The sequence below is a fragment of the Streptomyces sp. NBC_01446 genome, from assembly GCF_026340095.1.
Lineage (GTDB): Bacteria > Actinomycetota > Actinomycetes > Streptomycetales > Streptomycetaceae > Streptomyces > Streptomyces aureus.
Genome location: NZ_JAPEPO010000001.1, coordinates 1,374,446 through 1,835,818, shown reverse-complemented (window position 1 = coordinate 1,835,818; position 461,373 = coordinate 1,374,446). Strand labels below are relative to the sequence as shown.

The 461,373-nt window shown below is 71.0% G+C and carries 395 protein-coding genes, 2 tRNA genes and 15 pseudogenes (2 of these 412 only partly in view); 238 read left to right on the top strand and 174 right to left on the bottom strand.

Translation table 11 applies throughout. The annotated features are described in order from the left end of the window. A protein-coding gene (gene glgX / locus OG456_RS08210; protein ID WP_266558692.1) for a glycogen debranching protein GlgX crosses the window boundary here: on the bottom strand, positions 1-969 show its 5' end (the start). Its footprint begins 1,155 nt before the window's first position; the window shows 969 of its 2,124 coding nt (coding positions 1-969); its start codon is at positions 967-969; its stop codon lies beyond the left edge, outside the window. Positions 970-1,162: 193 nt separating this feature from the next. Here glgX and OG456_RS08205 point away from each other — a divergent pair, with 193 nt between their 5' ends. The 4 genes from OG456_RS08205 (at position 1,163) to OG456_RS08190 (ending at position 5,458) form a co-directional block, all read left to right on the top strand. After that, positions 1,163-1,918, top strand: coding sequence for a Tat pathway signal sequence domain protein (locus OG456_RS08205; protein WP_323136308.1), 756 nt, complete (start codon positions 1,163-1,165; stop codon positions 1,916-1,918). 45 nt (positions 1,919-1,963) lie between these two features. Continuing rightward, entirely contained in the window at positions 1,964-3,271 is a 1,308-nt protein-coding gene (locus tag OG456_RS08200; RefSeq protein ID WP_266558690.1) for a copper amine oxidase, read from the top strand. A gap of 100 nt (positions 3,272-3,371) precedes the next feature. Continuing rightward, on the top strand, positions 3,372-4,625 hold the full coding sequence (locus tag OG456_RS08195) for an SAV2148 family HEPN domain-containing protein (protein ID WP_266558688.1): 1,254 nt from the start codon (positions 3,372-3,374) through the stop codon (positions 4,623-4,625). A 110-nt stretch (positions 4,626-4,735) separates the two neighbouring features. Beyond that, complete coding sequence (locus OG456_RS08190; RefSeq protein ID WP_266569117.1) at positions 4,736-5,458, top strand: 3'-5' exonuclease; 723 nt, start codon at positions 4,736-4,738, stop codon at positions 5,456-5,458. A gap of 75 nt (positions 5,459-5,533) precedes the next feature. Here the strand turns inward: OG456_RS08190 and OG456_RS08185 are convergent, their stop codons facing one another. Together OG456_RS08185 and OG456_RS08180 are read right to left on the bottom strand one after the other, a co-directional pair. Beyond that, positions 5,534-8,371 (bottom strand): glycoside hydrolase N-terminal domain-containing protein, encoded by a 2,838-nt coding sequence (locus OG456_RS08185; RefSeq protein ID WP_266558686.1) that lies wholly within the window; start codon positions 8,369-8,371, stop codon positions 5,534-5,536. Positions 8,372-8,564: 193 nt separating this feature from the next. Further along, on the bottom strand, positions 8,565-9,437 hold the full coding sequence (locus OG456_RS08180; RefSeq protein WP_266558684.1) for a phosphotransferase enzyme family protein: 873 nt from the start codon (positions 9,435-9,437) through the stop codon (positions 8,565-8,567). Between the two features lie 190 nt (positions 9,438-9,627). On the opposite strand from OG456_RS08180, the gene OG456_RS08175 reads away from it, so the two are divergent. From OG456_RS08175 to OG456_RS08165, 3 genes are read left to right on the top strand one after another with little or no spacing between them, the layout of a single operon-like run. Continuing rightward, on the top strand, positions 9,628-10,563 hold the full coding sequence (locus OG456_RS08175; protein WP_266558682.1) for a carbohydrate ABC transporter permease: 936 nt from the start codon (positions 9,628-9,630) through the stop codon (positions 10,561-10,563). A gap of 17 nt (positions 10,564-10,580) precedes the next feature. Then, positions 10,581-11,414 (top strand): carbohydrate ABC transporter permease, encoded by an 834-nt coding sequence (locus OG456_RS08170; protein ID WP_227300627.1) that lies wholly within the window; start codon positions 10,581-10,583, stop codon positions 11,412-11,414. Continuing rightward, positions 11,411-12,697 (top strand): ABC transporter substrate-binding protein, encoded by a 1,287-nt coding sequence (locus OG456_RS08165; RefSeq protein ID WP_266558680.1) that lies wholly within the window; start codon positions 11,411-11,413, stop codon positions 12,695-12,697. The genes OG456_RS08170 and OG456_RS08165 overlap by 4 nt, the downstream gene beginning before the upstream one ends. A 20-nt stretch (positions 12,698-12,717) precedes the next feature. On the opposite strand, the gene OG456_RS08160 is transcribed toward OG456_RS08165, so the two are convergent. From OG456_RS08160 to OG456_RS08150, 3 genes are read right to left on the bottom strand one after another with little or no spacing between them, the layout of a single operon-like run. Further along, on the bottom strand, positions 12,718-13,668 hold the full coding sequence (locus OG456_RS08160; RefSeq protein ID WP_266558678.1) for a PDR/VanB family oxidoreductase: 951 nt from the start codon (positions 13,666-13,668) through the stop codon (positions 12,718-12,720). Further along, positions 13,665-13,829 carry a hypothetical protein gene (locus tag OG456_RS08155; RefSeq protein WP_266558676.1) on the bottom strand — a complete coding sequence of 55 codons (165 nt, stop codon included), beginning with the start codon at positions 13,827-13,829 and terminating at the stop codon, positions 13,665-13,667. The genes OG456_RS08160 and OG456_RS08155 overlap by 4 nt, the downstream gene beginning before the upstream one ends. Beyond that, the gene (locus OG456_RS08150) at positions 13,826-14,902 is read right to left on the bottom strand and encodes an aromatic ring-hydroxylating dioxygenase subunit alpha (RefSeq protein ID WP_266558674.1); all 1,077 of its coding nucleotides are present in this window, start codon (positions 14,900-14,902) and stop codon (positions 13,826-13,828) included. The genes OG456_RS08155 and OG456_RS08150 overlap by 4 nt, the downstream gene beginning before the upstream one ends. Positions 14,903-15,413: 511 nt before the next feature. On the opposite strand from OG456_RS08150, the gene OG456_RS08145 reads away from it, so the two are divergent. The 4 genes from OG456_RS08145 (at position 15,414) to OG456_RS08130 (ending at position 20,211) form a co-directional block, all read left to right on the top strand. Continuing rightward, positions 15,414-16,253: an SDR family oxidoreductase gene (locus tag OG456_RS08145; protein ID WP_266558672.1), complete on the top strand. Its 840-nt coding sequence runs from the start codon at positions 15,414-15,416 to the stop codon at positions 16,251-16,253. Positions 16,254-16,259: 6 nt separating this feature from the next. Then, the gene (locus tag OG456_RS08140) at positions 16,260-17,597 is read left to right on the top strand and encodes an NAD(P)/FAD-dependent oxidoreductase (RefSeq protein WP_266558671.1); all 1,338 of its coding nucleotides are present in this window, start codon (positions 16,260-16,262) and stop codon (positions 17,595-17,597) included. Positions 17,598-17,689: 92 nt separating this feature from the next. Beyond that, the gene (locus OG456_RS08135; protein WP_266558670.1) at positions 17,690-19,171 is read left to right on the top strand and encodes a cytochrome ubiquinol oxidase subunit I; all 1,482 of its coding nucleotides are present in this window, start codon (positions 17,690-17,692) and stop codon (positions 19,169-19,171) included. Then, positions 19,171-20,211, top strand: a complete 1,041-nt coding sequence (locus OG456_RS08130) for a cytochrome d ubiquinol oxidase subunit II (protein ID WP_266558669.1) — start codon at positions 19,171-19,173, stop codon at positions 20,209-20,211. Before OG456_RS08135 ends, OG456_RS08130 begins: the two co-directional genes overlap by 1 nt. A gap of 37 nt (positions 20,212-20,248) precedes the next feature. Here OG456_RS08130 and OG456_RS08125 read toward each other — a convergent pair whose 3' ends face one another. The 3 genes from OG456_RS08125 to OG456_RS08115 all read right to left on the bottom strand — a co-directional run bounded on the left by OG456_RS08125 (position 20,249) and on the right by OG456_RS08115 (position 24,703). Beyond that, entirely contained in the window at positions 20,249-21,829 is a 1,581-nt protein-coding gene (locus OG456_RS08125) for a GMC oxidoreductase (protein WP_266558668.1), read from the bottom strand. Between the two features lie 105 nt (positions 21,830-21,934). After that, complete coding sequence (locus OG456_RS08120; RefSeq protein WP_266558667.1) at positions 21,935-22,879, bottom strand: cyclase family protein; 945 nt, start codon at positions 22,877-22,879, stop codon at positions 21,935-21,937. Between the two features lie 3 nt (positions 22,880-22,882). Beyond that, positions 22,883-24,703 (bottom strand): glycoside hydrolase family 15 protein, encoded by a 1,821-nt coding sequence (locus OG456_RS08115; protein ID WP_266558666.1) that lies wholly within the window; start codon positions 24,701-24,703, stop codon positions 22,883-22,885. Positions 24,704-25,293: 590 nt separating this feature from the next. Between OG456_RS08115 and OG456_RS08110 the strand changes: the two genes are divergently transcribed. Then, positions 25,294-25,704, top strand: coding sequence for a hypothetical protein (locus tag OG456_RS08110; protein ID WP_266558665.1), 411 nt, complete (start codon positions 25,294-25,296; stop codon positions 25,702-25,704). A gap of 389 nt (positions 25,705-26,093) precedes the next feature. Here the strand turns inward: OG456_RS08110 and OG456_RS08105 are convergent, their stop codons facing one another. Together OG456_RS08105 and OG456_RS08100 are read right to left on the bottom strand one after the other, a co-directional pair. After that, positions 26,094-26,870, bottom strand: coding sequence for an IclR family transcriptional regulator (locus OG456_RS08105; protein ID WP_266558664.1), 777 nt, complete (start codon positions 26,868-26,870; stop codon positions 26,094-26,096). Positions 26,871-26,880: 10 nt separating this feature from the next. Then, complete coding sequence (locus tag OG456_RS08100; RefSeq protein WP_266558663.1) at positions 26,881-27,306, bottom strand: MarR family winged helix-turn-helix transcriptional regulator; 426 nt, start codon at positions 27,304-27,306, stop codon at positions 26,881-26,883. Between the two features lie 245 nt (positions 27,307-27,551). On the opposite strand from OG456_RS08100, the gene OG456_RS08095 reads away from it, so the two are divergent. The 13 genes from OG456_RS08095 (at position 27,552) to OG456_RS08035 (ending at position 46,093) form a co-directional block, all read left to right on the top strand. Beyond that, positions 27,552-28,508 carry an SDR family NAD(P)-dependent oxidoreductase gene (locus OG456_RS08095; RefSeq protein WP_266558662.1) on the top strand — a complete coding sequence of 319 codons (957 nt, stop codon included), beginning with the start codon at positions 27,552-27,554 and terminating at the stop codon, positions 28,506-28,508. Continuing rightward, entirely contained in the window at positions 28,505-29,392 is an 888-nt protein-coding gene (locus tag OG456_RS08090; protein WP_266558661.1) for an amidohydrolase family protein, read from the top strand. The genes OG456_RS08095 and OG456_RS08090 overlap by 4 nt, the downstream gene beginning before the upstream one ends. Before the next feature lie 11 nt (positions 29,393-29,403). Beyond that, on the top strand, positions 29,404-30,891 hold the full coding sequence (locus OG456_RS08085; protein ID WP_266558659.1) for a long-chain fatty acid--CoA ligase: 1,488 nt from the start codon (positions 29,404-29,406) through the stop codon (positions 30,889-30,891). Positions 30,892-30,962: 71 nt separating this feature from the next. Next, on the top strand, positions 30,963-31,418 hold the full coding sequence (locus tag OG456_RS08080) for a MaoC family dehydratase (RefSeq protein ID WP_266558657.1): 456 nt from the start codon (positions 30,963-30,965) through the stop codon (positions 31,416-31,418). 53 nt (positions 31,419-31,471) lie between these two features. Then, positions 31,472-32,683 carry a macrolide-inactivating glycosyltransferase gene (mgt, locus tag OG456_RS08075; RefSeq protein ID WP_266558655.1) on the top strand — a complete coding sequence of 404 codons (1,212 nt, stop codon included), beginning with the start codon at positions 31,472-31,474 and terminating at the stop codon, positions 32,681-32,683. Positions 32,684-32,810: 127 nt separating this feature from the next. Further along, entirely contained in the window at positions 32,811-35,063 is a 2,253-nt protein-coding gene (locus OG456_RS08070) for a bifunctional glycosyltransferase family 2 protein/CDP-glycerol:glycerophosphate glycerophosphotransferase (RefSeq protein ID WP_266558653.1), read from the top strand. 22 nt (positions 35,064-35,085) lie between these two features. After that, complete coding sequence (locus OG456_RS08065) at positions 35,086-37,314, top strand: bifunctional glycosyltransferase family 2 protein/CDP-glycerol:glycerophosphate glycerophosphotransferase (protein WP_266558651.1); 2,229 nt, start codon at positions 35,086-35,088, stop codon at positions 37,312-37,314. A gap of 51 nt (positions 37,315-37,365) precedes the next feature. Then, positions 37,366-39,609 (top strand): bifunctional glycosyltransferase family 2 protein/CDP-glycerol:glycerophosphate glycerophosphotransferase, encoded by a 2,244-nt coding sequence (locus OG456_RS08060; RefSeq protein ID WP_266558649.1) that lies wholly within the window; start codon positions 37,366-37,368, stop codon positions 39,607-39,609. Next, positions 39,606-41,249 (top strand): hypothetical protein, encoded by a 1,644-nt coding sequence (locus tag OG456_RS08055; RefSeq protein WP_266558647.1) that lies wholly within the window; start codon positions 39,606-39,608, stop codon positions 41,247-41,249. The genes OG456_RS08060 and OG456_RS08055 overlap by 4 nt, the downstream gene beginning before the upstream one ends. Before the next feature lie 93 nt (positions 41,250-41,342). Next, a complete protein-coding gene (locus tag OG456_RS08050) occupies positions 41,343-42,782 on the top strand; it encodes a hypothetical protein (protein ID WP_266558645.1) in 1,440 nt (479 codons plus the stop codon). Between the two features lie 4 nt (positions 42,783-42,786). Continuing rightward, positions 42,787-44,913 carry a N,N-dimethylformamidase beta subunit family domain-containing protein gene (locus OG456_RS08045; RefSeq protein WP_266558643.1) on the top strand — a complete coding sequence of 709 codons (2,127 nt, stop codon included), beginning with the start codon at positions 42,787-42,789 and terminating at the stop codon, positions 44,911-44,913. 48 nt (positions 44,914-44,961) lie between these two features. After that, positions 44,962-45,411 carry a hypothetical protein gene (locus OG456_RS08040; protein ID WP_266558641.1) on the top strand — a complete coding sequence of 150 codons (450 nt, stop codon included), beginning with the start codon at positions 44,962-44,964 and terminating at the stop codon, positions 45,409-45,411. 58 nt (positions 45,412-45,469) lie between these two features. Further along, a complete protein-coding gene (locus tag OG456_RS08035) occupies positions 45,470-46,093 on the top strand; it encodes an acyltransferase (RefSeq protein WP_266558639.1) in 624 nt (207 codons plus the stop codon). Positions 46,094-46,129: 36 nt separating this feature from the next. On the opposite strand, the gene OG456_RS08030 is transcribed toward OG456_RS08035, so the two are convergent. Then, on the bottom strand, positions 46,130-47,098 hold the full coding sequence (locus OG456_RS08030; RefSeq protein ID WP_266558637.1) for a glycosyltransferase family 2 protein: 969 nt from the start codon (positions 47,096-47,098) through the stop codon (positions 46,130-46,132). A gap of 144 nt (positions 47,099-47,242) precedes the next feature. Here OG456_RS08030 and OG456_RS08025 point away from each other — a divergent pair, with 144 nt between their 5' ends. Further along, a complete protein-coding gene (locus OG456_RS08025; RefSeq protein WP_266569116.1) occupies positions 47,243-47,635 on the top strand; it encodes a GtrA family protein in 393 nt (130 codons plus the stop codon). 9 nt (positions 47,636-47,644) lie between these two features. Here OG456_RS08025 and OG456_RS08020 read toward each other — a convergent pair whose 3' ends face one another. Then, positions 47,645-48,637 (bottom strand): Gfo/Idh/MocA family protein, encoded by a 993-nt coding sequence (locus OG456_RS08020; RefSeq protein WP_266569115.1) that lies wholly within the window; start codon positions 48,635-48,637, stop codon positions 47,645-47,647. Between the two features lie 41 nt (positions 48,638-48,678). After that, positions 48,679-49,776 carry a DegT/DnrJ/EryC1/StrS aminotransferase family protein gene (locus OG456_RS08015; protein WP_266558635.1) on the bottom strand — a complete coding sequence of 366 codons (1,098 nt, stop codon included), beginning with the start codon at positions 49,774-49,776 and terminating at the stop codon, positions 48,679-48,681. Positions 49,777-50,106: 330 nt separating this feature from the next. On the opposite strand from OG456_RS08015, the gene OG456_RS08010 reads away from it, so the two are divergent. Then, positions 50,107-51,093 (top strand): CDP-alcohol phosphatidyltransferase family protein, encoded by a 987-nt coding sequence (locus OG456_RS08010; protein WP_266558633.1) that lies wholly within the window; start codon positions 50,107-50,109, stop codon positions 51,091-51,093. A 75-nt stretch (positions 51,094-51,168) separates the two neighbouring features. Here OG456_RS08010 and OG456_RS08005 read toward each other — a convergent pair whose 3' ends face one another. Then, entirely contained in the window at positions 51,169-53,424 is a 2,256-nt protein-coding gene (locus OG456_RS08005) for an MMPL family transporter (RefSeq protein ID WP_266558631.1), read from the bottom strand. A gap of 398 nt (positions 53,425-53,822) precedes the next feature. On the opposite strand from OG456_RS08005, the gene OG456_RS08000 reads away from it, so the two are divergent. From OG456_RS08000 to OG456_RS07990, 3 genes are all read left to right on the top strand, one after another. Continuing rightward, positions 53,823-55,034, top strand: coding sequence for a S8 family peptidase (locus OG456_RS08000; protein WP_266558629.1), 1,212 nt, complete (start codon positions 53,823-53,825; stop codon positions 55,032-55,034). Positions 55,035-55,107: 73 nt separating this feature from the next. Next, positions 55,108-55,659 carry a DUF1697 domain-containing protein gene (locus OG456_RS07995; RefSeq protein ID WP_266558627.1) on the top strand — a complete coding sequence of 184 codons (552 nt, stop codon included), beginning with the start codon at positions 55,108-55,110 and terminating at the stop codon, positions 55,657-55,659. Beyond that, a complete protein-coding gene (locus OG456_RS07990; RefSeq protein ID WP_266558625.1) occupies positions 55,652-56,020 on the top strand; it encodes a nuclear transport factor 2 family protein in 369 nt (122 codons plus the stop codon). Before OG456_RS07995 ends, OG456_RS07990 begins: the two co-directional genes overlap by 8 nt. A gap of 16 nt (positions 56,021-56,036) precedes the next feature. Here the strand turns inward: OG456_RS07990 and OG456_RS07985 are convergent, their stop codons facing one another. Continuing rightward, complete coding sequence (locus OG456_RS07985) at positions 56,037-56,222, bottom strand: hypothetical protein (RefSeq protein ID WP_266558623.1); 186 nt, start codon at positions 56,220-56,222, stop codon at positions 56,037-56,039. 345 nt (positions 56,223-56,567) lie between these two features. Between OG456_RS07985 and OG456_RS07980 the strand changes: the two genes are divergently transcribed. Both OG456_RS07980 and OG456_RS07975 read left to right on the top strand, forming a co-directional pair. Then, positions 56,568-57,575, top strand: coding sequence for a ketopantoate reductase family protein (locus OG456_RS07980; RefSeq protein ID WP_266558621.1), 1,008 nt, complete (start codon positions 56,568-56,570; stop codon positions 57,573-57,575). A gap of 51 nt (positions 57,576-57,626) precedes the next feature. Continuing rightward, on the top strand, positions 57,627-58,214 hold the full coding sequence (locus OG456_RS07975; RefSeq protein WP_266558619.1) for a TIGR03086 family metal-binding protein: 588 nt from the start codon (positions 57,627-57,629) through the stop codon (positions 58,212-58,214). A gap of 104 nt (positions 58,215-58,318) precedes the next feature. Here OG456_RS07975 and OG456_RS07970 read toward each other — a convergent pair whose 3' ends face one another. From OG456_RS07970 to OG456_RS07920, 12 genes are all read right to left on the bottom strand, one after another. Then, positions 58,319-59,068: a sirohydrochlorin chelatase gene (locus tag OG456_RS07970; RefSeq protein ID WP_266558618.1), complete on the bottom strand. Its 750-nt coding sequence runs from the start codon at positions 59,066-59,068 to the stop codon at positions 58,319-58,321. Positions 59,069-59,075: 7 nt separating this feature from the next. Then, positions 59,076-60,002: an ABC transporter permease gene (locus tag OG456_RS07965; protein ID WP_266558616.1), complete on the bottom strand. Its 927-nt coding sequence runs from the start codon at positions 60,000-60,002 to the stop codon at positions 59,076-59,078. Beyond that, a complete protein-coding gene (locus tag OG456_RS07960) occupies positions 59,989-60,780 on the bottom strand; it encodes an ABC transporter ATP-binding protein (protein WP_266558614.1) in 792 nt (263 codons plus the stop codon). The genes OG456_RS07965 and OG456_RS07960 overlap by 14 nt, the downstream gene beginning before the upstream one ends. Positions 60,781-60,829: 49 nt before the next feature. Next, positions 60,830-61,945 carry an aliphatic sulfonate ABC transporter substrate-binding protein gene (locus OG456_RS07955; RefSeq protein ID WP_266558612.1) on the bottom strand — a complete coding sequence of 372 codons (1,116 nt, stop codon included), beginning with the start codon at positions 61,943-61,945 and terminating at the stop codon, positions 60,830-60,832. Between the two features lie 230 nt (positions 61,946-62,175). Next, on the bottom strand, positions 62,176-63,534 hold the full coding sequence (locus tag OG456_RS07950; RefSeq protein WP_266558610.1) for a sulfate adenylyltransferase subunit 1: 1,359 nt from the start codon (positions 63,532-63,534) through the stop codon (positions 62,176-62,178). Beyond that, complete coding sequence (cysD, locus tag OG456_RS07945) at positions 63,535-64,473, bottom strand: sulfate adenylyltransferase subunit CysD (protein WP_266558608.1); 939 nt, start codon at positions 64,471-64,473, stop codon at positions 63,535-63,537. After that, a complete protein-coding gene (cysC, locus tag OG456_RS07940) occupies positions 64,470-65,036 on the bottom strand; it encodes an adenylyl-sulfate kinase (RefSeq protein ID WP_266558606.1) in 567 nt (188 codons plus the stop codon). Before cysC ends, cysD begins: the two co-directional genes overlap by 4 nt. Continuing rightward, positions 65,036-65,758, bottom strand: a complete 723-nt coding sequence (locus OG456_RS07935; protein WP_266558604.1) for a phosphoadenylyl-sulfate reductase — start codon at positions 65,756-65,758, stop codon at positions 65,036-65,038. The genes cysC and OG456_RS07935 overlap by 1 nt, the downstream gene beginning before the upstream one ends. Further along, complete coding sequence (locus tag OG456_RS07930; RefSeq protein ID WP_100591340.1) at positions 65,755-65,934, bottom strand: hypothetical protein; 180 nt, start codon at positions 65,932-65,934, stop codon at positions 65,755-65,757. Before OG456_RS07930 ends, OG456_RS07935 begins: the two co-directional genes overlap by 4 nt. Continuing rightward, the gene (locus OG456_RS07925) at positions 65,931-67,628 is read right to left on the bottom strand and encodes a nitrite/sulfite reductase (protein WP_266558601.1); all 1,698 of its coding nucleotides are present in this window, start codon (positions 67,626-67,628) and stop codon (positions 65,931-65,933) included. Before OG456_RS07925 ends, OG456_RS07930 begins: the two co-directional genes overlap by 4 nt. Positions 67,629-67,746: 118 nt before the next feature. Continuing rightward, complete coding sequence (locus tag OG456_RS50450) at positions 67,747-67,830, bottom strand: putative leader peptide (protein ID WP_323136396.1); 84 nt, start codon at positions 67,828-67,830, stop codon at positions 67,747-67,749. 200 nt (positions 67,831-68,030) lie between these two features. Next, positions 68,031-68,597 carry a GNAT family N-acetyltransferase gene (locus OG456_RS07920; RefSeq protein ID WP_266558600.1) on the bottom strand — a complete coding sequence of 189 codons (567 nt, stop codon included), beginning with the start codon at positions 68,595-68,597 and terminating at the stop codon, positions 68,031-68,033. A gap of 109 nt (positions 68,598-68,706) precedes the next feature. Here OG456_RS07920 and OG456_RS07915 point away from each other — a divergent pair, with 109 nt between their 5' ends. Together OG456_RS07915 and OG456_RS07910 are read left to right on the top strand one after the other, a co-directional pair. After that, positions 68,707-69,762 (top strand): M4 family metallopeptidase, encoded by a 1,056-nt coding sequence (locus OG456_RS07915; protein WP_266558599.1) that lies wholly within the window; start codon positions 68,707-68,709, stop codon positions 69,760-69,762. Between the two features lie 193 nt (positions 69,763-69,955). Beyond that, the gene (locus OG456_RS07910) at positions 69,956-71,518 is read left to right on the top strand and encodes a right-handed parallel beta-helix repeat-containing protein (protein WP_266558597.1); all 1,563 of its coding nucleotides are present in this window, start codon (positions 69,956-69,958) and stop codon (positions 71,516-71,518) included. 36 nt (positions 71,519-71,554) lie between these two features. On the opposite strand, the gene OG456_RS07905 is transcribed toward OG456_RS07910, so the two are convergent. After that, positions 71,555-72,751 (bottom strand): DUF3472 domain-containing protein, encoded by a 1,197-nt coding sequence (locus OG456_RS07905; RefSeq protein WP_266558595.1) that lies wholly within the window; start codon positions 72,749-72,751, stop codon positions 71,555-71,557. A gap of 1,055 nt (positions 72,752-73,806) precedes the next feature. On the opposite strand from OG456_RS07905, the gene OG456_RS07900 reads away from it, so the two are divergent. The 6 genes from OG456_RS07900 (at position 73,807) to OG456_RS07875 (ending at position 80,899) form a co-directional block, all read left to right on the top strand. Continuing rightward, entirely contained in the window at positions 73,807-74,856 is a 1,050-nt protein-coding gene (locus OG456_RS07900) for a sugar ABC transporter permease (RefSeq protein WP_266558593.1), read from the top strand. A gap of 113 nt (positions 74,857-74,969) precedes the next feature. Beyond that, on the top strand, positions 74,970-75,833 hold the full coding sequence (locus tag OG456_RS07895) for a carbohydrate ABC transporter permease (RefSeq protein WP_266569114.1): 864 nt from the start codon (positions 74,970-74,972) through the stop codon (positions 75,831-75,833). Positions 75,834-75,872: 39 nt separating this feature from the next. Further along, positions 75,873-77,525 (top strand): hypothetical protein, encoded by a 1,653-nt coding sequence (locus OG456_RS07890; RefSeq protein WP_266558591.1) that lies wholly within the window; start codon positions 75,873-75,875, stop codon positions 77,523-77,525. 68 nt (positions 77,526-77,593) lie between these two features. Then, positions 77,594-78,781 (top strand): Gfo/Idh/MocA family protein, encoded by a 1,188-nt coding sequence (locus tag OG456_RS07885; RefSeq protein ID WP_266558589.1) that lies wholly within the window; start codon positions 77,594-77,596, stop codon positions 78,779-78,781. 153 nt (positions 78,782-78,934) lie between these two features. Then, on the top strand, positions 78,935-79,720 hold the full coding sequence (locus tag OG456_RS07880) for a DeoR/GlpR family DNA-binding transcription regulator (protein ID WP_266558587.1): 786 nt from the start codon (positions 78,935-78,937) through the stop codon (positions 79,718-79,720). A 294-nt stretch (positions 79,721-80,014) separates the two neighbouring features. After that, on the top strand, positions 80,015-80,899 hold the full coding sequence (locus OG456_RS07875; protein ID WP_266558585.1) for an SIS domain-containing protein: 885 nt from the start codon (positions 80,015-80,017) through the stop codon (positions 80,897-80,899). Between the two features lie 44 nt (positions 80,900-80,943). Here the strand turns inward: OG456_RS07875 and OG456_RS07870 are convergent, their stop codons facing one another. Together OG456_RS07870 and OG456_RS07865 are read right to left on the bottom strand one after the other, a co-directional pair. Further along, positions 80,944-82,221 (bottom strand): GAF domain-containing protein, encoded by a 1,278-nt coding sequence (locus OG456_RS07870; RefSeq protein ID WP_266569113.1) that lies wholly within the window; start codon positions 82,219-82,221, stop codon positions 80,944-80,946. 334 nt (positions 82,222-82,555) lie between these two features. After that, the gene (locus OG456_RS07865) at positions 82,556-84,202 is read right to left on the bottom strand and encodes an acyl-CoA dehydrogenase family protein (protein WP_266558583.1); all 1,647 of its coding nucleotides are present in this window, start codon (positions 84,200-84,202) and stop codon (positions 82,556-82,558) included. An 18-nt stretch (positions 84,203-84,220) separates the two neighbouring features. Here OG456_RS07865 and OG456_RS07860 point away from each other — a divergent pair, with 18 nt between their 5' ends. Together OG456_RS07860 and OG456_RS07855 are read left to right on the top strand one after the other, a co-directional pair. After that, positions 84,221-85,393 carry a YihY/virulence factor BrkB family protein gene (locus OG456_RS07860; RefSeq protein ID WP_266558581.1) on the top strand — a complete coding sequence of 391 codons (1,173 nt, stop codon included), beginning with the start codon at positions 84,221-84,223 and terminating at the stop codon, positions 85,391-85,393. Between the two features lie 51 nt (positions 85,394-85,444). After that, a complete protein-coding gene (locus tag OG456_RS07855) occupies positions 85,445-86,137 on the top strand; it encodes a DUF6597 domain-containing transcriptional factor (protein WP_266569112.1) in 693 nt (230 codons plus the stop codon). A gap of 14 nt (positions 86,138-86,151) precedes the next feature. On the opposite strand, the gene OG456_RS07850 is transcribed toward OG456_RS07855, so the two are convergent. Further along, positions 86,152-87,168: an Lrp/AsnC family transcriptional regulator gene (locus OG456_RS07850; RefSeq protein WP_266558579.1), complete on the bottom strand. Its 1,017-nt coding sequence runs from the start codon at positions 87,166-87,168 to the stop codon at positions 86,152-86,154. A gap of 112 nt (positions 87,169-87,280) precedes the next feature. Between OG456_RS07850 and OG456_RS07845 the strand changes: the two genes are divergently transcribed. Further along, entirely contained in the window at positions 87,281-88,729 is a 1,449-nt protein-coding gene (locus OG456_RS07845; protein ID WP_266558577.1) for an MFS transporter, read from the top strand. Further along, positions 88,726-89,910: an amidohydrolase gene (locus OG456_RS07840; protein WP_266558575.1), complete on the top strand. Its 1,185-nt coding sequence runs from the start codon at positions 88,726-88,728 to the stop codon at positions 89,908-89,910. The genes OG456_RS07845 and OG456_RS07840 overlap by 4 nt, the downstream gene beginning before the upstream one ends. Before the next feature lie 17 nt (positions 89,911-89,927). Here the strand turns inward: OG456_RS07840 and OG456_RS07835 are convergent, their stop codons facing one another. The 5 genes from OG456_RS07835 to OG456_RS07815 all read right to left on the bottom strand — a co-directional run bounded on the left by OG456_RS07835 (position 89,928) and on the right by OG456_RS07815 (position 96,560). Beyond that, complete coding sequence (locus OG456_RS07835; protein WP_266558573.1) at positions 89,928-90,341, bottom strand: VOC family protein; 414 nt, start codon at positions 90,339-90,341, stop codon at positions 89,928-89,930. A gap of 91 nt (positions 90,342-90,432) precedes the next feature. Then, entirely contained in the window at positions 90,433-91,347 is a 915-nt protein-coding gene (gene mmuM / locus OG456_RS07830) for a homocysteine S-methyltransferase (protein WP_266558571.1), read from the bottom strand. A 35-nt stretch (positions 91,348-91,382) separates the two neighbouring features. After that, entirely contained in the window at positions 91,383-92,294 is a 912-nt protein-coding gene (locus OG456_RS07825) for an SAM-dependent methyltransferase (RefSeq protein WP_266558569.1), read from the bottom strand. 129 nt (positions 92,295-92,423) lie between these two features. Continuing rightward, a complete protein-coding gene (locus OG456_RS07820) occupies positions 92,424-95,318 on the bottom strand; it encodes a glycoside hydrolase family 2 TIM barrel-domain containing protein (RefSeq protein WP_266558567.1) in 2,895 nt (964 codons plus the stop codon). A gap of 15 nt (positions 95,319-95,333) precedes the next feature. Next, positions 95,334-96,560, bottom strand: a complete 1,227-nt coding sequence (locus OG456_RS07815; RefSeq protein ID WP_266558565.1) for an ROK family transcriptional regulator — start codon at positions 96,558-96,560, stop codon at positions 95,334-95,336. Between the two features lie 128 nt (positions 96,561-96,688). On the opposite strand from OG456_RS07815, the gene OG456_RS07810 reads away from it, so the two are divergent. Both OG456_RS07810 and OG456_RS07805 read left to right on the top strand, forming a co-directional pair. Next, positions 96,689-97,381 carry a pyridoxamine 5'-phosphate oxidase family protein gene (locus OG456_RS07810; protein ID WP_266558563.1) on the top strand — a complete coding sequence of 231 codons (693 nt, stop codon included), beginning with the start codon at positions 96,689-96,691 and terminating at the stop codon, positions 97,379-97,381. Between the two features lie 66 nt (positions 97,382-97,447). Then, on the top strand, positions 97,448-98,767 hold the full coding sequence (locus OG456_RS07805) for a radical SAM protein (protein ID WP_266558561.1): 1,320 nt from the start codon (positions 97,448-97,450) through the stop codon (positions 98,765-98,767). A 268-nt stretch (positions 98,768-99,035) separates the two neighbouring features. Here OG456_RS07805 and OG456_RS07800 read toward each other — a convergent pair whose 3' ends face one another. The 3 genes from OG456_RS07800 to OG456_RS07790 all read right to left on the bottom strand — a co-directional run bounded on the left by OG456_RS07800 (position 99,036) and on the right by OG456_RS07790 (position 101,284). Next, a complete protein-coding gene (locus tag OG456_RS07800; protein ID WP_266558559.1) occupies positions 99,036-99,503 on the bottom strand; it encodes a peroxiredoxin in 468 nt (155 codons plus the stop codon). Then, positions 99,500-99,841: a hypothetical protein gene (locus OG456_RS07795; RefSeq protein ID WP_266569111.1), complete on the bottom strand. Its 342-nt coding sequence runs from the start codon at positions 99,839-99,841 to the stop codon at positions 99,500-99,502. The genes OG456_RS07800 and OG456_RS07795 overlap by 4 nt, the downstream gene beginning before the upstream one ends. A gap of 168 nt (positions 99,842-100,009) precedes the next feature. Then, the gene (locus OG456_RS07790) at positions 100,010-101,284 is read right to left on the bottom strand and encodes a DUF1906 domain-containing protein (protein ID WP_266558557.1); all 1,275 of its coding nucleotides are present in this window, start codon (positions 101,282-101,284) and stop codon (positions 100,010-100,012) included. Positions 101,285-101,706: 422 nt separating this feature from the next. On the opposite strand from OG456_RS07790, the gene rsgA reads away from it, so the two are divergent. The 3 genes from rsgA to OG456_RS07775 all read left to right on the top strand — a co-directional run bounded on the left by rsgA (position 101,707) and on the right by OG456_RS07775 (position 104,832). Then, entirely contained in the window at positions 101,707-102,816 is a 1,110-nt protein-coding gene (rsgA, locus tag OG456_RS07785; protein WP_266558555.1) for a ribosome small subunit-dependent GTPase A, read from the top strand. A gap of 127 nt (positions 102,817-102,943) precedes the next feature. Beyond that, entirely contained in the window at positions 102,944-104,344 is a 1,401-nt protein-coding gene (locus OG456_RS07780) for a DNA-3-methyladenine glycosylase 2 family protein (RefSeq protein WP_266569110.1), read from the top strand. Beyond that, entirely contained in the window at positions 104,341-104,832 is a 492-nt protein-coding gene (locus OG456_RS07775) for a methylated-DNA--[protein]-cysteine S-methyltransferase (protein WP_266558553.1), read from the top strand. The genes OG456_RS07780 and OG456_RS07775 overlap by 4 nt, the downstream gene beginning before the upstream one ends. Before the next feature lie 12 nt (positions 104,833-104,844). Here the strand turns inward: OG456_RS07775 and OG456_RS07770 are convergent, their stop codons facing one another. From OG456_RS07770 to OG456_RS07745, 6 genes are all read right to left on the bottom strand, one after another. Further along, positions 104,845-105,213, bottom strand: a complete 369-nt coding sequence (locus tag OG456_RS07770) for a PPOX class F420-dependent oxidoreductase (RefSeq protein ID WP_266558551.1) — start codon at positions 105,211-105,213, stop codon at positions 104,845-104,847. A 77-nt stretch (positions 105,214-105,290) separates the two neighbouring features. After that, positions 105,291-106,721 carry an amidase gene (locus OG456_RS07765; RefSeq protein ID WP_266558548.1) on the bottom strand — a complete coding sequence of 477 codons (1,431 nt, stop codon included), beginning with the start codon at positions 106,719-106,721 and terminating at the stop codon, positions 105,291-105,293. Then, complete coding sequence (locus OG456_RS07760; protein WP_266558543.1) at positions 106,718-108,415, bottom strand: MFS transporter; 1,698 nt, start codon at positions 108,413-108,415, stop codon at positions 106,718-106,720. Before OG456_RS07760 ends, OG456_RS07765 begins: the two co-directional genes overlap by 4 nt. A 174-nt stretch (positions 108,416-108,589) precedes the next feature. Further along, positions 108,590-110,917: a Tat pathway signal sequence domain protein gene (locus tag OG456_RS07755; RefSeq protein ID WP_266558541.1), complete on the bottom strand. Its 2,328-nt coding sequence runs from the start codon at positions 110,915-110,917 to the stop codon at positions 108,590-108,592. Positions 110,918-111,070: 153 nt separating this feature from the next. Next, entirely contained in the window at positions 111,071-111,553 is a 483-nt protein-coding gene (locus OG456_RS07750) for a DUF456 domain-containing protein (protein ID WP_266558539.1), read from the bottom strand. 85 nt (positions 111,554-111,638) lie between these two features. After that, positions 111,639-112,664: a helix-turn-helix transcriptional regulator gene (locus tag OG456_RS07745; RefSeq protein ID WP_266558537.1), complete on the bottom strand. Its 1,026-nt coding sequence runs from the start codon at positions 112,662-112,664 to the stop codon at positions 111,639-111,641. A 198-nt stretch (positions 112,665-112,862) separates the two neighbouring features. Here OG456_RS07745 and OG456_RS07740 point away from each other — a divergent pair, with 198 nt between their 5' ends. From OG456_RS07740 to OG456_RS07725, 4 genes are all read left to right on the top strand, one after another. Beyond that, complete coding sequence (locus OG456_RS07740; RefSeq protein ID WP_266558535.1) at positions 112,863-116,609, top strand: S8 family serine peptidase; 3,747 nt, start codon at positions 112,863-112,865, stop codon at positions 116,607-116,609. A gap of 125 nt (positions 116,610-116,734) precedes the next feature. After that, the gene (locus tag OG456_RS07735) at positions 116,735-118,285 is read left to right on the top strand and encodes a protein phosphatase 2C domain-containing protein (RefSeq protein ID WP_266558533.1); all 1,551 of its coding nucleotides are present in this window, start codon (positions 116,735-116,737) and stop codon (positions 118,283-118,285) included. Between the two features lie 79 nt (positions 118,286-118,364). Further along, positions 118,365-120,110 carry a pyruvate dehydrogenase gene (locus tag OG456_RS07730; RefSeq protein ID WP_266558531.1) on the top strand — a complete coding sequence of 582 codons (1,746 nt, stop codon included), beginning with the start codon at positions 118,365-118,367 and terminating at the stop codon, positions 120,108-120,110. A gap of 136 nt (positions 120,111-120,246) precedes the next feature. Continuing rightward, positions 120,247-120,759 carry an ATP-binding protein gene (locus tag OG456_RS07725; RefSeq protein WP_266558529.1) on the top strand — a complete coding sequence of 171 codons (513 nt, stop codon included), beginning with the start codon at positions 120,247-120,249 and terminating at the stop codon, positions 120,757-120,759. A gap of 61 nt (positions 120,760-120,820) precedes the next feature. Here the strand turns inward: OG456_RS07725 and OG456_RS07720 are convergent, their stop codons facing one another. Both OG456_RS07720 and OG456_RS07715 read right to left on the bottom strand, forming a co-directional pair. Then, positions 120,821-121,900 (bottom strand): DUF2637 domain-containing protein, encoded by a 1,080-nt coding sequence (locus OG456_RS07720; RefSeq protein ID WP_266558527.1) that lies wholly within the window; start codon positions 121,898-121,900, stop codon positions 120,821-120,823. A 216-nt stretch (positions 121,901-122,116) separates the two neighbouring features. After that, positions 122,117-122,962: a (2Fe-2S)-binding protein gene (locus OG456_RS07715; protein ID WP_266558525.1), complete on the bottom strand. Its 846-nt coding sequence runs from the start codon at positions 122,960-122,962 to the stop codon at positions 122,117-122,119. 183 nt (positions 122,963-123,145) lie between these two features. Between OG456_RS07715 and OG456_RS07710 the strand changes: the two genes are divergently transcribed. Continuing rightward, positions 123,146-123,880 carry a GntR family transcriptional regulator gene (locus OG456_RS07710; RefSeq protein ID WP_266569109.1) on the top strand — a complete coding sequence of 245 codons (735 nt, stop codon included), beginning with the start codon at positions 123,146-123,148 and terminating at the stop codon, positions 123,878-123,880. 57 nt (positions 123,881-123,937) lie between these two features. On the opposite strand, the gene OG456_RS07705 is transcribed toward OG456_RS07710, so the two are convergent. Further along, positions 123,938-124,699, bottom strand: a complete 762-nt coding sequence (locus OG456_RS07705; RefSeq protein ID WP_266558523.1) for a hypothetical protein — start codon at positions 124,697-124,699, stop codon at positions 123,938-123,940. A gap of 164 nt (positions 124,700-124,863) precedes the next feature. After that, the gene (locus OG456_RS07700; protein ID WP_266558521.1) at positions 124,864-126,594 is read right to left on the bottom strand and encodes a PucR family transcriptional regulator; all 1,731 of its coding nucleotides are present in this window, start codon (positions 126,592-126,594) and stop codon (positions 124,864-124,866) included. Positions 126,595-126,931: 337 nt separating this feature from the next. Between OG456_RS07700 and OG456_RS07695 the strand changes: the two genes are divergently transcribed. The 5 genes from OG456_RS07695 to OG456_RS07675 all read left to right on the top strand — a co-directional run bounded on the left by OG456_RS07695 (position 126,932) and on the right by OG456_RS07675 (position 133,841). Then, the gene (locus OG456_RS07695; RefSeq protein ID WP_116508363.1) at positions 126,932-127,822 is read left to right on the top strand and encodes a xanthine dehydrogenase family protein subunit M; all 891 of its coding nucleotides are present in this window, start codon (positions 126,932-126,934) and stop codon (positions 127,820-127,822) included. Then, entirely contained in the window at positions 127,822-128,427 is a 606-nt protein-coding gene (locus tag OG456_RS07690; RefSeq protein ID WP_266558518.1) for a (2Fe-2S)-binding protein, read from the top strand. The genes OG456_RS07695 and OG456_RS07690 overlap by 1 nt, the downstream gene beginning before the upstream one ends. A gap of 2 nt (positions 128,428-128,429) precedes the next feature. Beyond that, on the top strand, positions 128,430-130,820 hold the full coding sequence (locus OG456_RS07685) for a xanthine dehydrogenase family protein molybdopterin-binding subunit (protein WP_266558516.1): 2,391 nt from the start codon (positions 128,430-128,432) through the stop codon (positions 130,818-130,820). A 334-nt stretch (positions 130,821-131,154) separates the two neighbouring features. Continuing rightward, positions 131,155-132,612: an NCS2 family permease gene (locus tag OG456_RS07680; RefSeq protein ID WP_266558509.1), complete on the top strand. Its 1,458-nt coding sequence runs from the start codon at positions 131,155-131,157 to the stop codon at positions 132,610-132,612. Positions 132,613-132,665: 53 nt separating this feature from the next. After that, positions 132,666-133,841 (top strand): XdhC family protein, encoded by a 1,176-nt coding sequence (locus tag OG456_RS07675; RefSeq protein ID WP_266558507.1) that lies wholly within the window; start codon positions 132,666-132,668, stop codon positions 133,839-133,841. On the opposite strand, the gene OG456_RS07670 is transcribed toward OG456_RS07675, so the two are convergent. Next, positions 133,790-135,646 (bottom strand): hypothetical protein, encoded by a 1,857-nt coding sequence (locus OG456_RS07670; RefSeq protein ID WP_266558505.1) that lies wholly within the window; start codon positions 135,644-135,646, stop codon positions 133,790-133,792. The genes OG456_RS07675 and OG456_RS07670 overlap by 52 nt on opposite strands. A gap of 85 nt (positions 135,647-135,731) precedes the next feature. On the opposite strand from OG456_RS07670, the gene OG456_RS07665 reads away from it, so the two are divergent. After that, positions 135,732-137,195 (top strand): hypothetical protein, encoded by a 1,464-nt coding sequence (locus OG456_RS07665; protein WP_266558504.1) that lies wholly within the window; start codon positions 135,732-135,734, stop codon positions 137,193-137,195. Between the two features lie 36 nt (positions 137,196-137,231). Here the strand turns inward: OG456_RS07665 and OG456_RS07660 are convergent, their stop codons facing one another. Beyond that, the gene (locus OG456_RS07660; RefSeq protein ID WP_266558502.1) at positions 137,232-137,672 is read right to left on the bottom strand and encodes an SRPBCC family protein; all 441 of its coding nucleotides are present in this window, start codon (positions 137,670-137,672) and stop codon (positions 137,232-137,234) included. Between the two features lie 137 nt (positions 137,673-137,809). On the opposite strand from OG456_RS07660, the gene OG456_RS07655 reads away from it, so the two are divergent. Further along, the gene (locus tag OG456_RS07655) at positions 137,810-139,024 is read left to right on the top strand and encodes a cytochrome P450 (RefSeq protein ID WP_266558500.1); all 1,215 of its coding nucleotides are present in this window, start codon (positions 137,810-137,812) and stop codon (positions 139,022-139,024) included. A gap of 28 nt (positions 139,025-139,052) precedes the next feature. Here OG456_RS07655 and OG456_RS07650 read toward each other — a convergent pair whose 3' ends face one another. Further along, a complete protein-coding gene (locus OG456_RS07650; RefSeq protein WP_266558498.1) occupies positions 139,053-139,853 on the bottom strand; it encodes a polysaccharide deacetylase family protein in 801 nt (266 codons plus the stop codon). Positions 139,854-140,454: 601 nt separating this feature from the next. Here OG456_RS07650 and OG456_RS07645 point away from each other — a divergent pair. Continuing rightward, complete coding sequence (locus OG456_RS07645; protein WP_266558496.1) at positions 140,455-141,948, top strand: hypothetical protein; 1,494 nt, start codon at positions 140,455-140,457, stop codon at positions 141,946-141,948. Here OG456_RS07645 and OG456_RS07640 read toward each other — a convergent pair. From OG456_RS07640 to OG456_RS07630, 3 genes are all read right to left on the bottom strand, one after another. Then, on the bottom strand, positions 141,921-142,850 hold the full coding sequence (locus OG456_RS07640; protein WP_266558494.1) for an oxygenase MpaB family protein: 930 nt from the start codon (positions 142,848-142,850) through the stop codon (positions 141,921-141,923). The two genes, OG456_RS07645 and OG456_RS07640, sit on opposite strands and share 28 nt — an antisense overlap. 139 nt (positions 142,851-142,989) lie before the next feature. Beyond that, positions 142,990-144,354, bottom strand: coding sequence for an MFS transporter (locus OG456_RS07635; RefSeq protein ID WP_266558492.1), 1,365 nt, complete (start codon positions 144,352-144,354; stop codon positions 142,990-142,992). A 217-nt stretch (positions 144,355-144,571) separates the two neighbouring features. Beyond that, positions 144,572-145,237, bottom strand: coding sequence for a TetR/AcrR family transcriptional regulator (locus OG456_RS07630; RefSeq protein WP_116508338.1), 666 nt, complete (start codon positions 145,235-145,237; stop codon positions 144,572-144,574). Positions 145,238-145,363: 126 nt separating this feature from the next. Between OG456_RS07630 and OG456_RS07625 the strand changes: the two genes are divergently transcribed. Together OG456_RS07625 and OG456_RS07620 are read left to right on the top strand one after the other, a co-directional pair. Further along, positions 145,364-146,239: a shikimate dehydrogenase gene (locus tag OG456_RS07625; RefSeq protein ID WP_266558490.1), complete on the top strand. Its 876-nt coding sequence runs from the start codon at positions 145,364-145,366 to the stop codon at positions 146,237-146,239. Positions 146,240-146,299: 60 nt separating this feature from the next. Continuing rightward, positions 146,300-148,126 (top strand): bifunctional sugar phosphate isomerase/epimerase/4-hydroxyphenylpyruvate dioxygenase family protein, encoded by a 1,827-nt coding sequence (locus OG456_RS07620; protein ID WP_266558489.1) that lies wholly within the window; start codon positions 146,300-146,302, stop codon positions 148,124-148,126. 26 nt (positions 148,127-148,152) lie between these two features. On the opposite strand, the gene OG456_RS07615 is transcribed toward OG456_RS07620, so the two are convergent. Next, a complete protein-coding gene (locus OG456_RS07615) occupies positions 148,153-148,614 on the bottom strand; it encodes a VOC family protein (RefSeq protein ID WP_266558487.1) in 462 nt (153 codons plus the stop codon). A 261-nt stretch (positions 148,615-148,875) separates the two neighbouring features. Here OG456_RS07615 and OG456_RS07610 point away from each other — a divergent pair. The 4 genes and pseudogenes from OG456_RS07610 (at position 148,876) to OG456_RS07595 (ending at position 153,367) form a co-directional block, all read left to right on the top strand. After that, positions 148,876-149,710, top strand: a pseudogene (locus OG456_RS07610) (xanthine dehydrogenase family protein subunit M). Beyond that, positions 149,707-151,540: pseudogene (locus OG456_RS07605) on the top strand (molybdopterin cofactor-binding domain-containing protein). Before OG456_RS07610 ends, OG456_RS07605 begins: the two co-directional pseudogenes overlap by 4 nt. A 256-nt stretch (positions 151,541-151,796) precedes the next feature. Further along, the gene (locus tag OG456_RS07600; protein ID WP_266558485.1) at positions 151,797-151,988 is read left to right on the top strand and encodes a hypothetical protein; all 192 of its coding nucleotides are present in this window, start codon (positions 151,797-151,799) and stop codon (positions 151,986-151,988) included. A 29-nt stretch (positions 151,989-152,017) separates the two neighbouring features. Continuing rightward, positions 152,018-153,367: a diacylglycerol kinase family protein gene (locus OG456_RS07595; protein ID WP_266569108.1), complete on the top strand. Its 1,350-nt coding sequence runs from the start codon at positions 152,018-152,020 to the stop codon at positions 153,365-153,367. A 147-nt stretch (positions 153,368-153,514) separates the two neighbouring features. Here the strand turns inward: OG456_RS07595 and OG456_RS07590 are convergent, their stop codons facing one another. Then, positions 153,515-154,678, bottom strand: coding sequence for a magnesium and cobalt transport protein CorA (locus tag OG456_RS07590; RefSeq protein ID WP_266558483.1), 1,164 nt, complete (start codon positions 154,676-154,678; stop codon positions 153,515-153,517). Positions 154,679-154,859: 181 nt separating this feature from the next. Here OG456_RS07590 and OG456_RS07585 point away from each other — a divergent pair, with 181 nt between their 5' ends. Further along, positions 154,860-156,008 (top strand): winged helix DNA-binding domain-containing protein, encoded by a 1,149-nt coding sequence (locus tag OG456_RS07585; protein ID WP_266558481.1) that lies wholly within the window; start codon positions 154,860-154,862, stop codon positions 156,006-156,008. A gap of 33 nt (positions 156,009-156,041) precedes the next feature. On the opposite strand, the gene OG456_RS07580 is transcribed toward OG456_RS07585, so the two are convergent. Together OG456_RS07580 and OG456_RS07575 are read right to left on the bottom strand one after the other, a co-directional pair. Beyond that, positions 156,042-156,686, bottom strand: coding sequence for a LysE family translocator (locus OG456_RS07580; protein WP_266558479.1), 645 nt, complete (start codon positions 156,684-156,686; stop codon positions 156,042-156,044). A gap of 92 nt (positions 156,687-156,778) precedes the next feature. Next, positions 156,779-157,708: a helix-turn-helix transcriptional regulator gene (locus OG456_RS07575; protein ID WP_266558477.1), complete on the bottom strand. Its 930-nt coding sequence runs from the start codon at positions 157,706-157,708 to the stop codon at positions 156,779-156,781. A 109-nt stretch (positions 157,709-157,817) separates the two neighbouring features. On the opposite strand from OG456_RS07575, the gene OG456_RS07570 reads away from it, so the two are divergent. Continuing rightward, positions 157,818-159,524 carry an AMP-binding protein gene (locus OG456_RS07570; protein WP_266558475.1) on the top strand — a complete coding sequence of 569 codons (1,707 nt, stop codon included), beginning with the start codon at positions 157,818-157,820 and terminating at the stop codon, positions 159,522-159,524. Then, positions 159,521-161,167 carry an AMP-binding protein gene (locus OG456_RS07565; protein ID WP_266558473.1) on the top strand — a complete coding sequence of 549 codons (1,647 nt, stop codon included), beginning with the start codon at positions 159,521-159,523 and terminating at the stop codon, positions 161,165-161,167. The genes OG456_RS07570 and OG456_RS07565 overlap by 4 nt, the downstream gene beginning before the upstream one ends. A gap of 118 nt (positions 161,168-161,285) precedes the next feature. Here the strand turns inward: OG456_RS07565 and OG456_RS07560 are convergent, their stop codons facing one another. Then, complete coding sequence (locus tag OG456_RS07560) at positions 161,286-162,086, bottom strand: hypothetical protein (protein ID WP_266558471.1); 801 nt, start codon at positions 162,084-162,086, stop codon at positions 161,286-161,288. A gap of 320 nt (positions 162,087-162,406) precedes the next feature. Here OG456_RS07560 and gcl point away from each other — a divergent pair, with 320 nt between their 5' ends. Next, positions 162,407-164,185, top strand: coding sequence for a glyoxylate carboligase (gcl, locus tag OG456_RS07555; protein WP_266558469.1), 1,779 nt, complete (start codon positions 162,407-162,409; stop codon positions 164,183-164,185). A 154-nt stretch (positions 164,186-164,339) separates the two neighbouring features. Beyond that, complete coding sequence (locus OG456_RS07550; RefSeq protein ID WP_266558467.1) at positions 164,340-165,110, top strand: hypothetical protein; 771 nt, start codon at positions 164,340-164,342, stop codon at positions 165,108-165,110. A gap of 492 nt (positions 165,111-165,602) precedes the next feature. Here OG456_RS07550 and OG456_RS07545 read toward each other — a convergent pair whose 3' ends face one another. From OG456_RS07545 to OG456_RS07535, 3 genes are all read right to left on the bottom strand, one after another. Continuing rightward, complete coding sequence (locus OG456_RS07545) at positions 165,603-167,060, bottom strand: catalase (protein WP_266558465.1); 1,458 nt, start codon at positions 167,058-167,060, stop codon at positions 165,603-165,605. A gap of 205 nt (positions 167,061-167,265) precedes the next feature. After that, on the bottom strand, positions 167,266-168,156 hold the full coding sequence (locus OG456_RS07540) for a 2-hydroxy-3-oxopropionate reductase (RefSeq protein ID WP_266558463.1): 891 nt from the start codon (positions 168,154-168,156) through the stop codon (positions 167,266-167,268). A 56-nt stretch (positions 168,157-168,212) separates the two neighbouring features. Next, entirely contained in the window at positions 168,213-169,052 is an 840-nt protein-coding gene (locus tag OG456_RS07535; protein ID WP_266558461.1) for a TIM barrel protein, read from the bottom strand. 160 nt (positions 169,053-169,212) lie between these two features. Here OG456_RS07535 and OG456_RS07530 point away from each other — a divergent pair, with 160 nt between their 5' ends. The 8 genes from OG456_RS07530 (at position 169,213) to OG456_RS07495 (ending at position 176,484) form a co-directional block, all read left to right on the top strand. Next, complete coding sequence (locus OG456_RS07530; RefSeq protein ID WP_100591422.1) at positions 169,213-169,464, top strand: hypothetical protein; 252 nt, start codon at positions 169,213-169,215, stop codon at positions 169,462-169,464. After that, the gene (locus OG456_RS07525) at positions 169,461-169,838 is read left to right on the top strand and encodes a helix-turn-helix domain-containing protein (RefSeq protein WP_266558458.1); all 378 of its coding nucleotides are present in this window, start codon (positions 169,461-169,463) and stop codon (positions 169,836-169,838) included. The genes OG456_RS07530 and OG456_RS07525 overlap by 4 nt, the downstream gene beginning before the upstream one ends. 156 nt (positions 169,839-169,994) lie before the next feature. Beyond that, positions 169,995-170,525: a 2-oxo-4-hydroxy-4-carboxy-5-ureidoimidazoline decarboxylase gene (gene uraD / locus OG456_RS07520; RefSeq protein WP_266558456.1), complete on the top strand. Its 531-nt coding sequence runs from the start codon at positions 169,995-169,997 to the stop codon at positions 170,523-170,525. After that, on the top strand, positions 170,525-170,914 hold the full coding sequence (gene uraH / locus OG456_RS07515) for a hydroxyisourate hydrolase (RefSeq protein ID WP_227298087.1): 390 nt from the start codon (positions 170,525-170,527) through the stop codon (positions 170,912-170,914). Before uraD ends, uraH begins: the two co-directional genes overlap by 1 nt. A 5-nt stretch (positions 170,915-170,919) precedes the next feature. Then, complete coding sequence (pucL, locus tag OG456_RS07510) at positions 170,920-171,852, top strand: factor-independent urate hydroxylase (RefSeq protein WP_266558451.1); 933 nt, start codon at positions 170,920-170,922, stop codon at positions 171,850-171,852. 71 nt (positions 171,853-171,923) lie between these two features. Then, on the top strand, positions 171,924-173,324 hold the full coding sequence (locus OG456_RS07505; protein ID WP_266558449.1) for a nucleobase:cation symporter-2 family protein: 1,401 nt from the start codon (positions 171,924-171,926) through the stop codon (positions 173,322-173,324). Between the two features lie 48 nt (positions 173,325-173,372). Next, the gene (locus OG456_RS07500) at positions 173,373-174,761 is read left to right on the top strand and encodes an 8-oxoguanine deaminase (RefSeq protein WP_266558447.1); all 1,389 of its coding nucleotides are present in this window, start codon (positions 173,373-173,375) and stop codon (positions 174,759-174,761) included. Between the two features lie 346 nt (positions 174,762-175,107). Then, complete coding sequence (locus OG456_RS07495; RefSeq protein WP_266569107.1) at positions 175,108-176,484, top strand: nucleobase:cation symporter-2 family protein; 1,377 nt, start codon at positions 175,108-175,110, stop codon at positions 176,482-176,484. Positions 176,485-176,602: 118 nt separating this feature from the next. Here the strand turns inward: OG456_RS07495 and OG456_RS07490 are convergent. Further along, positions 176,603-176,999 (bottom strand): annotated as a pseudogene (locus tag OG456_RS07490) (MFS transporter); the annotation flags it as partial. 244 nt (positions 177,000-177,243) lie between these two features. Here OG456_RS07490 and OG456_RS07485 point away from each other — a divergent pair. Next, positions 177,244-177,396 (top strand): annotated as a pseudogene (locus tag OG456_RS07485) (helix-turn-helix domain-containing protein); the annotation flags it as partial. 143 nt (positions 177,397-177,539) lie between these two features. Here the strand turns inward: OG456_RS07485 and OG456_RS07480 are convergent. Together OG456_RS07480 and OG456_RS07475 are read right to left on the bottom strand one after the other, a co-directional pair. Further along, the gene (locus OG456_RS07480) at positions 177,540-178,364 is read right to left on the bottom strand and encodes a chitosanase (RefSeq protein ID WP_266558445.1); all 825 of its coding nucleotides are present in this window, start codon (positions 178,362-178,364) and stop codon (positions 177,540-177,542) included. A gap of 196 nt (positions 178,365-178,560) precedes the next feature. Further along, complete coding sequence (locus tag OG456_RS07475) at positions 178,561-179,484, bottom strand: AraC family transcriptional regulator (protein WP_266558443.1); 924 nt, start codon at positions 179,482-179,484, stop codon at positions 178,561-178,563. A 102-nt stretch (positions 179,485-179,586) separates the two neighbouring features. On the opposite strand from OG456_RS07475, the gene OG456_RS07470 reads away from it, so the two are divergent. Beyond that, complete coding sequence (locus tag OG456_RS07470; protein ID WP_266558438.1) at positions 179,587-180,441, top strand: SDR family oxidoreductase; 855 nt, start codon at positions 179,587-179,589, stop codon at positions 180,439-180,441. 28 nt (positions 180,442-180,469) lie between these two features. Here the strand turns inward: OG456_RS07470 and OG456_RS07465 are convergent, their stop codons facing one another. The 3 genes from OG456_RS07465 to OG456_RS07455 form a co-directional block, all read right to left on the bottom strand. Continuing rightward, positions 180,470-180,892, bottom strand: coding sequence for a thioesterase family protein (locus OG456_RS07465; RefSeq protein WP_266558436.1), 423 nt, complete (start codon positions 180,890-180,892; stop codon positions 180,470-180,472). A gap of 61 nt (positions 180,893-180,953) precedes the next feature. Continuing rightward, complete coding sequence (locus tag OG456_RS07460) at positions 180,954-181,592, bottom strand: hypothetical protein (RefSeq protein ID WP_266558435.1); 639 nt, start codon at positions 181,590-181,592, stop codon at positions 180,954-180,956. A 95-nt stretch (positions 181,593-181,687) separates the two neighbouring features. Further along, positions 181,688-182,281: a histidine phosphatase family protein gene (locus OG456_RS07455; RefSeq protein ID WP_266558433.1), complete on the bottom strand. Its 594-nt coding sequence runs from the start codon at positions 182,279-182,281 to the stop codon at positions 181,688-181,690. A 222-nt stretch (positions 182,282-182,503) separates the two neighbouring features. Here OG456_RS07455 and OG456_RS07450 point away from each other — a divergent pair, with 222 nt between their 5' ends. Next, positions 182,504-185,365: a DEAD/DEAH box helicase gene (locus OG456_RS07450; protein ID WP_266558431.1), complete on the top strand. Its 2,862-nt coding sequence runs from the start codon at positions 182,504-182,506 to the stop codon at positions 185,363-185,365. Then, the gene (locus OG456_RS07445) at positions 185,362-186,639 is read left to right on the top strand and encodes an SWIM zinc finger family protein (protein WP_323136307.1); all 1,278 of its coding nucleotides are present in this window, start codon (positions 185,362-185,364) and stop codon (positions 186,637-186,639) included. The genes OG456_RS07450 and OG456_RS07445 overlap by 4 nt, the downstream gene beginning before the upstream one ends. A gap of 33 nt (positions 186,640-186,672) precedes the next feature. Here OG456_RS07445 and OG456_RS07440 read toward each other — a convergent pair whose 3' ends face one another. From OG456_RS07440 to OG456_RS07430, 3 genes are read right to left on the bottom strand one after another with little or no spacing between them, the layout of a single operon-like run. Continuing rightward, positions 186,673-187,206, bottom strand: coding sequence for a hypothetical protein (locus OG456_RS07440; RefSeq protein ID WP_266558429.1), 534 nt, complete (start codon positions 187,204-187,206; stop codon positions 186,673-186,675). 56 nt (positions 187,207-187,262) lie between these two features. Then, positions 187,263-187,721: a hypothetical protein gene (locus tag OG456_RS07435; RefSeq protein WP_266558427.1), complete on the bottom strand. Its 459-nt coding sequence runs from the start codon at positions 187,719-187,721 to the stop codon at positions 187,263-187,265. A 49-nt stretch (positions 187,722-187,770) separates the two neighbouring features. Then, positions 187,771-187,935 carry an Arc family DNA-binding protein gene (locus tag OG456_RS07430; protein WP_266558425.1) on the bottom strand — a complete coding sequence of 55 codons (165 nt, stop codon included), beginning with the start codon at positions 187,933-187,935 and terminating at the stop codon, positions 187,771-187,773. Between the two features lie 29 nt (positions 187,936-187,964). On the opposite strand from OG456_RS07430, the gene OG456_RS07425 reads away from it, so the two are divergent. Continuing rightward, entirely contained in the window at positions 187,965-189,119 is a 1,155-nt protein-coding gene (locus OG456_RS07425) for a transposase (RefSeq protein ID WP_323136306.1), read from the top strand. An 81-nt stretch (positions 189,120-189,200) separates the two neighbouring features. Here OG456_RS07425 and OG456_RS07420 read toward each other — a convergent pair whose 3' ends face one another. Beyond that, a complete protein-coding gene (locus OG456_RS07420) occupies positions 189,201-190,409 on the bottom strand; it encodes a pyridoxal phosphate-dependent aminotransferase (RefSeq protein ID WP_266558423.1) in 1,209 nt (402 codons plus the stop codon). 92 nt (positions 190,410-190,501) lie between these two features. Between OG456_RS07420 and OG456_RS07415 the strand changes: the two genes are divergently transcribed. Beyond that, the gene (locus OG456_RS07415) at positions 190,502-191,140 is read left to right on the top strand and encodes a helix-turn-helix domain-containing protein (RefSeq protein WP_266558421.1); all 639 of its coding nucleotides are present in this window, start codon (positions 190,502-190,504) and stop codon (positions 191,138-191,140) included. A gap of 63 nt (positions 191,141-191,203) precedes the next feature. Here OG456_RS07415 and OG456_RS07410 read toward each other — a convergent pair whose 3' ends face one another. From OG456_RS07410 to OG456_RS07400, 3 genes are read right to left on the bottom strand one after another with little or no spacing between them, the layout of a single operon-like run. Continuing rightward, the gene (locus OG456_RS07410; protein WP_266558419.1) at positions 191,204-192,055 is read right to left on the bottom strand and encodes a hypothetical protein; all 852 of its coding nucleotides are present in this window, start codon (positions 192,053-192,055) and stop codon (positions 191,204-191,206) included. Next, the gene (locus tag OG456_RS07405; RefSeq protein ID WP_266558417.1) at positions 192,055-193,326 is read right to left on the bottom strand and encodes a VWA domain-containing protein; all 1,272 of its coding nucleotides are present in this window, start codon (positions 193,324-193,326) and stop codon (positions 192,055-192,057) included. Before OG456_RS07405 ends, OG456_RS07410 begins: the two co-directional genes overlap by 1 nt. 45 nt (positions 193,327-193,371) lie before the next feature. Next, a complete protein-coding gene (locus OG456_RS07400; RefSeq protein WP_266569106.1) occupies positions 193,372-194,628 on the bottom strand; it encodes an FAD-dependent monooxygenase in 1,257 nt (418 codons plus the stop codon). A gap of 175 nt (positions 194,629-194,803) precedes the next feature. Between OG456_RS07400 and OG456_RS07395 the strand changes: the two genes are divergently transcribed. After that, positions 194,804-194,929, top strand: coding sequence for a hypothetical protein (locus tag OG456_RS07395; protein WP_266569565.1), 126 nt, complete (start codon positions 194,804-194,806; stop codon positions 194,927-194,929). Between the two features lie 926 nt (positions 194,930-195,855). Next, complete coding sequence (locus OG456_RS07390; protein WP_266557486.1) at positions 195,856-197,046, top strand: IS110 family transposase; 1,191 nt, start codon at positions 195,856-195,858, stop codon at positions 197,044-197,046. Between the two features lie 8 nt (positions 197,047-197,054). Here OG456_RS07390 and OG456_RS07385 read toward each other — a convergent pair whose 3' ends face one another. Beyond that, positions 197,055-197,414: a hypothetical protein gene (locus OG456_RS07385; protein ID WP_266558415.1), complete on the bottom strand. Its 360-nt coding sequence runs from the start codon at positions 197,412-197,414 to the stop codon at positions 197,055-197,057. 190 nt (positions 197,415-197,604) lie between these two features. Between OG456_RS07385 and OG456_RS07380 the strand changes: the two are divergent. Further along, positions 197,605-197,762 (top strand): annotated as a pseudogene (locus OG456_RS07380) (IS5/IS1182 family transposase); the annotation flags it as partial. Between the two features lie 505 nt (positions 197,763-198,267). Here OG456_RS07380 and OG456_RS07375 read toward each other — a convergent pair. After that, positions 198,268-198,768 carry a hypothetical protein gene (locus OG456_RS07375; protein WP_266558413.1) on the bottom strand — a complete coding sequence of 167 codons (501 nt, stop codon included), beginning with the start codon at positions 198,766-198,768 and terminating at the stop codon, positions 198,268-198,270. A 455-nt stretch (positions 198,769-199,223) separates the two neighbouring features. On the opposite strand from OG456_RS07375, the gene OG456_RS07370 reads away from it, so the two are divergent. Further along, positions 199,224-199,877: a hemolysin III family protein gene (locus tag OG456_RS07370; RefSeq protein ID WP_266569105.1), complete on the top strand. Its 654-nt coding sequence runs from the start codon at positions 199,224-199,226 to the stop codon at positions 199,875-199,877. A 225-nt stretch (positions 199,878-200,102) separates the two neighbouring features. Here the strand turns inward: OG456_RS07370 and OG456_RS07365 are convergent. Beyond that, positions 200,103-200,176, bottom strand: a tRNA-Met gene (locus OG456_RS07365). A 3-nt stretch (positions 200,177-200,179) separates the two neighbouring features. Here OG456_RS07365 and OG456_RS07360 point away from each other — a divergent pair. The 3 genes and pseudogenes from OG456_RS07360 to OG456_RS07350 all read left to right on the top strand — a co-directional run bounded on the left by OG456_RS07360 (position 200,180) and on the right by OG456_RS07350 (position 201,886). Then, positions 200,180-200,392, top strand: a complete 213-nt coding sequence (locus OG456_RS07360) for a hypothetical protein (RefSeq protein ID WP_266558411.1) — start codon at positions 200,180-200,182, stop codon at positions 200,390-200,392. Positions 200,393-200,810: 418 nt separating this feature from the next. Beyond that, positions 200,811-201,443: pseudogene (locus OG456_RS07355) on the top strand (IS5 family transposase); the annotation flags it as partial. A gap of 68 nt (positions 201,444-201,511) precedes the next feature. Then, positions 201,512-201,886 (top strand): GNAT family N-acetyltransferase, encoded by a 375-nt coding sequence (locus OG456_RS07350; RefSeq protein ID WP_266558409.1) that lies wholly within the window; start codon positions 201,512-201,514, stop codon positions 201,884-201,886. A gap of 127 nt (positions 201,887-202,013) precedes the next feature. On the opposite strand, the gene OG456_RS07345 is transcribed toward OG456_RS07350, so the two are convergent. The 3 genes from OG456_RS07345 to OG456_RS07335 form a co-directional block, all read right to left on the bottom strand. Next, positions 202,014-203,471, bottom strand: coding sequence for a SulP family inorganic anion transporter (locus OG456_RS07345; RefSeq protein ID WP_266558407.1), 1,458 nt, complete (start codon positions 203,469-203,471; stop codon positions 202,014-202,016). A gap of 8 nt (positions 203,472-203,479) precedes the next feature. Continuing rightward, positions 203,480-204,061, bottom strand: a complete 582-nt coding sequence (locus tag OG456_RS07340) for a carbonic anhydrase (protein ID WP_266558405.1) — start codon at positions 204,059-204,061, stop codon at positions 203,480-203,482. Between the two features lie 384 nt (positions 204,062-204,445). Continuing rightward, entirely contained in the window at positions 204,446-204,577 is a 132-nt protein-coding gene (locus OG456_RS07335) for a hypothetical protein (RefSeq protein WP_266558403.1), read from the bottom strand. Between the two features lie 329 nt (positions 204,578-204,906). On the opposite strand from OG456_RS07335, the gene OG456_RS07330 reads away from it, so the two are divergent. Together OG456_RS07330 and OG456_RS07325 are read left to right on the top strand one after the other, a co-directional pair. Then, positions 204,907-205,197 carry a hypothetical protein gene (locus OG456_RS07330; RefSeq protein ID WP_266558401.1) on the top strand — a complete coding sequence of 97 codons (291 nt, stop codon included), beginning with the start codon at positions 204,907-204,909 and terminating at the stop codon, positions 205,195-205,197. Further along, positions 205,194-205,574 carry a hypothetical protein gene (locus OG456_RS07325; protein ID WP_266558399.1) on the top strand — a complete coding sequence of 127 codons (381 nt, stop codon included), beginning with the start codon at positions 205,194-205,196 and terminating at the stop codon, positions 205,572-205,574. The genes OG456_RS07330 and OG456_RS07325 overlap by 4 nt, the downstream gene beginning before the upstream one ends. A 319-nt stretch (positions 205,575-205,893) precedes the next feature. Here the strand turns inward: OG456_RS07325 and OG456_RS07320 are convergent, their stop codons facing one another. From OG456_RS07320 to OG456_RS07310, 3 genes are all read right to left on the bottom strand, one after another. Further along, positions 205,894-207,021 carry a catalase family protein gene (locus OG456_RS07320; RefSeq protein ID WP_266558397.1) on the bottom strand — a complete coding sequence of 376 codons (1,128 nt, stop codon included), beginning with the start codon at positions 207,019-207,021 and terminating at the stop codon, positions 205,894-205,896. 70 nt (positions 207,022-207,091) lie between these two features. Then, positions 207,092-208,444 (bottom strand): Dyp-type peroxidase, encoded by a 1,353-nt coding sequence (locus tag OG456_RS07315; RefSeq protein ID WP_266558395.1) that lies wholly within the window; start codon positions 208,442-208,444, stop codon positions 207,092-207,094. 117 nt (positions 208,445-208,561) lie between these two features. Beyond that, complete coding sequence (locus OG456_RS07310; RefSeq protein ID WP_266569104.1) at positions 208,562-209,215, bottom strand: hypothetical protein; 654 nt, start codon at positions 209,213-209,215, stop codon at positions 208,562-208,564. A gap of 376 nt (positions 209,216-209,591) precedes the next feature. Between OG456_RS07310 and OG456_RS07305 the strand changes: the two genes are divergently transcribed. The 4 genes from OG456_RS07305 (at position 209,592) to OG456_RS07290 (ending at position 215,058) form a co-directional block, all read left to right on the top strand. Next, positions 209,592-210,269 carry a GAP family protein gene (locus OG456_RS07305; RefSeq protein ID WP_266558393.1) on the top strand — a complete coding sequence of 226 codons (678 nt, stop codon included), beginning with the start codon at positions 209,592-209,594 and terminating at the stop codon, positions 210,267-210,269. A 614-nt stretch (positions 210,270-210,883) separates the two neighbouring features. Beyond that, a complete protein-coding gene (locus tag OG456_RS07300) occupies positions 210,884-211,894 on the top strand; it encodes a VCBS repeat-containing protein (protein WP_266558391.1) in 1,011 nt (336 codons plus the stop codon). A 25-nt stretch (positions 211,895-211,919) separates the two neighbouring features. Beyond that, positions 211,920-212,438, top strand: coding sequence for a hypothetical protein (locus OG456_RS07295; protein WP_266558389.1), 519 nt, complete (start codon positions 211,920-211,922; stop codon positions 212,436-212,438). 130 nt (positions 212,439-212,568) lie between these two features. After that, positions 212,569-215,058 carry an FG-GAP-like repeat-containing protein gene (locus tag OG456_RS07290; protein ID WP_266558387.1) on the top strand — a complete coding sequence of 830 codons (2,490 nt, stop codon included), beginning with the start codon at positions 212,569-212,571 and terminating at the stop codon, positions 215,056-215,058. 92 nt (positions 215,059-215,150) lie between these two features. Here OG456_RS07290 and tnpA read toward each other — a convergent pair whose 3' ends face one another. Further along, on the bottom strand, positions 215,151-215,582 hold the full coding sequence (gene tnpA / locus OG456_RS07285; RefSeq protein ID WP_266558385.1) for an IS200/IS605 family transposase: 432 nt from the start codon (positions 215,580-215,582) through the stop codon (positions 215,151-215,153). A 26-nt stretch (positions 215,583-215,608) separates the two neighbouring features. Between tnpA and OG456_RS07280 the strand changes: the two genes are divergently transcribed. The 3 genes from OG456_RS07280 to OG456_RS07270 all read left to right on the top strand — a co-directional run bounded on the left by OG456_RS07280 (position 215,609) and on the right by OG456_RS07270 (position 218,102). Beyond that, entirely contained in the window at positions 215,609-216,928 is a 1,320-nt protein-coding gene (locus OG456_RS07280) for a transposase (RefSeq protein ID WP_266558383.1), read from the top strand. Between the two features lie 335 nt (positions 216,929-217,263). Next, positions 217,264-217,557, top strand: coding sequence for a hypothetical protein (locus OG456_RS07275; RefSeq protein ID WP_266558381.1), 294 nt, complete (start codon positions 217,264-217,266; stop codon positions 217,555-217,557). 11 nt (positions 217,558-217,568) lie between these two features. Then, a complete protein-coding gene (locus OG456_RS07270) occupies positions 217,569-218,102 on the top strand; it encodes a YrhB domain-containing protein (RefSeq protein WP_266558379.1) in 534 nt (177 codons plus the stop codon). On the opposite strand, the gene OG456_RS50805 is transcribed toward OG456_RS07270, so the two are convergent. Further along, positions 218,071-218,664 (bottom strand): transposase, encoded by a 594-nt coding sequence (locus OG456_RS50805; RefSeq protein ID WP_353963609.1) that lies wholly within the window; start codon positions 218,662-218,664, stop codon positions 218,071-218,073. The two genes, OG456_RS07270 and OG456_RS50805, sit on opposite strands and share 32 nt — an antisense overlap. A gap of 115 nt (positions 218,665-218,779) precedes the next feature. Here OG456_RS50805 and OG456_RS07265 point away from each other — a divergent pair, with 115 nt between their 5' ends. Beyond that, entirely contained in the window at positions 218,780-219,694 is a 915-nt protein-coding gene (locus OG456_RS07265; RefSeq protein ID WP_266558377.1) for a HipA family kinase, read from the top strand. Positions 219,695-219,832: 138 nt separating this feature from the next. Here the strand turns inward: OG456_RS07265 and aceB are convergent, their stop codons facing one another. Both aceB and OG456_RS07255 read right to left on the bottom strand, forming a co-directional pair. Further along, positions 219,833-221,467 (bottom strand): malate synthase A, encoded by a 1,635-nt coding sequence (aceB, locus tag OG456_RS07260; RefSeq protein ID WP_266558375.1) that lies wholly within the window; start codon positions 221,465-221,467, stop codon positions 219,833-219,835. Between the two features lie 227 nt (positions 221,468-221,694). Beyond that, positions 221,695-222,300 (bottom strand): NTP transferase domain-containing protein, encoded by a 606-nt coding sequence (locus OG456_RS07255; protein WP_266558373.1) that lies wholly within the window; start codon positions 222,298-222,300, stop codon positions 221,695-221,697. Positions 222,301-222,524: 224 nt separating this feature from the next. Between OG456_RS07255 and OG456_RS07250 the strand changes: the two genes are divergently transcribed. Next, the gene (locus tag OG456_RS07250; protein WP_266558371.1) at positions 222,525-222,839 is read left to right on the top strand and encodes a DUF5955 family protein; all 315 of its coding nucleotides are present in this window, start codon (positions 222,525-222,527) and stop codon (positions 222,837-222,839) included. A gap of 35 nt (positions 222,840-222,874) precedes the next feature. Here the strand turns inward: OG456_RS07250 and OG456_RS07245 are convergent, their stop codons facing one another. Continuing rightward, a complete protein-coding gene (locus OG456_RS07245) occupies positions 222,875-224,368 on the bottom strand; it encodes a PLP-dependent aminotransferase family protein (RefSeq protein ID WP_266558369.1) in 1,494 nt (497 codons plus the stop codon). 100 nt (positions 224,369-224,468) lie between these two features. Between OG456_RS07245 and OG456_RS07240 the strand changes: the two genes are divergently transcribed. Both OG456_RS07240 and OG456_RS07235 read left to right on the top strand, forming a co-directional pair. Further along, positions 224,469-224,612, top strand: a complete 144-nt coding sequence (locus OG456_RS07240) for a hypothetical protein (protein WP_266558367.1) — start codon at positions 224,469-224,471, stop codon at positions 224,610-224,612. Then, a complete protein-coding gene (locus OG456_RS07235) occupies positions 224,609-225,142 on the top strand; it encodes a universal stress protein (RefSeq protein ID WP_266558365.1) in 534 nt (177 codons plus the stop codon). Before OG456_RS07240 ends, OG456_RS07235 begins: the two co-directional genes overlap by 4 nt. A 189-nt stretch (positions 225,143-225,331) precedes the next feature. On the opposite strand, the gene OG456_RS07230 is transcribed toward OG456_RS07235, so the two are convergent. Together OG456_RS07230 and OG456_RS07225 are read right to left on the bottom strand one after the other, a co-directional pair. Further along, a complete protein-coding gene (locus OG456_RS07230) occupies positions 225,332-225,958 on the bottom strand; it encodes a response regulator transcription factor (protein WP_266558363.1) in 627 nt (208 codons plus the stop codon). Further along, complete coding sequence (locus OG456_RS07225; protein WP_266558361.1) at positions 225,955-227,133, bottom strand: sensor histidine kinase; 1,179 nt, start codon at positions 227,131-227,133, stop codon at positions 225,955-225,957. The genes OG456_RS07230 and OG456_RS07225 overlap by 4 nt, the downstream gene beginning before the upstream one ends. A 135-nt stretch (positions 227,134-227,268) precedes the next feature. Here OG456_RS07225 and OG456_RS07220 point away from each other — a divergent pair, with 135 nt between their 5' ends. Next, on the top strand, positions 227,269-228,345 hold the full coding sequence (locus OG456_RS07220) for an ABC transporter permease (RefSeq protein WP_266558359.1): 1,077 nt from the start codon (positions 227,269-227,271) through the stop codon (positions 228,343-228,345). Beyond that, entirely contained in the window at positions 228,342-229,100 is a 759-nt protein-coding gene (locus tag OG456_RS07215) for an ABC transporter ATP-binding protein (protein WP_266558357.1), read from the top strand. The genes OG456_RS07220 and OG456_RS07215 overlap by 4 nt, the downstream gene beginning before the upstream one ends. Here the strand turns inward: OG456_RS07215 and OG456_RS07210 are convergent. Then, positions 229,043-229,843, bottom strand: coding sequence for an IclR family transcriptional regulator (locus OG456_RS07210; RefSeq protein WP_227298117.1), 801 nt, complete (start codon positions 229,841-229,843; stop codon positions 229,043-229,045). The two genes, OG456_RS07215 and OG456_RS07210, sit on opposite strands and share 58 nt — an antisense overlap. Before the next feature lie 304 nt (positions 229,844-230,147). On the opposite strand from OG456_RS07210, the gene allB reads away from it, so the two are divergent. Then, complete coding sequence (allB, locus tag OG456_RS07205; protein WP_266558354.1) at positions 230,148-231,488, top strand: allantoinase AllB; 1,341 nt, start codon at positions 230,148-230,150, stop codon at positions 231,486-231,488. Positions 231,489-231,493: 5 nt separating this feature from the next. Further along, on the top strand, positions 231,494-232,618 hold the full coding sequence (gene alc, locus OG456_RS07200) for an allantoicase (protein ID WP_266558352.1): 1,125 nt from the start codon (positions 231,494-231,496) through the stop codon (positions 232,616-232,618). 73 nt (positions 232,619-232,691) lie between these two features. Here the strand turns inward: alc and OG456_RS07195 are convergent, their stop codons facing one another. Then, complete coding sequence (locus OG456_RS07195) at positions 232,692-233,423, bottom strand: SDR family oxidoreductase (RefSeq protein ID WP_266558350.1); 732 nt, start codon at positions 233,421-233,423, stop codon at positions 232,692-232,694. Between the two features lie 328 nt (positions 233,424-233,751). On the opposite strand from OG456_RS07195, the pseudogene OG456_RS07190 reads away from it, so the two are divergent. Together OG456_RS07190 and OG456_RS07185 are read left to right on the top strand one after the other, a co-directional pair. Continuing rightward, positions 233,752-234,656 (top strand): annotated as a pseudogene (locus OG456_RS07190) (DMT family transporter). Positions 234,657-234,811: 155 nt separating this feature from the next. Next, on the top strand, positions 234,812-235,213 hold the full coding sequence (locus OG456_RS07185) for a ribonuclease (protein ID WP_266558348.1): 402 nt from the start codon (positions 234,812-234,814) through the stop codon (positions 235,211-235,213). A 23-nt stretch (positions 235,214-235,236) separates the two neighbouring features. On the opposite strand, the gene OG456_RS07180 is transcribed toward OG456_RS07185, so the two are convergent. Further along, positions 235,237-235,437, bottom strand: coding sequence for a hypothetical protein (locus OG456_RS07180; protein WP_266558346.1), 201 nt, complete (start codon positions 235,435-235,437; stop codon positions 235,237-235,239). A gap of 180 nt (positions 235,438-235,617) precedes the next feature. Here OG456_RS07180 and OG456_RS07175 point away from each other — a divergent pair, with 180 nt between their 5' ends. From OG456_RS07175 to OG456_RS07145, 7 genes and pseudogenes are all read left to right on the top strand, one after another. Then, positions 235,618-236,883, top strand: a complete 1,266-nt coding sequence (locus OG456_RS07175) for a histidine kinase (RefSeq protein WP_266558344.1) — start codon at positions 235,618-235,620, stop codon at positions 236,881-236,883. A gap of 147 nt (positions 236,884-237,030) precedes the next feature. Next, positions 237,031-237,486 (top strand): annotated as a pseudogene (locus tag OG456_RS07170) (response regulator transcription factor); the annotation flags it as partial. Between the two features lie 95 nt (positions 237,487-237,581). Next, positions 237,582-238,904 (top strand): transposase, encoded by a 1,323-nt coding sequence (locus tag OG456_RS07165; protein ID WP_266558342.1) that lies wholly within the window; start codon positions 237,582-237,584, stop codon positions 238,902-238,904. 40 nt (positions 238,905-238,944) lie between these two features. Then, positions 238,945-239,064 (top strand): annotated as a pseudogene (locus OG456_RS07160) (LuxR C-terminal-related transcriptional regulator); the annotation flags it as partial. Positions 239,065-239,147: 83 nt separating this feature from the next. Beyond that, on the top strand, positions 239,148-240,395 hold the full coding sequence (locus OG456_RS07155; RefSeq protein ID WP_266558340.1) for an ROK family protein: 1,248 nt from the start codon (positions 239,148-239,150) through the stop codon (positions 240,393-240,395). A 45-nt stretch (positions 240,396-240,440) separates the two neighbouring features. Further along, positions 240,441-241,622, top strand: a complete 1,182-nt coding sequence (locus OG456_RS07150) for a cytochrome P450 (protein ID WP_266558338.1) — start codon at positions 240,441-240,443, stop codon at positions 241,620-241,622. Positions 241,623-241,689: 67 nt separating this feature from the next. Beyond that, positions 241,690-241,902: pseudogene (locus OG456_RS07145) on the top strand (PaaI family thioesterase); the annotation flags it as partial. 26 nt (positions 241,903-241,928) lie between these two features. Here the strand turns inward: OG456_RS07145 and OG456_RS07140 are convergent. Next, entirely contained in the window at positions 241,929-242,933 is a 1,005-nt protein-coding gene (locus OG456_RS07140; RefSeq protein ID WP_266558336.1) for a Gfo/Idh/MocA family oxidoreductase, read from the bottom strand. Between the two features lie 127 nt (positions 242,934-243,060). On the opposite strand from OG456_RS07140, the gene OG456_RS07135 reads away from it, so the two are divergent. The 9 genes from OG456_RS07135 to OG456_RS07095 all read left to right on the top strand — a co-directional run bounded on the left by OG456_RS07135 (position 243,061) and on the right by OG456_RS07095 (position 251,994). Next, positions 243,061-243,798 carry a GntR family transcriptional regulator gene (locus OG456_RS07135; RefSeq protein WP_266569103.1) on the top strand — a complete coding sequence of 246 codons (738 nt, stop codon included), beginning with the start codon at positions 243,061-243,063 and terminating at the stop codon, positions 243,796-243,798. Positions 243,799-243,955: 157 nt separating this feature from the next. After that, the gene (locus OG456_RS07130; RefSeq protein ID WP_266558334.1) at positions 243,956-244,945 is read left to right on the top strand and encodes a sugar ABC transporter substrate-binding protein; all 990 of its coding nucleotides are present in this window, start codon (positions 243,956-243,958) and stop codon (positions 244,943-244,945) included. A 116-nt stretch (positions 244,946-245,061) separates the two neighbouring features. Beyond that, a complete protein-coding gene (locus tag OG456_RS07125) occupies positions 245,062-246,066 on the top strand; it encodes a sugar ABC transporter substrate-binding protein (RefSeq protein ID WP_266558332.1) in 1,005 nt (334 codons plus the stop codon). Further along, complete coding sequence (locus OG456_RS07120; protein ID WP_266558330.1) at positions 246,063-247,112, top strand: ABC transporter permease; 1,050 nt, start codon at positions 246,063-246,065, stop codon at positions 247,110-247,112. The genes OG456_RS07125 and OG456_RS07120 overlap by 4 nt, the downstream gene beginning before the upstream one ends. Continuing rightward, positions 247,109-247,909: an ATP-binding cassette domain-containing protein gene (locus OG456_RS07115; RefSeq protein ID WP_266558328.1), complete on the top strand. Its 801-nt coding sequence runs from the start codon at positions 247,109-247,111 to the stop codon at positions 247,907-247,909. Before OG456_RS07120 ends, OG456_RS07115 begins: the two co-directional genes overlap by 4 nt. A gap of 177 nt (positions 247,910-248,086) precedes the next feature. After that, positions 248,087-249,271 carry an ROK family glucokinase gene (locus tag OG456_RS07110; RefSeq protein ID WP_266558326.1) on the top strand — a complete coding sequence of 395 codons (1,185 nt, stop codon included), beginning with the start codon at positions 248,087-248,089 and terminating at the stop codon, positions 249,269-249,271. Continuing rightward, a complete protein-coding gene (locus OG456_RS07105; protein WP_266558324.1) occupies positions 249,271-249,849 on the top strand; it encodes a sugar kinase in 579 nt (192 codons plus the stop codon). The genes OG456_RS07110 and OG456_RS07105 overlap by 1 nt, the downstream gene beginning before the upstream one ends. 154 nt (positions 249,850-250,003) lie before the next feature. Next, positions 250,004-251,296 carry a 4-carboxymuconolactone decarboxylase gene (pcaC, locus tag OG456_RS07100; protein ID WP_266558322.1) on the top strand — a complete coding sequence of 431 codons (1,293 nt, stop codon included), beginning with the start codon at positions 250,004-250,006 and terminating at the stop codon, positions 251,294-251,296. 62 nt (positions 251,297-251,358) lie between these two features. Further along, complete coding sequence (locus OG456_RS07095; RefSeq protein WP_266558320.1) at positions 251,359-251,994, top strand: MBL fold metallo-hydrolase; 636 nt, start codon at positions 251,359-251,361, stop codon at positions 251,992-251,994. 26 nt (positions 251,995-252,020) lie between these two features. On the opposite strand, the gene OG456_RS07090 is transcribed toward OG456_RS07095, so the two are convergent. After that, positions 252,021-252,593 carry an isochorismatase family protein gene (locus tag OG456_RS07090; RefSeq protein ID WP_266558318.1) on the bottom strand — a complete coding sequence of 191 codons (573 nt, stop codon included), beginning with the start codon at positions 252,591-252,593 and terminating at the stop codon, positions 252,021-252,023. Positions 252,594-252,749: 156 nt separating this feature from the next. Here OG456_RS07090 and OG456_RS07085 point away from each other — a divergent pair, with 156 nt between their 5' ends. Further along, the gene (locus OG456_RS07085) at positions 252,750-253,529 is read left to right on the top strand and encodes an exodeoxyribonuclease III (protein WP_266558316.1); all 780 of its coding nucleotides are present in this window, start codon (positions 252,750-252,752) and stop codon (positions 253,527-253,529) included. 74 nt (positions 253,530-253,603) lie between these two features. Here OG456_RS07085 and OG456_RS07080 read toward each other — a convergent pair whose 3' ends face one another. Beyond that, positions 253,604-255,421 carry an SGNH/GDSL hydrolase family protein gene (locus tag OG456_RS07080; protein ID WP_266558314.1) on the bottom strand — a complete coding sequence of 606 codons (1,818 nt, stop codon included), beginning with the start codon at positions 255,419-255,421 and terminating at the stop codon, positions 253,604-253,606. Between the two features lie 121 nt (positions 255,422-255,542). Here OG456_RS07080 and OG456_RS07075 point away from each other — a divergent pair, with 121 nt between their 5' ends. From OG456_RS07075 to OG456_RS07055, 5 genes are all read left to right on the top strand, one after another. Then, complete coding sequence (locus OG456_RS07075; RefSeq protein WP_116508095.1) at positions 255,543-255,983, top strand: DUF6278 family protein; 441 nt, start codon at positions 255,543-255,545, stop codon at positions 255,981-255,983. Between the two features lie 106 nt (positions 255,984-256,089). Continuing rightward, on the top strand, positions 256,090-256,833 hold the full coding sequence (locus OG456_RS07070; RefSeq protein ID WP_266558311.1) for an amino acid ABC transporter ATP-binding protein: 744 nt from the start codon (positions 256,090-256,092) through the stop codon (positions 256,831-256,833). A 16-nt stretch (positions 256,834-256,849) separates the two neighbouring features. Continuing rightward, the gene (locus tag OG456_RS07065) at positions 256,850-257,773 is read left to right on the top strand and encodes a glutamate ABC transporter substrate-binding protein (RefSeq protein WP_266558309.1); all 924 of its coding nucleotides are present in this window, start codon (positions 256,850-256,852) and stop codon (positions 257,771-257,773) included. Positions 257,774-257,782: 9 nt separating this feature from the next. Beyond that, positions 257,783-258,427 carry an amino acid ABC transporter permease gene (locus OG456_RS07060; RefSeq protein WP_266558307.1) on the top strand — a complete coding sequence of 215 codons (645 nt, stop codon included), beginning with the start codon at positions 257,783-257,785 and terminating at the stop codon, positions 258,425-258,427. Beyond that, positions 258,424-259,293 carry an amino acid ABC transporter permease gene (locus OG456_RS07055; RefSeq protein WP_266558306.1) on the top strand — a complete coding sequence of 290 codons (870 nt, stop codon included), beginning with the start codon at positions 258,424-258,426 and terminating at the stop codon, positions 259,291-259,293. Before OG456_RS07060 ends, OG456_RS07055 begins: the two co-directional genes overlap by 4 nt. A 54-nt stretch (positions 259,294-259,347) precedes the next feature. Here OG456_RS07055 and OG456_RS07050 read toward each other — a convergent pair whose 3' ends face one another. Further along, entirely contained in the window at positions 259,348-260,922 is a 1,575-nt protein-coding gene (locus OG456_RS07050; protein ID WP_266558305.1) for an alpha/beta fold hydrolase, read from the bottom strand. A 143-nt stretch (positions 260,923-261,065) separates the two neighbouring features. After that, positions 261,066-261,824 carry a hypothetical protein gene (locus OG456_RS07045; protein ID WP_266558304.1) on the bottom strand — a complete coding sequence of 253 codons (759 nt, stop codon included), beginning with the start codon at positions 261,822-261,824 and terminating at the stop codon, positions 261,066-261,068. A 103-nt stretch (positions 261,825-261,927) separates the two neighbouring features. Here OG456_RS07045 and ggt point away from each other — a divergent pair, with 103 nt between their 5' ends. Next, complete coding sequence (gene ggt, locus OG456_RS07040; protein WP_266558302.1) at positions 261,928-263,778, top strand: gamma-glutamyltransferase; 1,851 nt, start codon at positions 261,928-261,930, stop codon at positions 263,776-263,778. A gap of 170 nt (positions 263,779-263,948) precedes the next feature. Next, entirely contained in the window at positions 263,949-264,647 is a 699-nt protein-coding gene (locus tag OG456_RS07035) for a glycoside hydrolase family 75 protein (protein ID WP_266558300.1), read from the top strand. 246 nt (positions 264,648-264,893) lie between these two features. Here OG456_RS07035 and OG456_RS07030 read toward each other — a convergent pair whose 3' ends face one another. Beyond that, on the bottom strand, positions 264,894-265,397 hold the full coding sequence (locus tag OG456_RS07030; protein WP_266558298.1) for a DUF5994 family protein: 504 nt from the start codon (positions 265,395-265,397) through the stop codon (positions 264,894-264,896). Positions 265,398-265,687: 290 nt separating this feature from the next. Between OG456_RS07030 and OG456_RS07025 the strand changes: the two genes are divergently transcribed. The 3 genes from OG456_RS07025 (at position 265,688) to OG456_RS07015 (ending at position 266,812) form a co-directional block, all read left to right on the top strand. After that, positions 265,688-266,260 carry a DUF5994 family protein gene (locus OG456_RS07025; RefSeq protein WP_266558296.1) on the top strand — a complete coding sequence of 191 codons (573 nt, stop codon included), beginning with the start codon at positions 265,688-265,690 and terminating at the stop codon, positions 266,258-266,260. A gap of 5 nt (positions 266,261-266,265) precedes the next feature. Further along, on the top strand, positions 266,266-266,454 hold the full coding sequence (locus tag OG456_RS07020; protein WP_266558294.1) for a hypothetical protein: 189 nt from the start codon (positions 266,266-266,268) through the stop codon (positions 266,452-266,454). 115 nt (positions 266,455-266,569) lie between these two features. Continuing rightward, positions 266,570-266,812, top strand: a complete 243-nt coding sequence (locus OG456_RS07015; protein ID WP_266569102.1) for a hypothetical protein — start codon at positions 266,570-266,572, stop codon at positions 266,810-266,812. Between the two features lie 123 nt (positions 266,813-266,935). Here the strand turns inward: OG456_RS07015 and map are convergent, their stop codons facing one another. Then, entirely contained in the window at positions 266,936-267,703 is a 768-nt protein-coding gene (gene map / locus OG456_RS07010) for a type I methionyl aminopeptidase (RefSeq protein ID WP_266558292.1), read from the bottom strand. A gap of 52 nt (positions 267,704-267,755) precedes the next feature. Here map and OG456_RS07005 point away from each other — a divergent pair, with 52 nt between their 5' ends. From OG456_RS07005 to OG456_RS06965, 9 genes are all read left to right on the top strand, one after another. Beyond that, positions 267,756-268,007 (top strand): helix-turn-helix domain-containing protein, encoded by a 252-nt coding sequence (locus OG456_RS07005; protein ID WP_266558290.1) that lies wholly within the window; start codon positions 267,756-267,758, stop codon positions 268,005-268,007. Between the two features lie 118 nt (positions 268,008-268,125). Further along, entirely contained in the window at positions 268,126-269,457 is a 1,332-nt protein-coding gene (locus OG456_RS07000; protein ID WP_266569101.1) for a hypothetical protein, read from the top strand. Between the two features lie 174 nt (positions 269,458-269,631). Next, complete coding sequence (locus tag OG456_RS06995; protein WP_266558288.1) at positions 269,632-270,474, top strand: nitrilase-related carbon-nitrogen hydrolase; 843 nt, start codon at positions 269,632-269,634, stop codon at positions 270,472-270,474. A 47-nt stretch (positions 270,475-270,521) separates the two neighbouring features. After that, positions 270,522-271,808 (top strand): aspartate aminotransferase family protein, encoded by a 1,287-nt coding sequence (locus OG456_RS06990; protein WP_266569100.1) that lies wholly within the window; start codon positions 270,522-270,524, stop codon positions 271,806-271,808. A gap of 51 nt (positions 271,809-271,859) precedes the next feature. Further along, a complete protein-coding gene (locus tag OG456_RS06985) occupies positions 271,860-273,404 on the top strand; it encodes a PucR family transcriptional regulator (RefSeq protein WP_266558286.1) in 1,545 nt (514 codons plus the stop codon). 102 nt (positions 273,405-273,506) lie between these two features. Then, positions 273,507-274,349: a nitrilase-related carbon-nitrogen hydrolase gene (locus OG456_RS06980; protein WP_266558284.1), complete on the top strand. Its 843-nt coding sequence runs from the start codon at positions 273,507-273,509 to the stop codon at positions 274,347-274,349. A gap of 25 nt (positions 274,350-274,374) precedes the next feature. Then, a complete protein-coding gene (gene hydA / locus OG456_RS06975) occupies positions 274,375-275,781 on the top strand; it encodes a dihydropyrimidinase (protein WP_266558282.1) in 1,407 nt (468 codons plus the stop codon). A gap of 16 nt (positions 275,782-275,797) precedes the next feature. Continuing rightward, positions 275,798-276,817: a TIGR03842 family LLM class F420-dependent oxidoreductase gene (locus tag OG456_RS06970; protein WP_266558280.1), complete on the top strand. Its 1,020-nt coding sequence runs from the start codon at positions 275,798-275,800 to the stop codon at positions 276,815-276,817. Positions 276,818-276,965: 148 nt separating this feature from the next. Then, positions 276,966-278,486 (top strand): NCS1 family nucleobase:cation symporter-1, encoded by a 1,521-nt coding sequence (locus tag OG456_RS06965; RefSeq protein WP_266558278.1) that lies wholly within the window; start codon positions 276,966-276,968, stop codon positions 278,484-278,486. 16 nt (positions 278,487-278,502) lie between these two features. On the opposite strand, the gene OG456_RS06960 is transcribed toward OG456_RS06965, so the two are convergent. Further along, the gene (locus OG456_RS06960; RefSeq protein ID WP_266558276.1) at positions 278,503-279,156 is read right to left on the bottom strand and encodes a hypothetical protein; all 654 of its coding nucleotides are present in this window, start codon (positions 279,154-279,156) and stop codon (positions 278,503-278,505) included. Between the two features lie 247 nt (positions 279,157-279,403). After that, positions 279,404-280,264: an AraC family transcriptional regulator gene (locus OG456_RS06955; protein WP_266558274.1), complete on the bottom strand. Its 861-nt coding sequence runs from the start codon at positions 280,262-280,264 to the stop codon at positions 279,404-279,406. A gap of 247 nt (positions 280,265-280,511) precedes the next feature. Here OG456_RS06955 and OG456_RS06950 point away from each other — a divergent pair, with 247 nt between their 5' ends. From OG456_RS06950 to OG456_RS06880, 15 genes are all read left to right on the top strand, one after another. Continuing rightward, complete coding sequence (locus OG456_RS06950; RefSeq protein ID WP_266558272.1) at positions 280,512-282,161, top strand: ABC transporter substrate-binding protein; 1,650 nt, start codon at positions 280,512-280,514, stop codon at positions 282,159-282,161. A 56-nt stretch (positions 282,162-282,217) separates the two neighbouring features. Then, entirely contained in the window at positions 282,218-283,171 is a 954-nt protein-coding gene (locus tag OG456_RS06945) for an ABC transporter permease (RefSeq protein ID WP_323136394.1), read from the top strand. Between the two features lie 53 nt (positions 283,172-283,224). Continuing rightward, entirely contained in the window at positions 283,225-284,046 is an 822-nt protein-coding gene (locus tag OG456_RS06940) for an ABC transporter permease (protein WP_266569099.1), read from the top strand. Next, positions 284,043-285,074, top strand: a complete 1,032-nt coding sequence (locus OG456_RS06935; protein WP_266558268.1) for an ABC transporter ATP-binding protein — start codon at positions 284,043-284,045, stop codon at positions 285,072-285,074. The genes OG456_RS06940 and OG456_RS06935 overlap by 4 nt, the downstream gene beginning before the upstream one ends. Beyond that, the gene (locus tag OG456_RS06930) at positions 285,071-286,117 is read left to right on the top strand and encodes an ABC transporter ATP-binding protein (protein WP_266558266.1); all 1,047 of its coding nucleotides are present in this window, start codon (positions 285,071-285,073) and stop codon (positions 286,115-286,117) included. The genes OG456_RS06935 and OG456_RS06930 overlap by 4 nt, the downstream gene beginning before the upstream one ends. Before the next feature lie 19 nt (positions 286,118-286,136). Next, on the top strand, positions 286,137-287,990 hold the full coding sequence (locus OG456_RS06925; RefSeq protein ID WP_266558264.1) for a gamma-glutamyltransferase family protein: 1,854 nt from the start codon (positions 286,137-286,139) through the stop codon (positions 287,988-287,990). 116 nt (positions 287,991-288,106) lie between these two features. Further along, the gene (locus OG456_RS06920) at positions 288,107-288,958 is read left to right on the top strand and encodes an inositol monophosphatase family protein (protein ID WP_266558262.1); all 852 of its coding nucleotides are present in this window, start codon (positions 288,107-288,109) and stop codon (positions 288,956-288,958) included. A gap of 169 nt (positions 288,959-289,127) precedes the next feature. Beyond that, positions 289,128-290,537, top strand: a complete 1,410-nt coding sequence (locus OG456_RS06915) for an NAD(P)/FAD-dependent oxidoreductase (RefSeq protein WP_266558260.1) — start codon at positions 289,128-289,130, stop codon at positions 290,535-290,537. Beyond that, positions 290,534-291,049, top strand: a complete 516-nt coding sequence (locus OG456_RS06910) for an O-acetyl-ADP-ribose deacetylase (RefSeq protein WP_266558258.1) — start codon at positions 290,534-290,536, stop codon at positions 291,047-291,049. The genes OG456_RS06915 and OG456_RS06910 overlap by 4 nt, the downstream gene beginning before the upstream one ends. A gap of 88 nt (positions 291,050-291,137) precedes the next feature. Then, positions 291,138-292,604, top strand: coding sequence for an AlkA N-terminal domain-containing protein (locus OG456_RS06905; protein WP_266558256.1), 1,467 nt, complete (start codon positions 291,138-291,140; stop codon positions 292,602-292,604). Positions 292,605-292,617: 13 nt separating this feature from the next. Continuing rightward, the gene (locus OG456_RS06900) at positions 292,618-293,106 is read left to right on the top strand and encodes a methylated-DNA--[protein]-cysteine S-methyltransferase (protein WP_266558254.1); all 489 of its coding nucleotides are present in this window, start codon (positions 292,618-292,620) and stop codon (positions 293,104-293,106) included. A gap of 298 nt (positions 293,107-293,404) precedes the next feature. Then, on the top strand, positions 293,405-294,040 hold the full coding sequence (locus OG456_RS06895; protein WP_266558252.1) for a hypothetical protein: 636 nt from the start codon (positions 293,405-293,407) through the stop codon (positions 294,038-294,040). A gap of 107 nt (positions 294,041-294,147) precedes the next feature. Continuing rightward, positions 294,148-294,375 carry a ferredoxin gene (locus tag OG456_RS06890; RefSeq protein WP_266558250.1) on the top strand — a complete coding sequence of 76 codons (228 nt, stop codon included), beginning with the start codon at positions 294,148-294,150 and terminating at the stop codon, positions 294,373-294,375. After that, entirely contained in the window at positions 294,365-295,756 is a 1,392-nt protein-coding gene (locus OG456_RS06885) for an NAD(P)/FAD-dependent oxidoreductase (protein ID WP_266558248.1), read from the top strand. Before OG456_RS06890 ends, OG456_RS06885 begins: the two co-directional genes overlap by 11 nt. A gap of 24 nt (positions 295,757-295,780) precedes the next feature. Then, entirely contained in the window at positions 295,781-297,019 is a 1,239-nt protein-coding gene (locus OG456_RS06880; RefSeq protein WP_266558247.1) for a cytochrome P450, read from the top strand. A 60-nt stretch (positions 297,020-297,079) separates the two neighbouring features. Here the strand turns inward: OG456_RS06880 and OG456_RS06875 are convergent, their stop codons facing one another. From OG456_RS06875 to OG456_RS06865, 3 genes are all read right to left on the bottom strand, one after another. Further along, a complete protein-coding gene (locus OG456_RS06875) occupies positions 297,080-297,817 on the bottom strand; it encodes a Sir2 family NAD-dependent protein deacetylase (protein WP_266558245.1) in 738 nt (245 codons plus the stop codon). A gap of 69 nt (positions 297,818-297,886) precedes the next feature. Then, positions 297,887-298,384, bottom strand: coding sequence for an NUDIX hydrolase (locus OG456_RS06870; protein WP_266558243.1), 498 nt, complete (start codon positions 298,382-298,384; stop codon positions 297,887-297,889). Positions 298,385-298,428: 44 nt separating this feature from the next. Next, positions 298,429-299,490 carry an ADP-ribosylglycohydrolase family protein gene (locus OG456_RS06865; protein ID WP_266558241.1) on the bottom strand — a complete coding sequence of 354 codons (1,062 nt, stop codon included), beginning with the start codon at positions 299,488-299,490 and terminating at the stop codon, positions 298,429-298,431. A gap of 259 nt (positions 299,491-299,749) precedes the next feature. Between OG456_RS06865 and OG456_RS06860 the strand changes: the two genes are divergently transcribed. Continuing rightward, entirely contained in the window at positions 299,750-300,901 is a 1,152-nt protein-coding gene (locus tag OG456_RS06860) for a glycerate kinase (protein ID WP_266558239.1), read from the top strand. A 38-nt stretch (positions 300,902-300,939) separates the two neighbouring features. Continuing rightward, positions 300,940-301,116, top strand: a complete 177-nt coding sequence (locus OG456_RS06855; protein WP_266558237.1) for a hypothetical protein — start codon at positions 300,940-300,942, stop codon at positions 301,114-301,116. 58 nt (positions 301,117-301,174) lie between these two features. Here OG456_RS06855 and pssA read toward each other — a convergent pair whose 3' ends face one another. From pssA to OG456_RS06810, 9 genes are all read right to left on the bottom strand, one after another. Then, positions 301,175-302,029 (bottom strand): CDP-diacylglycerol--serine O-phosphatidyltransferase, encoded by an 855-nt coding sequence (pssA, locus tag OG456_RS06850; protein ID WP_266558235.1) that lies wholly within the window; start codon positions 302,027-302,029, stop codon positions 301,175-301,177. After that, positions 302,016-302,672 carry a phosphatidylserine decarboxylase gene (locus tag OG456_RS06845; protein ID WP_100591521.1) on the bottom strand — a complete coding sequence of 219 codons (657 nt, stop codon included), beginning with the start codon at positions 302,670-302,672 and terminating at the stop codon, positions 302,016-302,018. Before OG456_RS06845 ends, pssA begins: the two co-directional genes overlap by 14 nt. A 170-nt stretch (positions 302,673-302,842) precedes the next feature. Continuing rightward, positions 302,843-304,048, bottom strand: a complete 1,206-nt coding sequence (locus tag OG456_RS06840) for an acyl-CoA dehydrogenase family protein (RefSeq protein ID WP_266558231.1) — start codon at positions 304,046-304,048, stop codon at positions 302,843-302,845. A 2-nt stretch (positions 304,049-304,050) separates the two neighbouring features. Continuing rightward, the gene (locus OG456_RS06835; protein WP_266558229.1) at positions 304,051-304,563 is read right to left on the bottom strand and encodes a MaoC family dehydratase; all 513 of its coding nucleotides are present in this window, start codon (positions 304,561-304,563) and stop codon (positions 304,051-304,053) included. Between the two features lie 5 nt (positions 304,564-304,568). Further along, the gene (locus OG456_RS06830; protein ID WP_227298185.1) at positions 304,569-305,534 is read right to left on the bottom strand and encodes a CoA ester lyase; all 966 of its coding nucleotides are present in this window, start codon (positions 305,532-305,534) and stop codon (positions 304,569-304,571) included. Then, positions 305,531-307,579, bottom strand: a complete 2,049-nt coding sequence (locus tag OG456_RS06825; RefSeq protein ID WP_266558226.1) for a protein meaA — start codon at positions 307,577-307,579, stop codon at positions 305,531-305,533. Before OG456_RS06825 ends, OG456_RS06830 begins: the two co-directional genes overlap by 4 nt. A 21-nt stretch (positions 307,580-307,600) precedes the next feature. After that, positions 307,601-308,938: a crotonyl-CoA carboxylase/reductase gene (gene ccrA / locus OG456_RS06820; protein ID WP_266558224.1), complete on the bottom strand. Its 1,338-nt coding sequence runs from the start codon at positions 308,936-308,938 to the stop codon at positions 307,601-307,603. Positions 308,939-309,693: 755 nt separating this feature from the next. Continuing rightward, entirely contained in the window at positions 309,694-310,524 is an 831-nt protein-coding gene (locus tag OG456_RS06815; RefSeq protein ID WP_266569098.1) for a TetR family transcriptional regulator, read from the bottom strand. A gap of 127 nt (positions 310,525-310,651) precedes the next feature. Next, on the bottom strand, positions 310,652-312,457 hold the full coding sequence (locus tag OG456_RS06810; RefSeq protein ID WP_266558222.1) for a 3-hydroxyacyl-CoA dehydrogenase family protein: 1,806 nt from the start codon (positions 312,455-312,457) through the stop codon (positions 310,652-310,654). A gap of 354 nt (positions 312,458-312,811) precedes the next feature. On the opposite strand from OG456_RS06810, the gene OG456_RS06805 reads away from it, so the two are divergent. Then, positions 312,812-313,411, top strand: a complete 600-nt coding sequence (locus OG456_RS06805) for an adenylosuccinate lyase (RefSeq protein WP_266558220.1) — start codon at positions 312,812-312,814, stop codon at positions 313,409-313,411. Here the strand turns inward: OG456_RS06805 and OG456_RS06800 are convergent. The 3 genes from OG456_RS06800 to OG456_RS06790 form a co-directional block, all read right to left on the bottom strand. Next, positions 313,401-313,970, bottom strand: a complete 570-nt coding sequence (locus OG456_RS06800; protein ID WP_266558218.1) for a GNAT family N-acetyltransferase — start codon at positions 313,968-313,970, stop codon at positions 313,401-313,403. The two genes, OG456_RS06805 and OG456_RS06800, sit on opposite strands and share 11 nt — an antisense overlap. 59 nt (positions 313,971-314,029) lie before the next feature. Continuing rightward, positions 314,030-315,604 carry an alpha/beta hydrolase gene (locus OG456_RS06795; RefSeq protein WP_266558216.1) on the bottom strand — a complete coding sequence of 525 codons (1,575 nt, stop codon included), beginning with the start codon at positions 315,602-315,604 and terminating at the stop codon, positions 314,030-314,032. A gap of 135 nt (positions 315,605-315,739) precedes the next feature. Next, positions 315,740-316,786: an Rv2578c family radical SAM protein gene (locus tag OG456_RS06790; RefSeq protein ID WP_266558214.1), complete on the bottom strand. Its 1,047-nt coding sequence runs from the start codon at positions 316,784-316,786 to the stop codon at positions 315,740-315,742. Positions 316,787-316,929: 143 nt separating this feature from the next. Here OG456_RS06790 and OG456_RS06785 point away from each other — a divergent pair, with 143 nt between their 5' ends. From OG456_RS06785 to OG456_RS06770, 4 genes are all read left to right on the top strand, one after another. Then, positions 316,930-317,373 (top strand): SRPBCC family protein, encoded by a 444-nt coding sequence (locus OG456_RS06785; RefSeq protein WP_266558212.1) that lies wholly within the window; start codon positions 316,930-316,932, stop codon positions 317,371-317,373. 239 nt (positions 317,374-317,612) lie between these two features. After that, positions 317,613-319,964 carry an MFS transporter gene (locus OG456_RS06780; protein WP_266569097.1) on the top strand — a complete coding sequence of 784 codons (2,352 nt, stop codon included), beginning with the start codon at positions 317,613-317,615 and terminating at the stop codon, positions 319,962-319,964. A gap of 154 nt (positions 319,965-320,118) precedes the next feature. Then, positions 320,119-322,560, top strand: coding sequence for a SpoIIE family protein phosphatase (locus OG456_RS06775; RefSeq protein WP_266558205.1), 2,442 nt, complete (start codon positions 320,119-320,121; stop codon positions 322,558-322,560). A gap of 127 nt (positions 322,561-322,687) precedes the next feature. After that, entirely contained in the window at positions 322,688-323,410 is a 723-nt protein-coding gene (locus tag OG456_RS06770) for a class I SAM-dependent methyltransferase (RefSeq protein WP_266558203.1), read from the top strand. Here the strand turns inward: OG456_RS06770 and OG456_RS06765 are convergent. From OG456_RS06765 to OG456_RS06755, 3 genes are all read right to left on the bottom strand, one after another. After that, positions 323,378-323,779, bottom strand: coding sequence for a GNAT family N-acetyltransferase (locus tag OG456_RS06765; RefSeq protein WP_266558201.1), 402 nt, complete (start codon positions 323,777-323,779; stop codon positions 323,378-323,380). The genes OG456_RS06770 and OG456_RS06765 overlap by 33 nt on opposite strands. 54 nt (positions 323,780-323,833) lie before the next feature. Next, positions 323,834-324,100, bottom strand: a complete 267-nt coding sequence (locus OG456_RS06760) for a GlsB/YeaQ/YmgE family stress response membrane protein (RefSeq protein ID WP_266558199.1) — start codon at positions 324,098-324,100, stop codon at positions 323,834-323,836. A 132-nt stretch (positions 324,101-324,232) separates the two neighbouring features. Next, a complete protein-coding gene (locus OG456_RS06755) occupies positions 324,233-325,759 on the bottom strand; it encodes an LCP family protein (protein WP_266558197.1) in 1,527 nt (508 codons plus the stop codon). A 112-nt stretch (positions 325,760-325,871) separates the two neighbouring features. Between OG456_RS06755 and tatA the strand changes: the two are divergent. The 7 genes and pseudogenes from tatA to OG456_RS06720 form a co-directional block, all read left to right on the top strand. Beyond that, positions 325,872-326,042 (top strand): annotated as a pseudogene (gene tatA / locus OG456_RS06750) (Sec-independent protein translocase subunit TatA); the annotation flags it as partial. 130 nt (positions 326,043-326,172) lie between these two features. Next, the gene (locus OG456_RS06745) at positions 326,173-327,006 is read left to right on the top strand and encodes a M55 family metallopeptidase (RefSeq protein ID WP_266558193.1); all 834 of its coding nucleotides are present in this window, start codon (positions 326,173-326,175) and stop codon (positions 327,004-327,006) included. Beyond that, the gene (locus OG456_RS06740; RefSeq protein ID WP_266558191.1) at positions 326,999-328,333 is read left to right on the top strand and encodes a M20/M25/M40 family metallo-hydrolase; all 1,335 of its coding nucleotides are present in this window, start codon (positions 326,999-327,001) and stop codon (positions 328,331-328,333) included. Before OG456_RS06745 ends, OG456_RS06740 begins: the two co-directional genes overlap by 8 nt. An 88-nt stretch (positions 328,334-328,421) precedes the next feature. Beyond that, entirely contained in the window at positions 328,422-330,428 is a 2,007-nt protein-coding gene (locus OG456_RS06735) for a prolyl oligopeptidase family serine peptidase (protein ID WP_266569096.1), read from the top strand. Continuing rightward, positions 330,425-331,363 (top strand): LD-carboxypeptidase, encoded by a 939-nt coding sequence (locus OG456_RS06730; protein WP_266558189.1) that lies wholly within the window; start codon positions 330,425-330,427, stop codon positions 331,361-331,363. Before OG456_RS06735 ends, OG456_RS06730 begins: the two co-directional genes overlap by 4 nt. A gap of 201 nt (positions 331,364-331,564) precedes the next feature. Continuing rightward, positions 331,565-333,307: a CocE/NonD family hydrolase gene (locus OG456_RS06725; RefSeq protein ID WP_266569095.1), complete on the top strand. Its 1,743-nt coding sequence runs from the start codon at positions 331,565-331,567 to the stop codon at positions 333,305-333,307. 298 nt (positions 333,308-333,605) lie between these two features. Continuing rightward, complete coding sequence (locus OG456_RS06720; protein WP_266558187.1) at positions 333,606-334,160, top strand: GNAT family N-acetyltransferase; 555 nt, start codon at positions 333,606-333,608, stop codon at positions 334,158-334,160. Here the strand turns inward: OG456_RS06720 and OG456_RS06715 are convergent. Next, complete coding sequence (locus tag OG456_RS06715) at positions 334,129-334,482, bottom strand: DUF6204 family protein (protein ID WP_116507928.1); 354 nt, start codon at positions 334,480-334,482, stop codon at positions 334,129-334,131. The two genes, OG456_RS06720 and OG456_RS06715, sit on opposite strands and share 32 nt — an antisense overlap. A 147-nt stretch (positions 334,483-334,629) precedes the next feature. Here OG456_RS06715 and OG456_RS06710 point away from each other — a divergent pair, with 147 nt between their 5' ends. Next, positions 334,630-336,621, top strand: a complete 1,992-nt coding sequence (locus tag OG456_RS06710; RefSeq protein WP_266558181.1) for a DUF5107 domain-containing protein — start codon at positions 334,630-334,632, stop codon at positions 336,619-336,621. 24 nt (positions 336,622-336,645) lie between these two features. On the opposite strand, the gene OG456_RS06705 is transcribed toward OG456_RS06710, so the two are convergent. From OG456_RS06705 to OG456_RS06690, 4 genes are all read right to left on the bottom strand, one after another. Beyond that, the gene (locus tag OG456_RS06705; RefSeq protein WP_266558179.1) at positions 336,646-337,827 is read right to left on the bottom strand and encodes an amidohydrolase; all 1,182 of its coding nucleotides are present in this window, start codon (positions 337,825-337,827) and stop codon (positions 336,646-336,648) included. Then, positions 337,824-339,122, bottom strand: a complete 1,299-nt coding sequence (locus OG456_RS06700; RefSeq protein WP_266558177.1) for an amidohydrolase family protein — start codon at positions 339,120-339,122, stop codon at positions 337,824-337,826. The genes OG456_RS06705 and OG456_RS06700 overlap by 4 nt, the downstream gene beginning before the upstream one ends. 143 nt (positions 339,123-339,265) lie before the next feature. Further along, on the bottom strand, positions 339,266-340,051 hold the full coding sequence (locus tag OG456_RS06695) for a GntR family transcriptional regulator (RefSeq protein ID WP_266558175.1): 786 nt from the start codon (positions 340,049-340,051) through the stop codon (positions 339,266-339,268). A gap of 63 nt (positions 340,052-340,114) precedes the next feature. Beyond that, complete coding sequence (locus tag OG456_RS06690; protein WP_266558173.1) at positions 340,115-340,468, bottom strand: VOC family protein; 354 nt, start codon at positions 340,466-340,468, stop codon at positions 340,115-340,117. Between the two features lie 193 nt (positions 340,469-340,661). Here OG456_RS06690 and OG456_RS06685 point away from each other — a divergent pair, with 193 nt between their 5' ends. From OG456_RS06685 to OG456_RS06640, 10 genes are all read left to right on the top strand, one after another. After that, entirely contained in the window at positions 340,662-340,973 is a 312-nt protein-coding gene (locus tag OG456_RS06685; protein WP_266558171.1) for a gas vesicle protein, read from the top strand. Between the two features lie 159 nt (positions 340,974-341,132). Next, complete coding sequence (locus OG456_RS06680) at positions 341,133-341,564, top strand: gas vesicle structural protein GvpA (protein WP_266558169.1); 432 nt, start codon at positions 341,133-341,135, stop codon at positions 341,562-341,564. Then, on the top strand, positions 341,561-342,313 hold the full coding sequence (locus tag OG456_RS06675) for a GvpL/GvpF family gas vesicle protein (RefSeq protein ID WP_266558167.1): 753 nt from the start codon (positions 341,561-341,563) through the stop codon (positions 342,311-342,313). Before OG456_RS06680 ends, OG456_RS06675 begins: the two co-directional genes overlap by 4 nt. 4 nt (positions 342,314-342,317) lie before the next feature. Next, positions 342,318-342,554 (top strand): gas vesicle protein GvpG, encoded by a 237-nt coding sequence (locus tag OG456_RS06670; protein ID WP_266558165.1) that lies wholly within the window; start codon positions 342,318-342,320, stop codon positions 342,552-342,554. A 12-nt stretch (positions 342,555-342,566) separates the two neighbouring features. After that, the gene (locus OG456_RS06665; RefSeq protein WP_266558163.1) at positions 342,567-343,157 is read left to right on the top strand and encodes a DNA primase; all 591 of its coding nucleotides are present in this window, start codon (positions 342,567-342,569) and stop codon (positions 343,155-343,157) included. Further along, positions 343,150-344,331 (top strand): SRPBCC family protein, encoded by a 1,182-nt coding sequence (locus OG456_RS06660; RefSeq protein ID WP_266558161.1) that lies wholly within the window; start codon positions 343,150-343,152, stop codon positions 344,329-344,331. The genes OG456_RS06665 and OG456_RS06660 overlap by 8 nt, the downstream gene beginning before the upstream one ends. Then, positions 344,328-344,672, top strand: coding sequence for a gas vesicle protein (locus OG456_RS06655; protein WP_266558159.1), 345 nt, complete (start codon positions 344,328-344,330; stop codon positions 344,670-344,672). The genes OG456_RS06660 and OG456_RS06655 overlap by 4 nt, the downstream gene beginning before the upstream one ends. Beyond that, a complete protein-coding gene (locus OG456_RS06650; RefSeq protein WP_266558157.1) occupies positions 344,669-345,475 on the top strand; it encodes a GvpL/GvpF family gas vesicle protein in 807 nt (268 codons plus the stop codon). Before OG456_RS06655 ends, OG456_RS06650 begins: the two co-directional genes overlap by 4 nt. Beyond that, a complete protein-coding gene (locus OG456_RS06645; protein ID WP_266558155.1) occupies positions 345,472-345,660 on the top strand; it encodes a gas vesicle protein in 189 nt (62 codons plus the stop codon). The genes OG456_RS06650 and OG456_RS06645 overlap by 4 nt, the downstream gene beginning before the upstream one ends. Before the next feature lie 62 nt (positions 345,661-345,722). After that, positions 345,723-345,956, top strand: a complete 234-nt coding sequence (locus tag OG456_RS06640) for a gas vesicle protein K (protein ID WP_266569094.1) — start codon at positions 345,723-345,725, stop codon at positions 345,954-345,956. Between the two features lie 42 nt (positions 345,957-345,998). Here OG456_RS06640 and OG456_RS06635 read toward each other — a convergent pair. Beyond that, positions 345,999-346,811: pseudogene (locus tag OG456_RS06635) on the bottom strand (class I SAM-dependent methyltransferase); the annotation flags it as partial. A gap of 109 nt (positions 346,812-346,920) precedes the next feature. After that, positions 346,921-348,426 carry a bifunctional phosphatase PAP2/diacylglycerol kinase family protein gene (locus OG456_RS06630; RefSeq protein WP_266558153.1) on the bottom strand — a complete coding sequence of 502 codons (1,506 nt, stop codon included), beginning with the start codon at positions 348,424-348,426 and terminating at the stop codon, positions 346,921-346,923. A 92-nt stretch (positions 348,427-348,518) separates the two neighbouring features. Between OG456_RS06630 and OG456_RS06625 the strand changes: the two genes are divergently transcribed. The 3 genes from OG456_RS06625 to OG456_RS06615 all read left to right on the top strand — a co-directional run bounded on the left by OG456_RS06625 (position 348,519) and on the right by OG456_RS06615 (position 352,650). Further along, positions 348,519-350,150: an ATP-binding cassette domain-containing protein gene (locus tag OG456_RS06625; RefSeq protein WP_266558151.1), complete on the top strand. Its 1,632-nt coding sequence runs from the start codon at positions 348,519-348,521 to the stop codon at positions 350,148-350,150. Positions 350,151-350,368: 218 nt separating this feature from the next. Continuing rightward, positions 350,369-351,628: an aminotransferase class I/II-fold pyridoxal phosphate-dependent enzyme gene (locus OG456_RS06620; RefSeq protein WP_266558149.1), complete on the top strand. Its 1,260-nt coding sequence runs from the start codon at positions 350,369-350,371 to the stop codon at positions 351,626-351,628. After that, a complete protein-coding gene (locus tag OG456_RS06615) occupies positions 351,625-352,650 on the top strand; it encodes an MBL fold metallo-hydrolase (protein ID WP_266558147.1) in 1,026 nt (341 codons plus the stop codon). Before OG456_RS06620 ends, OG456_RS06615 begins: the two co-directional genes overlap by 4 nt. Here the strand turns inward: OG456_RS06615 and OG456_RS06610 are convergent. Both OG456_RS06610 and OG456_RS06605 read right to left on the bottom strand, forming a co-directional pair. Further along, positions 352,630-353,301: a DedA family protein gene (locus OG456_RS06610; protein WP_266569093.1), complete on the bottom strand. Its 672-nt coding sequence runs from the start codon at positions 353,299-353,301 to the stop codon at positions 352,630-352,632. The genes OG456_RS06615 and OG456_RS06610 overlap by 21 nt on opposite strands. A gap of 26 nt (positions 353,302-353,327) precedes the next feature. Next, the gene (locus tag OG456_RS06605) at positions 353,328-354,101 is read right to left on the bottom strand and encodes an MBL fold metallo-hydrolase (protein WP_266558146.1); all 774 of its coding nucleotides are present in this window, start codon (positions 354,099-354,101) and stop codon (positions 353,328-353,330) included. Between the two features lie 84 nt (positions 354,102-354,185). Between OG456_RS06605 and OG456_RS06600 the strand changes: the two genes are divergently transcribed. The 4 genes from OG456_RS06600 to OG456_RS06585 all read left to right on the top strand — a co-directional run bounded on the left by OG456_RS06600 (position 354,186) and on the right by OG456_RS06585 (position 358,847). Beyond that, on the top strand, positions 354,186-354,617 hold the full coding sequence (locus OG456_RS06600) for a hypothetical protein (protein WP_266558144.1): 432 nt from the start codon (positions 354,186-354,188) through the stop codon (positions 354,615-354,617). Positions 354,618-354,741: 124 nt separating this feature from the next. Continuing rightward, positions 354,742-356,856, top strand: coding sequence for a phage holin family protein (locus tag OG456_RS06595; protein ID WP_266558142.1), 2,115 nt, complete (start codon positions 354,742-354,744; stop codon positions 356,854-356,856). 86 nt (positions 356,857-356,942) lie between these two features. Beyond that, entirely contained in the window at positions 356,943-358,328 is a 1,386-nt protein-coding gene (locus OG456_RS06590) for an amino acid permease (RefSeq protein ID WP_266558140.1), read from the top strand. A gap of 93 nt (positions 358,329-358,421) precedes the next feature. Then, on the top strand, positions 358,422-358,847 hold the full coding sequence (locus tag OG456_RS06585) for an OsmC family peroxiredoxin (protein WP_266558138.1): 426 nt from the start codon (positions 358,422-358,424) through the stop codon (positions 358,845-358,847). Between the two features lie 93 nt (positions 358,848-358,940). Here the strand turns inward: OG456_RS06585 and OG456_RS06580 are convergent, their stop codons facing one another. Together OG456_RS06580 and OG456_RS06575 are read right to left on the bottom strand one after the other, a co-directional pair. Further along, complete coding sequence (locus tag OG456_RS06580) at positions 358,941-359,801, bottom strand: helix-turn-helix transcriptional regulator (RefSeq protein ID WP_266558136.1); 861 nt, start codon at positions 359,799-359,801, stop codon at positions 358,941-358,943. Between the two features lie 161 nt (positions 359,802-359,962). Further along, complete coding sequence (locus OG456_RS06575; protein ID WP_266558134.1) at positions 359,963-360,778, bottom strand: helix-turn-helix domain-containing protein; 816 nt, start codon at positions 360,776-360,778, stop codon at positions 359,963-359,965. A gap of 84 nt (positions 360,779-360,862) precedes the next feature. On the opposite strand from OG456_RS06575, the gene OG456_RS06570 reads away from it, so the two are divergent. Both OG456_RS06570 and OG456_RS06565 read left to right on the top strand, forming a co-directional pair. Continuing rightward, entirely contained in the window at positions 360,863-361,168 is a 306-nt protein-coding gene (locus OG456_RS06570) for a 4a-hydroxytetrahydrobiopterin dehydratase (RefSeq protein ID WP_266558132.1), read from the top strand. Between the two features lie 6 nt (positions 361,169-361,174). Beyond that, positions 361,175-361,888, top strand: coding sequence for a class I SAM-dependent methyltransferase (locus tag OG456_RS06565; RefSeq protein ID WP_266558130.1), 714 nt, complete (start codon positions 361,175-361,177; stop codon positions 361,886-361,888). 35 nt (positions 361,889-361,923) lie between these two features. On the opposite strand, the gene OG456_RS06560 is transcribed toward OG456_RS06565, so the two are convergent. Both OG456_RS06560 and OG456_RS06555 read right to left on the bottom strand, forming a co-directional pair. Then, positions 361,924-362,388, bottom strand: coding sequence for a hypothetical protein (locus OG456_RS06560; protein ID WP_266558128.1), 465 nt, complete (start codon positions 362,386-362,388; stop codon positions 361,924-361,926). Further along, complete coding sequence (locus tag OG456_RS06555; protein WP_266558126.1) at positions 362,388-362,864, bottom strand: hypothetical protein; 477 nt, start codon at positions 362,862-362,864, stop codon at positions 362,388-362,390. The genes OG456_RS06560 and OG456_RS06555 overlap by 1 nt, the downstream gene beginning before the upstream one ends. Before the next feature lie 39 nt (positions 362,865-362,903). Between OG456_RS06555 and OG456_RS06550 the strand changes: the two genes are divergently transcribed. Then, positions 362,904-363,872 (top strand): YafY family protein, encoded by a 969-nt coding sequence (locus OG456_RS06550; protein WP_266558124.1) that lies wholly within the window; start codon positions 362,904-362,906, stop codon positions 363,870-363,872. A gap of 75 nt (positions 363,873-363,947) precedes the next feature. On the opposite strand, the gene OG456_RS06545 is transcribed toward OG456_RS06550, so the two are convergent. From OG456_RS06545 to OG456_RS06520, 6 genes are all read right to left on the bottom strand, one after another. Next, the gene (locus OG456_RS06545) at positions 363,948-364,820 is read right to left on the bottom strand and encodes an aldo/keto reductase (protein ID WP_323136305.1); all 873 of its coding nucleotides are present in this window, start codon (positions 364,818-364,820) and stop codon (positions 363,948-363,950) included. A 68-nt stretch (positions 364,821-364,888) separates the two neighbouring features. Continuing rightward, on the bottom strand, positions 364,889-365,674 hold the full coding sequence (locus tag OG456_RS06540; protein ID WP_266558122.1) for an ABC transporter ATP-binding protein: 786 nt from the start codon (positions 365,672-365,674) through the stop codon (positions 364,889-364,891). Continuing rightward, entirely contained in the window at positions 365,671-368,403 is a 2,733-nt protein-coding gene (locus tag OG456_RS06535; protein ID WP_266558120.1) for an ATP-binding cassette domain-containing protein, read from the bottom strand. Before OG456_RS06535 ends, OG456_RS06540 begins: the two co-directional genes overlap by 4 nt. Before the next feature lie 12 nt (positions 368,404-368,415). Then, positions 368,416-369,672, bottom strand: a complete 1,257-nt coding sequence (locus tag OG456_RS06530; RefSeq protein WP_266558118.1) for an ABC transporter substrate-binding protein — start codon at positions 369,670-369,672, stop codon at positions 368,416-368,418. A 155-nt stretch (positions 369,673-369,827) separates the two neighbouring features. Further along, on the bottom strand, positions 369,828-371,654 hold the full coding sequence (locus OG456_RS06525; RefSeq protein ID WP_266558116.1) for a long-chain fatty acid--CoA ligase: 1,827 nt from the start codon (positions 371,652-371,654) through the stop codon (positions 369,828-369,830). A 343-nt stretch (positions 371,655-371,997) separates the two neighbouring features. Further along, the gene (locus tag OG456_RS06520; protein ID WP_266558114.1) at positions 371,998-372,867 is read right to left on the bottom strand and encodes a LysR substrate-binding domain-containing protein; all 870 of its coding nucleotides are present in this window, start codon (positions 372,865-372,867) and stop codon (positions 371,998-372,000) included. Positions 372,868-372,999: 132 nt separating this feature from the next. On the opposite strand from OG456_RS06520, the gene OG456_RS06515 reads away from it, so the two are divergent. Then, on the top strand, positions 373,000-374,040 hold the full coding sequence (locus OG456_RS06515) for a bile acid:sodium symporter family protein (RefSeq protein ID WP_266558112.1): 1,041 nt from the start codon (positions 373,000-373,002) through the stop codon (positions 374,038-374,040). Here the strand turns inward: OG456_RS06515 and OG456_RS06510 are convergent. The 8 genes and pseudogenes from OG456_RS06510 to OG456_RS06475 all read right to left on the bottom strand — a co-directional run bounded on the left by OG456_RS06510 (position 373,976) and on the right by OG456_RS06475 (position 384,204). Next, positions 373,976-375,226 carry a DUF4185 domain-containing protein gene (locus OG456_RS06510; protein ID WP_266558110.1) on the bottom strand — a complete coding sequence of 417 codons (1,251 nt, stop codon included), beginning with the start codon at positions 375,224-375,226 and terminating at the stop codon, positions 373,976-373,978. The genes OG456_RS06515 and OG456_RS06510 overlap by 65 nt on opposite strands. Positions 375,227-375,236: 10 nt before the next feature. After that, on the bottom strand, positions 375,237-377,138 hold the full coding sequence (locus OG456_RS06505) for an exo-alpha-sialidase (RefSeq protein ID WP_266558108.1): 1,902 nt from the start codon (positions 377,136-377,138) through the stop codon (positions 375,237-375,239). A gap of 134 nt (positions 377,139-377,272) precedes the next feature. Next, positions 377,273-377,458: pseudogene (locus OG456_RS06500) on the bottom strand (zinc-binding dehydrogenase); the annotation flags it as partial. A 196-nt stretch (positions 377,459-377,654) separates the two neighbouring features. Further along, on the bottom strand, positions 377,655-378,503 hold the full coding sequence (fdhD, locus tag OG456_RS06495) for a formate dehydrogenase accessory sulfurtransferase FdhD (protein WP_266558106.1): 849 nt from the start codon (positions 378,501-378,503) through the stop codon (positions 377,655-377,657). Positions 378,504-378,510: 7 nt separating this feature from the next. After that, complete coding sequence (locus tag OG456_RS06490; RefSeq protein ID WP_266558104.1) at positions 378,511-379,371, bottom strand: 2Fe-2S iron-sulfur cluster-binding protein; 861 nt, start codon at positions 379,369-379,371, stop codon at positions 378,511-378,513. Then, positions 379,368-381,272, bottom strand: coding sequence for an NAD(P)H-dependent oxidoreductase subunit E (locus OG456_RS06485; protein ID WP_266558102.1), 1,905 nt, complete (start codon positions 381,270-381,272; stop codon positions 379,368-379,370). Before OG456_RS06485 ends, OG456_RS06490 begins: the two co-directional genes overlap by 4 nt. Positions 381,273-381,280: 8 nt before the next feature. Beyond that, positions 381,281-383,230: a molybdopterin oxidoreductase family protein gene (locus OG456_RS06480; protein ID WP_266558100.1), complete on the bottom strand. Its 1,950-nt coding sequence runs from the start codon at positions 383,228-383,230 to the stop codon at positions 381,281-381,283. Then, entirely contained in the window at positions 383,227-384,204 is a 978-nt protein-coding gene (locus OG456_RS06475; RefSeq protein ID WP_266558098.1) for a 2-dehydropantoate 2-reductase, read from the bottom strand. Before OG456_RS06475 ends, OG456_RS06480 begins: the two co-directional genes overlap by 4 nt. A 191-nt stretch (positions 384,205-384,395) precedes the next feature. Between OG456_RS06475 and OG456_RS06470 the strand changes: the two genes are divergently transcribed. The 4 genes from OG456_RS06470 (at position 384,396) to OG456_RS06455 (ending at position 387,740) form a co-directional block, all read left to right on the top strand. Further along, entirely contained in the window at positions 384,396-385,733 is a 1,338-nt protein-coding gene (locus OG456_RS06470) for an OFA family MFS transporter (RefSeq protein ID WP_266558096.1), read from the top strand. Continuing rightward, the gene (locus OG456_RS06465; RefSeq protein WP_165914588.1) at positions 385,699-385,836 is read left to right on the top strand and encodes a hypothetical protein; all 138 of its coding nucleotides are present in this window, start codon (positions 385,699-385,701) and stop codon (positions 385,834-385,836) included. Before OG456_RS06470 ends, OG456_RS06465 begins: the two co-directional genes overlap by 35 nt. Positions 385,837-385,983: 147 nt before the next feature. Beyond that, positions 385,984-386,931 (top strand): beta-ketoacyl-ACP synthase III, encoded by a 948-nt coding sequence (locus tag OG456_RS06460; RefSeq protein ID WP_266558093.1) that lies wholly within the window; start codon positions 385,984-385,986, stop codon positions 386,929-386,931. A gap of 131 nt (positions 386,932-387,062) precedes the next feature. Continuing rightward, entirely contained in the window at positions 387,063-387,740 is a 678-nt protein-coding gene (locus OG456_RS06455; RefSeq protein WP_266558092.1) for a GntR family transcriptional regulator, read from the top strand. 58 nt (positions 387,741-387,798) lie between these two features. Here OG456_RS06455 and OG456_RS06450 read toward each other — a convergent pair whose 3' ends face one another. Beyond that, a complete protein-coding gene (locus OG456_RS06450; protein ID WP_266558090.1) occupies positions 387,799-389,049 on the bottom strand; it encodes a low temperature requirement protein A in 1,251 nt (416 codons plus the stop codon). Between the two features lie 209 nt (positions 389,050-389,258). On the opposite strand from OG456_RS06450, the gene OG456_RS06445 reads away from it, so the two are divergent. The 16 genes from OG456_RS06445 (at position 389,259) to OG456_RS06370 (ending at position 408,866) form a co-directional block, all read left to right on the top strand. After that, a complete protein-coding gene (locus OG456_RS06445; RefSeq protein WP_266558088.1) occupies positions 389,259-390,440 on the top strand; it encodes an ROK family transcriptional regulator in 1,182 nt (393 codons plus the stop codon). A gap of 98 nt (positions 390,441-390,538) precedes the next feature. Then, on the top strand, positions 390,539-392,050 hold the full coding sequence (locus tag OG456_RS06440) for a sugar ABC transporter ATP-binding protein (RefSeq protein ID WP_266558086.1): 1,512 nt from the start codon (positions 390,539-390,541) through the stop codon (positions 392,048-392,050). A 188-nt stretch (positions 392,051-392,238) separates the two neighbouring features. Beyond that, complete coding sequence (locus OG456_RS06435) at positions 392,239-393,249, top strand: ABC transporter permease (protein ID WP_266558084.1); 1,011 nt, start codon at positions 392,239-392,241, stop codon at positions 393,247-393,249. 20 nt (positions 393,250-393,269) lie between these two features. Further along, positions 393,270-394,313 (top strand): substrate-binding domain-containing protein, encoded by a 1,044-nt coding sequence (locus tag OG456_RS06430; protein WP_266558082.1) that lies wholly within the window; start codon positions 393,270-393,272, stop codon positions 394,311-394,313. 55 nt (positions 394,314-394,368) lie between these two features. Continuing rightward, the gene (locus tag OG456_RS06425; RefSeq protein ID WP_266558080.1) at positions 394,369-395,580 is read left to right on the top strand and encodes a Gfo/Idh/MocA family protein; all 1,212 of its coding nucleotides are present in this window, start codon (positions 394,369-394,371) and stop codon (positions 395,578-395,580) included. 13 nt (positions 395,581-395,593) lie between these two features. Then, a complete protein-coding gene (locus tag OG456_RS06420; protein WP_266558078.1) occupies positions 395,594-396,598 on the top strand; it encodes a sugar phosphate isomerase/epimerase in 1,005 nt (334 codons plus the stop codon). A 215-nt stretch (positions 396,599-396,813) separates the two neighbouring features. After that, the gene (locus OG456_RS06415) at positions 396,814-399,270 is read left to right on the top strand and encodes a PQQ-dependent sugar dehydrogenase (RefSeq protein ID WP_266558076.1); all 2,457 of its coding nucleotides are present in this window, start codon (positions 396,814-396,816) and stop codon (positions 399,268-399,270) included. Positions 399,271-399,285: 15 nt separating this feature from the next. Next, positions 399,286-400,644 (top strand): ThuA domain-containing protein, encoded by a 1,359-nt coding sequence (locus tag OG456_RS06410; protein ID WP_266558074.1) that lies wholly within the window; start codon positions 399,286-399,288, stop codon positions 400,642-400,644. 95 nt (positions 400,645-400,739) lie between these two features. Continuing rightward, positions 400,740-401,858: an inositol-3-phosphate synthase gene (locus tag OG456_RS06405; RefSeq protein WP_266558067.1), complete on the top strand. Its 1,119-nt coding sequence runs from the start codon at positions 400,740-400,742 to the stop codon at positions 401,856-401,858. Continuing rightward, entirely contained in the window at positions 401,855-402,763 is a 909-nt protein-coding gene (locus tag OG456_RS06400) for an SCO3242 family prenyltransferase (protein WP_266558065.1), read from the top strand. The genes OG456_RS06405 and OG456_RS06400 overlap by 4 nt, the downstream gene beginning before the upstream one ends. Beyond that, on the top strand, positions 402,760-403,611 hold the full coding sequence (locus OG456_RS06395) for a sugar phosphate isomerase/epimerase (protein WP_266558063.1): 852 nt from the start codon (positions 402,760-402,762) through the stop codon (positions 403,609-403,611). Before OG456_RS06400 ends, OG456_RS06395 begins: the two co-directional genes overlap by 4 nt. 17 nt (positions 403,612-403,628) lie before the next feature. Continuing rightward, the gene (locus OG456_RS06390) at positions 403,629-404,246 is read left to right on the top strand and encodes an EboA domain-containing protein (protein WP_266569089.1); all 618 of its coding nucleotides are present in this window, start codon (positions 403,629-403,631) and stop codon (positions 404,244-404,246) included. After that, the gene (locus OG456_RS06385) at positions 404,246-405,094 is read left to right on the top strand and encodes a TatD family hydrolase (protein WP_266558061.1); all 849 of its coding nucleotides are present in this window, start codon (positions 404,246-404,248) and stop codon (positions 405,092-405,094) included. Before OG456_RS06390 ends, OG456_RS06385 begins: the two co-directional genes overlap by 1 nt. Positions 405,095-405,097: 3 nt before the next feature. Further along, a complete protein-coding gene (gene eboE, locus OG456_RS06380) occupies positions 405,098-406,267 on the top strand; it encodes a metabolite traffic protein EboE (protein WP_266558059.1) in 1,170 nt (389 codons plus the stop codon). Continuing rightward, entirely contained in the window at positions 406,264-407,688 is a 1,425-nt protein-coding gene (locus OG456_RS06375; RefSeq protein ID WP_266558057.1) for a nucleotide pyrophosphatase/phosphodiesterase family protein, read from the top strand. The genes eboE and OG456_RS06375 overlap by 4 nt, the downstream gene beginning before the upstream one ends. A gap of 26 nt (positions 407,689-407,714) precedes the next feature. Continuing rightward, positions 407,715-408,866: a sugar phosphate isomerase/epimerase gene (locus OG456_RS06370; RefSeq protein WP_266558055.1), complete on the top strand. Its 1,152-nt coding sequence runs from the start codon at positions 407,715-407,717 to the stop codon at positions 408,864-408,866. Positions 408,867-408,943: 77 nt separating this feature from the next. On the opposite strand, the gene OG456_RS06365 is transcribed toward OG456_RS06370, so the two are convergent. From OG456_RS06365 to OG456_RS06345, 5 genes are all read right to left on the bottom strand, one after another. Continuing rightward, complete coding sequence (locus tag OG456_RS06365; protein WP_266558052.1) at positions 408,944-410,338, bottom strand: OFA family MFS transporter; 1,395 nt, start codon at positions 410,336-410,338, stop codon at positions 408,944-408,946. A 1-nt stretch (position 410,339) separates the two neighbouring features. Continuing rightward, positions 410,340-411,725, bottom strand: coding sequence for an OFA family MFS transporter (locus OG456_RS06360; protein WP_266558050.1), 1,386 nt, complete (start codon positions 411,723-411,725; stop codon positions 410,340-410,342). Positions 411,726-411,842: 117 nt separating this feature from the next. Next, complete coding sequence (locus tag OG456_RS06355) at positions 411,843-414,002, bottom strand: acetate--CoA ligase family protein (protein WP_266558048.1); 2,160 nt, start codon at positions 414,000-414,002, stop codon at positions 411,843-411,845. A gap of 3 nt (positions 414,003-414,005) precedes the next feature. Next, on the bottom strand, positions 414,006-415,247 hold the full coding sequence (gene frc, locus OG456_RS06350) for a formyl-CoA transferase (protein ID WP_266558046.1): 1,242 nt from the start codon (positions 415,245-415,247) through the stop codon (positions 414,006-414,008). Positions 415,248-415,258: 11 nt separating this feature from the next. Continuing rightward, positions 415,259-416,941, bottom strand: a complete 1,683-nt coding sequence (locus OG456_RS06345; protein ID WP_266558044.1) for a thiamine pyrophosphate-binding protein — start codon at positions 416,939-416,941, stop codon at positions 415,259-415,261. Between the two features lie 144 nt (positions 416,942-417,085). Here OG456_RS06345 and sucC point away from each other — a divergent pair, with 144 nt between their 5' ends. The 4 genes from sucC to OG456_RS06325 all read left to right on the top strand — a co-directional run bounded on the left by sucC (position 417,086) and on the right by OG456_RS06325 (position 421,206). After that, on the top strand, positions 417,086-418,216 hold the full coding sequence (sucC, locus tag OG456_RS06340; RefSeq protein WP_266558042.1) for an ADP-forming succinate--CoA ligase subunit beta: 1,131 nt from the start codon (positions 417,086-417,088) through the stop codon (positions 418,214-418,216). Between the two features lie 43 nt (positions 418,217-418,259). Further along, positions 418,260-419,138 carry a succinate--CoA ligase subunit alpha gene (sucD, locus tag OG456_RS06335; protein ID WP_266558040.1) on the top strand — a complete coding sequence of 293 codons (879 nt, stop codon included), beginning with the start codon at positions 418,260-418,262 and terminating at the stop codon, positions 419,136-419,138. A gap of 110 nt (positions 419,139-419,248) precedes the next feature. Next, complete coding sequence (locus OG456_RS06330) at positions 419,249-420,868, top strand: aldehyde dehydrogenase family protein (RefSeq protein WP_266558038.1); 1,620 nt, start codon at positions 419,249-419,251, stop codon at positions 420,866-420,868. A gap of 253 nt (positions 420,869-421,121) precedes the next feature. Then, positions 421,122-421,206: transfer RNA gene (locus OG456_RS06325), tRNA-Leu, on the top strand. A gap of 211 nt (positions 421,207-421,417) precedes the next feature. Here OG456_RS06325 and OG456_RS06320 read toward each other — a convergent pair. Further along, entirely contained in the window at positions 421,418-422,659 is a 1,242-nt protein-coding gene (locus tag OG456_RS06320; RefSeq protein ID WP_266558036.1) for an Ig-like domain-containing protein, read from the bottom strand. Between the two features lie 199 nt (positions 422,660-422,858). Next, positions 422,859-423,149: pseudogene (locus OG456_RS06315) on the bottom strand (membrane-associated oxidoreductase); the annotation flags it as partial. A 167-nt stretch (positions 423,150-423,316) separates the two neighbouring features. Here OG456_RS06315 and OG456_RS06310 point away from each other — a divergent pair. The 3 genes from OG456_RS06310 (at position 423,317) to OG456_RS06300 (ending at position 425,447) form a co-directional block, all read left to right on the top strand. Then, a complete protein-coding gene (locus OG456_RS06310; protein WP_266558034.1) occupies positions 423,317-423,622 on the top strand; it encodes an HNH endonuclease family protein in 306 nt (101 codons plus the stop codon). A gap of 297 nt (positions 423,623-423,919) precedes the next feature. Beyond that, positions 423,920-424,438: a hypothetical protein gene (locus tag OG456_RS06305; protein WP_266558032.1), complete on the top strand. Its 519-nt coding sequence runs from the start codon at positions 423,920-423,922 to the stop codon at positions 424,436-424,438. A gap of 280 nt (positions 424,439-424,718) precedes the next feature. Beyond that, positions 424,719-425,447, top strand: coding sequence for a Mut7-C RNAse domain-containing protein (locus OG456_RS06300; RefSeq protein WP_266558030.1), 729 nt, complete (start codon positions 424,719-424,721; stop codon positions 425,445-425,447). Here OG456_RS06300 and OG456_RS06295 read toward each other — a convergent pair. Continuing rightward, positions 425,393-426,859 (bottom strand): APC family permease, encoded by a 1,467-nt coding sequence (locus tag OG456_RS06295; RefSeq protein ID WP_266558028.1) that lies wholly within the window; start codon positions 426,857-426,859, stop codon positions 425,393-425,395. The genes OG456_RS06300 and OG456_RS06295 overlap by 55 nt on opposite strands. Positions 426,860-427,056: 197 nt before the next feature. On the opposite strand from OG456_RS06295, the gene OG456_RS06290 reads away from it, so the two are divergent. After that, the gene (locus OG456_RS06290; protein WP_266558026.1) at positions 427,057-427,665 is read left to right on the top strand and encodes a TetR/AcrR family transcriptional regulator; all 609 of its coding nucleotides are present in this window, start codon (positions 427,057-427,059) and stop codon (positions 427,663-427,665) included. A 57-nt stretch (positions 427,666-427,722) separates the two neighbouring features. Beyond that, on the top strand, positions 427,723-429,690 hold the full coding sequence (locus tag OG456_RS06285) for an FAD-dependent oxidoreductase (protein WP_266558024.1): 1,968 nt from the start codon (positions 427,723-427,725) through the stop codon (positions 429,688-429,690). 40 nt (positions 429,691-429,730) lie between these two features. Here the strand turns inward: OG456_RS06285 and OG456_RS06280 are convergent, their stop codons facing one another. The 4 genes from OG456_RS06280 to OG456_RS06265 all read right to left on the bottom strand — a co-directional run bounded on the left by OG456_RS06280 (position 429,731) and on the right by OG456_RS06265 (position 434,194). Continuing rightward, a complete protein-coding gene (locus tag OG456_RS06280) occupies positions 429,731-430,474 on the bottom strand; it encodes a GntR family transcriptional regulator (protein WP_266558022.1) in 744 nt (247 codons plus the stop codon). 104 nt (positions 430,475-430,578) lie between these two features. Next, positions 430,579-431,745 carry an acyl-CoA dehydrogenase family protein gene (locus OG456_RS06275; protein WP_266558020.1) on the bottom strand — a complete coding sequence of 389 codons (1,167 nt, stop codon included), beginning with the start codon at positions 431,743-431,745 and terminating at the stop codon, positions 430,579-430,581. Then, positions 431,742-432,974, bottom strand: coding sequence for a CaiB/BaiF CoA-transferase family protein (locus OG456_RS06270; RefSeq protein WP_266558018.1), 1,233 nt, complete (start codon positions 432,972-432,974; stop codon positions 431,742-431,744). Before OG456_RS06270 ends, OG456_RS06275 begins: the two co-directional genes overlap by 4 nt. Next, positions 432,971-434,194 carry an MmgE/PrpD family protein gene (locus tag OG456_RS06265; RefSeq protein ID WP_266558016.1) on the bottom strand — a complete coding sequence of 408 codons (1,224 nt, stop codon included), beginning with the start codon at positions 434,192-434,194 and terminating at the stop codon, positions 432,971-432,973. The genes OG456_RS06270 and OG456_RS06265 overlap by 4 nt, the downstream gene beginning before the upstream one ends. A gap of 280 nt (positions 434,195-434,474) precedes the next feature. On the opposite strand from OG456_RS06265, the gene OG456_RS06260 reads away from it, so the two are divergent. From OG456_RS06260 to OG456_RS06245, 4 genes are all read left to right on the top strand, one after another. Beyond that, positions 434,475-435,860, top strand: a complete 1,386-nt coding sequence (locus OG456_RS06260; protein WP_266558014.1) for an MFS transporter — start codon at positions 434,475-434,477, stop codon at positions 435,858-435,860. A gap of 5 nt (positions 435,861-435,865) precedes the next feature. Further along, positions 435,866-436,759 (top strand): MaoC family dehydratase N-terminal domain-containing protein, encoded by an 894-nt coding sequence (locus tag OG456_RS06255; protein ID WP_266558012.1) that lies wholly within the window; start codon positions 435,866-435,868, stop codon positions 436,757-436,759. Beyond that, the gene (locus OG456_RS06250; protein WP_266558010.1) at positions 436,756-437,655 is read left to right on the top strand and encodes a CoA ester lyase; all 900 of its coding nucleotides are present in this window, start codon (positions 436,756-436,758) and stop codon (positions 437,653-437,655) included. Before OG456_RS06255 ends, OG456_RS06250 begins: the two co-directional genes overlap by 4 nt. 102 nt (positions 437,656-437,757) lie before the next feature. Continuing rightward, positions 437,758-437,883, top strand: a complete 126-nt coding sequence (locus OG456_RS06245) for a hypothetical protein (RefSeq protein WP_266558008.1) — start codon at positions 437,758-437,760, stop codon at positions 437,881-437,883. Positions 437,884-437,894: 11 nt separating this feature from the next. Here the strand turns inward: OG456_RS06245 and OG456_RS06240 are convergent, their stop codons facing one another. The 3 genes and pseudogenes from OG456_RS06240 to OG456_RS06230 all read right to left on the bottom strand — a co-directional run. Continuing rightward, entirely contained in the window at positions 437,895-439,784 is a 1,890-nt protein-coding gene (locus tag OG456_RS06240) for a long-chain fatty acid--CoA ligase (protein WP_266558006.1), read from the bottom strand. Between the two features lie 151 nt (positions 439,785-439,935). Beyond that, positions 439,936-441,897 (bottom strand): hypothetical protein, encoded by a 1,962-nt coding sequence (locus OG456_RS06235; protein WP_266558004.1) that lies wholly within the window; start codon positions 441,895-441,897, stop codon positions 439,936-439,938. Between the two features lie 11 nt (positions 441,898-441,908). Beyond that, positions 441,909-442,073, bottom strand: a pseudogene (locus tag OG456_RS06230) (type VII secretion integral membrane protein EccD); the annotation flags it as partial. 253 nt (positions 442,074-442,326) lie between these two features. Here OG456_RS06230 and OG456_RS06225 point away from each other — a divergent pair. After that, positions 442,327-442,626, top strand: a complete 300-nt coding sequence (locus OG456_RS06225) for a hypothetical protein (RefSeq protein WP_266558002.1) — start codon at positions 442,327-442,329, stop codon at positions 442,624-442,626. Positions 442,627-442,700: 74 nt separating this feature from the next. Here OG456_RS06225 and OG456_RS06220 read toward each other — a convergent pair whose 3' ends face one another. From OG456_RS06220 to OG456_RS06200, 5 genes are all read right to left on the bottom strand, one after another. Continuing rightward, on the bottom strand, positions 442,701-445,325 hold the full coding sequence (locus tag OG456_RS06220) for a TIM-barrel domain-containing protein (protein WP_266569087.1): 2,625 nt from the start codon (positions 445,323-445,325) through the stop codon (positions 442,701-442,703). Between the two features lie 266 nt (positions 445,326-445,591). Then, entirely contained in the window at positions 445,592-448,384 is a 2,793-nt protein-coding gene (locus tag OG456_RS06215) for an NHLP bacteriocin export ABC transporter permease/ATPase subunit (RefSeq protein ID WP_266569085.1), read from the bottom strand. 67 nt (positions 448,385-448,451) lie between these two features. Beyond that, complete coding sequence (locus tag OG456_RS06210; protein ID WP_266558000.1) at positions 448,452-450,707, bottom strand: NHLP family bacteriocin export ABC transporter peptidase/permease/ATPase subunit; 2,256 nt, start codon at positions 450,705-450,707, stop codon at positions 448,452-448,454. Continuing rightward, complete coding sequence (locus OG456_RS06205; RefSeq protein ID WP_266557998.1) at positions 450,692-451,495, bottom strand: HlyD family efflux transporter periplasmic adaptor subunit; 804 nt, start codon at positions 451,493-451,495, stop codon at positions 450,692-450,694. The genes OG456_RS06210 and OG456_RS06205 overlap by 16 nt, the downstream gene beginning before the upstream one ends. 101 nt (positions 451,496-451,596) lie before the next feature. Then, a complete protein-coding gene (locus tag OG456_RS06200; protein ID WP_100591630.1) occupies positions 451,597-451,824 on the bottom strand; it encodes a type A2 lantipeptide in 228 nt (75 codons plus the stop codon). A gap of 395 nt (positions 451,825-452,219) precedes the next feature. Between OG456_RS06200 and OG456_RS06195 the strand changes: the two genes are divergently transcribed. Beyond that, positions 452,220-452,834, top strand: a complete 615-nt coding sequence (locus OG456_RS06195) for a hypothetical protein (protein ID WP_266557994.1) — start codon at positions 452,220-452,222, stop codon at positions 452,832-452,834. 47 nt (positions 452,835-452,881) lie between these two features. On the opposite strand, the gene OG456_RS06190 is transcribed toward OG456_RS06195, so the two are convergent. Both OG456_RS06190 and OG456_RS06185 read right to left on the bottom strand, forming a co-directional pair. Continuing rightward, complete coding sequence (locus OG456_RS06190) at positions 452,882-454,021, bottom strand: lactonase family protein (protein WP_266557992.1); 1,140 nt, start codon at positions 454,019-454,021, stop codon at positions 452,882-452,884. 101 nt (positions 454,022-454,122) lie between these two features. After that, positions 454,123-455,406 carry an MFS transporter gene (locus OG456_RS06185; protein WP_266557990.1) on the bottom strand — a complete coding sequence of 428 codons (1,284 nt, stop codon included), beginning with the start codon at positions 455,404-455,406 and terminating at the stop codon, positions 454,123-454,125. On the opposite strand from OG456_RS06185, the gene OG456_RS06180 reads away from it, so the two are divergent. Beyond that, the gene (locus tag OG456_RS06180; protein WP_266557988.1) at positions 455,368-456,747 is read left to right on the top strand and encodes a tyrosine-type recombinase/integrase; all 1,380 of its coding nucleotides are present in this window, start codon (positions 455,368-455,370) and stop codon (positions 456,745-456,747) included. The genes OG456_RS06185 and OG456_RS06180 overlap by 39 nt on opposite strands. A gap of 142 nt (positions 456,748-456,889) precedes the next feature. On the opposite strand, the gene OG456_RS06175 is transcribed toward OG456_RS06180, so the two are convergent. Then, positions 456,890-457,162, bottom strand: a complete 273-nt coding sequence (locus OG456_RS06175) for an AlpA family transcriptional regulator (protein WP_266557986.1) — start codon at positions 457,160-457,162, stop codon at positions 456,890-456,892. A 1,141-nt stretch (positions 457,163-458,303) separates the two neighbouring features. On the opposite strand from OG456_RS06175, the gene OG456_RS06170 reads away from it, so the two are divergent. Both OG456_RS06170 and OG456_RS06165 read left to right on the top strand, forming a co-directional pair. Continuing rightward, on the top strand, positions 458,304-459,257 hold the full coding sequence (locus tag OG456_RS06170) for a LysR family transcriptional regulator (RefSeq protein ID WP_266557984.1): 954 nt from the start codon (positions 458,304-458,306) through the stop codon (positions 459,255-459,257). 196 nt (positions 459,258-459,453) lie between these two features. Next, positions 459,454-461,373, top strand: the 5' portion of a protein-coding gene (locus OG456_RS06165) for a LuxR C-terminal-related transcriptional regulator (RefSeq protein ID WP_266557983.1). 408 nt of this gene lie beyond the right edge of the window; only the first 1,920 of its 2,328 coding nucleotides appear in the window; the start codon lies at positions 459,454-459,456; the stop codon falls past the right edge of the window.

The following is a 461,373-nucleotide window of genomic DNA, read 5'->3' as shown; positions in this document are numbered from 1 at the left end:
GATCATCTGGAGGACGTGCGGCGAGCGCATGAGCAGCGAGTTCCCGGTGCCCGTGGTGTCCATGTAGTAGCGGCGGTCGTCCGCGAGGCGGTAGTACGAGGCGTTGTCCAGGCCCCTGAAGGACAGCGTCGGGCCCAGGTGGTTGCCCTCGGCCGTGTGGTTGTAGACGACGTCGAGGATGACCTCGATCCCGGCCTCGTGCAGTGCCCGTACCGCCGACTTGAACTCCAGGACCTGCTGCCCGCGGTCGCCCCAGGACGCGTACGCGTTGTGGGGCGCGAAGAAGCCGATGGTGTTGTAGCCCCAGTAGTTGTTCAGGCCCATCTCCACCAGCCGGTGGTCGTTGACGAACTGATGGACCGGCATCAGTTCGAGCGCCGTCACGCCCAGCTCCGTGAGGTGCTCCAGGATCGCCGGGTGCGCGAGCGCCGCGTAGGTGCCGCGCAGCTCCTCCGGGAGCGCCGGGTGCGTCATCGTGAGGCCCTTCACATGGGCCTCGTAGATCACCGTGCGGTGGTACTCGGTGCGCGGCGGACGGTCGTCGCCCCAGTCGAAGTACGGGTTGACCACGACCGACGTCATCGTGTGCGGCGCAGAGTCCAGGTCGTTGCGCTTGTCGGGCGACCCGAAGGGATACCCGTACACCGCCTCGCCCCAGTCGATCCGGCCGCTGATCGCACGTGCGTACGGGTCGAGGAGCAGCTTCGACGAGTTGCACCGCTGCCCGCGCTCCGGGGCGTACGGGCCGTGCGCGCGGAAGCCGTACCGCTGGCCCGGCATGATGCCGGGCAGATACGCGTGCCGCACGAAGGCGTCGGTCTCCCGCAGTTCCACCGCGGTCTCCGACCCGTCGTCGTGCAGCAGACACAGCTCTATGCGCCGTGCGGCCTCCGAGAAGACCGCGAAGTTGGTGCCGGCGCCGTCGTAAGTGGCACCGAGTGGATACGCCTGTCCAGGCCAGACCTGCATGGGTACGACTCTTCCACTCCCGGCCCGGATGTCCCGGGCGACTTCCGCCAGAGTCTTCCCGAAAGTGACGGAACCACCTAGGAATTGGGCCCCTCTTAAAGGAGGACCACGCATACCCGTCCGCCCACAGGTGGGGCCGCGGGGACAACAGGGGGAAGATGTGCGAGAGCTCGCAAGACGCCATCTGGGGAAAATGATGGCGGGAGCGGCCGTCGCGGCCGTGGCGACCGCCGTGCTGCTGGGCGTGACCCTGCCGGGGGAGACGGGCGCGGGTGACCAGGCCAAGGCCGGCTCCGCCCAGCAGGACGCGATCCCGAAGGACGGCGTGGTGGAGGCCGCGCCGAAGGAGGGCGACAAGGGCGTCGGCAGGGACCCGCTGACCGACGACGAGATCAAGCGCGCCGAACAGATCGCCGTCGCGAGCAACGGACTGCGCAGGAGCGCGCGGGACGTCGAGGGCGACCGGGGGCCGCAGCACCTGTCCACGAACCTCAGCGAGGTGGACCCCACGCAGAGCGGCGCGCAGGCGGCGGAGCGGCGCGCCGAGGTCGTCTACTACGACTACAAGGCCGACACGGTCGTGACCAGGACCGTGAACCTCGACAGCGGAAAGGTCGAGAACACCGACACGGCGCACGGCGTGCAGCCGCCGCCGAGTCCCGGCGAGTTGGGTGAGGCCACCCAGCTCCTCATCGCGGACCCGCTCGGCGCCGGCCTGAAGAAGGACTACAAGGACGCCACCGGCAAGCAGCTCACGGGCACGGACCAGCTCGAACTGAGCGGCATGGTCTTCCGCAAGGAGACCGTCGCCCACGTCCCGTCCGGCCTCACCGCCTGCGGCGAGCACCGGTGCCTGCGCGTCGTCACCAAGGTCAGGAACGGGCCGTGGATCGACACCCGCGCCCTGGTGGTCGACCTCAGCGCGCGCACCGTCGGCCGCCTCGGCTGAGTCCCTCACGCCCGCCTCTCCTCCTGCTTGAAGGAGTCATTCCGTATGCACGTCAACAGACTTCGGCGCGCCCGCGCCAGGGCCGCCGTCGCCCTCACGTCCCTCGCGCTGCTCGGCACCGCCGTCAGCGCCGCGGGCCCCGCCACCGCCGCTCCGCAGGCGCCCACCGACGCGGCCCCGGCCTGCAGCACCGCGTACAAGATCGAGCAGGTCCTCGACGGGGGCACGACCTGGCGCATGTGCTGGCACTACAACACGCTGTCCGGGCTCGTCCTCGACGACGTCAGCTATCAGCCCAAGGACGAGCCCAAGCCGATCGCCGTCCTCACCAGCGCCCGCCTCGCGCAGGTGCACGTGCCCTACGACGACGGCGAGAACGAGTACGACGACGTCACCGGCACCGACTTCGGGTACGCCCTGCAGAACCTGAAGCCCGGCGAGTGCCCCGGCGGCACCATCAAGACCGTCAAGGTGCCCGACCGGGGCAACGTGCAGGGCCTGTGCACCACCACGCGCGCGCGTGGGCACGCGTACCGGCTCAACGACGACGCGAGCACCGGCGGCAGCGGCAAAGTCTACACCGCCCAGGGCAAGGACCTCCTCGTCTACACGGTCAACAAGGCGTCCTGGTACGAGTACATCACCGAGTGGCGGTTCTCCTCCGACGGGACGATCACGTCGAACGTCGGCGCGACCGGCAGCATCTCCCCGTACGACTACAACGGCGCGGACGGCAAGGGCTGGCCGATCGGCAAGGGCGCCCGCGCCTACGCCGAGAGCCACGCCCACAACGTCTTCTGGCGGCTCAACTTCGGCCTCGACGGCTCCGCCAAGAGCAAGGTCGAGCAGTACGACTCCAAGGTCACCGCGCCGCGCGGCAGCGGCAGCCCCACCACGAAGACCACCCGCACCCCCGTCACCAAGGAACTCGCCGGTGACGCGAAGGACATGCGCTGGTGGCGGGTCGTCAGCACCGCGGGCAAGAACAAGGACGGCCACCCCAGGTCCTACGAGTTCGTGCCCGGCCGCTCCAGCAAGTTCCCGGGCCGTTCGTTCACCAAGCACGACGTGTACTTCACCGAGTACAAGAAGTGCGAGCAGTACGCGAGCGACAACCCGGCCGGGCACTGCGGCGGCGCCAGCGTCGACAAGTGGGTCGGCGGGCAGACGCTCACCCACCCGATCACCTGGGTCAACATCGGGTTCCATCACATCGCCCGGGACGAGGACCAGCAGCCGATGCCGGTCCACTGGCAGGGCTTCTCACTGGCCCCCAGGGACGTGACCGCTATGAATCCGCTCACTCCCGCCGACCTCGCGGACCAGAACGGCGTGCCCAGAAACGGTAGTTGAGAAACTACCCTGCCCATCCGGCTGCACCGCCGACCACTCCCGGAGTACCCTTCCTTGATCGTTGCTGGGGTTGCTCGGGGGAGCGGAAGGCGGTGCGTGGGTGAGCTCGGGTGGGCTGGAGCTGCCCCCTGGTGACGCAGGTCACGAGGGGAGCTCCGCTGACGTCCCGCCCGGAGCGGTGTCCTTGGCGCGGCCCATGGACATGGGATCCCAGATCGGACCGGAGTCGGAGTTCGCCTGGGGCGCCGACGCCTGGAGCGAGGTCCGTACGCGCGCGCAGCGGGCCGGCCGCGCCTACATCTGGCTGAACCTGGTCGAACAGCGGCTGCGGGCCGTGGTGGCCGCCGTGCTGCGCCCCATCTACGAACCCGTCCACGGGGACGACTGGGTCGTGGCGGCCGCCGGGCCCGCCGGGCAGGAGTGGGTCCAGCGGGCCGTCGCCGTGCGCGAGGTGAGCCGCCGCAAGGGCTATCTTCTCGACCCGGCCGACGACAACGTCCTCAGCTTCCTCACCCTGCCGCAGCTGCGCGAGCTGATGGTGCAGCACTGGCCCTGCTTCGAGCCGTACTTCGACGACCGCCGCGACGTCGAGCTCGCCCTCGACGAGCTGGAGGTGACGCGGAACGTCGTCTCGCGCAACCGCGCCCTTTCCGAGGCCGTCCTCGCCCAGGCCGAGCGCGCATCCGGGCGGCTCCTGGAGATGCTCGGCGCGGGCTCGGACGTGCCGTCCGCCCGCAGGCTCCCGGTGGACGCCGTCGAGGAACTCGTCGGCGACCGGTACGGCGACGTCGTGGGCGTGCACTCGGACCGGGTGCGTCTCCTGCGACAGTTCCCGGCCGAGGACATCTTCGGCGGCGCGCGCCGCCTCGACGCCATCGGCATAGGCCTCAACATGCTGGTGCAGAACTTCTCGGGCCGCCGCCTCGTCCGGCTCGCCGAGTCCGGCTGCCGCGTGCGGCTGCTCTTCCTCAACCCCGCCTCCAGCGCCGTCAAGCGCAGGGAGCGCGAGCTGGGCCTCAAGCGGGGCGAGCTGAGCCGCGCCGTCGAGATGAACATCCTGCACATGCGCCGGGTGCGGGCCCGGCTGCGCGACCCGGGCGCCTTCGAGATCCAGGTCTACGACGAGACGCCACGGTTCACCGCGTATCTCGTCGACGGCGACGGGTCGGACGGCGTCGGGGTCGTCCAGTCGTATCTGCGCCGGGCCAGGGGGATGGAGGCGCCGGTCCTTGTATTGCGCGGGCCCGGGCGCGTGGTGAAGGCCCACGCCCGGGACGGGGAGGAAGCCGGACTTTTCCCGACGTATCGCGAGGAATTCGAGCTGGCGTGGGCGGATGCCCGGCCCGTGTCCTGACCCCGCCGTGTCGCGGAAGCGGAACGCTCCCGGCCCGTTGTCAGTGCCCCATGTCATCGTGGTGGCCACTGGGGGAGACACGGGGACGCACCATGAAGAAGGGGGCCGCGATGGGATGGCACCAGGAGCTGCTGGTCGGCTTCGACCTGGAGACCACGGGGACGGATCCGCGCGAGGCGCGCATCGTCACGGGCGCGGTGATAGAGGTCAAGGACGCGAGGCCGCTGGGGCACCGGCAGTGGCTCGCGGACCCGGGGGTCGAGATCCCGGCCGACGCGGTCGCCGTGCACGGGATCAGCAACGAGAGAGCGGCGTCCGACGGTGAGCCGGCCGACCGGGTCGCGGACTCCATAGCGGAGACGCTCGTCGGGTACTGGCGCACGGGGGTGCCCGTCGTCGCGTACAACGCCGCGTTCGACCTGACGCTGCTCTCCGCCGAGCTGCGCCGCCACGGTCTGCCGTCGCTGCGGGAGCGGCTCGGCGGCATGGACCCCGCGCCCGTCATCGACCCGTACACGATCGACCGCTCGGTGGACCGCTACCGCAAGGGCAAGCGGAACCTCGAGGCGGTGTGCGCGGAGTACGGCGTGACGCTCGAATCCGCGCACGACGCCTCCGCCGACGCCCTCGCCGCCGCGCGCCTGGCCTCCGCGATAGCTAGCCGCCACCCGAAGGTCGCCTCCCTCGGACCGGCCCGGCTCCACGCATCCCAGATCGAGTGGTACGCGCAGTGGGCGGCGGACTTCCAGTCCTTTCTGCGCCGCAAGGGCGACGCACAGGCGGTGGTCGAGGCGACGTGGCCGATGCGGGAGCTGACGGGGCCCGAGGTCTGAGCAGTGAGGCGGGGTTTCACGGCTTCACCGGCCGGGGGGCCGGTGAAGCCGTGAAGATCCCGCCGCCGGGCCGCTCTACACGGCCACCCGCCGCCACTGCTGCGACGCCGCGCCCGTGTACGTCTGCTGGACGACCGCCGTGCCCTTCGCCGTCGAACCGCCCGCCGTGCCGAGGGACTTGCCCGTGCGGACGCACACCAGGCGGACGTGGCCACCGTCCGTGGACTCCGCGCGCCAGTGCTGGTTGTCCGCGCCGGTGGCCCGGTACTGGACGATCGGGGCGTTCTCCGTGGCCTGGCCTCCGCTGACGTCCGCCGTCAGGCCGGAGTGCACGTTGGTCAGGCGGTCACCGCCGTCCAGGGCCTTCGCGAACTTCCACTGCTGCGAGGCGCCGCCCGTGCGCGCGCCCAGGACCAGCGGCGCGGACTCGGCGGTCCCCGACACCTCGATCGCCATGCCGCTGTCGGCCCGGTTGACGAGTACGTAGCGCTGCGACGCGTACGAGGGGGTCAGGGTGACGCTCGAGCCCGGCTTCAGGCTGACGTCCTTCGTCCAGGAGCCGGCCCGTACGCGCGTGGTGCGGCCGCCGGTCGAGGTGAGCCGGAGCTTCGTCGCCACGCCGTCCTTCCACTCCAGGTCGGCGGTGAACCCGCCGCGCACGCCGATGCCGGTGACCTTGCCCGACGCGCCCCACGCGACCGGCAGGGCGGGCAGGAGTTCGACGAGGCCGGGGCGGGAGTAGAGGAGCATCTCGATCACGGCGGCCGTCGTGCCGAAGTTGGCGTCGATCTGGAACACCGAGCTGTCGCCGCCCAGTTGGTACATGTCGAAGAAGTTGGGCGCGGTGCCGTTGCTGTGGTTCATGGAGGGCCGCAGCACCGTGCCGACGAGCTGGTACGCCTTCTCCGCGTCCTTCATCCGCGCCCAGCACAAGGCACGCCACGCGCAGCCCCAGCCGTAGGTGTCCATGCCGCGGGCCGTGAGGCCCTTGTCGACGCCGACGAGGACGTCGTGCGGGCTGCGGTCGCGGCTGACGCGGTCGCCGGGGAACAGTCCGACGAGGTGGGAGAGGTGCCGGTGCTGCGTCTCTCCGAGGTTCGCGCCGCCCATCCACTCCTCCAGCCACCCGGTGGTGGGGCTGACGCGCGGCAGGTACAGCCTGTCCTGGAGGGCGGCGACGCGGCGGGCGTACGCCTTGGAGGTGCCGAGGGCCGTCGTGGCGGTGCGGAAGTTCTCGAAGAGCTGCCAGACCAGCTCCTGGGCGTACGTGATGCCGCGCGCGTCGGTCGGGCCGTGCTCCGGCGACCAGTCGTGGTCGTCGACGAGCACCTCGACGTCGGCCCCGGTCCTCGGGTCCTTCACCGTCGCCGTGACGAGCCGCTTCTCCCAGAACGCGCAGGCCCCCTCCAGGAGCGGCAGGATCTTCGCCAGGTAGCGCCGGTCGAGGGTGAACTCGTAGTGCTCGAAGAGGGAGTTGCACAGCCAAGCGTTGCCCGCTGGGTGCCACCACCAGCCGGGGCCGCCCATGGTGTTGGTGGAGATCGCCGTGGTCCACCCCGCGATCTCGCCGCTCGTGTTGCGGAAGCCGTTGCGCGGGTCGTTGAACAGGTCGCGGGTGCGCTTCTCCCAGTGCGGGACCTGGGCGAGGCAGTAGTCGGCGAGCACGTCGAAGCAGCCGGGCAGGCCGGTCCTGTCGGTGGGCCAGTAGTTCATCTGGAGGTTGATGTCGGTGTGGTAGTCCGCCATCCACGCCGGGTCGTTCCGGTCGATCCACAGGCCCTGGAGGTTGAGCGGCAGCGAGGAGCGCGAGCCGCACACGGTGAGGTAGCGGCCGAACTGGACGTACGAAGCCTCGAGTTCGGGGTCGGGGCGGCCACCGGAGGCCTGCCGGGCCAGGAGTCGCTTGTCGGTGTCCAGGGCCCGCTGCGCGGCGGTGGACGCGCCCAGGTCGACGCTCATGGTGTCGAACAGGGCGCGGTGGTCGGCGACGTGGGCGGCGAGGAGACGGGTCGCGCCGGCGTTCGCCGCGGCTGCGGTCCGCGCGGCGGCGGTGGCGTGCGGGTCGGCGTCGCGGTCGATGAACCCGTCAGCCTCGGGGGAGTAGGAGGTGCCGCCGCTCAGGACGAGGAGCACGTCCTCGCAGCCCTCGAAGGTGACCGAGGAGCCGCTCGCGCCGACCGTGCCGCCGCGGTGCGTCGCGGCCCGCGCGACGGCGGCGTAGGCGAGGCCGTTGTCGAGTTTCGCGGCGAAGCCGGCCGAGGCGGTGGCGGGGTCCACGGTGATCGGCTCGCCGCGTGTCCCGGTCAGCGTGAGGCGTCCGCTCCAGGTGCCACCCCCTACGCGTGTGAGCCGGACGACGATCACGTCGTCGGGGTGGCTGCAGTAGATCTCCCGCCGGTAGCGGGTGCCACCGAGCTCGTACTCCACCGTCGTCAGGCCGTTGCTGAGGTCGAGGCGGCGCCGGTAGCCGCTCACGGCGGACGGGTCGTGCCCCGGCACCTCCAGATACGCCTTGACGAGGACGCCGTACGAGCCGAAGTGGGCGGTGTCGTAAGGGAACTGGCCGTCCGACTCCAGTGCGTCGTTCGCCCCGCCCGTCCACAGGGTGATGTCCGAGACGGACAGGACCTCGCGGGACGGGTGCCCGGAGACGACGGCCCCGAGGCGGCCGTTGCCGATCGGCAGCCCCTCCCGCATGAGCTGGTCCTCGGCGGCCGGGGACCCGTACCGCAGTGCGAGGGCGTCGGCCTCAGGGACCAGGCGTGGCGCGACCGGGTGTCCGCCGGGTCTCGGCGCCGCCTGCGCCGTGAAGGCGGGGACTTGGCTCAGGGCCAGGAGAGATCCGATGGCTGAGCCGTATTTGAGAACGGAGCGGCGGGAGACGGTGGAGCCGGGTTCAGGGTGTGCGGGCATCGGGTCCTCCAGGCAAGGGGCGGCCAACTCCGCCGTACCTTGCTCCAGGACCCCATCGCAGGAAAGAGATCGGATGAATTCAGCGCGAAAGTCCAACAACTCCTGCGCGGGAGTCCAACCGCCGTCTCGCGAGCGGAAGTTCAACCGCCCACGCCCGAGCGGAGGTTCGGTCACCTGCCGGGAACGGCACCCGTCAGAACGGGTACCAGCGCACCGCCGGATCCCCGTCCCGCAACGACGCCACCCTGCGCTCGAACTCCGCGAGCGCCTTGGGGTTGGCCGGCGCGTGCTGGGCGACCCACGCGCAGCTCGCCGTCTCGCGCGCGCCGCGCAGCACGGCGCACCCGTCCCATTCCCGCACGTCCCAGCCGTACGTCCGCGTGAACGCGTCGTACGCCTCGGGGTCGAGGCCGTACCGGTCGCGGGAGAGCGCCATGACGACCAGGTCGTGCTCGCGCAGGTCGGAGGAGAACGTCTCCAGGTCGACGAGGACGGGCCCGTCGGCGCCGATGTGCACGTTGCGCGGCAGCGCGTCCCCGTGGATCGGGCCCGGCGCCAGACGCGGGACGAGCGCCGCCGCCGCGTCCGCGAAGCCGTCGCGCCGTTCGCGCAGGTACGCCGCGTCGGCGGGGTCGATCGCGTCGCCCGCGAGCCGCAGCCACCGCTCGACGCCGCCGAGCAGCTCGCGGCGCGGCAGCGCGAAGGGCGGCGCGGGCAGGGCGTGCACGAGGCGGAGCAGCTCGGCCAGGTCGCGCGGTTCGGCGGGGCGCAGCGCGGCCGGAACGCGGTGCCACAGCGTCACCGGGTGGCCGTCCACGAGGAGCGGCTCCGGCTCGGCGGCGCGCACGGCCGGCACGCCCTGGCCGGCGAGCCAGCCCGCGACGGCGAGCTCGTGCCGCGCCCGCTCCAGGAGTTCGGGGTCGCGGCCCACCTTGACCACGAGATCACCGAGCGCGAACACGGCGTTCTCGCCGAGCGCCAGCAGCTCGGCCTCCTGCCCGCCGCCCCGCTGCCCGCCGGAGAGCCCCGCCGCCGCGAGCACCTTCCGCGCCTGCGCCTCGTCCATCACGTGCCTCCCGCCGATCCCATGGTCCGGGCCCAGTCTCGCACCCGCTTCACGTGCGCATACGCCCCGGTCGGCGCCGTAACGGACAACGTCGTGCGCAGCGGCTTGACGAGGCACGGGTCCCTCAGCACGATGACGGGGGCCGCCGGGACGGCCGGTGCCGCACCCGTCGCCCGAAGGAGCCGAACACGTGACATTGGCGACCGCAACGACGCGGCCGGCGAGGCGCGCGCCAGGACCGCCGGGCGGTGGGCACCCGGCGGACCGCGGCGCCTGGTTCCTGGTCCTGCCCGCCCTCATCCCCATCCTGGTGCTCAGCGTCGGGCCCCTCCTCTACGGCATCGCGCTGGCGTTCACCGACGCGCAGGCGGGACGTACGGCGCCGACCCAGTGGGTGGGGGCGCTCAACTTCCAGGACCTGCTGCACGACACGCTGTTCTGGGACTCGTTCCGGATCGGCCTGCTGTGGGCGGTCGGGGTGACCGTCCCGCAGTTCCTGCTCGCGCTGGGCCTCGCGCTCCTGCTCAACCAGAACCTCCGCTTCCGCTTTCTGGCGCGGGCGCTCGCGATCATTCCCTGGGCGATGCCCGAGGTGGTCGTCGGCATCATGTGGCGCCTCGTCTACAACCCGGACGCGGGCATCCTCAACGAGACCATCCGCGACTTCGGCCTCGGTGACGGGCGCGACTGGCTCACCGGTCTGGCGACCGCGCTGCCCGCGGTGATCGTCGTCGGCATCTGGGCGGGCATGCCGCAGACCACCGTCGCCCTGCTCGCCGGACTCCAGAACACCTCGCCCGAACTCCACGAGGCCGCCGCGCTCGACGGCGCGGGCGCCTGGGGCCGCTTCCGCGCGGTGACATGGCCCGCGCTCAGGCCGGTCGCCCTCGCCATCACCGCGCTCAACTTCATCTGGAACTTCAACTCGTTCGCCCTGGTCTACGTCCTGACCAACGGCGGCCCGGGCGGCCGGACCCGCCTGCCCATGCTCTTCGCCTACGAAGAGGCCTTCCGCTACGGCCAGTTCGGCTACGCGGCGGCGATGGGCTGCGTGATGGTCGCGGTCATCTCGGTCATCCTCGCCTTCTACCTCGTGGGCCGGCTCAAGGGAGGCGACGAGCAGTGAGCCGTACCCGTACAGGCATCCGGCCGAGCAGGCCGGCGCGCGCGGGCCAGTACCTCGCGCTGCTCGCCTATCTCGTCTTCCTCGCGTTCCCGTTCCTGTGGCTGATCTCCACGGCGTTCAAGCCGCCCCGCGAACTCGCGAGCCTGCACCCCACGTGGATACCCAAGGACCCCACACTGGCCAACTTCCGCCAGGCGTTCGACGAGCAGCCCCTCCTGAGGGCCGCCGCCAACTCCGTGCTCGTGGCGGTCTGCGCGGCTCTGATCGCCGTCGTCATCGCGACCCCGATGGCGTACGTGATGGCCCGCCACCGCTCCGCGCTGTCCCGCGCGGCGACGGGCTGGGTGGTGGTCAGCCAGGCGTTCCCGTTCGTCCTGCTGATCATCCCGCTCTTCCTGATCCTGAAGAACCTGCACCTGATCAACTCGCTGCCCGGCCTGACCATGGTCTACGTCGTGTGGTCGCTGCCCTTCGCACTGTGGATGCTGGTCGGCTACGTCCGGGCCGTGCCGCCCGAGCTGGAGGAGGCGGCCGCCGTCGACGGAGCCGGAAAGCTGCGCACCCTCGTCTCCGTCACGGCGCCCCTGCTCGCGCCGGGCCTGGTGGCGACGGCCCTGTTCGCGTTCATCACCGCGTGGAACGAGTTCTTCTTCGCGCTGGTCCTGATGAAGACGCCGGAGCGGCAGACGCTGCCGGTGATCCTGACGCACTTCCTCGGCGCGGAGGGCGTCGCCGACCTGGGGCCGCTGGCCGCCGCGGCGTTCCTCGCGACCCTGCCCTCACTGGTGATCTTCGCGCTCATCCAGCGCAGACTCACCGGCGGGATGCTGACCGGGGCGGTGAAGTCATGAGGCGCGTGTCCCGGCTGGCCGCCGTCACCGCGGCCGTGGCCCTGCTGCTCACCGGCTGTTCGTCCGGCGGGACGGCCGACGACGGCAGGATCACTCTGGAGTTCCAGTCCCTCGCCTGGCAGAAGGAGTCCGTCGACGCCAACAAGCAGCTCGTGAAGGAGTGGAACGCGGCGCACCCGGACATCCAGGTCAAGTACGTCCAGGGCAGCTGGGACAGCGTCCACGACCAGCTGCTCACCTCCTTCGAGGGAGGGGAGGCGCCCGACGTCATCCACGACGCCTCCGACGACCTCGCGGACTTCGCGTACGGCGGCTACCTCGCCGATCTGCGGGACCTGCTGCCCGCCCACCTCAAGTCCGACATTCCGCAGCACAGTTGGGAGACCGCGACCTTCGGTGACGGCGTCTACGGCGTGCCGTTCCTCCAGGAGCCGCGCGTCCTCATCGCCAACTCGAAGATCCTCAAGGCGGCGGGTGTACGCATCCCGACGCCTGAGAAGCCCTGGTCCTGGGAGGAGTTCAGGGCCGTCACGAAGAAGCTGAGCGGCGGCAAGAAGTTCGGTGTCGCGTGGCCGCTGAAGGAGCCCGTCTCGGCGACCCTCAACCTCTCCCTCTCGGCCGGCGGACGCATGTTCCACCGCGGCGCCGACGGCAAGGTGACGGTCCGCTTCGACGCCGCGGACCAGGTCGTGCCCCGCACGGTCCACGACCAGGTCGACACCGACGGCAGCGCCTCGGGCGCGACGCTCGGCATGGGCGGCTCGGACACGCTTCCCGGCTTCTTCGCGGGCAAGTACGCGATGGTCCCGCTCGGCTTCTCATACCGCCAGCAGATCGTCCAGCAGGCGCCCAAGGGATTCGACTGGCAGGTGCTCCCGGCGCCCGCGGGCCGTGACGGGCTCGCCCAGGGCGTCTCCCCGCAGACCCTGTCCGTCGCCGAGGACAGCCCGCACAAGAAGGAGGCGGCGCAGTTCATCGACTTCCTGCTGCGGCCGCCCAACATGGTGCGTCTCGCGCTCGGCGACTGGATGCTGCCCACCGGCACCGAGGCGCTGAAGGACCCGGCCCTGCACACGGAGAAGCACGACTGGGCGACCGGCACGGCCCTCGCCGGTGACCTCCGCTCGGCCCCGGCGCAGTCGGTGCGCGGCTACGCGGAATGGAAGGACAAGGTCGCGACGCCCGCTCTCCAGGAGTACTACAGCGGCTCGATCGGCCTCGGTGAACTGCGCAAACGCCTGGTGAAGGACGGAAATCTGGTGCTCGCGAGATATCAGAGGTAGGACGGGACACCCCAACGGGGTCACATGTCGAGGACGAGGCGCGGGCCCAGGCAGCGCGAGACGCAGATCATCAGCGTCTCGCCCGCCGCCCGCTCCTCGGCGGTGAGCACCGAGTCCCGGTGGTCCGCCGCGCCCTCCACGATGTCGGTCTCGCAGGTCCCGCAGGTGCCTTCCGCGCAGGAGTACAGCACCTCGACCCCCGCCTCCCGCACCGTGTGCAGGATGCTGCGGCCGGGCGGCACGGTCAGGGTGCGGCCGGAGCGCCGCAGCTCCACCTCGAAGGCGTGGTCCGTGCCGTCGGCGCCGTCCGGTCCGTCCTGCGTCGGCCGGAAACGCTCGGTGTGCGCGGCGCCCCGGGCCTCGACGGCGTCCAGGAGCGGTCCCGGGCCGCAGCAGTAGACCAGGGTGCCGTCGCCGTCCGTGTCCGGCGGGCCGAGATACCCGTCGAGGTCGAGGAGGCCCGTCTCGTCCTCCGGCGCGACGCGCACCTTCGCGCCGTAGACGGAGAGTAGGCCGAGGAACGCCATCGAACCGCGGGTGCGGCCGCCGTACAGCAGGCTCCACTCGGCGCCCGCCGCCTCGGCGGCAGCCACCATCGGAAGGATCGGGGTGATCCCGATGCCGCCCGCCACGAAGCGGTAGCCCGGTGCCTCGTGGAGCGGGAAGTGGTTGCGTGGTCCCCGGACGCGTACGACCGCGCCACGGGTCAGCTTCTCGTGCACGTACGCCGATCCGCCGCGTCCGCGCGGTTCGTGGAGGACGGCGACGGTCCAGGTGGTGCGGTCGGCGGGGTCGCCGCACAACGAGTACGGGCGGACCAGGCCGTCCATGAGGACCAGGTCCACGTGGGCACCCGGCTCCCAGGAGGGCAGCGGGTCCGCCTCCGGGTGGCGGAGCGTCAAGGACACCACGCCGGTGGCCTCTTCGGTCCGTGCGGCGACGACGAGATCGGCTTCGTAGGGCGGGGTCACCGGTCGTCCTCCTGGTGATCGGGGTGGGACAGCATCCACTGCCACATCAACACGGGGTCCTGCGTGTCGTGCTCGGCCCCGCAGTGGCAGATGCCGTGCAGTTCGTCGGTGCCGGGGACCCAGTCGACGCGGTACACCTCGGCGGTGGGCGGGCGGCTCATCGCGCGACGTTGTCGGGCGACGCGGACCGGTCGCCCTCTGCGGCGAGACGGGACAGGATCCGGCGGGCGGCGAGGCCGCCCGTGTCGATGTTGATACTGAGTTCCTGGTAGCCGGCGGGCTCGCTCTCCAGGGTCTTCTGGAGCAGGTTCAGCGCGTTCACGTCCTGCATGACCACCTCGTGGTTGAAGTCGCGCAGGAACGTGGACATCTCCTCGTCGCCGTGGCCGAAGTCGCGGGAGACGGCCCAGAAGTCGTAGACGTGGTCCGGCGTGGACGGTGTGATCGCGTAGGTGATCTCCACGTGGAAGGCGTCCGGGTCGGTGCCGTCCGGGTTCGGCAGGACGCCCTGCGGGGCGATGCGACTGTGCAGCAGATACAGGCAGGGGGCGTGGTACTCGATGTCCTGCCAGCGGGTGATACGGCCCTTGATGCCGGTGGAGTTGGCGTAGAACGGCGGACACTCGGCGTCGTCCATGTGCCGGCTGACGCGGACGACGCCCGCGCCCTCGTCGACCTCCGTCGTCATGGGGGTGTCGGCGACCTCGGGCGTGCCGATGTAGCCGCCGTGCAGATACGTCTCGTGGGAGAGGTCCATCAGGTTGTCGACCAGCAGGCCGTAGCCGGCGTCGATGGGCTCCATCCCGCCGACCGTCGTCCAGTGCCCGGAGTCGGCCAGGTGCGGGGCCCGCGGGATCGTCGTCCGGTCCGCGAGCGCGGGGTCGCCGATCCACACCCACACGAAGGAGTCCAGCTCGGCCACGGGGTACGAACTCACCCTGGCGGTACGGGGGATGCGCTTCTGCCCGGGGACGTACACGCAGGTGCCGGTCGTGTCGTAGGTGAAGCCGTGGTAGCCGCAGACCACCTTGTCGCCGTCGAGCCTGCTCTGCGAGAGCGGGAAGCGGCGGTGCACGCAGCGGTCCGCCAGGGCGACGACCTCGCCCGTGTCCTCGGTCCGGTAGAAGGCGATCGGCTCGCCGAGGACGGTGCGGGCGAGCAGCTCCCGCCCGACCTCCGTCCCGTACGCCGCTACGTACCACTGGTTCCTGGCGAAGGCGGTCGTGTGAGGCATGGATGCGGCTCCCGTCTCTGGTGGTGGTCGCATCGTCCGGGAGAGCGTCACGGAGACGCAATGCGGCTTCCGCCTCACGGAAGAGCCTTGGTATATGGCCTGTTCAGGGTGGGGTCAGGTGCCAGGAGAGACATCGGAAGGCTGCTCGGACGACCGTCTTGAAGGGCGTCTGCAGCGACGGCTTGTGTCGCCGCGTTCTGGCCGTTAAGGAGCCCTGCCGCCGCCGTCCAGCGTGCTTGGCGTGCCCCTTGGCTCCTCGGTGGCCCGCGTGACACCGGCCTGGGCGGGGCTCGGGGGCGGGCTCGTAGCCCGACTGTGTGACGCGCTCGGCTGAAGTACGGCCGTTTCGCGCGCCGGTCTGCCCCACCGCGGCGCAGGGTGCTTTCGTCTGGGGGCCGGGTGTGCGACGGCTCCTGTGACTGCCTGACGGGCCGGCCGACGTTCCGTTCTCCTCCCGCGCGTCGTCCGGTCCTCGAGGGCATCCGTCGACTAGGCAGAAGGAGAGAACGTGGTGGCAGGAAACTCCAACGAGAGCCGCGGGGTGGTGTCCGCGCAGCTCCTCAGGGGCCAGAAGGCGCTCGTGACCGGTGCCAACTCGGGCATCGGTCTGGCGACCGCCATTGCCCTGGGCCGGGCCGGAGCGGACGTCGTGGTGAACTACGTCGTCGGTGCGGACGAGGCGGACAAAGTCGTGAAGGAGATCGAGGGCTTCGGCGTCCGCGCCTACGCCCACGAGGCCGACGTGTCCGCCGAGGACCAGGTGACCGCCATGGTCGCGCGGATGGTCGAGGAGTTCGGCACCATTGACATCATGGTGGCCAACGCGGGCCTCCAGCGGGACGCAGCCGTGACCGAGATGACACTCGCCCAGTGGGAGAAAGTCATCTCCGTCAACCTGACCGGCCAGTTCCTCTGCGCGCGGGAGGCCGCCAAGGAGTTCATCCGGCGCGGCGTGGTGCAGGAGGTCTCCCGTTCGGCGGGAAAGATCATCTGCATGAGTTCGGTCCACCAGATCGTCCCGTGGGCGGGGCACGTGAACTACGCCTCCTCCAAGGGCGGTGTGGGCATGCTGATGCAGACCCTCGCCCAGGAGCTCGCACCCCAGCGGATCAGGGTCAACGCGATCGCACCCGGCGCCATCCGCACGCCGATCAACCGCGACGCCTGGTCCACCCCCGAGGCCGAGGCCGACCTCCTGCGCCTGATCCCGTACCGCCGCGTGGGCGACCCGGACGACATCGCCAACGCCGTCGTCGCCGTGGCGTCCGACCTGCTCGACTACGTCGTCGGCACCACCCTCTACGTCGACGGCGGAATGACGCTTTTTCCCGGCTTCGCCACCGGAGGCTGATCTCCGATGCGGGATCACGTCACGCCCCGCCGGGTGGTGATCCTCGGCGGAGGGTTCGCGGGGCTGTTCGTCGCCCGTGCCCTGCGGAAGTCACCGGTCGCGGTGACCGTGGTCGACCGCCGCGCCCACCACCTCTTCCAACCGCTGCTGTACCAGTGTGCCTCAGGGATCCTGTCCGAGGGGCAGATCGCCCAACCGCTCCGCGCGGTCCTGCGGCGCCACCACAACGTGCGCTGCGTGCTTGCCGAAGCCACCGACGTGGATGCCGGCGCCCGGCTGGTCCACGCCCGGCGACCCGAGGGCGGAGACGTCGTGCTGCCGTACGACGATCTGATCGTCGCGGTGGGCATGCGTCAGTCCTACTTCGGGCACGACGAGTTCGCCGCGCACGCCCCCGGCATGAAGACCCTGGACGACGCGCTCGCTGTCCGCCGACGGATCTACCGGGCATTCGAGATGGCCGAAACGGCATCGGACGACCGGGAACGGCAGCAATGGCTCACCTTCGCCCTCGTGGGCGGCGGGCCGACCGGTGTCGAACTCGCGGGACAGATCCGGGAGATCGCCGGGCACACGCTCGACCGGGAGTTTCAGAAGATTGACTCCGCCAAGGCCCGGGTGCTGCTTTTCGAGGGGTCCGACGCGGTGCTGGGTGCGTTCGGCCCGCGGCTGGCCCACCGTGCGGCCCGAACCCTGCAGAGTCTCGGAGTGGAGCTCCACCTGGGCACCAGGGTCACCGACGTCCGCGCGGACGGCCTGACGGTACAAGACCATGACGGCGGGACGACCCGGTTCGATGCACGCACCGTGCTGTGGACGGCGGGCGTCGAGGCGCCGCCGATCGCGGCCGCGCTGGCCCGCGCGACCGGCGCCGAACAGGACCGGGCCGGACGCATCCTCGTCGAACCCGACCTCACCGTCCCCGGCCATCCGGAGATCCGTGTCACGGGCGACGCGATGAGTCTGAACCGGCTGCCGGGACTGGCCGAGGTCGCCATGCAGTCGGGTGCGTACGCGGGCCGGAGTGTGCGCCACGCCGTCGAAGGCAGGACGAAGGAGCCGAAGCCCTTCACGTACGTGGATCTCGGCAGCGCCGCCTACATCGCCCGCGGCCGGGCTGTCGTCAAGGCCGGCCCGCTGCATCTGTCGGGCTTCACCGGCTGGCTGGCCTGGCTCTTCATCCACCTGGCCTTTCTCACCGGCTTCCGCAGCAGACTGGGAGCGGTGCTCAGCTGGTCCGTCGTCTTCGCCACCGGCTCTCGCCGCGAACGCGCCTTCACCATGCCCGACACCGACGTGTCGGCGGCCCGTGCGGCCGGCCCGAAGGCGCCCGAGCCTCCCTGAGGTCGGCCCCGGCCGACCCTCTGCGGGCAGTCCTCCGCATCCTGTCCCTCCGCAGCCCCGCCACCCTTGCAGGGCAGACCCTCGAGGCTCACATGCTCAGCACCGCTGCCCTGCTGGCGAACAGCACCCCGGCCCAACTCCTGCCGGCGCGAGAGCTGATGGCCTTCACCCTGGCCTCGCACATCCTGCTGGTCCCGTTCGGCGTGGCCCTGCCGTTCATCACGTTGCTCATGCACCATCGGGCGCTTCGCCGCAACGACCCCGTCGCCCTCACACTCGCCCGGCGCTGGTCGGCGGTGATGGCCGTTCAGTTCGCCGTCGGGGTCGTCACCGGCACCGTGCTGTCCTTCGAGTTCGGTCTGCTGTGGCCCGGCATGATGGGTCGCTGGGGCGACGTCTTCGGCCTCGGGTTCGGCATCGAGGCGTGGGCGTTCTTCCTGGAGGCCGTCCTGATCGCGATCTACCTCTACGGCTGGCGCCGGCTCAAGCCCCGGACCCACTTCTGGCTCGCCGTACCACTGCCGCTGGCCGCCCTGATGGGGGCGTTCGGCATCATCGCGGCCAACTCCTGGATGAACACCCCGCAGGGGTTCCGTCCGGACGCCCTGGGCAATCCCGTCGCCGTCGATGTGCGGCAGGCGATCTTCACACCGATGTTCGGCCCGGATTACTGGCACTTCGTGGTCGCGATGCTCCTGACCGCCGGCTACGTGGTCGCGGGTGTGTACGCGGTCGGCTGGCTGCGCGGGCGCCGTGACCGCTACCACCGGCTCGGCTTCACGGTGCCGTTCACGGTTGCCGCGATCCTCACTCCGGTCCAGTTCATGCTCGGTGACTCCGCCGCTCGCGCCGTCTTCCACAAGCAGCCGATCAAGTTCGCCGCCACGGAGATCGTCTGGAAGACCGACACCCACGTACCGGAGTACATGTTCGGGCGCCTGCATCCCGACGGGACGATCTCCGGCGGTCTCAAGATTCCCCAGCTGGACTCGATCCTCGCCGGATTCAGCCCGGACACCAAGGTGACGGGCCTGTCATCGGTCGCGGCGAGCGACCGCCCGACGGCGACTCAGGCCACCATCGCCCACTGGGCCTTCGACATCATGGTCACTGTCGGCAGCGTGCTGATCCTGCTCGCGCTCTGGTACGGCTGGTGCTGGCTGCGGCGCCGGGACCTCCCGCGCAGCCGCTGGTTCTTCCGCTGCGCCGCGATCGCGGGAGTCGCGTGCCTGGTCACCGTCGAGTGCGGGTGGATCACCACGGAGGTCGGCCGCCAGCCCTGGATCGTCTACCAGCACATGAGGGTCTCGGAGGCGGTGACCGGTACGCGTGCCGGATCGCTGTGGGCGATGCTCGGCCTGGTCATGGTCGTGTACGTGGCTGTCTTCGGCTCGTTCCTCGCGGTCGTCCTCAAGATGCGCACCCGCTGGCGCATCGCCGACGAAGGCCTCGCCGCCGCGCGCGGCGAACTGCCGCCCGAGACCGACACCCCCTACGGGCCCAGAAGCGAGCCCGAGCCCACCACCGGGGCCGAGCCCGGCGGCTCCGACCGCACCTCTGGCGGTGCGTCGTGATGGCCGACTTCATCGCATGGGTGGTGGTGCTCGCGATCGCCGCCTACGCCTGCGCCGGAGGTACCGACTACGGCGCGGGATTCTGGGACCTCCTGGCCGGCGGCGCGGAGCGCGGCAAACGACCCCGCCGGCTGATCGACCACGCCATGGCACCGGTCTGGGAGGTCAACAACGTCTGGTTGATCTTCATTCTGGTGATCATGTGGACCGGCTTCCCGACGATGTTCCAGGCCGTCTTCTCCGCGATGTGGCTGCCGCTCGCCCTCGCCGCTGTCGGCCTGGTGCTCCGCGGCGCCGGATTCGCCCTGCGCAAGCCGACCCGCCGCTTGGCCCAACAGCGGATCTACGGCGCCGTGTTCGCCATCTCGTCGTTGCTCACGCCGTTCTTCCTCGGGGCGGTGCTCGGCGGCATCGCCTCCGGTCGGGTCGAGGTCGGCACGACCGCCTCCGCGGACGCCTGGGCCAATGGAACCTCCGTCCTCGTGGGACTGCTGGCCATCGCCGCCACCGCGTTCCTCGGCGCGGTCTTCCTCTGCTCCGACGCGCTGCGGTTCGGCGCCGACGACCTCGTCGACTATTTCCGACTGCGGGCGCTGATCGCCTTCGCCGCGGTCGTCGTCCTCGCACTCATCGGCCTGCCCGTCACCCACGACGACGCCCGGTACGTCTGGGACGGCCTCACCGGGGGGCCCGGCCTGCTCCTGATCATCCTGGCCGCGGTCTGTGGTCTGGCCACGGTCCTGCTGGTGTGGCGCCGCTCCTACGACTGGTCCCGCTACACCTCGGTGGCGAGCGTCGCCCTGGTCGTCGGCGCCTGGGGCTTCGCGCAGCGGCCGTACGTGCTGCCCACCTCGCTGACGGTGGCCGAGGCGGCCGGTGCCGATCACACCCTGCGCTGGCTGATGATCGTCACAGCCATCGCGATCCTGCTGGTCGGTCCGGCGCTGGTGCTGCTGTACCGGCTCGACACGATGGGTGAGCTGGAGGAGCTCACCGACGCCGACACGCGGGCTGCCAGAACGCCCGGCGACGACCTGTAGCGGCGCTCAGCCGGTTCACGGAGCGACGGAGCCCCCGTCAGCGCAGGCGGGCGGCGATGTGATCGCCGACCCGCAGGGCGTTGGCGATGGCGGTCAGCGACGGGTTCACCGCGCCGATGCTGGGGAAGAAGCTGGTGTCCACGACGTAGAGGTTGTCGAGGTCGTGGGCCTTGCAGTTGACGTCGAGGGCAGAACTCTTCGGGTCGTCGCCGAACCGCACGGTGCCGGCCTGGTGCGCGGTGGCGCCGATCGGCATGCCCTTGTGCAGGTAGATGCTGTGATCCAACAGGTGGTGCTCGTGCATGCCCAGGTGCCCCAGCATCCCCCGCAGCTTGTGCTGGAGGCGCTTCAACCCGGCGATGTTGTTCTTCTCGTCGAGAGCCAGGTGGATGGCGTCGTCCTTGTCGAGGGTGACTCGGCTCTCGGGCAGCGGAAGGTCCTCTCCGCACAGCCAGAAGTCGACGGCATGGTGCGCCAGCACCTCGAAGGGCATGTCGGGCATGACGGCACCGGCCCAGCGCGGTGCCTCACCGTGGATCTGGTCGGCGTCCGACTTGCCGAGCATCTGGATGCCGCCGAGCGGATACTCCCAGTCGTCCGCGCCCAGGTACCAGTCGTTCAGCGCCAGGGTCTTCTGGAATCTGGTCGGGTTCGGTTCCTTCGACACCGCCATCAGTGCCAGGTTGTTGTGACGCATGTAGTGGCGTCCCACCACGTCCGAGCTGTTGGCAAGCCCGCCGGGGTGCCTGTCATTGGCCGAACGCAGCAACAGGACGGCGGAGTTGACCGCGCCGGCCGCGACCACCACGATGTCGGCGCTGAATCCCTCGGTCGCTCCGTCCTTGAGCTCGGCGACGACCCTGGTCACGGTGCGTCCGGTCGGGTCGGTCTCCAGACGCCTCACATCGGCTTCCGTCACCATCGTGACGTTGTCGTACGTCAGTGCCGGGTCGACGCAGATCACCTGCGCGTCGGACTTCGCGCCCATCAGGCAGGGGAAGCCGTCGACCCGGTCGCAGCGGATGCAGGCGCTGTCATGGGTGGCCCGGCCGTTCTCGTCCTGGGTGAGGTTCACGCCGATCGGCAGGTGGAACGGGTGCAGGCCCGCCTTCCCCAGATCGTCACTGAGCTGCTGGATGCGCGCCTCGTGCTCGACCGGCGGGTAGGCGTACTGCGCGCCGGCCGGACCTGCGGTGGGGTCCTCGCCGTGCCGCCCGTGCACCAGGTAGAGGTGTTCGGCCTGGGTGTAGTAGGGCTCCAGGTCCTCGTAGCGGATCGGCCACGCCGGAGAGATGCCGCCGTGGTGGCGCAGTTCGCCGAAGTCCTCGGGCCGGAGCCGGAAGAGCGCGGCGCCGTAGAACTTGGTGTTGCCCCCGACGTAGTAATTGACCTCCGGGGGGAACTGGTGGCCGTCCTTGTCGTACCAGAACTCCGGGGCACGGTACTTGCCCTTGACGAAGACGGCTGTGGAGTCCCAGTTGTCCCGCTCCCGTGGCAGGTAGCCGCCGCGTTCCAGGATCAGGACCCGCTTTCCGGTGGGGGCCAGCCGGTGGGCGAGCGTACCGCCCCCCGCCCCCGTACCGATGATGATGACGTCGTAGTGCTGATCGTCGGCCATGAGAGGGTCCCGTTCTAGGAGTTGTCGGCTGTCCTGGCGGCGGTCCTACGGTGTACTTGCCTGATCCCCAGACGCCCATGGCCACCACGACCGCCGGCACCGGGGTCACAGGACGGCGATCGGGTTGACCGGCGACCCGGTGGCGTCCGGCAGTCTCAGCGGGGCGATCACGCAGAGGAACGTCCAGCGCCCCTCCGCCTCGCAGACCGGTACCAGGTCCTCGAACTGCAGGTAATCCAGCAAGTGAAGGCCCATGGCGTGGACCGCCAGCACATGCACGGGGAAGTCGACGCCCTCCGTGGAACTCGGGGCGGTGTCGTTGTTCCCGTCGCCGCCGAGCACGGCGACCCGCCGGTCCGCGAGGAACTCCAGCGCGGACGGGTGGAGACCGGCGCGCTCATGTGCCGCGTGCCACGGCCCGAGCTCGGCGCGGCGTCGGCGGTGGCCGACGCGGACGAAGAGCAGGTCGCCTTCTGTCACGCGGAGGCGTTGGGCGGTCTCGGCGGCGGCGAGGTCGTCGACGGTCACGTGGTCACCCGGTTCGAGCCAGGGCACGCCGCGCAGCCGGGGGATGTCCAACAGCACGCCGCGTCCGACGATCCCGTCGCGCGCCGCCTCGATGGAGAGTCTCGTCGCCCCGCCCGCTGTGACGCTGCTCGCGGACACCCCGCCGTGCAGTGTGCCGTCGTAGATCACGTGGCAGAGGGCGTCGATGTGGCTGTCGGCGTCGCCGTGCACGTTCATCGCGAAGCGGTCCATCGCGAAGTGGAGCCCGCTGGAGGTGTCTTCCTCCGGCTGCCCGCTCATCCGGTGCTCGGCGGGCTCCGGATTGTCGGGGCCGGGCTGAGTTTCCACCGGCGCGGCGAGCGTGACCGTCCGGCCGGTCCGCACCTCGCGGGTCGCGGCCAGCACCCGGGCAGGGGTCAGCGCGGTCAGAGCACCCCGGTCGCCTGCGGCCCAGGCGGTGCGCGAGCGCAGGTGCCGGTACAGCACGGCGAACTCGTCGGCGGTCAGCCGTGACGGTTCTGCCGGACGGGCAGGCGTGACCACGGGTCAGCGCCCGCTCTCCGCGTCGAGCGCCTCGTCGAGAGTGGTGGCCGCCATGATGAGCGACAGATGCGTGAACGCCTGCGGGAAGTTGCCCAGTTGCTCCCCGCTCGGACCGATCTCCTCTGCGAAGAGCCCGACGTGGTTGGCGTGGGTCTGCATCTTCTCGAAGGTGTAGCGGGCCTGGGGCAGCCGTCCCGCACGGGCCAGCGCGTCGACATAGAGGAAGGTGCACAGACTGAAGGTGCCCTCCGAGCCGCGCAGCCCGTCCGGCGATGCCGCCGGGTCGTAGCGGTAGACGAGGCTGTCGGAGACGAGCTTGCGGTCCATCGCGTCGAGGGTGGCGAGCCAGTCCGGGTCCCGGGGGGCGATGAAGTGGACCCTCGGCATGAGCAGCAGGGAAGCGTCCAGGACGTCGCCGCCGTAATGCTGGACGAAGGCACCCTCCTGCTCGCTCCAGCCGCGCTCCATGACCTGCTCCAGGATGGTGTCCCTCGCGCTGCGCCACTTCACCACGTCGGCGGGCCTGCGGAAGTGCTCGGCCAGGCGCAGCCCTTGGTCGAAGGCGGCCCAGGACATCACCCGGCTGTAGGTGAAGTCCTGGCGGCCGCCGCGGGTCTCCCAGATGCCCTCGTCCGGGCGGTCCCATGCATCGGCGAACCAGTCCAGCGTCCTGGCCAGAGCCTTCCATCCCCGGTAGGTGGCCTGCTGCGCGACCTCGCGGCCCTGGGACAGCGCGTAGAGGGCCTCACCGTAGATGTCCAGCTGGAGCTGGTCGGCGGCGCCGTTGCCGATGCGGACGGGGGAGGAGCCGCGGTAGCCCTCGAAGTGATCGAGTGTCTCCTCGGGCAGGTCGGGGTCGCCGTCGACCCGGTACATCGTCTGGAGCGGCTCTTCTCCCTCGCCCTCGCGCTCCTGCAGCCTGTCGACCAGCCAGTGGACGAAGGCGGTGGCCTCCTCGGCGAAGCCGAGGTCCAGCATGGCGCGCACGGACAGCGCGCTGTCGCGTACCCAGGTGTACCGGTAGTCCCAGTTGCGTTCTCCGCCGACCTGCTCGGGCAGGCCCATGGTGGCCGCCGCGACGAGGGCGCCGGTGGGGGCGTAGGTGAGGAGCTTGAGGGTGATGGCCGAACGGTGCACCAGCTCGGGCCAGCGGCCCCGGTAGCGGGACTGGCGCAACCACTCCTGCCAGAACTGGCCGGCGTCGTAGAGCTGTGCGGTGACCCCATCGATGGTGAGGGGTGCGGGTGCCTCGCCGCCGGACGCGCAGACGGTGAACACGACGCCGCCCGACTCGCCCTCGCTCAGCGTCACCCTGCCGCGTACGTCCTGGCCGTCCCGCTCCAGCGGGAAGGAGGCCTGCAGGTGCGCGTCCATCCCCGGGGACCGGAAAAGGCCGGTCTTCTCGCCGAGCTCCAGCTGGTGCTCGGCCCGGCCGTAGTCGAAGCGCGGGCGGCACTCGAGCGTGAAGTCGACGGTCCCCCGCACGGCCCGCACGACGCGTATCAGGGTGTGGCGGTCGGTGGCGGTACGGGTCCGGTCCGGAGGCATGAAGTCGACCACCTCGCCCACCCCGTCCGGTGACATGAACCGCGTCACCAGAACGGCCGTGTCGGGGTAGTAGAGCTGCTTGCGGGTCGTGTCGGGGTGCTCGGCGGCCAGGCGCATGTACCCACCGTCGTCGTGGTCGAGCAGGGCGGCGAAGATGCTGGGAGAGTCGAACCGGGGAGCGGCGAACCAGTCCACGACACCCTGCGACGAGACGAGCGCGGCAGTCTGCAGATCGCCCACCAGGCCGTGTTCGGCGATGGGAGGGTAGCGGTCCATGACTGCTCCGAAGTCTCGGCAGAGCCCCCTGCCCCCACTATCAGCCACGCGGGTGGCCCTTGCGCGTCGAAGAGTCGACGACCGCTCGCCCATGGTGGCCGGCGGGACGACGGTCCGCCGGCCGGCACCAGCACTCTTTCGGCGCAACGGTGACCTGCCGCAGGCCCGCCACAGCCAGGGGCCTCGGCCGGGCGACCCGAGCGACCTGAGGCGCTGGAGCCGAGCACCGCGCCCGGCTTGCCGCCCCCTTCGGGAGTCGCCGGCCGGAGTCGGCCGATCACAGGGGAGAGGGTCCGGGTGAGCCAGGTGAACAGGCCCGGCGATCTCACCGGCAGGAACGTGTTGCGCTTGACCGGGTCGATGCGGGGCCGCACGCTCCCGTTGGGAGGGTCGGCGCCGCAGGCCGCACCACGTCGGCGCCCGACGGCACCGACAGGGCGGACCGAGGAGGCCACGCGTGCAGCAAAGCCGCACTGGACGGCAACTGACCCTCCGCCACGGCACGCACAGTGCCGTCATCGTAGAGCTGGGAGCGGCCGTCCGGTCCTACGCGGTACATCACCCCGGGCGCCGCGTTCGTCGACCAGGCGGTGCTGACCGTCCCCGCACGGACATGGCTGCGCACCGATGAGCGCGGGCTGCCGGTGGCCGCCGAGCCGGTCGCCGGGACCGAGTACGACCTGCGAACGCCACGCGCTGTCGGTGCGCTCCGGCTGGACACCCCTTTCGCTGACCTCGACCGGGACGTGGACGGTCGGGCCGTGGTGCGTCTGGCCCACCCGTCGGGTGCGTTCGGTACGGACGTGTGGCTGGGGGAGGGTGCCGATTACGTACAGCTCTACACCGGCGACACTCTGCCGCCGGAGGGGCGCCGTCGAGCGGTCGCCATCGAGCCGATGACCTGCCCCCCGGACGGCTTCCGCAGCGGCACCGGGCTCGTCACCCTCGGCCCCGGCGAGCAGCACACCGTCCGCTGGGGGATCACGCCGTGGGAAGAGTGACGGCGCCGTCACGGTCCCCGACCTGATCCTCGCCGGGCCGAGGACCACCATGCGGGACCTGCCGGGGATTCGCCGCAGCCGCTGCTGTGGTCGGGCAGGATCGCCACCGCCGTGGGCCGTGCCGTTCCCACCTCGATCCGGTCACGGGAGGCAGCACGCCACTGCCCCGGCCGGGAGACATGGCCGTCCTGCCGGCCCCGGGCCGACGGGGTTCCGAGAGTCCGGCACAGTAGGGCGGCCGTCGGCTCTCGGCCGCCCGAACCCCGGCTTTCCCGGCGGGCCGTACCTGGGACCGCGACGCACACGGCCCGACGCACACGGCCCGACTCACCGGTGTCCGCGCGCGTCACTTGCTTGGACACCGGCCGCCGCGGTCTCCCCCTGACTCCTCAGGGCCGCCAGCCCAGGGTGCGCGAGATGCCCCGGGCGGCGAGTCGTACGGCCGGGATCAGCGAGTGCGGCTGTGTCCCGGCCGAGGGGACCACGAGCGAGACCGCGGCCACGACGTCGCCCCCAGGCCCGCGCACGGGTGCGGCCACCGAGACCGCGTCGTCCGTGATCTGACGGTCCGCCACCGCGCAGCCGGCGCGCCGCACCTCGGCCAGGGCGCGGCGCAGCCGGACGGGGTCGGACAGGGTGTGCGGGGTGAAGGCGGCGAGCGGGCCCCCGCAGACCTGGTCCTGGAAGGCCCTCGCGCTGTGGGCGAGGAGGACGAGTCCGACGCCCGTCGCGTGCAGCGGCCAGCGCGCTCCGACCCGGCTGCGCACGCCGACCGCGTGGCGGCCGGACAGCCGCTCGATGTAGACGACGTCGAGGCCGTCGCGCACCGCGAGGTGCACGTTCTCGTGGGTCGCCTCGTAGAGGTCCTCGAGGAAGGGCAGCGCGGCCTCGCGCAGGGCGGGGCCGCGCGGGGCCAGCGCCGCGAGTTCCCAGATCCGCAGCCCGACGTGGTAGCTGCCCGCCGCGTCGCGCTCCAGGGCGCCCCACGCGGTGAGCTCGCCCACCAGGCGGTGGGCGGTGGCCAGCGGCAGTCCGGCCCGGCGGCCTATCTCGGTGAGGGACAGCGCGGGTCTGCGGTGGTCGAACGCGCCGAGCACCGCCAGCAGCCGCTCGGCCGCGGAACGGCTGCGCGCCACGCCCGCGGAGTCCTGCGACGGCTCGGTCATGTCCGCCGGGTCAGCCCCGGTCCGCTTCCGCGACCCGCGCCAACAGGGACTGCAACGTGGCCCGTTCGCCGGGGGTGAGGGGTGCGAGCAGTTCGTCGGTGACGCGCCGGCTGCCCTTGTCGGTGTCGCGCAGGACGTCCTTGCCCCGGTCCGTGAGGGCGACGATGCGGCTGCGCCGGTCGCCCGGCGCGGGTCCCCGCTCCACCAGGCCGAGTTCCTGCAGATCGTCCACGAGGCTCACGATGGCGCTCGGGTCGTAGCCGAGCCGGTCGCTCAGCTCGCGTTGCAGGGCGCCCTCCACGGTGGCGAGGTAGCGCAGCAGCGCGTAGTGCCGCAGCCGCAGGCCGAACTCTTCGAGCGTGGCGTTGAACAGCCGGCCCGAGTGCAGCCCGAGCCGGTAGAGGAGGTAGCCGGTGTCGGCGTGCAGCGCGCGCATCCAGGGCGCGTCTTCGTCAGCGATGTCGGGGATGTCGGGCTCCGGGGTCGGTCCGTGCGGGCACGGGGGTGCGTGAGGTCGGCTCCAGCATGAAGGACTTAAAGGCTCCCGGCAACTATTGACGACAACAATGATTGGTCTTAGCGTCCTTCTCGTCGGCCGGTACGGATTGAGCGGATCGGATCTCCTCGGCCGCCTTCTCCCCTCCACGTACCTGTTCACGCCACCGGAAGGGCGCAGCCGCAATGTCTGACGCGTCATCAGCACCATCGACCTCCCTGGACGGAAAGGTCGCCGTCGTCACCGGAAGCGGCCGCGGACTCGGCCTCGCCTACGCCGTCGCACTCGCCCGGTCCGGGGCGAGCGTCGTCGTCAACGACATCGACGAGGACGTCGCGGCGCAGGCCGTCAAGGTGATCACCGAGGCCGGCGGACGGGCCGTCGCCGAGGTCGTCCCCGTGGGCACCACCGAGGCCGCCGAGTGCCTGGTCGGCCGGGCCGTCTCGGAGTTCGGCCGGCTTGACGTCATGGTCACCAACGCCGGAATCCTGCGCGACAGGGTGCTGTGGAAGATGACCGACGACGACTTCGATGCCGTCGTCACCACGCACCTCAGGGGCACCTTCACCTGCGCCCGTGCCGCAGCCGTGCGCATGCGTGAGCAGGGCGAGGGCGGCAGCCTGGTGCTCGTCGCCTCCCCGGCCGGCCAGCGCGGCAACTTCGGGCAGACCAACTACGCGGCGGCCAAGGCCGGGATCGCGGCAATGGTGCGCACCTGGTCCATGGAGCTGGCCCGCGCGGGCGTCACCGTGAACGCCGTCGTGCCGGTCGCCGCCACCGCGATGACCGAGACCATCCCCGCGTTCGCCCCGTACGTCGACGCCCTGCGCGGCGGCGAACCGCTGCCCGGCTTCCTGCGCAAGGGCGAGGGCTTCGGCACACCGGAGGACTGCGCCGCACTCGTGCCCTTCCTCGCCTCCGAAGCGGCCCGGGACGTCACGGGCCAGTGCATCGGCATCGGCGGCGACAAGCTCGCCCTGTGGTCGCACCCGCAGGAGGTGTCCGTCGCCTACGCGGACGGCGGCTGGAGTCCGCGGACCATCGCCGAGACCTGGCACACGTCGGTCGGGCGCGAACCGCAGACCGTCGGCATCCCCGCGCCCCGCCTCCCGAAGGCGCCCGAGGGCGTGATCCCGGCATGAGCGGCATCGACGTGGCGCGACTCACCGCGATCGACGTCCACACGCACGCCGAGGTGTCGTCCAAGGGACGGTCCTCGCTGGACGACGAGCTGCACGCCGCGTCCAGCACCTACTTCAAGGTCGAGGGGAACCGGAAGCCCACCCTCGAGGAGACCGCCGCCTACTACCGCGAGCGGCGGATGGCCGCCGTCGTCTTCACCGTCGACGCCGAGTCGGCCACCGGCACCGAGCCCGTCCCCAACGAGGAGGTCGCCGAGGCCGCGTACGCCAACCCCGACGTGCTGATCCCGTTCGCGAGCATCGACCCCTTCCGGGGCCGCGCCGGGATCCGGCAGGCCCGGCGCCTGGTCGAGGAGTACGGGGTGCGCGGCTTCAAGTTCCACCCCAGCATCCAGGGCTTCTTCCCCAACGACCGTATGGCGTACGGCCTTTACGAGGTGATCGAGGAGACCGGCGCCGTCGCTCTCTTCCACACCGGCCAGACCGGCATCGGCGCGGGCGTGCCGGGCGGTGGCGGCATCCGCCTGAAGTACTCCAACCCGATGCACGTGGACGACGTCGCCGCCGACTTCCCCCATCTGAAGATCATCCTCGCGCACCCGTCGTTCCCCTGGCAGGACGAGGCCCTCGCCGTCGCCACGCACAAGCCCGGGGTGCACATCGACCTCTCCGGGTGGTCGCCGAAGTACTTCCCGCAGCAGCTCGTCCAGTACGCCAACACCCTGCTGAAGGACAAGGTGCTGTTCGGCTCGGACTACCCGGTCCTCACCCCCGACCGCTGGCTCGCCGACTTCGCGAAGCTCCCGATCAAGGACGAGGTCAGGCCGAAGATCCTCAAGGAGAACGCCGCCCGGCTGCTCGGACTCGCCGATGCCGGTTCCTGAAAGGCCATTTGATGCGCAATGAGGGACTGGGGTCGTGGCCCGCACGCCGGGCCCGCAAGACCCCGCACCGCACCGCACTGATCCACGGCACCACCACCGTCACCTACGCCGCACTGCACGAGCGCACCACCCGGCTCGCCCACGCCCTGCGGGCGCTCGGCGTCCGGCGCGGTGACCGGGTCGCCTATCTCGGCCCCAACCACCCCTCGTTCCTGGAAGCACTGTTCGCCACCGGGCTCCTCGGTGCGCTCTTCGTGCCGCTCAACACCCGGCTCGCCGACCCCGAACTCGCCTTCCAGATACGGGACTCCGGAGCCACGGTGCTGCTGCACGCCGCCGCGAGGGGCGGTGACCTGCCGGGCGTCCGTACCGCTGTCGAGGCGGACGGGCCGGCCTACGAGGGCCTGCTGGCCGCCGCCCCGGTCCTCCCGATCGACGAGCAGGTCGGCCCCGACGACGTAGGCATCATCATGTACACCTCCGGGACGACGGGCCGCCCCAAAGGCGCCATGCTCACGCACGGGAACCTCACCTGGAACGCCGTCAACGTCCTGGTCGACCAGGACCTGATCGCCGACGAGATCGCGCTCGTGGCGGCGCCGCTCTTCCATACCGCCGGCCTGAACATGCTCACCCTGCCCGTTCTGCTCAAGGGCGGCAGCTGTGTCCTGGTGGGATCGTTCGACGCGGCGGCGACCCTGGAACTCGTCGAGCGCCACCGGGTCACCTTCATGTTCGGCGTCCCGACGATGTTCGACCAGCTCACACGGCAACCGAACTGGCCGGACGCCGACCTGTCGTCGCTGCGGATGCTCAGCTGCGGCGGCTCGCCCGTCCCGACCCCGCTCATCGCGGCCTACCAGGACCGCGGCCTCACCTTCCTGCAGGGCTACGGGATGACCGAGGCGGCGCCCGGCACCCTCTTCCTCGACGCCGAGCACGCCGTCAGCAAGGCGGGCACGGCGGGCGTGCCGCACTTCTTCAGCGACGTACGCGTGGCGCGCCCCGATCTCGCGCCGGTGGAGCCGGGCGAGACGGGTGAGGTCCTGGTGCGCGGGCCGCATGTCATGCGCGGCTACTGGGGCCTGCCCGGCGAGAGTGCCGCCGCGTTCGCCGACGGGTGGTTCCGGACGGGGGACGCCGCCCGGATCGACGCGGACGGCTATGTCACCATCGTCGACCGCTTCAAAGACATGATCATTTCGGGCGGCGAGAACATCTACCCCGCGGAGGTCGAGGACGCCTTGCTCGCCCACGCGGACATCGCGGAGTGCGCGGTCATCGGCGTACCCGACGAGAAGTGGGGTGAGGTCGGCAGGGCGGTCCTCGTCGCCCGCGAAGGCAGCGCGCCCGACCCGCACGAGGTCCTCGGGTCGCTGTCCGGCCGCCTGGCCCCCTACAAGATCCCCAAGTCGGCCGTCGTCGTGGACGCCCTGCCCCGCACCGCGTCGGGGAAGCTCGTCAAGGCCGACATCCGCCGCCTGCACGGCACTTCATGACCCCTGAACGCCCTGTCCCTGTCTCTGCCCCACATCGCACCCGCATCAGCACGCATCGAAGGAGCCCCCTCATGGGCATCACCGTCAACGGCCTGGCCGAACTGAAGAAGCTCGCCGGCAGCGACCTCGGCACCAGCGAGTGGATCGATGTCACCCAGGAGCGGATCGGCACGTTCGCCGACGCCACCGGCGACCACCAGTGGATCCATACCGACCCCGAGCGTGCCAAGGAAGGCCCCTTCGGCGCGCCCATCGCGCACGGCTATCTCACGCTCTCCCTCTTCATCCCGATGTTCACCGAGCTCCTCGACGTGGAAGGCGTCACCACCAAGGTCAACTACGGCCTGAACAAGGTCCGTTTCCCCGCCCCCGTGCCGGCGGGCTCCCGCATCCGCCTGGCCGCGCGCCTCGCCGGAGTCGAGGACGTGCCGGGCGGCGTGCAGATCACGGTCGACGGCACCGTCGAGATCGAGGGAGCGGCCAAGCCTGCCTGCGTCCTGCAGAGCGTCTCGCGGTTCTACGCGTAGCGGCGGCCGAATATAAGTTGTACGAGACGTCTCGTCTCACTTACGGTGGCGTCATGACCGCCCCCAGGAACGCCCATATCGCCATGTTCTCCATCGCAGCCCACGGGCACGTGAACCCGAGCATCGAGGTGATCAGGGAGCTCGTCGCCCGTGGGTATCGCGTGACGTACGCGATCCCGCCGCAGTTCGCCGAGAAGGTCGCCGAGACCGGGGCCGAGCCGAAGATCTGGCACTCGACGCTGCCCACCGACGACGACCCGGACGCGTGGGGCACGGAGCTGATCGACCACCTCGAACCCTTCCTCACCGACGCGATCCAGGCGCTGCCGCAGCTCATCGACCTCTACGAGGACGACGAGCCGGACCTCGTCCTCTACGACATCACCGCCTACCCCGCCCGCGTCCTGGCCCACCGCTGGAACGTCCCGATCGTGCAGTTCTCACCGAACCTCGTGGCCTGGGAGGGCTACGACGAAGAGGTCGGCAAGCCGATGTTCGAGCCGCTGAAGCAGACGCCGCGCGGCAAGGCGTTCTACGAGAACTTCGAGCACTGGATCCGGTCGAACGGGATCGACCGTTCCGTCGAGGACTTCATGGGTCGCCCCGACCGCTGCCTCGTCCTCATCCCCAAGGCGCTCCAGCCGAACGCCGACCGGGTCGACGAGAGCCGCTACACCTTCGTCGGCGCCTGCCAGGGCGAGCGGGCGGCGCAGGGCGAGTGGCAGCGCCCGGCCGGTGCGGAGAAAGTCCTCCTCGTCTCGCTCGGTTCGTCCTTCACCAAGCAGCCCGCCTTCTACCGCGCCTGCGTCGTGGCCTTCGGAGACCTGCCCGGCTGGCATGTGGTGCTCCAGATCGGCAAGTTCGTCGACGAGGAGGAGCTCGGCGAGATCCCCGCGAACGTCGAGGTGCACCACTGGGTGCCGCAGCTGGCGATCCTCAGGCAGGCCGATGCTTTCATCACGCACGCGGGCGCGGGCGGCAGTCAGGAGGGCCTCGCCACCGCGACGCCGATGGTCGCGGTCCCGCAGGCCGTCGACCAGTTCGGCAATGCCGACATGCTCCAGGGGCTCGGCGTCGCACGCCACGTACCGATGGAGGAGGCCACGGCCGGGACTCTCCGGGAGGCCGTACTCGCCGTGGCGTCCGACCCCGAAGTGGCGCGCCGCCTCCAGGAGATCCGCGCGGACGTGGCGGGCGAGGGTGGCACGGCCCGCGCGGCCGACCTGGTGGAGGCGGCGGGCAGGACGATTGCCCGCCAAGGGTGAAGGGGACGCAGGCGTTGACGGGGGACCCCTGATCACCCAGGGTCCCCCGTATGCCATATCTGGCGTAACTTCGGACGCTATGGGTCGTTTTCGGGCAATATGCCGCTGACGACCCATGGATGGCCCTTTGCCACGGTTCAGTGTGATTGTCCCCGCGTACATGGTGCAGGCATATCTGCATGAATGCCTTGAATCCGTCCTGGAGCAGCCCTTTACGGATCTTGAGCTGATCGCGATCGACGACTGCTCTCCGGACGGCAGTGGAACGATCATCGACGAGTTCGCGGCCTGGGATCCGCGCGTGCGCGCCGTCCATCTGACGGAGAACGTGGGTCTCGGCCGAGCCCGCAACGCGGGGCTCGAACGCGCCACCGGCGACTATGTGATCTTCCTCGACAGCGACGACTCCCTCGCCCCTGACGCGCTGCACGCGATCTCGGACCGGCTCAAGAACGCGGACGGCCCCGACGTCCTGGTCTACGACTACGTACGGTCGTACTGCACCGGGAGGACGGCCCCCGACGCGGTCACGGCCCAACTCTCCGAGGAGGGCCCGGCGGCCTTCACCCTGGACGACAGGCCAGGCCTGTTGAGAGTCCTGCACGTCGTCTGGAACAAGGCGTACAGCCGTGAGTTCCTGGAGCGTGCGGGTTTCACCTTCGCTCCCGGCTACTACGAGGACGTCTCCTGGACCTATCCGGTGCTGGTGACCGCGGAGTCGATCGCGGTGCTCGACCGGGTCTGCGTGCGGTACCGGCAGCGCAGACAAGGGGCGATCACCTGTTCTCCCGGGCGCAGGCACTTCGAGATCTTCGACCAGTACGACCGGGTCTTCGCCTACCTGGACGCACACCCGGAACTGGCGCGCTGGCGGCCCTTCGTCTTCCGCCGGATGCTCGACCACTTCAGCACGGTGTTCACCGTGCGCGACCGGCTGCCGCGCGGCAGCCGCGCCGAGTTTCTGCGCCGGGCCCGCACCTACAGCCGCCGCTACCGCAGCCCGGGCGCGACTCCCCGCACACGCACCAGAATCCGGCACGCCCTGGTACGCCTGGGCGCGCACCGCAGCTACCTCGCCCTGTACTTCGCACGAGCCCTCCAGCGACACGTCCGCCGCGCCGCCGTCGCCGCATACGGTGCCGTCAGGGCGGCCGCGCTCCAGATCCACTACCGCATCCAACGGCTCCTTCCGCTGCGCGAGAACGACGCGGTGTTCTCCGCCTACTGGGGCCGCGGCTACGGCTGCAACCCGGCGGCGATCGAGGCGAAGGTCCGCGAACTGGCGCCCGGCATCCGCACCGCCTGGATCGCCGGCCCCGCACACCACCACACGATCCCGCCGGCCACCCGTCGCCTCACCCCCGGCTCGGCCGCGTACTGGACGGCGCTGGCCCGCTCCAAATACCTGGTCAACAACGTCAACTTCGACCGAAGACTCGTCAAAGCCCGAGGCCAGGTGTTCCTGCAGACCCAGCACGGCACCCCGCTCAAGCACATGGGCCTCGATCTGCTCGACCGGCCAGCCGCCGTCGGCGACGCCGACGTCCGGCGCATGCTCGCCAACTGCGACAAGTGGGACTACGTCCTGTCCGCGAACCGGCATTCCACGCTCGTCTGGGAGCGGGTCTACCCCGCTGCGTACACCACGCTCGAGTACGGCTATCCGCGCAACGACATCTACCAGCACGCCACCGGCAAGGACGTGGCCCGGCTGCGCGAGACGCTGGGCATCCCACGGGATTCCGTCGCGATCCTGTACGCCCCCACACACCGGGACTACCGCCGCACCCAGCGCCCCGCGATCGATCTGGAGCGCATGCTGCGCTCACTCGGTCCCAGCTTCACGGTGCTCACCCGCGCCCACCACCTGTCCGGCACTCCGCTCGTGGAGAAGGGCTCGTCCCGGCTGGTCGACGTCTCGGACCACCCCTGCGTCGAATCCCTGTGCCTGGCGAGCGACGCCTTGGTCACGGACTACTCCTCACTGATGTTCGACTACGCCAACCTGGACCGCCCGATCGTCGTGTACGCCGACGACCGGGCGGCCTACGAGGCGGCCCGCGGCACCTACTTCGACCTCTGGAGCTTCCCGCCCGGCGCGGTCGCCACCCGTGAGGAGGAGCTGATCGACATCTTCGCGACCGGCGAGTGGCGCAGCCCGCGCTCCGCCCAGCGGCGCGCCGCGTTCCGGAGTCGCTTCTGCCCGTACGACGACGGAGGCGCCGCGGAGCGCGTCGTGCGGCATGTCCTCCTCGGGGAGACAGCGGGTCTGCCGTCCGTCGTGCCGTTGGAGGAGCGGAACCCGGCGCCGGCCCCGTCGGCATCCGGTCCGCGGCAGGAGCCGGAGGCAACCGTGACTCTGCCGACCAGCGCCGCCTGAACGCCCACCGAAGGAGGATGCGTTGCCCCGCTTCAGTGTTGTTGTTCCTGCCCACGACGTGCCGGGCCGGCTGCCCGACTGTCTTGATTCGGTGCTCGGCCAGGCCTTCGCCGACTTCGAGCTGATCGCCGTCGTCACCGCCCCGGAAGGGCTGTGTGCCTCGATCGTGGCCGCACATGCGGCCCGGGATCCGCGGATCAAGGTGCTGCACTCGCCACCGGGCGACGGCCTGCCGGGCGCACGCAATGCGGGAATCGCCTGCGCCGAGGGCGATTTCCTGCTCTTCCTCGACGGCGACGACACGCTGGTGGCCGACGCTCTGGGAGTCCTCGACGCCCGGCTCACCGAATCCGAAGAGCCCGATCTGCTGCTCTTCGACCATGAGCGGGTGCACTGGTTCGACGGCGGCAGAGGGGCGACCCTCGAGCGGCTGTGGCAGGACGCCCCGGCCGGGACCTTCACGGTGGAGCAGCACCCCGCGTTGCCCGATGTGCTGGTGCCCGCATGGAGCGCGGCCTATCGGCGCGACTTCGTGTCCCGGCACGAACTGGCCTTCGTGCCAGGGATGTTCACCGACATGGTGTGGAGCGTACTGGCCGCGCTGCGAGCCGAGAGGATCGCGCTGCTCGACCGGATCTGCGTCCGCCATCTGCTGCGCCGCCAAGGCAGCCGGAACACGATCCCCGGCCCCCACCACATGGATCTGCTCGACCAGTTCGACCTGGTGATGCGCCGGGCGGCGGAGCTCAAGCCGGACACGGCGCTGCTCGGCAGCGTCTTCCACCAGTTGGTGTGCGGGGTGCTCAAGACCGCGGCGTCCCCCGGGCAGCTGCCGAGCCCGGCGCTGCGGCGACGGTTCTTCCGGCAGGCCGCCCGGCTCTACCGTCGGCACCGCCCCGCGGGCCACCGCCCGTCAGGAGGCAGCGTAGGGCTGCAACACGCGTTGCTGGCTTCCCGCTCGTACACGGCATTCCGCGCGTTGCGCGGCACAAAGCACCGCCTGGGCAGCGTGGCGCGGCTGGTCCGACGGCTCCTCAGGAGACTGCGGAAGCGGAGCAGCAACCCGTACGGGGCCTTCCTCAGAAGGCCGGTCGACGAGAACCTCGCTGTCTTCTCCTCGTACTGGGGCCGCGGCTACACCTGCAACCCCGCCGCTGTCCACGCGGCGGCGCGGCGTCTGGCCCCGCATGTCAAGACGGTCTTTCTGGCGACGAAGGACCACGCGGGACAGATGCCGGACGACGTGGAGTGCGTGGTGATCGGAAGCGCCCGCTACTGGGAGGTGATGGCCACCGCCAAGTACACCTTCAACAACGTCAACTTCGAGATGTCGGTCAGGAAGCGCCCCGGCACCGTCCACGTGCAGACCCAGCACGGCACCCCGCTCAAGCGCATGGGCGTGGACCAGGTGGAGTTCCCTGCGGCGGCCGCCGCCGCCGGCTCGCTCGGCAAGCTCCTGCAGCGCGTCGACCGCTGGGACTTCAACCTCTCCTCGAACCGCCACTCCACCGAGGTCTGGGAGCGGGCCTACCCGGGCGAGTACGAGAGTCTGGACATCGGCTATCCGCGCAACGACGCGTTCTACAGGTCGACGGCCGAGGACGTGGCCGCGATCCGGCGCCGCCTCGGCGTCCCCGAGGACCGGATCGCGGTGCTGTACGCGCCGACCCACCGCGATTACCGCACGGACTTCCTCCCCCAGCTGGACCTCGCCGCGTTCTGCGAGGCGCTCGGCGATCAGTTCGTGGTGCTGCTGCGGGCCCACCACTCCTACGAGGGGGCCGCGGGTCTCGAAGGGATGCTGCGCTCCGGCGCGTTGATCGACGTGACGGAGCACCGTTCGCCCGAGGAGGTGTGCCTCGCCGCGGACGCGCTGATCACGGACTACTCGTCGATCATGTTCGACTACGCCAACCTCGACCGCCCGATCGTCGTGTACGCCGACGACTGGGACGTCTACCGGGAGACGCGGGGCGTCTACTTCGACCTGCTCGCCGCGCCGCCGGGACCGGTGGCCCGTACCCAGGACGAGCTGGCGCGGATCTTCCGCAGCGGTGAGTACGACGGCGAGGCCGCGGCCCGGCTGCGTGGTGCGTTCCGTGAGCGGTTCTGCGAATTCGACGACGGGCTCGCCGCGGAGCGGGTGGTGCGCCGGGTGCTGCTCGGTGAGCCGGCCGAGGCCCTGCCGCCGATCGTTCCGCTGGGCGAACGCGTTCCGGCCCCGGCTGCTGCCCGCGTTCCGCACCACTGACCCGTCCGAACCGCACGCCCACCCCCATCCGTCACGACCGTGGAAGAGCCCGTGCCTCGTTTCAGCGTCATCGTCCCCGTCTACAAGGTTCAGGGCTACTTGCGCGAGTGCCTCGACTCGATCCTGACGCAGTCCTGCACCGACATCGAGGTCATCGCGGTCGACGACTGCTCACCCGACAACTGCGGCAGCATCATCGACGAGTACGCGGCGCTCGACGCCAGGGTCACCGCGGTCCACCTGCCGGAGAACGTCGGCCTCGGCCGTGCGCGCAACGCGGGGGTCGGCTACGCGACCGGCGACTATCTGCTCTTCCTCGACAGCGACGACAGCTATACACCCGGAGCGCTGCGAGCCATCGACGAGAGGCTCACCGTCACCGACGACCCGGACGTTCTCGTCTTCGACCATGTGCGCACGCACTGGTGGGGCCGTGGTGGCAGGAGCATGACGGCGGATCTGCTCGCCTCCGCGGGCACGGACACATTCGACATCGTGAGCAGTCCCCAGTATCTGCATCTGTTCCTGGTCGCCTGGAACAAGGCCTACCGTCGCGACTTCTTCACCGGCCACGGATTCACCTACCGGGAGGGTCTCTACGAGGACGCTCCGGTCACCTATCAGGCGTTGATGTGCGCCCGCCGCATCGCCTGCCTCGACCGGGTGTGCGTCCAGTATCTGCAGCGCAGGCGTGGCGCGATCACACGCACCCCGGGACGCAGGCATTTCGACATCTTCGCGCAGTACGCGGGGTTGTTCGCGTTTCTCGACGAACACCCGGAGCTGAACGGGTCGAGGCCGCTCCTCTTCGAGCGGATGATCAACCACTTCCTGGCGACGCTGCCGCTCGGTGAGCGAGTGCTGCCCGAGGACCGGGCCGCCTTCTACCGGGAGACCGTGAGGTTCTATCGCCGCTACAAGCCGGACGGTTTCACCCCTCCGCACGACGCCTACCGCACCCAGTGGCGCCTCCTCCCCGGCAGCCCGTACCCCCTGTTCCAGGCCTGCGTGCTGGCCGAGCGGCTGCGGAAGGCGTCCCTCCGCAAGAAGGGCGAGCTGCGCGGGAGGACCACCCGGCCGATCAAGCGGACCATCGCCCGGACCCAGCGCCGGCGACCGCTCGATCCGAATCTCGCCGTGTACTCGGCCTCCTGGCACCGCGGTGTGCTCGGCGATCCGGCGGCCATCCATGACGCGGCCCGGATGCTGGCCCCGCACATCCACCCGGTGTGGGTGGTGCGGCCGGACGACGTGGAGCGGCTGCCGGCAGGCATCGACCACGTTGCCCCGGACACAACGCGCTACCACCGAGTGATGAGCCGCGCCACGTATTTCGTCAACGACGTCGACTGGACACACGGCCTGGTGAAGCGCCCGGGGCAGATCCATGTGCACACCCACCAGGGGACACCACTGGGCCACATGGGCGTCGACCTGCTCGGCCGCCCGGCCGCGAGATATCACGTCGATGTCCGTGCGGCGCTCCGGCGTGCCGACCGCTGGGACTTCAGCCTGGTCTCCAGTCCGTACGCGCAACAGATCTGGGACCGCGCCTATCCCTGTCAGTTCACCTCAGTTCCGACCGGCGCCCCGCGCAACGACGTGCTGGTCAGGGGGGACGCGTTGCGGACGGTCGCCGTGCGCAAGCGGCTCGGTGTCCCGGACGGCAACACCGTGGTGCTCTACGCCCCGACCTGGCGCGGCCACCGCAAGTCGCACGTGCCGCGGCTCGACTTCGAGCACCTGGTGCGGGAGCTGGGGCCGACGGTCACGCTGCTCGTCCGGTTGCACCCGAGGGACGCCAAGGCCGAGATCCGTGGTCTGCAGCTGCGCGACCTCCAGCGGCGCGGGCTGCTCCTCGACGTCACCGACGAGCCGTCCGCACAGGACATGATGCTCGTCTCCGACGCCCTGCTCACCGACTACTCGTCCCTGATGTTCGACTACGCCAACACGGATCGCCCGATCATCGTCCATGGCGATGACTGGGCGGCGTACCAGGCGGCCCGCGGCGTCTACTTCGATCTGCCGGCCGAACCACCGGGCCATGTCTCCACCAGCACCGACGAGTTGACGGATCTGTTCGCCTCCGGGGCATGGCAGGACGCGCGCTCCGCCGCTCTTCGCGCCGCCTTCCGCCGGCGGTTCTGCGCGTACGACGACGGGCACGCGGCCGCCCGGGTGGTCTCCCTGATCATGCTCGGCCGTGAGTACCCCCCGTCCTCCATTCCTCAGCAGGACGCACGAAGGCTCCGCGGCGGCGCGCATCCCGCTCTCCCGGACGGCTCACGATGACCACGGCCGCGGCCGCCGCCACCGCCCCGCCCTTCTCCTCACCTCTCGCTCGCCGCTCCGGTCCGCACGCCCAGGAGATCTCCGCCATGTCAGTCACCCGGCCCCGTTCCCGGCTCAGGTCCTCAGCGGCGGCTGTGAAGGCCCAGGAGCTGTGGTCGCACGTACCGTCGGCGCTGCGGTTGCCGCTCGCCGTCTTCCTCTCCTGCCAGGCCTGTTACCTGCTGTGGTGGATGGCGTTCCACCCGGGCCTGATCGACTACGACGCACTCGCCTACACCTGGCAGGTCACCACCGACCACTGGATCTCCAATCACTCGGTCCTCTACAACTCCCTGCTCTGGCTGTCCCTCAACACCACTGGAGGCTTCGGGGCGCTGACGCTGCTGCAGACGATCGCGATGTCCGCGGTGCTCGGCTACACGTGCGCGAGCCTGCGCACACTCGGCGTACGCGGACGGTGGAGCGCACCGGCCGCGCTGGCCTGCGCGGCGGCTCCGCCGCTCGGTGTGTTCACCGTCTACGTCGGGAAGGACGTGCCGTTCACGATCTGTGCGGTACTGGCTTTCGCCGTGACGGTACGACTGGTGGGCAGGCGGCTGCGGGGGAGCTGGAACGGCCGTCTGCGACGCTCCGAACTCCTGCTGCTGTGTGTCGCGTTCCTCGGAATCAGCCTCTTCCGCAACAACGGCTTCCCCGTTGCCGTGATCGCCGGGCTGAGCCTCCTTCTGGTGCTGCCCGGGGCCCGGCGCCTGATCGCCGTACTGGTCACGGTCACCACTGCCGTGACATTGACGCTGATGCTCGTGGTCTATTCGGCGGTCGGCGTCCAGAAGCCGCCCAGGACGCTCGTCTACAACCTCCACTACGCCGACCTGGCGGTGACCTACGCGCAGGCGCCGGGCTTGTTCACCCAGGACGATCTGCGGCTGATGTCGCGGGCGGCACCGCTCTCGGACTGGCGTACGACCGGAGCCACTTGCTTTGCCTCCGACCCGCTCTACCGGAAGCTGAACAGGCACGTCACCGACCAGCTCACCGAACCACTCGTGCAGTTGTGGTGGCGCACCCTGCGCAAGGCCCCACAAAAGGTGATGGGTGCACGGATCTGCCGAGGGCACATCGCCTGGGCCGTCTTCCCCGGTCCGCAGGATCAAGGCGGCAGGACGTACAACTCCCTCAACTGGGTGAACCCGACGTTCTACAAGTGGTACCCGGAGATGAGGACCAGCCCGTACCGCCAGGCGTCTCAGCCGCACCCCCCGTCCCAAGCCCTCCGTGACGTCGGCGTCTTCGCGTATGCCGCCTCCCGCGTTCCGCAGCTGGAGTGGCTCCTGTGGCGCGGCGCGATCTGGTGCTACGCCACCTACGTGCTCGTCACCCGGCTCACCCGGGCCCGCGGCTGCCGCGCTCTGTTCGCCCTGGCAGGCGTCACCTTCGGCACTCAGTTCACCGTATTCGTCGCGACCCCCTCGCCGTGCTTCCGCTACATGGCGGCCCCCATGTTCATCGGCGTGCTCTGCCTGTCACTCATTCCCGCGCTGCGCGGTGCCGCACGTCCCGTCGTCCCGCCGCCGGCGTCCAGAGCGACGCCCTCCACTGCCTCGGACACCTCACCGAAGAACGTGGAGTACACCCAGTGAAAAGCACGCTTAGCAGCTGAAACCGAACGTTGTCCGAACGCCCAGGAGATCTCCGTTTACCCCCGACAGCAAGTCCGTTCCGGCCGGTCCGAGATGAAGACGGTCACGAAGGTCCCGGCCCTCTGGTCGCGCGTACCTCAAGCACTGCGGTTGCCGCTGGCCGTCTCCCTCTCGTGCCAGGCCTGCTACCTGCTGTGGTGGGCGGCCTTCTACCCGGGTCTGATGAGCGTGGACTCGGTGGCCTACACGTGGCAGGTCACCACCGACCACTGGCGCTCGGACCACTCGGTGCTCTACAACGCGCTGGTCTGGCTGACCCTCAACATCACGGGGGATCTCTCCGCGCTGACGCTGCTGCAGACGATCGCGATGTCCGCCGTGCTCGGCCTCACGTGCGCAAGCCTGCGGACACTGGGGGTGCGGGGGCGGTGGAGCGCACCGGTCGCGGTGCTCTGCGCAGCCGCTCCACCGCTCGGGTCCTTCGTCGTCTTCGTGTGGAAGGACGTCCCGTTCACCATCTGCGCGGTGCTGCTCTTCGCCGTGTCGGCGCAACTGCTGGGCAGACGTTTGCACGGCACGTGGAACGGCCGCATGCACGGCTCGGAGCTCTTGCTGCTGTGCACCGGGCTCCTGGGCGTCGACCTCTTCCGCAACAACGGCTTCCCGATGTCCGTGATCGCGTCGCTGGCCCTGCTCCTGGCACTGCCCGGAGCCCGGCGCCTGATCGCCGGGCTTGCCGCCTCCGCCACGGCCCTGACGCTGCTGCTCATGCTCGTGGTCTATCCGGCGGCCGGCGTCGAGCGGCCGAGCAGGACATTCGTCTACAACCTGAACTACGCCGACCTCGCGGTGGCCTACGCGCAGGCCCCCGGCCTGTTCACCCCGGCCGACCTGCGGCTGATGGCCAGGGTGGCGCCGCTCTCGACCTGGCGCGGCGCCGGCACCAACTGCTACGTGTCCGACGTTCTCTACTACAACCCTTCGGTGAACCGGACCGTGGCCGACCGGCTCACCGAACCGCTGGTGCGGTTGTGGTGGCGCGTCCTGCGCACGGCCCCCGAGCAGATCTTCGGCGCGCGGCTGTGCCGAGCGCACATCGCCTGGGCCGTCTTCCCCGGACCGCGGGACAAGAGCGCCAGGACATGGACGTACGGCACCTCGATCCCCGCCGACCTGTGGGGTTTCCGCCAGATCCAGGACAGCCCGTACCGGCCGGTGCTCAAGGCCCGACCGCTGTCCCAGGCCCTCAACCACGCCGCCACCTTCGGCCGTTCCGCCTTCCGCGTCCCCCAGCTCGAGTGGCTCTTCTGGCGTGGCGCCACCTGGAGCTACGCGACGTACGTGCTCGTCGCCCTGTTCACCCGGGCCCGCCGCTGCCGCCCCTTGCTCGCCCTGACGGGCGTCACCCTCGGCGTGCAGCTCACCGTGCTCGTGGCCAATCCCGCGCCGTGCTTCCGCTATATGGCAGCGCCGCTGTTCATCGGCGTTCTCTGCCTCTCGCTGATCCCCGCCCTACGGGCCTCGACCCGATGAGATCGTGTCGATTCTTGCACGTGGACCTATCGCGCACGACTATGCCCACGGCGGTTTATCTGAAAGGGCATCCAAAGACATGACCTACGACCCTCAACAGCGGTTCTTGAGCTTGGTGCCCGGCGGCAACGGAATTATGTACGCGATTCAGACCGACGGAAATCTGTATTGGTATCGGCATATCAACTGGACGACGGGCACCCCCGCCTCCTGGGCGAATTCTGGCTCCCCTCGACTCATCGGCACCGGATGGCAGAAATTCCGTTTCGTCCTGGCCGCCGCCGACGGGCAGGTCTTCGCCTTCCTGCCGAACGGGGATCTTATCTGGTACCGATACATTCTGTCCGACCTCAACACCGGTGCCGGGAGCTGGCACTCGGCAAGCGGCAGTCGCATCGGTACCCAGTGGAATTTCCCGCGCGTCATCGGTGGGTGGAACAACGTCTTCTATGCACAGGACGGCAACGGAGACCTTCGTTGGTACAAATATACCGGTACCAACGGCTCCTTCAGTTGGGCGCCGAATTCGGGTGCCAAGATCGGCTCGCAATGGCAGCCCTACACCCAGCTGTTCGCCGATCCGAACGGCGTTATTTTCGGAACACGGCACGGCAGTGCGCTCAGCTGGTTCCGCTATCTCGGTACAACCGGATCTTTCAACTGGGCGAATGGTGGCGTGCCGGTTGACACCACCATTCTGGGGCCGTTCGAGAGAGGGCTCTTCTCCAATGGTTCCGGTGCCGTGTACAAGATCAACACGAACACCGCCAACCCGCCGGGCCCCGACAACCAGCTCCAGTGGTACCGCCTGCTCAACTCCGAGACCGTCAATACCAGCGGCGTTCAATGGGCGGGCGGATCCGGCGCCGTGGTCGGCACGGGTTTCACCCGCGAGAATTCAGCAGCGCTGCAGGGATATCCGACGTCTGTATCCACTCGACAGGGCACGAATCTCGACATCCACGTGTCCACGACGTTTCCTTCGTACACCTCGTCCACTGTTCGTCTCGCTCCTGCCTCCGGTGCCCCCGTCACAGTCACCCCGCCCGCCAGTCGGACCGGACAGTTCCAGCTGCTGAAGAGCGGATATCACGCCGCAGGGTGCGGCTGGAATCCGTCCTTCTCGGTGTCCGTGGGGACCGGGACGAGCTGGCCTTCGGGCGTATATGCGTCGCAATTGAAATCGCCCCAGGGCAAAGAACACAACGTGATGTTCGTCGTGCGGCCTTCCTCACCGCAGCGGCAGATCGCCGTCCTGGTACCGACCAATACTTACAACGCCTACAATTTCTGGGGCGGACACAACCAATACACGGCCGGTCAATCCGGTGCGCAGCGGACCGTCACCCTGCAGCGTCCCAATATGGGAACTTCCTGGGACAATTCCTATCTGACGGCTCCCGGAATCATTGACCACCTGCTTTACAGTGACCTGCTGCTGTTTCGATGGATGAGCTCACAGGGCATCCAGTACGACTGCTACGCGGACAATGACCTTCATGCGACGGGTGCCGGCTGGCTGCGGACACCCGCGCAGGGAGGGAATTACAAGGCGCTGGTGCTGACCACCCATCCCGAGTATTTCACCCAAACCGCGCGTGACAACATCGCGGCCTTCCAGAACAACGGAGGCCGCATCATCTACCTGGGTGGGAACGGCATCTACGAACGGATGCAGTACACGCCGGACGGTAACGCGGTCATTTTTCGGCGGGCCAACGGATCGCGCGATGTCTTCGCGGATTCCGGGCAGTCAGAATCACAAATTCTGGGCGTATCGCACTTCCCGCCGACGTATATGTCCTTCGCCCCGTACGAGGTGCGCGACACCGGGAACAATCCTTTCACGGCGGGAACCGGTCTGAGTGTGGGAGACAGCTTTGGCGGAGTCTCCTACGACATTGCCGCCAGCGGCTGGGAAGTTGACCGACTGCAAGCCGCCGTGCCCGGATCCGTACTTATCGCGGAAGGGCTCAACAGTACGGGCGGCGCCGAAATGATCTATGTGCCTCCCGTTTCTCCCAAGGGTTGGGTGTTCACGGCCGGCTCTCTGTCCTTCACCGGCAGCATTCCGTTCGACCCCGCGGTCCAGAAGATCCTGCTGAATGTATTCGCGAAAGCGGTGGCCTAGCGTCTTGGCACGCAAGATCAGGCCCCGCCGACAGGGAGAGGAGAGGACATGAAGGAGACCTCGCGCCGCACCGTACTGGTGGGCGCCGCGGCCGCGATGATTTCGCTGGGCCTTCCCGCATCGACTGCTGGTGCGGAGCCCGGGCAGGAGGAACCGCCGGCCACCGCGAAAGAGAAACGCCCGGCAGCCGGCACCTGCGGAATGCTGGGCAGCGCGGAGGTCTGCGTCACGGCACGAGAAGTCCAGGATGTAACCGGCCTCCAGTACGTCATCACAAATAGCGGCACCCAGCCGATGACCTACTCCCTGTGGTACGAGGACACGACCGGGGGGCCCGAATCAGGCAAGGTCACGGAAACGGTGAAGGCAGGCGAGGTCGCCACCGGTTACTTCTATGGCGCCATCCAGCACTGTTTCACGCTCCATGTGTGCGAAGAGGATGGGACCGCGTGCATCACCCTCGGACCTGTCTGCGGCGAGATTCCGTCCGGCTGGTAGCAAGAACGAACGGGCCAAGTCCCCGAACCCAGAAACCAGTTGGGTCGTTCCACAGCACATGAAGCAGAACAGTGAAGTGGTGCTCGCTCCCGTCAGGATCGCTGCCGGGGCCCAGATCGACGAGTCGGTCGCGCTCGGCCCCGGCACCGCCGTGTGGGAGCTCGCCCAGATCCGTGAGCAGGCCGTGCTGGGCGACAACTGCGTGGTGGGGCGGGGCGCCTATGTCGGCCCCGGCGTCCGGATCGGCAACGGGGTCAAGATTCAGAACCACGCCCTGGTCTACGAGCCGGCGGAGCTCGGCGACGGCGTCTTCGTCGGTCCCGCGGTCGTGCTGACCAACGACCACAACCCGCGCTCGGTCGACCCCGAAGGGCGGCCCAAGCAACGTGACGACTGGGAGCCCGTGAGGGTCACGGTCGCCGAGGGCGCATCGCTCGGGGCGCGATCGGTCTGCGTGGCCCCGGTCCGCGTCGGCCGCTGGGCGATGGTCGCCGCCGGCGCCGTGGTCACACGGGACGTGCCGGACTTTGCCCTTGTCGCCGGGGTCCCGGCCCGTCGCATCGGCTGGGTGGGCCGTGCGGGCCGACGCCTCCGTGAAGTCCCCGACTCGACCGGGATGTGGGAATGCCCGGGCACCGGCGCGCTGCACGCCGAGAACGACGGCGTTCTCACCGAGGTCTGACGCGAAGTCCGCCACGGGGCGAGGCCGCGGCGGGCTTCATCCGGAGCCTGCGATCCCGGCGGTGGCGGCTCGGCGGTCCGGGCTCTCCTGGATATCGAGCATGAGGGCGCCGATGAGAAAGTGAATCCCGGTGAGGAACGGCATGGTCGCCAGCAGGACACTCCCCGCGCTGGCGCTCGCGGGCCCGAGCGTGTGGATCAGTACCCAGGTGCTCGCCGCGCTGCCGAAGGCGATCAGGAACAATCCCGCCAGGAGCAGCAGAGCGATCGGCGAAAAAGAGAAGACGACGTACTTCAGGAGGACGCGTCGCCCGGACCCGCGAGCCAGCTGGCCGATCAATGCCGGAATGACCTTGTGCATCCGCATGGTTGACACCTCATTCCCGTAGACCGCGGGAATGGGGACGTCGCAGGCCGGGATCCGAAGGATGTTCAGATTGATCAGAAGGTCGTTCTCGAATGAGTAGTCCTTGGCCACGCGGTCGAGGTTCAACCGTTCCAGCGCTGCCCGGTGGATCGCGGTGTATCCGTTCTGGGGGTCGAACAGGTGCCAGTACCCGGATGCCAGCTTGGTCATGAAGGAGAGGATGATATTGCCGAGAATCCGGTGTTTCGGCATGCCGCGGTAGGAGTCGCGCGAGTAGAAGCGGTTCGCCTTCGTGAAGAGGGCGGTCCCGTCACAGATCGGAGCCAATAGAGCGGGAAGATAGGCCGGGTCCATTTGCCCGTCGCCCGCCATGACCACCGATACGTCACAGCCCAGCCGTAGTGCTTCCTTGTGCCCGTCGCAGACCGCGCCACCGACTCCGGTATTGGTCTCGTGCCGGATGAGCACCACACGCGGGTCGCCGGCGTCGATCGCCTCGACGGCCGTCGAGTCACTGCTGGCGTCGTCGATCACCACGATATGGTCGACGAAATCGGGCGTGGTGTTGATCGTCCGGGCGATCAACTTTTCCTCGTTGTACGCCGGTACCACAACCGCGACTTTCATATTCTGATACACGGAGAAAAAACCTCTCACGGTTCTTCAATTGGAATGCGTCTGCGACGATGGGTTTGAGCAGGGAGGAAGGTACCAAAAATCGTACGGAATTTGTGGGACGCCGTTCACCGCTTTTCCTCGGCTGATACGACAAGGTTCCTCCTTGTGGGAGGGCTGTGCTACACGATCGATGTCGGGACGCTGGTCCTGCTGCACGGTGGACTTCATATGCCGTTGGCCGGGGCCACCTCACTGGCGTTCGTGACCGTACTGGCGGTCAACTTCGGCCTCAATAGAGCTTTCGTATTTCGCAGCGGCGCAGTGGCCGGACCGGCCTTCGCCAAATACCTGGTGCTCGTCGGACTCAACTACTGCGCAACCGTGGCGACGGTCACCGGGCTGACGGCCCTGGGCATGTCGTACGTAGCGGCGAAGACGACGTCGACCATCGTCAATGCGGTGGTGAACTACGGTGCGTTCCGGTGGTGGGTCTTCAGGTCACCGGGTGCGCGAAGCCCCGGCAGTCCGGGCAGGCCCGCGCCGACCCGGATGCCGTGACCCGGCACCTCATGACCGCTGGGTGAACGCCGCCAGATTCCGGGGGTGCGGGCTCTGCAGCGGCAGGTACGCCTTCCGTCGCGCCGAGTCGAGGACCGCCTCGGCGACCTCGACCGTCCTCAGCCCCTGCTCCAGGGTGACGATGTCCGTGCCCTTGCCTTCCACGGCGTCGCGGAACCGCTCGTGCTCGACGAGCAGCGGCTCGCGCTTGGGGATGGCGTACCGGACCATGTCGCCCTCGGCGGCTCCGCGGAAGTTGCTCAGTGCTTCCCACTCCGTGGCGACGGCGCCGTTGGCGTGGAAGGTGAGGTCGGCGGTGAGGGTGTCCGCGATGAAGCAGCCGTGCTCGCCGGTCACCGCCGTGAAGCGCTCCTTGAGCGGGCTGAGCCAGTTCACGAGATGGCTGACCATGGTGCCGTTGGTGAGCTCACCGACGACCGCGACCATGTCCTCGTGCGGGCGGCCGCTCTTGGAGAGGGTACGGGCCGCCACGGAAGCGTAGGGGCATCCTGTCACCCAGCTGGTGAGATCGATGTCGTGGGTCGCCAGGTCCTTGACGACACCGACGTCCGCGATGCGCTGCGGGAAGGGCCCCTGCCGCCGCGTGACCACCTGGAACGTCTCACCCAGCTCGCCCGCCTCCAGGCGCGAACGCAGGCTCTGCAACGCCGGGTTGAAGCGTTCGATGTGTCCGACCCCGGCGACCAGACCGGCCCTGTCGAAGGCGTCGGCCAGTCGTCGGGCCGCAGCCGCGGAGTGGGCGAGCGGCTTCTCGATCAGCGCGCACACGCCGTCCGCGGCCAGGGCGAGGCCGATCCCTTCGTGCAGCGAGGTGGGGCAGGCGACCACGGCGTAGTCGAGCCCGAGCGCGAGTAGTTCAGGCAGGGTGGCGACGACCGGGGCGCCACGGGCGGCGCCCGTGGGGTCTCCCGCCGGGTCCACGGCGCCGACGAGTTCGACGCCGTCGAGCGACGACAGCACCCGGGCGTGGTTGCGCCCCATCGCACCCAGACCGACAAGTCCCGCACGGAGGTTCAGCTTGCTCACCGGGCACCTCCGGCGAAGCTCACGGCCCGGGCGATGCGTTCGAGGTCGCCCTGCCCCAGGGTGGGGTGGACCGGCAGCGAGAGCACCGCGGCGGCAGCGCGGTCGGTCTCGGGCAAGGGAGGGCGGGCCGGGTCGTGGTACGGCTTCAGACGGTGGATCGGCGTCGGGTAGTACACCGCGCTGCCGATGCCCTGCCGCGCCAGTTCCTGCTGCAGGGCGTCCCTGCGGCCGTCGGGGACGGCGACGGTGTACTGGTGGTAGACGTGCCGGGCGCCATCTGCCACCTGCGGCACGGGCAGCCCTTCGATACGGGAGTCGAGCACCTTGGCGTTGGCCCGCCGCCGCTCGGTCCACGCGGGCAGCTGCTTCAGCTGCTCGCGGCCGACGGCCGCCGCGACGTCGGTCATCCGCATGTTGGCGCCGACGATCTCGTTCTCGTACCGCTGTTCCATGCCCTGGTTCCTGAGCAGCCTGAGGGTGCGGGCCAGTCGGGGATCGGCGGTGGTGATCATGCCGCCTTCGAGGGCGTGCATGTTCTTCGTCGGATAGAAGCTGAAGCATCCGGCCTGCCCGAACGTTCCGACGCTCCGGCCGTGCAGCGCGGCGCCGTGCGCCTGGCAGGCGTCCTCGACGACGGCGAGGCCGTGGCGCGCGGCGAGCGGCATCAGGTGGTCCATGGCGGCGGGGTGCCCGTACAGATGCACGGGCATCAGTGCCGCGGTACGCGGACCGATCGCCGCCGCCGCGGCGAGCGGATCGAGGCAGTAGGTGCCGGGCGTGATGTCGGCGAAGACCGGTTCGGCGCCCGCCAGGCGTACCGCGTTGGCGGTGGCGGCGAACGAGAAGGAGGGCACCACCACCTCGTCGCCCGCTCCGATGCCGAGCGCCATGAGGCTCAGCTGCAGCGCGGAAGTGCCGGAGTTGACGGCTACACAGTGACGTTCGGCGACCAGCTCCGAGAACTCTTCCTCGAAGGCGGCCACCTCAGGCCCCTGGATGACATGGCCGCTACGCAGGACGCGTACGGCGGCTTCGATCTCGGCTTCGCCGATCACGGGCCGGGCGGCCGGGATGGACAGGCTGGAACCGCACACGGGCAGTCTCCGTTCGAGAGCGAGGGAGTCGGCCTGCCTTTAACCGCAGTTCCGTGTCAGGAGTTTCTGATATCACCACCTATTAACCCGAAAGGCAGTATGCGTACGATGAGGCGATTTGCCCCGCTCTTCGGGGTGAGCGCTGCGAGCGTCAGGTCATTCGATAACGCTCGGGTAACGCGGGTGGCGCCCTGGCGAAGTCATCGACTTGGTCATGGGGTTCGACCGTTACCCCCGGCCAAAGGTTGCACGCTGCGCTACTTGAACCTCGTATGAAGGGCTTTCTAGCGTGAGGTGAACTCACGTCGAAAGCCAGGAAGTTGACCAGCCATGCGCCGAGACATACCGCCCCTCGACGAGGTACGCCGCATCACCCAGAAGAAACGGGACGCGTGGTGGACCGTGCTCCTCGTCGACCCGGTCGCCACGCCGCTGGTGCGGCTGACGGCGATGCGTACGAGGATCACCCCGAACCAGATCACCTGGGGCGCCTTCATCCTGGGTCTCGGCTCGGCCGTCCTCTTCTGGCTGGGCGACTGGCGCTGGCTCATCGCCGGCGCCGTCGTCTACCACCTGTCGTTCATCCTCGACTGCATGGACGGCAAGGTCGCCCGGCTCACCGGCCAGGGGTCGGTCTTCGGGGCCTGGCTGGACTTCGTCTTCGACCGCATCCGCGTCATGGCGTGCGGGGTCGCCCTCATGGCGGGCCAGTACGAACGCACCGGTGACGAGCTCTACATCTGGCTCGCCCTGGCCGTCGTCGGCCTCGACACCCTGCGCTACATCAACTCCCTGGAGATCTTCAAGATCCGCCACTCCATGCGCAAGCAGATCAAGGAGCGGGTCAAGGAGGCACGGCGCGCCGAGAACGCAGGGCTGGGCGAGGGCGGGAGATACGCTGCGGAGCTCGCCTTCATGGAGGACCTCCTGCGCGACAACCCCGATGCGGACACCGAGCAGGACCTCCAGAAGGCACGCTCGGCCCAGGGGATCGCGGAGGCCGCACCGCAGCCCGCGCCCCAAGTGGTCGACCTGCACCAGGAGTTCAGGAGCCGCTTCCCCGTATACCTGCGGATGCGCTCGTTCCTGCTCCGTCATCGTATCCGTACCCATCTGATCAGCGGGATCGAGTTCCAGATGGGCGTCTTCATGATCGGCCCGCTGATCGACCAGGTCCTGTGGGCGACGATCGTCTCCGGAGCGCTTCTGCTCGTCTTCGAACTCGCCATCGTCTACAAGCTGTTGCTGTCGACCCGTGACTTCACGCGCACGATCGACTCGTTCGCGGAGCGCGGCCGGCGGGCCGCGGCGGCCTGAACGCGAGAGGGTGCCCCGCCGGACCCGACGGTCCCGCGGGGCACCCCCGACGCGCACCTCGGCCCTACGCCGACGTCACACCCCCACCCTCTCGTCCGTCACGGCCGGCGGCGGGGGAGCGGCCACCTCGTCGTGCGTCAGGTCGGGCAGCCGGTGCAGCCACTTCGGCAGGTACCAGTTCCGCTCGCCGAGCAGCGCCATCACGGCGGGGAGCAGGATGCCGCGGATGACCGTTGCGTCGATGAGCACCGCGGCCGCCAGGCCCACGCCCATCTGCTTGAACGACTGCATGGACAGCGTCCCGAAGATCGCGAAGACGGCCACCATGATGACCGCCGCGCTGGTGACCACGCCCGCGGTCGTCACCACGCCGTGCGTGATGGCGTCCTTGTTCGTACGTCCCTGAAGCCGCGCCTCCCTGATCCGCGACACCACGAACACGTGGTAGTCCATGGAGAGCCCGAAGAGGATCACGAAGAGGAACAGCGGCAGCCAGGAGATGATCGCGCCCACGCCCTCCGCGCCGACCAGGGACGCGCCCCAGCCGTTCTGGAAGACGGCGACCAGGATGCCGTAAGCGGCGCCCACGGACAGCAGGTTGAGGGCGATCGAGGTGATCGCCACCGTCAGTGAGCGGAACGACAGCAGCATCAGCAGGAACGCGAAGACGACGACGAACGCGAACACCGGGACCACCGAGCCGACGATCTGGTCGTTGAAGTCCTTCGATCCCGCGACCTGTCCGGTGACGGGCGCCTCGACCCCGTCGACCTTGCCGAGCGTGTCCGGGCGCACCTGGTCCCTGATCAGCGCGAGGCTCTCCTCCGCCCTGTCCTGGTCGGAGCCGCCGACCAGCGGGACGCTGATGAACGCCACGTTCTCGCGGCCGTGCACGGTGAGGTCCACCGGGCCGCGCGAGGCGCCCGAACCGATCGCCGCCGCACGGAAGTCGGCGATCGCGCTCCGCACCTCGGGCGCGTTGATGTCGGCGGCCTTGACGACCACCTCGGCCGGCTCGGAGCCGCCGGGGAACGCGTCGTTGAGCCGGTCGTACGTCGCCACGATCGGCAGCGAGTCGCCGAACTCCTGGTCCAGGGTGAGGTTCTGGGTCTTCATACCGAGTGCCGGGGCGGTCACCGCGAGCAGGGCGCCGATCGCGACGACCACGGACACGGCGGGCCGGGCGAGGACGACGCGCAGCACCGCCTGCCAGAAACGGCTGCCCTCCGGAGCTCCGTTCCCGTTACGCCGCCTGCCGCGGTTCAGGAACGGCAGCCGCCCCTTCTCCACGCGCTCGCCGAGCAGCGAGAGCAGCGCCGGCAGCACCGTCACGGAGCCCACCATGGCGACCGCCACGACCATCAGCGAGGCGAGGCCCATCGCCTGGAACTCGGCGAGCCCCGTGAACAGCATGCCCGCCATCGCCACGCAGACCGTGACACCCGAGACGATGATGGCCCGGCCGCTCGTCGCCGCCGCCACCCGCAGCGCGGTCTGCGGGTCGTGGCCCTTCATCCGCTCCTCGCGCTCGCGCCGCAGATAGAACAGGCAGTAGTCGACGCCGACCGCGAGACCCACCAGCAGCATCACGGAGTTGGCGGTGTCGCTCATCGGCTGGAGGTGGCTGACGACGCCCATCAGGCCCATCGTCGCCATGATCGCGGTGACGGCCAGCGCGACCGGGAGGAGGGCGGCGACCAGCGCGCCGAACGCGATGAGGAGGATGCCCAGCGCGACCGGGACCGCCGAGTACTCGGCCCGCTGGAAGTCGTTGCCGAAGGCGTCCTCGAACGTCTTGCCCATGCTCGCGCCGCCGATCTCCTCGATCCGCAGCGAGCCATGGGTCCGCTGGACCTTCTCGACGGCCTTGAGTACCGGTTCCACACGGTCGCTCGCCGTGCCGGGGTCGCCGCGCATGTCGAACTGGACGAGCGCGCTGCGGCCGTCCTTGGAGATCGTCTTCGCCCGCGGGTCGTAGGGCGACGTCACGTTCGTGACGGCTCCCGTGCCCTGGACCGCCTTCACGACCTCGTCGACGGCCCGCCGGAAGCGGGCGTCCGTCGCCCGTATTTTGCCGTCCCTGCCCTGGACGAGCACGGTCTCGCCCGCGGGCTCCTCGATACCGGCGTCGTTGATGATGCGCGCCGCCTGCGTGGTCTCGCCCTGGAGCTGATCGCTGTCCGACACGTCGACGCGGCCGGCGGCCGAGCCGATCCCCATGGCCAGGACCACGAACAGCACCCAGATCCCCACGGCAGCCCATCGGTGCCGCACGCTCCAGCCGCCGGCCCGGGCCGCCAGGCCCCGTACCCGCGTGTCTCGGTTCCCCATGACGGGCTGCCCCCTTGTGTGCGGTGACAGCACCGTGCCATCACCTCCGTATCGAAGGTATGGGCCCGATAAGTGCGTCTCGTCGTGCTGCCCGGTGAGTCGGCGGGGGCCCGGCTCCTCCTTGCGGGCGGGGCGCGCTCCCCACTCAGGAGGACTCAAGTCCCCTACATCTATAGGGAATTCCCGGAGTCCGAAGTGTCGGTCGAAGCCCGAATTGTTATTACGAAGGCTTGTTGAACAAGTCACAGCTGCATGTAGGTCTTGATCTGGTCGCGTCAATCGGACAGGGTTTCGTGCCAACCCCCGGGGATCTTCCGGAGATTGCCGGGGGATGCGTGAGATCCATCAGCAAACCCCCCACAAACCCCCCCACAGAAACCACGAGGAGACCCCTCTTCATGGCAACTCACAAGCGTGCCCGCAGCACGATGAAACTCACCGCGGCGATAGCCACCGCTGCCACCGCGGTCGGAGTGACCGTCTTCGCGGGCTCCCTGGCCGGCGCCTCGACCCCGGCCGAGGGCAAGGTCTACGGGCTCGACGCCAAGGGCGCCGTCTCCGGCAGCTACATCGTGCTGCTGGACCAGAAGGCGAACACGGACGCCAAGCAGGGCCTCGCCAAGGAGTACGGCGGCAAGCTGAAGCGCGCCTACTCCTCCGCCGTCAACGGATTCTCCGTGAACGGCCTCTCGGAGACCGAGGCCAAGCGCCTCGCCGCCGACTCGTCGGTCGCCAAGGTCGTCCAGAACAAGAAATTCCACATCGACGCGACCCAGGACAACCCGCCGTCGTGGGGCCTCGACCGCATCGACCAGGCGGACACCGCGGGCGACAAGAAGTACACGTACCCGGACAGCGCCGGTGAGGGCGTGACCGCGTACGTCATCGACACCGGCGTCCGCGTCAGCCACAAGGACTTCGGCGGCCGCGCCACCTCCGGCTTCGACGCCATCGACAACGACGACAACGCCGACGACGGCAACGGCCACGGCACGCACGTCGCCGGGACCATCGCCGGTGAGGCGCACGGCGTCGCCAAGAAGGCGAAGATCGTCGCCGTCCGCGTCCTCGACAACGAGGGCTCGGGCACCACCGAGCAGGTCGTCGCGGGCATCGACTGGGTCACCAAGAACCACCAGGGCCCGTCCGTCGCCAACATGTCGCTCGGGGGCGGCGCCGACGAGGCGCTCGACGCGGCCGTGCAGAAGGCCATCGCCTCCGGCGTCACCTTCGCGGTCGCCGCGGGCAACGAGTCGGCCGACGCGTCCGCGGGCTCCCCGGCCCGCGTCAAGGAGGCCATCACCGTCGCCTCCTCCACGAAGGACGACAAGCAGTCCGACTTCTCCAACTACGGCTCCGTCGTGGACATCTACGCCCCCGGCTCGGACATCACCTCCGACTGGAACACCGGCGACGACGCCACCAACACCATCTCCGGTACGTCGATGGCGACCCCCCACGTCGTGGGCGCCGCCGCCGTCTACCTGAGCGGTCACAAGGACGCGACCCCCGCGGACGTCTCCAAGGCACTGACGGACGGTGCGACCCCCGACAAGATCTCCAACGCGAGCGAGGGCACGCCGAACAAGCTCCTCAAGATCGTCGAGTAGTACCGGCAGCACCCCTGACCGGCGGCCGCCGTGCCCTCCCCCACGGGGCGCGGCGGCCGCCTATCGTGTCCCCATGGCGACAAAGGCGTACGCGGCACTGCTCCGCGGCATCAATGTGGGCGGCAGCAAAAAGGTCCCGATGGCGCGGCTTCGCCCCCTGATCGAAGGGCTCGGGCACGGCGACGTACGGACCTATCTCCAGAGCGGCAACGCGACGTTCACCAGCGACCACGGCGACGAGGAGACTCTCGCGGCCGAGCTGAGCGAGGCCATCGAGAAGGAGTTCGGCTTCGCCGTGGACGTGATCGTCCGCGACCACGCCTACCTCGCGTCGGTCGCGGACGCGTGCCCCTTCGACGCCGGCTCGCTCGAAGGCAAACAGCTGCACGTCACCTACTTCTCCGGGCCCGTCGACCCCGAGCGGTTCGCCCCCGTCGACCCGGCCGCGTTCGCCCCCGAGGACTTCCGGCTCGGCCCGCGCGAGCTGTACCTCTACGCCCCCGAGGGCCTCGGCAGCTCCAAGCTCGCCGTCGCGCTCTCCCGGCCGGCCCTGAACAAGGGCCTCATCGCCACCAGCCGCAACTGGAACACCGTCGTCAAGCTCGTGGAGATGACCGGTGCCTGAGCTCGACGCCGCTGTCGAGGCCGCCATCGAGGGTGAACTGCGGCTGCTCGACCCGGCCGTGCGCCGTTCCCCCGAGCTGCTCGGCGCGCTGCTGCACCCCGACTACTTCGAGTTCGGCGCGTCGGGCCGCCGCTGGGACCGCGCCGCGATCATCGCCGAGCTCACCACCACGCGCGAACCGGGCATGCGGCCCCTCACCGTCTCGCGGATGAAGGGCGTGCGGCTCGCCCCCGGCCTCGTCCATCTGACCTTCGACACCGACCGCAACGGCGCCTGCGCGCACCGCAGTTCACTGTGGCGGCAAGGCGCCGAGGGGTGGCTGCTCTACTTCCATCAGGGGACACCGTTCAGCCGGGAGTGAGCACGGCGCGGTGACGTCACCGCGCCGGCTCCGAGCGGGAGCGGCGGCGGACCCCGACGGCGACGCCCGCGACGACGCAGGCCCCGATGGCTCCGGCCACCGTGACCAGGACGTACGTGGGATACATGTCGTCCCCCGACGGGTACCGCTCGCCGCAGAGCCGTACCACGTCGGGGCGGGCGCGGTCGGCCTCCAGACACACCCGGTGCCCGGCCCCGGGACTGCCGGGGCCCCGTGCCCAGCGATCTCTTGACGGTGTGCCGGCGACCCTGGACCTCGTAGGCGATCACCTGCTCGTCACCACTCTTCGGCACGTGATCGACGCCGGTGACGCGGACCGGCGCCGCGTCGATCCGCTCCGCCTGCCGCCACTGCCGGGAGGCCGAGCAGCCGCCGAGAACCGCCACGAGCAGGCAGAGGAGTCCGGCCCCCCGGAGGGCCAAGCGGGTACGCACGGGGAGCAGGCTCGCACGCCTCGGTGCGCGGAGCGCGAGAGTTTGCCCGATCGTGAGTGGCCCCTACAGCCTTCTGTGACAGGCTCGTTGGCATGCGCTACCTCATCATCGGAGCAGGAGCGGTCGGCGGCGCCATCGGCGGCCGGCTCGCACAGGCCGGGCACGACGTCGTCCTCGTCGCCCGCGGCAAGCAGTACGAGGCACTGCGGGACCACGGGCTGCGGCTCGTCACCCCCGACGGCCCGCACATCCACCGCCTCCCGGTCGTCGCCGGGCCCGAGGAGCTCGGCGAACTGAGCCCGGACGACGTCCTCGTGCTCGCCGTGAAGACCCAGGACAGCGTCGCGGCGCTCGAAGCGTGGGCCGGGCGGCCGGTCGCCGGAGGCGGCACCGCCGCCGAGCGGCTGCCGCTGGTCTGCGCGCAGAACGGAGTGGAGAGCGAGCGCCTCGCGCTGCGGCTCTTCCGGCGCGTGTACGGCGTGTGCGTGTGGCTGCCCGCCACGTTCGTCGAGCCCGGCGTCGTGTCCGCCGCGGGCACCCCGCTCACCGGCATCCTGCACATCGGCCGGTTCCCCGAGGGCACCGACGAGACCGCCCACCGCATCTCCGCCGACCTGGAGAAGTCATTCTTCGAGGCACCCGTCGTGCCCGACGTGATGCGCTGGAAGTACGCCAAGCTCCTCGGCAACCTGGCCAACGCGATCGAGGCCGTGTCCGGGGTGATCACCAGCGAGGAGGGGCTCGCCCTCCACGGGCGCGCCCGCGCGGAGGGCGAGGCCGTGCTCGGCGCGGCGGGCATCGCGTTCGCCTCCAAGGAGGAGGAGAAGGAGACCCGCGCCGAGAAGATCCGGTTCGAGCCCTTCGACGGCTCGGAACGCAGCGGCGGCTCGTCGTGGCAGTCCCTCAGCCGGGGCACGGGCACCATCGAGTCCGACTACCTCAACGGCGAGATGGGCCTGCTCGGACGGCTGCACGGCGTGCCGACCCCGGTCAACGACGCCCTGCAGTCGGTGGCCGACCGCTTCGCCCGCGAGCGTCGGCCGGCCGGGTCCATGACGATCGCGGACCTCGTGGCGGAGGCCGACGCGGCAACGCGGTAGCTGTCGCATTTCTTCAAGCCCTCGGCGGCCCCCGCGCGAGACGCTTTCCGCATGGAAACCGAGTACACCTCCATGATCGAGTACACGTCGATGAAGGAATGCGCCGCGGAGGCCGCCAGGGTCGCGCGCGGGGTCGACGCGGCGCGCCTGCCCGAGCCGAGCGGGTGCGGCGACTGGGACGTTCGCGCCCTCGTCAACCACTGGGTCCTCTACTCCGCGCACGGCCTGGAGCACCGGGCCCTGCGCAAGCAGCTCCCCGACGACCTCACGGCCCGCGACTTCACCGCCGACACCGACTGGGCCGAGGCCTACGCGGCACAGCTCGAACGGGCCGTCGCCGCCTGGTCCGACCCGCAGGTCTGGGAGGGGGAGATCGACCTGGGCTTCGCGAAGACGCCCGCACCCGAGATCGCCCGCCTGCTCGTCGCCGAACTGGCCCTCCACGGCTGGGACGTGGCCCACGCCACCGGCCAGACCTTCCAGCTCCCGGACGACACGGCCCGCCTGCTGCTCGACGTGGTCGAGGCGAACGCGGAGGAATACCGCCGGTACGACGGCTTCGCCGACGCGGTTCCGGTGCCGGCCGACGCGCCTTTGTTCCATCGGGCGGTTGCGCTCAGCGGGCGGGATCCGCGCTGAATGGCGAAGAGAGACCGAACGCCTCGCAGGACTGGATGTCTCGGAGGAACTGAATGCCTCGAAGAAGAGGGGATGAGGGGACGGCGGTCTCCTGACGCGTCGCGTCAGGCGCCCACCGCCACCAACTCCCGTACCGTCGCCGCCTCATAGCGACGCACGAGCAGCTGTGCCACCTCCGGGGCCGGGCCCAGTACGTCCGCGAGGACGTCCGCTTCACAGGCGCCGCGGGCGATGCGGTCCGGGAGGAAGCCGGGGGCCAGGACGTAGGGGGCGACCGCCACCCGGCGGACGCCCTCGGCGCGCAGTTGCGCCACGGCGTCCTCCGTGCGGGGCAGAGATGCGGAGGCGAACGCAGGTCGCACGGCGCACCAACCGGTGTGCCGCCACTCCCGCGCGATTTCAGCGATCACTGCGATCGCCTCCGGGTCGGTGGAGCCCGCCGAGGCCAGGACGACCCCGGTCGTGGGCTTGTCGGCCGGGGTGAGCCCGGCCTCGTACAGACGGCGTTCGAGCGCCGCCGTCAGGAGCGGCGAGGGGCCGAGCACCTCAGCCTGGCGGATCCGCAGCCGGGCCGGGGCCTGCCGCAGGACCGCCGGGATGTCCGCCTTCGCGTGGAACGCGCGCGTCAGGAGCAGCGGGAGCGCGACCACGTCACGCACGCCCTCCGCCGCCAGGGACTCCAGGACGCCGTTCACCGAGGGGACGTTGAAGTCCAGGAACCCCGTCTCCACGCGCAGCCCCGGCCGCAGCGCCCGTACTTCGCGTACGAGCGCGTGAACCGTCGCGGCATGGCGCGGATCGCGGCTGCCGTGAGCGATCACGAGCAGGACCGGGCGGGCGGGGCGCTGGTGCATGGCGGGGTCAGCTCCTCACCAGGAGGCCGCGGCTGCGCAGGACGCGCCGCTCCAGGGGGCTGAAGATCAGCAGGTCGATGGCGATGCCGACGATCAGGATCAGGAAGATGGCGAGGAAGACCATCGACATGGAGCTGGCGTTGCGGCCGTTCTCCAGGAGCTGGCCGAGGCCGATGCCCAGGTCCGGCGACGAGGCGATGATCTCCGCGGCCATCAGCGAGCGCCACGAGAACGCCCAGCCCTGCTTCAGACCCGCGAGATAGCCGGGCAGCGCGGCCGGAAGCACGATGTGCCAGGTGTGCCGCAGGCCCGTCGCGCCGAGGGTGCGGCCGGCCCGCAGGAACAGCGGCGGCACCTGGTCGACGCCCGACACCAGGCCGTTGGCGATCGAGGGGACCGCGCCGAGCAGGATCACGGCGTACATCATCTTGTTGTCGAGGCCCAGCCAGATCACGGCCGGCGGGACCCAGGCGACCGAGGGCAGCGACTGAAGGCCGGACAGGATCGGGCCGATCGCGGACCGGATGAACCGGACCCGGGCGACGACCAGGCCGAGCGGGGTGCCGATCGCCAGCGCCAGCAGGAAGCCGAGCAGGCCGCGCGACACACTCGTCCAGATGTAGTCGAGAAGCGTCCCCTGCAACCACGCGTCGGACACCTCGTCCCACACCGCGGACGGCGAGGGCAGCTTGCTCGGGTCGTCGACGATCTTGAACGACACCAGTCCCTGCCACACGACCAGGACCAGGAGCACCGCCGTCAGCGGCGGCAGCACCTTCTGGACCAGCGTCTGGCGCAGCGGAATGCGGGTGGTCTGGACGGTCTCCAGGGCATCGAGCCCCGCCTCGAGACCGGACATGTCGTGCCGGCCACCGTCCTTGACGGCGGCCGGGCCCGCGCCCTCAGTCACGGTCGTCGTCTCAGTGCTGGCCATGGCGGCGGATCTCCCCACGCAGTTGTTCGGTGATCTCGACGGACAGTTCCGCCACTGCGGTGTCCTCGATGCGGCGCGGCTGCGGAATGTCGACCCGCCACTCGTGCGCCACCCGGCCCGGCCGCGAAGAGAGCAGTACGACCCGCTCGGCGAGCCGTACCGCCTCGCGGACGTTGTGCGTGACGAACAGGACGGAGACGTTCGTCTCGCGCCAGATACGGGTCAGCTCGTCGTGCAGCACGTCGCGCGTGATGGCATCGAGCGCGGCGAACGGCTCGTCCATCAGCAGCAGCCGGCTGTCCTGCGCGAGCGCCCGCGCCAACGCCACGCGCTGGCGCATACCGCCGGACAGCTCGTGCACGCGCTTGCCGTACGCGCCGTTCAGCCGGACGAGCTCCAGGAGCTCCTCCGCCCGCGTGCGGCGGTCCGCCTTCGCGACGCCGCGCAGCTTCAGGGCCAGTTCGATGTTCTTGCCCGCGGTCAGCCACGGGAAGAGGGCGTGCTCCTGGAACATCAGGGCCGGCCGGCCCTGCGTGCTGATCTCGCCGGACGAGGGCCGGTCGAGGCCCGCGACCAGGTTGAGCAGCGTCGACTTCCCGCAGCCCGAGGCTCCCAGGAGGGTGACGAACTCGCCCGGAGCGACATCGAGCGTGATGTCGTCCAGGACGAGCTGCTGCCCGGCGGGCGTGGCGAAGGACTTCGAGACGTGCTCGATCCGCGCGGCGGGGCCGGTGGTCTGCGTGCCGCCGTCCGCGGCCTTGGCGAGGGTCGTTGCCATGGTCGTCACCTCCTGGGAACTCAAGCGATTACGGGCTTGGCCGACGCGGTTACTTGACGCCGAGGCCGGCGTCGGGGACCGCGCCCTTGCCCTCGGCCTTGAGGACCTTGTTCAGCGGCGCGAGGTCGTAGATGCCGTTCAGGTCGGGCTTCTCCAGCAGGCCCGCCTTCACCGCGTGCGCCGCCTCGGTGTCGAGGGTCGAGGCCAGCGGGTCGTCGGTGAACTGGATCGACTTCCACGCCGGGTCGAGCACGCTCGTGGGCAGCGCCTTGCCGGAGTCGGCCGCCAGCTGCTTGTTGGCCGCGGCCTTCGCCTCGTCCGGGTTGGCGTTGATCCACGCGTTGGTCTTCACCGAGCCGCGCAGCACGGCCTCGACGACGTCCGGGTGCTCCTTGAGGAACTTCTGCGACACGATGATGTTCGTGATCACGAACTTCTTGTCGGGCCACAGGTCGGACTCGTCGAGGAGGACCTTGCCGCCCTCGGCCACGAGCTTGGAAGCGGTCGGCTCCGGCACCCAGGCGCCGTCGATGGAGCCGGACTTGTAGGCGTCCGGGGTGATCTTGTTGTCCGTACGGACCACGGAGACGTCGCCCTTGCCGCTGTTGGCGTCGACCTTCCAGCCCTTCTCGGCGATCCAGTTGAGGAACGCGACGTCCTGCGTGTTGCCGAGCTGCGGGGTGGCGATCTTCTTGCCCTTGACGTCGTCCAGGGACTTGATCGTCTTCGGGTTCACCACGAGCTTCACCCCGCCCGACGCCGAACCGCCGATGATGCGCAGGCTCTTGCCCTGGGACTTGGTGAAGCCGTTGATCGACGGCGAGGGGCCGATCCAGCCGATGTCGATGGAGCCGCCGTTGAGCGCCTCGATCTCGGACGGGCCCGCGTTGAAGATCTGGTACTGGGCCTGCGTGCCCTTGAGCTCCTTCTGGAAGAAGCCCTTCTGGTTGCCCACGAGGGCGGTGCCGTGCGTCAGGTTGCCGAAGTAACCGATCTTCACGGTGTCGGCGGAGAGCTTCTTGCCCTTCGCGGCGACGTTCGTCTTGTCGGACGTGTCGTCCTTGGCCGTGGAGCCGTAGCCGCAGGCCGTCGCGGCGAGCGCGAGGAGCGGCAGGGCGGCGACGGCGGCGAGGCCGCGGCGCCAGGAGGCGGAGTTGGCAGGCACGGGAGGTGGTCCTCTCGTTGGCCCGGCGGTCACGCTCTCAGGGCGTGGCCGGGAGGTCGGCAGGGTTTTGTCTTCGTACGAACAGGTCGCGGGGGGTGTGGGCGCGCAGGCAGTGCGCGTACGTCAGCACGCACATCGCCCGACCCCGCCCTGGCCCGCGCCGAGGGTGCCGCTGCCGACGCGGCCGCCCTCTTTCGCGAACGTCGCGTAGATGTCGATGGACGTCATGACTAGAAGTCCCAGCCTTCGTCGTCGGTGGCCTGCGCGGACTCTTCCGCGTGGACCGCCTGCGGCTTGCCGCCGAACGCCTCGCCCGCCATGCCGGCGGCGAGCGTCGTCCCGTCGGCCGGGTCGATGAGGAGGAACGAACCGGTGCGGCGTGAGTCGGCGTAGTCGTCGAGCGCGATCGGCTCGGCGGTGCGGACCTTGACGCGGCCGATGTCGTTGGCGACCAGCTGCCCCGGCTCGGGGTGCTGGGACAGGTCGTCCAGGGTGAGCCGCGAGGGGATCTCCTTGACGATCGCCTTGACCGTGCGCGTCGTGTGCTTGAGAAGCACGCGCTGGCCGACGGCGAGAGGCTGGTCGGCCACGTGGCAGACGGTCGCCTCGACGTCCTGCGAGGTGGCGGGCGCGTCGCCGCTCGGCACGATCAGGTCGCCGCGCGAGATGTCGATGTCGTCCTCCAGGAGGAGGGTCACCGACTGCGGCGTCCACGCCACGTCGACCGACTTGCCCAGCAGGTCGATCCCGGAGACCTTCGACGTGCGGCCCGACGGGAGCACCGTGACGGACTCGCCGACGCGGAACGTGCCGGCCGCGATCTGGCCCGCGTAACCGCGGTAGTCGGGGTGTTCGGCGGTCTGCGGGCGGATGACGACCTGGACGGGCAGCCGCGCGTGGCAGCTCGTCAGGTCGTGGCTGACCGGGACCGTCTCCAGGTGCTCTAGGACGGTCGGGCCGCCGTACCAGTCCATGTTCGCGGACGGCTCCACGACGTTGTCACCGGCGAGCGCGGAGATCGGGATCGCGGTGATCTCGGGAACGCCGAGGTCGGACGCGTACGCCGTGAACTCCTCGGCGATCTTCGCGAAGACGGGTTCCGCGTAGTCGACGAGGTCCATCTTGTTCACCGCGAGCACCACGTGCGGGACGCGCAGGAGCGCGGCGACGGCGGCGTGCCGGCGGGTCTGCTCGATGACGCCGTTGCGGGCGTCGACGAGGACGACGGCGAGGTCGGCGGTGGACGCGCCGGTCACCATGTTCCGGGTGTACTGCACATGGCCCGGGGTGTCGGCCAGGATGAACCGGCGCCGGGGCGTGGCGAAGTAGCGGTAGGCGACGTCGATGGTGATGCCCTGCTCGCGCTCGGCACGCAGGCCGTCGGTGAGCAGCGCCAGGTCGGGCGCCTCCTGACCGCGGTTGCGGGACGCGTGCTCGACGGCCTCCAGCTGGTCCGTGAGGACCGACTTGGAGTCGTGCAGCAGGCGGCCCACGAGGGTGGACTTGCCGTCGTCGACGGAACCGGCGGTGGCGAACCGCAGCAGGGTGGTGGCCGACAGGTCGGCCAACTGCTCTGTGGTGGTGCTCATTTAGAAATACCCCTCGCGCTTGCGGTCTTCCATCGCGGCCTCGGACATCTTGTCGTCGGCGCGGGTCGCGCCCCGCTCGGTGAGCCGGGAGGCGGCGATCTCGGTGATCACGGCGTCCAGCGTCGTAGCGTCGGAGTCGACGGCGCCGGTGCACGACATGTCGCCGACCGTGCGGTAGCGGACGAGGCGCTTCTCGACGCTCTCGCCCTCCTTGGGGCCGCCCCACTCACCGGCGGTCAGCCACATGCCGGAGCGCTTGAAGACGTCCCGCTCGTGCGCAAAGTAGATCTCCGGCAGCTCGATGCTCTCGCGGGCGATGTACTGCCACACGTCGAGCTCGGTCCAGTTGGACAGCGGGAAGACGCGCACGTGCTCGCCGGGGGCGTGGCGGCCGTTGTACAGCTGCCACAGCTCGGGGCGCTGGCGGCGCGGGTCCCACTGGGAGAACTCGTCGCGCAGGGAGAACACGCGCTCCTTGGCGCGGGCCTTCTCCTCGTCGCGGCGGCCGCCGCCGAAGACGGCGTCGAAGCGCTCCGCCTGGATCCTCTCCGTCAGCGGCACCGTCTGGAGCGGGTTGCGCACCCCGTCGGGACGCTCCTTGAGGGCGCCCCGGTCGATGTACTCCTGCACGGAAGCGACGTGCAGCCGCAGCCCGTGCTCGGCGACGGCGCGGTCGCGGTACTCGAGAACCTCGGGGAAGTTGTGCCCGGTGTCGACGTGCAGCAGCGTGAACGGCACCGGCGCCGGCGCGAACGCCTTGAGCGCCAGGTGCAGCATCACGATGGAGTCCTTGCCGCCGGAGAAGAGGATCACCGGCCGCTCGAACTCGCCCGCGACCTCACGGAAGATGTGCACGGCCTCGGACTCGAGGGCGTCCAGGTGCGAGAGCGCGTACGGGCTGTCGGTCTCTTCGCCGGTGGTGGGTGCGACGGTCGTCATGAGAGACCCCTCTCGGTGAGCAGCGCGTAGAGCGCCGCCGCGGACTCCTGCACGGTCTGGGTGTGCGACTCGATGCGCAGGTCGGGCGATTCGGGTGCCTCGTACGGGTCGTCGACCCCGGTCAGCCCGGAGATCTCGCCCGCCGCCTGCTTCGCGTACAGGCCCTTCACGTCGCGCACGGAGCACACCTCGACGGGCGTGGCCACGTGCACCTCCAGGTAGCCGGTGCCGCCGGCCTGGTGGCGCTTGCGCACCGCCTCGCGGCTGTCCGCGAACGGCGCGATCACCGGGACGAGCGTCAACACGCCGTTACGGGCGAGGAGTTCGGCGAGGAAGCCGATGCGCTGCACGTTCGTGTCGCGGTCCGCGCGGCTGAAGCCGAGGCCCGCCGAGAGGAACTCGCGGATCTCGTCCCCGTCGAGCACCTCGACGCGGCGGCCGTCGGTGCGCAGCCGCTCGGCGAGCTCGTTGGCGATGGTGGTCTTGCCCGCGCTCGGCAGACCCGTGAGCCAGACGGTGGCTCCGGTCACTTGCTTCTCCAAAGTCTCTGTGGTTCCGGGCATCAGCCGTGGATCCCGCACTCGGTCTTGTTGCGTCCTGCCCAGCGGCCGGCCCGCGCGTCCTCGCCCTCGAGCAGGCGCCGGGTGCAGGGGGCGCAGCCCACAGACCCGTAGCCGTCCATGAGCAGGGGGTTGGTCAGCACACCGTGCTCGGCGACGTACGCCTCGACGTCGTCGTGCGTCCAGCGGGCGATCGGCGAGACCTTCACCTTGCGGCGCTTCTCGTCCCAGCCGACGACCGGGGTGTTCGCCCGCGTCGGGGACTCGTCGCGGCGCAGTCCCGTGGCCCACGCCGTGTACGAACTCAGGCCGTCCTCAAGGGGCTTGACCTTGCGCATGGCGCAGCACAGGTCGGGGTCGCGGTCGTGCAGCTTCGGCCCGAACTCGGCGTCCTGCTCGGCGACGGTCTGCCGGGGCGTGAGCGTGATGACGTTCACGTCCATCACGGCCTCGACGGCGTCCCGGGTGCCGATGGTCTCCTCGAAGTGGTAGCCGGTGTCGAGGAAGACGACGTCCACGCCGGGCCTGGCGCGCGAGGCGAGGTGGGCGACGACCGCGTCCTCCATGGAGGAGGTCACGCAGAAGCGCTTGCCGAACGTGTCGACCGCCCACTCAAGGATTTCCAGGGCGGACGCGTCCTCCAGGTCGCGCCCGGCCCGCTCCGCAAGTTCCCGCAGGTCGGGCTCGGTCCGGTCGGCGACCTCAGTGGACTGAGTGGTCGTCATATGTCTTCCCCTCCACCGTCGTTGCGCTGAACTCCCCGGGTCAGCAGCCCGAGGAACTTCAACTGGAAGGCCCGATTGCACGCCGCGCATTCCCACGCGCCGTGCCCGGTCTCGTTCGGACGCAGATCCTCGTCGCCGCAGTAGGGGCAGTAGAACGGGGCGGCTCGCTCGCTCACGACAGAGCCTCCTCGGACGCGCGCGCCGTCCACGTGGCGAAGCGCTCGCCGTCCTCGCGCTCAGCCTGGAAGCGCTTGAGGACCCGCTCGACGTAGTCGGGGAGCTCGGCGGCGGTGACCTTCAGGCCGCGGACCTTGCGGCCGAACCCGGCCTCGAGGCCCAGCGCGCCGCCCAGGTGCACCTGGTAGCCCTCGACCTGGTTGCCGTCTGCGTCCAGCATCAGCTGGCCCTTGAGGCCGATGTCCGCGACCTGGATACGGGCGCAGGCGTTGGGGCAGCCGTTGATGTTGATCGTGAGGGGCTCGTCGAACTCCGGGACGCGGCGTTCCAGTTCGTCGATCAGCGAGGCGCCGCGCGCCTTCGTCTCGACGATCGCGAGCTTGCAGAACTCGATGCCGGTGCAGGCCATGGTGCCGCGCCGGAAGGGGGACGCGTTGACCTTCAGGTCCAGCGCCTCCAGCTCGGCCACCAGCGACTCGACCTGGTCCTCGGCCACGTCGAGCACGATCATCTTCTGCTCGGCGGTGGTGCGCAGCCGGCCGGAGCCGTGGGCGCCCGCGATCTCGGCGATCTTGGTGAGGGTCGTGCCGTCCACGCGGCCGACGCGGGGCGCGAAGCCGACGTAGAAGAGGCCGTCCTTCTGGGGGTGCACGCCGAGGTGGTCGCGCCAGGTGCCGGCGGGCTGCTCGGGTGCGGGCCCGTCGACCAGCTTCCGCTGGAGGTACTCGTCCTCCAGGACCTGCCGGAACTTCTCGGTGCCCCAGTCGGCGAGCAGGAACTTCAGGCGGGCGCGGGTGCGCAGGCGGCGGTAGCCGTAGTCGCGGAAGATGCCGATGACGCCGCCGTACACGTCCGGCACCTCGTCGAGCGGCACCCAGGCGCCGAGGCGCTGGCCCAGCTTGGGGTTGGTGGACAGCCCGCCGCCGACCCAGAGGTCGAAGCCGGGGCCGTGCTCGGGGTGGTTCACGCCGACGAACGCGATGTCGTTGATCTCGTGCGCCACGTCGAGCTGCGGGGATCCGGAGATCGCCGTCTTGAACTTGCGCGGCAGGTTCGAGAATTCAGGGTTGCCGATGAAGCGCCGCTGGATCTCGTCGATGGCGGGCGTGCCGTCGATGATCTCGTCGGCGGCGACCCCGGCGACGGGCGAGCCGAGGATGACGCGGGGCGTGTCACCGCAGGCCTCGGTGGTGGAGAGCCCGACCGCTTCGAGGCGCCGCCAGATCTCCGGCACGTCCTCGATGCGGATCCAGTGGTACTGGATGTTCTGCCGGTCGGTGATGTCGGCGGTCCCGCGGGCGAACTCCTGCGAGATCTCGCCGATGACGCGCAGCTGCTCGGTGGTCAGCCGGCCGCCGTCGATGCGGACGCGGAGCATGAAGTACTCGTCGTCCAGCTCCTCCGGCTCCAGGATCGCGGTCTTGCCGCCGTCGATCCCGGGCTTGCGCTGGGTGTAGAGCCCCCACCAGCGCATGCGGCCCCTGAGGTCGTTGGGGTCGATGGAGTCGAAGCCGCGCTTCGAGTAGATCGTCTCAATGCGTGTCCGCACATTGAGACCGTCGTCGTCCTTCTTGAACTGCTCGTTGCCGTTGAGCGGCGTGAAGTGACCCACGGCCCACTGGCCCTCGCCGCGGTGACGGCTCACCTTGCGGCGCGGCGCGGCGGTCGTGGGCTTTTCAGGGGTGGCAGCCATGGGTGTACGTCCTTCAGGCGGGCGGCGGCTCTGACAGCTTTGACCAGCACACTTCGCGCGAGGGCGCGGCGGTGCGCAGGGTGCTGTACGGGGAGAAAGTGCGGCGGTGCTGGTGGAGTCAGCTCACCGGACACATGGCGCTGGACATGCGGCAGAGATCGACGTGCCGCCGACTCACCAAGGCAATTCCAGCTCGATCCATGACGGAAGCGTGTCATGGGACTTTCGGCCCAGTCCACCACTGTCCAGAAGGTGGACAGGACTGTCTCGCATCGCGGACAGGTGTGTCGCGCGTCACTGGAGGGGACGGGAACGGACCGGAGAGACGGGGAGCGTACGGGAAGGGCGCCGCGGTGTCCCGCGGCGCCCCTCATGTTCTTGTCGCTGCTCCCACACCCCCCGCTACGCCCCGGGCCACGGCCCCGGCGTCGCCACCTCGGGCTCCTCCTCGACCTTCGTGTCGAAGAGGCGGAACCCGCGCCGCTCGTAGTTGGCCATCGCGTGCTCACCGTCCTTGCTGCACGTGTGCAGCCAGACCCGCTTCGTCGGCGTGCGGTCCGGCCACCGCTCGGCCAGGTCCCAGGCGCGGGCCACTCCGTAAGAGAGGAGGTGACCGCCGATGCGGCGGCCCCGGAAGGCGGGGATCAGGCCGAAGTAGACGACCTCGACGACGCCGTCGTCCTGCGCCTCCAGCTCGACGTAACCGGCCGGGGTCCCCTTCTCGTACGCCACCCATGTCTCGGTGCCCGGACGCGCCAGGACTTCCTGCCAGCGCGCGTACGTCCAGCTCAGGCGGTCGGTCCAGAGGATGTCGCCCCCGACGGACGCGTACAGGAAGCGGCTGAACTCCGGCGAGGGCACCTCGGCGCGGACGATGCGGAGGTCGCCGCCCTCGGGTGCGGCGGCCGGCCGGAGGTCGGAGGGAGCGGTCTGCTCCAGGGACCAGGTGGTCACAGCGATGTTGCTCATGCGGATCAGGCAATCACGGGCTCCGCACCCTGGCCAAAGCGGTCCGCGATACGGGAAGATCCGCCCGCGCCACGCCGCCCCCCGCGCACGACGCACCTGGAGGATGTTCATGCCCCGCAGGACAACTCGCCGCACACCCCGCGGTCTCCTCGCCACGGCCATCACCACCGTGGCCCTCGCGACACTCGCCGCCCCGGCCTCCGCCACGACCGCTCCGCAGGCCGCCGGCCCACAGGGTCGGATCTTCATGGTCAACCCCGTCCAGTCGTCCGGCGACCAGACCCTCACCGACGCCAAGGACTCCCCGACCGCGGTTCCCGCCTCCGCCTACACCCTCGCCGCGCTGAGGAACCTCGACGCGAGCGGCGGCCTCTCGGGCAAGTGGGTCACCGTGAGATCGAACACCGGCGGCGCCGCCTCGGTCGCCGACGCCGGCACGTACGACCGTCAGGACGACCAGTTCGAGCAGGTCATGGCCTACTTCTGGGTCAACGAGGCACAGGAGTACCTGCAGAGCCTCGGCTTCGGCAGCGAACTGCCCGGCGCCAACGACCGCGCGCAGCCGGTCCGCATCGACCAGTGGGGCGCCGACAACTCCTTCTTCACCGACAAGAAGGCCGAGATCCGCTTCGGCAAGGGCGGCGTCGACGACGCGGAGGACGCCGAGGTCATCGTCCACGAGTACGGGCACGCCGTGCACAACGCGCAGGTCCCCGGGTTCGGCACCTCCGAGGAGGCCGGGGCCATCGGTGAGGCGTGGGGCGACTACCTCGCGGCGTCCGTCGGCGCCTACGCGGACGCCACGTACGGCTGGCCGCACAAGACCGACCTCGCCTGTCTTGCGGACTGGGACTCCGTCTCGTACACGGCCACCGCGCCGCACTGCCTGCGCCGCCTCGACACCGGCAAGACGTACGCCGACAAGGTGGGAGAGGTGCACGCGGACGGTGAGATCTGGTCCCAGGCGCTCTTCGACATCAGGGGTGCGCTCGGCGCGCGGACGGCGGACCGCGTCATCGTCGACGCGCAGTTCGGCTTCGCGCCCGACACCAGTTTCAAGGACGCGGCCCTGACGACGGTCGCGACCGCGCAGAAGATGTACGGCAAGAGCGCGGCGGACGCCGTGCGCAAGGCGTTCCAGGCCCGCGGCATCCCCGGGGTGTGAGCCGGCGCGGGGCGGCGGCCGGGCGCCGCCCCGCGCGCACACGAAAGAGAAGGCCAGGGGCACCGGCCGGCGGCAGATGTCCAGGAATCCCCTCCGTAAGTCCATGGAGTCGGGCGCGGCCCGGCGGCACGCTCTGAGCCACCCGCGGGGGCTCCGTCCCTCCGGCATCCGCAACCACTCACGGAGGTACGTCATGGGACGCACCCGCGTCAGCACCGCGCTCGTCGCCTTCTGCACCGCCGCGACCGCGGGCGTCACGGCCCTCGCGGCCGCCCCCGCCGCCACGGCCGCCTCCCCGCTCAAGACGCGCGCCCATTACGTCGACTGCCGGGCCGCCGGCGCCGGCCCCGAGAAGGGCACCCGAAAGGCGCCGTGGCGCACGCTCGCCGCCGTCAACGCCCAGCGCCTCGGCCCCGGCGACCAGGTTCTTCTCAAGCGCGGCACCCGCTGCACGGGCACCCTCACCCCGAACGGCGCGGGCGCCCCCGGCAGCCCCGTCCGCATCGCCCCGTACGGCAGCGGGGCGAAGCCGGTGATCGACGGAGCGGGCGCCCCCGACACCGTCCTCCTCCGCAACACGCAGTGGATCGAGGTCTCCGACCTGGAGATCACCAACGCGGCGAACCCGGGCACCAAGCGCCGCGGCGTGCGCGTCGTCCTCGACGACTACGGCACCGGCAGGCACTACCGCCTCACCGGCCTCGACATCCACGACATCCGCGGTGACGACACCAAGGACAACGACGGCTCCGCGGGCATCCTCTTCTCCGTCACCGGGTCGGCGAAGGAGACGCACTACGACGACGTACGCGTCGAGAACAACACCCTCAGGACAGTCGACCGCGAGGGCATCTTCTTCGCCTCCAGCTGGAACCAGCGGCCCGCCATCAGCGGCTACGACCCGAACGGCCCGCACTGGGGCCCGTCCACCGGCGTCGTCGTGCGCGGCAACACCCTCGACGACCTCGGCGGCGACGGCATCGTCATGACCGCCACCAAGAACGCCCTGGTCGAGCACAACACCCTGCACGGCTTCCAGCGCCGCTCCGCCGGATACAACGCGGGCATGTGGCCGTGGAACGCGGACGGCACCGTCTTCCAGTACAACGAGACGTCCGGCGGCGAGACGACCCGCGACGGCATGGCGTACGACGTCGACGAGGGCTCCTTCGGGACCGTCTTCCAGTACAACTACAGCCACGACAACGCGGGCGGCTTCTTCCTCGTCTGCAGCGCCGACGGAACCCTCGGCGACGCCGTGATCCGCTTCAACATCAGCCAGAACGACCACTTCAGGGGCATCGAGACCTGCCGCGGCTCGTTCTCCGGGGTCCGCTTCCTGCACAACACGATCTACGTCGGTGACGGCGTCAGCCAGACCGTCGTCAACGAGAACACCACCAGCCGGCACGAGATCGCCTTCGACGACAACATCGTGGTGAAGGAAGGCGCCGGCACGGCGGCCTTCACGCTGCGCTCCGGCGGCGTCACCGCGTCCCACAACGCGCTGTACGGGATCGGGGCGGCGCCCGCGAACTCCGGCGGCATCACCGCCGACCCGATGCTCACCCGCCCGGGCACGGCCACGGGTTACGGGGATGCCGCGGCCGCCTACGCCCTGCGTGCCGGATCGCCCGCACTGGGCGCGGGGGCGCCGCTCGCCGACGCGGGCACCCGCGACTTCGCTGGCAACCCGATGGTGCCCGGAGCGGCGCCCAACATCGGCGCCTGGAACGGGAGTTCATCCGATCGGTGACGATCGGCGGGGCGCCCTGATGCTGGTCGGGGCGCCCTACGGGGCGCCGACCGGCACCGGCGCGTGCCAGCCCTGCGTGTCCGGTCCGGCGGGCGCGAGCTTCACGCCGGAGCCCGCGGGGGCGAGGGAGCGCCCGGTCGCCTGGTTCACCAGGGTCTTCCTGCCCGGGTTGTACGTCCACAGCTTGGCCGGGTCGGTGACCTTGCCGCCGGTGGCGATGTCGCCCGCGCAGTCGGCGATGCGCACGCTCTTCTTGTCGCTGGCGGTCAGGCAGTAGTTCGACGGCAGCCGGACGGTGCCGTCGGCCGCGAGGACCCAGGACTGCTCGAAGGCGCCGGGACCGTTGTCCTTGCACGCGGCGAGCGTGAGCTCCGCGCCGTCCTCGGCGGCGCCGCTCGGGGCGAGGCACTTGTCGCCGGGTGCGGTGATCTCGGCGCGCTTCGAATTGCCCAGCGCCAGACGCTGGTTGGTGCTTCCGTCGGGACGCGCGTCCACGGCGGCGGCGCAGGGCGGGTTGCTCTTCGTCTTGGTCACCGAGCTGACGGCCGCACCGGCGCCGACGGCGGTGCCGGTGGGCAGGCCGAAGTGGGCGTCCGAGTACGGCTGGTCGTAACAGGTGGCCCGCGGGTCGTTCCACTCGAAGTACTCGACCCAGTCGATCAGGCCCGTGGACTTGATGGCGGTGGCCGGCGTCTGCACGCTGCCGAGCTTGAACGACTCGCCCGTGGTCTTGTCGTGGATGGTGGCGCCGAACCAGCCGTCGCCCTCGTAGGCGACCGTGGAGGTGTAGGTGTGCCCCTCCTCCCAGTCGTGGTTCATGCGACAGCTGGACCCCTCGCCCTCACCGCCGAACTGGAGACAGTAGCTGCCCTCCGAGCCGGGCTTGCGCTCGAAGCTGTCCCACACCGAGAACAGGAACGTCGGCTTGTCGCCGCCGTTGCGCTGCATCCCGATGTAGGCGCCGTTGCCGACGTTGAAGCCGAACTGGTGGCTCCAGAAGGTGTTCGCGTTGTAGCCGGGGTCCTTCTCGACCGTCGTGGACCAGGTGACCTCGCCGAGCCCGTCGGTCGCCGACGGGAACGAGTAGTAGGTGTACGTCCCCGGGGTCGTGCCGATGGCGTCGTCCGCGTTCGCCGCGGGGGCGGAGGCCAGGCCGGCTCCGGCGGCGAGGCCGAGCGCCGCGAGGAGCGGCACGGACCGCCGCTTGAGGGAACGGGTGAAGCGTCCAGTCATCGAAAACCCTGCCTGTGATGGAGGTGGATGCGTGAAGGGAGTGCGTCGGGCTGCACTGCGCAACGTCGTGCGCGAAGGTGATTGAAAGCGCGCGACTTAGAGCATGATCACGCGCGCCGGGCACATCCTGCGCCATCTGGCGGCGTGGGGCAAGAGGGGGCGCGCAGGGCCGTCAACAGCGCCGCGAACGCCTCGTTCACGGCCTCGCAGGTGCGCCGGATGTCGTCCTCCTCGAGTGCGGCGGAGGCGAACCAGCAGGCGAGGCCGTACACGTTGACGTGGATCCGCGCACGAGCAGCTCGTGGCGCTTGCGCTCGTAGCGGTCCGGATCGGCGGTGAAAAGGTCGCGGTAGTGGCGGGTCGGGGCGCCGTCCGCCGAGAACGCGATCTGGGACATCGCGCCGACGCCCTGGACCGCGCACGGCACGCCGTGGTCGCGGAAACCATCCGGCGATGCAACTTGTCAGGGCCCTCGGCGCCGGTGCCCCGCACAAGGCCGGCGCACTCGCGGGGGCAGCCGTCATCGACGGAGCGCTGCTGCACGCCCTGCCCCCGCACTCGCCGTCCGCCGCGCTGCTGTGCCTGCTCACGCGTGCGGGGCCGGAGGGTGCGTGCGCGGAGTCGGCGAGGGCCGGGGTGGCACCACCCGCCAGGGTCGGCGCGAGGGCAACGCCGACGGCGCCCGAGAGGTGGCGTCTGCCTGGGGATCTGGACCTGTCTCGCCCTGCTGCGACGGTGCGAGCACGTACTGACTGGTGGGTGGTCCAGGGCCCTAGGGAGCAATTTCCACCAAAGTCCAAAGACCAGCGGTCGTCAGTCCAAACACGGAAGGTCGGCTTCGCCCAGGTCGGGGGCGGTGCGTGCGACTGCGGTGACCGTGTTCGTTGCCTGCGCGTTTCATGCGTGAAGCTGCAAGATCTAAATAGTTACCAATCAAGTCTTGTCATCCGTTGGCAGGCTGACGCAAGATTCCGGTACCTCGCGAGCCGGGCCGCAGCCCCCGCGAGGGCCCTGTGAAACCAACCCTCGCTCGCCACTCGACGCAGGAGGTGAATGTGTCGGCCGCTGCGTCCGCATCGCCCACGCCCACATCGCAAAACCCGCCCGACCTACCGCACGAGGCACCCGGAACATCGGGCAGGAAGAAGGCGTCCGGCACGAAGGGGACGCCGGGCAGGAAGGGGCGCAAGCCCGCCGAGCGGCGGAGCCTGCGCGAGCGTCTGAGGCAGGACCGCACCCTGCTCCTGCTGTGCGTGCCGGGCATCCTCTACTTCGCGGTGTTCTTCTACCTCCCGCTCGCGGGCAACAGCATCGCCTTCCAGGACTACCAGCCCTACCTCGGCTTCAAGGGAAGCCCGCTGGTCGGCTGGGACAACTTCAAGGCCCTGCTCGAACAGCCGGAGTTCTGGACGGCCGTGTGGAACACGCTGAAGATCAGCGCCGTTCAGCTGATCCTCTACTTCCCCGCGCCGATCGCCCTCGCGCTCTTCCTGAACTCGCTGATCAGCAACAAGACCCGCCGCCTCATGCAGACGGTCGTCTACCTGCCGCACTTCCTGTCGTGGGTCGTCGTCGTCGGCATGTTCCAGCAGGTCTTCGGCGGCGCGGGCACGGTCACCAGCTACCTGAACGACCACGGCGTGCACGTCGGCAACATCATGAACAACCCCGACACGTTCATCTACCTGATCACCTCCCAGAGCGTCTGGAAGGACGCCGGCTGGGGAGCGATCATCTTCCTCGCCGCGATGGCCTCCATCGACACCTCGCTCTACGAGTCGGCGGCGATGGACGGAGCGGGCTGGCTGCGCCGCATGTGGCACATCACGCTGCCCGGCATCAGGCCCGTGATGATCATGCTGCTCATCCTGCGCCTCGGCGACATCCTGTCGGTCGGCTTCGAGCAGATCCTCCTCCAGCGCGACAACGTCGGCCGGGACGCCTCCGAAGTCCTCGACACCTACGTCTACTTCCACGGCGTCGTCGACGGCGACTGGGGCATGTCCACCGCCGCCGGCCTGATGAAGGGCGTCATCGGCTTCGTCATGATCGTCCTCGCCAACAAGTTCGCGCACCGCCTCGGCGAGCAGGGGGTCTACCAGTGAGCACCGCGCCCATATCCACCACCCTGCGGCCCGAGAGCCAGGAGAGCCGGGAGAGCCGAAAGGGCCGCACCGGCAGCAGGAAGCGCCGCGGCTCCGCCGAGCGTCCCGCCTGGATGGAGCAGCCCAACCCGGCGGCCCAGACGCTGAAGTTCATCGTCATCGTCGCGATGATCGTGGCCGTCGGCTACCCGTTCCTGCTCGCCATCGGCACCAGCCTCTCCTCCAAGGCCGAACTCGCCGCGAACGGCGGCTACGTGCTGTTCCCGTCGCACCCCACGCTCGAGGCGTACCGGGTGGTCCTGTCCGGCGGCGTCATCACCCGCGCCGCCGTCGTGAGCATCGGCGTCACGGTCATCGGCACGGCGCTCAGCCTGCTCTGCACGATCGCGCTCGCCTACGGCCTCTCCCGGCCGCGGACCTTCGCGGGCAAGCCGCTGCTCCTGATCGTCGTCGGCACGTTCCTGTTCACGCCGGGCATCATCCCCAACTACCTGGTGGTGCAGGAGCTGGGACTGCTCGACACCTACGGGGCGATGATCGCGCCGATCCTGCTCAACGCGTTCAACATCATCGTGGTCCGGGCGTTCTTCCAGGGCATCCCCGACGAACTGCACGAGGCGGCCCGCCTCGACGGCGCCGGTGAACTCACCATCCTGTGCCGGATCGTGCTCCCCCTGTCGAAGGCCGTCATCGCCGTGGTCGGCATGTTCTACGCGGTGACGTACTGGAACAGCTTCTTCAACGCGATGCTCTACATCAACGACCCGGACAAGCTGCCGCTCCAGGTGGTGCTGCGCAGCTACGTCCTCCAGGGCGACACCTTCAACGCGAAGGCGCTCGGCGTGAGCGTGCTGCCCGCCAGCACCGCCCTGTCGATGGCCGTGCTCATCCTCGCGGTCCTGCCGATCATCGCGGTCTACCCGTTCCTCCAGAAGTACTTCGTCAAGGGCGTTCTCACCGGCGCCATCAAGGCCTGAGCCACCACCCTCAACCGCTCCTCGCCCCTTAGGAGAGTCATGTCCTCCAGAGACTTCAACCGCCGCGGGTTCCTCGGTGCCGCGACCGTCGCCGGCCTCACCGTCGCCGGTGTCGGTTCCCTCACGGCCTGTGGTTCCGGCGCGGCCTCGGGTGGTGGCGGCGCCAAGGCGTCGGCCAAGCTGAAGCTGCCGACGTACGTCCCCGCGAACGTCCCGGCGCCGGACCTGCCGGGCAACGCGGCGGGCCTCGACCCGGCGTACCTGCGCTACCCCAAGAACCTGACCCGCAGCGTCACCGAGAAGCCGGGCGACGGCAAGCCGGTCACGGCCCTGACCGAGACCTTCACGACCGCGGCCCCGGCCATGAACCGGAACGCGTACTGGCAGGAGCTCAACAAGCGCCTGGGTTCCGACCTGAAGATGACGATCGTCAACGGCCTCGGCGCCGACGACGTCTACCGCGCGAAGTTCAACGCCACCATCGCCGGCGGCGACATGCCCGACCTCATGTGGTTCCCGCCGAACCAGGGCCTCAAGAACGTCCCCGCGCTGCTCGAGGCGAAGTTCCACGACCTCACCGAGTACCTGTCGGGCGACGCGGTGAAGAAGTACCCGAACCTCGCCAACATCCCGGAGTTCGCCTGGAAGACGGCCGTCTTCAACGGCAAGATCTGGGGCATGGCGGTCCCGTACGGCCGCATGGGCCAGGTCTACGTCGCGAACGAGGACTTCTGGAAGCCGGTCGGCGGCGTGCAGTTCGAGAGCGCCCAGGACTTCTTCGACAAGGCGAAGGAACTCCTCGACGTCAAGCGCAAGAAGTACGTCCTCGAGCCGGCGTACGTGAACCACATCCTGCAGTTCGCCTACTGGCACGGCGCGCCCAACGGCTGGCGCACGGAGGGCGGGAAGCTCACCCACTACTTCGAGACCGACGAGTTCCACGCCGGCCTGGAGTTCGCCCTCAGGTGCCAGAAGGCGCAGCTGTTCTGGCCGGACCCGAACCTGCCGACGACCCTGGAGAAGATGGAGGGCGGGTTCCTCGGACTGCACGTCCAGTCCTTCCCCGGCTTCCTCAGCGACAGCAACCAGTACGACTGGCCGGAGAAGGTCGTCGTCCCGTTCGCCGCGGAGAAGGGGATGACCCCCAGCTGGGGCTACGGCTACGGCTCGGTCGGCTTCACGGCCATCAACAAGGCCGTGAGCAAGGACCGTATCGAAACCCTGCTCCAGGTCATGAACTACCTCAGCGCGCCCTTCGGCACCGAGGAGCGGCTCTTCCTGGACAACGGCATCGAGGGCACGCACCACACCCGTTCCAAGGACGGTGACGTGCTCCTCAACAAGAAGGGCAACGCCGAGGTCATCACCACCCGCCAGGCGATCAACTTCTTCGGCAACGCCCCCGAGACGCTGTACCTCCCGGGCAAGCCCGACATCACCCGCGGTATCCACGCGGCCCAGGTCGAGCTGATGAAGCTTGCCAAGATCAACCCGACCACGGGCTTCTTCTCGGACACCAACGCCAACAAGGGCGCCTCCTCGACCGACACGGTGTACCAGGCCGTCAAGGACATCGTCGCCGGCCGCACCCCGCTCTCCTCCTTCAAGAAGGACATCCTGCCGACCTGGCAGCGCGAGGCGGGCAACGCCATGCGCGACGAGTTCGAGAAGGCCATCGCCGACAGCAAGTAGTGAGCCCGGCACGGCAAGCACCGCTCAGCACCCCTATGCGTCCCGCACGCAGAACAGGACACCCGCACGTGGAAGACCTGCGCATCGCCGTCATCGGGCTCGGACTGCGACGGAATCTGGCGACCGCCGCGCACCGCCCCGGCAGGGGGTCGGTCGTGGCGGCGGTGGCCGACCTCGACCCGCAGATTCGGGCGAAGGTACCGGAGTTGTACGAGGGCGCGGTCGCCGTCGACGACTACCGAAGGCTCCTCGAGGACCCCTCGATCGACGCCGTCATCGTCGCCACCCCCGACGACACCCATGAAGCCATCGCCTGCGAGGCGCTCGAAGCGGGCAAGCCGGTCTACGTCGAGAAGCCGCTCGGCATCTCGGTCGAGCAGTGCGACACCATCCTGCGCACCGCGTACAAGACCGGCACCCGCCTCTACGTCGGCCACAACATGCGCCACATGGGCGTCGTGCGCCTCATGCGCGACATCATCGCGCGCGGCGAGATCGGCGAGCCGAAGACCGTGTGGGTACGGCACTTCGTCTCGTACGGCGGCGACTACTACTTCAAGGACTGGCACGCCGACCGCACCCGCACCACGGGCCTCCTCCTCCAGAAGGCCGCGCACGACCTCGACGTCGTGCACTGGCTGGCCGGCGGCTACACCAAGCGCGTCAACGCCCTCGGCGACCTCATGGTCTACGGGGACCTGCCGCGCCGCGAGCCGGACACCCCGCGCCCCGAGGGCTGGCTGAAGGAGTTCGACTGGCCGCCGACGGAGCGCCACGACCTGCACCACGTCGTGGACGTCGAGGACGTGTCGGTGATGAACATGCAGCTGGACAACGGCGTCATCGCCGCCTACCAGCAGTGCCACTTCAGCCCCGACTACTTCCGCAACTACACGGTCATCGGCACCGAGGGCCGCCTCGAGAACTTCGGGGACAGCCCCGGCGACGAGGTCCGGGTATGGAACACGGGCCCGAGCGGCTACCGCAAGGACGCCGACATCGTGTACCGCGTGCCCGAGGCGACGGGCTCGCACGGCGGCGCCGACGAGCGCATCATCGGCGAGTTCTGCCGCTTCGCGCGCGAGGGCGGCGTCACCGACACGTCGCCCGTCGCGGCCCGGATGAGTGTCGCCGCCGGTGCGCTCGCCACCCGCTCGCTGCGCGAGGGGGGCGTGCCGTACGACGTCCCGGAGCTCGAGCCGGAGCTTCTCGCGTACTTCGACGGCGGTCAACTGCCGCGCGAAGCAGGGGAGTAGCAGCCAGCGCAGGCGTGGGCGGGCCCGTCGGAGGGGGCGGGCCCGCCCACGCCCGCGTGCGCACACAGGCGGTCACGTGTAGGTGCGCGGATGATCACGTCTGGATGCGGAGAACGGCGCGGGTTACGCTACGCGCGTCGCGAGGAGGAGCAAGTGGGCGCACATGCCCGATGGACCCAACTGCTGGAAATACTCGGCAATGAGGGTCATCTCGATGTCACGGAGGCGGCCGAGCGACTGGGCTGTTCCTCCGCCACGATCCGGCGCGACATGGACGAACTGGCCCGGCAGTCCCTGCTGACCCGCACGCGCGGAGGGGCCGTGGTGAGCTCCGTCGCCTACGACCTGCCGCTGCGCTACAAGACGGCCCGCAAGGCGGACGAGAAGCAGCGGATCGCGAAGGCGGTCGCCGAACTCGTCCCGTCGGGCTCCGTCGTCGGTATCAACGGCGGCACCACGACCTCCGAGGTGGCCAGGGAACTGGCCGTCCGCACCGACCCGGGCGGCACGTCCGGCGGCGTCGCGCTCACCGTCGTCACCAACGCGATCAACATCGCCAACGAGCTGGCGATCCGCCCCCATGTGAAGATCGTCGTCACGGGCGGCGTGGCCCGGCCGAGCTCGTACGAACTCGTCGGCCCGCTCGTCACGTCCGTCCTGCAGAGCCTCGCCCTCGACTACACGATCCTCGGTGTGGACGCGGTCCACCCGCGCTTCGGCGCGGCCACCCACGACGAGTCGGAGGCCAGCGCGAACCGCTCGCTCGCCGAACGCGCGGGCACGGTCATCGTGGTGGCCGACTCCTCGAAGCTGGGCCGACGGGCGTTCGCCCAGGTGTGCGCGCTGAACGCGGTGTCGATCCTGGTGACGGACAAGGACGCCCCCGAGGAACTCGTCGAGGAGATCACGGCGCAGGGCATCGAAGTCATCTGCGTGTGACCGGGCGCCCGTAGGGCGTGTTGTGACGGCGCCCGGTCACTTCTAAATCAACTCGGCTTCGTCCAGCGCTGGTTGGCGCCGCCCGCCGCCACTCTCTTGTCGAGCACGAGCAACAGCACATATCTGCAAGCACCTCCCTCCCCCCACCGTTCAGGAGAAACCTGTTCTCGCATGGACTTCTGGAGCGTGCACATGGACTCTCGGCGGGATTCGACGGGGTTGGCTGATCTCACATGCTCGAAAACGCGCTATAACTTGCACAACCAAGCATGTGCTGGGATGTGAGGGTGCGCCATGAGCCATATCGAGAATGAGCTGTACAGCCAGCCCGAGTGCTGGGACAGGGCGGCCGAACTCGCCCTGGCCCGAGGGGCGTTGCTCCCCGAGCCGGGCGAGCGGGTCGCCGTCGTCGGCTGCGGCACCTCGCTCTTCATGGCGCAGGCCGCCGCCGCGCTGCGCGAGGACGCCGGCCACGGCGAGACCCACGCCCACGCCGCCTCGGAGTTCCCTGCCGGACGCCACTACGACCGGGTCGTCGCCCTGACCCGCTCGGGCGCCACCACCGAGGTGCTCCGCCTCCTCGCCGGGCTGCGTGGACGCGTCAGGACCACCGTGATCACCACGGACGCCGCGACCCCGGTGGCCTCGGCCGCCGACGACGTGCTCGCACTCGACTTCGCCGACGAGAAGTCCGTCGTGCAGACCCGCTTCCCGACCTCGGCCCTCACGCTGCTGCGCGCCCACTTCGGGCTGCACTCGCAGGATGTCGTGGACGACGCGCACGACGCGCTCGCCGAGCCGCTGGCCCCGTGGCTCGTCGACTGCACGCAGTTCACGTTCCTCGGCCGGGGCTGGACCGTGGGGCTCGCGGGCGAGGCGGCCCACAAGATGCGCGAGAGCCAACTCCCCTGGACCGGCGCCCATCCGGCCCTGGAGTACCGGCACGGCCCGATCAGTGTCTCGACCCGCGGCACGGTCACGTGGATGCTCGGCGAGGCGCCCGCCGGTCTCGCCGACGAGGTGCACGCCACCGGCGGCATGTGGGTGGCGGGAGGCCTCGACCCGCTGGCCGAACTGGTACGGACGCAGCGCCTCGCGGTGGCGGTCGCGGTGGCCGGCGGCCGTAACCCGGACCGGCCCCGCCACCTCACGCGCTCGGTCATCCTCGCCCGGGTCTGACGGGGTCGACTCCGCCTGAGGAAACCGCTGTTGCGGGGGTGGGGTCAGTGCGGCGGCGCCGGCCGCGATCTCAGCACGCCGGGCGCCACCGAGTGCGGCAGCAGGTCCGCCGGGCTCTGCGGGAGCACCACCTCCAGCTCCGCCTCCTCGTGGAAGCGGTACGGGCGGTGCCCGAGCAGGCTGCCGAGATAGCGGCGTACGCGCGACATCTCGGCGCGCACCGTCACCGTGCGCGTCGGGTCGCCGAACATGTCCTCCGCGAGGCCCGACGCGGTGCGCCCGCCGGGGCGGTGCAGGGCCAGCAGATAGAGGAGTTCGGCGTGGCGCGGGCTCAGCTCGTGCGACCAGGACCGCGTGCCGTCCGTCACCGTGACCGACCAGCGCCGGGGCCCGCTCACGTCCAGGACGACACGGGTGCCGCCGAGCGGTTCGGCCGCCCCGTCCGGGCCGTCGGGCCGCAGCAGCCAGCCGCCCGGCAGCGGCGCCACCGCGCACATCCCCAGCGTCGGCACCCAGGCCCGCCCGTCCGAGAGTTCCGAGAGCTCGGACAGCGACTTGGGCAGCGCGATCCGGTCCACCGGCTGCATCCCCGTCACCGCCGCCGTCCAGCCCTGGACGTCCACGGCGACCGCCCGGCCGCCGATCCGCGCGAGGACCGGCGCCGCGACGGCCCGCAACCGGTCGAGGTCCGCCGCATGCCGCTCCCGCAGCCGCGCCTCCGCCAGCTGCGCGACCGTCCCGACGAGCGAGAGCGTCGCCGGGTGCATCGTCTCCAGCGGGCCGCTCACATCGACGACGCCTATCAGCTGCCCGTCGCGCGGGTCCGTGATCGGTGCCCCTGTGCACGTCCAGGTGTGCTGCGACACCACGAAGTGCTCGGCCGAGAACACCTGCACAGGGCGCCGGGTCACGAGCGGCGTGCCCACCCCGTTCGTCCCGACGGTCTCCTCGGCCCAGTCCGCGCCCAGTTCGAAGCCGAGCCGGTCGGCCTTGTGCAGCACCGCCGCGCTGCCCTCGCGCCACAGGAGGCGCCCGTCCGCGTCGGACACGACCATGATGTGCTGCGCCGCGTCCGCGACGGTGACCAGCGCCTCGCGCAGCACCGGCAGGATCTCCAGGAGCACGGACGACTGGCGGCGCTCCTCCACCTCCTCCATGCTCAGCAGGCCCGAGCGCACGTCACGGTCCGGGTCGACCCCGCTGCGGAGCATGCGGTTCCAGGACTCGCCGATCACCGGGCGCGGCAGGATCTGCGGCGGCTGCCCCGACAGGGTCGCGGCGCGGACACCTTTCAGGAGCCGCGTGGCCAGGGAGCAGTCCATGGTGAACAGCCGGCCGAGATCGACGGTCGAGTTCTTCTGCGTCACGGGTCCTCCTGGAAAAGACCAGTGCGTGGGGACGGGTGCTCATCGTGCCGCTTCACCGGCCTTTGCGGGGGCGGAAAGGCGGACGCGACCGTTGCAACCCTCTGCAACTCTGGCGAACAGCCGTACGTCGGTCGAAGCTGAAACCGTGCCGCTCCGGCGGCGCGGGAGCTCCTCACGGGGCCTGAAGGGCGGGGGTGGTGCCGTGTCGGCGCAGCATCACCCCCGTGACCTCGGTCGTCAAGGCCCGTGACCTCAGTCGTCACCCCGCGACCTCCGCCCGACCGGTCGCTCAGCTCGCAGGGCGCGCCCGCTCGACGACCGACCGCAGGTCCAGGCTGTGGGGCAGCGTGCCGAACGCCGCACCCCAGTCCCCGCCGAGCCGCGAGGCGCAGAACGCGTCCGCGACCTCCGGCGGCGCGTGACGCACCAGCAGCGAGCCCTGGAGCACGAGAGCGATCCGCTCCACGACCCGGCGCGCCCGTGCCTCGATGCCTTCCAGGTCGGCGAGTTCGGTCAGCAGGTCCTTGATGGCGCCGTCGAGACGGTGATCGGCGCCCCGCGTCCTGCCGACCTCCTGGAGGAACGCGTTGAGCGCCTGCGGCTCGCGCTGCAACGCCCGCAGCACGTCGAGCGCCTGCACATTGCCGGACCCCTCCCAGATCGAGTTGAGCGGCGACTCGCGCAGCAGCCGCGGCATGCCGGACTCCTCCACGTAACCGTTCCCGCCCAGGCACTCCAGGGCCTCGGCCGCCATGGGCGTACACCGCTTCGTCACCCAGTACTTGGCGGCCGGGACCGCGATCCGCAGGAACGCCCGCTCCTGCTCGGACCCGGTGTCCTGCACGGCGTCCTGGGCCGCCGCGAGCCGCAGTGCCAGCGTCGTCGCGGCCTCCGACTCCAGCGCCAGGTCGGCCAGCACGTTGCGCATCAGCGGCTTGTCGACGAGCAGACCGCCGAACGCCTCGCGGTACGTGCAGTGGTGGATGGCCTGCGCGACGGCCTGGCGCATGATCGCGGCCGAACCGAGCACGCAGTCCAGGCGGGTGGCGGCGACCATCTCGATGATGGTGCGCACCCCGCGCCCCTCGTCCCCGACCCGGCGCGCCCACGTCCCGTCGAACTCGACCTCGGCCGACGCGTTCGACCGGTTGCCCAGCTTGTCCTTGAGCCGCTGGATCGCGAACGGGTTGCGCGTGCCGTCCTCCAGGACGCGCGGCAGCAGGAAACACGTGAGTCCCTCCGGGGCCTGCGCCAGGACGAGGAAGCCGTCCGACATGGGCGCGGAGCAGAACCACTTGTGCCCGGTCAGCTCGTACGTGCCGTCCTCGGCGAGCGGCGTCGCCCGCGTCGTGTTCGCGCGGACGTCGCTGCCGCCCTGCTTCTCCGTCATGCCCATCCCGAACACGACGCCCGCCTTCGTGGCGGCGGGCCGCAGCCCCGCGTCGTACACCATCGAGGTCAGCCGGGGCTCCCACTCGGCGGCCAGCGCGGGATCGGCCCGCAGCGCGGGCACCGCCGCGTGCGTCATCGACAGCGGGCAGGTGTGGCCCGCCTCGACCTGGCTCCACACCAGGAACGCGGCCGCGCGCCGCAGATGGCCGCCGGGCCGCGACCAGGCCGACGTCAGCCCGGCCGCGACGCCCTTGCCCATGAGCCGGTGCCAGGACGGATGGAACTCGACCTCGTCGACACGGTGCCCGTAGCGGTCGTGGGTGTGCAGCGTCGGCGGATTCCCGTTCGCGAGCACGCCCCACTCCAGGGCCTGGGCGGAACCGGCGGCGCGGCCGAGGACGCCGAGTTCCTCGCGGACCTCGGCGGTGAGCGGGGGCTCCAGATGCCGTTCGAGTCCCTCGGTGAGGGCCCTGTCCGCGGCAAAAACGTCATATCCCACCAGGGGCGGAGCCTGGTTGGTCACTGCGTGGGTGGTGGCTGCCATGACAGATACGGTAAGGACGTGCACCAGGCAAAAGAAACACCCGATCGGCCACGCAGAGGCCGACTCCACCGGGCCCGCGCCCTTTATCGCAACGTCTCGAAGCGCAGGACCGCCTGGCTGCTGCTCAAGGACACCGTCAACTCGTGCATGGAGTACCGCATCCTGGGGCTCGCGGCCGAGGCGGCGTTCTTCACGCTCCTGTCCGTGCCCCCGCTGCTCCTCTCCCTCATCGGGCTGCTCGCCTACGTCGACACCTGGACCGGCGCCCACACGATCGCCGGCGTTCGCGACAACATCCTGGAGGCGTCGCGCACCGTCCTGAGCGACCAGGGCGTGAAGGAGATCGCCCGGCCGATCCTCGACGACGCGATGAAGGGCCGCCCGGACGTCATCTCCATCGGCTTCCTGTTCTCGCTGTGGTCGGGCTCGCGCGCCGTGTCCACGTTCGTCGACACGGTGACGGTCATGTACGGGCTCGACGGCGTGCGCGGCATCGTCAAGACCCGACTGCTCGCCTTCCTGCTGTTCCTCGTCGCGCTGATCGTCGGCTCGGTCGCGCTGCCGCTGATGATCGCGGGCCCGGACGCGGTGATCGCCCTGGTCCCGTGGTCGGAGACCGTGGTCCAGGTCCTGTACTGGCCCGTCGTCCTCCTCCTGTCGGTGGTGTTCCTGACGACGCTCTACCACGTGTCCGTGCCCGTGCGCTCGCCGTGGATCGAGGACGTCCCCGGCGCCCTCGTGGCCCTCGCGATGTGGGTGCCGGGCAGCTTCCTGCTCCGCCTCTACATCACCAGCACCATCGAGGGCCCCACCATCTACGGGTCCCTGGCCGCGCCCGTCGCCGTGCTCCTGTGGATCGGCGTGTCGGCGTTCGCGGTGCTCGTCGGCGCCGCGGTGAACGCGGCGATCGACCGGGTCTGGCCGTCCGTCGCGACGTCGGTCGCCCGTGCCGCCAACGAGCGGTGGCGGACCAAGCAGGCCGCGGAGTACGTCGCCCGCTCCGCCGCCCGCGAGGCGCACGGCGGCGACGACGCGGACGACCCCGACATGCCGTCCGAGTTCCCCGAGCGCTGGTCGAAGTTCCTGCCCCCGGACGACGTGTCGTCCCGCCTGCGCACGCACGTGCGCAAGAACGGCGACCATCCGCAGGACCCTCATCAGCGCGATCACGGCCACCACGACCACAACTGACCTGCCGACGCCACCCCGCGCACGCGGCGTAGCCTCGAAGGCGTGGCTGACGTGTACCGGGAGCGGGCGGCGCCGAGCGTGGCGGGCGCGGTCCTGTGGACCCGTACCGTCACCCCGGGCGGCGACGGCCGAAGCCCCGGACCGGACGTTCTGCCCGACGGCTGCATGGACCTGCTGTGGACCGAGGGACGCCTCTTCGTCGCCGGACCCGACACACACGCGTACCGGCCCGGCATCAGCGGCGCCACCCGGTTCGCCGGCATCCGCTTCTTCCCCGGCACCGCGCCCGCCGTCCTCGGCGTCCCGGCCCAGGAACTGCGCGACCGGCGCGTCGACCTCGCCGACCTGTGGCCGTCGGACCAGGTGCGGCGCCTGACCGAACGGGTCGACGCGGCACACGACCCGGCGGCCGCCCTCGAAGCCGTGGCCCTCGAACGGGGAGCCGCGCCGCCCGACGCCGTCCTCGCGCACATCGTGGCGTCGCTCGGCGCGGGCCGCACCGTCGCCGAGACCGCCGACAGCGCGGGGCTCGGCGCCCGCAGCCTGCACCGGCGCTCCCTCGCCGCGTTCGGCTACGGACCCAAGACCCTGGCCCGCGTCCTGCGTCTGCAACGCGCCCTCGCGCTGGCCCGCGGGGGAGCGCCGTTCGCCGAGACGGCCACGCGGGCGGGGTACGCCGACCAGGCCCATCTGGCGCGTGACGTAAGGGAGTTGGCGGGTGCTCCGCTGACCCGTCTCGTCTGACGGGGCGGCCGCGCCTACCAGGGCGAGATCGGCTCGATCCCGACCCGGCGCCCCTCCTCGTCGAGCAGATGCCCCATGCGCTTGACGGTGTGCAGGCCGACGATGCGGTCCGTCACCGTGAGCGTGGGCAGCCGGGCGCACAGCGCGGTCTCGCGGCGCTGGATGTCTCCCAGGTCGTGTACCCACAGCGTGGCGAAGATGTTCGCGGGACCCGTGACGGCCGCGACAAGACGGCACTCCGGGAGCGCGGCGAGCGTGCGGTGGACGGTGCCGATGTCCCGCGCGGGGACCCGGCCGAGCAGCGACACCGGGACCGGATGACCGGCGAGCGCGGACGCGATGTCGCAGCGGAACGTCAGGACCGCCGAGTCCGTGAGGCGGCGCAGCCTGCGCCGGACGGTGGGCGGGCTGGTGTCGGTGCGCTCGGCGAGTTCGGCGAGGCCGAGCCGCCCGTCCCGGACGAGTTCGCCGAGCAGGGCCCGGTCCACGTGGTCGAGTTCGAGCCCGCGCGCCGGCTCCTGCGCCGCCGTGGCATGGCCGAGCGCCGTCATCTGCGAGGGGTCGAGGGAGCGCAGCCGCCAGCGGCTGCCCTCGACGTAGAGCGACGTGGCGAACAGGGCGCTGACCGACACGATCCCCGGCAGCAGGTCCAGCTCCCGTGTGAGGAAGCGGCTGAGCGAGGGCAGGTCGGGGGCCAGCACGTCGAGCAGCAGGTCGGAGCTGCCCGGGGCGGTCACCTCGATCGTCACCGCCTCCGGGAGCTCACTCAGCCGGGCGAGCAGCCGCGACCGCTCCTGCGGCAGGCAGCGCAGCAGCACGAACGCCGTGCAGCGGTTGCGGGTGAACTCACGGCCCGGCGCCGCGTACACCCAGGCGAGCCCCGCCCGCGTCAGCCGGTCCCAGCGCCGCGCCAGCGTGCCCGCCGTCACGCCGAGCAGCGGCGAGAGCTCCGACCAGGAGGCCCGGGGCCGCAACTGGAGGGCGTTCACCAGAGCGAGGTCCAGCTCGCTGGCGGTGACCGTTTCTCGCATCACTAGCACTCCGTACGTACGAATCCATGAATATTCGGGGCCGTCCGTGCCTCGGCCCGCACAGTAGCGACCACATTCGGTTCCGGCCACCAGAAGATCCAGAGGTGAAGCTGTGTCCACACACACAACGGGAACGGGGCGCGGACCCGGAGCGGTGAGCTCCGGCCCGGCCATGGTCGCGACGATGGCCGTCGTCGTCCTGTTCAGCGGCATCGTCCAGGGCTATCTGACCCCGCTCCTCCCCGAGGTCGGCCGGAGCCTGCACATCGGCACCGTCGGGCAGAACAACATCTACCTGCTCTTCCAGCTGGCCTGCGCCGTGCTGACACCGCTGCTGTCCCGGCTCGGTGACCTGCACGGACACCGCAGGCTGCTGCGGGTGGCGCTCGCGATGGTGGCGGGCGGCTCGCTCCTGATCGCCGCGTGGCCCTCCGCGGTGACCCTCGCCGTCGGCGTCACCCTCCAGGGCGCCCTCGTCGGCTTCTTCCCGCTCCTCGTGGGCATCCTCCGCTCCCGCGCCCCCGAGCAGAACCGCACCGGGATCTCCCTCCTCGTGGGCGTCCTGCTCATCGCGATCGGCGTCGGCGGCCTCGTGGCCGGCGCGCTCAGCGAGGGCCACGCGGAGGCCGGGCTGTGGACCGCGGTCCCCGTCGCCGTGCTCGCCGTCGTCGCCGGTCTCGTACTGCCGGACAGCGACATCCCGCGTGGCGGCCGCTTCCACTACGGCGCGGCGGCGCTGCTCACCGCGGGCCTCATCGCGCTCGTCCTCGTCCTCGCTCAGGGCAGCACGTGGGGCTGGGGCTCGGCGCGCACGATCGGGCTCGCCGTCGTGGCCGTCGCCGTCCTCGCGGCCTGGGTGGCCGTCGAGCGCCGGTCCGAGAACCCGCTGGTCAGCGTCCGCATGCTGGCCAACCCGCGGCTCGCGGTGGTCAGCGGCTACACGTTCTGCGCCTCGTTCGGCACGATCGGCTTCCTCGGCGCCAACGCCCTCTTCCTCGGCTCCTCACGCTCCGAGAACGGCTACGGCATGGACATGGGTCCGCAGGCCATCGCCACGATCTCGCTCGCCATGGTCGTCGCCGGATTCGCCGGATCCACGCTGACGCCGCGCCTCGCCCGGCGCATCGGCGACCGCGCCGTGCTCGCCACGGGCGGCGTCCTCGTCGCGCTCGGCTTCCTGGGCATGGCCCTCTTCCACGACAGCCTCGGCCAGTACGTCACCTCCGCCCTCGTCGTGGGCCTGGCGACCGGGCTCTTCGAGTCGATCACGCGGACCCTGTCGGCGGAGGTCGTCGAGGAGCACGAGACCGCGCTCGCCGTCGGACTCAACGAACTCGCCCTCTCCCTGGGCGCGGCCATCGGCGCCGCCGTGATCGGCGGCTTCTTCACCGCCCACGCCGTGCGAGGCACCACGCGCATCGCGGAGTCCGGCTACCTGTGGGGCTGGGGCGCGTGCGCCTGCGCCGCCGTCGTCGGCACGGCCCTCGCCCTGCGCTACCGCGCGCCCCGCACCGGCGCCAGCCCCGTACCGCACCTCGCCCCGACCGGAGACCTCGCATGACCGACACCCCGACCGCGCGCAAGACCGTGACCGGCGCCGTACGGCACTGGCGCGAGCCGGTCGTCGCCCTCAGCCACGCCCTGCACGACGACCCCGAGACCGCCCTGCACGAGCACCGCGCGGCGGCCCGGATCGCCGACCTCATGGAGAGCGCCGGATTCACCGTCACCCGCGGCGCCGGCGACCTGCCCACCGCGGTGCTCGCCACCTACGGCACCGGCGACCTCGTCATAGCGTTCTGCGCCGAGTACGACGCCCTGCCCGGCATCGGCCACGCCTGCGGACACAACGTCAACGGCGCCGCGTCCGTCGGCGCCGCCCTCGGCCTCGCCGCCGTCGCCGACGAACTCGGCGTCACGGTCAAGCTGATCGGCACGCCCGCCGAGGAGGACATCGGCGGAAAGGTGCTCCTCATGGACGCCGGGATCTTCGACGACGTCGCCGCCGCGATGATGGTGCACGCCGCCCCCGACGACACCGTGGGCGCCTCCTCGCTGGCCATCGGAGCCTGGGATCTCGCCTACCGGGGCAGGCCCTCGCACGCCGCGCTCGCCCCCTGGGAGGGCGTCAACGCGCTCGACGCCATGACCGTCGCCCAGACCGCCGTAGGCCTCCTGCGCCAGCAGCTGCCGCCCGGCGTCGTCGTGCACGGCATCGTCACCGACGGCGGCCAGGCCGTGAACGTCATCCCGGCCCGCACCGCCGCCCGCTACGAGGTCAGGGCGCGCACCGTGGAGCAGCTCGCCGAGGCCTGGCAGCGGGTCAGGGCGTGCTTCGAGGCGGGCGCGCTCGCCACCGGGGCCGAGCTCGAAGTGAGCGCGCACGGAAGGGACTTCGCCGACCTGCGCCAGGACGAGGAGATGACCCGGTCCTACGCGGGTGCCGCCGCCGAGCTGGGCCGTACGGTCACCTCGCTGCACGGCGAGACGATGGCGTCGACCGACATGGGCAACGTCTCGCAGCGCATCCCCTCGATCCACCCCACGGTCGGCTACGACACGGGCGGTGCCAAGCAGCACACCCCCGAGTTCACCGCCCACGGCAAGACGCCGGGCGCCGACCTCGCGGTACTCGACGGGGCGACGGCCCTCGCCCTCGTAGGGGTCGACCTCGCGACGTGTGGGGTACAGCGCGCCCGGCTGCTCGACGGGGTGCGCAAGCGCCGGGCGGCCGCGTCCTAGCCGGGCGGACGCCTTTTCTAAGCGGTCGTGGCCAGCGGTGCGAACAGGTCGACCCCGTTGCCGTCGGGGTCGAGGACCACGGCGTACCGCTGGCCCCAGAACGCGTCCCACGGCTTGAGCTCGCCGTCGTACCCGGCGGCCAGCAGCTCCTCGTAGACGGCGTCCACCCCGGCCGCGTCGCCACAGTCGAAGGCCAGCCCGTGCCGGGAGGCGCCACGGGCGGGCGCCCGCCAGGACGGGTGGAACGACTTCACGGTCTCCTCGGTGTCGAGCAGGACGCGCAGGCCGCCGGACAGGACGGCCTCCGTGTGCGGCTGCTCCTCGGCCCCTTCGGGGAACGCGAGGCCGAGGCGGCGGTAGAACGTGACGGCGGCGGCCATGTCGGAGACGACGACGCCCACGGCGTCGAGTCGTGCGGTGATCTCGGTCATGCCCCCACCGTAGGCACGCGCCCCCGCACCGGTCTTGAACGAATCGGACACCGCCGCGCCGAACCTGCGCCCGGCCGCCGGCCCACGCCGCTCAGCGACGTACCGCCGCCGCGAGCGCCGCGATCCGGCCAGGGCCCACGCGGCAGCAGCCTCCGATCAGCCGCGCCCCGGCCCGCTCCCAGCCGGCAACGCGGTCCGCGGTGAACGTGGCCGCGCCCCGCCAGCCGCGCGCTTCCGCGTCCCAGGACTCGCCGCTGTTCGGATAGGCCACCACCGGCTTCCCCGTGACGCGCGCGGCCAGCGCCACCGCGGGTTCGACGTCCTCGGGCGCACAGCAGTTGACGCCCACCGCGACGATCTCGTCCGCGTCGGCGGCGAGCGCGAACGCCTCCTCCAGGGGTTGCCCGGCGCGGGTGCGGTCACCGGCGACGCTGTACGACAGCCACGCCGGGACGCCGAGCCCCCGCACGGCCCGCAGCAGAGCCAGCGCCTCGTCGGTGTCCGGCACGGTCTCCAGGGCGAGCACGTCCGGCCCGGCCGCGGCGAGGGCGTCGAGCCGGGGCCGGTGGAAGGCCTCCAGCTCGGCCACCGTCAGGCCGTAGCGGCCCCGGTACTCCGAACCGTCGGCAAGCATCGCCCCGTACGGGCCCGCCGACGCGGCCACCCACAGCGGACCCGGCACCCCCTTCGCCTCCGCGCGCCGGGCCGCCTCGCGCGCCAACTCGACGCTCAGGGCGAGGAGTTCGGCGGCCCGCTCGCGGGAGACCCCGCGCCGCGAGAACCCCTCGAACGTCGCCTGGTAGCTCGACGTGATCGCCACCGAGGCCCCCGCCTCGTAGTACGCGAGGTGCGCGGCCACGATCGCCCCGGGCCGCTCGGCGAGCAGCCGCGCCGACCACAGCTCGTCGCTCAGGTCGTACCCGGCGGACTCCAGCTGGTTGGAGAGCCCGCCGTCCAGGACGACCGGCCCCGCGGCGAGGGCTTCGGCAAGAGGAGGTGACGTCATACGACGACGCTAACCCTGTCGGAGCCCGGACGGGATCAGCGCTTGAAGGCCACCGCCGCGTACACGTTGATGTCGTCGTCGGTGACGTCGTTGATGTCGCGGTACATCGTCTGCTCGATCGGGTCGAGGCTCGCCAGGTACGCCTCGTCGCGGCCGGCGCCCCCGTCGTGGTCGGCGACGTGGTCGGGCCGCCAGCGATGGGCGGGCACGATGCCCGGCTCGACGATCTCCAGGCCGTTCTCCGTGAAGAACCGGCGCACCTCGTCCGCCGAGCGGAGCACGAACGTGAAGCCGCGCTCGTGGTACGTCTCGGCCACCTTGGCGATCTTCTCGGCGTTCAGGTCGGAGGTGAGGTGGCTCAGGAACAGCGCGCTGCCCACCGGCAGCGCGTCCACCAGCGTGCGCACGATGTCGTACGCCTCCGCGTCCTCGATGAAGTGCAGGATCGCCACGAGACCGAGCGCGACCGGCGCGTCCAGGTCGATGGTGCCCGCGGCGTCCTGGAGGATCTTCGCCGGGTCGCGCAGGTCCGCGTCGATGTAGGCCGTCGCGCCCTGGGAGCCGCTCGCCAGGAGGGCGCGGGCGTGCGCGAGGACGACGGGGTCGTTGTCGACGTAGACGATCCGCGCCTCGGGGGCGATGCGCTGGGCGACCTGGTGCACGTTCTCCTGCGTCGGCAGGCCCGTGCCGACGTCGAGGAACTGGCGCAGGCCCGCCTCGCGCGTCAGGTAGTTCACCGAGCGCCGCATGAAGTCGCGGTTGTGCCGCACGTCGAGGTAGCCGCGCGGGTTCACCGCGAGGGCGGCGGTGGCCGCGTCCCGGTCGGCCGCGTAGTTGTCCTTGCCGCCGAGGAAGACGTCGTACACCCGCGCCGGGTGCGCCTTGGAGCTGTCGATCCGCTTGTGCAGCTGCTCGGCGGAGTCGTGCTGGGGAGTGTCGTCGCCCATGAAGGCCATCCCTCGTAGCTGGTCGTCGCAGGGACAACAACCTAGCTCCTACGAGCATGTGTCCGTGATCGGATCCGGCCTGTCCCGTACCCTCAACTCCCGGGTACGGGACAGGCCTTGGCCCATGGCTCAGCCCGCCGCCGAGAACGTGAAGGCGAAGGTGGCCGGGGCCACCTCGTGCACGTACCGGGGGAGCGGGCCGGGGCCGCAGGACTGGGAGCCGATGCCGTGCTGGGCGTGGTCCAGGTTCACCCACACCGTGTCCCCGGCCACCAGGTCCGTGCGGTGCCCGGCCGCGTCGAGGTGTTCGCTCGTCCAGCGGCGGGCCGTGAACCAGAACTCCGGCTCGCCGTCGATCCGCAGGCCGCCGATCTCCATCCGGCGGACATCCGCGCGCGCACCGTTCTCCTGCGGGCGCACGTACGGAGTCTGGAGCTCGTCGACTGACGCCTCCCACAGGCCGAGCCGCGACGCGGCACGCGTGTCCGGGTAGGCCTCGCCGGGGCCGCCGCCGAACCAGCGCGCGTGCGTCACGGACGACGGCAGGCCGAGGCGGACGCCCAGGCGGGGGAGCGGCACCGTCCAGTCGCCCTCGGGGGTCACCGAGACCGTCAGGGTCAGACGGCCGCTCTCGCCCGCCGTCCAGCGGTACTCCGTGCCGAGCGCGAACTGCTCGGCCGCGGGGGCCACCCGGGTCCGAACCGTCAACGCGCCTGATTCCAGGGTGACTCGGTCGAGGCGGTGCCGCATGCGATGCAGCCCGGCCGTGCGCCACAGGGGGCCGAACCGCCGGTCCGCCTGCCAGTCGGCGCCGTTGTCGTTGTCCGTCGGCGCCCGCCACACGTCCAGGCGCACCCCGGTGACCGGCATCTGCCCGACGCTCCGCAGCTCACCGGTGCGCGCGTCGAAGACCGCCGGGCCGAGCGTGACGACCTCCGCGTCCCGCACCGGCGACAGCCCGCTCGCGGGAACGACCGACTGCCGTCCCGATACGGGGAGTTGACCCCATGCGACCACGTGACCCCGGTCCGCCCACGCGGTGTCGTCGGCGAGCGCCGCCCGTACCGTCCACTGCGTCTCCGCGCCCCGCGCCGCGTCCGGCGGGGCGGGCAGCTTGACGTCCGCGCTCTCGCCGGGCGCGAGCGCGGGCACGGCGAGCGGGCCCGACTCCACCGGCGCGCCGTCCACCTCGTACGCCCAGGTGAAGGCCAGCGCGGCGAGCTCCGCGAAGTCGTGGCGGTTCGTGACGCGGACCGTGCCCGCCGTCCCGTCGCCCTCGACCAGGACCGGCTCGATCACCTTCTTGTACTCGACGAGTCCGGGCGAGGGCGTGCGGTCGGGGAAGAGGAGCCCGTCGCACACGAAGTTGCCGTCGTGCAGCTCCTCGCCGAAGTCACCGCCGTACGCGTACCCGTACCGCCCGTCCGCGAGGCCGTGGTCGATCCACTCCCAGACGAAGCCGCCCTGGAGCCGGTCGTACGTCTCGAACAGGTGCTGGTACTCGGAGAGTCCGCCGGGCCCGTTGCCCATCGCGTGCGCGTACTCGCACAGGATGAACGGGAGTTCGCGGCGCGCGTCGGGGCCCTCGTCCTCGTACCGGCCGATGCGTTCGACCTCGGCGTGGTCCGCGTACATCCGCGAGTAGACGTCGGTGTCGGCGCACGACGGGTCGCCCTCGTAGTGCAGTGGGCGGGACGGGTCGCGGTCGCGGATCAAGCCGGCCATCGCGGTCAGGCCCGCGCCCGTGCCGCACTCGTTGCCGAGCGACCAGATGATCACCGACGGGTGGTTCTTGTCGCGCTCCACCATGCGGGCCGCCCGGTCGAGGAGCGCCGGGGTCCAGCGCTCGTCGTCGACCGGATTGCGCTGCCACCGCTCGTGGGTGAAGCCGTGCGTCTCCAGGTCGCACTCGTCGATCACCCAGAGGCCGAACTCGTCGCACAGGTCGAGGAACGCGGGGTGGGGCGGGTAGTGCGAGGTCCGCACGGCGTTGATGTTGTGCCGCTTCATGAGGAGGACGTCGTGACGCATCGTCTCCTCGTCCACGGCGCGGCCCCGCTCCGGGTGGAACTCGTGCCGGTTGACGCCGCGGAACAGGATCCGCTTCCCGTTGACCTTGAGGACGCCGTCCTCCACGGCGACGGTACGGAAACCGGCGCGGAAGGGGATGATCTCCCCGCCCGGCGTGGCCAGTTCACCCGCGTACAGGCGCGGCGTCTCGGCCGTCCACGGCTCCACCGGCAGCGTCACCGGCTGACCCGCCCCGACGTCCACGCCGAGTTCGGGCACGGTCACGCGCCCTCCCGCGCTCGCCTCGACCCGCAGCGTGCCTTCCCCGGTGCGGTGGTCGTACGCGGTGTGCACGAAGAAGTCGGCGTCCGCGCCGTCGGGCCGGTGCAGCAGCGTGACCTCACGGAAGATGCCGGGCAGCCACCACTGGTCCTGGTCCTCCAGGTACGAGCCGGACGACCACTGATGGACGCGTACGGCCAGCACGTTGCCCTCGGCGCGCAGCAGCCCCTCGACCGCGAACTCGTGCGGCAGCCGCGAGCCCTTGAACTCGCCGAGCTCCTCGCCGTTCAGCCAGACCCGCGCACACGACTCGACCCCCTCGAAGCGCAGCACGGCCGCCCCCGACGCCGGCCAGTCGTCCGGCAGGTCGAAGACGCGCAGATGGTCACCGGTCGGGTTCTCGGTCGGGACGCGCGGCGGGTCGACGGGGAACGGGTAGACGGTGTTCGTGTACGCCGGTGACCCGTGGGCCCCCTCGCCCTGGAGCACCCAGTGCCCCGGCACCGTCAGCTCCGTCCAGTCGGACGCGTCGTGGCCGGGGCGGGCGAAGGACTCGTCGTGGCCGTCAGCCGTCGCCGAGAGGCGGAAGCGCCACGGGCCGTCCAGGGACAGGGACGCGGCGTCGGAGGCGGCGTACCAGGAGCGGGGCGCGACACCGCCGGTCCCGGGGGACACCTGCTCGTAGTAGGGGAGTGCGGATTCCTCAGGGAGGGACACCTCGGGGAGGGACATCGTTCTCCTTGACGGTCAGGTCGTGTGCGGGGTGAGGGTGGTGCCGGTCAGGCCCGGCGACGACAGCACGCCCTCCAGGGCGAAGGTCGCCGCACCCAGGCTCACGGGGTCGGTCGGTATCGGGGACAGGACGATCTCGGTGGCCGCGAACGGGCTGCCCAGCGCGTGCCGCGCGACGGCCTCGCGCACTTCGGTCAGCAGGGGCGTACCGAGCGCGGCCGCCACCCAGCTGCTGAGCACGATCACTTGGGGGTTGAGCAGGTTCACCAGGTCCGCGACGGCGGCGCCGAGATGGCGGGCGGTCTCCCGGACGACCCGCAGCGCCACCGGGTCGCCGCCGGCGGCCGCGCGGCCGAGCGCGCCGATCGTGGCGGTCTGGTCCTCTTCGGTCAACAGCGCGCTGCACGGGGCGAGTTCGCGCAGCGTCCGCATGATGGCGGGCGCGCCCACGTACGCCTCCACGCACCCGGCGTCGCCGCAGCGGCACGGCCGCCCGTCGAGCACGAGCGTGGTGTGACCCCACTCGCCGGCGCTGTTCGTGACGCCGCGGTGCAGGGCGCCGCCGAGCGCGAGGCCCGCGCCGACGCCGGTGCCGAGGTTGATCACCACGGCGTCGTCGCATCCGCGCGCGGCACCGAACCACAGCTCCGCGACCGTCGCCGCCCGCAGCGGGTTGTCGAGGTGGACCGGGTAGGGGAGGCGCTCGCCGAGCAGCGCGGTCAGCGGCACGTCGCGCCAGCCCCAGTTCGCGGCGCGGACCGCGACGCCGCGCTCGCGGTCGACCTGCCCCGGCATCGTGACGCCCACCCCGAGCACCCGCGGCGGGCGGCGTGCGTCCGCGGCGGCGACCACGGCCCCCACCGCCGCCGCGATCCGGCCGACGACCTCCTCGGGGGCGGACTCCCCGGGCCGCAGCTCCTCCTCGGCGCGCGCCACGACGCCCAGCGCGAGATCGAAGAGCTCCGCGTGCACGTACGTCTCCGCCACGTCGACGCCGACGAGCGCGCCGCCCGCCGCGTCCACCGCGACCAGCGAGCGCGGACGCCCGCCCGCGGACTCCTCGAAACCGACCTCGACGAGCAGGCCGAGTGCTGTGAGCTCCGCCACGAGCGTGGCGACCGTCGCCTGACTGAGCCCGGTCGCCGCCGCCAACTCGCCCCGGGAGGCGGGGGATTTGGCGATGAGGTGGCGCAGCACCGCGTACCGGTTCGCCGTCCTGATGTCCCGGGATGTGCGCTTCACTGTGTCCCCTTCCTCCGCCCGGTTCGACGCTACGGCCGCCCGCACTCTTTCGACAAGGGGTTTGAAAAGGGGTTGTCAAAAGTCCCCGCCCGCGAGGGGGTGATCACCACGGAGTACCGTCCGACCGCATGACCCAGACCGAGAACGCGACAACGCTGTCGCGCACGCTCCCGCAGACCGACCGCACCCGCCACAGCAGGCTCCGCGAGCAGGGCAGCCTCGAACGCTCCGACCTCGAGGCGATCCTCGACGCGGGGTTCGTCTGCCATCTCGGCGTCCTCGTCGACGGCCGCCCCGTCGTCGTCCCCACCGTCTACGGCCGCGACGACACCCGGCTCTACCTGCACGGATCGGTGGCGAGCCGCAGCCTGGCCGCCGAACCCGACGCGCCGATATGCGTGACCGTCACCCACGTCGACGGCCTGGTCCTCGCCCGCTCCGTCTTCGAGCACGGCGTGAACTACCGCAGCGCGATGATCCACGGCGTACCGCGCTCGGTCACCGACCCCGACGAGAAACTCGCGGGCCTGCAACGCCTCACCGAGCACGCGACCCCCGGCCAGTGGACGTACGCCCGCCGGCCCAACCGCAAGGAACTGGCCGCCACCACCCTCCTGGTGCTGTCCCTCGACGAGGCCTCCGTCAAGATCCGTACGGGCGCCCCCGACGACGGCGCGGGGCCCGACGCAGCCCTCGGCCTGTGGGCCGGCACCCTGCCCCTGACCTCCCGCTGGGGCGCGCCGACCGCCGACCCGCTGCTGCCGCCCGGCATCACCGCCCCGGCGCACATCGTGGCGCGCGCGGGGACCCGGCAGGGCTGACGGGCAAGCGGGGGCATACCGTGAGTTCTCGAGCAGTGATGTTCCGGGAGCTGAGGAGATGACGGGATGCAGAGCCGTACGGCGCTGGTCGAGGACCTGATGGAGCGCTTCCCGCACGTGCCGCGGGAAGCGGTGTTCAAGGAGGATCTGCTGCGCGGCGGCGTGGCGTTCGACAGGTCCGCGCTCAGCGACAACGAGTCCGGTGACGTCAAGCCGAAGTCGTACTTCATCTTCTCCTTCGACCACGGCACGCTCCCTGAGCTCGGCGAGGCCGCGCTGCGCCGACCGCCTGAGGAGATCATCCTCACCGGCGGCCCGTACGACCTGCGGCGCACGGTCGTCTCGGTCCGCGTGAACCCGTCGTCGCCCTACCGGGTCGCGGCCGACGAGGACGGGATGCTCGGCCTCTACCTCGACGGGAAGCGGATCTCGGACGTCGGCGTCCCGCCGATGCCGGAGTACTACCGGCACAAGCTCTCCAACGGAAAGTCCGTCATGGAGGTGGCCCCCACCATCCAGTGGGGCTACCTGATCTATCTGACCGTCTTCCGCGTCTGCCAGTACTTCGGCGCCAAGGAGGAGTGCCAGTACTGCGACATCAACCACAACTGGCGCCAGCACAAGGCGGCCGGCCGCCCGTACACCGGCGTCAAGGACGTCGACGAGGTCCTCGAAGCCCTCCAGATCATCGACAAGTACGACACCACGAAGGCGTCCACCGCCTACACGCTCACCGGCGGTGCGATCACCTCCAAGCTCCAGGGCCGTGACGAGGCCGACTTCTACGGCCTCTACGCCAAGGCCATCGAGGAGCACTTCCCCGGCCGCTGGATCGGCAAGGTCGTCGCCCAGGCGCTGCCCAAGGACGACGTGCAGCGCTTCAAGGACTACGGGGTGCAGATCTACCACCCCAACTACGAGGTGTGGGACCGCCGCCTGTTCGAGCTGTACTGCCCCGGCAAGGAGCGCTACGTCGGCCGCGACGAGTGGCACAAGCGCATCCTCGACTCGGCGGACGTCTTCGGCGCGCGCAACGTGATCCCGAACTTCGTGGCCGGCGTCGAGATGGCCGAGCCCTCCGGCTTCACCACCGTCGACGAGGCCATCGCCTCCACCACCGAGGGCCTGCGCTTCTTCATGTCGCACGGCATCACGCCCCGCTTCACCACGTGGTGCCCCGAGCCGACGACCCCGCTCGGCAAGGCCAACCCGCAGGGCGCGCCGCTGGAGTACCACATCAGGCTCCTGGAGGCCTACCGCTCCACGATGGAGGAGTACGGCCTCTCCTCGCCCCCCGGCTACGGCCCCGCGGGCGCCGGCCGCGCCGTGTTCTCCGTCAGCTCGTTCATGGACAGCCTCGCGCCGGAGACCGCCCCGGCCGGCTAGCCACGGCTCCGCCCCCACGGGCTGTGCCACTGGCCGGCGATGGCCGTCGCCCGCGCGAAGTGAGCGGCGGCATCGCCCTTCCGGCCCAGGAGCAGGTCGGGTTCACCGAAGTGTGTACGCGACCGGCCGGGTCACCACCGTGAAGCCCGGGGAGGGCGGCGCGGCGCAGTACGGCGACCGCCTCCTCGGGGAGCCGCCCCAGTGACCGGCGGGCCGCCCCGGTTGTCGCCGAGGAGCGGTGCCGGCCGCCCGCCCGGTCCGGCCGTGGTCAGGCCGCCCGCTCCCGCAGCGCCGCGAGCGCGCGGTCGGCGTGGGCGCTCATCCGGAACTCGCTGCGGACCACTTCGAGGACGACGCGGTCCTGTCCGAGGACGAACGTGGCCCGCTTCGTCGGCGCGATCGAGAAGCCGCGCGCGACCCCGAACCGCTCGCGCACCTCGCCCTGCGCGTCCGAGAGCAGCGGGAAGCCGAGCGTGTGCTTCCCGGCGAACTCCGCCTGGCGCTCGACCGGATCGGCGCTGACGCCCACGGGCCGCGCGCCGACGGCCGCGAACTCGGCCGCGAGATCCCGGAAGTGACAGGCCTCGGCCGTGCACCCGGGCGTCATGGCCGCCGGGTAGAAGAACAGGACGACGGGACCCTCGCTCAGCAGCTCCGACAGCCGCGTCGGGGTTCCGCTCTCGTCCGGCAGGGTGAAGTCCTCGACGGTGTCGCCCGCTTCGACGCGCTTGCTCATGATCCGGCCTCCTGGGCCTGGGCCACGCCGCGCGCCCACAGGACGAGCGGCACCTGAAGGGGAAGCCGCACGAGGGCCGCGGTCCGCAGCGGCGCGGGCTTGTCGCGCCAGTCGACCGCCATCTGCACATTGGCGGGGAAGACGCCGACGAAGAACGCGGCCGTGGCCTGAGCTGCCCTGCGGCGCGTCCACGGAAGCGCGATGCCGGCCGCGAGCGCGAGCTCGACGGCGCCGCTCGCGTACGTCCACGCGCGCGCGGAGCCCGGCAGCACGCGGGGCACCGTGGCGTCGAAGGACTTCGGGGCGGCGAAGTGCGTCACGCCGGCACCGGCGAGCAGCCCGGCGAGGGCGAGTGACTTGCGCGTGGACGACGAACGGGACCTGGGACGCGGCCTGGAACCGGAAGCGGGGCGGGGCACGGAACCTCCTCGGATGACTGGCGCGCGATATTACTCGGGAGTAAGCGCGCTGGGGAAGCCTGCGTGACCGAGCCCCTGTCCCCTGGCCTATCCGACGTCGAGATAGTCGCGGTCGATGTTCACCTTGACGCCACCCCAGGTCTCCTGGACCTCACCGGCGTACTGGTGGATGCGCTGACTGCCCGGCCAGGCGGAAGCCGGGACATAGCTGCCCGCGTCGGTGGCGGCGGCACCGTTCCACGCGGCGAACCAGATGTGGTCGACGCGGGTGTACGCCGGGTTGTCGTGCTCGGCCGCCGCGTCGCGGACACCGGAAGAGGCGCCGGAGTAGAAGCCGGAGAGATAGCCGCCGGCGTGCAGCGCCTCGGTCCAGCCGGACAGGTAGGAGAGGACGGCCGCCTTGCAGGAGGCGGTGGAGGCGTAGCCCTCGATGTCGTTGTAGAGGGCGCTCCCGGCCGGGATGCCGAGCGCCCGCGCGGCGGACACCGAGCCGACGGCGGCAGCGGCACCCTGAGAGCGTGCGGTGGCCGGATCGGCGGACATCCTGTTGGAGAAGGTGGTGCAGGGGGCTTGCCGGCCGACCTCGATCGGGATGAGCCGCCACCCCTTCGCGGTCTGCTTGCTCACCCAGGAGGCGGTGAGGTTCGGCTGCGCGCAGGCTCGTGTCTGGCCGCTGATGTAGACGCCGACGGCGCCGTACGGGGAGTTGGCCCGCCAGGCGTCCATCGTCTTCTGGGAGGGCGCGGTGCAGGCGTCGAAGCCATGGCCGGTGAACTCGCCGGGCTGCGCCCCCGCGGCGGCCGCGGTCCGCGCCGCACGAGCCGTCGGCAGCGGCGCGGGATTGCCGCCCGCCGTCAGGGTCGCCGACCCCAGGACCTTGCGTACCGCGGTCTCGTTGGCATCGGTGTGCGACGCGGTGACGAGTACGCCCGCGCTCTCGACGGCGACCTGGATCTCGTCGTTGGTGGAGACCGCGCCCGGAGCGACGGCCGAATGACCGGCGGCGCGTGCCGTGGAGGGCGTCACACGGTGGGGGTCAAGACCGGCAAGCGGTTCGACGACCAGGCCCTCCGTACGTCCGACCAGCCTCGCCGGGCACGTCGACCCGTTGCCGGGACGGCCGAGATAGACGGTGGGCCGGTCGAAACGTACGCAGGTGTCGGGGCGCCGGTCGAGGTCGACGACCTGCCACGTGGCCGGGACCCGCACCTGGTAGCCGTGGTACGTCACCACTTGTGCGCCGTCCTGCGCCTCCGCCGGAGCTACCCCGACGGGCGCTGCGGACAGTGCCCCCAGTGAGACGAGCAGTGCCGCCGCGGTGGCGGCCGGGCCGCGCCTGCGCCGGATCGGACGAAGTCGCACGAGCGTCTCCTCTTCGGAGGGGGAACAGGGTGACTGCAGCGCTAGGTGTACCCCGTCGGTCGGCGAGGCGGCTGTACGACGCGAGGGATGTGACGAGGTGTCATCCACTCTCCGCAGTCTCACTCACCTGGTATCCGACACAGGGCTGTGAGCTGGTGTCGGGGGGCGGGCGCGAGGCCGATAAATGCCTGGTGCCGCGGCTCCTGCCTGAGCTAGTCTCCGAACCGTTCCAGCGGTGGTCCATGGCCACCGTATGCAGAGGCGTATTCCAGGAGGTGTTGACCGATGGCTGTCGTTGTGACGGGCGCTGCCCGCATCCAGAAGTTCATCGAGTCCACCTCTGTGGTCACCGGCTGACCTACCTTCTTTGTCCGCGCCGCTGTGCGCGACCAGCTGGGGCCGCCTTTGTGAAGGGTCACCCCTTGTCTTCCTCTTCTCTCCCGAGCTCTTCCCCCTCGAGATCGGCCCTGGCTGTGTACGGCTGGGACGGCGGCTGGGAGGCCGAGTTCGCCCGGTTCGCCGAGCAGGGCCTGCTGCCGGGCCGTGTCGTACGTGTCGATCGTGGCCTGTGTGACGTCGTCACCGCCGAGGGTGTGGTGCGCGCCGACACCGAATTCGTCGTCCCCCGCGACCCGATGAAGGTCGTGTGCACGGGCGACTGGGTCGCCGTCGACCCTGAAGAACGCGACCCGCGGTACGTGCGGTCGCTGCTGCCGCGCCGCACGTCCTTCGTGCGGTCGACCTCGTCGAAGCGGTCGGAGGGCCAGATCCTCGCGGCCAACGTCGATCACGCCGTGATCGCCGTGTCGCTCGCCGCCGAGCTCGACCTCGGCCGTATCGAGCGGTTCCTCGCCCTGGCGTGGGAGTCCGGCGCCCAGCCCGTCGTCGTCCTCACCAAGGCCGACCTCGTGCCGGACGCCGCGACCACCGCGCACCTCGTCTCCGACGTGGAGACGGCGGCGCCCGGCGTGCAGGTCCTCGCGGTCAGTGCAGAGGAGGGCCACGGCATCGACGTGCTCGGCGCGCTCCTCGACGGGACGTCCGTGCTCCTCGGCCAGTCCGGCGCGGGCAAGTCGACGCTCGCCAACGCCCTGCTCGGCGCCGACGTCATGCACGTGCACGCCGTGCGCGACGTCGACGGCAAGGGCCGGCACACCACGACCACCCGCAACCTGCTGGTCCTGCCGACCGGCGGCGTCCTGATCGACACCCCCGGGCTGCGTGGCGTCGGGCTCTTCGACGCCGAGGCCGGCGTCGGGCAGGTCTTCTCGGAGATCGAGGCCCTGGCAGAGGGGTGCAGGTTCCACGACTGCGCCCACGACGCCGAGCCGGGATGCGCCGTGCTGGCCGCGCTCGACGACGGGACGCTGCCCCCGCGCCGCCTCGACAGCTACCGCAAGCTGCTGCGCGAGAACCAGCGGCTTGCCGCCCGCACCGACGCCCGTCTGCGGGACGAGATGCGGCGCGTCTGGAAGATGCGCGGCGCCCAGGGCCGCGCCGCGATGGAGGCCAAGCGGGGGCGCCTCGGCTGAGCCGGCCTCGCGCGCGGCCTCCGCCGTCCCGTACGGGGCGGCGGAGGCCGCGGCACCCCCGCGCCCCAACGCCATGTCCGATTTCCGCCAGCCCGCGGCGCCGCGCAGGCGCACACTGGAGGGCGTGATGATCGATGAGGACACGCGGTACGAAGCGGTGCGCAGCCGCGACGCGCGCTTCGACGGGGAGTTCTTCTTCGCCGTCGAGACGACCGGCATCTACTGCCGCCCCAGCTGCCCCGCGGTCACCCCCAAGCGAAAGAACGTCCGCTACTACGCCACCGCCGCGGCGGCGCAGGGCTCCGGGTTCCGCGCCTGCCGACGCTGCCGCCCCGACGCCGTGCCGGGCTCGGCCGACTGGAACGTACGCGCCGACGTGGTGGGCCGCGCCATGCGCATGATCGGCGACGGCGTCGTCGACCGCGAGGGCGTCGCCGGGCTCGCGGTGCGCCTCGGGTACAGCGCCCGCCAGGTGCAGCGCCAGCTCACCATCGAGCTGGGCGCCGGACCCGTCGCCCTGGCCCGCGCCCAGCGCGCCCACACCGCGCGCGTCCTGCTCCAGACGACCGGCCTGCCGATCACGGAGATCGCGTTCGCCGCGGGCTTCGCGAGCGTGCGCCAGTTCAACGACACGATCCGCGCCGTCTACGCCCGCACGCCCACGGAGCTGCGCGCTGAGGCCCCCGCCACCCGCGCCACTGCCACCGCGGCGGGTATCCCCCTGCGCCTCGCCCACCGCGGTCCCTACCAGGCCCGGCCCCTCTTCGACACCCTCGCCCGCGAGGCCCTCGACGGCGTCGAGGAGATGACCGGAACGCCGGGCGCCCGCATCTACCGGCGCACCCTGCGCCTGCCGTACGGCACCGGCGTCGTCTCCGTCGACGAGCGCACCAGGTCCACGCCCGCGAGCCGTGCCGCGCACCACGGCGGCTGGCTCGACGCCCGCATCCACCTCACCGACCTGCGCGACCTGACGACGGCCGTGGGACGCCTGCGGCGCCTGTTCGACCTGGACAGCGACCCGTACGCGATCGACGAGCGCCTCGGCGCCGACCCGCGCCTCGCGCCGCTCGTGGCCGCACGGCCCGGTCTGCGCGCGCCGGGCGCCGCCGACCCCGACGAGCTGGCCGTGCGGCTCCTCGCCGGGCGGGCGGAGTCGGCGCGGCTCGTCGAGCGGTACGCGAAGGCCGTCGACGCGCCCTGCGGCACCCTCACCCATGTCTTCCCCTCACCCGACGACCTCGCCGGGGAACCGGGACCCGTCGGCGCGCTCGCCACGGCCCTCGCCGACGGCGCCCTGCGCCTCGACCCGGGCGCCGACCGCGACGACGCCGAGGCCGCCCTGCGCGCCCTGCCCGGCGTCGACGCCCGCACCGCCGCCCTCGTCCGCATGCGCTCCCTGGCCGACCCGGACGTGGCCCTGCCCCACGGGCCGGGGCAGCAACCCGTACCGGACACCTGGCGCCCCTGGCGCACGTACGCACAGCAACACCTCTGGACACAGCGACAGTTGGAGCAGCAGTCATGACCGTCTACTACACCGTGCTCGACAGCCCCGTCGGTGAACTCCTGCTCACCGGCGACGAGTCGGGAGCCCTCACCTCACTGTCCGTACCCGGGCAGAAGGGCGGCCGCACGGTGCAGCCCGGGTGGCGGCGCGCACCCGAGCGATTCGCCGACGCCGAGAAGCAGCTCGTCGCCTACTTCGCCGGTGAACTCAGGGAATTCCACCTGGAGTTCAGCACGGAGGGCACCGAGTTCCGCGAGAAGGTGTGGGCGGCGCTCGACGCCGTGCCGTACGGCGCGACGACCACGTACGGCGCCGTGGCCGCGAGCATCGGCGCGTCGCGCGCCGCGGTCCGCGCCATCGGCGGCGCGATCGGGGCCAACCCGCTCCTCATCGTCCGCCCCTGCCACCGCGTGATCGGCGCGGACGGCTCCCTCACCGGCTACGCGGGCGGCCTGGAGCGAAAGCTGCAGCTGCTGTCCCTGGAGGGAGTCCTCCAGGATCACTAGTCGTCGAGGCGCCTAGTCGTCGAGCCCCCAGCTGTGGATCTTGCGCGGGTGGATGCGGATGAGTTCCTCGCTGAAGTGCGCGCCCAGGTGGTGCGGGCCGGTGAGGAGCTCGGCCTCACCACGGATGTCGACGCCCCGCACCTTCCACGGCGTGAGGCTGAGGATGTCGTCGACGACGAGCGCGACCTTCGGGTTCGCCTGGAGGTTGCGCCATTTCTTCGTCGTCCCGAGCGCGTATCCGCCGACCAGGATCGTCCCGTCGTCCTGCGGGAAGAATCCCACCGGGTTCGCCTGCGGCTGGCCCTTCGGGTCGACGGTGGCCAGCCGTCCCAGGCGCTGGGACTTCAGATACGTGATCTCGGCCTCGCTGAATTCGGTCATGGCCTCAGCCAAACACGATCGCCCCCGCCACGCATCGGGCAACCGCCCTAGGGCCGTTGCCCGATGCGTCCAGACGGTTACGAGAGGAGACGTGCGTACCTGTCGTGCCAGGGGTGCGCCTCCTCCAACTGCGCGCTCAGGGCGATCAGGGTGGCCTCGTCGGCGGGGCGGCCCACCAAGGAGACGCCCACCGGGATGCCGCCCTCCGGGGTCCAGTACAGGGGAACGTTGACCGCCGGCTGGCCCGTCATGTTGTACGGGCTGGTGAACGCGCTGAACGCGCTCTGGCGGTGCAGATTGTCGAGCGGGTCGCCGGACTCGTCGAAGAACTCGTGCGGTTGCGGCAGCGTCGCCAGGGTCGGGGTGAGCACGGCGTCGTACCCGGACGTCGCCCGTACCGCGTGGCGTGCGGCGCGCTGCATCCCGGTGATGGCGGCCGCTAGCTGCTCGCCGCTGACCCCGCGCCCGAACTCGCGCCAGGCCCGGGTCACCGGCCGCAACAGCTCCTCCGCACCGGCGTCGAGGGCGTGGCCGAGCGACTGCACCGCCCACGCCGTCACGAAGTGGCCGCTGATCTCGGGGCCGAACGGTGTCGGGATGTCCTCCACGATGTGCCCGAGATCCTCGAGCAGTCGCGAGGCGTGCTCCCAGGCCGCCACGCACACGGGATCCACCGTGACACCTTCGGCGGCGGGCCGCGCGTACCGGCCGATGCGCAGCCGCCCGGGGGAGCGCTCGGCATGGGAGAGGAACGTCTCGCCCGGCGGGAGCGGCGGCGCCCAGTGCGGGTCGCCCTGCTCGGGCCCCGCCAGCGCGTCGAGCAGCGCGGCCGCGTCGCGCACGCCACGCGCCAACGGGCCTTGTACGGACAGGCCGTTGACCTCGATCCCGGCGGGGCCCGAACTGACCCGGCCCCGCGACGGCTTGATGCCGAACAGGCCGCAGACGCTCGCCGGGATCCTGATGGAGCCGCCTCCGTCGCTGGCGTGGGCGACCGGCACGAGGCCGAGCGCCACGGCCACCGCGGCCCCGCCGCTGGATCCCCCGGCGGACAGGGCCGGGTCCCACGGGTTGCGGGCCGGACCCGCCACGTCGTTGTCGGTGTAGCAACAGCAGCCGAATTCGGGGGTGTTGGTCTTACCGAGGCTGATCGTGCCCGCCTCGCGCAGCCGGGTCACGCTGTAGGCGTCGGCCTCCGGCACCTGGCCCGCGAAGGCCTTGGACCCGTACGTCGTGCGTACGCCGGCCGTGTCGACCAGGTCCTTGACCGCCGTCGGCACGCCGAACAGCGGTGGCAGGTCCCCGTCCGCGCGCCGCTCCCGCGCGGCCGCCGCCCCGGCCAGAGCGGCGTCGGGCGTCACCGTCACGAAGGCGCCGAACTGCTCGTCGTAGCGCTCCACCCGGTCCAGGTGATGCCGTACGAGTTCCACCGGGCCGACCTCGCCCTTGCGGACGGCGGCGGCCTGTTCGAGCGCGCCGAGTGCGTGCAGCTGAGTCGGGGCGGTCACGCGGCGCTCTCCTTCAGTTCGGCGACCTGCCGGGCCACCAGTTCCTCGTGCTCCTCGACGTCGCGGCGGGCGTCGCGCGGCCGCCACCTGCCGGTCATCACGAAGATGAACGGCAGGAACAGCACCTGCCCGCCGAGGCACACCCACCACCAGGTCTGCCACGCGTGCGCGTTGTCCGCGCTCGCCCGCTGCACCTCGGGTCCGTGCTCACGCAGGATCTTCAGTTGCGGCGCCGCCTTCTGCACGGTCTTGAGTCCTTCGGCGCCGACCTCCTTCTGCGCCTGGGCGAGCAGCGGGGCGGGCACCTTGTCCGGTGCGTAGGAGCCGAGTTCGGCGAAGAGCTTCGGGTGGGCCTTCGTGATGGCGAGGGCCGGGGCCGCCTGCACCGACGCGGCCTTGACCTCCGCGCCGTGCTCGATGAGCGGAGTCACCGTGCTCACCACGAGAGGCACGAAGGCGGCGGACAGGGCGACGGTGATCCGTATGATCCAGCCCCACACGGCGAGACCCGTGGCGGTGGCCGCCGGGTTGTGCCGCTCGACCGTCTCCGTGAAGCTCGCCATCCACGGCGAGTACGCGATACCGCTGGTGACGCCGATGCCCGCCACGATGAACGCGAACGTGTAGTAGCCGGTGTGCGGTTGGGTGGCGTGCAGGGTGAACGCCAGTGTGAAGCCTATGGACCCGAGCGCGCCGAGCAGCATGAAGGGCTTGCGCACGCGCAGGCGGTCGGAGAAGAGGCCGGCCAGGACCAGGGAGATCGCGTTCGCTCCCCAGTACCAGTTCAGGAGGGCGTTGGCGCGCTGTGCGGTGTACCCGAAGGTGGTGGCGAAATACAGCACGAAGTTGCCGACGGCGGCGAAGTACAGCAGGAGGTAGACGCTGATGGCGACGGCGGATCCGATGACGTCGAGGCGGAGCATCTGGCGCCACTGACCGCCCAGCGCCGTCTCGGTGTCCATCCCCTTGGCCCGCGCCTCGATCAGCGCGCGGTCGCGCAGGGTCACCATGATCTGGTCGCGCAGCGCCGGGGCGAGTTCACGCAGTCCGAACAGCGCGACGACGAACACGACGAGGCCGCTGATGCCCGCGTAGCGGATCTCGTCCTGCCAGGTGGTGGCTCCGCTGAAGGTGCGGGAGGTGACGGCGGTGACCACGAGGCTGCCGATGATCGGCCCCATCGTCCAGTAGCCCATCGCCGATGCCCGGCCGAGCTGCGGCGAGAAGTCCCTGATGAGCGCGGGGGTGGCGACCAGGATCATGCCCTCGACGAGTGACACGGCCGAGTAGACGACCAGATAGCTCGCCTTGCCCGGCGCGTTGGGCAGGACGAACGTGGTGAGCAGTCCGACCAGGAGCAGGCCGTAGACCACGATGTTCGCCCGGCCCCAGCGATCGGCGAGACCGGCCACCAGGGACGAGAAGGCGCCCACCGCGTTGGCGGCCACCGAGACGTACACGAAGTACAGGAACGTCATGTGGTAGTGGCTGATGATGGCGGTCGACACCGCGTACTGGATGTACAGCTGGTAGTAGAGAACGACCGTGGCGAGTACGACGAGCGCCAGGTACCAGTACCGGGGGCCGCTCTCGGGATAGTGGTCGAGCCGTCGGCCGCCGAGCCCGCTCAGCGCCGAGGGCCGCGGCCGCTTGGTGCGCCGAGCCGTGTCCGCCGGTGATGAAACCGACATCATGCCTCCCTGCTGTCATGGCACACGCCAGCGCGTGCATGGTCGGGGAGGCTAATACCGTCCGGTCGGTATCTCATAGGGGTGGGACAAGGATTTGTGATCCCGTTTACGGCGGGAGCGTGGGGCCCGGGCCGGCCCGCCCCGCGCTGGGCAGGACCGGGCCGGGCCACGGTCACGTCAGACGGGCAGCCCCCAGCGCGCGGCCGGCGCGTTCGCGGTGACCGGCTCGATGCTCAGGTCGGGGCGGTCGCCCTTCGCGGTGACGAGCGCGGAGTCGCCCTTGCGCAGGGTGATCCGGATCGCCCCGTCGCCCGCGTCCTCGTAGCGAAGTGGCCTGCCCCGCCCGTCGCGTACGTCGATCGCGCCCGTGATCCCGTGCCGCACCGCGCACGGCGCGCCCGCCTCGCTCACCAGCCGCACCCAGCGCGTCGTGCCCCCCTCACGCACCGCACTCAGCAGAAAGGCGCCCTGCGTACGGAAGTCGTGGACGGTGAGGTCCTTCCAGACGGCGGGCAGGGCCGGGAAGACGCGGATCACGCCGCCCCAGGACTGGCACACCATGTCGTGCAGGGACTGGGCGGCCGACAGCGGAGTCTCGATGACGGGGCCCGACTCCTTGTACATGGTGTTGGCCTGGATGAAGCGGGACATCAGCTGGCCCAGGTACTTGAGCGCGTCCTCGCCCTTGCCGAGCAGCGCCGACATCGAGGCCGCGCCCGTGAACGTATAGCCCTGGAGGGCCCCTTCGAAGCCGACCCAGTGGGCCAACGACTTCTCGATCAGGGCGAGTTCGTCGGGGGTGCGGCCGGTCAGCTCGTACAGCGGGTACACCGCGAGCATGTGCGAGTAGTGGCGGTGGGACTTCGCGAAGGGGATGTCCGCGCCGATCATGAAGCCGTTCGTGTCCGTCGGGTAGGCCACGCGCCTGGCGAGCACCTCGCGCCAGCGCGGCGCCAACTCGTCGTCGATACCGAGGAGTTCGGCCGAATCCAGGAGGGTCCGACAGCCCCACGTCAGGAGCATCAGGTCGTAGTTGCAGTCGCGGGTGTTGCCGCCGTACTCGGGCGAGAACGTCGCGGGCAGGTGCAGCCTGCCGTCGGCTCCCGGCTCCAGGAAGTGCAGGTAGTAGTTGATCGCCTTGCGCAGCAGGGGGAAGAGGACGTCGCGCAGGATCTTCTCGTCCATGGTGTGGCGGTAGCTCAGCCACACGTTGTGGAGCGCCCAGGTGAGGTTGCCGACCTCGGGGGTCGGAGTGTCCTGGCCGGGGATGCCGACGCCGTAACCCTGCGCGTTGCTCGTCGCGCCGCCGTTCACGAGGTGCATGTCCGTGGTGCGCGGGATGCCGAGTGAGTCGGCCCGGTACGGCGCGGCCATCTCGGCGGTGAGGTTGTCCCGGAACTCGCCCAATGCCCGCGTGACGGCGTCGAGTTCGAGGTGGTTCGAGCCGTGGATCAGCCAGTACTCCAGCTGCACGTTGAGGTTCCACCAGGTGGCGGGCCACGGGGTCGGCTCCAGCCAGGGGCCGCTGGTCGCCATCACGGGGGCGTCCCGGCGGGCGGCGGACGCCGTCTTGTAGAGCTGGATCCAGTAGAAGCGCTGGATGCGGGCGTCGGGGACGGACAGGAAGCTCTTGCGGTAGTACGCGTGCCACCAGGCCCGATGGGTCACGGCGAGGGCGTCGTACGGGAGCCGGGTCGCGGCCCGCACCGTCGAGACGGCCCGGTCGCGGGCGGTGGACTTCGGGAAGGAGTGCGCCACGTTCACGTACAGCGTCCGCCGCTCGCCGCGGGTGCGCTCGCGCCAGGCGGTGACGTACTGGCCGCCGGACAGAAGAGGCTGGACGGAGACGGAGACGCCGTCGTACTCACCGGACTCGGCGGGCGGATTGCCCTCGTAGCCGGCCGGGATCGGCTGGAACGCGGCGCGCGGGCTGATGGACTGCGCGGGGTGGAAGACCCATGCGAAGCCGCGCTCGCCCTCGGACGGGGTGACCTCCACGGCGAGGACGGAGAGCGCGTTGGTGACCTGGGCGCGGATCGTGAGCGTGCCCTTGTCGGTGGTGAGGGTGCCGGTCAGCTCCGCGTCACGCAGGCGCAGGCGCCAGTCGAGGCCGGTGACGGCGCCGACGGGTTCGAGCGTGAAGTAGCCGATGGGCAGCCGCGCCAGACCGAACAGGGAGCCGAACTCCGGGCGGTGGTCCTGGACCTCGGAGTGCTGGACGTTGAAGCGGATCGCGTTCTTCCCGGGCTCCTGGTAGATCCCGGAGCCGAGCAGGCCGTTGCCGAGGTACGGGCCCTCGTACCAGGTCTTCGGCATCTTCTGCCAGACGAGGTCGGCGTCGTCGAGGACGGTGCGCCAGGCGTCTTCGGAGGGAGCGCTCGCCGCTGTGGCGGGGGTCGCGACGGGAGTGGCGGCGGTGGCCTGTGCCGGCAGCCCGCCCGCCAGCGCGGCCCCGGCGAGGGTGGATCCGGTGGCGAGCACGGTCCTTCTGGACGGTCTTGGCATGGCGCGGCCTCCACGTGTCGAAGCAGACGTCGATTCATCGGAGCTATCCCCTGCGGCAAGCTAGAGAAGTGACGAGAGCCCGTCAATATGTCGGGAGAGATCCGATGTAATTCGCGCTACGTGGATGCTGTGCGCATACATGAACCGGAACGCTCAGCCCCAGATCACGGCCCCGATCCAGGCGCCCACGATGAGCAGGCAGGCGAAGAGTTCGGCCAGGACGCTGGAGCCGCCGGCGCGCATCGCGGTCCGGGTCGAGGTGACGGCGTCGCCGTGCCGGCCGAGGCGCAGGCGCTCGCAGAGGTAGATGCCTCCGATGAACCCCGGGATCGATCCGATCACCGGGATCACGCAGAAACCGACGAGGGCTCCGGCCCCCGCCCATATCGCGGTGCGGCGCGTGGCCCCGCTCTCGCGCAGCCGGCGCTGCGGGAGCTGCCAGCGCAGCACCTGGGCGGCGAGCAGGACGGCGGTGGCGCCGACCAGAACACCCCAGGCCAGCCCGTTCGGGTTCTGGAGCGACCACACGAGGACCGCGGCCCACACGAGCCACGACCCGGGCACCCCGGGCACGAGCACCCCGCACAGGCCGAGCAGCATCACCACTCCCACCAGCAGGAGTTCCCACGCGCCCATCTGCCAAGAGTGCCGGACAACGACGGAACCCGCAGATCGCAGAGCTTCACGCTTCGCCACCACCGACGGCTTCCGGCCGCGGAACTCAGCCCTCCGCGACGTGCTCCCCGCGCGGCTCCACCGGCACGTCCCGGGACACCCAGCCCCGCTCGTACGCATGCCAGCCCAGCTGGAGCCGCGTCGTCACACCGGCCAGTTCCATCAGGCGCTTCACTCTGCGCTGGACCGTGCGAAGCCCCAGGTCGAGCTGTTTGGCGACGCTCGCGTCCGTGAGTCCGGCCAGAAGAAGGGAGAGGATCTCCAGGTCCGTGCCGTCGGGGCCGTCCGGCTCCTGCTCGGTGATGGTGCGGCTGCTCTCGCCGAGCCGCAGCGGCAGGGCGTCCCGCCAGACCGCCTCGAACAGACCGGACAGCGACTCCAGGAGCCCGCTCGCGTGGACGACGAGCGCCGCGGGCTCCGCCGTGCGCGAGGTCAGCGGCACCATCGCGAGAGCCCCGTCGGCGATCACCAGCTTCGTCGGCACCCGGTCCACGACCCGTACCTGCTCGTCCCGCCCGATCGCGGCCGACAGCTCCGTCAGCCCCGTCGGCATCGAAAGCACCTCGCGCTCCACCACGACCCGGTACGCGACGCCCCGGCCGGCGGCCTGCTCCTCCGCCTCGTTGTCCATGCCCGACACGGCGATCGGATTGCCGGTGACCAGCGCGCAGACCTCGTCCGTGGCGCCCAGCTGAAGCTGGAGGAACCGCTGCGCGACGGCCGCGGCGCCCGTGACCACCTCGACCAGATCGTGCACGGCGGGCTCGGCGGCCTGCGCCCGGTACTCCTCCGCGAGCAGCGCCGCCGCCAGCTCCGCCTTCTCCAGCTCGTGCCGCTGCTGCGTCAGGAGCGCGCCGAGCGCGACGCCCGGCGGAGCCGCGACCCAGCGCCCCGGCCGCGCCGACGACTGCGCCGCGAGCCCGTGCCGCTCCAGCCTGCGCAGCGCGTGCTCGGTCTCGTACTCCGCGAGGGCGAGCCGCCCCGCGAGATCGGGCACGTCGGCCGCGCCCAGCGACACGAGCGCGCGGTACGTGCTCTCGTGCATCTCGTCCAGACCTATCGCACCCAGCATGCGGCGATGCCCCTCCCCGAGCCTCGGTTCCGGCGGCACCGTGGCGGGAAACGGCCACGGCACAAACCCGCCGCGCCCCATCTTCCCCGTACCACCGCTCTCTCTGCCAATGTGGCGCCACCGCAGCACCAACATCCGCCGGGAATACGGCCTTTGCGCCGTATTCACCTGCGCTTTCACCTGGGGAGAGGGAGAGCGATGCGCGCGATATCGCGTACGGCCTCGGTGGCGGCGACCGCCGTCGTCCTGGCCGTCACCGCGGCCCTGCCTACCGTGGCCGAACCACGGGGGGACGCCAAGAGACCTGTCGTCGGCAGCGAGGCGGCCGCGAAGGAGGGGGCGGGCTCCGTCGTCACCCTCGTCACGGGCGACCGGATCCTGGTGACCAAGGACGGCTCGGGCCACAGCGCGGCCACCGCGCTCCCCGGCGAGGACGGCACCGCCCCGCTCGTGCAGACCCGGACCTCGGGCAAGGACCTCTACGTCTACCCCGCGGGCGCCGTCAAGGCGATCGCCGACGGCCGCGTCGACGAGGAGCTCTTCAACGTCACGGGCCTCGTCCGCCAGGGCTACGACGACGCGCACAGCAAGACGCTGCCGCTCATCGCGGTCTACGACAAGTCCGTCGACGTCGCCCGCAGCGCGCCCGCCGCCCCGCGCGGCGCCGAGCGCGGCCTCGTGCTCGACCCCGTCGACGGCGTGGCGCTGAAGGCCGACAAGAAGAAGGCCGCCGACTTCTGGGCCGACGTCACCGACACCCGCTCCCGCGCCGCCGGCTCCCTCAAGAAGCTCTGGCTCGACGAGAAGATGCAGGCCAGCCTCGACCGGTCGACGAAGCAGGTGCACGCCCCCGAGGCGTGGGCCGCGGGCTACGACGGCAAGGGCACCAAGGTCGCCGTTCTCGACACCGGTGTCGACACCGACCACCCCGACCTCAAGGGGCGCGTCGCCGAGTCGAAGAACTTCACCGACTCCGACGACGCGGGCGACCACCAGGGCCACGGCACCCACACCACGTCAACCGTCGGCGGCACCGGCGCGGCGAGCGACGGCAAGGAGCGCGGCGTCGCCCCCGGCACCACGCTCCTCAACGGCAAGGTCCTCAACGACTCGGGCTCCGGCGCCACTTCGTGGATCATCGCCGGTATGCAGTGGGCCGTCGACCAAGGCGCCGACGTCGTCTCCATGAGCCTCGGCAACCCCGCGCAGACCGACTGCACCGACCCGATGGCCACCGCCACCGAAGAGCTCGCGCAGTCCTCGAAGAACACCCTCTTCGTCATCGCGGCGGGCAACACCGGTCCGGCGAACAACACGGTCTCCTCGCCCGGCTGCGCGCCGAGCGTCCTGACCGTCGGCGCCGTCGACGGCGCCGACGCCACCGCGAACTTCTCCAGCCGCGGCCCGGCCTACGGCTCTCACACCCTCAAGCCCGAGATCACCGCGCCCGGCGTCGCCATCTCGGCCGCCGCCGCGGGCGGCCGCGGCATCTACGCGTACCAGTCGATGAGCGGTACGTCGATGGCGACCCCGCACGTCGCGGGCGCCGCCGCCATCGTCAAGGAACGCCACCCCGACTGGAGCGCGCAGCAGATCAAGTCGGCCCTCGTGTCCTCCGCGGACGCAGCCATCCCCGGCGACGTGCGCGAGACCGGCGGTGGGCGCCTCGACGTGAAGGCCGCGATCGACGAGAAGGTGCTCGGCGCGAGCGCTGTCCAGGGCGGCAGCTTCAACTGGCCGCAGGACAGCAGCGACCGCACCACCGTCGACGTGCCGTACACCAACACCAGCGACAAGCCGGTGCGGTTGAGCCTGGACGTCGAGGGCATCACCGGCAACGACGGCTCTTCGGTCCACTCCGCGGTCGCGAAGCTCGGCGAGCGCACGGTCACCGTCCCGGCGGGCACGACCGTCAAGGTCCCCCTGAAGCTCGACCCCACGGCCTCGCTCAAGGCCGCCCAGTACGGCGACGTCACCGGCCGCGTGCTCGCCACCGCCGACGGCGTCGGCGTCTCCACGCCCTTCTCGCTGTACGTGCAGCCCGAGACGGTCACCCTCCGGGTCAAGCTCGTCGACCGCTCAGGCAAGCCCGCGGCCGGGCAGTCGTCCGTCGACCTGATCGGCACCGACGACGCCAGCGGCGAGCGCCGTTTCAACGAGGGCGCGGCCGACCAGACGTACCAGGTGCGTCCGGGCCGCTACTTCCTCTCCAGCTTCGTCGCCACACCCGACACCGAGGGCACCCTCGTCAACTCCCTTTCCTACCTGGCCCGTCCGCAGCTCGACGTCAAGAAGGACACCACCGTCGTCCTCGACGCGCGCAAGGCCGGCCGCCTCAAGGTGAACACCGACAAGGCGTCCGAAGCGCGGGGCACCACCCTCGGGTTCGCCCGCAGCTGGGACGACACCTGGCTGCACGCGGGCACCGCGTCGGGCAGCCGCTCCATCGCCGGGTACTACTCCGACGTCGAGGGCCGCGCCACGGACGGCACCTTCGAGTTCGACAGCTTCTGGCGTGCGGCGGCCCCGCAGATCTCCGAACTCGCCGTCGTCGGCGGGCAGAAGCTGCACCCGGTGACCGCCAACACCAGCTCCACGAACCTGGACGGAACCGGACAGGCACAGATCGTCGACGCCAAGGCCGGCACGCCCGAGGATCTGACGGCCGCCGGGGTCAAGGGCAAGATCGCGCTCGTGAAGCTGCCGGACACCGGCGCCGCCTCCACGGTCGCGTCGAACGCCAAGGCCGCCGGGGCCGTCGCGGTCATCGGCTACCGCGAGGCGGCGGGCCGCTGGTACCCCTCCACCGGCTACGTGGGCGGCGCCCTGCCCGTCCTCGGCCTGCCCACCGACGAGGCCACGGCCCTGCTCGGCAAGCTCGGCTCCGGCGAGGTCACGCTGCGCTGGAAGGCCACGGCGAAGAGCCCGTACCTCTACAACCTGGCCTTCCCGGAGACCGGCCCGATCGGCTCGGACCGCACCTACCGGGTCCGCGACAAGGACCTCGCCGCGAACAAGGCCACGTACCGCGCGATGGGCACGGCCACCGACTACCTCGACCTGCCCTCCGCCGCCCGGCCCTCCGGCCTCGTCGCGGGCAGCGGCGCCCTCGACACCGTCGCCGCGCCCTCGCAGCGCACCGAGTACTACTCGGCGGGCACCACCGGCTGGGGCCACCAGGTCTCCAGCAGCTTCCCGTGGGGCGAGTTCATGATCGACCCCGTGCGGACGTACAAGAAGGGGGAGCAGCGCACCGAGGAGTGGTACGGCGGCGTCCTCGCGCCGACGAGCCCGCTCGACGACAGCGGGCAGCAGGTGCTCGCCGCGGAGCGGCAGGGCAACCTCATCGGTGTCGCGCCCGGCTTCTGGGGAGACGGCGAACACCAGGGAGTCCAGGGCAGTTTCGGTGACATCGGCGGGGTGTCGCTCAAGCGTGACGGCGAGCTGATCGGCTCCAGCGGCTGGCCGTTCGGAGCGTTCACCGTCCCGGCCGACGACTCCGCGTACGAACTCACCCTGGAAACCCACAAGATCGGCTCCAAGGTCTGGAACCGCTCCACCGGGACCCTCACCACGTGGTCGTTCCGCTCGCACCTCGACGAGAACGTCTACTCGCAGGGCATCCCGCTGCTCTTCCCGCACCTGACCCTGCCCGAAGACGGCCTCAAGGCCCTCGCCGCGCAGGACGGCCAGCAGATCGGCCTGACCGCGACCGGGCACGCCGGCTACACGCCCGGTGACCTCACCAAGGTGTCCCTCGCGTACTCGTACGACGACGGCGTGACCTGGACCGAGGCGAAGACGGCCGAGCACGGCGGCAAGTGGACCGCGACCGTGAACCACGCGGGTGCCTCCGGCAAGCAGGTCACCCTGAAGGCCCAACTGACCGACGCCAAGGGAAACTCGGTCGAACAGACGGTGACGCGCGCCTACGACGTGCGCTGATCACCGAACGAGCCGGTCCGCCGGGCGTCCTTCCCGTGGGGGGTGGGGTCGTCCGGCGGACCTTTCGCGTGCTGGAATTTCCGGATGCCCGTTTTCGTACGGCCCGTGCGGTGGACAATAAGGGCATGAGCCAGCAGGGGGAGAGGAACTCCGGCCGACACGGTCAAGGCGACGACTGGTGGGGGCAGTTGTACGACGACTCCACCGACGACACGGGTCCGACCCCGGCCCCGGACACCCTCGACGACCGGTTCGCCTCGGCGTCGGGGACGGTGTCGGCGGGGCCTGAACGCGCCGATGAGCAGGCGCCGGTCGCGGAGCAGGTCCCGGAACGGGCGCCGGTCCCGGGGCAGGTCACTGGGCGGGCGCCGGTCCCCGAGCAGGTCGCTGGGCGGGCGCCGGTCCCGGAGCAGCGGATGGTGCCGCCACCGCCACCGCCACCGCCGCCGGCGCCCGCCCGGCCCGTGGACCCCCCGCCGCCTGCCCGGCCCGTGGGCGCCCCGCGCGCTCCCTGGGAACCCCCGGCGCACGCTCCGGGGCGCCCCCAGAGCTTTCCGCCCGGGCCGCCGCCGCCCGGCCACCGGCCACCGCCGCCCCCTCCCGCCGCCGCGCCGGACCTGCGCGCGCCCGACGCCGATGCGCCCGCCCCCGACGCCGGTCCCGGCGAGGACGCGGTCGTCGCCGAAGAGCCAGAGGCCCGCCCCGAACCGCCCGTCGTCCCCTACGTCGGCGACGGCCCGCCCACGTACGACGCCGAACCCACCGCGCTTCCGGCCGCCGACCCCGACACCCTCGACGACCTCGTCGCCGACACCGTCCTGGACGGCGCCAGGTACGGGACCTCCACCCTGCGCGCGGTGTCGGTGCGCGGCGACTCCGCGCGATACCGGGGCGAGCCCCGCCGCGACTGCCTGCTCACCGCCCGGTTCGGCACGGGCCCCGGCGCCCTCATCCTGGTCGCCATGGCCACCGGCGCCCGCGCCGCACCCGGAGCGCACCGCGCGGCGGCCGAGGCCTGCGACTGGATCGGCCGCGCCGTCGGCCGCAGTCACGCGAGGCTCGCCGAGGACATCCGCGCCGCCCACCGGGGCGACCTGAAGTCGGGCCTGCACCGCCTGACCGACCGGAGCCTCGGCAGACTCAGGGCGAGCGCCGCCGAGCAGGGCCTCGAACCGGAGGAGTACACGGCGAGCCTGCGCTGCCTCCTGCTGCCCGCCGACCCCGGCTGCCGCACCCGCGTGTTCTTCGGCGTCGGCGGGGGCGGCCTGTTCCGGCTGCGCGACGGCGAGTGGCAGGACATCGAGCCGCAGGTCTCCGAGGCGTCGGGCGCCCCCGTCGTCGGCTACGGCTCGCCGAAGCCGGAGACCCCTGACGGCGACCGCCTGACCATGGACCTAGGGATCACCACGCCCCCGAGCCCGTACGAGCCGGCGCCCGAACAGCCCCGCGACCCGTTCCGCTTCCGTGCCTCCGTCGCCCGCCCGGGTGACACGCTCCTGCTGTGCACGGCGGGCCTGGCCGAGCCCCTGCGCGGCGAGCCGGAGCTGTCCGGGCACCTCACGCGCCGCTGGGACGGGAGCGGCCCGCCCGGCCTCACGGCGTTCCTCGCGGACACCCAGGTACGGGTCAAGGGGTACGCGGACGACCGCACGGCCGCCGCCGTTTGGGAGGCGTAACCGCGCCCGCTGTGGATTCATGGGACCACGAGTATCCCGAATGTCCTCAGGACCCGGTTTGTGAAGGGGCGCGTGAGTCATGGCCAAGCAGAACGTCGCCGAGCAGTTCGTCGACATCCTCGTCCGCGCGGGCGTCAAGCGCATGTACGGCGTCGTCGGCGACAGCCTGAACCCGGTCGTCGACGCGATCCGCCGCAACTCCGCGATCGACTGGATCCACGTACGGCACGAGGAGACCGCCGCGTTCGCCGCCGGGGCGGAGGCGCAGATCACCGGGAAGATGACGTCCTGCGCCGGCTCCTGCGGGCCCGGCAATCTGCACCTCATCAACGGGCTCTACGACGCCCACCGCTCCATGGCCCCGGTCCTCGCCCTCGCCTCGCACATCCCGTCGAGCGAGATCGGCCTCGGCTACTTCCAGGAGACCCACCCCGACCGGCTCTTCCAGGAGTGCTCGCACTACAGCGAGATGATCTCCAACCCGCAGCAGATGCCGCGTGTCCTGCAGACGGCGATCCAGCACGCGGTCGGCCAGTCGGGCGTCAGCGTCGTCACGCTGCCCGGAGACGTCGCCGACCGGCCCGCCCCCGAGAAGTCGGTCGAGACGGCGATCGTCACGTCCCGGCCGACCATCCGCCCCGGCGACACCGAGATCGACCGGCTCGTCGAGATGATCGACGACGCCGCCAAGGTCACCCTCTTCTGCGGCAGCGGCACCGCGGGCGCGCACGCCGAGGTCATGGAGTTCGCCGAGAAGATCAAGTCGCCGGTCGGGCACGCCCTGCGCGGCAAGGAATGGATTCAGTACGACAACCCCTTCGATGTCGGCATGAGCGGGCTGCTCGGGTACGGCGCCGCGTACGAGGCGACGCACGAGTGCGATCTGCTCATCCTGCTCGGCACGGACTTCCCGTACAACGCGTTCCTGCCGCAGAAGGACGTGAAGATCGTCCAGGTCGACGTCAGGCCCGAGCACCTCGGCCGGCGCTCGAAGCTGGACCTCGCCGTGTGGGGCGACGTGCGCGAGACGCTGCGCTGTCTGACCCCGCGCGTGGAGCCGAAGACGAACCGGCGCTTCCTCGACAAGATGCTGAAGAAGCACGCGGACACCCTCGAAGGCGTCATCAAGGCGTACACGAAGAAGGTCGAGAAGCACGTCCCGATCCACCCCGAGTACGTCGCCTCCGTGCTGGACGAACTCGCCGCCGAAGACGCCGTGTTCACGGTCGACACCGGCATGTGCAATGTGTGGGCGGCGCGCTACATCTCGCCCAACGGCCGCCGCCGTGTGATCGGTTCGTTCTCGCACGGCTCCATGGCCAACGCGCTGCCGATGGCGATCGGCGCCCAGTTCGTCGACCGGAACCGCCAGGTTGTGTCGATGTCGGGTGACGGCGGGTTCTCCATGCTGATGGGCGACTTCCTGACCCTCGTCCAGTACGACCTGCCGGTCAAGGTCGTCCTCTTCAACAACTCCTCCCTCGGAATGGTCGAGTTGGAGATGCTAGTGGCCGGGCTCCCGTCGTACGGGACGACGAACAAGAACCCCGACTTCGCGGCCGTAGCCCGCGCGTGCGGCGCGTACGGGGTGCGCGTGGAGAAGCCGAAACAGCTCGCAGGGGCCCTGAAGGACGCCTTCAAGCACAAGGGCCCCGCCCTCGTCGACATCGTCACCGACCCCAACGCCCTGTCGATCCCGCCCAGGATCAGCGCCGAGATGGTGACGGGCTTCGCGCTCTCCGCCTCCAAGATCGTCCTGGACGGCGGCGTCGGCCGCATGGTCCAGATGGCCCGCTCCAACATCCGCAACGTGCCGCGCCCGTAGCACCGCCGGGCCGCGACTTCATTGGTGGATGAATCCACAGGAGTGCGGACATGCGTGCGGGGCATGCATTCCCGTGTACGCGTTCGAGCATGGTCGCAGGAGAAGGGGCAAGGTCATCGGCGTGCGGGCGGGGGTCATGAAACGGCTGGTACGAGGGCGCGTTCCCACCACGGTGGCCGGACGCTCCCCAACGGAGGAAGCGCCAGGGACCGACGGGGCGGCGAACGACGGCACAACGGACAACAGCACGACGGACGACGGCGGAGGCGCGCTGCTGAGGCGCACGCTGGGGCGGTCCGACCTGCGGGCGGTGCCCGAGGCGAGGCGCGCACTGCGCGAACTCCTGGACGAGTGGGGCCCGCCGGAGAGGTCGCAGACCGCGGAGCTGCTCACCAGCGAACTGGTGACGAACGCCCTCGTGCACACCGACCACGACGCAGTCCTCACGGCCACCGTCGGGCCCAAGAGGCTCCGGGTGGAGGTCAGGGACTTCGTGGGGCGCAGGCCGAGGCTGCGCGTACCGGTCGCCGACGACGGTACGAACGGCCGGGGCCTCGTCCTGGTGCAGTCCCTCGCGGACGCCTGGGGCGTACGGGCCCTGGGCGTGGGCAAGGTGGTCTGGTTCGAACTGGACGGCGGCCCCGCGTGACACCGCGGGACCGCCGCCCGGAACGGCACGCCCGCCCGGCCGAACTCCCTTCGGACGCCCCCTAGCCGAATTGCTGCTCGAGGTCCTTGAGCTTCTGCTCCAGTGAGTCGAGCCGCGGCAGGGCCTGGGTGTCGTCCTCCGCCGTGAGGTCGACCGTGACGGGCTTGCCGGCTTCAGGACCGCCTCTGACGGCCTGGAGGGAGGGACGCGCGCGCAGCGGGAGCTGTTCCTGGGGTGAGGGCGGCGGGTCCTCCGATATGGCAGGCTCCGAGCCCACCGGCCCCGCGCCGGCCCCCGCGGAGACGGCGGCCTGCACGTCCACCTGGCGCCCTCCGCGCCCGCCGAGCGTGGGGTGGCCCCGGCTGATCGCCTTGAGCTGGGCCCGCTCCAGCTTCTCGTGCTCGCGCCTGCGCAGCCGGGTCTGCTCCTTCTCGCGCTTGTCCTCCCGCACCTCGTCCACCGCCTCGTCCAGGGTGCGCACACCCTCGAGCAGCATCAGCGACCAGGCGCCGTACGTCTCGCGGGGAGCACGCAGCCACCGCACGATCCGGATCTGCGGCAACGGCCTTGGCACCAGGCCCTGTTCACGCAGGGCCGCGCGGCGCGTCTGCTTCAGCGCGCGGTCGAAGAGGACCGCGGCCGACAGTGACATGCCGGCGAAGAAGTGCGGGGCGCCCGCGTGGCTGATGCCGCGCGGCGCGTGCACCCAGTTGAACCAGGCGGCGGCACCCGCGAAGGTCCACACGAGTATGCGGGAGCCGAGCGCCGCGTCGCCGTGGCTCGCCTCGCGCACCGCGAGCACGGAGCAGAACATGGCCGCGCCGTCGAGGCCGAACGGGACGAGGTACTCCCAGCCCCCGGACAGGTTCAGGTTCTGCTGGCCGAAGCCGACAAGCCCGTGGAAGGAGAGTGCGGCGGCCACGGCGGCGCAGCAGAACAGCAGCAGGTAGGACGCCGTGCCGTAGACGGCCTCCTTGCGCCGGCGGCGTTCCTCGCTGCGCTCCCACGAGTCGTCGGACGATGCGGCCGCTCTTTCCCCGGCGCGCTTGCTGCGCGCGAGGACCGCCACCGCCGCCAGCAGGCCCAGGAGCAGCACGGCGCCGGGAAGCAGCCAGTCCAGCGATATGTCGGTCAGTCTCATCTGGGGTCCCTTGCGTCGCGGTAGGGCTTTTCGGCCGCCATATTGGCTCAAGGCCACCGGTGCGCAAGGAGTTTCGGGACAAGAGAACGCCATTGGAGTGCGAGGGGGCGTATGAAGCGGGCATGCGCTCGAACTCCCTTAATAATGAGGGAAGTTGAGTTCGAATTGCGTCACCCGAAAGGGTGGTTCATGGCGAGGGGGTTGCCGTCGTCGCGTTCAGGCGGTTGCGCTCAGCCTCGCCACGCGGTCCGCGTCGCAGGTGCGGGGGCACGTCACGCAGGTGTCCTCGGGGCGCAGCGTGTAGAAGAGGCAGCAGCTCGCCCGGTCGCGGGTCGGCAGCGACTGCCCCTCGGGGCCGGTGAGTTCACGGAACGCGGGCTTGCCGACGTACGGCTTCGTCGCGCCGGGCAGCAGCAGTTCGAGCTCCCGCATCGCCCGGCGCTCCTCGCCGAGCAGGTGGGCGATGTACCAGAGGCCCTCGACGATCTCGTCCGTCGCCATGCCCCACAGGGCGCGCGGGCCCCGTCGCATCCGCGGTCCGAATCCGGTGAGCACCGGGCCCAGGTGGTCGGCGACGGCCGCGCGCACCTCGGCCCGCAGCGCCTCCTCGTCCGGCACGACATGGGCGCCGGGCAGTGCGGCGGCCGGGTCGCCCGGCAGGCAGGCGAAGTCGGTGACGCGTACGGCCATCCGTCCCAGCGTGCGCTGGAAGGCGACGTTCGTCACGGGGAGGCGCGGGACGCGGCGGTCCAGGAACCACGGCACCGTGACCAGCAGGCAGGCGGGCCATGCGTAGCGGTGCAGGCCGAAGCCGGCGACGACGTCCGGGCGGGCCTGCTGCCCGTAGTCCTTGAGCACCTGCGCGTTGTCCCACGCGAGGAACGCGTCGAGGGCGGGTCCGCCCTCCGCGAGCCGGGCGGCGGCGACCCAGCCGCTGCTCTGAGGGGGCTGCTCGGTCTCGGCGAGCTCTGTGATCCGCAGGCCCGTGAACACCTCGGTCAGCCGGGTGTACGCGGGCGTGAGCGCGCTGGTGGCCACGGGGGCCGATGCGGGAAAAGGCATGCAGGGGACCACCGAATCGCGATCGTTTGCAGGTAAGCCTTACCTTACCCGAACGGTCGGGGGTTTGAACTGAGGGCCCAGCGGCCTATCGTTCTGCGTTGGACGAATTCCGCGGATTACCGACGACCGGGGAGGACCTGGGTGGAGCAGGCCAGAACGCGCGCCGACAGCGCCGCCTCAGGGCTGCCCGCGGGCGTTCCCGAGCAGCGGGGCACCGCCGGGTGGCATCAGGTGCCCGAGCAGACCCGGGGCGAGCACACCCACAGCGAGACGCCGCTGCCGCCGCGCCCCCGCGTCGAGCGGACCTCCGTGCGCGGGCAGGTGCTCGACGCGTTGCGCACCGCGCTCGTCGACGGCGAGCTCGTGCCCGGCGAGGTCTACTCCGCGCCCGCCCTCGGGGACGGCCTCGGCGTCTCGGCCACGCCCGTCCGCGAGGCGATGCAGCAGCTGGCCCGCGAAGGCGCCGTCGAGGTCGTGCCGAACCGCGGCTTCCGCGTCACCGAGCGCAGCGCCCGCGAGCTCGCCGAGCTGGCCGAGGTGCGGGCGCTGATCGAGGTGCCCGTGGTGCTGCGACTCGCCCGTACGGTGCCGGTGGCGCGCTGGGCCGAGCTGCGGCCCCTGGCCGACGCGACGGCCGTCGCGGCCGCCGGCGGCGACCGTGCGCACTACGCGGAGACGGACCGCGCCTTCCACCGCGCGATGCTCGCCCTCAGTGGCAACGCACAGCTCGTCCAGGTCGCCGACGACCTGCACCGCCGCTCGCAGTGGCCCCTGCCCGGCGGCGGACCGCTGTCCCGCCGCGCCGACCTGGTGGCCGACGCCGCGGAACACATGGCACTCCTCGCGGCACTGGAGGCCCAGGACCTCACGGTGGTACAGGCCCTGGTGCGGGAGCACTTCGCCGGGTCGGCGGACTAGGGCCTCCAACAGGCCCCCTGGATCGTCAGGCTCCTGGATCGTCAGGCCTTTGGATCGTCAGGCCGCCGTCGGCAAGTGCTCCGCCAGCCACGTCGGGACGCCGCCCAGGAGGCGGAACAGGCGGGACGCCTCCGCGCGCAGCCGTGCGGCCGCCTCCGGATCGGGCTCCGCCTCCGCCAGGGACGCCAGCGCGGGGGCCGTGCCGACCAGGTAGCCGAGCTCCTCGCGGATGCGCAGCGACTCGGCGAAACCGTGCCGCGCCTCCGCCAACTCGCCGTCGCGCAGGGCGAGTCCGGCCAGATGGCGCCAGGTGAAGGAGAGCAGCAGCGGATCGGGGTGCGCCGTCGCGCCCGCGTGGGCCCTGCGGTACGCGGCCCTGGCCGCCTGCGGCGAGTCGGACAGGTTCTCCGCCATCAGGCCGCGCCGGAAGTCGAGCAGGGCGCGTCCCGGGGCGCCGGGCGGGAGCAGCGCGGCGGCCCTGCCGAGCGCGGAGCGCGCCTCGTCGGCCCGGTCACGTATCCCCAACAGCGTTGCCGAGTAAGCGAGTTGGCCGCGCTCGCAGGCCGCGGCGCCGCGTTCGCCGTCGTTGTGGGCCAGGGCCTCGGCGGCGCGCAGCGCGTCCTCCGCGGCGGCCCAGCCCTGCTCGGTGTAGAGGCAGCGCTCCCCGAGCAGCGCGGCCCGCTGGAGCGCGGCCCCCGCGTCCGTCGCGGCGAGCCGCTCGAGCAGCGCGGCCGCGTCGGTCCAGCAGGCGCGCGAGCGCAGCCGCCATACCGCGGTCTGGAGTGGATCGTCCCCTGCAGTCGTTCCGGAACCAGACATGGCGGTATGCGCCACGTTGCCCTCCCCGAGCACACCATTGAGCCGAGCTGTCGTGCGCGCATCTCAGCATGGATGTGCGCACTCGGCCAAGGGGGTAGGTGAAAGATTTCACAAACGCATGGGGTGGCGGGCGGGGTTCGAAACACCCCTCGGGGGGCCCGAGTTCAGCTCATACGCAGGGCCAGGAAGAAGTCCAGCTTGTCCTCGAGCCGGGAGAGATCGCGGTTGGTGAGCTGTTCGATCCGTCCGACGCGGTAGCGCAGCGTGTTGACGTGGAGGTGCAGGCGGCTCGCACAGCGCGTCCACGAACCGTCGCAGTCGAGGAACGCCTCCAGGGTCGGGATGAGCTCGGCGCGGTGCTTGCGGTCGTAGTCGCGCAGCGGGTCGAGGAGGCGGGCCGTGAAGGCGCGGCGCACGTCGTCCGGGACGAACGGCAGCAGCAGGACGTGCGAGGCCAGCTCCTGGTGGCCCGCGGCGCACACGCGCCCGGTGCGGGCCGCGGCGACGCGCCGGGCGTGCCGGGCCTCCTCCAGGGCCCCGCGCAGCCCCTCCGCCGAGTGCACGGCGGCGCTGACGCCCAGCGTGAGCCGGCCGTCGTCCGCGAGGCCCGCCGTCAGCGGGTCGCGTACGGAGTCCAGGAGCGCGTCGGCGTGCAGCCCCGTCTCCGCCCCGTCGTGCTCGTCCGGCACGGCGGGCAGCGGCACCAGGGCGATGGCCTCGTCGCCGTTGTGGGCGACGGCGATACGGTCGGAGGGCTCGGGCCCGGCCGACAGGGGGTCGACGAGGATCTCCTCCAGGAGCGACTGGGCGACCGGGCCGCCCTCGATGTCGCCGCCGTCCCACTCGACCTTCGCCACGATGACCTGCCAGTGCGGGGCGGCGCCGAGGCCGGGGAGCAGCACGGGCGCGGCGACGCGCAGGCGTGCGGCGATCTCGGCGGGGGCGGCGCCCGTCTGGACCAGTTCGAGGACCTCCTGTGCGAGCCGGCGGCGCACGGTGCGGGCCGCGTCGCGCCGGTCGCGCTCGACGGCGATCAGCTGGGTCACGCCCTGGAGCAGGTCGAGTCGCTCCTCGGGCCAGTCGCTCGCGTCCGCCTCGACGGCGAGCAGCCAGTCGGACAGGACCGTCTCGCGCACGTCGCGGGAGGCGGGCGTCGCGCCGCGGCCCGCGCTGCGGATCGGGAAGAGCGAGTACGTCGTGCCTCCCGACCCGTCGCCCGGCCGTCGCCCCTCATCGAGACGCTTAGCGCCGCCCCCCTCGATCGTCACCCGGTGCGGTCCGCGCCGCCCGGTGCGCGTGGCCGCCAGGTGCTCGGCCGCCAGGCGGGCGCACACGGCGGCGGGCAGCTCGGGGCCCGCAGCGCTCGACCCGGCGATGGCCCGGCCCGCGGGGGAGAGCACCCAGGCGCGCAGGTCGAGGTCGGTGCCCAGGAGGTCCAGGACCACGTCGGGGCCGCCGCCCGCCGGGCCGGACGTCATGAGGCGCCGGTGCCGGTCGACGACGGCAGCCAGGTCGCCGGCCCGTTCGCCCGAGACCTGGCGCACGACGTGCTCGGTGACCGTCGCGAAGGCGACGGACTCGTTCACCGCGAACAGCGGGAGCCGGTGGCGCGCGCACGCCTCGACGATGTCGTCGGGGATGGCCCCGAGCTCCGCCTCGCCGGCCGCGAGCGCGGCCACGCCGGCCGTCGCGAGGATGCGGACGAACGGTTCGGCGTCCGCCGCGTTGCGGCGCCACGCGAGTCCGGTGAGGACCAGCTCGCCGCCGGACAGGTAGCGGCTGGGGTCCCGCAGGTCCGTGGTCATCACACCGCGCACGGTGCGGTCCAGTTCGTCCTCGCCGCCGAGCAGCCTGAGGCCCAGCGCGTCTGTATCAAGTAGGGCGCGCAGCCGCATCTCATTGCCGCCGATCTGTCTCGAAGATTGTGCTTGTCTGAAGGTGAGGCGGCCGGGGCCGCTCCCCGGATACCGCGTCCGTGTTGCGCGTGGTTCTGCGTTTCCAGGGGAAAGCGGTGAGGTTTCCGGTGACCGCCGTTTATATGAATCTACAAGACGTCCCGGTTGGCCAGCCAACTCCTTCATGGTTTCCGTGACTGACCACGGCGGAGTGCCGCGCTGTGTACTGAGCCCACTCCACGTAAACAGCACATGAACGAGCCTTCGAGGTCCGCACATCCCGTGGCTCGATCCGTTCGAACGACCGACCACGAGATCACGAAGAAGAGAGCCGCTCATGGACTTCCTTCGCCCCGCCAGCTGGGAGGAGGCGCTCGCCGCCAAGGCCGAGCACCCCACCGCTGTGCCGCTCGCGGGTGGCACCGATGTGATGGTCGAGATCAACTTCGACCACCGGCGCCCCGAGTACCTCCTTGACCTGAACCGCATCGGGGAGCTCGGCGAATGGGAGGTCGGACAGGACACCGTCCGTCTCGGCGCCTCCGTCCCCTACACCAAGATCATGCAGAATCTGCGCGCCGAGCTGCCCGGCCTGGCCCTGGCCTCGCACACGGTGGCCTCGCCGCAGATCCGCAACCGCGGCGGCGTCGGGGGCAACCTCGGCACCGCGTCGCCCGCCGGTGACGCCCACCCCGCGCTCCTCGCCGCCGACTGCGAGGTCGAGGTGGAGTCCGTACGCGGCTCCCGCCGCATCCCGATCGACGCGTTCTACACCGGTGTGAAGCGCAACGCGCTCGCCCCCGACGAGCTGATCAGGGCCGTCCACATCAAGAAGGCCGACGGCCCGCAGCAGTACTCCAAGGTCGGCACGCGCAACGCGATGGTCATCGCCGTGTGCGCCTTCGGCCTGGCGCTGCACCCCGAGACCCGTACGGTCCGCACCGGCATCGGCTCGGCCGCGCCGACCCCGGTCCGTGCCAAGGCCGCCGAGGAGTTCCTGAACGCGGCGCTCGAAGAGGGCGGCTTCTGGGACAACGGCAAGATCATCACCCCTTCGGTCGCCAAGCAGTTCGCGGACCTCTGTTCGGCCGCCTGCAACCCGATCGACGACGTCCGGGGCACCGCGAGCTACCGCCGGCACGCCGTCGGCATCATGGCCCGCCGCACTCTGACGTGGACCTGGGAGTCGTACCGCGGCACCGCCGCAAGCACGGAGGGAGTCGCGTAATGCGCGTCAATTTCACGGTCAACGGCCGTCAGCAGGAAGCCGACGACGTGTGGGAGGGCGAGAGCCTCCTGTACGTCCTGCGTGAGCGCATGGGCCTGCCCGGCTCCAAGAACGCCTGCGAGCAGGGCGAGTGCGGTTCCTGCACCGTCCGCCTCGACGGCGTGCCGGTCTGTTCGTGCCTGGTCGCGGCCGGCCAGGTCGAGGGCCGCGACGTCGTCACCGTCGAGGGCCTCGCCGACTTCGCCAGGCAGCGCGCACAGCACGGGGGCTGCGCGAGCGGCGCCTGCGGCGACGACGCGGGCAAGGCGGGCACCTCCCTCCAGGACGCCCAGCAGTGGCAGTCCAAGCCGAGCGACTCGCAGACCGGCGAGGGCGACGAGCTCTCTCCGATCCAGCAGGCGTTCATCGACGCCGGAGCCGTCCAGTGCGGCTTCTGCACCCCCGGCCTGCTCGTCGCGGCCGACGAGATGCTGGAGCACAACCCGAGCCCGACCGACGCGGACATCCGCGAGGCGCTCTCCGGCAACCTCTGCCGCTGCACCGGCTACGAGAAGATCATGGACGCGGTCCGCCTCGCGGCCGCCCGTCAGTCTGAGGCGGTCTGACGATGGGAACCACCGGTACACCCACGAACATCACGCAGGGCTCCAAGACCAAGGGCGGCATCGGCGAGTCCACGCTCCGCCCGGACGGCACCCTCAAGGTCACCGGCGAGTTCGCGTACTCGTCCGACATGTGGCACGAGGACATGCTGTGGGGCCAGATCCTGCGCTCCACGGTCGCCCACGCGGAGATCGTCTCCATCGACACCTCCGAGGCCCTCGCCCAGTCCGGCGTCTACGCCGTCCTGACCTACGACGACCTGCCCACGGCCGTGAAGAACTACGGCCTGGAGATCCAGGACACCCCGGTCCTCGCGCACGGCAAGGTCCGCCACCACGGCGAGCCCGTCGCCATCGTGGCCGCCGACCATCCGGAGACCGCGCGCCGCGCCGCCGCCAAGATCAAGGTGGAGTACCGCGAGCTGCCGGTCATCACGGACGAGGCGTCCGCGACCGCGCCCGACGCGATCCTCATCCACGAGAACCGCGACGACCACCACATCGGTCACGTCCCGCACCCGAACATCGTGCACCGCCAGCCGATCATCCGCGGCAACGCCGACGAGGCGGCCGAGAGGGCCGACTTCGTCGTCAAGGGCGAGTACACCTTCGGCATGCAGGACCAGGCCTTCCTCGGCCCGGAGTCCGGCCTCGCCGTGCCCTCCGAGGACGGCGGCGTCGAGCTGTACGTCGCCACCCAGTGGCTGCACTCGGACCTCAAGCAGATCGCCCCCGTCCTCGGCCTGCCCGAGGACAAGGTCCGCATGACGCTCTCCGGCGTCGGCGGCGCCTTCGGCGGCCGCGAGGACCTGTCGATGCAGATCCACGCCTGCCTCCTCGCGCTGCGCACGGGCAAGCCCGTCAAGATCGTCTACAACCGGTTCGAGTCGTTCTTCGGCCACGTCCACCGTCACCCCGCGAAGCTCTACTACGAGCACGGGGCGACGAAGGACGGCAAGCTCACGCACATGAAGTGCAAGATCGTCCTGGACGGCGGCGCCTACGCGTCCGCCTCCCCGGCGGTCGTCGGCAACGCCTCGTCCCTCGCGGTCGGCCCGTACGTCGTCGAGGACGTCGACATCGAGGCGATCGCGCTCTACAGCAACAACCCGCCCTGCGGCGCCATGCGCGGCTTCGGCGCGGTCCAGGCGTGCTTCGCGTACGAGGCCCAGATGGACAAGCTCGCCGACAAGGTGGGCATGGACCGGGTCGCGTTCCGCCAGCTCAACGCGATGGAGCAGGGCACCCTGCTGCCGACCGGCCAGCCGGTCGACTCGCCCGCCCCCGTCGCCGAACTCCTGCGCCGCGTCAAGGCGATGCCGATGCCGCCCGAGCGCCAGTGGGAGTCCTCCGAGGGCTCCGACGTGCGCCAGCTGCCCGGCGGTCTGTCCAACACGACGCACGGCGAAGGCGTCGTACGCGGTGTGGGCTACGCGGTCGGCATCAAGAACGTCGGCTTCTCCGAGGGCTTCGACGACTACTCGACCGCCCGTGTGCGCATGGAGGTCATCGGCGGCGAGCCCGTCGCGACCGTGCACACCGCGATGGCGGAGGTCGGCCAGGGCGGCGTCACCGTCCACGCGCAGATCGCCCGCACCGAGCTGGGCGTCGCCCAGGTGACCATCCACCCGGCCGACACCCAGGTCGGCTCCGCAGGTTCGACGTCCGCGTCCCGTCAGACGTACGTCACCGGCGGCGCCGTCAAGAACTCCTGCGAGGCCGTGCGCGAGCAGGTCCTGGAGATCGGGCGCCGCAAGTTCGGCACCTACCACCCGGCGTGGGCCACCGCCGAACTCCTCCTGGAGGGCGGCAAGGTCGTCACCGACGGCGGTGAGGTCCTCGCGGACCTGGCCGACGTCCTCGAGGGCGAGGCCGTCGACGTGGAGCTGGAGTGGCGCCACCGCCCGACCGTGGCGTTCGACCTCGTCACCGGGCAGGGCAACGGCCATGTCCAGTACAGCTTCGCCGCGCACCGCGCCGTCGTCGAGGTCGACACCGAGCTCGGCCTCGTCAAGGTCATCGAACTGGCCTGCGCGCAGGACGTCGGCAAGGCGCTCAACCCGCTGTCCGTGATCGGCCAGATCCAGGGTGGCACCACCCAGGGCCTCGGCGTCGCGGTCATGGAGGAGATCATCGTCGACCCGAAGACCGCGAAGGTGCGCAACCCCTCCTTCACGGACTACCTGATCCCGACCATCCTCGACACGCCGACCATCCCGGTCGACGTGCTCGAACTCGCCGACGACCACGCCCCGTACGGGCTGCGCGGCATCGGCGAGGCCCCGACCCTGTCGTCCACGCCGGCCGTCCTCGCGGCGATCCGCAACGCGACGGGTCTGGAGCTCAACCGGACCCCGGTACGCCCCGAGCACCTCACGGGAACGGGACCGGCCTGACAGCTCTCCGGACGGTGCGTGCCTCCCAGGAACGTCACACTTCCCAGCCCGCACCGTCCGGAGCCTTCAAGTACCGCACCGCTCGCGGTCCTTCGCAGCACCACCGGCACCACCGGCACCACCGGCACCACAGGCACCACAGGCACCACCGGCAGTACCTGCACCACCGGCATCAACTCATCACCAGCAGCACGGTTTCTTGCGTAACACAGCTACGCATTACCCCGTTCGTCTCGGGCCGTCCCCCGGGTCGTGCAGCCACGCACCATCCCAAATCCCGCGATCTCCAACCACGTTCGTGCGGGTGTCCCTGTGAACCTTGGGAGTAGGCACCATGACCCAGCAGTCCCTGGAGCCGAAGACCACCGCCGAAGACGCGGGCGCAGGCTCGCGTCCGTCGGCCGGCAGGTCTTGGCTCGACCGGTACTTCCACATATCCGAACGAGGATCCACTGTCGCGCGTGAGGTGCGCGGCGGCGTCACGACCTTCATGGCCATGGCGTACATCCTGCTGCTCAACCCCCTGATCCTGTCCGGCAAGGACGTGGCGGGCGACATGATGGGCCAGAAGGCCCTCATCACCGCCACCGCCTTCGCCGCGGCCTTGACCACGCTCCTCATGGGCTTCGTCGGCAAGGTGCCCCTCGCGCTCGCCGCCGGCCTCTCCGTCTCAGGTGTGATCTCCTCGCAGGTCGCCCCCCAGATGACGTGGCCGCAGGCCATGGGCATGTGCGTGATGTACGGCGTGGTGATCATGCTCCTGGTGGTCACCGGCCTCCGCGAGATGATCATGAATGCGATTCCGCTCGCGCTCAAGCACGGCATCACGATGGGTATCGGCCTCTTCATCGCCCTGATCGGCCTCTACAAGTCCGGCTTCGTGCAGGTCGGCAAGGCCACCCCGCTCACGCTCGGCCCTGCCGGAGAACTCGCCGGCTGGCCCGTCCTGCTGTTCGCGGGCACCCTGCTCCTGATCTTCATGCTCCAGGCCCGGAACACCCCCGGCGCCATCCTCATCGGCATCATCACCGGCACCGTCGTCGCGATGATCCTCAACGCGCTCGACGTGATCAACCCCAAGCAGTGGGCCAACGGAGCCCCCGAGCTGCACGGCAGCGCGGTCTCCACGCCCGACTTCTCGCTCTTCGGCCACGTCGAGTTCGGCGGCTGGGGCAAGGTCGGCGCGATGACCGTAGGCATGATCGTCTTCACGCTGGTCCTGGCCGGCTTCTTCGACGCGATGGCGACCATCATCGGCGTCGGCACCGAGGCCAAGCTCGCCGACGACAAGGGCCGCATGCCGGGCCTGTCCAAGGCCCTGTTCATCGACGGTGCGGGCGGTGCCATCGGCGGCGTCGCCGGCGGCTCGGGCCAGACCGTGTTCGTCGAGTCCGCGACCGGCGTCGGCGAAGGAGCCCGCACAGGCCTCGCGTCCGCCGTGACCGGCCTGTTCTTCGCGGCCTGTCTGTTCTTCACCCCGCTCACCGCGATCGTGCCCCAGGAGGTCGCGTCCGCCGCGCTCGTCGTCATCGGCGCGATGATGATGATGAACGCCCGGCACGTCGACTGGGCGGACCGGGCCACCGCGATCCCGGTCTTCCTGACCGTGGTCCTGATGCCCTTCACGTACACCATCACCACCGGTGTGGCCGCGGGCGTCATCTCCTGGGTCGCCATCAAGATCGCCCAGGGCAAGGCCCGGGAGATCGGGGCCTTCATGTGGGGCCTCACGGTGATCTTCCTCGTGTACTTCGCCCTCAACCCGATCGAAGGATGGCTGGGCGTCCACTGACCCCCGGCCCGAGAGGGCCCCGCGCCCTCCACGCAACCGACAAGGAGACCTAGATGCTGGACATCGCCGAAGAGCTGCACCGGTGGGTCGAGCAGGGACGCGACTTCGCCGTGGCCACCGTGGTGGCCGTCGGCGGGAGCGCGCCCCGGCAGCCGGGAGCCGCACTCGCCGTCGACAGCGACGGCACAGCGATCGGCTCGGTCTCCGGCGGCTGCGTGGAGGGCGCCGTCTACGAACTGTGCCAACAGGCACTCGAGGACGGCGAGACCGTCCTCGAACGCTTCGGCTACAGCGACGACGACGCCTTCGCCGTGGGGCTCACCTGCGGCGGAATCATCGACATCCTGGTCACCCCGGTTCGCGCGGACACCCCGGGACGGGAGGTGCTCGCGGCGGCGCTGTCCGCCGCCGCCCGAGGAAGGGCGGCGGCGGTCGCGCGCATCACCCGGGGACCGGCCGAACTCATGGGCCGCGCCCTCCTCGTACGCGACGACAGCGACCCCGGGAGCGGCTTCGCAGGTGCCTACGAGGGCAGTCTCGGCGGCCACCCCGAACTGGACCGCACCGCGGCCGGCGAGGCCCGCGCGCTCCTCGACGCCGGACGCACCGGCACGGTGGAGATCGGCGAGAGCGGCTCGCGCTGCGGTCAGCCCCTCACCCTCCTCGTCGAGTCGTCCGTCCCCCCGCCCCGCATGATCGTCTTCGGGGCCATCGACTTCGCGGCGGCGCTCGTCAGGATCGGAAAGTTCCTCGGCTACCACGTGACCGTGTGCGACGCGCGCCCCGTCTTCGCGACGCCGGCCCGCTTCCCCGACGCCGACGACATCGTCGTGGAATGGCCCCACAAGTACCTGGAGCGCACGCGGACGGACGGACGCACCGTCCTGTGCGTCCTCACCCACGACGCCAAGTTCGACGTCCCGCTCCTCCAGCTCGCGCTGCGCCTGCCCGTCGCCTACGTCGGCGCGATGGGCTCCCGCCGCACCCACCTCGACCGCAACGAACGCCTGCGTGACGTCGGCGTCACCGAGCTCGAACTGGCGCGCCTGCGCTCGCCGATCGGCCTCGACCTCGGCGCCCGCACCCCCGAGGAGACGGCCCTGTCCATCGCCTCCGAGATCGTCGCCAACCGGCGCGGCGGCAGCGGCATCGCGCTGACGGGCGCCCACACGCCGATTCACCCCCACGGAGTGCGGGCGGCGGCCGGACGGATCGGGTCAGTGGCCTGACCGGCCTGACCGGCCTGACCGGCCTGACCGGCCTGAAGGCCGAGTGTGGTGGATCCGAGCAGCGTGTCGAGGGCCACGACGAGGGCCCGATGGGCCAAGTCCCGCAGAAACAACGGCTGTTCGTACGAAAGCCCCGGGGCGTTCGCCGCCTCGGTGACATGGGCGAGCCGACCGAGGACCGCGTCGAGGCGGTCGCGTGCGTCCTCGCCGAGGGTGTCGTGGCGCGAGGCCAGGAGCGCCTTGAGGTCCGCCTGTCCCCGGTCGGCCTGCTCCCTGATGAGCCCGAGAGTCCTGGCGGTGACGGATCCCGCCTCGTACGCCCGGAGCTCTCCCAGCCGGTCCGTGAAGGTGTTGCGGAGGTCGATCAGGAGCGCCGGGAGCGTGTCCGGCAGCTCTTCCGCGGCAGTCTCGGGGGCTGTGTCCGGGAGTGACTCGCCTGCGGCTTCGGGAGCGGGCGCGACGGACTCCCGTAGGGGCGTGGGGGCGGGTGCGGGGATGCGCACGGGGTCGGGCGCGGGCTTCGTCCCGGTCTTCGCTTCGGGCAGTGCCACCTGTTGCGGCAGCTTCACCGCGGCCGCCACCACCGCCTCCACCGCCGTCGGTTCGGCCTCCCGTGGCCCCGGCACGAATTTCACCTGACCCGGCTCGTACGCGTCGGCCGGCCCCAGATACGCGCCGGCCGCCTCCGCCGCGAGCCGGAAGAACCACCACCGGTCCCGCGCGTCGTACCGGACGCGGGCCGTGAACATCAGCGCGCACGCCTGCATCGACAGGAGCCACTGGCCGGTCCACTGGCCCGAGATGGTGCGCTGGCGCAGCCAGCCGTCCGGCGCCCTGCGCACCTCGTCGACGGTCCGGGCGAGGCCCTGCGGGATCAGCAGACCGGGGGTGTCCCGGCCGACGAGCAGGTCGAGGAGTTCGGCGCGGGCGTCGTCGGACATGTGCGGCAGGAAGTCGGCCACCAGGCAGAGCAGCAGATGCACGGGGTCACGGGCGAGCAGCGCCCCCTCGTCGAACCGCGACAGGTCGATCAGGACGTAGCGGCCGATGTCGGCGTCGGGCTCATTGGGCACCATGATGTTGCCCGGGTGCAGATCGCCGTGAGCCCGGCCGCGCATCGGGTAGTCGAGGGTGCGCTCCGAGAGGGGGCAACTGCCCGTCAGGTGTACGGGGTTGGGCAGGGGGGCGGCGTTCGCGCGGCCCGGCCTGATCCAGGCGGTTCCGAGGTCGAGGCCCAGTTTGTCGCGGACCCAGACCGCCAGAGGTTCCGCCGGTTCGAGGCGCCGGTCGAGGAGCTCGGACACGAACGAGGCCGCCGTCATCTCCCCGTCCGACTTCTCGTCGGGGTTCCAGTCGGCCAGCAGGGACCGCGTGATCTGCGCGGCGACGCCGGGCATGCGCCGCTGCCGCAGGATCGTGCTGAGCGTCACCATGCTCTCGTCGTTGCCCGCGAAGCCCTGGAACATCAGCCAGGCGCCGTCCACCGGCATCGGATCGTAGAGCTGCTCCACGAGATGGTCGCGGGGGAACGAGGGATCGCCGTTCGGCAGGGACCGCCTCGCGGCGATGAGCCGTCCCGGCTCCATCGAGGAGTCGCCGTCCGGGGAGCAGAGCTTGATGATCATCCGGCGTGCGGTGCGCCCAGGATCGCTGTCCCGGACGAACACGGAGGCCAGGGAAGCGCCGCTGCCCCCGGTGTCGAGCCAGGCCGGGGCGGTCAGCGGGCGGTGGTTCTGCTGCTGCCACTGGTCGAGCAGCGCGGCGGTGCGCGCACCGAACCGGGCGAACTGGGGGGAGCGGTCCATCAATTCAGTATCACCGTAAGGACCGCGCGCGTGTTCGCCCTCGCGTGATATCTCCTGCGAGGAGGACGAGAAGGGGGAGACGACGATGGCACGTCTCAGGGGGAGCAGGCGCCCGAGGTGGCGCCCGGCGCCGGGTGACACGGTCGACGCGGCACGGCTGCGCGAGGAGATCACCGGGCACGAGGCCGGCACCGGCGGCCCGCTCAGATTCGAGGGGCTGCGCGTACGCGGCCGGCTGGACCTGTCCCGCTGCCGCGTCGGCTCCGTGCTCGAACTGGTCGACTGCGTCTTCGACGAGCCACTCCGCTTCGCCGAACTCACCGTCAGCGCCCTGGACTTGTCAGGGTCGAAAGCGCCTGCCCTGCACGCGAACCGGGTCACCGTCGACGGCGACCTGCGGCTGTCCGGGGCCACGCTCGGCAGCGGAACGCCCGTACCCCGTCCGCTGACCGGCCCGCCCGCGGCCGGGGACGGCCCCCGAGTACCGCGCCGGCTGCCGGAGGACTCCACCTCGGCCGTCGTCGAACTGGCCGACGCGCGCATAGACGGCAACCTCGTCGTCGAACAGCTCACCGTCGCCGACTCGGGCCCCTGGTCCCTGCTCGCCCCCCGCCTGAACGTGTCGGGCTCGGTCCACGCACGCGGCCTCACGGCCTCCGGCGCCCTCTATATGAGGGACGCCCAGATCGCCTACGCCCTCAACCTCCACGGCGCGGACGTCGGCGGCCTTGACGGCACCGGACTCGCCTGCGGTCGCGGCCTGTACGCCGACTGGGGCTTCCGCAGCACCGGGCAGGTGCTGTTGCGCGCCGCCACGATCGAGGGCGTGGTCACGTTCCACGACAGCGTCATCGGCGGACCCTCGGGTGAGCTGCTCCTGAGCCGGCTCCGGGTGCCACGGCTCCGCCTCGATCTGCGCGAACCGCCGGCGGGCGCCGTGGTCCTCCAGGACGCGGCCGTCGACGTACTCGTGGACTCGGCCGCCACGTGGCCCGCCCCGGGCCGGCTCAACCTCGAAGGCTTCACGTACAAGCGCCTCGAAACCGCCGGACCCGTCGACGTCCGCACCCGCATCGGCTGGCTTACCCGCGACCCGAACGCGGGCGCGGGCTCCTTCGAGCAACTGGCGACGTCGTACGAGAGCGCGGGCGACGAGCGGTCCGCGCGCCTCGTGCGGCACGCCAGGGAGCGTCACGTGCGCCGCCTCGACCGGCTGTCGGGGCGTGCCTGGGGCCTGGTCCAGGACCTGCTGTTCGGCTACGGCTACGCCCCGCGCCGGGCGCTCGTCTGGCTGCTCTCCCTGGCTGCCGCGGGTTCCCTGTGGTTCGCGTACCACGAGCCGCGCGCGGTCGGCGGCTCCGGGCAGCGGGCCTGGGACCCGGTCCTGTACAGCGTCGACCTGCTCATCCCCGTGGCGAGCCTCGGCTACCGCGGGTCCTGGGATCCGCAGGGCGCGGGCAAGGCCGTCGCCGTCTTCCTCGTGGTCTCCGGCTGGACCCTGGCGACGGCGGTCCTCGCGGGCGCCAGACGCGTCATCGGACGGGGGTGAGCGACCAGAAGAGGCCGGGGGTATCGATCGGCGGTCTCAAATCCCGTACTGCAGAAGTTTCTTGACGGCACGTCCGAACAGCATGCGGCCCGCCCTCGCGAGCAGCGGGTCGCACCATCGCGGCAGCGGGCTCACGCGGATCTCCTCGCGCCACGCGACCAAGGACCCGGAGCCGTACGGCGCCACCTCGATCTCGGCCCAGCCCGTGACGAAGGTGCCGCGCTTCTCCAGGCGGCACCGCCCGGCCGAATCGCCGTACGGGGGCGCCCAGTCGACGACCTCCATCGGGTCGTCGAAGACGAGACGCCCCACGCCGGTCCGCGGCACGAAGACGGTGCCCTCGCCGGTCGGGGGCGGGGTCGCGAGCCTGACGCGGGTGAGAGGGACGACGTCCCCGTGCCGCTCCCAGTCCGTCATGCGGCGCCACGCCTCGGCGGCGGAAAGCGGCGATTCACGGGTGATTCGGAAGAAGGCCACGCCCGGATCCTAGAACCGCGGGCGCCCTTCCCGGTGCTGCCCGGCGCGCGCCGGATCTCCGTGCTTCCTAACTCCTAAGACCCTACGATCTGTTGTGCCGATTTGATCATGATCCCCCACGCCGGCTGGAGCGCCACATGACACACGCCCCCCACGTCATCGACCCCGCGGGCCGCGGCCTCCACGCGGAGGCCGAACTGCTGCGCACGCGCGGCTCCGCCGCACTCGTCGAACTTCCGGGCGGTATACGGGCCTGGGCCCCGACCCAGTACACGGTCCTCAAACAGCTCCTCGCCGACGACCGCGTGTCCAAGGACCCCAACCAGCACTGGCCCGCCTGGATGAACGGAGAGTTCCGCGAGACCTGGGTCAACTCCTGGGTGGGTGTGACCAACATGTTCACCGCCTACGGCAGCAACCACCGCCGCCTGCGCAAACTGATCTCGCCCGCGTTCACCAAGCGCCGCACCGACGGCCTGCGCCCCCGCATCGAGGAGCTGGCCGCCGGCCTCCTCGACCGGATGGCCGAGGCACCCGACGGCCGCGCCGATCTGCGCGCCGCATACGCGCACCCGCTGCCCATGCAGGTCATCTGCGAGCTGTTCGGGCTGCCCGAGGACCGCCAGGCCGACGCCGCACGCCTCATCGCGGGCATCATGGACACCACCGTCACGCCCGAACAGGCCATGGCCGTCTGGCAGGAGGTGCAGGAGCTCCTCGGAGGTCTGGTCGCCCTCAAGCGCGAGACGCCCGCCGACGACCTCACCAGTGTCCTGATCGCCACCCGCGACGAAGAGGACGGCTCGGGCCTGACCGAGCAGGAACTCATCGACACGCTGCTGCTCGTCATCGGCGCCGGTCACGAGACGACCGTCAACCTCATCGGCAACGCCGTGCAGGCCCTGCTCAGCCACCCCGGCCAGCTGGCCGGGGTCCTCGCGGGCGAGATCCCCTGGAGCGACGTGATCGAGGAGACCCTGCGCTGGGCCCCCTCGATCGCCAACCTGCCGCTGCGGTACGCCGTCGAGGACATCGAGCTGCCCGACGGCGTCAAGATCCCCCAGGGCGACCCGATCCTCGCGACGTACGCCTCGGCCGGGCGCGACCCGCTCCGCCACGGCGACGACGCGGCATCCTTCGACGTCACGCGCGTGGACAAGGAGCACCTCGCCTTCGGGTACGGCGTCCACTTCTGCGTCGGCGCCCCGCTCGCCCGCCTCGAAGCGGCGATTGCGCTGCCCGCTCTGTTCGAGCGCTTCCCCGGCCTGGCCCTCGACGTGAGTGAGGGCGCGGCCCCGCACGTGGAGTCCTTCATCGGCTACGGCTACAGCGAGTTGAGGGTCACCCTGTAGGGATCCGTGTGAGGCGGGGGAGGCGGTATCAGGGCCGGTAGATCCTGCCCGGCTCGGCCTTCCCCGGCGCGAAGAGCTGCGGCACGGTCACGAACACGTAGCCCTTCGCCTTGAGTTCGTCGATGACGCCGGGCACCGCGGGCACGGTGCCCGGGTAGATGTCGTGCAGCAGGATGATGCCGTCGCGCTTCGTCTGGTCGACGACGCGCTTCCTGATCAGGGCCGAGTCGTTCGTCGTGTAGTCCTTGGCCGTCACGCTCCACAGGATCTGGGCGAGCCCCTCCTTCTCGGCGAGCTCGCTGACGTGGTTGTTCGTGCGGCCCTGCGGCGGCCGCATCAGCGTCGGCCGCTTCCCGGTCAGCTTCTCTATCGCGTCGTCCGGCCGTTCGAACTCCTCCCGTATCTGCGCGTCGTCGATGTCGGTGAGGATCTTGTGGTCCCAGGTGTGGCTCGCGACCTCGTGCCCCTCGCGCTCCATGCGTCTGACCAGATCCGGGTACTTCGCGATGTGGTTCTTGCCGAGCAGGAAGAACGTCGCGGGGACGTGCTTCTCCTTCAGGATGTCGAGCAGCCGCGCGCTGTGCTCGCTCGGGCCCGCGTCGAACGTGAGCGCCACGCACTTCGCCTTGCGGCAGTCGACGGTCCCCAGCGAGGCCCCCGCGTTCTTGGCGTCCGCGTGGCTCCTGTCGGCCCTGGCACCGCTCGGGGCGGTCGTGTCGTACGACGTGCAGCCGCTCAGGCCGAAGGTCAGGGCGCCTGCGGTGAAGAGCGCGGCGGCGGCGTGGAACGCGGCCCTGGGTTTCCTCATCTTCTGAATCGCGGTAGGCATGTGAGGACTATACATAGCGTGTATACGCGAGATGTATAGCCTGGGTGTATAGCCGTCCGGTCTGCTGCGATGTCGTCGGGCGGGTACCGATCCGCCCGGTGGTCGTGGCGGGGAGGTCCCGGCCGGGGTGTGCGCGCACGATTGACAGCGCGTGCGTCGTTGCGGATGGTGTCCCTCTGGCGCGGCGCCTGACGGTTGGGGGACCGATATGGGTGTGGGGGACGGGCACGCGGGGTCGGGATCCGGGTCGGATTCGGAATCGAGGTCAGGGGCGCCTTCGGGATCGAGGGCGCGGGGGCCGCAGGACGCGGTGCCGGCGGATGCGATTCCCCGGGATGCGGTGGAGCGGGTGCCGGAGCCGGAGGTCGGCCCGGGCGGCTCGGCTGCTGCCGACCGTGGCGCCGGCGCGGATCCGGGCCCAGGTGCCACGCCGAGTTCCGGGCCTCCCGGGTCAGGGGCGCCCGTCACGACGTGGTCGGCGTCCGGACCGGCCGCACCCCGACCACCGAGCCCCACGACGCCGCAGGCGTACCCCGCCGCCCCGCCCCCGCCCACCCGTCCGCCGGCATTCGGACCGCCACCGCCACCGCCACGACCACCGGTGGCCCCCGCACCCAAGGCTCCCGCCGATCCTGTGCGGGCCGTGGCCGCCGGTCTGCTCAACCTCACAGGACTCGGGGCCGGTTACTTCCTCCTGCGGCGCTGGGTCCTGGCCGCCGCCTGTCTCGCCACCACCGCCGCGCTGCTCGTGCTCGCGCTGCCCGCCGAACCCGACGGCGTACCGGCCGGGCTCCTCGTCGGGTACGGGCTCCTGCTGCTCGTCGCCGCCCTGGACGCGGCGCGGCGAGCCGCAACTACTCCGCTGCGCAGCCCAGTTGTGGCGTTGGCTCTCGGAATCGTACTGCTCGCCGTGCCCGCCGGAGGCGTGGTCGCGTACGGCGCGGCGCGCGACGACGCCGTGGAGAAGATGCTGCTCGGCCGCCTCGGCGACGCCGACGCGCTCGTCGCGAAGGCCGCCGCCCGCACCACGTTCGCCGAGGGCCGCGCCGACTACACGACCGCGCTCGCCGGCTACCGCGAACTCGCCCACGACCACGCGGGATCCAAGGCCGCCGGACTGGTCCCCGACCGGCTCGACGCCTACTACAAGGCCGTCGCCAAGCCGTACACGGACAAGAAGGACTGCGAGGCGATCGAGCCGCTCACCTATCTGCGGACCGTGCCCGGCAAGCACATGGACCGCGACGTGCTGGGCTCCCTCGCCACGTGGCCCGACAAGCCCCTCGCCGCCTCCCTTTACGCGTGCGGCACCGGCAGACTCGGCACCGGGGCCGCCGGGTCCGACGGCGGTGAACTCGGCCAACTCCTGCGTACGTTCCCGAAGTCCGAGCAGGCGGGACAGGTGGGAGGCGCCCTGCGCGACGCCGTCGCCGCACGCGACCGCAGCCTCGGCGGCGCCGAACCCTGCACCGCCACGGACGAACTGCGCGGCATCGGTCGGACGGCCGACGCGCTCCCGGACGATGCGGGGGCGGGCGTGGCGGCCGACGTCGACAAGGCTGTCGAGAAGGGTGTCTACGCCTGCGGACTCGACGAGTTCAAGGACAAGAAGTTCGGCGACGCACGCAAGACCCTGGCCGACTTCGCGGACACGTACAAGAACAGCAAGCGCCGGGCCAGGGCCGAGGACATCGCGATCGCCGCCGAGATCGCCGGGCTGCGGCCCGCCGCCGGTGATCACCTTCCGCCCGCCGGGAGTCCGGGCGGCGCCCGGATGACGCTCGTCGTCAGCAACGACGGCCCCGGCCCCGTCGAGGTCCTCTACACGGGCCCGGTCACCGGCAGCGTCAAGCTGGCCGCCTGCGGCTCCTGCGCGATGTATTCGAGCGAGTCGGCGGGCAGGAGCAAGGCCTGCAAGGCGAACAGGAAGTACCCGAAGGTCACGATCAGGCTGCCCGCCGGGAGCTACCACTTCGTCCACAAGCACAGCGCGGACACGACGGCGGCCATCTCCGACCGCGCCGCCGGGAGCGAGATCAGGCCGGGATACTCGTACACGCAGTGCAGTTACGTCGTGCGCGGCGGTGGCTTGTGATCGGCTGACCCCTCGCCGGGCGGCGCCGCTTGCGGGACGGGGCAGCCGCGCAGGCCCGGCGTGGGGAACGTGCCGAGCTCACTGACGCGGTAGCCCTTCGGGTAGCTCTTGATCTCCCAGTTCTGGCGGGCCTGGTGCGGCGCGCGGCGGGGCGGCAGCAGACGTACCGCACGGCCGCGCAGGCGGACGGCGCCCCGCACGAGCGTGCGTGTGAGAGCGCTCGGCGGCTCGTAGTCGAAGGCGCGCAGGAGCGGCTCGTCGAGCAGCGCGACCGTCGCTTTCTTCAGCACCGGTTCCAGGACGCCCGGATACCAGGACGCCATGAGGGTGAGCGTCGCGTCCGACACCCGCCGCCCGGCCTCGTCCCGGCCGAAGTGCTCGGCCTCGTAGGCGTCGAGGCAGGTCTCGAACTCCTCGTAGGACTCCGGGATGCCCTGGATTCCCATGTGCCGGCCCAGCGTGCGGTAGTAGTGCGCCGAGGCGATCACCTCGTGGCGCGAGAGGCGGCGCCAGCCATAGGTGTCGATCCAGCGTTTGGGCACGACGACGAACGTGCACAGGACGTACCGCATGTCGTCGTTGCTGATGTCGTAGCTGTGGTGCATCTGGTTGATGCGGCGGATCGCCGTGCGCCCCTGGATGCTGTCGAAGCCGTGCTCGACGACGGTGTCGAGCAGGAGCGAGGTGTCGTCGTACCGCTTCTGCGTACGCTCCGTCAGTTCCGCTGTGCGGTCGAGCAGTTGGCCGATGCTCGGTACGGCGTAGGTGCGGTAGAGCGCCAGCTCCAGTGCCCGCGTGAGGTCCCAGGGGAACTCGTAGGTGGCGGTCAGCCGGTAGATCGTCAGCCAGTCCCGGTCCGGGTCGAGCCGCCGGATCTGCCGGAGCCGTTCGTAGCGCTGCATGCCATCCCCCATCTGTGGCCGGGAGATCAACCCTACGGCGCCGCCGCCGCACCGGGACCGCTTCGGCGCGCTGTGAATGCCGGCGGTGAAGTGCGGGGCGGCGCAGGGCAGTTCGGGTTCCGGACGCCAGGGGGCCGGGTCAGACCCTGGTCGGTACGCGGCCGGCGGCCTCGGCCTGCCGGCTCAGGCCGAGCTGCTCCGCGGGCACCCGGTGCGTCTCGCGCGCGGTGAGGGCCGCGATGACCGGCGGGACGCAGAGCGCCGAGGTGAACAGGGCGACCGCGGACCAGTCGTCGCCGCCGGGACCCGCGATCTGAGCGGCGAACGTCACCGCGAACCCGGCCACCGCGAAGCCGATCTGCGTACCGATCGCCACGCCGGAGAGCCGCACCCGGGTCGAGAACATCTCGCCGTAGAAGGACGGCCAGATGCCGTTGGCCGCGCTGTACACGACGCCGAAGGTGAGGATGCCGAGGACGAGGACCAGCGGGTACGACCCCGTGCTGATCGCCCACAGGTAGCAGGCCATCAGCACGGCGCTGCCGACGGCGCCCACGAGGTAGACCGGCCTGCGGCCGATACGGTCCGAGAGCTTCGCCCAGAGCGGGATCGCGCCGAGGGCCGCGACGTTGGCGAGGGCGCCCACCCACAGCATCCCGGACCGGTCCATGCCCACCGAGTCGCTCGTCGCGTACGACAGGGCCCACACGGTGAAGATCGTGCTCACTGAGGCGATCAGGGATCCGGCGACGACGCGCAGGACGTCGGCCCAGTGGTCGCGCAGCAGGACGGCCAGCGGCAGCTTCACGACGCCCTCGGTCGCGGCCTGCTGGGCGAAGGCCGGGGTCTCCTCCAGGGAGCGCCGGATCACGTACCCGACGACGGCGACGGCGACGCTCAGCCAGAACGGGACGCGCCAGCCCCACGAGAGCAGCTGGTCCTCGGGCAGGGCCGCGACCGGGATGAAGACGAGGGTGGCGATGAGCTGGCCGGCCTGGGTGCCGCTGAGGGTGAAGCTCGTGAAGAAGCCGCGGCGGCCCGGTGGTGCGTGTTCCAGCGTCATCGAGCTCGCGCTCGCCTGCTCACCCGCGGCGGAGATGCCCTGGAGCACACGGCACAGCACGAGCAGGAGGGGGGCGAGGGAGCCGACCTGCGCGCGGCTCGGCAGACAGCCGATGAGGAACGTCGACAGACCCATGAGGATCAGCGTGAAGACCATGATCTTCTTGCGGCCGAGCCGGTCGCCGATGTGGCCGAGGAAGAGCGCGCCGACGGGGCGGGCCGCGTAGGCGACGCCGAAGGTGGCGAGGGAGAGCAGCGTCGCGTTCGCCGGGTCGGACTCGTCGAAGAAGACCTTGGGGAAGATCAGCGCGGCGGCACTGCCGTAGATGAAGAAGTCGTAGTACTCCAGGGCGCTGCCGGTCCAGGCCGCGAGCGCTGCCTTGCGCGGCTGGCCCTCGGGGGCCCGTGGCGGCGCGGCGGCGCCGGGGGAGGGGACGGTCACGGCGTACTCCTAGGGGGACGCTTCGGCGGTGAAGCGAGCGGAGGGGTGCGGGGTGGTGTCGTGGTGTCTTTCGCCGGCCCGGGGATGGGGCGGTGCGGTTAATTAACCCACTGGGTAGTTAGTAGCGGCTGGCTACGGATGTTGCGCTGGCGTTACCCGCGTGTCAAGAGGTGGGCCGCGAAAACTTCCGCACGGGCCACCCGCCCGGCGCCCGGCCTCAGTCCTCGGTGCGGTCCGCCGTCAGATAGGCGATGACCATGTCGCCGAGCATGGTCCGGTAGTGCTCGCGCTGCTCCGCCGCCACCAGGTCACGGCCGAAGAGCGCGCCGAACGTATGCCGGTTCGAGACCCGGAAGAAGCAGAACGAGCTGATCATCGCGTGCAGGTCGACGGCGTCGATCTCGGCCGTGAACAGGCCCGACGCGCGCCCGGCGTCGAGGATGCGCCGGATCACCTCGATCGCGGGCGAATTGAGCGCGCCGAGCTGTTCGGAAGCGGCGATGTGCTCCGCCTCATGGATGTTCTCGATCGCGACCAGGCGGATGAAGTCGGGATGCGCCTCGTGGTGGTCGAAGGTGAGCTCGGCGAGCCGGCGGATGGCCGCGACCGGGTCCAGGTGGTCGACGTCGACCTCCTGCTCGGCCTGCCGGATCGCCGAGTACGCGTGCTCCAGAACCGCCGTGAACAGCTGTTCCTTGCCGCCGAAGTAGTAGTAGATCATCCGCTTCGTGGTGCGGGTGCGGGCCGCGATCTCGTCGACGCGGGCGCCCGTGTAACCGGCGCGGGCGAACTCCTGGGTGGCGACGTCGAGGATCTCGGCCTTGGTGCGGGCGGCGTCGCGGATCCGTCCGGCGGGTCGCGTCGGCTCTTCGACTGTGGCCATGCGTTCCTCCGGGTCGGTTCGGTGCTGGTGATTGTAGAAGCAGCGCCGGGGCCGGTGAGTGGCGCCCTTTCCAGGATGCCGCCTTCCTGGTATTACTAACGAACCAGTTCGTACATTAGGAGAATCGTGCCTCAGGACTCCTGCCTCGTCGGTCTGATCGGTTCGGGCATCGGCCCCTCGCTGAGCCCCGCGCTCCATGAGCGGGAGGCCGACCGCCAGGGCCTGCGCTACCTCTACCGGCTGATCGACATCGACCCCCTGGGGGCCGCCCCTGACCAGGTCGGTGACCTGGTGAGGGCGGCCCGGGCCGTGGGCTACGACGGCCTGAACATCACCCACCCCTGCAAGCAGCTCGTCATCGAGCACCTCGACGAGCTCGCCCCGCAGGCCGAGGCGCTGGGCGCCGTCAACACCGTCGTCTTCGAGGGCGGGCGCGCCGTCGGCCACAACACCGACGTCACCGGCTTCGCGGCGTCCTTCGCCCGTGGCCTGCCCGACGCCCCGCTCGACCGGGTCGTGCAGCTCGGCGCGGGCGGCGCCGGCGCGGCCGTCGCGCACGCCGTGCTCACCCTGGGCGGCGGCCACCTCACCGTCGTGGACGCGATGCCCGAACGCGCCGCGGGCCTGGCCGCGTCGCTGAACCGGCACTTCGGCGAGGGCCGCGCGTCCGCCGCGACCCCGGACCGTATCGAGGAGCACCTCGCCCGCGCCGACGGCCTCGTCCACGCCACACCCACCGGCATGGCCGCCCACCCCGGACTTCCGCTCCCCGCCCGCCTGCTGCGCCCGTCCCTGTGGGTCGCGGAAGTCGTCTACCGGCCACTGGAGACGGAACTGCTGTGCACAGCAAGGGAGTTGGGCTGCCCCACGCTCGACGGCGGAGGCATGGCGGTGTTCCAGGCCGCCGACGCGTTCCGGCTCTTCACGCGCCGCGAGCCGGACAGTACGCGGATGCTCGCGGACATCGCCGAACTGGCGGGCGCGGCCGCCGCACGGGGCTGACCCCGCCCGCCACCGCCGACTCGTCCACCTCCACCCCGTCCCCTCCCAAGGAGCACCGCCGTGCGCACCTCGATCGCCACCGTCTCGCTCAGTGGATCCCTGACCGAGAAACTCACCGCCGCCGCCTCCGCCGGATTCGACGGGGTGGAGATCTTCGAGAACGATCTCCTCGCGAGTCCCCTGACCCCCGAGGAGATCAGGGCCCGCACCGCCGACCTCGGCCTGACCGTCGACCTCTACCAGCCGATGCGGGACATCGAGGCCGTGCCGCCGAAGGAGTTCGAGCGGAACCTGCGCCGCGCCGAGCACAAGTTCCGGCTGATGAACCGGCTCGGCACGGACACCGTCCTGGTGTGCTCCAGCGTCTCGCCCCTCGCCGTCGACGACGACGCGCTCGCCGCCGAACACCTCCACCGGCTCGCGGAGTCGGCGCAGGAACACGGCGTCCGCGTCGCCTACGAAGCACTCGCCTGGGGCCGCCACGTCAGCACGTACGAGCACGCCTGGCGCATCGTCGAGGCGGCGGGGCACCCGGCGCTCGGCACCTGTCTGGACAGCTTCCACATCCTCGCCCGCGGCTGTGACCCCAAGGGCATCGAGGCCATCCCGGGCGAGAAGATCTTCTTCCTCCAGCTCGCCGACGCCCCGCTGATGGCGATGGACGTGCTCCAGTGGAGCCGCCACTACCGCTGCTTCCCCGGGCAGGGCGGCCTGGACGTGACCGGACTCGTCCGGCACGTGATCAACGCCGGTTACACGGGCCCGCTGTCGCTGGAGGTGTTCAACGACGTCTTCCGGCAGGCCGACGCGGGCCCCACCGCCGTCGACGCCCGGCGCTCCCTGATGCTCCTCCAGGAGGCCGCCGGGATCGCGGCGCCGCCCGCACCGGTCCAGCCCACCGGCTTCGCCTTCGCGGAACTCACCACCCCGGACGCCGGTGCCGTGTCCTCGCTCCTCGGGGCGCTCGGCCTGGCCCGGACGGCCAGGCACCGCAGCAAGCCCGTCGAACTGTGGCAGCGCGGCGACGCCCGCATCCTCGTCACCACGGATCCGGTCCGCCACCGCGACGGGCTCGCCCTCGCCGCGCTCGGCCTGGAATCCCCCGACCCGGTGGGCGCGGCGGCCCGCGCCGAGTCGCTCCTCGCCCCCGTACTGCCGCGTCACCGGGCACCGCAGGACGCCCCGCTGGACGCGGTGGCGGCGCCCGACGGCGTGGAGATCTTCTTCTGCGCGACGGACCGGGCGGGCCTGCCGAACTGGCGGGAGGACTTCCCACCCCTGACCGGCGCCGGAGACGGCGCCGGAGACGGCGCCGCGGACCGGGACTCGCGGGGCGCCGTCCTGCGCATCGACCACCTCGCCCTGACCCAGCCCTGGCACCAGTTCGACGAGGCCGCGCTTTTCCACCGCACGGTCCTCGGGCTCAGGCCCCAGGAAAGCGTCGACGTCGCCGACCCCTACGGGCTGCTGCGCAGCCGCGCCGTCACGAACGACGACGGCAGGGTGCGGATCGCCCTCGGCATCGGCGCCGGCCCCGCCGACGACGCCGGCCGCGCCCAGCACATCGCCCTGGCGACGGACGACGTGGTCGCCGCCGCGCGCGACTTCCAGGACGCGGGCGGGCGCCCGTTGCCCGTACCGCCCAACTACTACGACGACTTGGCGGCGCGCTTCGAGTTCGCCCCGGGCGAGGCGGAGACGTACCGGGAGCTCGGCATCCTCTACGACCGCGACGAGCACGGCACCTTCCGGCACTTCTATACGGAGACGGTCGGCCGGGTGTTCTTCGAAGTGGTCCAGCGCGACGGCGGATACCGCGGTTACGGAGCCCAGAACGCTCCCGTCCGCCTCGCCGCCCAGCACGCACTGCGCCCCGGACGCAGGTAGGCCCCGCGCGGTACCGCCGCGACGCGTCAGTCCAGGCAGAACTCGTTCCCCTCCGGGTCGGTCATCACGATGTAGCCCGTGCTCAGCGGGGGAGCGGGCTCGTCGCGGCGTACCCGCGCGGCGCCAAGCGCGACGAGCCGGGCGCACTCGGCCTCGAGCGCCGTCATCCGCTCCTCTCCCTCGAGACCGGGGGCCGCACGGACGTCGAGGTGGACGCGGTTCTTGGCGGCCTTGTCCTCCGGCACCTGTTGGAAGAACAGCCTCGGGCCCCGCCCGTCCGGGTCCTCGATGGCCGACCGCGTGTTGCGCTGCTCCTGCGGTACGCCGATCCGCGCGAGGAAGTCGTCCCACGCGGCCAGCGGGTCGGCGCCCTCGGGAACCTCGACGCCGGGCGGCCCGGGGTGGACGTAACCCAGAGCGTCGCGCCAGAACGAGGACAGCGACCTCGGGTCGTGGGCGTCGAAAGTGACCTGGATGTGGCGGCTCACAGAGTGCTCCGTTCTCAGTGGGGTGCGTGTGTGCGGGCAAGAGATCCGCGGGACAGCGCGTCCGCGTCCCTGAAGCCACCCTGACACTTCACGCGGACAGGCTGGGTCCGTTATCCCGGTGTGCCGGAGCCGAAAGCTGCTTGGTCGTTCAACCAACACCCACGGCGCCGGGGTGACGTTTTCCGTGTGGTGCACCAGTCGTTTCCGGCCCTCCTCCCGGCTTCACTGGCTGTGAGGCAGCAGCTGAGGGGCGTTGGAGACATGGATCTGAACACGGTGAAGGAAGTACGTGACGCGCGGCTGCGTGAGCCGTGGCAACCGGGCGACGCATGGCTCGGCGGGGGCACATACCTGTTCTCCGAGCCGCAGCCCCATCTGCGGCGCCTGGTGGATCTGAGCCGCATGGGCTGGGAGTCACTCACCCTCGCTGAGGACGGCTCGCTGGAGATCGCGGCAACGTGCACCATCGCCCAACTCTCCCGGTTCGGGCGGAAGTTCGGGGCCGCGGCGGCGCCGCTGATCGAGCAGTGCTGCCGTGCCTTTCTGGCCTCGTTCAAGATCTGGAACATGGCGACCGTGGGTGGGAACCTGTGCAACGGGCTGCCGGCCGGACCCATGATCTCGCTGACCGCCGCACTCGACGGCACCTGTCTGCTCCAGTCGCAGGCAGGGGTGGGACGGACCGTGAAGGTCGCCGACTTCATCACCGGCGCGGGCCGCAAGGACCTCGGCGAGGGCGAGTTGCTCCGCTCGGTCACCGTGCCCGCGCGGGCCCTCGGCTGCCGTACGGCCTTCCGCCAGGCGTCGCTGCACGGGCTCGGCCGCTCGGGAGCGCTGGTCATCGGGACGCTCGATCCGGTGGACGGGTCGATGGCCGGTGACGATCAGCGCGGCGGCCGTGCGGCCGTTCCGCCTCTGGTTCCCGCTGCCGCCCGACAAGGGCGAACTCCGGCGGGCGATCGAGGCGGCCGTGGGCGAGGACGACTGGTTCGACGACATCCACGGACTGCCCGAGTGGCGGCGGCACATGGGCTTCCGCCTCGCCGAGGAAGTCCGCCATGAACTGACCCGGCTCTCCCAGGACGGTGCACGATGAGCTTCGACATCGAGGTCAACGCCCAGCGCTTCGACACCGAGCCGCGGGCGGGCCAGTGTCTGCGTACGTATCTGCGCGAGCGCGGCTGGTTCGGGGTGAAGAAGGGCTGTGACGCGGGCGACTGCGGCGCCTGCACGGTCCATGTGGACGGGGAGCCGGTCCACAGCTGCCTGTATCCGGCCGTACGGGCACAGGGCCGCTCCGTGACGACCGTCGAGGGCCTCGCGTCCCCGGAGGGTGAACTCCACCCCGTCCAGCAGAAGTTCCTCGGAGCCCAGGGGTTCCAGTGCGGCTTCTGCACCGCCGGATTCCTGATGACGACGGCCGCCCTCGAAGCCGAGCGGGGCACCGAACACGACGACGGCAAACTGGACGACCTGCCCCGCGCCTTCAAGGGCAACATCTGCCGGTGCACCGGATACCGCGCCATCGAGGACTCCGTGCGGGGCGTGCGGCACACCGAACGCCCCTGTGCGGGCAAGGCGGTCGGCAAGAGCCTCGGCGCGCCCGCGGGCCCTCAGGTCGTGACCGGCACCGCCCGCTACACCTTCGACGTCGAGGTGCCCGGCCTCCTCCACATGAAGCTGCTGCGCTCCCCGCACCCGCACGCCCGCATCGTCTCCATCGACACCGCGGACGCCCTGCGCGTGCCCGGCGTGCACGCCGTCCTCACCCACGAGGACGCCCCCGGGACCCTGTACTCCTCGGCCCGTCACGAGCACCCCACCGAGGACCCCGACGACACCCGCGTCCTCGACGACACCGTCCGCCACGTCGGCCAGCGCGTCGCCGCCGTGGTCGCCGACAGCGAACAGGCCGCCGAGGAAGGCTGCCGACGGGGCCGTGGTTGCCGTAGGCGCCGGTGCCCCCGAGGGCTGGCTGGTCGGGCAGGGCACGGCCTTGGCGATGATCGCGACCGGGCCGCCCGGCGGGCACTACGCCGACGCCCGTGTGTCGCTCCTGGCCGACGGGACGTACGACATCGCCGTCGGCACGGCCGAGTTCGGCAACGGCACCACCACCGTCCACAAGCAGATCACCGCAGGCGCCCTGAACACCACCGAGGACCGCCTCACGGTCCGGCAGTCCGACACCGACGTCGTCCGCCACGACACCGGCGCCTTCGGCTCCGCGGGCACGGTGGTGGCCGGCAAGGCCGTCCTCCTCGCCGCCGGCTCGCTCGCCGAACGGCTGCGGACCTTCGCCCCCCGGCGCACGGGGGTCGCCCGCCACCTGTGCGTACTGGGGGCCGAGGCCGTCGACTGCGCGGGCCGGGTGGTGACGCTGAAGGAGCTGTACGAGGCGGCCGAGGCGAACGGCGCGACGGACGAGGTGGCCGCCGACGGCCACTGGGGCGGCTCGCCCCGCTCCGTCGCCTTCAACGCCCAGTGGTTCCGCCTCGCCGTCGACCCCGACACCGGCGAGATCCGCATCCTGCGCAGCGTCCACGCCGCCGACGCGGGCAAGGTCATGAACCCGACGCAGTGCCGCGGCCAGGTCGAGGGAGGCGTCGCGCAGGCGCTCGGGGCGACGCTCTTCGAGACGGTACGCGTCGACCACCGCGGCGAGGTCACGACCGCCGCCTTCCGCCGCTACCGCCTCCCGCAGTACGCCGACGTCCCGCGTACCGAGGTCCACTTCATGGAGACCACCGACGCCATCGGCCCGCTCGGCGCCAAGTCGATGAGCGAGAGCCCCTTCAACCCGGTCGCCCCCGCCTTCGCCAACGCGCTGCGCGACGCCACCGGCATCCGGTTCACCGAGGTGCCGGTCACCCGCGACCGCGTCTGGCTCGCCCTCGACCGGCACGACTCCGTTCCGGGCACTTGATTCGACCTGAACGGATCTCGGCCTGAACGGATCTCGGGCGGAACGGAAGAGGAACGGGCGGAACGGGAGAGGAACGGCAGCAGACGCCGGTTCGCACGCAGCCGACACGGAGCGCCCATGTGGCGGCCATGGTTGTCCAGGCGTCCCGGACAGCACAGGATCTAGCCATGGCGGACACCGCCGCTACCGCCCCCGCTGCCTCGTTCGACTCTCCTCGAGTTCCCTCAAGCCATGTGATCACCAGCGAAGGACCGACATGAGCAGGGTGTTCAGTGCCCACGCCGTCCCGGTCGACGGCTGTATCAGTGGTCCCGCTCGCGACGGCGGTGACTGCTGCTACGCACCCGACACCGGCCTGCTCACCCAAGACACCGGCTTCGCCCCGGCCTTCGACGTCGCCACGGCGGTCGCCGACTACGCCGGGTGGCACGCCGACAACCCCCACTGAAGGCACACGGAGAGGACACCATGGGCAGGATGCGTGCGAAGGGCCCCGAGGGGAGTGGGGCCGCGCGGCTGCTGGCGCGTCTGGCCCTGCTCGCGGCGATGGGGTCGGTGGCCGTGCTCGTGCTGGCACTGGGGGAGGGCGGGCTCGTCGTTGTCGGGGCCGGGCTCCTCGGGCTGGTCGCCTGCGCCGCGGGCGTCTGGTGGTTCGTGGCGCACCGCCGCGCGGTGCGGCTGCTCGGGGCGCTCCTCGCGGTCGTGGCACCCGTCGCCGTCCTGGTGCTCTACGCGCACGACGGTCTGTGGCTGACGGCTCTGGGCCTGTGTCTGTGCTGGGGTGCGGCGGCGGGCTTCGCCCGGGCGGCGCTGCGCAGATCGCGTCCGGAACGCCCGTGGCGGACGATCGCTGCGCCCCCGCCGAACCGGCCGGTGCTGATCATGAATCCGAAGTCCGGGGGCGGGAAGGTCGGCCGCTTCGGGCTGGTCGAGCGGGCGGAGGAACTCGGCGCGCGGGTGATCCTGCTCGACCCCTCCGCCCCGGCCGATGTCGCCGCGCTGGCCCGGCGCGCCGCTGCAGAGGGCGCGGACCTGCTCGGCGTCGCGGGCGGGGACGGCACCCAGGCCTTGGTGGCGGCGGTCGCGGCCGCGCACGACCTGCCGTTCCTCGTCGTCTCGGCCGGCACCCGTAACCACTTCGCCATGGACCTGGGCCTCGACCGCTCCGATCCGTCTCGCTGCCTCGACGCGCTGACCGACGGCGAGGAGCTCCGGGTCGACCTCGGCGACGTCGGGGGCCGTGCCTTCGTCAACACCGTGTCCTTCGGGGTGTACGCCGACGTCGTGCAACGGCCCGAGTACCGCGACGACAAGGCGGGCACGGCGCTGTCCCTCATGCCGGACCTGCTGCTCGGCGAAGGGGTGCGACGGCTCGACGCGCAGGTCGACGGCACCGTGCTCTCCGCCCAGCAGGCACTGCTGGTCAGCAACAACCCGTACGCCCCACCCGACGAGCTCAGCGTCGGCGGCCGTCGGCCCAGTCTCGACGACGGAGAGCTGGGGGTGCTCGGGATCCGGGTGGAGGACGCCGCGCAGGCCGCCGACCTGGCGGTGCGGGGCACGCAGTCCACGGGGCTGACCGTCATGACCGCACAGCGGGTCGAGGTGACCGCGGGGACGGACGAGATCCCCGTCGCGGTCGACGGCGAGGCGCTGCAGATGCCCACCCCGGTCGTGTGCACGCTGCGCCCGGGCGCGCTGCGGGTCCTGGTACCGCGCGACCGTCCCGGCGTCGTCGCACCTGCACCGGCCATGAACTGGCGACTGGTCATCGATCTCGCGCTCGGTCGCGCCGAGCGGAGCGACGACGAGCAGACCCCCGCCTGACCTGGGCCCGCCGATCGACGCGGGGCACGGTGCTCCAGCGGTACGTGTACGGGATGCGCCGGACCGTGACCGCCTACTCGTGCATCGCGTTCGTCTTCAACACCGTCACGGTGGCCGGCCTCGTTGCCGCCCCGGCTCTGCTCGTCGTTAGAGCCAGTCCCGCCGCTTGAAGATGAAGTACAGGCTCACGCACACCACCGCCATCAGCAGGATCGCGAACGGGTAGCCGAACCCCCAGCCCAGCTCCGGCATGTGGTCGAAGTTCATGCCGTAGATCGTGCCGACCAGGGTCGGGGCGAAGAGGATGGCCGCCCAGGACGAGATCTTCTTGATCTCCTCGTTCTGCTCGAAGCCCGCCTCCGCCAGTGCCCGCATCTCCGCGTTCTGCTGCTGGGTCACCTGCGTCGCGTTCACCGTCAGGATGTCCGCGAGGGCCTGGCGGAAACCGTCGACCCGTTCGCTGGTGTGCGTGACGTGGTCGGCCACGTCCCGCAGGTAGCGCTGGAGTTCCTCGTCCGTGCCGTACTTGGCGAAGCCCGCCATCAGGCCGTGCAGCATGCCGACCAGGGGGCGGGTCGCGCGCTGGAACTCAACCATCTCGCGCGAGAGTTCGTAGATGCGCCGGGACACCTCCGGCGCACCGCTGAACACCTCCGTCTCGATCTCGTCGATGTCCGTCTGGACGCCGGCGACGACCGGGGCGTAGCCGTCCACGACCGCGTCGAGGATCGCGTAGAGCACCGCCTCGGGGCCGAGTTTCAGCAGCTCGGGGGAGTCCTCCATGCGGCGGCGCACGCCGGACAGGTCGGGCGCCGCGCCGTGGCGGACCGTGATGACGAAGTCCGCGCCGACGAACACGTGCAGCTCCCCGAACTCGACCTCCTCCGGCGCGTCCAGGTAGCGGGCGGCGCGCAGGACGACGAACAGCGTGTCCCCGTACCGCTCCAGTTTCGGCCGCTGGTGTGCCTCCAGCGCGTCCTCGACCGCGAGCGGATGCAGGTCGAACTCGTCCGCCAGGGAAAGGAGTTCGGACTCGGTCGGGCGGGCCAGGCCGATCCATGCCATGCCGTCCGGCTGCTCGCCCAGCTCGCGGAACGTCTCGGCGAGCGTCGCGGGCGACGACACCCGGACCCCGTCCCGGTACAGCGCCGCCTGCACCACGCTGCCCGTCTCCGACACGGGGTTCGTGGGCGTGGCGGGCGCGGGCGAAGTGGCTTCGGGCCGGGGTCGGTTCACCGGCGGCTGTCCGGCGGTGCGGCGCCACATGTACTTCTTCGGTTCCGCTCCGGGGCGGGCCCGCCGCTCTGCCATGTCTCCGCCTTGCGTGTCGAAACGGCTGTCACTTCGGCCACTGTGCAGGATATATGGCCCCAATACGGCCGGTGCGGGGTGATCGTCGGGGGAGGGCGGGCGCGAGGGCGGGCCCACCCTGGTCGACGGGCCGGTGGCTTTAGGCCAGAGCTTGTCCGCAACTCCCGCTAGCCTGCCGAGCATGACCACGAAGCGGAGCGCGGCCCCGTCGGGCATGCGTCGTACGGCTGCTCCCACCCTATCGGCCCGTGCCCTGGGGCGTGCCACCCTCGATCGTCAGTTCCTGCTGCGCCGCTCACCGGTCACCGTGAAGGGCGCCGTGGAACATCTGCTGGGGCTCCAGGCGCAGAACGTGAAGCCGCCCTATGTCGCGCTCGCCGCCCGGCTCGACGGCTTCGACCCCGCCGAGCTCTCCCGGCTCCTGGAGGACCGCGAGGTCGTCCGTATCGCCACCATGCGCTCGACCGTCCACCTCCACAGCGCCGACGACTGCATGAGCCTGCGGCCGCTCGTCCAGCCCGCGCTGGAGCGGGAGTTGAAGACGTTGGCGAAGGGCCTGTCGGGTGTCGACCTCGACCGGCTCGCCGCGCTCACCAAGGCGTACGTCGAGCAGGAGCCGCGCACCCCCAAGCAGATCCGGGAGCTGCTACTTGCCGAGTGGCCCGACGCCGACCCCCTCGCCCTCACGATCGCCGTCCGCTGCCGGCTGCCGCTCGTGCAGGCCACACCGCGCGGCCTGTGGAAGCGCAGCGGCCAGGTCGCCCTGACCACCGCCGGGCACTGGCTCGACCGCGCCGCCGACCCGGCGCCCGCCCCGGACGACACCGTCCTGCGCTATCTGGCCGCGTTCGGGCCCGCCTCCGTCAAGGACATGCAGCAGTGGGCGGGCCTGACCCGCATGAAGGAGGTCTTCGAGCGGCTGCGGCCGCAGTTGGCCACCTTTCGTGACCCGCACGGCGTCGAGCTCTTCGACCTGCCCGACGCGCCTCGCCCCGACGAGGACACCCCCGCCCCGCCGCGTCTCCTGCCCGAGTTCGACAACCTGCTGCTCTCGCACGCCGACCGCACCCGCCACGTGCCGCTCGCGTACAAGGACAGCACCTGGAAGGGGAACATCGCCTATCCCGCCTTCCTCGTCGACGGCCTGCTCGCCGGGCTCTGGAAGCTCGACGAGGCCAAGGACGCCTCCGCCACGCTCACCCTCCAGCCCTTCGGGAAGCTCACCGCGGGGCAGCGCGACGCCCTCACGCACGAGGCCGGGAGCACCGCGCGCACGCTGGGGGTCGCGGGCGCGTGCGACATCCGGTTCGGGACCGTACGGCCCGAGTAGCGGCAGCCGCGGCGCCGGGCCGGCCGTCGGGGATCAGTCGGCGCGGCCCGTCGCCGCGACCGTCACGCCCAGGCCGATCATCGCGAAGCCTCCCGTGCCGCCGATCAGTGACAGGCGCCGGTCGGACCGGGCGAACCACGTACGCGCGGCGGACGCCGTCAGGCCCCACAGCGTGTCCGTGACCAGGCCGATCGAGATCGGCATCAGTCCCAACAGGAGCATCTGCGCGGGCACTTGACCGGCCGAGTGGTCCACGAACTGCGGCAGGACCGCCGCGAAGAAGACGATGCCCTTGGGGTTGGTGACCCCGACGAGCGCTCCGTCCGCAACCGTTCGCAGATCGCCGCGCGGCGGGCCCTGCGGCCCCCGGATGTCCTCGGCCCGCATCTCTTTGCGGTGCCGGAAAGCCTGCACGCCGAGGAGGACCAGATACGCGGCTCCCGCCAGCTTCACCGCCATGAACACCCCGGCTGAGCGCTCCACCAGGGAACCGATCCCGAGCGCCACGGCCACCACGAGCACGTACGAGCCGATGACGTTGCCGAGCGCCGTCGCGACCGCCGTGCGCCGGCCGTGCGCGAGCGCGCGCCCGATCACGAACAGCACACTCGGCCCAGGGATCACGATCACGAGGAGCGACATCGCCGCGAAGGCGAGATACCGATCGGTGGACACCATGTTCCCCAGCATGTCCCGCACCCCCCTTTCCCGTCCATGGAGCACCTGAGGCAGTGCTCCCGACTCCCGAGGGCATGGCCCTCAAGGAGCGGCTAAGGCAGCAGCCCCGCCCTCCGTGACGCCACCACCGCCTCCAGGCGCGTGTGCGCGCCCAGTTTCCGCATCGCCGACCGCAGATAGGCCTTGACCGTCTCGGGCCGCAGACCGAGCCGCTCGGCCGTGACCGCGTTCGTCGCGCCCGTGGCCACGCACGCGAGGACGTCCACCTCGCGCGGCGTGAGGCCCACGTCCCGAACCGGTGGCGGAGCCGTCGCCGAGGCGAGCCGCCCGCACACCGCGAGGAGTTCCTCGCGCAGTGCCGGATCCATGACGCGAGGCGCGAGCGCCCGCAGCGCGCCGTGCGCCTCCCGCACCTCCTCCCACGCCGCCGAACCGACGGCCGCGCCGGCCCCCGAACCGGCCGTCGGGCCACCCGCGCCAGCAACGGACCCGGCCACCCCGCCGGCCACCGAGCCGGCGGCCCCCGCTCCCGCCACCGCCGCCAGCAGCGCCCGCGCCTCGTCCCGTACCACCAGCGCCTGTTCCACGTCGCGTGCGGCCGCGACCGCCTCGCCCAGCGTGCGGTCGCCCAGTGGCTGGGCGGTGCGCAGGGCCCCGTAGAGGACGCCACGGACCCGGCGGCGTACGACGACGGGGACCGCGAGGACCGAGAGCAGGCCCTCGGCCGCGACCGCCGCGTCGTACTCGTGGCTGATGTGCCGCGACACCGGGTAGTCCGTGACGGCGCACGGCCGGGACAGGGCGAGCGCCTTGCCGCCCAGGCCGTTGCCCGTCGCGATGGCGAGACCGCGGAGCGCGCCCGTCACCGCGCCGCTCAGCTCACCGATGCGCACCGAGCCGGTGCCGCCCGTCATGGGGCCGCCCGCCATGAGTCCGCCGAACGCGACGGGCAGTCCCGTGCCCCGCCGCAGTCGCACCAGAGCGGCACGCATCTCCACCGCGTCGGCCCCGTCTGCGCTCACTCGCCGTGTCCCTCCAGAGAGCGGGTCGTACACCACCCCCGTCCGGGGGTGGTGAGATCTGCGTCACGGATTACACGATGGCATGCACGGTCCGCAATGAGGAGGACACATGACGACGGCGACCAGCGGTACGGATCCGAGTCCGACCGAGCAGTTCCGCACGGCGAGGGACTTCCTGCTGCGGAACGCGGACGACTACACCACCGCGTACGAGGGCTTCGCCTGGCCGCGCCCCGAGCGGTTCAACTGGGCCCTCGACTGGTTCGACGCGATCGCCGACGGCAACGGGAAGACGGCCCTGCACATCGTCGAGGAGGACGGCCGCCAGGGCCGCTTCACCTTCGACGGGCTGCGCCGCCGTTCGAACCGCGTCGCGAACTGGCTGCGCGGCCAGGGCGTTGGCGCGGGCGACCGGGTCCTCCTGATGCTCGGCAACCAGGTGGAGCTGTGGGAGATCATGCTCGCCGCGATGAAGCTGCGGGCCGTCGTCATCCCCGCGACGCCGCTGCTCGGCCCCGCCGACCTGCGCGACCGCGTCGACCGCGGCCGGGCCCGGCACGTCATCGTGCGGCCCGAGGACGTCGAGAAGTTCACCGAGGTCCCCGGCGACTTCACCCGAACCGTGGTCGGCGCGAGCGGCGCGGGCGCCACGAACGGCTGGCTCTCGTACGAGGACGCCGACGGCGCCTCCGAGACGTTCGAGCCCGACGGCGTCACCTTCGCGCAGGACCCGCTCCTCCTGTACTTCACCTCCGGCACGACCGCCCGGCCCAAGCTCGTCGAACACACCCATGTGTCCTATCCCGTAGGGCACTTGGCGACCATGTTCTGGATCGGTCTGCGTCCCGGAGACGTCCATCTGAACATCTCGTCGCCCGGCTGGGCCAAGCACGCCTGGTCGAACTTCTTCGCGCCGTGGAACGCGGAGGCGACCGTCTTCCTCTACAACTACACGCGCTTCGACGCGGGCCGGCTCATGGAGGTCATGGAGCGCGCGGGCGTCACGTCCTTCTGCGCCCCGCCCACCGTGTGGCGCATGCTCATCCAGGCCGACCTGACGCAGCTCGCGACGCCGCCGCGCGCGGTCGTCGCCGCGGGGGAGCCGCTGAACCCCGAGGTCATCGAGCAGGTGCGGCGCGCCTGGGGCGTCACCATCCGGGACGGGTTCGGGCAGACGGAGACGGCCGTGCAGGTCTCCAACAGCCCCGGTCAGGAGCTGAAGACCGGCTCGATGGGGCGCCCCAGCCCCGGCTACAAGGTGGAGCTGCTGGACCCGGTCACCGGCGAACCCGGCGTGCAGGAAGGCGAGATAGGCCTCGACCTGTCCGAGCGCCCCGTCGGCCTCATGGCCGGCTATCACCAAGACCCCGAGCGCACGGCCGAGGCGATGGCGGGCGGCTACTACCGCACCGGCGACATCGGCTCGCGTGACGCCGACGGCTATCTCACGTACGTCGGCCGGTCGGACGACGTGTTCAAGGCCTCCGACTACAAGATCAGCCCGTTCGAGCTGGAGAGCGCGCTCCTGGAGCACGAGGCGGTCGCCGAGGCCGCGGTCGTGCCCGCCCCCGACGAGCTGCGGCTCGCCGTCCCCAAGGCGTACGTCGTCCTCGCCGAGGGGTACGAACCCGGGCCCGATACGGCGAAGCTGCTGTTCGAGCACTCGCGGGACGTCCTCGCGCCGTACAAGCGCGTCCGGCGCCTGGAGTTCGCGGAGCTGCCGAAGACGGTCTCCGGCAAGATCCGGCGGATCGAGCTGCGCGAGCGTACGGCGCAGGGTTCCACGGCGGAGTACCGGGAGGAGGACTTCCGATGACACGCGAACCCCTCACGACAATCCAGCCCCCGTCCCTCTCGTACGCGCACGGGACGGACCCGGCGCCGCTCCTCGGCGACACGATCGGCCGCAACCTCGACCGGGCCGTGGCCGCCCACCCCGATCGTGACGCACTGGTCGACGTGCCGTCCGGACGGCGGTGGACCTACGCCCAGTTCGGCGCGGACGTCGACGAGTTGGCGCGCGGACTGCTCGCCAGAGGTGTGCTCAAGGGTGACCGGGTCGGGATCTGGGCGGTCAACTGCCCCGAGTGGGTCCTGGTGCAGTACGCGACCGCGCGCATCGGTGCGGTCATGGTGAACATCAACCCTGCCTACCGCGCCCACGAGTTGGAGTTCGTGCTCAAGCAGGCGGGCGTCTCCATCCTCATCGCCTCGACCGAGCACAAGGGCAGCGACTACCGGGCCCTCGTCCGGCAGGTGCGGGAGCGGTGCCCCGAGCTGCGCGAGACGGTCTTCATCGGCGACCATGGATGGGACGCCCTGACGGCGGGCGCGGCAGCGGTGACGGTGGGGCAACTCGACGCCAGGCAGGCCGAGTTGAGCTGCGACGACCCGGTCAACATCCAGTACACCTCGGGCACGACCGGCTTCCCGAAGGGTGCCACGCTCTCCCACCACAACATCCTGAACAACGGCTTCTGGGTGGGCGAGACGGTCGGCTACACCGAGCAGGACCGGGTCTGTCTGCCCGTGCCCTTCTACCACTGCTTCGGCATGGTGATGGGAAACCTCGGCGCCACGTCGCACGGTGCCTGCATCGTCATCCCCGCCCCGTCCTTCGACCCCGTCGCCACGCTCCACGCGGTCGAGCGCGAACGGTGCACGTCGCTGTACGGCGTCCCGACCATGTTCATCGCCGAGCTGAACCTCGCCGACTTCGCGACGTACGACCTGTCGTCGCTGCGGACCGGCATCATGGCGGGTTCGCCGTGCCCCGTCGAGGTCATGAAGCGGGTCGTCGCCGAGATGCACATGGCGGAGGTGTCCATCTGCTACGGCATGACCGAGACGTCGCCCGTCTCCACGCAGACGCGCCGCGACGACGACCTGGAGCGCCGCACGGGCACGGTCGGCCGCGTCCTTCCGCACATCGAGGTCAAGGTCGTCGACCCGGTCAGCGGCGTGACGCTGCCGCGCGGCGAGCCGGGGGAGCTGTGCACGCGCGGCTACAGCGTGATGCTCGGCTACTGGGACGAGCCGGAGAAGACGGCCGAGGTCATCGACCCGGGGCGGTGGATGCACACGGGTGACCTGGCGGTCCTGCGAGAGGACGGCTACGTCCAGATCGTCGGCCGCATCAAGGACATGATCATCAGGGGCGGCGAGAACGTCTACCCGCGCGAGATCGAGGAGTTCCTCTACGCCCACCCGAAGATCGCGGACGTCCAGGTCGTGGGCGTGCCCGACGAGCGGTACGGGGAGGAGGTCCTGGCCTGCGTCATCCTCCGCGACCCCGAGGGCACGCTCACCCTGGAGGAACTGCGCGCGTACTGCCACGACCAGCTGGCCCACTACAAGACGCCGACCCGGCTGCGCATCCTGGACGCGTTCCCGATGACGGTGAGCGGCAAGGTCCGCAAGATCGAACTGCGGGAGGGGTACGGGGGCGACGCCGGCTGAGGCGTACGGATGTCTGCGGGGCCTCACCCGGGCGCGGTCGGCCCGGGTGAGGCCCCGCTCTCGTGCCCCTCCTCGTGCTCGCCCCCGTGGCCGTCCCCGAGGCGGAACCCGGCAGGGCCTACGCCCCGGCAGCTATCAGTTCGTCCGCCGGATTGTTGACCGGCTGGGGCACGCCCGCCAGGTCGAGGACGAAGAGCGGGACACCGAGTTCATCGGCGCGGGTGCGCGCGTCCTCGGCGTAGCCCGCGAGTGAGAAGTAGACGCAGACCGCCGACTCCGTCATGCCGGTCAGCCACAGGCATTCCACGTCCCGCAGGGTGGCGGGCCGCACCGACGGCTCGACCTGGGCGACGACGCCGCGGGCCGCGAGGCCGATGCCGGACGAGGGGCGCTGGTCGGCGCGGCGGACGTCCCGGTAGCCGAGCCAGCGCAGATAGAGGGCGACGGCGGTCACGGCGTCGCGCGCCGTGCGGATGGCCACCGGCTGGAACGCGGGGCGCGGGACGGGGGCCGTGGGCGGCAGCGGAATGTGGGCGGGCCCCGGCCGCGTCGCAGCGGCCGGATCCGGACCGTCCGCCGTGGGCGGATGCGCGGGCCCCGGCCAGGCCGCGTCGCCCGCCATGCCGGAGCCCGGCGACGCGTCATGGCTCGGCGCCGGATCGCCCTCGACCGGGATCCGCAGCACCGTGCCGCACGCGCAGCCGAGCTCCGGGCGTGGCCAGCGGTCCCGGCGCCCGCAGGCCCCGCACCGCACGGTCACCCAGTCGTCGAGCCAGGTGCGGTGCGTGACCGGCTCGGCGGGCGCTCCGCGCCGCAACGGCGCCACGACGGGCGCGCCGCACGAGCACGGATAGACCGATGGGGCATACACCTGTTCACGCCGGCAGGCGGGGCACCGTACCGGCACGTTCTGAGCCATGACCCACTCCCGGCATCCGCCCGGGGGCTCCGCACCCGGGCTCACGCGATGGCTTCCCGCCCTCGGCGCCCATCGTCCTCCAAACTCCCCGGCCGCGGCAGGCAGTCGGGCGAGATCCCTCCGGATCCGTCGACGAGAGGCCGTCCCTTGACGGTCGGGGGGTCGCCGCCTACATTGCTTCCATATAGCAGAAGCTAGTTTCCGCAATGTGGAAATTAGAAGCTGAAGACAGTACGAAGACGACACGGACTCACAGCTCGCCGCGGGGCGCGACGGGAGCGCGAATCCGACAGCCGAAGCAGGAGAACTCAATGGCTCGTATGACCGCTGCCAGCGCGGCAGTTGAGATCCTCAAGCGCGAAGGCGTCACGAACGCGTTCGGCGTGCCGGGTGCCGCCATCAACCCCTTCTACAAGTCCCTCAAGGAGGTCGGCGGCATCAGCCACACGCTGGCCCGCCACGTCGAGGGCGCCTCACACATGGCCGAGGGCTACACCCGTACGAACCCGGGCAACATCGGGGTCTGCATCGGTACGTCGGGCCCGGCCGGCACCGACATGATCACCGGCCTCTACTCGGCCACCGGTGACTCCATCCCGATCCTGTGCATCACGGGCCAGGCGCCCACCCACCTCCTGCACAAGGAGGACTTCCAGGCCGTCGACATCGCCACGATCGCCAAGCCGGTCACGAAGATGGCGGTCACCGTCCTCGAAGCGGCCCAGGTGCCCGGCGTCTTCCAGCAGGCGTTCCACCTGATGCGCTCCGGCCGTCCCGGCCCGGTCCTCATCGACCTGCCGATCGACGTCCAGCAGACCGAGATCGAATTCGACCCGGAGACGTACGAGCCGCTGCCCGTCTACAAGCCGGCCGCGACCCGCGCCCAGATCGAGAAGGCGATCTCCTTCCTCCTGGAGTCCGAGCGCCCGCTGATCGTCGCCGGCGGCGGCATCATCAACGCGGACGCCTCCGACCTCCTGGTCGAGTTCGCCGAGATCACCAACACGCCGGTCGTCCCGACCCTCATGGGCTGGGGCACCATCCCGGACGACCACGACCTGAACGCGGGCATGGTCGGCCAGCAGACCGGCCACCGCTACGGCAACGCCACGTTCCTGGAGTCGGACTTCGTCCTCGGCATCGGCAACCGCTGGGCCAACCGTCACACCGGCTACAAGCTGGACGTGTACCGCGAGGGCCGCACGTTCGTCCACATCGACATCGAGCCGACCCAGATCGGCAAGATCTTCGCCCCGGACTACGGGATCGCCTCCGACGCCAAGGCCGCGCTCGAACTGTTCGTCGAGGTCGCGCGCGAGCTCAAGGCCGCGGGCAAGCTCCCCGACCGCTCCGCGTGGGTCGCCTCCCACCTGGAGCGCAAGGGAACGCTGCACCGCCGCACGCACTTCGACAACGTGCCGATGAAGCCCCAGCGCGTCTACGAGGAGATGAACAAGGCGTTCGGGCCCGACACCCGCTACGTCACCACCATCGGCCTCTCCCAGATCGCCGGCGCGCAGATGCTGCACGTCTACAAGCCGCGCCACTGGATCAACTGCGGCCAGGCCGGCCCCCTCGGCTGGACCATCCCGGCCGCGCTCGGTGTCGCCACCGCCGACCCGGACACCCAGGTCGTCGCCCTCTCCGGCGACTACGACTTCCAGTTCATGATCGAGGAGCTGGCGGTCGGTGCGCAGCACCGCATCCCGTACGTCCACGTCCTGGTCAACAACGCCTACCTGGGCCTGATCCGCCAGGCGCAGATCGGTCTCGACATCAACTTCCAGGTCAACCTGGAGTTCGAGAACCAGAACAGCCCCGAGCTCGGTGTCTACGGCGTCGACCACGTCAAGGTCGCCGAGGGCCTCGGCTGCAAGGCGATCCGCGTCACTGAGCCCGACCAGCTCCTGCCGGCCTTCGAGGAGGCCAAGAAGCTCGCCGCGCAGTACCGGGTGCCGGTCGTCGTCGAGGCGATCCTGGAGCGCATCACGAACATCTCGATGAGCCCGACGGCCGACATCAGCGCCGTCAAGGAGTTCGAGGAGCTCGCCACCGAGCCCGGCCACGCGCCCACCGCTATCCGGCCGCTGACGGCCTGATCAGGCGCCTGCCGGTCCGACCAGGGGCGGTTCACCCGATGGGGGTGGGCCGCCCCTTCGGCATGTCACCGGAACCCGCGTACGACACCGCGCCGACACCCGCCCGCTGCCCGGTGTCGACCGGCCGGCCGTCCTGGAAGGCGACGATCCGGACATGGAACGACGTAGATTCGCCGCGGGCATCGCGGCAGCGGCCGCCGCCCCCGCCCTGCTCGGCGCGGCCCCCGCCCCCTCGCACGGCGACGGCGGGCTGAGGAAGGACATGCGGGCCGCGCTCGGCGACGAACTCGACGACCGGGCCACCGCCCGCGCCGTCGAGCCCCACCTCCACGACATCGGCTTCGACTGGCACCCGCCGACGGCGCCCTTGAGCCGGATCGACTTCCTCGTCGCGTACGGCTTCGGGAACCGGCCGCCGGCCGGGGGCGGCGACCCGACGAAGGTCATGTACGAGCCGGGGCCGGTCAACGAGGAGCTGGCGGACACCGTCGCCCGTGTGCGCGCCCACAGGGACGTACCGGTGTACGCGCAGTGGGAGATCGCGCGCTTCCTGAAGTCCAAGTACGGCATGACCCGGGTGACGTCGATCGAGCCGGTCGTCGCGCCGGACGGCACCCTCACGTACCTGAGCACGGACGGGGTCGCCGCGCAGGTCGTGGAGGCCCGCAAGAAGCTGCCGGAGGGCATCGGCACGGCGGGCGTCATCGGCTTCCGCGACCACGTCAAGCGCTGCGTGCAGACCACGAACGACCGCGGCATGAAGGCGTACGCGCCCGCCGGGTTCGAGATGCCGGGCACGTACGACCCCGAGTCGGGCCAGGCCTGGACGCGGCGGCGCGACCTCTATCTGGTGCACGACATGACGGCGCAGTGGACGGTGCTGCGCGAGAAGCTGATCGCGCGGGCGGACAGCGGCAACTCCTGAGCGCTGTCGGCTGAGCGACGCAGGGACAACGCGAGAACGCCGAGTACGGGACCGTCCGTACTCGGCGTTCTGTGCTTCCCCCGAAGCGAGCCTCCCTTGAAGGGAGCATTCCCTGAAGGGAGCATTCCTCGAAGGGAGCTTTCCTCGAAGGGAGCTTTCCCTGAAGGGAGCTTTCCCCGAAGGGAGTTGGTGCCGCCCGAAGGCACGCGACTGGCGAGACATGCATGCGTGCCGCCGGGCGGATTCTGTGGTGTGGCCGGTACCGCGGCGGCCTGGGATGAACCCCGGCGGCTGCCTTCCCTCAGGTCGAGAAGGGGCCGCCAGGATCTTGACCACCGCACTGGCTCGCAGAGCCGCCGCGGACCGTGCCTGTCCGCCTGGGGCGGACCGCCCGCACCGCCGTGTGACCACCCCTCATCCGGGTCTGCACAGTGGCGTGGGCTTCGCGTCCAGGGCCTGACCTCCCGTCAGGCCCCGGGCGCGGCTCGGGTGCTAGTCCTCGCGCAGGGCGCGGACCGCTTCCTCCACGCGCTTGCCGTACTCGGCGTCGGCGGCGTGGAAGTGAGCCAGGTTCTTCTCGATCACGTCGTCGCGCGAGACCTGCGAGAGGCCGCCGGCGATGTTGGCGATCAGACGGGACTTCTCGTCCTCCGACATCAGGCGGAACAGCTCGCCCGCCTGGAAGAAGTCGTCGTCCTTGGTGTGGGCGGGCGCCTCGTGCGTGCCGGTGTAGCCGGCGACGGCGAGCGGGGCCGACAGCGGGCGGCCGGTCTCGGCGGGCCCGTCGTACGAGTTGGGCTCGTAGTTCTTGCGGTCGCGGCCGTACGCGTTCGACGCCATCAGGCCGTCGCGGCCGTAGTTGTCGGCGTGGGCCGCCTTCGGCGCGTTCACCGCGAGCTGCGTGTGGTTGACGCCCAGGCGGTAACGGTGCGCGTCCGCGTAGGCGAACAGGCGGCCCTGGAGCATCTTGTCCGGGGAGGGGCCGATGCCGGGCACGAAGTTGTTCGGGGAGAACGCGGCCTGCTCGACCTCGGCGAAGACGTTGTCCGGGTTGCGGTCGAGGACCAGGCGGCCCACGCGCTGCAGCGGGTAGTCCTTGTGCGGCCACACCTTCGTGAGGTCGAAGGGGTTGAAGCGGTAGTCGTCCGCCTCGGCGACCGGCATGAGCTGCACGTACAGGGTCCAGGACGGGTTGACGCCGCGCTCGATGGCCTGGAGCAGGTCCGTCTGGTGCGAGTTGGGGTCCTTGCCCGCGATCTCGGCGGCCTGCTCGCCGGACAGCGAACGGATGCCCTGGTTCGTCTTGAAGTGGTACTTGACGAAGAAGGCCTCGCCCTCGGCGTTCGTCCACTGGTAGGTGTGCGAGCCGTAGCCGTTCATGTGGCGGTACGAGGCCGGGATGCCGCGGTCACCCATCAGCCAGGTGATCTGGTGCGTGGCCTCGGGAGCGTGCGCCCAGAAGTCCCAGACGTTGTCCGCCTCCTGCTTGCCCGTGAAGGGGTCGCGCTTCTGGGAGTGGATGAAGTCGGGGAACTTGATCGGGTCCTTGATGAAGAACACCGGGGTGTTGTTGCCGACGAGGTCGTAGTTGCCCTCTTCGGTGTAGAACTTCAGCGCGAAGCCGCGCGGGTCGCGGACCGCGTCCGCGCCGCCGAGGTTGTCCGCGACGGTGGAGAAGCGGATGAACGTCTCGGTGCGCTTGCCGACCGTGCTGAGGAAGTCGGCGTGGGTGAAGCCGGTGACGTCGTCCGTCACCTCGAAGTAGCCGTACGCGCCGGAACCGCGCGCGTGGACGACACGCTCCGGGATGCGCTCGCGGTTGAAGCGAGCGAGCTTCTCGAGGAGGTGCTGGTCCTGGAGGAGAAGCGGGCCACCGACGCCGGCGGTGGCGGAATTCTGGTTGTCGGCGACAGGAGCGCCGGACTCGGTCGTGAGCACACGCTTCGACATGGTGGCGAGGGTGACCTTCCGTACGGAACTGCTGGGACTGCTGACGGTGAACCGGAGCGTAAGAGGCCCTGAACAGCTACGTCAACAGTTTGTTGAAGTTATGGTCAACAGTTTGTTGAAGTGAAAGGCATGGTTCCGGGCCGTGGCGACGCCTGGGCGCGACAGGACAGGTGTCAGCGCCGCCACGGCCCGGAAGTCCGGGGGGTCAGACCTGCTGACCGGAGAGGCGCTCGACGCCGCGCAGCAGCGCGGAGTGGTCGAGGCCGCCGTCGCCCTGGGCGCGCAGGGAGGCGACGAGCTGGGCGACCACACCGCCGACGGGCAGGGCGGCGCCCACGTTGCGGGCGGCGTCGGTGACGATGCCCATGTCCTTGTGGTGCAGGTCGATCCGGAAGCCGGGCTTGAAGTCCCGGTTCAGGAAGTTGTCCTTCTTGCGGGTCAGGACGGTCGAGCCGGCCAGGCCGCCGTTGAGGACGTCGAGCGCGGCCGTCAGGTCCACGCCGGACTTCTCCAGGAAGACCACGGCCTCGGCGCACGCCTGGATGTTCACGGCGACGATCAGCTGGTTGGCGGCCTTCACGGTCTGGCCCGAGCCGTGCGGACCGCACAGCACGATGGTCTTGCCGAGGGCGTCGAGGAGCGGCTTGGCCTCGTCGAAGTCGGCCTGCTCACCGCCGACCATGATCGACAGAACGGCCTCGATCGCGCCGGCCTCGCCACCGGAGACCGGGGCGTCGATGACGCGGATGCCCTTGTCCTTGGCGGCCTTCGCGAGGTCCACCGAGGTCTGCGGCGTGATCGACGACATGTCGACGATCAGCGCGCCGGACCTCGCGTTCTCGAGGATGCCGTTCTCGCCGTACGCGATGGCCTCGACCTGCGGAGAGGCGGGCACCATCGTGACGATGACGTCGGCGTCCTTGACGGCCTCGGCGATCGAGCCGGCCGCGGTGCCGCCGGCGGCCGCGAGCCGCTCCAGCTTGTCCTTCTCGAGGGTGAAGCCGGTCACCGAGTAACCAGCCTTGATCAGGTTCTCGGACATGGGGGAGCCCATGATGCCGAGTCCGATCCACGCGATCTTGGGGAGGTTGCTCATGAGGGTGCCTCTCTAACTGCGGTCGTACGTAAGTGAGTTGGCGCGCGTCGGGACGCTCAGCGCGCGGCGCGGGCCGCGGCGGGCAGCCAGTCGAAGGCCTCGGCGCTCGGCTTGTCGCCGGGCTTGTACTCCAGGCCGACGTAGCCCTCGTAGCCCGTCTTCGCCAGCTGGTCGAGCAGTTCCCCGAGCGGCAGCGAACCGGTGCCGGGGGCGCCGCGGCCCGGGTTGTCGGCGATCTGCACGTGGCCGGTCTTCGCGGTGTACTGCTCGATCACCGCGGGCAGGTCCTCGCCGTTCATGGACAGGTGGTACAGGTCCATGAGGAACTTGGCGTTGCCGAGGCCCGTGGCGGCGTTCACCTTGTCCACGATCTCGATCGCCTTGGGGGCGCTCACGATCGGGCACAGCGGCGACTCGGGCTTGTTCAGGGCCTCGATCAGGAGGATCGCGCCGACGCGGTCGGCGGCGCGGGCCGCGAGCACGAGGTTCTGCAGGGCGAGCTCGTCCTGCACGGCCGGGTCCACGCCGTCGACGCGGTTGCCGTACAGCGCGTTGAGCGCCTTGCAGCCGAGGGAGAGGGCGAAGTCCGCCGCGATGTCGATGTTCGCGCGGAACTTGTCGCTCTCCTCGCCGGGGACCGACAGGGCGCCGCGGTCGGGGCCCGGCAGCTGTCCGGCGTAGAAGTTGAGTCCGGTGAGCTGTACGCCCGCGTCCTCGATCGCCTTCTTGAGGGCGTCGAGCTCGGACTGCTCGGGGGTGGGGGCGTCGACCCAGGGCCACCACAGCTCGACCGCGGTGAAGCCCGCCGCGGCGGCGGCCGCGGGGCGCTCCAGGAGCGGGAGTTCCGTGAAGAGGATCGACAGGTTGACGTTGAAGCGCTGGTCTGCGAATCCCATGGGGGTCGGCGCTCCCTTCCGTATCGAGATCCGTACGGCACTCGGTATCGAGTTCCGTATAGCGGAAGTTCGTTTCTGCTTGATGGAAGACTGCCGGGGATGCTTCGCTCTTGTCAAGAGGGGCTGCCGGAAAAACCGGTCGCGGCAGTAGGTTGACCCCGTGCGATTGAGAGTGGAGTTCACGACCGAGCCCTTCGACCTCGACGAGGCGCCGCCCCACGCGGTCGTCGCCCGCGACGTCATCCAGAAGGCCGAACTGGACGCGGTGGATGTCGGACCCTTCGGCAACACCGCCGAAGGGGAGGCGGACGCCGTGCTCGGCGCGGTGGACGCGCTGCTGCGCCAGGCCCTGGCGGCCGGCGCCACCCGCGTCTCGCTCCAGGTCAATGTGATGGGGGAGGGCGATAAGTGACCGCTACAGGAGACGTCCCCTTCGTCAGCGCGGTGAAGCCGCTGGTGGACGCCATGGGGGGCGAGATGCTGCCGCCGCAGGAGGCGGGCAAGGACGATGTCGTCCTGCACTGGGAGGGCCGCGAGGTCATCGCCGTACGGCTGCCCCAGCTGGCCGACTCCCTGGATCACATCCTGGTGGCCATGGAGCGTGGACAGGGCATGCCCCTGTCGGCCCTCGACCGCAAGGCCAAGCAGGAGGTCGTACGGATCCTGGAGGCACGAGGTGCCTTCTCCGTGCGGCATGGAGTGGAGACCGTTGCCGGGGCGCTCGGGGTGTCCAGGTTCACCGTCTACAACTACCTGAACAGGGAAAACGCGGCCAAGGAAGAGTAGGTCGCCCTCTAGCACGCCAAGGTGTCGAACCAGCCGCCGTCCGGATACCGGGCGGCGGTTTTTGTAACTCCAAGTTTTCAACAAAGTGTTGACGTGGTGTTTCGGAGGGCGTTAGCTATCCGCAGCCCGTCCAGCACAAGGCCACGGAGGCTTCCCGTGACTTCACGTCCGATGCCGGGGCTTTCCCGGTTCAACACGCTTCAGGAGAACGCGGCCGCGGCCGCGCTCCACGAGGTGTGTGCCAGCTCGGCGTGGGGGAGCAAGCTCCTCGCCCAGCGCCCCTTCAAAACCGCGGAGGAACTCTTCGCCGCGAGCGACGCCGCCATGGCCGAACTCGGCGCGGAGGATCTCGCCGAGGCGATGGCGGGGCACCCCCCGATCGGCCGCCCGAAGCCGGGCGACCCGACCTCGTCCCGCGAGCAGCGGGGCATGGCCGGCGCCTCCGAGGAGCTCAAGGCCGAGATGCTCGAACTGAACCTGGCGTACCAGGAGCGGTTCGGTCATGTCTTCCTGATCTGCGCCACCGGGGCGACCGGCGAGCAGATGCGCGACGCGATGAAGGCCAGGATCGGGAACGACACCGGGACGGAGCGCGAGATCGTGCGCACCGAACTGGGGAAGATCAACCGTATCCGCCTGACCCGCCTCGCCGAAGAAGACGTAGAAGTGGAAGAGGACAAGGACTGATGAGCACCGCGACCACCGCGTCGGTGTCGACGCACATTCTCGACACCAGCATCGGACGCCCCGCCGAGGGCGTCGCCATCTCGCTCGCCGCCCGCTCGGGCAGCGACGCCGAGTGGGTGGCGCTCGGCGGCTCCGCGACCGACGCGGACGGGCGCTGCAAGGACCTGCCGGCGCTGCCGGAGGGCACCACCCACGTACGCCTCGACTTCGCCGTCGAGACGTACTTCGAAAAGAAGCAAGCCGAGGCGCAGCAGGACGCCCCCCGCGTAAGGGACAGCGGTGCGTTCTTCCCGGAGGTGGCGATCACGTTCGCCGTCAAGCCGGGCGAGCACTATCACGTACCGCTGCTGCTCAACCCGTTCGGCTACTCCGTTTACCGAGGGAGCTAGCAGACATGCCCACGATTCTCGGCCAGAACCAGTACGGCAAAGCAGAGAACCGCGTCGTCAAGATCACGCGGGACGGCGACACCCACCACATCAAGGACCTGAACGTCTCCGTCGCCCTCTCGGGCGACCTCGACGACGTCCACTACAACGGCTCGAACGCCAACTGCCTTCCGACGGACACGACGAAGAACACCTGCTTCGCGTTCGCCAAGGAACACGGCATCGAGTCGGCCGAGCAGTACGGCATCCACCTCGCCCGGCACTTCGTGGACAGCCAGCCGTCCATCCACCGTGCGCGCATCCGCATCGAGGAGTACTCCTGGGAGCGCATCGCCGGCTCCGACGGCAACTCCAAGTTCATCGGTGCCGACGAGGTCAAGCACTCCTTCGTCCGTAAGGGCCAGGAGACCCGCCTCGCGCAGATCACGTACGACGGCGAGAAGTTCGAAGTCCTGTCCGGGCTCAAGGACCTGACCGTGATGAACTCCACGAACTCCGAGTTCTGGGGCTACATCAAGGACAAGTACACGACCCTCCAGGAGGACTACGACCGCATCCTCGCCACGTCCCTGTCGACGTGGTGGCGGCACAACTGGACCTCCGACGAGCAGCGCATGCCGCAGTGGGAGAAGTCCTACGAGCAGTCCAAGAAGCACATCCTCCAGGCGTTCGTGGAGACGTACTCGCTCTCGCTCCAGCAGACGCTGTACCAAATGGGTTCGCGGGTCATCAACAACCGCAGCGAGATCGACGAGATCCGCTTCTCCGCGCCCAACAAGCACCACTTCCGGCAGGACCTCTCCGCCTTCGGCCTGGAGAACGACGCCAAGGACGGGGCCGTGTACTACGCGGCCGACCGCCCCTACGGCCTGATCGAGGCCACCATCCTGCGCGACGGCTGCGAGCCGCACATCCCGGTCGACATGACCAACCTCTGACGCGGGGCGCGCACCCCCCGCCCGCCCGCAGTCGGGCGGGGGGTGCGCCACACCGGAGGGAACAGCTAGCTATGGCAACGCCTGCAAAGGGGCCGGCAGAAGGCCCGTGTTCCACCCCACCGGCCGGACCAGAGGTCCACCCGGTGGACGAAAAGCTCCACCCCTCGCGGCTCGTCCCCGCGGCACTCCAGCACATCGCCGCGATGTACGCGGGCGTGGTCACGCCCCCGCTCATCATCGGTCAGGCCGTCCGCCTCGACACGGCGGGCCAGACCCGGCTCATCGCCGCCAGCCTGCTCATCGCGGGCGTGGCGACCCTCCTGCAGACCCTCGGCGTCAAGGGACTCGTCGGCAACCGGCTGCCCTTCGTCAACGCCGCCTCCTCGGCCGGCATCGCGCCGATGCTCGCCATCGCCGAGACGAACGCCCGGGGTGACCAACTCCCCGCCATCTACGGTGCGGTGATGGTCGCCGGCGTCTTCTGTCTCGCGATCGGCCCGTTCTTCGGCAGGCTCCTGCGCTTCTTCCCGCCGCTCGTCACAGGCGTCGTCATCACCCTCATCGGGGTGACCCTGATGCCGGTCCCGGTCGCCTGGGCGCAGGGCGGCGACAGGACCGCCGCCGACTTCGGCGACATGAAGTACCTGGGACTCGCCGCCTTCACACTCGTCGTCATCCTGGTGATCCAGCGCTTCGGACGCGGCTTCGTCAAGCAAGTCGCCCTGCTTCTGGGCCTGTTGATCGGCACGCTGGCCGCGATCCCGTTCGGCATGGCGGACTTCGGCGCCCTCAGGTCGGCCCCGGTCGCCGCGCTGCCCACGCCGTTCGCGTTCGGCACGCCCGAGTTCCAGCCCGCCGCGATCATCTCGCTCTGCCTGGTGATGCTCGTCCTGATGACGGAGTCCAGCGCCGGAATGCTCGCCATCGGCGAGATCTGCGACCGCGAGACCAGCGGCAGGACCATCACCCGCGGCCTGCGCACCGACGGCCTCGCCACGCTCCTCGGCCCCGTCTTCGGCGGCTTCCCCACCTCGGCCTTCGCCCAGAACGTCGGCGTCGTCTCGCTGACGAAGGTGCGCAGCCGCTACGTGGTCGCCGCCGCGGGAGGCGCGCTCCTGGTGCTCGGCGCCTTCCCGGTACTCGGCGCGGTGGTCTCCACGGTGCCGATGCCGGTCCTCGGCGGCGCGGGCATCGTCCTCTTCGGCTCCATCGCCGTCAGCGGCATCCGCACGCTGTCGGAGGCCGGCCTCGACGACAGCTCGAACATCATCCTGGTCGCCGTCTCGCTCGGCGCGGGCATCATCCCGCTCGCCGCGCCCACCTTCTACGCCGACTTCCCGGCCTGGGCACAGACCGTGCTCGGCTCCGGCATCAGCGCGGGCGCCCTAGTGGCGGTATCGCTGAACCTGTTCTTTCACCATCTCGGCACCCGCGGCCGCGCCACCGCCGCCGCGGCACTCAAATCCTCCTAGGGTCCTGCCGTGCCCCCACCGCCACACACAGAACAAGAAGGAAGCACCATGGCACCTTCGGCAGCCCCTTCCCGCATCGTCATCGAGAACGCGGCCATCGCGACGGTCGACGCCAACGACACCGAGTACGCCTCGGGGTACGTGGTCGTCGCCGACAACAAGATCGAGTCCATCGGCGCCGGCCAGGCACCGGCGGGCCTGGAGAACGTCGTGCGCCGCGTCGACGGCACCGGCCACCTCGTCACGCCCGGTCTGATCAACACACACCACCACTTCTACCAGTGGATCACCCGGGGCCTGGCCACGGACCACAACCTGTTCAACTGGCTGGTCGCGCTGTACCCGACGTGGGCGCGCATCGACGAGCAGATGGCCCGCGTCGCCGCGCAGGGCTCCCTCGCGATGATGGCCCGCGGCGGTGTGACCACCGCGATGGACCACCACTACGTGTACCCGAAGGGCTCCGGCGACCTGTCCGGCGCCATCATCGGCGCCGCCTCCGACATGGGTGTCCGCTTCACGCTCGCCCGCGGCTCCATGGACCGCTCCGAGAAGGACGGCGGCCTGCCGCCGGACTTCGCGGTCGAGACTCTCGAGGGCGCGCTCGCGGCCACCGAGGAGACCGTCGACAAGCACCACGACGCCTCCTTCGGCGCGATGACCCAGGTGGCCGTCGCCCCCTGTTCGCCGTTCTCGGTGTCCACCGAACTCATGAAGCAGGGCGCCGAGTTGGCGCGCCGCCTCGGGGTACGGCTGCACACCCACGGCAGCGAGACGGTCGAGGAGGAGAAGTTCTGCCACGAGCTCTTCGGCATGGGCCCGACCGACTACTTCGAGTCGACGGGCTGGCTCGGTGAGGACGTGTGGATGGCGCACTGCGTCCACATGAACGACTCGGACATCGCCGCCTTCGCCCGTACGGGCACGGGTGTCGCGCACTGCCCGTCGTCCAACGCCCGTCTCGCGGCCGGCATCGCCCGTGTCCCGGACATGCTCAAGGCCGGCGTCCCGGTCGGTCTCGGCGTCGACGGCACCGCGTCCAACGAGTCGGGTGAGCTGCACACCGAGCTGCGCAACGCGCTCCTCATCAACCGGCTCGGCGCGCACCGCGAGGCCGCCCTGAACGCCCGTCAGGCGCTCCGGCTCGGCACCGCCGGCGGTGCCCGGGTCCTGGGCCGCGCCGCCGAGATCGGCTCCCTGGAGGCGGGCAAGCTCGCCGACCTGGTGCTGTGGAAGATCGACGGCATCGGGCACTCCTCGATCGCCGACCCGGTCACCGCCATCGTCTTCGGCGCGGCGGCCCCGGTCACCCTCTCCCTCGTCAACGGAAAGCCGGTCGTCGAGGACGGACGCCTGCTGCACGCCGACGAGGACGCCATCGCCCGCGATGCGCGTCAGGAGGCACAGCGCCTCGCGCGGATCACCGCCGAGGCCTGACAACCCTAGAACTCCGGTCGGGGGGGACGGCCCCCGACCGGACTTGAGCTGCCGAGCGGGCTGCTCAAGTGCCGCCCCGGGATCGTGGCCCGACACTTCACGATCCCGGGGCGGTCAGCACTACCTGGGCGCAGTACCCACAACCGAATACCGGCAAGTCCTTGCACGTCGTACCACCTCCCAGAAGCGAGTGCCGCCCAGGCACTGGAAAACAACCGGAGGAGCCGCTGTGGCCATCAAGCCCAGGTTCACCAAGCAAGGCACCACCCCCGACGAGATATCCGAGGGGCACACCGAACATCCGGCGGGCAAGCACCCGGTGGACGAGAAGCTGCCGCCGCTGAAGATGGCGACGACCGGCCTCCAGCACGTCGCCGCCATGTACGCGGGCGTCGTCGCGCCGCCCCTCATCGTGGGCGCCGCCGTGGGCCTGTCGCCCAAGGAACTCACCTTCCTGACCGGCGCCTGCCTCTTCACCGCGGGGCTCGCCACCTTCCTGCAGACCCTCGGTTTCTGGAAGATCGGCGCCCGTCTGCCGTTCGTCAACGGCGTCACCTTCGCCGGCGTCGCGCCCATGATCGCGGTCGTCAACTCGACGGACGACAAGAAGGACGCGCTGCCCATCATCTTCGGGGCGGTGATCGTCGCCGGCGTCCTCGGTTTCATCGCCGCTCCCTTCTTCAGCAAGCTGGTGCGGTTCTTCCCGCCGGTCGTGACCGGCACGGTCATCACCCTCATCGGCGTCTCGCTGCTGCCCGTCGCGTTCGGCTGGGCCCAGGGGCCCAACCCCGCGGCGAAGGACTACGGTTCGACGACGTATCTCACGCTGGCGGGCATCACCCTGGTCATCGTCCTGCTGCTGCGCAGGTTCACCACGGGCTTCGTGAAGCAGATCGCCGTACTCCTCGGCCTGATCATCGGCACCCTCGTCGCCATCCCCTTCGGTGTCACGGACTTCAGCCCGATCGGCGACGCGGACGTCATCGGCTTCCCGACGCCGTTCCACTTCGGTGCCCCGCAGTTCGCCGCCGCGGCGATCGTCTCCCTGTGCGTCGTGATGGTCGTCTCGATGACCGAGTCCACGGCCGACATGCTGGCGCTCGGCGAGATCGTGGAGCGTCCCGCCGACGAGAAGACCATCGCGGCCGGTCTGCGGGCCGACACGCTCGGCTCGGCGCTCAGCCCGTTGTTCAACGGCTTCATGTGCAGCGCGTTCGCCCAGAACATCGGACTCGTCGCGATGACGAAGATCCGCAGCCGGTACGTCGTCGCCACGGGCGGCGGCTTCCTGGTCCTGATGGGCCTGTGCCCGATGGCGGCCTCGCTGATCGCGGTCGTGCCCCGGCCCGTCCTCGGCGGCGCGGGTGTCGTGCTCTTCGGCTCGGTCGCGGCGAGCGGCATCCAGACCCTCGTCAAGGCGAACCTGGAGCGCGACAACAACGTTCTGATCGTGGCCGTTTCGCTGGCCGTCGGACTCATCCCGATCGCGGCGCCGGAGTTCTACCACGCGTTCCCGGAGACCGCGAAGATCATCCTGGATTCGGGTATCTCCACGGGCTGTGTGGCCGCGGTGATCCTCAACCTGCTGTTCAACCACATCGGCCGCAGCGAGGGCGCGGACGACGTGACGGCCCCGATGGAACCGGGCGGTGAGATAGCTCAGACGCGCACGGCCGCCGGGTCCTCCGCCTCGGCGGGGTCTTCCGCAGCAGGGGTCCACTGACGTAACGTGCGTGACGCCGCCGACCGTATGGCGGAAGTTGCTTTCCAGTTAACCCGGATTGCCGGTCCCGCGTGAGCCGCAGCGCGACGGGACCGGCCTTCGTCCTCGGCTCGGCCATCAGCGAGAGCCAGCCCATCGCCGTATGGTTGCCGCGGCTGGCGAATGCGGGTCACGCGCGCGGCCTCAGGATGGTCGGCGGCGACCCCGATCCCGGACACCGCGACCACCACCAGCGTGAGGGTGTACGAGTCCCCGACGCCGGCCGGCGCCGCCCCGGCCCCGCCCGCCACGCAGCTCACCGGCAGCAGCCACGGCATCGCCCACCGGTCCGTGAGCGCGCCGAACAGCGGCTGCACCACCGACGACGACAGGACCGACGCGGCCAGGACGATCCCGGAGGGGGCAGAGGCGGCTGCATACGTGTAGGCCCGCTCGGAGGCGAAGAACGGCACCAGAGCGGCCACCGCGCCCTGGTAGACGTCCACGCACGCGTACCCGAGAGCGAGCAGGGTGATCGGCCCCGGCCCGCGCCGGCGGGCCGGTGGCCCGGGACGGCTGTCGGTTCGGTCGTGGGCGCGGGGGAGACGGAGGTCCGGTTCCATGCCGTCCTCCCACAGCGCGGTGCCGTCGGAACGGATCACCGGGAAGGCCGCGTTGATGACGTTGTAGCCGTGCATCCGACGCCCGCCCATCGTCCGTTCGGGCCGCCGTGGCGCGCTTCCGATAAAGTGCCGCGCTCGGCCTGGACACGCCCACGGTCCTCAGTGGCGCACCCAGCTCCGCCTCTACCACGCGCTGCGGATGCTGGCGGAGGGCGAGCCGGTCATCGCGGTCGCGCACCGCTGTGGCTGGTCCTCCACCAGCGCGTTCATCGACGTGTTCCGCCGCGCGGTCGGCGCCACGCCGGGGAGCACGGCCGGCGCCAGGGCCTCTCGCCGCGTGTCCTTCCGCTGTCCGTGGCGGGTACTGCGTCGTGCGGGTGACTGTTCGGCGTACACGAAAGCGGCGCGCCCGGCCTGTCAGGTGCCGAACACGCCGCTCGGCAACGGGAGTTGTCAGCCGATGTGGTAGCTGTCCCCGTACACCTTCCAGTCGAGCGGCGGGTCCAGGTTCAGATTGCCGTTCTCGAGGAAGACGCGCTGCGCGGTGTCGACGCGGCTCGTGTCGCTGTGGGCCTCCTCCTGCTTCATGGCCCACACCCGAGCGTCGAGGAATGCGTTCAGGTACGCGCCCTCGTCGCCGCCCTGCGCCGGCGGCTGGGCCTGGGCGAGAGCGCGCTTGCGGATGTTGCGGAAGCTCGTCGCGTCATCGCCGTCGCCGTGCATCACGATGGCGTCGTAGTACGCGAACTGCCCCAGCGTGCCGATGCCGTCCGCCTTGCCCTGTGAGACCGCCGGGTTGAAGTACACGCGGTCGCGCTCGTCGTTCTGGGCCTGCTGGAACGCGGAGTCCTCGGCCGCCTTCTCCCAGTCGCGCGGGTAGTCGGGGTCGAGGCCGTCGTGCGAGTCGGTGCCGTCCACCTCGCGCAGGGCGGGCAGGTACTTCGCCAGGACGTTGCCCGGCTTGCGCTGGGTGTAGAGCTCCACGAGGTCGAGCATGTCGCCGGTGCCGGAACAGAAGCCGATGATCCCGGCGGTGTAGCCGCGGCCGTCGCCGATGTCCTCGATGTAGCCGTACTGGGCCTTCCAGTCGAGCGAGGAGTTCTCCGCGCTCGACACCAGCTTCATGGCGATCTCCTTCTTCGCCGGGTCGTCGAGCCCGCTCGCGGAGACGGGCGTGGCCGTCGCGAGCTGGGTCGTGAGGAGCGGGGCCGCGATGACCGAGGCGCCGATCAGGGCGAGCAGGGTGCGACGCGACGTGCGTATGTGGGGGGTGTGCACGGGACCTCCATGGGGGGGAGCTCGTTCTTCCGCGAACCGTTAGGAAGGTTTCCTACCAGAGATTGCGGGTGACGTATACCCGTCAAGCGGAGGGGAGTTGGGGGCCCGGGGCAGGGGGTGCCGCTCTGTGCAGGTGTTCCTGCACGTGAACAGCGGTTTCATGTGTGGCGGGGAGAGCGTGAGGCGCCGGGTGGAGTCAGTGGCCCGGGCCGCAGGGGCGCGTGGCCGGGAGGCGTCCCGAGACGAACGCCGTCGGCGGTACGCCGAACAGCGCGTGGAACTCCGCCGTCATGTGCGACTGGTCGTAGTAACCGGTGGCGTGCGCGAGCCCCGCCCACCGCGGGCTCCCCTCGGCGCCCGCCCCGGCGAGCACCTGGCGCACCCGGTCGATCCGAGCGAAATGCTTGGGGGACAGGCCGACGTCATCCCCGAAGAGATTGCGCAACTGGCGCTCACTCACAGCGAGTTGCCGGGCCACCTCCGCGACCGTCCCCGGCCGGTCGCGCCCCGGGGCCGTCGACAGCGCCTCGACCGCCGCCCGCACCAGGCCATCGCGGGCACGCTCATCCCGGTCGCGGGGCGTGAGGTCGTCAGGCAGCAGCTCCGCCATGCGCGCGAGCACGGCGTCCGGGTCCGGGGCGGGCCCGAGGGCGGCGAGCCCGCGCGCGAGCCGCCGGCCCGCCTCGCCCGGCAGTGACTCCAACGGCTCGGCACGGCCCACGAGTTCGCGTACGGACACCCCGAGCAGAGGGCGCGCGGCCCCGGGCCGGAACCGCAGCTGCAGACACATCGGGAGCCGTTTTTCCTCGTAGTACGACGCCTTGGTGCGCGGCCCGATGGCGACCACGTCGGTGCCGCCGTCCGGCAGCACACGGAACACGAGCCGCGTCGCCGCGTCCGGGACGTGGGTGATCGCCCCGGTTTCCGCCCGACCGAAGTCCGGGGAGCCGACGGAGTTGATCGAGTCGATCTCGGTGATCCAGGGCCGCAGCGCCTCGGGCGGCGCGACAGGGGTGCCGTAGCGTCCGGGGGTGCTGTAGTGCCCGGGGGCGCCGGTGTGCCGGGAGGTGCCGGTGTGGTCCGGCGTCCCCGCCTGTTCAGCTGTTCTGTCCCGCAGCATGGTCACCCCTCCACGTTAACCGGGGGGTCTGCCGTCCGGAGGCCGCCGACTGTGCCGGAATTTCCTAGCTGTGGCGGCCTGTTGACCGGCAGCGTTGAAGCCATGATCCTCATCACCGGTGCCACCGGCACCATCGGCAGTGAAGTGACCCGTCTCCTCGCCGCGCGCGGCGTCCCGCACCGCGCCCTGACCCGTGATCCGGCCCGCGCCGCCTTCGGACCCGCCACCGAGGTCGTCCGCGGGGACCTCGACGACCCGGGGACCCTCGACACGGCGGTGGCCGGCGCGACGGCCGTCTTCATGGTGACCCTGCCCGGCTCGGGATCCGGGCCCGGCGCGCAGGACAAAGCCCTGCTGGACGCGGCGCGGGCGGCCGGCGTGCGCAGGGTCGTGAAGCTCTCGGCGATCGGCACGGGCGAGCCGGGCGCCGGAGGCTTCGGCATGTGGCACGTCCCGGGTGAAGAGGCGCTCCGGGCGGGCGACTTGGAGTGGACCGTGCTGCGTCCCACCACGTTCGCGTCGAACTTCCTGTGGTCGGCGCCGGAGATCCGCGCGGGGCGGCCCGTCCCCAACCAGTTCGGGGACGGCGCCCAGGGCGTGATCGACCCGCGCGACATCGCCGAAGCGGCCGTGGAGACCCTTCTCGCCGACGGGCACAACGGCCGCGTCTACACCCTCACCGGGCCCGAACTCCTCACCGTGCCCGACCAGGCGGCCGCCGTCGCCGCGGCGGTCGGGCGCCCCGTCGAGACCGTCGAGGTGCCCCTGGAATCCGCCCGTGAGTACGTGCTTGCCGCGGGCATCGCCGAGGAGTCCGTGGACAGTGTCCTCGAAGGGTTCGCGTACGTCCGCGCCGGTCACAACGCGATCGTCACGGACGACGTCGAACGGATCCTCGGACGCCCGCCCCGGACCTTCGCCATGTGGGCCGAAGAGCACAAAGGGGCGTTCGTCTAGGGCGGCGTTCGTCCAGGGCCGTCGGGAATCAGAGGCCGAAGGCGCGTGGATCCGACGCGAGTGCCCGGAAGTACTCGCGCGGATCCGCCACGAGCTTGCGCTCCTTGAGGTCCATCAGGCCGCCCGCACTCGTCAGTTCCGCCGCGAGCGTGCCGTCGGTCTTGCGTATCGACTGCTCGATCCGGAACGTCTTGCCCTCCGTCCACACGAACGCGCAGCTCACGTCCACCTCGTCGCCCGCGCGCAGCTCCCGGCGGTAGCGGATGGTCGTCTCCAGGGCGACCGGGCCGACCCCCTTCGCCAGCAGGTCGGCCTGCCGGATCCCGCCGTGCTGGAGCAGCACCCATCGCGCGTGCTCCGCGTACTGCAGATACACGCTCTGATTGAGGTGCCCCTGCGAGTCGGTCTCGTACCCGCGCACTTGAATGCGCACGGTGAACGGCTCGGTCACGATGTCCCCTTCGACGGCTACCAGATCTGCTGCTTCGGCTACTGCGGCTGATGCTCGATCGTCATGATCTTCTCGGTGACGCCAGCAAGTACCGGCCCCCGGTGCGGGGTTCCGCGTGCTCGCTGACCTGCCACCCTGCCCGCTCCAACGCGGCGGCGCAGCCCGCGATTCCGTCCGGCCCGCGCCCCCGTACGGCCACGGCCTCCGGCTGTGGTGTGCCGCCGACACGGTAGCCGTCCCCGGTGTCACCCTCCGCCGGACGGCAGCCCGCCGCCTCCAGGGCGAGGGCGGCGGCCTGCACCAGATGCGCGCGCTCCCAGGCGCACGGGCGGTCGGTGACGCCGCCCGGATTGGTCATCCGGCGCATCTCCACGAGCCCCTGCCAGGCACTGCGCACCTCGCGCGCCCGCGCAGGACCGCCCGGCACCGGCGCCTCTCCGCCCACCCGCGCCGCGAACGGGCCCCCGCCCGAAGGCTCCGGCGGCGGGGGCTGCTCGGCGCGCTCCGGTTCGTCCCCCGCCTCCCGTATCCGGTGCCCGGCCGGTGTCAGGAAGTGGTCGTGGGGAGGTCGCGGGTGCCGGAACGCGAGCTTCATCAGGACGAGGCGCGCGAGCTGGGCGTCACCGCCCTTCAGCCGCCCGGTGACCGGGTCGGCCTCGTCGACGATGCGCCGCTGCGCGGCGGACAGCGGCCTGGTCATGGCGCCACCCCCTGATTCCGTCCCTCGGCCGGCAGATGCTCCGTACGTTCCGATGGTGCAGCACGGGTCTGACAACGGCCGGGTCCGATGACGTATCAGGGCCGCAGGTTCCACCCGGCGACAACCGGCCGGCCGTGCTCCGTGCTCAGCCTGCTGACCGTGCCCGTCGCCAGCAGGAAGTGCGCCCCGTCCGCCGGGGTCAGGCCGAGCCTGCGCGCCGTGAGGACCCGCAGGAAGTGGCCGTGGCCGACGAGGACGACGCTGCCCTCGTTCTCCGAGAGCGCGGCGTCGACCTTCGCGATCATGCGGTCGGCCCGCGCCCCCACCTCTTCGGGGCTCTCACCGGGGTGCTCGGGAGGTCCTGGCGCGACCCCGTCCGTGAAGAGGAACCAGTTGGGCCGGGTGCGCTGGATCTCGAGCGTCGTGACGCCCTCGTAGGCGCCGTAGTCCCACTCGCACAGGTCGGCGTCGACCCGCACGTTCCCGAGACCCGCGAGCTTCGCGGTCTCGTGCGCCCGCACCATCGGGCTCGAGAAGACGGCACCGACGTGATAGCTGCCGACGAGCGGGGCGAGCTTGCGGGCCTGCTCGCGGCCGTTCTCCGTCAGCGGGATGTCGGTCCAGCTCGTGTGCTGCCCGGACAGGGCCCACTCGGTCTCGCCGTGCCGGACCAGCAGCAGGTCACCCATGCGACTGTCCTGTTCTCTCCGAGGCTGGCGTCGGTCGGGCCCGGCGATCTTGCACGGGCCGTCGTTCGAACCGTACACGCGGTGCGGGACGGACGCCCGGCCTTGATTGTCAGACCCCGCCCGTAAGGTCGTAGACGTCGCCGGTCCCGCCGGACGAGGGCGACGCACGCCCCGCCAACCAGGGCGTACCCATGCCTGCCGACCAGGGAAAGGAGCCCGGCCATGACGGAGCAGACCGACCACAGGGGCATCACCGTCGCCGCGGCCGCCGTGTTCCTTCCCGCGCCCCTGCCGCGCGAGAGCAGCGTCGCGTTCTGGCACCCGGACGGCACGGACCTGCCGGGCGCCACCCCGCTCACCGTCGTCCGGCCGCACGGCGCGGGCGCCCGCACCCGGACCGTGCCCGCCGTCCGGCTGCCCGTCACCGAAGCCCTGCCCCTGCTCGTCCGGGCCCGGCAGACCCCCGGCGCCCACCCCGCCGCGGCCTGCTGGGGTGCCGCCGCCCTGCACGCCCTGCACCTTGTGGGCCGCGGCCGTCTCCTGCCCGGCCTCACCGCCTCCGATCACGACGCGTGGCGCGCGGGCCCCCTCGACGCGGACGACATCGCGCAGCTGCGCGCCATCGCCGCCGCCATGCCGTACGAGGCCCATGCCGCGCCCGTGGAGGGCTCCGAGCCGCTGCGGCTGCCCGAGCCCGAAGCTCTCGTGCGCGCGTTCCTCGACGCGGTCGCCGACTCCCTGCCGCGCAGCCCCGCCGCCCCCTTCGCGGCCGGGGCACCCTTCGCCTCCTTCGCGCCGCAGCACCTGCCCCGCGCGCGTGCCTGGGCGGTCGAGGCGGCCGCCGGCATGGACGCGGGCGTGCGGGTCTCCCTGCGCCTCGACCTGTCGAACTTCACGCTCTTCGACACGGACGACGCCCCCGACCCCGCCGACACATCCGCCGGTGAGGACGGCCCCGGACGCGCCGGTACCGAGGAGCGGCGGCGGGCCGGGGCCGCGCTCGTCCAGGTGCACAGCCTCGCCGACCCCACCCAGGTCGTCGACGCGGCGCGGCTCTGGGCCGGCGACGGCGAGGCGCACTTCGGGCCGCGCGCCAGGATCGACGCCGTGCTCGCCCTGCGCCGCGCCGCCCGCGTCTGGCCCCCGCTCGGCCGCGTCCTGGAGCGCGACGTGCCCGACGTCCTCGCGCTCTCCGAGGGCGAGCTCCTCGACCTCCTCGGCCCGGCGGCGGCCCGCCTCGCGGACGCGGGCGTCGAGGTCCACTGGCCCAGGGACCTGGCCCGCGCCCTCACCGCCACCGCCGTGGTGCGCGCCGCAGCGCCCGGCTCCGCCACCGACGGCACCCCGTTCTTCGACGGGGAGGAACTCCTCAAGTTCAACTGGCAGTTGGCGCTCGACGGGGACCCGCTCACCGAGCGTGAGATGGACGAACTCGCCGAGTCCCACCGGCCCGTCGTCCGGCTGCGCGACCAGTGGGTCGTCGTCGACCCCGACCTCGTACGCAAGGCCCGCAAACGCGAACTGGGGCTGCTCCAGCCCGTCGACGCCCTCGCCGTGGCCCTCACCGGCGAGGCCGACATCGACGGCGAGCGCGTCGAGGCCGTGCCCACCGGAGTCCTCGCCCACCTCCGCGATCGCCTCGTCGAAGGCCCGGCCGCCGCCGAACAGCCCGCGGGCCTGCACGCCACGCTCCGCGACTACCAGCTGCGCGGCCTCGCCTGGCTCGACCTCATGACCTCGCTCGGCCTCGGCGGCTGCCTCGCCGACGACATGGGCCTCGGCAAGACGATCACCCTCATCGCGCTCCACCTGCGCAGGAACAAGACGGCGCCCACCCTCGTCGTCTGCCCGGCGTCCCTCCTCGGGAACTGGCAGCGGGAGATCACCCGCTTCGCCCCCGGCGTCCCCGTCCGCCGCTTCCACGGCACCGACCGCACCCTCGACGGCCTCGACGGCGGCTTCGTCCTCACCACGTACGGCACCCTGCGCACCCGCGCCGCCGAACTGGCCGGGCACACCTGGGGCATGGTCGTCGCCGACGAGGCGCAGCACATCAAGAACCCCTTCTCCGCCACCGCCAAGGCGCTGCGCGCGATCCCGTCGCCCGCCCGCATCGCGCTCACCGGCACGCCCGTGGAGAACAACCTCTCCGAGCTGTGGGCCCTGCTCGACTGGACGACCCCCGGGCTGCTCGGCCCGCTCAAGTCCTTCCGTGCCCGCCACGCGCGCGCCGTGGAGACCGGTGAGGACGCCGAGGCCGTCGAGCGCCTGGCCCGCCTCGTGCGGCCGTTCCTGCTCCGCCGCAAGAAGTCCGACCCCGGCATCGTCCCCGAGCTGCCGCCCAAGACCGAGTCGGACCACCCGGCCCCCCTCACCCGCGAACAGGCCTCGCTCTACGAGGCGGTCGTCCGCGAGGCGATGGCCGAGATCGAGGCCGCCGAAGGCATCGCACGCCGCGGCCTGATCATGAAACTCCTGACGTCGCTCAAGCAGATCTGCAACCACCCGGCGCAGTTCCTCAAGGAGGCGGACGGTCCGCGCGCCCGCCTCACCGGCCGCTCCGGCAAGCTCGCCCTGCTCGACGAACTCCTCGACACGATCCTCGCGGAGGACGGCTCCGTCCTCGTCTTCACGCAGTACGTGTCCATGGCCCGCCTCCTCGCGACCCACCTGGCCGCCCGCGCGATCCCCTCCCAACTTCTGCACGGCGGAACCCCCGTGGCCGAACGCGAGCGCATGGTCGACCGCTTCCAGTCCGGCGAGGTCCCCGTCTTCCTGCTCTCCCTCAAGGCCGCCGGCACCGGCCTCAACCTCACGCGCGCGGGCCACGTCGTCCACTTCGACCGCTGGTGGAACCCGGCCGTCGAGGAGCAGGCCACGGACCGCGCCTACCGCATCGGCCAGACCCAGCCCGTCCAGGTCCACCGACTCATCACGGAGGGCACCGTCGAGGACCGTATCGCCGAGATGCTCGCCGCCAAGAAGGCCCTCGCGGACGCCGTGCTCGGCTCCGGCGAAGCCGCCCTGACCGAGCTGACCGACCGGGAGCTCGCCGACCTCGTCTCCCTCAGGAGGACGGCATGACCCCCCACACGCCGGGCCGCGCCGGCGCGCACGCCCAGGCCCGCGCCCGTGTCGACGACCGCCGCCGCACCTTCCCGCCCCTGCCGCCCCGCACCCGCACGGCCGACGACTTCGCGCTGACCTGGTGGGGGAACGCGTGGGTGGACGCACTCGTGGACACGGCGCTGGACACGGCCCGCCTCACCCGCGGCCGCGCCTACGCCGACCGAGGACACGTCGACGCCATCACCGCGACCCCCGGCCGCGTCATGGCCTACGTCCACGGCTCACGCCCCCGGCCGTACCGCACGGAGATCCGTCTGCGCACCCTCCACGACGACGACTGGGAGCGCATCCTCGACACGGCGGCCGCCCGCCCCGACCACATGGCCGCGCTCCTCGACAAGGACGTGCCGCACGCTCTGGCCGCCGTCGCCGACCTCCTGCCCGCCGCCGGCGACCTGATCCCCGACTGCTCCTGCCCGGACGACGGTCACCCCTGCAAGCACGCGGCCGCGCTCTGCTACCAGACGGCACGACTGCTCGACGAGGACCCGTTCGTCCTCTTCCTGCTGCGCGGCCGCGGCGAACAGGAGCTCCTCGCCGACCTCACCCGGCGCAACGCGGCGCGGGCCGCCGACGAGCGCTCCGCCACGGCCCCCGCACTGCCCTCGGTCGCGGCCCGCGAAGCCCTCGACCCCCGCACCCTGCCGCGCCTGCCCCCGCCGTTCCCGGTCCCCGCGCACCCGGGCCGCCCGCCCGTCTACCCGCACGCGTCCGGCGCCCCCGACCCGCTCGCCCTCGACCTCCTCGCCACGGAGGCGGCGGCCCGCGCCCACACGTTCCTCACCCGGGGCATCGACCCGATCGCCGGACTCACGCCCTGGCAGGACGCGGTCCGGCTCGCCGCCGCCCACCCCGGCTCCGGCCTCGCGGCGTCCACGCGCGCGCTGTACAAGTCCCTCGCCCAGGGCACCGGACGCACGGCCACCGACCTGGCCCGAGCCGTCGCCGCCTGGCGCCAGGGCGGACTCGCGGGCCTGGATGTCCTCGAAGGGGAGTGGGACCCGCCGGCCGGCCCCTTCGACCGCGCCCGCCCGGCCCTCATCGCCGCGGACTTCCCCCACTTCCGCCCCCATCGCAACAGGCTCTCGACCGACAACCTCCAGCTCCGCCTCGGCCGCGAAGGCCTCTGGTACGGCTACGAGTCGGACCCCGGCCGCGAGGACTGGTGGCCGAGAGGCACCCCCGACACGGACCCGGTGGGCGCGCTCACGGCACTGCTCGGCCGGTGACGGGCCGCGCCGACGGCGGCCGGTTACGTCGCTTCACAACGCCTCGGCCCATCGCGTCAGCGTCGTGAAGTCCCTCTCGCGCAGCCCGTGGCGCGGGTGGATGCGCAGGAGCAGAGCCGGGGCGTCGTGGTGCGCGGTCACATGGCGGGAGTCCAGGTCCGTGATCATGTCGTCGACCCAGGCGAAGGGCCGCCCGGCCGCCCAGTCGAGCAGGGGGCGCGTCTTCCAGTAGAGGCCGTCAGGGTCCCGGGCGAACAGCTCGGGCCACTCGATCACGGGCAGCGCGGCGGGCAGTCCGATCGCCGGGCCGACCATCGCGTTCGCCTCGTGCATCCACGTGGTCGCCCAGGCCAGTTCGAAGGGCAGGCCGACCAGGCGCCGGCCGTGGGACGGGTTGAGCACGACCCGCAATCCGCGGCGGTGGCGGCGGGAGCCGGGGGTCTGGCGCGCGAGCCAGCTCGCCGGGTGGAAGCGGTGCGCGGCGTATCCGCGCAGGCGGGGGAGGCGGGCGGCGTACGGGTTGAGGGGCCCGTCGACGTCGAGGAGGAGCAGCGGCCTGTCTGTCATGCAGAGGTGTTGCCCACCGAGGCCGGTGATCGCTCATCGCGGCGTCGGACTCAGGGTCAGCGCACGCTCGGGGCGGCCGACTCGATGAACCTCGTCAGGACGTCCTTGCACCGCCGCGACCGCCGGTCCCGGTCCTCCTCGTCCACCGACTCGTGCAGACAGTTCGCCAACTCGAACGCAGACTCCGCCAGTTGACGGGTGTCCGACCGGTCGCACACCAACTGGAGCCGCGCCAGCGCCTGCCGCGCGCTGATCCGCGCCTCGTACGACGCGAAGCGGGCCTCCTCCGCCTGCGAGGAACCCGGCACCTCCTGCGCCCGGAACCACCGGTCGTTCTGACTGCGCCGGTAGTCGAACAAGGCCCCGGCGAACGCGCTGTAACTGGAGATCCGCTCCTGACGCAGCTGCTCGGCACGGGCGAACCCGGCGACCCGCTCCGTGGACCGCGCCTGGAAGAAGTGGGTGACGACGGAACCGAGCAGGGTGCCGAGCACGGCTATCAGCGCCGCATCCATGGAGTTGCTCCTCGAGGGCCGTGAAAATCCGGGGCGGGTGTGATAGACGTCAGGGCGATTCGTCGCTTGTGGGCGTGCCGGGGCAGTCGGCCTCAAGACGCTGCAGGATCTCGGAGTTGAGGGACCGCCGGGCGGACTTGGCCTGCGCGGTCAGCCATGCGTGGAGTTCTTCGGGAAGTCGGAGTGTGATGCGTACTTCGTGATCCTGAACCATGTTTTCAACTGTAGTGTTAATTTGGTGGCATGACGACACTACAGATGGCTGAGAGGGCTGGTCGCGCCCGGTACACCTACCGGCTTCGTGTGTCGTCAACCGCCCGGACGGCTCTGCTCAGCGAGTGGGACCGGTGCCGGTGGATCTGGAACGAGTGTGCCGCCCGATCGAAGAAGGCCCACTGGGACGGGGAGGAGTGCGGACCTGCCCGGTTGGACAAGATGCTGACCGAGGCCCGCAGCGCGAACGCGTGGCTGCGCGAGGGCAGTAGCGTCCCGCAGCAGCAGATCATCCGCGACTTCGCCAAGTCTCGGGCCAAGGCATTGAGGGACATCAAGGCCCGGCTGCCTCTCCGGCAGCGCGCGGGGATGCCGAAGTGCAAGAAGAAGCACACGGCGGACCCGAGTCTGAACTACACGCAACGCGGATTCCGGATCAAGGGCGGCCGTCTGTACGTCGCTGGGGGTATTGGCCTGACGGTGGTGTGGTCGCGGGATTTGCCGAGGCCTCCGTCGTCCGTGCGGATCTACCGCGACAGCCTCGGCCACTGGTACGCCTCGTTCGTCGTCGCCACGGTCACTGAAACCCTGGCGGCTACCGGGCGGGACATTGGCATCGACTGGGGTGTCAAAGAGACCGCGACCACCACCAGTGACACCCATGACCTGCCACACCGTGAGTACGGAAAGAGCGCGGCCGGGAAGCTGACCCGCTATCAGTGGATGATGGCCCGGCGGAAGCCCAAGCGTGGCCAGCCTGGATCGAAGGGCTACCGGAAAGCAAAGCGGCAGACGGCCAAGCTGCACAAGAAGGTGGCGCGGCAGCGTGAGGACACCGGCCGCAAATGGGCCAAGCAAGTAGTCCGCGATCACGATCGGCTCGCAGTGGAGGACTTCAAGCCGAAGTTCCTCGCCAAGTCCACCATGGCCCGCAAGGCCGCTGATGCCGCCATCGGAGCAACTAAACACGCGTTGATCCACATGGCGGCCAAGCACGGCCGTGAGCTGCATCTCGTCCACCCTGCGCACACCACCATGGAGTACGCACAGTGCGGAGCAAGAGCCAAGCACGCACTGCCTCTCTCAGAACGTACCTACACGTGTACCGCGTGCGAGGCCGTCTCACCCAGAGACAAGAATTCCGCACGTGTGATGCTCGTCCGGGCTGGTCTCGTACCCGGGTAGCGTTGATCGTGTAAGACCTCGCGGACCGCCGGCCCGCAGGCAACGTGAGCTAGGAATCCCCTTCCTCGGGAAGGGGAGGAGTCAATGGCGGTACCCACTCAGGAAGCGGCCGATCCGGCTGATCGCGGCGTCTAGATCGTCAGCGTACGGGAGGGTGAGGATGCGGAAGTGGTCCGGGCGCGGCCAGTTGAAGCCGGTGCCCTGGACGACCTGGATCTTCTCGCGCAGGAGCAGGTCGAGGACGAACTTCTCGTCGTCGACGATGGGGTGGACCTTGGGGTCGATGCGCGGGAACGCGTACAGGGCGCCCTTGGGCTTCACGCAGGAGACGCCCGGGATCTCGTTGAGCTTCTCCCAGGCCATGTCGCGCTGTTCGAGGAGACGGCCGCCGGGCGCGGTCAGTTCGCGGATGGACTGGCGGCCGCCGAGCGCGGCCTGGATGGCGTACTGGGCGGGGGCGTTGGCGCACAGCCTCATGGAGGCGAGCATCGTCAGGCCCTCCAGGTAGTTGCGGGCGTGCTGCCGCGGTCCCGTGACGACCAGCCAGCCGGAGCGGAAGCCCGCGACGCGGTACGTCTTGGAGAGGCCGCAGAAGGTGAGGACGACCAGGTCGGGGGCGAGGGCGGCGGCGCTGTGGTGGACCGCGTCGTCGTACAGGATCTGGTCGTAGATCTCGTCGGCGAGCACCATCAGGCCGTGCCGGCGGGCGAGGTCGAGGATGCCCTCGATGATCTCCTTCGGGTAGACGGCGCCCGTGGGGTTGTTGGGGTTGATGATGACGACGGCCTTGGTGCGGTCCGTGATCTTCGCGGCCATGTCGTCGAGGTCGGGGTACCAGTCGGCCGACTCGTCGCAGACGTAGTGCACGGCCTTGCCGCCGGAGAGCGTGGTGACCGCCGTCCACAGCGGGAAGTCCGGGGCGGGGATGAGGACTTCGTCGCCGTCCTCCAGGAGCGCCTGTACGGCCATGGAGACCAGCTCGGACACGCCGTTGCCGAGGAACACGTCGTCGACGCCGACCTCGAGGCCGAGCGCCTGGTAGCGCTGGGCGACGGCGCGGCGGGCGGACAGGACGCCCCGCGAGTCGGTGTAGCCATGGGCCTGGGGGAGCATCCGGATCATGTCCTGGACGATCTCCTCGGGCGCCTCGAAGCCGAAGAGCGCGGGGTTGCCGGTGTTGAGGCGCAGGACGCTGTGGCCCGCCTCCTCAAGGGCGTTGGCGTGCTCGATCACCGGGCCGCGGATCTCGTAGCAGACCTCGCTGAGCTTGCTCGACTGCCGGAACTCCATGTGGTGCCCTCCCGGACTGCCCGTGACGTGTGTGACTTGGTTTTACCAAGTGACCGCTTGGAAAGTCCAACAAGTTGCATAGACTGCGAGCCATGCCACGCCGAAGCTACGACCAGTACTGCGCCGCCGCCCGCGCCCTCGACGCCGTCGGGGACCGCTGGACGCTCCTGATCGTCCGTGAGCTCCTCGCGGGGCCGCGCCGCTACACCGATCTGCACACCGACCTGCCCGGCGTCAGCACGGACGTACTCGCCTCGCGCCTGAAGGACATGGAGCGCGAGGGTGTCGCGGAGCGCCGCAGGCTGCCCGCGCCGGTCTCGGCTTACGTGTATGAACTGACCCCGCGTGGACGGCAGTTGCTGCCCGTGTTGCAGGCGCTGGGAGAGTGGGGCGCACCCGCCCTGGACGAGCGCGGGCCCACGGACGCGGTGCGCGCGCACTGGTTCGCCGTGCCTCTCCTGAGTCATCTGGAGCGGCTCGGCGGCGAGGGCGTGGTCGAAGTACGCCTCGACGAGGGGGAGTTCCATGTGCGGGTCGGCGGCTCGGGCGCGGACGGGCCTGTCTACGGCGAGGGGCCCGTGGCCGGTGAGCCCGGCGCGCGGCTCGTCCTCGGCACGGAGACCTGCGTCGCCGTGGTGCGGGGCGAGCTGACGCTGGAGGAGGCGGCACGCGCGGGCCGTGTCGCCGTGTCCGGGGACGGCGCCCTGGCGAAGGCGCTGCGAGAGGTGTGAAGCAGAGAGCAACTCGTCCATGACGCCCGGCACTTGAGTGCGCGGGCGCCATGGACGGGGGTGTCACATGCCCGGCGGTACCCGGGACGGGCGGCCTGTGCCGCGCGTCAGGGCGTAGCCGCCGATACTGGCGAGCGCCGCCAGGATGCCGCCCGCCGCCGTCCAGACCCAGCGGTCCGACCACCAGCCGGAGGACCAGCCGTCCTCGGGCTCGCCCGTCGCGAGTGCCTGGCCGGCCGACGAGCCGTTCTCCCCGTCGGAGGCGTCGTCGGAGGCGGCAGCGGCCTCCTCCGTCGTCGAGCCCGGCACGAGCGGGGCCGCCAGCGAGCCGTCCACCGCCGAGGAGCCGCCGACCTCCTTGGAGGTCACCTCGACCTCGGCCGAGACGGGCAGCCCCTGGTCCGAGGGCGTCAGCGTGGCCGCCGTGAGCCGGACGTAGTACGTGCCGGGCAGCGGGTCGTTCGCCCACTGCTCCGACCAGGCCCGCACCGTACGCAGCGTGCAGGACAGGCCGACCGACGTCGCGTCCGGCGCCGTCGCCCTCGACTGCGTCCCGTACATGCAGGACTGACGGCGCCTCAGCCCGTCGTACACGTCGATCCGCCACGTCGCGCCCGAGGGTCGCGCGGCCGAGTCCGGCAGCTTCACCGTCGCCTTGACCGTGGGCCGCTGCCCGGCGTCCGCCGGGAACGACCAGTACAGGTAGTCGCCCGTGGAGGCGCCCGCCGTGGCCCGCCCGCCCTGCTCCACCTCCTGCGCGGTACGGAACGACGTGCCCGCCTCGGTGGGGGCCTTGTCGTCACCGGAGGAGCCGGAGTCGCCGGAGCCGGCGAACGCCGTACCGGCCCCGAGCAGTGCGGTCAGCGCGCTCGCGCCGAGGAGTCCCGCCGTCGCCAACAGTTTGGTCGTACGCATCAGTTGGTCCTCCAGACCGCGACCCGCCAGCGCGAGATCCAGCCCCACAGCACACCCGCGGCGAAGCCGGTGAGCACCAGGGCGCCGAGCAGCCACCAGCCGCGGCCGAGGCCGAACGCGGCCACGTCGGACGCCGCGCTCGGCGCGTCCACGACGTCGACGGTCAGCTCGACCGGGAGGCCCGGCGTCGCCTTGACCGACGCGGGGGCCGAGTAGGAGTTCGACACCTGGAGGCAGACGGTCTCGGCCGCCGCCTCGTCGCCGTCCTGCTCGGGCTTCGGGTAGCGCAGACCCGTCGAGATCACGTCCGTACGCCCGTCGCCCGCCTCCGAGCCCCGGACGATCTCACGGCCGTGCTCGGTGACCGCGCGCAGCAGCACGCCGTAGTCCTTGTTGACGGCGCGGTCCGCGGCGACGCTCACCGAGGCACGCAGCTCCTGTCCGGGAGCGACGGCCACACGGTAGAAGCGGTGCTCCCCGAACGTCTCGCGGTCCGTGTACAGACCGGGCTTGATCTCCGGCGCGCCGGTGCACTCCTCGGCGCCCTCGACGGCCACGGGGTTGACCACGGGATCGGCCGCCCGGTCCACCAACTGGCCGACGCGGCCGGTGAGTTCGTCGGTGTGCCGCACGGAGGTGTAGGTGCCGCCGGTGGCCTCGGCGATGCAGCTGAGCTGGTCGCGCGTCTTGGCGTCCGGGACCAGGCCGAGCGTGTCGATGGTGAGGTTGATGCCCTTGGCGGCGATGTCGCGCGCGACCTCGCACGGGTCGAGCGGCTGGCAGGTGTCCTCGCCGTCGCTGATGAGGACGATGCGGCGCGATCCGTCGCCGCCGTTCAGGTCGTCGGCCGCCTTCAGGAGCGCGGGGCCGATCGGCGTCCAGCCGGTGGGCGAGAGGGTGGCGACGGCGGTCTTCGCCTCGGTGCGGTCGAGCGGCCCGACCGGGTAGAGCTGCGCGGTGTCCTTGCAGCCCACCTTCCGGTCCTCGCCGCGGTAGTTGGCGCCAAGCGTGCGGATGCCGAGCTCGACCTCCTTCGGCGTCGCGTCGAGCACCTCGTTGAAGGCCTGCTTCGCGGCGGCCATGCGACTTCCGCCGTCGATGTCGCGCGCCCGCATGGAACCGCTCACGTCGAGCACGAGCTCGACCTTCGGGGCGGCCGTGGGCTGCCCGTCAGGGTTGTCCGCCGCGGAGGCGCCGACGGGCGTCAGCCCCATGGTCAGGGCGGCGAACAGGACACAGGTTCCCGCCGCCAGCCGTTTTCTTATGATCATCGCCGGATCTTATGGATCAACGTACGCACACAACAAAACGAGTGCTCAGCGGGGATGCGGGCCGGTGCCGGAAATCAGCTGTTTCCCGCCGAACACCCCGGTTCCGTCCGCTTGGCTCCACCACGCCTCGAGCCCGGCCTGGTCCAACTCCCGCCAGTCCGGGGTCTCCTGCACGAGCGCCCGGCCCAGGCTCCGCCCGAGCCCGACGAGCGCACCGCCGGCCGCCGTGCGGGAGTCGTCGTACGCGGCGAGCGCCTCGTCGAAGTCCGACGCGGAGCGGAACGCGGATTCGAGGGCGGCGCCGTCCTGGAGGGCCTTCACCGCGCCCGCCCCGGTGTGCGGGCGCGCGACCGTCGCCGCGTCCCCGGCCAGCACGAACCGGCCCGTCGCGTACCGCGGGGCAGTGAAGTCGTACATGGGCTGGAGCGCGAGCTCGTCCGGGGCGGTGAGGCGGACCAGGTCGCCCCAGTACGGCGGCAGCAACTCCTCGGCCACGTGGGCGAGATGGGAGCGCAGCGCGTCGGTGAGGGTGCCGGGCGGCAGGCTCGTCGGCAGGTCGACGCGCAGCGCCGCGTCGACGCCCGCCGGGGGAGCCGTGTAGAGAACCCAGTTCACGCGGTGGCCGCCGGCCGGGCCGCCGTCCGGGATCCGGTAGACGATGAGGTGCCCGCCGGGGAACACGACGTACGCGCAGTCCTCCTCGGCCCACAGCCCGGGCTCGGCGAGGCGCTGTGCGGGGAACGCGCCCCGCCACGCCAGATAGCCCGCGTACCGTGGCTGTACGTCGGGGAACGCGCAGGCCCTGACCGCCGAGCGGTAGCCGTCCGCGCCGATGACGAGGCCGAACTCCTCGGCGCCGCCGGCCGCGCAGCGCACGCGGGCCCCGCCCGCCGTCGCCTCGACCCGCGCCACCGCCGCACCCGTACGGAACTCGACGCCCGCCGGCACCGCCCGGCGCAGCTCGCGCCAGAGCGGCCCCCAGTTGTACGTACGGAACGGGAACGGCATGGTGGCGATCTCGCGGCCGAGCACCGTGCCCCTCGCGGCCCCGCCGTCCCCGGCGCGCACGTACCAGCGCCGGCGCACCAGGCCCACCCACGGCATGCCCGCGTCCATGTACCCGGCCGACTCCAGCTCGGCGTACCGCGCGTCGTGCACCGCGAGCCCCACGCCCCGTTCCGCGAGGGAGCCCGCGGCCCGCTCGTACACGACGATCTCGTCCGCGCCCCCGCGATGGGCCGCGAGAGCCGCCGCGCAGCCCGCGATGCTCCCGCCCACGACTGCGACCCGGCCACCGTTCACCATGCGTATCCGTCCCCGTCCTCGGTCCCGCGCAAAGGAGACAGCGCAAGGAGATCTCCGCGGCCGGGACGACGGTACCGGCAGTCGCCGGGCGCCGCGCGGAACCCGCAACCCGGACGGTGCGATCCCGGCCACCCCCCCCCGGCCGTGGGGGCCGCCGGTTAGGCTGGCCGGTGTGCTGCGAGAAGTGACGGCTGTCCGGTATCTGACTCCCCTGCGGACCGGCGGCTCCGTGCCGGGGGTCGTCGAGGCCGACGACCTGGGGACCTACGTCGTGAAGTCTTCCACCTGGCCCCGCTGACCAGGGCTTTCATGCCCTGGAAGCCTCCTGACCTGCACGTACGCGTCTTTCTCGATCTTTCATAGTCGTGCGGTCTTGTGTAGCCGATTCTCCCCAGGCGCTCCCCAGGGGGCCGAGTTCTCCCCAGATTCTCCCCAGCGGGCTTGCCTCGTAGAGGCTTGGCGGCGTGGTCAAAGTGGTGCTCGCTGGGTCACTTCATGTGCCGGGTAGGGCCCGCCGTCTTCATCTCTGTGCTGGCGGCGGGAGCCGTCGGTGTTGTCTCGACGTGTTCTCGATGACCTCGCACGTGGAGTGTGTGGCGATTCTTGAACCGGTCACGAAGGGCGCCTGACCTGCTGTTTTCCGGCTTCTGTCGATCCTGGTCAGAACGAGTCGACGTGTTTCCCGGAGTGCACGACGTGGACTGTACCGAAGGGCCGGGCAGTGCTGTTGACCTGCTGTCCACTGGGGCGCCGTGGGAATGACGGATGGGGTGCCCCGTCTGTGCGTGGACGAGAGCGAAGTCGCCGCGACGTTCATTTCACGCTTGTTCTGATGAAGCGTCAGGACACGGACCCACCCTGCGCGCCTCCGCCTGGAAGGCGGAGGCGCGCAGGAACGCGTTAGTGCGTTCGCCCGTCCGGCGGCCCTCGACCTCATCATGCTCGATCCACTCCCTGGGACTGCTGCCAGCGGGTTCTTGCCGCTGTGGTTGCTCAGTGGTCCCTACCTTGTTGATCGGGATGAGCGAGCCATTCGTAGGGTTGGCTCACCCAGGGGTGCCGGGTGTGGCTTTCAGTGGTCTGCCGTCTGTGGCTTCTTACGATTCGCCGCCCGACACCCCGCGACGACTCGGCTGCTGATTAGGAATTGCGATCCGATCGCTGAGCAGGGACTCGCCAGCGAGGTCGTCTGTGGTGCGGTAGACGAACGAGGTTGGAGCGCGCGTGACAGCGATTTGGGCCGGCATCGATGCCGGGAAGGCCCATCACCACTGCGTAGTGATCGACGAGACCGGCAAACGGCTCCTGTCGAGACGGGTGGCCAACGACGAGCCGGAACTCCTGCAGCTGCTGGCCGACGTGCTTGCGCTGAGCGATGAGGCCATCTGGGGAATCGACCTGGCCGACGGCGGGGCCGCCCTGCTGATCGACCTGTTGCTCGGCCACGGCCAGCACACGCTCTACATCCCCGGCATGGCCGTCAACCGGGCCTCCGAGGGCTACCGGGGTGCAGGCAAGACCGATGCCAAGGACGCGGCGATCATTGCCGACCAGGCCCGGGTTCGACGGGATCTTCATCCGCTGCGGCCCGGCGACGAACTGGTCGCCGAACTCAAGATCCTCACCGTTCGTCGGCGCGATCTCATCGAGGACCGCACTCGCGTGATCAACCGGCTGCGAGGCCACCTCACCAGCATCTTTCCAGCCCTGGAGCGGGCCTTGGACCTTACCAACTCGGGCCCGCTGGTCCTGCTCACCGGATATCAGACCCCAGCCGCCATCCGCAGGGCCGGCACCCGCCGACTGGAAACGTGGCTGCGTAACCGCAAAGTCAGAGGCGCCGACCAGCTCGCCCAGGCCGCCATGGCGGCCGCCGACAGCCAGTACACCAGCGTGACCGGCGAGAAGCCGACGGCCCAGCTCGTCGACACGCTCGCGAAGGAGGTGAAGCGTCTCAATGAGCAGGTGGCCGGGGTCGACAAGCTCATCGAGGCCCGGTTTCGCGAGCACAAGCACGCTGAGGTGATCACGAGTATGCCCGGGATCGGTCCTCTCCTTGGCGCCGAGTTCGTAGTCGCCACGGGCGGAGACATGGCGCCCTTCGGCACACCTGACCGTCTCGCGGGGTTCGCCGGTGTCGCTCCGGCTCCTCGTGACTCGGGCAAGATCAGCGGCAATCTGCACCGGCCCAAGAGGTATAGCCGTGGTCTCCAACGCGTCTTCTATACCTCCGCGTTGGTCAGCATTCGCTGCTGTGACGAATCCAGGCGCTTCTATGACCGCAAGCGTGCCGAAGGCAAGCGACACACCCAGGCCGTCCTTGCCCTCGCCAGACGTCGCGTGAACGTCTTGTGGGCCTTGCTCCGTGACGGACGGTGCTACGAGGCGATACCGCCCGTCACGGCTGCAGCTTGACAACGAGATTAGGAATCGGAATAGCTGAAGTCGCCCATGGTCCAGGCGCTGACGTCATCGATCGCCACACGGTACATCCCGCCCGTCTCCGGGATCCCGACCGTGCCCTGCAGGATCCGGGCGACATGGAAGTGCAGATGCGTGGGCGGCCCGTTCTTCTTCGCGGAGGTGTCGAAGACGGCGGAGAACTCTCCCAAGCGGGCGGAATCCGTCAGCACATCCGACACCCTCTGCCTCCACACGGCTTCGGGAGCCAGCCGACCGGTGATGACAGCACCACCGGTGACCACGGTCAGGGACATCTGGTTGCTCTGCCCGGATTCCACCAAGGCGGCGACGTCAACGAGCAGCTCGTCAGGCTTCGACATGAGGCAGATTATATTTACTTGCCACCCTGCCTTTGACCGGTGGCGACAGCGGGCGCGAAGGGCGTTCACGGACTTGGCGCGGAAGGCCCAGATGGTGACCGGGGTGGCGCGTGCGAGGCGATCAAACAGGGTCAGCCGGAGCCGGCGCCGCGCCGTTCAGGTCAGGGGCGTGCCGGTGGCGGACGGTCCGGGGTTCATGGCCCGCTGGGCGGCTGCCGGTGTCGTCGGCCAGGTCCGGGCCGCGCTGACCGGGCGGATCCGCCGGGAGACGGACGAAGGACCAATGCGGTCGCCACGATAATCGACTCGCAGTCAGCCAAAGTGGCATCGAGCGTCGGGAAAGGATCAGCGACCGCAAGTACATCTCGTGGTCGACATCCGCGGGGCCTGCCGCTGATAGTGATGGCCACCAAACTCACTGCGGGTATCCCAACTGGTCAGCATCGAAGAACGGGGCAGATCGCGAACGAGCAGGCCGGGAAATGGAGCTTCCTCACAGCCACGCCCGCGTGCTGATCGTCGTCGCCCGCGATCCTGCCATCCGCCTTCGCTACATCGCCGCGGCCTGCCACATCACCGAACGCTCAGAACATCGTCCACGACCTTGAACAGGCCGGCTACATGCGCCGCGAGCGCAACGGACGGCGCTCGCGCTACATCCTCTGCATGGGCGGCACCCTCCGTCATCCAGCCGCGGCGTCCGTGCCCGTCCGGGGAGTGCTGGAACTCTTCACCCCTCACGCCGGCGAGCGCTGAAGCCTCGGCCCTCCCCCTGGCGCACTGCGGGAGCTGTCATACCGCACACCACTGGTGCGTCTCTGTCAGCCGTGGGCCGTATGACAAACACCCCTCATCACACGCTCGTCCAGGCGTCGAGGAAGGCTTTTCGTCCAGCGGGATCGTCTGACCTGTGGTCTGCGTGCAGAATGCGCCAGGCGGTGAGCTCGAGGTCTCGGAGCCACAGTTCTCCGATGACCTGTGTTTTGAGGTCGGGAAAGTGGTCGGACTCGGCGAGGGCTTGACCGATCACCTCCCCGGCTGCGACGCGCTGGGGTGGGGTCATCTGATCGACGGCCGAGAGGATCTGTCGGGCCAGGGCGGTTCCTTCTCCTGTCAGGGAACGCAGCACCAGAGCCTTGATGTTGGCGGGTAGCAGGTATGCGGTGCCCGAAGTCCTCCACAGCTCCGACCAGAAGCGTTCTCCTGCCTTGGTGGGGGCAGGCAGCGCGGCCAGCAGCCCGAGAAGATGGCCGGTGGCCGCATAGCCGTCGGAGTGGGCGGCTGCGACGACTGCGATGCCGGCGACGCGCTCCACATCGAGATGGCCCGCTTCGAGATGCGGGGCCAGGCCCAACTGGTGTTCCACCTGGTGTGTGAGGGGGGCGGATACGTGGGGGCGGACCTCAGGAAGCATCGGCGATCCTTGTGCGTAGGCGGGCCCAATGCCCGTTCGGAAGTTCTGATCGTTCCCATGACCAGCCGATCTACTCGGCTTCGTCGGGCCCAATTGACGCCAGGATCAACGAAGTCGGAGTTGAAACGGTTGCGGAGCACCACGCCGGCGACGTGGGCGTGGTGTGCGCGACCGGACTCCTGGAATGCCGTCGGGGTGTTGTCTTCTAGCATGACTCCATGATCACCGGTGGTGCCCAGGAGTCCGAGGGAGGACGAGACGCTGTGTCCCGCGACGCCGCTGAAGCCGAACGCTTTCACGCCGCCTCGGGGCGTGGAGAGGGTCGTGAAGACGGGCTCCCCTGTGGATCACACGGTGACGAGGCAGGGGAGAACGCTCACCCGGTTGCCGCTCTGGTGGAGCGGGCGGCCGACCTGGCCGAACCGATCAAGCCGAGGTTGCGTGGCTGGCTCCATGCCGGAATGGTTCCCGCCGCACTGATCGCGGGCATCGTGCTCATCTGCCTGGCTCGCACCCCGCAGGCGGCCTGGGCCTGCGCCGTGTACTCGGTCACCGCCTGGCTGCTGTTCGCGACGAGCGCCGTCTACCACCGCGGCACCTGGGGGCCGCTCGGCGAGGCTCTCCTGCGACGTCTCGACCACGCCAACATCTTCCTGATCATCGCCGGCACCTGCACCCCGCTGGCGGTGCTCCTGCTCCCGCCGGACCAGCGGTCCGTGCTGCTGTGGATCGTGTGGGCGGGCGCATTGGCCGGCATCGCGTTCCGGGTCTTTTGGGTCGGGGCTCCCCGCTGGCTGTACACCCCGTGTTACCTGGCACTGGGGTGGGCACCGGTGCGGTACCTGCCCGACTTCCTGCACACCGGCGGAGCGGCCGTACTCACCCTGATCGTGGCCGGCGGTCTCCTCTACAGCGCGGGTGCGGTCGTCTACGCCCTCAAGCGCCCGGACCCCTCACCCCGCTGGTTCGGCTTCCACGAAGTGTTCCACGCCCTGACCGTGGCAGCCTTCACCGCGCACTACATCGCCATCTCCCTGGCCACCTACTGACCCCGCGACAGGTGTTGCGGCCCGTGCACGGTGGACGCACGGCGCGCCGTGGTCGCGGTGCTAGGCACGCTGGCCGGCCGACCTCGCCGACGAAGCCTCGCCACCAGTCTCCGAGCCGCGCGACCACATTGAGCAGTGTGCGGTCCTGGAGGCGCGGACCAGACAGGGGCCGCATTGCAAAACGAGCAGTCCCCGATCCGGCCTGGATCGGGGACTGCTCAGCAGTAGCGGGGACAGGATTTGAACCTGCGACCTCTGGGTTATGAGCCCAGCGAGCTACCGAGCTGCTCCACCCCGCGTCGGTGAACCCAACCCTACGCCATCACCACAGCCCGCAAGACCGCATCGGCGCCGGGGCGCTCAACCCCTCGGCGACCGAGCGTGTGGGGATTGTCGTGAACGGCAAGGTGGGGGTTGGCGAGGATCTGTCGGGCCTGCCGCGCGGTGATGACGGTGCCGGTGTACTGGGGCGCGATGGTGGCGGCCTTGATGGCGCGGCGGGCGGCGGGCCCTGAAACGCCGAGGCCGTCCTCAAGAGCGGCGTTGAGGTCGGCGACGGTGTCGATGGTGGCGCGGGCCGTCTCAACGTCGAGGAGGTCGTGGATGCCGTCCCGGCTGCGCGCGGCAAATCCGGCCGCTACAGAAGTCCGCAGATGACCGTACTGAATCGCGAGCGCGACCAGGCCCCGGGGCGGCGGGCGATATGCCAGGCCAGGCTCCTGCGGAACCGTTCGGTACCAATCCTCCCGTGCGGATCCGGCGGGATGACCTCACCGGCCAGCCCGCGGCGGCTGCCTCGTGGTTGGCCCAGGTGATGAAGTCCTCCACTCGGGTGTCCAGGGTGTGCACGGTGAGGGAGCCGGTGCGGGCCCGGGTGCCGCGCAGGTCGTGGGCGTGGTGGTCGAACAGCAGCTGCCCTGGAGGAACCGTGCGCCAGGGTTCGGCCCGTCCGGACCGACCGCGCACTGGCGGTTCGCCGAGTGGAGCCAAGCCCGAGTGTGGGGGAAACTCCACCGTCTGATCCTGGACGAACTTGGCGTCCGCGGCTCCCTGGACTGGTCGCGCTGCGCGATCGACTCGGTGAACATGCGGGCGGCGAAAGGGGGGATCTGACGGGTCCCGAATCCCGTAGATCGCGGCTAGAAGGGCTCGAAGATCCACTTGATCACGGAGCGGACCGGTCTGCCCCTCTCGATCGGCATCTCCGCCGCGAACACCCATGACAGCCAGGGGCTGGAGCCCCTGGTACGGAGTATCCCACCCATCCGCTCCGCACGCGGCCCCCGCAGGCGACAGCCCGCCAAGCTCCACGCCGACAAGGGCTATGGCTACGACCACCTGCGTCGATGGCTTCGGCCCCGAAACATCACCCCACGCATCGCCCGCAAGGGCATCGAGTCTTCCCAGCGGCTTGGCCGCCGTTGGACCGTGGAATGGACAGTGGCGTGGCTGGCCGGCTGCCGACGTCTGCACAGGCGCTACGAGCGCAAGGCCGAGCACTTCCTGGCCTTCGCCGGGATCGCCGCCGCCCTGATCTGCTACCGAAGGCTCGTACTCCCTCAATGATCGGCGCTGAGTAGCATGCCTGGTATGTACCACATTGAGGAGCACTGCCGGATGCAAACGCGTACCAGATGCTGCGAACTGCGGTCGGTTGGGCCTCTCCCTCGGAGGCTGCTTGTCAACAGGCCCTTGACGGCACCAGCTTTGGGGTAGTCGCCCGCCATGCAGAGCGCATCGTGGGCATGGCGCGATTGGTCGGCGACGCAGCCATGTATTCATTCATCGTCGACGTCGTTGTCCATCCCGACCACCAGGGCGCGGGGCTCGGACGCCGCATGGTCGACGCCCTGGTCAACTGGTCCAACACACACGGCATCCGCACGACGCTGCTCATTGCGAGCTCGGATGTTGTTCCCTTTTACGAACCACTTGGCTTCACATCCGACCCCAGCAGCTTCATGAAGTACGCCCCTGACGCACCGACGGCATCAGACAGCACCAAGTGAGATGACCGCTAAGTGAGATCGACCGAAGGTCGAGACAGCACGCCCGGCCTGAGACTCGGTTGTGAGTCTCAGGCCGAGCGGCGTTGGTTACCTACGTACCGTCAGGGTGCCTTCTGGCGCATCGACTTCAGGTCGGTTCGGTGACCTTGACGGGTTCGGTGCCAGGCGCGCTGTGCCGTTCGGCCCAGCTCTCCAGGGCCGTGCGGCAGGCGTGGTCGAGGTGGTGCAGGCCGGAGAGGTGGGCCTCGATCGGCCGGTCATGGGGCAGCGCCTCGAGGCTGTCGAGTATTTTCGGCAGCCTGAGGAAGGTCGCGTTGCCCGACAGGTGCGCCTGGATGGGGCCGGCTCCCTTGTCTATGACCTCCAGTTTGACGTGGGAGCTTTCCCAGGCGGACTTGACCACGGACAGGGCCAGGCCGATCAGTACGCCCTCGAACATGTTCACCGCGACGATCGACACGGCGGTGACGACGAGGATGAGCGCCTCGCTCTTGTAGTCCCGCCACAGCTCCGCGATCTGACGGAACGGGATCAGCTTCCAGCCGGCGTGTACGAGGATGCCGGCAAGGGCGGGCAGCGGGATGAGCGCCAGGGCCCAGGGCAGAGCGGCGGCGAACAGCAGCAGCCACACGCCGTGCAGGACGCGCGACGCCTTCGTCTTCGCGCCCGCGTTCACGTTGGCCGAACTGCGTACGATCACCGCGGTCATCGGCAGCGCGCCGAGCAGGCCGCACACGGTGTTGCCCGCGCCCTGGGCGACCATCTCCTTGTTGTACTGCGTACGCGGACCGTCGTGCAGCCGGTCCACCGCGGCCGCGCTGAACAGCGACTCGGCGGAGGCGATCAGCGTGAAGGCGATGATCGTGCCCCAGATCGCCGGACTGGCCAGCTGACCGAGGGCCTCCGCGCCGGGCGGCTGGATGACGCCGAGCAGGCCCTCGACCTCGACCGTGGCGACCGGCAGCCTGAAGGCCGCCGTGGCGATGGTGGCCAGGACTACTGCGGCGAGGGCGCCGGGTATGGCCTGGACGCGTGCGGGCAGCTTCTTCCACAGCACGATGACGGCGATGGAGCCCGCGCCGATCGCGAGGGAGATCAGCGCGGTCGTGTTGCCCAGGGCGTCGACGAACGCCCCCGGCAGGCCGGCGATCTTGCCGAGGCCGGTGTCCGGGGCTTTCAGGCCGGCGGCCGCGTAGACCTGTCCGGCGATGATCACGAGGCCGATGCCGCAGAGCATGCCCTCGACGACGGACACGGAGATCGCTCGGAACCAGCGGCCAACTCGGAGGAACCCCATGAGGAGTTGGAGCAGTCCGGCCATCAGCACGATGACGCCGAGCGCGGACACGCCGAACTCACTGACCGCCTCGTATACGAGGACGGTCATTCCGGCTGCGGGTCCGGAGACTTGGAGGCTGCTGCCCCGCATCAGGCCGGTGACGAGTCCGCCGACGATGCCGGTGACGAGTCCGAGCTCGGCCGGAACCCCGGAGGCCACGGACACGCCGATGCACAGCGGTACCGCGACCAGGAAGACGACGATGGACGCGGCGAAGTCCTGCCGCAAATAAGGGAACTTGGTCATAGCGGTCCTCACAGTGCGGCGAACGCGTCTGTGTCCGCGCGGTGTTGGAGCACGGCGCCGGTGTGGACCTCGTAGTACCAGCCGTGCAATTCGAGTTGGCCCTTGGCGAGCCACTTCTCGATGCAGGGGTAGGAACGCAGCCGCAGCAGCTGGGTGAGGACGTGGTGCTGCACGGCTTCGGCGACCGTCGGGTCGGCGGGGTCCTCGCACTTGGGCTGGTCGGCGGCGTGGGCGAGCCAGTCGCGTACGGCGGGGACGGTGTCCAGGTCGTCGCCGCGTACGACCGCGCCGACGGCGCCGCAGTGCGAGTGGCCGCAGACCACGATGTGCTGGACACCGAGCACCTCCACCGCGTACTCGATGGTGGCGGTCTCGCCGGTGGGGGAGCCGGAGCCGTACGGCGGGACGATGTTGCCCGCGGTGCGCAGCTCGAAGAGCTGGCCGGGCTGCGCACCGGTGATCAGGGCCGGGACGACCCGGGAGTCGGCGCAGGTGATGAACAGAACTTCGGGCGACTGACCTTCGGCCAGCTTGGCGAACTCCTCAGGGCGCCGTCCGAACGTGCGGGCGTTGTCGATGAGGGTCTGCATGGTGATTCCTCCTGGCGCGTCGCTTCGGACGCGTCGGACGTGCAGGACGGGTGCACGGGGCCGGGGCCCCGCGTGTGGAGAAGGTGAAACAGGTGGATTGGACTGCTGTGCTGCTCAGCAGCGGAAGACCTGGAGCAGGGCGGGGGTGTGCGCTCGCGGCGGTCTGGTCGTGCGATCAGGGACGCAAGCGGCGGTAGCCGGTTGGGAAGCGGCCGAGGCCGGGTGGGCGGGCAGAGCGAGGGAGAGCTCCGCCGGAGCGCAGGAAACCCGGGGCCGACTGCGGGTGCGCGAGAGGCTGCTCGGACTCCCTAGCTGCTCGATCTCGTTGCAGGTGACGACACCAGAGTGCATTGCCTTCCCGGTGGCTTTGGTTCCGGGATGGACCTAGACCACCGCCTGACGCGTCGTGTGCGTCGAGGCGAACGATGTTGCGGGAGCGAGGAGTTGGAGCTGCAGAGCGGCCAGGACGGCGGCGAGGACCACGATCACGGCCCGGGCCGTCGCACCTCGGTGCACGCGCTCCGTACAGAAGGATCTCAACATCTAGTGCACGCAAACTTTTGGTCAAGCAACAGTCAAGAGCGATGCTAACTCGGCAAAGAGGGTTGCAGGGTTAACGGAATGTTACGTACCGGATAGCGCCCGAAAACCTCGGATTCTTGGCGGAGAATCAACCCTTGATGGCAGGCCACGGCGTGCTTGCGCGCGGTCATACGCGCCAGGGGGCAACGTGATCCGTAGCAGGGGCGGCGCCCCGGCGGGCGTCCCCCGGGCCATGGACCCAGGCGACGTCACACCGGCTCCGTGGCGGTCGCCATCCCCCCACCGGGGAGCGCATCGAGTGGATGCCGTCGGCGACCTACCGGCTCTGGCGTGACGTTGGGCTTCGGGGCTACGGCCCGGACGGGCTGCCCTCGGACCGGTTCCGCGGCCGGCGGGCGGCCCGCAACGCGACGTTCAGCGACCTCATGGTCCGCACGGGGCTGCGGCTGACCGAGCAGGCCAGCGGCACCGTCTTCGAGATCCCCACCAGCATTGCCCTGGGCGGATACCAGCGGTTCTGGCTGCCCGGGATGATCGCGAAGAACTCTCCGCCCGGTGGGTCTACGTCCCACACAGCACCGTCCAGGAGGTGATCGCCTATGTGGAGTGGGACCGGGCCGAGGTGGTCGAACAAGCCCGGGCAGCGGGCCGCTATCAGCGCATCCGCCGGCCCCTGGTGATCGCAGACCCGTCCCGCCCGCATGTGGTGCACCGGCTCAGCGCGGGCGGTGTCCACCGGAAGCGGCTACAAGAATTTTCGCCGGTCGAGCGGCGGCGGCTGCTGCGGGAAACCGAGGACGGCCTGGAACCTGCGATGCTCTGGCTGAACGAGAACGGGCTGCCGATGTCGGTCTCCGGCTGGCAGGCGGTGTTCTCCACGGCCAACGACCGCTGTCACGCTCTGGATCGGGCAGTGGGGCCCGGGTGCATGGGGGCGCGCTGCATGGAGCCGACGACTTCACCTCCGTGACCGGTGAAACGGCCTGGACCCGTGCTGTGCTGACGTCACGGGAGTCCTTGGTTGAAACTCCCCAGATTCTCCCCGACAGTTACCCTTCAACAATGCCTCATCGCCCCAACCGAAACGGCGAGGCTAAAACACCGCCGTCACCACAGCAGCGATCAAGAGGTAAGTGATCACGGCGCCGATGATGACTCCCACCATGGAGAGAACTTTCCAGGTGGGAGTTGGGAGCCAGCGCGGCGCGGGCTAGGCGCCAACGTGGTCCCCGGGGGCCCGCCCCGTGGTTCCCCGCGCTGAACGCTTGCCGTCCCGTCGGTCGGCTTGATCAGGCCAGGCCGAGTGCCTCATCGGCGCTGCGGGGCTCCGTGCGCGGCTGCTTGTTGAGCTTGTGGCGCGCGATGGAGGATTGCCGGTAGACCTCCTTGCGGGCCCGCATGATGTTGCCCAGGGGCGCGTGCTCGGCGGTGACCCGCCAGGGCGTGAAGGACAGCGCGTCCATCTTCTCCAGGTTTTCCGGGGCGGAGATGTCCTGCTGCGGCAGCCGCAGCTTGGCCACGGTGACGGGCGGCGAGAGCTGCTCGGGCCACTCCACGGTGGTGTCCTCCACCGGCATGCGTTCCAGGTCGGTGCAGAGCTGGACCTGGATGTCGAAGGCGTAGGGCCGCTCCTGCAGCTCGGTAACCAGGGCCGGTCGGAAGACCTCCTGCGCGGAGGTCGGGTCGATGCCCCGCCGGACCACCGAGGCGGCGAAGGACGGGTCGGGGGTGATGCGCACCTTGGCGATGTAGTCCCCGTGCCGGACCGCGCCCATCGTCCAGTAGCTCGACAGCAGCAGGTTCGCCGGAGGGGTCTTCGACAGGCGCAGGAAGGCCAGGAACTCGTCCCACGCCCAGTTGTCCTGGTCCAGCGTTCCCTTTCCGGTCACGAACTCGGTGAAGAAACGATGCGCGCCGGGTCGGCCCTGGGAGAAGTAGGCCGGCGCGTTCAGGAACAGTTCCTGGATGAACAGGTAGTGCTCAACTGTGTTGCAGAAGAAGATCGGTCCGTTGATGTTGGCGTAGTCGAAGGTGCCCGTGTCCGGTTCGTCTTCCAGCAGGGTCGGGCCGGGGATGTCGAAGATCTTCAGTGCCAGTCCGGTGGCGGCGCCCAGTCGCGCGTCGGCTCCGGCGTGAGGCGAGCCGTTGGAGAAGCGGATGAGCGCATCGTGGGTTCCCGGAGTCGCGTAGATGCCTTGGGCGTACTCGGGGGGAAGCCCGTCCAGGATCTCCGCTTCCCCGCGGACCAGCCCGTAGCCCTTGGCATGGGCGTCGCGGAGAGCCCGGCCGGTGCCACCAGCCGTGACCGACTCGGCGATGTAGCTCTCGGTCTTTTCGATCACCGTCTGCACATTTTGATCGAAGTGCGGGTCATCATCTTCGACGTCCGGCGTGTAGCGGACGAACTGTGCTGCCATGACTTCGACCTCTCCTCGGAGAGCGTGATCGCGCCTCAGGGGCTGGAACCTCAGGGGGTGGGATTCGCCCTCAGTCCTCCAGTTCGGCGAGCCAGCGCAAGGCGCGCAGGCCCGGCACGAAGCAGTACTCACCGCCGCGGGTGACCACGAAGCTGGGCAGGTTCTTCAGGCGGCGCCGGACCGGCTTCTCCGGGATGGTGACGGTTCCGGTTCCGCCGTGATGTCCGGCCACCGGGTCCTTCTCGCCGGGATAGCCGATGAAGTTGCCGTCGTTGACCCACTCGGCCTTGATGAACTCAAACTGCCGTTCCAGATGGGCCCCGAGAAAGACTCCGACGAGGCCGCGGTCGGCACCGTCGTCCTCCAGTACGCCCTCGGGCAGCGGCGGGCCGTAGGTGGTGCCGCGGCGGATCAGGCGGTGCATCCGTGCGTCGCCGATGATGGTGGAATCACGGGGGTTGGTGCGCCGGATGTGCGCACCGGCCGGGCACCGGTAGCCCCGGTCGTCGTTCTCCCGGTACAGGAAGTTGTTGACCCGGTGCGGATCGGCCGCCAGCTCCGGATCATCGTGCTCCGGTGCCAGCGTCAGCGGCGCCCCGCTGGGCCAGCGCCCGATCATCTTCGCCGCCAGGAGGGCCTCCTCCTCGGCGCTGGGGCTGTTCGCGCGCAGGTACTGCCGCCAGGCCGCCACGTTGGTGTGGACCTTGCGCACGGCCGCGTAGGTCCCGTTGCGCCCCAGCACATCGGGGCTGGGCATGGGCGGCAGATTGCCGGTCTCGTCGGGGTAACCGAGAATGAACTCGCCCGCCTTGATGGGAACTTCCTGCGGGTTCGAGCCAGGTAGCCCGACGCCCTCGATATTCGGATGGCTGATGCCGTCGCGGAATCCGAAGGTGGTTCGCCCGGTCGGGAGCTGGTGAACATCCTGCTGCCAGATCACCTGGACGCCGGGCGTGTCCTCGTAGGCGACGCGGGCCCGCTCCAGCTCCTTGTCCAGTTGCGCCGCATCGGAGGACAGGGCGCTCAACGCGATGTGGATGTCGCCGGTACCGAACGGTGCTTCCCAGTGGGCCGGGGCGCTCTCGCCCACGTCGCCGATCAGCTCCGCCCGGGCGGCCATGCCTTCACGAAACGCCTGCGGAAAGCTGTCCAGCGACTGCTGGGGCACCCCCAGGGCCCTCAGTCCTTGGTAGGTGAGCGCCACAGCCACCCAGGCTTCCTGGATCCGGTCCGTGCCGGGCAGTCCACCCGAGGTCACCGGGAGCAGCCGCCGCAGCAGGGCGCGCCCGGCGTGGCGGTCATCGACGCGCAGGAAGACGAACTTTCCCTCATAGGGAACGGGCCGTGGACGCAGCGCCCCGCTTTGGACGTCGTCGATCTCGACGCGCACGCCGCTCGCGCTGCTGCTTGCTGTCGCATTCATGATTGCCTGTGTCTCCACATCGGTCTCTGCCCGGGCAGCCCGGCAGCGACTGGTCCGCGTCCGCCGACGCGGTCCACAGACGTGGGGTCGGCTCTGAGTGTTGGTTGTGTCGGGGGGCTAGGCCGAGGCTTCCTCCAGCAGCTTCTGGAAGGCCGGCGTCCCCACCAGCTCCGCGTTCGCCGGGTTGTCCAGCATCGCCCGGAACTCGGCGGTGTCCAGCAACGCCTCGAACGCCTCGTCCACGCGCTGGTCCTTGTAGATCTGCTGAACGGTCAGGTCGGGATAGGCGCTGACGAAGACCCCCGCGGGCTCTTGCTGGGCGACGAACCAGTCTTTCGCCCCTGGGTCGGTGACGCCGGGGAACCCTTCGCAGTGCGAGAAGACCTTGTCGAAGCGGGCCCCGACTACCGTCTTGGCGAAGTCGTCGATGTAGGTGTCCCAGGAGCCGTCGAAGACGCTGGCGAACATGAACCGGGTGTCGTTGTCGAAGATCACGTGCCGTGCGTCATGCAGGGTGCCGATCTGGCGTACCGCCGCATGGACGTTCTCGTCAGATGCCGCGTCGGCCATCGCGGCCAGATCCTCACGCAACGCATCAGCATGGCCCGGCTTGATCTTGGTGAAGACGGTGAACTCGCTGCAGACCCCGTCCGACCTGCCCGGTCGCTCGGGGTGAGCCGATTGGGTTGCACCTGTCGTCGCAGTCATCGTGAGATTCTCCTGCCACGGATCGGTGCGAGGGTCGCCAAGCGCTCGAACATGGGAGGCCATCGCCCTCACGTATCAATCCTCACTGCGGATGCGCTGCCTCGCATCTCCGCCCTGGGCGTTGGTCACCTGGGGCGGATTCCCGGGAAGCTCTGGCACTGCGGGGTCCAGCCAGCCCGGTGCGGCAGGCCAATGCCGGGGTACTCGCGTGTCCCGAGAAACTCCCGAGGACAGATCCGGCCAAGCGCAGGAAGATGGAACTGGTGTGACGTGCCGAGTACGTCGTCGTCGCCATTCTCGGGCAGCCACTTCCGCGCGGCCGTGAAGACAGCGGCGCAGCCGATCGCACAACAGCCCGGTGCGCCGCCCAGGCGGGGCATCGGTTGCCCCAAGCCCTGCTCCACTGGATCGCCACCCTGATCCCCACCTGGAGGCAACCATGGGCGCAGTTCTCGGTGACGTGCTGGGTTTTGCGGCCGCCGTCGCGATCAGCCCGCTCCCGATCATCGCCATCATCCTCATACTCGCCACGCCTCGGGGACGTCTCAACGGACCTCTCTTCACCGTCGGTTGGATCCTGGGACTCTCGGCACTGGGCGCGGTAATGCTGGCAATCGCTTCCCCCGCAGGTGCCTCGGCCCACAATCAACCGGCCACCTGGGTGGGAATCCTCAAGCTCGCTCTGGGTGTGCTCCTCGTCTTCTTCGGCGCCCGGCAATGGCACCGGCGCCCGAAGGATCCCTCACAGGCCCAGCTGCCGAAGTGGATGGGTGCGATCGACCGCCTCGCGCCGGTCAAGGTCTTCGGACTCGGACTGGCCCTGGCCGCGCTCAACGCCAAGAACGCCCCGCTGACCATCGCCGCGGCCGCCTCCATCGGCTCAGCCGGACTGCCGGTCGGGCAGCAGATCACATCGCTGGCAATCTTCGTCCTGATCGCCACCCTCGGCCTGCTGGCCCCACTGGGAGTCTTCCTACTCGGGGGAGAGCGAGCCAAAACCACACTCGGCAACTGGAAAGACTGGGCAGCTCAGCACAACGTCGCCGTCATGGCGGTCCTGTTCTTCGTCCTCGGACTGAAACTGCTCGGTGACGGCATCGCCATCCTCACCCGCTGACGGGTCTACCCACGCGTTGTGCGCTGCGGCGGTGGTTACGAACGTGTGGACGCCGCAACTGGCTGCGGCCGTGCGCGCACGGAACAGCCCTTTCTTTAGGGAAAGTCGCCGACCAGCCTCCCAAAGGTCGCCGGCTCGTCTGCCCCCCATACCGACCCACCCAACTCCCATCCCGTCCGCCGTCGACCCACACACCGTGGAGCGGGCGTGGTTCATGGCGTCCAGGTGGAGCGCGCCACTGTACGAACGACTGTGAGGATTGGTCGTGGCACCGCTCGGCGGCCTGACCCACCGAACGATTGACGCTTCGGGCTGTCCTTTCCAGGAATCGTCGGCGGTCTGGGCGGTGCCGCTATGCACGCGGCCGGTCGAGCGCCTGTGACCTCATAGCGCCTCTGTGTGTCAAGCGGCTTGAGCGAGGTGGTTCCGTTGGTCACGTTTCATGATCCGGTAGACCACGTTAGACAGGCGGCGTTTGAGAGCCCTTCGGGCCTCTGCCGGTGTCTTCCCTTCCGCGATCTTGCGCAGGTAGTAGTCCTGTCCGCGTCCTCCGTCGCGGATCTCGGGCAGCCTTGAGAGCCGGCTCGGCGAGTGGCCTGACGGCGGACCCCACCATGTACTTTGCCCCGGCCTCCGCCCGTGTCGGCGGCGACCAATGCGGGGCGGCGCTGACCGTGGGCGACTACAACGCCGACGGCAAGGCCGATGTCCTGGCCTTCTGCCCCGGCAGCTATGCCATGTGGGTCATCGACGGCGCCACCCGCACCGTTCAGGACACCGCCCCGCAGGAGCTGACCGGCGCCGCCTCGCCGATGTCGCTGACCTCGGCCGCCAGCGCCGACGCGGCCTCCGGCGACATCAACAAGGACGGCTATCCGGACGCCCTGGTCACCTTCACCCAGTGGGACGGGACCAGCCCCCTCTACGTCCTGCCCGGCTCCGCCAGCGGACTGCACACCGACACCGCCACCAGCCTCGAGGGGTCAGGCGGTGTGGACCTCGCGATCGGCGACCTCAACAAGGACACCTACCCCGACGTCGTCGTCGGCCAGCCCAAGGCGGTCAACGGCGGCCGCATCACGGCCTACTATGGTTCCACCACCGGTCTGACCGAGGCAAACAAGACCACCCTGGACCAGGAGTCCACCGGCATCCCCGGCGCCAGCGAAACAGGCGACGACATGGGCGCCTCCATCGCCATCGGCGACACCAACAAGGACGGCTACGCCGACGTCCTGACCGGCCTGCCCGGCGAGGACCTCACCTTCAACGCAGCCAACCAGGCCGACGCCGGCACCACCCTCCTGATCAAGGGCTCCGCCACCGGCCTGACCGGCACCGGCTCCCTCTCCCTCAACTCGAGCACCGTCGACGCCACCGGCGACATGGCCGGCGACCCCGAACCCGGCGACCGCCTCGGCACCTCCACCGCCCTGCTCGACGCCACCGGCGACGGATACGCCGACCTGGCCGCCGGCGCCAGCGGCGAGAACACCGGCGACGGCATGGTCCTCATCGCCAACTCCAGCACCACCGGCATCCAGGCCGCCACCAGCTCCGGCCCCAGCATCGGCACCTTCAACGTCCCCGCCGGATCCCACATCGGCGACGTCCTCGCCCCCTGACCCCACCCGCAGGAGTCAATCCGCCATGACCACCACCGCACCCGAACGGGCCACAGACCAGGACGCAGGGACTGAAGCCGCCGCTGAAGCGGTGGATGAGGTGCTGTCCTCCCGCTGGAAGGCCCGCCTGTCGAAGTGGGGTGTCCCCGCGCTGCTCGCCGTCGCAGGCGTGGCTCTGATCGTCGGCGGGCTGGCCCTCACCTGGGGCGGCGGCGACCAGAAGCCGGCGCCCTACACGGTTCTGGTCGCCTACCAGGTCACCGGCGACGGCACCGCCAACATCACCTACCTCGACAACCTCAAGGACGGTCAGGAGCAGAACACCTCCTACGGCCACCGGCGCAAGGCCCACCTGCCCTGGCACGCCTCCGCCCACGTCACCCCCGATAGCGGCCCCGCCACCGTCACCGTGCAACTCGGCGCTGGCGGTGGCCACGCGTCCTGCCGCATTACCGTGCGCGGCCGCGAAGTCCAGATGGCCACCGCCTCCAGGGCGTACGGGCGTGCCGTGTGCACCGCCGACATTCCGCCCCGCCAGAAATAGCCCCGAGCCTGTCCGGCGCCTGTGTGACACCTGAGCCCCCTGGTGCGCTGGAGAAACGTGGCGGCCGGTCGGCCAGATCCCGAGAGCGACGAGCAGAACCATCACAGGACGGAACCCTATGGACCACGGCATGGCCGGCACGCGCAGGACGACGGGCAGACGGCGGCTGCGGCACCGGCGGTGGCGGACGATCGGCGTGCCGTCGCTGGCCACCGCCGTCCTGGGATCGGGCGTACTCGCCGCGCTGGCCCTCGGTGTCACGGACAGCGAGCAGCGCGCACAGGGGCCGCAGGCCCGGCCTGCCGCGGTGCGCACGCTGGCGCTGGGCGGGTCCTCCGCGACAGGGCGGTCCCGTCAGCAGACGGCCACCGGCCCGTTCTCGCTGGTCGGGGTGAGCTGGGCGGCGGCGAAGGAACGGCTCACCGGCACGGTCGAGGTCCGCACGCGCGGCATCGAGACCGGTGAGTGGAGCGACTGGCGCACCCTCGAACTACCCGACACGCCCGCCGACTTGGGTCGGGACGGCAGCGGTACCGGGTTGCGCGGCGCCACCGAGCCGTTGTGGGTCGGCCCGTCCGACGGCGTCGAGGCCCGCATCGACGGCAAGCGCAAGCTGCCCGCCTCACTCCGTCTTGACCTGGTCGACCCGGGAGTACGGGAGGCAGGGGGTGGCATCGGGCCGGTCGCGTACGAGGCCGCCACCCCGTCCGCATCACCGTCACCGTCACCGTCGCCGACGTCGGTGACCGGTCCGCGCTGTCTGGACGGGCTGAGCGCACCGCCGACCACCCCGGCCTCCGGGCCGGTCCCGAAGCCGGCGATCATCTCGCGGGCGCAGTGGGGCGCGGACGAGACGATCGTGCAGTGCCCCACCGTCTACAGCCCGAGCGTCAAAGCCGTCGTCGTGCACCACGAGGCGGGCAACAACAGTTACAGCTGCGCCCAGTCCGCGGCCATGGTCCGGTCCATCCAGGCGTACCACGTCAAGACGCAGGGCTGGGGCGACATCGGCTACAACTTCGTGGTCGACAAGTGCGGGCAGATCTTCGAGGGCAGCAAGGGCGGGGTCGGACTGCCGGTGAAGGCGCGGCACACGCTCGGCTTCAACCCGGACACCGTCGGTATCTCGCTGCTGGGCAACATGGAGACTGCGAAGCCGAGCAAGGCGGCGCTTAAGGCCATTGCCCGGATCGCCGGGTGGAAGCTCGGCTTGTACGGCGAGAAGCCGGGCGAAACGGCCACGCTGACCGCCGAGTTCGACAACGGCCGCTACACCGCGGGCCAGCAGGCCACCGTGCCGAGGGTCACCAGCCACCAGGACCTCATGGCCACCGCGTGCCCGGGCGCCAACCTGCACGACCAGCTCACGGCTCTGGGCACCCTGGCCGCGTCCACGACGGCCTCGGCCTCCCCGGCCGCTTCCGACACCAACCGCGACGGCGTGAACGACCTTGTCGCCGGGATGCCCAAGGGGGCGAGCGGTGGTCAGATCGCCGTCGTGCCCGGTGGCCTGAACGGTCCCGTTGCAACCGCCAAGAAGCTGATCTCGCAGTCGAGTTCGGGCGTGCCGGGCACGGGTGAGCCGGGCGACGAGTTCGGCGCCGCCACGGGGACCGGGGATGTCAACGGCGACGGCTACGCGGACGTCGTGGTCGGCCAGCCCGGCGAGGACGACACGATCGGCCATGCCGACCGGGGCGCCATCACCATCTTGAACGGTCCCGGTCTCAACTCCGGTTCCACCTACACCACCGCAGGAGTCCCGGAGGCCGGGGCCCGTCTCGGCTCCGCAGTCACCGTCGGCGACTTCAACGCCGACGGCAAGGCGGACATCTTCGCCGCCGGTACCGGCAACGGCGGCTCCTGGAACGTCCACCTCACCGGCAAGTCCACCCAGTACGGCACCCTCACCACCACCGGCACCCTCGCCTACGAGGCCGCCGCCACCGGCGACTTCAACGCCGACGGGTACGCGGACGTCGCCCTCAACTACCGCGACCCGAGCGGTATCGGGCGGTTCGTCTGGTTCAAGGGCGGCACCAACGGCCTGACCAAGGTCGGCGCGCTCACCGTCAAGGGCGGGCGCTCCGTCGCCGCGGGCGACCTCAACGGCGACGGCACCGACGACCTCGCCATCGGCCAGCCCTACACCGCCGAGTCCGGCGCGGCAACGGGCGGCCAGGTCACCGCGATCTACGGCACCACGGGCAGCGGCCTGACCGCGACCGGTGCCAAGGCGATCAGCCAGGCCACGTCCGGAGTGCCCGGCGCGGCCGAGTCCGGCGACGCGATGGGCGCCTCGGTCGCGGTCGGCGACTACAACGCGGACGGCTACGCCGACGTTCTCACCGGCGCCCCGAACGAGGACATCACCCGCGACGCCACCAACCGCTCCAACGCCGGAACCACCCTGCTCCTCAAGGGCAGTTCAGCCGGTCTGGCCGGCACGGGCGCCGTGGCGATCTCCCAGGACACCAGCGGCGTCCCGGGCGCCACCGAGACCAACGACAACCTCGGCTCGGCCGTCGCCCTGACCGACCTGTCCGGCTATGGCCGCAGCGACCTCGTCCTCGGCGCGGCGGGCGAAGACGCAGGCGACGGCACGCTTCTCTACCTTTGATCTTGGCCAGTGCTCCGCCGTTTACGGCGGGGGTGAAGGCCATCTCAGGGCTGCTCTGACCCGCACGTTCGCACGGGTCCGCAGTGTTGTCCTCAGCCGGTGGGGCGCTGCTGGTTCTCGATGTACTGCTTGACGACGGTCAGCGGTGCGCCGCCGCAGGATCCGGCGAAGTAGGAGCCGGACCAGAAGTGTCCGCCCCATAGGTAGCGGCGGACGTGGCTGTCGTATTCCTGGCGGAGCCTGCGGGAGCTGACGCCCTTGAGGGAGTTGACCAGTTTGGAGAGCTGGACCTTGGGCGGATAGTGCACGAGCAGATGCACATGGTCCTGCTCGCCGTTGAACTGCTTGAGTTCGGCCTCGAAGTCGGTGCAGACGTCGCGCATGATCTCCTCGGTGCGCGTCAGCATGGCGTCGGTGAATGCCTTACGCCGATACTTGGTGACGAATACCAAGTGGACGTGAAGGTTATAGACGACGTGACGGCCGGTGCGCACGTCAGGATTCGGGTTCCATCGTGGTGACATAAGCCAACTGTAGTAGGGTGATGGTCATGGGTGAACTCGTGTGGGAGAAGCGGCAGTTCGGGCACCGCGCCCGGCTGGCGCTGACGCCTGCACAGGTCCGGCTCATGGATGACCAGGCGCACGCGGCACGCGCGATGTGGAATCAGCTCCACGACCTGTGGCAGATGACGCCGAAGTGTCAGCGCGCTCTGACGCGCATGGATCAGGCGTTGCGGCAGGCCCGCAAGGAGATCGACTGGTACGCGGTGCTGCCCGCGCAGGCCGCGCAGGCGGTACTCAAGACGTACTTCCAGGCGTGGCGGAACTGCTGGGACGGGCGTGCGGACGAGCCGAACTTCAAGGCCCGCTTCCGCACGGCATTGTCGGTGGACATCCCGCAGGGCCGGGACTTGCAGATCAAGCGAGTACACCGACGGTGGGGCATGGTCAACATCCCCAAGGTGGGCCGTGTCCGGTTCCGCTGGACCAAGGATCTCCCCGTCGGCAAGCTCGCCAACAAGGAGAACCGGATCACCGGGGCACGGCTGGTCAAAGACGGGCTCGGATGGCACATCGCCTTCCGTATCCAGACCCTTGAGCCCAAGCCGGAGCCCCACCAGGGTCCCGAGGTCGGTATCGACGCCGGGGTGAACCTGCCGCTTGCGCTGTCCGACGGCAACCACCAGGACCACGACCGGCCGCCCCGACTCCCGGACGGCACCGCCGACCGGGACAAGTGGCTGAACCCGGATGAGAAGGCCAAACTGCTCCGCCTGGAACAGCGCGCCGCGCACCGCAAGAGCTTCCGCAAGCCGAAAGAGCGCAGCTCCAACCGGCTGCACGCCACCTACGACCAGATCAAGCAGCTCCGCGCAAGAGCCACGCGCCGAGCAACCGACTGGCAGCACAAGACCACCACCGCCATCGCCAAGCAGTACGGCACGGTCGTGGTGGAGCAGTTGCAGATCACGAACATGGTCAAGTCCGCCAAGGGAACCATCGAGAACCCGGGGAAGAACGTCGCGCAGAAGTCCGGCCTGAACCGTTCCATCAGCCAAGAGGCGTGGGGCCGCACCGTGACACTGCTGACGTACAAAACCGCCCGAAACGGCGGAACCCTGGTCAAGGTCCCCGCCCCGAACACCTCCCTGCGCTGCTCCGCGTGCGGATTCATCACGCCCGGCAGCCGCGAAGACCAGGCCACGTTCGTATGCAAGAACCCGGACTGCGGATGGTCGGCGAATGCCGACTGGAACGCGGCCCGGAACGTCTTGCACCTGTACCGGATCGGCCTCGTGACGATCCCGGCTGCCGGGAGGGCAGTCGTCAGGCGCACCCGTGGCGTCAAGCCCGCTGCCGCAAGGTAAGCAGGAATCTCCTTCCTGAGCCTGCGAAGGGAGGAGAGCACTTCAAGTCCCCTCGGGCAGCACCGGCCTGGGCCTGAGTTCGGCTACGTACAACGGCAAGACCCTGCTCGGCACCGTCACCGGGGCACGACTCGGCGGCGTCCTCGCCCCCTGACTGTCACTGTCCGTGATCCGTCGAGGGGTGCATCAAGGTCAGCAGCTAGGTGCCGAACTCGGCGGGAACGGACCGAGGTGGCAGTCTCACGACCCGCTGCCGTTCGGGCGCTCGCCGTGGGCGTCTCCTATCTGTCGGCCGTCATCTGGCGCGAATGCCGGGTGGGCGTGGACTCGGAACGATGCTGGCCTATCTCGGTATGGTGCTGGGCACTTTGCTCGTGGGCGCACACATCGCCGTTGTGGTCGGAATCGTGCTAGTGATCGTCTGCGTATGGGCGGCCCTGGCCAAGCGCATCCACATCGACCCTGCGGTCGTGTCGGCCCCATCCGCAGAGGAACAGGTCTGCCGCAACGCGTACGTCACTGCTGCCTCCCTCCTGCGCGCGTTCCCTGCCATCAACGAACGTCAGACCACGTTTGAGATCTCAGCGCGCAACGCCAGCGTGATCGGAAACCTGGTTGACCTGTCGTGAATGATGAGGACGTGATCTCCAAGGAACGCGCCGTCGAGCTCGTCGAGTCGCTGTTGGCCGCAGAGCGGCTGACATGGGCGGGGCCGGTCCGTGAGCTGGTCGTCTGCGACGTGGAGGAGCACGCGGTCGGCTGGCTCGTCTTCTGGAACTCGGCGGAGTACGCCCGCACCCGTGATCCGCGCGACAACCTCGTTGGCAGTGGCCCTTACCTGGTGGACCGGCACGACGGGAGCATCCACCACGTCCCCGCCACCACGTGGATAGCCGAGGACTGGGAGGAGCTCTACCTCCGGCAGATCAAGGGCGTCAGGGCGCCTGACCCGCTGGCCGCCTCTGTCCGCGCACTCGTGAACTCCGCCGGGGTTGTGGCCGCGATGAGCCACCTCCGAAAGCAAGCCCCGCGCTTGAGCCTGCAGGAGGCAAGGACCTACGTCATGGCCGTCCGGGACGGAGCCGAGCCGTCGGAACAGCTGGCGAACCTCACCCGGGAAGAGGAGAACTGTCCGCCTCTGGCTATCGAAACGCTGGCTGGCCCGGACCAGTAGCAGTCAGGTCGAGGGGCCGAGGTCCAGACCGTTTCGCTGGTCCACGGCGGGTGAGTCGACGGACCATGATGCCGATCATCGCCCAGCGGACCATGGTCTCCGAATGCGCCGGGCTTGTCTCGTAGTCACGGGCCAGGCGTCGGTTGGCGATGATCCACGACAGCGAACGTTCGATTGCCCACCGCTTCGGTTGCACTTGGAAGCCTCGCTGGCCAGGGTCCTTGCGGACAATCTCCAGCTCGCGGCCGAGGATCTGGGTGGCCCAGTCCACCAGGCGGCCAGCGAAGCCCTGGTCGGCCCAGATCTTCCGCACGCTCGGATGGTCGAGGCGGGTCCACAGTAGCGGGCGCTTTCCGCCGTCGCGGTCCTGCACGTTCGCGGCGACCACGTCACGGGCGGCCTTGGCTGAAACTCCCCAGATTCTCCCCGGGTTCAAGTTTGGCCCGCAGTGTGGTCTAGGAGACTGCGTGCAGAGGGGGGCAAGAGCCCGAGATTGCACCGTTGTGCGAGGGTGGTTCGCTCGCCGCGATAGCGTCGTGGCAGATGATCTCGGTATCTTCATGCGGAAACTCCCCAGATACTCCCCAGCGTCAACGGTTGGCCACTTGTGAGGTAGCAGGCAACTCCCGGGGCGTACCTCGGGGTACCGGGCCCTGTCGGCCGTATAGCCTGGGAAAATGCTCACGGAAGTAACTGTGACCCGCTATGTCATGCCCCTTCGGGAGGGCGGGTCTCTGCCTGGTTTGGTCGAGGCGGATGACTTGGGTGTTTACGTCGTGAAGTTCACCGGCTCCGCGCAGGGCCGCAAGGCACTCGTCGCGGAGATCGTCGTCGGTGAGCTCGCGCGACGTCTCGGCCTGCGCTTCCCCGAGCTGGTCCTCACGCACTTCGACCCCGAGGTGGCTGCCCACGAGCCGCACCAGGAGGTCCAGGACCTGCTGCGCGCGAGCGACGGGCTCAACCTCGGGATGGACTTCCTGCCGGGCGCGAAGGACTTCACGCCCGAGGTCGCCGCCGCCTTCACGGTCGACCCGCTGGAGGCCGGGAAGATCGTGTGGCTCGACTCCCTCACGGTCAACGTGGACCGCACGATCCACAGTTCGAACCTGATGATCTGGCCCACCTTCGGCATCCAGGAGCCGAAGCTGTGGCTGATCGACCACGGCGCGGCCCTGATCTTCCACCACCGCTGGGACGCGTCCGCGCCCGACAAGGCGTACGACTTCCGCCATCACGCCCTCGGCGCCTACGGGCCCGACACGGCGGCCGCCGACGCGGAGCTGGCCCCCCTCGTCACCGAGGAGATGCTCCGCGAGATCACCGCTCTCGTGCCCGACGCGTGGCTGACCGACGAGCCGGGCTTCACCTCGCCCGACGAGGTCCGCGAGGCATACGTCTCCTACCTCGCGGCCCGCGCCCGTACCTCCGCCGCCTGGCTGCCGAGGGACTTCCCGTCGCGCGACCAACTCGCGGCCGCCGACGCGCGCCGCGCCGCCGACACGGAGAAGGGCCGCCCCGACTGGCTCAAGCGGGTCCCCGACCTGCACGGCAAACCGGCCGCCGAACAGGACTGGTCCGTCCACCTCGGCTGACCGCCCGATGAAGGCTGCGCGCAGCGCATGCCTTCAGGGGCGCGGGGGAACCGCGCGACCAGCCCCCCACCGGGGCCGCGCGGACGAAAACACAAAGCCCCCGGCGCTGTGCGGTGCCGGGGGCCATGGTGCGGTCGATCAGCGGAGCTGCTCGTACGCGGGCAGCGTCAGGAAGTCCGCGTAGTCCGCGTCCAGGGAGACCTGGAGGAGGAGGTCGTGGGCCTGCTGCCACTTGCCGGCCGCGAAGGCCTCCTCGCCGATCTCGGCCTTGATGTTCGCGAGCTCCTGGGCCGCGACCTCACGGGCCAGGTCGGCTGTGACGGTCGTGCCGGAGTGCTCGCCGCCCTCGAAGACGACACCGGCGTTGATCCACTGCCAGATCTGCGAGCGGGAGATCTCGGCGGTGGCCGCGTCCTCCATCAGGTTGAAGATGGCGACGGCGCCGAGGCCGCGCAGCCACGCCTCGATGTAGCGGATGCCGACCTGGACGGCGTTGACCAGGCCGTCGTAGGTGGGCCGGGCGTCGAGGGAGTCGATCGCGATCAGGTCGCCGGGCGCGACGGACACGTCCTCGCGCAGGCGCTCCTTCTGGTTCGGCTTGTCGCCGAGGACCGCGTCGAAGGACGCCATCGCGATCGGGACCAGGTCGGGGTGGGCGACCCACGAGCCGTCGAAGCCGTCGCCGGCCTCGCGGTCCTTGTCGTTCTTGACCTTCTCGAACGCGACCTTGTTGACCTCGGCGTCGCGCCGCGACGGGATGAACGCCGCCATGCCGCCGATCGCGTGCGCGCCCCGCTTGTGGCAGGTGCGGACGAGGAGTTCGGTGTAGGCGCGCATGAACGGGGCCGTCATCGTGATCAGGTTGCGGTCCGGCAGGACGAACTTGGCGCCGCCGTCACGGAAGTTCTTGACGATGGAGAACAGGTAGTCCCAGCGGCCCGCGTTCAGGCCGGCGGCGTGGTCGCGGAGCTCGTAGAGGATCTCGTCCATCTCGTACGCGGCCGTGATCGTCTCGATCAGGACGGTCGCGCGGACGGTGCCCTGCGGGATCCCGACGTAGTCCTGCGCGAAGACGAAGATCTCGTTCCAGAGGCGGGCCTCCAGGTGCGACTCAGTCTTCGGGAGGTAGAAGTACGGGCCCTTGCCGAGCTCGATCAGACGCTTGGCGTTGTGGAAGAAGTACAGGCCGAAGTCGACGAGCGCGCCGGGAACGGGGCGGCCGGCCTCGTCCTTCAGGTGGCGCTCGTCCAGGTGCCAGCCGCGCGGGCGCATCACGACGGTCGCGAGTTCGTCGTTGCCCTTGAGGGCGTACGACTTGCCGGTGCGCTCGTCCGTGAAGTCGATGGTGCGTGTGTAGGCGTCGACCAGGTTGACCTGGCCCAGGACGACGTTCTCCCAGGTGGGGGCCGAGGCGTCCTCGAAGTCCGCGAGCCAGACCTTGGCGCCCGAGTTGAGGGCGTTGATGGTCATCTTGCGGTCGGTGGGACCGGTGATCTCGACGCGGCGGTCGTTCAGCGCGGCCGGCGCGGGCGCGACGCGCCAGGTGGTGTCCTCGCGGATATGAGCGGTCTCCGGGAGGAAGTCGAGCGTGGAGGTGCGGGCGATCTCGGCGCGACGCTCCGCGCGGCGGGTGAGGAGCTCGTCACGCCGGGGCGTGAACAGCCGGTGCAGCTCGGCCACGAAGGCGAGGGCCGCGTCCGTGAGCACCTCTTCCTGCCTGGGCAGGGGCTCTGCGTCGACGATGGCCAGCGGGGACGGCGCTGGTGCGGACATGAGCTGTCACTTCCTTCAGCGAACGGGCGCGGGCGGCACCGAGTGCCGTGGGCGCCGGGACACGACTACGGACCCCGCGCGGGGGGACCGGCCCTTCTGAACAGTGGATACTAGTTTCCTCATTGTGGAAGTTCAATGGTTTGTTGATGTCGAGATTCTTCGGGACGACATAACGTGGCGCTCGGTGCCAGGCTCCTCACGCCCCGTTCATGTGCCTCACTCACCACTCATTCAAGGTGCTTGAGGTCGGCCTCGGTGTCGATGTCGTAGTCATCGGCCACATCGCCGCACTCCACGAGCGTGAGCTCCGAGGCGTGCTCCTTCAGGTAGGCGCGCGCCCCGCGGTCCCCGGCCGCGCTCGCCACGATCCCCGGCCAGTGCTCCGCCCCGAACAGGACCGGATGCCCGCGTTCCCCGTCGTACGCGGCCGCCGCGAGGGACTCCGCCGACCGGTACGCGGCCCGGACCCGAGCCACCGCCGGCGCCCCGACGCCCGGTTGGTCCACAAGGAGTACGAGCGCGGCCGACGCCCCCGTCCCGGCGAGCGAGCCGAGGCCCGCCCGCAGCGACGACCCCATGCCCTCCTCCCACGCCGGGTTCTCCACGAGCACGCACCCCGTGAGGTCCGCCCGCGCCCGTACGTCGTCGGCGGCGGCGCCGAGAACGACGTGGACGCGCTCGCAGCCGCCCGCGCGCAGCACCGCCACCGCGTGCTCCACCAGGGGGCGCCCGCGGTGCGTCAGGAGCGCCTTCGGCCGCCCGCCGAGCCTGCGCCCGCCGCCCGCCGCGAGCAGCAGTCCGGTCACCGGAGCGTCATCCGTTGCGTGTGTCATGAAGCCTGGATACCTCACCGGGTGCCCCGCGCGCCGACCGCCGGGACACTCGTGAGGCCGGAATTCGGTCGGCACGGTGGCGGGCGCGGCAGAAAGTGGCGTTTACTGGCCGGCGACCCCGATGCGGCGAGTCCGGCCAACGCCCCGCCGGGGTCGCGGAAGGCGTCGGACGTGCGGAACGCGCACGTGCGCGGTCGCACAAAGGCGTGCGAGGGGGGAGAACTGTGTTGCGGAGCGTGGGGCAGAAGCTGGTGGCGGTCAGCGAAGAGGATCCGCGGGTGACGGAGTTACGCGCCGCGGTGTCCAGGCTGCGCCGTGAACTGGCCGCCCATCCGGCCGAGTTCCCCGACCGGGGGGTCGCCGAGGACGAACTGGCCGCCCTGGACGCGATGGCCGCCGGGGGTCTCCCCGAGATCCCGCGCCTGCGCCGCTCCCTGCTGCTCATCGCGGGCGCGATCGGCTCGGTCAGCGCCCTGGCGAAGGGCCTCGGGGACGTGCGCAAAGCGGTGGAGCTGTTCGGCGGGCCGCCACTGTACTGACCTCGTAAGCGAGTTGGCGGCCCCTCGGCCCGGCGTCACGCCACCCAGTGGGGCCGGCCCGGCTCGTCACCCGTCGTGCCGAGGCCGTCCGCGAGCGTCTGCGCCAGGCGGCGCACCGCCTCCCTGGCGACCTCGGGCGGCTGGGTGTACGGAAAGCGCAGCCGGTGCTCGTGCGTGCCCGGGTCCGCGCCGAAGCGGGAGCCGCCCTCGATGCGCACCCCGTGCCGCAGCGCGGCCCGGGCGAGAGCGGAGGCGATCGGGCGGCCGAGGTCGATCCAGAGCGACAGGCCGCCGGGCGGCAACTGCCAGCGCCACTCCGGAAGTTCACGCGCCAGGTCCTCGGCGAGCGCGTCCCGCTGGGCCCGCATCCGCGGCAGGCGCTCGCTCAGGACCTCGTCCATCCGGTCGAGCAGCCGCAGCGCGACGAGCTGGTCGAGCACGGAACCCGACATGTCGAACGGCACCCGTGCCGTGGCCAGTTCCGTGATGAGCCGCGACCCGGCCCGCACCCAGCCGATGCGCAGGCCGCCCCAGTGGGTCTTGCTCAACGAGCCGACAGTGACGACCTGTTCGCCCGCGCCGTGCGGGGCCAGCGAGGCGAACGGCGCGGGCGCCGGCACGTCCAGCGCGATGTCGGCGACCGTCTCGTCCACGACCAGCCAGGTCCCCGTCGCCCGCGCCACATCGAGGAGCCGCACCCGCTGCTCGCGTGGCATCAGCCGCCCGGTCGGGTTGTGGAAGTCCGGGATCAGATAGGCGAGCCGTGGCGCGGTCTGCCGCAGCGCCGACTCGAACAGGTCCGTGTCCCAGCCGCCGTCCGTGACCGGCACCGGTGTGGCCCGCATCCCGCCCCTGTTCAGCGCGTCCAGGGCGTTCGGGTACGACGGGTTCTCGACCAGGACGCGGTCGCCCGCCCTCGCGAGGAGCCCCAGGGTGAGCGACACCGCCTGCTGGGCGCCCGAGGTGATGAGGATCTGCTCGGGGAGCGTCGGCAGGCCGCGCCGCGTGAACCGCTCGGCGACCGCGGCCCGCAGCTCGGGAAGCCCGTACGGGTGGTAGCCGGGTGTCGACGCGTGCCGGGGCAGCAGTGCGCTCGCGGCGGCGAGCGCGTCGGCGAGTTCCGCCTCGGGTGCGCCGGGCGCCGCGACGGCGAGGTCGATCACGTCGTCGCCCGCGGGGAAGACGGCCACGCTGGCGGGCCGCTGCCCCTCGGGCAGCTCGGTCCAGGTACCCGCCCCGCGCCTGCTGTGCGCGTAGCCGCCCTCGCGCAGCAGGTCGTAGGCGGCGGTGACCGTGGCGCGGCTGACACCGAGTGCCGTGGCCAGCTCGCGCTCGGCGGGCAGCCGGGTGTGCAGCGGGATACGACCGTCGAGCAGCAGGGTGCGCACGCCCTGGGCGAGGGCGCGGTAGCCGGGCCTCTCCCCGGCGGTCACCGCCAGGAGGCCGGCGAGGCGGCGGCTGCCCAGGGATCTGTTCATGCTGTCCGTGCCCGGGGTGCTCAAGGCGTGGACCACTCGATTGCCTGCCATGCCAACTCTCCGTTATTGGCCCTGCTGTCCAGGCCAATCAGCGTACAGACTCGACAGAGGTCAGGGGCTTTGGCCTGGGGAACGGCTGAGGAGGCATGCCATGGACGGGTACGGGGCGGGCTGTGTCACGGACCGTTTCGAACGAGAGATGCAGCGCCGCGCGGAGGCGCGCACCGCGCGCCCGGCGGGCGCCTGGGTGCGCGCGCTCGTGAACGGGAAGCGGCGCAAGGGGAGGAAGTCGTGACCGGGGTTGCGGTCCGGCACTCCGAGTCAGTGGCCGGGCAGGTCGTCGTCGGGGTGAGCGACTCGCTCGGCGGGCTCGCGGCGCTGCGCGCGGCCGCCGAGCAGGCACGCCGCTCGGGCCGGGTCCTCGTCGCCGTCCTCGCCTGGGAGCCGCCCGAGGGCGAGGGCATGTACGCCCGGCGCCCCGACCGGCAGTGGGCCCGGTACTGGCACGGCGAGGCCCGTGCCCGCCTCGACCGCGCCTTCGCCGAGGCCCTCGGCGGGCCGCCCCGGGACGTGGACCTGGTACGCCGTGTGGTCAGGGCCGGGCCGGGCCGGGCCCTGCGCGACGCGGTGGCGGGCCCGGACGACCTGCTCGTCATCGGCGTCCACGCACGCCGCATGTGGCGCGGACGGATTCACCGCTACGTCGTCGCGCACGCCGGCTGCCCGGTCCTGACCGTGCCCGCGCCGCCGCTGGCCCGGCACGAGCTGCGCGCGCTGCGCCGGGCGAGCGCGCACGACTTCGCGGCGGCGGGTCCGGCAGAGTGAACGGGGACGGCGCCGCACGAGCCCGCGTGCGGTGACGGCCGCCGGGCGCGGGGCGGATCTCCGGCGCGGTCGTGGGGCGCGCGCCGTGCCGGCCGGTGCTGACGGTGCCCGTGCCTGGCTCGGCACGGGCTGCGGCGGGTGACCGCAGGTGACTTCGCGGCGGTGGGGGCCGGCAGGCCGGACGGTGGTTCAGCGGCGCATCAGGCCGCGTGCGGTGGCCGCGGCGACCGCCGCCGTGCGTGAGTCGACGCCCAACTTGGCGTAGATGTGTACCAGATGGGACTTCACCGTCGCCTGGCTGAGGAACAGTTCCTTGCTGATCCGCTGGTTCGACAGGCCGTCCCTGACGAGCTGGAGGACCTCCAGCTCGCGGCGGCTGAGCGCCTCGGCCGGGGCCCGCATGCGGTCCATCAGGCGGTGCGCGATCGCGGGCGCGAGCGCGGACTGGCCGGAGGCCGCCGTGCGGACCGCAGCCGCGAGCTCCTCCGGCGGCGCGTCCTTCAGCAGATAGCCGGACGCGCCCGCCTCCACCGCGGCCAGGATGTCCGCGTCCGTGTCGTACGTGGTCAGGACGAGGACGCGCGGCGCACCGGGCCTCGCCGCGATGGCCGCGGTCGCCTCCGAGCCGTGCATCCCGGCGCCGAACTGGAGGTCCATGAGGACGACGTCGACCCCGCCGCCCGCCGCGAGCTCCACGGCCCGCTCTGCCGTGGCGGCCTCCGCGGCGATCTCGAAGTCGGGTTCGGCGTCGAGGACCGCGCGGAGCCCGGCGCGTACGACGGGGTGGTCGTCGGCGAGCAGGAGCCGGATGGTCACGCCACCCCTCCCACCACCGGAAGAGGGAGCGTGATCGCGACCGCCGTGCCCTGCCCCGGCGCCGACTCCACCGTGAACGTGCCCCCGAGGGACTCGACGCGTGAGCGCATCGCGGGCAGGCCGAACCCGCCGTCACCGGCCGGGGCGGACACGGGGTCGAAGCCGCGGCCGTCGTCCACGATGTCGAGGGCTACGGCCGTGTCCATGAAGCTGAGGGTGATCTCGGCGCGGCGTGCACCCGCGTGCCGCACGGTGTTGGCGAGCGCCGACTGCGCGATCCGCAGCAGCGCGACCTCGTACGGCGTCGGCAGCCCCGCCGGCGTGCCGCTCTCCGTGAAGCGGACGGTGAGCCCGGGAGCCGTCGCGCACAGCCGCTCCAGGGCCCCGGCGAGTGACCCGTTGTCCAGGTCCGGCGGGGACAGGGCCCGCACGAAACGGCGGGCCTCCGCCAGGTTGTCCTGGGCGGCCGCTCGCGCCTGTTCGATGTGCGGGGCGGCCGGGGACTGCGGCGGCAGCGCGCGCTGGGCCGCGCGCAGCAGGAGCTGGATCGAGGACAGGCCCTGCGCGAGGGTGTCGTGGATCTCGCGGGCCAGTCGCTCCCGCTCAGCGAGGGTGCCCGCCGTGCGCTCCGCGGCGGCGAGTTCGGCGCGCGTCGCGATCAGCTCCTCGATCAGGTGCCGTCTGCGCTCGCTCTCGCGGTACAGCGTCTGGTAGCCGATGACCGTCGCCACGGCCACGGCCGCGCCGAGGAGCGGCCCTATGAACGCCCCCGGGTTGAGCGGCTGGCCATGACGTACGTACGAGGCGATGGCCGCGCCCGCGGTAAGCGTCACGGCGGGCACGCCCCAGCGGGCGGGCAGCAGATGCAGTTGGAGGAAGTACAGCGGGAACGCCAGCCACAGGCCGTCGGGGGAGAGGACGAGGAGCACCAGCCACACCGCGCACAGCGCCCCGAGCCACAGCGCGGCCCCGGCCCGCGTGGCCCGTACGGCCGGGATCAGCGGGCCCGCGCCGTACACGACGGCCAACACGACCGCGGCGGCCACCACGGCGCCCGCCCCCGCGGAGTCCTCGGCGAGTGCCCGGCCGGCGACCAGCACGAGCAGCCCGGCCATCAGCAGATGCAGGCACAGGCGCAGGACGCGCAGAACGGGGGTCAGGGAACGTGGATCCATACCGTCACCAGCGTAGGCAGAAGATCCCGGCCCGCGGTCAACCGAAAGTTTGAAAGGTGGCTCCTTCCTTCGATTCGGGTGAAGCGTGCTGTGGCGCGATGCCCGGGACGGGGGCCCGGCCGCAGGCTGGGGACCATGTTCGTCGCATGGAGAGATCTACGGTTCGCCAAGGGCCGGTTCGCGCTGATGGGAAGCGTGATCGTGCTGATCACGCTGCTCGTCGGCCTGCTGTCCGGCCTGACCGCGGGCCTGGCCCGGGACAACACCTCGGCGCTGACCGGGCTGTCCGCCGACCATCTGGCCTTCGCCCGGCCCCCGGACGGCCAGGCGGTGTCGTTCACCGGGTCGACGGTCGGGGCCGAGCAGTGGCGCGCGCTCGGCGCGCGCCCGGGGGTGGACAGCGCGCAGCCGCTCGGCATCAGCACCGTCAACGCCGAAGCGGGCCGGCACACGGCGGCCGTGTCCGCGTTCGGCGTGCGGCCCCGCTCGGGGCTCGCGCCCGACACGACGGCACCCGGCACGGCCGTCCTGTCCCAGCAGGCTGCGGACGATCTGGGCGCGCGGCCCGGTGACCGTATCGCCCTGTCCGGTACGTCCCTGACGGTGAGCGCGGTCGCGGGCGACGCCTCGTACAGCCACACTCCTGTCGTCTGGATCGACCTCGGCGACTGGCAGAGCGTGGCGCCGGGCGGGCAGCGCTCCGGGGAGCAGGCCACCGTGATCGCCCTGTGCACCGGGGACGGCGCCGACCTGGGCGGCGCGGACCGTGCCGCGGGCACCGAGACGCGGACCGTCGACGGGGCGCTGGAGGCCATAGGGTCCTACCAGGCCGAGGACGGCTCGCTCCAGCTGATGCGGGGCTTCCTCTTCGTCATCTCGGCGATGGTCATCGGCGCGTTCTTCACCGTGTGGACGATCCAGCGCAGCGGCGACATCGCGGTCCTCAAGGCCCTCGGCTCCTCGACGCCCTATCTGCTCAAGGACGCGCTCGGGCAGGCCGTGGTCATGCTCGTCGGCGGCACGGTCCTCGGTACGGCGCTCGCGGCGCTCATCGCCGTGTTCGTGCCCGACAGTGTGCCGTTCGTCATGGAGCCGCTCACCACGCTCGGCCCGGCCGCCGTCATGACCGTCCTGGGCGCGGCCGGCGCCGCTCTGTCCATCCGGCGCATCACCGCCGTCGACCCCCTCACCGCACTCGGGAGCGCCCGATGAGTCTCGACCTCGACGAGATCACCCTGACCTACCCGGACGGCGACGGCCGCATCACGGCGCTCGACAGGGTGACGCTGCACGTCCCGGCCGGGACGTGCACCGCCGTCGTAGGCCCGTCCGGCTCGGGGAAGTCCAGCCTCCTCGCGGTCGCGGCGACGCTGGTCACGCCCGACAGCGGCACCGTGACAGTGGGCGGCACGCCGACGGACTCGATCGGCCCCGCCGAACGCGCCGAGCTGCGCCGCCGCTCCCTCGGCATCGTCTTCCAGCAGCCCAACCTGCTGCCGTCCCTGACCGCCCTCGAACAGCTCCAGGTCATGGCCCACCTGGACGGCCGCAAACCGCGCGAAGTACGGGAGCGGGCGGGGGAGTTGCTGGCCGCGGTCGGGCTCACGGACCAGGCGCGCCGCCGCCCCCACCAGCTGTCGGGCGGTCAGCGCCAGCGCGTCAACATCGCCCGCGCCCTGATGAACGAGCCGTCGGTCCTGCTCGTGGACGAGCCGACGAGCGCCCTCGACCACGAGCGCGGGGCGGCCGTACTGGATCTGCTCGCCCGCCTCACGAGGCAGCGCGGCACCGCGACGGTCCTGGTCACGCACGACCGGGCGCATCTCGCGGTGGCGGACGAGGTGTGCGAAATGGTGGACGGGCGGCTCACGACGGCCGGCCCGTCCCGTGACACCGCGGGCGGTGCCCGTTACACGCCGACCCCGGAGCTCGACAGCGCCACCGACAACTCCTCGGCGACCTGCTGAAGCACCGGAACGATCTTCTCGGTCGCCGCGTCGGTGACGCGTCCCGCCGGGCCCGAGATCGAGATCGCGGCGGCCGTGGGGGAGTTGGGCACGGAGACGGCGAGGCAGCGCACGCCGATCTCCTGCTCGTTGTCGTCGACCGCGTACCCGGCGGTGCGCACCTCGGCGAGCGCGTCGAGGAAGCCTTCGGGCGTCGTGATCGTCTTCTCCGTGGCGGCCGGCATGCCGGTCCGCGCGAGCAGCGCGCGCACCTCGTCGGCCGGGGTGTCGGCGAGCAGGGCCTTGCCCACGCCCGTCGAGTGCGGCAGGACGCGGCGGCCCACCTCGGTGAACATCCGCATCGAGTGCTTGGACGGCACCTGCGCGACGTACACGATCTCGTCCCCGTCGAGCAGCGCCATGTTCGCCGTCTCGCCGGTCACCTCGACGAGGCGGGCGAGATAGGGGCGGGCCCAGGTGCCGAGCAGGCGGGAGGCGGACTCGCCGAGGCGGATCAGGCGGGGGCCGAGCGAGTAGCGCCTGTTGGTCTGCTGGCGCACGTAGCCGCAGGCGACCAGGGTGCGCATCAGGCGGTGGATCGTCGGCAGGGGAAGGCCACTGCTCGCGGAGAGCTCGCTGAGACCCACCTCGCCCCCGGCGTCGGCCATCCGCTCCAGGAGGTCGAAGGCGCGCTCGAGGGACTGGACTCCGCCGGTCGGGGCGGAAGGGCCAGAGGACTTGGTGCTGGCGCTTGACGTCGGCACGGGCGCGTTCCTTTCGGGGCGGAAGGGCAAGGCTGCAGCCTACCCGGCGGTCACTGTGGGGGGTGTGGCACGGCCCGGGTTGTTCCGGCCGGTCAGGGGGTCTTTGTCCGGGTGTCGCCGGGCCACACCCGTGCTCCCTTGACGGTGTCGTCGTAGATAGCTACGTTCTGGCTTACGGAATTATAATTCCACTTTGTGGAAACGTCCAGGACGGCGTCGCCCCGTACGAGACGGGTCTTGACGGACCCTGGACCGGAGTGAAAACTCCTTCAACAGAACGTTGAATTTACTGAGAGGGGCTCGGGTGTCCGACGTCGAACTGGTGCTGCGCTCGACCCGCGTCATCACCCCCGAAGGCACGCGGCCCGCGTCGGTCGCCGTCGCCGGGGGAAAGATCGCCGCCGTCCTTCCGCACGACGCGGACGTACCGGCCGGCGCCCGGCTCGAGGACTTCGGTGACGATGTCCTCATGCCCGGCCTCGTGGACACCCATGTCCACGTGAACGACCCGGGGCGCACGGAGTGGGAGGGCTTCTGGACGGCCACCCGCGCCGCGGCGGCCGGCGGCATCACCACGATCGTCGACATGCCGCTCAACTCGCTGCCGCCGACGACGACCGCGGCCAACCTCCGCACCAAGCAGGACGTCGCCGCCGCCAAGGCGCACATCGACGTCGGCTTCTGGGGTGGCGCGCTGCCCGACAACGTCAAGGACCTGCGTCCGCTGCACGACGCCGGCGTCTTCGGCTTCAAGTGCTTCCTCTCGCCGTCCGGCGTGGACGAGTTCCCGCACCTGAACGGTGACCAGCTCACCGCCTCCATGGCCGAGATCGCCGGGTTCGGCGGCCTGCTCATCGTGCACGCCGAGGACCCGCACGAGCTGGACGTCGCCCCGCACAACAGCGGTCCCAAGTACGACGACTACCTCGCGACCCGGCCGCGGATCTCCGAGGACGTCGCGATCAAGGGGCTCATCGACACCGCCAAGCGGATCGGCGCCCGCGTCCACATCCTGCACCTGTCCTCCTCCGACGCGCTGCCGCTGATCGCCGAGGCCAAGGCCGAGGGCGTCAAGCTCACCGTCGAGACGTGCCCGCACTACCTCACGCTCACCGCCGAGGAAGTCCCGGACGGGGCGAGCGAGTTCAAGTGCTGCCCGCCCATCCGCGAGGCCGCCAACCAGGACCTGCTGTGGCAGGCGCTCGCCGACGGCACCATCGACTGTGTCGTCACCGACCACTCGCCGTCGACCGCCGACCTGAAGACCGACGACTTCGCCACCGCGTGGGGCGGCATCTCCGGCCTCCAGCTGAGCCTCTCCGCCATCTGGACCGAGGCCCGCGAGCGCGGCCACTCCCTCGACGACGTGGTGCGCTGGATGTCCTCGCGCACCTCGGAGCTGGTCGGCCTGGACGACCGCAAGGGCGCCATCGCCGCCGGCCGCGACGCCGACTTCGCGGTCCTCGCCCCCGAGGAGACGTTCACCGTCGACCCGGCCGAACTGCAGCACCGCAACCGCGTCACCGCCTACGCGGGCAAGACGCTGCACGGCGTCGTGAAGTCGACCTGGCTGCGCGGTGAACGCATCGTCGCCGAGGGCGAGTTCACCGCTCCCGCCGGCAAGCTCCTCGAAAGGAACAACTGATCACTGTGACGGCGATTCCCCGCTTCACCGGCGACGCGAACCCCTACGGCGGCGGAGACCCGTACGCCGACTACCGCACCGCCGACTTCCCGTTCACGCAGTACGCCGACCTCGCCGCGCGGCAGCTCGGCGCCGGTGTCATCGCCGCCAACGACGAGTTCTTCGCCCAGCGCGAGAACCTCCTCGTGCCCGAGCGCGCCGAGTTCGACCCCGAGCACTTCGGCCACAAGGGCAAGATCATGGACGGCTGGGAGACCCGCCGTCGCCGCGGCACCGGCGCGGACCACCCGTGGCCGACCGCCGAGGACCACGACTGGGCGCTCGTCCGGCTCGGCGCGCCCGGCGTGATCCGCGGCATCATCGTCGACACCGCCCACTTCCGCGGCAACTACCCGCAGGCCGTCTCCGTCGAGGCCGCGTCCGTCGAGGGCGCGCCCACCCCGGCGGAGCTCCTGTCGGGCGACGTCAAGTGGACGACGCTCGTACCCCGCACGGCGGTCGGCGGCCACGCGGCCAACGGCTTCGCCGTCGACGTGGAGCAGCGCTTCACACACCTGCGCGTCAACCAGCACCCCGACGGCGGCATCGCCCGCCTGCGCGTCCACGGCGAGGTCGTGCCCGACCCCAAGTGGCTCGCCACGCTCGGCACCTTCGACGTCGTCGCCCTGGAGAACGGCGGCAGCGCCGAGGACGCCTCCAACCTCTTCTACTCGCCCGCGAGCAACACCATCCAGCCGGGTCGCTCCCGCAAGATGGACGACGGCTGGGAGACCCGCCGCCGCCGCGACCAGGGCAACGACTGGATCAGCTACCGCCTGGTCGCCCAGTCGCAGATCCGCGCCCTGGAGATCGACACCGCGTACCTCAAGGGCAACTCGGCGGGCTGGGCTTCGGTCTCGGTGCGCGACGGCGAGTCCACCGACGAAGCTGCGTGGACCGAGGTCCTGCCCCGCACGCGCCTCCAGCCCGACACCAACCACCGCTTCGTGCTCGACACCCCCGCGGTCGGTACCCACGCGCGCGTGGACATCTACCCGGACGGCGGCATCTCCCGCCTGCGCCTGTTCGGCTCGCTGACCGACGAGGGCACGGCCCGCCTGACGGCCCGCCACCAGGAGCTCGGCGGCTGACCCCGTCCCTCCCGCAGACCCGCGCGGGGGCGTACCGGCCCGACAGCACCGGTACGCCCCCGCGCGCATCACGTCACGCCGCGTGCCCGCCGTCCACGGCGAACTCCGCGCCCGTGACGTACGTGGCCTCGGGGCCCGCGAGATAGGCGACCATCGACGCCACCTCGTCGGCCGTGCCGAACCTCTCCAGCGCGACGGAAGCGGTCTGGCCCGAGGCGTAAGGGCCGTCCGCCGGGTTCATGTCCGTGTCGATCGGGCCCGGGTGGACGATGTTCGCCGTGATGCCGCGGCCGCCCAACTCGCGCGCCAGCGCCTTCGTCAGGCCGATCAGGGCCGCCTTGGTCGTCGCGTACACCGTCCCGCCGGGACCCGGTACGCGCTTGGTCATGCAGGTGCCGACGGTGACGATCCTGCCGCCGTCGGACAGCCGTGCCGCGGCGGCCTGCGAGGCCAGCAGGACACCGCGCACGTTCACCGCGAGCGCGTGGTCGATCTCGGCGAGGGAGAAGCCCTCCAGCGGTCCGAGCACGCCCAGGCCCACGTTGTTCACCAGCACGTCGAGCCTGCCGAACGCCTCCGCCGTCTGCTCCACGGCGCCGGCCGCCTCGTGGGCGTCCGCCGAGTCGGCGCGCAGCGCGAGGCCGCGCCGCCCCAGTGCCTCGATGCGGCGCACGACCTCCTCGGCCGCCTCCTTGCCGTTCACGTAGGTGACCGCCACATCCGCGCCCTCACGGGCGAGCCGCAGCGCGGTCGCCGCGCCGAGCCCACGGCTGCCACCGGTGACGAGTGCTGCCCTGCTGTTCATGGGTCCTCCTGTAGCCATCGGTTGTTATGACTTCAAGTAAATGGACGGGCGGTCCCTGGTGCTGGCGGCAAACGGACACCTATGCCGCCGCCCCGGGCCACGTGGGCAGACCGATGCATTCCGGGTGCGGGTGCGGGTACGAGTGTGGTGGGGGTTGGGGTCGGTGCGGGTGGGGCCAGGCCCTCTCGTCTGGATCAGGCGAAAGAGTCGAGCCGGCCCGGTGGGCGGAAAGCGCTGGCCCCGACGATCTTGCCGCGGGTACGGTGAGCCGCCCCTGTGCGAGCCGCCGACGTCTCCACGCCCGCCGTACGCCGCCGGAGACCGCACCTTGACCACGCTCACCGTCACCGCGCCCCGCCGCGCCTGGCTCACCGACCTGCCCGTTCTCCTCGTGGCCGTCGTCTGGGGAGCCAGCTATCTCGCGGCCAAGGGCATCACCACGCAGACCACCGTCCTCGCGGTGCTCGTGCTCCGCTTCGGCGCCGTCCTGCCGGCGCTCGCCGTCGCCGGGTGGGGCGCGCTGCGCGGGCTGGGCGCCGCACAGTGGCGCGGGGCGGGACTCCTCGGGCTGATCCTCAGCGGGATCTTCCTTCTGGAGACCTACGGCGTCGTCCACACCTCCGCGACGAACGCGGGGCTCATCATCAGCCTCACCATGATCTTCACGCCGCTCGCCGAGGCCGCGGTGACCCGGACCAGGCCGTCCCGGACGTTCCTCGCCGCGGCGGCCGTCTCCGTGGCGGGCGTCGTCCTGCTCACCCAGAGCGGCGGCTTCACGGCCCCGTCCGCCGGCGACCTCCTGATGCTGCTCGCGGCCCTCGCCCGCACCGTCCACGTCCTCGCCATGGCCCGGATGAAGTCCGTGCGGGGTGCGGACGCGCTGCCCCTGACGACGGTCCAACTGGGCGCGTCCGTGGTCGTGTTCGCGCTCCTGTGCGGGGTGCCGGGGACCGGCGCCGCGCCGTGGGAGGCGGCCGCGGACTTCGGCGCGCGCGAGTGGGCGGGCGCCTCGTCTTCCTGTCCGTCTTCTGTACGCTCTTCGCCTTCTTCGTGCAGATGTGGGCGGTCCATCGGACGTCGCCGTCCCGGGTGAGCCTGCTCCTCGGCACGGAGCCGCTGTGGGCCGCGGCGGCCGGCATCGTCATCGGCGGTGAACGCCTGGGACTGCTGGGCCTGTTGGGAGCCGTGTTCGTGCTGGCAGGGACGGCATGGGGGCGCCGGGCCACCGCCTGAGCCGCCGCCTGAGTCACCGCCTCAGGCGCTTGCCGATCGGGCCCCGAACGCGCCCTGGGCGCGCCTGAAGCGGCGCCTCCGATTGGTTAACTTCCGGAAAACTCCCCCGACTTGACGTTGACACGTCATGCTCTACGCGCGTCACACTAGGGGCCATGCGAATCCCCCCACGAATCGCCAGTGTCACTGCCCTCGCCGCCGCCCTGCTCATCGGCGGCCCCGTCCTCGCCGGCTCGGCCACCGCGGCCCCCGTCACGTACTCCGTGACCGCCGTCGGCGACATCTGCTACTCGGCGCTGCCCTCTCAGGCCCACGACACCCTCGACCTCATCGAGCAGGGTGGCCCCTACCCGTACGACCAGGACGGCACCGTCTTCCAGAACCGGGAAGGCGTCCTGCCCTCGCAGTCCACCGGCTACTACCACGAGTACACGGTCATCACCCCCGGCTCCCCGACCCGCGGCGCCCGCCGCATCGTCACCGGTGAGCAGTCCCAGGAGGACTACTACACCGGCGACCACTACGCGACGTTCGACCTCGTCGACCACGGCTGCTGAACCGCCCGCGGTGACCGGCGCCGTCAGCTCCCGACACTCTCCGACGCGGCGAACAGGGCGAACGCGAGCACGATCAGCGCGATGCTCCCGTACACCTCGTAGCCGTCGAGGAAGCCGAGGTGCTGGACGACGCCCCAGCTCAGCCACCCGGTGAACTCGTGCAACAGGCCGACCGCGCCCTGAATGAGCGCGATCGCGCCGATGAATTCCAGAACCTTCTTCATAGGTGACAACCTCGCCCCGAGGACCTCCCACGCACATCGGCCGCGGGGCGAGGTGCGTCCCGCCACAAGGCGCGACTTCCGCAGGGACGCGGCTACCGAAGTACCGGCCGCCGCGACTTTCGTCCACGGTCCGCTCCACGAGGCGGTCCCGTGTGCCCCGGGTGCGTAGATTTGTCGACCATGGAGGTTCAGGGACGGACAGAGACGCCCCCGCCGGGGGAGCGGTACCGGTGGCGGCGCAGGATGCTGCCCTCGGCCGTCGCCGACGAGCTCGACCTGGACCCGGACGGCCGCCCCGGCCGGTGGCGCCGCACCCTGCGCGACTGGGTCGTCGACTTCACCTGCTTCGGCGTCGCCGTGGGCATCGGCCTGCTCGGCGCCCACTCCGTCTCGAACGACCCGAACACCTCCGAGGGCCTCGCCGCCCTCGACCAGTGGCTCGGCGCACTCGCCTGCGCCTCCGTGTGGCTGCGCAGGCGGTGGCCTCTGGGCCTGGCCGTCGCGCTGTCGGCCGTCAGCATGGTGTCGAACAGCGCGGGCGGCGCCACCCTGGTCGCCGTCTTCACCCTCGCCGTGCACCGCCCCTTCCGATACGTCGCGTGGGTCGCCGGCGCCTCCTGCGCACTGATCCCGTTCTTCTTCTGGATCCGGCCGGACCCGGACTCGCCGTACGTCGTCTCCGTCGCCTTCACGATCATCCTCACGGTCACCGTCGTCGGCTGGGGCATGTTCGTACGCTCCCGGCGCCAGCTCCTGCTGTCGCTGCGCGACCGGGCGCGGCGCGCCGAGACCGAGGCCGCACTGCGGGCCGAGCAGGCGCAGCGCCTCGCCCGCGAGGCCATCGCCCGCGAGATGCACGACGTGCTCGCCCACCGGCTCACGCTGCTCAGCGTCCACACGGGCGCCCTGGAGTTCCGGCCCGACGCCCCGCAGCGGGAGGTCGCCCGCGCGGCCGGCGTCATCCGCGAGAGCGCCCACGAGGCGCTCCAGGACCTGCGCGAGATCATCGGCGTCCTGCGGGCCGACGACCACGGCGAGGAGTCGGGGCGGCTCCAGCCGACGCTGGCCGCGCTCGACGCCCTCGTCGCCGAGTCGCGCGAGGCGGGGACGAAGATCGTCCTCGACCACCAGGTCAGCGCCCCGGACACCGTCCCCGCGTCCGTCGGCCGCACCGCCTACCGCATCGTCCAGGAGGGACTGACCAACGCCCGCAAGCACGCCCCCGGCGCCGAGGTCCTGGTCGTCGTCTCCGGCGCGCCGGGCGACGGCGTCACCGTCTCGGTCCGCAACCCGCCGCCCCCCGGCGAGGTCCCGCACGTGCCCGGCTCGGGCCAGGGACTGATCGGCCTGACGGAACGCGCGACCCTGGCCGGCGGCAGCCTCGGCCACGGCGCCGCCGACGACGGAGGCTTCGCGATCGAGGCGTGGCTGCCGTGGCCCGGGTGACCCCCGCCCGCGGCGGGCACCCGTGGACCAGGTGATCACCGCCTCGCTACGGTGGCCCCGAGGACGGTGGCTGCGACGACGGTGACGGCTGGCGACGAGAGTGACGGCTGCGGTACGACGGCGCGAAGGCGGGACTGGATGAACTCGGTGGAACCGATCAGGGTGCTCCTCGTCGACGACGACCCGCTGGTGCGTGCGGGCCTCTCGTTCATGCTCGGGGGCGCGCTCGACATCGAGATCGTCGGCCAGGCGGGCGACGGCTCGGAGGTCCCCGCCCTCGTCGCCGAGACCCGTCCCGACGTCGTCCTCATGGACATCCGTATGCCGGACGTGGACGGGCTCGCCGCGACCGAGGCGCTGCGGGCTCGGTCCGACGCACCCGAGGTCATCGTCCTCACCACGTTCCACGCCGACGAACAGGTACTGCGCGCGCTGCCCGCCGGGGCCGCGGGTTTCGTCCTCAAGGACACCGCGCCCGCCGAGATCGTCGAGGCGGTCCGCCGGGTGGCCTCCGGGGCGCCCGTCCTGTCGCCGACGGTGACCCGGCAGCTCATCACGCGGGCCACCGGCCCCGACCCGCAGCGGGAGCGCAGGGCACGCGCGCGTGAATGCAGGTTGTAGACGACGTGGCGCCCGGTGCGCACCTCGGGATTTTGGTTCCATCGTGGTGACATGGGGTCCAACGTTATGGTGACCATGTGACTACGGAACGTGCGGAAGACAGGCGGCAGTTCGGGCACCGTGCCCGGCTGGCGCTGACGCCTGGACAGGCCCAGCTCATGGACGACCAGGCGCACGCGGCCCGCACCATGTGGAACTGCCTGCACGACTGGTGGACGATGCTCCCCAAGGACAAGCGTTCCCTGGCCGCCGCCGATGCGGCGATCCGCCAGGCCCGTAGGGAGATCGACTGGCTCGGAGTGCTCCCCGCCCAGGCCGGGCAGGCAGTGCTGAAAACGTACGTCCAGGCGTGGAAGAACTGCTGGGAGTGGCGGGCGGACGAGCCGAACTTCAAGGCCCGTTTGCGCACCGTGATGTCGGTGGACATCCCGCAGGGCCGCGATCTGCAGATCAAGCGGGTGCACCGCCGATGGGGCATGGTCAACATCCCCAAGGTCGGTCGGGTCCGCTTCCGCTGGACCAAGGATCTCCCGGTCGGCAAGCTCGCCAACAGGGAGAATCGGATCACCGGGGCGCGGTTGGTCAAAGACGGACTCGGATGGCATATCGCCTTCCGCGTCCAGACTCTGGAATCAAAGCCTGAGCCGCACACCGGCCCTGAGATCGGCATCGATGCCGGGGTCAATCTTCCCCTGGCCCTGTCCGATGGCAACCATCAGGATCACGGACGACCCGCCCGGCTCCCGGATGGCACCGCCGACCGGGACAAGTGGCTGAACCCGGATGAAAAGGCCAAGCTGCTCCGCCTCGAACAACGGGCCGCGCACCGCAAGTCCTTCCGCAAGCCGAAGGAGCGCAGCTCCAACCGGCTGAACCGCACCTACGACCAGATCAAGCAGCTCCGCGCAAAAGCCACGCGCCGAGTCGTTGACTGGCAGCACCAGACCACAACGCACCTCGCCCGCACCTACGGCACGGTCGTGGTCGAACAACTCAACATCACGAACATGGTCAAGTCGGCCAAGGGCACCATCGAGGAACCCGGGACAAACGTCGCGCAGAAGTCCGGCCTGAACCGCTCCATCAGCCAGGAGGCATGGGGCCGCACCGTGACGATGCTGACGTACAAGACTGGCCGCTATGGCGGCACCCTCGTCAAGGTCCCCGCCCCTGGCACTTCCCTGCGCTGCTCCGCATGCGGCTTCCTCACGCCCGGCAGCCGGGAAGGCCAGGCCACGTTCGTGTGCAAGAACCCAGACTGCGGCTGGTGTGGCAACGCCGACTGGAACGCGGCCCGGAACATCTTGCACCTGTACCGGATCGGCCTCGTGGCGATCCCGGCTGCCGGGAGGGCAGTCGTCAGGCGCACCCGTGGCGTCAAACCCGCCGCCGCAAGGTAGGTGGGAATCTCCTTCCTGAGCTTGCGAAGGGAGGAGAGCACTTCAAATGAGCGTCGCCACCGTCAAGGCTCACGTCTCCCGCATCCTCGCGAAGCTCGGCCTGAACAACCGCGTCCAGATCGCCCTCCTCACACACGACGCGGGACTCCTGGACGACTGACCCGTGCGGCACGGGTAAATTCACAGCGTGATCCGGGCGCGGGCGAACAGCGCCCAGGGTCCGCCGCACGGGGGAGGATGACGATGGCCGGACCACGCCGGCGCACGGTGCGTGACCTCAGACGCAACAACCGCGCCACGGTGCTGCGCAAGCTCTACTTCGACGGGCCGCTCAGCCGACAGGAGTTGGGACCCCTCACCGCACTCAGTTCGGGGTCGATCAGCAACGTCGTCTCCGAGCTCGTCGCCGACGGCCTCCTGGAGGAGGCCGGGTCGGTCGACTCCGACGGCGGCAGGCCGCGCACGCTCCTGCGCGTCGCCCCGCACTGCGGCCACCTCGCCGGCGTCGACATCGGCGAGACACGCGTACGCGTGGAGCTGTTCGACCTCACCCTGAACGAACTCGCGTGCGTGGACGCCCCGTTGCCCGACGGACACCATGACGCGCAGGACGTCGTACGGATCGTCGCGTCCGGCCTTGCGCAGGTGCTCGGCGAGGCGAAGGTCGCCCCGGACGCCCTCATCGGCGTCGGCATCGGCGTGCCCGGCATCGTCGACGCCTCCGATGCGGGCGGCGCCGTCGGGGCCGTCGTGCACGGCCAGGCCATCGGCTGGGACGCCGTCCCCCTCGAAGCGATGCTCCGTGACCGCGGTGAACTCCCGCCGGAACTGCCCCTGTTCGTCGACAACGGCGCCAAGACCCTGGGGCTCGCCGAGATGTGGTTCGGCGCGGGCCGCGGCGCCCGCACCGCCGTCGTCACCCTCATCGGCTCCGGAGTCGGCGCCTGCGTCATCGCCGACGGCGTCCCCTACCAGGGCTCGTCCGGCAGCGCGGGGGAGTGGGGCCACACGACGCTCCGGGTCGGCGGGCGCCGTTGCCGGTGCGGGGCGCGCGGCTGCCTGGAGGCGTACGTGGGCGCCGAGGCCCTGCTCGAACGATGGCGCGAGAGCGGCGGCCACTGGACCTCGACCGACGAGGAGGGGGCGCTCGCCGAACTCCTCGCCGACCCCGGTGCCGGTGAACTCCTCGACGAGACGGCCGAGTTCCTCGGCGCCGGCATCGCCGACCTCGTCAATCTCTTCAACCCGGAGCGCATCGTCGTCGGCGGCTGGGCCGGGCTCCTCCTCGGTCCCCGCCTCCTCGAACCGGTCCGGCGGGCGGCCGCCGCGTACGCCCTGCGCCACCCGTACGCGCAGACCACGATCGAACTCGGGCGCCTCGGACCCGACGCCGTGACGGTCGGCGCGGCGACCCTGCCCCTCGCGCGCTTCCTCGCCGAGGGCGGCGCGGCGATCACCTCAGGGGAACCGATCGTCAGTGGCGCGAGTTAGATTCGGCAGAAGCCGAGGGTCAGGGTCACAGCGAGGGGCGGCGCCATGGGGGAAGCGATCGATCTGGGCGACTACGCGGGCTTCACGGCCGACCCGTATCCCGTCTACGAGGAACTGCGCGCCCGCGGCCCGGTGCACCGGGTGCTGCTGCCCAAGCCCGCCGACGACGGCGAGGCGTGGCTGATCGTCGGGCACGAGGAGGCGCGCGCCGCGCTCACCGACCCGCGCCTGGTCAAGTCCCCCGCCAAGCTGGGCTTCTCCGGCCTCGACGAAGAGCTGATCGGCACCCATCTGCTGATCACCGACCCGCCGCACCACGCGCGCCTGCGGTCCCTCGTCACCCGCGCCTTCACCGCACGCCGCGTCGAGTCGCTGCGCCCGCGCATCCAGCGCGTCACCGACGACCTGCTCGACGCGATGCTCCCGCACGGCCGCGCCGACCTCGTCGAGTCGTTCGCCTTCCCGCTGCCGCTCACGGTCATCTGCGAGCTCCTCGGTGTCCCCGACATCGACCGCGCAGACTTTCGGCGCATGTCGAACGAGGTGGTCGCGCCGAGCGACCGCGATGGCGAGTACGCGACGTTCGTGGAACTCGCCGCGTACCTGCGCGACCTGATCGAGGACAAGCGGGCGTCGGCCCCCGCCGACGACCTGCTCAGCGCCTTGATCCGCACGACCGCGGAGGACGGCGACCGGCTCTCGCCCGACGAGCTGTGCGCCATGGCCTTCCTCCTCCTCATCGCGGGCCACGAGACGACGGTGAACCTGATCGCGAGCGGTGTACGCGCCCTGCTGACCCACCCGGACCAACTCGCCGCGCTGCGCGCCGACATGACTCTCCTCGGCGGCGCCGTCGAGGAGATGCTGCGGTACGAGGGTCCCGTGGAGAACGCGACGTACCGCTTCACGGTCGAGGACACCGAGGTCGGCGGCACGGTCATCCCCGGCGGCTCCGCCGTCCTCGTCGGCCTGGCCTCCGCGGACCACGACCCGGAGCGCTTCCATGAGCCGGGCCGCTTCGACATCCGGCGCGACGCCCGGGGCCACATCGCCTTCGGGCACGGCCTCCACCACTGCCTCGGCGCACCCCTGGCCCGCCTCGAAGGCCAGATCGCCCTGCGCTCACTCCTGGACCGCGCCCCCGCGCTCGCACTCGACGGCCCGGCGGACGACTGGCTGCCCGGCATGCTGATTCGCGGCGTACGAAGCCTGCCGGTCCGGTGGTGACCGACGCCCCGCGCGCGGCACAGCCGGCCGGCCGTACCCGCCCCCGCCGATCTGCCCGGAGACCTCCATGACCGCACCACGCGACAACGACACCTCCCAGGAGCTGGACCTCGCCCTGGCGGCGAAGCTCCTGGACGCCCAGCCGTTCAGCCGTCTCGTGGGCGCCCGGCTCACCGCGTTCGGCGACGGCGGGGCCACCATCGAGGTCGACATCAGACCGGAGCTGCAGCAGCAGAACGGGTTCCTGCACGGCGGGGTCGTGTCCTACGCCGCCGACAACGCGGGCTCGCCGAGGGGCCCTGGGAATCAGCCCCCGGGGATCTCCTCCATCCGGACCAACCGCCGTTCCCGGCGGGACAGTTCGCAGGCCTCCGCGATCCGCAGCGCGTGCAGGGCCTCGCGGCCGTCGCACGGGTTCTCGCGTTCGCCGCGCACCACGTCGACGAACGCGACGAGCTCCGCCTCGTACGCGGGGGCGAAGCGTTCCAGGAAGCCCGGCCAGGGCTTGGACGCGGCGGGCGGGCCCTTGGGCTCGGTGGAGGCGACGGGCGTGCGGTCGTCGAGGCCGACGACGACGGTGTCCAGCTCGCCGGAGAGTTCCATGCGCACGTCGTAGCCCGCGCCGTTGCAGCGCGTCGCCGTCGCCGTGACCAGCGTGCCGTCGTCCAGCGTGAGGACGGCGGCCGCCGTGTCGACGTCCCCGGCCTCGCGGAACATCGCGGGTCCGGCGTCGGACCCGGTCGCGTACACCTCCGTCACCTCGCGGCCGGTCACCCAGCGCAGGATGTCGAAGTCATGGACCAGGCAGTCCCGGTAGAGGCCGCCGGACAGCGGCAGATACGCGGCCGGCGGCGGCGCCGGGTCGCTCGTCATGGCCCGTACGGTGTGCAGCCGGCCGAGACGGCCCGAGCGCACCGCCTCGCGCGCCGCCGTGTACCCCGCGTCGAAGCGGCGCTGGAAGCCGAGCTGGAGCACCGTCCCGGCCCGCTCGACCTCGGCGAGCGCGGTCAGTGTGCCCGGCAGGTCGAGGGCGATGGGCTTCTCGCAGAACACCGGGAGCCCGGCCCGCGCCGCCCGCCCGATCAGCTCGCCGTGCGCGGACGTCGCCGCCGTGATGACCACCGCGTCCACGCCCCACGAGAAGATCTCGTCCACCGTGGGCGCCGCCGTCGCGCCGATCCGGTCAGCGAGCGCGACGGCGCGCTCCGGGTCCGCGTCCGTGACGACGAGCGAGCCGACCTCGCGGTATCGCTCCAGAACTGCTGCGTGAAAGGTGCCGATACGGCCCGTCCCGATAAGTCCGATGCGCATGCAGTCAAGGTGCCGCCCTGGGAACCCGCTGTCAACGGTTTGTCCGGACAACCGAACTTCACGACTTCCCGTCAACATTCCTTGCGACTACGCTCGGCCCGTGGCCAAACCAGTAGTCGACCCGACGGTGTCGCTCCAGCTCAGCGTGGACCGCAGCAGTCCGGTCCCGCTCTATTTCCAGCTCTCCCAGCAGCTGGAGGCGGCGATCGAGCGCGGCTCCCTGACCCCCGGCAGCCTGCTCGGCAACGAGATCGAGCTCGCGGGCCGGCTCGGTCTGTCCCGGCCCACCGTGCGCCAGGCCATCCAGTCCCTCGTCGACAAAGGTCTCCTCGTCCGCCGGCGCGGCGTCGGTACCCAGGTCGTCCACAGCCAGGTCAAGCGCCCCCTGGAGCTGAGCAGCCTCTACGACGACCTGGAGGCGGCGGGCCAGAAGCCCGAGACACGCGTCCTGGCCAACACACTCGTGCCGGCGTCCGCCGAGGTCGCGGCCGCGCTCGGGGTGGGGGAGGGCGACGAGGTGCACCGGGTCGAGCGGCTGCGGCTGACCCACGGCGACCCGGTCGCGTACCTCTGCAACCACCTGCCCACCGGGCTGCTCCCGCTCGACACGGAGCGGCTGGAGGCGACGGGGCTCTACCGGCTGATGCGCGCCGCCGGGATAACCCTGCACAGCGCCCGCCAGTCCGTCGGCGCCCGCGCCGCCACGGCCGAGGAGGGCGAGCGGCTCGCCGAGCCCGCGGGCGCCCCGCTCCTGACGATGCAGCGGACCACGTTCGACGACACCGGCAGACCCGTCGAGTTCGGGTCGCACACGTACCGGGCGTCCCGCTACTCCTTCGAGTTCCAGCTCCTCGTACGGCCGTAGAAGCGCCGTAGAAGCTCCGTAAAGCCGTGAAGCGCCGTGGACGTGCCGCGGAAGACCGGCCGTAAGAATGTTATGACAAAGTCATTGACGGTGCCGGGTACCCACCGCTAGAACTCCTCCAGCCGCACACGGGCGGCGAGGAGAGAGGTGGCACACCATGCGCACAGCCCGCACGGCAGCAACCCTCATGGCGGTCGTCGCACTCGCGGCCGGATGCAGCAGCTCCGGAGGCAAGACCTCGGAGGACAAGGCGGACGGCTCCACGGGCGGCAAGTCCGCCGGCACGCCCCGCTTGAAGATCGCGATGGTCACCCACTCCGGCGAGGGCGACACCTTCTGGGACATCGTCCAGAGCGGCGCCAAGCAGGCCGCGGCCAAGGACAACGTCCAGTTCCTCTACTCGAACGACAAAGAGGCCAAGGGGCAGGCCGAGCTGGTCCAGTCCGCGATCGACAAGAAGGTCGACGGGATCGTCGTCACCCTCGCCAAGCCCGAGGCCATGAAGGCCGTACTCGCCAAGGCGAAGGACGCCGGGATCCCGGTCGTCACGATCAACTCGGGCGGCGAGTTCTCACAGCGGTTCGGCGCGCTCACCCACATCGGGCAGGACGAGTCCGTGGCCGGCGAGGCCGTCGGCCGCGAACTCGACAAGCGCGGCCGGAAGAAGGCGCTCTGCGTCATTCACGAACAGGGCAACGTCTCCCTGGAGCAGCGCTGCGCCGGCGTCAAGAAGACCTTCAAGGGCACCGTCGAGAACCTCAACGTCGAGGGCACCGACGCCCCCTCGTCCCAGTCGTCCATCGAGGCCAAGCTCCAGGCGGCCAAGGACATCGACGCGGTCGTCGCGCTCGGCGCCCCCACCGCGGCCGTCGCCGTGAAGGCGAAGCAGGACGCGGGCAGCGAGGCGGAGATCGACACCTTCGACCTGAACGCGGCCGTGGTCAAGAGCCTCAAGGCCAAGGACGTCGGCTTCGCCGTCGACCAGCAGCCCTATCTCCAGGGCTATCTCGCCGTCGACGAACTGTGGCTCTACAAGACCAACGCCAACGTCATCGGCGGCGGAAAGCCCGTCCTGACAGGCCCGGCGATCGTCACCGAGAAGGACGTGCCGAAGCTCGAGAAGTACACCGCGCGCGGTACCCGGTGAACGGATGCGTGATCCCAGTGCCTGATACTTGGACGTTTGGGGCCGGTCGTCGAGCCCCCGGGGCAGGTCCGCCCGCCCCGCAGAACCAGGCACCAGAAGAAGAAGGGCACGGCCTCGTGGCACGGTTTCGGAGCTGGGTGAGCATCGCCCTCGCAGGGGCAGTCGGTCTCACCCTCGCGGGGTGCAGCAGCACCGGCGGCAAGCGGGCGGAGGACGCCAGGAAGGCGGCCTCGGCCCAGGGCAGGGCCGCGGTGAACACCCCGCGCTGGACCGTCGCGATGGTGACGCATTCGGGCGACGGCGACACCTTCTGGGACATCGTCCAGAGCGGCGCCAAGCAGGCCGCCGTCAAGGACAACATCAACTTCCTGTACTCCCACAGCGACGAGGCGCAGCAGCAGGCCCAGCTCGTCGACGCTGCCGTGGACAAGAAGGTCGACGGCCTGATCGTCACGCTCGCCAAGCCCGACGCCATGAAGGCCGCCGTCGCCCGCGCCGAGAAGGCCGGCATCCCCGTGATCACCGTGAACTCCGGCTCCGAGGAGTCCAAGAAGTTCGGCGCGCTCACGCACATCGGCCAGGACGAGACGATCGCGGGCCAGGCCGTCGGCGAGGAGCTGAACAAGCGCGGCCGCAAGAAGGCCCTGTGCGTCCTGCACGAGCAGGGCAACGTCGGCCACGAGCAGCGCTGCGCCGGTGCCAAGGAGACCTTCAAGGGCCAGATGCAGAACCTGTACGTCGAGGGCACCAACATGCCCGACGTCCAGTCCTCCATCGGCGCCAAGCTCCAGGCCGACAAGTCCATCGACTCCGTCGTCACGCTCGGCGCGCCCTTCGCCGCCACCGCCGTGAAGGCCAAGCAGGACGCGGGCAGCAAGGCCGAGATCGACACCTTCGACCTCAACGAGAAGGTCGCCGCCGGCCTCAAGGACGGCACGCTCGGCTTCGCCGTCGACCAGCAGCCCTACCTCCAGGGCTACGAGGCCGTGGACCTGCTCTGGCTCTACCGCTACAACGCGGACGTCCTCGGCGGCGGGAAGCCGGTCCTCACCGGACCGCAGATCATCACCAAGGACCAGGCGGCCAAGCTCGAGGAGTACACGAAGCGGGGGACCCGATGAGCGCCGCCGCACCAGGGACCCCGCCGCTGACGGACGAGCGGCTCCTGAAGACATCGCCGCTGCGCAAGCTCATGGGCCGGCCCGAACTCGGCTCGGTCGTCGGCGCCGTCGCCGTCTTCCTCTTCTTCGCGATCTTCGCGGACAGCTTCCTGCGGGCCTCCAGCCTCGCCACGGTCCTGTACGCGTCGTCGACGATCGGCATCATGGCCGTACCCGTGGCCCTGCTGATGATCGGCGGCGAGTTCGACCTCTCCGCCGGCGTCATGGTCACCACGTCCGCGCTGATCTCGTCGATGTTCAGCTACCAGATGACGGCGAACGTCTGGGTCGGCGTGGGCGTCTCGCTCCTGCTCACGCTCGCCATCGGCGTCTTCAACGGCGTCATGCTGACCCGCACCGACCCACCGAGCTTCATCATCACGCTCGGCACGTTCCTGATGCTGACCGGCATGAACCTCGGCTTCACCAAGCTGATCAGCGGCACCGTCTCCACCAAGTCGATCTCCGACATGGAGGGCTTCTCCTCCGCGAAGGACGTCTTCGCCTCCACGCTCACCATCGGCGGCGTCGACTTCAAGATCACCATCCTGTGGTGGCTCGCCCTGATCGTCGTCGCCACCTGGATCCTGCTGCGCACCCGCGTCGGCAACTGGATCTACGCGGTCGGCGGCGGCGAGGACGCGGCCCGCGCCGTCGGCGTGCCGGTCAACAAGACCAAGATCGGCCTGTACATGGGCGTCGCCTTCGGCGCCTGGATCTCGGGGCAGCACCTGCTGTTCTCGTTCGACGTCGTGCAGTCCGGCGAGGGCGTCGGCAACGAGCTGATCTACATCATCGCGGCCGTCATCGGCGGCTGTCTGATCACCGGCGGCTACGGGTCCGCGGTCGGCGCGGCCATCGGCGCCCTGATCTTCGGCATGACGAGCAAGGGCATCGTGTTCGCCGAGTGGAACCCGGACTGGTTCAAGTTCTTCCTCGGGGCGATGCTGCTCCTCGCGACCCTGCTCAACGCGTGGGTCCGCAAGCGCGCGGAGGCGACGAAATGACCGAGACCGCAGAACGTACGGCGCTTGTGGAGCTCGACGGCGTCAGTAAGTACTACGGCAACATCCGGGCCCTGGAGGACGTCTCCCTCGTCGTGCACGCCGGCGAGATCTCCTGCGTCCTCGGCGACAACGGCGCGGGCAAGTCGACCCTCATCAAGATCATCGCGGGTCTGCACAAGCACGACTCCGGGTCCTTCAGCATCGAGGGCGAACAGACGCGGCTCGCCAACCCGCGCGAGTCCCTCGACCGCGGTATCGCCACGGTCTACCAGGACCTCGCCGTCGTCCCGCTGATGCCGGTCTGGCGGAACTTCTTCCTCGGCTCCGAGCTGACGAAGGGCTCCGGCCCCTTCAAGCGCCTGGACGTCGACCTCATGCGCCGGACGACCCACGCGGAGCTGCTCCGCATGGGCATCGACCTGCGCGATGTCGACCAGCCCATCGGCACGCTCTCCGGCGGTGAGCGGCAGTGCGTGGCGATCGCCCGCGCCGTCTACTTCGGCGCCAAGGTCCTCGTACTCGACGAGCCGACCGCCGCCCTCGGAGTCAAGCAGTCCGGCGTCGTCCTCAAGTACGTCGCCGCGGCGCGCGACGCGGGCCTCGGCGTGGTCTTGATCACGCACAACCCGCACCACGCCTACCTCGTCGGCAACCGCTTCGTCCTCCTGAAGAGGGGCGCGATGTTCGGCAGCTACGCACGCGACGAGATCACCCTCGACGAACTGACGCGCCAAATGGCGGGCGGCAGCGAACTGGACGACCTGCGGCATGAGCTGGAGGGCCGGGACGCCCCTTGAGCAAGGCGCCCCTGAAAGGGGCGCGGGGCTGTCACATTCCGCGGCTCCGCCCCCGGGCACGCCCGGCCAGGAACAACCCGCAGCCGGAGACGGACCCGCGGTAGTGCCCCGCCCACCCCGAGTGACCGGCGCCGCGCGAATGCGCCCCCGCGGCAGCGAAATGGCACAATCGGCGCGATGAGCACCTACCGCGACCTCGCACACCGCGGCTCCGCACGAGCCACTGTCCTGCGGACCGTCGGCACGCGTGAGCGCCGTTCCCACCTGACGGCGCCCCGCGTCCCGACCGTCGGTATCGACATCGGCGGTACGAAGGTGATGGCGGGCGTCGTCGACGCCGACGGCAACATCCTGGAGACCCTGCGCGCCGAGACGCCGGACAAGTCCAAGAGCCCCAAGGTCGTCGAGGACACGATCACGGAGCTGGTGCTCGATCTCTCCGACCGGCACGACGTGCACGCCGTCGGCATCGGCGCGGCGGGCTGGGTCGACGCGGAGCGCAACCGCATCCTGTTCGCGCCCCACCTGTCGTGGCGCAACGAGCCCCTGCGGGACCGGATCTCCAGCCGGCTCTCCGTCCCGGTGCTCGTCGACAACGACGCGAACACGGCCGCCTGGGCCGAGTGGCGGTTCGGCGCGGGCCGTGGCGAGGACCACCTCGTCATGATCACGCTGGGGACCGGCATCGGCGGCGCGATCCTGGAGGACGGCCAGGTCAAGCGCGGCAAGTTCGGCGTCGCCGGCGAATTCGGCCATATGCAGGTCGTCCCCGGCGGCCACCGCTGCCCGTGCGGCAACCGCGGCTGCTGGGAGCAGTACAGCTCCGGCAACGCGCTCGTGCGCGAGGCCCGCGAGCTCGCCGCCGCGGACTCCCCGGTCGCGTACGGGCTCATCGAGCGCGTCAAGGGCAACGTCCCCGACATCACGGGCCCCCTCATCACCGAGCTCGCCCGCGAGGGCGACGCCATGTGCATCGAGCTGCTCCAGGACATCGGCCAGTGGCTCGGTGTCGGCATCGCGAACCTCGCGGCCGCCCTCGACCCGTCCTGCTTCGTCATCGGCGGCGGCGTCTCCGCGGCCGACGACCTGCTGATCGGCCCGGCCCGCGACGCCTTCAAGCGCCACCTCACCGGCCGCGGCTACCGCCCCGAGGCCCGCATCGCCCGCGCCCAGCTCGGACCCGAAGCCGGTATGGTCGGCGCCGCGGACCTCGCCCGGCTCGTCGCCCGCCGCTTCCGCCGCGCCAAGCGCCGGCGCGTGGAACGGTACGAGCGCTACGAGCGTTACCAGCAGGGCACGGGCTTCGGCCTCGGCCCGCAAGGCCCGGCGAGCGCCGCCGGCGAGAATCAGGGACCCAAGTAATGACCGTGCCACGCCAGCCCTCGTCCCCCGACGAAGGGCAGCATCCCCCTGACAACCGCCGGAGGGTCATCCGGCGCCGCGCGCTCACGCTGCTCACGATCGTGCTGCTCATCGGCGTGCCCGCCGGCTATCTGGTGATCTCCGCGGACCAGAGCCGTAGCAGCGGCAAGGACAAGGAGGCCAAGTACTCCGCCACGGGCCTCACCATCGGCTGGCCCTCCAAGGTCCAGCGCCGGCTGTACCAGGTGCCGGTCCCGGTCTCCTCCGCCAAGGGCGTCGCGTACTACGAGACGAACAACCTCAGGACGAGCCGCCTCTACGTCCGCTTCCGCACGACGGACGCGGGCCTTGACAAGTTCCTGAAGACCATCGGGACCAGCTCGTCCAAGCTGAAGAAGGACGAGATCGCCATCAGCGCGCGCAACCAGAAGGTCGTGGGCTGGGTCTTCGACGGCCCTGGCCCGTATTGGGGCGTCACCCACAAGCAGAAGAACCCCGAGCCGACCCTGGACATCGTGGTGAACCGCGCGAACCCGGCGAAGCCCTTCGTGTACGTGGTGTCGACGACGACGCCGTAGCGCCGGCGCGCGCCGGGCGCCGCTCATCTCGCGGGCGGCGGCCTTCACACCGCCTCCCCGAACTCCGTACACCACCAGCCCCACGCATACACTCCGTGCGCACTCACGGGCCCCGCCCCGAACCCTCACAGAGCGACTGGATAGCGTGGAGCAAGTGAGTGAGACGAAGACACCTGCCCTCCAGTACCGCCTCGACGGCCCGGACGACGCCCCGCTGCTCATCCTCGGGCCCTCGCTCGGCACCACCTGGCACATGTGGGACCGGCAGGTACCCGAGCTCGCCCGGCAGTGGCGGGTGTTCCGTTTCGACCTTCCCGGGCACGGCGGCGCCCCCGCCCATCCGGCCGGTTCCGTGGCCGAACTCGCCACGCGGCTCCTGGCCACGCTCGACGAACTCGGCGTGCAGCGCTTCGGCTACGCGGGCTGCTCCCTCGGCGGCGCCATCGGCGCGGAGCTGGCGCTGCGCCACCCCCAGCGCGTGGCCTCCCTCGCGCTGATCGCGGCCTCGCCCCGCTTCGGCACCGCCGACGAGTTCCGCCAGCGCGGCGTGATCGTCCGCAGCAACGGCCTCGACCCCATCGCCCGCACGTCCCCCGAGCACTGGTTCACCAACGGCTTCGCGGCCGCCCAGCCCGCCATCACCGACTGGGCCGTGCAGATGGTGCGCACCACCGACCCGGGCTGCTACATCGCGGCCTGCGAGGCGCTCGCGTCCTTCGACGTCCGGGCCGAGCTCGGCTCCATCGGGGCCCCCACGCTCGTCCTCGTCGGCTCCGACGACCAGGTCACGGGCCCCGCCCAGGCGCGCACGCTCGTCGCCGGCATACCGGACGCCCGGCTCGCCGTGGTGCCCGCCGCCTCGCACCTCGCCCCGGTCGAGCAGCCCACCGCCGTCACCGACCTCCTCGTACGGCACTTCTCCACCGCCTGGCAGCCCGCGTACGAGACCGGGCAGCACGCGATCCCCGCCGCCCCCGTCAAGCCCGTCCTCGCGCCGCCGCCCCCGCCGGTCGCACCCGTCGCGGAGATCGGCCCCATGGAGGCCCAGCCCGAGGCGGCTGTCCGGCCCGACCGGCACGACATGGGTCTCAAGGTGCGGCGCGAGGTGCTCGGCGACGCGCACGTCGACCGGGCCCTGGCCTCCGCGGACGCCTTCTCCGGCGACTTCCAGGAGTTCATCACCCGCTACGCGTGGGGGGAGATCTGGAGCCGGCCCGGCCTCGACCGCCGCATGCGCAGCTCCGTGACGCTCACCGCGCTCGTGGCCGGCGGCCACCTCGACGAGTTGGCCTTCCACACCCGGGCCGCCCTGCGCAACGGCCTCACCGCCGACGAGATCAAGGAAGTGCTGCTCCAGGCCGCCGTGTACTGCGGCGTGCCCGCGGCGAACTCGGCGTTCAAGGTGGCCCAGGCCGTGATCCGCGAGGAGACCACGCCGCAGGAGTAGGAACCGCAGAAGACGGGCGCCGGGACGGGCCGGACGCGGGCGGGGAGAGCAGGATGGTTCGTATGAAGCTCACGAAGAAGATCCATGCCTGCGTCCGCCTGGAGAAGGACGGGCGGACGCTCGTCATCGACCCGGGCGGCTTCTGCGAGGAGGACGTGGCTGTCGGCGCCGAGGCGATCCTCGTGACGCACGAGCACGCGGACCACTTCAACGAGGCCCGGCTGCGGGCGGCCCTCGACGCCGACCCGGCCACCGAGATCTGGACCCTGAAGTCCGTGGCCGACAAGATCTCGTCGGCGTTCCCGGGGCGGGTGCACACGGTCGGGCACGGTGACACGTTCGAGGCGGCCGGTTTCGACATCCAGGTCCACGGCGAACTGCACGCCGTCATCCACCCGGACATCCCGCGCATCACGAACGTCGGCTATCTGATCGACCAGGGCCGCGTCTTCCACCCCGGCGACGCGTTCACCGTCCCCGACCAGCCCGTCGAGACGCTCCTCGTGCCCGTGATGGCCCCCTGGAACAAGATCGCCGAGGTCATCGACTACCTCCGCGAGGTCGGTCCGGTACGCGCGTACGACATCCACGACGCGCTGCTGACCGACCTCGCGTGGCCCATCTACGAAGGGCAGATCGGGGCGCTCGGCGGCACGGACAACCTGCGGCTGACGCCGGAGGAGTACGCGACGCTCTGAGCGCTCCTGGGGTCTGCGAACTCCCGTTACCGGCCGAGGAGTTCGACGACCTCGTCGGTCGTGGCGAGTTCCGCGATCCGCGGGAAGATCTTGCCGAAGCTGTGCTTGTGGGAGGCGGCGTCCGTGTCCGTCGTCGCGTCCTCGACCACCGTGAGGTGGTAGCTCAGTTCGAACGCGGACCGGGCGGTGGACTCGACGCCGATCGAGGAAGAGATCCCCGCGAGCACGATCTGCGTCACTCCGCGGCGGCGCAGCTGGAGGTCCAGCTCCGTCCCGGTGAAGGCGCCCCAGTGGCGCTTGGTGATCACGATGTCGTCGCCGAGCGGGCCGAGCTCGTCCGGGAACTCGGAGAACGCGGCGGGCGGCGCCTGGGTGAGCCCCGGGGTGGTCGACCGGCTCACCGGCAGGTCGCCGCCGTCGGGGGACCAGGCGACGCGGACCCGCACGACGGGCAGGCCCTTGGCGCGGAAGGCCTCCGCCAGCGTGGCCCCGTTCTTCAGGACGGCGTCGGCGGGGTGGACGGTGGGCAGGCCGAGGATGCCGTTCTGGAGGTCGATGAGGACGAGGGCGGTGCGCTCGTCGAGGGTGGTGGCTGGCATGGGGGTGCTCCTTGCGGATCCGGGGGAGATGCTTCGACAGGCTAACTTTCAAGCAGGGAAACTTGCAAGGTAGCCTGCCTATCGCGCCCTGTCCGCGGGCGGCGGCCGCACCTGGGGTCGGCGGGCGTTGTCCTACCCGCCCGGTAGGTTGTGGGCATGCGGATTGCTACCTGGAATGTGAACTCGATCACCGCCCGGCTGCCGAGGCTTCTCGCCTGGCTGGAGAGCACCGGGACGGATGTGCTGTGCGTCCAGGAGACCAAGTGCACGGCCGAGCAGTTCCCCGCGGACGAGCTGCGCGAGCTGGGCTACGAGTCCGCGGTGAACGCGACCGGGCGGTGGAACGGCGTGGCGCTGATCTCCCGCGTCGGCCTGGAGGACGTCGTCACTGGCCTGCCCGGCGACCCCGGTTACGAAGGCGTCCACGAGCCCCGCGCGATCTCCGCCACGTGCGGCCCCGCGCGCGTGTGGTCGGTGTACGTGCCGAACGGCCGCGAGGTGGACCACCCGCACTACGCGTACAAGCTCCAGTGGTTCGAGGCGCTCAAGGCGGCCGTCGCGGGCGACGCCGGGGGCTCCCGCCCGTTCGCCGTGATGGGCGACTACAACGTCGCGCCGACGGACGACGACGTCTGGGACATCTCCCTCTTCGACGGCGCCACGCACGTCACCCCCGCGGAGCGCGCCGCGCTCGCCGAGCTCCGTGAGACGGGCCTGTCCGACGTGGTCCCGCGCCCCCTGAAGTACGACCACCCCTTCACGTACTGGGACTACCGCCAGCTCGGATTCCCCAAGAACCGCGGCATGCGCATCGACCTCGTCTACGGGAACGAGCCGTTCGCCAAGGCCGTGAAGGACTCGTACGTGGACCGAGAGGAGCGCAAGGGCAAGGGCGCCTCGGACCACGCGCCGGTGGTCGTGGACCTGGACGTGTAGGGCGAGGTCGCTCCGCGATCCGGGGGAGTGGAGGTGAAGGCCCGAATGCCCCGCTATCCGAGGGGGCAGGAGCCCTACGGCTTCAGCGCCCCCAGATCCACCGCCCGGGCCATCGCATCGAGCCCCGCGTCCCCGGGGTGCAGATGGTCCCCGCTGTCGTACTCGGGCCGGATCCGCGCGGGATGTGCCGGGTCCCGCACCACGGCGTCGAAGTCGACCACCGCGTCGAAGTCGCCCCCGCTGTCCCGTACGTACGCGTTGACGACCTCCCGCTCCCGGTCCGCCGTGGCCGTGCACAGGGTCTCGCCCTCGCACGGAGTGACCGTCGCCCCGACCACGCGCAGGCCTCGCGCGTGGGCACGGGCGGCGATCTCCCTCAGTCCGGCGACGACCTGGGCCCCGGAGAAACCGGCCCGTACGTCGTTGACGCCCTGGAAGACGACGACCGTGCGGGCCGACGTCTGGGACAGCACGTCACGGTCGAGGCGGTGCAGCGCGCTCACGCCGCCCGTGTCCGTGGAGACGCCGTCCCCCGCATAGCGGTCGCCCGTCACCCGGTTCGCCGAGATCCCCTGGTTCAGGACCCCGTAGTGCGGCACCGCGTCCTGCTCGCGCAGCCGGGTGGCGAGGACGTCGGGCCAGCGGTGGTTCGCGTCCGGCGTCGACTTCACGCCGTCCGTGATGGAGTCGCCGAGCAGGACGACCGACCCGGGCCCGCCGCTCACGTCGACACCGGTGAGCAGCGGCCAGTACGTGATCGTCGACGTGTACGAGGCCGCTGAGGCCTCCGCCGCGTGATCGCCCGGCAGACTCACGAACGAACGCTGGATCGCCTGGCTGTGCACCGGCGCCGTGGCGACCGCCTCCGGGAGGTGGAAGCTGACCAGCAGATTCGCGCCCGCCGGCACATCGAAGCCCACCGCGTCGCTGAACGCCTGCGCCCCCGCGGGGATCTCCGTACCCGCCGCGCCACGGAACGTCAGCGGCACCGGATCGGCCTTGGCCCCGGCGCCCGCGTCCTGCACGGCCACCGTCGCGCTGCCGACCCGCACCGGCGCCGACGCGAAGGTGTTGTCGAGCCGGATCCGCACGCGCGGCCCGCCCACGCTGGTGTGCACGACCAGCCGCACCGTGCGGTCCGCCCAGGGTCCGACGGCCGTGTATCCCGCGGTGGACGCCGACCAGGTGCCGGTCCACCCCGGCGCGGGCGAGCGCACCGACAGGGCGAAGACATGCAGATCGGGGGCGCCGGGGTCCAGGGGCAGATCCACGGAGGCGATCTCGTGGCCCTTGGTCACGGGCACGGTGACGACGAACAGGCGGGTCTTCTCGGCGAGTTGACCGCCGGGCGTGTTGCGGTGGGGCAGCGCCACGGACTTGGTAGCGAGCGGCCCCGTGCGCCAGTCGGGCGCGGTGAGGCGGTACGTGGAGCGCGAGCCGTCCCGGTAGCGCACGGTGCCCGAACCGGCCGCGTCGCCGCCGGTTCCGGCCACCAGGAAGGAGAGCGCGTCGCCCCGGCCGTGCACGCGGACGCGCTGGCCGTCGGCGCGCACGTTGTCGGGCCCCGTCGCCGCCGTGCGCGGCCAGGTGAGGCGGGCGCCCTCAACACCCAAGGCGCGCCCGGGAGTCCAGCCTGCCGCGGTCAGATCGCCGGCGGACAGCGAGCTGCCCGAGCCGTCGAAGTCGGCTTCCCCGGCCCGGTCGTCGGCGCTGACCGCCCTGTTGTCGAAGAGCCGCTCCAGGGGGAGCGGTTCGGGTCTGTGCGGGGCGGCCTGCGCGACGGCGGTTGGGGCGAAGCCCGTAAAGAGCGCCAGTACAGCTGCCGTTCCCGAGACGCGTCGGCGCACGACCGACTCCCTCCACTTGTGGGTGAGACGTGACAGGTGCGCCATGAAGTTAAAGATGAGGCAGGTTCGCGTCAATGAGCCTGTGCGAACGTGGCCCGAACTCTCCGTAACGGGGCTCCGCGCGCCCTGTGGTGCGACGGCCTGCGGGGATGTCAGGGTGAGTGGTATGAACATCCCTTTCTTGGACAACTGGCGCAAGAAGCACGGCTCCGCTTTCGGCGTGGCCGTTTTCACCGAGGGTGACGGCGGGGCCGAGGGCGTCGCGGAGCTTCTCTCCGAGTGCGAACTGCTGCGCTCGCAGGCGCACGAGGCGGGGGTCGAACTGGACGACACCGTCGCGTCGTTGGAGGCGCTCGACCAACTGGTGCCGCGCTGGCGCGAGGACGAGGAAGCGCTGCCGTGGCTCGGCAACGACGCGGGCCTGTACCTCGGTACGGTCCTCGTCCGCCAGGTGCCGGGCGCGATGTGGGTGATCTGGCCCAACGGGCAGCCGGTGGTGCGGCTCCGCTCCGGCCGCGAGGTCGACGTCGTCGCCGCGGGCCACGAGTGGGCGACGAGCGGGGCTCCCGAGCTGTCGCAGTTCTACGCCGAGACATCGGAGACGTAGGCCCGCAAATACGGTTAATGCCCCTGCGTGCGTGTCGTCGGTCAAGTCCAAAATTGACGTGGATAGTTTGCGCGGACCGACACAGCTGAGAGTGGGCAGGTCTGCCATGGCCGTCGATCCGTTGATCGAGCTGCGTGACGTCAACAAGTACTACGGGGAGCTGCATGTCCTCCAGGACATCAACCTCACCGTCGGCAAGGGGGAGGTGGTGGTGGTCATCGGCCCCTCGGGGTCGGGAAAGTCGACGCTCTGCCGCGCGATCAACAGGCTCGAGACGATCCAGTCGGGGAACATCAGTCTCGACGGACAGCCGCTTCCGGAGGAGGGCAAGGCCCTGGCCCATCTGAGGGCCGAGGTGGGGATGGTCTTCCAGTCCTTCAATCTCTTCGCGCACAAGACGGTCCTGCAGAACGTCTCCCTCGCCCAGATGAAGGTCAGGGGCCGCAAGAGGGACGAGGCCGACAAGCGCTCCCGTGAACTCCTGGACCGGGTGGGGCTCGCCTCGCAGGCCGCCAAATACCCCGCCCAGCTCTCCGGCGGCCAGCAGCAGCGCGTGGCCATCGCCCGCGCCCTCGCGATGGACCCCAAGGCCCTCCTCTTCGACGAGCCGACCTCGGCCCTCGACCCGGAGATGATCAACGAGGTCCTCGAGGTGATGCGGCAGCTCGCCCGCGAGGGCATGACCATGGTCGTGGTCACCCACGAGATGGGCTTCGCCCGCTCCGCCGCCAACCGCGTCGTGTTCATGGCCGACGGCCGCATCGTCGAGGACCGCACCCCCGAGGACTTCTTCACCAACCCGCGCAGCGAGCGGGCCAAGGACTTCCTCTCCAAGATCCTCAAGCACTGAGCGGGGAGCGCACCGCATGATCCGTCCGACACGTGTGTGCCGTGCCCTGGCGGCGCTCACGGCACTGCTCGCCGTCTCCACGGCCGCCGCCTGCGGCAAGGAGGGCAGCCCGCCGACCAAGGGCCCGGCCCCCGACAAGCTGCCCACCTACCAAGTGGCGAAAGACTTCCGACTGCCCTCCTCGCCCACCTGGGAGCGCGCCAAGAAACGCGGCTACTTCATCGTCGGCGCCAAGGAGGACCAGCCGTACCTGGGGGAGAGGGACCCGGCGACCGGCCTCTTCTCAGGCTTCGACATCGAGATCGCCAAGATGATGTCCGCCTCGCTCGGCTTCCCCCCGAAGACCATCCACTTCAAGACGATCGCCTCGGCCAACCGCGAAACCGCCCTGCAGAACGGTCAGATCGACTACTACGTCGGCACCTACACGATCAACGCCATGCGCAAGAAGCTCGTCGGCTTCGCGGGCCCGTACTTCCTGGCGGGTCAGGACCTGTTGGTACGCAAGGACGAGAACGACATCCACGGCCCGCAGGACCTGGCCGGCAAACGCGTCTGCTCGGCGAGCGGTTCGACCCCCTACCAGCGCATCAAGACCGACTACCCGAAGGCGACGCTCGTCGCGTACGACACGTACTCGGTCTGCGTCGACAACCTGCTCACCTACCAGGTCGACGCCGTCACCACCGACGACGCGATCCTGATCGGCTTCGCGGCGAAGGTGCCCGACCAACTCAGGGTCGTGGGCAAGCCGTTCTCCGAGGAGCCGTACGGCATCGGTGTGCGGCGCAGCGACAACGCGCTGCGGATGGCGCTCAACGACGCTTTGGAGGCCCGCGAGAAGAACGGCGACTGGAAGAGGGCCTTCGAGGCGACGCTCGGCCAATCCGGCGTGCCCGCGCCCACCCCGCCCCCCATCGACCGCTACCCGGCGAGCTGAGGAGGCCCCGTGGACGTACTGACCAGCAATTTCTCCACCTTCGCCAAGGGGTTCCTCGGGACGGTCGAACTCACCGTCTACGCCTCGGTCCTCGCGCTCGTCCTCGGTTTCCTGATGGCGTCGTTCCGGGTCGCGCCCGTCGGATCCTTCCGGGCCTTCGGCACGGTGTGGGTCACGGTCCTGCGCAACACCCCGCTGACCCTGCTGTTCTTCGCGGTGCTGCTCGGCCTGCCGCGCTTCGGAATCGTCCTGCCCTTCCAGGTGTTCGCGATCCTCGCCCTCGGCTGCTACACCTCCGCCTTCATCTGCGAGGCCCTGCGCTCCGGCATCAACACGGTCCCCAGGGGGCAGGGCGAGGCGGCCCGCAGTCTCGGCATGACGTTCGGCCAGACGCTGTCGCTGGTCGTCCTCCCGCAGGCCTTCAAGTCCGTCATCCCGCCCGTCGGCTCGACCCTCATCGCCCTCGCCAAGAACTCGGCGATCGCCGGCGCGTTCAGCGTCAACGAGCTGCTCGGCACCTACAAGACCCTCAGCGAGCTGGGCTACAACATCATCTGGACCTTCTTCTGGATCGCCGTCGGCTACCTGATCATCACCCTCACCATCAGCGCGATCTTCAACGTGCTCGAGAAGCGCTGGGGAGTTCCCCGTTGAAAGCTCTTGCCCACGACGCGACGGCCCTCTACGACGTACCGGGACCGAAGACCGAGCGCCGGCACCGGCTGTACGGCGTGCTGTCCACGCTGATCGTGCTCGGCCTGCTCGCCTGGATCTTCTACCTCCTGTTCGACACCGACCAGTTCACGTACACGAAGTGGATGCCGTTCGAGTACAAGGGCATCCAGGAGCTGCTCCTACGCGGGCTCGGCAACACGCTGAAGGCCTTCGCCATCGCCGCCGTGCTCTCGCTCGTGCTCGGGACCGTCCTCGCGGTGGGGCGCCTGTCCGACCACAGGCCGGTGCGCTGGCTCGCCACGCTCGTCGTGGAGTTCTTCCGCGCGATGCCCGTCCTGGTGATGATCTTCTTCATCTTCGTGGCGCTGAAGGTCCAGCCGCTGCCCGCCCTCGTCGCCGGGCTCGCCCTCTACAACGGCTCGGTGCTCGCCGAGGTCTTCCGCTCCGGCGTCAACTCCGTCGAACGCGGCCAGGGCGAGGCCGCGTTCGCGCTCGGCATGCGCAAGACCCAGGTCATGACGCACGTCCTCGTGCCGCAGGCCGTACGCGCCATGCTGCCCGCCATCATCAGCCAGCTGGTGGTCGCCCTGAAGGACACCTCGCTCGGCTACCTCATCACCTACGAGGAGTTCCTCCACGCCGGGAAACTCATCGCCTCGAACCTCGACTACGATTTGCCTTTCATCCCCGTGGTGATGGTGATCTCTCCGATCTACATCGGGATGTGCATGCTGCTTTCGTGGTTCGCCCAGTGGGTGTCCAAGCGCCAGCGGCGCAACCCCAAGGTCGAGGCGGCCGAAGTCGCCCCGGCCGAACCGGGGACGCTGCTGCCGGGGGTGCAGTAGCAGGGGCTCCTTGCAGAGACCACAGGGCCATGCCCGCCCGGCAGCAGCCGGAGATCACTGCTCGCGCAGGGGGATCGACACGTATGACGGGTCGTCCTTCGGCGAGGAGAAGGTCAGCTGTGCGCCGGTCGGGTTGTGCTCGATATAGAGCGGGTCGACCGTGTCGACGACCAGGGCGAGCCGGTGCCCTGCCGGGACGTCGTAAGCCGTGGAGAACAACTCCAGGTCCACGCCGAACGGAGCACCGGGTGTCTTGCCGTGGAAGGTGTACGGCGCGTTGCTGACCAGCTTGCCGAGGCCGAGCGGGCCCACGTCGTAGAGGTACGCGACGAGGGTTCCGCTCTCCTTGGTCGGGGTGAGCGTCGTGTGCAGCCTCGCCGTCCCGCGCACATGCTGTTCGGACGTGTACTTCTCCGACTGCCACACGCCCGCCCAGCGGCGCGGCAGCAGCGGCACCGAGGCCGTCGGGGGCAGCCGCAGGAACTGGTCGAGGATGTTCGAGAGTTCCAGGAGTCCGCCGTCAGCGCCCGAGTCGACGTTCGTGTGGATCGTGGTCGTGCCCGCGAGTGCGATCTTCTTCTTCGTCGCGCCGACCGACTTCCAGTCGGGGTAGCTCTCGTACGCGCCGGTGGAGCGGGACTTGATGCGGACGGGGAGCTCGCGGTCGACGCCGTTGTCGTCGCCCTTGAGGTAGTGGTCGAACCAGCGGTGCGTGTCCTCCCACGTGTCGTTGGGCAGCCCGAGCAGTCCGGTCGCCTCGGCCGTGGCGTGGTCGCCCGGGCGGAACTCCAGGCGCTTGGGCGTGGTGAGCTTCTCGTAGAAGTCCGCGTACTGGTTGGGCGGGAAGATGGTGTCGCCCCAGGCGTTGCCGAGCAGGATGGCGGCGCCGTTCTTGTTGATGCTGTCGATGTACGTCTCGGGGGAGCGCTTCTTGCCCCACGCGATCATGTCGTCCTCCTTGGCCAGGTTCGAGCCGAGGAAGTCCTTCATGACCTGCTGGAGTTCGGGGCTCGGGCGGCCCGTGAGATAGCCGGCACCGGAGAGCAGGGCGGCGGCCTGGAAGTGCTGGGTGCGGCCCGAGTAGATCGAGTCGATCAGGTCGCCCCAGCCGCTGAGCGCCGCCACGGCCTTGATGCGCTTGTCGTGCCCCGCGGCGAGCAGGCTGATGCCCGCGCCGTAGGAGACGCCCGCCATGCCGACCTTGTCCGGGTCGGCCTGCGTGTGCGCGAGGGCCCAGTCGATGACCTTCGAGGCGTCCTCGATGTCCTCGGGGCCGCCGACCTCGATCTCGCCGCCGGACTGCCAGAAGCCGCGCGAGTTGTAACTCACCACAACATAGCCGGAGTCGGCGAGCTGCTTGGCCTGGGCGAGGTACTCGATCTGCGGCACGGCCCAGCTCGTAGGGAGCACGACGACCGGGTATCTGCGCGAGGTGTCGGAGGGGGCCACGACGTTGGCCTTGAGGACCGTTCCGCCGGCGCCGCTGATGTCGACGAAGCGCACGCCCGGCCCCGGCGCCGCCTGCGCGGTGGGGGTCAGGCCGAGTCCTGCCCCGGCGATCAGGGTCGCGGACACGGCACCAACAGTGGTCGTACGCAGCGCTCTGCGCGGGTGTCGCGGGTGTCCCACGGGTCACTCCTCACTCGTGTCAGTGCAAAGTGACCCGACGGTAACCGTGGCGTCTTACCGTAGGTAACCCGTCGGTAAGTTACGTACGGGTAACGATGTTCTGTTGTTCAACGGAGTCCGCCGGGCGGCAGGTCAGGAGCGGGCTACTTCGCCCGGTGGGAGGAGGCGCGGGGCGTCGCCGCCGGGGCCGGCGCCTGGGCGGCGCGGGTGACGTCACCGACCAGCTCGACCACATCGGGGCCGTACGCCTGGGAGTTGACGACCTTCAGGAGGAGCGCGAACGCGTTGCCGCCGTGCTTGCGGGCCAGGCGCTCGTGGTGGCGGGCGAGATAGCGGGTGGCCGCCTGGTTGGTGACGGGCAGCTGGCCGCAGAAGAGGAAGACCGGGCGCGAGCCCTGCCCCTGGCCCGCCGTCAGCCGGGCGAGCAGCACGTACTCCGTGATCCCCGGCTCCAGGCGGTAGCGCTCGCTGCCTATCTGGAACGCGCCGCGGTCGGGGCCGGGCTCCGGGTCCGTGTTGACGCGGATGCCCGGCAGGAGGCTGTGCATATGGGCGGCCATCCGGCGGTTCGACGCCGGTCCGCCCACGCAGAACTCCGTGCGCTCCCCGAAGCCCTGCTGGGCCGTGTCGTGCGCGACGACCTGCGCGTGCGCCCCGCAGTCCTTGATGATCGCCGAGAGTTCGAGCAGGGCGAAGACGTCGTGACGCTTCACCGTCAGCTCGGGGCCGCCCGCGTCGCGGTTGACCACGAGGAGCGACTCGGAGTTGTCGGGCAGCCCGAAGAAGGCCTGCCTGCGGCGGAGTTTGCGCTTCCACAAGTAGGTGCGGGCGAGCCAGCCAAGGGCGGCGCTGATCCCGGCTGCGATCACGCCGAGGACGATGTTGCGCACGTCTTCAGTCATGGGGGCGCATGCTAGCGGTCGGACGGATCCTTGTTCGAGGGGGTCCTGACGCCATCCGGAACTGAAGTTACGCTGCGCAGACTGCTGTTGACTGGAGGTACGGATGAGACGTCCTGTTGCGCGGAATCAGCGAGGTCTGCGAAGTCTGCGGAATCTCTCGGGACTGGCGGTCGCGGCCACGTTGGTGACGGTGGGCGCTGCCGCGCCCCCGGCTTCCCCCGCGTCCGAGGCCCACGACGCACCCGCGCAGAAGGTGCCGCTGGCCGTCGGCTACGGCGGCGCGGTCTCCAGCGTCGACGCGGACGCGTCCGCCGCCGGCATCGAGGTCCTGCGCAAGGGCGGCAACGCGGTCGACGCCGCCGTCGCCACGGCCGCGGCGCTCGGCGTCACCGAGCCGTACTCCGCGGGTGTCGGCGGGGGCGGCTATTTCGTGTACTACGACGCGAAGACCCGCAAGGTGCACACCATCGACGGCCGCGAGAGGGCCCCGCTCACCGCGGACTCGGGGCTCTTCCTGGAGAACGGCAAGCCGCTCGACTTCAACGACGCGGTGACGAGCGGCCTGAGCGTCGGGACGCCGGGCACGCCCGCCACCTGGCAGACCGCGCTCGACACCTGGGGCAGCGAGCGCCTCGGCTCGGTGCTGCGGCCCGCGCAGAAGCTGGCCCGGGACGGGTTCACGGTCGACGCCACGTTCCGCTCCCAGACCGAGGCGAACCAGGCGCGGTTCAAGGACTTCCCCGCCACGGCCAAGCTGTTCCTGCCGGGCGGCGCGCTCCCCGTCGTCGGCTCCACGTTCAAGAACCCCGATCTCGCCCGCACCTACGACGAGTTGGCGCACAAGGGCGTCGGCGCCATCTACCGGGGCGACATCGGCGAGGACGTCATACGCACCGTGAACAAGCCGCCCGTGGACCCGGCGTCGGGCCGGGTCGCGCGGCCCGGCAAGCTGTCCGTCAAGGACCTCAAGGCGTACGGGGCGAAACTCCAGGCCCCGACGCGGACCTCGTACCGCGGGCTCGGTGTCTACTCGATCGCGCCGTCGTCCTCGGGCGGCACGACGGTCGGCGAGGCGCTCAACATCCTTGAGCGGACGGACCTGTCCAAGGCCACGCAGGAGCAGTATCTGCACCGCTACATCGAGGCGAGCCGGATCGCGTTCGCGGACCGCGGGCGCTGGGTCGGCGACCCCGCCTTCGAGGACGTGCCGGCGAAGGAGCTGCTCTCGCAGCGGTTCGCCGACTCGCGGGAGTGCCTCATCAAGGACGACGCGGTCCTGACGAGTCCGCTGGCGCCGGGCGATCCGCGGCACCCCGGCGAGTGCGGTGAGCCGGGCGACAAGGCCGCCCCGACGACGTTCGAGGGCGAGAACACGACCCATCTGACGGTCGCCGACAAGTGGGGCAACGTCGTCGCGTACACGCTGACGATAGAGTCGACGGGCGGCAGCGGCATCACGGTCCCGGGCCGCGGCTTCCTGCTCAACAACGAGCTCACGGACTTCTCGTTCGCGCCGGCCAGCCCGGCGGTCCACGACCCGAACCTGCCGGGGCCCGGCAAGCGCCCGCGCTCGTCGATCTCCCCGACGATCGTCCTTGACCGGCACGACCAGCCGGTGGTGGCGCTCGGTTCGCCCGGCGGCGCGACGATCATCACGACCGTCCTCCAGACCCTGACCGGCTTCGTCGACCGCGGGCTGCCCCTGGTGGACGCGATCGCCGCGCCCCGCGCCAGTCAGCGCAACGCGGCGGCGACGGAGCTCGAACCGGGCCTGTGGGACTCGCCGGCGAGGGCGCGCCTGGAGGCGCTCGGCCACGTCTTCAAGCAGAACCCGGAGATCGGCGCGGCCACGGGCGTGCAGCGCCTGAAGAACGGCGAGTGGCTCGCGGCGGCCGAGAAGGTGCGGCGCGGCGGCGGCTCGGCGATGGTGGTGAGGCCGGCCTTCGGCGGCTGACCGAACGTGCGGTGAGGGGCCCGTGGGTCCCGCCGGTTGATGTGCGATCGATGTCAACTGGCGGGAGCCGCGGGCCCCCTGGCGTATTCAAGGGGTTGACAGGTACCTGCGGTGGCGCAAGATTTGCTCCCCGAAGGTAAGGAAACTTTCCTAACAGAAGGGTCCCCCACGTGCGTACCCGAACGCTCGCCCTCACCGCCTCCGCCGGAGCCGCGCTGCTCGCCACGGCTCTGCTCCCCACGAACGCCACCGCCCGCGAGAGCGGCCCCCAGCGCGCCCAGGAGGGCACGGTCAGCGCGGCCGACCTGCTCGCCAAGGTCACGTCCTGCTCGCAGATATCGAACGGCAAGTACCGCACCGACGAGGAGGCCTCGGCGACCGTGCCGGTCTGCGGCAAGAACGGCGCGGTGTTCTGGAAGGCCGACATGGACATCGACTGCGACGGCCGGATCACCACGCAGTGCAACGCCGACACCGACCCGTGGTTCCAGGACGACACGGCCTTCCACCAGTCCGACGGCAAGCCGCTGAGCGCCGAGAACCTCCCCTACGTGGTCGTGCCCAGCTCCAGCAGCATCTGGAACTACGCGGGAGCCGGCATCAAGGGCGGCGGCGTCGTGGCCGTCATCCACAACGACAAGGTCGAGTACGCGGTGGTCGGCGACACCGGCCCGGACAAGATCATCGGTGAGGCGTCCTACGCCACCGCGAAGGCCCTCGGCATCGACCCGGACCCGGAGACCGGCGGCACGGACTCCGGCGTCACGTACATCGTGTTCAAGAACAACCAGACGTCCCCGATCGAGAGCCACAGCGCGGCGGTGACCCTCGGCGACTCCCTGGCGAAGAAGTTCCTACAGGACAACTGAAGAAGTCCCAGGACAGCTGAGGGCGAAGGTGACGCCCCCGCCGAAGGGCGCCTCCCCCGGGTTTACGCTGCGCTCTCGCGTGCTCGTTCCGAATGCGCCGATGGGACAGCACGGCCCGGGGGAGGGCCGCCGGACGGCGGCGGTGAAAGTCGGTGTGGTGACGCGCGGGTAAGGCAGGTCGACGCGCGGCCCGGTGCCATCGGCCCGGCCCGCTGAGGCGTCGTTCACGGACGACTGCGTCCCGATTCATGCCGATGCCCCGTGCTCCCCGCTGGAGTTGGGAGGGGTGGCGACGAGGATCTGCGCGGCCTGGGTGGTGTTGTCGGCGTGGACGGCGCGGGCCATCGCTTCGCGGGCGGCATCAGCGGAAGTGTCCGGGGGGACCAGCAGCAGGGCGAAGTGGTCGTTGTCGCCGCGGGTGATGAGGACGGTGTCGTCCCCGACCGGGTCGGAGTCGAGGTGCACGACGCGGTCGTCGATCACCAGGCGGACGGGGAGGCTGTTCCAGGAGGATGCGTCCAGACCGACCCGGGTGATCGGGCCGAGGTGCTCGGTCAATACGCTGATCAGCGCAGGGAGTTCGGCTTCGATGTTCCGTGTACGCGGCCACCACGCGCCGTCCAGGACTCCCTCTCGGGAGCTCGTGGTCTCCAGCCGCAGCAGGGCCGTACCGGGTTTCACCGCCTGGTGGATCGCGTCCGGCAGGAGCAGCGGGGGTGTGTGGGGGATGTGGGCGTCGGAGTCGGCCATGGCTGGTCCGCCCGTCTACGAGGTACGGCCGTCGTCTCGTCGCAGGTGGGCACGGCTACCGGTGCCCGGCAGCAACGTGCGTGCGCCTGCCGTCGTTTCACGGTACTCCCGCCGCCCCCGCCACCGCACGTCCGACGGGAAATACCTGGTCAGGACGGTCAAAGCCTGCCAAACAGATGTAGAATGAAAACACCGGGAGTACTTCGCGCACCGGTTTCCACGCGGGTGTCGTTTCCGGGGATCACGAAAAACCGGGCTGCCGACGGGTAGCCCGGGGGCAGGTCCTCATCATGATCACCACCCTCGATCGGACCGCGCCGCGCGACCTCGCCACAGAGCTCCCGGCACGCTTGTCCCTCACGCCGAAGACCACCCTCGCCGGCCAGCTCGACGGGGCCTGGTGGCCCTATTCACGCGACCTCGAGGCGGAGCTTCCGCCGCTCGCGGCCGCACTCGATACAGCCTGGGGGCGCATCACAAGCGTCACCGTGAATCCCACTCGCTGGCCCGTCATCCCGCGAAAGGTGTCTGTGGCCGGGCACACCATGCATGTGGGCTGGTTCACCGAACAGCACCCCGACAAGCTGATTCTGCTCTCCTACTCTCTCGGCCGCTGGGACCTGCTGGTGATCCCGCCCGAGACCGAGCCCGCCGCCGCGGCCCGACTGATGGCCGCCGCAGCGATCCCCGGGAGCGTCCTCACCGCCGGCGCTCTGATGGCCGATGAAGTCGTCATCGGGCGCGGCATTCGCGACGCCCAACGCGGGGAGGCCAGCTGGGAAAGCGAAGGCGGGGCCTGCATGTCCCCCTTCGGGAGCCCGATGGGTCAACGCGCCATCCCGCTGCCCGGCGCCACGAGGTGAGTTCCATGGAGACCGTCGTCCTCGTCGCGGCGATCATCCTCGCGACCGGCATCGGGATGCGCATGATCCACTTGCTCAACGCGCGGCACGATGCCCGGATCGCGGCCCACCACTACAGCGACCCCCTGCCGAGACTTCCCGGCCGGCCGGACGACACCAGCCGTCGAGCCCACCGTGGGCACGCCGACCGGTGAAGAAGCACCTTCCTGCGACCGGGGGCAGTGAGTGGGGCGCACAGCGCCCCACTCGCCGACTTCTCGCCCACTCTGAAGGGGACACGCCAAAGTGAAGTACATCGAGACCCAGACGATGCCGTCTCTCGGACACGCCGAGGTCCGGATCATCGCGCACACGCCCGAAGCCGCCCGCGCGGTCGCGGAGGTGCTTCGTCGCTCCTTCGCAGGCGCGGAACAGCGCAGCTACCCCGGCCTCGACGGCGACACCCGCCTCCACCTCACCGTGGACACGACGACACCCGCCGGGCCCGCCCGGTCGTGGCTGGCCACCAGCAGATACCCCGCCGACATCAGCACTCATTTTGACGAGATCTGAGCCGGGCCCGGGAACACGCCCCGCACACTTGCGCAAGTCGCTGACAGTTGCCTCCGGGCTGGTCCATGCCGCACGCCCGGCGTGAGGCACTCGCCCGGGCCGCGCCCCCCGGTCGCGTCCCGCTCAGAGCGTCGTCAGGATCCGCGGCCCCGCGTCCGTGACGGCCACCGTGTGTTCTGCGTGGGCGGCGCGGGTGCCGTCGCTCGTGCGCAGGGTCCAGCCGTCCGGGGCCGCGTAGTAGTCGTCCATGCCTCCGGCGATCACCATCGGCTCGATCGCGATCACCATGCCGTGCCTGAGGCGCATGCCCCGGCCCGCCCGTCCCTCGTTCGGGACGGGCGGGTCCTCGTGCATCTTGCGGCCGATACCGTGCCCGCCGAAGCCGTCCGGGATGCCGTACCCCTCCGCCCGGCACACTTTGCCGATGGCGTGGGCGATGTCCCCGATCCTGTTGCCGACGACCGCCGCCGCGATGCCCGCCGCGAGCGCGCGCTCCGCCGTCTCGATGAGGCGTACGTCCTCGGGGCGCGCCGTGCCGACCGTGAAGCTGATCGCCGAGTCCCCGGCCCAGCCGCCCAGTTGGGCGCCGAAATCGGCCGAGAGCAGGTCGCCGTCGCGCAGCCGGTACCCGTCGGGGATGCCGTGCACGATCGCGTCGTTCACCGACGCGCACAGGACCGCCGGAAAGGGGGTCGGGGCGAACGAGGGGCGGTAGCCGAGGAAGGGTGAGCTCGCGTCGGCCGCGCGCAGGACGCCGTGCGCCACCGAGTCCAGCTCCAGGAGCGAGACCCCTACGGCCGCCTTCTCGCGGACCGCCGCGAGCGCCTGGGCCACGACCCGGCCCGCTTCCCGCATCTCGTCGATCGATGTGTCTGTCTTGAGTTCCACCATGCCAATTACAATACCGGTATTTGAATGGGGGTTCTGCCGGTAGACTGGACGCATGGTCCGAACCCCCCTGACCCCCGAAGAGCGCGAGCGCGGTGAGCGGCTCGGCCTGCTGCTGCGCGAGGCCCGGCGCGGGCGGAGCATGGTCGAGGTCGCCGCGAGCGCGGGTCTGTCCGCCGAGACGCTCCGCAAGATCGAGACCGGCCGTGCGCCCACCCCCGCCTTCTTCACGGTCGCGGCCCTCGCCCAGACCCTCGGCCTCTCCATGGACGAGATCGCGGCGAGCTGCTCACCGGTGACCGTCTAGCTGCGCCGAGTGAGGACGGTGCCACTCCGGAAAAGCCCCCGTAGCGCCCTCGAAACACGGAGGGTGTTTTCTTCCGAACCGGAAGACTCCACTCTGCGGAGGGATCGGGCGGCGTGTGATGGAAGTGGAACAACTCCCTGACCAGGTCCGGGAGTTCGTGGTGTACCTGCGGAACCTCCTGGCCCGGCTCGACCAGGACGCCGGCTGGTGCGGCATCTTCTGGCAGCGCGACCCGGACGGAATGCGGGTCTGCCTCACGGGCGCCGAGGTGCCTCCCTGGGATGTCGTGGAAGCCCTGCTCCAGGATCTGGGCGTGGGCGGGGGATCCTACGAGGCCGAGGTCGAGGCAGAGTCCGTACGGGCCCGTGCCCTGCACCGCGCCTCGCTCACCGCCTTCGACGCGCGGCCCGGCGGGCGTGACCTCCTCGGTGACCGGCTCGACGTGATGCTCCGCGAGCAGCGGTACGCCGCCGAGCGCCAGGTGGAGCTGGCCCAGCTCCTGCACACGGCCGCCACACGCGAGCAGGCGGAGGCGATGCGCCTCGACCTGGCCTGGGCGCGCGACGACCACGAACGCGCGACGGCCCGCTGCGCGGAGCTCCACCGGAGGATCGCGGACCTGGACCGACAGCCGCCACCGCCGCCACCCGTGCCCGTACCGCAGCAGCGTCCGCAGCCACCGCCGCCCGAACCCCCGGGACGCTCCAAGCCTCCCAAGGAACGCAAGCGCCGCCCCCGCGGCAGCGCCCGTTTCGCCGGAATGCTCGACGAGGCCGCGCCCGCCGACGACACGCCCCTGCCCACCGCCCTCGCCGTTCAGGGCCCGTTACGGGACTTTGCCGCGAGCCCCCGCGGCGCCCGGTTCGCCGGAGCCGCCGAAGGAGAGGCGACGGCACCGCCCGCCCCGCAACACCTCGACAGCGAGGCGCGCGGCGCCATCGCCGCCTGCGTCGGCGCACTCCTGCGGCTGCGCGCCGAAGGCCGCGGCGGGGAGGCGCACGGCGTGCTCGTCGAGGCCGCCCACTGGCCCGCCGCCCGATTCCCGCTGTTCGCCGCCGAATTGAACCGCGCGGGCCTCGGCGCCGACTGGGCGACCCTGCTCTGGGAGACGGCCTCGCTCCCGGCGGACCTCCTCGTGGCCGCCGCCGACGCGCTCGCCGCCGCGGGACGCACCGCCGACGCACAGCAGATCCTGCGCCAGGGAGTGGCCCGCCCCGCCCCCGAGATCGGCGCGTCCGTGCTCCGTCTCACCGGCGAGGGCCGCCACCGCGAGACCCGCGCGCTCCTCGACGCGTACGTCCGCGTACGCACCCCCGAAGAGGCCGCCCGCAGCGTGCACGACGACCCCGGGCGCCTCGTCCCGTTGCTCGTCGAGGCGGCGCGCGGCGTGTCCGACGAGCGGTACTGGGACGTCGTGCACGCGCTCAGAGTCGCCGGGTTCCACGCGTAGCCCGGTCACTCCTCACCCGCACGGGTGCGAAACATGATCGATTCCGCCGGTTAACGGCGATGGTCTTGGCAAGGCCGCCGGTGAGGCTTACGTTCGTCCCTCTACGGCCTGTGTCTACGGGCGTAGAGGCTCTCTGACGTCCCCCGGCGGGGGCAACAGGCAAAGGAGCGGCACATGGCCCACGTCGTACGCGCCGCGCTGGTCCAGGCGACCTGGACGGGCGACACCGAATCCATGATCACCAAGCATGAGGAACATGCGCGGGAGGCAGCCCGGCAGGGCGCCCGGATCATCGGCTTCCAGGAGGTCTTCAACGCCCCCTACTTCTGCCAGGTGCAGGAGGCGGAGCACTACCGCTGGGCCGAGCCCGTGCCGGACGGGCCGACCGTGACCCGGATGCGGACGCTGGCCCGCGAGACCGGGATGGTCGTCGTCGTACCGGTCTTCGAGGTCGAGCAGTCCGGGTTCTACTTCAACACCGCGGCCGTGATCGACGCCGACGGCACGTACCTCGGCAAGTACCGCAAGCACCACATCCCGCAGGTGAAGGGCTTCTGGGAGAAGTACTACTTCAAGCCGGGAAACCTGGGCTGGCCGGTCTTCGAGACCGCCGTCGGCCGCGTCGGCGTCTACATCTGCTACGACCGGCACTTCCCGGAGGGCTGGCGCCAGCTCGGCCTGAACGGCGCCCAGCTCGTGTACAACCCGTCCGCCACGAGCCGCGGCCTCTCGGCGTACCTGTGGCAGCTGGAGCAGCCGGCCGCGGCCGTCGCGAACGAGTACTTCATCGCCGCGATCAACCGCGTCGGCGTGGAGGAGTACGGCGACAACGACTTCTACGGCACGAGCTACTTCGTCGACCCCCGTGGGCAGACCGTGGGCGACGCCGCGAGCGACAAGGACGAGGAACTCCTCGTGCGGGACCTCGACTTCGGCCTCATCGACGAGGTGCGCCAGCAGTGGGCGTTCTACCGGGACCGCCGGCCCGACGCATACGAAGGGCTGGTGCAGCCATGACCACTGTCACTCGTGAAGGAGCCGACGAAGGGACCCGTGCGACCTCGATGACCCCCGACCTCCATGCCCGTCACCGCGCCGTCCTGCCGGACTGGCTCGCCCTGTACTACGACCGCCCCATCGAGATCACCCACGGCGAGGGCCGCCACGTCTGGGACGCCGCCGGGAACAAGTACCTCGACTTCTTCGGCGGCATCCTGACGACGATGACCGCGCACGCCCTGCCGGAGGTGACCAAGGCGGTCAGCGAGCAGGCCGGACGCATCATCCACACCTCGACCCTCTACCTCAACCGGCAGATGGTCGAACTCGCCGAGCGCGTCGCCTCGTTGTCCGGCATCCCGGACGCCCGTGTCTTCTTCACCACCTCCGGCACCGAGGCCAACGACACGGCGCTGCTGCTCGCCACCGCGTACCGCCGCTCGAACCAGATCCTCGCGATGCGCAACAGCTACCACGGCCGGTCCTTCTCCGCCGTCGGCATCACCGGCAACCGCGGCTGGTCCCCGACCAGCCTCTCCCCCCTCCAGACGCTGTACGTCCATGGCGGGGTACGCAGCCGGGGCCCGTACGCGCAGCTGACCGACGCCCAGTTCATCGAGGCGTGCGTCGACGACCTGCGGGACATCCTCGGCCAGACCCGTGGCGTCGCCGCGCTGATCGCCGAACCCATCCAGGGCGTCGGCGGGTTCACCTCGCCGCCCGACGGCCTATACGCGGCGTTCCGCGAGGTGCTCCAGGAGCACGGCATCCTGTGGATCGCCGACGAGGTGCAGACCGGCTGGGGCCGCACCGGCGACCACTTCTGGGGCTGGCAGGCACACGCGCAGAACGGTCCCCCCGACATCCTGACCTTCGCCAAGGGCATCGGGAACGGCATGTCCATCGGCGGCGTCGTCGCGCGTGCCGAGGTCATGAACTGCCTCGACTCCAACTCCATTTCGACGTTCGGCGGCTCGCCGGTGACGATGGCCGCCGGCCTCGCCAACCTCATCTACCTCCTCGAACACGACCTCCAGGGCAACGCCCGCCGCGTCGGCGGCCTCCTCATCGAGCGGCTGCGGGCCATCGGCGCCACCACGGAGTGCGTACGAGAAGTGCGCGGCCGGGGCCTGATGATCGGCATCGAGCTGGTGAAACCCGGCACGGACGAGGCCGACCCGGACGCGGCGGCGCGCGTGATCGAGGCGGCCCGCGAGGGCGGACTCCTCGTCGGCAAGGGCGGCGGGCACAACACCAGCGTGCTGCGCATCGCGCCGCCCCTGACGCTCACCGTCGCCGAGGCGGAGGAGGGCGCGGCCGTCCTGGAACGGGCCCTGCACAGCGCCTGTTAGCCGAGGCAGCGGGTCTGCCAGCCGAAGGCAGTGCCAACGAAGGGGCCCCCGATGACCGTCACCGCCGCCGAACACGGCCTGTCCGTACGGCAGATACTCGCCCTGGAGCGGATCGCGGCGGGGGAGCCCGAGGTGGTCGCGGGGGCCGGTCACCTCGACCGGCCCGTGCGCTGGGTGCACGTCGCCGAGGCCGCCGACGTCGGGGTGATGCTCAGCGGCGGCGAGATGGTCCTCACCACCGGCGTCCTCCTGGCCGGGAACGCCCACGCCAGGACCGAGTACATCAAGTCCCTGCACCGCGCGGAGGCGGCGGCCGTCGTCCTCGGGCTCGGCCGTGCCTTCCCGTCACCGCCCGAGGACATGCGGCGCGCGGCCGAGCGGTACGGGCTGCCGATGGTCGTCCTGCACCGCCCGTTCCCCTTCGCCGAACTCACGGAGGAGGTCCAATCGAGGCTCGTCCGTCGGAAGTTCGCCGCCGTCAGCCTCTCCGAGGGAATCCGCACCGCGCTGACCGGACTCATCACGGCGGGCGCCCCGCTCCAGCGGCTCCTCGACGAGATCGCCGCGCACAGCGGATGCCCCGTCGTCGTCGCCAACCTCGCCCACCGTGTCCTCGCCACCGCCGGTGAGCGGTCCGCCGTGGACGACGTGCTGCGCGACTGGGAACGCATCGCGCGCCGGGCGGGCTGCGCCGACGGCGCCGACTGGTACCGCGCCGACCTCGACGGGCGCGGCGAGCGCTGGGGCAGCGTCGTGCTGTGCGGCTACCGGGGCGACGGCCCCACCGGACGGCTCCTCGCCGAACGGGCCGCCGAGGCCCTCGTCCTGCACCGCATGCTCGGCGGCGCCGCCCACACCTGGGAGGAACAGTCGGCGCAGAGTATCCTCACCGACCTCGTCTCCGGCGTCGTACCGGCCCGCCAGCTCCTGCCCCGGGCCAGGGCCGCCGGGCTCCCCGTCAACCGCCGCACCTTCGCCCCGCTAGTCGTCCGCGACGGAGACCCGGCAGAACTCGACCGCGTACTGCGCCTGTTGGGGCTCTCCGGACTTGCCGCCGAACTCGCGGACGGCGCCACCGCCGTCCTGCTCAGCCTCGCCCGCGACCAGGCCGCGGGACCGCTCACCGAGCACTTCGCGGCCCGCCTGCGCACCGGGGCGGGGGAGCAGGTCGTCGTGGCCGCCGCCGAGCCGTGCACCGGCTGGGACGACGTGCCCGCCGGGCTGCGCGAGGCGCTGCACATCGCGCAGGCCGCGGCCGGCACACCGGACGTCCCGCCCGTCGTGCGCCTGCGCGACGTACGCCTGCGAGGCCTCGTACGGCTCCTGCGCGACGACCCGCACGTCCAGGCCTTCGCCGAACGCGAGCTGGACGGGCTCCTGTACGCCGACGACCCGGGCCTGCTGCCCGTGCTGCGGACCTATCTCGCGACCGGGCGCAACAAGTCGCGCACGGCGCAGCTCCACCACATGAGCCGCCCCGCCCTCTACCGCAGGCTGGAGGTCATCGAGTCGCTCCTCGGTCTCGACCTCGACGACTTCGAGCAGGCCGCGTCCGTCCACATCGCCCTCCTCGCCCATGACACGCAGAGAGGGTGACAGCGTGGAACGCCGTACGGCTCCAGACGTGACACGGTGCAACTCCGGTACGCGGCCCGGACTTCCTAGGCTCACGGCACACCGAGCGACCGGAGGTCCCCGATGAGCACCGTGATCCGCGCCGCGATCTTCCAGACCGCCTGGACGGGCGACAAAGAGTCCATGATCCAGGTCCATGAGCAGGCCGTTCGCGACGCCGCCGCGCAGGGGGCGAAGGTCCTCTGCTTCCAGGAGCTGTTCTACGGCCCGTACTTCTGCCAGGTGCAGGACGCGAAGTTCTACGAGTACGCCGAGGCGATCCCCGACGGCCCCACCGTCCGCCGCTTCCAGGCGCTCGCCGCCGAGCACGGCATCGTCCTCGTGCTGCCGATGTACGAGGAGGAGCAGCCCGGCGTCCTCTACAACACGGCCGCCGTAATCGACGCCGACGGCACCTACCTCGGCAAGTACCGCAAGACCCACATCCCTCAAGTGAACGGATTCTGGGAGAAGTTCTACTTCCGGCCGGGCAACTCCGGCTGGCCCGTCTTCGACACGGCTGTCGGAAAGATCGGCGTCTACATCTGCTACGACCGGCACTTCCCCGAGGGATGGCGCGCGCTCGGTCTCGAAGGCGCGCAGATCGTCTTCAACCCGTCGGCGACCTCGCGCGGCCTGTCCGGCTACCTGTGGCAGCTGGAACAGCCGGCGTCCGCCGTCGCGAACGAGTACTTCGTCGGCGCGATCAACCGCGTCGGCCAGGAGGAGTACGGCGACAACGATTTCTACGGGACGAGCTACTTCGTCGACCCGGAGGGCCGGTTCGTGGGGGAGGTCGCCGGGGACAAGGAACCCGAACTCGTCGTACGGGACCTCGACATGGCCAAGCTGCGCGAGGTCCGCGACCGCTGGCAGTTCTACCGCGACCGCGCGCCGGGCGCGTACACGCCGCTGACCAACCCGTAGGCAGCGCAGACACGGAAGAGGGAGTATGAGCAGCAGCCGTACCGTCATCCGCGGCGGACTCGTCGTCACCGCCGCCGACGAGATCCACGCCGACGTACTCATCGAGGACGGGCGCATCGCCGCCCTCGCCGCGGCAGGCACCGACGCCGCGGAATCCTGGACCGCGGACCGGACGATCGACGCCCGCCAGAAGTACGTCATCCCGGGCGGTGTCGACGCGCACACCCACATGGAGATGCCGTTCGGCGGCACCTTCGCCGCCGACACCTTCGAGACGGGTACCCGGGCGGCGGCCTGGGGCGGCACCACCACCATCGTCGACTTCGCCATCCAGTCCGTCGGGCACACCCTGCGCGAGGGCCTCGACGCCTGGCACGCCAAGGCCGACGGGAACTGCGCGATCGACTACGGCTTCCACATGATCGTCTCCGACGTGCACGACGAGACGCTCAAGGAGATGGACCAGCTCGTCGCCGAGGGGGTCACATCGTTCAAGCAGTTCATGGCGTACCCCGGCGTCTTCTACTCCGACGACGGGCAGATCCTGCGCGCCATGCAGCGGGCCGGTGAGAACGGCGGCCTCATCATGATGCACGCCGAGAACGGCATCGCGATCGACGTCCTCGTGCAGCAGGCCCTGGAGCGCGGCGAGACGGACCCGCGCTACCACGGCGAGGTCAGGAAGGCGCTCCTCGAAGCCGAGGCGACGCATCGCGCCATCAAGCTCGCCCAGGTCGCGGGCGCGCCCCTGTACGTGGTGCACGTCTCGGCGCAGGAGGCGCTCGGCGAGATCGCGCGCGCCCGCGACGAGGGTCTGAACGTCTTCGGCGAGACCTGCCCGCAGTACCTCTTCCTGTCCACGGACAACCTCGCCGAGCCGGACTTCGAGGGCGCCAAGTACGTGTGCAGTACGCCTCTGCGGCCCAAGGACCATCAGGCGGCCCTGTGGCGTGGCCTGCGCACGAACGACCTCCAGGTCGTCTCCACCGACCACTGCCCGTTCTGCTTCACCGGGCAGAAGGAGCTGGGCCGCGGCGACTTCTCGAAGATCCCCAACGGCATGCCCGGCGTCGAGAACCGCATGGACCTTCTGCACCAGGCCGTCGTCGACGGACACATCTCGCGCCGCCGCTGGATCGAGATCGCCTGCGCGACCCCGGCCCGCATGTTCGGCCTCTACCCGAAGAAGGGCACCATCGCGCCCGGCGCCGACGCCGACGTCGTCATCTACGACCCGCACGCCGAGCAGGTCGTCTCCGCCGAGACCCACCACATGAACGTCGACTACTCGGCGTACGAGGGCAAGCGGATCACCGGCCGCGTCGAGACCGTGCTCTCCCGCGGCGAACTCGTCATCTCGGAGCGGGAGTTCACGGGCCGCGCCGGTCACGGCGTGTACACCGCGCGCTCCACCTGCCAGTACCTGAACTAGAAACGTGGTGGATCCCATGGACTTCGGACTCGTCCTCCAGACCGACCCCCCGGCCTCCGGCGTCGTCTCCCTCATGCAGCGCGCCGAGCGCGAGGGCTTCACCCACGGGTGGACCTTCGACTCGGCCGTGCTGTGGCAGGAACCCTTCGTCATCTACAGCCGGATCCTGGCCGAGACGTCGCACCTGACCGTCGGCCCGATGGTCACCAACCCGGGCACCCGCACCTGGGAGGTCACCGCCTCCACCTTCGCCACCCTCAACGACATGTACGGCAACCGCACCATCTGCGGCATCGGCCGCGGCGACTCCGCGATGCGCGTCGCCGGACGCAAGCCCAACACGCTCGCCCGGATCAGCGAGGCCATGAAGGTCATCAGGGCGCTCGCCCGGGGCGAAGAGGCCGACCTCGGAGGGACGGTCATCCGTTTCCCCTGGGTGCGGAACGGCGCCCAACTGCCGGTCTGGATGGCCGCGTACGGGCCCAAGGCCCTGAAGATGGCAGGCGAGGAGGCCGACGGTTTCATCCTCCAGCTGGCCGACCCGTATCTGACCCAGTACATGATCAAGGCCGTACGGGACGCGGCCGCCGGCGCGGGCCGCGACCCGTCCGAGGTGAAGATCTGTGTGGCGGCGCCCGCCTACGTCACCGCCGACGACTCGCCCGAGGCCCTCGCCCACGCGCGCCAGGAGTGCCGCTGGTTCGGCGGCATGGTCGGCAACCACGTCGCCGACCTCGTCACCAAGTACGGCGAGCACTCGTCGATGGTCCCCGACGAACTCACCGACTACATCAAGGCCCGACAGGGCTACGACTACGCCCACCACGGCAGGACCGGGAACCCCGACACGGCGTTCGTACCGGACGAGATCGTCGACCGGTTCTGCGTCATCGGCACCGCACAGGACCACGTCGAGAAGCTGCGCGCCCTGCGGGACCTCGGCGTCGACCAGTTCGCGCTCTACGCGATGCACGACGCGAAGGAGGAGGTGATCGACGCGTACGGGGAGCACATCATCGCGGCGGTGAACGCCTGAGGCGATCCCGTGGGCAACGCCTGAGCCCCATCTCGGTACACCCCGTCACCCCGTCCTCCCCGCCAGGGTCCCCACCGCCCGCACCCGCACGGCCCGTTCGCACCTCCCCGCTGTCCGAGCCCCCGGCTCCCGAACGAATGGCCTGCTCATGACCGACACCGCGCCACCCACGCTGCCCGCGGGCGGCGGCATCGACCTCAGCGCCGACGCCTACCCCTCCGACAGCCGCTACGCCAACGACGACCTGCGGCCCGTTCCCCTCGCCGAACGCCGCTGGACCACCTACAACTTCGTGGCCCTGTGGATCGGCATGGCCCACTGCATCCCGTCCTGGACCCTCGCCTCGGGCCTCGTCGCGCTGGGCATGGACTGGAAACAGGCCGTCCTCACCATCGCCCTCGCCAACGTCATCGTGCTCCTGCCGATGCTGCTCACCGGGCACGCGGGACCCAAGTACGGCATACCCTTCCCCGTCCTCGCCCGCGCCTCGTTCGGCCTGCGGGGCGCCAATCTGCCCGCGCTGATCCGGGCGGCGGTGGCCTGCTGCTGGTTCGGCATCCAGACCTGGATCGGCGGGCAGGGCGTGTTCGTCCTGCTGGGGAAGGTCTTCGGCGGCTGGGCCGACGTGTCGAAGGTCGGCGGCTACCCGTGGACCCTGTGGCTGTGCTTCGTGCTCTTCTGGGTCCTCGAACTCGCCATCATCTACCGCGGCATGGACACCCTGCGCCGCTTCGAGAACTGGGCGGCGCCTTTCGTCCTCGTGGGCGCGGTCGTCCTGCTCGTGTGGATCGCGAACAAGGCGGGCGGCTTCGGTACGCTCCTCGACGAGCCGTCCCAGGTCGGCTGGGGCGCCGACTTCTGGAAGATCTTCTTCCCCGGCCTCATGGGCATGATCGGCTTCTGGAGCACACTCAGCCTCAACATCCCGGACTTCACGCGCTTCGGCAAAGGCCAGCGCGCCCAGGTCTGGGGGCAGACCCTCGGCCTGCCGACGACGATGACGCTGTTCGCCCTGATGTCCGTCCTGGTGACGTCCGGATCCGAGAAGGTCTACGGCGCCGCGATCTGGGACCCGGTCGCGCTCGCCGGCAAGACCGACAACGTCTTCGGCCTGCTGTTCGCGCTCATCACGGTCTTCGTCGCGACCATCTCCGTGAACATCGCGGCGAACGTCGTCTCACCCGCGTACGACCTGGCGAACCTCGCACCCAAGCTCATCAACTTCCGCACCGGCGCACTGATCACCGGGGTCATCGGCGTCCTCGTCATGCCGTGGAAACTGACGTCCACGCCCGAGCTGTACATCTTCACCTGGCTCGGCGTCGTCGGCGGACTGCTCGGCACCGTCGCCGGCATCCTCATCGCCGACTACTGGATCATCCGCCGCACGGTGCTCCACCTCGCCGACCTGTATCTGCCGAACGGCCGGTACTGGTACTCGGGCGGCTGGAACTGGAACGCGGTGGTCGCCTTCGCCGTGGGCGGCGTCCTCGCGGTCGGCGGTTCGTACTCGACAGTCGACGCGAAGGGCGCCAAGCAGGGCCCGTTCCCGGTGGACGGCCTGATCCCGTTCCTCAAGCCGCTGGCGGACTACGGCTGGGCGGTCGGGCTCGGGTCATCGCTGATCCTCTACGTGGCTCTGACCAAGGCGCGCGGGGCCCGGATCTAGCCGGTACCCGCCCGACTCAGCTGGATTTCTTGCCGGTCAGCGCCGCCACCGCGTCCCCGGCCGCCTTCAGGGCGCCCTTGTAGATGCCGTCCGTCGGGGGTGCGCCGTGGGACTCGAAGTTGCTGCCGTTGTAGGTGACGGTCACCAGGGCGTTGCCGGCCCTGACCGTCACCACGGCCTCCCGGGTGTTCTGCTTGTCGTGCGTGGTGAGGGCGACGGCGATCCTGGCCTCGTCACCGAGGCCGGGCGCCGCTTCGCCCTTGCCACGCACGGCGAAGGAGGTGTTCGCCGCGGCGGCCGACTCCTTGATCTCGAAGGAGACGTCGAGCCAGCGGTAGTCGTAGTCCTTCAGCGCGCTCCACGAGCAGCCGCGGCGCAACGAACGGTCGGCGGCGGCCAGTTCCTTGCCCGCCGGGTCGGCCTTCGGCACCAGGTCCGCGACCGTGTTCGCCGTGACGGCGGAGCACGGCTCGGGCGGCTTGTCGTAGGCGCGGCTCGTCGAGGACCCCGCCGACTGCGCGGCACGCTTCGGCGAGGGCTGCGGGGCGGCGGCGGGCTGCGCGGACGAGTCCGCCATCGGGCCGGACGTCCAGGCCCAGCCGGCGCACGCGAGCACCACGACCGGCAGGACCCGCACGGTCAGCGCGAGGGGGAGAGGGAGAGAACGCACGGCGTACGCCCCTTGTGCGAGGGGGAGGGGACGCCAGTGTCACACGAGTTGCCCCGTGGCAACACCGCCCCCTTGCCCCTCATGCGTCTCACGCGCAGTTCAGTACGTCCGCACCGCCGCGCCTTCACCCCAAAGGGGTGGTCCGCGTACGCGGTCAGGGCCAGTCGTGTTCGCCCAGGAGTCGGGCCTGGTCGCGGCACGCACACGGTGACCCGCGGGGCGCTTCCGGTTCGAGCCCGTACGGGGACTACTCCCGCTCGACCGGGATCCACAGCTGCGCGTCCGCCTGTGCCGCGTCGGGTGACAGGCGTGTGCTGAGGATCTCGGGGCCCGGCCTGCTCCGGTAGGGGTTGGACGGGAACCACTGGGTGAACACGTCCCGCCACAGATGCTGGAGGGTCAGCGGGAACGGGCCCGAGCTGTCGAAGACGGCCCATGTGCCGGCCGGGACGGCGAGGGTGTCCAGGTCGTCGGGGCCGGCGGCGGAGGCCACCACCGCGTGGTAGTAGTCGAGTTCGGTGCCCTCCGCGCGGCTGGGGTCGAGGTCGTCGCTCACCGAGACGATCCCCTCGGGCTCCTGGTCGGACAGCGCGTGGATCCGGCGCACGGTCTTCTTGTCGATGCCCCTGATGAAGTCGGCGATCGCCGGATTCACGCCCTCGTGGACGAGGGGGACCCGTGCCTTCCTGCCGACCACGTGGAACTCGGGCTTCTCCATCACTCGGTATCGCATGGTGCTGCTCCCTTCGACGATGAGACGGAAGGACATCCGGGGCTGGGACCGCAGGGCCGCACCGGTCCGCCTGGCCTCGCCGGGGCCCACGCCGTGCAGCCCCCGGAAGGCCCGTGCGAACGCCTCGCCCGAGCCGTAGCCGTAGCGCACCGCGATCTCGAGGAGCGTCGGCTCCCCGGCGAGCACCTCCGCGCCCGCGACGGTCAGCCGCCTGCGCCGGATGTACTCGGAGAGCGGCAGCCCCGCGAGCGCCGAGAACATCCGCCGGAAGTGGTACTCCGACGTCGCCGCGATCCGGGCCAGATCGGCGATGTCGATCCGCCGGTCGAGGTGGCGCTCGATGTGGTCCATGGCCTCGTTGAGCCGGTCAAGCACCCCGGGCTCCTTCCTGTTGACATCGCTCACGCTAGGGAGGACCCATGGTCGCGGACCCGACATCCTGTGCCCGTTCCGGTCGGACGTGCCCGTTCCGGCCGCTTGGGACCTTGTGACCTTCTTTGTCGGGGCCGGTTATTCAATCTTCATCAAATGTGTTCCGCCATGCGGACAACCCCCTTGCCTGTGGACTGTATGCGAAATACGTTCTGCGGTATTCCTTGATCACACACGGATCATCCACAGGATGTCCCGCACACTCGTCCCCTGGCGGAGGTATCTCCTCGTGCGCCGAACAGCTGTTGCCGTCACGGCAGTTGCCCTGGTGTTGTCCACAACGGCGGGCTGCGGCTCCCTCCAGTCCTCGGCCACCGAGGTCGGCGGGGAGCGCATGACCGACGACCGGCCCGTACGGGACGGCGGCACGCTCACCGTCGCCCTCAACGCGGACCCGGACAAACTCGACCCCTCGCTCGCCCAGACCCTCGTAGGCCGCACGGTCTTCGCCGGAATGTGCGAGAAGCTCTACGACGTCGACGGGGCGGGCAAGGTCGTCCCGCAGCTCGCCACCGCCCTGCCGAAGACCTCGCCCGACGGCCGCACCGTCACCTTCTCCGTCCGCAAGGGCCTGAAGTTCAGCGACGGCACCGCCCTCGACGCGGCCGCCGTCGTCACCTCGCTGCTGCGCCACCGCGATCTGCCGGGATCGGCCCGTGCCACCGAACTCGCCCCGCTGAAGGCGGCCGAGGCCACCGGCGCGTACACCGTGAAGCTCACCCTCAAGCAGGCCTACGTCCCGCTCACCGCCGTGCTCGCCGACCGCTCCGGCATGGTGATGTCCCCGGCCGCGCTCAAGAAGTACGGCAAGAACTTCACCAACCACCCCTCCTGCGTGGGCCCGTTCAAGTTCGTCGAGCGCGTCGGCGGCGACCGCATCGTGCTCGCCAAGGACCCGAACTATTACGACGCGCGCGACGTCCACCTCGACAAGGTGATCTACAAGCCGATCCCCGACGGCAGCGTCCGCCTCGCCAACCTCCGCTCCGGCGACATCCAGGTGGGCGACCAGATGGCCCCCGTGGACGTGAAGAGCGCGCTCACCGAGCCCAAGCTCCAGCTGTTCAACTCGCCCTCGCTCGGTTACCAGGGCATCGGGCTCAACGTCGGCAACGTCAAGGGCCTCGGTGAGAAGCCCGGCAAGCTCGACACCCCCCTCGCGCGCGACGTGCGCGTGCGGGAGGCCTTCGAGCTGTCCATCGACCGCGACCTGATCAACAAGGTCGTCTTCCAGGGCATGTACGAGCCCGCCTGCGGGCCCGTCTCACCCGAATCCGCCATCGCGCCCGGCGTCGCGGCCTCCGCCTGCCCCAAGCGCGATGTCGCCAAGGCGAAGCGGCTGCTCAAGGCGGCGGGCGTGAAGACCCCGCTCAAGATCGAACTCAAGACGTCCACCACACCCGAGAACAGCCGTCTCGGCCAGGTCGTCCAGGCCATGGCCAAGGAGGCCGGCTTCGCCGTCTCCCTGCGCCCCACCGAGTACGCGACGATGCTCGAAGAGACCGACTCCGGCCACTACGACGCCTTCACCAGCGGCTGGTCCGGGCGCCTCGACCCGGACGGCAACATCGCGAGCTTCCTGCAGACGAAGGGTGCCATGAACGCCTACGGCTTCTCGGACGACGAGACCGACGCCCTCATCGAGCGCGGACGCACCGAGGCCGACCCCGCTGAACGCGCCAAGATATACGGCGAGTTGACCCGCCGCGCGAACGACGCCCACGCGCTCGTCTACCTCTACCGCCAGAAGAACTACGTCGTCGCAGGGAAGGACGTCGCGGGCATCCGCGTCTACGGCGACGGCCTCGTCCGCGTGAAGGATGCGGGGTACACCAAGTGACGACCAGTGACATAGCCCTGCCGAAGGCGCGTGCCGGCCTCTTCGCGGGGCACCCCATGGCCGCGTACGTGCTGACCCGCGTACGCCAGTCCGTCATCACCCTCTTCCTCGTCTCGATCGTCGTCTTCGCCGGCATCCGCGCGCTGCCCGGCGACCCGGCCCTCGCGCTCGCGGGCGAGGAGCGCAGCCCCGCCGCGCTCGCCGCGATCCGCGCCGAGTACGGCCTCGACGACAACATCGTCATCCAGTACGGCCGGTTCATCGGGCACGCCCTCACCGGCGACCTCGGCACCTCGTCGCGCACCGGCCTGCCGGTCTCCGACGCCATCGGCCAGGCCCTGCCCGTCACCCTCGAACTCGCCGCGCTCTCCCTCCTGCTGGCGGTCGTGCTGGGCATCGGGGCGGGCATCGTCGCCGCCGTCCGCCGCGGCAGGCCCGCCGAGTGGATCGCCAACGGCCTCGCCCTGCTCGGCCTTTCGGTCCCCACCTTCTGGCTCGGCATGGTCCTGGTCCTCGCGTTCGCCATCGCCGTCCCGGTCTTCGCCGCCTCCGGATACGTCCCCTTCGGCACCGACCCGCTCGACAACCTGCGCCGCATGGTGCTGCCCGCGATCGTCCTCGGCTCCGGGCTCGCCGCCGTCGTCATGCGCCAGACCAGGGCCGCGATGCTCGACTCCCTCTCCGCCGACTACGTGCGCACCGCCCGCGCCAAGGGGCTGACGCGCCGCGAGGTCATCGGCGGCCACGCGCTGAGGAACTCCCTGGTCACCGTGGTGACCGTGCTCGGACTCCAACTCGGCCACCTCATCTCGGGCGCCGTCGTCACCGAGCAGATCTTCGTCCTGCCCGGCTTCGGCAAACTCACCATCGACGCCGTCTTCACCCGCGACTACGCGACCCTCCAGGGCGTGGTGCTGTGCACCTCCGCCGCCTACATCCTCATCAACCTGCTGGTCGACGTCGCGTACTCGGTCATCGACCCGCGCATCCGGCTCGGAGGCGCCAAGTGACCACGGCCCTTTCCCTGACAGCTGTCCGTTCGCGTGCCGCGGGCAGCGCCAAACTGCGCGCCCTGCGCAAGAACCGGCTCGCGATGACCGGCGGTGTCATCGCCGGAGTCTTCGTCCTGGCCGCGCTCCTCGCCCCGCTCGTCGCCCCGTACGACCCGGCGCAGCCCGACTTCGGCAACGTGCTCGCCGCGCCCGACTGGTCGCACTGGCTCGGCACCGACGACCTCGGCCGCGACCAGCTCTCCCGCGTCGTGTTCGGCGCCCGCGCGTCCATGCAGGTCGGCGTCCTCGCGGTGATCCTCGCGTTCGTCGTCGGCGTCCCCCTCGGGCTGCTCGCCGGGTACTACGGCAAGGTCGCCGACAGCGTCGTGTCGCGCGTGACCGACACGATGCTCGCGTTCCCGTTTCTGGTCCTCGCCGTCGGTCTCGCCGCGGTCCTCGGCCCGTCCCTCACCAACGCGACCATCGCGATCGGCATCTCGCAGATCCCGGCCGTCATCCGCATCACCCGCGCGGAGACCCTGCGGCTCAAGCACGTCGACTACGTCGCCGCGGCCGTCGCCAACGGGGGAGGGGACGGCACCGTCCTGTTCCGTCACATCCTGCCCAACGCGACCTCGGCGCTCGTCGTCCAGGCCACCGTCGGCATCCCCGCCGCGATCATCGGCGAGGCCCTGCTCAGCTTCCTCGGCCTCGGCGTCCAGCCGCCCGAGCCGTCCCTCGGCGTGATGCTGTCCTCCGCCCAGGCCTTCCTCGCTCCCGCGCCCTGGATGGCGGTCTTCCCCGGCCTCGCCGTCGTCGCCGCGACCCTGGCGTTCAACCTGCTCGGCGACGGCCTGCGTGACGTACTCGACCCCCGTGGAGCGACCCGATGAGCCCGAACCCCGAAGCCGTGCTCAGCGTCCGGGACCTGTCGGTGTCGTTCCGCACCGACGCCCGCACCGTCCACGCCGTCGACCACGTCTCGTACGACCTCGCGGCCGGTGAGGTCCTCGCCGTGGTGGGCGAGTCGGGCTGCGGCAAGTCCGTCACCTCCATGGCCGTCATGGGCCTGCTCCCGCCCACCGCGCACATCACCGGGTCGATCAGGCTCGGGACACGCGAACTCGCGGGCGGCGACGACAAGGCGTACGGGAAGATCCGCGGCAAGGACATCGCGATGATCTTCCAGGAGCCGATGACCTCCCTGAACCCGGTCCTCACCATCGGCCGGCAGATCGGCGAGGTGCTCCGCCGCCACCAGGGCCTGAGCAAGAAGGAGGCACGCGCGCGTGCCGTCGAACTCCTCGACCTCGTGGGCATCCCCGCCCCGGCCCAGCGCGTCGACGAGTACCCGCACCAGCTCTCCGGCGGTATGCGCCAGCGCGTGATGATCGCCATCGCGGTCGCCTGCGACCCGGCCGTCCTCATCGCCGACGAGCCGACCACCGCCCTCGACGTCACCGTGCAGGCAGGCATCCTGGAGGTCCTCCAGTCGCTGCGCGAACGCCTCGGCACGGCGATCGTCCTCATCACGCACGACCTCGGCGTCGTCGCCGACATCGCCGACCGCGTCCTCGTCATGTACGCGGGCCGGCCCGTCGAACAGGCGCCCGTGGACGAGCTGTTCGCGGCGCCCCGCCACCCGTACACCCGCGGACTCCTTTCGGCGGTCCTGCGGCCCGGCGCCTCGGCTGCCGCGGACGGTGGCGGCAAGCGGCGCCTGCCCGAGATCCCCGGCCTCGTGCCGAGCCTCGACTCCCAGCCCGACGCCTGCACCTTCGCCCCGCGCTGCGCCCGCGCCGACGAGCGGTGCACAACGGCCAGGCCCGGCTTCAAGTCCGACACCGACGACGCCGGAGACGGCGCCCCGCACCTGGCCGCCTGCTGGCACCCGAACACCCTCCAGGAGGCCGCACAGTGAGCACCCCGGTCCTGCAACTCAATGCCCTGGAGCGGCACTTCACCGCGTCGGGCGGCACCGTACGCGCCGCCGACGGCGTCACCCTGACCGTCGACCGCGGCGAGGTCGTCGGCCTCGTCGGGGAGTCGGGCAGCGGCAAGTCCACCGTCGGACGCTGCGCCGTACGCCTGGACGAGCCCACCGGCGGCACCGTACGCATCAACGGCACCGACGTGACGACCATGTCCCGGCGCTCCCTGCGCCCCCTGCGCAAGGACTTCCACCTCGTCTTCCAGGACCCGTCGTCGTCCCTCGACCCGCGCATGACCGTCGGACAGATCGTCGCCGAACCGCTGCGGCTGCACGGCGTCGCGAAGGGCGAGGCGGCACGCGCGCGCGTGGCGGAACTCCTCGCCCAGGTGGGCCTGCGCCCCGAGCACGCAGACCGGCACCCGCACGAGCTGTCCGGCGGTCAGCGCCAGCGCATCTCCATCGCCCGCGCCCTGTCGGTCGACCCGGCGCTCCTCGTCGCCGACGAGCCGACGTCCGCCCTCGACGTATCCGTCCAGGCGTCCGTCCTCAACCTGCTCGCCGACCTCCAGCGCGACCGCGGCTTCGGCTGCCTGTTCATCACCCACGACCTCGCCGCCGTCGAGTACCTCGCCGACCGGATCGCGGTCATGTACCTCGGCCAGATCGTCGAACAGGCCCCCACCGCCGAGCTGTTCGCCGACCCCAAGCACCCCTACACACAAGCCCTCCTGTCCGCGGCGCCCGTGCCCGACCCGGTCACCCAGCGCACCCGCGAACGGATCGTCCTCAGCGGCGAACTCCCCAGCCCGCTGGCGCCGCCGCCCGGCTGCCGCTTCCACACGCGCTGCCCGCTCGCCGTCGACCGCTGCCGCACCGAGGTTCCGGCCCTGCGCACCCTGGACAGCGGCCGCGAGGTGTCCTGCCACCTGGTCGCCGACGACGGCACCGCCCCCGACGCCGCGGCACCCCGTCCCGCGGACGCCGACACCTCAGTTCGTACGATCCCTCACAGCCGCCCCGCATCCGCCTGACGCCCGAGGAGCACCACCCTTGTTCACCACCCGGCCGACCCTGCAAGGCACCTTCGGCATGGTCTCGTCCACCCACTGGCTCGCCTCCCAGTCGGCCATGGCCGTCCTGGAGAGCGGTGGCAACGCCTACGACGCCGCCGTCGCCGCGGGCTTCGTCCTGCACGTCGTCGAACCCCACCTGAACGGCCCCGCCGGTGAGGTCCCGATCATCCTCGCCCCCGCCGGCGGGGACGTCAGCGTCCTGTGCGGGCAGGGCGTCGCGCCCGCCGGGGCCACCGTCGCCCACTACCGCTCCCTCGGTCTCGATCTCGTCCCCGGCACCGGCCCCCTGGCCGCCGCCGTGCCCGGCGCCTTCGACGCCTGGATGCTCCTCCTGAAGGACCACGGCACCAAGTCCCTGGCAGAGGTGCTGAGGTACGCCATCGGGTACGCCGAGGACGGGCACGCGCCCGTGGAGCGCGTCGGCGAGACCGTCGAGACCGTGCGCGCCCTCTTCGAGAACGAGTGGCCCTCCTCGGCCGAGGTCTACCTCAAGGACGGCGCCTCCCCGAAGCCCGGGGAGCTCTTCCGCAACCCGCAGCTCGCCGCGACGTGGCGGCGCGTCATCGAGGAGGCCGAGGAGATCGCGGGCGAAGCGGGCGACGCCGGCGACAAGCGTGTCGCCGAGATCGAGGCCGCCCGCGCGATCTGGCGCGAGGGCTTCATCGCCGAGGCGCTCGTCCGGCAGGCCGGCCGGCCCACCATGGACACCAGCGGCACCCACCACACCGGCACGCTCACCGCCGCCGACCTGGCCGGTTGGTCCGCGACCTACGAGGCGCCCGCCACGTACGACTGGAACGGCTGGACCCTGTGCAAGGCCGGCGGCTGGAGCCAGGGCCCCGCCTTCCTCCAGCAGCTCGCCCTCCTTCCCGACGAGCTGCCCGCGTACGGCTCCGCCGAGTACGTCCACCTGCTCATCGAGGGCTGCAAGCTCGCCATGGCCGACCGTGAGGCCTGGTACGGGGACGCGGGCCCCGGGGACGTGCCCGTCGCCGAGCTCCTGTCCGACGAGTACAACGCCGCGCGACGCGCCCTCATCGGCGACAAGGCGTCCCACGAGCTGCGGCCGGGCAGCCCGCGCGGCACCGAACCGCGCATCTCCGCGCACGCGCACGCCGTGGCCGCGGGGGACGACGGGTTCGACGCCATGGGGATCGCGGGCGCCGGAGCCGGTGAGCCCACCGTCGCCAAGAGCGGTGACCAGGAGGTCGCCGCGGACGGCGCGACCCGTGGCGACACCTGCCACCTCGACATCGTCGACCGGTGGGGCAACATGGTCGCCGCGACGCCCTCCGGCGGCTGGCTCCAGTCGAACCCCGTCGCGCCCGAGCTCGGCTTCCCGCTCGGCACCCGTCTGCAGATGGCCTGGCTGGAGGAGGACCTGCCGAACTCGCTCACACCGGGACGCCGTCCCCGTACGACGCTGACGCCCTCTCTCGCCCTGAAGGACGGGGTGCCGGTCCTCGCGTTCGGCACGCCCGGAGGAGACCAGCAGGACCAGTGGCAGGTCCACTTCTTCCTCGCCGTCGCCCTGCGCGCGGCCGTGCGCGGCGGGCTCGACCTCCAGGGCGCGGTCGACGCCCCGAACTGGCACAACGACTCCTTCCCCGGCTCCTTCTACCCGCGCGGCATGCGGCCCGGCAGCGTCACCGTCGAGTCCCGCGTCGGCGAGGACGTCGTGGAGGAGCTGCGCCGCCGCGGCCATGACGTGACGGTCGGCGAGCCCTGGTCGGAGGGCCGCCTGTGCGCCGTCGCCCGCGACCCGGAGACCGGCGTCCTGTCGGCCGCGGCCAACCCGCGCGGGATGCAGGGGTACGCCGTCGGCCGCTGACGGATCAGGCGGTGTACGGACGGATCAGGGGTGGGGTTCCGCGGTTTTCACGGGGATTCCACCCCTCGTACACCGGGCAGGTACGAATTGTCAGTGGAGCGTGCTCTCATGGACGCATGATCGAAGCACAGGCAACGACGGAAAGCATCGACGACTTTCTCGCACACGGGGTCACCGAGGTGGAGCGCGCCGTGCGCGCCGCGGCCGCCGCAGAGGTGATGCCCCGCTTCCGGCAGCTCGCCGAGGGTGACGTAGCCCAGAAGAGCGGCCCGCACGACCTCGTGACCACGGCCGACCGGCTGGCCGAGGAATATCTGACGCGTGAACTGGGCGCCCTGCTGCCCGGCTCCGTCGTGGTCGGCGAGGAGGCGGTGCACGCCGACTACGCGATCTACGACGCGATAGGCGAGGACGCCCCGGTGTGGATCGTCGACCCGGTCGACGGCACCCGCCAGTTCGTCCACGGAGACCCCGGATTCTGCATGCTCGTCGCGCTCGCCCAGCACGGCACGGTCTTCGCCTCCTGGACGTTCGCACCCGCGCTCGGCGAGTTCGCCGTGGCGGTCCGTGGCAAGGGGGCCTGGCTCAACGGCGAGGCGCTGCACGCCGGTTCGCCCGGTGCGGACGAGTCCATCGACGTGGCGACGTCGCACCCCGACTACACGACGGACGCGCAGAAGCGCGACCTCCTGGGCCTGTGGACCGACGGGGTGCGCCCGCGCCCGTGCGGCTCGGCCGGCCTCGAGTATCTGGCCGTCGCCCGCGGCGAGTTGGACGCCACCGCCTTCTCATGGGAAGCGGCTTGGGACCACGCGGCGGGGCTGCTGCTCGTCGAGGAGGCGGGCGGCACACACCTGACGAAGGCGGGCGAGCCCTTCCGGATCACCGGGGGGAACGCACTGCCGTTCACGGCTGCCCGGGACAAGGCCACCGCCCGGCGCGTGGTGGACCTGCTCGGCGGCGAGTGACCCGGCGGCCGGGCGCCTGGCGGGCGCCCGCGCCCATGACCTGCGCCGACCCTCGGCGCACCCCCGCGCAGCCCGTCCGGGATCGCCCCGAGCCCCGGCTCTGTCAGCCCTCCGGCATATCCTGTCGGCCAGTGGCCTCGGCTGACAAAGGAGTCCGAAGGTGCCGTCGATGCTCGATGCAGTCGTCGTGGGTGCGGGACCGAACGGACTGACCGCTGCCGTGGAGCTGGCCCGCCGAGGCCTCTCCGTGGCCGTCTTCGAGGCCATGGACACCGTCGGCGGAGGCGCGCGCACCGAGGAGCTCACCCTCCCCGGATTCCGCCACGACCCGTGCTCGGCCGCTCACCCTCTGGGGATCAACTCGCCCGCGTTCAGGGACATGCCGCTGGACCGGTACGGCCTGGAGTGGCTGCACGCCGAGCTCCCCATGGCACACCCCTTCCCCGACGGCAGCGCGGCCGTACTGTCACGCTCCGTCGCCGAGACGGCCGCCTCGTTCGGGCCGCACGACGCGGGCGCCTACCGCCGTCTCGTCGCACCTCTCCTGCCCAAGTGGGACGCCCTCGTGCGGGACTTCATGGCGCTGCCGCTGACCACCCTGCCGCGCGACCCGCTCACCCTGGCCCGCTTCGGGCTGGCGGGGCTTCCACCGTCCACCTGGCTGATGCGCCGCTTCCGCGACGACCGGGCGCGCGCCCTGTTCTCCGGCCTCGTCGCCCACGCCATCGCCCCGCTCGGCGGCCTCGGCACGGGAGCGGTCGGCCTCGTCTTCGCGCTCGCCGGCCACGCACGCGGCTGGCCCGTCGCCCGCGGCGGCTCACAGTCGATCTCCGACGCGCTCACCGCGTACCTCAAGGACCTCGGCGGAGCCGTCCACACGAACTACGAGGTCAAGCGTCTCGACGACCTGCCGCCCGCCCGCGCCTACATCTTCGACACCTCGCCCACGGCGCTCGCCCGCGTCGCCGGGCTCGGCGGCTACTACGAGCGCTTCCGGTACGGCGCGAGCGTCTTCAAGCTCGACTACGCGCTCGACGGACCCGTGCCATGGACGGCGAAGGAGGCCCGGAGCGCGGGCACCGTCCAGGTCGGGCCCGGCAGCCGTGACATCGCGGCGGCCCTGCGCGCCGCGTCCCGCGAGGGCCGCGCCCCGGACAAGCCCTTCCTCATCACCGTCCAGCCCAGTGTCATGGACCCCTCCAGAGCCCCGGCGGGCAAGCACGTCTTCTGGGCGTACGGGCATGTCCCGAGCGGCTGGGACGGCGACCTCACCGACGCCGTCGAGCGGCAGCTGGAGCGCTTCGCGCCCGGGTTCCGCGACCGGATCCTGGCGCGGGCCACCGCGGGGCCGCCCGAGCTGGCCGCGCGGAACGCGAACTATGTGGGCGGTGACATCGCCTGCGGCGCGGTGAGCGGGCTCCAGCTGCTGCTGCGGCCGAAGCTGTCCCTGTCGCCGTACACGACGCCGCACCCCGCCGTCTTCATCTGCTCGTCCGCGAGCCCGCCGGGGCCGGGCGTCCACGGCATGTCTGGGCACAACGCGGCCAAGGCCGTGTGGAGGAGGATCCGCGCGTCATGACACGAATCACCCTGGTCAAGGGCGACATCACCGCCGAGACCGCCGACGCGATCGTGAACGCGGCCAACTCCTCGCTGCTCGGCGGCGGCGGTGTCGACGGCGCGATCCACCGGCGCGGCGGCCCCGAGATCCTCGCCGAGTGCCGCAGACTCCGCGCCTCGCACTATGGAAAGGGCCTGGCCACCGGACAGGCGGTCGCCACGACGGCCGGGAACCTGGACGCCGGGCATGTGATCCACACCGTCGGCCCGGTCTGGTCCGCGTCCCTGGACCGGTCCGAGCTGCTCGCCTCCTGCTACCGCGAGTCGCTGCGCGTGGCGGCCGGGCTCGGCGCGCGGACCGTGGCCTTCCCCGCGATCTCGACCGGGATCTACGGCTGGCCGCTGGACGACGGGGCGCGCATCGCGGTCCGCACCGTGCGGGAGGTCGCCGGGCCGCCGGTCGAAGAAGTGCGGTTCGTCCTCTTCGACGACAGGGCGTACGCGGCCTTCGCCGAGGCCCTCGCCGACTGACAGCTCTCCGTCGAAGGCTGGACCGGCGCACACATTGATGTCGGATTCTCGCCAGCCGGGGGCGGCGGCCTTCGGCCATGCTTGCCTCATGCACACCGACACCGACCGATGCGTCCGGGCCGTCCAGTCCAAGGACGCCCGCTTCGACGGCTGGTTCTTCACCGCCGTCCTGACGACCCGGATCTACTGCAGGCCCAGCTGCCCGGTAGTGCCTCCGAAGCCCGAGAACATGACCTTCCTGCCCAGCGCCGCGGCCTGTCAGCAGGCTGGATTCCGGGCCTGCAAGCGCTGCCGCCCCGACACGAGCCCCGGCTCCCCGGAGTGGAACCAGCGCGCCGACCTGGTGGCCCGCGCCATGCGCCTCATCGGCGACGGCGTCGTCGACCGCGAGGGCGTGCCCGGCCTCGCCGGACGCCTCGGCTACAGCACCCGCCAGGTCGAGCGCCAGCTCCTCGCCGAGCTGGGCGCGGGGCCCCTCGCTCTGGCCCGCGCCCAGCGCGCGCAGACCGCGCGCATCCTCGTCGAGACGACCGGGCTGCCGATGGCCGACATCGCGTTCGCCGCCGGCTTCTCCTCGATCCGCACCTTCAACGACACGGTCCGCGAGGTCTTCGCGCTCTCCCCGAGCGAGCTGCGCACCCGCGCGCCCAGGAACGGTGCCGTGGCGCCCGGCGCGATAACGCTGCGCCTGCCGTTCCGCGCCCCGCTCAACCCCGACAACCTCTTCGGTCACCTCGCCGCGACCGCCGTACCGGGCGTCGAGGAGTGGCGCGACGGCGCGTACCGGCGCACGCTGCGCCTCCCCTACGGGCACGGCATCGTGACCCTCACACCCGCCCCCGACCACATCGGCTGCCGCCTCGTCCTCACCGACCAGCGCGATCTGACCGTCGCGATCAGCCGCTGCCGCCGCATGCTCGACCTCGACGCCGACCCCGTCGCCGTCGACGAGCAGCTGCGCGCCGACCCGCTGCTCGCGCCGCTCGTCGACAAGGCGCCGGGCCGCCGGGTGCCGCGCACCGTCGACGAGCCCGAGTTCGCGGTCCGCGCCGTGCTCGGCCAGCAGGTGTCCACGGCCGCCGCCCGCACCCACGCCGCCCGCCTCGTCACCGCGCACGGCGAGCCCGTCGACGACCCCGAGGGCGGCCTCACCCACCTCTTCCCCTCACCGGCGGCCCTGGCGGCCCTCGACCCCGAGGCGCTCGCCCTGCCGCGCAGCCGCCGCACCACCTTGACCACGCTGGTGCGCGAACTCGTGGACGGCACCCTCGTCCTCGGCCCCGAGAGCGACTGGGACGAGGCCCGCGACCGGCTCATGGCGCTGCCCGGCTTCGGGCCGTGGACAGTTGAGGTCATCGCGATGCGCGCCCTCGGCGACCCGGACGCCTTCCTGCCGACCGACCTCGGAATGCGGCGCGCCGCACAGGAGTTGGGGCTGCCCCACACCCCGGCCGCGCTCACCGCGCGGGCCGCTTCCTGGCGCCCATGGCGTGCGTACGCCGTCCAGTACCTGTGGGCCACCGACGACCACCCGATCAACTTCCTCCCCGCGTAAGGGACTCGGCACCATGCCCGGTAAACAGCACCACGTCATCGACAGCCCCTACGGGCCGCTCACGCTCGTCGCCACCGACGGCACGCTCAGCGGCCTCTACATGACCGACCAGCGCCACCGCCCCGCCGAGGAAACCTTCGGGGAGCGCGACGGCCGGCCCTTCGGGGCGGTCGTCGATCAGCTGGAAGCCTATTTCCAGGGCGAGTTGAAAGAGTACGACCTGCCGCTGCGCCTCGAAGGGACGCCCTTCCAGCGCAGCGTCTGGGAACAGCTCCAGCGCATCCCGTACGGGGAGACCCGCACCTACGGGGAACTCGCCGAGGCCCTCGGCAACGCGAACGCGTCCCGCGCGGTGGGCCTCGCCAACGGCAAGAACCCCGTCGGCGTCATCGTCCCCTGCCACCGCGTCATCGGCGCGAGCGGCGGCCTGACCGGCTACGGCGGCGGCCTGGAGCGCAAGCAGCGCCTCCTCGACTTCGAACAGGGCGCGGCGCTGTTCTAGCCCATACGGGGTCAGCTCGCCGAGCAGCCGGGGGAGCGTCGTCGCGATCGGTTCGCGCACGACCTCGGCGGCCACGTCCCTCGCCGCCGAGCGCCTGGTCGTCGTACCGCGTCGGCTCGGCGTTCACGATGACGAGCCGCGCCCCGCTGTCCGCCGCGAGGCCCGCGAGTGCGCCATCGCGCCCCGGTACCCATGGCCTGTATGGCGCATCGCCCTCTTCCTCCCGAGTGACCCCGGTGGCGCGAGGTCCGGATCGCTGGTGTCTGTACGAGGAGGACCAGGCAGAAAGCGAGAGACCATGGAGCGAAAACACGAGCGACTCGCGACACCCTGGGCCGCCGGGGTGGCCGGGGTGGTGTTCGCGATCCTGATGGCCGCGGCGATCGTCCTGGTGCGCATCGCTCTGCCCGCCGGCGCCGGCGGGAGCGCAACTGTCGATGCCGGACAGCGCAGAGCCGTGCACACGGCGCTGGAGCTGCTCCCGTTCGCCGGGATCGCCTTCCTGTGGTTCATGGGCGCCCTGCGCGAGCAGGCCGGCGAACGCGAGGACCAGTTCTTCTCCACCGTGTTCCTGGGCAGCGGCCTGGTCTTCGTCGCCACCCTGTTCGGCGCCGCCGCGGCGGCCGGAACCGTGCTCCAGGAGGGTCGGCAGCACTCTCCTTTCGGACTGCACTTCGCCTACGCCCTGCTGACCACGTACGCCATGCGGATGGCAGCGGTGTTCATCATCACGACCTCGACCATCGGCCGCCGACGCGGTACCCTCCCGCGCCCGCTCGTCGTCCTCGGCTACCTGGCGGGCCTTGCGCTGCTCGTGATCGGAGCGAACGTGCCCTGGTCCGAGCTGGTCTTCCCGGCCTGGGCGCTGCTTCTCAGCCTGAACATCCTGAGGGACCGGCGTCCCGCCCGGCCACGGCCGGCCCCGTCGGCCTGAGCCGACCGCACCGCTCACTCGAACGGCTTCCTTCTCGTCGCCGCATCCCGTCCGGCCCCCGAGGGTGGTCACAGGGGCTGACCGGGCCCTTGGAGAGGACCGATCCCGTGGTAAGGATTGCCGTCGACCTGAACCGCTGTCAGGGGTATGCGCAGTGCGCGTTCCTCGCCCCCGAGATCTTCACCATGCACGGCGAGGAGGCGCTGCTGTACGCCCCGGAGGCCGACGAGGCGCACCGCGCGAAGCTGGCCCAGGCCGCCGCAGCCTGCCCGGTCCAGGCCATCCTCGTCGATGCGGTCGACGTACCGGCCGGGGCGGTGTCCGATGCTCGGTGACGGATCCCTGGAACGGCTCAAACGCGAGGGCCGCATCGTCGTCGTGGGCGCCTCGCTGGCCGGGCTGCGCGCTGCCGAAACCCTGCGGGCCGAGGGCTTCGCGGGCTCCCTCACCCTGATCGGCGACGAGCCCCACGAGCCGTACGACCGGCCTCCGCTCTCCAAGCAGGTGCTGCTGGGCAGGGCAGCCGCAGACCGCACCGCGCTGCCCAGGCTCCGATCGGTCGACGCGACCTGGAGGCTGGGTGTCCCGGCCACCGGTCTGGACATGGCCGCGGGGCGGGTGCGGCTGGCCGACGACGACGAGGTGCCGTACGACCGGCTGCTGATCGCCACCGGCGTGCGGGCGCGAGCGTGGCCGCGCGAGGCCGAGGCGGAACTCGACGGCGTCTTCGTCCTGCGGACGCGCGACGACAGCGCCGCGCTGGCGCGGCGGCTCGAGGAGGGACCCAAGCGGGTCCTCGTGATCGGGGCCGGGTTCACCGGTTCGGAGATCGCCTCCGCCTGCCGCGAACGCGGCCTTGCCGTCACCGTCGCCGAGCGCGGCGCGGCGCCTCTGGTCGGCGCTCTGGGCGGGGTGGTCGGCGCGGTCGCCGCCGAGATGCAGCGCGAGCACGGTGTGGACCTGCGGTGCGGGGTCATGGTGACCGCTCTGGAGGGCGATGCCTCGGGACGGGTGCGCGCCGCGCATCTGTCCGACGGCTCCACCGTGGAGACCGACGTGGTGATCGTCTCGCTCGGCGCCATCCGCAACACCGAATGGCTCGCCGGATCCGGACTGGGGGCAGGCCCACGCGGCATCGCCTGCGACGCCGGCTGCCGCGCCTTCGACATCCGCGGAATCGTCACCGACGACATCTATGCGGCGGGCGACGTCGCACGCAGCCCGCACCCCCTGTTCGGCTACCAGTTCCTGTCTCTGGAGCACTGGGGCAACGCCGCCTCCCAGGCCCGGATCGCGGCGCACAACATGATCAGCGAGAGCACCGACCGCATCCCCCACATGGAGGTGCCGGCCTTCTGGTCCTCGCAGTTCGGAGTCAACATCAAATCGGTCGGGGTGCCGTCGCTGGGGACGGAGGTCCTCATCTCGCAGGGAGCGCTCAGGGATCACCGGTTCATCGGCGTGTACGGCTACCAGGGACGCGTCATCGGCGCGGTCGCCTTCGACCAGGCCCGGTGGCTGCCGTTCTACCAGGAGCTGATCGAGACCACCGCGGCGTTCCCGCCGCCGTTCCCCACGGTCGACCGGTGCTCGGACGGACAGCGGCCGCTCGACGCCGACTTCCCCGACCCGTCGGTCCCCACCCACGGTCCCACCGTGACCCTCGGCGGATACTCGCCGGCCGACCGCCGAATGACGTTCACCCCCGCCCACTGACCCGTACGGCCACGAGGACTCGCCATGACGCAATCCTTGCTGCACCAGATCCTGGACTACGCCAACCGCGCCAACCCGTACCCGATCTACGAACAGCTGCGGAAGACGCCGGTGCACCACGACGACGGCGGGCCGTACGTCATCAGCACCTACTACGAGATCCGCAGCCTCCTGCACGATCCTCGGATCAGCTCCGACGCCCGCAATCTGGCCTCGACCGCCGGCGACCCGCTGGCCGAGCCGGCCCAGGAGGAGGAGAGCGCCCTGCCGCCCGGGTTCCTGCGCCTCGACCCGCCGGAACACGACCGGCTGCGACGTATGACGAACCGGCCCTTCGGCCCGCCGCACTCCCCCCACCGTGTCGACGGGATGCGCGGAGAGCTCCACGACATCGTCTCCGGCCTCGTCGACGGCATCGGTGACCCGGGCCGGATCGACCTGGTGGAGCAGTTCTCCTACCCCTTCCCGGTGACCGTGATCTGCCGGCTCCTCGGGGTGCCGCGCGAGGACGAGTCGCGCTTCCACACCTGGGCGGACACGATCGCCGCGAGCCTGGACCCCGACCCGGACGCGGACCCCACCGAGCGGGGCAAGGGCGCGAACGACGCCCGGATGCAGTTGGGCATGTACCTGGCCGGCCTGATCGAGGAGCGCCGCAAGAATCCCGGCGACGACATGCTCTCCCAGCTGGCGACGGCCAAGGGCGAGGACGGCTCGATGACCACGATGGAACTGCTCAGCACCGCGGCGCTGCTGCTGATCGCGGGGCACGAGACCACCGTCAACCTCATCACCAACGGAATGCTGACCCTGCTGCGCCATCCCGACGTCCTGCAGCGGCTGCGCGAGGATCCGCGGCTGGCCGTGCCCGTCGTCGAGGAGTTGCTGCGCTTCGAGCCGCCGGTGCAACTGGTGCCACAGCGCACCACCCTCGCCGACATCGAGGTCCGCGGCGTCACCATCCCGAAGGGCGCCTCCCTCTGGCTGGTTCTGGCGTCCGGCAACCGTGACCCCCAGCGTTTCGAGGACCCGGACCGCTTCGACCCGGACCGCCCGGACAACCAGCATCTCGGCCTGGGCAGCGGCATCCACAGCTGCTTCGGCGCACCCCTCGCCCGGCTGGAGGCCCAGTTCGCCCTGGCGGAACTGGCCCGGAGGCTGGAAAACCCACGTCTGCTGGAGGACCCGCCCCCGTACCGGCAGAACGCCGTGCTGCGCGGGCCGCGGCATCTGCACATCTCCTGCGACGGGATCCGCCCCTAGGGGCGGATCGTTCGGATCACGCCGGGCTCGCGGGGTCCGGCCCGATCCAAACGAAAGACCCTAGGGGCACTCCACGCCGAGCTGGCGCAGCAGCTTCGGCAGCGCGGTGCCGATGGGCTCGCGGATGACTTCGTCGGCCAGTTCGTCGTACGGCGTCGCCTCGGCGTTGACGATGACGAGCCGCGCCCCGTGATCCGCGGCAACACCGGCGAGCCCGGCGGCGGGCTGCACCTGAAGACTGCTCCCCACGGCGACGAACACCTGACACGCCTTGGTGATCGCCACGGCCTCACCCAGCACCACCGGATCGAGCCGCTCCCCGAACATCACGGTCGCCGACTTGAGGATCCCCCCGCACGTCAGGCACGGCGGATCGTCTTCCCCAGCCTCGACCCGGGCGAGGGCGTCCTCCATGGGCCCACGCGCATGACAGCCGGTACACACGAAACTCCGTACGGAGCCGTGCAGTTCGAGGACCTTGCGGGCGGGCATCCCGGCGAGCTGGTGCAGCCCGTCCACGTTCTGCGTGATCACCCGCACGGGTACACCGGCCCGCTCCAGATCGGCGACGGCCCGGTGCGCGCCGTTCGGCTCGGCGGCAAGGGTCCGGTTCTTCCGCCGCATCTGCCACGACCGTCGCCGGATCTCCGGATCCCCCATGTAGTACTCGTACGTGACGAGCTTCTCGGCCTCCGGGTCACGCCGCCACAGACCGTTCGGCCCGCGGTAGTCCGGGATCCCGGAGTCCGTGGAGATGCCTGCACCACTGAGAATCGCGACGAGAGGCTGCGTGCTCATGCCGCCGAGGGTAGGCGCCCCGCCGGTGGAACCGCGAGGCGATATCGGCGTCCGCCGGGCGAGGCCGCGTCAGGCCACGCGGTTGCCGTCCTCCAGCTCGGCCGTGCCCTCGCCCGTCGTGAGCACGTCGAGCGCCGCCAGAACGCGCCGTCCGAGCGAGCCCGACAGATGTTCCGGCAGGTCGGCGCGGTGCACGAGGCGCCAGGAGAGCAGTTCCTCCTCCTGGAGCCTGATCGCCTTGAAGCGGTCCTCGTCCAGGACTCCGCCGTCGTAGAGATACGCCACGAGCGGCGGTCGCGCGGCCGTGCGGGACACCCAGTCGACCGCGAGCAGCCGGCCGAGCTCCACGTCGAGGCCGATCTCCTCGGCCGTCTCGCGCCGGGCCCCCTGGCGCGGGGACTCACCGGTGTCGGATTCGACGGTGCCGCCGGGCAGCGCCCACCCGTCGCGGTAGTTCGGCTCGACGAGCAGCACGCGCCCCTCGGAGTCACGGAAGAGCGCGGCGGCGCCGCACAGGACACGGGGGAGACCCGCGATGTACGCGGCGAACTCGGCGGAGGCAGTCATGCGGGAAGCCTAGCGACCCTGTGCCGGGGCCTGCGTCCGCCGGGCTACGCCTCGGCCAACTCGACCGTACGCGCCGCGAGTTCGCTGATCCGCGCGCCGTCGAACCCGAACACCGCGCTGCGCACCCGGTCCTCCAGCGGGTCCTTCCACTGCGCCGGGATCGCCGCCGCCCCGCACAGCACACCGGCCACGGACCCGGCCGTCGCGCCGTTCGAGTCGGTGTCCAGCCCGCCGCGCACCGTGAGTGCGAGGGTGCGGGTGAAGTCCCCGTCGCCGTACAGGAGCCCGGCCGTGATGACGGCCGCGTTCGGGACGGTGTGGATCCAGCCGAGCCCGGCCGTCTCCTCCTCCAGCGTGGCCAGTGTCTCCTCCCAGCTCAGCCGCGACTCGTGGAGCGTCGCCGTGCGGCGCACCGTGCGGGCCAGTCGGCTGCTCGCGGGGATCACGGTGAGCGCGGTGTCGAGCGCCGCGCGCGGGCCCGGAGCCGTGAACGCCGCCGCGACGAGCGCCGCCGCCCACATCGCCCCGTACACGCCGTTGCCCGTATGGGACAGGACCGCGTCGCGGCGGGCCAGGGAGGCGGCGCGACGCGGGTCGCCCGGGCAGGTCCAGCCGAAGACGTCGGCACGGATCAGCGCGCCGATCCACTCCTGGTACGGGTTGTCGTACGTCGCGGTGAGCGGCGGCTTCAGCCCGTTCGCGAGATTGCGGTACGCCGCCCGCTCCGCTGTGAACGTCTGCAGATACGGCAGCCTCAGCAGCCACAGATCACCCACCTGTTCTGTGGAGAAGGCGAAGCCGTGCGTCTCCAGGAGGTGCAGGCCGAGGATCGCGTAGTCCACGTCGTCGTCCCGGCAGCTGCCGTGGATCCGCCCGCGCACGCACCGGCGCCACTCGGGGCGCAGCGCGAGGCCGTCGGACTCGTCGGCCGGCTCGGGCAGATAGTCGGTGAGCGGCAGGGCGGCGGCCCGCCGCAGGTAGCCGTCGATGCGCGCCCGGGTCCAGTGCTCGCCCTGTTCCACCGGCTTGCCGAGCATGTTGCCGGCGATCCGGCCGAGCCAGCCGCCGAGCACCCGGTCCTGGAGGTTGCTGCCCACTGGGGTCATGCCCTTGGTGTACCCGATGAGGGGGCGTGTCGGGGCGAGGCGTTCCGCAGTGGGCGCCGGACCGTTCGCACCGCGCCCGGCTGATCGATCATTTCCGCGCTCAAGTCACCCCGCTATGAGGGGGAATATCAAGACTTATAGCCCGGGCGTGCCGTTTCGCGGACCGGACAGCCATGGGCAGCGGCCCCCACCTCCGGTTAAGGTCGCAGCGGCGCGACTGCCTTGCGCGAGCAAGGCGCGAAAGCAAGGGGAATGCAAGGTGGCGGACGCTGGAGTGACGGCGGAGCGCGTGCTCATCGCCGCGGACAAGTTCAAGGGCTCGCTCACGGCCGTGCAGGTCGCCGAGCGGGTCACGGCCGGCCTGCGGCGGATCGCGCCCGGCGTGACGGTCGAGTCCGTGCCCGTCGCGGACGGCGGGGACGGCACGGTGGCCGCGGCCGTGGCGGCCGGTTTCGAGCGCCGCGAGGTACGGGTCACCGGGCCGCTCGGCGACGAGGTCACGGCGGCGTACGCCCTGCGCGACGGCACGGCCGTCGTCGAGATGGCCGAGGCGTCCGGGCTCCAGCTGCTGCCCGAAGGCGTCTTCGCGCCGCTGACCTCGACCACGTACGGATCCGGCGAACTGCTCGCCGCGGCGCTCGACGCGGGCGCCCGCTCCATCGTGTTCGGCGTGGGCGGCAGCGCCACGACCGACGGCGGCGCCGGAATGCTGGCCGCGCTCGGCGCCCGCTTCCTGGACGCGGACGGCAAGCCCGTCGGCCCGGGCGGCGGGCCCCTCGCCGACCTGGCCACGGCCGATCTCTCGGGGCTCGACCCGCGCCTGGCCGACGTGGAGATCGTCCTCGCCAGTGACGTCGACAACCCGCTGACCGGCCCGAAGGGCGCGCCCGCCGTGTACGGCCCGCAGAAGGGCGCGACGGCGGACGACGTCGCCACCCTGGACGCGGCGCTGGCCCATTTCGCGCGGGTCCTGGCCGAGGCGATCGGCCCGAAGGCACTCGAGTACGCCGAATCGCCCGGCGCCGGAGCCGCCGGCGGCATCGGATACGGCGCCCTCGTGGGCCTCGGAGCGAGCTTCCGGGCCGGGATCGAGGTCATGCTCGACGTGCTCGGCTTCGCGCCCGCGCTCGCCCGCGCCACCCTCGTCATCACCGGCGAGGGCTCCCTCGACGAGCAGACGCTGCACGGCAAGGCACCGGCGGGCGTCGCCGCGGCGGCCCGCGCGGCGGGCATCGAGGTCGTGGCGGTCTGCGGCCGCCTCGCCCTCCCTCCAGAGGCCCTGGGCCGCGCGGGCATCCGCCGCGCCTACGCCCTCACGGACGTGGAGCCGGACGTGGCCCGCTGCATCGCCGAGGCCGGCCCGATCCTGGAGACGGTGGCGGAGCGGATCGCCCGCGACTTCCTCGTGTGACAGGTGACGCCTGACGCCTGACGCGCGCCGGGGTGAGGGTGACTCCCACTCCGGCGCGAGCCGGTACGCGTCGAGGGCAGGGTCATCTCGTCACGGGCCAGGTGGGCCTCGGCGGGGTGTCCGCGGCCCTGGACACGCTCCGCCGGCCCGACGACCACGTGAAGGTCCTGGTACGCCCAGGCCTGCCCGGCACCGGCCTGCACCCCGCGCCCTGAGACAGGCGAAGGGCCCCGAACCAAGCGGTTCGGGGCCCTTCGGAGGTACGGGTACCGGTTACGGCAGCTGCGCGGCGCGTGCCTCGCGGCGGTTGTCCCGGAAGTTGTTCACCCTCCGGGCCGTCGCGAACAGCGGGATCACGGCGCCGAGGACCAGCTGGAGCGCGCAGCCCGTCTGGAGCAGCAGCTGGCCGCCGGGGGCGTCGAACGCCCAGGCCGCCAGGAGCCCCATCGCCGCCACGATCCACCCCAGCATCGCGACCGCGAGCGGACCGCGCGGCTTCGGGTACTCGACGCGGCTCACCATCAGCCAGGCCGTCCCGATGATCGCGAGGACCGTGGCCACGAACGGCAGCTCGAGGAGCACGATCGACACGACCGTGAGCGCCCCGAAGGGGCTCGGCATGCCCTGGAAGGTGCCGTCCTTGACCGTCACGCACGAGAATCTCGCGAGTCTCAGCACGACGGCCAGGAGCACCACGATGGCGCCCACCGCCGCGACCCGCTGATGCGCGTCGTCCGCGACCATGCCGTACACGAGGACGAAGTAGGCGGGCGCGAGGCCGAAGCTGATGAGGTCCGAGAGGTTGTCCAGCTCGGCGCCCATCGGCGACGAGCGGAGCTTGCGCGCCACCAGGCCGTCGAACAGGTCGAAGATCGCCGCGGCCAGCATCAGGATCACGGCCGTGGCCGCGCTGTGCCGGGCCATGCCGGAGTCGTTGCTGCCCTGGATGTGCGGGATCAGGATGCCGGTGGTGGTGAAGTACACCGCCATGAAGCCGCACGTGGCGTTACCGAGCGTGAGGGTGTCCGCTATCGACAGGCGCAGTGAAAGCGGCACTTCCTCCGCTTCGTCAGCCTCCTCGGCCTCGGGCACCCACCCGGCCTGCGTCTCTGGATCAGTCACGGTCAATGCGAGTCACCCCAGCCACGGTCTTCTGCCCGACCTCGAGCGCGACCTCGACACCCTCGGGGAGGTAGATGTCGACGCGCGACCCGAAGCGGATCAGACCGATGCGCTCGCCCTGCTCGAGCTTGGTGCCCTGCGGGACGTACGGGACGATCCGGCGGGCGACCGCACCGGCGATCTGCACCATCTCGATGTCGCCGAGCTCGGTGTCGAAGTGCCAGACAACGCGCTCGTTGTTCTCGCTCTCCTTGTTGAACGCCGGGACGAACCCGCCGGGGATGTGCTCCACGGACGTCACCGTGCCCGCGAGGGGCGCGCGGTTGACGTGGACGTTCAGCGGGCTCATGAAGATCGCGACCCGGGTCCGCCCGTCCTTCCACGGCATGATGCTCTGCACCACGCCGTCGGCCGGGGAGATGACCCGGCCGGGGGCGATCTCACGCTCGGGGTCGCGGAAGAACCACAGCATGCCGGCCGCCAGAGCGGTGGCGGGTACGGCTACTGCGGCGGCCTTCTTGGAGCGACGCGAACGGGCCAGGCTCAGGGCGGCTGTGGCGACGGTCGGCAGGAGCCACGGCGATGCTCCGCGCGCAATGCGTCCTCCGAGGACGCCGTCGCGTGGTGCAGAGGTTTGGCTGTGGGGCATGGATGACCTTCGTAGCGGATGATGCCGCGCTCTGTACGGGGGACGGCGGCTTTTCCGGGATGCTATCGGTTGCGAGCCACAACTGGGCAAGCCAGGAAGCTGAGTCGGCGGCTGAAGAGTGCTGACAGGGTGTGATGTTCTTCTCGAACAAAACACCCTGTAGCGGACATTCAGCCCTGGAATCGATACTCCTCGAGCAGGCGGCGGCCAATGATCATTTTCTGGATCTCGGCCGTACCTTCACCGATGAGCAGCATCGGTGCCTCGCGGTAGAGACGCTCGATCTCGTACTCCTTGGAGAAGCCGTAGCCGCCGTGGATCCGGAAGGCGTCCTCGACCACTTCCTTGCAGTATTCGGAGGCGAGATACTTCGCCATTCCTGCTTCGAGGTCGTTTCGTTCCCCGGAGTCCTTTTTGCGTGCTGCGTTGACCATCATCGCATGGGCGGCCTCGACCTTGGTAGCCATCTCCGCGAGCTTGAACTGGATGGCCTGGTGCTGGGCGATCGGCTTGCCGAAGGTGTGGCGTTGCTGGGCGTAGGAAACCCCCAGCTCAAACGCACGCTGCGCGACGCCGCAGCCACGTGCCGCGACATTCACGCGGCCGACTTCGACTCCGTCCATCATTTGGTAAAACCCTCGGCCGGTCTCGCCGCCGAGTACCCGATTGGCCGGAATGCGCAGTCCGTCCATGATGAGTTCGGTCGTGTCGACGCCCTTGTAACCCATCTTGTCGATCTTCCCCGGGATCGTGAGGCCGGGGCAGACCTCTCCGAAGCCGGGCTCCTTCTCGACGAGGAAGGTCGTCATCGACTTGTGGGGCGCCGTACCCTCGGGGTGTCCTTCGTCACTCTTGACCAGAACGGCCACCAGAGACGACGAACCGCCGTTCGTCAGCCACATCTTCTGGCCGTTCAGGACGTACTCGTCCCCGTCCTTCACCGCCTTCGACGAGATCGCCGACACGTCGGAGCCGAGCGCCGGCTCCGACATCGAGAACGCGCCGCGCGTCTCGCCCAGCGCCATGCGCGGCAGGAAGTGGTCCTTCTGCTCCTGCGTGCCGTGCTGCTTGAGCATGTACGCCACGATGAAGTGGGTGTTGATGATGCCGGAGACGGACATCCAGCCGCGGGCGATCTCCTCGACGCACAGGGCGTACGTGAGAAGGGACTCGCCCAGGCCCCCGTACTCCTCGGGGATCATCAGGCCGAACAGGCCCAACTCCTTGAGGCCGTCGACGATCTGCTGCGGGTACTCGTCGCGGTGCTCCAGCTCGGTCGCGACCGGGATGATCTCCTTGTCCACGAAGTCGCGGACGGTGGAGAGGATCTCCTGCTGGACGTCGGTGAGACCGGCGGTCTGGGCGAGTCGCGCCATGGCTACTTCTCCTGCTGCTTCAGTTCGGGACGGCCCGGCTGCTCGCCGCCGCGCTCCTTGATGTACGTCTCGGTGGGGACCATCACCTTGCGGCGGAACACGCAGACCAGCGTGCCGTCCTGCTTGTAGCCCTTGGTCTCCACGTAGACGATCCCGCGGTCGTTCTTCGAGCGGGAGGGCGTCTTGTCGAGGACCGTCGTCTCGCCGTAGATCGTGTCGCCGTGGAAGGTCGGCGCCACGTGCTTGAGCGACTCGACCTCCAGGTTGGCGATGGCCTTGCCGGACACGTCCGGCACCGACATGCCGAGGAGCAGCGAGTAGATGTAGTTCCCCACGACGACGTTCTTGCCGAAGTCGGTCGTCTTCTCCGCGTAGTTCGTGTCCATGTGGAGGGGGTGGTGGTTCATCGTCAGGAGACAGAAGAGGTGGTCGTCGTACTCCGTGACGGTCTTTCCGGGCCAGTGCTTGTAGACCGCGCCGACCTCGAACTCTTCGTACGTGCGTCCGAACTGCATGGTGCTCAGGCCTCCGGGGCTTCGAACTTGGAGGTGCGCTGCATGCCCGCGGCGCGGCCCTTGCCGGAGATGACGAGGGCCATCTTGCGGCTGGCCTCGTCGATCATCTCGTCGCCCAGCATCGCCGAGCCCTTCTTGCCGCCGGCCTCGGACGTGCAGAAGTCGTACGCGTCCAGGATCAGCTCGGCGTGGTCGTAGTCCTCCTGCGAGGGCGAGAAGATCTCGTTCGCCGCGGCGACCTGGTCCGGGTGCAGCACCCACTTGCCGTCGAAACCGAGGGCCGCGGCGCGCTTCGCGACCGCCTTGTAGCCCTCCTGGTTGCGGATCTGCAGGTAGGGGCCGTCGATCGCCTGGAGGTTGTTGGCGCGGGCGGCCATCAGGATCTTCATCAGGATGTAGTGGTAGGCGTCGGCGTCGTAGCCGGGCGGCTGCTCGCCGACGACCAGGGACTTCATGTTGATGGAGGCCATGAAGTCGGCCGGGCCGAAGATGATCGTCTCGACGCGCTGGGAGGCCGTCGCGATCGCGTTGACGTTGTTGAGGCCCTGCGCGTTCTCGATCTGCGCCTCGATACCGATCTTGCCGACCTCGAAGCCCATCGTCTTCTCGATCTGCGTGAGCAGCAGATCGAGCGCGACGATCTGCTGCGCGTCCTGGACCTTCGGCAGCATGATGCAGTCGAGGTTCTGGCCCGCGCCCTCGACGACCGTGACGACGTCGCGGTACGTCCACTCGGTCGTCCAGTCGTTCACGCGCACCACGCGCGTCTTGCCCGTCCAGTCGCCCTCGTTCAGGAACTTGACGATGGTGTGCCGCGCCTCCGGCTTGGCGAGCGGCGCGCAGGCGTCCTCCAGGTCCAGGAAGACCTGGTCCGCGGGCAGACCCTGGGCCTTCTCCAGGAAGCGGGGGTTCGATCCCGGGACCGCGAGACACGAGCGGCGGGGACGGAGACGGTTGATGGGCGCGGTCATGCGGGGACCTCCAGAGGGTCGAGCTGGTTCGCTTGCCGGATCTCGTCGACGATACGTCCGATGATCTCCGTGATGCCGAAGTCCTTGGGGGTGAAGACGGCGGCCACGCCCGCGCGCTTCAGGTCCTCGGCATCGCCGTTGGGAATGATGCCGCCGACGATCACCGGGATCTCGGCGGCGCCCGCCTCGCGCAGCCGGTCGAGGACGTCGGGCACGAGCGCGGCGTGCGACCCGGAGAGGATCGACAGGCCGACGCAGTGCACGTCCTCGGCGAGCGCGGCGGACACGATCTGTTCGGGCGTGAGCCTGATGCCCTGGTAGACCACTTCGAAGCCCGCGTCACGGGCCCGGACGGCGATCTGCTCGGCGCCGTTCGAGTGCCCGTCGAGGCCCGGCTTGCCGACCAGGAGGCGCAGCTTGCCGCCGAGCTCGTCGCCGGTGCGGCGGACCTTCTCGCGGACGAAGGCGAGCGGCGTGCCCTCCTCGGCGGTGACGGCGACCGGCGCGGACGAGACGCCGGTGGGCGCCCGGAACTCGCCGAAGACCTCGCGCAGCGCCTCGGACCACTCGCCGGTCGTGACCCCGGCGCGGGCGCATTCGAGGGTGGCCTCCATGAGGTTCTCCGTGCCGGCCGCGGCCTCCTTCAGGCGTTCCACGGCCTGCTGGGTGGTCGGGTAGTGGAACGGGTCGCCCATGCCCTGCCGGTCGCTCGACTCCTGGCGCGTGGTGCGCCACTCGTCGATGGCCCGCACGACCCGCGACTCGACCTGGTGATCCACCGTCATGATCGCGGCGTCCAGGTCGGCGGTGAGCGGGTTCGGCTCGGTCGACTCGTGGATGTTCACGCCGACGATCTTCTCCTCGCCGCCCTCGATCCGTGCCCGTCGCTCGGCGTGCGAGGAGACGAGCTGCGACTTGAGGTAGCCGGACTCGACGGCGGCCATCGCGCCGCCCATCTCCTGGATCCGCTCGATCTCGGCGAACGAGTCGGCGACGAGCTCGTCGACCTTCTTCTCGATGACGTGCGATCCCGCGAAGATGTCCTCGTACTCCAGCAGGTCGCTCTCGTGTGCGAGGACCTGCTGGATGCGCAGGGACCACTGCTGGTCCCAGGGGCGGGGCAGGCCGAGCGCCTCGTTCCAGGCAGGGAGCTGGACGGCGCGGGCACGGGCGTCCTTGGACAGCGTCACGGCCAGCATCTCCAGGACGATGCGCTGGACGTTGTTCTCCGGCTGCGCCTCGGTCAGGCCCAGGGAGTTGACCTGGACGCCGTAGCGGAAGCGGCGTTGCTTCGCGTTCTCGATGCCGTATCGCTCGCGTGTGATCTGGTCCCAGATCCGCCCGAACGCCCGCATCTTGCACATCTCCTCGATGAAGCGGACACCCGCGTTCACGAAGAAGGAGATGCGGGCCACGACGTCCCCGAACTTCTCGGCGGGGACCTGCCCTGAGTCGCGTACGGCATCGAGAACGGCGATGGCGGTGGACATCGCGTACGCGATCTCCTGGACCGGTGTGGCCCCCGCCTCCTGGAGGTGGTAACTGCAGATGTTGATCGGGTTCCACTTCGGCATGTGCCGGACCGTGTACGCGATCATGTCCGTCGTCAGCCGCAGGGAGGGACTCGGCGGGAACACGTGCGTGCCCCGCGACAGGTACTCCTTGACGATGTCGTTCTGCGTCGTGCCCTGGAGCTGGGTGATGTCCGCGCCCTGCTCCTCGGCGACGACCTGGTAGAGCGCCAGGAGCCACATGGCGGTGGCGTTGATGGTCATCGAGGTGTTCATCTGCTCCAGGGGGATGTCCTGGAACAGCCGGCGCATGTCACCGAGGTGCGAGACCGGCACCCCGACCCGGCCGACCTCGCCGCGGGCGAGGATGTGGTCGGGGTCGTAGCCGGTCTGCGTCGGCAGGTCGAAGGCGACCGACAGACCCGTCTGGCCCTTGGCGAGATTGCGCCGGTACAGCTCGTTGGACGCCTCAGCCGTGGAGTGACCGGCGTACGTGCGCATCAGCCACGGCCGGTCCTTCTGGCGCTCAGTCATGTTCCGCTACTCCTTGGGGGTTCAGATGTTGCGGAAGCGGTTGATGGCGTCGATGTGCTGGGCGCGCAGTTCCTGGTCGCGGACGCCCAGGCCCTCCTTCGGGGCCAGCGCGAGGACGCCGACCTTGCCCTGGTGGAGGTTGCGGTGCACGTCGTAGGCGGCCTGGCCGGTGTCCTCGAGGGAGTACACCTTCGACAGCGTCGGGTGGATCTTGCCCTTGGCGACCAGGCGGTTCGCCTCCCACGCCTCGCGGTAGTTGGCGAAGTGCGAGCCCACGATCTTCTTGAGGGACATCCACAGGTAGCGGTTGTCGTACTCGTGGTTGTAGCCGGACGTCGAGGCGCAGGTGACGATCGTGCCGCCCTTGCGGGTGACGTACACGGAGGCGCCGAAGGTCTCGCGGCCCGGGTGCTCGAAGACGATGTCGACGTCCTCTCCGCCGGTCAGCTCGCGGATGCGCTTGCCGAAGCGCTTCCACTCCTTGGGGTCCTGGGTGTGCTCGTCCTTCCAGAACTTGTAGCCCTCGGCGTTGCGGTCGATGACCGCTTCGGCGCCCATGGCCTCGCAGATGGCGGCCTTCTCCGGGCTGGAGACGACACAGATCGGGTTGGCGCCGCCGGTCAGCGCGAACTGCGTGGCGTACGAACCGAGTCCGCCGCTGGCGCCCCAGATCAGGACGTTGTCGCCCTGCTTCATGCCCGCGCCGTTGCGCGAGACGAGCTGGCGGTACGCCGTGGAGTTCACCAGGCCGGGGGCCGCGGCCTCTTCCCAGCTCAGGTGGTCCGGCTTCGGCATCAGCTGGTTGGACTTGACGAGCGCGATCTCGGCGAGGCCGCCGAAGTTCGTCTCGAAGCCCCAGATGCGCTGCTCGGGGTCGAGCATCGTGTCGTTGTGGCCGTCCGAGGACTCCAGCTCGACGGAGAGGCAGTGCGCGACGACCTCGTCGCCGGGGTTCCAGGCGTTGACGCCGGGACCGGTGCGCAGCACGACGCCCGCGAGGTCGGAACCGATGATGTGGTATGGCAGGTCGTGGCGCTTGGTGAGCTCCGACAGGCGTCCGTAGCGCTCCAGGAAGCTGAAGGTGGACACCGGCTCGAAGATCGAGGTCCAGACCGAGTTGTAGTTCACGGAGCTGGCCATGACGGCCACGAGCGCCTCGCCCGGGCCGAGTTCGGGGACCGGCACGTCGTCCAGGTGGATCGACTTGCGGGGGTCCTTGTCCCGGGTGTCGAGGCCGGCGAACATCTCCGTCTCGTCCTTGTGCACGGTGATGGCGCGGTACGACTCGGGGAGCGGCAGAGCGGCGAAGTCGGCGGAGGTCGACTCCGGCGACTGAATCGCGTCCAGGATTTCCTTCACGGTATTGCCTCCGGCGATGCGTCCCAGGGGGACGTTGAGGGGTACGTCGGGGTGGAGAGCTGCTGTGTTGGGTGAAGAGGTGCCGTCGGTTCGGCGGGGGTGTTGCTACGGCAGCGCTTGGTCGGCGCGAGAAGTTTGCCTGTGACGCAGGCGTCCGGGCGCACTCGCCACGGTTTGGGGTGGCTTGCGGGGACAGCCGACGTACGGAAGTTCTCTGTACGCCGGCCGCCCGGACACATTCAACGTATGGCACCGCGTGCCAGTCGGCAAGACACTGGGTGCCACAAGTTTTTGAGCGATGATCGATCAGTGCAGGTCAGAGGTGGTACGGCCCGGTGGCACCGGAGGTCATCGACGGCCCTGAACTGCGTCTCGGAGGCCCCGGAGGGGGTCCACAGGGCCTCCGAGGGGCCTCCGGGAGGCCGGGGCGACGCGGGGCGAGATGCGGCGAGAGGGCGGCGGGCGGGTCGCGGTCGCGCACCTTGTGGCCGGATAGGGGTTCGGTCTTGGCCGGCCGGTGGGGGACCGCCGCCGCCCTCAGGAAGCCGCGCGCGCCGCGCGCGCCGGACGGCCCGCCGGGGCGGCGGCGCTCGGCGAGTGGAAGCCCGCATCCGGGAGCGCCGGGGAGTGCCGCGTCCGCTCGCCGACGGGCCCCCTCTCCCGGGAGCGTCGCGGAGTGCCGCGTATGCGGGTTTCCCTGGGTGGGCGTCAACAGCCCCTGGTTCCCGCGGAGTTCAGAAAATTCCTGGCGGAGACTAGCCGCGGTCCCGCAGCGCCTTCTCGATCGTCCCCATGATCTCGTCCAGCGGCGTGTCGGTACGCGCCACGGTGACCAGGACGTCGCCTCCGGTGCTCACCGAGGCGGCGGGTGTGGTGGCGGTGGCGGTGTCCCGGCCTGCGCCGATGCCCGTACCGAACGTCTTGCGGACGATCGCGAAGGCGTGGTCGAGCTGATTCTCGACGTCGCCCTGGCCGCCGGCCCGCAGCCAGCGCCGCAGCACGTGGTTGTGGGCGGTGACGACGGCGGACGCGGCGACCTCGGCGAGCAGCGGGTCGTCATTGCCGTGCTGGTGGGCGTGCTCGTCGAAGTGGCCGAGGAGATAGCGGGTGAACAGCCGCTCGTAGCGGGCCACCGAGGCGATCTCGCGCTCGCGCAGGGTGGGTACCTCGCGCGTGAGGCGGTAGCGCTCCACCGACACGGCGGGCGACGCCGCGTACATCTTCATGACTTCCTTGATGCCGCGGCACACCGTGTCGAGCGGATGCTCGTGCGCGGGCGCCGCGTTGAGGACCGCCTCCGCCCGGATCAGGGTGTCGTCGTGGTCCGGGAAGATCGCCTCTTCCTTGGAGCGGAAGTGACGGAAGAAGGTCCGCCGCGCGACCCCCGCCGCCGCCGCGATCTCGTCGACCGTCGTGGCCTCGTAGCCCTTCGTCGCGAAGAGCTCCATCGCCGCGGCCGCCAGCTCCCGGCGCATCTTGAGCCGCTGGGCGGCGGCGCGGGACCCCGCGGCGCTCTCCGGAGCGTCGGGCGTGGGCGTCGTACGGGAGGACTTGGCGGCCTTGGACATGCCATGAACGTACTGCATATGCGCGGTGGCGTGCGCCCGAGCGGGGTTCCCCCCGCCCGGGTCCCGGGCGGGGGGTGTGAGGCCGGGCGGCCGGAGCAGCCCGCCCCAGTCCGTGGGGCGGGCGGTGCCGCTGCCCGTGGGCCGGTCAGCGGCGGGCATATTCGCGGAAGCCGCGGCCGGTCTTGCGGCCGAGGCAGCCCGCGGCCACCAGGTGCTCGAGCAGCGGCGCGGGGGCCAGGCCCGGGTCGCGGAACTCGCGGTGCAGGACCTTCTCGATGGCCAGCGAGACATCGAGGCCGACCACGTCCAGGAGCTCGAAGGGCCCCATCGGGTAGCCGCCGCCGAGCTTCATCGCGGCGTCGATGTCGTCGAGCGTCGCGTAGTGCTCCTGCACCATCTTGATCGCGTTGTTCAGGTACGGGAACAGCAGCGCGTTCACGATGAAGCCCGCGCGGTCACCGCAGTCCACCGGGTGCTTGCGGATCTTCGTGCACACCTCGCGGACGGTGGTGTGCACGTCGTCGCCGGTCAGCACGGTCCGCACGACCTCGACGAGCTTCATCGCAGGGGCCGGGTTGAAGAAGTGCATGCCGATCACGTCCTGCGGGCGCGAGGTCGCGCGGGCGCAGGCCACGACGGGCAGGGACGAGGTCGTGGTGGCCAGGACCGCGCCCGGCTTGCACACCTTGTCGAACGTCGCGAAGAGCTGCTGCTTGATCTCCAGGTCCTCGGCCACGGCTTCGAGGGCCAGGTCGACGTCGGAGAAGGCGTCGTACGAACCGGCCGGAGTGATCCGGTCCAGGGTCTGCGCCGCCGCCTCGGCGGTCATGCGGCCCTTGTCGACAGAACGCGAAAGAGACTTGCCGATACGGGACTTGGCCTTCTCGGCCTTCTCCTCGCTGCGTGCGGCGAGCACCACGTCGTAGCCCGCCTTCGCGAAGACCTCCGCGATGCCGGACGCCATGGTGCCGGAGCCCGCGACGCCGACCGAGCGGATCGTGCGCGCGCCGGCCACGACCTCGCCCGTGAGCGGGGTGAGCGCGTCCCGCACCACCTCGGAGCTGCCCGGTTCCGTGTACGTGTAGAAGCCGCGTCCCGACTTGCGGCCGGTCAGACCCGCCTCGCTGAGCTGCTTGAGGACGGGCGCCGGCGCGTGCAGGCGGTCGCGGGACTCGGCGTACATGGCCTCGAGGACCGTGCGCGCGGTGTCGATGCCGATGAGGTCGAGCAGCGCGAGGGGACCCATGGGCAGGCCGCAGCCCAGCTTCATGGCGGCGTCGATGTCCTCGCGGGAGGCGTACTTGGTCTCGTACATCGCGGCGGCCTGGTTGAGGTAGCCGAAGAGCAGGCCGTCGGCGACGAAACCGGGCCGGTCGCCCACCGCGACGGGCTCCTTGCCCAGTTCGACGGCGAGATCGGTGACCGCCGCGACGGCCGTGGGCGCGGTGAGCACCGACGAGACCACCTCGACGAGCTTCATCGCGGGCGCCGGGTTGAAGAAGTGCAGCCCGAGGACGCGCTCGGGGCGGGCCGAGTCGGCGGCGAGCCGCGTCACGGACAGGGCGTTCGTACCGGTCGCGAGGATCGTCTCGGGCCGCACGACGGTGTCGAGCTCCCGGAAGATCTGCTGCTTGATCTCGTACGACTCCGGAGCCACCTCGATGACGAGGTCGGCGTCGGCCGCGGCCTGGAGGTCCGTAAAGGTGCGGAAGCGGGCGAGGACGTCGCGCCGCTCGTCCTCGGTGAGGCGCTCGCGGCGCACCGCACGCGCCGTCGAGGCCTCGAGCGCGGCGACGGCCTGCGCGGCCGCGGCCTCGCTGACGTCGATACCGATGACCTCACGGCCGGCGCGGGCGAGCACCTCGGCGATGCCGGTGCCCATGGTGCCGAGGCCGACGACCGCGACGGTCGGGAGGGTGGCCGGGGATGCGGGGGACAGGGGAGCGTCCATCTGAGGACTCCAGGAGGGAGGAGTGACGACTGAGGGGCACACGCGGATACGCCGACGGGCGCACGGAGTGCGGGAATCCGAGCCCGGACGCGACGCACACAGGCGTCCGGTGAATCGGTGAAAGAGAGATCCGGCGGGCCCTGTCCCGGGGCCGCGCCGTACTGCGGTACCTGAGGCACCGAACCGACTGACACTCTCGGCGGCTGCGTCACCAGGCCGCCAGGAGTGGGGTGCGGGGAGTGTGCCCCGCTCAATTGAGGCTAACCGGCGAGTAACGAGCGCGCCAGTCCTCGGCGTTCATCAGTCTCTGTGATCTACGTCGCGGGGGCCCGGGGCCTGTCTACGCTGGACCGCATGGACGAAGAGTTGCGATCGGTCACGGAGCGCTTACGGGCCGAGTCGGGCGCCTCCCCCCTTCTCGACCGCCTCGCGGCGACCGGCGACGTCGACGAGCTCGCGGCCCTGCTGACCGAGCCCGGGCAGCCGCTGTGGGCCCGGGAGCTGGCCGCGTACCGCCTCGGAGTGGCGGGGGACCGCCGGGCCTTCGAGGCGCTCGTCCTGCTCCTCAACCACCGCGACCCGGCACGCTGTGCCACCGCCGCGCACGCTCTGGCCGCGCTCGGCGACCCGCGCACCGCACGCGCGGCCGCCGCGCTCGCCACGAACGAGCTGCGGGTCGCGTACGCGCTGCACCCGGTGCGGCTCCTGGCCGCACTGCGCGCTCCCGAGTCCGCGCCGGCGCTGATCACCACCCTGGAGCGGCGCCTCGGCCCCCGCGATCCGTACCGCGCGGTCGCGCTCGCGTGCGTGGAGGGACTCGGCGGCCTCGGGGACGCCCGCGCCCGGCCGGTCCTGACCGCGGCCCTCGCCCACCCGGTGCTCGCCGAGGCCGCGGTGCGCGCGCTCGCGCGACTGCCCGAGCAGCGTGAGAGCCCGAGCGGCGTCAGAGACTGACGGCGCGCACGTAGCGCACTTCGGGTACGAGTTCCCCGTCCGCCTCGTACGGCTCCTCGGCGCCGTCCGGGGTGAACCCGGCGCGCTCGTAGAACCCGCGGGCGCGGGTGTTGCCCTTGACCACCCACAGGCGTATCCGCTCGTAGCCGGCGTCGGCGCAGCGGTCCAGGCAGCTGTGCAGGAGGGTGCGGCCCACGCCCGTGGACAGCTGGCCGTCATGCACGTATATCGCGTACAACTCGGCTTCCCCGGGCGGGAGATCGTCGTCGCGGGACGGGCCGTGACAGGCCCAGCCGACGATGTCGCCGGCGCGTTCGGCGACCACGTTCACCACCGGCGAACCGGCCCGCGCGAGACGCTCGCGGCGGCGTGCCGCGTCCTCCTCGATGCTCAGCGCGGCCAGAAAGGACGCGGGCATCAGGCCCGCGTACGCCGTCCGCCAGCCGCGGATCCGGATCCCGGCCACCGCCTCGCAGTCGGCGTCGGCCATGTCCCGGACGCGGATCTCCGCCGCCGGGACCGAAGCAGGGGCGGTGTCGTGGGTCCGAGGGGTGCTCATGCGCCCATCGTGACCCGGCGGACACCGCCCCGGCCAGGGTGTGCATCAAAGTGAAGCGCTCAGCCGCGGAAGCCCATCAGCCCGTGCAGGCGCACACCGCGTGTCGGGGGCGGACCGGCGGCGCCCTTCTTCGTGAGCGGCTTCGGCTCCGGCTGCTTCTTGCACGTCGCGTCCGCCTCGCCGCTGCCGCGCGGCACCTTCCCCGTCCGCAGATAGTCGGCCAGGTACCGGTCCAGGCAGGCGTTCCCGCTCAGGCTGACGCCGTGGTTCTCGCCGCCCTGCTCGACCACCAGGCTGGAGCCGCGCAGCTCGCGGTGGACGGCGACCCCGCCCTCGTACGGCGTGGCCCCGTCCTCGGTGGCCTGGAAGAGCAGCGCCGGCGGCAGGTCGTCGTTGGACACGTCCGGCGGGTCCAGCCGGCTCGTCGGCCAGAACGCGCACGGCGCGTTGTACCAGGCGTTGTTCCAGGTGGAGAAGGGGGCCTTCTCGGCCGCCTGCCAGTTGTCGTCGCGCCACTGGTTCCAGTCGCGCGGCCACCGGGCGTCGCGGCACTGCACGGCCGTGTAGACGCTGTAGCCGTTGTCGCCCGCGGCGTCGACAGCGCCCAACTTCTTGTACGCCGCGACCAGCGGGGCCGGGTCCTTGTCCTTCACGTACGCCGCGAACGCCTCGGCCAGATAAGGCCAGTAGCCGTTGAAGTAGCCGCCCGGCAGGAAGGTGTCCTCCAGCTCGGCGGCACCGACCGTCTTGCCCGCCGGCTTCTTCTGCACGGCGTCGCGCATCGCGTACCACTCGGCCTCGACCTTCGCCGGGTCCTTGCCTAGCTTGTACGTCGCGTCGTGCCGCGCGACCCAGGCGAGGAACGCCTGGTGGCGGGCGTTGAACGCGTGGTCCTGCCCCAGGTTGTCGTCGTACCAGACCCCGCCCGGGTCGACGATCGAGTCGAGCACCAGGCGCCGCACGCGCTGCGGGTAGAGCTTGGCGTAGACGGCGCCCAGGTAGGTGCCGTACGAGTAGCCGAAGTAGTTGAGCTGCCGCGCGCCCAGCGCCGCGCGGATCGCGTCCATGTCCCTGACCGTGCTCACCGTGTCGAAGTACGGGAGTACGTCCGCGTACTTCGTGGTGCACGCCTTCGCGAACGCCTGCGCGCGCTCGAGGTCGGCGCGCTCGATCGCCGGGGTGGACGGCACGCTGGGCGGGCGCACGGTGGCGAAGTGCTTGGGCCGGCAGTTCAGGGCCGGTTTGCTCTTGCCGACGCCGCGCGGGTCGAAGCCCACGACGTCGTACTGGGCGGCGACGCTCTTCGGCAGCTCGCGTGCCACGAAGCCCGCCAGCGACAGGCCGCTGCCGCCGGGGCCGCCGGGGTTCACCAGGAGCGGGCCCTGCGACGTCTTCGCGGTGTGCCGGACCCGGGACAGGGCGAGCGTGATCTGCTCACCGCCGGGCCGGTCGTGATCGAGCGGCACCCGTACCGAGGAGCACTGGAGCTTCGGGTAGTTCTTGGTGCCGCACTCCTTCCAGTTGAGGGTTGCGTGCTGGACGGAAAGGGTCGGGGCCGCGGCGGCCGGTGCCGCGGTGAGCATGCCGGCCACCATGGTGGCGGCGCCGCACACGGCGGCTGCGCTTTTCTTCATCGGGCCTCCCAGGACGGAGGGTTCGGGGCCGCGAGCGCGCGGCCCCCGCGGCATGGTCCCCGAATCCATGCCGGGAACGTCCTGTTCTGCAAAGAGTTGACCCGATTGGCGTGTACGTGTCCGGGAGCCGCGCGATCAGAGAAGAGTGAGCTGGGTGGCCGCGGGGGCGGGCTCCGGCCCCTGGCGTGCGCGCAGCCGTCGCGGGCCCTCCGCGCGCGAGGGGCCGATGCCGAACTCCTCTGCCAGCTCGTGCACCTGACGGGTGATCCGGCGCTGGTACCACTTCGGCGCGTAGGCGCCCTCCGCGTACAGCCGCTCGTAGCGCCGCACCAAGTGCGGGTGGTGCTGCCCGAGCCAGGCCATGAACCACTCGCGCGCCCCGGGCCGCAGATGCAGCACGAGCGGGGTCACGGAGGTCGCGCCGGCCGCCGCGACGGCGCGTACGGTCTCCCGCAGTTGCCCGGGGTGGTCGCCCAGGAACGGGATCACGGGGGCCATCAGGACGCCGCAGCCGATGCCGGCCTCGCCGAGGGCGCGGACGACGTCGAGGCGGCGCTCCGGCGCGGGCGTGCCCGGCTCGACGGTGCGCCACAGCTCGCGGTCGACGAAGCCGACGGACACCGAGACGCCGACGTCGGTGACCTCGGCGGCCTGCCGCAGCAGGTCGAGGTCGCGCAGGATCAGCGTGCCCTTCGTGAGGATCGAGAACGGGTTCGCGTAGTCCCTGAGCGCCTCGATGATCCCCGGCATCAGCCGGTAGCGCCCCTCCGCGCGCTGGTAGCAGTCCACGTTCGTGCCCATCGCGATGTGCTCGCCGTGCCAGCGGCGCGAGGCCAGGTGGCGGCGCAGCAACTCCGGCGCGTTCACCTTCACGACGATCTGGCTGTCGAAGCCGAGGCCCGTGTCGAGGTCCAGATAGCTGTGGGTCTTGCGGGCGAAGCAGTAGACACACGCGTGCGTGCATCCCCGGTACGGGTTGACCGTCCACTCGAACGGCATGCGGGAGGCGCCGGGCACGCGGTTCACGATCGATCTGGCCCGGATCTCGTGGAAGGTGACGCCTGCGAATTCAGGCGTGTCGAAAGTGCGGGTCGTCACGGTGTCCGCGCCGAACAGCGCGGCGTCCGTGACCCTCCCTGTCGGGATTTCAGCCGGATTCTCCGTGAGGTTCTCCCAGCGCATGACGCCTCCTAGCTAGCACTGGGCACAGAATAGAACACATGTTCCCTTGATCGTGCGACCCCGATTTTGGCGGCCGATGCGGAGGGTGGTTGGCTTGGGCTCTCTCTCGAACACCGAGAACACCGACTGCTGGAGGAAGTGCCATGGCGCAGGTCGAGGCCATCACGGAGCGGGTCATCGCCGCCAAGCCGGACGACGTATTCGACGCGCTCGCCGACTACAGCGGCACGCGCGCGAAGCTGCTGTCCGAGCACTTCAGCGAGTACGAGGTCCGCGAGGGCGGCGACGGCGAGGGGACGCTCGTCCACTGGAAGCTCCAGGCCACCAGCAAGCGGATCCGCGACTGTCTCCTCGAGGTCAGTGAGCCCACCGACGGCGAGCTCGTCGAGAAGGACCGCAACTCCTCGATGGTCACCACCTGGCGCGTGACCCCGTCCGGCGAGGGTGCCTCCCGCGTCGTCGTCAGCACCGTGTGGAACGGCGCGGGCGGCATCGGCGGCTTCTTCGAGAAGACCTTCGCCCCCAAGGGCCTCGGCCGCATCTACGACGAGGTCCTCGCGAAGCTCGCCGCCGAGGTGGAGAAGTGACCCCGATGTAGTGCTCACCGTTTCGAGTGGTTTTCCGCTCGCGCGCGGTTGTACGCCGTAGGGCTCCCACCGGCGCATTCGCGCCCGGAACCCGCCGGAGCCGCCGCTCGTCGCGCTTGCCCGCAGTTGTCGCGTAATGCGAGAAATATGCGGCGCAGGCGCGACGAGGGGAGCGACAGGTGGGCACGACGACGCTGGTGACGAGTGAGCCGGGGCCGGTGCCGGCGACGGAACCGACCCTGCACCCCGATCCCCAACCGGCCGTGGAGCAGCGGCAGTTCCCCGACCACGGCCTCAGCCCGAGCCGGGTCCGGATGGTCTTCTTCGGACTCATGCTGGCGCTGCTGCTGGCCGCGCTCGACCAGATGATCGTCGCCACCGCCCTCCCCAAGGTCGTCGGCGAGCTGCACGGCCTGGACAAGATGTCCTGGGCGATCACCGCCTATCTCCTGACCGCCACCATCGGTCTGCCGATCTACGGCAAGCTCGGCGACCTCTTCGGCCGCAAGGGCGTCTTCCAGTTCGCCATCGCCGTCTTCGTCGTCGGCTCCGCGCTGGCCGGCTGGTCGCGCGACATGGACGAACTCATCGCGTTCCGCGCCGTCCAGGGCATCGGCGCCGGCGGTCTCATGATCGGCGTGCAGGCGATCATCGCGGACATCGTGCCGCCCCGCGAACGCGGCCGCTACATGGGCCTCATCGGCGCCGCGTTCGGCCTCGCGTCCGTCGCGGGCCCGCTGCTCGGCGGCTACTTCACCGACCACCTCACCTGGCGCTGGTGCTTCTACATCAACGTGCCCTTCGGGCTGGTCACGCTCGCCGTCGTCACCGTCGTGCTCAAACTGCCCCGCCCCAAGGCCAAGGCCAGGCTCGACGTGCTCGGGGCCCTCCTGCTCGCGACGGCATCGACCTGCCTGGTGCTGCTGACCAGTTGGGGCGGCACCGAGTACGCGTGGGGTTCGCGCGTCATCCTGGGGCTCGCCGCCGGAGCGGCCGTGACGGCCGTGCTCTTCCTCGTCGCCGAGCACTTCGCCGCCGAACCCATCATCCCGCTGCGGCTGTTCCGCGACCCCGTCTTCAACATCACCGGCCTGGTCGGCATGGTCATCGGCATCGCCCTCTTCGGAGCGGCCAGTTACCTGCCGACCTTCCTCCAGATGGTCGACGGCGCGAGCGCCACCGAGTCAGGGCTGCTCATGCTCCCGATGATGGGCGGCATCGTCATCGCCTCGGTCGTCTCCGGCCAACTCATCAGCCACACCGGGCACTACAAGATCTACCCGATCCTCGGCGGGGCCCTCTCGACGGTGGGCATGTGGCTCCTGTCCCGCCTCGAAGTGGACACCCCGCGGCTGCACTACAGCCTCTACATGGCCGTACTCGGCGCGGGCATCGGCCTGATCATGCCGGTCCTGATCCTCGCCGTGCAGAACGCCGTACGCCCCGCCGACATCGGCACCGCGACCAGCGCCAACAACTACTTCCGGCAGATCGGCGGCAGCGTCGGCGCCGCGATCTTCGGCACCCTCTTCGCCGACCGGCTCGCCGACGCACTCGCGGACCGGCTGCCCAAGGGGGCGGGCCTGCCCGACCCGGAGTCCATCACCCCGCAGCTCGTCCACGCCCTGCCGCCCGCGCTGCGCGACGGCTACATCCAGGCGTACGCCGACGCGATGCCCCGGATCTTCCTCTACCTCGTGCCGGTGCTCGTCCTCGGCCTCGTGATCGCCTTCTTCCTCAAGGAGACACCCCTGTTGTCCAGTGCCGCCCCCCACAGCGCCCCGAGCGGCGAGACCACCGCGGTCCCGTCCCAGTCCCGGACCCCGTACGGAGCCGGCGTGCCGGTCTGCGGCATCGTCCAGCACTCCGACGGGACCGCGGTGCCGCGCGCCGCCCTCACCCTCATCGACGTCGGCGGCCAGCAGATCGGGCGCGGCGCGAGCGGCGACGACGGCCGGTACGCCCTGTCGACGCCCGGCTCCGGAAGTTACGTCCTGATCGCGGCCGCGGGCGGACACCAGCCCCAGGCCGTGACCGTCACCGTGGGGGAGCGGCCCGTCGACCTCGACGTCGTCCTCGGCGGCGCCGGGCGGCTCGCCGGGAGCGTACTGACCGCCGACGGCGCGCCCGTGCGCGATGCCACCGTCACCCTGACCAACGTCCACGGCGAGGTCGTCGCCACGACCCGCAGCGGGCGCGAAGGCAGCTACGTCATCACGGAGTTGGTGGCCGGCGAGTACACGCTCGCCGGGAGCGCGCCGGCGTTCCGCCCCGCCGCGCTCCCCGTCACCGTGATGGCCGCGCGCGAGACCCGCCAGGACGTCGAACTCGCGGGCGGCGCCGTGCTGCGCGGCACGGTCAGGGCCGGCGGCGGCCGCCCCGTCGAGGACGCGCGCGTGACCCTCCTCGACGCGGCGGGCAATGTCGTCGACACCCTCACGACCGGTAGCGACGGCACGTTCCGCTTCGTCGACCTGTCGTCGGGCGAGTACACCGTGATCGCGGCCGGTTACCCGCCGGTCGCCACGGTGCTGCACATGGCGGGCGGCGGCCGCACGGAGCGTGACCTGCAACTGGGCCACGAGGACTGAGCGTTGGGGGCCGGGCGGCGCGCCCGGCCCCGGCGCGCCGCGCCCGTTCAATTCGGCCGATGCAGCCCCCCGTACCCCCGTACCGCGTACGGTGGAACGGGAAAGGGCCGAACCAATGACGCTCGGTCACCGCGCGGGGAAGGGAGCGCAGGCCATGCACAGTGGCACCGGGACGGCCCCGCAGAGCCCCGTGCCCGGCCGTGTACCCCTGGCGGTCGTCGTGGTCGACGAGTCGGGACTCGTCTCGCACTGGAGCACCGGCGCGCGCCGCCTCTTCGGCCCCGCGCGCGAGGACGCCGTCGGCCATCGCGCCACCGACCTGCTGCCCGTCTCCGGCGCACTGCCCGAAGGGCCCAACGCCCGGGCGTACGCGGACGAGAGCGCGTACGACGGGTTCGGCCCGGACCTGGACTCCTCGCTCGACGGGCGGGCCTCCTACCCCGCCGCGGGCCGCGCCCGCCTGGAGGCCCCGCGCCGGCAGCGCATCGACGTCCTGTGGTGGGCCTACCCGCTCGTCGGCCCCGGGCCGGAGAAGCTCCTCGTACTCGCCGCCGACGCCGGCCGGCTGCACGCCGACGACGTGCCCGATGGGCATCCGCTGGAGCGCATCGCACCCGGCTTCGCCCTGCACACCGACCTCCCCGGAGCCGACGAGCTGGCCCGCGGACTCCCCGCCATCCTGCCCAGCATGAGCGTGGGCGAGAGCGCCCGCATCGTCTCCCAGGTGCTCGAACTCGGCTATCCCGTCCTGGAGTTCAGCCTCCACGACCGTGTCCCCGTCACCGCCGACTGGGGCGTGCCCCGGCGCGCCGAGCGCAAGGCCCGCAGGGAGGAGGCCGCCCGCGCGGCCGCCGCCGGACTGCCCGCGCCGCGCCACGCACCCGACGACGGGGCGGACGACGACGCGGACGACCTGGAGTACGCGGCCGTCCGCGAACACCTGGAGTTCCTCAACGAGGTGAGCGGGCGCATCGGTTCGTCCCTCGACCTGTCCCGCACGATCGTCGAGGTCAGCCGGGCCGTCGTACCGCGCTTCACGGACGTCGCGGGCACCTATCTTCGCGAACAGGTCGTCGCGGGCGAGGGGTTCCCGGAAGGTCCGCCCGACGCGACCACCCTGTGGCACCGCGTCGCCCTGGAGCACACGGACGAGCCGGGCCGCTGGGACGACGTCGTGCCCGTCGGCGAGTCGATGCCGTTCCCCGCGCACACGCCGTTCTTCCAGTGCATGACCTCAGGGCAGCCCGTCCTCGTCCCGCGCATCACCGAGGAGATGGGCAACGCGATCGCGTCGCAGTTCGAGAAGCGCGACATCAGGCCCCTCATCACCGACCGCTCGATGCTGGTGGTGCCCCTGAAGGCGCGCAACGTCGTCCTCGGGTTCATGATCCTGCTGCGCCACCGGGAACGCCCGGTCTTCAACGACATGGACCGCGTCACCGGCGCCGAACTCGCCGCCCGCGCGGGCCTCGTCCTCGACAACGCCCGCATGTACACGTACCAGGAGAGCGTCGCCGAGACCCTCCAGGACAGCATGCTGCCGCACATCGAGCCCCACATGCCCGGCTGTGACATCGCCACCCGCTATCTGCCCGGCACCCTGCTAGGCCGCGTCGGCGGCGACTGGTTCGACTCGATCAAACTCCCGGGCTCGCGGACCGCTCTCGTCGTCGGCGACGTCATGGGCCACGGCCTCAACTCGGCGGCGATGATGGGCCAGTTGCGCACCGCCGTCCAGACCATGGCCGCCCTCGACCTGCCACCGGCCCAGCTCCTGCGCAACCTCGACGACCTCGCCCAGCGCCTCGGTGAGCACTACCTCGCGACCTGCCTGTACGCGGTCTACGACCCCATCGCGAACGAGCTGGAGCTCGCCAACGCCGGGCACATCCCGCCGGTCCTCGTCCGCGCCGCGGACGGCCGCAGCGAACTGCTCGAACTGCCCACCGGCGCGCCCATCGGCGTCGGCGGTGTCCCCTTCGAATCGGTCCGCGCCCCGATGGCGCCCGGCGACCGGCTCGTCATGTGCACCGACGGCCTCGTCGAGGTGCGCGGCGAGGACATCGGCGTCGGCCTCGCCACGCTGTGCGAGTCCGCCGCCCACCCGGCGGCCTCCATGGACGCCGCCTGCGACACCATCATCAGATCCCTGAACACCCGCGGCGGCCGCAAGGACGACGTCGCCCTCCTCATGGCACGGCTCAACGGCATTGCGCCCGAGGACGTCGCCCACTGGAGCGTCGCTCCCGAGCCCGCCGAGGTGTCCCGCACGCGCGCCCTCGTCCGCGACCAGCTCGCGGCCTGGGACCTCGGCGCGCTCACCGCCCCCGCCGAACTCATGGTGGGGGAGCTCGTCACCAACACCGTGCGGCACGCCCGCACCCGCAGCGTCGAGGTACGCCTGGTGCGCTCGGGGACCCTCGTGTGCGAGGTCGAGGACGACGACCAGAGGCTGCCCACGCTGCTCAACGCGGGCCCGGGCGACGAGTTCGGCCGTGGCCTGCGCGTCGTGAGCGCCCTCGCCAGGGAGTGGGGCACGAGCCGTACGGGTTCCGGGAAGACCGTATGGTTCGAACTGGCGTTGCCGCGAGCATAGTTGGCGGTCCGGGGCGCTCGGCGTACGCGTATCGAATGCGGCGTGAAGGTATGCGCCGGGTGCTTGTGGGCGGGCCCGGGGCGCGGTAGACCGATCTTGCCGTGCCACCGCACCCCGGGAGATGCAGATGAGCGTGACGAGTCGGTACAAGGACGCCTGGGAGAGTTTCTGGCGCGAGGCTCCCGGCGAACCCGGCGGGGTCTTCTGGGACGCCGAGCCCGACCTCACCGCCGGTGTCCATCTCGCCCTGTTCGAGCCGCACTTGGCGAAGGGCCTGCCCGTCGTGGACCTCGGCTGCGGGAACGGCACCCAGACCCGCTTCCTCGCCGACCGCTACCCGCGTGTCCTCGGCGCCGACCTCTCCGTCGCCGCGCTCGACCACGCCCGGCACGCCGACCCCGCGGGCCGGGCCGACTTCCGGCAGCTCGACGCCACCGAGCAGACCGAGGCACACCGGCTGCACGCCGAACTCGGCGATGCGAACGTGTACATGCGGGGCGTGCTGCACCAGTGCGAGTCCGAAGACCGCCAGTCGCTGGTCGACGGCATCGCGGCGCTCGTCGGCGAGCGCGGCCGGGCCTTCGTCGTGGAGCTCGCCGAGGCCGCCCGGCCCGTCCTGATGTCTCTCGCGCAGAGCCCCACGGGCCCGCCCGCGAAGCTGGCACCGGTCTTCGCGCACGGCATCGCGCCCGGCGAGGTGTCCGACGCGGCGGTCCCCGGCTACGTGCACACCGCGGGCCTCGATGTGCTGGCGAGCGGCGAGCTCCCGCTCACCACCACCGAGTACACACCCGACGGCACCCGCATCGAGCTCCCGTCACGATGGCTCGTCGTGGGGCGGGCACACTAGCCGCCGCAGGCCCAGGCGCCCAAGGGCGCTGCCGAAGGGGCCCAGGAGATGCGGGCAGAGCGGCCTGCCGTGCCGGAGCGGGACGCCTTCGTGTGCGGTGACCGCGAGGAAGAAGCCGCGGCCGGGCCGGGTCTGGAGCGTGGTGTTCCAGCGGTGGCCGTGGCCCTGGGCCAGCGCGACCCGCACCGCGCGCCGGCCGAGCCCCTCCTGACGGCGTGACTCCAGGATCCAGATGCCGAGGAGCCGGCCCGTGCGGCACGGCGCGCACAGCCGGAAGCGGACCTGGCCGACGAGCGCGCCGCTCTCGTCGTGGAGCAGCACCTCACCGGCGGCGCGCGCCGTACGGGGAGGGACGCTCGTGAGGCGCACCGGCCCGGACGGTGACGCCGGCGGGCCGGGGCCCATGAGGGATCGACCCGCCCGTCAGTCGCGCGAGTTGCCGAAGAGGAGGCGGTAGCCGATGAGCAGGACGAGCGAGCCGCCGATGGCCGCGATCCAGGTGGGCCCGTCGAAGAACTGGTTCTCGATGGGGCGGTCGAAGAACCGCGACGAGATCCAGCCGCCGACGAACGCGCCGGCGACGCCGATGAGGGTCGTGCCGATCATGCCGCCCGGGTCGCGGCCGGGGAGCAGGACCTTGGCGATGACTCCGGCGGCGAGGCCGAGGATGATCCAGCTGATGATGCCCACGTGTGCGTCGTTCCCCTCGGTGATGTGTGGTGCCTTGTGCCTGTGTTTCTGGCTGCGCTTGTGCGTTGCGAATTTGCGCAACTGTACAGACAGAGGTGAAGACGCGATACGGTCCCGGTCGGTTGCACCAGGTCAGCCGTAGGACAGGTTCGAGCACAGGTTGTCGTCGGCGGAGCGGGCGTCGTCGGAGACCTCGGACGGTACGGCGGTGGGTTCCGGCGATGCCGTGGCGGCGGCCGACGGATGGTCCGCGTAGTCCTGCCCGAGAATCGCCTTGATGCCCGCGGTCGAGGTCTCTTCCAGGCGTGCGCCCGGGAACCGCTGGGCGAGCGTGCCCGCTCGCGCCTTCTCGCCGGGGCCGTACTGGATCAGCGTGGTGGCCTGGTCCTGGGTGGACGCCGTCGCCGTGCCCGTGACGGTGAACCCGTCGCCCTCGAGAGTGCGCGCGGCCTGGGCGGCCAGTCCCATGACGTTCGTTCCGTTGTAGACGGTGACGCGGATGCCGTCTCCCGGACTCGGCGCGGCGGACGGCACGGGGGAGGCGCTCGACCGGGCGCCCTTCTTGCCGCTGGCGTCCTTTCCGTCGATGGTCCGGTCGTCCCTGAGTGATGCCCACAGGGCGTCGGCGTCCGGTTCGACGACCGCGACGCGGCTTCCCTCGTAGCGCCAGGGGATGGTGACGAACTTGGTGTTGTGCAGGTCGATGTTCTTGAGGGACATCGCGAAGGAGAGGAGCTTGTCGGCGGAGCCGAGGCCGGGGTCGACGGTCATCGACCGGGTGGCCGCGTTCGCGAGCGGCAGGAGCTTCGTGGGTGTCAGACCGTCGCTCTTGACCTTCTTGATGAGGCTGCCGACGAAGGCCTGTTGCCGTTTGATGCGGCCGATGTCGGAGCCGTCGCCGATGCCGTGCCGCAGGCGGACGTAGTCGAGGGCCTTCTGTCCGGAGACGCTCTGCTCGCCGCGCGGGAACAGGAGCTTGCCCGGGGTCGTGCGATGGGGGTTGAGGTCGCGCTGGTGGATGGGCTGGGGGAGGCACACCTTCACTCCGCCGACGACGTCGGTCAGGGCGGCGAAGCCCTTGAAGTCCACGACGACGGTGTGGTCGACGCGCAGGCCCGTCAGCTTCTCCACCGTGTTCTGCGTGCAGGCGGGGTTGCCCCGGGCGGTCTCGCCGGTCGAGTACGCCGCGTTGAACATCGTGTCGGGCCGCGTCCTGGTCCAGCTGCCGTCGGGCAGTTTGCAGGGCGGGATCGTGACGAGGGTGTCGCGCGGGACGGACACCGCGACGGCGTTGCGATGGTCGGCGTAGACGTGCAGCAGGAACGCCGTGTCCGAGCGGCCGATGTCGCCCTTGTCACCGCCGCCCAGCGCCTCGTTGCCGCCGGTGCGTGCGTCGGAGCCGATGACGAGGACGTTCTCACCCTTCGACGCGTCGGCGTCCGGGCGGTCGCCGGATATCCCGTCCGAGCTGAACGTGTTGATGTCGCCGCCGAGTTTGAGGTACACCCAGCCCACGCCGCCGGTCAGCAGGACGAGCAGGGACAGGGATATCGCGAGCGTGAAGCGCACGCGGCTGCGCCTCGGTCGCGCCGCGCGTGCGGCGGACTTGGCGCTGCTTCCTCGGCGCGCGGGTGACAACTGCTCACGGGTGCCTGCCATGGGGTGCGCCCTCATTCGGATCCGGGGTTGTACAGTTGCGCAATGTAGCAAGCTTCTTGGTGGGTGCCGTCCGGCGCACACCTCATCCGAAGAGACGAAGGGTGGGGCGAAAATGTTCCGCAACGGTCTGGAGCCCTGGCACCTGCTCATCGTGGCGATCGTGGTCATCGTCCTGTTCGGCTCGAAGAAACTCCCCGACACGGCGCGCTCGCTCGGCAAATCGCTGCGGATCCTCAAGAGCGAGACGAGGGCGATGAAGGCCGACGAGGTCGAGGAGCGCCCGGACACGGCCGTCTCCTGACGTCTGTGATCACCCTGATCGCAGGGGCGCCCGCCGCCTTTCGGAGGACTGGACCTCTGGCTCTCAGGGTGGCTCTGGCCTGCGCGTTCCCTGACGCGTACCGTGATGCGCCATGAAGATCCTCATCAGCGCCGACATGGAGGGCGCCACCGGTGTGACCTGGCCGGGAGACGTGCTGCCCGGCACCCCGCAGTGGGAGCGCTGCCGGTCCATGTTCACCTCGGACGTCAACGCCGCCGTGCTCGGCTTCTTCGACGGGGGCGCCGACGAGGTGCTCATCAACGAGGCCCACTGGTCGATGCGCAACCTGCTCCTGGAGCAACTCGACGAGCGCGCGGAGATGATCACGGGCCGCCACAAGACGCTCTCCATGGTCGAGGGCGTCCAGCACGGCGACGTCGACGGCATCGCGTTCATCGGCTACCACACGGGCGCCGGCACGGAGGGCGTCCTCGCCCACACGTACCTCGCCAACTCCATCACCGGCGTCTGGATCAACGGCGTCCGGGCGAGCGAGGGCCTCCTCAACGCGCACGTCGTCGCCGAGTACGGCGTACCCGTCGTCCTCGTCACCGGCGACGACCTCACCTGCGACGACGCGCTCGGTTACGCGCCCGAGGCCCGCAAGGTCGCGGTCAAGGACTATGTGTCCCGGTATGCGGCTGTCTGTCGTACGCCGAAGCGGACCGCCACCGACATCCGGGCCGCGGCGAAGGAGGCGGCGGCACTCGCCGTGCGCCACGAGCCCGTCCAGGGCGGCCAGTTCACCATCGAGCTCGAGTTCGACGCCGAGCATCTGTCGATGGCCGCGACGGTGGTGCCCGGCGTCCGGCGCACCGGCGAGCGCAGGATCTCCTACACGAACGACACCATGTACGACGGCATCCGCACCTTCAAGGCGGTCACCACGATCGTCTCGGCCGCGGTGGAGGAACAGTATGGCTGACCAGGCATTTCAGGTGGACGAGCAGGCGCTCGACGAGGTCGTGACCTTCACGTCCGAGCTCATCCGCATCGACACCACCAACCGCGGTGGCGGCGGCTGCCAGGAGCGCCCGGCCGCCGAGTACGCGGCCACGAAGCTCGCCGAGGCGGGCCTGGAGCCGACCCTCCTCGAACGCACCAAGGGGCGCACGAACGTCGTCGCGCGTATCGCCGGCACGGACCCGTCCGCCGACGCGATGCTCGTCCACGGCCACCTCGACGTCGTCCCCGCGGAGGCCGCCGACTGGAGCGTGCACCCGTTCTCCGGAGAGATCCGCGACGGGGTCGTATGGGGCCGTGGCGCCGTCGACATGAAGAACATGGACGCGATGATCCTCGCCGTCGTCCGGCAGTGGGCCCGCGCCGGTGTGCGCCCGCGCCGGGACATCGTCGTCGCCTTCACCGCCGACGAGGAGGCGAGCGCCGAGGACGGCTCCGGCTTCCTCGCCGACCAGCATGCCGGTCTCTTCGAGGGCTGCACCGAGGGCATCAGCGAATCGGGCGCCTTCACCTTCCACGACGGCCACGGCAAGCAGATCTACCCGATCGCGGCGGGCGAACGCGGCACGGGCTGGCTCCGGCTCACCGCCCACGGCAAGGCGGGCCACGGCTCGAAGGTGAACCACGCCAACGCCGTCACCAGGCTCGCCGCCGCCGTCGCGCGGATCGGCGAGCACGAGTGGCCGGTGCGGCTCACGCCGACTGTGGCCGCCGCGCTGACCGAACTGGCGGCCCTGTACGGCATCGACGCCGGCGTGGACTCCCCGGACTTCTCGGCCGACGACCTCCTCACCAAGCTCGGCCCGGCCGCGGCGCTCGTCGCGCCGACCGTCCGCAACAGCGCCAACCCGACGATGCTGTCCGCCGGGTACAAGATCAACGTCATCCCCGGAGAGGCGACCGCGCACATCGACGGCCGGTATCTGCCGGGCGGCGAGGACGAGTTCCGCGAGACCCTCGACCGGCTCACCGGACCCGATGTGGAGTGGGAGTTCGAGCACCGTGAGGTCGCGCTCCAGGCGCCGGTCGACTCCCCGACGTTCGCGAGGATGCGCTCGGCGGTGGAGGAGTACGCGCCGGAGGGGCACGTCGTGCCGTACTGCATGTCGGGCGGCACCGACGCCAAGCAGTTCTCGCGGCTCGGCATCACGGGCTACGGCTTCGCGCCGTTGAAGCTCCCCGAGGGATTCGACTACCAGGCGCTCTTCCACGGCGTGGACGAGCGGGTCCCGGTCGAGGCGCTGCACTTCGGCGTCCGCGTGCTCGACCGCTTCCTGCGGTCCGCGTAGGCGCCGCCGGGAGGGTTTCGGCAAGCGGGTTCGGGAGACGGTCTAGGAAATGGCGTCACACGTGGAGAACATGGGGGCCTCTGAAGTCATGGGGGACGTGGACAAGTTGGTGCTGATCCAGAGTTACGGATCGTGGCCGTCGCCGATCACGGCCGCGCTGGCCGCGGCGCACGACGGGAAGCCGGAGTACGTCGGCTTCGTCGGCGACGAGGCATGGTGGACCGAGCCCCGCCCCGCCGAGGGCGGCCGGCGGGCCCTGGTCAGACGGCGTGCCGGCGGCACGGAGCACACCGTGCTGCCCGCGCCGTGGAACGTGCGCAGCCGCGTCATCGAGTACGGCGGACAGCCGTGGGCCGGGGCCGGACGCCCCGAGGGCCCGCACGGGCCGCTTGTTGTGTTCGCCGACTTTGCGGACCAGCGCCTCTACGCCTACGAGCCCGACGCCCCCGGCGCCGTACCCCGCCCCCTCACGCCCGTCTCCGCGGTGGGGGACGGGCTGCGCTGGGCCGATCCGCAGATCCACCTCGACCGGGGCGAAGTGTGGTGCGTCCTGGAGGAGTTCACCGGCGACGGGCCGGCCGATGTGCGCCGCGTCGCCGCCGCGGTGCCGCTCGACGGGAGCGCGGCCGAGGACCGCGGCGCCGTGCGCGAACTCTCCGACGGTCGCCACCGGTTCGTCACGGGCCCTCGCCTCTCGCCCGACGGCCGCCGTGCCGCCTGGCTCGCCTGGGACCACCCGCGCATGCCGTGGGACGGCACGGAGCTGGTCGTCGCCGACGTGTCCGAAGACGGCACGTTCAGCGGGGCGAGGACGGCGTTCGGCGGGCCCGACGAGTCCGTCGCGCAGGTGGAGTGGGCGCCGGACGGCGCCCTCGTCTACTCCAGCGACCGCAGCGGCTGGTGGAACCTCTACCGCGTCGGCCCGGACGGCGTACCACGGCCCCTGTGCCCGCGCGAGGAGGAGTTCGGCGGACCGCTCTGGAAGATCGGCCACCGCTGGTTCGCCCCGCTGGAGAGCGGCCTGATCGCCGTCGTCCACGGCGTCGGCGCCACCGCGCTCGGCGTCCTCGACCCGGCGACCGGCGAGGTCGTGGACGCCGCCGGACCCTGGACCGAGTGGAGCCCCGCGCTCGCCGTGCACGGCACCCGCGTCGTCGGCGTCGCCGCCAGCCCGCGCACCGGCCACGAGGTCGTGGAGCTCGACACCTGTACCGGCCGGGCGCGCGTCGTCGGCGCCGCGCACGGTGACGCCGTCGACCCCGCGTACTACCCGGAGCCGCAGATCCGCACCTTCGCGGGTCCCGAGGGCAGGGACATCCACGCCCACATCTATCCGCCGCACAGCCCCACCCACGCCGCGCCCGACGACGAACTGCCGCCCTACGTCGTATGGGCACACGGCGGCCCCACCGGGCACTCACCCCTCGTGCTCGACCTGGAGATCGCCTACTTCACCTCGCGCGGCATCGGCGTCGCCGAGGTCAACTACGGCGGCTCCACCGGCTACGGCCGTGAGTACCGCAACCGCCTGCGCGAACAGTGGGGCGTCGTCGACGTGGAGGACTGCGCCGCCGTGGCGCTCGCGCTCGCCGCCGAGGGCACCGCCGACCGCGACCGGCTCGCGATCCGCGGCGGCAGCGCCGGAGGCTGGACCACGGCCGCGTCCCTGACCGGCACCGACGTCTACGCCTGCGGCACGATCCTCTACCCCATCCTCGACCTCACGGCCTGGGGCTCCGGTGAGACCCACGACTTCGAGTCCCAGTACCTGGAGTCGCTCGTCGGGCCGCTCGCAGAGGTGCCCGCGCGGTACGTCGAGCGCTCGCCGGCCGAGCACGCGGAGCGGCTCACCGCGCCGTTCCTGCTGCTCCAGGGCCTCGACGACGTGATCTGCCCGCCCGCGCAGTGCGAGCGGTTCCTCGACCGTCTGGACGGCCGGCGCGTCCCGCACGCGTACATCGCCTTCGAGGGCGAGGGCCACGGGTTCCGGCGCGCGGACACCATGATCCGCGTCCTGGAGTCCGAACTCTCCCTGTACGCCCAGGTGTTCGGCCTCAACCCGACCGGGATCCCCGTACTGGAGCTGTCCAAGTGACGTCACCGACACCGCTCACCCGGCCCGCACGCCTCGCCCCCGGAGCGCGCGTCGCCGTCGTCGCGCCCAGCGGACCCGTGCCCGAGGACCGGCTGGCGGCAGGTCTCGACATCCTGCGCGGCTGGGACCTCGAGCCCGTCGTCGAACCCCAAGTCCGCTCTGTCCATGGGCAGTTCGACTATCTCGCGGGCAATGACGCCGAGCGCGCCGCCGGTCTCCAGCGAGCCTGGTGCGATCCGTCCGTCGACGCCGTCCTGTGCGCGCGGGGCGGATACGGCGCGCAGCGCATGGCCGACCTGCTCGACTGGGACGCGATGCGGGCCGCCGGGCCCAAGGTGTTCGTCGGGTACAGCGACATCACGGCGCTGCACGAGGCGTTCGCCGCCCGGCTCGGTCTCGCGACTCTTCACGGGCCGATGGTCGCGGCGGCCGACTTCCTCAAGAGCGCCCGCGCGCAGGACCACTTGAGGGACACGCTCTTCGAGCCGGAGACCGTACGGACGATCACGGCTGTGGACGGTGGGCGGCCGCTCGTGGGCGGCACCGCGCGCGGCGTCACGCTCGGCGGCTGCCTCTGCCTGCTCGCCGCCGACCTGGGCGCCCCGCACGCCCGTCCGTCGGCCGCGGGCGGGCTGCTGTGCCTGGAGGACACCGGCGAGGAGACGTACCGCATCGACCGCTATCTCACCCAACTCCTGCGCGCCGGCTGGCTCGACGGGGTCGCCGGGATCCTGCTCGGGTCCTGGGCCGAGTGCGACGCGTACGACGGGCTGCGCGCGCTGCTCGTCGACCGGCTCGGCGGGCTGGGGGTTCCCGTCGTCGAGGAGTTCGGCTTCGGGCACTGCGAGGGAGCGCTGACGATCCCGTTCGGCATTCCCGGTGAACTCGACGCGGATGCAAGGACGTTGACCCTGGATGTGCCCGCGCTGGCCTGAATCGTTCGGTTGCTGAATCTTCGTCAAGAAACACGCGTCGCGGTGATTGACCCGTGTATGACACGTGTCACAACATGACCACGCCCAGACTTACCGGTCGGTAGCCGGTGGGTCTTCCTCAGCGTGGAGGTAGCCGTGTCCCGTGCCGTGCCCCGATCCCGACCGCGATCTCCACTGGCGCTGGCCCTCGCACTCGGCGCCATGGTCGCCGCGCCGCTCGCCCTCGCCGCGCCCGCGAACGCCGCACCGCACACGAAGCAGGCGGGCGAATACGCGGTCACCGCACTGAAGTTCACGATCCAGGCCGGCGCCCGCAGCTGCGTCGTCGACGCCGACCTCTACCGTCCGGCGGGCGTCGACGCCGCCCACACCGCGCCCGCCGTCCTCGCCACCAACGGCTTCGGCGGCAGCAAGTCCGACGGCTCGACCGACGCCGTCGGGAAGGCCTTCGCCGCGCGCGGCTACGTCGGACTCGTCTACTCCGGGCTCGGGTTCGGCAAGTCGGGGTGTCTCGTCTCGCTCGACGACCCCCGCATCGACGGCGCCGCGGCCTCCGGACTCGTCGACTTCCTCGCCGGGACCCGCGCGGCCGACGACGGCACGAAGGCCGACTACGTCACGAAGGACGGCAAGGGCGACCCCCGCGTCGGCATGATCGGCGGCTCCTACGGCGGGGCTATCCAGCTGGCCACCGCGGCGGTCGACCACCGCGTCGACGCGCTCGTCCCGATGATCACGTGGAACGACCTGGCGTACTCCCTCGACCCGAACAACGCCGCCGACCGCTCCGTCCCCGGCGCCTTCAAATGGCAGTGGACCAACGGCTTCTACCTGATCGGCGAGGGCCAGCCCCTCCTCGAACCGTCCCTCGACCCGTCCCGGATCAACAAGCTCACCTGCCTGCACTTCGTCACCGACGCCTGCGAGACGATCAGCACCCTGAACTCCGGCCGCTACCCGTCCGACAAGGCGGGACCGATGCTCGACTACGCGCGCAGCGTCTCGCCGGTCTCGTATCTGAAGCAGGTCAAGGCGCCGACGCTGCTCGTGCAGGGCCAGTCCGACAGCCTCTTCAACCTGAACGAGGCGCAGGCCACGTACGGGACCCTCAAGGCGCAGGGGACGACCACGAAGATGATCTGGCAGTCGTGGGGTCACAGCGGCGGCCTCACGGATCCCGCGAGCGGTGAACTCAACCTCGCGCAGGGCAACCTGGAGACCTCGTACGTCGGCAAGCGGATTCTCGCCTGGTTCGACCGCTACCTCCGGCACAAGAAGGACGTCGACACCGGACCCGCGTTCGCCTACTACCGCGACTGGATCACGGACCCCGGCCAGACCTACGCCACAGCGCAGAGCGTCCCGGCGCTGAGCCGGAAGCTGTACCTCTCCGGCGACGGCAAGCTCGTCGACAACCGGTCGAAGGTCGCGCGCGGCAGCCGCGAGTACCGGAACTGGCTGATCCCCACCAGCCACTCCGAGTCCTCCCTCGCCGGCCTGATCGGCCTCCCCGACCCCGCCCCACGCGACACCGCGGGCACCTACCTCGGCTGGACCAGCGAGCCGCTGACCCGCACGACCGACGTCGTGGGCTCCCCGAAGGCCACCCTCAAGGTCGTCTCGCCGAGGACCGAGCGGGTCCAGAACTCGGACGACGCCGCCGACAAGCTCGTCCTCTTCGCGAAGCTGTACGACATCGCGCCCGACGGCAGCAAGACACTCGTGCACCGCCTGGTCGCACCGGTCCGCGTGCCGGACGTGACCCGCTCCTTCACGGTGTCGCTGCCAGGCATCGTCCACCGCTACGAGAAGGGGCACCGGCTCCAGTTCGTCATCGCGGCGAGCGACGACGCGTACGGCGGCAACAAGGGCATCAAACCCGTCACCGTCACCAGCGCGCCCGAGGACACCGGCGTCCTGGAGCTGCCCGTCGTCGGGCAGTAGGCCCGCCCCTGGGTCCGGCCGGTGGCGCCGTCACCCGTACGGCCCACCACGCCCCGTCCCGGAGGGACACCCCGCGGCGCGAACCCCGCCCGGCCGCACAGGCCGGGCGGGGAAGGCGCACGTCGTTCCGACGGAAGGGCTCACCGATGAGCCCAAGGACACGGCGGGCTCCGACAGGAGCGCGGGCACCGCTCGGCGCAGTCGCCGTCATCGGGGCGATCTGCGGCGGCTGCTTCAGCCGCGGGCGCAGGTGAGGCGGACCCGCACCGGTCCCACGGCCGCCGCGTAGGCTGGCGGGATGTCTGCCACCGGCCACCGCCGCCTCGCTGAAGGCCCCCGCGTGGGCATACGTCCCTTCGCCCTCGCGGACGCCGACGAGTTCACGGCGCGGGCGCGGGAGAGCGAAGAACTGCACCACCCCTGGCTCTACCCGCCGACCGCCGCCGACACCTACGCCGCCTACGCGGGCGCCCTCATCGACGACCCGACGCGGTTCGGCTGCCTGGTGTACGAGCGGGCCGGCGGTGGCATCGCCGGCTTCATCAACATCAACAACATCGTCCGCGGAGGCTTCCGCTGCGGCGCCCTCGGCTACGGAGCGTTCGCGCACGCGGCGGGCCGGGGCCTCATGAGCGAGGGCCTCGGCCTCGTCGTCCGGTACGCCTTCGGCCCCCTCGCACTGCACCGCCTGGAGATCAACGTCCAGCCGGGCAACGAGGCGTCCATCGCGCTCGCCCGCCGTGCCGGGTTCCGCCTGGAGGGCTACTCGCCCGACTTCATCTTCATGGACGGCGCCTGGCGCGACCACGAGCGCTGGGCGCTCACGGCCGAGATGCCCGGTGCTTCCGGTTGACCTTCATCGTGTCCATGTCCGTCGCCGACGACTTCAGCGCCCCGAAGCCGTACCCCTCACCGAGCGCCCTGAGCGACGCCTCGGCCCGCTCCTCGGCGAGCGCCTCCGCCATCTCCTCGCCGTCCTCGGCATCCGACTCCACGACGAACCGGTACGAGAAGTGCTTCAGCACCCGGTCGTACGTGAGCGATCCCTCGGGCGTGAACCTCATCGACGCGAGCCCGTGCTCGTCGACCTCGGCGAGCAGCCGCTCGCGCGCGCCGTCCGCCAGACCGTCCCATGTGCCGCGGACGATGACCCTATAGGTGTGCTGCGTTCCCATCCGCGGAGAGTAGCCCGGCGGGCCGAAATGCGCCTTTGCTTAATTCTGACCCGGGGAACCCCTGGTCAGCTCATGGGCGAGCCTGTTCCATGGTCGTCGGGGCACACCGCGTGCGGACAGCGGGCCCCGCGAACCGGGAGGCGGACTTTGACGGACTCGCAGGCCGAGCGGACGACCCTTCGACGCGACGTACTGACCCTGCCCGGCGTGGCGGTGGGCGCCCCCGACCCGCTGCCGCCGCTGCGGCCCCTCGACGAACTCCACGAACTCGACGACCGCTCCAAGCGGGGCATGCCGCGCGATATGGCCCGCCAGATCGGCTACGAGAAGCTGCGCAGCGTCCTGCCGGAGCGGCTCAAGAACGGCTACGGGCGCGAGCGCGCCCCCCTCACCCTCGACACGCTCGTGATCGAGAACGACCGGCTGCGCGTCACGGTCCTGCCCGGCCTCGGCGGCCGCATCCACTCGATGTTCCACAAGCCCACCGGGCGTGAACTCCTCTACCGCAACCCGGTGTTCCAGCCCGCCGACTTCGCGCTCAACGGCGCGTGGTTCTCCGGCGGCATCGAGTGGAACATCGGCGCGACCGGGCACACCACCCTGTCCTGCGCACCCCTGCACGCCGCCCGCGTCACCGCGCCCGACGGCGGGGACATGCTGCGCCTGTGGGAGTGGGAGCGGCTGCGCGACCTGCCGTTCCAGGTGGACCTGTGGCTGCCCGCCGGATCCGACTTCCTCCACGTGGGCGTGCGGATACGCAACCCGCACGAGCGGCCCGCGCCCGTCTACTGGTGGTCGAACATCGCAGTCCCCGAGGAACACCGCGTCCTCGCCCCGGCCGACGAGGCCTGGCACTTCGGCTACGAGCGCAGCCTGCGCCGCGTCCCCGTCCCGGAGTTCGACGGCGTGGACCGGACCTACCCCCTCAGCGGCGAATACCCGGCCGACTACTTCTACGAGGTCCCCGACGGGCAGCGCCGCTGGATCGCCGCGCTCGACGACGACGGCCACGGACTCGTACAGACCTCGACCGACCTGCTGCGCGGCCGCAAGCTGTTCCTCTGGGGCCACGGCGCGGGCGGCCGGCGCTGGCAGGAGTGGCTGACCGAGCCGGGCACGGGCGGCTACGCCGAGATACAGGCGGGCCTCGCCCGCACCCAGCTGGAGCACGTACGCCTGGACGCCGAGGGCGAGTTCGCGTGGCTGGAGTCGTACGGACCGCTGTCCGCGGCGCCCGACGCCGTGCACTCGGCCGAGGACTGGGCGGCCGCGCGCGGTGAGGTCGAGGAGTGCCTCGAAGCCGCGCTGCCGAGGGCCGATGTCGACGCCGCCTACGAGGCCTGGCGCCCGCACGCCGACACCGAACCGGGGGAGTCGCTCGCGGCCGGCTCCGGCTGGGGCGCCCTCGAAGTGCTGCGCGGCGACTTCAAGCTCCCGGGCACCCCCTTCGACGAGTCGACCCTCGGCCCGTCGCAGACACCCTGGCTCGACCTCCTGCGCACCGGCTCCATCCCCGAGCCGCGCCGCGTCGGTCCGCCCGGGCCCACCCTGGTCGCGCCGCACTGGCGGGACATGCTGGAGACGGCGCCCGCACAACCGCTCACCGAGTACCACCTAGGCGTCGCCCAATGGCACGCGGGCGACCTGGCACAGGCCGTACGCAGCTGGGAGCGCGGCCTCGCACTCGCTCCGTCCCTCTGGCCGTTGCTGCGCTGCCTGGCCGTCGCCGACCAGGAGGCCGGTCATCGCGAACGCGCCGCCGACCGCTACGCCGAAGCCTTCGACGACCTGTGCCAGGAGCGGCGCGACGACGGCGAGGCGTGGACGGCGGCCACCGCGGCGCTCGGCCGCGAGGCCATCGACGCGCTGCTCGCGGCCGGCCGCCCCGGACCGGCCCGCGCCGTCTGGGACCGGCTGCACGCCGCGACCCGCGCCCGCGGCCGCTTCCGGCTCGTCGAGGTCCGCCTCCTGATCGCCGAGGGCGACAAGGAGGCGGCGCGGGCCGTGTTCGACGAGGGCTTCGAGGTCGCCGACCTGCGCGAGGGCTCGGAGGCCATCGCCGAGCTGTGGGCGCAGGCCGCACCGGGCGAACGGCTGCCCGCCCAGTACGACTTCAGCATGCGGCCCAGGGAGTCCTGACCGGCGCGCGCACGGCGCGGGTGGTCAGGGCAGCAGCTCGCCGTCCCTGGCCACGACCCGGCCCGCCCTGACCACCAGGTCACGCGCGGGCAGGTCCACCACGACCTGGGGCAGGCACTCGCCGCGCACCAGGAAGAAGTCGGCCGGTGAACCGGCGGACAGATCGAGGTGGGGGAGGCCGACGACGCGGGCGCCGTCATCGGCGGCGACACGGAAGGCGTCGGCCAACTCCTCGTCCAGGCGCGCCCCCTGGGCCCGGGCGAGCAGGTGCGCCCGGTGCAGCATGTCCGCGTTGCCGAACGGGCTCCACGAGTCGCGCACCCCGTCCGAACCGAGCCCGACCCGCACCCCCAGCTCGCGGAGCCGGCGTGTGGGCAGGACCAGCGGCCGTGAGGGCGCCACGGTCGTCAGGGAGATCCCCGCGTCCGCCAATTCGGCGCCCATGCGGTCGAGTTCGAGACCTTCGAGGCCGGGCACGCAGAACGCGTGACTGATGCTGACCTTGCCCTGGAGGGACAGCGCCCTGGTCCGGTCGATGATCGCGTGCACCGCGGTCAGGCCGGGGAGGGACTGGTCGTGGAGGTGGATGTCGACGCCCACGCCGTGCCGGTCGGCGATCCCGAAGACCAGGTCGAGCTGGGCGTCGAGCGCCTCGTCGAAGCCGATCGGGTCGATGCCGCCCACGAGGTCGACGCCACCGGTGCGGGCCGCCTCCTCCAGGAGCTCCGCGGTGCCGGGCGCCCGCAGGACGCCGTGCTGAGGGAACGCGACGATCTGCACGTCGACCGCGTCCCGCAGCGCCTCACGCGCGGCGCCGACACCCTCGACACCGGCAAGGCCGAAAGCGGGCGCGACATCGACATGGGCCCGCATCGCCCGGGTGCCCCGGGTGACCGCGTGCGCCATCAGGCGCTGGGCGCGGTCCCTGAGGGGAGTGGTCTGCGAGCGGTACAACTCGGCGTCCGCTGCGGCGAATTCGGCGATCCCCGACGCGGGCTTGCGCGACACCCAGGGCTCGCCCCACGCGGTCTTGTCCGGGTGGATGTGCGCGTCCACCAGGGTCGGCAGCGCGATCCGGCCGCCGCAGTCGACGACCTCGGCACCCTCGGGCGCCGGACCGTCGACGATCACCCCGTCGACGACCGTGAGGTCCACGGCCTCCGTCGCACCGAGCGGGCGTACGTTCCGGAAAACGGTGGCCGTCATACGGCGACCCCCGTACGCACGACGCGCACCGGCTTCTTCAGCACCGACACGTCGGCGAGCGGGTTGCCGGACAGCAGGATCGCGTCGCCCGCGTAACCGCGCGCGAGACGACCCACCCTGCCCTCGAAGCCGAGAAGACGGGCCGCGTTGGTGGTGGCGGTGCGGATCGCGTCGAGCGCGGACAGACCGGCCGAGTGCATCATCTCGATCTCGGCGCCGATCGGCTCGACCGAGCCGCCCGACGAGTCCGTGCCGGACACCAGGCCCACACCCAGCTCGTGGGCGAGCTTCGCGGCGGCCTTGAGCTTCGGCAGGTAGGTGCGGCCGCGCTCGTCGAGAACCGGGTCGGAGTCGCCGATCATGCCGCCGATCGCGACCATCGTGGGCGTGAAGTACGTACCACGGCGGCGCATCTCGTGCAGGGTCTGCTCACTGATGAACGCGCCGTGCTCGACGGACTTGACGCCGGCCATGACCGCGTCGTGGCAGCCCTTCTCGCTGTAGCTGTGGCACAGCACGTCCTTGCCGTCGCGGCGGGCGGTGGCGACGATCGTGGAGAGCTGCTCGCGGCTGTAGACCTGCTCCAGAGGGTCCTGCTCGGCCAGGCCGGCGCGCGGGTTCACGCGCGTCTTGATGGTGTCGACACCCCTGGCCAGATTGACCTCGACGACGCGGCGCAGCGCCTCGGTCGAGGTGACGCCGCCCTTGAGGCGGGCGAGCGGGGTGAGGTCGGGGTCCGCGAGGATCGTGTCGCCGAGGTCGGGCGTGACGAAGACGCCGGACGCGCGCAGCCTGGGGGCCAGGCCCGGGGCCTGCCGGGAGAGCTCGCGGACGGCGATGTCTTGGTAGAAGTTCGTCGAACCGCTGCGCGCGGTGGTGGCGCCGAGCGCGAGGGTCCTGGCGGCCTCGGCGGCGGTGTTCAGGTGGATGTGCGAGTCGACGAGCCCCGGCAGGACCCACCGGCCCTGCGCGTCGAGGACGGTGACGCCGGCGGGCACGTCGACGTTCTTGCGCTTGCCGGCCGCGCGGACGACGCCGTCACGGATGACGACGACCGCGTCCTCGGTGACCTCGCCCGTCGCGGGGTCGAGGAGCGTGCCGCCGTCGATGACGAGGTCACCGCCGCGAGGGGCGTTCCCGGAGTGGGCGGCGGCCGTGCGGGTCATCGGGGCGGCGGCGGACGCGCCGGGCGCGGCGGCGAGGGCGGCGGTGGTCCCCGCGAGTGCGGCGGCACCCGCGAGTACGCCTCGGCGGGTCAGCCGGTTCGACGGCGGGGGGCAGTTCTCGACGCACATGCGGGGCTCCTCGGCGGACGGCGGGAGGGATCGGGTGGTCCGACATTTTGTATACCAAGATGGAGGGGCGGGCAAGGAGGGGTCGATTCCGCTCGGGTCCGACCTGCATGTTCTGCCCGGATTCTGGTCAACCTGAGCAGGAGCTAATCGACGTTGGTATACAAAGTGGCGTCGTCTCCGCGGTCGTCTCCGCGGCCGTCACTCCGACCGTCATCGCCCTCGTCACCGAAGAGGGAGCGCAGCGCCACCGACCGGCTGTCGCGTACGTGCAGCAGCGTGCTCGCGGCAGCCGTCTCCTCGTCGCCCGCGACGATGTGCCGGAAGATCACCGCATGCTGCGCCCGCATATGGCCGGGCTCCTCGCGCAGGCCGAACAGCAGCTGGAGCTGCCAGCCGAGCTGTTCCATGGTGCGCGCCAGGAGAGGGTTCCCGGACAGAGTCACGATGCCCTCGTGGAACGCGGTGTGCGCGGCCACCTCACGCGCGCCCTCGCCGGCCGCGGCCGCCCGCTCCGCCACGTCCAGCGTCCCGCGCAGCGCGCCGAGCCCCTCCAGCTCCTGCGGCGCGGCCCGCGCGACCCGCCGGGCCGCGAGCCGGGACGCCTGTACGGCCAGCGGCTCCCACACCTCGTAGAGATGCTCCACGTCGGCCCGCGCCAGCCGCCGTACGCGCACCCCGCTGTGCGGCAGGAGTTCCAGCAGGCCCTCGGTGACGAGTGAACGCAGCGCCTCCCGCACGGGGACGCGCGACATCCGGAGCTCTTCGGCGACCTCGCGCTCCACGAGCCGGGAGCCCTGCGGGTAGCGCCGGTCGACGATGCGCTCCCGGATCGCGTCCCGTGCGCGCGAGCCGAGCGGGGGCCGGGCCCCGCCGCTCTTCGCGGCCTCCCCGGCCTCCCGGGTCTCGCCGCCGTGGTCGTTGCCCGCCATGTCCACCGTCCTAGCTCCCGCGTACCCCGGGCGAGGATACGGGGACGGGCCCGCGACCTCGCGCTAAGCCTGGCCCTGCCGGTCGGCGTACTCGAAGACCGAGCCGTCCGGGTGCATCGCGATGAGGTTGCGGCCCGCGGGTGTCGGGACCGGCCCCGCGAGGACGCGTGCGCCGGACGCGCTGAGGACGGCGTGCGCCTCGTCGACGTCCGGGACGGCGATCGTCGCCGCGACCTTGCGCAGGACGTCGATCTCCTCCTTCGGACCGCTCATCAGGAGGAAGCAGCCGACCGCCGCGACGGAGACCCCGCCGCGCTCGAAGCGCAGGGCCCGGCTGCCCGCGAGCCGTTCGTAGAACGCGACCGAGGACTCCAGGTCCTCGACGCAGATACGCAGCGTGGTTCCCAGGATCTCCATAGCCGGGAGCGTAGTTGGCCACGCGCGGACGCGTGATCGTTTCAGGGGATCGGTCGGGAGCCGGGTGCGGTCCGCGCTCTCCTGCGGAGGAGGGTGGGCCGCCCCCAAGCAACTTCCAAACGTCGCTCCCCAGAGGGAAGTTGAGGTTTGGGTCGAGTGCGGACGGTAACTCGGGGAGTAAGACCACCACGACGTGTACACACACGACGACCTGAGCGAGGTGGAGGACGTGCCCGGTCCCACGGAGATCCTGCGTGAGGCGAGCGCGCAGCTGTCGGAGCTCACCGGAATGCCGGCGGAGTCAGTGACATCCTTCGAACGCTCGGAGGACGGCTGGGAGTTGGAGATCGAGGTCGTCGAAGTGGCCCGCGTCCCCGACACCATGAGCCTGCTGGCGAGCTATCACGTGCGTCTCGACTCGCAAGGGACGCTCGTCGGCTACCGCCGCGTCCGCCGCTACGAACGCGGACGGGCCGACTCCCCCCGGCCGGGCGGCTCCCGCTAGGCCGAGTGCCCCGCGCCCCGCAGGGCGACCACTTGTAAGGCGCACGGCACCGCCATGCCCACATCGCTAGCCAAATCCCGAGCCCGAGCACAACCCGAGGGCCACATCAGGCCTGGCCATGTCCGTGGCCGGGCCCCGGAACAAGGAGGACCGTTCTCCATGACCGTTGTCCCCGCACAACAGAGCGGTGGCGGTGGCGGCTCGAGCGGCCTGTACGACGTCATCGAACTCGTCCTCGACCGAGGACTCGTCATCGATGCTTTCGTCCGGGTCTCCCTCGTCGGCATCGAGATCCTGAAGATCGACGTCAGGGTCGTCGTCGCCAGTGTCGACACCTATCTGCGCTTCGCCGAGGCCTGCAACCGGCTCGACCTGGAAGCGGGTCCGCACCGCGACCCGGGTCTGCCCGACCTCGTCGGCGAGATCACCGAGTCCGGCGCGCGCGGCAAGTCGAAGGGCGCGCTGTCCGGAGCGGCGGAGACCATCTCCGACGCGTTCAGCCAGGCGCGCGACGAGGGCCGGAGCGAGCAGCGTCCGCGCACGCGCCGCGCCACGTCCAGCCGTAAGAAGGAGCAGGAGGCGCAGGAGTGAGTACGTACATCTACGGCATCGCGAGCCGCGAACATCCCGCGCTGCCCGACGGCATGGGTGGCATCGGCAAACCGGCGCGTGAAGTGAGGATCGTCCGTGAGGGCGGCCTGGCGGCGATCGTCAGCGACTCCCCCGACGACCTGCGCCCCAAGCGACACGACCTGCTCGCGCACCAGAGCGTCCTGGCCGAGGCCGGCGCCGCCGGGGCCGTCCTGCCGATGCGATTCGGCAGCCTGGCCCCCGACGACACGTCCGTGGCGGCTGTGCTCGGTGAGCGCGCCGACCACTACCACGAACGGCTGCGCGCCCTGGACGGCAAGGTCGAGTACAACGTCAAGGCCCAGCACGACGAACAGGCCGTGCTGCACCGGGTGATGGCCGACGACCCGGAACTCCGCGCCTTCGTTGAGGCCAACAAGCGGGCGGGCGGCGGAAGTCACGAGGAGAAGCTCCGGCTCGGCGAGGCCGTGGTCGCGGCGGTGCAGGCCAGGGAGGAAGCGGACGCCGTCGAGGTGCGCCGGCTTCTGGAGCCTGCGGCCGACGCGGTGAGCGTGGGGCCCGACGGCACCGGCTGGCTGGCCAACCTCTCCTTCCTGATCCCGCGAGACCGGGTCGAGCGGTTCCTCGCCGCCGTGAAGGAGCTGGGCGAGAAGCACTCCCACGTAAAGGTCAGGGCCAACGGCCCGCTGCCCCCGTACAGCTTCGTCGAACCGGGGCCCGCGAAGCCCGCGGCGGATTCGAGGGGGTGAGCGCGTGGGACTTCTCGGCGAAGTCCTGCTGCTGCCTCTCGCACCGGTCCGTGGCTCGCTCTGGGTCATGGAACAGGTGCTTACCGAGGCTGAGCGGCAGTACTACGACCCCGCTGCCGTCCGGGCGGCCCTCGCCCGGCTCGAGGAGCGGCTGGAGGCGGGCGAGATCGACGACACCACGTTCGACCGCCTGGAGGACGAACTTCTGGACCGGCTGGAGGCCGGCCACCACCGAATGTGAGAGAAGGACCTGATGAACCGAGCAGCAGTCGGCCTCGCGGTAGGGGCCGGATACGTCCTCGGGCGTACGAAGAAGATGAAGCTGGCGTTCGCTGTCGGCACGCTGGTGGCCGGCAAGCGGCTGCGCCTCAAGGACGCCCTGGGTGTCCTGGACTCCCCGCAGTTCAAGGAGATCGGCGACCAGCTGCGGGAGGACCTCGCCGGGGTCGGCAAGGCGGCCACCGGAGCGCTCGTGGAGCGCCGCATGGAAGGGCTCGCGGGTGCGCTGCACCAGCGCACGGAGGGGGTACGGGATCGGATCGAAGGAGTGGCGCCGGACGTGGGCGGCCTCGTGGACGGCGACGACCGCGACGACGACCGCGATGACGACGGTGACCGGGGCGACCGGGACCGGGTGCCCGCGCAGCGCGCCGGGGCCGGAAAGGCGTCGTCGAAACAGCCGTCGTCGAAACAGTCGGGGGCCAAGAAGACCACGGCCAAGAAGTCGGCCGCGAAGAAGACGGATCCGAAGAGCGCGGCGACGAAGAAGACCGCCGCGGCCACGCGGACCGTGAGCCGGCGCGCACCGCGCACACGGTCGAAGGGAGGCCGCGACGATGGCTGACCCGACACGGACCGCCCGGTCCGCGACCGGGGCCACGCCCCTGAGCGGCCTCGCCGGGAGCGAGGCGGCGGACCACCTCAAGGCGGAGGTGCAGGAGTACCTCACGGCCCAGGCCCAGCGGCTGCTGATCGGAATGGGCCGCAAGCTGGGCGAGACGACGCTCAAACTGGACGACATCGCCGAGGGCAGCAGCCCCGGCCTCGCCCGCCTCGCGCTGGACGGCGGCCGCAAGCTCGCCGAGGGGAAAGGGCCCGTGCGCGGAGCCGTCGAGATCGGCGCCGCACGGCTCAAGGACAACCTCAAGCACACTTTCGAGGAAAACGTCCTCGAACCCCTCAAGAACCTCGGCGGAGGCAGGGGCGGCGCGAGCCGGCGGCCCACCGTCATCATCGAGTACGTCGACGTCGGCGTCGATCTGCGCACGGCGTACGACCAGTGGACCCGCTACCAGGAGTTCAGTACGTTCGCGAAGGGCGTGAAGAACGCGCGCCGCGCCGACGACGTCACCTCCGACTGGAAGCTCAAGGTGTTCTGGTCCACGCGGAGTTGGAAGGCGCACACGACCGACCAGGTGCCGGACGAGCGGATCGCGTGGACGTCCGAGGGAGCCAAAGGCACCACGCAGGGCGTGGTCTCGTTCCACCGGCTCGACGACCGGCTGACCCGAGTGCTCCTGCTCATCGAGTACCACCCCAAGGGCCTGTTCGAGAGGACCGGCAACATCTGGCGGGCCCAGGGCCGCCGGGTCCGCCTCGACCTCAAGAACTTCGCCCGCTTCGTCACACTGCGGGGTGAGGCGAGCGACGGCTGGCGCGGGGAGATCCGCGACGGCGAGGTGGTCCGCAGCCACGAGGACGCCGTCGAGGACGAGTACGAAGACGGATACGAAGACGGTTACGACGACGAGTTCACCGACACGCGGCAGCCCGAGGCGGACGACGGGACGGACGGGGCGGATTACGAGGACGACTACGACGAGGCCCCCGACGAGGACGGCTTCGAAGCCCCCAAAGAGGACGACTTCGAAGCCGCTGACGAAGACGACTTCGAAGCCGCCGACGAAGAGCCGGACGAAGCGGAGGGCGCGGCGGAAGGCGAAGAGGTGGACGACGCACAGGATGAGGGGGCCGACGGCGTAGCCGGGCGGGCCCGAGCTCCCCGGGCCCGCCGATGACCACGGCGGGCAGGCTGCCCGACGCCTATCGCGGCGGTGACGGCGGAGCCAACCTCGCCGACATCCTGGAGCGCGTCCTGGACAAGGGCATCGTGATCGCCGGCGACATCAGGATCAACCTCCTCGACATCGAGCTGCTCACCATCAAACTGCGCCTCGTCGTCGCCTCCGTGGACAAGGCGAAGGAGATGGGCATCGACTGGTGGGAGGACGACCCGGCCCTCTCGTCCGGCGCCCGACGCAAGGAACTTGCCCGCGAGAACGCCGAGTTGCGGGAGCGAATCCAGGCCCTTGAGGAGACACAGGAGCCCCTGAAGGAGAGTGGAGGCGCCCCGTCATGAGCACTGAACTGCGTTACGTGTATGCCGTCTGCCGTCCCTTCGACGCCCCGCTCCAGGCGGAACTCGTCGGCGTCGAGGGCAGGCCGCCCCGACTGCTGCGGCATGAGGACCTGACCGCCGTGGTCGGCGCCGTCCCGGAAGCCGACTTCGCCGAGGGTCCGCTGCGCGCGCACCTGGAGGACCTGGACTGGCTCACGGCCACGGCCCGCGCCCACGAGAGGGTGGTCGCCGCCCTCACCACCGTCACCAGCCCCCTCCCGCTGCGACTCGCCACCGTCTTCCGTGACGACAGCGGGGTCCGCTCGATGATGCAGGAGGAGCAGGGCCGCTTCCGGTGGGCCCTCGGCCGTCTCGCGGGACGCGTCGAATGGGGCGTCAAGGTGTACGCGGACGGGGCACCGGAGCCACGGCCGGAGACACGGCTCTCGGGGCCCGGCGCGGGAACGGGCTCCGGCCGCGCGTACCTGCAGAGCAGGCGTGCCCGGCGCGACGCCCAGGACGGTGCACGGCAGCGCGCGGAGGCGTTCGCCGAGCGGCTGCACGGTGACCTGGCCCGGCACGCGGCCGCGGCCAGGGTGCATCCGCCCCAGAACCCCGCCCTCTCCCGGGTACCGGGCGTCAACATCCTCAACTCGGCTTATCTGGTGGACCGTTCGGCGTCCGAGGACTTCGTCGAACGGGTCGACCGGACGAAGGACGAGGAGCCGGGCATGCGCGTGGAGCTCACGGGCCCCTGGGCCGGCTACTCCTTCACGATGCCGTCCGACGAGGGCCCGGCGGGCCAGGAAGAGGCCGGTCGATGACCGTCGTCGAACGCCGTGAGATCGCCCTCGTCGACCTCCTCGACCGGCTCCTCGCCGGCGGAGTCGTCCTGGTCGGCGACGTGACACTGCGGATTGCGGACGTGGACCTCGTCCGCATCGGCCTGAACGCACTCATCAGCTCGGTCGATGGCCGAGTGCCGTCGCCCTGGGAGGATGGACCGTGACGGACCACGACCGGAACCGGAACCGGGTCGAGCTCGACCCCGACACCGTCGAGCGCGATCTGATGAAGCTCGTCCTCACGGTCGTCGAGCTGCTGCGCCAGCTGATGGAGCGCCAGGCGCTGCGCCGCTTCGACACCGGGGATCTGAGCGAGGACCAGGAGGAGCGGATCGGGCTCACCCTGATGCTCCTCGACGACCGCATGGCCGAGCTGCGGGAGCGTTACGGCCTGCGGCCCGAGGACCTCAACATGGACCTCGGGCCGCTGGGGCCGCTTCTGCCCCGGGAGACGACATAGCGCCGTGACGGCCGTGCCCCCAACCGTGCCCTGGTCCTCCCTCTTGCGGCACAGGATCTCGCCGTGCAGCACCGAGAACCAGGCGTCCGGCTGCTTCCCCCACGTCCGCCACGCCTCGGAGATCTCCTCCAGCCGACCAGCCGTGGCGAGGCCGTTCTCCGTCGCGCGGTCGGCGTACGCGGAGGCGACGGTGCGGTCCGCCCACAGGCCGCTCCACCAGTCGGTCTCGTCCGGCGCGGAGTAACACCAGGTGGAGGAGGACGCGTTGATGTCGGCCGGGGCGAAACCCGCCTCCAGCGCCCAGGACTTGAGGCGCCGGCCGGCGTCAGGTTCGCCGCCGTTGGCGCGGGCGACCCGCCGGTACAGGTCCAGCCAGTCGTCCATGGCCGGCGCGTTCGGGTACCAGGTCATGGCCGCGTAGTCCGAATCGCGGACGGCGATGAACCCGGTGGGCCTGGTGACGCGGCGCATCTCGCGCAGGGCCTGCACCGGGTCGCCGACGTGCTGGAGCACCTGGTGGGCGTGCACGACGCAGAACGTGTCGTCCGGGTAGTCCAGTGCGTGGACGTCCGCGGTCGCGAAGTCGACGTTGGTCAGGCCGCGTTCGGCCGCTGTCGCCCGGGCCTGGTCGAGGATCCCCGCGGCCTGGTCCACGCCGGTGACGTGCCCCTCGGGGACCAGCGCCGCCAGGTCGGCGGTGATCGTGCCCGGGCCGCACCCGATGTCCAGGATCTTCATGTGCGGCTTCAGCGAACCGAGCAGATACGCCGCCGAGTTGGCGGCGGTGCGCCAGGTGTGGGAGCGCAGCACGGACTCGTGGTGGCCGTGCGTGTAGACGGCGGTCTCCTTCGGCATGGCGGACCCCTTCGCAAGATCGGTGAGCGGTGAACCCAGTGAGATCACCGTACGCCGCTCCTCCGGATCGTGAGATGGCTATCTCACGATCCGGACCGGGGGTGTGGTGTCACAGTATGGTCAGCGGCCGGTAGACCCGCAGCGCCTCGTGCTGCTTGTCGATGATCAACTCCCGCCCGCACGGCCCGACTTCACCGTCGAAGGCCAGCGGTGTGCCGGGGCTGATGTGGTCCATGCGCAGCCGCGTGCGCCGGACCGCCGCGTGGAACGGGGAGCGGGAAAGCGGCCCCGCGAACGCCGCCGCCAGCAGTCGTACGCCCGGCAGCCGGCCGCCGTGCACCACGCGCACGTCGAGCAGGCCGTCCGCGAGATCCGCGCGCCGGCCCGCCGTGAGCCCCATCCGGCGGTACGTGCAGTTCCCGGCGAACACCATCCACAACGGACGGCGCGTGCCGTCCAGTTCGGCCTGCAACGGGTGGTCGCGGCGCAGCACATGCGTGGCGGCCACCACGTCGGCGAGCCGTCCGCCGATCCGTCGCGACCAGCGCTCGCGCTCCTTCACCAGCTCCGGGTACACGCCCAGGCTGAAGGTGTTGAGGAAGATCCCGGAGGTGGCCGACGACCGGAAGCGGCCGACGTCGACCGCGACGGCGTCGCCCGCCTCGACGGCCCGCGACAGATCGCCCGGGTCCTCGATCCCCAGGTCGTACGCGAAGTGGTTGAGCGTGCCGCCGGGAAGCACGGCGAGCGGCAGGCCGTGGCGCAGGGCGACGCCCGCCGCCGTGTTCACGGTGCCGTCCCCGCCGCACACCCCGAGCGCCCGCGCCCGGGTCGCCGCCTTCTCCAGCGCGGCCGGCAGATCGGACCCGGAGGCCTCGACGATCTCGGCCTGCGGCAGCAGTCCGCGCAGCGCCCGCGCCTGGTCCGGACTGCCCGCGCCCGTGTTGACCACCATCACCAGGCCCTCACCGCCCGGCAGCTTCGGCACGTCGTCCACCAGCGGGCGGCCCGGCGAGGGCATCTGGTCGCGGGTCGGCACGAGTCCCCGTACCGCGAACGCCGCGCCCGCCCCGAGCGCGGCGCCCGCGAGGACATCGCCCGGGAAGTGAGCGCCCGTATAGACACGGGACGCGGCGACGGACAACGCGAGGGGCGCCACCAGCGCGCCCAGCGGACGGGACTCCAGCGCGACGCCCGCCGCGAACGCGGCCGCCGACGCCGCGTGCCCGGACGGGAACGACGTCGTGACCGGCTGCCGCTTCAGGCGCCGCACCAGCGGCACCGGGTCGAGTGCGGGCCGCGGCCTGCGCACCGAACGCTTGCCGAGTGTGTTGATCGTCACGGATGCCACGGCGAGCGAGGCGACACCGCGCACGGCCGCGCGGCGGGCCTTCGGCGAGCCGCCCACCGCCAGCGCGCCCGCCACCGCGAACCACAGCACCCCATGGTTCGCGCTGCGGCTCAGCCGGGGCAGGACGCGGTCGCCGCCCGGCCAGTGCCGGCGCGCCGCGTACTCGAAAACACGCAGGTCAAGGGCGGCGAGCCGGCCACGCAGGCCGGGCCCGGCAGGGGTCGCGGTCCGCCAGGTCGTCAGAGAGTCGAGGTCAGCGCACATTGCGCACGTCTACCCGCCGGACGGCCCCGAACTCCGGGGGCGTGCCGAAATCGTTTTGCTCCTCACCCGGCCGGGCGCCCACAATGCGGACCATGGGACATCTGGAAGCCGCGCACCTCGAGTACTACTTGCCGGACGGGCGGGCGCTGCTCGGTGACGTCTCCTTCCGGGTCGGCGAGGGCTCCGTGGTCGCCCTCGTCGGGCCGAACGGCGCGGGAAAGACGACGCTCCTCAAGCTGATCTCCGGCGAGCTGAAGCCGCACGGCGGCACCGTCACCGTCGGCGGCGGACTCGGCGTGATGTCGCAGTTCGTCGGCTCGGTGCGCGACGAGACGACCGTGCGCGACCTGCTCGTATCCGTCGCGACCCCGCGGCTCAGGGAGGTGGCGAAGGCCGTCGACGAGGCCGAGCACCTGATCATGACCGTCGACGACGAGGCGGCGCAGCTCCAATACGCGCAGGCCCTGTCCGACTGGGCCGAGGCACACGGCTACGAGGCCGAGACCGTCTGGGACATGTGCACCACGGCCGCCCTCGGCATCCCGTACGACACGGCCCAGTTCCGCGAGGTCCGCACCCTCTCCGGCGGCGAGCAGAAACGACTCGTCCTCGAAGCCCTGCTGCGCGGCACCGACGAGGTCCTCCTCCTCGACGAGCCGGACAACTATCTCGACGTGCCCGGCAAGCGCTGGCTGGAGGAGAAGCTGCGCGAGACCCGTAAGACGGTCCTGTTCGTCTCCCACGACCGGGAGCTGCTCGCCCGCTCCGCCGAGAAGATCGTCAGCGTCGAGCCGGGAGCCGCCGGCGCCGACGCCTGGGTGCACGGCGCCGGCTTCGCGACCTACCACGAGGCGCGGCGCGAGCGGTTCGCGCGCTTCGAGGAGCTGCGCAGGCGCTGGGACGAGAAGCACGCCCAGCTGAAGAAGCTCGTCCTCAACCTGCGGCAGGCGGCCGCGGTCAGCCACGAGATGGCGTCCCGCTACGCGGCGGCGCAGACCCGCCTGCGCAAGTTCGAGGAGGCGGGACCCCCGCCCGAGCCGCCGCGCGAGCAGGACATCACCATGCGCCTGCACGGCGGCCGCACCGGGGTACGGGCCATCACCTGCAAGGGCCTGGAGCTGACCGGCCTGATGCAACCCTTCGACCTGGAGGTCTTCTACGGCGAGCGGGTCGCGGTCCTCGGCTCGAACGGCTCGGGCAAGTCGCACTTCCTGCGCCTGCTGGCCGGGAACCCCGACGACGAGGTCGCGCACACGGGGGAGTGGAAGCTCGGCGCGCGCGTCGTGCCCGGCCACTTCGCGCAGACCCACGCCCACCCCGAGCTCCAGGGCCGCACCCTGCTCGACATCCTCTGGCTCGACCACGCCAAGGACCGCGGCGCGGCGATGGGGCGGCTGCGGCGCTACGAGCTGACGGCCCAGGCCGAGCAGAAGTTCGAGCGCCTCTCGGGCGGCCAGCAGGCCCGCTTCCAGATCCTGCTGCTCGAACTGGCCGGAGTGACGGCGCTCCTCCTCGACGAGCCGACGGACAACCTCGACCTGGAGTCCGCCGAGGCGCTCCAGGAAGGTCTGGAGGCGTTCGACGGCACGGTCCTCGCCGTCACGCACGACCGTTGGTTCGCCCGCTCCTTCGACCGCTACCTCGTCTTCGGCAGCGACGGCCGCCTGCGCGAGTCCGACGAACCCGTCTGGGACGAGCGCAGGGTGGAGCGGGCGCGGGGGTAACCGCCTCGGCGCCCCCTGCTGTCGCCCCGTCACCCACTCGGCCCAGGCCCGCGGCACCCTCCCCGCACCGCATTCCCCCGTGCTCACGCTCCCGGGCGACGGGCACCGACCCTCCCGTGCAAGCCGCGCGGGAGTGTGCGGCTCGGGAGAGGCTGGGGAGGGTATGAGGTGCCCATGAGGTCCCAGCAGTGCGGACTGGCAGCGCGTGGAGGTGGCACATGCGGGGCAACGACCACGGGATCCTGGAGGGGCGCGGGCCCGTCCGGTACGGGCCGCCCCTGCCGGACGACGGCCTTCCCGTCCTGCCCGAGCTGGCCGCCGCGGCCGCCGCCGCGGACCCGGCAGTCCCGGAGCCGCCCGGCGGCGCCCCCTCCCTCCTCGACGCAGCCTGCGGCTACTGGCTGCGCCGCGGCCTTCCCACCGAGCCGGGCAGCACCGCCGCCGCGCCCGGCGGCGTACCCCTGCTCCTCGCGCTGACCGCCGCGATCGGCGGCGACGTACTGCTGCCCCGGCCCTGCCCGGCCTGGTGGGAGCCCCAGGCGCGACTCCTCGGCCGGTCGGTCTTCCACGTGGCGACGCCCGCCGAGTGCGGCGGCGTCCCCGATCCGTACGCCCTCCTCGAAACCGTGCGCCGGGTCCGCGCCGAGGGCGGCGACCCGCGGCTCCTCGTCCTGTCCGTCGCCGACGACCCGACCGGGACGGTGGCGCCGCCCGAGATCCTGCACGAGGCGATCGAGGCCGCCGCGGCCGAGGGCCTGCACATCGTCAGCGACGAAACCTGGCGCGACACCCAGCACCACGACCCGGCCCGCGCCACCGTCCTGATCGACCCAGCCGAGATGCTGCCCGAGCACGTCACCGTCGTCACCGACCTCACCGGCGCCTACCTGCCGCCCGGACTGCCCGCGGCCGTCGCCCGCCTCCCCGCCACGGCGCGCGGGACTGCGCTGCGAGCCCGCGTCCTGGACGTCCTCACGGCACTCGGCGGCGTCCTCTCCGCCCCCGCCGCGGCGGCCGCCGCATACGCGCTGGGCGAGCCCCCCGGGATCACCGCGCGCCTGCGCGCCACGACCGCCCTCCACGCGCGCGTGGCCGCCGCCGTGCACCGCGCGTTGCTCGACTCCGGCGGACTCGCCCGGCCGCCCGAGGCCGGCCGTCACCTGTACGCGGACCTGGACCGGCTGCGCCCCGCACTCGCCGCCCGCGGTGTCGGGGACGCCCAGGACCTGGAGGACCGCCTCTCCGAGCGGCTCGGCATGCCCACCCCCGGCGGCCACCGCTTCGGCGACGACCTCGCCGCACTGCGCGTACGCCTGTCCACCGGCCCCTTCGTCGGCTCAACCCCGCAGGAGCGCATGACGTCTCTCACCGCACCGGAACCTCTGGAATTGCCGCACGTACAGCGCGCGTTGAGCATGTTGGAGTCGGCACTCGACGATCTCAGGGCCGACGTCAAGGGATGGGAGAGTCCTCGATGACGCAGCAGTCCGAGTCGATGGCACAGCGAGCTGATGCGCCCGCGTCCTTCGTGCCCCTCGCCGAGCCGAAGCCTCTCGGCGGGGGACGTGTCTGGCCCAAGTCGTTCGCCGACCGCCTGACGGCGCCGCTGCCCGGGCTGCGCGCCTTCGCCCGGTTTGCCAGGGAGGGCGCGCTGCGGCCGCCGCCCGAGGCCCTGACCAAGATCGCCGCCCTGCCGTTCGAGCCGGGCCCGCTGCCGGCCGTGGACGCCCGTACCGTCGCCGTCAGCTGGGCGGGGCACGCCAGTTGGGTGCTGCGCATAGGCGGCCTCACCGTGCTCACCGACCCCGTCTGGTCCCGCAAGATTCTCGGCACCCCGGCCCGGGTCACTCCCGCGGGCGTCGCCTGGAGCGCCCTGCCGCGCGTCGACGCCGTCGTCATCAGTCACAACCACTACGACCACCTGGACGCCCCCACCATCAAAAGGCTCCCGAGGGACACCCCCGTGTTCGTGCCCGCCGGACTCGGCCGCTGGTTCACGCGCCGCCGCTTCACCCGCGTCACGGAGCTCGACTGGTGGGAGGAGGCCGAACTGGACGGCGTGCGCTTCGACTTCGTCCCGGCCCACCACTGGTCCAAGCGCAGCCTCGTCGACACCTGCCGCACCCTGTGGGGCGGTTGGGTCCTCACCGACCTGGAAGGACAGCGGGTCTACTTCGCGGGGGACACCGGATACGGGCACTGGTTCTCGGAGATCGGCAGCCGCTACCCCGGCATCGACCTGGCGCTCCTGCCCATCGGCGCGTACGAGCCGCGCTGGTGGCTGCGGGACGTCCACTGCGACCCGGAGGAAGCGGTCAGGGCGGCGCAGGACGTGGGCGCGCGCCGCATGGCACCCATGCACTGGGCGACGTTCCTGCTCTCGGCCGAGCCGGTCCTCGAACCCCTCACGCGCGTACGGGCCGCATGGCAGAAGGCGGGCCTGGCGCGCAAGGACCTGTGGGACCTGCCGGTGGGCGCCTCACGCGTGCTGACCGTCTGAGCGGCCCCCGCGCAGCCGCCGCCACACGGCGGGCGCCGAGCTGATCAGCAGCGTCAGACCGACCGCCGCCACGACGCCCTCCCACGGCTCGCTGAACAGCGAGCCGCCGAGGATGCCGATGAGCTGATACGTCAAGGCCCAGGCCAGGCACGCCGGGACATCCCCGCGGGCGAACTGCCGCAGCGGCATCCTCGCCATCAGGCACGCCAGCATCACGGGGATGCGCCCGGCGGGCACGAGCCGGGACAGGACGAGCACCATCACCCCGTGGTCGGCGAGCTTGTCCTGCGCCTGCGCGAGCCGCTCCTCGGGCGCCCGGTCGCGGATCGCGGCCAGCCACTTCGAGCCTTCCCCAAGCTCTCGACTGCGCTCGAGCAGGGGAGACCCCAATTTCGAACCCATGCCGCGCTGCCCCAGCCAGTACAGCGCCACATCGCCGAGGAACGCCGCGAACGCGGAGACACCGAACACCAGGAGCAGCGAGAACGGCGCCGTCTGATGGAAGGCGACCACGGCCGCCGAGCTGACGAGCGCCCCCGTGGGGACGACCGGCACGAGCGCCCCGATCACGATCAGCAGGAACAACGACGGGTATCCGAGGGCCTGTTGGGTGGTTTCCGGCGGCGTGTGCGTCACCGCGGCGGCGAGCAGCTGATGGCCCGCGAGACCGGCCGGGTTCACCGGGCGACCTCCGGCCGTACGCTCTCGCCGTGACCGAGCAGATGCACCGTCACCTCGGGCGCCAGCTCGGCGGAGCGCCGCACGAACTCGTCGCCCGGCGTGTGGAATTCGTGCGGCCGCACCGCGTCCATGCCGATCGGCCAGTACGTCCCGTAGTGCACCGGCACGGCGCTGCGCGGCGCGATCCGCGCGAGCGCCTCGGCGGCCCGGCCGGCGTCCAGATGGTGCGGCCCGAGATACGGCCCCCACCCCCCGACCGGCAGCAGCGCCACATCCACCTCGCCCACCTCCTCCGCCATGGAGTCGAAAAGCCCGGTGTCGCCCGCGAAGTAGGTGCGGGCCTCGCCGCTCACCACGAACCCGAGCGCGGGGGAGCGGTGCGGTCCCACGGGTATGCGCCGCCCGTCGTGCGACGCGGGCACGGCCCGTACGACGAGGCCGCCCACCTCCACGCGCATGCCGGGCTCGACCTCCGTGAGCCGCAGGTGCGTGAGCCTGCGCAGGCCGGGCACCGCGCGCCGGGCCCCTCGCGGGAGCAGGACCAGGGTGCCGGGGGCGAGCCGGGCCAGGGACGGGACGTGCAGGTGGTCGGCGTGCAGATGCGAGACGAGGGCGACGTCGGCGACGGCGGCCTCGGACGGCGGGAGCGCCCCGCGGCGCCGGCGCAGATGGACGAGGCGGCGCGTGAAGAGCGGGTCGGTCAGCACACGGATCCCCGAGTCCTCGACCGTGCAGGTGGCGTGACCCCACCAGGTGATCTCCACCGGCACCTCCAGGACCTCCTCCGTGCGACTCCCCCCGAGCCTACGGGCAGGAGTAGGGTCGTCGGGGAAACCGGAGGTGAGGGGGACACCATGGGTGAACCGGCGGAAGAGACGGCGGCCGGCGCGGTCCGCGTCACGGCGATCGCCAGTCTGACCCCGCTGGAGGAGCTGGACGCCGACCCCTTCCTCGTGGACTCGCGCAGCCAGCACGCGATGTGCGCCCGCTGGGCCGCCGACCGGGGATACGTCGTGACCAGAGAACTCCTCGTCCACTCACTGCGCTCCGACCACGACGTGCTGTGGACGGACGTCGACGCGGGCCTCGTCGACCTGTTCGTCGCCCCGAGCGACCGGGTCCTGCGGGCCGCGCTGCGCTCGGTCGACGAGTTCACGGCCGAGTGCGAGCGCCGCGGCGTCCGCCTGGAGACCGCGGGTCTCGCGGAGCCGTCGTACGACGCGGAGATGAAGAAGCGCGTCCACCGCCGCATGTCGATGCCGACGGCCGGTTACGACGGCTGCTGAGCCGGCACCCCGCGCGTCCCGCGCCGGGCACTTGTGTTCGCAGTCAGGGGAAAACCCGGACGTATCACGCTCATATGACACGCTTGGCCCGGGGTCGACCAGACGGCGAGAGGGTGAGCGAGGCGTGGGCGAGGGGCGTTGGCGGCGGTTCGCCGGCACATGGTGGCGGTCGATCGCCGTGTGGGCGGTCAGCACCGTCACGATGCTCGTGCTCGCCGGGATCCTGCCGGACTTCCAGCTCCAGTCGGACAACGGCGACAGCGCCACCCGCATCGCCGTCACCGCCGCGCTCGGCGCGGGCGCGTTCGGTATCCTGTCCGCGCTGGTGTGGCCACTCCTCGTGCGCGCCCTGCTCCTGGTGCCCGCGCTCGTCCTCGGCCTCGTCGTCTTCTTCCTCAACGGCGGCCTGCTGCTCTTCGCCCTGGCCCTCGTCCCCGACGGCCGCGGCGAGGCCAACCCCGAGACCGCCGTCGTCGTCGCCGCCGTCATGTCCGCGGTCGCGTCCGCCACCGGGGGAGCCCTCGCCGTGCGCGACGACGACGCCTACCGCCGCCGCCTCTACCGCCTCGCCGACCGGCGCCGCCGCAGAGGGAACGCCGGAGCGGGACCGTCCACCCCCGGCACGGTCTTCCTCCAGCTCGACGGCGTCGGCCACGACGTCCTGCGCGACGCCGTGGACCAGGGCGTGATGCCCACCGTCGGCGCCTGGCTCGGCGCCGGCACCCACCGCCTCACCCCCTGGCGCACCGACTGGTCCAGCCAGACGGGCGCCAGCCAGCTCGGCATCCTGCACGGCAGCAACTACGACGTGCCCGCGTTCCGCTGGTACGAGAAGGACACCCGCGAGATCCAGGTCTCCAACCGGCCCACCAGCGCCGCCGAACTCCAGCGCCGCGCCATCGAGCACACCGGCGACGGCGGACTCCTCACCATGGACGGCGCCAGCCGCGGCAACCTCTTCAGCGGAGGCGCCGAACAGGTCGCCCTCGTGCTGTCGATCGCGGCCCGCCGCGGCAAGGAGAACCGCTCGCGGGCCGGCTACTTCGCGTACTTCAGCGACCCGGCGAACGCCGTGCGCACCGCCCTGTCCTTCGTCGCCGAGGTCGGCCGCGAGATCGGCCAGTCCACCCGGGCCCGCCTGACCCGGCAGCGCCCCCGCGTCGGCCGCGGCGGGCTCTACCCGTTCATCCGCGCGTTCGCGACGGTCGTGGAGCGGGACGTCGTCGTCGCCGCGGTCATCGGCGACATACTCGCGGGCCGCAGCGCCGTCTACGCGGACCTCGTCGCGTACGACGAGGTCGCCCACCACTCCGGGCCCGTCAGCCGCGACGCCGAGAAGGTCCTCGCGCGCCTCGACCGCTCCCTCGCGCTGATCGCGAAGGTCGCCGAGCACGCCCCGCGCCCGTACCGGATCGTCGTCCTGTCCGATCACGGGCAGAGCCCCGGCGAGACGTTCCGCGCCCGCTACGGGCTCGGCCTCCAGGACCTCGTCCGGGCGGGCTGCGGCCTGCCCGTGCCGCGCCGTGCCCGGCGCACCCACAGTGGCGCCGAGGCCCGCGCCGCCGTCAGGGCCGCGCTGCGCAGGCCCGTCGAGGAGGGGGACGAGAAGCACCGCCCGGCGTCGCGCCGCTCCGAGCCGATCGTGCTCGCCTCCGGCAACCTCGGCCTGGTCTCCTTCCCGGACGTGCCGCACCGCATGAGCAAGGAGGAGATCGACGCCCGCCACCCGGCGCTCCTCACCACCCTCGCCAACCACCCCGGCATCGGCTTCCTGCTGGTGCGCAGCGAGGAGCACGGCGCCGTCGTCCTCGGCGCGCGCGGCGCCGAGATCCCCCTGGCCGACCTCGACGAGCGCCCGGGGCCCCTGGCCGACTTCGGCGCGCACGCCGCCGACGCGGTCCGCCGCACCGACTCCTTCCCGCACACCGCCGACATCATGGTGAACTCCTGGTACGACCCGGCCGAGGGCGAAGTGCTCGCCTTCGAGGAGCAGATCGGCTCCCACGGAGGGCTCGGCGGCGCCCAGGGCCACCCGTTCCTGCTCGCCCCGGAGGTCTTCTCTCCGCCGGTCGCGAAGGGCGCGGAACTGGTGGGCGCCCAGCAGGTCCACCACGTGCTCCGCCGCTGGCTGCGCGAGGGCAGCGGTCCTCAGGTCCCGCTGGACAAATCCCGGCACGAGCCCGCCCCCGACGCATCATTTACGGCCGCGACGGTCACTCCGCAGGACAATTCCGCCTGATTTTGAACGATGTGTGCCGGGGGCGGACCATGGGACGTCGCCCGGCGATCCCGGTCGGCGCCCGCACGAGAGAGGCGCACCACCCCATGCCCCACACCGGAACCGTGACGAAGCCGGCTCCGGCCCCGCAGCACGAAGAGCTCCCCAGCAAGCACGACCGCCGCTTCGGGCTCCCCGTCGCCACCGCCCTCGTGATGGGCAACATCATCGGCGGCGGCATCTTCCTGCTCCCGGCCTCCGTCGCCCCCTTCGGCACCATCAGCCTCGTCGCCTTCGGTGTCCTCACCGTCGGAGCCATCGCGCTCGCGCTCGTCTTCGGCCGCCTCGCCCGCCGCCATCCCCGGACCGGCGGACCGTACGTCTACGCGCGCGAGGCGTTCGGCGACTTCGCCGGGTTCCTGGCCTCCTGGTCGTACTGGATCACCACCTGGGTGTCGAACGCGGCCCTCGCCGTGGCCGCCGTCGGCTACCTCGACGTGCTCCTGCCCCTCCACGGCTCCCGGTTCTGGACCATCGTCGCCGCGCTCACCGTCCAGTGGCTGCCCGCCCTCGCCAACCTCGCGGGCACCCGCTACGTCGGCGCGGTACAGCTCGTGTCGACGGTCCTGAAGTTCGCGCCGCTGCTCCTCGTCGCCGTCGGCGGCCTGTTCTCCTTCCACGCCGACAACCTCGGACCGTTCCGGGCGAGCGGCGACTCCTCGCTCGGCGCCGTCTCCGCGTCCGCCGCGATCCTCCTCTTCAGCTACCTCGGCGTCGAGTCCGCCTCGGTCAGCGCCGGCGAGGTCCGCGACCCCGAGCGCAACGTGGGCCGCGCCACCGTCCTCGGCACGGGCCTCGCCGCCCTCCTCTACCTGCTGTGCACGGTCGCCGTCTTCGGGACCGTCGCCCACGACCGGCTCGTCGACTCCAGCGCGCCCCTCTCCGACGCCGTCAACGCCATGTTCGGCGGCACCTGGGGCGGCACCGCCGTGGCGATCGCCGCGATCGTCTCCATGCTCGGCGCCTTGAACGGCTGGACGCTCCTGAGCGCCCAGACCCCGTACGCCGCCGCCAAGGACGGCCTGTTCCCCGCGGTGTTCACCAAGAAGAAGCGCGGCACCCCGACCGTCGGCGTCCTCGTCGCCGTCACCCTCGCCTCGCTCCTGACGGTCTACAACTACACGGCGGGCTCGGCCGGGGTCTTCGAGACCCTCGTCCTGGTCACCACGTTCACCGCGACCGTCCCCTACCTCCTCGCGACCGCCGCCCAGATCTACTTCCTGCTGTCCGGGCAGGGTCACCGCGTCAGCGGCCCGCGCCTGGCCCGTGACATGGTGCTCGCCCTCGCCGCGTTCGGTTTCTCCCTGTGGCTGGTCGGCGGCGCCGGATACGCGGCCGTCTACCAGGGCGTCCTGTTCCTCTTCGTCGGAGTCCTCGTCTACGCGTGGATGGCGGCCCGCAAGAAGCGCGTCGCCGGGGACACCACCGACTGATCCGTGCCCCGTGCGCATTCCGGCCATAAGCGGTCCGGGTGTGGTCGGATGGTGCCCAACGCCCCAACCGACACCCGACTGAAGGGAATCACCGTGGCTACCACGCGCTCCGCGCACACCGTGTGGGAAGGCGATCTGCTCAAGGGGAGCGGCCTCGTCACCTTCGACTCGTCCGGCATCGGCCAGCAGGCCGTGTCCTGGCCCTCCCGCGCCGAGCAGGCCAACGGCAAGACCAGCCCGGAGGAGCTGATCGCCGCCGCGCACTCCAGCTGCTACTCGATGGCCCTGTCCAACGGCCTGACGACTGGCGGCAACCCGCCCACCAAGCTCGTCACGTCCGCGGACGTCACGTTCCAGCCGGGTGAGGGCATCACCGGAATTCACCTCACGGTGGAGGGCACGGTGCCCGGGCTCGACGAGGCCGGATTCGCCGCGGCGGCCGAGGACGCCAAGAAGAACTGCCCGGTGAGCCAGGCGCTCACCGGCACCACGATCACCCTCACGGCAAAGCTCGCCTGAGGGCGCACGCGCAGCCTTCATGTGCCGCGGTCCCGCAGAGACGGGCCCGCGGCACTGCTGTCACCACCCTCGGCGGTCACCACGCGTCGTATGTCAGAGCGCGTCGCGCTTCTTCCGCAGCAGCTCCACCGTGCGCTCCGCGGACGCCGCGTGCGCCGCGATGTGGTCGAGCACCTCCAGATGCGTGCCCACCTCGGCCCGGCCGTCCAGATAGAGCGCGCCCGTGACGTACTCGCTGAAGACCATGTCCGGCAGCTCGCGCACCGGGAACCGGAACAGCGTGAACGGGCCGAACGTCCCCGGGTGCGGGCCCGCCGCGAACTCGGCTATCTGGAGCGTCACTTGAGGCAGTTCGGCCGCCTCGATGAGCCGGTCGAGCTGATTGCGCAGCACCTTGGGGCCGCCGGGCGGCCGGCGCAGCACCGTCTCGTCCATCACGACCCACAGATGAGGCGCGTCCTCACGGGTCAGCAGCGCCTGCCGGGCCATCCGCAGCGTCACATGGCGTTCCAGGTCACCGGGCTGCGTGCGGCCGACGGTGCCCGCGTCGAGGACGGCCCGCGCGTAATCCTCCGTCTGCAGCAGCCCCGGCACGAAGTGCGGCTCGTACGACCTGATGAGCCCGGCCGCGCTCTCCAGGCTCACGTACAGGCTGAACCAGTCGGGCAGGATGTCGTGGAACCGCTGCCACCAGCCCGGCAGATTCGCCTCCTCTGCGAGCCCGACGAAGGCCTCGGCCTCCTGCTCAGGCACCCCGTACAGCTCCAGGAGCATCTGTACGTACGGGATCTTGAGGGCGACCTCCGCGGTCTCCATGCGGCGTATCGTGGCGCCGGTGACGCGCAGCGCGCGGGCGGCCTCGTCGCGGTTGAGCCCGGCCGACTCCCGCAGTTCCCGCAGCCGTCTGCCCAGAACCACCTGACCCACGGTAGGCGCGGGCCGCCGTTCACTCACGTCACGTCTCCCCACGTGCCGGGCGGCGAGCGGATTCGGGAGCCGGTGCGCTCCCAGCCGCGGCACTGCGCGCACTGAACATGTGCGCGAGCCGCGTGAACGGTACCAGTGCGATGACTGGCCTGCCCACTACCGCGTGGATCCCGCTACGAGGTCCCCGACTACGGCGCGAGCGACCGCAGATACTTCACCGTCGCCGAGTCGGCGGGCAGGAACGTCTCGATCGCCAGCTCGGCCACCGTCACGTCCATCGGGGTGTTGAACGTCGAGATCGACGACACGAACGACAGGACCTGCCCGTCGTGCTCGATCACCATCGGCAGCGCGAAGTACGGCACCGCCTCGCCGCCCTCCCCAACGTCGCCGCCCCCGTCCCTGTCCGCCACCGGATACGCCTTGACCTCGTCGTACACCGCGCGCAGCGCCTCGGAGCGATCCAGAGCGATCTGCCGCTCCATCTGCGCCAGGAGATGCCCCCGCCACTCGCGCAGATTCCGGATCCGCGGCGCGAGGCCCTTCGGGTGCAGGGTGAGCCGCATCGCGTTGAGCGGCGGCGTCAGCAGCGACTCGGGAATCCCCTCCATCAGCATCGCGATACCCCGATTGGCGGCGACCACCGTGTACGTCGCGTCGACGACCAGCGCCGGATACGGCTCGTAGCCGTGCAGGAGCCGGTCCAGGCCCTCCCGCAGCGCCCCCATCGACGGGTCGTCGAGCGGGGTCTCCGCGAACCGCGGCGCGTAACCCGCCGCGAGCAGCAGCGCGTTGCGCTCCCGCACCGGCACGTCGAGATGCTCCGCGAGCCGCAGGACGAGCTCCTCGCTCGGCCGCGACCTGCCCGTCTCCACGAAGCTGAGATGCCGGGCGGAAGAATCGGCGCGCAGGGCGAGCTCCAGCTGGCTCACCCGCCGCCGTACCCGCCACTCGCGCAGCAGAGGACCGATTCCGGACTGGCGAGCACGCGTGGCAGTCGACATGCCACGACCGTAGCCGAGGGGCGCGCGGCACCACCCCTGTGGGACGCTGGAACTCCTCGCACATCACAGGGAAAGGACCTGGTCATGCCCTTGGAGCCGCTGTCCCAGAAGGAGATCGAGGACCGTCTCGCCGAGCTGCCCGGATGGAGCGTGGCCGACGACAGACTCACCCGCAGCTACCGCCTGGCCAACCACTTCGCGGCCACGGCCCTCGTCATGCACATCGCCCAGATCCAGGACGAGCTGGACCACCACTCCGACCTCACCCTCGGCTACAACACGGTCGACCTGTCCGTGAACACCCACAGCGTGGGCGGCGCCCTCACTCACCTCGACTTCGGCCTCGCCCGGCGCGTCGAAGAGATCGCCCCCACCCACGGCGTGCGCTGACCGCCGGTGCTGGACTACGACAAGGAAGCCGCGGTCTACGACGAGACCCGCGGCGGCATACCCCGCGCCCGGTCCGCCGCCGAGGCGGTGCTCCGCCTCGTGCCGCCCACCGCCCGCACCCTCCTCGACCTGGCCTGCGGCACCGGGCTCGTCACCATGCGGCTCACCAGGCCGGGCCTGCGCCCCGTCGGCATCGACCTCGCCCCCGGCATGCTCCGCGCCGCGGCGCCCCGCCTCGACGGCGCCGTCGTCCGCGGCGACAGCCGCCAACTCCCGTTCCGCAGCGCCTCCGTGGACGTGGTGACCGTGATCTGGCTGCTGCACCTGCTGCCCGACGCGCGCCCCGTCATAGCCGAGGCCGCCCGCGTCCTGCGGCCCGGCGGCGTCCTGGTGACCACCGTCGACAAGGCCGCCGCCCACGACGTGGGCAGCGACATCGACGCCCTCGTGGCCCCCTACCGCGGCCGCCTCCCCTCCGACGAGGCCACACGGGTCGCCGCCCACGCCGCCGGCCACGGGCTGCGGCCGAGCGGCGAGGCCCGCTTCCCCGGACACGGCCAGGGCCGCACCCCGAGGCGCCTCGCCGACGACGTGCGGCGCGGCAGGATCTACAGGGCCGGCGGAGCGGCGCTCGCCGACCGTCTCGCCGCGCTCCCCGGCCCCGAAGTCCCGCGCCCGGACCCGGAGTTCACCGTTCACTCCTTCACACGGCACACCTGACGCGATGTCAGTGCTCAGCGTCCACCGATGGCGCGTCAGGGGCGACGGGTGAACGCCATCGTCCAGTTCGACAGCCATGTGTCGCCGCCGTCCACCGAGAAGAACTGCTCCCAGTGCGCCGTCGTCTCCGAGATCCCCGACCACACGAACCGCGCCCGGACGTGCTTGCCGTCATGCGTGTCGTCGCCCTCGAAGACACCCCGCCCGTTCCCGTCGAAACGACCGATGACCGGCGGGAACAGGACGCCCGCACGGCTGGACGACCAGTTCAGCGACCACGTACCGGCCGCGTGGTCGAAGAGCCGCAGCGTGAGCCCCTTGAAGCCTTCCGTGGGGCAGTTCATCTCGTCGATGTTCGCCGCCCCGTCGAACAGGCTCCAGCAGCGGTTCGCCGCCCCGAACTCCTCCCAGCCGCTGTCCGCGTCGAGGAAGTCCGTACGCCTGCGGTGGGCGACGTCCCAGTCACCGAAGAAGAAGTCGAAGTCGTGCGCCGTGCTCATCAGCGGTCTCCCGTGGTGCCGTCGGTGAGGGAATCGGCCAGATATCCGTCGAGGTCGGGGGCGTCCGGAACCAGCATGCGCCGCACCCACGCGTCGCGTTCGTGCAGCACCGGCGGCAGCTCCCACACACAGCCGATCCACGGCAGATCGAGGATCACGAACCGCGTCGGATCACTGTCGGGACAGCCGATCACCGGCTGCCCCGCCGCCGCACCCCGGAAATGCAGGACGTTGTCCCACACCCAGCTGTACGCGTTGATGTACGCCCCGTCGTCACCGCCGCGGTGCACGACGACGAACGTCGCCGGAGGCGTCCCGTCCGGGTCCGGAAGCAGCTCCGGCAGCATCGCGTACGCCGCCTCCTCCACCTCCGGCGCGATCCCCGCCGGATCCCCGCTCACGTGGTAGCGCTTGACGCGCCGGCCCGCCACCTCGACGGGCGGCAGCGACCACAACAGTTTCTCCTCGAAAGCCATGGCTGGAAGCTACGGCCACTTCACTGACATCCTGTGTCAGTGAAGTCCAGTCGACTGGTGTCCATCCTGCTGCTGCTCCAGACCCGCGGCCGGATGACCGCCGCCCAGCTGGCCGCCGCACTCGAAGTCTCCGTACGCACCGTGTACCGCGACGTCGACGCCCTGCACGCGGCGGGCGTACCGCTCTACGGCGACGCCGGACACGCCGGCGGATACCAGCTCATCGACGGCTACCGCACCCGCCTCACCGGCCTCACCACCGACGAGGCCGAAGCCCTCTTCCTCGCCGGCGCACCAGGACCCGCAGCCGAACTCGGCCTCGGCCCCGTGCTCGCCGCCGCCCAGCTCAAGGTCCGCGCCTCACTCCCCGCCGCACTGCGCGCCCACTCCGAGCGCATCAGCGCCCGCTTCCACCTCGACGCCCCCGGCTGGTACGCCGACGAGGACGACGTCCCCCACCTCCCGGCCGTGGCCACCGCCGTCTGGAACAGCCGCGTCCTGCACGTCCGTTACCGCCGCTGGCGCGCACCCACCGACGTCGAACGCCGCCTCGAACCGTACGGACTCGTACTCAAAGCGGGCCGCTGGTACGTGATCGCCTCCGCCGGACCCGGAGACGCCCGCACCTACCGCGTCGGCCAGATACTCCAACTCCACGTCAGTGACGAGGAGTTCGAGCCGCCCGCGGGCTTCGACCTCGCCGCGTACTGGCGCCACTACCAGGACGACTTCCACGGCCGCCTCCACAGCGGCGAAGCCGTCGTACGACTCGCCCCCGGCGCCGCCGACCGGCTGCCCGGCCCCGCGCAGCGCGAAGCGGCCCGCACCACCGCCCGCCCGGAACCCGACGGCTGGACCAGAGCGGTCGTCCCCATCGAGTCCGTCGACCACGCCCACGACGAGTTCCTGCGCCTCGGCGCCGACATCGAGGTCCTCGCACCCGCCGAGCTGCGCCACCGCGTCCAGGCCACGGTCAAAGCCCTCGGCGACCTCTACGGCCGCGCTTGACGCCCGGCCTCACACACGCGTGCCCCGCCTCCGGACGGAGACGGGGCACACGAAGCCGTACGCGTGAAGAAGCGGTCAGGCCACGTCGAACGTCGCCGGGTCGGGACCCAGGCGACGGTCCTCGTTCAGCGCGCTGATCGCCGCGATGTCCTCGACGTCCAGCTCGAAGTCGAACACGGCGATGTTCTCCACGATCCGCGACGGCGTCACGGACTTGGGGATCACGACATTGCCGAGCTGGACGTGCCAGCGAAGCACGATCTGAGCCGGCGTGCGCCCGTGCTTCTGGGCGATCGCGACGATCGCCGGGACCTCGAGAAGGCCCTTGCCCTGACCCAGCGGCGACCAGGCCTCGGTGGCGATGCCCTGCTCCGCGTGGAACTCGCGCGCGGCGCGCTGCTGGAGATGCGGGTGCAGCTCGATCTGGTTGACCGCCGGGATGATCGACGTCTCGCCGAGCAGGCGCTCCAGGTGCTCCGGAAGGAAGTTGGAGACACCGATGGCCTTGGCACGGCCGTCCGCGTAGATCTTCTCGAGGGCCTTGTACGTGTCGACGTAGCTGTCCTTCGAGGGCAGCGGCCAATGGATCAGATACAGATCGAGGTAGTCGAGGCCCAGCTTGTCGAGGGAGGCGTCGAAGGCGCGCAGCGCGGCGTCGTAGCCGTGGTCGGCATTCCACAGCTTCGTGGTGACGAAGAGCTTCTCGCGGGCGATGCCGGAGGCGGCGACGGCCTTGCCGGTGCCCTCCTCGTTGCCGTAGATCGCGGCGGTGTCGATGCTGCGGTACCCGGCCTCCAGGGCCGTCGCGACAGCCTTCTCGGCCTCGGCGTCCGGCACCTGCCAGACGCCGAAACCGAGCTGGGGCATCTCGACGCCGTTGTTCAGGATGATCGGGGGGACCTTGCTCACGAGCTCTCGATCCTTCGCGTTGTCGGTTGGTACTCCCATCGTCAACGATCACGGCCCGGGGCGCATTCCCGTTCACGGCGTGTTCACAGGTGCGCCCCGGGCCCCGCTCAGCCGGCCGAACCCAGATAGGCGTCCCGTACGGCCGGGTCGGCGCGAACCGCGGCCGGGGTGCCCTCGGCCAGCACGGTCCCGAGGTCGAGCACGACTATGCGGGAGCAGAGGTCCATGACGAAGGCGACGTTGTGCTCGACGAGGAGCACGGCGCAGCCCTGTTGGTCTGACAGATGACGGATGACAGATTTCAGCTGACGGATTTCATCATCTGTCATTCCTGACGCAGGCTCGTCGAGCAGCACCACCCGCGCCCCCTCCACCCCCGCCCGGGCCAGTTCCACCATGCGTGCCTGGCCCACGGGCAGCGCCCCTGTGTACTCTCCGGCCAGCGCGTCGAGGCCGCACGCGTGCAGCATCGACGACGCCCGCTCGCGGCGCCGGCGCTCGTACCTCCGTCTGGTCGGCGCCGCCAGCAGATCGGCGGCGAGCCCGCCCCCGCCGCCCCGCCACTCCTGCGCCACCAGCAGGTTGTCCGCGACCGTGAGCTGGCCGAAGAGCTGCTGGCGCTGGAACGTGCGGCGCATCCCGTGGCGGGCCCGCCACACGGGGGAGCGGCGCGTGATGTCCTCGCCGTTTAGGAGGACGCGGCCCTCGTCGGGGCGCCGGATACCGGAGACGACGTCGAAGAGCGTGGTCTTGCCTGCGCCGTTCGGGCCGATGAGACCGCACACCTCGCCGGCGCGCAGCGTCACTCCGACCTCGTCGAGCGCGCGGATCCCGCCGAACCGGACGCCGATCCCGGCCGCTTCGAGCACGGATCCCCCAGTGGTTCCGCTCATGGCCGCACCGCCCCTTCCCCTTCCGCTTTCGCGTCCTGCGCCCTGCCCGGTCCGCTCGCGGCGAGCCCCAGGTAGGCCTCGGTGAGCCGGTCGGCCCGCACGTCGGCGCGCGGGCCGCACCACGAGACGCGGCCCCGGTCGAGATATGCGACGGTGTCGGCGACGCCGAGGATCTCGGTGGCCTTCTCCTCGACGAGGAGCAGCCCCGTTCCGGCGTCGCGGAGTTCGGTGAGCAGCCGGAACACGTCCTCGACGATGCGCGGCGCGAGACCGAGGGACGGCTCGTCGGCGATGAGGACCCGGGGCGGCTCCTGGAGGAGCGGGGCGAGGGCGAGCAGTTGCTGTTCACCGCCGGAGAGTGCGCCGGCGGTGACGTTGCGGCGGGCGGCGAGCCCGGCGAAGCGCTCGTACACGGCCTCGCGCGCGTGCTTGTCGGCGAGGTGCAGGGTGAGGTTCTCCTCGATGGTGAGGGCGGGGAAGATGCCGCGCCCTTCGGGGGCGAGGAGTACGCCGGCCCGCGCCCGGCGGACGGGGCCCTCGCGTGTGACGTCCTGCCCGGCGACGTACACCTGCCCCCGCAGGGGTGTGAGGAGTCCGGCGGCGGTACGGCACGTCGTGGACTTCCCGGAACCGTTGGGGCCGAGGAGGGCGACGATCTCGCCGGGGTGGACGGTGATGCCGACTCCGTGCAGGACGGGCGCGCCGTCGTATCCGGCGTGCAGGCCGCGCAGTTCGAGGGCCGGCGGGGTGCCGCTGTCTTGAGGAGGGGTGGGCGCCTGAACCGTCGCTTCGGACAGTCCGATGCCCGCCGCCCCCGGATTCGTACTCCTGCGCCTGTGCCGTCGTACGGAGATCGCCGCGCAGTACCCGTCCGGGTCGTTGGCGAGTGCGAGGCCCGCCAGGCCGAACAGGACGACCGGGAGATGGACGGAGTCCGTGACGTAGTCCGCGACGAGGTGCGGCACGATCGCGTAGACGAGGCCTGCGACGACCGCGAACTGCGGGCGCCGCACCCCGGCCGCGACGACCACCGCGAGCCAGATGAGACCCGTCATCGCGGTGAAGTCGGTAGCGGTGATGCGGGTGTTGTACGACGCGTACATCACGCCCCCGAAGCCCGCGAGGCCGGCCGAGAGGGTGAAGAGGAGGAGTTTGGTGCGGATGACGGAGACGCCGGAGGCCATCGCCGCGGCGGGCGCCGAGCGCACGGCGAGCATCGCGCGGCCCGAGGGGGAGTTGCGCAGTGCGCCGAGGGCGGCCACGGCGGCCGCGCACAGGACGACCATCGCGACGCCCATCGCCCGGTCGTCGCTCAGGTCGACGGGTCCGAAGACGGGGCGCGGGATCTCCCAGCCGGTGTCGCCGTTCCTCAACCAGCCCATCTGGAAAAGGACTTGGTCGGCGAGGAAGGCGAGGGCGAGTGTGGCGAGGGCGAGGGTACGGCCGCCGAGGCGCAGCGCGGGCAGTGCCACGAGCGCCCCGAGGACGGCCGCGACGCAGGTGCCCACGAGCGCCGCCGCGATGAACGGCCAGCCGTGGCTCATCAGGAGCCCGGCCACGAGCGCCGCGCCGGTGACGAAGGTGGCTTGCGCGAGGGACACCATCGCGCCGAGCCCCGTCACGACGGTGAAGGAGACGAAGACGAGCGAGAGGGCGAGGCCCTGGGCGAGGATGCCGCTCCAGAACGGGGTCGTCACGGTGTAGAAGGCGGCCGCGAGCAGCACGGCGGCCATCGCCCACGGTCCCCACTTCCGTGCCCAGGGACGGCCCGCGAGGTAGTCGACGGGCGGGGCGTCGGCGGCGGCCGTCCCCGCCGTGCGCTGTCGCCGGGTGAGCAGCAGCAGACCGGCGAAGAGGATCAGGAACGGGACGGCGGTGCGGAACCCCGTGATGCGTTCGGCGAAGGAGGAGTAGCCGGCGACGAGGTTCTGCAGGACGCCGAGACCGAGTCCGCCCGCGAAGGCGAGGGGTACGGAGGCGAAGCGCCCGAGGACCGCGGCGGTCGCCGACACGAACAGGAACAGGGTGAAGTCGTGTGCGGACAGGCCGAGCAGCGGGGTCGCGAGGACGCCGGCGAGTCCCGCGAGCCCGGACGACAGCATCCACGCCACGGTGGAGAGCCGGTCGGCGCTCATGCCGCGCAGTTCGACGAGTGAGCGGTTGTCGACGGCGGCCCGCAGGCGCAGGCCGAGGGTGGTGTGGCGCATCAGGATCCACAGGCCGAGCGCGACCGCGGCGGTCGCCACCCATGTGATCAGCTGGTCGGAGTCGATGCCGACGCCGTCCATCAGCTGCCAGTTCTTCGCGGGGCTCGGGCCCACGCCCGGCAGCCCGAACTGGTTCTCGGCGGGCTTGACGGACACCCCCGCGTCGTCGAGCAGTTCCACCACCCACAGGCCGAGCGCGGGCAGCGCGACGAGGAGGCCGATGGTCGCGACGATCTGCGCTGTCTCGCCGACGCGCGCCAGCTTGCGGAACATCAGCCGGTCAAGTCCCCATCCCAGCAGGGGAGATGCGACGCAGACGAGGAGGAGGGCGGTCGGTACGGCGGGCCAGCCGAGGCCGGAGTGCAGTTCGTAGAAGGCGAGCGCGCACAGGTAGGCGGTGGCGCCATGGGCGAAGTTGAAGAGGCCGGAGGCCGAGTAGGACAGGACGAGGCCGGTGGCGAGGAGCGCGTACAGCGCACCCGACACGAGTCCGCTCAGCACGAAGACCAGCAGGTCGGACATGCGGGGCGCCCCCTACTTGAACGGGATGGGCTCGTAGCACTTGAAGGGTGACGAGACGTGGTACGCCCCGTTCTTGAGCTGGACGAGGGCGCCGCAGCCGAACGACTCCTTCTGTCCCTTGGGCAGGGCGCGGTCGCCGACCATCGTGCCGGTGTCGGAGAACCCGTCCGCGGCCTTCTGGAAGGAGGCGACGGTGAGGTTTTGGCCGGCCTTCTGCGCGATGGAGAGGAACAGGTCGGCGGACATGTAGCCGGTCATCATGTGCATGTTGAGGGGCACGTCCTTCCCGCCCGACGCCTTCTTGATGTCCGCCTTGAACTGCTTCATCGCCGCCGAGCGCGTCTCGAAGGGCTCGAAGGTCAGCAGGATGTGCACTCCGTCGAGCGCCTCCTTCGTGGCGCTCTTGGCGAGCAGCCCCGGGTCGTAGTCGGTCGGGTCGGTGAGGACGCCGCGGTACCCGGAGCGCTTGACGGCGGTGAACAGGCCGATGTTGTACGGGGTCTGCATGACGGAGACGACGATGTCGGGCGCCTTGCCGCCGTCGCTGCGCAGGATCTCCTTGGTGTACGCCGACCAGTCGCTCGGTACCGAGGTCGCGGGCACGGACGACTTGGCGAAGGTGACCTTGTATCCGGCGGACGCGAAGCTCTGCTTGTAGGTGCGGATGGCGAAGGTGCCCGCGTCGTTGTCGTTGGCGAGGATGGCGACGGTCTTCCCCATGGCGCCGTGCGTGACCTGCTTGAGGCCCTCGGGCCAGGTCTGCGAGATGGTGCCGCCGGGCATCGGGACCATGCAGCCGCCGAAGCCGTAGATGTAGGTGGGTCCGCAGAAGGACGGGATCGTGCCCCAGCCGAAGGTGGGAACCTTCTGCTTCTGGAGGAAGTCGGCGCCGGAGAAGGTGACCGAACTCATCGGTGAGATCGCGAACACCTTGTCCTGCTGGACGAGTTTGCGGGCCGCGGCGAGGTTCTTGGCCGGGTCCTGGCCGTCGTCCTCCGCGCCCAGGTAGTCGATCTTCCTGCCGTTGATCCCGCCCTCGGCGTTGGCACGGGCGAAGCGGGCTCTCGCGCCGAGATCGGTGTCCTTCTTGCTGTAGCCGCTGGCGGTCGTCATGGAGACGATGCCGCCGACCTTGATGGCGCCATCCGTCACTCCGCGTACCGAACTCCCCTTGCTGTCAGGGGAGTTGCCGGTTGCGGCGGAGTTGCAGGCGGTGGCGAGCAGCAGTGCCGCCACAGTGGCGGTGATGACGCGGACATTTCGCGACACGATGGACCCCCTCCGTCGGGTGAGGGTGATTCTGTGTGCGAGCTGATGAACCGTCAATAACTGACGCATCGGTAATTGATGAACCGTCAGAAACGACTCGCGACCGGGTCAGGGCCTCGTGGCGGGGTTACCGTCGGGAACGTACCGGCGCGCGATCAGCCCCGGTACAGCGCCTCGACCTCCTCCGAGTACGCCGTCTCGATCGCCTTCCGCTTCAGCTTCAGGGACGGCGTGAGCAGCCCGTGCTCCTCGGTGAACTGGTAGGCCAGTATCCGGAACGTACGGATCGACTCGGCCTGCGAGACCAGGGTGTTGGCCGCCACGACGGCTCTGCGCACCTCGGTCTCCAGGTCCGGGTCGTGGACCAGCTCGGCGGGCTTCAGCGGCGGCTTGCCCCGCATGTTCAGCCAGTGCTCGACGGCCTCGGCCTCCAGCGTGACGAGCGCGGCGATGTACGGGCGGTCGTTGCCGACGACGATGCACTGGGCGACCAGCGGATGGTCGCGCACCCGCTCCTCCAGCTGCTGCGGCGAGACGCTCTTGCCGCCGGAGGTCACGAGGATCTCCTTCTTGCGGCCGGTGATCGTCAGGTAGCCGTCGTCGTCCAGCGCGCCGAGGTCGCCGGTGGCCAGCCAGCCGTCGTGCAGGGTGGCGTCGGTGGACTTCGGGTCGTTGAGGTACCCCTGGAACACGTTGCCGCCGTACAGCCAGATCTCGCCGTCGTCGGCGATGTGGACCGTCGTGCCGGGGATGGCCTGGCCGACCGTGCCGTAGCGGGTCTGCTCCGGCGGGTTCGCGGTCGCCGCGGCCGTCGACTCGGTGAGGCCGTAGCCCTCGTAGATCGTGACGCCGGCGCCCGCGAAGAACAGGCCGAGGCGGCGGTCCATGCCCGAGCCGCCCGACATGGCGTGCCGCACGCGGCCGCCCATCGCCTCGCGGACCTTGGAGTAGACGAGCTTGTCGAAGATCGAGTGCTGCATGCGCAGCGACGCGGACGGTCCGGGGCCGGTGCCGAACGCCTTGGCCTCCTGTGCGTCCGCGTACTTGACGGCGCACTCGACGGCCTTGTCGAACGGCCCCGACTTGCCGTCCTTCTCGGCCTTGCGGCGGGCCGCGTTGAAGACCTTCTCGAAGATGTACGGCACGGCGAGGATGAACGTCGGGCGGAACGACTGCAGGTCGGGAAGCAGGGCCGCCGCATTGAGCTGCGGCTGGTGGCCGAGCTTCACGCCGCCGCGAATCGTGGCGATCTGCACCATGCGCCCGAAGACGTGGGCGAGCGGCAGGAACAGCAGGGTCGAGGCCTCGTCGCCGCGCTTGGAGTGGAACACCGGCTCCCAGCGGGTGATCATCGTGTCCGCCTCGAACATGAAGTTCGCGTGGCTGATGACGCAGCCCTTGGGGCGGCCCGTGGTGCCCGAGGTGTAGATGATCGTGGCGATCGCGTCGGGGGTGACGGCGCGCCGGTGGCGGTGCACCACCTCGTCGTCGATGTGCGCGCCGGACTCGATGAGATGGGGCACGGGATCGGCGTCCAGCTGCCACATCCGGTTGAGCGTGGGCAGGCGGCCGATGACGGTGGCGATCGTCATCGCGTGGTCCTCGTGCTCCACCATCGCGGCCGACACCTGAGCGTCGTGCAGGGTCCAGAAGACCTGCTCGGCGGAGGCCGTGGGGTAGATCGGCACGACCTGGGCGCCGATCGTCCACAGCGCGAAGTCGAAGAGGGTCCACTCGTAGCGGGTCCTCGACATGATCGCGACGCGGTCGCCGAAGCGGACGCCCTGCGCGAGCAGCCCCTTGGCCAGCCCGAGCACTTCGTCACGGAATTCGGCGGCCGTCACGTCGTGCCAGCGACCCGCATCGTCCTTGCGGCCGAGCGCGACGCGCAGCGGATCCTCGAGGGCGTGGTCGAACACAGCGTCGGCCAGGCCGCCCACCGGCGGCGCCGACGCCAGAGGAGGATTGGTGAACTCGCGCATGTTGCTCCTTGTGGCGCTCCGCACAGCGCCGGTGACGGTACCCCACCGCGCGCCCCGGCGGGAGGGGTCCAAATGGGCGGGAGCGCGCGGAATATGCACTGGTCAGCCGGTGAAATACGGCCACAAGGGGAAGGGCGGGACAGAATTCCTACGGTTCAGTAAGTTTCGGTGGCGTAATCTCCACGGAATCTGTACGGGGTGGTTACCGGGGGTCCGCTGCGGGCTTTTTGGGCGGACTGGTCGCTTCCGATTTCTCCACGGACGGTTCACGACCATCCCTGGCGGCGGCCGACGCGGTCGCTCCCGGCGGACGGCGGGCCCGTCCTGTGGCGGACGGAAGACCCTAACGGCTGCGGTGCAGCCGGTCGCCCCCGTCGAGGATCGCCTGGGCCAGCGCCTGCGCCGCGTCCCTCTGGGCGCCGGCGTGCCGCGGCCCGTGCAGCAGGACGAAGTCCACCTCGCCCAGCTCCGGCAGCCCCGCCCGCTCGGGCACCCGGACCAGGCCGGGCGGGATCAGGCCGCGCGAGTGCGCCATCACGCCGAGGCCCGCCCGGGCCGCCGCGATCAGGCCGTTGAGGCTGCCGCTGGTGCAGGCCACGCGCCAGGCGCGGCCGTGCCGCTCCAGGGCTTCCAGGGCCAGGGCCCGCGAGATGCCCGGCGGCGGGTACACGATGAGCGGCACCGGACGGTCCGGGTCGAGGCGCAGCCGCTCCGCGCCGATCCACACCAGCCGGTCGTGCCACACGGACTCGCCGCGCGGGTCCTCCGGGCGCCGCTTGGCGAGGACCAGGTCGAGCTTGCCCGCGTCGAGCTGCTCGTGCAGCGTCCCGGACAGCTCGACCGTCAGCTCCAGGTCCACCTCCGGGTGGTCGTGCCGGAACGCCTCCAGGATCTCGGTGAGCCGGGTCAGGACGAAGTCCTCCGACGCCCCGAAGCGCAGCCGCCCGCGCAGCCGCGTGCCCGTGAAGAACGCCGACGCCTGCTCGTGCACCTCCAGGATCCGGCGCGCGAAGCCGAGCATCGCCTCGCCGTCCTCCGTGAGCTCCACGGTGTGCGTGTCCCGCGTGAACAGGGTCCGCCCCGTGGCGTCCTCCAGGCGGCGCACATGCTGGCTGACCGTGGACTGGCGCAGGCCGAGGCGGCGGGCGGCCTGCGTGAAGCTCAGCGTCTGGGCCACCGCGAGGAACGTACGCAGCTGCGAGGGGTCGTACATGCCCCCGACCCTACCCGCGCCCATCGCGAAACATGATGACAGTCAGTGCGGTATGCAGGATTCCCGATCGCGGTGATCAGGAGGACGATGGAGAGGGCACGACCTGAACCGACAGCAAGGAACATGGAACCCGTGAAACGCCTGACTTGGCCGTCCTGGATGCCGGTCGACCCCTACATCCTGGCGCTCATAGGGACGGTGGGCCTCGCGGCGCTCCTGCCCGCGCGTGGCGGTGCGGCCGATGTCGCGTCCGGCGCCTCGACCACCGCCGTCGCGTTCCTCTTCTTCCTCTACGGGGCGCGCCTGTCGACCCGCGAGGCGCTCGACGGGCTCAGGCACTGGCGGCTCCATGTGACCGTCCTCGCCGCCACGTTCGTCGTCTTCCCGCTCCTCGGCCTCGCGGCCCGCGGCCTCGTCCCCGTGATGCTCACGCCGTCCCTCTACGACGGGCTGCTCTTCCTCACCCTCGTCCCCTCGACGATCCAGTCGTCGATCGCGTTCACCTCGATGGCCCGCGGCAACGTGCCCGCGGCGATCTGCGCGGGGTCCTTCTCCTCGCTCGCCGGCATCGTCATCACGCCGCTGCTCGCGGCGGGGCTGCTCGGCAACAGCGGCGGCGGGTTCTCCGCGGACTCCCTCGTCAAGATCGTGCTGCAGCTGCTCGTGCCGTTCCTCGCCGGGCAGTTCCTGCGCCGCTGGGTCGGCTCCTTCATCACGCGGCACAAGAAGGTCCTGAGCTACGTGGACCGCGGCTCGATCCTGCTCGTCGTCTACACCGCGTTCAGCGAGGGCATGGTCCAGGGCATCTGGCACCAGGTCAGCGCGGTGCGCCTGGGCGGGCTCCTCGTCGTCGAGGCGGTGCTGCTCGCCGTGATGCTGTCGGTCACCTGGTACGGCGGCAAGGCGCTCGGCTTCGGGCGCGAGGACAGCATCGCGATCCAGTTCGCCGGGTCGAAGAAGTCCCTGGCGGCCGGACTGCCCATGGCGAGCGTCCTGTTCGGGGCGCACGCGTCCCTCGCTGTGCTGCCGCTGATGCTGTTCCACCAGATGCAGCTGATGGTGTGCGCCGTGATCGCCAAGCGGCGGGCGCGCGACCCCCTGGAGCAGGTCAGCGAGGGGGAGCGAGCCGCAGAACCACGAACCGCGGCCGGTACAGCGACACGTTCCCGCTGACCCGCGCCTGCGCGATGGCGGGCGCCGCGTCCAGCCAGTTGACGTCGTAGCTGAGCAGCAGACGTCCGTCACCACCGCCGAGCGCGGGGTGCGCCTGCGGGTTGTACGCGGCCGTGTCCTGCGGGAGCGGCCCGTCCCGCGGCAGCGGCGCCTCGAAGCCCTTCGCGGGGCCGTGCCAGGGCCCGGTCGGCGTACATGCCCAGTAGGAGGAGACGCGGGTCAGGCCCGCGGTCCCGGCGGCCATCGTGAACAGGACGTAGGTACCGCCGTCGCGCACGACGGTGAACGCGCTACCGACCCCGCGCCGTTCACCGTCGCCGAGGACCGGCCGTGGCCGTGGAGCTCGCGTCCACTCCGAGCCGTCCCAGTAGCGCCACGCCCCCGGCTCGGCGAGCCGGCCGTGCGGCACCCGCGCGACATAGGCGCGGCGCGTGGCCCCCTGCCCGTCGTCACCGCCGAACACGTACGTCCATCCGCCCCGGTCGAGCGCCGTCGTGCCGAACAGGACACGCCGCGCCGGGTCCGGCACACCCCGCTGGTCGAGGACCGTGACGACGCTCTCGACGCGCAGGCCGGGCAGCGACAGCGTGGCGACCTCGGTGGCGGCGGGCATGCCGTAGATCCAGGGACCCGTCCCCGTCGTTCGGGTCCACAGCAGGACGCGGACGACCTGCTCGGCGGCGCCGGGGGAGCGGGGCTCGACGCGGGCCGCGACGGGCCAGCGCCACTGCTGCGGCGCCGGGTCGGGGAACAGGGGCGCGGGGAGCGTGCGTTCCAGGGTGCCCGAACGGCCCATCACCACGGCCGAGTTGCGCACGAACGGCGCCGAGATGTCCCGCCAGGCGTGGGGCCGGCCCGCCGGGTTGGGCGGTGCGTGCACCTGCCCGAGATAGGTGTCGGAGAACAGCCACAGGATTCGCCCGTCCGGGAGGCGCACCGAGTGCGTGCCGTCGCCGCCCGTCCAGTCGTCGCCCCGCGACGCGTCGTCGCCGTAGCGGGCGAACGCGCCCGTGAGGCCGGGGTCGGCGGACCACGAGGCGACGGTGCGTGCCGCGCACGGGCGACCGCCCTCCCGGTCGTCGTCCGGGAGGGCGGTCAGCAGGGCGGCGGCGCACACCAGGGCCAGCAGCAGGCCGAGACCCGCCCCCGTGCTCCTGCGGCGCACCGCCTCCGTGTCCGCGGGCACCTTTCGGACGCTAGTGGCCGCCGCGCACGCGGTCCATGGGCAGCCACAGGACGGTGTCCGGGGTCACAGTGGTGATCGGGGTGCTGAGCTCCTCGTCGCTCAACGCCCGGTCCTGGACGCGGACTTCGTCGATCGCGCCGGTGAAGTGTGCCCGGCTGTCCATCCGTTCGCCCACGTGCACGCCGAACGGGGAGTTACGGCTGACGGAGCCCGGCACGTCGGGCGTACCGACCGACGTCCCGTCGACGGTGAGTGTCAACTGTCCTCCGCCGCGCCGCAGTACGGCGTGGTGCCACTGGCCGTCGTTGTACGCGGCGGTGGTGCGCACCGAGGCCGTTCGCGGGGCCGCGGCTCCGTCCCGCGTGGTGATCAGGCCCGTGATGCGGTTGCTCGCGGGCTCGGCGCGCAGCCACACCTGCGGCTGCGTGGTGCCGATGCCGCCCATCCACAGCAGGGGCTGCTCACCGGTCGTGGCGGAGTAGCGGAACCACAGCGACGCGGTGAAGTCCTTCGTGCCGAGTGGCAGCCGGTCGCTGTACGGGAGCCGTACGGCGTCGTCCGTGCCGTCGAAGGAGAGCGCCCCACCGAAGCGGCCGGCGGTCGGGGAGGCGCCGCCGAGCACGGCCGCGTCCCGCGCGTGGCGGGCCCGGTCCTGCGTCGTCGGGTCGGCGCCGCGGCGCGGCGCCAGCCAGTCCTCGGTGAAGCGCGCGAAGCGGATCTCGTCGCGGGCGTCGACCGCGCCGCCCTCGTACATGAGGCCCACCTGGTCGCGGGTCGCCTGCACGAGGTCCGAGTAGCCGGACCAGTCGGTCGTCACCACGGTCGAGCGGTCGAAGCTGTCCCAGGTCCGCCCGCCGTCGTACGAGGAACGGATGGTCATGGTCCGGCGCCGGTCGGGGTCGCCGGGGCAGGCCAGCAGGAGCCGGTTGCCGGTGCGCAGGACCGAACCCTGCACCTGCGGGGTGTAGAGGTCGGGGATCGTCGTGAAGCGCCGTGTGAACGAGTCGCCGCCGTCCCGGCTCCATGTGTGCGTGCGGTGACCGAGGTCGGTGCCGTCCTGCTCGCGCCCCGACACGTACAGGGTGCCGCTGGGCAGTTCGGCCAGCGTCATCTCGGACGGCTTCTGCCGGAAGGTGCCGTCGTCCGCGATCGGCCAGGAGTCCTTCGCGCCGACCCGCCAGTGGCTGCCGCCGTCGTCGCTGACCATGAGCGCGGCGTGGTTGGCGGTGACGCGACTGCCGTTCCAGGTCTCGGCGTTGACGGTGAAGACGAGCCGGCCGCGGTGGCGCCCCTGGGTGAGCTGGACGCCGTGCACGGGCCCGGTCGCGTACCAGGAGTTCCAGTCCTTCGGCAGGATCTCGTCGCTCAGGTCCCGCGGCGCCGACCAGGTGCGGCCGTCGTCGTCGCTGTACTGGAGGTGCGGGGTGCGGTCGCACGGCACGTCGCAGTTCTTCCCGTCCGTGCGGCCGGTGTTGTACGTCTCCGCGAGCAGGATGCGGCCCGTCCTGAGGTCGACCACGGGGGCGGGGTTGCCGTGGGTGTCACCGGCGCCCTCGTTGACGACCCGGAGCGGGCTCCAGGTGCGGCCGCCGTCCTCGGACCGCTTGACGACGATGTCTATGTCGCCGGCGTCGGAACAGTCGTTCGTCCGCCCTTCGGCGAAGGCGAGCAGCGTCCCCTGCTTCGTCTTCACGACGGCGGGAATGCGATAGCAGGCGTACCCGGGATCCTGGGAAGCCTTGAAGAGGACCTGCTGCTCGAACGGCGGCTGCGCCGCGGCCGCTCGGGCCGCACGCGCCGCGCCGGCCGGTTCGGCGGCGTGCGCGGGCAGTGCGGCTCCCGCGGCGACGGCGAGCAGCGCGACGACGGATGTGCCCAGGGATCTCAGACGTACGCGGAGACTTGACGGCATGGTGCGGCCACCCTTCAACGGCTCATGTCAAGGCTGATGTCACGGCTCATGCGTCTGGACATCCAGACATCCCACGTCCAATGTCCGGTCACAGACGCTACTTGGGACGCTCGGCACGCCACAAGCACCGTGCATCAGGGGATCAGGACGACCTTGCCGAGATTGGCGCGCCCCTCGATGACCTCGTGAGCCCGCGCCGCGTCCTCCAGGGCGAACTCCGCGTGCACCACGGGCCGCAGAGCCCCCTCGAAGAACAGCCGCCACAGCTCTTTGCGCCACCGTTCGTACGTCTCGGGCTTCCCCCGCGCGATGAGCGCCAGGGACGCCAACGCCGCGCTCCTGGCGCCGCTTTCGGCCGAGGAGCGCGCCGCGTTCATGGACATGCTGGGGCGGATATCCGGCGAGCCGGGCACGTAGGAAACGGGGATGCCGGGGCGTCGGCGCGTGGGGCCCGGCCGGCGCAGGGGGCGCTCCCCGCCGGATCCGGGCCCCGTCGCCGTGCCGCGGGGAATCCGGTCAGCCCTGGGCGGCCACGGCCCGCAGGGCGATGCGGTGTTCTCCCGCGTACACGTTCATGTTGGGCCCGCGCAGGAAGCCGACCAGCGTGAGGCCGGTCTCGGCGGCCAGGTCGACCGCGAGCGACGACGGCGCGGACACGGCCGCGAGGACCGGGATGCCCGCCATCACCGCCTTCTGCGCGAGCTCGAAGGAGGCGCGGCCCGAGACGAGCAGGATCGCGCGGGACAGCGGAAGGCCGCCGCTCTGGAGGGCGCGCCCGACGAGCTTGTCCACCGCGTTGTGCCGGCCCACGTCCTCACGGATGTCGAGCAGTTCCCCGGCCTCCGAGAACAGCGCCGCGGCGTGCAGACCCCCGGTCCGGTCGAAGACCCGCTGGGCCTCGCGCAGCCGGTCGGGGAGGCTCGCCAGGAGCGAGGGCTCGATCCGGACCGGGGGAGTGTCGTCGATCGCGAACCGGGTCTGCGTACGCACCGCGTCCAGGCTCGCCTTCCCGCACAGGCCGCACGACGACGTCGTGTACACGTTGCGTTCGAGCGTGATGTCGGGCAGCACCACACCGGGAGCGGTCCGCACATCGACGACGTTGTAGGTGTTCGTCCCGTCCTGGGTAGCCCCCGCGCAGTACACGATGCTCTGCAGTTCCTCCGTCGCGCCGAGGACGCCCTCGCTGACCAGGAACCCCGCCGCGAGCGCGAAGTCGTCGCCCGGGGTGCGCATCGTGATGGCGAGGGGCTTGCCGTTGAGCCGGATCTCCAGCGGCTCCTCGGCGACGAGCGTGTCGGGCCTGCTGGAGACCTGCCCGTCCCGGATGCGGAGCACCTTGCGTCGTTCCGTGACTCGTCCCATGTGTCGATCAGTCCCGGTTCTGTACGTGCTGATAGCCGAAGCGGCCCTTGATGCAGAGGTTGCCGTGGGTCACCGGGTTGTCGTGCGGCGAGGTGACCTTGACGATCTCATTGTCCTGCACATGGAGAGTGAGGTTGCAGCCCACTCCGCAGTACGCGCACACCGTCGTCGTCTCCGTCTGCTCCGCCTCGTTCCAGGTGCCCGCCGCCCGCATGTCGAACTCCGACTTGAAGGACAGTGCGCCCGTCGGGCACACCTCGACGCAGTTGCCGCAGTACACACACGCCGAGTCCGTCAGCGGAGCGTCGTGCTCCACGGCGATCCTGGCGTCGAAGCCACGCCCCACGACCGAGATGGCGAACGTGTTCTGCCACTGGTCACCGCACGCGTCGACGCACTTGTAGCAGAGGATGCACTTGTCGTAGTCCCGGACGTACAGGTCGTTGTCGACGCGCGGCTCCTCGTCCACACGCGCCGCGTTCGGTCCGAACCGGTCGGGCTTCGCCTCGTACTCCTTGATCCACTCGGCGGCGCGCGGCGTCGTGGACAGGTTCACGGACGAGGCGAGCAGTTCGAGGACGACCTTGCGGCTGTGCCGGGCCCGCTCCGTGTCCGTGCGCACCTCCATTCCCGCCTCGGCCTTGCGCGAGCACGCCGGGGCGAGGGTGCGGGCGCCCTCGACCTCCACGACGCAGACCCGGCACGCGTTCTTCGGCGCGAGGGTGTCGCCCTGGCACAGCGTCGGGATGTCCTTGCCCGCGGCCCGGCAGGCGTCCAGGATCGTCGACCCCTCGGGCACTCGCGCCTCCCGCCCGTCCAGCGTGAACTCGACGAGACGGCGCGGCACTCCCAGCGGTATGGCGGTCATTCGTACGCCCCCAGGCGGTCGATGGCGGATTCCACGGCGTTCCACGCGGTCTGCCCCAGACCGCAGATCGAGGCGTCCCGCATGGCCCGCCCCACCTCCCTGAGCAGCGCGATGTCACCGGCGGCCGCCGCGCCCGTCCGCTCGGCGATCCGGTGCAGCGCCTCCTCCTGCCGCACCGTGCCCACCCGGCACGGCACGCACTGCCCGCACGACTCGTCCCGGAAGAACTCGGCGATGCGCAACAGGATGCGCGGCAGCGGCACGGTGTCGTCGATGGCGAGGACGACGCCCGAGCCGAGCGTCGTGCCGGCCGCGCGCGTCCCCTCGAACGTGAGCGGGATGTCCATCTCGTCGGCGCGCACGAAGCCGCCCGCGGCGCCGCCGAGCAGCACGGCCCGCAGGTTCCCGGGCTTCCCCGCGAGGCCGAGCAGTTCGCCGAGCGTCGCGCCGAACGGCAGCTCGTAGATACCGGGCCGCTCGACGCTCTCGGACACGCAGAACAGCTTCGGCCCGGTCGACTTCTCCGTCCCGATCGCCGCGTACGCCTCGGCGCCCATGGTCAGGATCGGCAGCACGTTCACGAGTGTCTCGACGTTGTTCTCGGCCGTCGGCTTCCCGAACAGGCCCTTCTCCACCGGGAAGGGAGGCTTGGAGCGGGGCTCGCCGCGGTAGCCCTCGATGGAGTTGAAGAGCGCGGTCTCCTCGCCGCAGATGTACGCGCCCGCGCCCCGCCGGATCTCGATGTCGAAGGCGTAGCCCTGACCGAGCACGTCGTCACCGAGAAGTCCGCGGGCGCGTGCCTGCTCGATCGCGTTGTCCAACAGCCGTAGCGCGCGCGGGTATTCACCGCGCAGATACAGGTACCCCTTGTGGGCGCCGACCGCGTAGCCGGCGATCGTCATCGCCTCGATGAGGGAGTACGGGTCCCCTTCCATCAGGACCCGGTCCTTGAAGGTGCCGGGCTCGGACTCGTCGGCGTTGCACACCAGATAGTGCGGATGGTCGGGCTGCGAGGCGGTGGCCTTCCACTTCACCCCCGTGGGGAAGGCCGCCCCGCCGCGCCCGACGAGGCCCGCGTCGGTCACCTCCCGGATCACCCCGGCGGGCCCGAGCTCGAACGCCCGGCGCAGGGCGGTGTATCCGCCGTGGGACCGGTAGTCGTCGAGCGAGGCGGGGTCCACGACGCCGATGCGGCGCAGCAGGGTGAGGCCGGGCTGCCCGGCCTGGGGGACGGCGAGGGAGGCGGGCGGTTCGGGCTCGGCGGCCTCGGGGGCGGAGGCGGCGAGGACGGCGGCCTCGGGGGTGGCGGGGGCCACGACGGCGGTCGAATGCGATTTTTCGGCCCCTCCGGCGTTCGAGGGGCGGGGGTCCGGGGGCGGGCCTCCGGGGCCCGCCGCAGGCGAACCCGCCCGCACCACCAGCGCGGCCGGAGCCCGCTCGCACAGCCCCAGACACGGACTCCGCTCGACCGAAACCCCACTGCCGAGCCCCAGTCGCCCCTCCACCCCCGCGCAGAGCTCCGCCGCTCCCTTCGCCGCGCACGCCACGTCCGTGCACACGTGCAGTACGGTCGCCGGGCGCGGTTTCACCGAGAACATCGAGTAGAACGTCGCCACCCCGTACGCCTCCGCCGGCGGCACCGTCAGCCGCCGGCACAGATAGTCGAGGGCGCCCTCGCTGATCCAGCCGACCCGGTCGTTGACCGCGTGCAGCCCCGGCAACAGCAGGTCCCGCCGCTCCCGCGCCGCACGGCCGCCGCGCGCCCAGCGCAGATCCGCGTCCGAACGGACCGTCGAGTCACCGAAGGCCGTCTCCCACGCCGACCCGGGCGGCCCGAGCAGCGCGTCCACCGCCTCGCGTTCCTCGTCGGTGGGCTTGCTGTCGCCGAAGTGAAGATCCATTCCGTGCCTCAGCTCCTCACGGCCGCGACGGGCAGCTTCTCGATACGGATCGCCGACGCCTTGAACTCCGCCGTCCCCGCGATCGGGCAGTTCGCCTCGATCGTCAGCTGGTTGGTGTCCACCTCGTCGGGAAAGTGCATGGTCATGAAGGCGAGACCGGGCCGCAGCGCCGGGTCGACCCACACGGGCGCCACCACGACACCGCGCCGCGACGACACCCGCACCTCCTCGCCCACCACGACGCCGTACCGCTCCGCGTCCTCCGGGCACAGTTCGACGTACTCGCCGCGCCGCAGCGGAGAGGCGTAACCCCCGCTCTGGACACCGGTGTTGTACGAGTCGAGGCGCCGGCCGGTCGTCAGGCGGATCGGGAACGACTCGTCCGTCAGGTCCACCGGCGGGTCGTGCGCGACGAGCCCGAAGGGCGCCGCGGGACCGCGCAGCGCCGGGTCCGACTCCCACAGCCTCCCGTGCAGGAAGCTCGACGGCAGGACCTCCAGGTCGGGGCACGGCCACTGGAGGCCCTGGTGCTCCGTCAGGCGGTCGTAGGTCATGCCGAAGTGGTCCGGCGACAGCGAGCGCAGCTCGTTCCACACGGCCTCGGAGTCGGCGAACTTCCAGTCGTGGCCGAGCCGCACGGCGACCTCGCAGATGATGTCGATGTCCTCGCGTGCCTCGCCGGGCGGGGTGAGCGCGGCACGCACGCGCTGGACCCGCCGTTCGCTGTTCGTCGTCGTGCCGTCCGTCTCCGCCCACGCGGCGGTCGCGGGCAGCACGACGTCGGCCATCTCGGCCATCTCGGCCGTCTTCGTCAGGAAGATGTCCTGCACGACCAGGTGGTCGAGGGCCGCGAGACGGCGTATCGCCTGCTCGCTGTCGGCCTCGGACTGGGCGGGGTTCTCGCCGATGCAGTACACGGCGTGCAGCTCGCCGTGCTCCATCGCCTCGAACATGTCGGTGAGCGTCATCCCGTACCGCGGCGGGATCTCCGTGCCCCACGCCCGCTCGAACTTGACGCGGTGCGCGGCGTCGAGGATGTCCTGGAAGCCGGGCAGGCGGTTGGGAATGGCGCCCATGTCGCCGCCGCCCTGGACGTTGTTCTGTCCGCGCAGGGGCTGGACGCCGGAGGCGTAGCGGCCGACGTGCCCGGTGAGCAGCGACAGATTGATCAACGCCCGTACGTTGTCCGTGCCGTTGTGGTGCTCCGTGATGCCGAGGGTCCAGCACAGCTGGGCGCGCTCGGCGGTGGCGTAGGCGTGCGCGAGGTCGCGGATGGCGGCGGCGGGGACGCCCGTGACCTTCTCGGCGAGGGAGAGGGTCCACGGCTCGACCAGCTCGGCGTACTCGTCGAAGCCGGTCGTGGCCCGCTCGATGAACGCCTTGTTGTGCAGGCCCGCGTGGATGATCTCGCGCCCGACGGCGTGGGCGAGCGGGATGTCCGTGCCGACGTTCAAGCCGAGCCAGCTCTCCGCCCACTCGGCGGTCGACGTGCGGCGCGGATCGACGGCGTACATCCGTGCCCCGTTCCTGATCCCCCTCAGGACGTGCTGGAAGAAGATCGGGTGCGCGAAGCGGGCGTTGGAGCCCCACATCACGACGAGGTCGGTGTGCTCGACCTCCTCGTAGGAGGAGGTGCCGCCGCCCGAGCCGAACGCCGCGGACAGGCCCGCGACGCTCGGGGCGTGGCAGGTGCGGTTGCACGAGTCGACGTTGTTGGTGCCCATCACGACGCGCGTGAACTTCTGCGCCACGTAGTTCATCTCGTTCGTGGCGCGCGCGCAGGACAGCATCGCGAACGCGTCCGGGCCGTGCGCCTCCTTGGTGCGCCGGAACCCGTCCGCCGCCCTGGCGAGCGCCTCGTCCCAGGTGGCACGGCGGAACGGCTCGTCGCGTGAGTCCCGGACGAGGGGGTGGGTGAGGCGGGTGTATGTCTTCGGGGTGCGGTCCCGCTTCTTCATGCCGCGCTCCTCATGCGGTCGGCGAGCAGATCCGAGATGGCGTGGACGGTGCGGAGCGTCGGGACCGGGACGCCGGTGATCTCCGCGAGTTCCACGACGGCCGCGAGCAGCACGTCGAGTTCGAGCGGTTTGCCGCGCTCCAGGTCCTGGAGTGTCGAGGTGCGGTGGTCGCCGACGCGCTCGGCCCCGGCCAGGCGCCGTTCGACGGAGATGTCCGGCCGGCAGCCCAGTGCCCCGGCGACGGCGAGCGTCTCGGTCATCATGATCTCGATGACCCGGCGCGTGCCGCCGTGCAGACACATCTGCCGCATGGTCGCCCGGGACAGCGCACTGATCGGGTTGAACGAGATGTTGCCGAGCAGCTTGATCCAGATGTCACCGCGAAGCTCGGGCTCGACCGGGCACTTCAGGCCCCCGGCGTGCATCGCCTGACTGAACGCGAGGCACCGGTCCGACACCGAGCGGTCGGGCTCCCCGATGGAGAATCTGGTTCCTTCGAGGTGGCGTACGACACCCGGGCCTTCGAGCTCCGTCGCCGCGTAGACGACACAGCCGATGGCCCGCTCGGGCGCGAGCACCGCACTGACCGCGCCGCCTGGGTCCACACTCTCGATGCGCTGCCCGTCGTGCGGGCCGCCGTGCCGGTGGAAGTACCACCAGGGGATGCCGTTCTGGGCCGCGATCACGGCCGTCGAGCTGTGCAGCAGCGGCTCGATGAGCGGCCCGCACGCCGCGTACGAGTTTGCCTTGAGGCCGAGGAAGACATAGTCGACCGGGCCGATCCCCGAGGGGTCGTCGGTCGCGTGGACCTGGGCGGTGAAGTCACCGCGGGGGCTGCGTACTTGGACGCCGTGCTGCCTCATGGCCGCGAGGTGCGGTCCACGGGCTACGAGATGCACGTCGGCGCCGGCGCGGTGCAGCGCGGCTCCGACGTAGGCGCCGATCGCACCGGCGCCGAGGACTGCGACTTTCACGATGGCGAGCTCCGTTCGGTCGAGGGCTCCTGCTCTCACGGGAGGAGAGTGCGGAGGACCGTCGGACTGTCGATGGAATATTGTCTACAGTATGGAAGATGGGCCGACAAGAGGTGGCGCATCGCATACCGTGTACGGATTCCAGTGCGCGCTCTTCCCAACTCCCGTACGGCTCCCTAACGTTCGGGATCATGAGGCCCCCCGTCGCGCCAACCGGCTGGAGCCGCTGGCTCGTTCCGCCCGCCGCTCTGTCCGTCCATCTCTCCATCGGCCAGGCCTACGCCTGGAGTGTCTTCAAGCCCCCGCTCGAGTCCGCCATGCACCTCAGCGGCACCGAGAGCGCCCTCCCCTTCCAGCTCGGCATCGTGATGCTCGGCCTCTCCGCGGCCTTCGGCGGCACGCTCGTCGAGCGCAACGGCCCGCGCTGGGCGATGACCGTCGCCCTCATCTGCTTCTCCTCCGGCTTCCTGCTCTCCGCGCTCGGTGCCGCCACCGGACAGTTCTGGCTGATCGTCTTCGGCTATGGATTCGTCGGCGGGATCGGCCTCGGCATCGGCTACATCTCGCCGGTGTCGACCCTGATCAAGTGGTTCCCCGACCGGCCCGGCATGGCCACCGGCATCGCGATCATGGGCTTCGGGGGCGGCGCGTTGATCGCCTCGCCGTGGTCCGCGCAGATGCTGGAGTCCTTCGGCGCCGACTCCTCGGGCATCGCCCTCGCCTTCCTCGTGCACGGACTCGCGTACGCCGTGTTCATGTCGCTGGGCGTACTGCTCGTACGGGTGCCCCGTACAGAAGGGGCGCCCAGGGCAGGGGTGCCCGCGCCGCTCGAAGGGGTGCAGGTCTCGGCTCGCAGCGCCGTGCGCACCCCCCAGTTCTGGTGCCTGTGGCTCGTGCTCTGCATGAACGTGACGGCGGGCATCGGCATCCTGGAGAAGGCCGCCCCGATGATCACGGACTTCTTCAAGGACAGCGGCACCCCCGTCAGCGTCTCCGCGGCCGCGGGCTTCGTCGCGCTCCTGTCGGCGGCGAACATGGCGGGCCGCATCGGCTGGTCCTCCGCCTCCGACCTGGTCGGCCGCAAGAACGTCTACCGCCTCTACCTGGGCGTGGGCGCCGTCATGTACCTGCTGATCGCCCGCTTCGGCGACTCCTCCAAGCCCCTGTTCATCGGCTGCGCGCTGGTGATCCTCTCCTTCTACGGCGGCGGCTTCGCCACCGTCCCCGCGTACCTCAAGGACCTCTTCGGCACCTACCAGGTCGGCGCGATCCACGGCCGGCTGCTCACCGCCTGGTCCACCGCCGGAGTGCTCGGCCCGCTGATCGTCAACCGGGTCGCCGACAGCCAGGAAGAGGCCGGCAAGCACGGCCAGGACCTCTACGGCCTGTCCTTCACGATCATGATCGGCCTGCTCGTCGTCGGCTTCGTCGCGAACGAGCTGATCCGTCCCGTCCACGCCCGCCACCACATCCCCGCCCCGAGGGAGGCCACCGATGACGCAGCCGCAGAGCGCCGGCAGTCCGCCTAGCCGTCGCGCGCTCACCCTGTTCGCCTGGCTGTGGGTCGGGGTGCCGCTCGTGTACGGCCTGTACGAACTCGTGCAGAAGGCGAGGCAGCTCTTCACGGGGTAGGGCGGGGCAGACCCCGGACGCCGCAGGGCGATGTGGGGCACCCTCCAACCAGGGCGCCCCAATCCTGTCGCTTTACGCGCCCTCGTACCGGTGAGTCGCTCACCAGACTGGTGGATCCGCATCTCGAACACCGAGGGGACTCCACCCATGACCGGTTCGCGCATCACCGCCGTAGGCCACTACCAGCCCGCCAGGGTCCTCACCAACGAGGACCTGGCGGCCATGGTGGACACCGACGACGCGTGGATCCGCAGCCGTGTGGGCATCCGCACCCGTCACATCGCGGGTCCCGACGAGCCGGTCGACGAGCTGGCCGCGCACGCCGCGGCGAAGGCCCTCGCCGCGGCGGGGCTGACGGCGAACGACATCGACCTCGTCGTGGTCGCCACCTCCACCGCCGTCGACCGCTCGCCGAACATGGCCGCACGCGTCGCGCACCGCCTCGGTGTGCCCTCGCCCGCCGCGCTCGACGTCAACGTGGTGTGCGCGGGCTTCACGCACGCGCTCGCCACCGCCGACCACGCCGTACGGGCGGGCGCCGCGACGCGCGCCCTGGTGATCGGCGCCGACAAGATGTCCGCCGTCACCGACTGGACGGACCGCACCACCTGCGTCCTCGTCGGCGACGGCGCGGGCGCCGTCGTGGTCGAGGCCTGCCCGCCCGGCGACGAGCCGGGCATCGGGCCCGTCCTGTGGGGTTCCGTGCCCGAGATGGGTAACGCCGTGCGCATCGAGGGCGAGCCGGCGCGCTTCGCGCAGGAGGGCCAGAGCGTCTACCGCTGGGCGACGCAGCAGCTGCCGCCGCTGGCCCGCGCGGCGTGCGAGCGGGCCGGTTACACGCCCGCGGATCTGGCCGGCGTCGTCCTGCACCAGGCGAACCTGCGGATCATCGAACCGCTCGCCGACAAGATCGGCGCGGTGAACGCCGTCGTCGCGCGCGACGTCGTCGACTCGGGCAACACATCCGCCGCCAGCGTCCCGCTCGCCTTCTCCAAGCTCGTCGAGCGCGGCGAGATCCGCAGCGGCCAGCCGGTGCTGCTCTTCGGATTCGGCGGCAACCTGTCCTACGCGGGCCAGGTCGTCCACTGCCCCTGAGCAGGCGTGATTTCGCGGCGTTCACGGGTGTGACGAGACCGACTCCCGCCCCTACTGGCCATTGTGCTCGGTAGACTGTAGACGAAAGCCAATTCATACTGGCTTCTCCGTTGCACAGGAGGGGGACCGCGATGTTGTCCACAGGACTGCCGCAGGGGGCGGTGCCCAAGCTCGAGCGCCCCGGACCGCTGCGCGAGCGGGTCTACGAGGCGCTGCTCGAACTGATCACGACGCGTGCACTTCAGCCCGGCCAGCACCTGGTCGAGAGCGAACTCGCCGGGCACCTCGGGGTGTCGAGGCAGCCCGTGCGCGAGGCGCTCCAGCGGCTCAACACGGAGGGCTGGGTCGATCTCCGTCCCGCGCAGGGCGCCTTCGTGCACGAGCCGACCGAGGACGAGGCGGACCAGCTCCTCACGGTCCGTACGCTCCTGGAGGCCGAGGCGGCCCGCCTTGCCGCAGCGAACGCCGGCAAACCCGGGATCACCGCACTCGAAGAGCTGTGCGCCAGAGGTGAGCAGGCCGTCGCGGACGGCGACGTCGAACTCGTCGTCGCCACGAACGCCGCCTTCCACGCCAAGGTCATGGAACTCGCGGGGAACGTGGTCCTGGGCGAGCTCGCCGGACAGGTCGACCGCCGCGTGCGCTGGTACTACCAGCCGGTGGCCCGCATGCGGGGCAAGCAGTCCTGGATCGAGCACCGCGAGCTGATCGCGGCGATCGCGCAGCGGGACGAGGCACGCGCGACGGCGGTCATGCGGGTCCACACCGAGCACACCCGCGAGACGTACCACCGGCGCGACCAGTCGTAGGGGCCGCGCCGCCCACGGATCACTGTCGGGGCGCGTCCCTGGAAGGGGCGCGGGACCGCTACATATGCGGCTCCGCCGCGTGGGCGCGACCAGCCACGGACGACCCGTCGTCCGAGGGAACGCCCCGACAGGCCCGCGCCTCCGCGGCCAGCATCGCCACAAGGATCACGACGAGCGCGACGAGTTCCGCCACGGCGGCCACGTGCGTCCCGAGCAGCGCCGCGCCGAGCACCACCGGCACGGCGGCCGCTCTGAAGGCCAGCGGGGAGAGCCGCATCGCGGCCCTGAACGCGACGTCGCCGGCCAGGAACAGCGCGACACCGCCCGCGAGCGCGAGCGCGGGCCCGGTGTGCAGATGCTCACCGAGGTGCCCGAGCGACTTCTTCACGCCCGCCGCGAGGAACGCGACGCCGAGCAGCATCGGCAGGAAGGCGTAGTAGTACGCGTTCATCGCGAGGCGGAACCGGCGTGCCGGCGACGTTGCCCGGAACGTCTCCTCGGCCGCGCCCTCGTCCCGTACGAAGTACGTCCACCACAGTGCGACCGCGACCGCCAGTGCCAGGAACGCGCCCCCGAACAGGCCCACCGTCAGCGGCTGGTCGCCGATGCCGATGCCGATCGCGATGACGGATTCGCCGAACGCGATGATCAGGAGCAGGCCGTGGCGCTCCACGAAGTGCCCCGGCTCCAGTCCGCCGAGCTGACCCCTGAGGTCGTCCGTCGTGCGCCCGCCGTGGCGGCGGGGACCGGCCTGCGCCAGGAACGGCGTCACGATCTGCAGCAGGATCGCGAGCACCCACCACGCGTCGGCGGCGAGCCCGTGGAAGCACCCGGCCGTCGTCACGGACAGCGCGGCCAGCGCGTTCGGCACCGCGTACCAGATCACGTCACGGCCGTGGCTGCGCGTGTACAGCGCGCTGTGCACCACGACGACGAGCAGGAACCCGAGGCCGAAGACCACGCCGCCGTCGGTGAAGGCGCGCGGGACGGCGAGCGCGCACACCAGGAACGCGCCCATCCCGACGATGAGCAGCAGCCGGCGTGAGGGCCGGTCGGGCGGCACCTGGTTGGTCAGGTAGGCGTAGGCGCCGTACATCCAGAACAGCACGACGAAGACGAGGACGACCCGGCCCGCCGTGGCGAACGACAGGTCGTGCGCGAGCAGCACGGTGATCTGCGTCAGGGTGAAGACGAAGACGAGGTCGAAGAAGAGCTCCAGCGTGCTGACCCGCAGTTCCGCGGCGGGCTGATCCCCTCTCCGCGCGGCGGGCCGTTCCCGCTCCGCCGGCGCGCGCGTGCTCTCCGTCATGCCAACCCCCTTGAGACGTCCTTCAGTTGTGCGAGCGACAGGGTACGCGGATCCTCCCTCCCGACTCTTTGTCCTGTCACTGGAGAAAGTCATGGGTAATTGCTGCGCAACTTCTTCCCACTCCCGGCAAGCACTGCTACGTTCCCCTCGAAAGCCCGAAGACGGGACGACAGGCGGCCCGGTGAGGCGGTGAGGGGCACGTGAGACGCATGACGGCTCGACCCGCGAACGCGCACCAGGCGCGCCTGTTGCGTCTGCTGCGAGACGGCGGACCCAACTCCCGTGCCCAGCTGGGCGATCAGATCGACCTCTCGCGGTCGAAGCTGGCCGTCGAGGTGGACCGGCTCCTGGAGACGGGCCTGGTCGTGGCCGACGGACTCGCCGCCTCGCGCGGCGGGCGCCGCTCCCACAACATCAGGCTCGCCCCCGAACTGCGTTTCCTCGGCGTCGACATCGGCGCGACCTCGGTCGACGTCGCCGTCACCAACGCCGAACTGGAAGTTCTCGGGCACATCAACCAGCCCCTGGACGTCCGTGAGGGACCGGTCGCCGTCTTCGAGCAAGTGCTCGCGATGGCCGCCAAGTTGAGGGCCTCCGGGCTCGCCGAAGGGTTCGACGGAGCCGGGATCGGCGTCCCCGGACCCGTCAGGTTCCCCGAGGGTGTGCCGGTCGCGCCGCCGATCATGCCGGGCTGGGACGGGTTCCCCGTCCGCGAGGCCCTCAGCCAGGAACTCGGCTGCCCGGTCATGGTCGACAACGACGTGAACCTGATGGCGATGGGGGAGCAGCACGCGGGCGTCGCCCGCTCCGCACGCGACTTCCTCTGCGTCAAGATCGGCACGGGCATCGGCTGCGGCATCGTCGTCGGCGGAGAGGTCTACCGCGGTACGACGGGCAGCGCCGGCGACATCGGACACATCCAGGTCGAGCCCGACGGACGCCAGTGCGCCTGCGGCAACAAGGGCTGCCTGGAGGCCTACTTCAGCGGCGCGGCACTCGCCCGCGATGCGGAGGAGGCCGCCCGCGAGGGCCGCTCCGGCGAACTCGCCGCCCTGCTCGAAGCGGCCGGGAAACTCAGCGCCGCCGACGTGGCCGTCGCGGCGGCCGCCGGGGACGCCACCGCACTCGATCTCATCCGCGAGGGCGGCAACCGTACCGGGCAGGTCATCGCCTCACTCGTCAGCTTCTTCAATCCGGGCCTCGTGGTGATCGGAGGTGGCGTGACCGGCCTCGGTCACACGCTGCTCGCCGCCCTGCGCACCCAGGTCTACCGCCAGTCGCTGCCCCTGGCGACCGGCAACCTCCCCATCGTCCTGGGCGAGCTCGGCCCCACCGCCGGAGTCATCGGCGCGGCCCGCCTGATCAGCGACCACCTGTTCTCACCGGCGTAACACCGCCCGGCGCAACACCGCACGCGATCACCACACCAGTACGGCGTTCAGCTTCGCCCTGCCCTGACACCGGCCCGCATCCGCCGAGGGGATCACTCATGGCACCGGAACCACCCCTGCTCACCATGTCCGGCATCACCAAGTCGTTCCCCGGCGTCCGCGCCCTCGACGGCGTGGACCTGGAGGTCCTGGCCGGTGAGGTGCACTGCCTCCTCGGCCAGAACGGCGCGGGGAAGTCCACCCTCATCAAGGTCCTCGCCGGCGCCCACCAGCCCGACGACGGTACGATCACCTGGCGCGGCGAGCGCACGGTGCTCAAGTCGCCCATCGCCGCGATGCGCCTCGGCATCGCCACCATCTACCAGGAACTCGACCTGGTGGAGGGACTGTCCGTCGCCGAGAACGTCTACCTCGGACACGAGCCGACCACCGCCGGTTTCGTGGTCCGCGGACGCGACGCCCGCACCACAACCGCCGCACTCCTCAAGCGACTTGGGCACGGCGAGATCGGTCCGGGCACGCTCGTCGGCGATCTCTCGGCGGCCCAGCAGCAGATCGTGTCCATGGCCCGCGCGCTCTCCCACGACGTCCGTCTCATCGTCATGGACGAACCCTCGGCCGCCCTCGACCCGGACGAGGTCGACAACCTCTTCCGCATCGTCGACTCCCTCACCGCCGACGGCGTCGCCGTCGTCTACATCTCGCACCGCCTGGAGGAGATCCGCCGGATCGGCGACCGCGTCACCGTCCTCAAGGACGGCCGGGCGGTCGCGGGCGGACTGCCCGCGAAGGAGACGCCGACCCGCGACGTGGTCGCCCTCATGACCGGCCGGAACGTCGAGTACGTGTTCCCCGAGCGACCGACGGCACCCCCGCTCGCCGAACCCGTCCTCACCGTCAAAGGCCTGTCCCGGCAAGGGGAGTTCGCACCGCTCGACCTCGAACTGCGGCCCGGCGAGATCGTCGGTCTCGCGGGCCTCGTCGGCTCGGGACGCTCCGAGATCCTGGAGACGATCTACGGCGCGCGCAAGGCCAGTACCGGACAAGTCGTCGTCGACGGACAGGTGCTGCGGCCCGGCAGCGTACGCGCCGCCGTCCGCGCCGGGCTCGGCCTCGCCCCCGAGGAGCGCAAGGCGCAGGCCCTCCTCATGCTGGAGTCCGTCACCCGCAACGTCTCCGTCTCCTCCATGTCCCGCTTCTCGTACGGAGGCTGGCTCGACCGCGGCAAGGAACTCGACGCCGCGCGGGCCGCGACCCGAGAGCTGTCCCTGCGCCCCGACAACCCGTCCGCGCCGGTGCGCACCCTCTCCGGGGGCAACCAGCAAAAGGCCGTACTCGCCCGCTGGCTGCTGCGCGGCTGCCGCGTCCTCCTCCTCGACGAGCCGACCCGGGGCGTGGACGTCGGCGCCCGCGCCGAGCTCTACGCCGTCATCCGCCGCCTCGCCGACGACGGCCTCGCCGTCCTCATGGTCTCCAGCGAGGTCCCCGAGGTCCTCGGCCTCGCGGACCGGGTCCTGGTGCTGAGGGAGGGCGCCGTGATCCACGAGTCGCCGGCGGCGGACCTGGACGAACACAGAGTGCTCGACCTGGTCCTCGCAGGGGGCCGATAGGGGCGCGGGGCCGCTACATATGCGGCTCCGCCGCGTGGGCGCGACAAGCCCCCACCGGCCTGCACCCGGAAAGCCGCCGCACGCACCAGCCACCCACCCGATCAGGGGCGCGGGGCCACAACATATGCGGCTCCGCCGCGTGGCGCGCTCAGCCACAGACAACCCGTACCCGAAGGGAGCCCGGCACCATGACCCAGCCCGCATCCCCCGCCCGGCCCGCCACCCCGAAGACCACGCCCGCCGGCCCCCGCCCGAGAGGGTTCCGCCCGGACGTGCGGACCCTGTCCCTGGTGGGCGTGCTCGCCGCCCTGGTCCTGATCGGCGGCATCACCCAGCCCGACTCGTTCCTCGACACGAACAACGTGCAGCTGATCCTCACGCAGGCGTCCGTCATCGGGGTCGTCACCGTCGGCATGACCTTCGTGATCATCTCCGGCGGCATCGACCTGTCGGTCGGCGCGATCGTCGCCCTCGCGAGCGTCTGGGCGACCACCGTCGCGACCCAGGACTACGGCTTCGCCGGAATCCTGTTCACCGCCGTCGTCGTGGGCGTCGGCTGCGGACTGGTCAACGGGCTGCTGATCGCGTACGGCGGCATGGTCCCCTTCATCGCCACCCTCGCGATGCTCGCGTCGGGCCGCGGTCTCGCCCTCCAGATCACCGACGGCAAGACCCAGACCGTGTCCGTGGACAGCGTCCTCAAGCTCGGCGAGCGCGACGCCTACATCCTCGGCATCCCGCCGCTCGTCCTAGTCTTCGCCGCCGTCACGGTCGTCGGCTGGCTGGTCCTGAACCGTACGACGTTCGGCCGCCGCTCCGTCGCCGTCGGCGGCAACGCCGAGGCCGCGCGGCTCGCCGGCATCGACGTACGCCGCCAGCGCCTCTACCTCTACCTCCTGTCGGGCCTGTGCTGCGGCATCGCGGCCTTCCTCCTGATCGTCCTCGCCGGATCGGGACAGAACACGAACGGCAACCTCTACGAACTCGACGCCATCGCCGCCGCGATCATCGGCGGCACCCTGCTGACCGGCGGCCGGGGCACCATCACCGGCTCCGTGCTCGGCGTACTGATCTTCACCACGATCACCAACATCTTCGCGCTCAACAATCTGCAGAGCGACGTCCAGGAGATCGCCAAGGGGGCGATCATCGTCGCCGCGGTCCTGGTCCAGCGACGCACCTCCACCACCACTTCTTGACTCGGGAAGGGCCCACCGACATGCCAGAGACCACGAGCCGCAGAGGACTGCTCTTCGGGGCGGCAGCCGCCGTCACCACGGGCGGACTGCTCACCGCCTGCACGAGCAACGAGCCCAAGGAGGCGAAGCCCGCGGCGAACGACAAGCCCGCCGCGGACGACAAGCCGGGCAAGCACGTCACCATCGGGTTCGCGGGACCGCAGGCCGACCACGGCTGGCTGAACGCGATCAACGACAACGCCACGGAACGCGCGAAGAAGTACTCCGACGTCACCCTGGAGGCGACGGAGGGCTCGAACGACACCGCCGCGCAGATCGGGCAGGTCGAGACGCTCATCAACAAGAAGGTCGACGTCCTGGTGATCCTGCCGGCCGACGGCAAGGCCCTCACCCAGGTCGGCCTGAAGGCGATGCGCGCCGGGATCCCCGTGGTCAACCTCGACCGGATCTTCAACACCCCGCAGGCCTACCGCTGCTGGATCGGCGGCGACAACTACGGCATGGGCCTGAGCGCCGGCAACTACATCGGCGAGCAGCTCAAGGACAAGAAGAACGCCAAGGTCGTCGAGCTCGCGGGCCTCGACAACCTGGAGCTCACCAAGCAGCGCAGCCAGGGCTTCGACGACGCCCTGAAGAACTTCCCGAACATCAAGAAGGTCGCCCGCCAGGCCGCCGAGTTCACCGTCGAGTCGGGGCAGTCGAAGATGGCGCAGCTCCTCCAGGCGCAGAAGAACTTCGACGCCTTGTGGAACCACGACGACGACCAGGGTGTCGGCGCCCTGCGCGCCATCAAGCAGGCCGGCCGCGACGACTTCCTCATGGTCGGCGGCGCCGGAGCGCTCTCCGCCATGCAGGCCATCGAGGCAGGCAACAGCGTCCTCAAGGCGACCGTCCTCTACCCGCCGACCATGGCCGCCTCCGCGATCGACCTCGCGCGCGCCCTCGGCCAGGGCAAGGGCGTCAGCGGCATGGCCGAGTTCGAGATCCCGGCCCACGTGACGCTCTTCTCGGCGGTCGTCGACAAGGACAACGTCGCCCAGTACATGCCGACCGGCTTCAAGTGATGGACGCCCCCACAGCGCATCTCGCGGGACCGGCGTCGACGAGGAGGACTACTGCATGGGCACGACTGAGGAGCCCGGGGCCGGACCGCGCCCCCTGGGTGTCGGCATGGTCGGCTACGCCTTCATGGGCGCCGCCCACTCCCAGGGCTGGCGCACCGTGGGCCGCGTCTTCGACCTGCCGCTGCGACCGGTCCTCGCGGCCGTCTGCGGCAGGGACGGGCAGGCCGTCCGAGCCGCGGCCGACCGGCTCGGCTGGGCCGCGGCGGAGACGGACTGGCGGGCGCTGATCGCCCGCGAGGACGTCGACGTCGTCGACATCTGCACCCCGGGCGACAGTCATGCGGAGATCGCCGTCGCGGCCCTGGAGGCGGGCAAGCACGTCCTGTGCGAGAAGCCGCTCGCCAACACGGTGGACGAGGCCGAGGCAATGGTCGAGGCGGCCGAACGTGCCCGTGCGCGCGGCCAGCTGGCGATGGCCGGATTCAACTACCGGCGCGTACCCGCCACCGCGCTCGCCCGCCGCATGGTCGAGGAGGGCCGCATCGGCGCCCTGCGCCACGTCCGCGTCTCCTACCTCCAGGACTGGCTCGTCGACCCCGACTTCCCGCTCACGTGGCGGCTGAAGAAGGAGTACGCGGGCTCGGGCGCCCTGGGCGACCTGGGCGCGCACGCCGTCGACCTCGCGCAGTACCTGGCGGGGGAGCCCCTCGTCGGCGTCTCCGCGCTCACGGAGACGTTCGTACGGGAACGGCCGGTCCTCAAGGACTCCGTAGGGGCGTCGGCCGGGCTCGCGGCGGGCGACGCCGGGACCGGGCGCGGCCCGGTGACGGTCGACGACGCGGCGCTCTTCACGGCCCGCTTCGCCTCCGGGGCGCTCGGCTCCTTCGAGGCGACCCGGTTCGCCACCGGCCGCAAGAACGCCCTGCGCATCGAACTCAACGGCGAGAAGGGCTCGTTGGCCTTCGACCTGGAGCGCCTCAACGAGCTCTCGTTCCACGACCACACCGAACCCGGGGACAGCGCAGGATTCCGCCGCATCCTCGTCACCGAGCCCGGCCACCCCTACCTGGAGGCCTGGTGGCCGCCGGGCCACGGCCTCGGCTACGAGCACACCTTCGTGCACCAGGCCCGCGATCTGGTCCACGCCGTCGCGTCCGGCCAACAGCCCGAACCCTCCTTCGCCGAGGGCCTGCGCGTGCAGCGCGTGCTCGCCGCCGTGGAGGAGAGCGCGCTCAAGAACTCCGTCTACACCCCCATCCCGGTCTGAGGAGGCACGGCTCATGCCACGCCAGTTCACCCTGTTCACCGGACAGTGGGCCGACCTGCCGCTCGAAGAGGTGTGCAGGCTGGCCCGCGACTTCGGCTACGACGGCCTCGAACTCGCCTGCTGGGGCGACCACTTCGAGGTCGACAAGGCCCTCGCGGACCCCGGCTACCTCGACTCGCGCCGCGCCCTGCTCGACAAGTACGGCCTCAAGTGCTGGGCGGTCTCCAACCACCTGGTGGGGCAGGCGGTGTGCGACGCGATCATCGACGAGCGCCACCGGGCGATCCTGCCGGCCCGCATCTGGGGCGACGGCGAGGCCGAGGGAGTACGACGGCGGGCCGCGGCCGAGATGGAGGACACCGCGCGGGCCGCCGCGGCCTTCGGCGTCGACACCGTCATCGGCTTCACCGGCTCGTCCATCTGGCATCTGGTCGCGATGTTCCCGCCCGCGCCCGAGTCGATGATCGAGCGCGGCTACCAGGACTTCGCCGACCGCTGGAACCCCATCCTCGACGTCTTCGACGAGAACGGCGTCCTGTTCGCACACGAGGTCCACCCGTCGGAGATCGCTTACGACTACTGGACCACGCAGCGCGCCCTCGACGCCGTCGACCACCGGGCCGCCTTCGGCCTGAACTTCGACCCCAGCCACTTCGTGTGGCAGGACCTCGACCCGGTCGGCTTCCTGTGGGACTTCCGTGACCGGATCTACCACGTCGACTGCAAGGAGGCCCGGCGCCGCCTGGATGGCCGCAACGGCCGTCTCGGCTCGCACCTGCCCTGGGGCGACCCGCGCCGCGGCTGGGACTTCGTCTCCGCGGGCCACGGCGACGTGCCCTGGGAGGACGTCTTCCGGATGCTGCGCTCCATCGACTACGAGGGGCCCGTCTCGGTCGAGTGGGAGGACGCCGGGATGGACCGGCTCCAGGGCGCCCCGGAGGCGCTCAAGCACCTCAAGGCCTTCGACTTCGAGCCGCCCACGGCGTCCTTCGACGCGGCCTTCGGCGGCTCCGACTAGCAGCACGGCGGCCACGTTTGTCCTGCCCGGGGAGAAAGTCGACTCCTTTGCTGTGCAAGGGCTTTCCGTCCCGGACAAACGTGGCTACGGTCCAATGTTGTACAGGACACGCACAGTTCCGGGGTGACGGCGCACCCCGGCGTACCGATCGCACCCGCAGAGCGCATGCGCGACATGCCCCCGTCCGTACGCACGCCCTTTTCCGGAGGAACTCCGTGCACAGGAAACGCCCGAGATTCCGCAAGGCACTCGCACTCCTCACCGGCTCACTTCTCGCCGGAGCCTCACTCGCGATCGGCGCCCCGCACGCCGGCGCGGCGCCCGCCCCCGACACCGCGGTCGCCGCCGCGGAGGACTTCCAGCAGGTCACCCTCGCCAAGGGCGCCGAAGAGGTCGGCGAGCCCATGTCGCTCGCCGTCCTGCCGGACCGCAAGGTCCTGCACACCTCGCGCGACGGCGTCCTGCGCCTGACCGACGAGAACGGCACCACCAAGGTCGCCGGCAAGCTCGACGTCTACTCCCACGACGAAGAGGGCCTCCAAGGCGTCGGCGTGGACCCGAAGTTCAGCGACAACCACTTCATCTACCTCTATTACGCGCCGCCGCTCGACACCCCGGCGGGCGACGCCCCGAACGACGGCACCGCCGCCGACTTCAAGCCCTTCGACGGCCACAACCAGCTCTCCCGCTTCGTGCTCAACGCGGACGGCACCCTCGACAACGCCAGCGAGAAGAAGATCCTCGAGATCCCCACCTCGCGCGGCATCTGCTGCCACGTCGGCGGCGACATCGACTTCGACAAGGAGGGCAACCTCTACCTGTCGACGGGGGACGACTCCAACCCGTTCGCCTCGGACGGCTACACGCCGATCGACGAGCAGCCCACCCGCAACCCGGCCTACGACGCCCGGCGTTCGGCAGGCAACAGCAACGACCTGCGCGGCAAGATCCTGCGCATCAAGGTCAACGACGACGCCACGTACTCCATACCCGACGGCAACCTCTTCGCCCCGGGCACCGACAAGACCCGCCCCGAGATCTACGCGATGGGCTTCCGCAACCCGTTCCGGATCAGCGTCGACAAGCCGACCGGCATCGTCTACGTCGGTGACTACGGACCCGACGCCGGCGCCGCCGACCCGAAGCGCGGCCCCGCGGGCCAGGTCGAGTTCGACCGCGTGACGAAAGCCGGCAACTTCGGCTGGCCCTACTGCACCGGCAACAACGACGCGTACATCGACTACGACTTCGCCACCAAGACGTCCGGCGCCGCCTTCGACTGCGCCGCGCCGAAGAACACCTCGCCCCACAACACGGGCCTCGTCGACCTGCCGGCCGCGCAGCCGGCCTGGATCCCCTATGACGGCGGCTCCGTCCCCGAGTTCGGCACCGGCTCCGAGTCCCCGATGGGCGGCCCGGTCTACCGCTACGACGCGGCGAACACCTCGCCCGTGAAGTTCCCCGAGGCCTACGACGGCAACTTCTTCGCCGGTGAGTTCGGCCGCCGCTGGATCAAGCGCATCGAGCTGGACGCGGACGGCAAGAACACCAAGATCAACCCGTTCCCGTGGACCGGCACCCAGGTGATGGACATGGCGTTCGGCCCCGACGGAGCCCTGTACGTCCTCGACTACGGCCTGTCCTGGTTCGGCGGTGACGAGAACTCGGGCCTGTACCGCATCGAGAACGCCACCGACGGACACTCGCCCGTCGTCGACGCCAAGGTCGACAAGACCTCGGGCCAGGCCCCGCTGAAGGCCCGCTTCTCCTCGACCGCGACCGACGCCGACAGCGACGCGCTGACGTACTCCTGGAACTTCGGCGACGGCACCAGCGGCACGGGCGCCGCGCCCAGCCACACGTACAAGAAGAACGGCACCTACACCGCGACCGTCACCGCCAAGGACTCCACGGGCCGCACCGGCAGTGCCGACGTCCACCTCGTCGTCGGCAACACCGCGCCCAAGGTGACCCTCGAACTCCCCGCGGACGGCCAGCTGTTCACCTTCGGCGACAAGGTGCCCTTCAAGGTGAAGGTCACCGACCCGGAGGACGGGACGATCGACTGCTCCAAGGTCAAGGTCACGCACATCCTCGGCCACGACAGCCACGGCCACCCGGTCACGTCGGCCAACGGCTGCGAGGGGACCATCCAGACGTCCGCGGACAGTGAGCACGACGCGGACGCCAACGTCTTCGGAGTCTTCGACGCCGAGTACACCGACCAGGGTGCGAACGGCCAGCCCGCGCTGACCACGCACGACCAGAACGTCACCGAGCCCAAGCACCGCCAGGCCGAGTTCTTCGGCGACTCCAAGGGCGTCACCATCGCCGGTCACACCCCGGCGCACGGCGGCAAGACGGTCGGCGACATCAACAACGGCGACTGGATCTCCTTCAAGCCGTACGTCCTGAACAACGCCACGTCGTTCAGCGCCCGCGTCGCGTCCGCCGGCAGCGGAGGCACCCTGGAGATCCGCAGCGGCTCCGCCACCGGGAAGCTCCTGGGCAGCGCCAAGGTCGAACCCACCGGGTCCTGGGAGACGTACAAGGACGTCACCGGCACCCTCGGCGGGGCGTCCGCGAAGACCACGACCCTGTTCCTGGTCTTCAAGGGGGCGGGCACCGAGTCCCTCTTCGACGTGGACGACTTCACCTTCACCACCAGCTGAGGAAGGAGCAGAACTGTGCGCACCTCCACCCGTATCGCGCTCGCGGCCTCCGCGGCCGCCCTGCTCATCGGCTGTGTCTCCGCTCCCGCGTCCTCCTCACCGGGGGACGCGGGAGCGGGGGGCCGGGTCCTGGTCTTCTCCAAGACCGCGGGCTTCCGCCACGACTCGATCCCCGAGGGGATCACCGCCGTGAAGGACCTGGGCGCCGCCAACGGCTTCACCGTCGACGCCACCGAGGACGCCGGCGCCTTCACCGACGCCAACCTGCGCCGCTACGACGCCGTCGTCTTCCTCTCCACCACCGGCGACGTGCTCGACGAAGGCCAGCAGACCGCCTTCGAGCACTACATCGAGAAGGGCGGCGGCTACGTCGGCGTCCACGCGGCCGCCGACACCGAGTACGACTGGCCGTTCTACGGCGGCCTCGCCGGCGCCTACTTCCAGAACCACCCGGCGATCCAGCCCGCCACGGTCAAGGTCGAGGACCGGGGCAACCCGGCCACCGCCCACCTCGACCGCACCTGGAACCGCACCGACGAGTGGTACAACTACCGCTCCAACCCGCGCGAGCACGCCCACGTCCTCGCCTCGCTCGACGAGTCGTCGTACACCGGCGGCACCATGGCGGGCGACCACCCCATCTCCTGGTGCCAGAACTACCGGGGCGGGCGCTCCTTCTACACGGGCGCCGGGCACACCAAGGAGTCGTACGCCGACCCGGCCTTCCGGCAGCACCTGCTCGGCGGGATCCGCTGGGCGAGTGGCGCCGCGCAGGCCGACTGCCGGCCCGAGAGCGGCTACACGTCCCTGTTCGACGGGACCGCAGAGTCGCTCAAGGACTGGAAGCAGGCCGGACCCGGCTCCTTCGAGCTCTCGGACGACGGCACGCTCACCTCGGCCGGCGGCATGGGAATGCTCTGGTACGCGGGCCGTCCGCTCGGCTCGTACTCCCTGAAGCTCGACTGGAAGATGGCCGGGGACGACAACTCCGGTGTCTTCGTGGGCTTCCCGCAGTCCGACGACCCCTGGTCGGCCGTGAACAACGGCTACGAGGTCCAGATCGACGCGACCGACGCACCCGACCGCACCACCGGGTCCGTCTACAGCTTCCAGTCCGCCGACGTGAAGAAGCGCGACCGTGCGCTGAACCCGCCGGGGGAGTGGAACACGTACGAGATCCGGGTCGAGGGCGAGCGCCTGCGGATCTGGCTCAACGGCGTGAAGGTCAACGACTTCACCAACGCCGACCCCGCCCGGAGCCTGCGCGACGGGTACGTCGGGATCCAGAACCACGGCAACGACGACCAGGTGTCCTTCCGTGACATCCGGGTCAAGGACCTGCCCGCGAAGCCGGGCGCCGGGTCCGGCCACTAGACGGCGGCGGGCGGGGGACGCCGGACCCCCGCCCGCCGTCCCGCACCACCCCCGCAACTCCGGCTCCAGGTTCGCGTACGACAAGGAGGCTGCCCATGTCCGCCGAACCCACTTCCTCCACCGCCCGCTTCGGAGTCTGGCTCATCGGGGCCCGTGGCTCCGTCGCCACCACCGCGGTCGCGGGCTGCGCCGCCGTCGGCGCGGGCCTGCATCCCCCGACGGGCATGGTCACCGAGACCGAACCCTTCGCCGGCGCCGGGCTCCCCGCGCTGTCGTCCCTCGTCTTCGGCGGACACGACACCGTCGACTGTCCGCTGCCCAAACGCGCCGAACACCTCGCCGCCGGAGGCGTCCTGCCGCACGGCCTGCCGACCGCGGTCGCCGCCGAACTCGCCGCCGCCGACCGGGAGATACGCCCGGGAGGCCCCCAGCCGGGGGACGCCCGCTCCGACGACGAACTCATCACCGAGTTCGCCGCCGACATCAAGGACTTCGCCGACCGCGGCGGACTCGCCGGCGCCGTCGTCGTGAACGTGGCGTCCACGGAACCCGCCCCCGACAGCAGCCGTCTGCCCGCCAGCTCCCTCTACGCGGCGGCCGCCCTGCGCGCGGGCTGCCCGTACGTCAACTTCACCCCCTCCACCGGCCTGCATCACCCCGCGCTCGCCGATCTCGCCGCCTCCAGCGGCCTGCCTTACGCGGGCCGTGACGGCAAGACCGGCCAGACCCTCCTGCGGTCCGTGCTCGCGCCGATGTTCCTCCAGCGCTCCCTGTCCGTGCGGGCCTGGTCCGGCACGAACCTCCTCGGCGGCGGAGACGGCGCCGCGCTCGCCGACCCCGGCGCCGCCGCGGCGAAGAACGCGGGCAAGGAACGCGTCCTCGCCGACGCGCTCGGGGCCGCGCCCGAGGGCGAGGTCCACATCGACGACGTGCCCGCGCTCGGCGACTGGAAGACGGCCTGGGACCACATCGCCTTCGACGGCTTCCTCGGCTCCCGCATGATCCTCCAGACGATCTGGCAGGGCTGCGACTCCGCGCTCGCCGCCCCCCTCGTCCTCGACCTGGCCCGCCTCCTCCTGCGTGCCCACGAGAAGGGCGTCGAGGGGCCCCTGCCCGAACTCGGCTTCTACTTCAAGGACCCCGACGGCGACGCGTCCCCCGCGCTCGCCGAGCAGTACGCGACGCTGGTCGGTTTCGCGGGACGCCTGCGGTGACCGGCCGTACGCGGCACCTGCGGGCCTGGGCCGAACTCCTGCGCCTGCCCGCCCTGTTCACGGTCCCCGGCGACGCGCTCGCGGGCGCGTCCGCGGTGGGCCCGCGCCCCGGCCGAGGCACCTTCCTCGCCATCGGGTCGTCCCTGTGCCTCTACGAGGCGGGCATGGCCCTCAACGACTGGGCGGACCGCGCCGAGGACGCCGTGGACCGCCCGCACCGCCCGCTGCCGTCAGGGCGAATCCGCCCCGCAGCGGCCCTCGCGGCAGCGGGCGGCCTCACCGCCGCGGGCCTGGCCCTCGCGACCCGGGCGGGCCGTCCCGCCGCCCTGGCAGCGGGCGCGCTCGCGGCGACGGTATGGGCGTACGACCTGGGCCTGAAGAAGACCCCCGCGGGACCGGTGGCGATGGCGGCGGCGAGGGGGCTCGACGTGCTGCTGGGAGCGGCGGCGACCTCGGGCCGCCTGCATCGCGCGGCTCTGCCCGCGGCCACGACGCTGGCCGCCCACACGCTCGCCGTCACCGCGGTGTCCCGCAACGAAACCCAGGGCGGCGACGTCAAAGCCCCCCTGGGCGCACTCGCCGCGACCCTCGCGCTGACCCGGATCACCGGGCGCGCCCCACGACTCCCGGCAGGCCGGCGGGCAGCAGCCGCCCCCGGCCTGTCGGGGACCACCACCGTCGCCCTGGCCGCCGCCTACGCGGCCACCGCGGCCCGCCCCTACTTCCACGCCGCCCTCAACCCCTCGCCGCCCCTGACCCAGCGGGCGGTGGGCGGCGGCATCCGCGCCATGATCCCGCTCCAGGCCGCCCTCGCCGCCCGGGCCGGCGCCCCCAGGACCGCCCTGATCACCGCCGCCCTCGCGCCGCTCGCGCAGCGCATCGCACCGAAGGTGAGCGTCACATGACCATCCGCTGGGGATACGGCACGAACGGCCTGACCGACCTCCGCCTGGAGGACGCCCTCGCGGTCCTCGCCGACCTGGGCTACGACGGCGTCGGCCTCACCCTCGACCACATGCACCTGGACCCCCTGGTCCCCGACCTGCCCACCCGCACCCGGCAGGTGGCCCGCGTCCTCGACCGGCACGGCCTGAGCGTCACCGTCGAGACGGGCGCCCGCTACGTCCTCGACCCGCGCCGCAAGCACGGCCCCTCGCTCCTCGACCCCGACCCGGACGCGAGGGCCGCCCGCACCCGGCTGCTCATCAGGGGCGTGCAGGTCGCCGCCGACCTCGGCGCCCACGCCGTGCACTGCTTCAGCGGCATCACCCCGGACCGCACGGACGACGGGACCGCGTGGAAGCGGCTCGCCGACGCGCTCGCACCCGTCCTCGACGCGGCCTCCGCCGCCGGCGTCCCGCTCGCCATCGAGCCCGAACCCGGCCACCTCCTGGCCACACTCGCCGACTTCCACTACCTCCGCGAGGAGTTCGGCGGCCCCGAAGCGCTCGGCCTCACCCTGGACATCGGCCACTGCCAGTGCCTGGAGCCGCTGCCGCCCGCCGACTGCGTGCGCGAGGCCGCTCCCTGGCTGAAGCACGTACAGATCGAGGACATGCGACGGGGCGTCCACGAACACCTCCCGTTCGGCGACGGCGAGATCGACTTCCCGCCGGTGCTCGAAGCCCTCGAAGCCACGGGCTACCAGGGACTGACGGTCGTGGAACTGCCCCGCCACTCCCACGCGGGACCCCGACTCGCCGAGGAATCCCTGCGGTTCCTGCGCGCCGCCGCCGAAGGAGGCACCCCGTGACCGACGCACCTCCCGGCATCGCGGCCCTCCGGGCCCGCACCGACGCCTCCCTCAAAGAGACGGCCCGCACGTGGCTCGACAAGGCCGCGGCGGAGGCCGCCGCAGCTGACGGTGGCAAGCAACAGACGCACACCACTTGGGAGTTGAGGTTCGCCGAGGCCGGGCGCCGGTGCGGTGCCGAGCACGCCGACAGCGCCCGCATCGTCCTCCTGCACGCGGCCCGCGCCGACACCGCCACCCTCACCCGCCTCTACGAACAGGGCGCCGCCGCCGAACGCCGCGCCGTCCTCGCGGCCCTTCCCCACCTCGTCGCGGGCCCCGAAGCGCTGCCCCTCGTCGAGGACGCGCTGCGCACGAACGACACCCGGCTCGTCGCCGCCGCCGTCGGCCCCTACGCCGCCGAGCACCTCACCGCGCACCACTGGCGGCACGCCGTCCTGAAGTGCCTCTTCACCGGCGTGCCCGTGTCCGCCGTCGCCGAGCTCGCCGAACGCGCCCGCGGCGACGCCGAACTCGCCCGCATGCTCGGCGACTACGCGAACGAGCGGACCGCCGCGGGCCGTCCCGTCCCCGACGACCTGCACCGCGTGCTGGCCCTGACCACGCCGCCTCCCCACAAGGCCGAGGAGTCCTGATGCGCATCTTCGACCCGCACATCCACATGACGTCGCGCACCACCGACGACTACGAGGCCATGTACGCCGCCGGCGTCCGGGCGATCGTCGAGCCGTCCTTCTGGCTCGGCCAGCCCCGCACCTCGCCCGCCTCGTTCTTCGACTACTTCGACGCACTCCTCGGCTGGGAGCCCTTCCGCGCCGCGCAGTACGGGATCGCCCACCACTGCACTCTCGCCCTCAACCCCAAGGAGGCGAACGACCCGCGCTGCGCACCCGTCCTCGACGCGCTGCCCCGCTACCTCGTCAAGGACAACGTCGTCGCCGTCGGCGAGATCGGCTACGACTCGATGACCCCCGCCGAGGACACCGCGCTCGCCGCCCAGCTCCAGCTCGCCGCCGACCACGAACTCCCCGCGCTCGTGCACACCCCGCACCGCGACAAGCTCGCCGGACTGCGCCGCACCCTCGACGTCGTACGCGAGTCGGCCCTGCCGCTCGACCGGGTCCTGATCGACCACCTCAACGAGACCACGGTGAAGGAGGCGAAGGACGCGGGCTGCTGGCTCGGGTTCTCCGTCTACCCCGACACCAAGATGGACGAGGAGCGAATGGTCGCGATACTCACCGAGTACGGACCCGAGCAGGTTCTCGTCAACTCGGCCGCCGACTGGGGCAAGAGCGATCCCCTCAAGACCCGCAAGGTCGCCGACGCGATGCTCAAGGCCGGCTTCACCGAGGACGACGTCGACCGCGTCCTGTGGCGCAACCCCGTCGCGTTCTACGGCCTCAGCGGCCGGCTCGCCCTCGATGTCGCGGGGACCGACGCCACCCACGAGGGGAACTCCATCCTGCGCGGCGGGGCGTGAGCGATGCGCTTCCGCCACCCCGACGGGTCCACCGTCCACCTCGCGTACTGCACCAACGTCCACCCCGCCGAGACCCTCGACGGCGTGCTGGCCCAGCTGCGCGACCACTGTGAACCCGTCCGCAAACGCCTCGGCCGCGACCGGCTCGGCATCGGCCTGTGGCTCGCCAAGGACGCCGCCCGCGCCCTCACCACCGACCCCGTCGCCCTGCGCGGCCTGCGCACCGAACTCGACCGGCGCGGCCTCGAGGTCGTCACCCTCAACGGCTTCCCGTACGAGGGCTTCGGCGCCGAAGAGGTCAAGTACCGCGTGTACAAGCCCGACTGGGCCGACCCGGAGCGCCTCGCGCACACCGCCGACCTGGCCCGCCTCCTCGCCGCGCTGCTCCCCTCCGACATCACCGAGGGCACCATCTCCACGCTGCCCCTCGCATGGCGCACCGCCATCGACCCGGCCCGCCGGGACGTCGCGCACGCCGCGCTCACCACCCTCGCCGAGCGGCTCGACGCCCTGGAGGAGCTGACCGGCCGCTCCATCCGCATCGGCCTCGAACCCGAGCCGGGCTGCACCGTCGAGACGACCGGCGACGCGATCGCCCCGCTCACGGCCGTGGCCCGCGACCGCATCGGCGTCTGCGTCGACACCTGCCATCTCGCCACCTCCTTCGAGGACCCGGCCACCGCCCTCGACGCCCTCGCCGTCGCCGGGATCCCCGTCGTCAAGTCCCAGCTCTCCGCGGCCCTGCACGCCGAGCACCCCGAAAGGGCCGAGGTCCGTGAGGCGCTCGCCGCGTTCGACGAACCCCGCTTCCTGCACCAGACCCGCACCCTCACCCCCGAAGGGCTGCGCGGCACCGACGACCTCGGCGAGGCGCTCGCCGGCGGCGCGCTCCCCGACACCGCGCCCTGGCGCGCCCACTTCCACGTACCCCTGCACGCGGCGCCCGCGGCCCCCCTCACCTCCACGCTCCCGGTGCTCAAGGACACGCTCACGCGGCTGGTCGGCGGCGCGCATCCGCTCACCCGGCACCTGGAGGTCGAGACGTACACCTGGCAGGCGCTCCCGCCCGAGCTGCGCCCCCGCGCCCGCCCCCAGCTCGCCGACGGCATCGCCGCCGAACTCACCCTGGCCCGCGACCTCCTGACGGACCTCGGCCTGAAGGAACTCCCATGACAACTCCCGAGACGGACACGACAGCCGACCGGACGGAACCGGGCCCGAACCCGCTGCTCGTCCTGGACGTCGTGGGCCTCACCCCGCGCCTCCTCGACCACATGCCCCACCTCAAGTCGCTCGGCCGGACGGGTTCCCAGGCGCACCTCGGCACGGTTCTGCCCGCCGTCACGTGCGCCGCCCAGTCGACGTTCCTCACCGGCACGATGCCGTCCGAGCACGGCATCGTCGCCAACGGCTGGTACTTCCGCGAGCTGGGCGACGTACTCCTGTGGCGTCAGCACAACGGGCTCGTCGCCGGCGACAAGCTCTGGGACGCAGCCCGCCGCAGCCACCCCGGGTACACGGTCGCCAACATCTGCTGGTGGTACGCCATGGGCGCCGACACCGACATCACCGTCACACCCCGGCCCGTGTACTACGCCGACGGGCGCAAGGAACCCGACTGCTACACCAGGCCGCCGGCCCTGCACGACGAACTCACCGAGAAACTCGGCACGTTCCCCCTCTTCCACTTCTGGGGCCCGGGCGCCGACCTCGTCTCCAGCCGGTGGATCGTCGACGCGACCCGCCACATCATCGCCACCCGCCACCCCGACCTGGCGCTGGCCTACGTCCCCCACCTCGACTACGACCTCCAGCGCTTCGGCCCCGACGACCCGCGCTCGCATCGGGCGGCGGCCGAACTCGATGCCACCCTCGCGCCGCTCCTCGACGACGCGAAGGCCGAGGGCCGCACCGTCGTCGCCCTCTCCGAGTACGGCATCACCCGCGTCGAGCGTCCCGTCGACATCAACCGCGCCCTGCGCCGCGCCGGACTCCTCGAAGTGCACACGCAGGACGGCATGGAGTACCTCGACCCGATGACGTCGCGGGCGTTCGCGGTCGCCGACCACCAGATCGCGCACATCTACGTGCGCCGCCCGGAGGACCTCGACATGGTCCGCGAGGCGCTGAAGGACGTGCCCGGCATCGAGCAGCTCCTCGACGACGAGGGCAAGAAGGCCCACCATCTCGACCACCCGCGCTCCGGGGAACTCGTCGCCATCGCCGAGCCCGACGCCTGGTTCACGTACTACTACTGGCTCGACGACGACCGCGCGCCCGACTTCGCGCAGCTCGTCGAGATCCACCGCAAGCCCGGCTACGACCCCGTCGAGCTGTTCATGGACCCCCAGGACCCCTACGTCAAGGTGAAGGCCGCCGGAGCCCTGGCCCGCAAGAAGCTCGGCATGCGCTACCGCATGGCGGTCGTGCCCCTCGATCCCTCACCCATCCGCGGCAGCCACGGCCGCCTCCCCTTGAGCGACGACAGCCCCGACGGTCCGCTCATCCTGTGTTCCACCCCCCGCGCCGTCACCGGCCGTGTCGCGGCCACCGACGTGAAATCGCTGTTGCTCGACCTGGCCGGTCTCGCATGAGGCCACCTCTGAGAAAGAGAGACACCGTGACCGCGTTCAACGATGAATCCGGAGCCGGCGACGCCCTGCGCCGCACTCTCGGCGTCAGCCGCCGCCGTTTTCTGAGCACCTGCACTGCCGCGGGGGCCGCCGCCGTCGCCGCACCCGTCTTCGGAGCGTCGCCCGCCCTCGCCCGGACCGCGCCCGCGGCCGCCACGGGCGCCGGCCAGGCGCTCGTCCCGGCGGACAGGCGCGGCATCATTCTCTACACGGTGCGCGACGCCACCGGCAGAGACCCGCTCGCCACCGACCTGCCCTCCGGCTTCCGCGAGGTGTTCAAGGAGCTGGCCCGCTACGGCTACAAGCAGGTCGAGTTCGCCGGCTACGGCCAGCACGCGAACGCGCCCGGCGGCGCCAACCTCGAAACCGTCGAGGGCGCCAAGCTGCTGCGCTCCTGGCTCGACGAGTACGGCCTGCGCGCCCAGGGCAACCACGGCTTCATCCCGGGGTCGTGGCCGCTCAGCCAGCCCGACCTCGACACGTTCAAGAAGCACCTGGAGATAGCCAACATCCTCGGCATGGACCACATGGGCACCGGTGGCGACCCCACCGGCAGCGCCTACCGGTCCGACTGGGACGCCGCCGCCGACAAGTGGAACGCGCTCGGCAAGATCGCCCACGGCGCGGGGCTCAAGCTGTACACGCACAACCACGACGCGGCGTACGGCTTCCTGCTCGACGGCGGGCCTCTCGACGCGCAGGGCAAGCCGACCCGCAGCTCCGGCATCCGCAAGCTGGAGTACTTCCTCACGGTGACCGACCCGAAGACGGTCTGGCTGGAGATGGACATCTTCTGGGCGCACGTCGCCCAGTACAAGTTCCACACCTACACCGCCCACGACGGCTCCCAGCAGGAGAACGTCTTCGACCCTGCCGCACTCGTACGTGGCCACAACAAGCGCTACCCGCTCTTCCACGCCAAGGACGGCACGGTCAACACGACCAACGGCATGGGCTACGACATGGTGCCGTTCGGAGAGGGAGTCATCGACTACCGCACCTTCTTCTCCCGCGTCGGCGCGAAGAACTACCACAACCCGATGGTCGAGCAGGACAACGCGCCCAGCTCCACCGACCTCGGCCAGTCCCTGAAGTACGCGAGGGTCGGCTACGACAACCTGGCGGCGCTGCGCAAGTAGCACCACTGACGCCGACGCGGCAGAACTGAGTGGGGCCCGGCCTTCCGGCCGGGCCCCACTCAGTAGGTGAACTTCCTTTATGCGCCGATGACTTGCTCAGGCGCTGCGGCCGCCTTCTCCCGGCCCGGCTGCCGCAGCAGCAGCGCGAAGGCCGCCGCAGCCATCGATATCCCGCCGGCCAGCGCGTACGCCCCGTTGTAGCCCCACGCGGCGACCACCATCGAGCCGAGGCCGCCGCCGAACAGGCCACTGATGAGCTTGCCGCTGTAGACGAGCCCGTAGTTGGTGGCGTTGTAGTTCTCGCCGAAGTAGTCCGGGGTCAGCGCCGCGAACATCGGGTAGAACGCGCCGCCGCCGAAGCCGGACAGGAAAGCGAAGACCAGGAACAGCCACTCACTCTTGATGTCGCCTGCCCAGATCACGCCGAACTGGGCGAGCCCGAGCACGACGATCACGAGCACGAGGCTGAGCTTTCGGCCCCAGATGTCCGACATCCAGCCCACGACGGCACGGCCGACCCCGTTGATGACGGCCATGACGCCCATCGACGACGCCGCGACCAGAGGCCCGAAACCGACCTCCTTGGCGAAGTCCACCTGGAACGAGATGCCGAAGATCGACACACCGGCCGTCAGTACGAGGCTGAACCACATGATCGGCAGCATGCCGGTCCTGATGGCTTCCTTGGGCGTGTACTGGCGCACCGCGGGCGGGTTCTTGGCGAGAGACCTCGCGCTCTTGCCCGTGCCGGAGGTGGCGAGGGGGTCGATGTCGTGCGGCCACCAGTTCTTCGGCGGGTCCCTGAAGTAGAACGCGCAGACGAGCACCACGACCAGGACGTAGGCGCCGATCATGTCGAGCACCCGGTGGTAATTGGACGTGTCGAACGCGTAGTTGAAGATGAAGATGAACGGCAGGGACCCGTAGGCGAAGCCGCCGTTGACGAAGCCCGTCCTGCCGCCTTTTCGCTCCGGGAACCATTTGCCGACCATGTTGATGCAGGTCGAGTAGACGAGGCCGGAGCCGAGGCCGCCGATGACGCCGAAGCCGAGGATCGCCAGCCACACATTGCTCAGATGGGACAGGGCGAGAAAGCCGAGCATGCACAGGAACGAGCCGGTCATCATGGCCCGTTTCGCGGACAGGATGCCCTTCTCCCGCATCCATCCCGCGGGGAAGGCGATGCCCGCCTGGAAGAACACCCAGATGCTCAGGATCCAGAAGGTGTTCGACTGCGTCCAGCCATGCGCGCTGGACAGCGTGTCCTCCGCCGAACCGTACGCGTACTCGGAAACGCTGATGGCCATCATCGCGACCCATGGCAGATACACCATGAACTTACGGGAATGGCCGAGGATGTCGCGGTCCGTCTCACCTAGGCGATAGACGCGGCCGTTCTCGTCGGTGATCTCTCGGTACTTGCTACCAGTGGTCGTCGCTGAGTTGCCTGCGGCGATGGGCTCGGCCGTCATATCAAGCCATCTCCTCACCGAGCGGTTGCGGGTTGGGTTGGATGTCACGGGACTTGGACCTGCCGGGTTGGGACAGGAAGAGCGCGATGAAGCCGGCGAAGAAGGAGATGCAGCCCGCCAGGACGAAGGCACCGGAGTGCCCCCAGGCCCCGACGACCACGGCGCCCATCCCCGCGCCCAGTCCGGAGACGAGCTTGGAGCTGTAGACCATGCCGTAGTTGGTGGCGTTGTTGTTCTCGCCGAAGTAGTCCGCGGTGAGTGCCGCGAACATCGGGAAGATGGCGCCGCCGCCGAAACCGGAGATCGCCGAGAAGATCAGGAACAGCGGCAGGTTCTTGGCCTCGGCCGACCAGAGGATGCCGAACTGGGCGCACCCGAGGATGGCGCACACGGCGAGCAGACACTGCTTGCGGCCGTAGCGGTCGGAGAGCCATCCGATGACGCCGCGCCCGCTGCCGTTGACGAGCGCCTTCAAGGACATCGCGGCGGCGACGATTCCGCCGGCGAAGCCGGCCTCTTCGCCGATGTCCACCTGGAAGGCGATCCCGAAGATGTTCACGCCGGAAGTGCATGCCAGACAGAACCACATCAGTGCCACCCGGCCGGTCCGCCAGGCCTCCAGCGGGGTGTACTGCTTGACGGCCGGCGGGTTCTTCTCCAGGGAACGCCGGGCGCGCGGGTCCTTCGGCGGATTGAGCGGATCGACGCTCGCGGGCCACCAGTTCTTCGGCGGATCCTTGAAGAAGGAACCGGCGAACGCGACCATCGCGGCGAGCAGAACGCCCACCGAGAGCAGCACCCAGCGGTAGTTGGTCAGGTCCATGTAGCCGGTGAACAGGAAGACGAACGGCACCGAACCGTAGGCGAATCCGCCGTTGACGAAGCCGGTCTTGCCGCCCCTTCGCTCCGGGTACCACTTGCCCACCATGTTGACGCAGGTGGCGTACACCATGCCCGCGCCCATGCCGCTCAGCATGCTGAAGCCGATATAGGCGAAGACGACGTGTGGTGCCAGGGCCAGCGACAGATAGCCCATGAAGGTGCCCGCCGCGCCGATCATCATCGCCCAGCGGGCCGGCAGTCTGCCGCTCTCACGCAGCCTGCCCGCGGGGAAGGCGACCGCGGCCTGGAAGAACACCCAGACGGTCATCATCCAGAAGATGTGCAGGCTGTTCCAGTCGTGCGCGGTGTGCAGGGTGTCCTCGGCGGACGCGAACGCGTACTCGGCGGAGGAGATCCCCATCATGCCCACCCAGGGCAGGATCACCATCCACTTGCGTTTGCGGCCCAAGATGTCGATATCGGTCTCGCCAACCCGGTACACACGGCCGTTGGCGTCCGTCACCTCCCTGTAGGGGACGGAGGTTGATAGATCGGTTGCGGTCATGACGGTCGCACCCCTTGCGTCGAAAGATCTGGCCAGCGCCCCCTGTCCAAATTCCTTTCGCGTGCGCATGGGTCCCGGGGCCGGCCTGCGCGCACCGCCGGCCGGCCCCCAGTCCGGTCACCTCATGAGGCGCCCCCCCAACAGCCCCGCCGCACGGGCCCACCGGTACTTCGCACCGAGTGCGGCCACCGGCTTCTCGGTCGTGTACGGGTATGCCACGACCCCGCGCTCGTAGAGGTACTGGCAGGCCTCCTCGACCTCGACGTCGCCCGCGAGCGACGCCACCACGGGCTTCTCGATGCCCCGCGCGCGGAACTCCTCGACCACCCGTGCCGTCAGCTCCGCGAAGACCATCGGCGGGGTGACGATCGTGTGCCAGTAGCCGAGGACGAGGGAGTGGATCCGCGGGTCCTCCAGGCCGAGCCTGATGGTGGCCTCGTACGTCGACGGCGGCTCACCGCCCGTGATGTCGATCGGGTTGCCCGCGGCGCCGAAGGGCGGGATGAACGCCTTGAAGGCGGCGTCCAGATCCTCGGGGATCTCCATCAGGGTCAGGCCGTTGTCGACGATGGCGTCCGAGAGCAGCACACCCGAGCCGCCCGCGCCGGTGATGATGACGACGTTGTCGCCCTTGGGCGTCGGAAGCACGGGAAGCGCCCGCGCGTACTCGAGCATCTCGTTGAGCCCCGGCGCCCTGATGACGCCGGCCTGCCTGAGGATGTCGTCGTAGACCGCGTCGTCGCCCGCGAGGGCTCCCGTGTGCGAACCGGCGGCCTTCGCGCCGGCGCTGGTGCGCCCCGCCTTGAGGACCACGACGGGCTTCTTCGGCACCGTCGCCCGTGCGGCCTCCACGAAGGCCCGCCCGTCCTTGAGGTCCTCCAGGTGCATCGCGATGCACTTGGTGTTGGGGTCCTCGCCGAACCACGTGAGCAGGTCGTCCTCGTCCAGGTCCGACTTGTTGCCGAGCCCGACGATCGCGGAGACACCGGTCTTCGTCGTGCGCGCGAAGCCGAGGATCGCCATGCCGATGCCCCCGGACTGGGAGGTCAGCGCCACCCCGCCCTTCACGTCGTACGGCGTGCAGAACGTGGCGCACAGGTCCTGCCACGTCGAGTAGTAGCCGTAGATGTTCGGCCCGAGCAGGCGTACCCCGTACCGCTCGCCGATCGCCACGATCTCGTCCTGGAGGGACTGTTCACCGGTCTCCGCGAACCCGGAGGGGATCAGGACCGCGTTCGGGATCCCCTTGCGTCCCACCTCTTCGAGGGCCGAGGCCACGAACTTGGCGGGGATCGCGAAGACCGCCACATCCACCTCACCCGGGACGTCCGTGACACTCTTGTACGCCTTGCGGCCCAGGATGTCATCGGCCTTGGGGTTCACCGGATGGATCTCCCCGGAGAATCCCCCGTCGATGAGGTTGCGCATGACCGAATTGCCGATCTTGCCCTGCTCGTTGGACGCACCGATCACCGCGACCGAGCGCGGCTGCATCAGCCGGCGCATCGACCTGAGGATCTCCTCGCGCGAGTACGTGCGCCGCTGCTTCGGCGCCCCGTCGGCGAGGATCACCCGGATGTCGGCGGCGACCGCGCCCTCCGGCGTCGCGATCACCGGGTTGAGGTCGACCTCGGCGATCTCCGGGAAGTCGGTGACCAGTTGGGACACCCGGCGGATCTGCTCGGCGAGCGCCCACCGGTCGACCGGCTGCGCGCCGCGCACCCCGCGCAGCACCTCGGCCGCCCGGATCGAGTCCAGCATCGACACGGCCTCGTCCGCGCCGACCGGCGCGAGCCGGAACGTCACGTCCTTGAGCACCTCGACCAGCACACCGCCGAGCCCGAACGCGACGACCTTCCCGAACGTCGGATCGGTGACGGCTCCGACGATGACCTCCTGGGAGGAGGGTCCGGTCGGCAGCAACTCCTGCACCTGGACGCCCTCGATCCGGGCGTCCGGCGCGTAGGCCCGCGCGTTCTTCACGATCGTGCAGAACGCGGCCCGTACGTCGGCGGCGCCCTCCACGCCCACGATCACGCCACCCGCGTCCGTCTTGTGCAGGATGTCGGGGGAGACGATCTTCATCACGACGGGTCCGGCGAAGCGCGCCGCGTACGCGACCGCCTCGTCCACGTCCGTCGCCAGCTCCTCGCCGGGCACGGAGATCCCGTACGCGTCGGCGATCACCTTGCCCTCGGGGGCGGTGAGAGCGCTGCGGCCCTCGGCGCGCACGGATTCGAGCAGCGCCCGTACCGTGAGCTCACGGTCCTCGGCCATCAATCAGATCACTCCGTTCGACTTGAGCAGGCGCAGCTCCTCGTCCCCGAGCCCCAGCTCCCCGACGAACACCTCGGCGTTGTGCTCGCCGAGCAGGGGTGAACTGACCACTTCCACGGGGGAGTCGGAGAGCTTGAGGGGGGAGCCGACCGTGGTGAACGTGCCGCGCTCCGGGTGGGCCACCTCGACGACCATCTCGTTCGCGACGAGCGACTCGTCCTCGATGATCTCCTTGGTGGACAGGATCGGCCCGCACGGGATGTTGTGCGCGTTGAGCCGTTCCAGCACCTCCCACTTGGGCAGGGTCGAGGACCACTCCTCGATGAGCTGGAACATCTTGTTGAGCTTGGGCAGGCGCGCCTCCGGCGTCGCCCACTCGGGGTCGCCGGCCAGCTCGGGCCGCCCGATCAGCTCGCTCAGCGGCTGCCAGCCGACGGGCTGCACGATGACGTACACGTAGTCGTTCGGGCCGCCGGGCGCGCACTTGACCGCCCAGCCGGGCTGCCCGCCGCCGGACGCGTTGCCCGAGCGCGGCACCTCGTCCGCCTCGGCGGTGTCCTGGGAGTTCGGGTACTCGGTCAACGGGCCGTGCGCCAGGCGCTGTTGGTCGCGCAGCTTGACCCGGCACAGATTGAGCACCGCGTGCTGCATGGCGACGTTCACGCGCTGGCCGCGCCCGGTGTTCTCGCGCTGGAACAGCGCCGCGAGGATACCGGCGACGGCGTGGATGCCGGTGCCGGAGTCGCCGATCTGCGCGCCGGTGGCCAGCGGCGGACCGTCCTCGAAGCCGGTGGTCGCCATCGACCCGCCCATGGCCTGCGCCACGACCTCGTACGCCTTGAAGTTGGTGTACGGGCCGTCGCCGAAGCCCTTGATGGAGGCGTAGACGATGCGCGGGTTGATCTCCTGGATGCGCTCCCATGTGAAGCCCATGCGGTCGACGGCGCCCGGGCCGAAGTTCTCGACCATGACGTCGGAGCGCCGGATCAGCTCGGTGAGGAGCTCCTTGCCGCGTTCGGTCTTCGTGTTGAGGGTGATGCTCCGCTTGTTGCAGTTGAGCATCGTGAAGTAGAGCGAGTCGACGTCCGGCAGGTCACGCAGCTGCTTGCGCGTGATGTCCCCGGTCGGTGCCTCCAGCTTCACCACGTCCGCGCCGAGCCAGGCGAGGAGCTGGGTCGCGGAGGGCCCGGACTGCACATGGGTCATGTCGAGGACACGGACGCCCTCAAGAGCCTTGGTGGTCATGGCCGGGCTCCTCACTTGTACATGGTCTGGTTCATGGTTCCGGGGGCGTACGCGTCCGGGTCGACCCACACGTTGATCAGCGAGGGCTTCCCGGACTCGCGGGCCCGCTGGAGCGCGGGCGCGATGTCGGCGGGGTCGCGGACCTCTTCGCCGTAACCCCCCAGCATCTGGGCGAACTTGTCGTAGTGGACGTCGCCGAGGGTGTTGCCGACGCGCTCGCGCTCGTCGCCGTACTTGGCCTTCTGGCCGTAACGGATCTGGTTCATCGACGAGTTGTTGCCGACGATCCCGACGAAGGGCAGGTTGTAGCGGACGAGGGTCTCGAAATCCCAGCCCGTCAGCGAGAACGCCCCGTCGCCGAAGAGCGCGACGACCTCCTTGTCGGGCCGCGCCTGCTTGGCGGCGAGGACGAAGGGAATGCCGACGCCGAGGGTGCCCAGCGGCCCCGGGTCCATCCAGTGGCCGGGCGACTTGGGCTGCACGACCTGCCCGGAGAAGGTGACGATGTCGCCGCCGTCCCCGATGTAGATCGAGTCCTCGGTGAGGAAGTCGTTGATCTCGCTGACCAGGCGGTACGGGTGGATGGGAGAGGCGTCGGAGCGAAGGCTCGGCAGCCGCTTCTCGATGGCGGTCTGCTCGGCGGCCCGCAGTTCGTCGAGCCACTCCTTGCGCTTGGCGCCCCCGCCGTTCAGCCGGCCGGAGGCGGCCTCGGTGACCGACTTCAGGACGAGGCCCGCGTCGCCGACGATGCCGAGGTCGATGTCGCGGTTCTTGCCGACGGTGCGGTAGTCGAGGTCGATCTGCACGACGGTCGCGTCGGGGGAGAGGCGCTTGCCGTAGCCCATGCGGAAGTCGAAGGGCGTGCCGACGATGATGATGAGGTCGGCGTTGGAGAAGGCGTAGCGGCGCGAGAGCTGGAAGTGGTGCGGGTCGCCGGGCGGCAGGGTGCCGCGGCCGGCGCCGTTCATGTAGGCGGGCACGTTGAGGGCGCGTACGAGCTCGATGGCGTCCTGGGTGGCACGGGTCGTCCACACCTGGCTGCCGAGCAGGATCGCCGGCTTCTCGGCGTGCACGAGGAGGTCGGCGAGCTTCTCGATCGCCTCGGGGTCACCGGCCGAGCGGGTCGAGGCCCGGTACTGCCCGGCCTGCGGTACGCGGGCCTTGTCCACCGGCACCTTGGCGTCGAGGACATCGCGGGGGATCTCCAGGAAGGACGGGCCGGGGGCGCCGTGGTAGCACTCGCGGAACGCCATCGACACCATGTCGGCGGCGCGCGCGGTGTCCGGCACCGTCGCGGCGAATTTCGTGATGGGCGTCATCATGTCGACGTGCGGCAGGTCCTGGAGCGAGCCCATCTTGTGCTGGGTGTGCGCGCCCTGGCCGCCGATGAGGAGCATGGGTGACTCCGCGCGGAACGCGTTCGCGACGCCGGTGACGGCGTCGGTGGTGCCCGGGCCCGCGGTGACGACGGCGCAGCCGGGCTTGCCGGTGATGCGCGCGTACCCGTCCGCCGCGTGGGCGGCGACCTGCTCGTGACGGACGTCGACGACTTCAATGCCTTCGTCGACGCAGCCGTCGTAGATGTCGATGATGTGGCCGCCGCACAGGGTGTAGATGACCTCCACACCTTCTGCCTTGAGTGCCTTGGCGACCAGATGACCACCGGAGATGAGTTCCTGGCTGTCGTCGGGCATGAGGAAGTCCTGTCCCTTCGTAGGGGAGTCGTGCGCTGTCGCAGTACATTGCATACAGTCGACGAATACTGTATGAAGCTTGTTATCCCGCATCCGGTGGGTGGTGTCCAGGGGGCGTGCGGCACTTTTACGGCAGGAGCCGAGATGGACCTGTACGAGCACCAGGCAAGGGAACTCTTCGAAGAACACGGCATCTTGGTGCCGAAAGCCGAGGTCACGGAGTCGCCCAGGGAGGCCCGCGAGATCGCGCGCAGGCTGGGCGGCCGCGTCGTCGTCAAGGCCCAGGTGAAGACCGGGGGCCGCGGCAAGGCGGGCGGCGTCAAACTCGCCGCCGACCCGGCCGCCGCCGAACTGACGGCACGCCAGATCCTCGGCATGGACATCAAGGGCCACACCGTCGGCAAGGTGATGCTGGCCCAACCGGTCGACATAGAGAGCGAGTTCTACGTCTCCTACGTCCTCGACCGCGCGGCCGGACGCTTCCTCGCCATCGCCTCCGCCGAGGGCGGCATGGACATCGAGGAGGTCGCGGCGAACCGGCCCGAGGCCGTCGCCCGCATCCCGGTCGACCCGTCCGAGGGCGTCACCACGGCGAAGGCCGCACAGATCGCCCAGGTCGCCGGCCTCCCCGACCGGACCGTCGATGTCCTGGTCCGCCTCTGGGACGTCCTCACCCGCGAGGACGCCGTGCTCGTCGAGGTGAACCCCCTCGTCCGCACGAGCGGCGGCCAGATCCTCGCGCTCGACGGCAAGGTCACCCTCGACGACAACGCCCGCTTCCGCCAGGAGCGTTGGGGCACCCAGGAAGCCGCCCACGACGACGCCCTCGAAGCGGCCGCCGCGGCCAAGGGCCTCAACTACGTCAAGCTCGACGGCGAGGTCGGCATCATCGGCAACGGCGCCGGCCTCGTCATGTCGACCCTCGACGTGGTCGCGGGCTGCGGCGCCCGCCCCGCCAACTTTCTCGACATCGGCGGTGGCGCCTCCGCGCAGATCATGGCCGACGGCCTCTCCGTCATCCTCTCCGACTCGGCCGTGAAGTCCGTCTTCGTGAACGTCTTCGGCGGCATCACCGCCTGTGACGCCGTCGCCGACGGCATCGTCCAGGCCCTGGAGTCCGTCCGGCTGACCAAACCGCTCGTCGTCCGCCTCGACGGGAACAGCGCCGTGGAGGGCCGCGCCATCCTCGACGGCCGCGCCCACCCCCTCGTCGAACAGGCCACCACCATGGACGGCGCCGCGCGCCGGGCCGCCGAACTCGCCAACGCGCACTGAGGAGCCGGGACATGGCGATCAACCTGACCAAGGAGAGCGGGACATGGCGATCTATCTGACCAAGGAGAGCAAGGTCCTCGTCCAGGGCATGACCGGCGCCGAGGGCATGAAACACACCCGGCGCATGCTCGCCGCCGGCACGAACGTCGTCGGCGGCGTCAACCCGCGCAAAGCCGGCCGCAGCGTCGACTTCGACGACCGCGCGGTCCCCGTCTTCGGCTCCGTCGCCGAGGGCATCGCGGCCACCGGCGCCGACGTCACCGTCGTCTTCGTACCGCCCGTCTTCGCCAAGGCCGCCGTCACGGAGGCCGCCGACGCGGGCATCCCCCTCGCTGTCGTCATCACGGAGGGCATCCCCGTCCACGACGCCGTGACCTTCCACGCGTACGCCGCCGCGAAGGGCACCCGCATCATCGGCCCCAACTGCCCCGGCCTGATCACCCCCGGCCAGTCCAACGCCGGCATCATCCCCGCCGACATCACCAAGGCGGGCCGCATCGGCCTCGTCTCCAAGTCCGGCACCCTCACCTACCAGCTCATGTACGAACTGCGCGACATCGGCTTCTCCACCTGCGTCGGCATCGGCGGCGACCCCGTCATCGGCACGACGCACATCGACTGCCTCGCCGCGTTCCAGGACGACCCGGACACCGATCTGATCGTCCTCATCGGGGAGATCGGCGGCGACGCGGAGGAGCGCGCCGCGGCCTACGTACGCGACCACGTCACCAAGCCCGTCGTCGCCTACATCGCCGGGTTCACCGCCCCCGAGGGCAAGACCATGGGGCACGCGGGCGCGATCGTCTCGGGCTCCTCCGGCACGGCGCAGGCCAAGAAGGAGGCCCTCGAAGCGGCCGGGGTCCGCGTCGGCTCCACCCCGACGGAAACGGCCCGCCTGGTCCTCGACCGCTTGGCGCAGTAACGCCGTACAGCGGGAGTGGGGAGCGAGCCCACCGGGCAACCTCCCCCCTCCACCCCACACCAGCCATGCACCCCCCGCCCCGACTGTGCACCGTGAGCGGAGAACCCGAAATGGCGAACAACCCAGGCAATCCCACTGACCGCACCCCCGGCCCCGACGCCCCCGGCCCGGACACCCCCGTGGCGACCACCCCCGTGGCAACCACCCTCAAGGCCGGCACCTCCTGGCACGACGCCTGGCAGCGCTGCCTCGCCGTCGCCCCCGAGGCGTTCCGCGACGACCGCGTACTCAACCTGTGGAACGGCACCTGGCAGGCCGACGGTCGCGCCCTGCCCGCCAGTACCCCCGTAGACGGCAGCCCCATCGCCGGACCGCCCCGCCTCGACGCCGCCACCGCCCACCAGGCGGTGCGTGCCTCCCTCGACCAGCACCGCGCCTGGCGGCACATCCCGCTCGACGAGCGCCGCGCCCGCGTCGGCGCCACCCTCGACGCCCTCACCCAGCACCGCGAACTCCTCGCACTCCTGCTCGTCTGGGAGATCGGCAAGCCCTGGCGCCTCGCCCAGGCCGACGTCGACCGTGCCATCGACGGGGTGCGCTGGTACGTCGACGACATCGAGCCCATGGTCGAGGGCCGCGCCCCGCTCGACGGCCCCGTCTCGAACATCGCCAGCTGGAACTACCCGATGAGCGTCCTCGTGCACGCCGTCCTGATCCAGGCACTCGCCGGCAACGCGGTCATCGCCAAGGCCCCCACCGACGGCGGCGTCGCATGCCTCACCCTGGCCTGCGCGCTCGCCGCCCGCGAGGGCATCCCCGTCACCCTCGTCAGCGGTAGCGGAGGCGAACTCTCCGAAGCGCTGGTGCGGGCCCCCGAGATCGGCTGCGTCTCGTTCGTCGGCGGCCGCGACACCGGCGCCGCAGTCGCCACGGCCGTCGCCGACCTCGGCAAGCGCCACATCCTCGAACAGGAGGGCCTCAACACCTGGGGCATCTGGAACTACTCCGACTGGGACAAACTCGCGGCCGTGATCCCCAAGCTCTTCGACTACGGCAAGCAGCGCTGCACCGCGTACCCGCGCTTCGTCGTCCAGCGCAGCCTCTTCGACGACTTCCTCGCCGCGTACCTCCCGGCCGTACGGACGCTGCGCGTCGGCCACCCCCTGGCAGTGGCGAACCCCCAAGACCCCTACCCCCAGCTCGACTTCGGCCCACTCGTCAACGCGGCCAAGGCCAAGGAGCTGTCGGACCAGGTCGCCGAGGCCATCGACCGCGGCGCCGTGCCGCTGCACCGCGGCGCCCCGGACCCCGCCCGCTTCCTGCCCGGCCAGGACACGAGCGCGTACGTCCACCCGGTCACGCTCCTGAGCCCACCCCCCTCCTCGCCCCTCCACCACGCCGAACCGTTCGGCCCCGTCGACACGATCGTCCTGGTCGACACGGAGGCGGAGCTCCTCGCCGCGATGAACGCCTCCAACGGCGCGCTGGTCGCCGCCCTCTCCACGGACGACGACGCGACGTACGACCGCCTCGCCCCACAGATCCGCGCCTTCAAGACGGGCCGCGGCAAGCCGCGCTCGCGCGGCGACAGGGACGAGCTGTTCGGCGGCTTCGGAGCATCGTGGCGGGGAGCGTTCGTGGGCGGCGAGCTGCTGGTGCGGGCGGTGACGAGGGGCCCGGAGGGCGAACGGCTCCCGGGCAACTTCCCGGACTATCACTTGATGCCGTAGCCCCTAGGGGAGGCGGGGTGTCGGTGGGCGCGGCCCGAGCAAGCGGCAGACGCTCGGGCAGCGGCCACTGGTACGCCGTCGGTGACGGACCGGATACGCACGGTGAGCCCCGAGGGGTCCGGCCCCAGGCCCCCGGAGGTGCCGCCGGGGGTGCCGTCGAGGGGACGGATATGCAGGTGAAAGGCACTCCGAGGCTTTGGTATTGTTATCCATGTCGCCGCGGGGAACACCCCGGCCGGGCGGCAGACACCTAGTCCGGGTGGCGGAATGGCAGACGCGCTAGCTTGAGGTGCTAGTGCCCTTTATCGGGCGTGGGGGTTCAAGTCCCCCCTCGGACACTTATCTCATCTCATCCTGAAATGCCTGGTCGGCTTGCTGACCAGGCATTTTGCGTGCAATCGCAGTCAGGCGCCGGTGGCGGAAACGGCGCTGTCCCGCCGACGAGGCTGGTCGACGAGCACCCTGACGCCGCAGGCGGCGGCCGGCATGGTGTCGGCCGCCGCCTGGCGGGAGGGATTCAGGTTCAGATGCGCGCAGAGTGACGTGGTGTCAGCTGGTCGCGCTCCCCGCGACCCACTTGCTCCACGGCATGTTCCAGTCGCTGAGGCCGTTGCCCGGGGCCAACATGGTCTTGTCCGGGGAGTTCTTGATGATCACGACGTCGCCGATCATCGAGTGGTCGAAGAACCACGCGGCGGGCTGCGTACCGTCGCCGCCGTCCCTGGCGTCCTTCAGGCCCACGCAGCCGTGGCTGGTGTTGACCTTGCCGAAGACCGAGTCGGTACCCCAGTAGTTGCCGTGGATGAACGTGCCCGAGTCGGTCAGGCGCATGGCGTGCGGTACGGCCTTGATGTCGTACGAGGGCTTGCCGTCCTTCTCCGTGAGGCCGACGCTCGCACCGTTCATATGGATCTGCCGGAACTTCTCGGAGATGACCATCTGGCCGTTGTACGTCGGGTGCTCGGCGCTGCCTGACGAGATCGGGATGGTCCTGATCGTCTTGCCGTCCCGTACGACGGTCATCTGCTTCGTCCTGGCGTCGACCGTGCTGATCTGGCTCCGGCCGATCTTGAACGTGACCGTCTTCTGGACGCCGTGGGCGCTGAGCTTGACGGTGACGGTGGAGCCGGGCTGCCAGTAGTTCTGTGAGCGGAAGTCGAGGCGGCTGTTGTTGAGCCAGTGGCCGACGACCTGCTGACCGCTGCTGGAGCTCACCTGAATCTTCGACTCCATGGCGGCCTTGTCGCTGATCGCCTTGTCGAAGTTGACCGTCACCGGCATGCCCACGCCGACGATGGATCCGTTCTCGGGGGAGACGTGCCCGATGAAGTCGTTGGCCGGGGAGACCGTGGTGATCGTGGCGTTCCCGGTGGCGGAGCGCCCCTTGGCGTCCTCGGCCTCTGCGGCGACCTGATACTTGGTGGCCCGCTCCAGCGGCGCGTCCGGCTGCCAGGACGTGCCGTCCGCGGACAGGGTGCCCGAAACCTCGGCGCCGGTCGCGACGTCGCTCATGGTCACCTTGGTGAGCTTGCCGTTGCTGACGGTGACCTTGACGGGGTCGTTGATCCCGATGCTGGAGGCACCTTGCCCAGGCGTGATCTTTATTCGGGCATCGGAAGCGTCCTGGACGTCGGCCCGAGCCCCCCACGCCTGCGAGTGCGAGTGATTCCCGGGATCGTTGTCGCTGGTTGCGGCGTTGCTGGTGCCACCGAGGGCCGTGAGTGCGAGTACGCCGCCGAGTACGCCAGCCGGAGCCACCAGAGCGGTGCGTCGCTTACGTGCCGTGATCAAGCGCTTCTCCTTTGCCACTGGTCGTTGAATCCCTGGGGCTGGTTACCGGAGGAATGCAGCCAGCCCCGAAGAATGATTTACGCACCCATCCGCCAGAAATTGGGCAAAATGTGTCGAATCCAACGCATCGCGAGAGAGCTGCCGAGGCTGTGTCCGACGGCCGGACAGCCCGTACGGCTGAAGGCTCGGGTCCTGCCGCCTACTGGCGGCTCACCGTGCGGGTGATGCCCGCGGCGACCGTCGTGGCGAGGATCCAGCCGGTGATGATCAAGGCATAGGAGAGGGCCTGGTACCAGCCCGTCGGGGAGAAGGCGCTCTCCTGGCCGAAGTCGATGATCGGCAGGAGAAGGTCGAGGGCGTAGAAGACGGCATTGAAGGCGGGGGACTCGTTGGGCTTGAGGGGGCTGGGGTGGTGCAGGGCGAATGCGATGGAGCCGACTGCCAGGAGGGACAGGAGCCAGCCGGCCGCGCGCATGGGGCGGAAGCCGTAGCTGGACTCGCCGGCGTTCGAGCTCACGGAGTCCGAGCGGACGGAGACTCGGGCAAGGCTCGACGGCGATCTGTATCTCGTGGGCCGGACCCGTAAATACGTACTGCTCCGACTCGACGAGATGCTTGCGCGAGGGCGGGGAGTGACGTACGACCATCCGGATCACGGTGGAGCATGTCCTCCCGCAGAATCCCCGGATCGACTCGCGGTGGGCCGCGCTCTTCGACGAGGACGAGCGAGCCGAGTGGACCCACAGACTGGGCAACCTTGTTCTGCTGAACCGCTCGAAGAACTCCGCGGCCCAGAACTACGACTTCGCCGTGAAGAAGGCCAAATACTTCACCGGCCGAGGCGGTGTCGTCCCCTTTGCGCTGACGAGCCAGGTGCTTCAGCACGCCGAATGGGTCCCCGCCGTCCTGTCGGCACGGCAGAAGCAGCTCGTGGAGCTGCTCGCTGACGAGTGGGATCTCTGACGGAGTGTTCGCGGGTCACCCACCGCACGTCGGCGGGGTCGACGACAGAGGCGAGAGTGTCCAGGAAGTTCTTCCGTCAGCATCAGGCCTGTACCGATCACTCCGGGCTGGGCAGGGGCCAACACCAAGTGTTCACGGGGGATGTGGCCGATGCCCGACAGATCGCTTCGCGGCCTCTATCTCCATCGTGCGGCTTCTCGTAGGCACCGCACCCGGGGGTCGTGTGTGACGGTCGGCTACGCTGGGCGCTGCCATTGGCGTGAGCATGGCTTTCATTGAGCAAGAGGAGAGAAGTCCGTGAAACAGCGTCCGGTGCTTGCCGGCCTGACCGTGATGCTGGTGGCCGTTCTCAGTGCGTGCGGCGGTGGTGCGGACAAGGGTTCGGGTCACGGTGGTGGTGGCAAGGGTGGTGCGTACTCCAAGCCGCAGTCGGATCAGGTGCGTGGTCTCTACGACGCCGTGCGGCATCTTCCGCGCAAGACCGTCAAGGGCACCCGCGCGCACATGGTCAAGGAGTGCGATCCGGCGACCCGGAAGGTCAAGCACACCTCGCGCAGCGGCAGTGGCAAGCGAAAGAAGACGCGTACCTGGTACACCACCGAGCACTACAAGCAGTGCCACAAGGTCCGTAAGGGCAGCGAGAGGTACACGCGTGTCGTGCGGACCGAGCGGTGGTGTGTGCGGCTCGACGACGTGAACGGGAAGGCCGCCAAGGACGACCTCTGGTTCCGGGTCAGCCACGCCACGTACAGCGACGTCCATGGCAAGGACGAGCACGCGCGCGTGAAGTTCGAGCCGCGGGCGCGCGGCTGCTGACGTGGTCGGCTCACCACGTGGTCGGCGGCAGTCGCTGCGCCAGGTGACGGGCGTAGCGGCATGGTTGGCTGTGGAGAGCATGCAGGCGTGCTGAAGAGGTTGACGCGTCCCGGTCCATGCTGGCTCGTCACGCTGGGCGGGTCGCGCAGGACGGGCGGCCATTCCTCGGCCGGCAACGGAGAATCGCGCGGGTCGGCTCACGTTCGGCGCGCGGCGTCCCCCGCCACGTGCGCGGGGAAAACCCCAGGTCCCCGCCCCGCGCCCATGGCATTCTGAGCCGATGAACGGACCGGAGATCTTCGTCAGCGTCGTGCCCGAGTTGGAGCTGTTCGTTCCGCATACGCGGCGCGGGGGTGCGGCCGTCGCGCTCGTCACCGACGGCGTGTCCACGCTGGGGCATGTGATCGAGTCGCTCGGCGTGCCGCTGACGGAGGTCGGGGCGCTGGTCGTGGACGGGCGCGAGGTGGCCTTCGGGCATATTCCCGTGGCCGGGGAGCGGGTCGAGGTCCGGGCCGTCGTCCGGCCGCAGCGGGTCGAGGGAGCACCGCTGCGGTTTCTGCTCGACGTCCATCTCGGCACGCTGGCACGGAGGTTGAGGCTGCTCGGGGTCGACTCCGCGTACGAGTCCACGGATATCGGCGACCCCGCGCTGGCGACCCGCTCTGCCGCCGAGCGGCGCGTCATGCTCAGCCGGGACCGCGGGCTGCTGCGGCGGCGCGAGCTGTGGGCCGGCGCGTACGTCTACAGCGACCGGCCCGACGAGCAACTACGCGACGTGCTGGGCCGGTTCACGCCCGAGCTGCGCCCCTGGACCCGGTGCACCGCCTGCAACGGGCTGCTGAGGGAAGCACGTAAGGAAGACGTCGCCGACCGGCTCGAAGGCGGGACGCGCGGCACGTACGACGTGTTCGCCCAGTGCCGCGCGTGCGGGCGCGTGTACTGGCGGGGTGCCCATCACGACCGGTTGGAGGGGATCGTGGAGCGCGCGGTCGCCGAGTTCGGGGGCTGAGGGGCCGCCTCGTCCTCCGGCATCAGCGGCGGTTCGATGCGCCAGGCGATTCGTTCCCCGTCCTGGACCACCCTGCGGTACGCGTACAGGACCACCGAGATCAGCAGGATGCCGACCGCGAGGAAGGACTCCGTGGCGCCGCCGTAGCCCGCGAGGGACGGATGCGTGACGCCCACCGAGACGATCACGATGTTGAAGGCCAGGATGGCCCAGGCGACCGGGATCCAGGCGCGGGCGCGGCGGATCGGGCGGGGCCAGTCGGGGCGGTCCTTGCGCAGGAGCAGGAAGCCGGCGACCGCGAGTGTCATGGCGACGAGATAGCCGAAGTTGCTGGCGATGAGAATGCTCAGCGGCTCTCCGAGCAGGACCACGATCGCCGCGTTGACGAGCGCGTCCAGTGTGAGGGCCCGGCCCGGCACGCCCCAGCGGTTCACCTTGTCGAGCTGCCGGACGGTCATGCCCTCCCGTGCCAGGCCGTACAGCGCCCGGCCGCCGTCCGCCGTGCACGACACCATGCCGAAGAACATCGAGACGATCAGGATGAGGACGCCGACGTCGGAGAAGCCGCCGAGCGCCTGGGTGAAGGCGGTGGCGAACGCGCCGACCGGGTCCGAGCGCAGCGTCTTCTCGCCGACGCTGCCGACCGTGGCGAGCGGGACGACGAAGAAGACGCCGAGCGAGATGAGGGACGTCAGTCGCAGCGCCTTCGCGGTGTCGCGGGCCGTGTCGCGGTACTCGGGCGCGAACGACGCGCAGATCTCGGTGCCGTACGTCGTCCAGGCCGTGACGTAGAACCACACGATCAGCGTCATCCAGCTCCCGCCGTGGTGCCAGGTCAGACGGGACGCGTCCCAGCTCCCCGGGCGCAGGAACGGGGCTATGACGACGACCGCGAGACCGCACATCACCAGGGCCGCGACGGCCTTGGAGACGCTCGCCGCCAGCCGCGCGCCGAAGTAGTTGCAGGCCCAGCCGCCGGCGATCGCCAGGACCGCGAGCGCTTCCGGAAGACCGATGCGGTGGCCGGGGAACGGGATCGACGGTGCGTGCGGGAACCACTGGGCGGTGATGAGGTGGCCGATCGCCGCCCCGTTGACCGCGATGCTGAACGACCAGCCGATCCAGTAGCCGTACGACGCCACGGCGCCCAGCGGCGCGAAGTAGCGCTTCCAGCCCTCGGTGGCGTACCTGCTGATGCCGCCGGACATGCCGGGGAACATCGCGGCGGTCTCGGCGAACAGCATGTTCTGCGCGAACGCGACGAGCGCCCCGACGCACCAGATGGTGATGGCCGTCCAGCCTCCGATCGCGCCCACGGTGTAACCCACCGTCAGGAGCAGGCCGTTGGGGATCACCATGGCGATGGCGAGGCCGTCGCGCCAGGTCAGGGACTTGTGCAGCTGTTGGCTCAAGGGGGCCACCTGTCTCGGTCGGGGGACTGACGGGAGAAGGTCCGGTGCGGCGGAAAGTGATGCCGCCGCGCTGTGTCGGCGGTCACAATAATTCGTTATTGTTGGCCGGGACAGGGGTTCGGCAGTGGCCAATTCCAGAGGGACCGGTTCCCGGGCGACGGGTTCCGGAGCGACCGGCACAGAGACGAGGGGCGGGCATGGGGGAGAAGGAGAGCGGTGGCGACGCGGGCGAGGCGCAGCGTGAGCGGATTCTGCGGGCGGCCGCCCTGGTCATGGCCGAACGCGGCTTCGACGCGGCGCGCATGAGGGACGTGGCGCGCGGCGCTGGCGTGTCCATCGGCCTGCTCCAGCACTACTTCGACACACGCGACCTGCTGTTCCGTGAGGCCTTCGAGTGGTCGATCGGCGAGCTCATCGCCCGCTGGCGCAAGGGCGCGTCCACCGAGCCCGACCCGTGGCGCCGTTTCGAACTCCTCGTACGCGAACTGGCCGACGACCCCGACCTCCAGCGTCGGTGCGCGACCTGGACCGAGTTCTGCGCGAGCGCCGCCCGCAGGCCCGAGCTGCGCGACGGGGTGCGCCGCGCCCACCAGGACTGGCGCGAGCTCGTCCTCGGCATCGCCGAATCGGGCGTTGCCGCGGGGAAGTTCGTGCCCGTCGTGCCCACCGACGTAGCGGTGCGCTCCGTGCTCGCCGCCGTCGACGGCTGCGACATGGCCGTGGCGTCGGGCAGCGGCATGGGGGCGGAGGGCTACGCCGCCGTCATCCTCGCCACCGCCCGCTCGGTCCTCGGCGTACGCGACTGAGCTGTTTTCCTCTCAACTCACTCCATCCGAGCCGAAGTTCACAGGAGGCACCGCGCCATGACGTCGACCGCGTTCCCGTATCTGTTCAGCCCGCTCGCCGTCGGCGGCGTGACGCTGAAGAACCGCGTTGTGTCCTCCGGTCATGACACGGTCCTCGTCGAGGGCGGGCAGGTCACCGACGATCTGGTCGCCTATCACGAGGCGCGCGCCGAGGGCGGCGTCGGGCTCATCGTCGTACAGGTGGCGGGAGTTCACGAGACCGCGCGGTACACGACGCATGTCCTCATGGCCACGGACGACTCGTGTGTCGAGGGGTACCGGCGGCTCGCCGAGGCCGCGCACCGGCACGGCGCCAAGGTCTTCGGACAGCTCTTCCACCCGGGGCGCGAGATCCTGGAGTCGCGCGACGGCTCCGCGCCCGTCGCATGGTCCGCGTCGGCGACGCCCAGCGAGCGCTTCCATGTGATGCCGCGCGCCATGACCGAGACCGAGATACGCGAAGTCGTCGACGGGTACGGAGAGGCCGCCCGCAGGCTGCGCGCCGCCGGGCTGGACGGCGTGGAAGTGGTCGCCAGCCACGGCTACCTCCCGGCCCAGTTCCTGAACCCGCAGGTCAACGTGCGCACCGACGGGTACGGGGGTGACGCGGACGGCCGGATGCGGTTCCTGCGCGAGGCGCTCGCGTCGGTACGGGCGCACACCGGACCCGACTTCGTGGCCGGACTGCGCATCTCCGGCGACGAGTTGAGCCATGACGGCCTCACCGCCGAGCTCGCCGTCGAGGCGGCCGCCCGGCTGGACCGCGAGGGTCTCGTCGACTATGTGAGCGTCTGCGCCGGATCGTCGGCGACGATCTCCGGCGCCGTGCACATCGCGCCCCCGATGACGCAGCCCGCCGGATACACGGCCCCCCTCGCGGCGCGTGTGCGGGCGGCGGTCGAGGTGCCGGTCATGGTCGCCGGGCGCGTCAACCAGCCCCAGGAGGCCGAGCAGATCATCAAGGAGGGCCAGGCCGACGCCTGCGCCATGACCCGCGCTCTGATCTGCGACCCTGACATGCCGGGCAAGGCGAGCGACGGCCGCACGGAGGAGATCCGGGCGTGCATCGGCTGCAACCAGGCCTGCATCGGCCACTTCCAGCGTGGCTACCCGATCTCCTGCATCCAGCACCCCGAGACCGGCAGGGAGCGGCGGTTCACGCGGCTGCCCCTGCCCGCCAGGCGCCGCAAGGTCCTCATCGCCGGCGGCGGACCGGCCGGGCTCAAGGCCGCCGCTGTGGCCGCCTCCCGTGGGCACGACGTCACCCTGCACGAGGCGGGGCGGCGGGTCGGCGGCCAGGTGCTGCTCGCCCAACTCCTGCCGGGGCGTGCCGAGTTCGGCGGTGCGCTCACCAACCTGGAGGGCGAGGCGCGGCGGTCCGGGGCACGGATCGTCACCGGATCCCGTGTCGACGCCGACCTGCTCGACCGTGAAGAGGCGGACACGCTCATCGTCGCCACGGGTGCGGTGCCGCGCCGGCCCGCGCTCGAACTCCTCGACGACCCCGTCGTGCTGGACGCCTGGGACGTCGTCCGCGGCACCGCCGACGTGCCCAAGGGCCGGATCGTCGTCGCGGACTGGAGGGGTGACTGGATCGGGATCGGCGTGGCCGTCCAGCTCGCGGGCCAGGGGCGGAAAGTGACGCTCTGCACGACCGGCTTCGGTGCCGGTGAGCATCTTCAGCAGTACGTGCGCGCGTCGATGCTGGCCGAGGCCGCGCGGGCCGGGGTCGAGACCGTGCCGACGGTGCGCCCCTATGGTGCCGATGCCGACACGGCGTACTTCCAGCACACCCTCACCGAGGAGCCGGTGATCATCGAAGGGGTCGCGGCCGTCGTCCTCGCCCAGGGGCACGACCCCGTGGGTGAACTCGCCGGCCTGGCGAACGGACGGGTGGGCGAGGTCCTGATGGCGGGGGACTGCGTGTCACCGCGGACCGTGGAAGAGGCCGTGCTGGAGGGGCTGACGGTGGCGTCGTCGCTCTGAGACACGCGGACATGCCCGGTCACCGGCGGCCGTGCGTGCCTCAGCGCGGATGGCGGCGCAGCCGCACCCGGTACGAGTAGTGCTCCGGAAGGAAGTGGCTCACGGCCAGCTCGACCGGGCGGCCCGACGCCGACAGGTAGAGGCGGTCGATCCGGAGCAGTGGATGCTGCGGCGGGCAGTCCAGGTGCGCCGCCACCTCGGCCGAGGCGAGGGCGACCGTGACGGACTGCTCCGCCTCCGCGATCGGCTCGGGCAGGCGGCCGTCGAGGAGGCCGATGATGGTGACGCGGCTGTCCGTGCCCGCCTCCGTCAGCTCCGGGCGGTCCGCGACGAGCGCGCCCACGTCCGGCGGCAGATGCACCGTCGTCAGGCAGAACGGGGTGTCCTCGTGGAGCCGCAGGAACGAGAGGTGGTCCACGCGGTCGGAGGCGACGCGCAGCCGGCCCGCCGCGTCCACGTCGACCCGGCGGCGCAGCGGCGACACCAGGCGCATCGTCGTGTCGAGGGACAGCGCCATGAGGTCCTCGACCGAGCCGAACTGGCGCAGATACTGCTCCTCGCGGGGCGCCGCGAACGTGCCGCGCCCCGGGACCCGGTGCACCAGGCCCTCCGTGACCAGGTCCTGGAAGGCGCGCCGCACGGTCTGCCGGCTGAGCCCGTGCGAGGCGGCGAGCTCCGCCTCGGTGGGCAGCCGCACCCCCTCGGGGTAGTCGTGCCGCAGGATCGCCTCGCGCAGCTCGCGCGCGAGGCGTACGTAGGCGCTGTCACGCCCGGGGGCCGCCATCTGAGTCCCCCTCGCCCGCTCTGTGGGTGTCGTACGCGTCATGTCTGCCGTTCACCGCCCTGCCTGTGCCGTGAGTCTAATGGCCGTACAAGGCGGTGCGCAGGTCAGACGTCCAGACCGCCCCGGGAGACCAGCTGGCGCACGATGACATTTCGCTGGATCTCGTTGGTGCCCTCGCCGACGATCATCAGGGGTGCGTCGCGGAAGTAGCGCTCGACGTCGAACTCGGTCGAGTAGCCGTAGCCGCCGTGGATACGGACCGCGTTCAGGGCGATCTCCATGGCCGTCTCCGACGCGAAGAGCTTGGCCATGCCCGCCTCCATGTCGACGCGGCGGCCCGCGTCCGCCTCGCGGGCGGCGTACAGGGTGAGCTGGCGCGCCGCGGTGAGCGACGTCGCCATGTCGGCCAGGTAGTTGCCGATCGACTGGTGCTTGTAGATGGGCTCGCCGAACGTCTCGCGCTCCTGTGCGTAGCGCAGCGCGTCCTCGAACGCGGCCCTGCCGACGCCGAGCGCGCGCGAGGCGACCTGGAGGCGGCCGGTCTCCAGGCCCTTCATCATCTGCCCGAAGCCCTTGCCCTCGACGCCGCCGAGCAGCGCGTCGGCCGGGACGCGGTAGTCGTCGAAGGTCAGCTCGCAGCTCTCGACGCCCTTGTAGCCGAGCTTGGGCAGGTCGCGCGAGACGGTGAGCCCCGGGCCGTGCTCGGCGAGCAGGATGGAGATGCCGCGGTGCTTCGGCTCGGCCGCCGGGTCCGTCTTGCACAGCAGCGCGATCAGCTGCGAGCGGCGGGAGTTGGTGATCCAGGTCTTGCCGCCGTTGACGACGTACGAGTCCCCGTCGCGCCGCGCGATCGTGCGCATCGCCTGGAGGTCGGAGCCGCCGCCCGGCTCGGTGAGGGCCATCGTCGAGCGGATCTCGCCGGTCGCCATCTTCGGCAGGTAGTGGTTCTTCTGCTCGTCGGTGCCGAAGTGCAGCAGCAGCTTGGAGACGACGGTGTGTCCGCCCATGGCGCCGGCGAGGCTCATCCAGCCGCGCGCCAGCTCCTCCGTGATCAGCACGTAGCAGGGCGTGGAGACGGGCGTGCCGCCGTACTCCTCGGGGATCGCCAGGCCGAAGATGCCCAGGTCCTTCATCTGCTCGATGAGGGCCTCGGGGTAGGTGTTGGCGTGCTCCAACTCCCTTACGACCGGCTTGACTTCGCGGTCCACGAAGTTGCGCACGGTCTCGACGATCATCTGTTCGTCGGAGGAGAGGGTGTCGAGGGTGCTCACTTCGCGGACGCTCCTTGCTCGTGGTCGTGCGTGGTGTCGATGACGCCCTGAGCGCGCAGCCGCTCGATGTCGGCGGCGCTGCGGCCGAGGGCGCTGAGGATCTGTTCGGTGTGCTCTCCCGCGGCGGGGACGGGGTCCATCCGGGGGGTGACGCCGGAGAGGTCCGCCGGGGGGAGCAGTGCCTGTACGGGTTCCTGCGCGCCCGGCACCGCGATGTCGCGCCAGCGGTCGCGCTCGGCGAGGGCCGGGTGGGCGAGGAACTCGGCGATGGAGTTCACACCCGCGTTGGCGATGCCGGCCTTGTCGAGGAGCGCCATGGCGTCCTCGCTGCCGAGCTCGGCGAAGCGGGCGGAGACGGCCGCGTTGACCTCGTCGCGGTGGGCGACGCGGTCGGCTCCGGTGGCCATGCGGGGGTCGTCGGTGAGTTCGGGACGGCCGAGGACCGTGGTGCACAGGGCCTGCCACTCCCGCTCGTTCTGGATGGAGAGCAGCACCTCCTTCCCGTCGGAGGCGGTGAAGGGGCCGTAGGGCGCGATCGTGGCGTGCTGGGCGCCGATGCGGGGCGGCTGCGTGCCGCCGTACCGCGTGTAGTAGGCGGGCTGGCTCATCCACTCGGCGAGCGCCTCGAAGAGGGAGACCTCGACGGCGGGTGCCCGCCCGGTGGTGGCCCGGGTGTAGAGGGCGGAGAGTACGCCGCTGTACGCGTACATGCCCGCCGAGATGTCGGCGACGGAGATGCCCACGCGGGCGGGCTCGTCGGGTGAGCCCGTGATGGAGAGCAGTCCTGTCTGGCACTGCACGAGCAGGTCGTACGCCTTGCGCTGCGACCAGGAGCCGCTGGTGCCGTACCCGCTGATGGTGCAGGGAATCAGGCGGGGGTGGCGGGCCTGGAGCGCGGCCGGGCCGAGGTCCATCCGGTCGGCGGCACCCGGGGCGAGGTTCTGGACGAACACATCGGCGTCCGCGAGGAGTTCCTCCAGGATGTCCCGGCCCTCCTGCGACTTGAGGTCCAGGGTGAGGGACTCCTTGGAGCGGTTGAGCCACACGAAATAGCTGGCCTGGCCGTGCACCGTGGTGTCGTACCGGCGGGCGAAGTCGCCTCCGCCGGGACGCTCGACCTTGATCACGCGGGCGCCGAGGTCGGCGAGCTGGCGGGTTGCGAAGGGTGCGGCGACGGCCTGTTCCAGGCTGACGACCGTGATGCCTTCGAGGGGGAGCGGCTCGGTCATGCGGGTGCCTTCCCGGGAAGTTCGGTGAGGAGCAGGGTGCGGGCCGACTCCCAGGTCGTGTCCTTGAGCAGAGCGGGTACGTCGCTGCCGCACGCGGCGAACTTCTCCGCCAACTCGCCGTCCGTGGGCGGACGTCGGGGCGAGCCCGGGGGATGGGCGAGGGCGGAGCGCAGGACCCGGCCGTCGGTGAGCGTCACCGCGAGGTCGACCTCGCCGTCGAGGAGACCGGCACCGCCCTCGGTGCGCTCCGTCTCGACGGTGGCCATCAGACGCCGCGCCTCGGGCCGGCCCACCGCGTCGTCCGTGAAGGCGCCGAAGCCGGGGAAGCCGTCGAGCAGGGCCGTCGCCACCGCGTACGGGAGGCTGAACTTGCCTTCGAGCCCGGTGTCCGGGTCGTCGTGGATGAGGGGGTGGATGGTGGCCCCCGGGGTGGTGACGCGAACGGCCGTGACGTCGTCGGGGCCGCACTCGGCGCGCAGGTCGCGCAGCGCCGCGATCGGGCGCTGCATCGCGTAGCAGCAGGGGAACATCTTGATGGCGAGGCCGCCGGGTACGGCGGGACCGCCTCTGCGGGGCGTGCCTTCCTCGGCGTCGTCCGCTCCTTGCGCGCCCACCAGCTTCAGCCACGCGTCGACCGCCCGCGGGTCGGCCGTGGCGCCGGCCCGGGCCAGGCGCGCCGCCCGCACCCCCGCCTCCGCCGCGAAGCCGACCTGGAGGGACTTGCTGTGCGTGCCGAACGCGGCCTGTACCCCGCCGGCGCCGGGCACCGCGAGCGCCATGGCCGTCGCCAGCCGCTCGGGCGTGAGGCCCCAGGCGACGCCCGCCGCGACGGCCGCCGCGGGGGCGCCCGCCGTGCACGTGGCGTGCCAGCCGGCCGCGTAGTGCGACCAGCCGAGCAGCGTGCCGAGCCGGGCCATCACACCGGCCCCGGCCAGATAGGCGCGCGCGTCGCCGCCCGCCGCGAGGACCGCGGGGACGATCACGACGCTGATGTGTGTCGTGGACTCGATGTGCAGGTCGTCGAAGTCGAGGACGTGCCCGACAGTGGCCCAGCGCGCCGCGTCCGGCAGCTCGGCGGCCATCGCGCTCACCGGGTGGTCGCGCGCGGCGAGCGTGACCGCGACCGTGTCCAGGAGAGAGCGGCGGGCGAGCGCCAGGTCCTCGGCGCCGGGTTCGTATCCGTACGCCCACTCGGCGAGCGATTCCGCGATGGCCGGCATGGCTTCCCTTCGTACAGGTCCTGCACTGCGTGATTACTTTGTACGGCCAAATGATGGGGCCGTCAATGCCGCCACCGCAGGGCAACCTAAAGCTTTCACATGCAACTTCATCCCAGGGGGGTTGACTGGACGCCCGTCGAGGCGGACGCTGGGCCGCGCTTTGTACGGCACAACCCGCCATTGAGGCGGCCACATCAATCGACCTGTCCAGCCACCTGTCCGGCCACCTGTTCATCCGGCTGTCCACGCGGCTGTCGCCTGTCCCCCCCGGAGGTCTCGCATGGGCGATGCGCATCCCCTGCTAGCCGCGCTCAGCGGCGCCCGGCACGGTGCCCTGCACCGGCGGGTGCTGCTCACTGTCAGCGCCATGTTCTTCTTCGACCTCGCCGACCTGAACACGTTCGCGTTCGCCGCGCCCGCCATCCGCCGGGCGCACCTCTTCACCGTCGACGACATCGCGTTCGTCACCGCCCTGGCCTTCGCCGGCATGGCGGCCGGCGCGATCCTCGGCGGCCGGTTCGCCGACCATGTGGGCCGGCGGCGGGTCATGGCGGGGTCCGTGGTGCTCTTCTCCGCGGCCTCCGTGGTCAACGCACTGGTCACCGGGGTGGGGGCGATGGCCGCGGCCCGCTTCGCGACCGGGTTCGGACTCGGCGCCATGACCTCCGTCGCGATCACCTACCTCTCCGAGGTCACCCCGGCCGCACGCCGCGGCCGCGCCCAGGCGACGGCGCTCGGCACCGGTCTGATCGGGATCCCCGTCGTGGCGTTCACGGCCCGCGGCCTGACCGCCGACGACCCCGGCGGCTGGCGCGCCCTCTTCGTGATCGGCGCCCTCGGCATCCTGCTCGTGCCGCTCCTGATGCGCCTGCCCGAGTCGCCGCGCTGGCTCCTCGCGCGTGGCCGAAGCACCGAAGCCGTGCAGGTCACACGCGCCTTCGTGCCCGACTGGGAGCCGCCCGCCGACGCGCTCGCCGCGCCCCCCGCTCCGGCGGACCGGCCGCGGTTCTCCGAACTGTTCGCCGCGGGCCAGCGGCGTAACACCGTGGCCCTCATGGCCCTGTGGCTCTTCGGGCTCGTCGGCTTCTACGGGTTCCAGTCCTGGGTGCCGACGCTGCTCGCCGACCACGGCCAGGACTTCGCGAAGAGCATGACCATGTCCGCGGTCACCACCATCGGGGCGGTGCCCGGCGCGTTCCTCGCCTGGCCGTTCATCGACCGCTACCCGCGCAAGCACCTCGCGGTGGTGCTCGGTCTCGTGGTCGCGGTCCTCGGCATCGGGTACGGGCTCAGCTCGTCCGTCGTGGCCGTCGTCGTGTTCGGCACGCTCGTCGCCGCGCTCAGCCAGACGTTCATCGCGGTGCTCTACTCGTACACCCCCGAGGTCTTCCCCACCCGCCTGCGCACGGCCGGCGCCGGGCTCGGAAACGGCGTCGGCCGGATCGGCAACGTCATCGCGCCGCTGGCCGTCGCGGCGATCTACACCACGCCGGGGCTCGGCTACGTCGCCGTGTTCGTGTTCATCGCGGGATGCTGGCTGGTCGCCACCGCCACCGTGTTCTTCTTCGGCGTCGACACGCGCGGCCGGTCGCTGGAGACCCTGCACGACGCCGCGGCCGCCCCGGTGGCTTCCGCGGCACCCGTTTCGCAACGCATCGGAGAATGAGAACCATGCCCCAACCAGACGCATCCCAGGGCGAGTCCGCGCTCGCGCGGTATCTGGACGCCTGGGCCCCGGCGCCCGTGACCCTGGACGATCCCGTCGCGGCCGCGCCCGTCGCCGCGCTGAGCCAGGTGCTCGACCAGGAGGCGGCCGTGGCCGGCGAGGGGGAGCCGGTGCCGCCGCTGTGGCACTGGCTGCACTTCCTCGAGTGGCCCGCACAGCGGGAGCTGGGTACCGACGGGCACCCCGCGCACGGCCACTTCCTGCCGCCCCTCCCGGACCGTAGGCGCATGTTCGCCGGCGGCCGCGCGGAGTTCACCGCGCCGCTGCGGGTGGGCGTGCCCGCCCGGCGTACGAGTTCCCTCGCCAAGGTCGAGATCAAGCGCGGCCGCACCGGCGAGATGGCGTTCGTGACGGTACGTCATGAGATCGCGCAGGAAGGGAAGACGCGGGTCACCGAGGAGCAGGACCTCGTCTACCGCGTGGGCGAGGACGAGCGGCGGAGCGGGGGCTTCGGCCTCGACCTCGGTGAAGCCGAACCGTCCGACGCCGACTGGCAGTTGATCCTGCGTCCCTCGCCGACCCTGCTGTTCCGCTACAGCGCCCTCACCGCGAACGCCCACCGCATTCACTACGACGAGCCGTACGTGCGCGACGTCGAGGGCTACCCGGGCCTCGTCGTCCACGGACCGCTCCTCGTCCAGCTGATGCTGGAACTCGCCCGCCGCGAGGCCCCGGAGCGGGAGATCCACACGCTCTCCTACCGGCTCCGCAAGCCCGTGTTCGCGGGCGAGCAGATCTGCGCGCTCGGCGACATGACGGACGACGGAGGGTCGGCCGGGCTGCGGATCGCCACGCGTCGGGACGAGCGGCACGCGACGGCGGAGGTGACGTTCAAGTGAGCGCTGAGCACACCGCCGTCGAACCTGCGAGTGCCGACCCCGCGCGTCCCGAACGCGCCGACCCCGCACGCCTCGGCCGGGACCGCACCCGCCTCGCCGCCGCCCGCACCCTGCTCTTCGTCCCGGGGCACCGCCCGGACCGGTTCGAGAAGGCGGCCGCGGCCGGGGCCGACGCCGTGATCATCGACCTGGAGGACGCCGTCGCGCCCGACGGCAAGGACGCGGCCCGCCGGCACGCCGCCGACTGGCTCGCGCGGGGCAAGGACGCGGTGGTGCGGATCAACGCGCCCGGCACGCCCTGGTGGGACGCCGACCTGGACCTCGTCACCGCGTTCGGCTGTCCGGTGATGCTGCCCAAGGCCGAGGACCCCGACGTGATCGCACGGATCGCCGAGGTCTGCGCCGTGATCCCGCTCGTCGAGACGGCGGCCGGGATCGAGCGCGCCCTCGACGTGTGCTGCGCGCCCGGCGTCGTCCGCGCGGCCTTCGGCAGCGTCGACCTCGCCACCGAGCTGGGTGTGCGCCACGACGACACCCTGGCGCTGGCCTATGCGCGGTCCCGGCTGGTCGTGGCGGGCGCCGCCGCCGGTGTCGCGCCCTCGCTGGACGGCGTCACCACCGCACTCGACGACGCCGAAGCGCTCGCGCAGGACATCCGGCACGCCCGACGGCTCGGCTTCGGAGGCAAACTGTGCATCCATCCGAGGCAACTCCCCGCGGTGGCCGAGGGGTTCGCGCCTTCGGACGAGGAGCTGGCCTGGGCCAGGAAGGTGCTCGCCGCGGGCGACGCGGTGTCGGCCGTCGACGGTGTGATGGTCGACAAGCCGGTGCAGGAGCGGGCGCGACGGCTGCTCGGCGTGGAGCTCACCACCGGCCCCGCGGGCGAGAGGGCGTAAGGCGGAGGATCAGGGGACGCCCGGCGGCGTCACGTCGCCGGCAGGTCCCGGAGCCCGTCGGCGAACTCGTCGACCAGGTCGACGAGCGCCGCCATCTCGCGGATGCCCGACCTCACCGTGACGGCGGCGACCGAGTCCGGGCGCCGCGCCTTCGACATGGCGGGGCTCACCCCGGGCGACGTGGACGTCGTCGAGCTCTACGACGCGTTCACCATCAACCCCCTGTGACACAGGCAAGTTCAGCGGCGACCGAACGGCTCCCGCGCGGAGGATGCCGCCGCGCGGGGCGTGTACAGCCTCTCCACATCCTGCGCGTACGCGGCGAGGACCGCGCTCCTGCGCAGCTTCAGCGACGGTGTGAGCAGGCCCGAGTCCGGGGTGAACTCGCCGGGCAGGATACGGAATTCACGGATCGACTCCGCCCGCGAGACCCGGGTGTTCGCCCGCGAGACGGCACGCTGGATCTGGGCGCGCAGCTCCTCGTCGTCGGTCAGCGTGCCCGGCTCGGCGGGGGGCCGGCCCTTGAGGCGCTGCCAGTGGTGCAGGGCCTGCGGGTCGAGGGTGATGAGCGCGGCCACGTACGGCCTGTTGTCGCCGACGACGACGCACTGAGAGATCAGCGGGTGCCCGCGCAGCTCCTCCTCCAGGACCAGCGGCGACATGCTCTTGCCGCCGCTGGTGATGATGACGTCCTTCTTGCGGCCGGTGATGACGAGATAGCCGTCGTCGAGATGCCCGAGGTCACCGGTCGCGAACCAGTCGCCCCGCAGCGCCGTCCCGGTCGCCTGAGGGTTGTTGAGATATCCGCTGAACACGACGTCACCGCGGACCCAGATCTCGCCGTCGCGCGCGATGTGCACCGAACACCCGGGAAGCGGCCGGCCCACCGTGCCGAAGCGGACCGCGCCGACCGGCTGCGCCGTCACCGCCGCCGTGGTCTCCGTCAGCCCGTAACCGTCGTGGACCGTGATGCCGGCGCCCGCGAAGAACAGACCCGTCTCGCGGGACAGCGGCGAACCGCCCGACACCGCGTGCCGCACCCGCCCGCCGAGGATCGCGCGCAGCTTCGCGTACACCAGCCGCTCGTACACCGCGTGCCGCAGCCTGAGCCGCGGCCCCGGCCCCTGGCCGCGGCCGAGCGACTGCCGCTCCGCCGCCTCCGCGTACCGCACCGCGACCTGCGCCGCCCTGCGGAACAGTGTGCCGTGGCCCGCCTCCTGCGCGGCCGCACGGGACCTGGCGAGGACCGTCTCGAAGATGTACGGGACCCCGAACAGGAAGGTGGGCCGGAACGACGCGAGCGCGGGCAGGAGGCTCTCGGGGCTGAGGTCGGGCTGATGCGCCACGTGCACACCGCCCCGCACCGAACCGACGACGACCATCAGGCCGTAGCAGTGGGACAGCGGCAGGAACGCGAGCAGCGACGGGGGTTCGCCGGGAGCCCCCAGGAGACTACTCCAGCCGGCCAGCAGGTTGTCGCACTCGGACGCGAGGTTCGCGTGCGTGATGACACAGCCCTTCGGGCGGCCCGTCGTGCCGGACGTGTAGCAGATGGCCGCCGGGTTCCCGGGGGCGACCGCCGCGCGCTGCCGGTGCACGTCCTCGTCGGCCACGCCCATCCCGTCGTCCTCGAGCGCCGCCACGCAGCCGCTGTCGAGCTGCCAGATCCGGGTGAGCGCCGTCTGAGAGCCGTACGCGGCGGCCACCGTCATCGCGTGGTTCTCGTTCTCCACGACGATCCCGGTCGCGCCGGTGTCCTGGAGGATCCACCGGACCTGCTCCACGGACGACGTGGGGTACACGGGGACGACCTCGGCGCCGACGGTCCACAGCGCGTACGCGAGGAGCGTCCACTCGTAGCGGGTACGGGACATGAGGGCCACGCGGTCACCGAGCCGGATCCCGTTCGCGAGGAAACCGCGGGCGGCCGCGAGCACGTCGTCACGGAAAGCGGCCGCGGTGACGGGAATCCAGGAGACGTCGCGGCGGGCGCCGCCGGCCCGGCCGTTGTCACTCGGGCGCGAGAACTGGATGCGCCTCGGGTCGCGCTCGGCGGTCGTGAACACGGAGTCGGCGAGCCCGCCCGAACGCAGTGGCTCGACGAGGCGCGGGACGGTGAACTCGTACATGGGTCCCCTTCCGTGGCGGCGGACCAGGACTGAACCATTGGCAGCGCAAGCTACCCCGCCGGGCGGGTCGTGCCTAGGGCCACCCGTCTGGATCATGACGGGCTCGCGGAGTACGGGCCGGGCCGGGCGGTGCGCCGACAGCGTGCCGCCGCTACCTCGCCGCGGCCGCCCGCTGCACCGCCTCGGCCGCCAGATCCGTGGCCGCTCGGCGTGTCGCCTCCGACAGGAGCTCCGTCCTGATCGGGCCTCCCGCGGCCAGATGACGGTCGTACGGCAGGTGCACGACCGCGACCCCCGTCTCACGCAGATGCGCCGTCGCCGCTTTCAGGTCGAGCGTCATGTCGGGCGCGCTCGACGTGAGCGCGACGACGGTGGCGGCCAGGGCTGCCTTCGGCAGCTGCGCCAGCCAGTCGAGCACCACGCGCGTGCCGCCCACACCCTCCACCGTCATCGGGGCGACCACCACGCGCGCGTGCGCCGTGTCCATCGCCGTACGCGCCACCTCGCCCGGCAGCGTCTCGCAGTCCACGACGGTCACCGCGAAGTAGCGCCGCAGCGCGAGCGACAGGGTCCTGTACGTGCGTACGTCCAGCGGAGCGCCGACGCGGCCCTGGCTCGCCGGGAGGAGCCAGCCCCCGTCGGTGACGGGCACGAGATAGCCGGTGACGTCGGTGAGCTGCATCGACGGTTTGAGGATCTGCGCGAGGTCCGGGCACGACCAGCGCACCGACTCGGCGCCGAGCCGCACCGGCAGCGTGCCGAGCGCGGCGTCCGCCTCCAGCGCGAGCACCGGGTCATGGCGGTAGCGGTTGAGAGTGCGGGCGAGGAGGGCCGACACGGTGGTCTTGCCCACGCCCCCGCGGATGGACGTCACGGCGACCACCCGGCCGTTGGCCACCGGCTGCTGCAACTCCCGCGCGAGACGCGTCTCTTCAGACACCTCCTGCGCGGCGGACGAGGCGAGCCTGCGCAGCGAGCGCCCGGCACGCCGCGCCGCGGTGTCCCCGTGCTGAGCCCGCCCGAGCGCCCCCGCGAGCCGCGGGTCGACGGTGGGGACGGATTCGGGGGTGATGGCGGGGAGGCGGGAGTTCCGCGAGCGGGAGCGGGGGGCCACGGCGGGCGTGTGCGGCTGGGCGGCCGGCGCGGGCGCGGGTGTGTAGGGGGCGGGGAGCCCTGAGGGGGCCGGCGCGGGCGGCAGCGGTGAGGCCGGGGCGTACGGGGGTGGGGTGGGCGCCGGGGTGTGGGCGGGGGTGGTGGGGGTGGGCGTGACGTCCGCGATGCCGGCTCGGGGGCTGGGGGTTGGTGCGTCCGGGGCCGGGGTGTGGGTGGCTGGCACCGGAGCGGGCGGGGTGTCCGCGATGTCGGCTTGAGGTATGGGGGTGGGTGCGTCCGCGGCCGGGGTGTGGGTGTCTGTCACCGGGACCGGCGGCGCGGCGTCCGTGATCTCGGCCGGGGGTACGGGTGTCGGTGTGGCCTTCGTCTGGATCTCGATGGACACGTTCGGTATCGCGGAGGCGCCCGTGCCGATGGGTCGGGGCTCCGGCGCCTGGAGCTCTGTGGCCGCCGGCGCGTCGGCAGGGGTGTCGGTTGATGCCTCAGTAACGGGTGCGGCGTCCGTGACGTAGGCCTTGAGCACCGACGTCGGCGCGCCCGGCGCCGGGGCGTGCCCGGGTGTGGGCACCGCAAGGGCGGCGTTCGCGTCCGTCGGCGGCGTCGGCCGGTCCGCTCGGCCCGCCGCCAGGCGCGCCGCCAGTGATGCCGTCCGGCGCGGGGCCGGGGTGGACGTCTCGCCCGGCGCCGGGGTGACCGTCTGGGGAGCGGGCTCATCCGGAGCGTCGACATCCGGGTCGAGCGGCGGTGAGGGCGACGGGCCGGGGCCCGCGTCCGGTGACGGGGCGGTGTTGGGGCGTCGGCGCGGTAGCGGGGCGCGCCCCGGCGCGGGCGGTGGTGCCACTGAGGTCTCCGCCTCGCCACCCGCTCCGGAGTCCTGCCCCGTCTGCCCGGAACCGGGCACTTCGGACGCCGTCTTCCCGCCGCGCTCCCCGCCCAGTTGTGCCTGGGTCTGCCGGAGCAGGTCCCGCAGTACGTTGTTCTGCCAGTCGTTCTGCGTCATTCCCCGAGCCCTTACGCGAAGGTGCCGAGCAGACGCTCGTACACACCGAACACGCCGATCACCAACGGGAGCAGCGCGATCACACCGACCGATTCGAGTACGTCGCCGACGCGGCGCAGCCGGAGCCGCACACGTTCCGCGGGCCGCACGTCCGGCAGGAGCACGCCGAGCGGCGCGCGGGACGGCAGGACGCGTTCGACGCGTCTGCGCGCACCCACCAGGGTGACTCGGCTCAGTGCCGTGCGGCTCAGTGGCCCCGTCGATATCACGCGGTCGAACCTACCATCGGGCCGAAGACGTGCTGGTCGGCGTGGTGGACAGGGCTCCGGCGGGAGGAGACGGCCGGTTGTGTACGTTCTCGGCGGCTCCGCCGGTGCGTGAGCCGGTGCGTGGGGCGGTACGGGGACCAGTGCGTGGGCCGGTGCGGGAATGGAGGACCTGGACGGCCGCGCCGCGGTTGTTCAGCCACTCTTCGCGTTCGGGGCCCGCCAGTTCGCGCGGCGGACCGCTTCCTTCGAGGCTCGCGGGACCGAAGACGGTGCCGGTGAGGCCCTGTACGCGCGTGCGGTCGTCGAGGACCGGCTTGAGGGACGTCTCGCGCACCGAGGCACCGGTGAGGTCGGCGCCCTCCAGACGCGCGTCGAGGAACGAGGCACCGTTGGGGCGCGCGCCGTGGAGGAGGCCATGGGGCGCATCGCGGCGAACAGCCCCAGCACCGGTGGGAGTTGACTCGGTGTACGGGGTGACGGCCGAGGGCGGGCCCGCACCGGCGGACCCGCCCCCACTTCACTCCGTACTGCGGATCAGCGCCGCAGCGTCACTGTGAAGTCGCGGTCGAGGGACTGGCGCGCGGTCTTCACGGTCGTCACCCCCGTGTCCGCGTCGTAGTACCAGCCGGATCCGGCCGCGGCGAGCGCGTCCGCCGAGGCGACGCGGGGCAGCGTGCGCCCCTCCGCCGACACCCGGTGCGGCGCGCTCTCGCCGTGGACGGTGAACCGGTAGGCGCGGCCGTCGGGCTTGTTCTTGTAACTGCCCTTGCTCGCGCCTACGTTGACCTCGGTCGCGTGCTTGCCCTGGTCGACGGTGACGCGCTGCGTCGCCGACGCGCCCTTGGCGAAGTCGCGGGTCACCCCGTCGTCCTCGTACAGCGTGTAGGAGGAGCGGCCCTGCGGGTACACGTCCCAGTCCAGCTCGTGGACGTCACGGGACTTGTACGACGTCGTCCCCTTCGGCCACATCGGCACGACCGCACCGGACTTGACGAAGAGGGGGAGCGTGTCGATGGGCGCGTGGTAGCCGTCGATCGTCGTCGGACCGTGGTACGTCTTGCCCGTCCAGTAGTCCGTCCACGTGCCCTTGGGCAGGTAGATGCCGTCGCGGGTGTCCGAGTCCTTGTAGACGGGGGCGACCAGGAAGTCGTCGCCCGCCAGGTACTCGTACTTGGCGTTCGCGCCCAGCGTCTGCGGGTCGTCCGGGTACTCCAGGTACAGCGGGCGCACGCCGCCGACGCCGGTCTTCGCCGCCTCGGCGGACAGCGTGTACAGGTACGGCAGCAGGCGTTCGCGCAGCTGGAGGTACTTGCGGTTGATGGACGTGTAGGGGTCGCCGTCCACCCACGGCTGCTGGTTGATCTTCTGGCCGGTGGTCATGTCCCTGGCCCAGCCGTCCATCGTCATGATGGCCGGCAGGAACGTCTTGGCCTGGAGGTCACGCGCGTACATCTTGGCGTCGTGGCTGTAGATGCTGCCCACGTCACCGGTGTTGTACGCGATGCCCGACATCGTGGCGCCCGCGTACGTCGGGATCTGCCAGCGCACGAAGTCCCACGACAGCTTCTGGTCACCGCTCCACAGCACGCCGCAGCGCTGCGCACCCGCCCACGAGACGGGCATCCAGACGAAGCCGCGCGCGTCGCTGTTGTCCTCGATGCCGGCCTTCGCCTTGTCGCAGGCGTCCAGGGACATGCCGTAGCCGTTGCCGACCCAGGCGACGTCGAGCTTCGCGACGCGCTGCCCGGCCTTCACCTGGTCGGCGAGCTTGTCGATGCCGTCCTGGGTCCACAGGCCCATCTCGGTGCCCCGGTCCTGGAGGCCCTTCGCGGTCTCGGCAAGGTTCTCGTAGCCGCAGCCGTAGCCGTCGTTGACGAGCATCCAGCCGAGCGGCATCTGGTTCTCGACGTAGCCGTCGGCGACCTTCAGGGAGTCGAGGGTGTGGCGCTCGCCCTGGTTGGCGTTGTGGAGGTAGCAGTCGGCGTCGCCGGGTTCGAGGCCGTACACCGGCGGCATGAACGGCTTGCCGACCAGCGACGTGTAGCCGCCGATCACCTTCTTCGCGTCCCCGAGGAAGTAGTACGCGTCGAGGCGGCGCTCCTGCTGTCCCGCGTGGACCGAGGGGCCGAAGTCGTAGACGCCCGGGGCGAAGGTGTTGCGGTAGACGCCGTAGCCCGCCGAAGAGAGGTAGAACGGCTGCGAGTTGTTGTAGCCGCCCTCGTTCCAGTTGGTGTTGTTCGCGACGTAGACCGTCTTGTCGCGGTGCGAGAACGAGCCGTTCTGCTCGCCGCCGCCGAAGAACTGCTCGTCCTTGCCGCGCTCCAGGCTCTGCCGCATGCCGCCGGTGGACCAGCGCAGGGGCTTGTCCTCCTGCCAGATCCGCGCCCTGTTGTCGGCCTTGTAGAGGCCGAAGCGCAGCGGCTTCTTGTAGACGCGCAGGACGGCGCCGGCGGAGCGGATGCCGTAGTACACGCCCGCGTCGAAGGACGACGTGTGCTTGTCGAGGGCGGGCTGCTTGCGCACGATCTGCGCACCGGCCGGGTCGCTGAACGTGCCGGACGGGTCGGCCTGGAGCCGAAGTTGACCACCCGTCAGGAAGTCGGCCCGCGCCTTGAGGGGGCCGGCCCCGATGGTGTAGCTGCCGTCCTTGCCCGTGAAGGAGGTCAGGTCGCCCGCGTCGGTCGTCTCGGGCAGATACGCCTTGCCGACGAAGGAGTTGTCGTGCACGTCGTAGGGGACGACCACGACGTGGTACGTGCCGTTGGCCTTCGGGATCACCGTGGCCTCGGGGTCGGCGGTGCCCGCGCTGGCGGCGACCTGCTTGCCCGCGTCGTCGAACACGTACATGTCGAAGTCGTCGGTGGGCTGCTTCGCCCACTCGATCGAGACGGGCACGCCGCCCTCGGGGTTGTCGTCCCAGTAGCCGTCAGGGATCGACACCTTGAGGTCGAAGCGGTCGCACACCTTGTTGTCGGGGTCGTCCGCGGCGGCCGGGCACTTGCCGGGATCGCCCACGGTCCCCGCGGCGTACACCGGGCTCTGCCAGGTCACGCTCTTGTGGCCGTCGTCCAGGACGCCGCTGCCGGGCGTCGCCGCCTTCGCCTGCTGGGCGGGGGCCCCCAGGAGGGCCGCGCCGACGAGTGCGGCCGTGCCGATCACCGCCAAGGTGCCCCCACGAGACGGTCGTTGCCGTCTCAGCCGCCGTTGCCGCAGTCTTCGCAATCCGTGCAAGGTGCATCTCCGCTCAACCCGAGTGACCCGTGGAGCCCGGCCGGTCGATGTTTACCAGTGCTTGAACTATTGCCATTTCGAGCAACTTCGAGCACGAAGGTTCACAGGGTTCGGAGGTTCTGTCAATGTCCTTGCGCAGGCTGCGTCCTCGCGGCGGGCTGCGGCCCTCGCGTGAGCCGCGATCAGTGGGCGGGCTACGCCATCTGACGCCGGACCAGCTCGTGCAGCCGCCCGTTCGTGTCCGCGAGCAGCTGGGCCGGCGGGCCCTGCTGGACGACGCGGCCGTCCGCCATGACGATCACCCGGTCCGCGTCCATCACCGTGGACAGGCGGTGCGCGATGACGACGCGTGTGGCCTTCAGGGCGCGGGTGCTGTCGATGACGGTGCGCTGGGTCTCGTTGTCGAGCGCGCTCGTGGCCTCGTCGAAGAACAGGATGCGCGGCCGGCGGATCAGCGCCTGCGCGATCATGAGGCGCTGGCGCTGGCCGCCGGAGATGGCGCCGCCGCCGGCGATCATCGTGTGCAGGCCCATCGGCATCCGCTTGATGTCCTCGGCGAGCCCCGCCATCGCCGCCGCCTCCCACGCCTCCTCCTGCGTGAACACCTCGGCGCCGCAGATGCAGTCCAGGATCGAACCGGTCAGCGGCTGCGCGTTCTGGAGCACGACGCCGCACTGCCGGCGCACGGCTGCCTGGTCCAGCGCGCCGAGGTCCTGACCGTCGTACAGGACACCGCCGGAGACCGGCTTGTCGAAGCCGATGAGGAGGCGCAGGAGTGTGGACTTGCCGCAGCCGCTCGGCCCGACGACCGCGACGAACTCGCCCGGCCTGATGGACAGGTTCACGTCGTCGAGGACGAGCGGCCCGTCGTCCGTGTACCGGAAGGACACGCCGCGCGCCTCGATCTCGCCGGTCAGCTCGCCCGGCTGGGTGCTGGCGGCCCGCACCTCGGGGGCCTCGTCGAGGACGGGCTTGATCTGCTCGAACATCGGCAGGACGGCCGCCGCGGAGATCAGGGCGCCCGTGAGCTGCGTGACCGACGACAGCAGCATCGTCACCGCGGTGCTGAACGTGAGGAAGTCGCCCGCCGAGAGGGTGCCCCGCGCGGGGCCCGCGAGCAGCATGAACATCACGAGCGAACACAGCGGCAGATAGACCGCGTTGAGGACCGTCGTCAGGTTCTTGATGCGGCCCGCGCGCCGCTGGAGCTCGCGGCTGCGCGCGAACTCCCCGGCCCACGAGGCGTAAGCGAAGCTCTCCGCCCCCGCGACCCGCAGCTTCGGCAGGCCGCGCAGCGTCTGGAACGCTTGGTTGTTGAGCTTGTTGCCGAGGACGACGAGACGGCGCTGCCAGCGCAGCTCCCACAGCCCGAGCGTGAGGAACACGCCCGCGATCACCGCGAGCATGGCGAGCGCGGTCAGTGCCAGGGGAACGCTGTAGAGGAGGAGCAGGACGAGGTTCATCGCGCCGACCGTGCCGGACTGCACCACCACCGGGCCCACGCCGGACATGAGGCGGCGGATCGAGCTGATGCCCATGGCGGCGCTCGCCAGCTCGCCCGTGGAACGCGACGCGAAGAAGCGCGTCGGCAGTCTCAGCAAGCGGTCCCACACGGCGGGTTGGAGCGCGCTCTCGATCCGGCCCTCCATGCGCAGGATCGTCAGGTTCTGCAGCAGAATGAACGCGGCCGACACGATGCTCGTCACCATGACGGCGAGGGAGACCTGCACGATGAGGTCCGTCTGGGCGTTCGGCACGTACACGCCGAGGACCCGCCCGGTGGCGACCGGCACCAGGGCCCCGATCGCGACCGTCACGAGCCCGGCGAGCAGCAGGTTGCGCACGTCGGCCCGGGTGCCGCGCGCGCTGAACCGCAGCAGCCGCAGCGGGCTCAGCGCCCGGTCGGGCAGCGGCCGGTACAGCATGACGGCCCGCGCTTCGAACTCTTCCGCGTTGTCCTCGTCCACCCGGGTCCGCCGCCCGCTCGACGGATGCACGGCCTCGTACCCGCCGCGCCGCCACAGCAGTGCGACCGGGGCGCCGGACGCCGTGCGGTGACCCACCAGGGGGCCCGCGTTCTCGCGCCACCAGCGTCCGTCGAGCCGGACCGCGCGGGTGCGGATCCGTGAGGCGACGGCGACCTGCTCGACCGGGTCGACGCGGTCGCTGACGGCGCCGCTCCGCTCGGGCGCCGCGAGCGTGATCCCGGCCGCGCCCGCGACCAGCTTGCACGCGGCGTACGTCGCGTCGTCGCCGTTCCCCGAGGAGGAGCCGCGCCGCGAACCCCCCTTGCCCTGGCGTCCGATGGACGCGAGCAGCGTCCGGTCGGCCTCCTCGCGGACGGTCTCACCCGCCTTGATCCCGGCCGCGGTCCGGGTCTCGTGCGCGCTCTCCAGGCGTTCGATCCACCGGTCGAGCGCCGACAGGAGACGGAACTGCTGGTTGACCATGCGCTGCCACATCGAGCCGTCGACGAGCAGCTCGCCCACGGTGTCCGCGCTGTACGACGCCCCGTACTGCACGCTGCCCGGCAGGATCGGCAGCCACAGGATGTCGTCGTCGCCCACGGAGTCGTCGCCGGCCGTCCGGCCGTCGAGCGGCGCCTCGAACAGGACGCGCTGGCTGCGCCCCACACCCAGGGCGAAGGCGTGCTCGAGGAGGCTGAGGGCCGCGTCCTGGGTGTCGTACTGGCTGAGGTACTGCTGGTCGTACGACCACGAGGCGTTGCCGTAGTCGGGGCGCTGGAGTTCGCGCAGGCCGATACGGCGCAGCAGGCAGCCCTGCAACGGGCGGCCCACCAACGTGTGCTGGGGTCCCTCGACCGGGCCGAGCAGCAGGGTGCCCGCCTCCAGGCGGCCCAGGAAGTGCCAGTGCCCCTGGGCGGCCGCGTCGACCGCGAACAGGTCGAGCGCGCCCTGGACGACCAGCCACAGGACCTGCGGTCCTTCGAGGTTCAGGCTGCGCATGCCGGCGCAGTCCACCGGCATGCCCAGGGAGCCGAACGAGGCGGTCACCTGGTCGCCGGCCGCGTACTCCTGATCTGTGTACGTCACGTCAGTGCTCCTTGACCAGCTCGGCGTACGGCCCGCCGGCGGCGACGAGCGCCTCGTGCCGGCCGCGCTCCACGATCTGGCCGTGGTCGAGGACGACGATCTCGTCGCTGTCGCGCACGGTGCTGAGGCGGTGCGCGATCACGACGCAGGCGCAGCCGCGGCGCCGCAGGTTGTCGATGATGAGCTGTTCCGTCTCGGCGTCGAGCGCGCTGGTCACCTCGTCGAGCACGAGGATGCTCGGCCGGCGCACCAGGGCCCGCGCGATCTCCAGGCGCTGTCGCTGGCCGCCGGAGAAGTTCCGCCCGTCCTGCTCGACCCGGCCCTGGATGCCGCCGGGCCTGCGCGCGATGACGTCGTACAGCGCCGCGTCCTTGAGGGCGTCGACGACGGCCTCGTCCGGGATCGACGGATCCCACAGGGCGACGTTGTCACGGACCGTGCCCTCGAAGAGGAACACGTCCTGGTCGACGAAGGACACCGACGCCGACAGGGCGCCGCGCGGGATGTCCTCCAGGCGCTGTCCGTCGATCCGGATCGTGCCCTCCCACGGGCTGTAGAGCCCGGAGATCAGCCGGGACACCGTCGACTTGCCGCTGCCCGAGCCGCCGACGAGCGCCACCTGCTGACCGGGGCCGACCGCCAGCGAGAAGCCCGTGAGGAGCGGCTTGTCCAGCGGGCTGTAGCCGAAGGTGATGTCGTCGAGCGTGACGTGTCCCTTGAGGCGGCGGGTGCTCGCCGCCGCGTCGGGCCGCGTGTAAAGGGCGTCCGCCGGGAAGCTCTCCACGTCCTTGAGGCGCGCCACATCGGCGGCGAAGTCCTGGATGCGTCCCGCGACACCGTTGAGGCGGGTGATCGGCGCGGTGAACCGCGTGACGAGCGCCTGGAACGCCACGAGCAGACCCACCGACAGATGCCCCTCGACCGCGCGCAGGCCGCCGATCCACAGGATCAGGGCGCTGTTGAGCGTCGCCAGGGTCGGCGCCACCATGCCGAGCCACGCGCTCGGCACCCCGAGCCGCTGCTGCTCCTCCAGCGTGGTCGCGTGCTGCCCGGCCCAGCGCCGGAAGTACCCGTTCTCGCCGCCGGTCGCCTTCATCGTCTCGATGAGCTGAAGGCCGGTGTACGAGGTGTTGGTGAGCCGCGCCGTGTCCGCGCGCAGCTTCTGTGTACGGGTGGCCCGCAGCCGGATCACGATCCGCATCGCGACGACGTTCCCGAGCGCGATGCCCACCCCGACGAGCGTGAGCTGCGGGTCGTACGTCCACAGCAGCGCCGCGTACAGGAGGACCACGACACCGTCGACGCCCGCCGCGGTCAGGTCACGCGCGAGCGTCTCGGAGACCGCGTCGTTCGACTGGAGGCGTTGCACCAGATCGGCCGGACTGCGCTGTGCGAAGAACGTCACCGGCAGCCGCAGCAGATGGCCGAAGAACCGGGCGCTGCTCAGCGTCGACGCGATGACGCGTCCGCGCAGCAGATTGGCCTGCTGGAGCCAGGTGAGCACGGCTGTGAGCGCCACCATCGCGCCCATCGACGCGAACAGCGCGCCGAGGAGCGAGGTCTGGTCACCGATGAGGAACATGTCGATGTACGTGCGGCTCAGCGCGGGCAGCGCCGCGCCGACGGCGACGAGCAGGAGGCTGGCGAGCAGCGCCGCGAGCATCGTGCCCGTCGTGCCGCGAAGGCGCGCGGGCAGCGCCCGCAGGACGCCGGGCCTGCGCCCGCCCGGGCGGAAGTCGTCGCCGGGTTCGAGGACGAGTACGACGCCCGTGAAACTGGTGTCGAAGTCCTCGGAGGGCACGAACCTGCGGCCCTTGTCCGGGTCGTTGATGTGCACGCCGCGCCGCCCGAGGCGCCGGCCCATGCCGTCGTAGACGACGTAGTGGTTGAACTCCCAGAAGAGGATGGCGGGCGCCTCGACCTCCGCGAGCGCGGCCGGCTCCATCTGCATGCCGCGCGCGGTCATCCCGTAACTGCGGGCCGCCTTCAGGAGGTTGCTGGCCCGCGAGCCGTCGCGCGAGACGCCGCACGCGATGCGCAGCTCCTCCAGCGGGACGTGGCGGCCGTGGTGCGCGAGGACCATCGCGAGGGACGCGGCGCCGCACTCGACGGCCTCCATCTGGAGGACGGTGGGCGTGCGGACGGTGCGGTGGCGGCGTCGCGGCGGCTTCGGCGCGGGGCGCGCTCGGCGGCGGCCGTGTCCGGCCGGGGGCAGCTGCTGCTGGACTGCGGGGGAGGGGCTCACGGGAGCAGCCAATCGATCGGGCGCTGCTCGGCGAGGTGCACGGCGCCGGAGGCGGGGGTCATCGAGTCGAGCGCGTACGGGGGTCCGCCCTTGGACGACCAGGCGTAGCCCGACTTGGTGGAGGGCGACGCGACGAGCTTCACGAGGACCGCGACCATCGGGCCGTCCTTCGTGAACTGCGTGGCCAGTTCCTTGTCACCGAGGAACGCCTCGACCCGCTGACTGCTCTGCGCGCCGCGCCCGACCGCCCGCACGCGGCCGTGCAGCGTGCCGTACTGCTGGGACGGTGCCGACTGGACGGTGAGGTCCACGTCCGCTCCGACGGGCACGGTGCCCGCGCGGTCCGCGGGGACGTACAGCATGGCGAGGAGGGGGTCCTTGGTGCCGGTCTTCTCGACGGTCGCCACGTCGGAACCGGTGGTGACGACCGCGCCGATCCGGGCGACGAGTGTGGTGACGCGGCCCGCGTCGACGGTCCGCACATAGCGGTCGCCCTGCGGTGTGCTGACCTTGAGGAGCGGGGAGTTCGCGGCGAGGTGCTGCCCCTCCTTGGCGAGCACGCCCGTGACCTGACCGGTGACGGGGCTCTGGAGGACGTAGCTGCCCTGCGCGTGGGTGAGGACGCCGGGGACCCGCAGCGTCGAGGAGAGCGACCCGGTCACCGCCCACACGGACGCGGCCGCCATCACGACGAGGGTCACGGCCAGCGCGAGTACGCCCTGGGGCCTGGCGAGCCGCACGGGAAGGTCGAGTTCCTCGGGCGACTGCAGTTTGGACAGGGCCTGTTGGCGGAACTGCACGACGTACTTCCCTTACGTGTCTTCCGGTCCGGCGAGGTGCCGGGAGTGCCCAAGGGCCCCGGAACCGGGGGGAGGTTCCGGGGCCCTGGCAGAGCCGTGGCTCAGAGACCAGCGGTCAGGCCGGTGGCCAGGCCGGTGACGGCGGCGGTGTTGACGCCGGTCAGGCCCTCGACGGTGCCGGTCAGGCCGCCGACGACGCCGGAGACGGGGGCGATCGAGTCGGCCGTGCCGGTCAGGTTGGCGGCGAGGCCGCCCACGAGGCCGCCCGACACGTTGTCGAGGTCGGCGTCGGAGATCTCAAGGGTCTGAACCTGGGGGGTGGAGTTCATGATGAGCTGCCCTTCTCATTGGTAATTACCAGAATGCGTGAATCACTTGCGTAACTCCCGCAGTGCGGAGGATCAAAGCACGCGGACGCCTCGCACATCCAATCGGAAGGTCCCCGGTCAGAGGCTGTGTGGGCACGTAATTACCGCCGCGTGCAGGAGTGTTCACGTTGTGGGGGCAGACCCTTCACAGAATCCACAGGTCCGAATTTCCGGGCGGGCTCATGAATTTCTGCAAAATGGACACTCCCGCATTTATGGCCGGGTCCGCATTTGAGGGTTGTGTGCATTCACAGCACACCGTGGCCGGACTGCGCATTCGGTGTGCAGGTTTGCTGGAGGGGCGCGCGGGACCGCAGGGGGGTTGTCTCCCGGGCTCCGCCGTGAACAATGGGGCGATGCTGGAGTTGTCGCAGGACACAGGCGTGACGCTGCCCGGCGGTGCGGGGGCGGTGCGGTTCGGGATGACGCCCGACGAGGTGCTCTCCACACTCACCGAGGGCGCGGTCACGCGCAGGCGGCAGTGCATGACGCTGACGCGCGAGCAGTACCCGGAGCTGCGGCACGCGCACGACGCCTGGCTCAACGGGCTTCTCCACGATCCGGACTGGGCCTTCGAGGCGGAGTTCGACGGCGTCACGCTCGGCTTCTGGGGCGGCGGCCCCGGCGCGGCGGACCGGCTGGCCCGGCTCGACGTCACCACCACGGTCCCCGCCCCCGCGACGCCGGTCGCCTGGGACGACATAGACCTCTTCGGCTACCCGGCGGGCGAGGTCGCCGAGGCCCTGCCCGAGGCCACGCGGCTGCCGGACGGCCCCGCGGCGGGAGCGGGCCGGACCGCCACCGGCCTGGTCGTCGAGACCGCGGGACTGCGCCTGTCGCTCCTGACGCCTCCGTCCGCCGGCCAGCGCGTCGTGCTGCTCGGGCCCGACGCCCGGTCCTGGCAGGCGTGTTGCGACGGCGCGTGGGAGTGCGCGAAGGAAGGGGACGCGCTCACCGGGATCATGCGGTGACCTGACGGCCCCTCTCACGGCCGTCCGCGCGTCTACCGGACCACGCTCTACTGAGGCAGTGCGCAGACGGCGATCGGCGCGGCGAACGCGGGACCTTCCGCCGGGGTGAGCCCGCCGCCGCAGTGGTCGACGTGGAAGACGGTCACGGACGCCGACTTCTGGTTCGCGGCGAACAGGAGTTGCTCGTCGGGCGAGAAGGCGATGTGGCGCGGGAAGTCGCCGCCGACGGGAACCGTGTCGAGCAGGCGCAGCCGCGCGCCGTCCGCCTCGATCGCGTACCGGGTCAGGCTGTTGTGCCCGCGATTGGCGAGATAGGCGAAGCCGCCCTCGGCGGTGACCAGGATCTGCGCCGGGTAGCTGGTGCCGGACCCGGTGCCGGTGGGCTGCGGTTCGCCGGGCGTGAGGCGTCCCGTCGGCGGGTCGTACGCGCAGACGACCACCGTGTTGTCCACCTCGTTGGCGAGGTACACGAAGCGGCCGCCCGGGTGGAACGTGAGGTGGCGGGGGCCCGCGCCCGGACGCAGCGACGCGTACGACACCTGCGTGAGCGTCCCGGCCGCCGTGTCGAGGCGGTACGTGTAGACGGTGTCGTTGCCCAGGTCGACGGCGAGCACGTGCCGCCCGTCCGGGGACGTGATGATCTGGTGCGCGTGCGGGCCCTCCTGGCCGGGGCCGGGCGCGGGCTCCGAGTGGGGGACGAGCGCCGTGCGTTCACCGAGCGCCCCGGAGCCGGCGATCGGGTGCACGGCGACGCTGCCCGAGAGGTAGTTGGCGCTCAGCAGCCACCGGCCGCTCGGGTGCACCGACAGATGGCAGGGGCCCGCGCCGCCGGTGCTCTGCCGGCCGAGCACACGCCGGTCCGCGAGCCGGACCGCCGTCACGCCGCCGTCCTGCCCCTCGTCGACCGCGTACAGGGTGTGGCCGCGCGGGTGCAGCGCCAGATACGAGGGGTCGGCCACCCCGTCGATCGTGCCGGTACCCGTGATCCGGCCCGTGCTCGCGTCGTACATGGCGAGCCCGATGCCGCTGCCACCGCCGTCCTGCGAGGTGTACGTGCCGAGGAACAGGGGCCGTCCCGCGCGCGGCGCCCCGGCCTGCGCGGGACCCGCCGCCGCCGTGACGACACCGCCGGCCGCGACGGCCGCGATCCCGCCGAGGAAGCGGCGGCGGCCGGTGCTGCTGCTCATTCCTGGTACCTCCGGTGTCAGAGTGACGTGGCTCCTACCCTGGTGCGTGCCCCTTCAACTGACAAGAGGCGCAACTCTGGTTGCACCATGTGCAACGCGCCTCAGCGGTCGAGCTCCTTGTGCGCGCTCTCCGGCAGCCGCAGGTACACCACGGACGACACCAGGCAGAGCACGGCGACGTACCAGGGGAAGAACCCGGCGTGCCCGGTCTCCTTGAACAGCGTGCCGACATAGGGGGCCGTCCCGCCGAAGACGGCGACGGTCAGCGAGTACGGGAAGCCGATGCCCGCCGCGCGCACCCGCGCGGGGAACACCTCGGCGTTGACCGCGGCCGAGATCGAGGTGAAACCGGTGAGCAGCACCATCCCCGCGCACTGCACCAGGAGCAGCGAGGCGAACGAGCTGCCGAGCGAGCGCAGCAGCGGCACGCTGAGCAGCGCGAAACCCAGGCCGAAGAAGAGGAGGAGCGGCTTGCGCCCGAACCGGTCCGAGAGCATTCCGCCGACGGGCTGGAGCAGGGCGAAGAAGGCCAGCGCGATGGTGCCGGCGACGAGGGCGTCGGCCTTGTCGATGCCCGCGTTCAGCTCCGCGTACGTGGGCAGATACGACGTCCACGTGTAGTAGGCGAGTGTGCCGCCAGCGGTGATGCCGCAGATCAGGAGCGACTCGCGCGGGTGATGGCGCAGCGCGTCGAAGAGTCCGGGCCGCTCGGCCGCGCGCCGCTCGGCGCTGCGCGTCTCGTACGCGCCGCGCCGGATCCAGAAGCCGACCAGGCTGAGGAGCGCGCCGAGCACGAACGGCACGCGCCAGCCCCAGCCGTCCATCTGCCCGTCGCCGAGCGTGCTCACCAGCGCCGCCGCGACTCCGGACGCCGCGAGCTGCCCGGCGGACGTCGACACGTACTGGAAGGACGAGAACAGGCCGCGCCGTCCCGGGCCCGCCGACTCCACGAGGAAGGTGGTCGAGGCCGCGAACTCGCCACCGACGGACAGGCCCTGGAGCAGTCGCGCGAGGACGAGCACGACGGGCGCGAGGACGCCCACGGCCGCGTACGTCGGGGTGAGCCCGACCAGCAGGCTGCTGCCGCCCATCAGGAGGATGGTCACGGTCAGCGCGGCCCGGCGCCCGTGCCGGTCGGCGACCGCTCCCATGAGGAGCCCGCCGACCGGCCGCATGAAGAACCCCACGGCGAACACCGCGAACGTGGAGAGCAGCGGCACGAGGGAGTTGCCCGAGCCCTTGGGGAAGACCTGGCCCGCGATGTACGTGGCCAGAAAGGTGTAGGCGTACCAGTCGTACCACTCCACGGCGTTGCCGACGGAGGCGGCGAGGAGCTGGCGGAGTGGGTGAGCGGGCCGGGTGGCGGCTGTGAGGGTCTCTGTCATGATCCTGACGCTATCCCCGGAAAGTTCCTGCTCACATGCGGTTTGACGGAGTCGACACATCGCCGTCATCCGGTTCGCTCCGCTCTGGTCGACTGGCTGTGCCGTTTGGTGCGGCCGGGGATCCGAACCAAAATCACGGGCGCTGAGTCAGCAAAAGGTCAGCAAGAGCCCGAGGTCAGTACATTGCCTTCCATCCCCAAGCAGCTCGCCCGTGGCATGGGATCCTTTGCCAAGCCGTGCAGCTGCAGCCAGCCCACACGATGCCCGCACCCCTACTTCATCCGGTACCGAGACGCGAGCGGCAAGCAGCGGGAGGAGAGCGGCTTCCGCACGCAGGACGCTGCCAAGGAACGGCTTGTCGAGCTGTACGCGCGGAAGGCCAGCACGCCCGCGTCCAAGGCCGAACTCATACGTCACTACGGGCAGATGCGGTTCGAGGACTTCGTCGGCGACTACATGGGCCGACAACGGCGACTCTCGTACGGTACGGCGTACGAGTATGAGCACCTTGCGCGGAACCACCTGATCCCGGAGCTCGGATCGCGGCGTGTGGAGACCTTCAGCCCGCTCGTGGTGGAGAACTTCCTCACGACGATGGATCGCCTCGGAACACCTGACCCCACCCAGTTCAAGGTCTACGTCCTACTCAAGACGCTGCTGCTCGATGCCCACCGCAAGGGGGCCATCAGCGGCCACCCGTTGCAAGACGTCGACGCGCCACGGTACGAGGCCGAGCGGGCCGTCGTGCCTACCAAGGAACAGATCGTCGAGATCAAGATGGCTGCCGCGCACGACCGCTTCTCGATGTTCGTGGACATGATGGCCGGCTGCGGCCTGCGCAACGGAGAGGCGCTGGCCCTGAACGTGAACAACATCGTGGCTGACGACGTCTACCGAGTCACGGAGCAGGTCCACTACCGGACGAAGAAGCTCGAGCAGCTCAAGCACAGGAAGCCTGGGGACTTCCGCGAAGTCCCGCTGCCCCGAAGCATCCGTGAATCGATCGAGCGCTTCGTCGAGCAGCACGGAACCACCGACGACGGCTATGTCCTCCAAGGAACCCGCGCGAAGCACATGAACCACAGCACGATCAACGCCATCTGGTACCGGAAGCTGGCCGGCAAGGACGTGGACATGCCCGAGGGCATGACGATCTACGGGTACCGGCACTTTTTCGCGGCGAACTGCCTGGCGCACAACATCCCCATCACGGATGTCGCCGAGTGGATGGGGCACAAGAGCATCGAAGTCACGTTCCGGATCTACCGGCACCTGATGCCAGCTTCGATCGGGCGGGCGGCGAGGCTCCTCGACCGAGGCCTGCACGACCTTGCTGCCTGAAGACGGCGCGGGGAAGCTCTCCATGCCGACGTTGGCCTTGTGCAGCGGCAGTTGAACTGTAAGGCGACGCAGGTGCCCGACCTGGCACTGGTTATGTGAAGAGGCGGCGGCTCCGGAAGTACGGACCTCCGGAGCCGCCGAATCAGTCGATGCGCTGCTGTCGAGCCCACGCATCTACCTCGGAGACCTTGAACTGCAACTTCGCGTTCCGGCCTGCACCGAATTTGTGGGCGGCCAGCCCCAGCCGAGGGGCGTCACGGTAGACCCACGTGACGGACATGTTGAGGTACTCGGCGGTCTGCCTGGCATCCATGAACTGCGGGCGCATCGGACCTCCAGAATCGGCGTGGGAGGCCAGTGTCTTTGCCAGGCCCGACTTGGTCTTGCTGGGGAATACCTGGTAGCGATGCCCCACGAGGAGGCACGGTGCGTCAGGTGGGTGGGGAGCCGAAGCGGGACGTGAAGTGTCTGAGCGCTCTACGACCGTTGGACCGCCGTCTGTGGATCAGGGCCCGTTGGAACAACGTCCCGAGGCCCCCTTACTCCAAACTGAGTTCCGGATGTCCTGCAGCCATCCCGACTTGAGGCACGTTGATGAGCATCCTCATGGGTACCTCCAAGTGAGCGTAGCATCTGGGCCTCTGACCAGTGTTTTCCCTGATCAAAGCGGGTTTGGAAAGTTTTCGATCTTGGCGGTCCGTGGCGGCTGGAAGCGGGTTCTGGCGGGGCTGATGCTGACCTATTGCTGACTCTGCTAACGGAGTATCAGGTGGGCGTGCGGTTGCAGACCGGTGCTCCCAACCGCTCACTTCCGGCAGTATCGGCTCTCGCGGAGCGCTGGTCACTGGAGCCGTGTCCCCCTTTGTTCGTCTACCCCTCGCCGAGTTTGTCGGCTGTCACCCCCGTCGACCTGAGGACGTCCCCGTCAGCGTCCAGGTACTCGAACTGCTCGAAGTGATCTCGTAGGAGTGCCTCCGAGCGGCGAGCGAACCTGTTCGGCCGCGCGACCCAAGCAGCCCTCTTATCCTCCACCGAACTGCCTCCGCCCGTGCCACGGCCCGGCGCCCGGCCTGATGGCCTGCTGCAATTCGGCTGCGGTGAGGCGTTCGCCGCTGCAGGCGCTCAGATGCCGGACCGGCCCGCATCAGTTCCTTGAGCCGTGGGTTCGGCGCGTGCTGGCACGACGCGACTACCCACCGCGCCTGCTCGCCATCGATGCGGCGCTACCGGTCGGGATCGTCACCCACAGTGAGGCGTCCTGGATGGGGCCTGACGACTGCCGAACGCCGTCGGCCCCCGCCGTCCCTGACCGGAGTACGTAGCGCCTCGACCTACGTAGCGGATACGTATTCATCCGGATGTGGAGGTCGGCCGGAGGGCGGAGTGTGGGCCTCACCTACAGGAGCTATGCGGAAATGATGTGATCACGATGATCGGTCGGGACGCCGAAAACCGTGGGAAACCAGCTGCACTCGGTCATCGATGGGTCGTGGTCGGCGACACAGTCGCAGGCCCCCCGCGCCCGCAAACCTCCATCAGAGTAACGGAGGGTGACCATGGAACTGCGTGAGCTCGATTGGTTCACCACGTTGGCCGAGACCGAGCACATGACGGCAGCTTCGCTGCGCCTGAACGTCAGCCAACCGACGCTGTCACGAGCCTTGGCCCGGCTTGAGCGCAAAGTGGGAGTGAAGCTCTTCGACCGCCACCGGAACGGGCTGCGGCTCAACAAGTACGGGGAGATCTTTCAGGCCCACGCTGAGCGGGCCATGAACGAGCTCGGCAGAGGCGCGGAGCGGATCGCCTCACTGGTCGACCCGGAGCGGGGCTCGGTGTCGCTCGGATTCGTCCATTCATTCGGCGGATGGCTGGTGCCAGACCTCATGAGCCGGTACCGCGAACACGCCCCGAGCACGACTTTCGAGCTGAGCGGCGGAGCCTGTGACACCGTGGTCGACGACGTGCGTCACGGAAACATCGACGTCGGCTTCGTGGCTCCCGAGCCGGTCGCCGACGACCTGGAGTGGATTCCCCTGGGGCGCGAGGAGCTGTGCCTCGGTGTTCCGCTTGGCCATGCGTTCGAGGGCCGCGACCACGTGACGATCGCTGACCTGACGCACGAGCCGATGGTCGCGCTCAGGGCCGAGTTCGGTCTGCGCCATGTCATGGACCGCCTGTGCCGAGAAGCAGGGTTCAGTCCCCGTATCAAAATCGAGGTGAGCGAGCTGTCCACCCTCCACGCCCTGGTGGCGTCTGGGATGGGGGTGGCCGTCGTGCCCGTACCAAGGCCGGGGCACGCTCCGGGGCCCGTGATCCGCGGCATCCCGTTCAGCGACCCGACCGCTTTCCGGTCCTACGGCGCGGTCACCCGGCGGGGTGGCCCGAGTAGCCAGGCCGCGAGACGCTTCGTGGAGTTCGTGGCGAGGGGCTCAACGCGCGCGTCGCATTCGGAGCGAACGCCGGGCGCGGGAACTCGGAGGGAGGTGCTCACGGCCGTGGGGAACTCGTGATCTCTGCGGGGCGCGCCCTGGGGACGACACTCTGGGTGTCGTCCCGCGTCTCGAACAGGTTGGGAAGGACACCATCGCCGATGTGAACGGCTGCGATAATCGCGTTCGCGTCCTGCCCGACCGGCAGAGGGCCGGGCGACCTTTGGTGCGCGCAGACGGGTTTGCCCGTGCGGCGCCTCAGCGGACAATGGCCCTCATGAGCAGGCACGCATCCATCTCTCGACCGTACGCGCCCCTTCTGGCTGATATGTTCGGTCGTGAGCGAGAGCTTGCCGATGCCCGAGACCTGTTTTCCTCGAGTCGCCTCGTGACACTCACCGGTCCCGGCGGGGTGGGCAAGACCTCATTGGCTGCCGCGATGTCGAGCACCGTTGAACGAGCATTCCGAGAGGGGACGCGGTTCGTCGAGCTGGGCGCTCTTCGCAGCTCGGACACCGTCGCCGAAACCGTGGCGACGAACCTTGGGCTGAGTGCCCTGCCGACCATGGACGCCGAGGAACAGCTCCGCCGTCATGTGGCCGACCGCTCGCTGCTCCTCGTCCTGGACAACTGCGAGCACGTGCTCCCCGGATGCCGACGACTTGTGTCTTCACTCCTCACCGTCTCCAGTGAGCTACGTGTGCTGACCACCAGCAGAGAGCCGCTGCGGATCAGGGGGGAGCGAGTGATTGTCGTCCGCCCTCTGTCAGTACCTCCGAAGGACCGGCACCTCACCGTAGGTGAGCTACGCGACTATCCGGCCGTGGCCATGCTCGAAGCTCGGGCCAAGGCCGTCAACGATCAGTTCGAGATCACCGAGCGCGATAGGTCGGCGGTCGCGGAATTGGTCGCTCGCCTGGATGGGATGCCGCTGGCCATCGAGCTCGCTGCCGCCAGACTGAGGTCCCTGCCGGTCCATGAGCTGCTAGACCGCATCAATGACAGGTTCGCGCTCCTGAATCGCGGCGACCTCACCGCGACACCGCACCACCACTCGCTCGACGCGCTGGTGCAGTGGAGCTACGACCTTTGCTCTCCGGACGAGCAACTGCTCTGGGCGAGGCTGGCCGCTTTTAGCGGCAGCCCCGCTCTCGAGGGGATCCGGGCTGTGTGCGGATTCGAGCCCCTGGAAGGCACCAAGCTCCTCGACTCCCTCGACGGCTTGGTTTCCAAGTCAATTCTCCTCCCTGAGCTGACACGGGGGGAAATGCGCTACCGCATCCTTGAAACACTCAGAGACTTCGCCCTGGAGCGCGCCCAAGGGAGCGAGGACCACGCCCGCGCTCGACGTGCGCACGTGGAGTACTACCGGACCTGGGCGACGCAGACGGCGAAGAGCTTCTTCGGCCCCGGCCAGGTCGATTCCATCCAGCGGTTGGAGTCCGATTTCACCAACATCGAGATGGCTTTCAGCGGTCTCCTGCAGGACCCGGGCCGCTCCCGTGATGCGTTGGAGCTCGGATCAAGCCTCCGCTTCTTCTGGATTACCGGTCATCTCCGCGAAGGCAAGCGCTGGTTGAACAGGGCGCTTGCCACGGACAGGACCGAGTCCGTCGAGCGCGGCAACGCGCTCTGGGCAGCAGCGTCGGTCGCGGCACTCCACGGTGAACTTCCTAGTGCCCAACGCTTTCTGAAAGAGGCGCGCGAGATCGCGCGCTCGGTCGGCGACCCGAGACTGGCCGCGCACATTGCCACATGGACCGGACAGACCGCACTGACCTCGGGGGATCTCGAGGCCGCCCGCGAAGCCTTCGAGACGGCATACAAAGTGCACGTTGACTTGTCGGACGCAGAGGGGCGGATGATGACCCTGTTCCTGCTCGGGTTCGTCAGAAGTGCCCTGGGGGACCACCAGGGGGCGTCGGACGCCTGTCAGGAAGCCATCAGCCTGAGCGAGAGCCTGGGCGAGACGTGGGGCCGTTCTTACGCTTTGTGGGTGTTGGCGTTCGATGCCTGGACGCGTCAGGGCTTGGACGTCGCCGGTGAGTTGGCCAAGCAGAGCCTCGAGCTCAAACGCGAATTCCGAGACGACCTCGGCACAGCACTCGTCGTCAACCTGTTGGCGGGAATTGCCCTGGACAACCACGACCCCAAGAAGGCGGCACAACTGTTGGGGATCGTCGAAGCGCTGTGGACC

Excerpts from the sequence above, each read along its gene's own strand:
- OG456_RS08205 (WP_323136308.1), top strand. The coding sequence starts at position 1,163 with ATGATGGCGGGAGCGGCCGTCGCGGCCGTGGCGACCGCCGTGCTGCTG.
- OG456_RS08200 (WP_266558690.1), top strand. The coding sequence starts at position 1,964 with ATGCACGTCAACAGACTTCGGCGCGCCCGCGCCAGGGCCGCCGTCGCC.
- OG456_RS08190 (WP_266569117.1), top strand. The coding sequence starts at position 4,736 with ATGGGATGGCACCAGGAGCTGCTGGTCGGCTTCGACCTGGAGACCACG.
- OG456_RS08185 (WP_266558686.1), bottom strand. The coding sequence starts at position 8,371 with ATGCCCGCACACCCTGAACCCGGCTCCACCGTCTCCCGCCGCTCCGTT.
- OG456_RS08180 (WP_266558684.1), bottom strand. The coding sequence starts at position 9,437 with ATGGACGAGGCGCAGGCGCGGAAGGTGCTCGCGGCGGCGGGGCTCTCC.
- OG456_RS08165 (WP_266558680.1), top strand. The coding sequence starts at position 11,411 with ATGAGGCGCGTGTCCCGGCTGGCCGCCGTCACCGCGGCCGTGGCCCTG.
- OG456_RS08155 (WP_266558676.1), bottom strand. The coding sequence starts at position 13,829 with ATGAGCCGCCCGCCCACCGCCGAGGTGTACCGCGTCGACTGGGTCCCC.
- OG456_RS08150 (WP_266558674.1), bottom strand. The coding sequence starts at position 14,902 with ATGCCTCACACGACCGCCTTCGCCAGGAACCAGTGGTACGTAGCGGCG.
- OG456_RS08140 (WP_266558671.1), top strand. The coding sequence starts at position 16,260 with ATGCGGGATCACGTCACGCCCCGCCGGGTGGTGATCCTCGGCGGAGGG.
- OG456_RS08135 (WP_266558670.1), top strand. The coding sequence starts at position 17,690 with ATGCTCAGCACCGCTGCCCTGCTGGCGAACAGCACCCCGGCCCAACTC.
- OG456_RS08130 (WP_266558669.1), top strand. The coding sequence starts at position 19,171 with ATGGCCGACTTCATCGCATGGGTGGTGGTGCTCGCGATCGCCGCCTAC.
- OG456_RS08125 (WP_266558668.1), bottom strand. The coding sequence starts at position 21,829 with ATGGCCGACGATCAGCACTACGACGTCATCATCATCGGTACGGGGGCG.
- OG456_RS08115 (WP_266558666.1), bottom strand. The coding sequence starts at position 24,703 with ATGGACCGCTACCCTCCCATCGCCGAACACGGCCTGGTGGGCGATCTG.
- OG456_RS08105 (WP_266558664.1), bottom strand. The coding sequence starts at position 26,870 with ATGACCGAGCCGTCGCAGGACTCCGCGGGCGTGGCGCGCAGCCGTTCC.
- OG456_RS08100 (WP_266558663.1), bottom strand. The coding sequence starts at position 27,306 with ATGCGCGCGCTGCACGCCGACACCGGCTACCTCCTCTACCGGCTCGGG.
- OG456_RS08095 (WP_266558662.1), top strand. The coding sequence starts at position 27,552 with ATGTCTGACGCGTCATCAGCACCATCGACCTCCCTGGACGGAAAGGTC.
- OG456_RS08090 (WP_266558661.1), top strand. The coding sequence starts at position 28,505 with ATGAGCGGCATCGACGTGGCGCGACTCACCGCGATCGACGTCCACACG.
- OG456_RS08085 (WP_266558659.1), top strand. The coding sequence starts at position 29,404 with ATGCGCAATGAGGGACTGGGGTCGTGGCCCGCACGCCGGGCCCGCAAG.
- OG456_RS08080 (WP_266558657.1), top strand. The coding sequence starts at position 30,963 with ATGGGCATCACCGTCAACGGCCTGGCCGAACTGAAGAAGCTCGCCGGC.
- mgt (WP_266558655.1), top strand. The coding sequence starts at position 31,472 with ATGACCGCCCCCAGGAACGCCCATATCGCCATGTTCTCCATCGCAGCC.
- OG456_RS08055 (WP_266558647.1), top strand. The coding sequence starts at position 39,606 with ATGACCACGGCCGCGGCCGCCGCCACCGCCCCGCCCTTCTCCTCACCT.
- OG456_RS08050 (WP_266558645.1), top strand. The coding sequence starts at position 41,343 with ATGAAGACGGTCACGAAGGTCCCGGCCCTCTGGTCGCGCGTACCTCAA.
- OG456_RS08040 (WP_266558641.1), top strand. The coding sequence starts at position 44,962 with ATGAAGGAGACCTCGCGCCGCACCGTACTGGTGGGCGCCGCGGCCGCG.
- OG456_RS08035 (WP_266558639.1), top strand. The coding sequence starts at position 45,470 with ATGAAGCAGAACAGTGAAGTGGTGCTCGCTCCCGTCAGGATCGCTGCC.
- OG456_RS08020 (WP_266569115.1), bottom strand. The coding sequence starts at position 48,637 with ATGGGGCGCAACCACGCCCGGGTGCTGTCGTCGCTCGACGGCGTCGAA.
- OG456_RS08010 (WP_266558633.1), top strand. The coding sequence starts at position 50,107 with ATGCGCCGAGACATACCGCCCCTCGACGAGGTACGCCGCATCACCCAG.
- OG456_RS08005 (WP_266558631.1), bottom strand. The coding sequence starts at position 53,424 with ATGGGGAACCGAGACACGCGGGTACGGGGCCTGGCGGCCCGGGCCGGC.
- OG456_RS08000 (WP_266558629.1), top strand. The coding sequence starts at position 53,823 with ATGGCAACTCACAAGCGTGCCCGCAGCACGATGAAACTCACCGCGGCG.
- OG456_RS07995 (WP_266558627.1), top strand. The coding sequence starts at position 55,108 with ATGGCGACAAAGGCGTACGCGGCACTGCTCCGCGGCATCAATGTGGGC.
- OG456_RS07980 (WP_266558621.1), top strand. The coding sequence starts at position 56,568 with ATGCGCTACCTCATCATCGGAGCAGGAGCGGTCGGCGGCGCCATCGGC.
- OG456_RS07975 (WP_266558619.1), top strand. The coding sequence starts at position 57,627 with ATGGAAACCGAGTACACCTCCATGATCGAGTACACGTCGATGAAGGAA.
- OG456_RS07970 (WP_266558618.1), bottom strand. The coding sequence starts at position 59,068 with ATGCACCAGCGCCCCGCCCGCCCGGTCCTGCTCGTGATCGCTCACGGC.
- OG456_RS07965 (WP_266558616.1), bottom strand. The coding sequence starts at position 60,002 with ATGGCCAGCACTGAGACGACGACCGTGACTGAGGGCGCGGGCCCGGCC.
- OG456_RS07960 (WP_266558614.1), bottom strand. The coding sequence starts at position 60,780 with ATGGCAACGACCCTCGCCAAGGCCGCGGACGGCGGCACGCAGACCACC.
- OG456_RS07950 (WP_266558610.1), bottom strand. The coding sequence starts at position 63,534 with ATGAGCACCACCACAGAGCAGTTGGCCGACCTGTCGGCCACCACCCTG.
- cysD (WP_266558608.1), bottom strand. The coding sequence starts at position 64,473 with ATGACGACCGTCGCACCCACCACCGGCGAAGAGACCGACAGCCCGTAC.
- cysC (WP_266558606.1), bottom strand. The coding sequence starts at position 65,036 with ATGCCCGGAACCACAGAGACTTTGGAGAAGCAAGTGACCGGAGCCACC.
- OG456_RS07935 (WP_266558604.1), bottom strand. The coding sequence starts at position 65,758 with ATGACGACCACTCAGTCCACTGAGGTCGCCGACCGGACCGAGCCCGAC.
- OG456_RS07925 (WP_266558601.1), bottom strand. The coding sequence starts at position 67,628 with ATGGCTGCCACCCCTGAAAAGCCCACGACCGCCGCGCCGCGCCGCAAG.
- OG456_RS50450 (WP_323136396.1), bottom strand. The coding sequence starts at position 67,830 with ATGGATCGAGCTGGAATTGCCTTGGTGAGTCGGCGGCACGTCGATCTC.
- OG456_RS07920 (WP_266558600.1), bottom strand. The coding sequence starts at position 68,597 with ATGAGCAACATCGCTGTGACCACCTGGTCCCTGGAGCAGACCGCTCCC.
- OG456_RS07915 (WP_266558599.1), top strand. The coding sequence starts at position 68,707 with ATGCCCCGCAGGACAACTCGCCGCACACCCCGCGGTCTCCTCGCCACG.
- OG456_RS07910 (WP_266558597.1), top strand. The coding sequence starts at position 69,956 with ATGGGACGCACCCGCGTCAGCACCGCGCTCGTCGCCTTCTGCACCGCC.
- OG456_RS07905 (WP_266558595.1), bottom strand. The coding sequence starts at position 72,751 with ATGACTGGACGCTTCACCCGTTCCCTCAAGCGGCGGTCCGTGCCGCTC.
- OG456_RS07895 (WP_266569114.1), top strand. The coding sequence starts at position 74,970 with ATGGAGCAGCCCAACCCGGCGGCCCAGACGCTGAAGTTCATCGTCATC.
- OG456_RS07890 (WP_266558591.1), top strand. The coding sequence starts at position 75,873 with ATGTCCTCCAGAGACTTCAACCGCCGCGGGTTCCTCGGTGCCGCGACC.
- OG456_RS07875 (WP_266558585.1), top strand. The coding sequence starts at position 80,015 with ATGAGCCATATCGAGAATGAGCTGTACAGCCAGCCCGAGTGCTGGGAC.
- OG456_RS07870 (WP_266569113.1), bottom strand. The coding sequence starts at position 82,221 with ATGGACTGCTCCCTGGCCACGCGGCTCCTGAAAGGTGTCCGCGCCGCG.
- OG456_RS07865 (WP_266558583.1), bottom strand. The coding sequence starts at position 84,202 with ATGGCAGCCACCACCCACGCAGTGACCAACCAGGCTCCGCCCCTGGTG.
- OG456_RS07850 (WP_266558579.1), bottom strand. The coding sequence starts at position 87,168 with ATGCGAGAAACGGTCACCGCCAGCGAGCTGGACCTCGCTCTGGTGAAC.
- OG456_RS07840 (WP_266558575.1), top strand. The coding sequence starts at position 88,726 with ATGACCGACACCCCGACCGCGCGCAAGACCGTGACCGGCGCCGTACGG.
- OG456_RS07835 (WP_266558573.1), bottom strand. The coding sequence starts at position 90,341 with ATGACCGAGATCACCGCACGACTCGACGCCGTGGGCGTCGTCGTCTCC.
- mmuM (WP_266558571.1), bottom strand. The coding sequence starts at position 91,347 with ATGACGTCACCTCCTCTTGCCGAAGCCCTCGCCGCGGGGCCGGTCGTC.
- OG456_RS07825 (WP_266558569.1), bottom strand. The coding sequence starts at position 92,294 with ATGGGCGACGACACTCCCCAGCACGACTCCGCCGAGCAGCTGCACAAG.
- OG456_RS07820 (WP_266558567.1), bottom strand. The coding sequence starts at position 95,318 with ATGTCCCTCCCCGAGGTGTCCCTCCCTGAGGAATCCGCACTCCCCTAC.
- OG456_RS07810 (WP_266558563.1), top strand. The coding sequence starts at position 96,689 with ATGACCCAGACCGAGAACGCGACAACGCTGTCGCGCACGCTCCCGCAG.
- OG456_RS07805 (WP_266558561.1), top strand. The coding sequence starts at position 97,448 with ATGCAGAGCCGTACGGCGCTGGTCGAGGACCTGATGGAGCGCTTCCCG.
- OG456_RS07800 (WP_266558559.1), bottom strand. The coding sequence starts at position 99,503 with ATGAGCAAGCGCGTCGAAGCGGGCGACACCGTCGAGGACTTCACCCTG.
- OG456_RS07780 (WP_266569110.1), top strand. The coding sequence starts at position 102,944 with ATGATCGATGAGGACACGCGGTACGAAGCGGTGCGCAGCCGCGACGCG.
- OG456_RS07775 (WP_266558553.1), top strand. The coding sequence starts at position 104,341 with ATGACCGTCTACTACACCGTGCTCGACAGCCCCGTCGGTGAACTCCTG.
- OG456_RS07770 (WP_266558551.1), bottom strand. The coding sequence starts at position 105,213 with ATGACCGAATTCAGCGAGGCCGAGATCACGTATCTGAAGTCCCAGCGC.
- OG456_RS07760 (WP_266558543.1), bottom strand. The coding sequence starts at position 108,415 with ATGATGTCGGTTTCATCACCGGCGGACACGGCTCGGCGCACCAAGCGG.
- OG456_RS07755 (WP_266558541.1), bottom strand. The coding sequence starts at position 110,917 with ATGCCAAGACCGTCCAGAAGGACCGTGCTCGCCACCGGATCCACCCTC.
- OG456_RS07750 (WP_266558539.1), bottom strand. The coding sequence starts at position 111,553 with ATGGGCGCGTGGGAACTCCTGCTGGTGGGAGTGGTGATGCTGCTCGGC.
- OG456_RS07745 (WP_266558537.1), bottom strand. The coding sequence starts at position 112,664 with ATGCTGGGTGCGATAGGTCTGGACGAGATGCACGAGAGCACGTACCGC.
- OG456_RS07740 (WP_266558535.1), top strand. The coding sequence starts at position 112,863 with ATGCGCGCGATATCGCGTACGGCCTCGGTGGCGGCGACCGCCGTCGTC.
- OG456_RS07735 (WP_266558533.1), top strand. The coding sequence starts at position 116,735 with ATGAGCCAGCAGGGGGAGAGGAACTCCGGCCGACACGGTCAAGGCGAC.
- OG456_RS07730 (WP_266558531.1), top strand. The coding sequence starts at position 118,365 with ATGGCCAAGCAGAACGTCGCCGAGCAGTTCGTCGACATCCTCGTCCGC.
- OG456_RS07725 (WP_266558529.1), top strand. The coding sequence starts at position 120,247 with ATGAAACGGCTGGTACGAGGGCGCGTTCCCACCACGGTGGCCGGACGC.
- OG456_RS07720 (WP_266558527.1), bottom strand. The coding sequence starts at position 121,900 with ATGAGACTGACCGACATATCGCTGGACTGGCTGCTTCCCGGCGCCGTG.
- OG456_RS07715 (WP_266558525.1), bottom strand. The coding sequence starts at position 122,962 with ATGCCTTTTCCCGCATCGGCCCCCGTGGCCACCAGCGCGCTCACGCCC.
- OG456_RS07705 (WP_266558523.1), bottom strand. The coding sequence starts at position 124,699 with ATGTCTGGTTCCGGAACGACTGCAGGGGACGATCCACTCCAGACCGCG.
- OG456_RS07700 (WP_266558521.1), bottom strand. The coding sequence starts at position 126,594 with ATGCGGCTGCGCGCCCTACTTGATACAGACGCGCTGGGCCTCAGGCTG.
- OG456_RS07695 (WP_116508363.1), top strand. The coding sequence starts at position 126,932 with ATGGACTTCCTTCGCCCCGCCAGCTGGGAGGAGGCGCTCGCCGCCAAG.
- OG456_RS07690 (WP_266558518.1), top strand. The coding sequence starts at position 127,822 with ATGCGCGTCAATTTCACGGTCAACGGCCGTCAGCAGGAAGCCGACGAC.
- OG456_RS07685 (WP_266558516.1), top strand. The coding sequence starts at position 128,430 with ATGGGAACCACCGGTACACCCACGAACATCACGCAGGGCTCCAAGACC.
- OG456_RS07680 (WP_266558509.1), top strand. The coding sequence starts at position 131,155 with ATGACCCAGCAGTCCCTGGAGCCGAAGACCACCGCCGAAGACGCGGGC.
- OG456_RS07675 (WP_266558507.1), top strand. The coding sequence starts at position 132,666 with ATGCTGGACATCGCCGAAGAGCTGCACCGGTGGGTCGAGCAGGGACGC.
- OG456_RS07670 (WP_266558505.1), bottom strand. The coding sequence starts at position 135,646 with ATGGACCGCTCCCCCCAGTTCGCCCGGTTCGGTGCGCGCACCGCCGCG.
- OG456_RS07665 (WP_266558504.1), top strand. The coding sequence starts at position 135,732 with ATGGCACGTCTCAGGGGGAGCAGGCGCCCGAGGTGGCGCCCGGCGCCG.
- OG456_RS07655 (WP_266558500.1), top strand. The coding sequence starts at position 137,810 with ATGACACACGCCCCCCACGTCATCGACCCCGCGGGCCGCGGCCTCCAC.
- OG456_RS07650 (WP_266558498.1), bottom strand. The coding sequence starts at position 139,853 with ATGCCTACCGCGATTCAGAAGATGAGGAAACCCAGGGCCGCGTTCCAC.
- OG456_RS07640 (WP_266558494.1), bottom strand. The coding sequence starts at position 142,850 with ATGCAGCGCTACGAACGGCTCCGGCAGATCCGGCGGCTCGACCCGGAC.
- OG456_RS07630 (WP_116508338.1), bottom strand. The coding sequence starts at position 145,237 with ATGGCCACAGTCGAAGAGCCGACGCGACCCGCCGGACGGATCCGCGAC.
- OG456_RS07600 (WP_266558485.1), top strand. The coding sequence starts at position 151,797 with ATGAGCAGGGTGTTCAGTGCCCACGCCGTCCCGGTCGACGGCTGTATC.
- OG456_RS07595 (WP_266569108.1), top strand. The coding sequence starts at position 152,018 with ATGCGTGCGAAGGGCCCCGAGGGGAGTGGGGCCGCGCGGCTGCTGGCG.
- OG456_RS07590 (WP_266558483.1), bottom strand. The coding sequence starts at position 154,678 with ATGGCAGAGCGGCGGGCCCGCCCCGGAGCGGAACCGAAGAAGTACATG.
- OG456_RS07585 (WP_266558481.1), top strand. The coding sequence starts at position 154,860 with ATGACCACGAAGCGGAGCGCGGCCCCGTCGGGCATGCGTCGTACGGCT.
- OG456_RS07580 (WP_266558479.1), bottom strand. The coding sequence starts at position 156,686 with ATGGTGTCCACCGATCGGTATCTCGCCTTCGCGGCGATGTCGCTCCTC.
- OG456_RS07570 (WP_266558475.1), top strand. The coding sequence starts at position 157,818 with ATGACGACGGCGACCAGCGGTACGGATCCGAGTCCGACCGAGCAGTTC.
- OG456_RS07565 (WP_266558473.1), top strand. The coding sequence starts at position 159,521 with ATGACACGCGAACCCCTCACGACAATCCAGCCCCCGTCCCTCTCGTAC.
- OG456_RS07560 (WP_266558471.1), bottom strand. The coding sequence starts at position 162,086 with ATGGCTCAGAACGTGCCGGTACGGTGCCCCGCCTGCCGGCGTGAACAG.
- gcl (WP_266558469.1), top strand. The coding sequence starts at position 162,407 with ATGACCGCTGCCAGCGCGGCAGTTGAGATCCTCAAGCGCGAAGGCGTC.
- OG456_RS07550 (WP_266558467.1), top strand. The coding sequence starts at position 164,340 with ATGGAACGACGTAGATTCGCCGCGGGCATCGCGGCAGCGGCCGCCGCC.
- OG456_RS07545 (WP_266558465.1), bottom strand. The coding sequence starts at position 167,060 with ATGTCGAAGCGTGTGCTCACGACCGAGTCCGGCGCTCCTGTCGCCGAC.
- OG456_RS07540 (WP_266558463.1), bottom strand. The coding sequence starts at position 168,156 with ATGAGCAACCTCCCCAAGATCGCGTGGATCGGACTCGGCATCATGGGC.
- OG456_RS07535 (WP_266558461.1), bottom strand. The coding sequence starts at position 169,052 with ATGGGATTCGCAGACCAGCGCTTCAACGTCAACCTGTCGATCCTCTTC.
- uraH (WP_227298087.1), top strand. The coding sequence starts at position 170,525 with ATGAGCACCGCGACCACCGCGTCGGTGTCGACGCACATTCTCGACACC.
- pucL (WP_266558451.1), top strand. The coding sequence starts at position 170,920 with ATGCCCACGATTCTCGGCCAGAACCAGTACGGCAAAGCAGAGAACCGC.
- OG456_RS07505 (WP_266558449.1), top strand. The coding sequence starts at position 171,924 with ATGGCAACGCCTGCAAAGGGGCCGGCAGAAGGCCCGTGTTCCACCCCA.
- OG456_RS07500 (WP_266558447.1), top strand. The coding sequence starts at position 173,373 with ATGGCACCTTCGGCAGCCCCTTCCCGCATCGTCATCGAGAACGCGGCC.
- OG456_RS07495 (WP_266569107.1), top strand. The coding sequence starts at position 175,108 with ATGGCGACGACCGGCCTCCAGCACGTCGCCGCCATGTACGCGGGCGTC.
- OG456_RS07475 (WP_266558443.1), bottom strand. The coding sequence starts at position 179,484 with ATGCTGCGGGACAGAACAGCTGAACAGGCGGGGACGCCGGACCACACC.
- OG456_RS07470 (WP_266558438.1), top strand. The coding sequence starts at position 179,587 with ATGATCCTCATCACCGGTGCCACCGGCACCATCGGCAGTGAAGTGACC.
- OG456_RS07460 (WP_266558435.1), bottom strand. The coding sequence starts at position 181,592 with ATGACCAGGCCGCTGTCCGCCGCGCAGCGGCGCATCGTCGACGAGGCC.
- OG456_RS07455 (WP_266558433.1), bottom strand. The coding sequence starts at position 182,281 with ATGGGTGACCTGCTGCTGGTCCGGCACGGCGAGACCGAGTGGGCCCTG.
- OG456_RS07450 (WP_266558431.1), top strand. The coding sequence starts at position 182,504 with ATGACGGAGCAGACCGACCACAGGGGCATCACCGTCGCCGCGGCCGCC.
- OG456_RS07445 (WP_323136307.1), top strand. The coding sequence starts at position 185,362 with ATGACCCCCCACACGCCGGGCCGCGCCGGCGCGCACGCCCAGGCCCGC.
- OG456_RS07440 (WP_266558429.1), bottom strand. The coding sequence starts at position 187,206 with ATGACAGACAGGCCGCTGCTCCTCCTCGACGTCGACGGGCCCCTCAAC.
- OG456_RS07435 (WP_266558427.1), bottom strand. The coding sequence starts at position 187,721 with ATGGATGCGGCGCTGATAGCCGTGCTCGGCACCCTGCTCGGTTCCGTC.
- OG456_RS07430 (WP_266558425.1), bottom strand. The coding sequence starts at position 187,935 with ATGGTTCAGGATCACGAAGTACGCATCACACTCCGACTTCCCGAAGAA.
- OG456_RS07425 (WP_323136306.1), top strand. The coding sequence starts at position 187,965 with ATGACGACACTACAGATGGCTGAGAGGGCTGGTCGCGCCCGGTACACC.
- OG456_RS07420 (WP_266558423.1), bottom strand. The coding sequence starts at position 190,409 with ATGGAGTTCCGGCAGTCGAGCAAGCTCAGCGAGGTCTGCTACGAGATC.
- OG456_RS07415 (WP_266558421.1), top strand. The coding sequence starts at position 190,502 with ATGCCACGCCGAAGCTACGACCAGTACTGCGCCGCCGCCCGCGCCCTC.
- OG456_RS07410 (WP_266558419.1), bottom strand. The coding sequence starts at position 192,055 with ATGCGTACGACCAAACTGTTGGCGACGGCGGGACTCCTCGGCGCGAGC.
- OG456_RS07405 (WP_266558417.1), bottom strand. The coding sequence starts at position 193,326 with ATGATCATAAGAAAACGGCTGGCGGCGGGAACCTGTGTCCTGTTCGCC.
- OG456_RS07385 (WP_266558415.1), bottom strand. The coding sequence starts at position 197,414 with ATGTCGAAGCCTGACGAGCTGCTCGTTGACGTCGCCGCCTTGGTGGAA.
- OG456_RS07350 (WP_266558409.1), top strand. The coding sequence starts at position 201,512 with ATGCTGCGAACTGCGGTCGGTTGGGCCTCTCCCTCGGAGGCTGCTTGT.
- OG456_RS07345 (WP_266558407.1), bottom strand. The coding sequence starts at position 203,471 with ATGACCAAGTTCCCTTATTTGCGGCAGGACTTCGCCGCGTCCATCGTC.
- OG456_RS07340 (WP_266558405.1), bottom strand. The coding sequence starts at position 204,061 with ATGCAGACCCTCATCGACAACGCCCGCACGTTCGGACGGCGCCCTGAG.
- OG456_RS07330 (WP_266558401.1), top strand. The coding sequence starts at position 204,907 with ATGCCGTCGGCGACCTACCGGCTCTGGCGTGACGTTGGGCTTCGGGGC.
- OG456_RS07320 (WP_266558397.1), bottom strand. The coding sequence starts at position 207,021 with ATGGCAGCACAGTTCGTCCGCTACACGCCGGACGTCGAAGATGATGAC.
- OG456_RS07315 (WP_266558395.1), bottom strand. The coding sequence starts at position 208,444 with ATGAATGCGACAGCAAGCAGCAGCGCGAGCGGCGTGCGCGTCGAGATC.
- OG456_RS07310 (WP_266569104.1), bottom strand. The coding sequence starts at position 209,215 with ATGGCCTCCCATGTTCGAGCGCTTGGCGACCCTCGCACCGATCCGTGG.
- OG456_RS07305 (WP_266558393.1), top strand. The coding sequence starts at position 209,592 with ATGGGCGCAGTTCTCGGTGACGTGCTGGGTTTTGCGGCCGCCGTCGCG.
- OG456_RS07300 (WP_266558391.1), top strand. The coding sequence starts at position 210,884 with ATGTACTTTGCCCCGGCCTCCGCCCGTGTCGGCGGCGACCAATGCGGG.
- OG456_RS07295 (WP_266558389.1), top strand. The coding sequence starts at position 211,920 with ATGACCACCACCGCACCCGAACGGGCCACAGACCAGGACGCAGGGACT.
- OG456_RS07290 (WP_266558387.1), top strand. The coding sequence starts at position 212,569 with ATGGCCGGCACGCGCAGGACGACGGGCAGACGGCGGCTGCGGCACCGG.
- tnpA (WP_266558385.1), bottom strand. The coding sequence starts at position 215,582 with ATGTCACCACGATGGAACCCGAATCCTGACGTGCGCACCGGCCGTCAC.
- OG456_RS07280 (WP_266558383.1), top strand. The coding sequence starts at position 215,609 with ATGGGTGAACTCGTGTGGGAGAAGCGGCAGTTCGGGCACCGCGCCCGG.
- OG456_RS07275 (WP_266558381.1), top strand. The coding sequence starts at position 217,264 with ATGCTGGCCTATCTCGGTATGGTGCTGGGCACTTTGCTCGTGGGCGCA.
- OG456_RS50805 (WP_353963609.1), bottom strand. The coding sequence starts at position 218,664 with ATGAAGATACCGAGATCATCTGCCACGACGCTATCGCGGCGAGCGAAC.
- OG456_RS07265 (WP_266558377.1), top strand. The coding sequence starts at position 218,780 with ATGCTCACGGAAGTAACTGTGACCCGCTATGTCATGCCCCTTCGGGAG.
- aceB (WP_266558375.1), bottom strand. The coding sequence starts at position 221,467 with ATGTCCGCACCAGCGCCGTCCCCGCTGGCCATCGTCGACGCAGAGCCC.
- OG456_RS07255 (WP_266558373.1), bottom strand. The coding sequence starts at position 222,300 with ATGACACACGCAACGGATGACGCTCCGGTGACCGGACTGCTGCTCGCG.
- OG456_RS07245 (WP_266558369.1), bottom strand. The coding sequence starts at position 224,368 with ATGGCAGGCAATCGAGTGGTCCACGCCTTGAGCACCCCGGGCACGGAC.
- OG456_RS07240 (WP_266558367.1), top strand. The coding sequence starts at position 224,469 with ATGGACGGGTACGGGGCGGGCTGTGTCACGGACCGTTTCGAACGAGAG.
- OG456_RS07225 (WP_266558361.1), bottom strand. The coding sequence starts at position 227,133 with ATGGATCCACGTTCCCTGACCCCCGTTCTGCGCGTCCTGCGCCTGTGC.
- OG456_RS07220 (WP_266558359.1), top strand. The coding sequence starts at position 227,269 with ATGTTCGTCGCATGGAGAGATCTACGGTTCGCCAAGGGCCGGTTCGCG.
- OG456_RS07215 (WP_266558357.1), top strand. The coding sequence starts at position 228,342 with ATGAGTCTCGACCTCGACGAGATCACCCTGACCTACCCGGACGGCGAC.
- OG456_RS07195 (WP_266558350.1), bottom strand. The coding sequence starts at position 233,423 with ATGAACAGCAGGGCAGCACTCGTCACCGGTGGCAGCCGTGGGCTCGGC.
- OG456_RS07185 (WP_266558348.1), top strand. The coding sequence starts at position 234,812 with ATGCGAATCCCCCCACGAATCGCCAGTGTCACTGCCCTCGCCGCCGCC.
- OG456_RS07180 (WP_266558346.1), bottom strand. The coding sequence starts at position 235,437 with ATGAAGAAGGTTCTGGAATTCATCGGCGCGATCGCGCTCATTCAGGGC.
- OG456_RS07175 (WP_266558344.1), top strand. The coding sequence starts at position 235,618 with ATGGAGGTTCAGGGACGGACAGAGACGCCCCCGCCGGGGGAGCGGTAC.
- OG456_RS07155 (WP_266558340.1), top strand. The coding sequence starts at position 239,148 with ATGGCCGGACCACGCCGGCGCACGGTGCGTGACCTCAGACGCAACAAC.
- OG456_RS07150 (WP_266558338.1), top strand. The coding sequence starts at position 240,441 with ATGGGGGAAGCGATCGATCTGGGCGACTACGCGGGCTTCACGGCCGAC.
- OG456_RS07140 (WP_266558336.1), bottom strand. The coding sequence starts at position 242,933 with ATGCGCATCGGACTTATCGGGACGGGCCGTATCGGCACCTTTCACGCA.
- OG456_RS07130 (WP_266558334.1), top strand. The coding sequence starts at position 243,956 with ATGCGCACAGCCCGCACGGCAGCAACCCTCATGGCGGTCGTCGCACTC.
- OG456_RS07120 (WP_266558330.1), top strand. The coding sequence starts at position 246,063 with ATGAGCGCCGCCGCACCAGGGACCCCGCCGCTGACGGACGAGCGGCTC.
- OG456_RS07115 (WP_266558328.1), top strand. The coding sequence starts at position 247,109 with ATGACCGAGACCGCAGAACGTACGGCGCTTGTGGAGCTCGACGGCGTC.
- OG456_RS07110 (WP_266558326.1), top strand. The coding sequence starts at position 248,087 with ATGAGCACCTACCGCGACCTCGCACACCGCGGCTCCGCACGAGCCACT.
- OG456_RS07105 (WP_266558324.1), top strand. The coding sequence starts at position 249,271 with ATGACCGTGCCACGCCAGCCCTCGTCCCCCGACGAAGGGCAGCATCCC.
- OG456_RS07095 (WP_266558320.1), top strand. The coding sequence starts at position 251,359 with ATGAAGCTCACGAAGAAGATCCATGCCTGCGTCCGCCTGGAGAAGGAC.
- OG456_RS07090 (WP_266558318.1), bottom strand. The coding sequence starts at position 252,593 with ATGCCAGCCACCACCCTCGACGAGCGCACCGCCCTCGTCCTCATCGAC.
- OG456_RS07085 (WP_266558316.1), top strand. The coding sequence starts at position 252,750 with ATGCGGATTGCTACCTGGAATGTGAACTCGATCACCGCCCGGCTGCCG.
- OG456_RS07080 (WP_266558314.1), bottom strand. The coding sequence starts at position 255,421 with ATGGCGCACCTGTCACGTCTCACCCACAAGTGGAGGGAGTCGGTCGTG.
- OG456_RS07075 (WP_116508095.1), top strand. The coding sequence starts at position 255,543 with ATGAACATCCCTTTCTTGGACAACTGGCGCAAGAAGCACGGCTCCGCT.
- OG456_RS07070 (WP_266558311.1), top strand. The coding sequence starts at position 256,090 with ATGGCCGTCGATCCGTTGATCGAGCTGCGTGACGTCAACAAGTACTAC.
- OG456_RS07065 (WP_266558309.1), top strand. The coding sequence starts at position 256,850 with ATGATCCGTCCGACACGTGTGTGCCGTGCCCTGGCGGCGCTCACGGCA.
- OG456_RS07045 (WP_266558304.1), bottom strand. The coding sequence starts at position 261,824 with ATGACTGAAGACGTGCGCAACATCGTCCTCGGCGTGATCGCAGCCGGG.
- ggt (WP_266558302.1), top strand. The coding sequence starts at position 261,928 with ATGAGACGTCCTGTTGCGCGGAATCAGCGAGGTCTGCGAAGTCTGCGG.
- OG456_RS07030 (WP_266558298.1), bottom strand. The coding sequence starts at position 265,397 with ATGGCCGACTCCGACGCCCACATCCCCCACACACCCCCGCTGCTCCTG.
- OG456_RS07025 (WP_266558296.1), top strand. The coding sequence starts at position 265,688 with ATGATCACCACCCTCGATCGGACCGCGCCGCGCGACCTCGCCACAGAG.
- OG456_RS07020 (WP_266558294.1), top strand. The coding sequence starts at position 266,266 with ATGGAGACCGTCGTCCTCGTCGCGGCGATCATCCTCGCGACCGGCATC.
- OG456_RS07015 (WP_266569102.1), top strand. The coding sequence starts at position 266,570 with ATGCCGTCTCTCGGACACGCCGAGGTCCGGATCATCGCGCACACGCCC.
- map (WP_266558292.1), bottom strand. The coding sequence starts at position 267,703 with ATGGTGGAACTCAAGACAGACACATCGATCGACGAGATGCGGGAAGCG.
- OG456_RS07005 (WP_266558290.1), top strand. The coding sequence starts at position 267,756 with ATGGTCCGAACCCCCCTGACCCCCGAAGAGCGCGAGCGCGGTGAGCGG.
- OG456_RS07000 (WP_266569101.1), top strand. The coding sequence starts at position 268,126 with ATGGAAGTGGAACAACTCCCTGACCAGGTCCGGGAGTTCGTGGTGTAC.
- OG456_RS06995 (WP_266558288.1), top strand. The coding sequence starts at position 269,632 with ATGGCCCACGTCGTACGCGCCGCGCTGGTCCAGGCGACCTGGACGGGC.
- OG456_RS06990 (WP_266569100.1), top strand. The coding sequence starts at position 270,522 with ATGACCCCCGACCTCCATGCCCGTCACCGCGCCGTCCTGCCGGACTGG.
- OG456_RS06985 (WP_266558286.1), top strand. The coding sequence starts at position 271,860 with ATGACCGTCACCGCCGCCGAACACGGCCTGTCCGTACGGCAGATACTC.
- OG456_RS06980 (WP_266558284.1), top strand. The coding sequence starts at position 273,507 with ATGAGCACCGTGATCCGCGCCGCGATCTTCCAGACCGCCTGGACGGGC.
- hydA (WP_266558282.1), top strand. The coding sequence starts at position 274,375 with ATGAGCAGCAGCCGTACCGTCATCCGCGGCGGACTCGTCGTCACCGCC.
- OG456_RS06970 (WP_266558280.1), top strand. The coding sequence starts at position 275,798 with ATGGACTTCGGACTCGTCCTCCAGACCGACCCCCCGGCCTCCGGCGTC.
- OG456_RS06965 (WP_266558278.1), top strand. The coding sequence starts at position 276,966 with ATGACCGACACCGCGCCACCCACGCTGCCCGCGGGCGGCGGCATCGAC.
- OG456_RS06950 (WP_266558272.1), top strand. The coding sequence starts at position 280,512 with ATGTCCCGCACACTCGTCCCCTGGCGGAGGTATCTCCTCGTGCGCCGA.
- OG456_RS06945 (WP_323136394.1), top strand. The coding sequence starts at position 282,218 with ATGGCCGCGTACGTGCTGACCCGCGTACGCCAGTCCGTCATCACCCTC.
- OG456_RS06935 (WP_266558268.1), top strand. The coding sequence starts at position 284,043 with ATGAGCCCGAACCCCGAAGCCGTGCTCAGCGTCCGGGACCTGTCGGTG.
- OG456_RS06920 (WP_266558262.1), top strand. The coding sequence starts at position 288,107 with ATGATCGAAGCACAGGCAACGACGGAAAGCATCGACGACTTTCTCGCA.
- OG456_RS06915 (WP_266558260.1), top strand. The coding sequence starts at position 289,128 with ATGCTCGATGCAGTCGTCGTGGGTGCGGGACCGAACGGACTGACCGCT.
- OG456_RS06910 (WP_266558258.1), top strand. The coding sequence starts at position 290,534 with ATGACACGAATCACCCTGGTCAAGGGCGACATCACCGCCGAGACCGCC.
- OG456_RS06905 (WP_266558256.1), top strand. The coding sequence starts at position 291,138 with ATGCACACCGACACCGACCGATGCGTCCGGGCCGTCCAGTCCAAGGAC.
- OG456_RS06900 (WP_266558254.1), top strand. The coding sequence starts at position 292,618 with ATGCCCGGTAAACAGCACCACGTCATCGACAGCCCCTACGGGCCGCTC.
- OG456_RS06895 (WP_266558252.1), top strand. The coding sequence starts at position 293,405 with ATGGAGCGAAAACACGAGCGACTCGCGACACCCTGGGCCGCCGGGGTG.
- OG456_RS06885 (WP_266558248.1), top strand. The coding sequence starts at position 294,365 with ATGCTCGGTGACGGATCCCTGGAACGGCTCAAACGCGAGGGCCGCATC.
- OG456_RS06880 (WP_266558247.1), top strand. The coding sequence starts at position 295,781 with ATGACGCAATCCTTGCTGCACCAGATCCTGGACTACGCCAACCGCGCC.
- OG456_RS06875 (WP_266558245.1), bottom strand. The coding sequence starts at position 297,817 with ATGAGCACGCAGCCTCTCGTCGCGATTCTCAGTGGTGCAGGCATCTCC.
- OG456_RS06870 (WP_266558243.1), bottom strand. The coding sequence starts at position 298,384 with ATGACTGCCTCCGCCGAGTTCGCCGCGTACATCGCGGGTCTCCCCCGT.
- OG456_RS06865 (WP_266558241.1), bottom strand. The coding sequence starts at position 299,490 with ATGACCCCAGTGGGCAGCAACCTCCAGGACCGGGTGCTCGGCGGCTGG.
- OG456_RS06845 (WP_100591521.1), bottom strand. The coding sequence starts at position 302,672 with ATGCCCCACAGCCAAACCTCTGCACCACGCGACGGCGTCCTCGGAGGA.
- OG456_RS06840 (WP_266558231.1), bottom strand. The coding sequence starts at position 304,048 with ATGGCGCGACTCGCCCAGACCGCCGGTCTCACCGACGTCCAGCAGGAG.
- OG456_RS06835 (WP_266558229.1), bottom strand. The coding sequence starts at position 304,563 with ATGCAGTTCGGACGCACGTACGAAGAGTTCGAGGTCGGCGCGGTCTAC.
- OG456_RS06830 (WP_227298185.1), bottom strand. The coding sequence starts at position 305,534 with ATGACCGCGCCCATCAACCGTCTCCGTCCCCGCCGCTCGTGTCTCGCG.
- OG456_RS06825 (WP_266558226.1), bottom strand. The coding sequence starts at position 307,579 with ATGACTGAGCGCCAGAAGGACCGGCCGTGGCTGATGCGCACGTACGCC.
- OG456_RS06815 (WP_266569098.1), bottom strand. The coding sequence starts at position 310,524 with ATGCAGTACGTTCATGGCATGTCCAAGGCCGCCAAGTCCTCCCGTACG.
- OG456_RS06810 (WP_266558222.1), bottom strand. The coding sequence starts at position 312,457 with ATGGACGCTCCCCTGTCCCCCGCATCCCCGGCCACCCTCCCGACCGTC.
- OG456_RS06805 (WP_266558220.1), top strand. The coding sequence starts at position 312,812 with ATGGACGAAGAGTTGCGATCGGTCACGGAGCGCTTACGGGCCGAGTCG.
- OG456_RS06800 (WP_266558218.1), bottom strand. The coding sequence starts at position 313,970 with ATGAGCACCCCTCGGACCCACGACACCGCCCCTGCTTCGGTCCCGGCG.
- OG456_RS06795 (WP_266558216.1), bottom strand. The coding sequence starts at position 315,604 with ATGAAGAAAAGCGCAGCCGCCGTGTGCGGCGCCGCCACCATGGTGGCC.
- OG456_RS06790 (WP_266558214.1), bottom strand. The coding sequence starts at position 316,786 with ATGCGCTGGGAGAACCTCACGGAGAATCCGGCTGAAATCCCGACAGGG.
- OG456_RS06785 (WP_266558212.1), top strand. The coding sequence starts at position 316,930 with ATGGCGCAGGTCGAGGCCATCACGGAGCGGGTCATCGCCGCCAAGCCG.
- OG456_RS06775 (WP_266558205.1), top strand. The coding sequence starts at position 320,119 with ATGCACAGTGGCACCGGGACGGCCCCGCAGAGCCCCGTGCCCGGCCGT.
- OG456_RS06770 (WP_266558203.1), top strand. The coding sequence starts at position 322,688 with ATGAGCGTGACGAGTCGGTACAAGGACGCCTGGGAGAGTTTCTGGCGC.
- OG456_RS06755 (WP_266558197.1), bottom strand. The coding sequence starts at position 325,759 with ATGGCAGGCACCCGTGAGCAGTTGTCACCCGCGCGCCGAGGAAGCAGC.
- OG456_RS06745 (WP_266558193.1), top strand. The coding sequence starts at position 326,173 with ATGAAGATCCTCATCAGCGCCGACATGGAGGGCGCCACCGGTGTGACC.
- OG456_RS06740 (WP_266558191.1), top strand. The coding sequence starts at position 326,999 with ATGGCTGACCAGGCATTTCAGGTGGACGAGCAGGCGCTCGACGAGGTC.
- OG456_RS06735 (WP_266569096.1), top strand. The coding sequence starts at position 328,422 with ATGGGGGACGTGGACAAGTTGGTGCTGATCCAGAGTTACGGATCGTGG.
- OG456_RS06725 (WP_266569095.1), top strand. The coding sequence starts at position 331,565 with ATGGTCGCCGCGCCGCTCGCCCTCGCCGCGCCCGCGAACGCCGCACCG.
- OG456_RS06720 (WP_266558187.1), top strand. The coding sequence starts at position 333,606 with ATGTCTGCCACCGGCCACCGCCGCCTCGCTGAAGGCCCCCGCGTGGGC.
- OG456_RS06715 (WP_116507928.1), bottom strand. The coding sequence starts at position 334,482 with ATGGGAACGCAGCACACCTATAGGGTCATCGTCCGCGGCACATGGGAC.
- OG456_RS06705 (WP_266558179.1), bottom strand. The coding sequence starts at position 337,827 with ATGACGGCCACCGTTTTCCGGAACGTACGCCCGCTCGGTGCGACGGAG.
- OG456_RS06700 (WP_266558177.1), bottom strand. The coding sequence starts at position 339,122 with ATGTGCGTCGAGAACTGCCCCCCGCCGTCGAACCGGCTGACCCGCCGA.
- OG456_RS06695 (WP_266558175.1), bottom strand. The coding sequence starts at position 340,051 with ATGGCGGGCAACGACCACGGCGGCGAGACCCGGGAGGCCGGGGAGGCC.
- OG456_RS06690 (WP_266558173.1), bottom strand. The coding sequence starts at position 340,468 with ATGGAGATCCTGGGAACCACGCTGCGTATCTGCGTCGAGGACCTGGAG.
- OG456_RS06680 (WP_266558169.1), top strand. The coding sequence starts at position 341,133 with ATGACCGTTGTCCCCGCACAACAGAGCGGTGGCGGTGGCGGCTCGAGC.
- OG456_RS06665 (WP_266558163.1), top strand. The coding sequence starts at position 342,567 with ATGAACCGAGCAGCAGTCGGCCTCGCGGTAGGGGCCGGATACGTCCTC.
- OG456_RS06660 (WP_266558161.1), top strand. The coding sequence starts at position 343,150 with ATGGCTGACCCGACACGGACCGCCCGGTCCGCGACCGGGGCCACGCCC.
- OG456_RS06655 (WP_266558159.1), top strand. The coding sequence starts at position 344,328 with ATGACCACGGCGGGCAGGCTGCCCGACGCCTATCGCGGCGGTGACGGC.
- OG456_RS06650 (WP_266558157.1), top strand. The coding sequence starts at position 344,669 with ATGAGCACTGAACTGCGTTACGTGTATGCCGTCTGCCGTCCCTTCGAC.
- OG456_RS06645 (WP_266558155.1), top strand. The coding sequence starts at position 345,472 with ATGACCGTCGTCGAACGCCGTGAGATCGCCCTCGTCGACCTCCTCGAC.
- OG456_RS06640 (WP_266569094.1), top strand. The coding sequence starts at position 345,723 with ATGAAGCTCGTCCTCACGGTCGTCGAGCTGCTGCGCCAGCTGATGGAG.
- OG456_RS06630 (WP_266558153.1), bottom strand. The coding sequence starts at position 348,426 with ATGTGCGCTGACCTCGACTCTCTGACGACCTGGCGGACCGCGACCCCT.
- OG456_RS06625 (WP_266558151.1), top strand. The coding sequence starts at position 348,519 with ATGGGACATCTGGAAGCCGCGCACCTCGAGTACTACTTGCCGGACGGG.
- OG456_RS06620 (WP_266558149.1), top strand. The coding sequence starts at position 350,369 with ATGCGGGGCAACGACCACGGGATCCTGGAGGGGCGCGGGCCCGTCCGG.
- OG456_RS06615 (WP_266558147.1), top strand. The coding sequence starts at position 351,625 with ATGACGCAGCAGTCCGAGTCGATGGCACAGCGAGCTGATGCGCCCGCG.
- OG456_RS06600 (WP_266558144.1), top strand. The coding sequence starts at position 354,186 with ATGGGTGAACCGGCGGAAGAGACGGCGGCCGGCGCGGTCCGCGTCACG.
- OG456_RS06590 (WP_266558140.1), top strand. The coding sequence starts at position 356,943 with ATGCCCCACACCGGAACCGTGACGAAGCCGGCTCCGGCCCCGCAGCAC.
- OG456_RS06575 (WP_266558134.1), bottom strand. The coding sequence starts at position 360,778 with ATGTCGACTGCCACGCGTGCTCGCCAGTCCGGAATCGGTCCTCTGCTG.
- OG456_RS06570 (WP_266558132.1), top strand. The coding sequence starts at position 360,863 with ATGCCCTTGGAGCCGCTGTCCCAGAAGGAGATCGAGGACCGTCTCGCC.
- OG456_RS06560 (WP_266558128.1), bottom strand. The coding sequence starts at position 362,388 with ATGAGCACGGCGCACGACTTCGACTTCTTCTTCGGTGACTGGGACGTC.
- OG456_RS06555 (WP_266558126.1), bottom strand. The coding sequence starts at position 362,864 with ATGGCTTTCGAGGAGAAACTGTTGTGGTCGCTGCCGCCCGTCGAGGTG.
- OG456_RS06545 (WP_323136305.1), bottom strand. The coding sequence starts at position 364,820 with ATGGGAGTACCAACCGACAACGCGAAGGATCGAGAGCTCGTGAGCAAG.
- OG456_RS06540 (WP_266558122.1), bottom strand. The coding sequence starts at position 365,674 with ATGAGCGGAACCACTGGGGGATCCGTGCTCGAAGCGGCCGGGATCGGC.
- OG456_RS06535 (WP_266558120.1), bottom strand. The coding sequence starts at position 368,403 with ATGTCCGACCTGCTGGTCTTCGTGCTGAGCGGACTCGTGTCGGGTGCG.
- OG456_RS06525 (WP_266558116.1), bottom strand. The coding sequence starts at position 371,654 with ATGCGCGAGTTCACCAATCCTCCTCTGGCGTCGGCGCCGCCGGTGGGC.
- OG456_RS06520 (WP_266558114.1), bottom strand. The coding sequence starts at position 372,867 with ATGTACGACCCCTCGCAGCTGCGTACGTTCCTCGCGGTGGCCCAGACG.
- OG456_RS06505 (WP_266558108.1), bottom strand. The coding sequence starts at position 377,138 with ATGCCGTCAAGTCTCCGCGTACGTCTGAGATCCCTGGGCACATCCGTC.
- fdhD (WP_266558106.1), bottom strand. The coding sequence starts at position 378,503 with ATGGGACGAGTCACGGAACGACGCAAGGTGCTCCGCATCCGGGACGGG.
- OG456_RS06490 (WP_266558104.1), bottom strand. The coding sequence starts at position 379,371 with ATGACCGCCATACCGCTGGGAGTGCCGCGCCGTCTCGTCGAGTTCACG.
- OG456_RS06485 (WP_266558102.1), bottom strand. The coding sequence starts at position 381,272 with ATGGATCTTCACTTCGGCGACAGCAAGCCCACCGACGAGGAACGCGAG.
- OG456_RS06480 (WP_266558100.1), bottom strand. The coding sequence starts at position 383,230 with ATGAAGAAGCGGGACCGCACCCCGAAGACATACACCCGCCTCACCCAC.
- OG456_RS06470 (WP_266558096.1), top strand. The coding sequence starts at position 384,396 with ATGAGGCCCCCCGTCGCGCCAACCGGCTGGAGCCGCTGGCTCGTTCCG.
- OG456_RS06465 (WP_165914588.1), top strand. The coding sequence starts at position 385,699 with ATGACGCAGCCGCAGAGCGCCGGCAGTCCGCCTAGCCGTCGCGCGCTC.
- OG456_RS06460 (WP_266558093.1), top strand. The coding sequence starts at position 385,984 with ATGACCGGTTCGCGCATCACCGCCGTAGGCCACTACCAGCCCGCCAGG.
- OG456_RS06455 (WP_266558092.1), top strand. The coding sequence starts at position 387,063 with ATGTTGTCCACAGGACTGCCGCAGGGGGCGGTGCCCAAGCTCGAGCGC.
- OG456_RS06450 (WP_266558090.1), bottom strand. The coding sequence starts at position 389,049 with ATGACGGAGAGCACGCGCGCGCCGGCGGAGCGGGAACGGCCCGCCGCG.
- OG456_RS06445 (WP_266558088.1), top strand. The coding sequence starts at position 389,259 with ATGACGGCTCGACCCGCGAACGCGCACCAGGCGCGCCTGTTGCGTCTG.
- OG456_RS06440 (WP_266558086.1), top strand. The coding sequence starts at position 390,539 with ATGGCACCGGAACCACCCCTGCTCACCATGTCCGGCATCACCAAGTCG.
- OG456_RS06435 (WP_266558084.1), top strand. The coding sequence starts at position 392,239 with ATGACCCAGCCCGCATCCCCCGCCCGGCCCGCCACCCCGAAGACCACG.
- OG456_RS06430 (WP_266558082.1), top strand. The coding sequence starts at position 393,270 with ATGCCAGAGACCACGAGCCGCAGAGGACTGCTCTTCGGGGCGGCAGCC.
- OG456_RS06425 (WP_266558080.1), top strand. The coding sequence starts at position 394,369 with ATGGGCACGACTGAGGAGCCCGGGGCCGGACCGCGCCCCCTGGGTGTC.
- OG456_RS06420 (WP_266558078.1), top strand. The coding sequence starts at position 395,594 with ATGCCACGCCAGTTCACCCTGTTCACCGGACAGTGGGCCGACCTGCCG.
- OG456_RS06405 (WP_266558067.1), top strand. The coding sequence starts at position 400,740 with ATGTCCGCCGAACCCACTTCCTCCACCGCCCGCTTCGGAGTCTGGCTC.
- OG456_RS06395 (WP_266558063.1), top strand. The coding sequence starts at position 402,760 with ATGACCATCCGCTGGGGATACGGCACGAACGGCCTGACCGACCTCCGC.
- OG456_RS06385 (WP_266558061.1), top strand. The coding sequence starts at position 404,246 with ATGCGCATCTTCGACCCGCACATCCACATGACGTCGCGCACCACCGAC.
- eboE (WP_266558059.1), top strand. The coding sequence starts at position 405,098 with ATGCGCTTCCGCCACCCCGACGGGTCCACCGTCCACCTCGCGTACTGC.
- OG456_RS06375 (WP_266558057.1), top strand. The coding sequence starts at position 406,264 with ATGACAACTCCCGAGACGGACACGACAGCCGACCGGACGGAACCGGGC.
- OG456_RS06365 (WP_266558052.1), bottom strand. The coding sequence starts at position 410,338 with ATGACGGCCGAGCCCATCGCCGCAGGCAACTCAGCGACGACCACTGGT.
- OG456_RS06360 (WP_266558050.1), bottom strand. The coding sequence starts at position 411,725 with ATGACCGCAACCGATCTATCAACCTCCGTCCCCTACAGGGAGGTGACG.
- OG456_RS06355 (WP_266558048.1), bottom strand. The coding sequence starts at position 414,002 with ATGGCCGAGGACCGTGAGCTCACGGTACGGGCGCTGCTCGAATCCGTG.
- frc (WP_266558046.1), bottom strand. The coding sequence starts at position 415,247 with ATGACCACCAAGGCTCTTGAGGGCGTCCGTGTCCTCGACATGACCCAT.
- OG456_RS06345 (WP_266558044.1), bottom strand. The coding sequence starts at position 416,941 with ATGCCCGACGACAGCCAGGAACTCATCTCCGGTGGTCATCTGGTCGCC.
- sucC (WP_266558042.1), top strand. The coding sequence starts at position 417,086 with ATGGACCTGTACGAGCACCAGGCAAGGGAACTCTTCGAAGAACACGGC.
- sucD (WP_266558040.1), top strand. The coding sequence starts at position 418,260 with ATGGCGATCTATCTGACCAAGGAGAGCAAGGTCCTCGTCCAGGGCATG.
- OG456_RS06330 (WP_266558038.1), top strand. The coding sequence starts at position 419,249 with ATGGCGAACAACCCAGGCAATCCCACTGACCGCACCCCCGGCCCCGAC.
- OG456_RS06300 (WP_266558030.1), top strand. The coding sequence starts at position 424,719 with ATGAACGGACCGGAGATCTTCGTCAGCGTCGTGCCCGAGTTGGAGCTG.
- OG456_RS06290 (WP_266558026.1), top strand. The coding sequence starts at position 427,057 with ATGGGGGAGAAGGAGAGCGGTGGCGACGCGGGCGAGGCGCAGCGTGAG.
- OG456_RS06285 (WP_266558024.1), top strand. The coding sequence starts at position 427,723 with ATGACGTCGACCGCGTTCCCGTATCTGTTCAGCCCGCTCGCCGTCGGC.
- OG456_RS06280 (WP_266558022.1), bottom strand. The coding sequence starts at position 430,474 with ATGGCGGCCCCCGGGCGTGACAGCGCCTACGTACGCCTCGCGCGCGAG.
- OG456_RS06270 (WP_266558018.1), bottom strand. The coding sequence starts at position 432,974 with ATGACCGAGCCGCTCCCCCTCGAAGGCATCACGGTCGTCAGCCTGGAA.
- OG456_RS06265 (WP_266558016.1), bottom strand. The coding sequence starts at position 434,194 with ATGCCGGCCATCGCGGAATCGCTCGCCGAGTGGGCGTACGGATACGAA.
- OG456_RS06260 (WP_266558014.1), top strand. The coding sequence starts at position 434,475 with ATGGGCGATGCGCATCCCCTGCTAGCCGCGCTCAGCGGCGCCCGGCAC.
- OG456_RS06255 (WP_266558012.1), top strand. The coding sequence starts at position 435,866 with ATGCCCCAACCAGACGCATCCCAGGGCGAGTCCGCGCTCGCGCGGTAT.
- OG456_RS06245 (WP_266558008.1), top strand. The coding sequence starts at position 437,758 with ATGCCCGACCTCACCGTGACGGCGGCGACCGAGTCCGGGCGCCGCGCC.
- OG456_RS06240 (WP_266558006.1), bottom strand. The coding sequence starts at position 439,784 with ATGTACGAGTTCACCGTCCCGCGCCTCGTCGAGCCACTGCGTTCGGGC.
- OG456_RS06235 (WP_266558004.1), bottom strand. The coding sequence starts at position 441,897 with ATGACGCAGAACGACTGGCAGAACAACGTACTGCGGGACCTGCTCCGG.
- OG456_RS06225 (WP_266558002.1), top strand. The coding sequence starts at position 442,327 with ATGGAGGACCTGGACGGCCGCGCCGCGGTTGTTCAGCCACTCTTCGCG.
- OG456_RS06215 (WP_266569085.1), bottom strand. The coding sequence starts at position 448,384 with ATGCCGGTGGACTGCGCCGGCATGCGCAGCCTGAACCTCGAAGGACCG.
- OG456_RS06200 (WP_100591630.1), bottom strand. The coding sequence starts at position 451,824 with ATGAACTCCACCCCCCAGGTTCAGACCCTTGAGATCTCCGACGCCGAC.
- OG456_RS06195 (WP_266557994.1), top strand. The coding sequence starts at position 452,220 with ATGCTGGAGTTGTCGCAGGACACAGGCGTGACGCTGCCCGGCGGTGCG.
- OG456_RS06190 (WP_266557992.1), bottom strand. The coding sequence starts at position 454,021 with ATGAGCAGCAGCACCGGCCGCCGCCGCTTCCTCGGCGGGATCGCGGCC.
- OG456_RS06185 (WP_266557990.1), bottom strand. The coding sequence starts at position 455,406 with ATGACAGAGACCCTCACAGCCGCCACCCGGCCCGCTCACCCACTCCGC.
- OG456_RS06170 (WP_266557984.1), top strand. The coding sequence starts at position 458,304 with ATGGAACTGCGTGAGCTCGATTGGTTCACCACGTTGGCCGAGACCGAG.